Below are 461,373 nucleotides of genomic sequence, written 5' to 3'. Positions count from 1 at the left end.
ACCCCGGTCCCGGTTGGGGCCGGGGTTCTGTGCATCGGTGCGCAGGCTGCCGTACGGACGTTGCGCCGGTCAGAGGCGGCTGTGCTCGGTGGTGGTGCTCCGGGTGTCCTGCGGGGCGTCCTTGCCCCCGTCGCCCAACAGGGGCTCGGGCACGGCCGGTTCCGGCAGGGTGCGGAACAGGAGCCAGCTCAGGGCGGGCATCAGGATCAGGGGCGCCAGGGCCGTGCGCAGTGAGGTGGCGTCGGCGATGCTGCCGATGAGGGGGCTGGTGAGGCCACCGACGCTGACCATGAGGCCGAGCGTGATCCCGCTGGCCGTGCCGACGCGCGTGGGCAGGTAGTCCTGGGCGAGTGTGACCTGGAGCGAGAAGGGGACGTACAGGCCGATCGAGGTCAGCATCACGAACAGGTAGATCGCCGGGCCGGGCACGAACACGACACCGGCGACGGCACCGACCGTGATCAGGTACGACATGCTCACCACCGTGACCCGGTCCCAGCGGTGGGCCAGATTGCTGCCGACGACCGTGCCGACGGCGCCGCCGAGGTACAGCACGAACAGCGCGGCCGTCCCCGCCGCCGTACCGCCGCCCGTCTGCTCCCGGGCGTGGAAGGCGATGAAGGTGCTCAGCCCCACGAAGGCGATCGACCGGCACACCACCGCCAGCGACAGCCGCACGAACGAGAACCAGTCGTCCCGCCCCCGTGCGGCCCCCCGGCCGTCCTCTGCGCGCGGCGCATTCTCCAGCGCCCGCAGCACCGGCAGCGTGAGCACGCTGCCGGCCAGCGCGGGCAGGATCAGCAGCGGGGAGAACCGCAGTCCGCCGGTGGCGATCACGACGGTGACCAGGAGCGGCGCCACCGCGAAGCCGACATTGCCGCCCAGCGAGAACCACCCCATGGAGCTGTGGCTGCCCTTGCCGGCGACCCGCGCGACCCGAGCCGACTCCGGGTGGTACGCGGCGACCCCGATGCCGGACAGCGCCACGAACAGCAGCGTGAGCGCGTACGAGCCGCTGATGCCGCTCAGGGCCACACCGAGCCCGCCGAGCACCGTGCTCACCGGGAGCAGCCAGGGAATGGGGTGCCGGTCGGTGAGCGCGCCGAATAAGGGCTGCGCCACCGAAGAGAGCAGGCTGGCGGCGAGGACGATGCCCGAGGCCGCAGCGTAGGTGTAGGCACGCTCGGCGACGAAGAACGGCACCAGGGCCGCCACGGCGCCCTGGTAGACGTCCACGCAGGCATGTCCGACCGACAGCAGGACGATCGACTTGTTCCTTGGCATGGCGCCATCGTCGTCCGTGGTCACCCTGTCGCACTTCCGATAATCTGCCGATCGATGATGGATATCCGCCATGAGTCGTTGGCGCCGACCAGTACCCGCTGGCTGGCCCCCGGCACCGCCATCGACGCCCACCGGCACGACGACCACCAGATCGTCTACGCGAGCCGGGGCGTGCTCGCCGTCACCACCGACGCGGGCGCCTGGATCGCGCCGGCCACCCGGGCCATCTGGGTGCCGGCCGGCACCGTGCACTCCCACCAGGCGCGCGGCGAGCTCGAACTGCACCTGGTCGGCCTGCCCGCGGACACCAATCCGCTCGGCCTGGACGAGCCCACCGTCCTGGCCGTCAGCCCGCTGCTGCGGGAGCTGATCCTCGCCTGTACCCGCGACCCGGCGGACGACAGTCCCGAACACCGGCCCCTGCGCGCCGTGCTCTGCGACCAGCTGCGGATCTCCCCCCAGCAGCTGCTGCACGTCCCCACGCCGACCGCGCCGCAACTCAGGGCGCTGTGCGACATCCTGCACGCCGACCCGGCCGACAACCGCACCCTGGCGGCCCTGGGCAGACAGGTCGGCGCCAGCGATCGCACGCTGTCCCGCCTGTTCAAGGCCGACCTCGGCATGACGTTCCCGCAGTGGCGCACCCAACTGCGGCTCTCCCACGCCCTGGTGCTGCTCGCCGAGGACACGCCGGTGACGGTGGTGGCGCACCGGTGCGGCTGGTCCTCGGCGAGCGCGTTCATCGACGTCTTCCGCCGCGCCTTCGGCCACACACCGGGCCGCGCGGCGGACGCGGCGCGGACGCCGGGGCAGAACGGGTAGTGGGCGTGCGGAACGTGCTCTGAGATATCGCTCGGGAGGGGTCCCCGGTCCGGCCTGTCATCGTGATGGCCGGTCCGGGCGGCCGTATGGCTCATCGGGAGTGTCCACGGGCTCGCCAAGGGCCGACCACACGACAGAGCTGACGAACTAGGCAACATGAAACGAGCTACGCCGGCGGCGAAACCGGTCTCGTCGGCCGCGGGTCTGCCCTGCCCGGCTACGCGAAGCGCAAGCTGTTCGTCCTGAACGCCGAGGACGGCCGCTGGCTGTAGCAGGCCGAGGGCCGAAGGCGCTGTCGACGGGCGGTCTGGGATCTCACCCGCTACCTGCCGCGAGCCAGAGAACGGCGCGACGCGAACCTGCCCGGGCCAAGTGGCAGTTCCTCGCCGTCGGGAAAGACAACCGTAGCGACGGCTGTGGGCGGGACATCGACGGTGATGTGCAGTTCGTCGTCCTCCGTGCGCCATTCGACCGCGATCATGCCGCGCGGGCTGTCGAAGGTGCCGCGTGCCCAGGTGACCGACGCGTGGGGTACGGGCGCGACGACGAACCGTTCCCAGGCCACCGAGCCCTCGGCCTGTCGTAGTCCGAGGGTGTGGGTGTGCAGGAAGTGGATGACGGCGCCCTTGCTGTAGTGGTTGAGCGACTCGTGCGCGTCGCCGTTCTCGTCGACGCCGTCCCAGTCCTCCCAGACCGTGGTGGCGCCGCGGTCGAGCATGCCGAGCCAGGACGGCGAGGTGCGCTGGAGGAGCACCTGGTAGGCGAGGTCGACATGGCCGGTGTCGGCGAGGACGGGCAGCAGGTCGGGGGTGGAGAGGAAGCCGGTGCCCAGGTGCGTCCCGGCCGCGCGGATCAGTTCGGCCAGGCGCGCGGCGACCGCGTCTCGCAGCTTCTCGGGGGCCAGTCCGAGGGCGAGGGCGCGGACGTAGCTCGCCTGGGTGTCGACGGTGGTGCGGCCGGTGTCGTCGAGGAACTCCGTGCGCCAGGCGTCCTTGATCCGCTGCGCCAGCCGGGTGTAGCGGGCGGCGTCGGCATCGTGGCCCAGGACACGGGCGATGGTGGCGAGGCCTGAGGTCGAGCGGTACAGGAATGCGGTGCCCACCTCGCCCTTGTCGGTGCTCATCCAGCCGTCCGGGCCGTCCTCCACCGGTTCGATCGGTGAGCCGTCCGCGGCGCGGGGCTTGGGCTCACACCACTCACCCCAATGGAACGAGCCGTCCCAGATGAACTCCTCGTGCGGCAGCGGCTCGGCGGAGCGGGCCACCCGGGAGGGGTGACGGGCGGTGCGGGCCGTGAGCAGCGCCCACTCGACCCAGCGGACCATCGCGTCCCAGTTCTCGGCGAGCAGCCGGCGGTCGCCGTACGTCTCGTACAGCAGCCAGGGCACCAGCACGATGGCGTCGCCCCAGCCGGCCGAGCCCGTCATCATGTCCAGTCGCCGGTCGGTGCCGAGCTTGATGCGCCGTCCGTCGGGCGAGAAGTTGGCGATCCGGCCGTCGTCGAGCTGGTCGTCGCGGACCGAGCGCAGCCATTTGCGGCTGAAGCCGTACACGTCGTACAGACGCACGGCGCTGGGCGCGAAGACCTGGTAGTCGCCGGTCCAGCCGATGCGTTCACGGGTGGGGCAGTCGGTGGGCACGTCGACGGCGTTGCCGCGGAAGCTCCAACGGGCGACCTCATACAGGTGGTTGAGGTCCGGGTGGGAGCAGGCGAAGGTGCCGGTGGAGCGCAGGTCGGTGTGGACCACGCACATGGTGAGGCTCGACGCGTCGAGCGGGACGTCGCCGCGCTCCAGGCGGGCGTACCGGAATCCGTGCACGGTGTGGCGGGGCTCGAAGACCTCGCCGGCGGCTCCGGAGGAGACGGCCTCGTCGTGCTGCACGAAGACGGTCACCGGGTCGCCCGGGCGTTGGATGTCGAGGTGGGTGGTGGTCAGGTCTCCGGTGGCGGGGTCGAGGTGCTCGCCGTAGTCGATCGCCGTGCGGGTTCCCGCCGGGCCGAGGTCGGTCAGGGCGGTCCAGCCGGAGGCGTTCTGGCCGAAGTCGGCGATCCATGCGCCGCCGGCCAGCCGGGTGAGCGACGTGACGGGGCGGTCCTCGACGCGGCGCACGGGCGGGGCCGGAGACCAGTCGATCGGGGGCGCGGTGACCGCGTCGACGAGGACGGGCCGTTCGGGCCCGGTCGGAGCGAGGAAGTCGGTGATCTGGCCGTCCATCAGGTCGGCCCGGGTGACGGGGCTCGGGGCGGAGGTCCAGTGCTCGTCGGTGCGTACGACCTGACGCGTCCCGTCGGCGTGTTCGAGGTGCAACTCCAGCCGGACGGCGAGGAGTTCACCCCAGCCGGCCGGTTTGCGGAAGGCACCGACCTGGCCGCGGTACCAGCCGTCGGACAGCACGATCTCGACGGTGTTGGTGCCGGGGCGCACGGAGGCGGTGACGTCGGCGGCCTGGGCGTAGAGGGTGTGGTCGTACGACGTGGAGCCGGGCGCGAGTTCGACGGTGCCCGCGCGCTCGCCGTTGACGAACGCCTCGTACACACCGAGGGCCGTCGAGTACAGGCGGGCGCGGACCGTGCCGGTGGTCGTGAAGGTGGCGCGCAGGGCGTATGCGGGGCGGGTGCCGGGGGCAAGGCGCGCGTTCTGCGGATCGTCGGCGGGGGTGATCCAGTGTGCCGTCCAGTCCTCGTCGAGCAGCCCGGCCTCGAAGTCGTGCCAGGTGCTCCATGGGGAGGCCTGTGCTTCGGTACGGGACCGGACGCGCCAGCGGACGTGTTCGCCGCTGCTCAGCGGCGGGGCCGGCCAGTCGATGTGGAGGTGGCCGTCGACGGGCACCGTCAGTGCGGGGCGGTCCTCGACGTGTATCTCCAGCTCGTGGGCGGCGTGGGGCGGTAGGCCCTCGGCGGGCTTCCACGACAGGCGCGGGCGGCTCCCGGAGACCGGGAACAGGTCGCCGCCGAAGTCGATCGTGAGGTCGTACGGAGCGGGAGTGGGCATCGGTGCCATCGCCTCCATTTCCGGGTGGGTGGCCGAGCGGTTCAGGACGTGGCATCGCCCGGGGTCGGCCCCGGGTCGTCGGGGTCGGTCACGGAGGGGAGGGCTCGGGTCGAGTCGCGGACGACCAGCCTGGTGGCCAGCTCGACATGGTGGGAGTCGATCTCCTCTGCGGCGGCCAGGCGAAGGGCGGTGCGCAGGGCCACGGTCCCCATCTCGGGCACGGGACCGTGGATCGTGGTCAGCGGGGGCGAGATCACCTGAGCCAGCGGGGTGTTGTCGAAGCCGACGACGCTGAGGTCGTCCGGTACGCGCAGACCGCGCCGCCGGGCTGCTTCGATGACCCCGGCGGCCAGTTCGTCGGAGGCGGCGAACACCGCGGTGGGCGCGGGATCCACGGCCAGCAGCCGCCCGCCGTGCTCGATGCCCTCGGCGGCGTGGAACGTGCCGGCATGGCGGATCAGTTCGCCCAGCACCGGCACGCCGACCGCTTCCATCGAGCTGCGGAACCCGTGCAGCCGGGCCTGGTTGGACCACGCGTGCTCCGTGCCGCCGAGGTAGGCGATACGGCGGTGGCCGAGGGCCAGCAGATGCGTGGCGGCGGCGTGGCCGCCGGCGAAGTTGGTGGCGCCGACGCTGACGATCGAGCCGTCGGGCAATGACTCCGGGTCGAGCAGCACCACCGGCAGCCGGACCCGGTTCAGGGCTTCGAGGATCGGGGGCGACAGAGTGTTCGCCGTGACCGCAATGACCGCGCGCCGGCCGGCGGCGGCCAGGCCGCGGGCCCAGGCGGCGGGGTCGGCCGCGGGGTCGTGGTCACCGCGTCTGCTGACCACCACGCCGATGCCCTCACGGGCCCCCGCGTCCACCACGCTCTGGATGATCTCCGTGTGGTAGATGCTCAGCCGCGCGAACCCGAAGAACAGTTCCACGGTGGGGTACGCGCGCAGATCGTCCCGGTTCCCGCCGTAGTTGTACTGGCGCATCAGATCCAGCACCAGGTCGCGCGTCTGCTGCGCCACGTCGGGGCGCCCGTTGATGACCTTGGAGACGGTGGCCACCGAGACGCCGGCGGACTCGGCGATCTGCGCCAGTGTCACGCGGCTCGATGTGGATGCCATGGCTGCCCCTTTGTGACCGTGCCGGACGTAGCGTTCCGTACAGGCAGCACAGTATCACCGAAATATTTTTCGATGCCTGTCGTTCCGTGTCCACGCAGAAAAACAGCGGAAACAAGGGCAGGCAAGAGGGTTGACGAGGGTCACTGCCCTACCTAGCGTTCACGGTCAACGGAACTCGGGGGAAATCAGTTTCGCTCGAATAGGTCATAAATTTTCGGCAGCCCGCACAGCATTGTCACCGAGTTGCGGCGTCACCGACCCATGGAGGAGGACTCGCGATGAGGCGAGACCACACGGCGGAGGCGGCTTCGCCGGCCGCCGCCACATTCCTGTCCCGGCGCGGTTTCCTCGGCGCCGTCGGCGGCGGGCTCGCCGCCACCACGCTGGCCGCCTGCGGGTCGGGCGGGGGCAGTACGGGAAGCAGCTCCGAGATCGTGTTCATGAACCAGTCCCGCGGCCAGGCGGCAGCGCTCGGACAGCTGGCGCGGAAGTACACGCAGCAGACCGGCGTGAAGATCAAGATCGACGACGTCGGCCCCGCCGACTTCCTGACCAAGCTTCAGTCGAGCTCCCAGTCCCGCAACATGCCCGACATCTACTCGGCGATGGACTCCTTCTCCATGGCGCCCTACTACAAGGCGGGTTGGGCCATGGACCTGACCGACCGGCTGAAGGGCGCGTGGGGCGACACCTTCCGGCCCGCCACGATCAAGGCGTCGACGTTCGAGGCGGACAACTCGCAGGGCGTGAAGCCGGGCATCTACAGCGCCCACTGGGAGAGCCCGGCCATGGGGCTCTTCGTCAACGCCGCGATGTTCAAGGCCGCCGGGCTGGACCCGGACCGGCCGCCCGCCACCATGAGCGAGTTCATCGAGCAGCTGAGGAAGATCAAGAAGTCCGGGAAGGACCCCATCTGGTTCGCGGCCAGCCTGTCGAACCAGCTGATCCAGTCGTATGCCTCCAACTACTTCACCGACGAGGAGCTGAACGCCACCTTCACCGGCAAGGCCGGCTGGAAGAGCGAGGGCTGGCGCAAGACCTTCCAGCTCCTGGTCGACCTGCGGGACGCCGGCGTGATCTCCACAGGCTCACTTCCGTCCGGCAACAGCGACAACCCGAACGTGGAGAAGGCCTTCTTCAACACCCGGAGCGTCGCGGCCATCTACGACGGCACCTCGGCCGTCGGGGTGGCTCGCGCGACCGCCCCGGACTTCACGGACTTCCGCTCCTTCCCGGTCCCCAAGGCCGATGACGGCACCCAGACACCGCGCATGGTGGGCGGTACCGCGAAGGGCGCCGCGGTCAACCCCAGGAGCAAGAACGCCGACGAGGCACTGAAGTTCGTGCGGTGGCTGACCGATCCGGCCCAGCAGACGGCCTTCGCCAAGGAGGTTCCGCTGATCCCCTCCGCGCAGGCCGTGCCCACGGAGAACATTCCGCGGCAGCTGACCGGCATCGCCGCGAAGATCTCCGACGTCCAGCTCGTGGCCAACCAGATGAACCAGCAGGTCATCACCGCCCTGCAGAAGGGCGCCGAGGCCATCGTGCTCAAGGAGCGCTCGGTGGACGAGGTCCTCGGCGACCTCGACACGGCGCAGCGGAGGGCGTAGTGAGGCACCGCAATCGGATGCTGGCCGCCGGTGTCTTCCTGGCGCCGGCGCTGGCGATGATCGCCGTGTTCACGGTGATCCCCTTCGTCCAGGGCATTCTGCTGAGCTTCCAGTCCTGGGACGGCGTGAGCCCGGACACGCCGTTCGTGGGGCTCGACAACTTCCGCTGGGTGATGGACGACGCCGAGTTCTGGGGCTCGATGAAGAACGCCGTCGTCTTCGGCGCCGTCGGTCTGGTCGTCGCCAACGCGGTGTCCATGGTCATGGCGCTGGCCGTGCACCACGCCCGCCGCGGATCGGCGTTCTTCCGCACCGTCTACTACCTGCCCGGGGTGTTCTCCACGGTGGTGGTGGGCGTCATGTTCTCGTGGTTCCTCGACCCCAAGATCGGGATCGTCAATCAGGCGCTGAAGACGCTCGGCCTGGACGGCCTGACGCACAACTGGCTGGGTGATCCCAAGACAGCCGTGATCGCCGTTGCCGCCGTGTTCGTCTGGTACCACTGGGGGTTCGGTTTCATCCTCTTCCTCGCCGGCCGCCAGGACGTACCGGGCGAGCTGTACGAGGCCGCGTCGCTGGACGGGGCGCGCTCCTGGGCGCAGTTCCGCTATGTCACCTGGCCCGGGATGTCCCATGTCACCGGCATCGTCAGCGTGCTGACCCTGCTGAGCGGCCTGCAGATCTTCGGCACCGTCCAGGTCCTGACCAACGGCGGCCCCGCCGGCCACACCTCGGTCCCCACCCTGCACATCTACCAACAGGCCTTCCAGTTCAACGAGTACGGTCGCGCGGCCGCGATGTCGGTCATCTTCGGGGCGTGCCTGGTCGCCCTCGCCTGCGTCCAGCTGTGGGTCTCCCGCAGGCTCGGCGGATCCACCAACTCCCGGACGGAGAAGGGAAGGTGACCGTGAACACGCTTCTCGACCCGGCACCGAAGCCGAAGACGGCGCCGACACCGACGCGGCAGGGCGGTCCACGCGGCCGGCGAAAGCGTCTGCGCGGACCACGGGTAGCCCTGTACGCCCTGCTGATCGCCGGAGCGCTGGAAGCGCTGGTGCCGATCCTGTGGGTGCTGAGCGGATCCCTGCAGAGCGCCGAGCAGCTGTACAAGGGAACCGACCCCATCCCCGACCCCTTCGAATGGGGCAACTTCGCCACCGCCTGGAACGAGGGAGGCTTCAGCCAGTACCTGCCCAACAGCCTTCTGTACACCGGGGCCGCGGTCCTCGGGATCCTGGTCATCGCGAGCCTGGCCGGGTACGCCCTGGCGCGCATCGAGTTCCCCGGTCGGGGTGCCGTCGTGGGCTTCATCCTCGTCATCATGATCATCCCGATGCCGGCCTCGTTCATCGCCCAGTACAAGCTGCTGATCGAGCTCGGGCTCGCCAACACCCGCATCGGCTACATCCTCGTCCTCATCGCCGGCGGACTGCCGATCTCCATCCTGATCATGCGCGGGTTCTTCGCCAGCCAGCCCAAGGAACTGGAGGAGGCCGCCGCCATCGACGGCGCCTCCCTGCTCGGCACCTTCTGGCGCATCATCCTCCCGCTGGCCAAGCCGGGCCTGGTCGCGGTGGCCGTCATCCAGGCGATGGGGGTCTGGAACGAGTACCTCATGGGCCTGGTGCTGTTCAACGACAGCTCACTGATGCCCGTACAGCGCGGCCTCACCAACTTCGTCTCGGCGGAGTCCCCGCAACAGCAGATCCTGCTCGCCGCCTCGATCATCGCGGTCCTGCCGATCGTCATCTTCTACGCGATCGCGCAGCGCCACATCATCAGCGGGCTCTCGGCGGGAGCGCTCAAGTGACCACGCGACGTCCGGAGAGGAAGCTGCAACGATCATGAGAGTTCGGAGTGTGCGTTCCACCCTCGCGCGAGGCACCGCGGCCGTCGTAATGGCGCTCGCCGCGGCTCTGTCCGGCCCCCCGCCGTCCATGGCCGCAGACGCGGACGCGTCGAGTACGAATCGACCCCGGGTCGACATCAAGGAACTGCCGGTGCCGCCGACCGTCCCGCAGGACGGCGTGTGCACGCATCCCACCGGCTGTGTCTCGGCCGACTGGGGCGGGATCGGAACACCCGGCCCCGCCAGGGACCCGAAGTACGTGTTCCTGGGCATCACCTACGCCGGGGCGCCGGCCTCGGGCCCGGCGAGCGTCTACAGCGGCAATCAGGTCCTGGTGGTCCGCACCGACGGCACCACCTTCCCGAACGGCGAGGCGTGGAAGTGCGTCACCTGCGGGGTCTCCTACGGCTCCGAGATCGACACCAGCCAGCTCGTCTACCCACCGGCGAACGAACTGCCCGACCGCAAGCGCGTCCTGGTCAGCAACGGCATCCTGGAGTGCGGCGCCGACGGAGCGACGTACGCCGTCACCGACCCGCGCTGCACCCCGGCCAACACCCGCATCACCCCCATCTACTGGAACGACAGGCCGCTCTTCCAGCGGGACGAGCAGGGTGTCAACAACGGCAGGGAGTGGCGGCTGAGTCCCGACGGTGAGCACTTCCTGTTCAACGTCGTCGACTTCAGGGTCCTCACCATCGTCCCGTACGTCGGCCGACTCGCCTACGACCAGGAGATGGGGCGCTACCACCTCACCAACGTCTCGGTGCTGCAGAACCCGGCGGCGGCCTACCAGCCCATGGCCGTCGAGAACGGGAACCGCCTGCGATTCAACCAGGCCGGAATGGTCGGCGAGCCGCGCGGCTGGACCGCCGACGGACGGGAGACCCTCGGCATCCAGAGCCTGAACTCCGACAGCATGGACGCCTGGGCCACCGACCTGGCCACCGGCGCCTCTCGGCCGATCACCCGGAACGCCCACTACACCGACCCGATGGCCATGTCGCCCGACGGCAAGTGGCTGCTCGCCGAAGAGGTCAACGGCTCCGGACGCCTCGACTTCATCTCCGGCATGCCCGGCATCCCACCGCTCACCGCCCAACTGAGCACCGCCCCCTACGTCTCCGGAATCCGCAACGCGGGCAACCGCCGCTTCTTCTCGCCCTGGCTCGTCGACCCCGCGACCGGCCGCGGCTTCCAGATCAACGCCGGATCCGACCCGAACTGGAACGCCGCCGCCGACCCGGCGTGGCTCGCCGACAGCACCGCCGTCGTCTACACCGAGAACCTGGCCTGCGGCGCCAATCCGACACCGCACCGCTGCGCCGACTCGACGGAACCCGGAGGCCGCAACAGCCGGCTGATGATCGCCCGCTTCCCGGACTTCGAGCCCAGCGCGCCCGTGACTCCAGCGCCGGTCTCCGACCGGACCTGGGGCCGGCCCTACGACCCGAACACACCTCCGCAGCAGCCGAAGCCGGTGCCGACCGGGACGTACACCCTGCGCGGCAAGGTCCAGGGCTCGGCGACCGTCCGGATCGCCAACAACAGCGCCGGCACCCAGACGATCGGCATCGCCGTCGAGTACCGCAACTACAGCGACGACGGTACGCACATCATCGACGGCACCGAGAAGGTCGAGCGCGTCTCCAACTCGGTGCTCGGCTGCACGCCCGGCACCGCCACGGCCCTGGCCTGCGTCACGTGGACCGAGGACCTGAAGCTGTCCGGCCGGCACACGGGCACCAAGCGCACCGGCCCGGAAGGCTTCACGCTCGGCCCGTCCGCGATGCTCAGGAACGACTTCCAGGCGGTCGGCACGCTCACCACGACCATCGACGGGACCACCTACAGCCAGCCGGCCAACGGCAGCTGATCCGCGGGAGCAGTCTTCCCCGCCGCCCCCGTGCACCAACTCTGCCTTCAGGAGGCCCACTTCATGGCGGACCTGCCCGCCCGCGTTCTCTTCGGCGCCGCGTACTACCACGAGTACCGGCCGCCCTACGGCAGCGAACAGGCCGAGGAGCAGCTCAAGAACGACCTCGACCTGATGGCCGAGGCGCACTTCAGCGTCATCCGGGTCGGCGAGTCGGTCTGGTCGACCTGGGAGCCGGAGAACGACGTCTTCGACCTCGACTGGCTCCAGCCGGTCCTCGACGGCGCCCACGAACGCGGTATCTCCGTCATCCTGGGCACCCCGACCTACGCGGTCCCGCCCTGGCTGGCACGCCAGTACCCGGAGATCGCGGGTGAGCGGCGCACCGGCGAGCGCATCCCCTGGGGCGCCCGCCAGGAGGTCGACTACACCCACCCCGCCTTCCTCTTCCACGCCGAGCGGGTGGTCCGCCGCATCCTCGCCCGTTACGCCCGCCACCCGGCGGTCATCGGCTTCCAGGTGGACAACGAGCCCGGCCTTGAGCTCTTCCACAACCACGGCGTCTTCCAGCGGTTCACCGACCACCTTCGCCACAAGTACGGCGACGTGGAGACCCTCAACCGCGAGTGGGGCCTGGTCTACTGGTCGCACCGCCTGGCCACCTGGGCCGATCTGTGGAGGCCGGACGGCAACACCCAGCCGCAGTACGACGTCGCCTGGCGGGAGTTCCAGGCCGGGCTGACCACCGAGTTCATCGCCTGGCAGACCGACATCGTCCGCGAGTACGCCCTGCCCGAGCAGTTCGTCACCACCTGCCTCTCATATCCCCGCCCGGGAGTGGAGGACCACGAACTGAACGAGGCCCTGGACATCGCCGCGGGCAACCCCTACTACGGCATGCAGGACGCCCTGCTCCACGGCGAGCGCGCTTGGTCCGTCGCCCAGCTCGGGGACTGGATGTACTCCTCGCGCCAGGCCCCGTTCCTGGTCACCGAGACCAACGCCGGCACCATCGGCCCGCCCTGGGCCAACCGCCCCGCCTACGACGGCCAGTGGCGCCAGGCGGCCTGGGCGCTGGTCGCGCGCGGGGCGCGGATGGTCGAGTACTGGCACTGGCACACCCTGCACTTCGGGGCCGAGACCTATGTGGGCGGCATCCTCCCGCACAGTGGCAGACCCGGTCGGACGTACGACGAACTGGCCCGCCTGGGAGGCGAGTTGGAGGCCGCGGGGCCCCTGGTCGCCGGCCTCGAACCGGACGCGGACCTCACCATGGTCTACTCGACGCCGAGCAAGTGGCTGATGCAGAAGTACCCGCCGCTGGCCGACCCCGACGGCGGGCCCGACGCGAACGCCTACCACGGGATCTTCGACCCCTTCTACCGCGGCGCCTTCGAGGCGGGCCGCCAGGTCCGGCTCGTGCACGCCCGTCAACTGCACGATCCGAGCGGCGAACGCCCCGGCCCGAGCCCCGAGGAGGCGGCACGCCGCCACCCCGTCCTCGTCGTCCCCGCGCTGTACCTGGCCGCCGACAGCACACTGGACTGGCTAGCGGCCTACGCACACGCGGGCGGCCACCTGGTGCTCGGGCCGCGCACGGGATACGCCGACCACGAGGCCCGGGCGCGCCAGGAACCGGCGCCGGGACGGCTCGTCGAAGCCGCCGGGGCGAGCTACGAGGAGTTCAGCAACCTGGCGGCCGACATCCCGCTGCGCGCGACGCCCGGCAGCCCGCTGCGACTGCCGGAACCGGCCACGGCCACCCGCTGGGTGGACGGACTCACCGCCCTGGACGCCGAGGTGCTCGCGGCGTACGACCATCCGCACTTCGGCCGCTGGCCGGCCGTCACCACCCGCCGCCACGGTGCGGGCCGGGTCACCTGCGTCGGCACGGTTCCCGGCCGCGACCTCGCCCGCGCGCTGGCCGACTGGCTGGCGCCCGCCCCGCGCAGCGGCTGGCGGGACCTGCCGTCGTCGGTCACGGCCACCACCGGCGTCTCCCCGGACGGACGCCGCGTCCACGTCCTCCACAACTGGAGCTGGGACCCGGCGCATGTCACGGCACCGATGGCGCTGACCGACGTACTGGACGGCACCGCCGCACCGGCCGGCACGGCCCTGCGCCTGGGCGCCTGGGACGTACGGGTCTTCGTCGGCGTCGACGACGAAGTCACTTCAGCCTGAAGGCGCGCCACCACCGAACCTCATCCGTCTCCACATCACGAAGGATCCCCCCGTTTTGGCGACGACACTTTCCTCTGCCCCAAGCCCGCTGCTGAGGGTCTCCGGCACCCGGCTTCAGACGCACGACGGCACTACGGTCCGGCTCAAGGGCGCCGGACTCGGCGGCTGGATGAACATGGAGAACTTCATCACCGGCTTTCCGGGCAACGAAGCCGCCATGCGTTCAGCGGTACGGGAGGTCCTCGGCGAGCGCCGCTACGAGCTGTTCTTCGACCGGCTCCTGACCGTCTTCTTCGACGAGGCCGACGCCGCGCTGCTCGCCTCCAAGGGCGTCAACTGCCTGCGCTTGCCGGTCAACTACCGCCACTTCGAGGACGATGCCCGCCCGTTCGAGATCCGCGAGGAGGGCTTCGCCCGGCTCGACCGCGTGGTGGAACTCTGCGCGCGGCACGGCATCTACACCGTCCTCGACCTGCACTCCCTGCCCGGCGCCCAGAACCGCCAGTGGCACTCCGACAACCCCACGCACGTGGCGCTGTTGTGGACGCACCCGCACTTCCAGGACCGGGTGGTGCACTTGTGGGAGGTCATCGCGGACCGCTACAAGGACAATCCGTGGGTGGCCGGCTACAACCCGGTCAACGAGCCCGCCGACGAGTCAGGGCAGGTGCTGCCCGCCTTCTACCACCGCCTCGCGGGAGCGATCCGCTCGGTCGACCCGCACCACATCCTCTTCCTCGACGGCAACCACTACTCCACCGACTTCGACATCTTCGGCGACCCCATCGACAACACCGTCTACACCTGCCACGACTACGCACGCGCCGGCTTCGCGCGCAGCGGCGGCTACCCCGGTCACACGGACGGCATCTGGACCGGCAAGGAACAGGTCGAGGACGCCTTCCTGCGCCGCACCGCGTACATGCGCAAGACCGGCACCCCGATCTGGATCGGTGAGTTCGGCCCGGTGTACACCGGCGACCCGACGCGGGACGAGCAGTGCGCACAACTGCTCGCCGACCAGCTGGAGATCTACCGCCGGCACGAGGCGAGCTGGTCCATCTGGACCTACAAGGACGTCGGTCTGCAAGGGCTCGTCCACACCACGCCGGACAGCCCCTACCACCGCCACTTCGGCGCGTTCATGGCGAAGAAGCACCGCCTGGGGGCGGAGGCCTGGAGTTCCCCGGATGGCGAGATCCGCGAGCTGGCCAAGCCGCTCGAACACCTCGTGATCGACGAGTTCCCCGGCTTCTCTCCCCAGCCGTTCAGCACCCGGCAGTGGATGGACGTCCTCCTGCGGCACATCCTCCTCGGCCAGCCGCTGGTCGAGGAGTACGCCGCACTCTTCCGGGGTCTCGGTGACGACGACGTGCTCGCCCTGGCCGACTCCTTCGCACTGGAGCAGTGCGTACGGCGCGACTGGCTGCTGGACACGCTCGCGAGCGGATGACGGACGGCTCCGGCCGTCACTGCTTGGCTCTGACCAGCCCGGCGTCGTACGCCGTGATCACGGCCTGGATGCGGTCGCGCGCCCCGATCTTGGCCAGGACACGTCCGACGTGCTTCTTCACCGTGGACTCGGTGAGGTGGAGCCGTTCGGCGATCTCCGTGTTCGTCCAGCCCTGGCCGATGGCGACCAGGACCTCGCGTTCGCGGTCGCTGAGCGTCCGCAACCGGGGGTCCGCGGGCGCGGGGGCGCCGGTGGGTGCGAGGACCTGGTGGGCGTAGGCGTCCAGCAGGCGCCGGGTCAGGCTGGGGGCCACGATGGCGTCGCCGCTCGCGACCGCGTGGATGCCCGCCACGAGTTCCTCGGGACGGGCGTCCTTGAGGAGGAAGCCGCTGGCTCCGGCGCGCAGTCCGTCGTGGGCGTACTCGTCGAGGTCGAAGGTGGTCACGATGAGGACGCGGGTGCGGCCGCCGGTGGCGGTGATGCGGCGGGTCGCTTCGAGGCCGTCCATGCCGGGCATGCGGATGTCCATGAGGACGACGTCGGGCCGCAGTTCGGCGGCGAGGCGGACGGCTTCGGAGCCGTGTGCGGCCTCGCCGACCGGGGTGAGGCCGGGGGTGCCCTCGAGGAGCATGCGGAAGCCCATGCGCTGCAGGGGCTGGTCGTCGGCGATGAGCACGGTGGTCATGGCAGGTGTTCTCCTGATGCCGACGGAGCGGGGGCGGCCGGTACGTCGAGCGCGATGTCCACGATCCAGCCGTGGCCGGTGTCGCGCGGGCCGATGGTGACGTCTCCGCCGTACATGGCGGCCCGCTGGCGGATGCCGACCAGGCCGTGTCCCGTGCCGCCGGTCCGCGGTTCCGGCGTCGTCGGCACGCGTGCGCCTGGCGGTACGCCGGTGTCGGCGATCCGTATCCGCATCTTGCCTGCGTCGACGGTCACGGAGACCTCGGCGGCCGAGCCCGTACCCGCGTGCTTGAGCGTGTTGGTCAGCGCTTCCTGGACGATGCGGTACACGGTGAGCTGCACGCCGTCGCCCAGGGCGTCGAGGTCGCCGACGGTCCGGTAGGTCACCGTCGGCCCTGCCGATCGGACCCGAGCCAGCAGGGCGTCCAGGTCGCGGACCCCCGGCTGCGGGCTGAGTGTGCGTACGTCCTCCTGCTCTTCGCGCAGGACGCCCAGGACGCGGCGCAGTTCGCCCATGGCCTGCCGTCCGGTGTCGCCGAGGATGCGCAGGGCCTCGGCGGACTGTTCGTTCCTGTTGGCGGCGAGGGTCGCGGCGCCGTCGGCGACACCGACCATGACGGAGAGGTTGTGGCCGACGATGTCGTGCATCTCGCGCGCGACCCGGGAGCGTTCGGCGGCGGCGGTGAGCCGGACGCGTTGGTCGCGCTCGATCTCCAGGCGCCCGGCACGGTCCTCCAGCGCGGCCAGGTACATCCGGCGGATGCGGAGCGTCAGGCCGATGGCGACAGCGGCCGTCGCCGTGCCCAGCATGAAGAAGAGGGCCAGCAGCGGTTGGTCGACGTGCACCAGGACGCCGACTGCCAGCGTGAGTTGGACGACCGTCAGCGCGGCGGCCCAGCCCAGCGCCCGCAGCGAGCCGTGCAGGGCCAGGCTGTACAGGGCGACGAGCGCGCTGATGCCGGCCTGCTGCCAGAGGCCCAGCGACCACTGGGCGAGGTTCACCAGCGCGATCACGAAGAGGGTGACGGCCGGGGCCCTGCGCCGCCACCACAGCGGAATGATGAGGGCGGCGGCGAAGACGAACGGGACGCCGGAGGGCAGCTCGCCGCGGTAGGCCGTTTCCCCGAAGGGGCCGTGGTCGCTGTTGGAGAGCAGGTCGGGGAGGCTGATGAGCGCGACGACGAACACCACCGCCGTGTCGAGGAGCCACGGATGCCGGCGGTCCAGCCGCTGCTGCCGGCTCTGCCCGCGGAGCAGACGGCCCAGAAGCGGGTGTGTCCAGGCGGCGTCGAGCCCAGGGGGCGGCGGGAGCGGCGTCCCCTGGGCGGTGTGGGCGGTGTCCTTGGAGGCCGACGCCCCTTGCGGAGTCATGAACCCCATCGTCCTCGGTGCGCCGGTCAGGCGTCGGTCCGGGCCAGCCGGTACGCCGCTCCGGCGAGCGTCAGCGCAACCCAGCCGGCGAAGACCGCGAGTCCCGCCCCGGGGGAGAGGGAGTCCGCCGACTCGTGCAGGGCGTAGATGGCCGATCCCGCGTTGCTGGGAAGGTAGGGGATGACCGAGTCCTCCCACGAGTCGGGCAGCAGCGTGGCCAGTCCGGGGAGGATGAGCAGGATGCCGACCAGGACCGCGATGGCCCCGGCGGAGGAGCGCAGCAGTACTCCCAGCGCCACGCCGAACACACCCACCAGGCCGAGATAGAGGCCGGCGCCCACCAGGCTGCGCAGCACACCGTCGTCGCCCATGGCCAGCGCGATCTTCTCGCCGTCCAGGCCCAGCGTGCCCAGCTGGAACGCGGCCAGCGCGCCGATCGTGGCGAGGACGAACGCGACCACCCCGAACACGGCGCTCTTCGACCACAGCACCAGCAGCCGTCGCGGAACCGCGGCGAGTGTGGACCGGATCATGCCCGTGCTGTACTCGCCCGCCGACATCAGCACTCCGAGGACGCCCACGGCCAGCGACGCGAAGGTCACGCCGAGCAGGGCCAGACCGACCGCGTCACTGTCGCCGGAGCCAGAGCCCGGCGGCCCCTGGTCCTGGACGGCGTCGGGACTGTACGTGGCCGAGGCGATCGACCCGAGGGCGACCAGCAGGAGCAGCGCGACCGCCAGAGTGATCCAACTCGAGCGCAGCGACCAGAACTTGGCCCACTCCGAGCGCAGCACGCGACGGCCGGTCACCTTGTGCACCGCCGTGCGAGCAGGGCCGGGGGAAAGGGTGGTGGCAGTCATCAGGCGGCCTCTCGGGGGGCGTCGACGGGAGCGCTGTGGTATTCGACGGCGTCGCTGGTGAGTTCCATGAAGGCGGTCTCCAAGGAGACGGACTGCGGGGTGAGTTCGTACAGCGCCACCCCGTTCTGGGCGGCGATCGCCCCGATCTCATGGGCGTCGCGTCCGGAGACCACCAGTTCCTCGGCGGAGGAGGAACTGATCGTGACGTCCGGGCCGGCCAGCAGCGAACGCAGCTTCTGTGCCTCGGTGGTGGCGACCTTCACGCCCCCGCCGCCGGCCTGCCGGGTGAAGTCGTCCACCGTGGTGTCCGCGAGCAGCCGGCCACGCCCGATGATCACCAGGTGATCGGCGATCATCGCGGTCTCGCTCATCAGGTGCGAGGAGAGCATCACGGCCCGTCCCTCGTCCGCCAGCCGGCGCAGCAGATTGCGCACCCACAGCACGCCCTCGGGGTCCAGGCCGTTGACCGGTTCGTCGAGCATGACGATGGCCGGATCGCCGAGGAGGGCGGCGGCGATGCCGAGTCGTTGGCCCATGCCCAGCGAGAAGGCGCCCACGCGCTTGCCGGCCACGCTGGTCAGCCCGGCCAGCTCCATCACCTCGTCCACCCGGCTGCGCGCGATGCCGTGGGTGTACGCGAGTGCCATCAGGTGGTTGAACGCCGTACGCCCCGGATGGACGGACTTGGCCTCCAGCAGGGAGCCGATCTCGTGCAACGGCGCGGCGTGCTTCGCGTAGGTGCGTCCGTTGACCGTGACCGAACCCCCGGTGGGGAAGTCCAGGCCGATGATCATGCGCATGGTGGTGGACTTGCCCGCCCCATTGGGGCCGAGGAAGCCGGTCACCTCACCCGGTTTGACGGTGAAGCTCAGATGGTCGACGACCGTCTTGTCCCCGTACCGCTTCGTCAGCTCACTTGCTTCGATCATGTGCTGGGGCCTTCCTCGCCTCGAGCTCGGCCACGGACGTACCGCGGCATCCGCGTTCGAAGCTAGGGGAGTGGTCGGTCGCGGGCCTGGGACCACAGGGGAAGCGTCGGCGGCCGCGTGGTACCGCGGTACCACGCGTGATGCCCTTGCTTGCGATGGATTGGGGTGGATTCAACCGCTTTTCCGTACTGCCAGGGTTGGCGGCCGGGGCGTAGTGGTCCTCGTGTCACCGCGGATCACATGTGGACCACGGGTGCCGCGTCGGGGTCGGTGGCCGGTACGCCGCGGCGGTAGAGGATCACGCTCAGGACCAGGCCGACGCCGAAGAAGACGGCCGACCACCAGTAGGCGGTGGAGTAGGCCTCCAGGCCGGCCTGGGCCTGGACGGCGGGGTCCCTGGGGTCCTTGTCCACGAGGTAGTCGGCGGCGGCGCTGGTGGCGAGGGTGTTCAGCAGGGCCGTACCGATCGAGCCGCCGACCTGCTGCATGGCGTTGACGGTGGCGGAGGCGACACCGGAGTGCTCGGCGTCCACGCCGTCGACGGCCAGGCTCATGGCCGGGGCGATCACCAGGCCGAGGCCGAGGCCGGCCACCAGCAGCGGCGGCAGGACGTGTGTGGTGTAGCTGCTGTTCAGGTCGAGGCCGGTCAGCCAGACCATGCCGGCGGCGGCCAGGCCCATGCCGAGCGGGACGACCGGCTTGGGGCCGAGGCGGGGGACCAGCACGTTGGTGGCGAGGGTGGCGCCGATCATGAGTGTGGCGGTCATGGGCAGGAAGGCGAGTCCGGTCTCGACGGGGGTGTAGCCCAGGCTCTGCTGCAGGTAGTAGGTGAGGAAGAGGAAGACCCCGAACATGCCGGCGCCGCTGATCAGTACGGAGATGAAGGAGGCGCCGCGGTTGCGGTCGAGCAGGACCTTCAGGGGGAGCAGGGGGTGGGTGGAGCGGGTCTGCCACCAGGTGAACGCGGCGAGCAGCGCGGCGCCGGCGAGCAGCCAGCCCCAGGTCTGTACGGAGCTCCAGTCGTGGCTCTCGGCGTTGGAGAAGCCGTAGACCAGGCTGAACAGGCCGCCGCCGACGAGGAAGGCACCGGGGATGTCGAGGGTGGCGCTCTTGTCGCGGGTGGTGCGCTGGAGCAGGAGGATGCCGCCGACGAAGGCGACGGCGGCGAAGACGAGGTTGACGTAGAGGGTCCAGCGCCAGTCGGCGTACTCGGTGAGCAGGCCGCCGAGGAGCAGGCCGATGGCTCCACCGGCGCCGGCTATCGCGCCGTAGACGCCGAAGGCCTTGGCGCGTTCCTTGGGGTTGGTGAAGGTCGTGGTCAGCAGGGCCAGGGCGGCCGGGGCGAGCAGCGCGCCGAACACGCCCTGCCCGGCACGGGCGACGATGAGCATCTCGAAGCTGGTCGCGGCGCCACCGAGTGCGGAAGCGCCGGCGAAGCCGACCAGGCCGACCAGGAAGGTCATCTTGCGGCCGAACAGGTCGCCTATACGGCCGCCGAGCAGGAGCAGGCTGCCGAAGGCGAGGGCATAGGCGGTGACGACCCACTGCCGGTCGCCGTCGGAGAAGCCCAGGTCCTTCTGCGCGGAGGGCAACGCGATGTTCACGATCGTCGCGTCCAGCACGACCATGAGCTGGGCCACGCCGATGACGGCGAGGATCCACCAGCGATGGCGGGGCGGCGCGTCGGCGGATGGGAGGACGGACACGGTGGCCGTGTCAGCCGTCTCGGCGGGGGTTTTGGACATGGCGAAACTCCATGAGAAGAGGGGGACAAAGGGCGGGACGGCTGCGTCGTCGGAGCTCGTCACGTGGTGGAAAGAAGGAGAATCAGGCCGCCCAGGCGCCCGGGCGAGCGGCTCCAGCGTTACGACGGCAGGAGGCGTCACAGGGAAGGACGGCCGACTTGAGTTCGGGTGCGGGTCCCTTCAGCGCCCGGCGGGCTTCCCGGGACGAGGCGGGGGAGTAGGTCTGCCAGTACTGGGCCTGGCGATTGAGCTGGCTGATCAGCGCCATGAGATCGGTCGCGGCGGGGACGCCTGGGATGCCGAGGCGGTCTGTCCACTCCTCCCCGAAGGCCCGCCGAAGCACGCTGTCGATGAGGTGGCGCAACTGCTCCTCGGACAGGACGGCGCCCGGCGCGCCGGCCATCGCGTGCGCCTGCGCGTCGATCATGGCGGCGGTCAGCGCCGTCGAGTTCTCGTCGGGTGCGGGCGTCGTGGCGTCCAGCAGGTCCCGCAGGCGGCGGGCGCCGGCGTGGTCGACCACGTCCTGGTGAAGGCTTTCGTCGAGCCCCAGGAGATGAGCGACATACGACCAGTACCGGTAGAGGGAGCGCTCTTCCTCCGGAGTGATGTCGATGCCGACGGCCTCCAGGGCCTGGGAAGCGATGAGGGTGAAGCCGAGCCAGGTGCGGGCCATGTCGAGCTGGCCGACCAGCAGGCCCCGGGCCCCGCTGTCCCAGTCCGTGAGGCTCGTGGCGCGCATACGGGCATGGGCCAGCCGGACCTCGACGGTGGCCAGGTATCCCGGTCGTCCGCGCAGCAGCCCTCCCGGCCGTATGGTCTGGCGCGCCCACACTCCGGTCTCCGCGAGCCGGTGTGCGGCCATGTCGGCCGGGCTGCCTGCTTGGGCCAGCAGTCGTGCGGTGGCCGGGGAGGCGTAGCTGTGCGCGAGTGCGCTGGTGATCGAGCAGAGCCCGAACCACATGGGGGGCACGGACAGGCTCACGACATCGCCCCTGTGGAGCATCAGCGGGTCCATCCAGGAAGGGGTGGCCTCGAGTTGCTTCAGCAGTGCGGCGACGGCCGCGGGGGGCTGTTGGCCCAGACTGGGCAGGCCGCGCCTGAGGCCCGCGTCGAGGGCACGCTGTGCCCGCGGGCCGTAATGGTCGAGTTCGGCGACGACGGCATCGGCGAGCGGATCCCCGGCGGTGAGCAGGGTCAGCACGTGGTCGGCCATGTGGGGTGTGTGCTTCGCATCCATGGGGCTCTCACTTTCGAGCAGGTGCGGCCGTCCGGCCGCCAGGTGAGGGGGGAGACGTGCTCGGTTGCCGATCCGCGCGGATCAGTCTGTGGAAAAGCGGCTGCTCAAGTCGCTTCTCTGCTTCAGATTTACTCTCTGACACCTGTCAGATTAGCCTCATTCTGACAGGTGTCAAGTAAGCTGGTCGCGGATCCGCGAGATGCTTGCGGGCCCTGTCGGGGACGCAGGCCACGCAGGCACGAGAAACATTTTTGGAGGCGACGGTGGGCGCAAGAGCCGAATCCACCCGACGGCCGGGACGCCCCGGTGCGGGTACTCCCGCGGTGCCCGAAGAGGAGAGCATCCTGCAGCGAGGGCTGGAGGCCTTCGCGGAGCTGGGCTACGAGCACGCTTCCGCACGCGAGCTGGCCCGCCGCCTGGGCGTCAGCCACAACTTCATCAACGACCGCTACGGGTCCAAGTCGGCCTTCTGGCGCGCTGTGGTGGACTCCGCGCTGGAGACGCAGCTGTCACGCCTGCCAGAGGTTGCTACCTCGCTCGACGACGCCGAGCGTCTGCGGCAGCTCATCACCGGCTTCTACCTGACCGCTGTGGACACGCCGCGCATGGATCGGATCATGCTCGATGAGTTGTCCCGGGACACCGAGCGGCTGGACTACCTGTACGAGCGCTACATCGCTCCGACCCTGCAGCTCATGATCCCGAGCATCGAGCGGCTCGTCGCCTCCGGACGTATCGCGCCCATCCCGATGGACGTGCTGTTCTTCGCCGTCATCCCTCCCGTCTCGGGAATTCTGGAGGGGCCTCTGGCGCGGCGCCTGGGCAGGCCCGTGCCCGCCTCGCCGGAGCAGCTCGCAGCCACGGCGGAATCACTGGCGGAGATCGTGGTCAACGGGCTGCTCGCGACGGGTGCGGCGGGACGCAACTCAAGCTGAACTCGAGGCAGCGCTCCTTGGCATGCCCTCATGCCACCTCGCCTGCCCTCCTTTCGACCAGTCCGAACCGTCCGAAAGGACAGCGGCGGTCAGGCTGTCCCGCCCCAGCTGACGTGAATGCGGCGCGCACCGTCCGGCGCGTGCTCCTGCTCCTCCAGCGAGGCGTGCACGGCGGCGCGGACCGTCGCACATGCCGTGGCGGTCACATCACCGGGCAGCAGCCGGTCCGCGCCTTCCTCCGCGCCGGGTGGGCCGACGTCCAGCCGTACCCCGCGTGCGCGCAGGATCCGGCGCAGCGACACGGCGAGCCGCTCGAAGGCGTCCCCGGCGCGCTCCTCCATCAGCGCCCGGTCGAGCTCGGCCAGCGAGCGCAGTTCGGTCAGGGCGGAGACGGCGAGATCGATGGCACGCGCGCGGGCGTTCGGGGCGTCCAGGCCGCGGTCGCGAAGGACGCCGAGCAGGGCGGTCAGCGCGGTTCCGTGGGCGTCGCCGAGTTCGGTGATGGCCATGGCGCGTGCCGCTGCCGCCGCCCGGCCCACGGCCAGCATGCCGGGAATCGCCTCCCTCCGCAGGCCTTCCCGATGCGCGGTCAGCAGGTCCCACAGCGCTTGGGCGGATGCCAGACGCTCCTTCGGCACCGGGGCGTCCTCGGTCAGTACGAGCACCAGCAGCGCGCCCTGCTCGGTGATGTCGCTGGCCAGGGTCACCACGGGTACGTCGACTCCGGCCATCCGCGCCCGCCCCTGCCAGCTGCCCCGCGCCGGCACCCGGGACCGCAGCGCGGCCAGGTCGGCGGTGGTGATGGAGGAGCCGGGTCCGCCGGGTGACTCGCCGTAGGTCTTGAACGGGGCGTACGAGCTGTTCCTGCCCCGTGACCAGGGCGCCTGGGATGCCGACGCAGCACGGGCGGCGCTGCCGATCGATGCCGAAATGGCGTCCCGCCGCGGGGTGCAGCCGAGCGGCTGGCCGGTGCATGCCACGATGCCAGCGGGCACGTGGACGTATGGGCCGTACCGGCCTCTCGCCTTCTCAGGCTGACATCAGGCCTTCGCAGGTGCGCCGGCGGTCCGGTCCCAGGTGGCGGCGGTGACGCCGCGTTCGCGCAGCACCGCTTTGCGGACCTTGCCGGTCTCGGTGAGCGGCAGGGACGGGACCGTCTCGATGTACCGGGGTACGGCGAACGTGGGCAGCTCGCGCGCGCAGTGCCGGGTCAGGTCCTCCGGGTCCAGCATGCTGCCGGGCCGGAGGACGATCGCGACCATGACCTCGTCCTCGGCCAGCTCCGAGGCAACGGGGAAGGCCGCGGCTTCGGCGACGGCCGGATGGGAGCGGACGGCCGCCTCCACCTCGTACGAGGAGATGTTCTCGCCGCGCCGCCGGATGACGTCCTTGATGCGGTCGACGAAGCGGAACCAGCCGTCCGGCTCACGGATCACGCGGTCGCCGGTCCTGCGCCAGGAGTGGGGCGGTGGTGCCGACTCGCCCAAGTAGCCGGTGCAGAAGGCGAACGGCTGCTGACTGCGGACGAGAAGTTCGCCGGGCGTGCCGTCCGGGACGGGAACGAGGGCCTCGTCGACCACGCGTGCCGAGAAGCCGTCGCGCACGGTGCCGATGAGACCGGGCCGCTGCTGCGCCGGGGTGGAACCGATGACGAGGTTCGTCTCCGTGGAGCCGAATCCGTCGACGAGAGTGACGCCGAAGCGCTCGCGGAAGGGCTCCCAGGCGGGGCCCGGAGTGGCGGGGGAGAGGCCCCGCCAGGCACGGTGCCCGCGGTCCTGCTCACCGGGCGGCTGGGCCAGCAGCATGGGCACCATCGCCCCGAGCAGATGAATGACCGTGGCGTCGGTCTCCGCCACCCTCGCCCAGTACTTCGAGGCGGAGAAACGCTCGTCGAGCGCGTAGGCGGCACCGGCCACCATGGCCTGCGCCAGCGCGTTCAGGGCGTTGGTGTGGAAGAGCGGAAGGCAGGTGTAGAGCACGTCGTCCGAGGTGAGCCGCAGCGAGTCCGCGACGTTGCGGCCCCACCAGGCGAACTGCGCGTGCGGGCAGCGCACCCCTCGTGGTGTCCCCGTGGTGCCCGAGGTGAACAGGATCGAAGCGGTGTCGTACGGCCGGACCGCGGCCGGTGGGAGAGCCTCGGCCTCTCCCGGTCCTGGGGCGTCCTCCTCGCCCACGGTCCAGAGCGTGCCGCGGTAACCCGACTCGACCACCCGGCCGGCCGCCTCCGCCTCGGTGAGCAGGAAGGACGGCGCCGCCTCCCGCAGGACGTGACGCAGACTCCGGCCGCGCAGACCGGTGTTGAGCGGCACCAGCACCGCGCCGAGCCAGGCGCAGCCGAGGATCAGGTCGACGAACTCGACCCGGTTCGACAGCAGGGCCGCGACCCGGTCGCCCGGCCGGCAGCCGCGTGCGGCGAGCGCTCCCGCCGTCGTCGCCGCGGCCTGACGGGTCTGCCGGTACGTGCGCTCTGTCCGGCCCACGCGCAGGAAGACGCGGTCCCCGTACTCCTCCGCCGAGGAGTCCAGCAACTGCGGGATCGTCATGGCGTTCAGCGGGATCGTCACGGCGTTCACTGAAGCACTCCGGCCTCCCGCAGTCGACCGAGCCGCTCGGCCGGGATCCCGGCCCACTCGCTCAGCACCTCGTAGGTGTCGGCACCGAGCAGGGGCGCGGGCTTGCGTATGCCGCCCGGTGTGCCGGTGAGGCGGACGGGCACGCCCTCGTGGAGGAAGGCGCCCGCGGCCGGGTGCTCAAGACGGACGTAGAAGCCACGTGCCCTCAACTGCGGATCGTGCTCGACGAGTTCCCGGCCGTCCTGCACGGCACCGGCCGGAATCCCTCGCTCCTGCAACAGCTCGGCGGCGGCGTCGGCGGGCAGGCCGCGCGCCCAGTCGCCGAGTACGCCGTCGACCAGCGTGCTCTCCCGCCTGCGGCCGTCGGCGGTCAACAGCCGTGCGTCCTCGGCCAGTCCGGGTTGCCCGATGGCGTGACACAGGGCCGTCCACTCCTCGTCCGAGCGGACGCTGACGGCGAGCCAGCGGTCGGCACCCAGACAGCGGTACACACCCTGAGGGCTCCACCGGGGGTGTGCGTTGCCCATCGGCGACCGTGCCGATGTGAGGAGACTCGTCCCCATGTGGGCGGCGATCGCCTCGAGTTGGGACAGGTCGACGTGCTGCCCGCGGCCAGTCTCCGCACGGTGTTCCAGCGCGGCGACCGTGGCCAGCGCGGCCTGGAGTCCCGCGACGATGTCGCCGTGGCCGTAGATCACGCCCACCACGTCGTCCGGGCCCCAGCCGGTGAGCCCGGTCAGTCCGCCACTGGCCGAGACGGTGTCCGCGTACGACACCCAGCCGGACCGCGGGCCGGTGTGGCCCATGCCCGACATGCTCACGTAGACGAGGCCCGGGTTGATCTCGCGCAGCGCTTCATAGCCGAGGCCGAGCCCCGTCATGACCGTGGCGCTGAAGTTCTCCACGAGGACGTCGCAGGAGGCGATGAGTTCGCGCAGTACCGCGACGCCCTCCTCGGTCCGCGTGTCGAGCGCGATGCTGCGCTTGTTCCGGTTGACCTCGTTGAAGTAGCCGTTGGTGTTCGGGTCCGTGTGGTCGCCCCGGGAGAGGTGCATGAAGGGCGCGAAGCGGGTCGGGTCGGGGCGGCGGACGGACTCGACCTTGATGACGTCGGCGCCGTGGTCGGCGAGGACCTTCGTGCAGTACGGGCCCGCGAGCACCCAGGTCAGATCGAGGACGCGTACGCCGTCCAGGGCGGGCAGGCCGGGGGAGTCGCCGTCGACCGGGCGCGCCGCACGAGGTTCGTCGAGCAGCGCCTGGTCGGCACCGGGCCCGGGCACGCTGAGCGCCGTGACGCGGCGGCCCTCCGGGAACGCGAAGGGGAAGCCGAGGTCGGTCCGTTCTCCCTGCTCCGTTCGGACCTGTGTGAAGAAGCCGCGCGCGGTGAGCTGCGGGTTGTCCGGCAGTTCGTGGGGCAGGTCGACGGCGGCCCACGGCAGTTTCCTGGCCTGGGCCCGCTCCGCGAACTCGGCCTTCGGCCATGCGCCCACGAAATCCTGCACGACCTTGAACACATGCTCCTGATGCTTCTTGCGCTCAACGGGGTCCTGCCACCTGGGCTCCGCGAGATCGGCCTCCGCGCCTTCCTCGCGCAACCAGGCGAGCAGCGCGTCCCACATGCGGGGGCTGCCGCCGAGCCCACCGCCCAGATAGCCGTCCTTGGCCCTGAACAGGCCGTGCGGGACCAGCGGATGCACCCGTCCCGGGCGCGGCGGGACGCGGTCCTCGTGCAGATAGGCGAGGGCTCCCGCCTCCAGCGCGGCGGCCACACACGCCTGCGCGGAGACGTCGATGAGCTGCCCCGGACCCCTGCGCCGCGCCCGCAGGCCGAGCAGGACGGCGATCGCCGCGTTGACGCCGGCGAGTTGCTCCGCCTGGTTCTCCGGCAGCCGCAGGGGCGGGCCGTCCGGATCGCCGACCTGCGCCAGCATGCCGCCGAGCGCGGCCACCACCAGATCCGTGCCCTGCCAGTAGCTGCGCGGGCCGACGAGGCCGAACGGGGTGACCCGTACGTGTACGAGGTGGTCGAGACCGGCGGTGACCGGCTCGGCGCCCTCGGTGCTCCCGTCGAGCAGCGCGTCCGCGCCCTCAAGGAGCCGGCGCAGTTCAGCGGCACCTTCGGGCGCGCCCGTATCGAGGGCGACCGAGCGTTTCCCGGCGTGCCAGTGAGCGAAGGCGTCGCCGTCGAGTTCGTGCCGGGTCGCATCGCCTCCCGGCGGTTCGACCAGCACCACCTCGTGACCGAGGCCCACCAGGAGCCTGCCCGCGAAACGGGCGAAGGGACTGGACAGTTCGACGACGCGCACCACGGATTCACTCACTGTCGCTCCTCGGCAAGTCAGTCGTGCTGTTGGTTCAGGAAACCGGTGACGACGGTGTAGTAGTCGTGCGGTCGCTCCTCCTGGAGATGATGGGACGTCCGGCTCATCACATGGAGGTTGCCCCGGGGGACCATCCGGGCAAGCATCAGCGGGTAGTCCGGGGTGAGGAACGCGTCGTACATGCCCCACATGAACAGCGACGGCGCCTCGATCCGGCCCAGTTCCCCGGTGAGGTCCTGCCAGTCGCCGCGCGGGTTGTCGGACGCGGCGGCGAGTGCCATCTCCTCGGGGTCCAGGCTCTGTTCGTGACGCAGCTTCACCGTGCCCTCGGGGATGGCGTCCGCGTCGTACCACTCCAGGCGGGCCATCAGCTCGCGCATCTTCTCCGGCGAAGGGCCGTCGCCGCCGTAGTACACATCCCGGGCGTTGCGACCACGACGCGCGCCCTCGGGGAGGGGCGCGAGCGGCCCGTAGAAGACCGGCATGCTGCCGGTGATGACGAGGGACCGGACCCGTTCGGGGTACTTGGCGGCCAGGTTGAGGGCGATGGTCCCGCCCCACGAGTTGCAGACGAAGTCGGCGCGTGCCACGCCCAGCGAGTCGAGCAGCGCCACGGTCTTGGCGGCGTGGTAGTCCCACATGGGGCCCTTGATGACCGGCTTCGCGGACTTCCCGTACTGCAGGATGTCGACGAGGAAGCACCGGCGGTCCTCGGCGAACAGCTGCGCCACCTGCCCGAAGTCCGACCAGCCCGTGCACCCCGGGCCGCCGCCGTGCAGGAAGACGGTGGGGCTTCCCTCGCCCATCTCGATGTAGTGGTAGGTGACGCCGTCCGCCTCCGCGTAGGCGCCCTGCGGAGGCGGCTGAATGTCCATGAGGTCCATGTCCCGCATGGTGTCCCGCGAGTCGGGCCCGCCCAAGCGGAGCGGTCCGCTGAGCGGGCCGGTTCCGTGGTGACGCGGAAGGCGTCGCGGCTAGCGTCCGGACGTACGGGTGTGGCTCTCGAATGTGGAGGCGGTGCATGGCGAGCGGTCTTGACCTGGCCGAGGAGCGGGCACGGGCGTTGGCCGGGCGGTTCGAGCGACGGCAGCTGGGTGTCGTACGGGCCGAGGACGCCGCGGAGTTCGCCCGGGCGGCCGGCGAGACCGCGCCGCACCTGACGGATCCGGACAGCTCCCGGTTCACCGTCCACCCCATGTACGTCGTCAGCCTGCTGCGCGGCGCGCCCGGAGCCGGCCCCGACGAGGTCCGGCCGGACGGCATGTACCGCGACGAGGTCCCCGGCACCGACGGGCTCGACGTCCGGCTCATGGCAGGTGGTCAGCAGGTGCGCTGGACGGACGAGGTGCGGCCGGGGGACGCGATCGAACTGCTCCGGGTTCTCACGGCAGTTGAGCGCAAAGGGGCGGGGGACGGGTTCCTGCTGCTCACGGTCGAGAAGACGTACAGCACGACGCGCGGAACGCTCGTCGAGGTCACGGAGAGGTTCATCGCCAGGTGAGGGGATACGGCGACGTCACCGTCGGGCAGCCGGTACCGCCCGTGGAGTTCACCCCCGACGCGGTCGCCCTGCTGCGTTTCGGCGCCGTCACCCGCAACACCCATCGCATCCACTACGACACCGCCTTCGCCCGGTCCGAAGGGCTGGCCGACCCGGTCGTCATGGCGCAGCTGCACGGCTGCCTCTTCCACCGGGCCGCGGCGGGTTTCGCCGGCGAGACCGGGCGGGTGCGCGAGGTCGCGTGGCAGAACCGGGCGCCCGCCCATGCGGGGGACCGGCTCGTGGTCACCGGCACGGTACGCGAGGTTGATCGAGCGCGTGGTGAGGTCACGCTCGACCTGGTGGAGCACTGCTCGGCCGCGCACGGCGACGGCCCCGGAACCGTCTGCTGCCGGGGCCATGCCGTGGTCGTACTCGCCTGACACCGACATCTCCAACCGGCGGAAGCCGTCAGCGCCGGCTCGGAGATCCTTGCGGCCCGAGGGGGCGGGCGCCTCGAAGAAACTGCGAGACCGCGGTGTTGACGAGTCCATCGAGCCGCTCCACGCCGATCATTCCGCTGTTGACCATGGTGGTGATGCCTTGCACGGTGGCGGCGAGGATGATTCCGACCTCCTCAGGATCGCCTTGTTCCAGTGCGCCGTGCGCTTGACCTTCTTTGATCAGGTCGGTCATCTGTCCAAACGCGGCCGCAGCGGCCTGGGTGACCAGGGCCGTTCCCGGATGGTGCTTGCTGGAGTTCATCAGCTCATACAGCGCGGCGTTCTCGATCGCGAAGTGGGCGTACGCCGAAGCGGCGTCCTGCACGCGCATGGGGAAGTCGCGCACGCCATCGCTCTTGGTGAGCGCGGCATGCAGAGTGGCGCCCAGGCGAACGAATCCGGTCTCCGCGAGGGCGTCGAGCAGTCCCCGGCGATCCCCGAAGTGTCGACGCGGCGCAGCGTGACTGGAACGCACCCACTACGCCCACGAGGTCGCGACTCGCCGGGCCTGCCTTCTGGCCCGGCGCACCTGCAGGTTCAACCAGGGGTGGGCGGCCCACCAGGGACATCGGCACCGGCTTCGCGCGCCGGATACATCTGCAGACTGCTCAGCCGGTGCGGTGGTTCGGCTTCGGTCGCTGCCTCGATGCGCAGGTCGGCGACGCGTGCGCGAAGGTACAGCGGTTCGGCCTGCACGTCAGCGAGGCCCTCGCGCAGTCGTTCGGCGACCGTGGCGAACAGGTGGGTCACCCAGTCCGTCGGCACGAGGCTCAGGTACCGGTCATCGAAGTGTCGGCGCAGCTCCTCCTCGTCGGGGGGTGTCCATCCCGGGGTGCCGGCCGCCGCGAAGCGCGACATCACCCACCGCACGTGCGCCAGGGCGTGGCTCGCGGGGTTTTCGGCCTCGATGCGTTCCTTGAGTGCGGTCCAGCTCGGCAGCCCGTGCTCACGGGCGATGGCCAGCTGGGCTTCGTGGAGTGTCGCGAACTCCCCTGTGGAGAGGCGACGTTTCGCCTCGATCTTCAGGTACCGGAGGCTGGGCCGGTCGGGGAGACGGCGTGGTTGATCGGACAAGGCAGTCCTTCCTCGGCGCCCGCGGGTCCGCGACATCGGGCTGGAAGATCTGCCAGTGATGTTCCTGTGCAACCGGTGAGCTTGCAGCTCTGCCTGCGGACCCAGAGGCGGCCGGGAAACCGCCAGGGCACGACCGTACACCGCCACCCGGGGTTCACAGCAGCGGATTTCGCACCGCCCACGGCACTGAAAGGAGCTGCGCTACGTCCACCGGACCGGGTGGCCAGGGTTTTTCGAGGGGCGCGGCACAGGACGAAGCGCACTGCCTGTCCGAGCGGGGAACAAGAGTAGGCCCGGGGAACGCCCCGAGGGCGGGTGGGTAATTTCAGCGGGCATGAGGGCACGTACGCGATTCGGGGATCAGATCATGAGCGCGATCCCCGTCCGGAGGGAGCATCGATGAAGCCATTGGCGGCCGATCAGGTCACCGGGGTGTGGGGCACGCTCCTGCTCCCCGTCGAAGGCCGGGGCGACATCGTCTGGGACCGGCTGCGGGCCAGCTCGACGCGCTGCTGACCAGCGGCGTCGACGGCATTTACGCCCACGGCACCGCGGGCGAGTTCTACACCCTCGACGAAGTCGAGTTCGACCGGGTGAACGCGGTGCTGGCGGGGCGGTGCGAGGCGGCCGGGCTGCCGTACCAGATCGGTGCCTCGCATCCCGCAGCCCCGACGATGCTCGACCGCATCCGGCGCGCGGCCGCGCTGCGACCGGGCGCCATCCAGGTGATCCTGCCGGACTGGGTCCCGCTGTGCGACGACGAGGTCGTGCGCTTCCTGGTCGGTGCCGCCGAGACCGCCGGTGACGTGCCACTGGTGCTGTACAACCCGCCGCACGCCAAGACCCAGGTGCCACCGCCGCTGCTGGGACGGGTGGCCGCCGAGGTGCCCCAACTCATCGGGGTCAAGATGGCCGGCGGCGACGACGCCTGGTACGCGGCGATGGCGGACACCGTGCCCCGGCTGTCGATCTTCGTGCCCGGCCATCTGCTGGCGTCCGGGCTGGCCCGTGGCGCGCACGGCAGCTACTCCAACGTCGCAGCCATGTCGCCGCGCGGGGCGGTCGCGTGGTACCGGCTGATGACGACGGATCCGGCCGCGGCAGCTGACGTGGAGCGCCGCATCGGTGCGTTCTTCGTCCGGCACATCGCGCCGCTGCAGGCCCGCGGGTTGTCCAACCCGGCGCTGGACAAGTTCCTGGCTACCGTCGGCGGCTGGGCGGACATCGGCGTGACGCTGCGCTGGCCGGCGTCGTCGGCGCCCCTCGACGCGGTCGAACCGGCCCGCGCCGACGCCCACCGGCTGCTGCCCGAACTCTTCCCGGCGTAGCCCCTGCCCGCTCGTCAGCACGACCTGGCCCACGATCTGAGCAAGACCCCGGCCCCCCGGGAGGGATCCGCGATGGCAGAGCAGAGTTCGGAGGCGGACGCGCGTCAGGTCAAGTCCAGCGCCACCTTCCCGACCGCCTCCCCGGTCCGCAGCCGCTCCACCGCCTCCGCCAGCGCAGCGAGCCCGTACCGTTCGATCGGCAACGTCAGCTCCCCCGACGCCAGTTCGCCCAGCATCCGCTCGGCGTCCGCGGCGATCTCCTTGCCCCGCGACATCAGGTTGACGGGGAGCAGGGCCACGTCGGCGAGGAGGAAGTCCGCGAGGTCCACGGTGAAGTCGCGCCCCGCGGTGTAGCCGACCAGTGCGACACGCCCGCGCGGGCGGACGAGCCCGAGGCAGTCGCGCAGCACCGGCCCGCCGACGGTGTCGATCAGCGCGTCCACTGGCCCGCCCACGGATTCCGGCGACAACTCGGCCGCCAGGACCGGCTTCCCGGGCGCCGGCACATGGCCGAGCTTGACCGGGCGGCCCACCACCCCGATCACCTCCGCTCCGGCGCGCGCGGCGACCTGAACGGTCAGCGCGCCGACCGCGCCCGCAGCACCGCTCACCATGACCCGCTCGCCGGGCCGTATCGCCGCGACCGAGTGCACCGCCGCCCAGGCCGTGCCGGCCGGTGAGAAGAAGCTGCACGCCAGCGCAGGATCCGTGCCCTCGGGCACGGGGACCGCGGCGGCATCCGGCACGACCGCGTGCTCGGCCCAGCAGCCGTCCCGGCGCAGTCCAAGGCCCTTGCCGTTGATCCTCACCAGGCTGCCCTCGACGTGCGTGTCCGAGGCCAGAACCACCCCGCACGCCGTGGTGCCCGGCACTGCGGGCAGATCCGGCAGGATGCCGAACCTGCCGTCCACGACGTTCAGATCGAGGTGGCCCACCTGCGCCGCCCGTACGCGTACGAGGGTCTGGCCGGGCTCCCGTACGGGCACCGGCCGCTGCACCAACCGGGGCAGGGTGCCGAACTCTTCCAGGACAAGGGCACGCGAGGTCTCGCCACTCACAGCTTCACTCCGTATCGACGCAGGACCCGGGAAGCCACGATCCGCAGCACGCGGTCGAAGACGAACCCCAGGATGCCCAAGGTGATGATCCCGACGAAGACCCAGTCGATGCGGCCGTAGTTGCGGGACGTCCAGATCAGCGAGCCGAGCCCGACCTGGGCGGCGACGATCTCGGCGGAGACGATGGTCAGGAAGCTGTTGCCCATGGCGAGGCGCGCCCCGGTGACGATGTACGGCACGGTCGACGGCAGCACGATCCCCTGCAGGATCTGCCGGCGGCTCGCGCCGAGACTCGCCGCCGCGCGCAGTTTCGACTCGCTCACGGCCATCACGCCGGCGCTCGTGTTCAGCGTGACGATGAAGACCGCCGTGTAGAAGATCAGCACGACCTTCGACGACTCGCCGATGCCCAGCCACACCACCGCCAGCGTCACGAACGCGACCGGCGGGATGAAGCGGAAGAACTCGATGTACGGGTCGAGGAGTTGGCGTACAAGGGGGATCTGCCCGATGAGCAGGCCGACCGGTACGCCCACGAGCAGACCGAGTCCCCAGCCGATCAGGATGCGGCGGCTGGAGGCGATGATCGAGTTGGTGAGCGTTCCGTCGCCCGCGAGTTCACCCGCCGCGTCCAGGGTCGCGCTGGGGGAGGCGACCAGGGAGGCGCCGTACTGCATCGCCAGCAGCTGCCAGATCCCGATGCCGACGAGGACGGACACCACGGACACGAGGATCCCGCGCAGTCCTCGCGCGGCGTCCCGCAACGCACGCCGCTCAACTCGCGGCTCGGCGGAGGGTTTCGCCGTGACGACCGTCATGCGTCCACCTCCGCGTCGAGGCCCTGGTCGCGCAGGGCCTTGCGTACCTCTTCGCCGATGTCGTCCCGCAGGGCGCGGCGCAGTTCGAGGGCCGCGGGGTCGGTCTCGTCGCGCGGCCGGGGCAGGTCGACGGGGTAGACGGACTTGACCGAGGCCGCAGGGCCCGCCGTCATGACGGCGACGCGGTCGGCCAGCAGGATCGCCTCGTCGATGTCATGGGTGACGAAGACGACCGTGCAGCCCGAGGCCCGCCAGATACGGTTCATCTCCTCCTGCATCACCTGCCGGGTCTGCGCGTCGAGCGCGCCGAACGGTTCGTCCATCAGCACGACCCGCGGCTCGTTCGCCAGCACGCGGGCAATCTGCACCCGCTGGCGCATCCCGCCGGACAGCTGGTCCGGGAACCGGTCGGCGCAGTGCCGCAGCCCGACCAGAGCCAGGTACTCGTCGGCCAACTTGGCCTGCTCGGCACGGGACTTGCCGCGCATGCGCGGGCCGAACGCCACGTTCTGGCGCACCGTCAGCCAGTCGAAGAGCGCCTCACTGCTCTGGAAGACCATGCCCAGGTCGGGATCGGGACCGCCGATCAGGGCGCCGTCGACGGTGAGGGCGCCCTGGTGCGGTCGTACGAAGCCGGCCAGCGCGGACAGCAGAGTGGACTTGCCGCAGCCGCTCGGACCGAGCAGACACAGGAACTCACCGGCGGCGATGTCCAGTGAGATACCGCGTACGGCGTGGAAGGAGCCGAACCGGATGTCCACTGAGTCGACGGACACCGCCGCGCCGCGGCTGCCGCCCACGGGTGGCGAGCCGGACGGCGGCCGGTCGGCCTCGATGGCCTTCGTCATCATGATCCCTTCGTCTGTTCGGTGAACCATCCGCGCAGCGCGGCCCGCGTCACGTCCGGCGGGGACTCGACCTTGCCGGTGTCCGCGTAGAACTCGGCGGTCGAGGCGTATCCCTCTAGGTCCTGTGCGGTGATGCCGCGTACGTCGAAGTCGATCTCCTCGATCGCCTTCAAGGTCTGGGCGGTGGGAATCTTCGCGGCCTTCTGGGTGGCACTCGCCGCCCCGTCCGGGTCCGACTCGGTGAGCCGGGTCGCTTCCTGGAGCGTCTGCGCGATCTTGACGGCCGTGGTCTTGTTGGTGCTCAGCCACTTGTTGTCCGTGATGAGCCAGTGGGCGTACGACAGACCGTAGTCGCCGGTGGTTTCCAGGACTTTTCCGCCCAGCTCGGTGCCCTTGGCCGGCCAGGGCTCCCACAGGACGTAGGCGTCGACGTCGCCTTTCTGCAGCAGAGCCGGGATTTCCGGCGGGTCGGCGGTGACGAAGTCGACCGACTTGGTGTCGATCCCCTTCGACTCCAGGAAGCGGGTCGCCGCGAGTTCCGAGAGCCCCGGTACGACGGCCATCTTGCGGATCTTCGAGGGGTCGGCGACCTCGGGGCCGAGGACGACCTTGAGGTAGCGGCCCGACTCCTCGTACACCAGGAGAGAACGCAGGCCGGAGTTCTGCCGGAGCATGCCGATGGTGGTGGTGTCCGAGTTCCCGGCCAGCTGTACCTGGCCGCCGGCGAGGGCGTCGACGCCCTCGCCGCCCCGCCCGAACTGGACGAGCTCGACATCGAGACCGTTCTCCGCCCACAGCCCCTGCTCGTCGGCGAGGAAGAAGGGCGCGAAGGAGGGGTCGATGCCGACGGCGATCCGGACCTTGGGGCCGGTGGCGGCGCCGGCGCCGGAACCCCCGGCGGAATCGGTTGTGGCCGCGCTGCACGCGGTCGGGGACATCAACGCGATGAGGAGAGCGACGACGCCCGGAATGGATCGTCTGCTGTTGGCTCGTGCCTCCATGAATACCTCGGTGGGTTGACGGGAGACCGCCGGTTCCGGCTGGTCATCGGTCATCGGCGTGCGGTCGCGGAATTCGCGAACCCTAGAACGCGGCAGGGCGGGCGGGCATGGATCGCGGTCCGCTGAGCGGGACGCGTATCGGCGCCGCGTCGCGGCAGGGACGTCAACGGGCGTCTCGCCGCGGGCTGTCGGTTGGCGCCGCAGCAGGAGTCAGGGGGCTCCCGCAGCAGGCGTCAGTGGGCCAAGTAGCCGCCGTCCACCGGCAGTACGGCGCCGGTGAGATACGCCGAGTGAGGCGAGGCCGGCAGGAGCAGCGCGGCCGACAGTTCGTGGGCCTCGCCCCACCTGCCGAGCGGCACCTCCTGCCGTACGAACGCGGCGGTGACCGGGTCGTCGCGTGCACCCTCGTTCATCTCGGTGAGCATGGGCCCGGGCAGCAGGCAGTTCGCGGTCACCCCGCTGCCCGCCAGCTCCAGGGCAAGCGACTTGGTGAGCTGTACGACCGCTCCCTTCGACGCGGCGTACGCGCCCCGCTGGGGCGCTCCCACCGAGCCGAGCACCGAGCCGAGCGTGATGATCCGCCCGAATCCGGCACCGGTCATGACCCGCGCGGCCGCCCGGCAGGCGTACCAGGTGCCGAACACGTTGGTCGCGAAACACCCGTGCAGGTCGTCGGTCGGCAGCTCGGCCACAGAACCGCGGGCCGGCCTGCCCGCGCTGGTCACCAGGACGTCCAGCCGACCCCACCGTTCCATGACGGCCGCGACGGCGGCGTCGACCTCTCGCTCGTCGGTGACCTCGCAGCTCAGGCCCATCACCTCCGGTTCCCCGGCGGTGCCGGTTCCCCGCGCCGGCACCCGCTGCTTCGCCAGTCGTTCCGCGGCCGACCGGGCCCGCCCGGAGTCCCTGGACGTGACCGCCACGTTCGCGCCCATGGCACGCAGCGCACGGGCGGCCGACGCTCCGATACCCGAACTGCCGCCCGTGACCAGCGCGGTGCGTCCCGCGAGAGAAAAGAGATCGGGCGAGAACAGATCCTCCATGTCATCCATGTCATCCATGACGGGACCGTCGCAGGCGCGGCCGTCGTGGAGATCCGGCGCGGTCTGCTCAGCGGAACAGGTCCGTAGGCGGATCCCGTGCGCCCCCCGGATGCTCAATGCCATGTTCCGACGGCAGCAGGAGGTCACGCACGATGACGACGGGTGAGGGCTCGCTCGCCTCCAAGGGCACCGGCCGAGGCAGCCGCAGACCGGCGGGGCAGCCCGGTCGGCAGGACTGGTCGACGTGGCCCCACTACGACGCGGCGGCGGCCGGCTTCCGCGGCTACTGGTATCCGGTCACCTGGTCCAGCCACATCACCGGCAAACCGCTCCCGTTCACGCTCTGCGGCGAGAAGATCACGCTGATCCGCGACGGCGGCACGGTGTACGCGCTGCACAACCGCTGCCCGCACCGCGGGGTGCCGCTGTCCGAGGGCAACCAGCAGTTCCCGGGCACGGTCAGCTGCCCGTACCACGGCTGGACCTTCGACCTGCCCACCGGCAAGCTCTGCGCGGTCATCACCGACGGCCCCGACTGCCGGCTGACCGGCAAGGTCGAGGTGAAGACGTACCCGGTCGAGGAACGCCTCGGCATGGTGTGGGTGTACATCCCCGTCGCCGACGAAGAGGCGCCCCCGATCGACGAGCAGCTTCCCGAAGAGCTCGTCTCCAACGGCTTCGTCATGGGCGGCCGCATCGAACCCCGCGGTGGCAACTGGAGGTTCGCCTGCGAGAACGGCTTCGACGAGGGCCATGCCAAGTACCTGCACCGCACCGCGCTGTGGCGGCTGTTCAAGGCGATGCCCACCTGGAACATCACCAGGATCGTCCCCCAGGGCCGCTGGATCTTCCGGGTGCAGGACGAGGTCCACTGGGAGGCCGACTTTCCGGGCGTGGGCCGCTGGTCCAACAAGCGCTGGTGGAAGCAGCAGCCGCCCAAGGAGACCTTCAACCTCGGCAACACCGGCAAGGCCGACAAGGTCGACCCGGTCATCGAGGCCCAGGAGTTCCCGGGATTCGCGTCCCTGTCCATGCCGGGCGTGCTGCGCATCGCCTACCCCAACTTCATCCACTACGAGTTCTACGTCCCCGTCGACGCCGACAATCACCGCTACGTCGGCGTGATGGTCAACTTCACCGAGGGCTGGAAGGCCCTCGGCTTCTACGCCAAGTACCTGGGCGCCATCCGCTGGCTGTTCCACGGCCAGTTCTCCGGCCAGGACGCCTGGATGGTCGACGTCACCGACGCACCCCCGGAGAAGCTCTACCGCCCCGACATCTCGCTCACCGCCTGGCGGAACCTCAGCGAGGAGGAGTACGAGAAGAAGCTCGCCGCGGTCGGCGTCGCCGGACCCGTCAACGGAAAGAAGGGCTGACCATGGGCCGCACCCTGCTCACCCTGCTGGCCGGAGCCGCGCTCGCCCTCGCGCTCCCGCTGGCCAAGAAGCGCTTCGAGCGCACCACCATGACCCAGGTACACAGGATCAACCAATGAGCGGCCCTCAACCGACGGGCCTCGCAGGGCTGGACGACCGACGAAGCGCCTGGGTCACCGAAGCCTGGCGGCACGTCACCCCCGACCGGCTGCGCGAACTCGTCGTCGGACTCGTCGACATCCCCAGCCCGACCGGCGACGAGGGACCCCTCGCTCAGCACATCGCCGCCACTCTCTCGCACGCCGGATGCCGGGCCGAGGTGCAGCCGCTCGACGACCGCCAGGCCAACGCCTGGGCGCGCGTCGAAGGCGACGGAACCGGCCCCGACCTCATGCTCTACGCACCGATCGACACCCTGACCGTGGGCGAGGAGAGCGAGGATCTCCCCTGGATCGGGCCGGAGTTGAGGGACGACATGCGCCCGAGGGCCGTCGTCGACGGGGACTTGGTGACCGGACTCGGGGCGTCCAACCCGAAGGGGCACGCCGCCTGCGTGATGATGGCAGCCGAGGCGATCGCCCGGGCCGGGATCCCGCTCACCGGCGATCTGGTCGCCGCGTTCGGCGCGGGCGGTATGCCCACCAACGCGCGTCCGGTCGGCGCCCGGTACAACACCGGTCAGGGAGTGGGTTGTTCGTTCCTGCTGGAGCAGGGCGTGTGGGCCGACTACGCGGTCATCGCCAAGCCCGGCTGGACGGTCTCCTGGGACGAGGTCGGCCTCGTCTGGTTCGAGGTCACCGTCCGCGGCACCCACACCTACGTCGGCTCGCGTCACCGGCTCCCGTACGACAACGCCATCGCCCGCGCCGGGGAGGTCGCCCGGCACCTGGAGGAGTGGTTCGTCGAGTACGCCGACCGCCACACCGCCGGCACGGTCGCCCCGCAGGGCATCGTGTCGTCGGTACGCGGCGGCTGGCCGCGCATGGCAGCCGTGACCCCGGCCGCCTGCACGCTCATGGTGGACCTCCGCATCAGCCCGGACACCACGCCCATGCAGGCCAAGCGCGAGTTTCTCGCAGCCCTCGACAAGCTGCCGAAGACCGACGTGACCGCCGAGATGGTGCTGGCCATCCCCGGCACACGGACCGACCCCCACAGCTGGATCTCCCGTACCGCACAAGCGAGTTGGGAGTCCCTGGAGGGACGCGAACACGACATCGTCCGCGGCAACAGCGGCGCCACCGACGCCAACATCCTGCGCGGTCGCGGCATCCCCACCGTCCGCGTCGGCATGCCGAAGGTCACCGAGGCCCCCTTCGAGATCGACTTCGCGAAGGGCATGAACACCGTCGACGTACGGGCCATGGAAAAGCTGACGCGTCATCTGATCCGTACGGCCGTCGACACCGTCACCCGCTCCCGGACCGAGGTGGAAGCATGACCGAGATCGTCCTGGGCGTGGGTGCCTCGCACAGCACCCTGATGAACACCCACTGGGATGAGACCCTCCACAAGGACCGCGCCGAACGGTTCCGGGACGCGCTGAAGGCGGCGCGCGACGAGCTCGCGGCGGCCCGCCCCGACACCGTGATCCTCGTCGGCTCCAACCACTTCCGGGGCTTCTGGCTGGACCTCATCCCTTCCTTCACCCTGGGCGTCGGCGAGTGCATCGCGAGCGGTGAGTCCGGCACCCCGAAAGGGCCGCAGCCGGTGGATGTGCCGCTCGCCCGCCACATAGCCAACTCCCTTGTGGAAGGCGGCCGTTTCGACCCCGCGTACTCGGCCCGGCTGCAGATCGACCACGGCCAGTCGCACGCCGTCCAGTACCTGCTCGACGGCCTTGACGTGGAGATCGTCCCGCTCGTCGTGAACGTCTTCGCCCCTCCGCTGCCCACCCTCGCGCGCTGCGAGCAGCTGGGCAGCGCCATCAGGGACGCCGTACTCGCCTTTCCCGGCGACCGCCGCGTCGCGGTGATCGGCTCCGGCGGACTCTCGCACCGGCTGCCCTGGCCCGACTGGCGCGATCCGCACGGCGAGGACGAGGAGTTCATGGTCGGCGCCTGGCTGAACGGCCGGGAGAACTGGCAGGACTACGACGCCCGGCGCCGGGAGATCATCCGGGCCGCCGAAGCCGCCCTCAACCCCGAGTTCGACGACGAGTTCCTGTCCCTGGTGGAGCACGGCCGGACCCACCGCATGACCGATTACTCCACCGAGGAGCTGGAGAAGGCGGCGGGCAACGGCGCCCAGGAAGTACGCACCTGGCTGCTGATGGCGGCCCTGCTCGACCACGCCCCCGGCCGACGGCTGGCCTACGAGCCGATGCCCGAGTGGCTGACGGGTATGGCCGTCGCCGTCCTCGACCCCGTACAGAGCACCGAAAGGCAGCCATGAGCATCTGGAACGAACTGACCGGCGTCGACTACCGGCACGCGTACGTGGAGACCGGCGGCTTCAAGACCCGCGCCCTGCAGGCCGGCCCCGAGGACGGCGAGCACGTGGTGTTCCTGCACGGCACGACCGGCCACCTGGAGGTGTTCGTACGGAACATCCCGGCGCACGCCGAGCGCTACCGCTGCCACGCCATCGACATGCTCGGCCACGGCTACACCGGCAAACCGGACCGCCCGGGCGAAATCCCCGCGTACGTCGAGCACTTGATGTCCTACCTGGACGCCGTCGGCGCCGAACGCGCCCACCTGGTCGGGGAGTCGCTGGGCGGCTGGGTCGGGTCGTGGGCGGCGAGTGAGTACCCGGACCGGGTCGCCTCGCTGCAACTGCTGTGCATGGGCGGCACGAAGGTCAACCCGAAGGTGATGGAACGGCTGAAGACCTCGACGCGGGCCGCCGCCCTGGAGGACGACGTGTCCTTCACCCGGGAGCGGCTGCGGCTGCTGTGGGCCGAGTGGGACGAGGACCTCGGCGAGGAGCTGACCCAGGTCCGCTACGACATCTACCACCACCCTGACTTCCAGCGGAACCTGCACAACCTGCTGGCTCTTCAGGAGCCCGAGACGCGTGAGCGCAATCTGCTCCGCCCCGACCGGATGGCACGCATCAAGGCCCCGACCCTGGTCGTCTGGGGCAACAAGAACCCGCTCGGGGACGTGCCGGAGGCCGAAGCCATCGCGGCCGCCATCCCCGGCGCCCGCCTGGAGGTCTTCAATGAGTGCGGACACTGGCCGCAGCACGAGAAGGCCGACCTCTACAACCCGCTCAGCCTGGCGTTCCTCGCCGAGGCGCGGTAGCAACGCCCGTTCCGCGTCCGCGGTCACCGGGAATTTACACCTCGACTCATAGCCATGATCAAGGCGGGCGTGGTTCCGTTGAGGGGCCAGATCCAGCCACGTACCGCGTTCTCCGGAAGGCAACGGATTGATCGGGAGGTTCTCCCTATGACCGTCACCTCGGTCGGCCGCACCGGCATCCAACCCGTCGGGTCCGCCATCCCCCGCCCACCCGACCCAGCTCCCGACCCCGCCTCCTGCCCCGACCCGATGAACTCCGTCCTGGGCAAGGTCAGACCGATCCTGGAGGCGTTCACCGCCGAGGACAGCGCCCTCTCGCTCGCCGAACTGGTGCGCCGCACGGGCGTGGCCAAGGCCACCGTGCACCGGCTCGCCCAGGAGCTGGTGGTGTGGGGGCTGCTGGAGCGGACGGGCTGCGACTACCGGCTCGGGCTGCGGCTGTTCGAGATGGGCCAGCGCGTGCACCGGCAGCGCATCCTGCGCGAGGTGGCCCAGCCGTATATGGAGGACCTCCTGCTGGCCACCCAGGAGACCATCCACTTCGCCATCCACGACAGCCTCGACGTGGTGTACCTGGAGAAGATCTTCCCGCACCGCGGTCTGAACGAGGAGTCCCGGGTGGCGGGCCGGCTGCCGCTGTACTGCACGGCCACCGGCAAGGCGATCCTGGCCTACTCCCCGGGCTCGCTGTTCGCCGAGGTGGTCAGGAGCGGGCTGAAGCCGTTCACCCGGCACACGGTCACCTCACCGGGCCGGCTGCGCGCCCAACTGGAGCGGATCCGGGCGGAGGGCATCGCGACCGAGGCCGAGGAGATCCGCCTGGGTTACACGAGTATGGCCGTGCCGGTCTTCGGTAGCCGGTCCACGCTCGTCGGCGCGCTGTCCATCACCGCGCCCACCTACCGCATGGACCCCTCCGGGCACGCCACGGCACTGCGCACCGCCGCCCTGGGAATCAGCCGGTCGCTGCGGTGAGCCGGCACAACAGGACCGCGGTACTGGACGAGGTGCTCTCCCGCGCCCGGAAGCTGATCGGGCAGTGGGAGAGCGAGGACTGCGGCGTGCTCGGCGTGAAGGACTTCTGCCGGTACGCCGCCGCTCTCAACGATGTCGACTACATCCGCCGGGCCCGCGCCCAGGAGGCCGCCGGTGAACAGGTCGTGGCCCCCGCCCTGTTCCTCGCCGGAACGTTGAGCTGGGAGGACGGCCCGGTCGAGGGCGAGTTGCGCCCGGACGGGCTCGCACTGCGCGAATCGCCCTGCACGCAGGGCCTGCCGGTACGCCAGGTGCACGGCGGCGAGTCGGTCCGGCTGGGCCGCCCCCCGGTCGCGGGCGCCCGCGTCACCGCCGCCCGCGCGGTCACCTCGGCCGATCACCGGCGCGGCAAGTCGGGCGAGTTCGTGCTTCTCGGGGTCACCACCCGCTTCACCGCGGAGGACGGAGAGGAACTGATGGCCGTGGACGAGACGATCGTCGTCCTGGACGGCGGGGCCGCCGCATGACGTCGGCTGCCGCCGAAGGGCAGGTCTGCCCGCCGCGCGTGTACTCCCACAGCAGGGTGCAGCTGTTCCGGTTCAGCGCCGTGTCGTGGAACTCCCACCGCATCCACTACGACGCCGAGTTCGCCGCCTCGGAGGGCTTCCCGGACGTCGTCGTGCAGTCCACGCTGCACGGCGAGACGCTCAGCAGGTACGCGCTTCAGTGGGCCGGACCCGGAGCCCGCCTGGAGTCGGTGAGCTGGCGCAACCGGGCGACCGCCGTGGCCGGGGAGACCCTCACCTGGACCGCGACGGTACGGACGACCGAGCCCTGCGACGAGGGAGTGCGGGTGACGCTCGACGTCTCGGTCCTCAAGGACGACGGCGCTCCCTGCGTCACAGGGCAGGTCGGGCTCACGCGGGCCTGACTCACTTCGCGTGCTGCTCGTACCAGCTCTTCAGCAGAGACGTCCCGAGGTCCGGCGACTTCTTGATCAGGTTCTGGTCGAGGAGGAAGTCGACGATCTTCTTCGACTCGGTGACATCCGTGCCGTTGATGCCGCGGGCGGCGAAGGTGATCTCCGGCAGCACCTTCGCCGTCTCCGCCGCGGGGAGTTTCACCTGCTGGTTCGAGGCCTTCGCCGCAGCGGCGGGGTCGTCGGTGACGAGCTTGTCCGCGGCGGCCACCACCTTGAAGACCTTGCCGGCGACCTCCTCGTTGTCCTTGAGCCACTTCTGGTCGGTGAGCAGCCACTGCACGTACTTCACCCCGAAGTCGCCGATGCGCCCCTCGATATGACCGCCGTCGGCGTCGCCCTTGGCCGCCCACGGCTCGAAGAGGATGTACGCGTCGATCGAGCCCTGCTTGAGCATGCCCGGGATCTCCGGCGGCGAACTCTGCGGGATCTTCACCGACTTCGGATCGATGCCGTTGTGGCGCAGATACTGGTGCGTCGCGTACAGACCGAGCCCGCCGATCGACGCCATCGTCTTGATCTGCTTCGGGGACGTGATGCCGTCGCGCAGGACGACCTTGAGGTAGCGGTCGGAGGACTGGAAGACGCCCAGGGACCGCAGATCCGGATTGGACGCCATCAGCGGCAGGGCGGTGGAGTCGGCGTTGGCCGAGATCTGCGCGGTGCCGGCGGACACGGCCTCGGCTGCCGCGGGACCGCCTTCGGTCTTCACGAGCTCGACATTGACGCCCGCCTTCTCGAACATGCCCCGTTCCATGGCCAGATAGAACGGCGCATACGAGGCGTCGACGCCGAGGGCGACCCGTACCGTCGGCTTCCCTGCCGACGACACCCCCGCCGAGTCCGTCGAACCGGCCGTGCAGGCCGTGGTGAGGACCAGTGCCGCGCAGGCGGCGGTCATGGTGCTGAGCCTGACACCGAGCCGTGGTTCTCTGTCCGTACGCATGTGGGTCCTCCGCTGGCGGGAAATCGTCGGACGCCGACCATCCCAGCGCTGCCCGGGTCCGCATAAGCAAGGCGTCCTGCTCACCGGAACGGACTCGTTGGGTGGGATCGCGGTCGTCCATACGCTCCCAGACCATGAGCGTTCTATCCGACGTGCCGGTGAGCACGGACTTCTCGCGCCGGATCGAGACCGACGTCCTGATCATCGGCGCCGGGCCCGCGGGCCTCTACGGCACGTACTACGCGGGCTTCCGCGGGCTGCGGGTCGCGGTCATGGACGTCCTGCCCCAGTGCGGCGGCCAGATCAGCGCGATGTACCCGGAGAAGCCCATCTTCGACATCGCCGGGTTCCCGTCGGTGCGCGGCCGCGACCTGGTGGACAACCTGGTCGCCCAGGCCGAGCCGTACGGGCCCGTCTACCTGCTCGGCCATCGCGCGGTCGAGCTCTCCCACGACGCGGACGGACGTCCCGTCGTACGCAGCGACCAGGGGACCACGGTCCACGCCGGAGCCGTCGTGATCACCGGGGGAGTGGGCACGTTCACCCCCAGACCCCTCCCGGCGGGCGACGCCTACCTCGGCCGTGGCCAGGTCTATTTCGTACCGGACCCCGCCGACCACGCCGGCCACGACGTGGTGGTCGTCGGCGGCGGCGACAGCGCCTTCGACTGGGCGGCGCTGCTCGCCCCCCTCGCCCGGTCCGTCAAGCTCGTCCACCGCAGCAGCCGGTTCCGCGCCCATCGCGCCACCGTCGAGAAGGTCCGCACCCTCGGTATCGAGATCATCACCGACTCCGAGGTGAGCGCGCTGCACGGCTCCACGCACCTGGAGCAGGCGGAGATCCGGCACCGCGTCGACAAGAGCACCCGCCTCCTTAAGGCACAGACCGTCGTCGCGGCCCTCGGCTTCACCGCCGACCTCGGCCCGCTCAAGGACTGGGGCCTGACCCTCCAGGCCCGGCACATCGCCGTGGACACCCGGATGGCCACCAACGTCCCCCGGGTGTTCGCCGCGGGCGACATCACCGACTACCCGGGCAAGGTGCGCCTCATCGCCGTCGGCTTCGGCGAGGTCGCCACCGCCGTGAACAACGCCGCCACCGTCATCGACCCGGAGGCCCAGCTGTTCCCCGGGCATTCCACCGATAAGGAGAACTGAGATGACGTACGTCATCGGGTCGGCCTGTGTCGACATCATGGACCGGTCCTGCGTCGAGGAATGCCCCGTCGACTGCATCTACGAAGGCGCCCGCAAGCTCTACATCAACCCGATGGAGTGCATCGACTGCGGTGCCTGCGAGGTCGCCTGCCCCGAGCAGGCGATCACTGTCGACCGGCGCGCCGAACCCGAACACCGGGAGGACAACCGGCGGTTCTTCGAGGTGGTGCTGCCCGGCCGGACGGAACCGCTGGGGACGCCGGGCGGTGCGAGCGGTGTGGGGCCCGTCGACGCCGAGTCGCCTCTGATCGCGCAGGTGGGCTCGTGACCGCCCCCGAGGTGATCAAGGTCGCGGACACGCTCGTCGAGGCGGGTCGCACGGGTACGGCCTGCCCGCCCGTACGCGCCCTGTTGCCCGAGGGTGACATCGACGCCGCGTACGCGGTGCAGCGGGCGAACGTCGAGCGGGGCGTGGCCGCCGGGCGTCGGATCGTCGGCCGGAAGATCGGCCTGACGTCGCCCGCCGTGCAGGCCCAACTCGGCGTGGACCAGCCCGACTTCGGGGCCCTCTTCGCCGACATGGCGGTCCCGGAGGGTGGTGAGGTGGCGGCCGGGCGGCTGCTTCAGCCCAAGGTGGAGGCGGAGGTCGCCTTGGTCCTGGGCGCGGATCTGCCGCACTCCGGGTGCACGGTGGCCGATGTGCTGCGCGCCACCGACTTCGCACTGCCCGCGCTGGAGATCGTGGACAGCCGGATCGCGGAGTGGGACATCACCATCGTCGACACGGTCGCCGACAACGCCTCCAGCGGCCTCTTCGTGCTCGGCGGCACCCCCGTACCGCTGACAGGCCTGGACCTGCGCGGCGTACGGATGACGATGACCCGCGGCGGCGAGCTGGTCTCCGAGGGCACCGGTGCCGACTGCCTGGGCGGTCCGCTGAACGCGGCGGTGTGGCTGGCGGCGACGCTGGCCGGGATGGGGGATCCGTTGCGGGCCGGGGATGTGGTGCTGACGGGGGCGCTGGGTCCGATGGCGATCGCGGTGCCGGGGGACCGGTTCGAGGCGCGTATCAGTCAACTGGGCCGGGTGGCGGTCGGGTTCGCGATGGAAGGAGACCGGTCGTGAGTTTCCGTACCAAGGTGGCCGTCATCGGCTCGGGCAACATCGGCACTGACCTCATGATCAAGGTGCTGCGGCTGTCGGAGTGCCTGGAGATGGCGGCGGTGGCCGGCATCGATCCCGACTCCGACGGTCTCGCCCGCGCCCGCCGGCTGAAGGTGGCCACCACGCATCAGGGCGTCGACGGGCTGGTCGCACTGGATGAGTTCGCGGACGTACGGATCGTCTTCGACGCCACCTCGGCGGGTGCCCACCGCCGTCATGACGAGGTGCTGCGCGGTCTCGGGCGCACGGTGGTCGATCTGACCCCGGCGGCGATCGGTCCGTATGTCGTGCCGCCGGTCAACGCGGACGCCCACCTGGACGCCGGAAACGTCAACATGGTCACCTGCGGCGGGCAGGCCACCATCCCCGTCGTGGCCGCCGTCTCGGCCGTGACACCGGTCCACTACGGGGAGATCGTCGCCTCCATCGCCTCCCGCTCGGCGGGCCCCGGTACCCGGGCGAACATCGACGAGTTCACCGAGACGACCGCCTCCGCCATCGAGCAGGTGGGTGGCGCGGCCCGCGGCAAGGCGATCATCGTCCTCAACCCCGCGGAACCGCCGCTGATCATGCGGGACACAGTGCACTGCCTCGTCTCCGACTGTGACGAGCAGGCCGTCACCGCGTCCGTCGAGTCGATGGTCGGACGGGTCCAGGCGTACGTCCCCGGCTACCGGCTGAAGCAGAAGGTGCAGTTCGACAAGGTCGCCGCCGACGACCCGCTGCGCATGCTCGTGCCCGCCGACCCCGCCCCCGTGAAGGTCTCGGTGTTCCTGGAGGTGGAGGGCGCCGCCCACTACCTCCCGGCCTACGCCGGCAACCTCGACATCATGACCTCGGCCGCGCTGCGCACCGCGGAACGCCTGGCCGCACACCGGACGGAGGCGGCCAAGTGACCACCTTGTACGTGCAGGACGTGACCCTCCGCGACGGCATGCACGCCATCCGGCACCGCTACACCGTCGAGCAGGCACGCACCATCGCCGCCGCCCTCGACGCGGCAGGGGTGGCCGCCATCGAGATCGCGCACGGCGACGGACTGTCCGGCTCCAGCATCACCTACGGCGTAGGAGCCCACACCGACTGGGAGTGGATCGAGGCCGTCACCGACGCGGTCCGGCAGGCGACCCCGACCACCCTGCTGCTGCCCGGCATAGGCACCGTGAGCGACCTCAAGCGGGCGCACTCCCTGGGGATCCGCTCGGTGCGCATCGCCACCCACTGCACCGAGGCGGACATCTCCGCCCAGCACATCGCCGCGGCCCGTGAGCTGGGCATGGATGTCGCCGGGTTCCTGATGATGTCCCACATGGCGGAGCCCGCCGAACTGGCCCGCCAGGCGGGGCTCATGGAGTCCTACGGCGCACACTGCGTGTACGTCACCGACTCCGGCGGCCGGCTCACCATGGACGGCGTCCGCGACCGCTTCCGCGCCTACCGCGACGTGCTCGACCCGGAAACGGAGCTGGGTATCCACGCCCACCACAACCTGGCGCTGGGCGTGGCCAACACGGTCATCGCCGTCGAGAACGGCTGCACCCGCGTCGATGCCTCCCTGGCCGGGCAGGGTGCCGGGGCCGGCAACTGTCCCCTGGAGGCGTTCATCGCGGTCGCCGACCTCATGGGCTGGCAACACGGCTGCGACCTGTTCCCGCTCATGGACGCCGCCGACGACCTCGTGCGACCCCTCCAGGACCGACCCGTCCGCGTCGACCGCGAAACCCTCAGCCTTGGCTACGCGGGGGTGTACTCCAGCTTCCTGCGCCACGCCGAGACCGCCGCCGCCCGCTACGGCCTGGACACCCGCGCGATCCTCGTCGAGGTCGGCCGGCGCGGCATGGTCGGCGGCCAGGAAGACATGATCACCGACATCGCCCTCGACCTGGCGGCAGCGGGAGAGCGGGCATGAGCGTCCCGCGGGCGACGCTCCGGATCGGCATCCGCGTCCCGCCCTGCGACCGCGCGGACCGTGTCGTCGAGACCGTACGACGAGCGGAGCAACTCGGCTTCGACGACGTCTGGTTCCCGGACTCCCAGCTCCTGTGGCGGGACGTCTTCACCACACTGACCGCCGCCGCCCTGGGCACCGAACGGATCGGCCTCGGTACGGCGGTCACCAACCTGGCGACCCGCCATCCGGCCGTCGTCGCATCAGCGGCCCGCAGTGTCGCCGAACTCGCCTCCGGCCGGTTCACCCTCGGTCTCGGCGTGGGCAACAGCTCGGTCGGTCCCATCGGCCTGCGCCAGACCACCTCGGCGGCGATGCGCGAGGGGCTCGGCATGGTGCGGGCGCTGCTGGACGGCAACGAGTGGGACTTCGAGGGCAAGGTCCGCTCCCGACTGCGCGATCCTCAGCCCCGAGTACCCCTGCACCTGGCCGCGAGCGGTCCGAAGAACCTGCGGCTCGCCGGTGAGATCGCCGACGGCGTGATCCTCCTCAGCGGTGTTTCGCCGAGGACGCTGAAGGGCGCCACCGACCGCGTATGCGAAGGGGCCGAGGCGGCGGGCCGGAGCGCCGACGACATTCCGCTGACCGTCTCCGCGTTCTGCTCGGTGACCGACGACATCGAGGCCGAAGCCCGGCTGCTCAAACCCGTCTGTGCCTCGATCGCGCAGAACGGCGGAGCGCCCTTTCTCGCCCTCGCCGGGATCGAGGTCGACGTACCCGCGAGGATCGACGGCATCTACCCGGACCTCGTGCATGCCGAGGACTGGGACAGGGCGGTCGAGATCTGCTCGGCATGGATCAGTGACGAGGCGGTCCTCCGATTCGCCCGGGAATTCTGCCTGTTCGGTACCGCCGAGCAGATCATCGAACGCCTCCGGGCCCTGCACAGGGCGCGAGTCACGGGGGTCTTCCTCCAGCATGTCGGCTCCTACGATCCGCCCACCGAACTGATCGAAGCCGTCGGCGCCTCGGTGCTGCCGGCGCTCTCCCTTCCCAGCCCAGCGAAGGCAGGCCACCGATGACGCACACCCTGCGCAAGGGCTATGTCCCCAGCCCCTTCGGGCAGTTGCACTATGCCGAATGCGGCAGGGGCGAGCCCGTACTGATGCTCCACCAGACCCCGCGCTCCTGGACCGAGTATCTCGACGTACTGCCCCTGGTCGGCGCCGAACACCGGGCGATCGCCATGGACACCCTGGGCTTCGGCGCCTCCGCGAAACCCGAGGGGCCGCACTCGATCGAGCGGTTCGCCGACGCCGCCGACGCGCTGATCGAAGCGTTGGAGCTGGACCGCTTCCATCTCGTCGGGCACCACACGGGCGGGGTGATCGCAGTCGAACTCGCCGCCCGCCACCAGGACCGGGTCGCGAGCCTCCTGCTGTCCGCGACCTCCTTCGTCGACGAGGAGAAACGGCGTACGGCAGCCACGCGCAAACCCGTCGACCATGTCGACCCGAAGCCCGACGGCTCGCACCTGCAGGAGCTGTGGAACCGGCGCCGCGGCTTCTACCAGGAAGGGGAGGAGGCCGCGCTCAACCGGTTCATGGTCGACGCGCTGACCGTCCTCGACCGGGTGGAGGACGGCCATGAGGCGGTGCGGCGCTATGTGATGGACGAACGTCTGCCTCGCATCACGGCCCGGACCCTCGCGGTCTGCGCCCCTGGTGACCACTACTCCCTGCCCTCCCTGGAGAAGTTCGCCGCCGCCCTCGGCTGCGAGACCCGCGTCCTGTCCGGCGGCCATGTCCCGGCCCTGGAGCAACTGCCCGAGGAGTTCTCGAAGGTCGTCCTGGAATGGGTGGCGGGGAGGTAACCCGGTCACTTGAGGCCGATGTGCGCACCCGGCCCGAGCGGCAGATCGAACCCGTAGAAGATCCCCAGGATCACCAGCCACACCGCCAGGAACGGGGCCACGAAGATCGCGAGCCGGGAGATCAGGGTGCCGAGCCTGGCCTCCGGCTCGTACTGGCGGAGCATGGCCAGGATGAGGAAGACGTACGGGTTCATCGGGGTGATGGCGCCCGTCGCGGAGTCGCCGATACGGAAGGCCGCCTGGCTGAGCGCCGGGCTCATGCCCATCAGCATGAACGCGGGGACGAAGACGGGACCGACCAGGGACCACAGGGCCGAGCCGGAGACGATGAAAAGGTTGAGACAGGAAGCCAGCAGGACGAACACGACGATCGCCCAGAAGCCGGTCACTCCCATGGAGTCGAACAGCGCGGCGGCCTTCACCGCCAGCAGCACTCCGACGTTGGACCACGTGAACAGCGCGATGACCTGCGCGGCGACGAACATCATGACGATGTAGCCGGACATGTTCTTCACCGAGTCGGTCACGGCGGTGACCGCGTCCTCGGTGCGGTTGACCTTCTTGACCGCGATGCCGTACGTGAGTCCCGCCAGCAGAAAGGCCCCGAAGAGGACGGGGACGATGCCGCTGAGCAAGGGCGAAGGCACGAAGGCCCCGCCCTCGCCGCGCAACGGCGCCCCCGGCGGCAGCCACAGGGCGAGGACCGCGCCCAGGTAAAGGAGGACGACCAGGCCGGTGAGGAGCAGCCCTCGGCGCTGGACGGGCGTGAGGGTGAGGTCCTGCTGCTCGGGCTCGTCCGCGGCAGGCTCGTACGTCCCCAACCGTGGCTCCAGGACACGGCTGATGAGGAATCCGCCGAGCAGGGCGAGCACGATGCTGCTCGCCGCGGTGAAGAAGTAGTTGATCAGCAGATGGATGTCGAGTCCGGCGGCGGCCGGGAGCACCGCGGCCGCCTGCTGGGTGATCCCGACGTACAGGGCGTCGAGCGAGCCGATGGTGAAGCCGGCGGAGTATCCCGCCGTCACACAGGCGAAGCCGCCGATGAGACCCGCGACGGGATGACGTCCGGCGCTCTTGAAGACCAGAGCAGCCAGCGGCGGCAGCACGATGGCGGCGACGTCGCTCATCATGTGCGCCTGGCTGGCGATGAGCGCCACCGCGTACGGGAGCACGGCGCGCGGCACCCGGGCGAGCGTGGCCCGCATCAGGGTCTCCAGCAAGCCCACCTTCTCCGCGAGCCCGACCACCATGATCAGGACCAGTACGGCACCGATCGGCGGGAAGGTCGCGAAGTTGGGGATCAGGTTCTCCACCAGCCAGCGAAGTCCCTCGCCGGTGAACAGCCCGGTGACCAGCTTGGTGTCGTCGGTGCCGGGGACGTCGACGGAGACGTCGGCAAGGGAGAGGGCGGTGGACACGAGACCCAGGAGTACGAACAGCGCCGCGAACAGGACGATCGGGTTGGGCAGGGAGTTGCCCGCCCGCTCGATCAGCGAGAGCACCCGGTCGAGGGCGCCGCGCCGCTCGGTGTCCGGGGACTTCGGGGACTTGCTGTCCGGGCCGGGGAGGCCGGTCAATGAGGAGGACATCAGGGCTGCCTTCCGGTCGTGGCTCCTGGGAGCAGGAGGTCCTTGCGGATCACGCCGTGCTGGACGACGCAGACGATGTTGGCGGGATCGCCGAGGACGCCGATGTCCGTGAGCGGATCGCCGTCGCAGACGATCAGGTCGGCGGTGCGGCCGGGGGCCAGCGTGCCCAATCGGTCGGCGACGCCGAGGAGTTCGGCGGAGGTGCGGGTCCCGGCGACGATGGCGGCCATCGGGTCCATGCCCAGGTCCACCAGGTAGCTGAGCTCCATCAGGTTCACGCCGTGCGGGCCGACGGCGGCGTCGGTGCCCAGCGCGATCCGGGCTCCGTACTCGATGGCACGGGCGATGTTCTCCTTGGTCAGCCCGGACCAGCGGACCTTCTTCTGGTAGTGGTAGTCCGGCATCGTGTCCTTGTTGATCCCGGCGTACACGGTCGACAGCGTCGGTACGACGAAGGTGCCGCGCTCGCCTGCCAACTCCAGGGCCCGCTCGTCCAGTCCGTAGCCGTGCTCGATGCTGGTCACCCCGCCCCGGATGGCGTTCAGGATGCCCGCGTTGCCCTGGGCGTGCGCGGCGACCGGCTTGCCCCCGTGCCGCCGGGCCTCGTCCACGACGGCCCGGATCTCCTCCTCCAGGAGGCCCTCGTCGTCGGGCTGGTCGTACGGGCTGCCCATGCCGCCCGTGGCACAGATCTTCACCAAGTCGGCGCCGTCGCGCAGAACGCGGCGTACGGCGAGGCGGGCAGCGTCGGTGGTGTCCGCGATCTCGGACATCCCTGCGCTCAGATCGGTGCCGTCCGGCAGGCGTACGTCGGCATGCCCGCCGGTGTGGCTGATGATCCGTACGGCCGTGTGCAGCCGGGGACCGACGATCCGGCCCGTCTCGACGGCGGTGCGGTAGCCCGCGGACAGGCCGCCCACGTCACGGGCCGTGGTGATGCCTGCGTCGAGGGTCTGCCGCATCCGCGCGGCGGTGTCCAAGGTGACCAGCACGGGGTCGAGTTCGGCGCGGCGACCGGGCGGCGAGCCCTGCGCGTACGCGAGATGGACATGGCAGTCGAAGAACCCGGGCAGGACAGTACGGCCGCCGACGTCGACGGTCTTCGTCGTTGCGGTGTCGTCGGGCGCCGTCGCGGCGGGGCCGGCGTAGGTGATGGTTCCCTCGGCATCGGCGACAACAACCGCGTCGTTCACGGGGGTTGCCCCAGTGCCGTCGATGAGCCGGGCGTTGTCGAACCGCAGCGCGGTCCTGACGGTCTCTCGCTCTTGCTTCATGGCATCCGTCATGGCGGGCGGAATCACTCCTCCGATATCGGGAATGTGGCATCAGTTACAGGCGAATGGAGTGTGGAATGCACAAGAAAACCCGGTGTGACGGTGCAGCTTTTTGCCTCGATTCCCGCGAGACGCGCAGGAATACGCCGCCCGGAGGGGCGCAGGATCGTGCCGCGACGACGCTGGACGAGCTCGACCGGTCCGTTGTGCACGCGCTGCAGATCCGCCCCAGGGCCTCGTGGACCCTGGTCGGCGAGGTGCTCGGCATCAACCCGGTGACGGCGGCCCGGCGTTGGCGACGGCTGGAGGAGGCCGGTCTGGCATGGGTGACGGCCTATCCGCGGCTGTCGAACTCCCGGATCGTGGTGAGCGGGGTCGTGGAGGTCGATTCGGAACCGGGCGCGGCGGAGGACGTGGCGCAGGTCCTCGCGGCGGAGTCGGCGGTGGCGAACATCAAGCTCATGGCGGGCGGCCGGGACCTGGTGGCCTCCGTGCAGGCCCGCGACCTGAACGAACTGGCCCACCTCACCACCCTGCTCTTCCACGGGACCCCGGGGGTACGGGCCACACGTACGCACGTGTCCACGGGCGTGCCCACCGAGGGCAGCCGGTGGAGGCTGCGCAGCCTGGACGCCGCCCAGTGCGCGCGGATCGAGGCGGCCCTGCCCGTGCCGTCGGCCATGGCGGAAACGGCGAGCTGGGACACCCTGGACGCACACCTCATGGAACTGCTGAGCACGGACGGCCGCATGTCCCTGCGCAGTCTGGCGGCGGCGACCGACGCCGGTCTGACGACGGTGCGCCGCAGACTCCAGTCGCTGCTCGCCTCACGGGTGAGCCTGCGCTGCGACCTGGCCCGGCCGCTGTCCGGATGGCCGCTGTCCGCGGTGTACTTCGCGTCCGTACCGGGCCAGTACCTGGAGGAGACGACCCGGGTGCTGGCCGGTGTACGAGAGGTCAGGTCGTGTGGGATCACGGCGGGGCCGAACAACCTCGTGATCGATGTCTGGCTGCGGACGCTGGCCGACGTGCACGTCTTTGAAGCCCACCTGTCGCGCCGGCTGCCGCGCCTGACCATCGGCGACCGCTCGGTGGTGCTGCGCACGGTCAAGCACATGGGCCGGCTGCTGGACCGGGACGGCCGCAGCGTGGGCGTCGTCCCGCTGCGGAACCCGCACGATCCGCTGCCGTCCGCCTCGGACCTGACCGCGGGCTTGGATCTCTCGGTGGGGTAGCGGGAGTCCGTAGCGTCCACCCGGTCCTGGAGCAGTGCCGCCGGGCGCGGCGCAGGCCGCCACACTCGTCAGTTCGACGGTTCGCTTGCCACGCTGTCCAGATCGTCGCCGTCATCGTTCGCGACGGTCTGTAACTCGAGGTATTGCCCGCCGGCCCCCGCCGAGCCGCTGGGTCGGTCGCACATCCGGAGCCGGGGGAGCACGCTGGAAGCAGCCGCTCGCGATGGGAACAGGACGAGGTGACCACGCATGCGCCACGCGGTCGTGTCCCCACTTCAGCAGGCTTGCCGCGGCTCGCTCGGCGGTGGCGGGCATGACCCGTCCGGCCGACCCGTGGAACCGGTCGGTCCATCGGGCCCCCGGGACTCCTCCGGGACGCCTGAGTCTCCGGGTTCCCCGGCCCACGACCGGCCCGACACGAACGCGAATCACCCGCGCACCCGCTCCCGCCCCCACCGGTCAAGGGAAGTGCGCCGCTCCCTCCATGTCAGGGGCACACGCGTATGGCGGCGCGGCAGGGAAGTGGAGCTGATGCACCGGGCCATGGGCTTCGCGGCCCTCGGGCTGGTGACGATCGCCCCGCTGCTGATCGTGGTCGCGGCGGCGGCCCCGATCCAGGAACGGGGCTTCGCCCTGTGGGTCGTGGACGGCATGGGGCTGTCCGGGCGCTCCGCCGACGCCGTACAGGACCTCTTCGCCGCACCCCGCAAGGTGCTGAGCACGATCAGCGTCCTGAGCGTGGCGTTGCTCGCGCTCTTCGGCGTGCCGTTCGCGGGCAGTGTCCAGACCGGCTACGAGAAGGTGTGGGACCTGCCGGCCGGGCGCTGGCACACCGTTTGGCGACGCGTGGTGTGGCTTGTCGTGCTGACGGCCTACCTCTTCGCCGAAGCGCAGAGCGGGGCCGCGCTGGGGCCGGGAACCCTGCGGTCATGGGCGCGGATCGTGCTGAGCACGCTGCTCGGCGTGCTCTTCTTCTGGTGGGGGCAGCGCTTCCTGCTGGGCGGCCGGATCCCCTGGCGCGCCCTCCTGCCGGGCGCCATCGCCACGATGGTGGGCCTGGGCGGCCTGCGTGTGTTCTCCTCCCTGGTCTTCTCCCCGCTCATCGTGAGCAACGCGGACTCGTACGGTTCCGTCGGCACCGTCCTGATCGTGACGTCCTGGCTCGTCGGTGTCGGCTTCGTCGTCTTCGGCGGCGCCCTCGTCGGCCGCTACTGGTACCTCCACGAACCGCACCACATCCCGCACCCGCACCCGCGCGCTCACCCCCGCTCCCGAAAGCGCTGAATCAGACTTCCTCGACGGGAGGCATGAAGGCCCGCAGCCACCGCTCCGTCTGTGCGACATGGGCCTGTGCGGCGCCGGCCGCGGCGACGGGGTCGCGGTCGGCGATGGCGGTGGCCAGGTTGCGGTGGTCGGCGTCGCTCTTGCGGCGCAGCTCCGGGCCCTCGGGGAGGGTGAAGACCTGGTACTTGCGGGAGCGGGCGCGGAAGACGGAGAGCAGGGAGGCCAGGGTGGGGTTGCCGCCGATCCGGGCGATCTCGGCGTGGAAGCGGTGGTCGAGCTCGGAGGCCTTGGTGGGGTCGGCGGTGGCCTCCATGTCCTCGATGAGGGAGAAGAGCGTCTCCACGGACTCCGGTGTGCAGCGCGCCGCGGCCTGCGCCGCGACATGGGACTCCAGCACCCTCCGGATCTCGTACACCTCCAACAGACCGGTCAGCGGCAGCAGTTCGAGGGTCAGCGAGAGGCTGCCGATGACGTCCTCCGGCCTGAGCTGGGAGACGTAGGTGCCGGAGCCGTGCCGCGGTTCGACCACTCCCAGGGCCGCGAGCATCCGTACGGCCTCGCGCAACGATCCCCGGGAGACGCCGAGTTCCTCGCAGAGCTCCCCTTCGGGCGGCATGCGCTCGCCCGCGCCGAGGCGCCCCGTGCCGATCATGTGCCGTAGGCCGTGGAACGCCTTGTCGACTGCGGACATCCGACTCCTCCCGTGACCCTGACGGGCCGGCGGCGGCATCCGGACCCTCCCGGAACTGTACCGAGTCGCCGGACTACGAGTCATCAGATGTCTTGTGTGTATCGACCCAGAGTCATCTGATGACTATCGCTGTCCGACCCCTTGATTGCTGGAAAATCGACTGCCAGGATGCCGAGTCATCATACGTGCCTTGGCGGGTGTCCGATGTCCTGCCATGGCGCCCGTCCGGCAGATGTGGAGTCATGTGAGCGAGACCGAGGTCACCACAGCCCCGCGCCCGCTGCTGCTGGCCGACGGCCGGCCCGCCGCCGGGGCCTGGTCGCTGGACCCCGCGATGAAGCACCTGAACCACGGCTCGTTCGGGGCGGTCCCCCTGGTGGCGCAGGAGCGGCAGAGCCGGCTGCGGGCGGAGATGGACCGCTCCCCGGTGGTGTGGTTCCCGGCGCTGCCGCAGCGGATCGCCGCCACCCGGGTCGAGCTCGCCGCCTTCCTGCGGGTCGCCCCCGACGACCTCGCCCTGGTGCCCAACGCGAGCGCCGGTGTCAGCGTCGTGTACGCCGGCCTCTCGCGCCGCCGCGGTGGCGAGATCGTCGTCACCGATCACGGCTACGGCGCCGTGACCATGGGTGCCGAACGGCTGGCCCGCCGCTGGGGCGGCCGGGTGCGCACCGCCCGGGTGCCGCTGGACGCGGACGAGGAGCAGGCGTACGAAGCCGTCGCCGCCGAGTTGAGCGAGGCCACCGACCTCGTCGTCCTCGACCACATCACCTCGGCGACCGCACGCCGGATGCCGGTGGAACGGATCGGCGCGGAGGCCCGGCGGCTCGGCATCCCGCTGCTCGTGGACGGCGCCCACGTCCCCGGTCTGATCGCCGCCCCCCTCAATGGGCTGACGTGCGACTTCTGGGTCGGCAACCTGCACAAGTGGGGCTGCGCACCCCGCGGCACCGCCGCGCTGGTCGCCCGCGGAGCACTGCGCGAACAGCTCTACCCCCTGATCGACTCGTGGGGCGCCGCCGATCCGTATCCCGACCGCTTCGACCAGCAGGGCACGGTCGACGTCACCGGCTGCCTGGCGGCGCCGACGGCACTGGACTTCATCGAGCGCACCTGGGGCTGGAATACCGCCCGCCGGTACATGGACGACCTGGCCGGCTACGGCGAGCGCGTCGTCGGCGCCGCCTTCGCCGAGCTGACCGGCGTCTCCAGTGCCGTCGACGTGGGCATGCCCGTTCCCGGCATGCGGCTGGTGCGGCTGCCCGCGGGGTTGGCCGGCAGCCGCGTCGAGGCCGACGCGCTGCGCGACCGGGCGGCCCGGGAGCTGGGCGTGGAGACGGCCTTCACCAGCTTCGGCGGCGTCGGCTACCTGCGACTGTCCGCCCACGTGTACAACACCGCGGCCGACTACGAGTACTTCGCCGAGGCCTGCGTCCCCGTCCTCGGCGAGTGGGCCCGCGAGGCCCGCGAACAGCCCGGCGCGTCGTAGGCGGCGCGCCCCCTCCAACCCCCGCACCCCTCCAACCCCCCGTCCCCGAAGCCGCTGCCAGCGCGGCCGTAGCAAGGAAGAGGTCGGCACGATGAGAAGAAGGACGGCAGCTCTCGCCCTCGGCACAGCCAGTGCGTTGGTCCTGTCCGGCTGCTCCGCCATGAGCGGTGGCGGGAGCGGCGGAACCGTCACGCTCAACATGGTCGAGAGCCTGACGAACCCCGCCCGCACGGACCTGCTGAAGGACCTCATAGCGGACTTCGAGCAGCAGAACCCCAAGATCAAGGTCAATCTGATCTCCCCGCCCACCGAGCAGGCCGACCAGAAGATCCAGCAGATGCTCCAGTCCGGCAGCGGCGTGGACACCCTCGAGGTGCGGGACACCACCGTGGGCCCCTGGTCGAACAACGGCTGGCTCTACGACATGAAGAAGGACCTGGGGCCCTGGAAGGGCTGGCAGGCCATGACGGAGAACGCCGTGAAGGCCTCCGAGACCGCTGACGGCAAGACGTACTTCGTCCCGTACGGCTTCTACGGCCTGAGCGTCTTCTACCGCACCGACCTCATCAAGGAGGCCGGCTTCAGCAAGCCGCCGGCCACCTGGGAGGAACTGCTGACGCAGGCCTCCGCCATCCACGACCCGGCCGAGCGCCGGTACGGATACGCCTTCCGCGGCGGGGCCAACGCCAACGGCAACGCCACCGCCGTCATCGAGGCGTACGTCGCCGACGAGATCGACCCCGCCGACGGCTTCAAGCTCAAGGACGGCAGTACGATCTTCTCCGCGCCCGAGGCCCTCGACGCCATGGAGACCTACCTCAAGCTCTTCAAGCAGGCGTCCCCGAAGTCGTCGGTGTCCTGGGGCTACCCGGAGATGGTCGAGGGCTTCTCCAACGGCTCCACGGCCTTCCTGCTCCAGGATCCCGAAGTGATCGCCACGGTCTCGGAGTCCAAGGCGATCACGAAGGACCAGTGGGACACCGCCCCGCTGGTGGCGGGCCCCAGCGGCAAGACCGTCCAGCCGCTGGCCACCGCCGGATGGGGCGTCGCGGACGGCAGCAAGAACAAGGCCGAGGCCGTCAAGCTGGTCGAGTTCCTCTCCGAGGGAGAGGCGTCGACGACCTTCACCAAGAAGAACAGCCTGGTGCCGATCCTCAAGTCGGCGACCGAGGACCCGTTCTACAAGACCGGCCCCTGGTCCAGCTACGTCACCATGACGGAGCACCCGGAGAAGTACCTCAACGTCAGCCAGCCGCGCGGCGTCGCCTGGTGGACCGAGTGGCAGCAGAAGGCCGACGCCGACATCCAGAAGATGGTGCTCGGCAAGACGACGCCCAAGGAACTGCTGGCCGGCTGGGACACGTACTGGACCGAGAAGCGGCAGCAGGAGCAGTAGGCATGCCCACCGCGTCCGAAGCGACGAGTACCACGGAAACGACGAAAACGGCGTCGGCGCGCTCCTCCCGGAACCGGAAGGGGGGCGCCCCACCCGCCCGCGGTGCGGAACGGGGCCGCCGCAAGCCGGAGTTCACCTCCCGGCGCGGCCTGCTCATCGCCGCCTTCATGGCCCCGGCCGCGATCTTCGTGGCGGTCTTCACGTACTACCCCATGGTCGCCGGCAGTCAGATGGCCTTCCGCCACTGGAATCTGACGGATCTCTCCGACACCTCCTGGGTGGGCCTGCAGAACTTCCGCGACGTCTTCGCCGACCCCGCCTGGGGCACCGTGCTCGGCAACACCGCTGTCTGGGTGTTCGGGTCGATCGTGCCCCAACTGGTGATCGGCTTCGCGCTCGCCCTGTGGCTGCGCAGGAAGTTCCGCTTCCGTGGCCTCTACCAGGCGCTGGTCTTCTTCCCCTGGGCGATCTCCGGATTCCTCATCGGCATCCTGTTCCGCTGGCTGTTCAACAGCGAGTTCGGCGTCGTCAACGACCTGCTGCAGAAGGCCGGGCTGATCGACGAGCCGGTCGCCTGGCTGGCCGACCCGGAGACGGCGATGTTCGCCGTCGTGGTCGCCAACGTCTGGTACGGGGTCACCTTCTTCACGATCATGATCCTGGCCGCGCTGCAGTCCATCCCCGAGGAGCTGTACGAGGCGGCGGCGCTCGACGGCGCCGGCAAGGTGCGCACGCTGTTCCAGATCACGATCCCGTACATCAGGGTCACGCTCGCGCTGACCGTGCTGCTGCGCGTCATCTGGATCTTCAACTTCCCCGACCTGATCTTCGGGATGACCGGCGGCGGACCCAACAACGAGACGCACATCGTGACCACCTGGATGATCAAGATCACCCAGCAGGGCGACTACGGCAGGGCCTCCGCGCTCGGCCTCATCGTGGTCGCCACGCTGCTGGTGTTCGCGGTGTTCTTCCTTCTGGCCACGCGCGAGAAGCGAGAGGTGAAGCCGTGATCGGCAAGGAGTCCACGGCCGGCCGGGCCACCAAGTTCGCCTTCCTGGGGCTGTGGCTGGTCTTCACCGTCTTCCCGCTCTACTGGATCACCATTACGTCGCTCAAGGCGCCCGGCGACATCTTCGCCTTCCCGATCGCCTACTGGCCCGAGCACTTCTCGCTGGAGAACTACAACGGACTGTTCGGCAAGGCCGACTTCGGCGTCTACCTCACCAACAGCCTCATCGTCGCGACCGTCGCGGGCGCGGTGGCCACGGTGATCTCGATGCTGTCGGCGTACGTGCTGGCCCGCTTCGAGTTCCGTACCAAGTCGGCGCTGTTGATGGCCGCGTTGGTCACCCAGATGATCCCGACCTTCATCGCGCTGGGACCGCTGTACCTGCTGATGACCGACCTCAAGCTGGTCGACAACCGGCTCGGGCTGATCCTCGTCTACATCGCCGTCTGCATCCCGTTCTGCACGGTGATGCTGCGCGGCTTCTTCGAGAACATCCCGGACGCGCTGGAGGAGGCCGCCATGATCGACGGCCTGTCCCGGTTCGGGGCGCTGTTCCGGGTGCTGCTGCCGGTGATGCGTCCCGGGATCGTGGCCGCGTTCATCTTCAACTTCGTCAACTGCTGGAACGAGCTGTTCCTGTCGGTGACGCTGATGAACAGCGACAGCAACAAGACCGTCCCCACGGCCCTGAACGGATTCATCTCCAGCTTCAACATCGACTGGGGCTCGATGTCGGCGGCTGCGGTCCTCACCATCCTGCCCACGATGGTGCTGTTCGCCTTCGCCAGCCGCCACATCGTCCAGGGGCTCACCGCCGGCGCGGTGAAAGGCTGAGGGACCGCGCCCCGCCCGCGAGGCGGGGCGCGATCCGAGGGGGGCGGGCGTCAGCAGCTGAGGTTGCCGCCCGGGTCCACGCCCAGGATCTGCGTGAACTGCTGGTACTTGTCGATGCGGCTCTGCACCTGCGACGGGTTTCCGCCGTTGCACTCCAGGCTGCCGTTGATGCTGCGGATGGTCTCACCGAAGCCGGCGCTGTTGACCATGGCGTTGTGCGGTGTCATGGTCCCGGGCCCGGTCTGGGTGTTCCAGTACCAGAGCCCGGTCTTCCAGGACACGGCGGAGTCGTTCTGCACCAGGTCGGGGTTGCCCAGCAGATCGATGCCCAATGCGTCGCCCGCCGCCTTGTAGTTGAAGTTCCAGCTGAGCTGGATCGGACCCCGGCCGTAGTACTTGTCGTGGCCCGCGGGGCAGCCGTACGGCTGGCTCGTGTCGCAGTAGTGCGGGTAGTTGGCCTCGTTCTGCTCGACGATGTGGACCAGGCCGCCCGTCTCATGGCTGACGTTCGCCAGGAAGGCCGCGGCCTCTTGCTTGCGCACGGTGTCGCTGCCGGTCGTGGTGAAACCGGGGTAGGCGCTCAGCGCGGCCGTGAGACCGCTGTACGTGTAGAAGGAGTTCCGGTTCGGGAACATCTGGTTGAACTGGCTTTCACTGACGACGAAATCGGCGGCTGCCGTCGTCTTCTGCGCCAGGGCCTGCGGGGCGAGGGTCGCAAAGGAGAGCAGGGTTGCCGCACCGGTCGCGGTCAGCAGCCCGAGCGTACGTCGACGCATGGGGACATCACTCCATGGATCAGGGTGCGAGAGAGCGGGTCAACTGCCGATTCAGCTACCGACGTTGACGTCGATGCAGGCGTAGAAGGCGTTGGAGGTGTCCGCGATGTTCCAGACGGCGAGCACCTTCTGCGGGCCGGTGAGGCCGCCGAAGTTCACCTGGTGGGTGACCGTCGCGCCGGGCTGGGCGCCGTTGTCGTCGAACTCGGCGATCTTCTGTCCGCCGGCGAAGTACTGCCACGTGCTGGTGGAGTGACGGGCCGTCAGGTTCCACTGGAACTCGGTGGTGCCGCTCACCGGAGTGACCTTCCAGCCCTTGGCGTCGTCGTCGAGCTCGGCGAAGCGGGAGTTGCCGCCGCTGCAGCTGGTCAGCCCCTTCGGGCCCTCGACGCTCTGCGGCTCGTACGTGATGTCGCCGCAGCTGACCGTCCCGGCGGCACACTGTGCCTGCCTGCTGGGCGGGTTGGAGATGTAGCCGTGTGCGCTCGCGGAGGACGCGGGCAGGCTCACGGCGATCACCGGGGCGAGCGCCGCGCCGATGAGCAGGGCCGTCTTCTTCCTTGCGTGCATGTTCTCTCCTTCACTGGAAGCCGTTCCGCGGAGGAGGTGCGGGGGTGTGGGGACCCCTGTACGGCGGGTCGGCTTCTCATGGGTGGGGGACCAGGAATGCGAAGGGCTTGGACTAGACCATACCGGCGAGCGTGGACGCGTCAAGAGTGGTGCGTGAGACGGAAGTTAAGAGGGCGGTCAGCCTGTGGCTGGCGCTGATGTTCCGTCGGGATGGCGCCGCGGTACAAGATGCGCCGCGTCGGTCTCCCTAGGGTGAGCGTCACGCCCCGAAGGCCGCGCCCTGGGAGGAACCGACGTTGCGCCGTGGGTACAAGTGGCTGGACCGCGAACTGGCCCGGATGGATCCGGAGACCGAGTGGGAGAGGATGATCTCGCTCTACGTCAACCACCGGGTTCCCGAGTTCGCCCTGGCGATGATGATCTATCCGGGCACCATGCACATGATGCAGCCAGGCATCGCGGCAGCCACGCTGGACCACACAGGAAAGTTGGCGACGAAGCCGCACCGGCGTTTCCAGGACGGCAACGACTTCCTCGTGGCCTGGATGGTCGACGGCGTCTCCAGCGAGGTGGGCCGCAAAGCCGCCGAGCGGCTGAATCGCATCCATATGGCCGTCGCCAGAAGGACCCCGCACTTACCCGGCAATTTCGACGACGTCGACGACTACGTCTACGCGTTGGTCCTGGTGGCCACCTTCGCCCACCGGCACCAGACCTCGCTGGGCCTGCCCGGAATGCCCGAGCACATGAAACGCGCCTGGCACCACTGGGCGCAGGCTGTCTTCCGCCTCCTGGAACGCGAATCCGGTCCTCTGGCCGGGGAGGCATTCCCCGAGGACTGGAACGCGATGGAGGAATTCGCCCGGAGCTTCGACTCCCGGCCGTTCGAACCGACGGAGTCCGGCCACCGTGTTGCCACCGCGATGATGTATTTCTTCGCCGAGCGCTGGTTCCCGGCACCTTTCCGTGCCTTCGGTCGTGATCTGACCCGCTACCTCGCCGGAGAGCGAGTCTGCCGTCTGCACCGGATCGGCTGGATCAGCCCTGGCCGCGAGCGGTTCATCCGCCTGTTTCTCAGGACCCTGTTCCACGCCCAACGCATGCTTCCCGATGCCCGCACACCACTGACCGAACGCCTCCGACGGACCCGGCGCACCAACGCCGAGCTCAAGGATCTGGAGTTGGCGAGGCGCTGATGTTCCGTCAGCGTGTCGCTGAGATTCAATCGGCTCCGTACGGATCTTCCTAGGGTGAGCGGAGAAACGCCGCACAACTTGGGGTGTCCCATGGCAGGTATTCCGGCCATCGAGCCATATCCGTTTCCGACGTCCGCGGATATCCCGCACAACGTGGCCGCCTGGACGGTCAATCCGCGGCGCAGCGCTCTGTTGATACACGACATGCAGCAGTTCTTTCTGCGCCCCTTACCTGAATCCATGGCCGCACAACTCGTACGGAACACGGTCTCGGTGCGGGACCGGTGCCGGGAGCTGGGCATGCCGGTGGCGTACACGATGCAGCCCGGTGGCATGAACTCACGCGAACGCGGTCTGCTGGCCGACTTCTGGGGCGCCGGAATGGAAGCCGTACCGGCCCATCGCGATGTGCCCGAACCGCTCGCCCCCGGACCGCGGGACGCGGTGTTCACGAAGTGGCGGTACAGCGCGTTCTGCCGTACCGATCTGCTGCCATGGCTGCGTCGGCACGGTGCCGATCAGCTTGTCATCTGCGGTGTGTACGCCCACGTGGGCGTCCTGGTCAGCGCGGTCGACGCGTTCAGCAACGACATCCAGCCGTTCCTCGTGGCCGACGCGACCGCCGGCTTCTCGGCCGGGGACCACCGACGCGCCATGGAGTACGCGGCGCGGCACTGCGCCGTCGTGGGCACGAGGGCACAGGTCCTGCCGTGACCGGTGCCTCCGACCTTCTCGCCCGGGTGCTGGCGCCGGATCCGCCGCCGTTCGCGCTGCTGCACCGTCCGGACCGGACCGGTCCGCACCGGCTCGAGGTGCTGACGGGTGAGGTGTACGAGCCGGAGACGCTTGCCGGCATCCAGGTCGCCGAGGACCGTGACGAGCCGGGGCACCAGGTCCTCGCCGTCATTCCCTACCGGCAACTCGGCGAACGCGGCCTCGCATGCGTCGACGACGGCGCGCCGCTGACCGCGATGCGGATCACCGAGCAGGCGGTGGTGCCGCTGCCCGACCTTCTCGGGCTCATCCCGCACACGCCGGTCCGACTCCGGGACGGTCACTTCGACATCGACGACGACACCTACGCCCGCACGGTCGGACAGATCGTCACCGACGAGATCGGCCGGGGTGCGGGGTCCAACTTCGTGATCAGACGATCGTTCGTCGGGCACCTCACCGACGACCGCGTCGCCGCGGCACGTACCGTCTTCCGTCGGCTGTGCGAGCAGGAGTCCGGCGCGTACTGGACGTTCCTCATCCACACCGGAGCACGCACCTTCGTCGGCGCCACACCGGAACGCCACGTCAGCCTGCATCACGGCAACGCGGTGATGAACCCGATCAGCGGCACGTACCGCTATCCCGCCGACGGCCCCAGCCTGGCCGGACTGATGGAGTTCCTCGACAGTGACAAGGAATCCGACGAGCTGCACATGGTGCTCGACGAGGAACTGAAGATGATGGCCCGCATCTGTGAGGGTGGTGGCCGGGTCGTGGGCCCACGGCTCAAGGAGATGGCGCGACTCGCGCACACCGAGTACCTCATCACCGGCCGATCCCACCGGCGTCCGCTGGACATCCTGGCGGAGACGATGTTCGCGCCCACGGTGACCGGCAGCCCGCTGGCCAGCGCGTGCCGAGTGATCGCCCGGTACGAGCCGACCGGACGCGGTTACTACGGCGGGGTCGCCGCGCTGATCGGCCGGGACGGCCAGGGCGGTCCCTGCCTCGACTCGGCCATCCTGATCCGCACGGCCGATCTCGACCCGACGGGCCGGGTCGAGATCGGCGTCGGCGCGACGCTGGTGCGGCACTCGGATCCGGCAGCCGAGGCGGCTGAGACCCACGCGAAGGCAGCGACCCTGCTGAGGGCCATGCGCCCCGACCCGCCGGGCCCGCATCCCGTTCTACGAGCAGCACCTGACCCGCTCGGGGAGCATCCCGTCGTATCGGCAGCGCCCGGCCCGCTCGGCCCGTCCGATCCGCTCGGGGAGCAGCCCGTCGTACGAGCAGAGCCCGGCCCGCTCGGCGAGCATCCCGTCGTGCGAGCAGCACTCGATCGCCGTAGACGCGGCCTCGCCGGGTTCTGGCTCGGCGAGGCGCACGCACCGTCGGCACTCGCGCCCGGTTCGCCCCCGCGCAGGGTCCTGGTGGTGGACGCCGAGGACATGTTCACCGCGATGATCGCTTCGCAACTCCGGTCGCTGGGCTTGACGGTGACCGTCCGGCGCTGGGACGAACCGTACGAGTGGGACGCGGACGACCTCGTCGTGATGGGGCCCGGGCCGGGCGACCCCCAAGACGCCGACGATCCCAGAATGTCGCACGTCCGCCGGGCGATCGGCATGCTGCTGGCCCAGCGGAAGCCGTTCCTCGCCGTGTGCCTGAGCCACCAGGTACTCAGCCTGATTTTCGGCCTGGACACGCGCCGCCGCGCCGAGCCCCACCAGGGCACGCAACGCGAGATCGAGCTGTTCGGTGAGAAAGAAACGGTCGGGTTCTACAACACCTTCTGCGCGCACAGCGACGCCGACAAGCTCGACGTTCCCGGCGTCGGCCTGGTGGAGATCAGCCGCGACATCGACACCGGCGAGGTCCACGCACTGCGCGGACCTCACTTCGCCTCCCTGCAGTTCCATGCCGAGTCGGTGCTGACCCGCAACGGCCCCGCCATTCTCGCCGCGCGCATCGAAGAGGCGCTGACATACACCGAACCCGACGACCGAGGAGGTCGACTGTGACACCGGAGACAACGTCCCAGCGATGGGACCGCGACGCCGAACTGCGCCGTACGAACCGGGCCACCGTGGAGCGGTACCTGGCCATGACGGAAGGCCCGGCAAGGCTCCGTCGCCACCACCTCTTCACCGAAGACGCGGTCGGTGGTCTGTGGACGACCGACACCGGACAACCGGCGGCGGTCGCGGGGAAGCAGAACCTGTACCGGATGGCCGCGTGGTCGCTGGAATGCTTCCCCGACTGGCGGTGGACCAACATCGAGATCCACGAGACCCAGGATCCCAACCGGATCTGGGTCGAGTGCGACGGAGAAGGACAGATCCTCTTCCCCGACTATCCCCCCGGCATCTACCGCAACCACTTCATCCACTCCTTCCGCCTCGACAGCGGACTGATCACGGAGATCCGGGAGTTCATGAACCCGTGTGAGCAGATGCGGGCCCTCGGTATCCAGGTGCCGGTCGTCAAGCGGGGCGGAATTCCCATGGATGACGGGGCTGTGAAATGACCTCGGTGATCGTCGTCGGCTCAGGTGCGGCGGGCCTGGCCGCGGCCCTCTCCGCACGGGAGTCGGGCGCCGACGTCACTGTTCTGGAGGCGGCGTCGACGGTGGGCGGCACCACCGCGCTGTCCAGCGGGGCGGTCTGGCTACCGAACAACCACCTGCCGCCCGCGGCCGACGACAGCCCCGAACTCACCCGCACCTACCTGTGTCACCTCCGCCGCGTCGGCGGGCCCGCGGACACGGACGGCGCCGCACTCGACCGGTTCGTCGCCGAGGCGCCGCACGTGGCGCAATGGCTGGAGAAGAGGACACCGCTGCGCTGGGCCGCCCTTCCCATCCCGGACTGCCATGGTGCGCTGCCCGGCGCGTACAGATCCGGCGGCCGGTCACTCGAGCCACGGCCGTTCGACGCCGCACCGAAGATCGCCGCCCTGGTGCGTGCCGCCCTGCCCTGGCGGCCGCCGGCGACCCTCACCGAACTCGTCACGGGACACGCCTCACCCGGTCTCATCGAGCAGCGCGCCCGCGCCGGGACACGCACGTCGGGGCAGGCGCTGGTGGCCACGCTGCTCACCGCCGCCGTCGACGCCGGCGTCGCCATCCGTACACGCGCCAGAGCGACACGGTTCCTGGGCAGCGGCGTGGAGGTCGACGGCGTACCGCTCGCGGGACGGGTCGTCCTCGCGACCGGTGGGTTCGAACGCGACGAAGCGCTCGTCCGCAGGTTCCTGGGCGGCCCGGTCCCCGGCCTCGCGGGTGCGCCCGGCGCCCGCGGTGACGGACTGCGCATGGCCATCGCCGCCGGGGCGGAGCTGCGGAACATGTCGCAGGCCTGGTGGTGCCCGACGATCCGGATACCCGACGACGCGATCGACGGCGAGCCGGTGTACCGGGTACTCCTCGCCGAGCGTGCGCGCCCCGGCTCCGTGCTGGTCGACCGCCATGGCCGCCGGTTCACCAACGAGGCCCAGAGCTACCACGAGGTGGGGCGGTCGTTGCACCGGTCCGGGGCCACGGGACACGGTTTCCGCAACGCCGAGCCGTCCTGGCTGATCGTCGACGCCGCCTACCGCCGCCGCTATCCCATCGCTCCGGTCCGGCCCTTACGACGAGGGGCCACCCTGGCGGAGCTGGCGCGGCTCATCGATGTTCCGGGCCGCACTCTCGCGAAGACGATCAGCCGGTTCAACCAGTCGGCGGCCGACGGCCTGGATCCGGACTTCGACCGCGGGGCAGACCCCTACGACCGCGTCATGGGCGATCCCCGAGCTGAGCACCCGACATTGGGGCCGTTGCGTGAGCCGCCCTTCTACGCCCTTCCGGTGCACCTCGGACTCGGCGGAACGAGTGGCGGCCCGCGTACCGACCCCGACGGGCGCGTGCTCTGCGACGACGGTACGGCCGTGCCCGGGCTGTACGCCGCGGGCAACGTCGCGTCGAGCCCGTTCGGGTCCGCCTACCCGGGGACCGGAACGACGATCGGCCTCGCTCTCGTCTCAGGCGTCCAAGCGGGCAGAGCAGCGGCCAGGGACTGACCTCGAAGACCGGGACTGACCACAAACAACGGGGACTGATCTCAATCAAGATGCACGACTACGTGATCGTCGACGTGTTCACCACCGTGGCCCTGGAAGGCAACCCATTGGCCGTCTTCCTGAACGCCGCCGATATTCCGGCCGACAGGATGCAACTGATCGCCCGCGAGATGAACCTCTCGGAGACGACGTTCGTCCTCCCCGCCCAGGGTGACGGGGACCGGCGGGTCCGGATCTTCACCCCGGTCAATGAACTGCCGTTCGCCGGACACCCGGTGCTGGGCACTGCGGCCGTGCTCGGCGAGTCCACCGCGCGCAGCGGGCTGCGGCTCGAAACCGCGGCCGGCACCATCCCGGTCGACCTCCAGTACCCGAGTGACGGGACCGTCTCGGCCCGCATGCGTCAGCCCGTCCCCGTCTGGGAGCCGTACCGGTTGCGGGACGACCTCCTCGACGCGCTCGGCATCAAGTCCTCCACCCTCCCGGTGGACGCCTACCGCAACGGGCCACGGCACGTCTATGTCGGAGTCGGCAGTGAGGCGGCCCTCTCCCGGGTCCAGCCCGATCTGCGCGCGCTGGCGCGGCATCCGGACATGGCCGCCATCTGCTTCGCCGGTTCGGGAACCAGGTGGCGGATGCGGATGTTCTCACCGGCCTACGGCGTGGCCGAGGACGCGGCGACGGGCTCGGCCGCCGGACCACTCGCGGTCCACCTCGCGCGGTACGGCCTCGTCCCGTTCGGACAGCAGATCGAGATCCTGCAAGGAGTGGAGATGGGGCGCCCGTCGCACATGTCCGCCAGAGCGGACGCCACCGGTCAGCGCCCGCACACGGTCGAGGTCAGCGGATCAGCGGTCATCACCGCATACGGAACCCTGCTCGTCTGACCGGCCCGCAACCGGCAGCTGCGACACCGACTGACGTCGCCGTCTCAAGGCTGATGCGTGACGCTCACCCGCACGGTCATCGTGCCCCTGTTGTCCTGGAGGCAGTTCCCGCCGTCGTTGATCGCCAGCTGCAGGGTGCCGTTCCTGGCCGCCTGGAAGGTCAGCTTCTGACCGACGACGTGGACGGGAGGGTTCTGCCCACCCGCGAGGCGTGCCAGCAGGGTACCGAACGGCGCCGTGGGCTTGACCTTGCAGTCCTTCGCCCCCTCCAGCGACTGGTCGATGGCCGCGTCGTAACCGGCCGGCCCGGTCATCGGCTTGCTCCGGAAGTCGACCGTCCACTCTCCCGAAGCGAACCGCACGGTGACCCGGTCCCCCCGCTGGACGGACACCCCGGACACCCCCTGCCAGCCGGCGGTGGACGTGACGTCCTGACTGGCGGTCCTCGTCTTCGCGTCCTCCTCGAGCGGGAGCACACCGGTGAGGAAGAGCCCGCCGCCCACGCCGGCCGCCAGCACCGCCGTACCGGCCACGGCCCATAACAGCCGCTTGGGGCCCCTCGATCGGGACGACCGCAGGGGCGGGGGTCTCAGTGACGTGGTGTGCAGCGCCGTGTGCCCGGTCATCCCGGCCGGTACGAGGCGCTCCTGACCACTGGTCACAGTATCCGCGTCGGTCAACGGAGCCGAGGGCCGGAGCACGCGCAAGGTCGGTGACGGCAAGGGGCCGGCGTCCGCCTCTCCCGAGGCGACACGCCACAGAGCGGAACGCGCGCCCGCCGCCGAAAGACGCTCGTCCGGGGACTTGCGCAGCAGCGCCTCGACGACCGGGCGCAACGGGCCGAGCCGCTCCGACAGGACGGGCTCCTCGTACGCCACCGCGTGCAGTGTCGCGGGCCGCGCCGGCCTGCGGAACGGGGACTGCTCGCCGCAGACCGTGGCGAGAGTCGCGCCCAGTGACCACAGGTCGGAGGCCGGGCCGACCTCCGAACCCATGACCCGCTCGGGTGCCATGAACTCGAGGGAGCCGACCAGTTCGCCGGTGGTCGTCAGCAACTCGCCGTCGTCCAGGGCCGCGATGCCGAAGTCGGTGAGGACGGCGTTGCCGTCGCGGCGCAGCAGGACGTTGGCGGGTTTGACGTCGCGGTGCAGGGTGCCGGCCGCGTGTACGGCGTCCAGCGCGTCGATCAGTTGCAGAGCGAGGGCGGCTGTGTGCTGTGGCGTCAGCGGTCCGGTCCGGGCGACCTGGTGGGCGAGTGACGGCCCCTCGACGAGTTCCATGACGATCCACAGCCGGTCCTCGGCCTCGACCAGGTCGTGGATGCCCACCACATGCGGGTGCGGCACCCGGGCGACCGCGCGAGCCTCACGGATCGCGCGGCGCACCCGTATGCGGTGCTCCTCGTCGCCGTGGGTGAGGATGTGGAGTTCCTTGGCGGCGACCGGGCGATCCAGCAACTGGTCGTGGGCCCGCCAGACCGTGCCCATGCCGCCTCTGCCCAGGATGTCGTGGAGCAGATATCGACCGGCGATCAGCCGCCCTGAGCCGCGTTGCGCATGCGTCCCGGCCTCATGATCGCTGCCTCCCGATATCACGCGCTCTCTCACGTTTCCTTCCCGGCGGATTTCTCAACGCCGGTCATTATTCGCTTGAACCTTGAACGGGGCCGAGCATAGCGGAGCGCGTAGTTGCCGGAGGCCGGTCCGGTGATACGGATTCATACGCGTGCGTACACGGTCGGCTCGTGTCAGCGGTCGGGAACTGCCGGCCCACGTCCGGTCGAGCGGGCGTATTCGGTGGGTGTCTGGCCGTACTGCTTCTTGAAGGCGCGGATGAAGTGGCTGCTGTCGGCGAAGTGCCAGTGGGCGGCGAGTTCGGAGACGCTCAGGCGGTCGGACGGCGCGGTGAGCGCGAGTCGGGCTTCTTCCAGCCGCCGTTGGCGGATGTAGGCGCTCACCGAATCTCCCGTCGCGGCGAACGCCCGCTGCAACGTGCGTACGGAGACGTTGAGTTCACGTGCCAGCATCGCCGCGGACAGCTCGGGATCGGCGAGATGGGTGTCAGCGAGGTCTTTCGCGGCTTGGGCGAGCGCGGGCGCCAGCCTGGGTTCCACGTCGTCGAACCGGCCTACCGCCACCGCCTTGGCCAGCTCGATCAGAGCGCTGTGGGCGGCGCGCACACCGGCCGGACCGAGGTCGGCGATGGTGGCGTGGACCATGTTCGTGTGGGCCACCAGCAGGCGCACCTCGGGCGAGTCCGCCGGCCCGGTGATGCTCTCGTCCCCGAGCAGTGGTGTGAGCGCACCGGAGAGCAGAGTGAGGATCTTCGCCGTGGTGTGCGGCGGCGCCTCGAAGGACGAGGGCCGCTCGAAGCGCCGGATGAGGAACTGCCCGGCCGACACGGTCTGTTGGCCGCGATCGGTGGGGCCGCCCACGGTCCATGCGCCGCGCCGCACCACGTACATCCGTACGTGATCCCTGTGGTTGTGCCGGTCGCCCGCGGTCCGGATGGCCGACGCGCCGTAGAGATCGAGGACTCCCACGTCGCGCACCTTGGCGACGCGGCTCCTGACCCGGAAGTCACCGGTCGTGGCCGGGCTGAAGGTCGGCATCGGCCAGCCATCGCCGAGCTGTGTCCGCCACCCGCGCCGGAAGGCGTCGAATCCGTGCGGTGCGGCGCCCGGGCTGGTGGAGTCCAGGGCGAACGCCCCGCGCGCCGCGTCGGCCTCCGCTCCCGTGCTGTTCATCGCCGGCCGATCCCCTCGTACTCCTTGCTTTCCTTGCTCCGACGCCGAGTTGTGGCGTTCAGGTTCCGCCCGGATGACGCCGATGTTCAAGCGCGGGCCGCACCGGCCTTCGTAGGCTACGGCGGCAGAGGTGGACCCGGGCCGTACCGGGCCCGACGCACACGAAAGAGCATCCGCCGGTATGGACATCCTCAGTGAGGTGATCGACAGCGTGCGGATCGGGCGTGCCGAGGCCTGCCGGGTCAAGGAGTCGGGCTCCTGGGGCATGCGATTCCCCGCCTTCGCGGACAGCGGGTTCCACATCCTCCTGCGGGGCAGCGCCTGGCTGATCACGGCCACCGGCCGGCCACGTGCGCTCAAGAAGGGCGATGTCGTTCTCGCCCCGTTCGGCGCCGAGCATGGACTCAGCCACGAACCATGCCTGCTCAAGGACTTGCCCCCAGCGGTCATGAGCGAGGACCCGCACCGTCCCGATCCGGCCGACGTCGAGTTCCTCTCCGGCGCGTACTGGCTCGACCATGGGCAAGTGCACCCCTGTCTCGGAGCGTTACCCGAGGTCCTCGTGGTGTCGCCACCGGACGGCGGGGTGATCCGCCCCGCGCCACTGGACCTCCTGCTGACCCACGTCCTGCGCCAATGGCTGGAGTCGAATCGAGATGCGGACCGGCCGGAGATCGGCGATCCCGCCATCTCTGTCGCGCTGCGTGAGATCCACACGAGCCCGCACAAGCCGTGGACGGTACAGCGGCTCGGCCGGACGGCGGGAATGTCGCGGACAGCGTTCACCAAGCGATTTACCGCGCTGGTGGGAAAACCGCCCATGACGTACGTGACCGGCTGGCGTCTGCGCTATGGGGCCCGTCTGCTCCGGGAAACGAATGCGCCACTGGCGACGATCGCCCGTCAGGTCGGTTACTCGACGGAATTCGCGTTCGGAGCCGCTTTCCGCCGTGAGTACGGCATCGCGCCCGGCCGCTTCCGCAAGGGTCACAGCCGTTCGTGCTGTCGGCGCACCATCTCGGTGATCCAGATGGGCGCGAACGGAGAGGTGCAGCCCGGGGAAGTCGGGTAGTCCTTGAGCACCTCCAGGCGCTCACCGATGTCGAGTGCGCGGGCGCGGTGTTCGGCGTGCTCGATGCCGATCTGGGCCAGGCAGTGGTTCATCGCCCACTGCAGGCGCTCCGGGGCGCCTTTCATCTCCGCCTCGATGACGTCGAGCAGTTTCGCGAGGTCGAGGCCCTCTGGCTTCTTCGCCACGCGCTCGGTGGTCAGCGCCCAGCCGGCACTCGCGACGACCGGATCGGGGTCGGCGGACCAGGCCGGCCGCAGCTCTTCGGCGTGCGGGTTCTTCTTCACCACGTAGTTCACAAGCCAGTCGTGCACCTTGGGTGTACGGGCCTGGCGCAGCATCGTGTCCAACTCGTCCCGCTCGAAAGCCTTCGGGCGGCAGATCAGGAGCGCCAGCAGTTTCGCCGCCGTGTCGTCCGTCTCCCAGAGCCGGCGCGCGAGTTGCTGCTGTGTCTTGAGCCGCTTCGCGAGCGCGCGCAGCTTGCTGAGGTTCACACCGTGATCGTCACCGTGTCTCTCGTTCACCTCGCGTGCCTTGGGGTCCTCGAGCCCGGCCAGCTCGGCCATCACCGCGTCCACCGTCGTCTCGGCCACGTCAGCCTCCTCTCTGTCCCGTACGAACTTGGAGCCTACGAGGAAGCCGGCCTCCCGCGTACACGCCGGTCGCACGCGTGCCGTGCCCGAGCCGGCCCCGCGCAATTCGTTTGCCGGGCCCCGATCCCCCTGTCAGGCTCGCGCGCATGCCGACCTTCTCCGCGCCCGACGGAACCACCCTCGCCTTCCACGTGTCCGGAGAGGCCGGCCCGCCCGTGCTCTGCCTGCCCGGCGGCCCGGCCGCGTCCGCCTACCTCGGGGATCTGGGCGGCCTCTCCACGCACCGGCGGCTGATCAGACTGGACCTCCGCGGCACCGGCGAGTCGGCGACTCCGACGGACCTGGCCGGCTGCCGATGTGACCGCATGGTCGACGACGTCGAAGCCCTTCGGGCGCACCTCGGCCTCGGCCGCGTCGACCTGCTGGCCCACTGCGGAGGCGCGAACCTCGCGGTGCAGTACGCGGCTCGCCACCCCGAGCGGATCAGCAGGCTCGTGCTGATCACGCCGAGCGTCCGGGCCGTCGGTATTCCGATCTCCGGTGAGGACCGACGGGAGATCGCGGAGCTGCGCAGGGGCGAACCGTGGTTCCCGGAGGCGTATGCGGCGCTGGAGGAGATCGTCGCGGGCAGGTCCACCGCCGCGAGCTGGCAGGCGATCGCGCCCTTCTCCTACGGCCGCTGGGACGAGACCGCCCGCGCCCACCAGGCCGCCTCGGACGCGGAGGACAACGGCGAGGTGATGGCCGCCTTCGGTGCCGAAGGCGCCTTCACCCCGGATGCGACCCGGAAGGCCCTCGCCGAGGTCGGGGCGCCTGTCTTCGTGCTCGCCGGTGAGGTCGACATGGCTGCTCCGCCCAAGGTGATGGCGGAGGTCGCCGCACTGTTTCCGGATGCGCGGATGGTCGTACAGCCGGGGGCCGGGCACTTTCCGTGGCTCGATGACGCCGAGTGGTGTGCCACGGCCGTCGCGGAGTTTCTCGCATCGGCCCGGTGATCACCGATCACCTCGGGGCCGGGTGATCACCACAGTCGCTTACTGCATATGATGTGCAAGTGCGTGACTACAGCATCAGGGCGGCAGGCCCCGACGACCTGGACGGTGCGCGAGCCGTGATGCTCGACACCGTGTACCGAGACTTCGGTAGCGGATACGTGCCTCGCTGGCATGCCGACATCATCGACCTGGCCGGCGCTTATCTGGCCCCGGCCCGCCACACCCTGCTCGTGGCGGTCGACGACGAGGGCGAGGTCGTCGCCACGGCCGCGCTGGACTCGCGGGGCCCGGCCCACCCGCCGAACCCGCGGCATGTCGCCGAGCGCTTTCCGTCCGGTGAGACGGCGCAGGTCCGTCGGGTGTACGTCCGTCCCGAGCACCGCAGGCGCGGGCTCGCCCGGCGGCTCGTCGGCGAGTTGACGGCGTTCGCGGTGGCGGATGGCGGATACAGGGCCGTCTATCTGCACACGGATCCCGCGGTGCCGGGCGCGGAGGGCTTCTGGCGGTCGCTGGGGAAGGTCGTGCACGACGAGCGCGAGGACGCCGGCGGCGGTCAGGGCATCGTGCACTTCGAGATACCGATGGGGCGGTGACCCGCGTGCGCCGTGTCCTCGCCGCCCTGCTGCTCGTCCCGGTCCTCACCGGCTGCTTCGCCTCCAACGGCGACTCCGCGGCCGACGACGCGAACTCCGGTTCCCGGCTCCGGGTCGCCCTCGCCTTCCCGCCCGCGGAGAACCTTTCGCCGCACGGCGCCGACGCCACGATCCTCAGCCGTCTCGGCGTCACCGAGAGCCTGACCGCCCTGGACGCGAACGGCTCCGCGGCCCCCGCGCTCGCCGCCTCCTGGAAGCAGGAGAACGACCGCACCTGGCTGTTCACCCTGCGCGAGGCCACCTTCCAGGACGGCACCGACGTCACCCCGTCCACCGTCGCCGAATCCCTCACCCACGCCACCGAGACCAAGCCCGAGCCCGCCGCCCTCTCCGGCGTCACGCTCACCGCGAAGGCCGAGGGCAGCACCGGCGTCCGCATCACCACCGAAGACCCCGACCCCGTCCTGCCGCTGCGTCTGTCCAGCCCCAGCCTCGCCGTGCTCTCCCCGAAGGCGTACGACGGCAAGGACCGCGTCGACCCGGTGGGCACCGCCACCGGACCCTTCGAGCTCACCAAGGTCACCGGCAGCACCGCCGCCACCCTCGACCGGTTCGACGACTACTGGGGCGGCCGAGCCCAGGCCTCCGGCGTCGACGTGAAGTTCATCGCCGACGGCACCGCCCGCACCAGCGCCCTGCGCACCGGCGAGGCCGACCTCGCCGAGGCGCTCCCGGTCGCCCAGGCCGCGACCCTCGACGAGGACACCCGCAAGGCCACGGCGACGACCCGCACCACCAGCCTGCAGTTCAACACCGCGTCGGGCCCCTTCAAGGATCCGCAGCTGCGTGCCGGCGCCCGCGCGGCCCTCGACACCTCCGCGCTCGCCGACGGCGTCTACGAGGGATACGCCGACGCCGGCGCCGGCATCTACGGACCCGCCGTGACCTGGGCCGAGGGCAAGCGGACCCAGCCCACCGGGCGCGCTAAGGCCGCGGCACCGGACGGAGCGAAGGTCACCATCGCCACGTACGACAACCGGCCCGAACTCCCGGAAGTCGCCCAGGTGGTGAAACAGCAGCTGGAGAAGGCCGGGTTCACGGTCGAGCTGGAGGTGCGCGAGTACTCGCGGCTGGAGAGCGACGCGCTGGAAGGCCAGTTCGACGCCGTCGTGCTCGCCCGCAACACGCTCGTCGACACCGGCGACCCGGTCGCCGTGCTCGCCGGCGACTACACCTGCGACGGCGGCTACAACATGGCCCAGCTGTGCGACAAGCGCGTCGACGCGGCGGTGACGAAGGCCGAGCGCACTGCCGACACCGACGAGCGGCAGGACGCGGCGATGGCGGCCGAGGCGGCGATCCTCGGCACCGACGCCGTCGTTCCGCTGGTCCACCAGCAGGTCATCACCGGCGTGGGCACCTCGGTCAGCGGGGCGCTCCTCGACCCGTACGAGCGCACCCTCGTCGGCACCGGCACCCGGCGCTGACGGATGCGGCAGCACGCGGTCACGCTCCTGTGGCGGGCCGGACTCGCCCTCGCCCTGGTGTGCGTGATCGGTCTGCTGCCGTGGCTGGCGCGGACCGATCCGGCGCTCACCGTGCTCAAGGCCCGGTCGGCCGACCGGGACCCCACGCCCGAGGTGCTGGCGGACATCCGCGACCGACTCGGCCTGGACGCGGGCCCGTTGCATCTGCTCGGCCAATGGCTGGGAGGGCTGTGGCGCGGGGACGCGGGACGGTCGTGGCTGTCGGGGAATGAGGTCATGCCCGATGTGCTGCAGGCGTTGGGTGTGTCCCTACTGCTGATGGCGGTGTCGCTCGCCGTCGCCGTCCTCACCGCGGGGGTGATTTGCGCCCGCACCCTGTCGCGCGGCCGGCGTCCGCGGCGCACGGGTGGAAGCGGCTCCGCCGTCCTCGCCGCGCTGCCCGAGTTCCTCACCGCGTCCGTGCTCGCGACGGTCGTCGGAGTCCAGCTGGGCTGGCTGCCCGCACTCGGCTGGTACGGCCCCCAGTACACGGTGCTGCCCGCGCTCGCCCTCGGTCTGCCCGCCGGGGCCGTGCTGGGGCGGCTCCTCGACGACCTGCTGCCCGGCGCGTTCGCCGAGCCCTGGGCGCAGGCCGCCGACGCCCGCGGAATACCCCAGGGGCGGATCGCCCGGCACGCGCTGCGCCGCTGTCTGCCCGGACTGCTGCCGAACACCGGCCTGTTCGTCGTCGGCCTGACCGGCGGCTCCGTCGCCGTGGAGCAGATCTTCGACATCCCCGGCCTGGGCCGCACCACCCTCCAGGCCGCCCTCGCCCAGGACCTCCCCGTCCTCCAGACAGGCACGCTCGCCCTCGTCCTGCTCGCCGCCGTGGCCGCGGGCGCCGCGAGCCTCCTCACCCGCAGACTGACCGGCCCCGCCCTGCGCGACAGCGCCCTGACCTCCCTGCACCGCCCGGCCCCGCCCACCCGAGCCATCCTGCCCGTCGTCTACGGTGGCCTGCTCGTCGGCGTCGTGGCGCTCGGCCTGCCCCGTGACCCGCTCGCCCTCGACACCGGGCAACGTCTCCAAGCACCCTCCCCGGCCCACCCGTTCGGCACCGACGCGCTCGGCCGGGACGTCCTCGCCCGCGTCGGCCACGGCGCACTCGACACCCTGCTGCTCGCCCTCGCGATCGGCGCCGCCGCTCTGCTGACCGGTGTGGTCCTCGGACTGGTGCCCCGGATGTCCGGGCCGCTCGTCGACACCGTCAATGCCGTGCCGCCGGTGCTCCTCGCGCTCCTCGTCACCGCCGTCGCGGGCAGCGGCACGCTCACGCCCGCGCTCGCCGTGAGCGCCGTCGCCTGGGCGCCGCTCGCCGCCCACACCTCCGCGCTGCTGCGGCAGGAACGCGCCGCCCTCCACATCACCGCCACCCGCGCCCTCGGCGCCGACCGCTGGTATGTGCTCCGCCGCGACCTGCTCCCCGCCGTCCTCCCACCCGTCACCCGGCACGCCCTGCTGCGCCTGCCCGGCACCGCCCTGGCCCTCGCCTCGCTCGCCTTCCTCGGCCTCGGCGCCCAGCCGCCGTCCCCGGAGTGGGGCCTGCTGCTCGCCGAGAACCAGCCCTACGCCGAGCGCGCTCCCTGGGCGGTCCTCGCCCCCGCCGCCGTACTCGCCCTGCTCGGGGCACTCGCGGTGACCGCGGCTCGTACCGAAGTGATCCAACAGCCTTTGAAGCAACGGGAGTTGGCTGCTTCCGGAACGGAAACCCGATGACCACCCGGACGATGACCACCCCGACGCTCGGCCCGCGGACCCGCCTGTCTCCGCTGCTGCGGCTGCTGATCCTCACCCAACTCGCCTTCAACGTCGGCTTCTACGCCGTCCTGCCCTTTCTCGCCGAGCACCTGGGACAGGCGATCGGTCTGGCGGGCTGGCTGGTCGGGTTCGTCCTGGGACTGAGGACGTTCAGCCAGCAGGGGCTGTTCGTGGTGGGCGGGGCGCTGGCCGACCGGTACGGCATCCGGCCCGTGGTGCTGGCGGGATGCGTGCTGCGGATCGCCGGGTTCGTGTGGCTCGGGTACGCGCGGGAGACCTGGTCGGTCATCGGTGCCGTGCTGCTCATCGGGTTCGCCGCCGCGCTGTTCTCGCCGGCCGTGGAGTCCGAGGTCGCCCGGCAGGCGGTGGTGTGGGAGGAGTCGGGTGGCGGCCCGCGCACGCGCGTGCTGGCGCTGTTCACCGTGGCCGGGCAGGCGGGGGCGTTCGTCGGGCCGCTGCTGGGCGGGCTGCTGCTGGGGGTGGACTTCCGTACGGTCTGTCTGGCCGGGGCGGGAATCTTCGTCCTCGTGCTGGCCGGGCATGCGTGGCTGCTGCCGCAGCACATCCCGGGGCGGACCCGCGTCGAATTCCGGGGCGGTATGAAGCTGCTGGTGCGCAACCGCCGCTTCCTCGCGCTGTGCTGCGGATACGGCGCCTATCTGCTCGCCTACAACCAGCTCTATCTGGCCCTGCCCGCGGAGGTGGAGCGCGCGGCCGGTTCGCAGGCGCCGCTCGCCTGGCTGTTCGCGCTGTCGTCGCTGCTGGTGGTGACGGCCCAGCTGCCGGTCACCCGCTGGGTGGGGGAGCGGCTGGAGATGCGCCGGTCGATGGTGGCCGGACTGCTGCTGATCGCCGCCGGGTTCGCGGTCGTGGCCGCCGCCCGGCCCGCCGACTGGACCGGCATCACGGGACTGCTGCCCGCTGCGGGCTTCGTGGTGCTCCTCACCCTCGGCCAGATGCTCGTCGCGCCCGTCGCCCGGGCCTGGGTGCCCGACCTGGCGGAGGAGGGACGGCTCGGCCTCTACACCGGCGCGCTGTCGTCGGTGTCCGGCCTGATCGTCCTGGCCGGCAGCTCAGCCACCGGCTCCCTGCTGGACACCGGCCTGCATCCGGCCGTGCCCTGGCTGGTGCTGGCCGCCGTACCGCTCGCGGCGATCGGGTTGCTGCCGCGTCGCGGTTAAGCTCCGCGGTGTGTCGGCTGCGGGTCCGTTGTGGCTGGTCGCGCAGTTCCCCGCGCCCCTTCGGGGCGCTGCCGAAGCACCGGACTGCGTCGGACCCGCTCAGCTCGCGACGAGGTCGCGCTCGCGTACTTCGCGCTGCTCCGGTGCGTTCTCGATCCGCGCCGTCCGGCACAGCCACAGCACATCGCGCCCGAACGACCACATCAGCAGCCCCAGCGCCAGCGCGACGATGCCGAACGTCGCCGGGTACGGCAGCAGCTTCGAGGCGCCCGCCAGCAGGAACACGCCCTGGAGCGCGGCCACCGTCTTGCGTGCCGTGCTCGGCGGCAGCGGGGCGTTGAGCCACGGCCAGACGCGGGCCGCGGCGACGAAGGCGTACCGCATGGCGCCGATCAGCAGCACCCACGGGCCCAGGAACATCGAGACGTACACGCTGAGCACCAGGATCAGAAACGCGTCGACCTCCATGTCGAAGCGGGCGCCGAGCGCCGTCGAGGTGCCGGTGCGGCGGGCGACCTTGCCGTCGACTCCGTCGAGGATCAGGGCCACCGCGGTGAGTCCGACGAGGAGGGTGATGGGCGGCGGGCTCTGGAAGGAGTCCGCGACCAGGGCCGTGACACCGCCGACGAGGATGGAGCGGCCCAGGGTCACCCGGTTGGCGGGACCGAAGGACTGCAACCGGGACCGGTGCAGGGCCCGGGAGAGTACGGCCCAGGTGGCGATGGCGAAGGCGAGTCCGGTCAGCCAGCCCGCGGGCCCCATCCCGATCGCCGTGCCGAGCAGGGTCAGCACAAGGATCTGCACACCCGCTCCCAGAGCGGTCTCCTGCTGGACGAGCCTCGCGTCGTAAGTGTGGTTCAGGGCCACCGAACATCCTCCGGCCGTGTGACAGAGTCGATCATCGCCGCTACGTTGTGCGCGGCCTGTGCACCTCTCCGTACGTGAGCAGCTTCCCGATCGTTCAGGAGGATTCCGATGAACCGCACCGCACGCGCGTTCTGGCTCAACTCGCCTGGGCTCGGTGAGATACGCGAGGTGGACCTGCCGGAATGCGGCGCGGACGAAGTACTGGTACGCACGCTCTTCTCCGGCGTGAGCCGTGGCACGGAGACACTCGTGTTCCGCGGCGGTGTGCCCGAGAGCCAGTACGCGGCCATGCGGGCGCCGTTCCAGGAGGGCGAGTTCCCCGGCCCGGTGAAGTACGGCTACCTCAACGTCGGCGTAGTGGAGGAGGGGCCGACGGCACTGGTCGGTCGTACGGTCTTCTGCCTCTACCCGCATCAGACGCGGTACGTCGTCCCGGCCGCCGCCGTCACCGTGGTGCCGGAGTCGTTGCCCGCCTCGCGTGCCGTACTCGCCGGCACGGTGGAGACCGCCGTCAACGCGCTGTGGGACGCGGCGCCCCTGGTCGGTGACCGGATCGCCGTGGTCGGCGGCGGCATGGTCGGCTGCTCGGTGGCCGCACTGCTGGCGCGCTTCCCCGGCGTACGCGTCCAACTGGTCGACGCCGACCCGGCGCGGGCCAAGGTGGCAGAAGCACTCGGCGTCGGCTTCGCCGCCCCCGCGGACGCCCTCGGCGACTGCGACCTGGTCGTCCACGCCAGCGCCACGGAACAGGGCCTCACCCGCTCCCTGGAACTCCTCACCGACGAGGGCACGGTCCTCGAACTGAGCTGGTACGGCGACCGGCAGGTCAGCCTCCCGCTCGGCGAGGCCTTCCACTCCCGGCGCCTGGTCATCCGCAGCAGCCAGGTAGGCACCGTCTCCCCGGCCCGCCGCTCCAGCCGCACCTACGCCGACCGGCTCGCCCTCGCCCTGGACCTGCTCGCCGACCCGGCACTCGACGCCCTCGTCACCGGGGAGAGCGCTTTCGAGGAACTCCCGGATGTGCTGCCACGGCTGGCCTCGGGCGAGATCCCGGCCCTGTGCCACCGGGTCCGATACGGCGACCCGACCTGACGAATCGTTCAAAGCGGGACGGCAAGCGCGCCTGACCTCCCAAAAAGGGGAACAGGTTCGCTGAACAAGGCATGGCAGGGAGCCGTACTACACGACATCCCCGGCGGCGATCGGCCGGGGACCAGACGCGCCGCACCTGGAGGGTCGTCCGTTGTTCAGCATCACCGTCCGCGATCACATCATGATCGCCCACAGCTTTCGCGGCGAAGTCTTCGGACCCGCGCAGCGCCTGCACGGAGCGACGTTCCTCGTGGACGCCACCTTCCGGCGCGAGCAGCTGGACGACGACAACATCGTCGTCGACATCGGACTGGCGACCCAGGAGCTCGGTGCCGTAGTCAGCGAGCTGAACTACCGGAACCTCGACAACGAGCCGGACTTCGCGGGGGTCAACACCTCCACGGAGTTCCTGGCCAAGGTCATCGCCGACCGGCTCGCCGAGCGGATCGAGAAGGGCGCGCTCGGCGAGGGCGCCCGGGGTCTCGCGGGTCTCACTGTCACGCTGCACGAGTCGCATGTCGCCTGGGCGAGTTACGAGCGTGCCCTGTGACCGACACGACCATGGAGCCCTCGACCGACAGGGCTCTGGAGCCCAGGCGGCTCGAATACGTTCCCGTGCAGCACTCCGCCCTGAAGAACGCGGAGATCATCCCCATGTCCCTGCGTTCCGTGCACTTCGTCATGCCGGGCGGCGTCGACGACCCGGCCCAGCCGAGCGGCGGCAACGCCTATGACCGGCGGCTGTGTCTGGACCTGCCGGGCTTCGGCTGGCAGGTCGAGAAGCACACCGTGGACGGCGGCTGGCCCCGGCCCGGGGTGGCGGCGCGTGAAGAACTCGCCCGCACGCTGCGGCAGTTGCCCGACGGCACGGTCGTCCTCCTGGACGGTCTGGTCGCCTGCGGCGTCCCCGAGATCATCCTTCCGGAGGCCGAACGCCTGAGCCTCGCCGTCCTCGTCCACCTGCCGCTCGGCGACGAGCGGGGTCTGACGCCCGACGTGGCCGCGGAGCTGGACGCCAGGGAACGTACGGTGCTGCGGGCGGTCCCGGCGGTGATCGCCACGTCCGACTGGGCGGTCCGCCGTCTCGTCTCCCACCACGGGCTCGCCCCCGAGCGGGTCCATGTCGCCGCCCCCGGCGCCGACATCGCCCCTCTCGCGTCCGGCACGGACGGCGTCTCCCGGCTGCTGTGCGTCGCCGCGGTGACGCCGCGCAAGGGGCAGCACCGGCTGGTGGAGGCGCTGGCCGCGGTGGCCGACCTGCCGTGGAGCTGCGTCTGCGTGGGCGGGCTCAGCCACGACCCGGAGTACGTGGACGGACTGCGGTCCCTGATCGCCCGGTACGGCCTGGAGGACCGGCTCGTGCTGGCGGGGCCGCAGGCCGGCGCCGAACTCGACGCGAGCTACGCGTCCGCCGACCTGATGGTCCTCACCTCCTACGCCGAGACGTACGGCATGGCGGTGACGGAGGCGCTGGCGCGCGGTATCCCGGTGCTGGCGACGGACGTCGGCGGCCTGCCGGAGGCCGTCGGCCGCGCACCCGACGGCGGCGTGCCCGGCATCCTCGTCCCACCGGAAGACCCTCTGGCTCTCGCCGCCGAACTGCGCGGCTGGTTCGGCGAGGCCGATGTACGACGCCGCCTCAAGGCGGCCGCCCGAGGGCGACGCGCCGCCCTCGACGGCTGGGCCACCACGGCCCGCAGCCTGGCCGCGGTACTGGGCCGACTGCCGAACGAACCCAGGAGGGCGGCATGAGGAAGACAGCGACGACCCAGCGCGGCGGAGGGATTCCGGCCCAGCCGGGCCCGCGGGATGCCTCGGCCACGACGGAACCCGGGGTGAGGCACATGGCACGATCGGCGGAGGCCGGGGCGAGGCAGGGTGCCCACGTGGCGGAGGTCGGGGCGAGTAGTGCCGTCCGGTCCGCGGAAGCGGCGTCGGCGGCTGCCGTCGTCCAGGCGCCGGACCAGGTGATCCCCGGTGCCGGTCCCGCACCCCGCACCGCCGCCGGTGCGGCCTCCCGGCCCGGCGAGCGGCCCACCGTGCGGTTGCGGGAGGACGGGCCCGAGGAGCCGGAGCCGCCGCGGTATGCGCCCGAGTGGCTTCAGCTGCGGGAAGGGGCGGACGCGCTGGCGCGGGCGGGGGAGTTGCTCGATCCGCTGCGGATCCGGCTGGCGAATCTGCCGGGTCGCGCCGGTGGGCTGGTCGTGCACGACCTGGGCTGCGGCACCGGCTCAATGGGGCGCTGGCTGGCCCCCCGGCTGGACGGCCCCCAGCACTGGATCCTGCACGACCGCGACCCCTACCTCCTGCACTTCGCCGCCGTGGGCTCCCCGCGCTCCGCCGCCGACGGCAGCCGCGTCACCGTCGAGTCGCGCCGCGGCGACGTCGCCCGGCTCACCCCGGACGCCCTGGCCGGCGCCTCACTGGTCACCGCGTCCGCACTGCTCGACGTCCTCACCCGCGAGGAGATCGACACCCTCGCCGCCGCCTGCGCCGGCGCGGGCTGCCCGGCCCTGCTCACGCTCTCCGTCGCCGGACGCGTCGAACTGACCCCGTCCCACCCGCTGGACACGGAGATCGCGGAGGCGTTCAACGCCCACCAGCGACGTGCCGGTCTGCTTGGACCGGACGCGGTCACCGCCGCCTGCGAGGCGTTCTCCGAACGCGGCGCGACGGTCCATCTGCACCCCAGCCCCTGGCGTCTCGGCCCCGACGAGGCCGACCTCACCGCCCAGTGGCTGCGCGGCTGGGTCGGCGCGGCGGTCGAGGAACGCCCCGACCTGCGGGAACGCGCCGACGCGTACCTGCGCGACCGCCTGGAGGCCTGCGCCGCGGGCGAGTTGAACGTGATCGTCCACCACACCGACCTGCTGGCGCTGTCGCGGCCGATGGGCGGCTCGGCATGAGCGCACAGACGGTGACCGCCGAGGTGGCGGTACGGGTCGTCAGGGTCCGTGCGGCAGCGGGGGTCCGCGCGGTGGTACGCGTCGGCACGGGCCGCCGCGTCACCCCGCGAGCCGCCGCGAGGCAGGCCGCCGAAACCCGCGCGAAGACACACAAGACACACGCCCCTCACCGGCCCACCGACCGCGACTCCGGCACCGCTTCGACGGCGCTCGCGGGCGGACACCGGGCTCCCACCGACGGGCCGCCCGCGACGGAACCGACTCCGTCCGCCGAGGTCCGCTCCGCGACGGAGTCCGCCTCGGTCGCCGGCGCGTGCCGGACGGCTGTGGAGGTGTCGCCTGCGGCGGAGGGCGCTCCGGTCGTCGAGCCTCACCTCGCCACGGAGCTGGCTCCGTCCGCCGAGGTTCGCTCCGCGGCGGAGTCCGCCTCGGTTGCCGGCGCGTGCCGGACGGCTGTGGAGGTGTCGCCTGCGGCGGAGGGCGCTCCGGTCGTCGAGTCTCACCTCGCCACGGAGCTGGCTCCGTCCGCCGAGGTTCGCTCCGCGGCGGAGTCCGCCTCGGTTGCCGGCGCGTGCCGGACGGCTGTGGAGGTGTCGCCTGCGGCGGAGGGCGCTCCGGTCGTCGAGTCTCACCTCGCCACGGAGCTGGCTCTGGTCGCCGAGGTTCGCTCCGCGGCGGAGTCCGCCTCGGTTGCCGGCGCGTGCCGGACGGCTGTCGGGGTGTCGCCTGCGGCGGAGGGCGCTCCGGTCGTCGAGTCTCACCTCGCCATGGAGTCCGCCCCGGTCGCCGACGCGTGCCGGGCTGCTGTCGAGGTATCGCCCACGACGGACCGCGCTCCCGTCGACGAATCGCACCCCGCCACCGAGCCCACCCCCGCCGGTGACGCTCGCCCGGCGGCCGCCGACAAGCCGCCCGTCACCATCCCCCGCCCCACCTTCCTGCGCCGCGTCCGTCCGCACCTCGGGACCATCGCCGGTGTTGCCATCCTCAGCGTGCTGCTCTGGCGTATGGGTACCGGCGTCTTCCTGGACGGGCTGCGGCGGATCGACGCGGTGACGTTGGTTGTGGCTGTCGGGATCGGCGTTGTCACCACCGTGTTCAGCGCGTGGCGGTGGGCGCTGGTGGCGCGGGGGCTGCGGATTCGGTTGCCGTTCGGGCCGGCCGTGGCGGACTACTACCGGGCGCTGTTCCTGAACGCGGCCCTGCCGGGCGGCGTGCTCGGGGATGTGCACCGGGCGGTGCGGCACGGGAAGAGCGAGGGCGACCTCGGCCGCGGGGTACGGGCCGTCGTGCTCGAAAGGGCCGCCGGACAGGCCGTGTTGGTCCTCGTCGGTGCCGCGGTACTGCTGACCATGCCGTCACCGGTGCTGGCCGAGGCCCGGCAGTTCGCGCCGCTGCTCCTGTTCGCGGCGCTGGGCGCGAGCGCGGTCGTCCTGGCGCTGCGGATGAACCGGGCGCCCTCCCGCCGCGGGCGTGCCCTGCGTTCGACGCTCGGCGAGGCACGCCGGAGCCTGCTGTCCCGCCGCAACTGGCCCGGCATCGTCGTGTCGTCCGTCGTCGTGCTGGCGGGCCACATCGCGATGTTCGTACTCGCCGCCCGCGTCGCGGGCTCCGGCGCCTCCGCCGTCGTACTGCTGCCGATCGCGGTGCTCGCCCTGCTCGCCATGGGCCTGCCGCTGAACGTCGGCGGCTGGGGACCCCGGGAGGGCGTCACCGCCTGGGCGTTCGGCGCCGCCGGACTCGGCGCGAGCAGCGGACTGGCCGTCGCCGTCGTGTACGGCGTGCTCAGCTTCGCGGCCAGCCTGCCCGGCGTCCTCGTCCTGGTCGCCCGCCGGCGCTACCCCCGTGCGTCACCCGCGTCATCCGTGAACAGCGACAAACACGCGCCGAAGGAATCCGCGAGGCTCTCAAGCAGCGCCTTCCCTTTTTCCTCCGAACCCAGCGAAGGACGCCCGATGACACCCGAATCGGTATAGGCGGACATTCCGCGGGTCAGCAGATGGCGCCGGTCGTCCGCGACGAAATCAGCGGTCTCATAACCGGACCTGACCAATTCGGGATGAGCGTGCAGAAGGATGGAGGTCTCAATTTCCCCCGCGTGCATGTCGGTGAGCAGCGAGGTCCGCACCCCCGCCCGCTCCCGCGCCGTCTCCCAGTCCTCCGCGGCCGGGAACAGCGCCATCGACTCTCCTTGCGCGGAGGATTCCTGAACGACGTTTCCCAGTACATAGTTTCCGCCGTGCCCGTTGACCAGAACCAGGGCGTCGACGCCCGAGCGGCGGAGCGAAGCCGCGATGTCCCGTACCACCGCATGAAGGGTGACGGAGGAGATGCTGACGGTCCCCGGCCAGGCCGCGTGCTCGTGCGAACAGGAGATCGTCACCGGAGGAAGGAGGTGCACCGGGTGCGCGGCGGCTATCTCCCGCGCGACGGCACAGGCGACGAGCGTGTCGGTGGCCAGCGGAAGGAAGGGGCCGTGCTGCTCGAAGCTTCCGACGGGAAGGACGGCGACCTGCCGTGAGACGCCTGCCCCTCGCGTGCGTACATCTTCCGTGGTGTCCGCCGGCAACAGCCCGTGTGCCGCCGAACGCGATCCCGAAACACTCATTTCCTCATGGCCCTTCGTCTCTGCTTAGGAACCAGATCATGACAGAAAACATTGGCGTACTCGGCACGAAGTCTCCACAGCGGACGGGAGTGGAGCGCGTCGTGAATGCGCCGTTGCCCACGGTGTACGGGGAATTCCGCGCGGTCGGCTATCTCGACCACGATCGCGGTGACGAGCAAGTGGCCCTGGTCCACGGTGACATCGGCACGGACGACGTCCTCACCCGGCTGCATTCCGAATGCCTGACCGGCGACGCCTTCGGCTCCCAGCACTGCGAGTGCGGTGATCAACTCGCCTCCGCGCTGCGCGCCGTCGCCGCCGAAGGGCGCGGCGTTGTCGTCTACCTGCGCGGCCACGAGGGCCGCGGCATAGGCCTGCTCGGCAAGCTGCGCGCGATGGCGCTGCAGGCGGAGGGCCTGGACACCGTCGAGGCGAACCTCGCGCTGGGCCTGCCCGTGGACGCCCGGGACTACGGCGTCGCCGCGCGCATCCTCGACGACCTGGGCGTGCGCTCCGTACGCCTGATGTCGAACAACCCGCGCAAGCGCGAGGCGTTGCTGGAGCACGGCATCAAAGTCGCCGAGCAGGTCCCGCTGCTCATCCCGCCGTGTGAGAGCAACATCACCTATTTGCGGACGAAGCGGGAGCGCCTCGACCATCACCTGCCTCATCTGGACGCCGTGGCGCACTGGTCCTGATTGCCGTGGCGCCGGTCCGGACAGGAAGAGGGAGTGACCGACGACGTCCTCTTCCTCTCCGGAGACCGGGCCTCTCCGGAGACCGGGCCGGGGGCCTGCTCTGCGTCGCCGTGGCCCGGGCCGTGATCCACGCCGCCAAGGAGGCACACACGTGAAGCTGCAGGCCGGGGTCGTCGTCATCGGCGGCGGAGTCATGGGCACGAGCATCGCCTACCACCTCGCCCGCGCCGGCGTACGGGACGTGGTCCTGGTCGAACGGGACGAACTCGGGGCCGGATCCACCTCCAAGGCGGCGGGCGGTGTCCGGGCGCAGTTCTCCGACGAGCTCAACATCCAGCTCGGCGCCCGCAGCCTGGAGGCCTTCGGCCGCTTCCGGGAAGAGATCGGCCCCGACATCGGACTGCACCGCGTCGGCTATCTGTTCCTGCTGTCGACGCCCGAGCAGGTCGCCGGATTCGAGGCGGGCGTCCGGCTGCAGAACTCCCTCGGCGTGGCCAGCCGCATGATCACTCCCGCCGAGGCACACAGGCTCTCCCCGCTGATCAGCACCGACGGACTGCTGGCGGCCGCGTTCTCACCGGACGACGGCCACTGCACGCCGGAGTCCGTCGTCCACGGCTACGCGACCGCGGCCCGCGAGTTCGGCGCCCGGATCCTGCGCCACACCGATGTCACCGGCATCGAACGGGACGGCGACACCATCACCGCCGTACGCACGACCCTGGGCAGCATCACCACCGACACCGTGATCTGCGCGGCCGGCGCCTGGTCGAAGGCCGTCGGCGCCATGGCCGGCGTGGACCTGCCGGTCGAGCCGTTACGCCGCCAGATCGCCGTCACCGAGCCGGTCCAGGGACTCCCGCCCGACCTGCCCATGACCATCGACTTCAGCACCAGCCTCTACTTCCACACCGAGGGCCCCGGCCTCCTCCTCGGCATGTCCGACCCCGACGAGCGGCCCGGCTTCGCCACCGACGCCCACGACCGCTGGATCCCCCGCCTCGCCGAGGCCATGCGACGCCGCGCCCCGGCCCTCCTCGACCTGCGCCGCACCGGCGGCTGGGCGGGCCTGTACGAGAACACCCCCGACCACAACGCGCTGATCGGCGAGGCCACTTCACCCTCCCGCTTCCTCTACGCGACCGGCTTCTCCGGCCACGGCTTTCTGCAGGGACCCGCCGTCGGCGAGGTCGTCCGCGACCTGTACCTGGGCCGCGTACCCTTCGTGGACGTCAGCCCGCTCAGCGCCGGCCGGTTCGCGGCCGACGCCCCGCGTCCGGAGGCCAATCTCGTATGACCGAGCTCCACCTGTGGCTGCGCCACGAGGTCCGCTCCACCGAACGCCGCACCCCGATCGTGCCGTCCGACGCACGTCGGCTCATCGACGGCGGAGCGGTGCTGACCGTCGAGGAGTCACCGCAGCGGATCTTCCCGATCGAGGAGTACGAAGCGGTCGGCTGCCGGGTCGCGGCGCCGGGCTCGTGGGTGTCGGCGCCCAAGGACGCCGTCGTCCTCGGACTGAAGGAACTCCCGGACGGTCCGGGCACGTTGATCCACCGGCACATCTTCTTCGGGCACGCCTACAAGCGGCAGCCCGGTGCGGCGGAACTGCTGCGCCGGTTCGCCGCCGGGGGAGGCAGGCTCCTCGACCTCGAATATCTGGTGGACGACGACGGCCGCCGCCTCGCCGCCTTCGGCTTCTGGGCGGGCTACCTGGGCGCGGCCCTGGCGGTGCTCCATCACCGGGGCAGCCTTCGGGCACCCCTGCGCCCCACGTCCAAGGAGGAACTGGACGAGGCACTCCAGGCTCCCGGCGAGGCGTTCACCGCGCTGGTGATCGGCGCCCTCGGCCGCAGCGGGCGCGGCGCCCGCGTCGCCCTCCATGTCGCCGGGCTCGACCCGACCGCCTGGGACCTCGCCGAGACCCGCGACCTGGACCGCCGGGCCCTCCTCGACCACGACGTGATGGTCAACGCGGTCCTCGCCACCACCCCCATCCCGCCCTTCCTCAGGGACGAGGACCTCGACGACCCCGCCCGCCGTCTGCGCACCCTCTGCGACGTCACCTGCGACGTCGGCTCGCCCCTGAACGTGCTGCCGGTCTACGACCGCGTCACCGACTGGACGGACCCGGTCCGCCGCCTGCGCAAGGAACCCCCGCTGGACCTCATCGCCATCGACAACCTGCCGTCCCTGCTGCCGCGGGAGTCCAGCACCGACTTCTCGGCGTCCCTGGTGCTCCAGCTGCTGGAGTTCGAGACCGGCGGGCCGTGGGGGCGCTGTCTGGACCGGTTCCACCAGGCCTGCCGTGAACTCGGCATCGCGGAAGGGGAGTTCCATGATGCGTGAACGGGTTCCGGCGAGCGGTACCGTGCACTGGATCGGTGCCGGACTGTCCACGGGCAGCGGACTGGCGGCGCTGTGCGACACCGCCGAGCGGGTACGGCTGTGGCACCGCACCGAGCAGCGCGCCGCCGAGGCCCTCGACGAGCGGGGCCTCACCGGTCGCGCCGAGCCTCGGACGTACACGCTGGAGTCGCTCACTGCCGAACTGGCGCCCGGCGACGTCGTCGTATCGATGCTGCCCGCGCCCGAGCATGCCGGGATTCTGGCGGCCTGCGTGCAGGGGAGGGCGCATTTCGCCTGCTCCAGCTATGTGTCTGAGGCGGTGCTCGAGCAGGTGCCCGCGGCGACGGAGGCCGGGCTCGTCGTGCTCACCGAGGCCGGTCTCGACCCCGGCATCGACCATCTCTTCGCGCACAGCCTCGTCGCCCGCGCCCGGGAGGCGATCGGCGACGACACGGCGGCCTCGTACCGCCTCACCTCGTACTGCGGCGGCGTCCCCGCAGTGCCGAACGACTTCAGGTACCGCTTCAGCTGGGCGCCCGCGGGAGTGCTGAATGCCCTGCGCTCGCCCGCGCGTTACATCGAGGACGGCGCGGAGACCGTCGCCGAGCGGCCCTGGGAGGCGACCCGGGAGCACGTCGTGGACGGCGAGACCTTCGAGGTCTACCCCAACCGGGACAGCCTGCCCTTCGTGGAGCAGTACGGAGTGCCGCCCGCGTGGAAGGCGCAGACCTTCGTCCGCGGCACGCTGCGTCTGGAGGGCTGGCTGCGGGCGTGGGACGCCGTGTTCGAGGAGCTGAAGGCGGGTGACGACGCCCGGATCGCGGCTCTGGCACAGGAGTTGGCGGCCCAGTACCCGACCACGGAGGCCGACCGGGACCGGGTGGTGCTGGCGGTGTCGCTGGAGGTGAACCAGTGGTCGGGCCGCTACCTCCTGGACCTGACCGGTGACGCGGAGGAGAGCGCGATGGCCCGCTGTGTCTCCCGCACCCTCGCGCTCGGCGTCCGGCACATCCTGGACGGCTCGCTGCCGCCCGGCCTGAACCGCGCCGCCGAGACCGCGGCGCGCTCGCAGGAATGGCTCAGCGAACTCGTCCGGGAAGGCGTCGAGTTCACGTTGAGCTGATCAGTCTGAGCTGATCAGTCTGAGCTGATCAGTCTGAGCCGACTAGTCTGTGACGGCCTCGTGCACGAGCCTCTTGAGGTCGGGGAACATCGTGTGCGAGGTCCGGGGCCGCACCTGGGTCATGAACTGCACGGTCAGATCGCGGCTCGGGTCGACCCAGAACGTGGTCGTCGCGACGCCGCTCCAGCCGTACGTGCCCAGCCCCGAGGGTGCCTGCGTGCGGGCCGGGTCGATCACCACGGAGACGTTGAAGCCGAAGCCGACGCCCTCGTTGCCCGGCTCCTTGTGCGGGGGAGCGCCGAAGGAGTGCAGGTCGGCGCCGCCGGGAAGGTGGTTGGAGGTCATCAGGTCCACGGTCTCCGGGGCGAGCAGACGGACGCCGTCGAGTTCGCCGCGGCGCCGCAGCAGCTCCATGAAGCGATGCATGTCGTACGCGCCGGCCACCATGCCGCCGCTGCCGGACAGGAACCGGGGCCGGCCGTGCAGCGGCAGCCCGGGGATCGGCTCGATACCGCCGCCCTCGGTCTCCCCGTACAGCTCGGACAGCCTGTCCGCCTTCTCGGCGGGGACCTGGAACCCGGCATCCGGCATCCCGAGCGGGCCGAAGATCCGTTCCCGGTAGAACTCGTCGAGCGACTGCCCGGACACGACCTCGATGACCCGGCCCAGGACGTTCGACGCCACCGAGTAGTTCCACTGCGTGCCCGGCTCGAACTGGAGCGGCAGGCTCGCGTACACGTCGATCGTCTCGGCCAGGTTCGCACCGGGCGGCACCGACGACTCCAGGTTGGCCTCGCGGTAGAGGGCGTCGACGGGGTGGGAGTGGTAGAAGGCGAAGGTCAGGCCCGAGGTGTGGGTGAGCAGATGCCGGATCAGCATCGGCCCGGCGGGCGCACGGGTCTTGACGTCCGCCCCGGAGCCACTGTCGTACACCTGGACGTCGGCGAAGACCGGCAGGTGCGCGGCGACCGGGTCGTCGAGCGACAGCTTGCCCTCCTCCATCAGCAGCAGTACGGCGACCGCGGTGACCGGCTTGGTCATGGAGTAGATCCGCCACAGGGTGTCCGCCTCGACGGGCAGCCCGGCCGCGACGTCACGCCGGCCGTGCGTGGTCAGATGGGCGACGCGTCCGCCGCGCGTGACAGCCGCGAGGAACCCGGGCAGTCGTCCCTCGTCGACGTAGTGGGCGAAATACTGGTCGAGGCGGTCCAGCGCCTTCGGGTCCAGCCCCACCTCGTCGGGTTCGACCTCTTGTCGCAGCAGTGCCATCGGTGTCCTCCGTCGCTTTCGTCGAGGTGCGGTCCGGCATACCCAGCCGCAACGCCCTCAGACCTCATGGTCGCGTAGGAACGCGTATACGGTCGCTCGGATGGGCACGATCTGTGCCCGACGTGGCGGAAAGCACAGGCAACGCGAGCCCCGCCAGCGCCCCGACCAAGGCCACCCCCACGAGCACGACCAGCGCAAACGCGTCTCCGAGCCCCATCAGCGGCGTCACGACAGCCACCCCCACCGTCGGCCCCACATTCATCGCGGTCTGCTGCAACCCGCCCGCCACCCCGGCCGACGCGACCGCGGCCCGCCGCACGACGACATGCGTGGCCGCCACCATCACGGTGCCGAACCCGGCCCCCAGCAGAGCGAAGCCGGTGCAGAGGGCGAGGGTGCCCGACGCCCGGGAAAGGATCAGGATCCCGAGGGCGAGCACGACCATGGCCGCCACCGTCGTACGCCGCGCTCCGGCCCGGCGCAGCAGCATGCCGAGGGCGAACAGCCGATGGTGCCCGTACCGGTCGCCGAGGCGTCCCGCGAACACCAGCAGGGAGGCGACGGCGATGAGATACCCGGTGCCGGTCCACTGGACCTCCGCGAAGGAGGCGCCCAGATCCCGCTGCAGGGTCGGCTGGGCGACCGTCAGCACGGTGCCGTCCAGGGCGACGATCACCGCCCCTGACACACTCGCGGCGAGGGTGAGCCGGCGGTTCACCCGTCGCCCAGGTGGGCGTCCAGAGCCGCCCGCAGCAGCGGCTCGAAGTCCTCGGTGTCGGTGGCGAGTTGGAGGCTGCCCCAGGTCCAGAGCTGGGCGATGCCGTGCAGGTTCGCCCACAGGGCGCCCGCGACAAGGCGGGCGTTCGTGTCGGGACGGGCACGGATGATGAGATCCACCAGGCGTCCGAACAAGGGGAGGCTGGTGTCGCGTAGACCCAAGTGGCCGCTCTCCAGCACGTCATGACGGAACATCAGCTCGTACATGCCGCGGTCGTGCAGGGCGAACTCCAGATAGGCCCGCGCCAGTCTCGCGATCTGTTCCCTGGGCGTTCCCTCCCCGATCGCCGACGCCCGCTCCCCGAGTCGGGCGAAACCGACGCGCGCGATGGCGGACAGCAGCTCCAGGTGGGTGGGGAAGTGACGGCGCGGCGCTCCGTGCGACACGCCGGCCCTGCGGGCGATCTCCCGCAGGGTCAACGCCTGCGCGCCTTCCGTGGCCACCAGCTCCACGCCGACGTCGATCAGGCGGGACCGCAGTCCGGTCTCGGATTCAGTTTCGGAGTCACGCATAGACAGTGTCTACCAGGCGCCGTAGACGCTGTCTACGCGGGTGGGAATGGGAAGAGCCCTCGCACCCGTTGACCCGACATGACTCACGACTCGTCTCAGGACGCACTGCTGGCGCTGCTCTCCGAGACCAAGGCCGGCGTGCTGGTCACCCTCAAGCGCGACGGACGGCCCCAGCTGTCGAACGTCAACCACGCCTACTACCCGGACGAGCGGATCGTCAGGGTCTCGATCACGGACGACCGTGCCAAGACCCGCAATCTGCGCCGGGACCCCCGGGCGTCGTACCACGTGACCACCCCCGACACCTGGGCGTACACGGTCGCCGAGGGCACGGCCCAGCTCTCGCCGGTGGCGAAGGACCCGTACGACGAGACGGTCGAGGAGCTGATCCGGCTCTACCGGGACGTGCGGGGCGAGCATCCCGACTGGGACGACTACCGTGCCGCGATGGTCCGCGACGGGCGGGTGGTACTGCGGCTGCGGGTGGAGCGGGCCTACGGCATTCCCCGGCGGTCCTAGGTGTACTGCCCAGGGACGTTGGTCAACCTGGTGATGTGGGCTTTGCCGCCGGTCGCGGTGTGGGGGCGGTGGTGATTGTAGTGATGGAGCCAGGCCGGCAGGGCTTTGCGGCGGGCTGATTCGCTGGCGTAGAAGCGTCCCAGGGCCCAGCCGTCGGCGAGCGTGCGGTGGAAGCGTTCGACCTTGCCGTTGGTCTGTGGCCGGTAGGGCCGGGTCTTCTTCGGTGTGATCCCGAGTTCGTGGCAGGTCCGGGACCAGTGGCGGGAGCGGTAGGCCGAGCCGTTGTCGGTGAGGACCCGCTCGATCGTCACCCCACGGACTGCGAACCAGTCGACCGCACCGCGCAGGACGTCGGCTGCGGTGGCGGCCGTCTCGTCATCGCGGATCTCGACGTAGGCGACTCGGGAGTGGTCGTCGACGACGGTGTGGACGAACGCGGTTCCCAGCAGCGGTCCGCGGTATTTGTTGCGGGGCCTGTCGGGTGTCGCGGCGCGGTTCCTGCGGCCCTGGACGCGTCCGACATAGCGCCAGCCGCCGCCGTCGGGAACGTTGCCCAGCTTCTTGACGTCGATGTGGAGCATCGCACCGGGATGATCGTGTTCGTAGCGGCGGACCGGCTCGCCGGTGACGCGGTCGATGTGGGACAGCCGGTTGATCCGGCACCGGGTCAAAACCGCGTGGACGGTCGAGGCGGGCATGCTCAGCCGCCCGGCGATCTGGACCGGGCCCAGCCGTTGCTTCCAGCGCAGATGCACGATCTTGCGGACCTGGGGCTGCGGGGTTCGGGCCGGGCTGCGGTGAGGCCGTGAGGACCGGTCGAGCATGGCGGCCGGCCCGGACTCGGCGTAACGGTCGGCCCACCGTTTGGCGGTGGGCCAGGACACGTCGTAGCGCTCGGCTGCACGGGCGACCGGCCAGCCGTCATCGACAATCAGACGCGCCAGGCGCAGCCGGGCACGAGGCGTCAAAGCAGCGTTAGCGTGAGACACGAAGGCCTCCTGGTTGGCGGAGCGGTTCCTCGACAGCTTCACTCCACAACCGGAGGCCTTCACCCGTCACCCGATTCAGACGGTGTCAGAGCACAAACTCGACCAACCTGCCTGGGCAGTACACCTAGGCCACGTGGCCGTTCTCCGGGCACCCTCCTCGACGCCATCGGCCCCACCGACGAGGGAGCGGCCGATCTGCCGCGCGCCCGCGCCCTGTTGCAGCGCCACCGAGGACGGGCCCTGCGCGGCCTCGGCCGTCGCGACGAGGCCGTACGACGACTGGAACGCGCCCTGCGCTTCTTCCGCGACAGCGGCGAGGCCTACAACACCGCCCGCACCCTCACTGACCTCGCCGAAACCCGCCTGGACGGCGACGAGTTCGAGGCCGCGCTGCCGTTGATCGAGGAGGTGCTCGCGGCACTGGAGGGGGAGAACGCCGCGTATCACGTGGCCCATCTGCGCGGGCTGCGCGAGCGGTGCGTCACACCGCAGTGACCGTCACCGGGTGGACGACCTCACCGGTGCGCACCGTCAGCCCCTGCGCGACCAGTTCCTCCGACGACTTGCCCGCCGCGAGCCAGGCATGCAGCGCCGAGGCGTACACGGCCCGATCCGCGTCCGCGCCGGGCCCGGCGTCCAGGCGCAGCAGCGCCCCTGCCCGCGTGCGCACCACGCAGGCCCCGCGGACGGTGACATAAGCGGCGAGGGCGCAGCTCCGATGCCGGTCCAGGATCTCCGCCGTCCAGTCGGCCGGGGATCCGAAGCGCGGGTCGTCGGCGTCTCCGTACCGGAACACCACATCCGCGTAGGGCAGTTGATCGGCCTCGTGGGTGTCCTCGTGAACGGCGGTGTGCGCCTCGCCCGCTTCGTCGTCCCGCGCATGCGGGCCCGCGTACCGGGTGACCGCGATCTCGCCGGAGCCCAGCAGCCGGGTGAGCACCAGCAACGGGACGGCGGGGGCGGGTGGTTCGTAGGGCGGGAGGGGGAGCGGTTCGAGGCGCGCGGGCTCGTCGGGTTCGGGGATGCCGATCGCGTCGTAGAAGAGCCGGCGGAGCCGGGCTGCCGACTCGCCGGGTGCGGAGCCGACGAACTCGGCCGGATGGGGCGGCGGTTGGTGGTGATCGAGCAGCGCTTCCATCTGCGGGCGCTTCATACGATCGGGCAACGACAGTGCCTGCCCTTACCGCGGTGGACGTCGGACCGCGCCTTCTTCCGGGACGTTATGGGCTGGTCGCACGTCGACGCCGGACACGGCTGGCTCATCTTCAAGGCGCCGCCTGCGGAGGTCGCCTGTCATCCGACGGAGGACGCGTCCTGGGGGCGGGTGACGGCGTTCCGGTGCCGATTTTCGTCTGCGGGTCCGTCGTGGATGGTCGCGCCCACGCGGCGGAGCCGCATATCGATACAGCCCCGCGCCCCTTCGGGGCGCTGCCGAACCGCAGCCGACTTCGCGACCTGCTTAGGGGAGAGCGCCCGAGTCCCCGGAGCCGTCAAAGGCGTCCGGGGACTCGGGGTCTTCAGCCGTGCGGGGTCAAGCCGTCACCGTCTCCCGTTGGGCCGCCTCGCCGGGTGTCCGTTCGCCGAGGTGTTCCGTCGGCACCTTGTGGGTCTCGCGGGCCGTGAGGACGGCGATGACCGGGGGCACGCAGAGGGCCGCGGTGAAGAGTGCCACCGACGACCAGTCGCTGCCGTCGGGGCCCGCGATCTGCGCGGCGAAGGTGACCGCGAAACCGGCCACGGCGAAACCGATCTGCGTGCCGATCGCCATGCCGGACAGGCGGACCCGGGTCGTGAACATCTCGCCGTAGAAGGACGGCCACACACCGTTCGCGGCGCTGTAGACGACACCGAAGGTGACGATGCCCAGCAGCAGGGTCAGCGGGTAGGAGCCCGTCGAGATCGACCACAGGTACAGGAACATCATGACCGCGCTGCCGGCGGCGCCGATCAGATAGACCGGGCGGCGGCCGATGCGGTCCGACAGGGTGGCCCACAGCGGGATCGCGGCGAGCGCGACGAGGTTCGCGAGCGCGCCCACCCACAGCATGGAGGAGCGGGACATGCCGACCGCGTCGCTGGTCGCGTACGCCAGCGCCCAGACCGTGAAGATCGTGCTCACCGAGGCGATCAGCGCACCCGCGATCACCCTGAGGACGTCCGCCCAGTGCTCGCGCAGCAGCACCACCAGCGGCAGCTTCACGACGCCCTCGGTGGCGGCCTGCTGGGCGAAGGCCGGTGTCTCCTCCAGCTTGCGGCGGATGACGTAGCCGACGACGGCGACCGCGATGCTCATCCAGAACGGGACCCGCCAGCCCCAGGACAGCAGCTGGTCCTCGGGGAGCGCGGCGACCGGGATGAAGACGAGGGTGGCCAGCAGTTGCCCGCCCTGGGTGCCGCTGAGGGTGAAGCTGGTGAAGAAGCCGCGCCGGTTCGGTGGCGCGTGTTCCAGCGTCATGGAATTGGCGCTGGCCTGCTCGCCCGCCGCCGAGATGCCCTGGAGGACCCGGCACAGGACCAGCAGCACCGGAGCGAGCGTGCCGATCTGGGCGCGGGTGGGCAGACAGCCGATCAGGAACGTCGACACGCCCATCAGGATCAGCGTGAAGACCATGATCTTCTTACGTCCGACCCGGTCGCCGAAGTGCCCGAGGAAGAGCGCGCCGACCGGCCGTGCCGCGTACGCCACACCGAACGTGGCCAGTGACAGCAGGGTCGCGGTGGCCGGGTCCGACTCGTCGAAGAAGACCTTGGGGAAGATCAGCGCGGCGGCGGATCCGTAGATGAAGAAGTCGTAGTACTCCAGGGCGCTGCCTATCCAGGCCGCGGTCGCGGCTTTCTTCGGCTGCCCGGGCGGGGCGGAGGGGACGGGGACGGACACGGCGGCTCCTTTGAGGAAACTCCAACGTAAGGGGGAGTGAGCGGCGGGGAGAAGGGCCGGATCTTCGGCTAATTAACCCACTGGGTAGTTAGTCCCGGTGGGTAGGGATGTTGCGCGCGCGTTTCCCCGCTGTCAAGGGGTCGGTCGTGCGCGTTCAGCCTGTCGCGCGGTCCGCCGTGAGGTAGGCGATCACCATGTCGCCCAGCATGGTCCGGTAGTGCTCGCGCTGGGCCGGGGCCACCAGGTCGCGGCCGAACAGGGCGCCGAAGGTGTGCCGGTTGGCGACCCGGAAGAAGCAGAAGGAGCTGATCATGGCGTGCAGGTCGACGGCGTCGACGTCGGCGGTGAACAGCCCGGACTCCTGCCCCGCCTGAAGGATCCGGCCGATCACGTCCAGGGCCGGTGAACCGATCTTGCCGAGCTTCTCGGAGCCGGCGATGTGCTCGGCCTCGTGGATGTTCTCGATGCTGACCAGGCGGATGAAGTCCGGGTGTGCCTCGTGGTGGTCGAAGGTCACCTCGGCCAGGCGCCGGATGGCCGCGACCGGGTCCAGATGCTCGACGTCGAGCTGCTGCTCCGCCTCGCGGATCACGCCGTACGCCCGCTCCAGCACGGCCGTGAACAGCTGCTCCTTGCCGCCGAAGTAGTAGTAGATCATCCGCTTCGTGGTGCGGGTGCGGGCGGCGATCTCGTCGACGCGGGCCCCCGCGTACCCGGACCGTGCGAACTCCTGCGTCGCGACGTCGAGGATCTCGGCCCGGGTGCGGGCGGCGTCACGGATGCGCCCGTTGTTGCGTGCCGGTTCGTCGACGCTGGTCATCCGGGTTCCTTAGGGCAGGCGGTCCAGTGCCGGTGATTGTAGAAGCAGGCGCCCGTGCCTGGTTTCGGGTTTCCGGCTGGGGCTTCCCCTGGTCGACGGCTGCTGATATAGCTAACGTACTAGTTCGTACATTAGTGAGCCGCTCAGGAGGTCCGCGTGGCCAAGGACTCGTATCTCGTCGGGCTGATCGGTGCGGGCATCGGCCCGTCGCTCAGCCCGGCCCTGCACGAGCGGGAGGCCGACCGCCAGGGTCTGCGCTATGTGTACCGGCTCATCGACCTCGACGCGCTCGGCGTCGGGCCCGAGGCCGTGGGAGACCTGGTGCGTGCGGCGCGGGACCTGGGGTTCGACGGGCTCAACATCACGCATCCGTGCAAGCAGCTCGTGATCGAGCACCTGGACGCGCTCGCTCCGCAGGCCGAGGCGCTCGGTGCGGTCAACACGGTCGTCTTCGAGGGCGGGCGCGCGGTCGGGCACAACACGGATGTCACCGGGTTCGCCGCGTCGTTCGCGCGCGGTCTGCCGGACGCGCCGCTGGAGCGGGTTGTGCAGGTGGGTGCGGGGGGTGCGGGTGCGGCTGTTGCGCACGCCATGCTCACGTTGGGTGCGGAGCGGGTCACTGTCGTGGACGCGTTGCGGGATCGCGCTGCGGGTCTCGCCGGGGCGCTGAACCGGCACTTCGGCGAGGGGCGGGTGGCTGTCGGCACGCCGGACCGGCTGGCCCAGCTGCTCGCCCAAGCGGACGGGGTCGTGCATGCCACGCCGACCGGTATGGCGGCGCACCCGGGTCTGCCCTTTTCCGCGGAACTGCTTCATCCCGGGTTGTGGGTCGCCGAGGTTGTCTATCGGCCTCTGGAGACGGAGCTGCTGCGTGCGGCCCGTGAGGTTGGCTGCGCCGCGTTGGACGGGGGCGGGATGGCTGTGTTCCAGGCGGTGGATGCGTTCCGTCTCTTCACCGGCCGTGAGCCCGATAGCGCGCGAATGCTGGCCGACATTGCGGAGATGGGCGGGGTTGTGGAGAGCTCGGCGGGCTAGGTGGTGTGTCGGGTGCGGGTCGGTTGTGGTTGATCGCGCAGTTCCCCGCGCCCCTGAAGGGGCGCTGTCGTTCGGCGAGTTGAAGGAGCACCCTCCATGCGTACATCCATCGCCACCGTCTCTCTCAGTGGTTCCCTGACCGAGAAGCTGACTGCCGCTTCCCGGGCCGGGTTCGACGGGGTGGAGATCTTTGAGAATGATCTGTTGGCCAGCCCTCGTACACCGGAGGAGATTCGGAGCCGTTGTGCCGACCTCGGGCTGAGCATTGATCTCTATCAGCCGATGCGGGACATCGAAGCCGTGCCGGATGAGGAGTTCGGCCGCAATTTGCGGCGGGCGCGGCACAAGTTCGAGTTGATGCGGAGGTTGGGGGCGGACACCGTCCTGGTTTGCTCCAGTGTTTCCCCGCTGGCCGAGGACGATGACGCGCTGGCGGCCTGGCATCTGCGTCAACTGGCCGAGCTGGCACAGGAGTTCGGGGTCCGGGTGGCGTACGAGGCGTTGGCGTGGGGGCGGCATGTCAGTACGTACGACCATGCCTGGCGGATTGTCGAGGCCGCCGATCATCCCGCGCTCGGTACCTGTCTGGACAGCTTCCATATCCTCTCGCGCGGTTCGGATCCCAAGGGCATCGAGGAGATCCCGGGTGAGAAGATCTTCTTCCTTCAGCTGGCAGACGCACCGCTGCTGGCGATGGACGTCCTGCAGTGGAGCCGCCACTACCGCTGCTTCCCCGGCCAGGGAGGCTTCGACGTCGCGGGACTTCTGCAGCATGTGATCCGTGCCGGATACGACGGTCCGCTCTCCCTGGAGGTCTTCAACGACGTCTTCCGGCAGGCCGAGGCCGGTCCCACCGCCGTGGACGCCCACCGTTCTCTCTTGGTCCTTCAGGAGACGGTCGGTCTGGCCACGCCGCCCGCTCCCGTCGTCCCCACCGGTGTCGCCTTCGCCGAACTGGTCACGCCCGATGCCGAACCCGTCGCTGCGGTGCTCGGCGCGCTGGGCTTCGCCCGTACCGCGCGGCACCGCAGCAAACCGGTCGATCTCTGGCAGCAGGGCGAGGCACGCGTCCTGGTCAACACCGGTCCGGCCGCCCGCCGCGACGGCACCGGACTCGCCGCGATCGGCCTGGAGTCACCGGACCCCGTGGGCGCGTCCCGTCGTGCCGAGGCCCTGCTGGCGCCGGTGCTGCCGCGCCGCCGTGCCGCCGAGGACGCCCTGCTGGACGCCGTGGCGGCGCCCGACGGCACGGAACTCTTCTTCTGCGCCTCCGGTGCTGGGCGCGAACGCCCCGACTGGCGGGGCGACTTCGAGGACGTGGCCGTCGGGAAGGGCGCGGCGCACGTGACCCGCATCGACCATCTCGCCCTCACCCAGCCCTGGCACCACTTCGACGAGGCCGCCCTGTTCCACCGCAGTGTGCTCGGCCTGCACGCGCAGGAAAGCGTCGACGTGGCCGACCCCTACGGCCTGCTGCGCAGCCGCGCGGTCACCAACGCGGACGGCAGCGTACGGATCGCGCTCACCGTCTCGGCGGCACCGACCGACGACACGGTCCACGCCCAGCACATCGCGCTGGCCACGGACGACGTGGTCGCCGCGGCCCGCCGCTTCCGTGACTCCGGGGGCCGGCTGCTGCCGATCCCCGCCAACTACTACGACGACCTGGCGGCCCGGTACGAGTTCGCCGACGGTGAGTTGGCGACGTACCGGGAACTCGGGATCCTCTACGACCGGGACGCGGAGGGCGAGTTCCGCCACTGCTATACGCAGACGATCGGGCGGGTCTTCTTCGAACTGGTCCAGCGGGACGGCGGCTACCGCGGTTACGGCGCCCCGAACGCGCCGGTGCGGCTGGCGGCGCAGCACGCGGTGACGTGACTCATTGGCGGCTGACGGTTCTGGTCACGCCGGTGACGACGGTCGTGGCGAGGATCCAGCCGGTGATGATGAGGACGTAGGACAGCCACTGGTACCCGCCCTTCGGGGCGAAGGCGCTCTCCTGCCCGAAGGAGATCACCGGCAGCAGCAGGTCGAGCGTGTAGAACACCGGGTTGAAGGACGGGGCTTCGGAGGGCTTCAGCGGGGGCGGGTGGTGCAGGGCGTACGCGATCGAGCCGACGGCGAGCAGGGAGAGCAGCCAGCCGAAGGCGCGCAAGGGGCGGAAGCCGTAGCCGACCGTGGCGTCCTGGACGTGGCCCCACAGGCGTCCGTACCAGCCGAGCGTGGAGCGGTGGCGGCGCTGCTTGGCGAGCTGGACGAGCCTGGCCGCGTGGTCGTCGCCGATGCGACGGTAGGCAGCGGTCAACTGCTCGTAGGCGTAGGGGACATAGCCCTCGGCGTCCCGCTCCAGCATGGGCAGACGGCGCTCGGCCGGCTCGTGCGGGGTGAGGGACGTATAGGAGAGGTTGTCGAGCCGGACCCGGTCCGGGACCACCTCGGGCTCCAGGAACAGGACGTCGATCTGGGCGCGGCGCAGGTTCAGAGTGCCTTGTGGGGGCGGGCCCTTGCGCAGCCACAGCTCCCCGATGGTGCAGCTGCTCGCCCGTAGCGCGGCATCGCCCGGATTCGACAGGCGTGCGTACGACAGGTCGAGGCGGCCGGCGATTCGGGCGCCCTTCAGGCCGATCCATCCACGGGCGTGCGCGCGCTTCAGCGCGAGGTCTCCCTCTACGGTGAGGGCCATCGCGTCGAGGACGGCGTCACCCGGGTTCTCGCACCGCGCGTCGGTGAGATTGACCGTCCCGGTGACGTTCGCGCCGTTGAGACGTATCTGTCCGTGGGTCACCAGCCCCGGTGCCCACAGATCGCCCCCGAGAGCCGCCTGGTTGAGCTGGAGCACGGGCTCCTCGGCGTCCGGCGCGTCGATCTGTGCGCTCTCCATGTACAGGCTCCCGGCGAGCTGCGCCCCGCCGAGCCGCACCGGTCCCCGGAACACGGTTCGCGTCGCCCGCAGGGTGCCGTCCACCCGCAGGGCCTGGGCGGTGAGCCCGGGCAGGTCGGACTCGCTGAGGTTGAGCTCGCGGAGCCGGGCGGCGTAGAGCCGTGGGGTCTCGTCGAAGTGGCAGCGTCTGAGCCGCGCGGGGTGGTCGATCGTCGCGTACTGAAGGTCGAGCACCCCGGTGATACGAGCCCCCGCAAGCTTCAGCGACGCTATTTCGCCGTCCTCCTGAGGGCCGTTGAGAAGCAGCGACCTCAACACGGCCGCGCGGACGGAGCGTTCCGGCCCCCAGTCCGCTCCGTTCCCCACGTCCTCGCCGGCGGCGGAACGCAAGTCCACGGACTCCCCGTGGGAAAAGGCCTGCCACACGCGCAGCTCGGTCGGTGTCAGATCGTTCGGCTCCATCGTCGGCGACTCTGACCTGACCGAACCACGCGTGTCAACAACGTACTTACGGCCGCGTGTTCCACTCCGCGATCACGGGTCGCCCGTGTTCCAGGGACAGCCGGCTCACCGTCCCCGTCGCCAACTGGAACAGCCGTCCCTCCGCCGGAGCCAGCCCCAGCCGCCGTGCCGTCAGCACACGCAGGAAGTGGCCGTGGGCCACGAGGATCACGTCACCGTCGGCGAGGGCGTCGTCGACCCGGGACAGCACGCGGTCCGCGCGGGCGCCGACCTGGGCCGGTGACTCGCCGGGGTGTCCCGCCGGGCCCGGTGGCACGCCGTCCGTCCACAGGTACCAGTCGGGGCGGGCGCGGTGGATGTCGACGGTGGTGACGCCCTCGTACGCGCCGTAGTCCCACTCGTGCAGATCCTCGTCGGGCACGACGCCGGACAGGCCCGCCAGGTCGGCGGTGTGGAGCGCACGGTGCAGCGGGCTGGACAGCGCCAGGGAGAAGGTCCGGTGGGCGAGGAGCGGGGCGAGTGACTTGGCCTGTTCCTCGCCGTGCCCGGTGAGGGGCAGGTCGGTCCAGCTGGTGTGCCGGCCCGACATGCTCCACTCCGTCTCACCGTGGCGGACCAGCAGAAGATCCCCCACGGCCGGTTACTCCTTCGGCTCGACGGCGTGGCCGCCGAACTGGTTGCGCAGCGCCGCGACCATCTTCATCTGCGGCGAGTCGTCCTGGCGCGAGGCGAACCGGGCGAACAGGGACGCCGTGATGGCGGGCAGCGGGACCGAGTTGTCGATGGCGGCCTCCACGGTCCAGCGGCCCTCGCCGGAGTCCTCCGCGTAGCCGCGCAGCTTGTCCAGGTGCTCGTCCTGGTCGAGGGCGTTGACGGCGAGGTCGAGCAGCCAGGAGCGGATGACCGTGCCCTCCTGCCAGGACCGGAAGACCTCGCGCACGTCGGTCACGGAGTCGACGGCCTCCAGCAGCTCCCAGCCCTCGGCGTAGGCCTGCATCATGGCGTACTCGATGCCGTTGTGGACCATCTTCGAGAAGTGGCCCGCGCCCACCTTGCCCGCGTGGACATAGCCGTACGGGCCTTCCGGCTTGAGTGCCTCGAAGACGGGCTGGAGCCGCTCCACGTGCTCCTTGTCGCCGCCGACCATCAGGGCGTAGCCGTTCTCCAGGCCCCACACGCCGCCGGAGACACCGGCGTCGACGAAGCCGATGCCCTTGGCGCCGAGCTCCTCGGCGTGCTGCTCGTCGTCGGTCCAGCGGGAGTTGCCGCCGTCGACGACGATGTCGCCGGGCTGGAGGAGGTCGCCGAGTTCGTCGACGACGGACTGGGTGGCGGCGCCTGCCGGGACCATCACCCAGATGGTGCGCGGCGCTTCGAGCCGCTCGACCAGTTCGGTCAGGCTGCCGACGTCGGAGACCTCGGGGTTGCGGTCGTAGCCGACGACGGTGTGGCCGGCGCGGCGGATCCGCTCGCGCATGTTGCCGCCCATCTTGCCGAGGCCGATGAGCCCCAGTTGCATCGGTGCCATGATCAGTTCTCTTCCTTGAGTTCGCGGTAGGCGGCCACGAGGGCGGCGGTGGAGGGATCGAGACCGGGCACCTCTGTGCCGTCGGTCAGTGCGGGCTCTACCCGCTTGGCGAGGACCTTGCCCAGCTCGACGCCCCACTGGTCGAAGGAGTCGATGTGCCAGATCGCGCCCTGGACGAACACCTTGTGCTCGTACAGCGCGACCAGCTGGCCGAGGACCGACGGGGTCAGCTCGGGGGCGAGGATCGTGGTGGTCGGGTGGTTGCCGAGGAAGGTGCGGTGCGGGATCTGCGCCTCCGGCACGCCCTCCGCGCGCACCTCGTCGGCGGTCTTGCCGAAGGCGAGCGCCTGTCCTTGCGCGAACAGGTTGGCCATCAACAGGTCGTGCTGCGCCCCCAGTTCGTCGCTCAGCTCGCCGACCGGCCGGGCGAAGCCGATCAGGTCGGCGGGGATCAGCCGGGTGCCCTGGTGGATCAGCTGGTAGTAGGCGTGCTGCCCGTTGGTGCCGGGCGTGCCCCACACCACCGGACCGGTGGTCCAGCCCACCGGGTGCCCGTCGCGGTCGACCGACTTGCCGTTGGACTCCATGTCGAGCTGCTGCAAGTAGGCCGTGAACTTGGAGAGGTAGTGGCTGTACGGCAGCACCGCGTGCGACTCGGCCTCGAAGAAGTTGCCGTACCAGACGCCCAACAGGCCCAGGAGCAGCGGGGCGTTGGCCTCGGCGGGCGCGTTCTTGAAGTGCTCGTCGACGATGTGGAAGCCGTCGAGCATCTCCCGGAACCGGTCCGGACCGATGGCGATCATCAGGGAGAGCCCGATCGCCGAGTCGAACGAGTAGCGGCCGCCGACCCAGTCCCAGAACTCGAACATGTTGTCCGGGTCGATACCGAACTCGGTGACCTTCCCGGCGTTCGTCGACAGCGCGACGAAGTGCCGGGCCACCGCCTTGTCTCCCCCACTCTCGAATTCGCTCGAGCGGGAGGTGCCCCCATCGCCAAGACCGGCGAGCAGCCAGGACCGCGCCGACGTGGCGTTGGTGATCGTCTCGATCGTGGTGAACGTCTTCGACGCGACGATGAACAGCGTCTCCGCCGGGTCCAGGTCGCGGACGGCCTCGTGCAGGTCGGCGCCGTCGACGTTCGACACGAAGCGGAACGTCAACTCCCGTGCGGTGTACGGGCGCAGCGCGTCGTACGCCATCGCGGGGCCCAGGTCGGAGCCGCCGATGCCGATGTTGACGACATTGCGGATCCGCTTGCCGGTGTGGCCGGTCCACTCGCCCGAGCGGACGCGGTGCGCGAAGCCGGCCATCTTGTCGAGGACGGCGTGCACGGCCGGGACCACGTTCTCGCCGTCGACCTCGATCACCGCGTCCCGCGGGGCGCGCAGCGCGGTGTGCAGCACGGCGCGGTCCTCGGTGATGTTGATGCGGTCGCCGCGGAACATGGCGTCGCGGAGCCCGAACACCTCGGTGGCGGCGGCGAGTTCCTGGAGCAGGGCCAGCGTCTCGTCGGTGATCAGGTGCTTGGAGTAGTCGATGCGCAGATCGCCGACGCGTACGACGTACCGCTCCGCGCGCCCGGGATCGTCCGCGAACAGCTCACGCAGCCGGGGACGTTGCAGCGCGTCGGCGCGGTGGTCCTCCAGGGCAGTCCACTCGGGCCGCCGGGTCGGCTTGGGGAAGTCAGACATGGGAGACGGTCTCCTTGGTGCCCTGAGGGGGCGTCTGATGGATCTTGCCGGTGTCGCGGGCCCTGGCACGCACATCTGCGGCGTTGTCGTCGGTCGCCATGGCTCCGCCATGACTCCCTCCTCCGCCTTGCAGCTGCACGCTCCCCCACGCTCGAACCGGCTTCGCTCGGCTCGCGTGGGAGGTACCCCCATCGCCCCCGCTCGGCTTGGTGATGAGCTGCCGTCGTTCAGGGCCGGCCTGATCCATCAGACCCCCCCTCGCCCCGCAGAGCGATGGCGTACATCTCGTCCGCGTCGAGGCGCCGCAGCTCCTCGGCGATGAGTTCGGAGGTGGTGCGGACCTTCAGGGCGAGGGTGCGTGAGGGCTGGCCGGGCAGGGAGAGCGTGGCCAGCGGGCCCTCGGGGCGGTCGATGACGATCTCGCCGTTCGCGGTGCCGAGGCGGACCGCCGTGACGAGCGGACCGGCGGTGACGACCCGGTCGACGGTGACGCCGAGGCGGGCCTCCAGCCAGCGGGCCAGCAGTTCGGCCGCCGGGTTCTCCTCCTCGGCCTCCACGGCCGCCGAGGTCACCTCCATCCGGGCCTGGTCCAGGGCCGCGGCCAGCATCGAGCGCCACGGTGTCAGCCGGGTCCAGGCGAGGTCGGTGTCGCCGGGCGCGTAGGAGCGGACCCGGGTCTCCAGGACCCGCAGCGGGTCGTCCACGGCGTACAGATCGGTGATCCTGCGCTGGGACAGCGCGCCCAGCGGGTCCTTCGCCGGGTTCTCGGGCGCCTCCGCCGGCCACCACACCACGACCGGCGCGTCCGGCAGCAGCAGCGGCAGGACGACGGAGTCGGCGTGGTCGGACACCTCGCCGTACGTCCGCAGGATCACCGTCTCGCCGGTGCCCGCGTCGGCGCCCACCCGGACCTCGGCGTCGAGGTGGGAGGCGGTGCGGTCGCGCGGGGTGCGGGCGTGCCGCTTGATGACGACCAGGGTGCGCGCGGGGTGCTCGTGCGAGGCCTCCTCGGCCGCCTTGATCGCGTCGTAGGCGTTCTCCTCGTCCGTGACGATGACCATCGTCAGGACCATGCCCACCGCGGGTGTGCCGATGGCGCGGCGCCCCTGTACCAGCGCCTTGTTGATCTTGCTTGCCGTGGTGTCGGTCAGGTCGATCTTCATGGCCTGCGCCAGCTCCGTCCGTCTCGTGCGAGCATCTCGTCGGCTTCCTCGGGTCCCCAGCTGCCCGAGGCGTACTGCGCGGGCCTGCCGTGGTCCGCCCAGTACTTCTCGATCGGATCGAGGATCTTCCAGGACTCTTCCACTTCCTGGTGACGCGGGAACAGGTTGGCGTCGCCCAGAAGGACGTCGAGGATGAGCCGCTCGTACGCCTCCGGACTCGACTCCGTGAACGATTCGCCGTACGCGAAGTCCATCGAGACGTCCCGGATCTCCATCGAGGTGCCCGGCACCTTCGACCCGAACCGGACCGTCATGCCCTCGTCGGGCTGGACGCGGATGACGATCGCGTTCTGGCCGAGTTCCTCGGTGGCCGTCGAGTCGAACGGCGAGTGCGGTGCCCGCTTGAAGACGACCGCGATCTCGGTGACGCGGCGGCCCAGCCGCTTGCCGGTGCGCAGATAGAAGGGGATGCCCGCCCAGCGCCGGTTGTCGACCTCGAGCTTGATCGCCGCGTAGGTGTCGGTCGCCGACCTGGAGTCGATGCCGTCCTCCTGGAGATACCCGGGCACCTTCGCGCCGCCCTGCCAGCCCTCCGCGTACTGGGCGCGGACCGTGTGCTCGCCCAGGTTCTCCGGCTGCCGCACCGACTTCAGGACCTTCAGCTTCTCGGTCAGCAGCGACTCCGCGTCGAACGCGATGGGCTCCTCCATCGCGGTGAGCGCCATCAACTGCAGCAGGTGGTTCTGGATGACATCACGGGCGGCGCCGATGCCGTCGTAGTACCCGGCCCGCCCCCCGATACCGATGTCCTCGGCCATCGTGATCTGGATGTGGTCGACATACGACCGGTTCCAGATCGGCTCGTACATCTGGTTGGCGAAGCGGAGCGCCAGGATGTTCTGGACGGTTTCCTTGCCGAGGTAGTGGTCGATACGGAAGACCTGGTCCGGCTCGAACACGTCGTGCACGATCGCGTTCAGCTCACGGGCGCTGGCGAGGTCGTGGCCGAACGGCTTCTCGATGACGGCCCGCCGCCACGAGCCCTCGGGCGCGTTCGCCAGCCCGTGCTTCTTCAGCTGCTGGACGACCTTCGGGAAGAACTTCGGCGGTACGGAGAGATAGAAGGCGTAGTTGCCGCTGGTGCCCCGCGAGGCGTCCAACTCGTCCACGGCGGAACGGAGTTGCTTGAACGCCTGGTCGTCGTCGAAGTCGCCGGGGATGAACCGCATGCCTTCGGCGAGCTGATGCCAGACCTCCTCGCGGAACTCCGTGCGCGCATGCTCGCGCACCGAGTCGTGCACGACCTGCGCGAAGTCCTGGTCCTCCCAGTCGCGCCGGGCGAAGCCGACGAGGGAGAAGCCCGGCGGGAGCATCCCGCGGTTGGCGAGGTCGTACACCGCCGGCATCAGCTTCTTGCGGGACAGGTCGCCGGTGACGCCGAAGATGACGAGCCCGGACGGGCCCGCGATCCGGGGGAGCCGCCGGTCACGGGCGTCCTGCAGCGGGTTGGCCCACTCGACCTCGGTCAGTTCCTCGCTCATTCCCCGTCGACCCCCTTGCTGCTCAGCGACTTTCCCACGGCGTCCAGCAGGTCCTGCCATGCCACCGCGAACTTGGCGACGCCCTCGTCCTCCAGCTGCCGCACCACCTCGTCGTAAGAGATCCCGAGCGTTTCTACGGCGGCCAGGTCGGCGCGTGCCTGGGCGTAACCGCCGCTCACCGTGTCGCCGGTGATCACGCCGTGGTCGGCGGTGGCGTTCAGCGTGGCCTCCGGCATCGTGTTGACGGTGCCCGGCGCGACCAGCTCGTCGACGTACAGCGTGTCCTTGTACGCCGGGTCCTTCACGCCCGTCGAGGCCCACAGCGGGCGCTGCTTGTTGGCGCGGGCGCCGGCGAGGGCGGTCCAGCGAGTGCCGCCGAAGACGTCCTCGTACGCCTCGTAGGCGAGCCGCGCGTTGGCGAGCGCCGCCTTGCCCTTCAGGGCGAGGGCCTCGTCCGTGCCCAGCACCGTCAGCCGCTTGTCGATCTCGCTGTCGACGCGGGAGACGAAGAAGGAGGCCACGGAGTGGATGGCGGCGAGATCGAGGCCCCTCGCGGCGGCCTTCTCCAGACCCGCGAGATAGGCGTCCATGACCTCGCGGTACCGCTCCAGCGAGAAGATCAGCGTGACGTTGACGCTGATACCGAGGCCGATGACCTCGGTGATCGCCGGGAGCCCGGCCTTCGTCGCCGGAATCTTGATCATCACGTTGGGCCGGTCGACCAGCCAGGCGAGCTGCTTGGCCTCGGCGATCGTCGCCTTGGTGCGGTGCGCCAGCCGCGGGTCGACCTCGATGGAGACCCGGCCGTCCCGACCACCGGTCGCGTCGTACACCGGCCGCAGGATGTCGGCGGCGGCACGGACGTCGGCGGTGGTCATCATCCGTACGGCCTCGTCGACCGTCACTTCGCGCGCGGCGAGGTCGGCGAGCTGCTCCTCGTACCCCTCGCCCGAGCCGATCGCGGCCTGGAAGATCGACGGGTTGGTGGTGACGCCGACGACGTGCTTGCCGGCGATGAGTTCGGCGAGGTTGCCGGAGGTGATCCGCTTGCGGGACAGGTCGTCCAGCCAGATGGAGACGCCCTCGTCGGACAGGCGCTGGAGGGCTTCTGCGGGGGCGGTCGCTTCGATGGTCACAGTGTCGACCTCTTTCTGGGTTCTGGCGATCGGATCAGGCACGCGCGGCGGCGAGGGAGGCCCGGGCCGCGGCGGCGACGTTCTCGGCGGTGAATCCGTACTCGGCGAACAGGGTCTTGGCGTCGGCGGAGGCGCCGAAGTGCTCCAGCGAGACGATGCGTCCCACGTCCCCCACGAAGCGGTACCACGTCAGACCCACCCCGGCCTCGACGGCGACACGCGCCCGCACGGACGGCGGAAGGACGCTCTCGTGGTACTCACGCGGCTGCTCCTCGAACCACTCCACGGACGGCATCGACACCACCCGGGTGCCCACACCCTCGGCCTCCAGTTCCTCGCGCGCGGCGACGGCGAGCTGGACCTCCGAGCCGGTGGCGATCAGGATCACCTCCGGCGTCGCGGTGGAGGACTCGCGCAGGACGTAACCGCCCTTGGCAGCGGCCTCGTTGCGCGCGTACGTCGGCACGCCCTGACGGGTGAGGGCGAGGCCGTGCGGCGCCGGGTTGGTGGCGTGCCGCTGCAGGATCTCCGCCCAGGCGACGGCGGTCTCGTTGGCGTCGGCGGGCCGGACGATGTTCAGGCCCGGAATGGCACGCAACGAGGCCAGATGCTCGACCGGCTGGTGAGTCGGGCCGTCCTCGCCGAGCCCGATGGAGTCGTGCGTCCACACGTACGTCACCGGCAGCTGCATCAGCGCGGACAGGCGCACGGCGTTGCGCATGTAGTCGGAGAACACCAGGAAGGTGCCGCCGTAGATGCGGGTGTTGCCGTGCAGGGCGATGCCGTTCATCGCCGCGGCCATCGAGTGCTCGCGGATGCCGAAGTGGACCGTACGGCCATACGGGTCGGCCTCCGGCAGAGGGTTGCCCTTCGGCAGGAACGACGACGTCTTGTCGATGGTGGTGTTGTTGGAGCCGGCCAGGTCGGCGGAACCTCCCCACAGCTCGGGCAGCACTGGCCCGAGCGCCTGAAGGATCTTGCCGGAGGCGGCGCGGGTGGCGAGGGACTTGCCCTCCTCGAAGACCGGAAGCGCGGACTCCCAGCCCTCGGGCAGCTGACCGGCCACGACGCGGTCGAAGAGCCGGGCGCGCTCGGGGGAGGCCGCGCGCCACTCGGCGATCCGCTTGTCCCAGGCGGCGTGCGCCTCGGCGCCCCGGTCGAGGGCGGTACGGGTGTGGGCGAGGACGTCGCCCGCGACCTCGAAGGACCGCTCCGGGTCGAAGCCGAGGACGCGCTTGGTGGCGGCCACCTCGTCCGCGCCGAGCGCCGAGCCGTGCGAGGCCTCGGTGTTCTGGGCGTTCGGGGCGGGCCAGGCGATGATCGTGCGCATCGCGATGATCGAGGGGCGCCCGGTCTCGGCCTGCGCGGCCTTCAGCGCCGTGTGGAGGGCGTGGACATCGATGTCGCCGTCGGCGGCGGGCTCGATGCGCTGGGTGTGCCAGCCGTAGGCCTCGTACCGCTTCAGGACGTCCTCGGAGAAGGCCGTCGCGGTGTCGCCCTCGATGGAGATGTGGTTGTCGTCGTACAGGAAGACCAGGTTGCCGAGCTTCTGGTGCCCCGCGAGGGAGGAGGCCTCCGCGGAGATCCCCTCCTCCAGGTCGCCGTCGGAGACGATCGCCCAGATGGTGTGGTCGAAGGGGGACTCGCCCTCGGCCGCCTCGGGGTCGAACAGACCGCGCTCGTACCGGGCGGCCATCGCCATGCCGACGGCGTTCGCTACGCCCTGACCGAGCGGACCGGTCGTCGTCTCGACACCCGCCGTGTGCCCGTACTCGGGATGACCCGGTGTCTTCGACCCATGGGTCCGGAACGCCTTCAGATCGTCCAGCTCCAGCTCGTACCCGGCGAGGAAGAGCTGGGTGTAGAGGGTGAGCGAGGTGTGGCCGGGGGAGAGGACGAAACGATCCCGCCCGGTCCACTCGGGATCGGCGGGATCGTGACGCATCACCTTCTGAAAGATCGTGTACGCGGCCGGGGCCAGGCTCATCGCGGTGCCGGGGTGCCCGTTCCCCACTCGCTGTACCGCATCGGCCGCCAGGATGCGGGCGGTGTCGACGGCACGCCGGTCTAGCTCGGTCCACTCGAGTCGGTCTGATGTCTGCGCGCTCATCTTCAAGAAGTCCTCACGGGAAGTGTCTGACCAGCGGAACGCCTTCAAAAATAAAAGTCTGACTTTTCGGAGGGAAGGTCATCGTGTGCCAGCCTGTGGTGAAACTGGGACACGGACGGCGCGACAGGGGCGGCACGAGAAGGACATGGCGGACACAACCATCCAAGCCGCAGGCGGTGACGGGAGCGGAGACGGCATCCGAACGTTCCCTTTCCCGGTCGAGCTGAGCGTGTGCGGTGTCGGTATGCAGGTCGGCCCGATGGGTACCGACCGCACCTGGCACGCCGCCGACGCCACGCTGGGCCGCGTGCACCGCATCGACTTCCACGTGGTGATGCTCTTCGGCGAGGGCCCCGTACACCACATGATCGACTTCGCCGAGTACGAGGCGGCAGTCGGCGACATCCTCTGGATCCGCCCCGGCCAGGTGCACCGTTTCTCCCGCACGAGCGAGTACCGCGGCACCGTCCTGACCATGCAGCCCGGTTTCCTGCCGCGCGCCACCGTGGAGGCGACCGGCCTCTACCGCTACGACCTGCCGCCCCTGCTCCACCCCGACGAGGCGCAACGCGCCGGTCTCCAGGCGGCCCTGAACCAGCTGCGACGCGAGTACGAGGACACGAGCACGCTCCCCCTGAGCCTGCACACCGCGGTTCTACGTCACTCCCTCACGGCGTTCCTGCTGCGCCTGGCTCACCTCGCGGCCAGCTCCGCGGAGGCGGCGCGCCGACAGGGTGACACCACGTTCACCCTCTTCCGGGACGCGGTCGAGAAGGGCTTCGCCACCAACCACAGCGTCAGCGCCTACGCCGACGCCCTCGGCTACTCCCGCCGCACCCTCGTCCGCGCCGTCCGCGCCGCCACCGGCGAGACCCCCAAGGCCTTCATCGACAAACGCGTCATCCTCGAGGCCAAGCGCCTCCTGTGCCACACGGACATGCCCATCGGCCGCGTCGGCGCCGCGGTCGGCTTCCCCGACGCGGCCAACTTCTCCAAGTTCTTCCACCAGCACACGGACATGACGCCGGCGGCGTTCCGGGCGGAGCTTCGGTGATGCCCCGCGAGGGCGGTTCAGGCCTCGCGGGGCATCGTCAACACAGCTGTCACCTCCCGAAGTTGAACCAGTTCACGTTCACGAAGTCCGCCGGCTGACCGCTGGTGAAGGTGAGATACACGTCGTGTGTTCCGGTGACGGAGCTGATGTTCGCCGGAACGGTGCGCCAGGACTGCCAGCCACCGGTGTTGCCGATGGCGAAGCTTCCGATGGGTGCGTTGGTACGGCTGTCCAGGCGTACCTCGACCAGACCGCTCACGCCGGAACCGGCGCCGCTCGCCACCCTGGCGTTGAACTGAGTCGCCGCCGTGGAGCCGAAGTTGACGCCGCGGAACAGCGCCCAGTCGCCGTTGCCCACCGCACCGATGTTCTGCCCGCCGCCCGAGTCCGACGTCGACTCGGTCAGCGTGCCGGACTGGCTGTCGTGCGACTCGGCCTGGATGGCGCTGTAGGCGTCACGGTTGCCGGTCGGCGGAGGCGTGGTACCGCTCCCACTGGACAGCACCTGGACGTAGTCGACGACCATCGAGTGCCCCGGCACGGTCGCGGCGTCCGGGCCGCCGCCGAACGCGTCCACGAAGCCGCCGCCCATCGCCACGTTCAGGATGATGAAGTAGCCGTGGTTGGTGGCGTTGGTCCAGGTCGTCGCGTCGACCTGATCGGCGCGCACCGTGTGGTAGTTGATGTCGTCGACGTAGAACCGCATCTGCTCCGGGCTGGTCGAGCGGTCCCACTCCATCGCGAAGGTGTGGAAGCCCGCCTGGCAGGTGGCGCCGGGACAGGCCCGCGAACCGCCGATGCCGGTCGTCTCGTTGCACGGCCCGCCGGGGCTCGTACCGCAGTGCATCGTCGACCACACGGTGTTGAGGCCCTGGACGTTCTCCATGATGTCCAGCTCGCCGACGCTCGGCCAGTTCCAGTAGTTGCCGCGGTAGGGCGTGCCCAGCATCCAGAACGCGGGCCAGTAGCCGCGGGCCGCGGCGCCGGTGACGTTCGGCATCTGGATCCGGGACTGCACGCGCAGCTTGCCGCCCGCCGGGGGCTGGAAGTCGCCGCGGTTGGTCTCGATGCGGCCGGACGTCCAGTTGCCGGAGGCGTCGCGGCGCGGGGTGATACGCAGGTTGCCGCTGCCGTCCAGGGCCACGTTGTTCGTGCTGGACGTCATGTTCTCGATCTCGCCGGTTCCCCAGTTGGCGGGGCCGCCGGGGTAGCCGTGGCCGGTCGCGTACTGCCAGTTCTGGGTGTTGACGCCGGTGCCCGCGGCGCCGTTGAAGTCGTCCACGAAGACCTGCGTCCAGCCGGACGGCGGCGGGGGAGCGTCGGCGACCGCGGACGGTGAGGCGGCCGTGGCGGCGACCGCCGCGAGGCCGAGGGTGCTCAGGACGGCGACGAGCGTGCGGCGCAGGGAGCGCCGTCTGTGGGGTGTGCCGGAGGTTTCACTCATGGGGAGGTGCCTCTCGGGTACGGAGTCGATATGCGCGGGATGCTTCTGAGAGCGCTCTCAGAGTGCCGCCAATGTGCTCCCGGTCACTCCGGTCGTCAAGAGGTAAAACCGTGAACGGCCCTGGGGCTCGGTGGAGTTCACACCATGAATGGACGCGTACCGGCCCAAAGCGCGCCGACCGGCGCGGGCGTCGGCCCGCGCCGGCCGCCGTCAAACCCGCTCGCCCGCGTACGTCGGCTGCTTCGGTGCCGCCTCCTCGCTCAGCCCGAACCGGTCGTGCGCCCGCCGCAGCGGCTTCGGCGCCCACCAGGCGTACCGGCCCAGCAGCGCCATCGTCGCCGGGACGAGCAGCATCCGTACGACCGTGGCGTCGATGAGGACCGCGAGGGTGAGGCCGAGGCCGATCTGCAGGATGGGGGAGAAGCCGCCGGTCATGAACGCGCCGAAGACGACGGCGAGGAGCAGCGCGGCGCAGGTGACCACGCGGCCGGAGCGGCGCAGGCCGGTCACCACGGCTTCCTGGTCGTCCCCGGTCTGCTGCCGGGCCTCGCGCATCCGGGCCAGGATGAACAGCTCGTAGTCCATGGCGAGTCCGAACGCGATCGCGACGATCAGCGGTGGAGCGGTGAGGCTGAGCGCGCCCAGTTCCTGGGAGCCCAACAGGCCTGCCAGGTGGCCGTCCTGGAACACCCAGACCACCACACCGAGGGCGGCGCCCAGGCTGAGCAGCGTGGTCAGGATGGTGCGCAGCGGGATCAGGACCGAGCCGGTGAACGCGAACAGCAGGGCGAAGATGCCGGCCAGCACGGTCACGGCCGCCCAGGGCGCGCGGTCGGAGAGCATGTCGCGGAAGTCGACCAGCCGGGCCGCCACGCCGGTGACCTCGACCGGCTCGTCACCGCGCAGGTCCCGCACCTGCTTGACGAGGTCGGTCGCCGCGTCGCCGTCGACGCTGCCGGGAGGCTGGAGTTCCATGACCGTGGTGCCACCCGGCAGTTCGCGCGTTTCGGCGGCCGGGGACAGCGCGCGGATCTCGTCCGCGGTGGCGGGGTCGGTGCCGGGCTTGAGGACGACCGTGATCGGCGAGACGCCGGTGCCCGGCGGGAAGTGCGCGTCGACGGTGTCGTACAACTGCCGTGCCTCGGTGCTCGACGGCAGCTGGTCGGCGCCGCCGATGTTGATGCGCATGCCGGTGACGGGCAGGGCCAGGACGAGGAGCACCGGGACGACGACCGCGACCACGGCGATACGGCGGCGGGCGGCGAAGCGGGCCAGGCGGGCGAACAGGCGGCCCTCCTCGCCCTCGGGCCGCTCCTTCGCCGGGGCGATCTTCCCGCCGAACTTGGTCAGCAGCGCGGGCAGCAGCGTCAGCGCGGCCAGCATGTCGATGACCACGACCGCCGCCACGGCCAGGCCCATGCTGCGCAGGAAGATGCTCGGGAAGACCAGCAGCCCGGTCAGGCTGACCGCCACCGTGAGCCCCGAGAACAGCACGGTCCGCCCGGCCTGTTCGACCGTCCGGTGCACCGCCTCGACGACGTCCGTGGTGTGCCGGCGTTCCTCGCGGAAGCGGACCACCATCAACAGGGCGTAGTCCACGGCGAGTCCGAGGCCCAGCATCGTGGTCACCTGGATCGCGTACACGGAGATGTCGGTGAACTGACTGAAGCCGAACAGCGCCAGGAACGCGCCGGCGATCCCGCTGACCGCCACCATCAGCGGCAGCCCGGCCGCGCGCAGCCCGCCGAAGATGACCAGCAGCAGCGCCAGCACGACCGGCAGGGAGATCAACTCCGCGTTCCGTACGTCCTCCTGGGCGCGCTCGCCGAGCTGGGTGCCCAGCAACGAGCCGCCGCTGACGTGGACTTCGGGCGCGTCGATCTCATGGATGCGGGCCGCTGCCGCGTCCACCGCCGCTTCCTCGTCCTCGTCGTCCAGACCGCCCTGGAGGGTGACGGACACCAGCAGCGCCTGCCCGTCCTCGGCGATCAGGCCGCGGGTCGCGTACGGGTCCGGTACGGCCGCGACTCCGGCGATGTCCCGGACGTCCGCGACGGCCCGCTCGACCTGGGTGCGCAGGGCGGGGTCGGTGACGGCGACGCCTTCGACGACGCCGGTGATCGAGTCACCGGTCGGGTCGACGCCGTCGAGGTGTTGCGCGGCCCGCTCCGACTCCGTGCCGGGCACTTCGGGCACGTTGTCGGAGAGCCGGCTGAAGACGCCCGTTCCGAGCCCGAAGCCGAGCAGCAGGAAGAGCACCCACATGAGGATGACGGTGAGCGGACGGCGGGTTGCCGTCCGGGCGAGCGTGGCGAGCACGGTCCCTCCCGGCGAATCGTCGGTTGACTTCGCCTTCAGGCTCGTGCGCGCGGGGGTGTCACCGGATCGCCGGAGGGAGCGGTTTCGGGGACTGGGCCGTACGGGGGAGGCGGGCCCGTGTCTCCCCCGCTAGGGGGAGCCGGGGGTCACCAGGCCGGTCTCGTACGCGCAGATCACGGCCTGCACCCGGTCCCTCAGACCGAGCTTGCCGAGCACGTTGCTGACATGGGTCTTGACGGTGTGCTCGCTGACGAAGAGGGTCGTGGCGATCTCGGCGTTGGACAGTCCGCGGGCGAGCATCCGCAGGGTCTCCACCTCGCGCGCGGTCAGGACCTCCAGCTGGTCGGGCGTGACCTCGGCGGTGGCCTCCTCGCGGCGGCGCCGCACGATGTCCGCGACCAGCCGGCGGGTCACGGTCGGGGCGAGCAGCGAGTCGCCGCCCGCGACGACCCGGACAGCGTGCACCAGGTCGTCCCGGCGGACGTCCTTGAGCAGGAAGCCGCTGGCGCCCGCGTACAGCGCCTCGTAGACGTACTCGTCGAGGTCGAACGTGGTCAGCATGACGACCTTGCAGCTGGACTGCGCGCACACCTGCCGGGCCGCCTCCAGGCCGTCCGTGCCGGGCATGCGGATGTCGAGCAGCAGGACGTCGGGGCTGTGCTGCCGCACCGCGGCGACCGCCTCGGCGCCGTCGCCCGCCTCGGCGACCACCTCGATGTCCGGCTGCGCCTCCAGGATCATGGTGAAGCCGCTGCGGACCAGCTCCTGGTCGTCGGCGACGACCACGCGGATGCTCACCCCAGCGCCGCCTGCCGGTCCGCGGCCGGGAGGCGTACGACGACCTGGAAGCCGCCGTCCGGGCCGCGCCCGGCGCGTGCGCTGCCCCCGCAGGCGGCGGCGCGTTCGCGGATGCCGATCAGACCGTGCCCGCCGCCCGGACCGGACGGGCCCCGTCCGTCGTCCGTCACCACGACTCTCAATTCGTCCTCCAGCCAGTCGAGCGCGACCGTCGCGGAGGAAGCGTACGCATGCTTCACGGTGTTGGTGAGGGCTTCCTGCACGACACGGTAGGCGGCGACTTCGGTGTCCGGCGGCAGCGGGCGGGGCTCGCCCGTGGTGCGCAGCGCGACGTGCAGACCGGTGGAGTCGGTGACCTGCCGGACCAGGCCGGGCAGGGCTGCCACACCCGGCTGCGGCAGCCGGTCCGTGGCGCCGTCGCGCCGCTCTTCCTTGAGGACTCCGAGAATCCGGCGCAGCTGGGACATCGCGTCCCGGCCGGTCGTCGCGATCGCGTCGAACGCGGCCTCCGCGCGCGCCGGATCGCTGCGCACCACCACAGGTCCCGCCTCGGCCTGCACCACCATCAGGCTCACCGCGTGGGCCAGGATGTCGTGCATGTCCCGGGCGATCCGGGCACGCTCCTGCGCCGTCGCCCGCGCGGTGTCCGCGGCACGCTCCCGCTCCAGGCGGCGGGCCCGGTCCACGAGCGCCGCGGTGTAGGCGCGCTGGACGCGGGCGAGGATGCCGAACCCGTACGCGCAGAAGACGCTCAGCAGCTGGAAGGCGTACTCGAAGGGGAGCTGACTGGCCTTGTGCTGCATGGTGAGGATGACTCCGAGGATCCAGCCCCCCAGCATCACGCGTCGCTGCCAGGGGCGGCCCTGCGCGGCCATCGTGTAGAGGACGACCAGCCCGCCGTAGACCACATCCGGCGGCGGCGCGTGATAGACGGCCATCGCGGACGTGGCCGCGGACACGGCCCACGCGGTCGCGAACGGGGCCCGGCGCCGCCACACCAGCGGCACGGCGGTGGCCGCCGCGAGCAGCCAGCCCTGCCACGTCAGCTTGTCGTCGCTGTCACCGCTGAAGATCCACTGCAGTGAGGCGGCGAACAGCACCAGCGCGGCCAGCGCGCCGTCGACAACGTACGGATTCGCCGTGCGCAGCCGGGTGACGGCAGGCGTGATCCAAAGCGGTGGGGACATGGGCGGCTCCTCGGGGCAAGGGCCCTTCCAGTATCGCGACGGCGACGCGGACGGACCTCACCGGTGAGAGGGATATCGTCCCTTCCGTTTGTGATCATTCTGATGCCGTGGAGGGGGAACCTCCGCCGCCAACTTTGCCTCTCAATGGTCGAAACAGAGCGTTCACAGCGTGTGCATGGTTTTGGACCGATGGTTGCGATCACCATCGGTTCTGCTGTGTCCGCACCCGCCGTCACACAGGAGACCCGTATGCCGAGCCGCCGCCGATTCCTCACCGGGGCCGCCGCCGCGCCCGTCGCGCTCGCGGCGGCCACGGCGTGCGAGGCCGGTGACGAGGCGCGGCCCGCGCAGCTCAACAAGCCCGCCGCGGCCATGCCCGCGGTGCAGGGCCCGGCGTCGGACCGGCTCAACTTCGTGGTGATCCTCGCCGACGACCTCGGCTACGGCGAACTCGGCTCCTATGGCCAGAAACTGATCCACACTCCGCGCCTGGACGCCCTCGCCGCCGAGGGCCTGCGCTTCACCGAGGCCTACGCCGCCGCCCCGGTGTGCGCGCCCTCACGCTGCTCGCTGCTCACCGGCCTGCACAGCGGACACTCCACCGTCCGCGAGAACCCTTGGGGGCCGGGCGGCCAAGGCGCCCTGACCGACCGGGACTTCACCTTCGCCGAGGCGCTGCGGGCGCACGGCTACCGCACCGGCATCATCGGCAAGTGGGGCTTCGGACCCGAGCTCCCGGACCAGCCGAGCCACCCCAACTCCCGTGGCTTCGAGGAGTTCTACGGCTACATCGGCCACGGCCACGCCCACGAGTACTTCCCCGAGTACCTGTGGCACAACGGCACCCGCGAGGAGATCCCCGAAAACAAGGACGGCGCCCGCAAGGTGTACGCCCCCCACCTGATCCAGGACCGCGCGCTCAGCTTCATCAACGATCACCAGAGCGAGCCATTCCTGCTCTACCTGGCCCCCACCGTGCCGCACGCCCCCAGCCAGGACCCGGACGCCGGCGAGTACGCCGACCGGCCCTGGACCGGCCCCAACAAGCGGCACGCCGCCCAGGTCACCTCCTTCGACACCCTGGTCGGCAACGTCACCGACCGGCTCACCGAACTCGGCATCGCGGACCGCACCATCGTCCTCGTCACCAGCGACAACGGCCCGCACGAAGAGGGCGGCACCGACCCCGAACTCTTCAACGGCAACGGCCCGTTGCGCGGCATCAAGCGGAACCTCTACGAGGGCGGCATCCGCGTCCCCCTCATCGCCTGGTCCCCGCAGCACGTACGGTCCGGCACCACCGATCGCCCCACCCCGCTCACCGACCTGCTGCCCACCCTCGCCGACCTCGCGGGCGCCCCCGCCCCGACCGACGTCGACGGCCTCTCCCTCGCCCCGCTGCTGCGCGGCTCCAACGACACCGCCCGCCACGACAGCCTGTACTTCTACCGCAACCACGCCAACATCACCCCGCGTTCCGACGCCTACGACCTCGGCCGGGGCCGCCGTCTCGCGGAGGCGCTGCGACGCGGCGACCTCAAGGCCGTGCGGTTCGCGCCGGGACAGAACCGGCGGGCCCCCGACGACCAGTGGGACGTAGAGCTGTACGACCTGGCCAAGGACCCCGGCGAACTCCACGACCTCGCCGCCGCGCGCCCCGCCCAGGCCGACGAGCTGGTGAAGCTGATGCGCGAGTCATGGGCCCCGGAGTACCGCCGCAAGCCCTTCGGCGTCACCCTCCAAATCACCGGCCAAGGCCCGGACTTCACGGTCACCGCCACCTTCACCAACGGCTCCGCCCGCCCCTGGACCTCCGCCCGCCTCACCCTGCACACCCCGAGCGGCTGGCGCATACACGCCCTGGACGCCCTCTCCAAGCCCCGCCTGGACACGGGCGACCACCTCACGGCCCGCTGGAAGGTCACGCCCACACAGGTCGCGACAGCCACAACGCTCATCTGCCGGGCGACGGCAGAGCACGCGGACGAAGAGATCACGTACACGGCAAGCACGAAACTGAACTGACGCCGGGCTCGACAGCGCCCCTTTAGGGGCGCGGGGAACTGCGCGACCAGCCACAACGAGCCCGCAGACACCCGACGGCCTAACGCGGCGTATCCCGCGGAGCGACCGGCTGCCATCCAAGCGCCCGAGAGATCCCCCGCGCAGCAAGCCGCACCGCCGGAATCAACACCGGCACCTGCGCATCGACTTGCGGCACGACGACAGACACCGCGGCCACCACCGCCCCGCCCGCGCCGCGTACCGGCGCCGCCACCGACAGCGCGTCGTCGGTGACCTGACGGCTGCTCACCGCCACCCCCGTGCGCCGCACCTCCGCCAGCACCCGCCGCAGCCGCACCGGATCGGTGACCGTGTACGGCGTGAAGGAGGCGAGCGGCCCGGAGCAGTACTCCTCCTGGTACTCGGGATCACTGTGGGCCAGCAGCACGAGCCCGACGCCGGTCGCATGCAGCGGCCAGCGCGCGCCGACGCGGATGTGCACGCCGACCGCGGAGCGCCCGGAGAGCCACTCGATGTAGACCACCTCGGCGCCGTCCCGCACCGCCAACTGCACGTTCTCGTGGGTGGCTTCGTACAGGTCCTCCAGATACGGCAGGGCGACCTGCCGCAGCGCCAGCCCGCGCGGGGCGAGCGCGGCGACCTCCCACAGCCGCAGCCCGACGTGGTAGACCCCCGACTCGTCCCGCTCCAGGGCGCCCCACTCGGTGAGGGCGCCCACGAGCCGGTGCGCGGTGGTCAGGCTCAGCCCGGCCCGGCGGCTGATGTCCGTCAGGGACAGCGCGGAGTGCTCGTGGTCGAACGCCGAGAGCACGGACAGCAGCCGGTCGGGGGCGGAGCGGGTGGTCATGGGCGGGTCGTTGCGGGGTGCGCGAGGTCGTAGGGGCGGGGGTAGGCGGCGGGGTGGTAGGTCACATACCGCGGCTCGTTCGCCGGGTCCGTCAGCTCGGCCCGGGTGTTGAGGCTGCTCGGTGAGGTGTCCCAGCGGCCGGTGTCCAAGCGGTGCTCCAGGGTGTCCAGGGCGCCGATCATCTCGCCCGGGGTGAAGGTGCAGTGGCCGGGCGCGTCGACATAGGCCTGGCGCAGCAGCCGGCCCGAACCCCCGGCCGCGGCGGCCCGGCGGTAGGCGCTCTCGGCCTGTACCGGAATCAGCGCGTCGCCGGTCGTGTGGATGTTGAGCTGCGGGTCGGTGAGCCGGCCCTTGAAGACGCTGGTGTCCCGCATCCATCGCACCGCCGGGGGATCGGCCGAGACCCGGGGCGCGCGGTTGAGCGCCGTGAGGTCGGTGCGCAGGGACAGGCCTGCCTTTCGGTACAACTCCGTCACCTCCTTGAACAGCGGGGAGCGGTGCAGCATCGCGGTGTAGTCGACGCCCGTGTTCCAGGACATGTTCCCCCCGGCGCGGCTCTCCGCCTCCTGCCGCCAGGAGAATGCGGGCAACTGGAGGAGCCCCTGGAGGGCGGCGTACTGGTTGGCCTGCTGGGCGTCCCAGTCGGTGGGCGCCGGTTCGGTCTGTGTGGGGTCGTTGTACCCGGGGATGTTGTGCAGGGCGGCGGCGAGGGCGATCCGGGCGCGGCCCTCGGCGGTCTGCTGGGCCGCGGTGACCTTCGTCGTGAGCGTCTGCGCGGCACTCTGCGCCTGCGCCTGGTCGGCGAATCCGGTGAGCGGGATGCCCGAGTCGGGCGCCAGCAGTGCCTTCAGCGCGAAGACCGGGTCCAGCGTGCTGTTCCAGTTGGCGATGCCGCCCTGCACCAGACCGCACATGGAGAGCGATCCGTCGAAGCGGTCCGCGTGCCGCTCGGCCAGCGTCGTCGTGACGAGGCCGCCGTACGAGGTGCCCCAGGCGACGGTCCGCCGTGCCGTGCCGAACTTCTCGGTGAACAGGTCGAGAGTGGCGAGCTGGTCCGGCACGGCGTCCGTGACCGCCCAGCCGTTCGTGGCGTACGAGGAGCCGATGAGGGCGTAGCCCTGGTCGAGGAGCTTGTCCAGGGTGGCCGAATCGGGCGCGTTCTGGGCGGGGTTGGGCCAACCGGCAGCGCGGTAGCCGTGGCTGTAGAGCAGCACCGCGCCGTTCCAGTCGGCGGGTACGTCCATCATGTAGGCGGCACCCGAGGGGAGTTGGCCCTCCAGGTGCGTGTCCGTGGCTGCCGCCTGAGCTGGGGGCGCGGCCACGATGCACAGGGCAACGGCCAGTAGCGCGATACGGGTTCTCAACGGGGGGTCCCTTCCGGGGTGGGTGTCACGGACCGGGTCTCGTGGTTCTCCAGGGCGTTCGCGCGTGTCTCGCGCAGGCGCCAGACGGTGAGCGCGGTGACGGCGGCGCCGCCGCACAGCAGCAGCGATACGGGCGTGCTGCCGCCGCCGTACGAGGCGAGCAGGCTGCTCGCGATCAGCGGGGAGAAACCGGCGCCGACCAGCGTCGCCGCCTGGTAGCCGAGGGAGGCGCCCGTGTAGCGGACCCGGGTGCCGAACATCTCGGTGAGCAGGGCGCCGAGCGGGCCGTACATCGTGGACTGGGCGACGCCGTGGCCGAGCGCGAGGGCGAGGATCAGCAGGCCGGGGGAGCCGGAGTTCACGAGCGCGAGCACCGGGAAGGCGAGCGCGGCCGAGGCGACGGCGCCGGCGAGGACGACCGGGCGGCGGCCGACCCGGTCCGACAGGGCGGACGCGGCGGGCAGCACCAGCAGGGCGACGCAGGAGGCGATGGTCACGGCGGTGAGCACCTGCGAGCGGCTGTAACCGATGTCGACGGCGTACGAGATCATGAAGCCGGTCAGCAGTGACTGCGCGGTGAACGCGCCGATGCCGACTCCGCAGGCCATCAGCACGGGCTTCGGCCGGCGCAGCACCTCCACCACGGGCGGCTTCGCCCGCGGCTCCTGCTTCACCTGCGCGAACAGCGGGCTCTCCGCGACCTTGAGGCGTACGAACAGGCCGACGGCCAGCAGCACGATGCTCAGCAGGAACGGCACGCGCCAGCCCCAGGCGCGGAACTGGTCGTCGGGGAGGCCGGAGACGAGGGTGACCATTCCGGCCGACAGCACGGAGCCGAGCGGGGCGCCGAGCATGGTGAAGCTGGACCACATGCCGCGCCGGCCGCTCTGGGTGCGCTCGGCGTGCTCGACGACCATGAGAGTCGCGCCGCCCCACTCACCGCCGATGGCGATGCCCTGCACCACGCGCAGCGTGACCAGCAGGACGGGGGCCCACACGCCGATGGCGTCGTAGGTCGGCAGGACGCCGATCAGGAAGCTGCCGCAGCCCATCAGGGCCATGGTCAGCAGCATCATCGACTTACGGCCGATCCGGTCGCCGAAGTGGCCGAAGACGATGCCGCCCAGCGGCCGGGCGACATAGCCGGCGGCGAAGGTGCCGAAGGCCGCGATGGTGCCGACGGCCGGGTCGGCCTTGGGGAAGAACAGGTCGCCGAAGACCAGCGCGGCGACGGTGCCGTAGACGAGGAAGTCGTAGAACTCGACTGCGGTGCCGAGCAGGCCGGACAGTGCGACGCGGCGCAACTGCCGGGTGTCGGGGGGTGGTTGAGCGGTGGAGGGGGATGGCTGCACGGTGAGCTCCCTGGGGACGGGTCTCGGGCTCCCCGTGAAGCTAGGCACCTGTCGTGCGGCCGTCAATCATTTGCACAACATCAATTCGGCCCGTCCTCCACGATCCGCAGCAGCAGCGCCTGCAGCGTCTCCCGCTCGTCCGCGTCCAGTGGGCCCAGCAGATCGTTGGTCACCCGCAGCCCGGCCTCGTCGGTGCCGCGCAGGAAGGAGCGGCCTTCCTCGGTGAGGACCACGATCCGGCTGCGGCGGTCGTCCGGGGCGGGGCGGCGTTCGGCGAAGCCCAGCTTCTCCAGGTCGTCGATCAGGCCGACGATCGCGCTCGGGTCGTAGCCGAGCCGGGCGCTCAGCTCGCGCTGCAGGGCGCCCTCACCGGTGGCGAGGAAGCGCAGGACCGCATAGTGGCGCAGGCGCAGCCCCGACTCCTGGAGGAAGGAGTTGAAGAGCTGACCCGAGCGCAGGCCCAGCCGGTACAGCAGGTAGCCCGTGTCCGCATGCAGCCCGCGCATCCATGGCTCGTTCGCGTCGATGGGCTTCGGGGTGGCGTGCTGGCGTGTGATGGCGGGCTCCCTGTGCTCGATCGATGTGTCCTGGAGATTTCAGCATGTCCCACACTGAGGTCATCAACAACTATTGACGTTAACAATTATTGCTCTTAGCTTCGATCTCGGAAGCCGCACCTCATGTGCCACCGCTTGAAGGGACTCGCTCGTGCCCAGCATCGATCTCACCGGCAAGGTCGCCGTCGTCACCGGCAGCGGCCGGGGCCTCGGCCTCGCCTATGCGCACGCCCTCGCCGCCCACGGCGCCTCCGTGGTCGTCAACGACATCGACGAGGCCGTGGCCGAGCAGGCCGTGAAGTCCGTCACCGCGGCCGGCGGCACCGCCGTCGCCGAGGTCGTCCCGGTCGGCACGACCGAGGCCGCCGAGCGGCTGGTGAACCGCGCCGTCGAGGAGTTCGGCCGGCTCGACATCCTGGTCACCAACGCGGGCATCCTGCGGGACAAGGTCCTGTGGAAGATGACCGACGACGACTTCGACGCGGTGATCACCACCCACCTCAAGGGCACCTTCACCTGCGCCCGCGCCGCCGCCGTCCGGATGCGCGAGCAGGGCGAGGGCGGCTCCCTGATCCTGGTCGGCTCTCCGGCCGGGCAGCGCGGCAACTTCGGGCAGACGAACTACGCCGCCGCGAAGGCCGGCATCGCCGCCATGGCCCGCACCTGGTCGATGGAGCTGGGCCGCGCGAACATCACCGTCAACGCGATCGTGCCGGTCGCCGCGACCGCGATGACCGAGACCATCCCCGCCTTCGCCCCGTACGTCGAGGCCATGAAGAACGGCGAGCCGCTCCCGGACTTCCTCCGCAAGGGCGAGGGCTTCGGCACCCCCGAGGACTGCGCGGCCCTCGTCCCCTTCCTCGCCTCCGAGGCGGCGCGCGGCATCACCGGGCAGGCCATCGGCATCGGCGGCGACAAGGTGGCACTCTGGTCGCATCCGCAGGAGATCAAGGCGGCGTACGCCGACGGCGGCTGGACCCCGGACACGCTGGCCGCCGCCTTCCCGACCTCGGTGGGTGCCGAACCGCAGTCGGTGGGCATCCCCGCGCCCAAGCTGCCGGAGGCGTGATGGCACCCCCCATGAACCTCGACGAACTCGTCGCGATCGACGTCCACACCCACGCGGAGGTGTCCTCCAAGGGCCACTCCTCCCTGGACGACGACCTGCACGACGCCTCCTCCGCCTACTTCAAGGTGGAGGGCAAGCGGAAGCCGACCCTGGAGGAGACGGCCGCCTACTACCGCGAGCGGAAGATGGCTGCCGTGATCTTCACGGTCGACGCCGAGTCCGCGACCGGCACCGCGCCCGTCCCGAACGAGGAGGTCGCCGAGGCCGCAGCCGCCAACGCGGACGTCCTCATCCCCTTCGCGTCCATCGACCCGTTCCGGGGTAAGGCGGGCGTGAAGCAGGCCAGGCGCCTGGTCGAGGAGTACGGGGTGAAGGGCTTCAAGTTCCACCCCAGCATCCAGGGCTTCTTCCCCAACGACCGCTCGGTGGCGTACGACCTGTACGAGGTGATCGAGGAGACCGGCACCATCGCGCTCTTCCACACGGGCCAGACGGGCATCGGCGCCGGCGTGCCCGGCGGAGGCGGCATCCGCCTCAAGTACTCGAACCCGCTCCACGTGGACGACGTGGCGGCCGACTTCCCGCACCTCAAGATCATCCTGGCGCACCCGTCCTTCCCCTGGCAGGACGAGGCCCTCGCCGTCGCCACCCACAAGCCCGGCGTGCACATCGACCTGTCGGGCTGGTCGCCGAAGTACTTCCCGCCGCAGCTCGTGCAGTACGCGAACACACTGCTGAAGGACAAGGTCCTCTTCGGCTCCGACTTCCCCGTCCTCACCCCCGACCGCTGGCTCGCCGACTTCGAGAAGCTGACGATCAAGGACGAGGTCAAGCCGAAGATCCTCAAGGAGAACGCCGCCCGTCTGCTCGGGCTGACGAAGCCATAAGGGGTCGTAGATGCGCAACGAGGGACTGGGGTCATGGCCCGCACGCCGGGCCCGGAAGACCCCGCACCGCACCGCCCTGATCCACGGCGAGACGGCGTTCACCTATGCCGAGCTGTACGACCGCACCACCCGGCTCGCCCATGCCCTGCGCGCCCGCGGCGTGCGGCGCGGCGACCGGATCGCCTACCTCGGCCCCAACCACCCCTCCTACCTGGAGACCCTGTTCGCGGCTGGCACCCTCGGCGCGGTCTTCGTGCCGCTCAACACCCGCCTCGCCGGACCCGAGATCGCCTACCAGCTCGCCGACTCCGGCGCCAAGGCCCTCGTCTACGGCCCCGCGTTCCAGGGCCTGGTCGCGGGACTGCCGGGCAGTACCGACGTCCGTACGTACGTCGAAGCCGGCGCCGAGTACGAGGAGGCGCTGGCCTCCGCGTCGCAGGAGCCCATCGACGAACCGGTCGGCGCCGACGACACCTGCATCATCATGTACACCTCGGGCACGACCGGCCGCCCCAAGGGCGCGATGCTCACCCACGGCAATCTGACCTGGAACGCGATCAACGTCCTCGTCGACACCGACCTGATCGCCGACGAACGCGCGCTGGTGTCGGCCCCGTTGTTCCACACGGCGGGCCTGAACATGCTCACCCTGCCGGTGCTGCTCAAGGGCGGTACGTGCGTGCTGGTCGAGGCCTTCGTCCCGGAGGCGACCTTCGACCTGATCGAACGGCACCGGATCACCTTCATGTTCGGGGTGCCGACGATGTTCGAGCAGATCGCCCGGCATCCGCGCTGGACGGACGCCGACCTGTCCAGCCTGCGCATCCTCACCTGCGGCGGCTCGCCGGTGCCGACACCGCTGATCGCCGCCTACCAGGAGCGCGGGCTGACCTTCCTCCAGGGCTACGGCATGACGGAGGCCTCGCCCGGGACGCTGTTCCTGGACGCCGAGCACGCGCTGAGCAAGGCGGGCTCGGCGGGCGTGCCGCACTTCTTCAGCGACGTACGGGTGGTACGGCCGGACCTCGCGCCGGTCGACGTCGGTGAGACCGGCGAGATCGTGGTCCGGGGACCGAATGTCATGGCCGGTTACTGGGGGCTGGCCGAGGAGACGGCCGGCTCCTTCGCGGACGGGTGGTTCCGCAGCGGGGACGCGGCCCGGGTCGACGAGGACGGCTATGTCTTCATCGTCGACCGCATCAAGGACATGATCATCTCGGGCGGGGAGAACATCTACCCGGCCGAGATCGAGGACCTGCTCCTCGCCCACCCCGACATCGTCGAGTGCGCGGTCATCGGCGTACCCGACGACAAGTGGGGCGAGGTGCCGCGCGCCGTCGTCGTGCCGCGCGAGGACGTCTCGGTGGATCCCGACGAGATCCTCGCGTCCCTGTCCGGCCGCCTCGCCAAGTACAAGATCCCGAAATCGGTGGTCCTCGCGGACGAACTCCCGCGCACCGCCTCCGGAAAGCTCCTCAAGTCCCGTGTCCGCAGTCGGTACGGCAACCAGTAAGGAACCTTCATGAGCATCACGGTCAACGGCCTCGACGAACTGAAGAAGCTCGCGGGCAGCGACCTCGGCACCAGCGAGTGGATCGAGATCACCCAGGAGCGCATCAACACGTTCGCCGACGCCACGGGCGACCACCAGTGGATCCACGTCGACCCGGAGAAGGCCGCCGAGGGCCCCTTCGGCGCTCCGATCGCGCACGGCTACCTCACGCTCTCCCTCTTCATCCCGCTCTTCACCGAGCTGCTCGACGTCCAGGGCGTCACCACCAAGGTCAACTACGGCCTGAACAAGGTGCGTTTCCCCTCGCCGGTGAAGGTCGGTTCGAAGATCCGGCTGGTCGGGAAGCTGGCGGACGTCGAGGAGGTGCCCGGCGGGGTGCAGATCACCGTGGACGGCACGATAGAGATCGAGGGCGGCGCGAAGCCTGCCGCCGTGCTGCAGAGCCTGTCCCGCTTCTACGCCTGATCGGGGCGTACCGGCACGAGGTCGAGAAGGCGTTCCGAAGCCTCCAGCGCCGGCGGGGTGAACCGCTCGTGCACCCGCCGGAACGTCTTCTCGGCCCGTTCCGCCGGCCAGTCGTCCGGCAGATGCCCGACCGGCAGCCGGGGATCACGGCGGATGATCCGCAGCCACTCGGCCTGCAGCACCAGCCGCAGCCCGAGAGCGTCGTCGGCGTCCGGCAGGTCCGTCTCCCACGGCTGCCAGCGGCGGACGAACTCCTCGTAGCGCACCGCCAGTTCGGACAGCTCCCAGGTCTCCTCGATCATCGCGCCGATGTCCATGCCGGCGTCGGCGTGGGCGCGGAAGATCTTCACATGCGCGGACAGCCCCAGCTCGGCGACCAGCTCGCCCACGTCGACGTGGCCGGGCGCGATCCACAGCCCGTTGAACAGCGGCCCGAACCCGCTCCAGGTGAGCTTCGAGCGCAGGTCGTGCCGCTGCCGCTGCCAGGACTCGGGCAGGGAGAAGCCGAGCAGGGTCCAGGTGCCGTCCCACTGCCGGTTGACCGCGCCGGTCTCCCAGATGCGCCGCTCGCCGTCGCGCAGGACGGCCGCCGAATGCTCCGTCAGCCCGAAGTACATCCGGCGGCCCTCGCGCTGGCGGCGCAGCAGGCCACGGTGCACCATCCGGGTCAGCGTCGAGCGCGTCGCCTGCTCACCGACGCCGACCCGGCCGAAGACGTCGATGACACTGCCCGAGTACACGCAGACATCACGCCCGAGCACCTGATCGCCCAGGAACGTCAGCATCAGGGACTGGGGCCGCAGCGACTCTTCGGTGGTCACGCGGCCACGGTAACGCGTGCCGGATCAGTCCGTGACCTGCTGGTACGAGTACACGGTCGTCGACAGTGCGCAGATGCCGGGCTGGATCACCTGGGCGCGCAGGGTGCCGCTGCGCACGTCGTAGTCGACGCCCTCCGTCTCGAAGGTGCCGGTGCACACACTGCGCTGCGGCAGCGCGAACAGGCTCTTGACCGCCCCGGTGACCGGCCGGCCGTCGAGCTTCCTGGGCAGGTCGACCTGGAGGAGCGGGCGGATCTCCGGGAAGAGGGACCCGGTGGCGTCGTTCGAGGCGCACACCAGCCGGGTCTCGGTGACGAAGTCGCAGCCCTGGATGTCCCGCACCGGCTTGTCCAGCGTGATCTGCCCGGCCTCCTTCAGGTCACCGCCCGTCTGCGGGGTGGACGGGTTGAGCAGGGGAGCGGGGAAGACCTGGAGCCGGTTCTGGGCGCCCCACTCGCCCGACACCAGCCACTGCCCGTCCGGCGAGACGGTCGCGAAGGAGTTGTTCAGCTTCTCGCCCGCGCCCAGCTGGTGGACGTACTCGTAGCGCTTCCCGGCAGGGGTCGTCACCGCGTACATCTTGGACGTGGCCGTGTCCGGGCCCTGATAGGCGTCGAACGTGTACCCGTTCGCGATGTCCGGGTCGCCCACGTGGTTCCAGCCCTTGAAGCGCAGGTCCAGCGGGATGTCCGTGAGCCCCCGGTACAGCAGCGACCCGTCGGCCCGGCTCGCCAGGCCCTGACCGCCGCCGAGGGTGTCGGTGTACGCCGTGCCGGTCTGAGCCCAGCGCGGGTCACCGGCGGCGGACGCGGTGCCCGCGCCCACGGCGAACGCTCCTAATAACGCGGCCAGGCAGACCAGTTGACGCTTCATCAGGCACCCTTCACGTCGACGAATATCGGGTTGGAATAGAACCACGTATCGGCCCACGGGTCACCGTTGCCGGGCTCATGGGGGAGCGGCCCGTGCGGGTCGACGGAGGCGCCCAGGTACCCGGCGCCGTGCCGGTTGCCATCGCTGCCGCGCAGCCGGACGTAGAAGGACTCGTCGCCGGCGGTGAGCGGGATACGCAGGGTGTACGTCCCCTTGCGGCCGCTGACGTCCTTGGTGGTGACGACCCTGGTGGCGGGCGCCCGCCAGGTGTCACGGTCGGCCGCCGGGCCGCACACCGCGCCCCGGATGACATCCACGTGAGCCAACTCGGGCAGGATTCCCTGCGGGTTGGGGCGGGAGGCGCTGGTGACGGTGACCGTCAGGGTGAGCCGCTCGCCCTTGCGGACCCGCAGCCTGCCGCCCAGGGTGACGCCTCGGCCGTGGTCGCAGTCGCGCCTCAGCCGCACCTCGAGTCCGTCCAGCAGATGCCCGTGGTCCAGCCAGACCCGGCCCGCGCGCAGGCCCGCCATCACCGATCGGTAGCCGTATCGCGTCACGCCCACGTGGGTGCGGCTGAACTGGCCGGGCCAGAAGTCGCCGCCGGGCTGGGGCTCGGTGGTGTTCACCGGGTCGGGCAGGCGGCCGGTGTTGTCGAAGTTCTGGCCGGGCAGCCAGTCGCCGTTCTTCCAGGTGTCGAACACCACCCGGTGCACATCGGAGTTGGTGGTGATCGTGAACAGCCTGCCCTCGGCGAGCATGGCGTCCCACAGGCCTCCGACGGTGGCCGTCATCCAGTCGAAGCCGCCGTACGTGACGTACGCGTTCGCCGGGTAGCCCGGCCAGGAGTTCTCCGAGGGCTTGTTCTCGTACTCGCCGCGGATCGAGGTCGGACCGCGCCAGCCGGGGATGGCGCCGCCCTGGGCGCCGGGCGCGCCCTCCACGCCGATCATGATCTCAGGGGCCGCGTCCCGCCAGTTGCGCATCTCATGCGGGGAGTCGATGCCGAGCCGCAGCGGGTGGTTGGCGAGGACGAGCACATCGTCGACGTAACCCGTGCGGCGCTGCTCGGCCAGCCACTTGATGGCCTTGACGGCGTGGGCCTCGTTGCGGGGAGTGTCGGGGTGGGTGGGGCCGCCCGCCGCGTAACCGAGCAGCTTGCCGTCGTAGGCGAGCTCAAACTTCGTGAGGATGTCGACCTCGTGCGGGCCCGGCGCCGCGAAGACCGTGCAGTGCTCGGCGCCCGGGATGTACCACTCCAGGCCCTGGAAGATCAGCTGACGCGGGTTCGCGGCCCGTGCCTTCAGGATCTCCTGGTGCTCCAGCTTCGCCCCGAACTCGGCGTGCCCGAAGTTGGAGTGCTCGTTGAAGACCAGCCAGTCGACGCCGTACTTGGCGCCCGCTTTGACGACCTGGTCGAAGGTGTACTTCGCGTCGTGGCTGTAGACGGAGTGGACATGGTGGTCGCCGACGAGGTAGGCGAGGCGCGGGTCGTCACCGCCGAAGGGCCGCGAGGACGCCGCCGCGGGCACGGCCGCCGAGCCGAGTGCGAAGGCGGCGCCGAACAGGCCCGTGCGGCGCAGGAGTCCGCGTCGGGACAGGCCCTGCGGATCGAGTTCCGCACGGGACACGGACGGGTCGGCCCAGGCGGGCAGCTGCTGGTCGTTCACGGGGATGCCTTCCGAAAGGTTCAGTGGTTCATGAACGACGTGACGGGCAGGGCGCGTTCGACGATCCGTACGTCGCCGAGGCGCCCGTACAGGATCTGGTCGATCTTCCCGCCGTACTCATAGCCGCCGAGCAGCCACGGCAGGCCCACCGAGGTGAGGCCGATCGCGGGGGCGTGCGGGTTGCGGGCGACGGGGCAGCCCTGGACGTACAGCGTGGTTTGCCTGCCGTCGTTGACGACGGCGACGTGCCACCACTGCTCGCGGGCCGTCTCGTCGCCCCAGTTGGTGGCGATGCCCTGCTGGTTGAGCGGGCGCACGGCCCACTGCGGGCCGGGGCCGTCGGAGAGGGACAGCGTGGCGAGCGGCTCGTCCGGGTCGCCCTCGGTCTTGCCTGCCGCACCACCGGTGCCGGTGCGGCTGACCAGTCCGCCCCAGGCGTTGCGGGAGGAGCTCCAGTCGGCGGGCAGCCAGTAGAACGCCTCGATGGTGTAACCGGCCTTGAACGTGGCCGAGTTGAGAGGGGCACCGTCGACCGTACGCAGGTAGGCGCCCTTGAGCGGCGGCTTGCCGCCCCGGAAGTACAGGCTGCCGTGCCCCGGCTGGTCCGGGTGATGAGCCGTCGACCAGGTCAGCGAGCTGTCCCCGACCCTGACCACGGCGAGGTCGTTGCCGCGCCCCGACAGGTCACGCACCGTCCCCTCGACCGCCGCCCCCTCCTCGTGCCCGTCGAACCGCCAGTACGCCACCGTGCCCCGCACCAGCATCCGGTCGGCGGGCCGCGACGGCCGTACGGGTATCGGCGCGAACCCGGCGAACCGCTCCTCGAAGTCGACGTCGACGGAGAACCGGTCCGCATCGCCCGACAGCTCCATCTCCTGCCGCTCCAGCTCGTTGAGCCCCTTCGCGGCCCGCCCCAGGATCCACGGCGACAGCGTCTCGACGTCGATCGTGTTCCGGTCGAGGTCGAAGTGGTAGAGGCGGATCATCGCAGCGCCGCCGTAGTACCGGTTCTGATAGTTCGTCAGGTGCAGATGTACGTCGTTCCCGGCCGCGTTCTTCCGGACCGCGCGGGCGGCCGGCCAGTAGTGGCCGTTGAGGGTGAGGAAGATCTGGTCGTGGTCCTTGACCAGCTTGTCCCACAGCTGCTGCCCGTACGGGGAGAGGGAGTCGTCGCCGACGACCAGCTCGTGCGTGGTGAGGATGACGGGCGTGCTCGGGTGCCGGTCTATGACGTCCTTCGCCCAGGCGTAGCCCTTGTCCGACAGCCGCCAGTCCAGGGCGAGGACGAGCCACTCGCGCCCGGCCGCCTTGAAGACGTGGAAGGTGTTGTAGCCGTCGGCGGAGGCACCGCCGAAGGTCGGCTTTCCCCGGAAGCGGTGCGGGCCGAACGTGTCCAGGTACGGCGTCGCGCCACGCTGGTCGGTGGTGGACGAGCGGACGTCGTGGTTGCCCGCCAGCACGCTGTAGCCCACCCCGCGCCGGTCCAGCAGCTCGAACGCCTCGCCGATCGCGTCGCATTCGGCCTTCGCGCCGTTCTCGGTCAGGTCGCCCAGGTGGGACAGGAAGACGAGGTTGTCCTCACGCCCGTGCTCCAGCAGATAGCGCAGCGAGGCCTGGATCGGCGCCGGGTTGATACTCGGCCCGTCGAAGAGGTACTGCGTGTCGGGCATCACGGCGAGCGTGAAGCGGCGGTTCTCGGTGTCGGGGCGCAGACGCTGCCCGACCGCCGCGGCTTCGGCGGCGACGGTCGGGAGGGTGACGGCGGTGGCCGCGGCGCCGATCAGCGCGGTGGCTCTGAGGAAGTTGCGTCGGCCGGCGTGGGCGCAGGCAGACTCCTGCCCGGGCTCATGGGTGGTGCACACATCGTCTCCAGTGAAGGCACAGGGGCGTGAGGCGGTGAAGGCGGGTTCAGAGTGCGCGCAGGGTCCAGTTCCAGCGGTGGACACCCGGCGGGATCAGATACGAGGCAGAGGTGTCCGGGCCGCACGACGCGGTGCCCAGCCCCCGGTGTGCCGCGTCGATGTGCACCACGCACCCCGGTCGCGGGACCAGCTCGTCATGGTGGGCGGCGGCGGTGAGGTCCTCGGCGCGGTAACGGGTCACCGAGACCTGCCGGGGCTCGTCCAGCCGTACCGCGAGACCGGTGGCGTCCGGTGCCGACAGCGTGAAATGCCGTACGCCGTGCCGGCCGCCGCTCTCCTGCGGGCGCAGATAGGGGGTGAACAACTCGTCCACGGGCACCGAGTGATGGCCGACGGGCGCGCCCGCACTCCGGTCCGGGTACGACTCCCAGGGCCCCTGCCCGAACCACTCCAGCAGGTCGAGCCCCGGCACCGTCTCGAACACCGTGCCCACCCGGGCCACGTCCTCGAAGTCCTCGGGCAGCTCGGCCGACTCCTCGACCCGGATGCCGCCCTCGACGGAAGTGAAGACCTGCACATGCCGGACGACGCCGCTCGTCCCGGCGTACTGGGCGTGCACGGTCACCTTCTCGCCGTCCCGCCGCACGTGGACGACCTTGCGGACGAGCGCGTCGAGCCCCCAGGTCCGCCAGCGCCCCGCGATGCCGCCGAGCTCGTCGTTGTCGGTGGGCGCCCGCCACAGCGACAGGGTGGGGGCGGCGATGAGGAGGGGATGGACGAGGAGCCCTTCCCCGTCGACCACGACGGGCGGGCCCTGCACGGTCGCGTTCCGCGGCGCGGGGGCCGCCCGCAGCCGCAGCTGGGGCGCACACACCTCGGTGCCGCGCGGCCCCCACGGCTCGTCGTCCTTCGTGGTCACGCGCAGCGTCACCCAGGCCTCGCCGCCGTCGTCCGGCAGCTCGAAGGGGAGCGGCACGGCCGCCGTCTCGCCGGGAACCAGGTCGGGCAGCTCGGCGGGAGCGGTCAGCGTACGGCCGTCGGAGAGGGCCAGCTCCCACCGGGCGGACAGCCAGTCAAGCCCGCGGAAGCACTGGTGGTTCTCGACCACCAGGCCCTCGTGCTTGAAGCACGTCAGCCGCACCGGCGCCGCGATCTCGCGGTGCTCGTACATCACAGGCTTGGGCGTGCGGTCGGGGAAGACGATCCCGTCGGCGATGAACGCGCCGTCGTGGATCGTCTCGCCGAAGTCGCCGCCGTACGCCCACCGATGTCCGGGCGCGGCGACACCGTTGTCGTACAGCCCGGCGCCTGAGCGCCCGGCGGGTCTGCCGTCTGTCACCCGCTGGAGAATGCCGTGGTCCCAGAACTCCCAGATGAAGCCGCCCTGAAGACCGGGCGTTGACTCGATGGCGGCCCAGTGGTCGGCGAGCGTGCCGTTGCTGTTGCCCATGGCGTGCGAGTACTCGCACTGGATCAGCGGTCGCGTCTGCTCACCGGAGAGCGCGTGCGCGACACAGTCCTCGATCGGCGCGTACATCGGGCAGGCGATGTCGGACGCGTCGTCCGTCGCCGCCCAGTCGAGCTTGGCCGCCCCCTCGTACTGGATCGGCCGCGTTGGATCGTGCCGCCGCACCCAGCCCGCCGCCGCGTCATGGTTCGCCCCGTAGTCGGACTCGTTGCCCAGCGACCAGATGATCACCGACGGATGGTTCTTGTCCCGCAGCACCATCCGCGAGACCCGGTCCACGAAGGCGTTCAGATAGCGCGGGTCGTCGGCGATCTCATGGGCGTGGTCGTGCGCCTCGATGTCCGCCTCGTCGACGACGTAGAAACCCAGCTCGTCCGCGAGGCCGTACAGCGCCGGGTCGTTCGGGTAGTGCGCGCTGCGGATCGCGTTGAAGCCGAAGCGCTTCAGCAGGACGAGATCGGCGCGCATGTCGTCGTACGACACCGTCCGGCCCGTCAGCGGATGGAAGTCGTGCCGGTTCACGCCCCGGATGTAGATGCGCTCGCCGTTGACCAGCAGGTCCCGGCCGACGATCTCGACGTCGCGGAAGCCGATGCGCTGGTACGAGGTATCGGTGACCGTTCCGTCGGCGCGGTGCAGCCGGACGGTCAGGCCGTACAGCTCGGGCGTCTCGGCGGTCCAGGTGCGCACGTCGGGGACGGTGGCGCACATCCGTGCCTCGCCGAGGAAGTCGGAGACCCGCTCGTCCTCGGTGTTGAGCCGGTCGAACTCGGCGTCCTGCGCGAGGGGTTCGCCGTCCAGGTCGCCGGTGACGTACCAGCCGTCCGGCAGCACACCCCGTACCTGGCAGTCGACGCGCAGCTCGCCGTCCGCGCGCGCCCGTACGGTCACGTCCGCGAGATACAGCGGATCCGTCGCGTAGAGCAGCACGGACCGGGTGATCCCGCCGTGCCACCACTGGTCCTGGTCCTCGATGTGCGAGGCGTCGGACCATTTGACGACGGTGAGCCGCACGGCCGCGGACGAGCCCGGGCGTACGACGTCCGTCAGATCGAACTCGGCCGCCAGATGCGAGTCCTTGGAGACCCCGACCGGCCGCCCGTCCACCTGCACCAGCAGCACGCTCTCGGCCGCCCCGACCTGGAGCACGATCCGCCGCCCGGCCCACTCGGCGGGGACGTCCACGTCACGTTCGTACACCCCCGTCGGGTTCTCGGACGGTGACGACGGCGGGAACTCGGGGAACGGCATCCGGACGTTGGTGTACTGCGGGAGGTCGTCGGTGTCCTGGAGGGTCCAGACGCCGGGGACGTACGACGCGGACCAGACGTCGCTCACCGGCGCGTCCGGCGCCGGCAGCAACTGGAAGCGCCACTCGCCGTCGAGGTTCAGCGCCCCGGCGCGGCGGTCGACGGCGTTCATGGGAAGGCGCCCCCAGGAGGTCACCTCGGGTGCCTCCCAGGGGCGGAGTGCCAGCAGCGGATTCATCCGCGGACGGCTCCCTTCGCGAGGTCGCCGATGATCTGCTTGGCGCCGATCGCGAACACGATCAGCAGCGGGATGAGGGCGAGCAGGGCGCCGGTCATCACGATGCCGTAGTCGGTGGTGCCGTGGGTGCCGTTGAGCTGGGACAGCGCGACCTGGAGGGTCACGTTGTCCGGGTTGGTGAGGGCGATCAGGGGCCAGGCGAAGTCGTTCCACTGGCCCATGAAGGTGAAGATGCCCAGGAAGGCGAGGCCGGGGCGGACCACCGGCAGCGCCACGTGCCAGTACTGGCGCAGGAAGTTCGCGCCGTCGAGCTTGGACGCGTCGAGCAGCTCGTCGTGGATGGCGCTCTTCATGTACTGGCGCATCCAGAAGATGCCGAAGGCGTTGGCCGCGGCCGGCACGATCAGCGCAGTCATCGAGCCGATCCAGCCGATCTTGGCCATGAGGACGAACTGCGGGATGACCGACAGCTGCGCCGGCACCATGAAGATGACCATGAGCAGCCCGAACAGCATGTTCTTGCCGGGGAACTCGAACTTGGCGAAGACGAAGGCGGCGAGGGAGTCGAAGAGCAGGACCAGGAAGGTCACCGACACCGCGACCAGCAGCGAGTTCCACATCGACCCGATGAAGTCGACGGCGTCGAAGAGGTTGCGGACGTTCTCCAGGAAGTGCGTGCCCGGCAGCAGCTTCGGCGGGTAGGAGAAGATCTCCGACGAGCTGTGCGTCGACATGATCACGGCCCAGTAGAACGGGAAGGCCGAGAGCAGAGTGCCGATGATCAGAGGGAGGTGCAGCGCGATCCCTCTGCGGCGGGACCCCTTGATGGAAGACATGGTGGGCCCTTCCTATTCGCCCCGGCGCTGCACGAGGCGCCAGTTGATGATCGAGAAGAGCACGACGACCAGGAAGATGCCCCAGGCCACCGCGGCTCCGTACCCGAAGTCGTTGTTGTCGAAGGTCTGCTGGAAGAAGTAGAGGACCATCGTCTGGCCCGAGTGGCCCGGACCGCCCGCGAACGTCGAGTCGTTGGACGAGGTCTGGAGCAGGACCTGCGGTTCGGAGAAGCTCTGCAGTCCGGTGACCGTGGAGACGACGAGCACGAACAGCAGCGTGGGCCGCAGCAGCGGGAGTGTGATCCGGAAGAAGGTCTGGATCGGGCCGGCGCCGTCCACGCGCGCCGCCTCGTACAGCTCGCTCGGGATGGTCTGGAGTCCAGCGAGGAAGATGATGGCGTTGTAGCCGGTCCACTGCCAGGTCATCAGGGCCGCGATGGTGATCTTGATGCCCCATGGCGTGTTCAGCCAGGCCACCTGGTCGAGCCCCACCGCGTTGAAGACGGCGTTCACCATGCCGTTGTTGGTGGCGAAGATGGAGCCGAAGACGATGGCGATCGCGACGACCGAGGTGACGTTCGGCAGGAAGTACGCGACCCGGTACAGGCTCTTGAACCGGACCGCGGAGTTGAGCATCACGGCCGTGATCATCGCCAGGAAGATCATGGGGAAGGTGGCCAGCGCCCAGATGATGATCGTGTTGCCGATCGAGTTCCAGAAGTCGCTGTCGCTGATCAGGTACTGGTACTGCGAGAGCCCGGCCCACTCCATCGTGCCGAGGCCGTCCCAGCGGTGGAAGGACAGATAGAGCGAGAAGCCGACCGGGAACAGGCCGAAGCCGAGGAAGATCAGGTAGAAGGGCGAGATCGCGGCATAGAGGTGCCAGTACTTGCGCCAGCCCTTCTTGGGCTGTGTCGGGGAGGGCTGCGCCACGACGGGCGGTATCTGTTCGAGGACGGCCATCAGTAGCTCACCCCCAGGTGCTTCGCGATGCGACGGCACTTGCTCATGGCGTCACTCCAGGCCTTCTTCGGGTCCTTGCCGAGGACGTCGACGTTCTTGATCTCGTCCTTGATGGGCTGCCCGAGAGCGACGTCGTACGGGCTGTTGTAGGCGACCACGATCTTCTGCGCGGCGGGACCGAAGATGTCGGTCGTGACCTGGTCGCCGAAGAAGGGGTCGGGCTCCTGCATCTGCTTCAGGCCGTAGGCGGCGGGCGTGGAGGGGAAGAGGCCCGCGTCCACGTAACCCTGCGCCTGGTTGGCCGCGTTGAGCATCCAGGTGATGATCTCGAAGGCCTGCTCGGGCTCCCGGCACGCCTTGGTGATCGACAGGAACGAGCCGCCCTGGTTGGCGGGCCGCACGGGCATCTGCGCCACCCGCCACTTGCCCTTGGTCTTCGGCACACCGTTCTTGATGTCGAAGCTGGCCCAGGAGGCGTTCAGCTGGCTCGGCAGCTTGCCGTCCTGGATGGCCGACAACTGGTCCGGGGTGCCGCTGACCAGGTTCGACACGATCTTCCGCTGCTTGGCCTCCACGGCCAGCGCCCAGGCCCGGCGCACATGCTCCTGGTCGCCGATGAACTGGCGGTCCTTGTCGACGTACCGCTGCGCGCCCTGCTCCACGACGTTTCCGAAGACGGAGAGGATGTCGGTGAGCAGCTTGGCCCCCGGGACGCGCTTGCCGAGTTGAACGCCGGCGTCGAAGAACTTCTCCCACGTGTTCAGTTCGCTCGACACGTGGTCGGGTTCGTACGGCAGCCCCGCCTTGCGGAAGACCTCGTACTGGTAGTAGTGCGCGACGGGCCCGCAGTCGATCGGGAAGCCGACCATCGTGCCGTCGTCGGCGATGCCCTGGTCCCACTTCCAGGACAGGTACTGGCTCTTGTACTTCTCCGCGCCCAGCGTCCGCAGGTCGATGAACTGGTCCGCGTTCGGCAGGTAGGCGGCCATGTCCTCGCCCTTGAGTCCCGCGATGTCGGGGATATGGGCCCGGCCGGTGATGGTGGTGATGAGCTTGGAGCGGTACTGGCCGCCGATCTGGATGGCCTGGAGGTCGACCGAGCTGTCGTAACGCGCCTTGGCGCCCTCGACGACCTTGTCGCTCAGGCCGCCGCTCCAATACCAGAGCACCATGTTCCGGCCGGTCGACCCGGTCGGTACGGCACAGCCGGTCGCCAGGCCGCCGAGTGCCGTGGCGGCCGTACCGGCCAGGCCCGCGCGCAGCAGGCCTCTTCGTGAGAGCCGCACAGCTCCCACCGCCTTTCGGATGTTCACGGATCTTCGAGGATCTTCGTGTGCCAGGGGGATCAGGGGAGATCAGGGAGATCAGTGGGGGGAGATCAGAGAGATCAGTGGGGGGAGTTCGGGGGCGTCAGTGGCGCGTACCGGACCGGCGGTCCCGGGTCCTGTGGCATCCGGTCGGCCAGGAAGCCGTACGAGCGCCGCAGGTCGGGGTCGTCGAGGGACTGCCACCACTGGTGGATGCCGTACCAGCCGGGGGCGGCCAGCGCTCCGGTGCGGTGCCGTACCGAGAGGCCGGACGCCAGCACCGCGAACTTCAGCCGCTCGGCCAGCGGCCAGCCGCCGAGTGAGGCGGCGACGAAGCTCGCGCCGAAGACGTCGCCGGCGCCCGTCGCGTCCAGGACATCGATGTCGAGGGCGGGAACCTCCGCGTACTCGCCGGTCGTCTGGTCGGCGGCGATCGCGCCGTCGCCGCCGCGGGTGACCACGGCGACCGGCACCAGTTCGGTGAGCGTGCCGAGCGCCGCGACCGCGCTGTCGGTGCGGGTGTAAGCCATCGCCTCGGTCTCGTTGGGGAGGAAGGCGTGGCACAGGGCGAGCTGGTCGAGGAGGTCGGTGGACCACTGCTGGGTGGGGTCCCAGCCGACGTCGGCATAGATCTGCGTGCCGTTCGCGGCGGCCTTGCCGAGCCAGGCGCGGGGTTCGGCCTCGATGTGCACCAGGGCGGTACGCGCCTCGGGCGGGTCGCCCATCAGCGTGTCCTGCGAGTACGGCGGTTCCTGGCCGTGGGTGACCAGGGCCCGGTCGTGGCCGTGCGCGATGGAGACGGTGACCGGGGTCGGCCAGCCGTCCGCGGTGCGGGAGAGCGCGAGGTCGACGCCCTCCTGGTCGGCGAGGACGTCACGGCAGTGCTCGCCGTAGAAGTCGTCGCCGAAGACCGTGGCCAGGGAGGTGTTCAGGCCGAACCGGGCCGCGGCCACCGCGAGGTTCGCGATGCCGCCCGGGCCGCAGCCCATGCCGGACGTCCAGATCTCCTCGCCCGGCGTCGGCGGCTTCCCGAGCCCGGTGAGGACGAGGTCGTAGAAGAGCAGCCCGGTCAGCAGCACATCGGGCCTGTCGTCGTCCACGCGCACATCCCTTCGTGGGGAGCTCGTCAAAACTCGTCATTTTCGATGACCGGAATCGTGCGCTGCTCGGCGACATTGGTCAATACCTCAGCAGAACTGAGCATGGAAATGATTGAAGATGACGAGTAGTGTTCGCGGCGTGCTGGCAGAACGACGACACCAACTCATCCTGCGGGCCCTGCGCTCCGGAGGCCCCGCGGCCGTGACCGATCTCTCCGAGGAGCTGGGTGTGAGCCCCGCCACGATCCGGCGTGACCTGGTGAAACTCGAGGAGGACGGGCTGCTCACCCGGGTGCACGGCGGCGCCGTCGCGGAGGAGGGCGACCAGCCCTTCGCCGAGGTCGCCGAGGTGCGCGTGTCCGAGAAGGACGCGATAGCCGAGCGCGCGGCGGCGATGATCAAAGACGGTCAGTCGGTGCTGCTCGACATCGGCACCACCGCCTACCGCCTGGCCCGCCGGCTGCACGGCCGCCGGCTCACCGTGATCACCAGCAACCTGGTGGTCTACGAGGAGCTCGCCGACGACGAGGGCATCGAGCTGGTCCTGCTCGGCGGCATGGTCCGCCGCGACTACCGCTCCCTGGTCGGCTTCCTCACCGAGGACAATCTGCGCCAGCTGCACGCCGACTGGCTCTTCCTCGGCACCAGTGGAGTGCGCCCGGGCGGGCAGGTGATGGACACCACGGTCGTCGAGGTGCCGGTCAAGCGCGCCATGATCAAGGCCGGCGACCGGGTCGTGCTGCTCGCCGACTCGGCGAAGTTCCCGGGCACGGGCATGGCGAAGGTATGCGGTCCCGAGGACCTGGACATGGTGGTGACGAACGCTCCCGTGGACACGGCGACGCGGTCCTCCCTGGAGGAGGCGGGCGTCGACGTGTTCGTGGCAGGAAAGGTGCAACCTTGAAGCTGACGATTCTGGGCGGCGGCGGATTCCGCGTGCCGCTCGTGTACGGGGCGCTCCTCGGGGACCGCGCCGAGGGCCGGGTGACACAGGTCGTGCTGCACGACCTGGACGCCGGACGGCTGAACGCCGTGACCCGCGTGCTCGCCGAGCAGGCCGCCGAGGTCCCCGACGCGCCCGAGGTGAGCGCCACCACCGACCTCGACGAGGCGCTGCGCGGCGCCGACTTCGTGTTCTCCGCGATCCGCGTCGGCGGCCTGGAAGGACGCGCGAACGACGAGCGGGTGGCCCTGGCGCAGGGCGTCCTCGGCCAGGAGACGGTCGGCGCGGGCGGCATCGCCTACGGCCTGCGCACGGTGCCCGTCGCCGTCGACATCGCCCAGCGCGTGGCCCGTCTCGCACCGGACGCCTGGGTCATCAACTTCACCAACCCCGCGGGCCTGGTCACCGAGGCCATGTCCCGCCACCTCGGCAACCGCGTCATCGGCATCTGCGATTCGCCGGTCGGCCTCGGCCGCCGTATCGCCCGTGTGCTCGGCGTGAAGAACACGGCCGAGGCGTGGATCGACTACGTCGGCCTCAACCACCTCGGCTGGGTCCGCGGCCTGCGCGTGGCCGGCCGCGACGAGCTGCCGCGGCTGCTCGCCGATCCCGGCCTGCTCGGCTCCTTCGAGGAGGGCAAGCTCTTCGGCCCCGACTGGCTGCAGTCGCTCGGCGCGATCCCGAACGAGTATCTGCACTACTACTACTTCAACCGGGAAGCCGTCCGCGCCTACCAGGAGGCCCACCAGACCCGCGGCGCCTTCCTGCGCGACCAGCAGGCCCGCTTCTACGAGGAGATGCGCGACCCGAGCGCGGCGGCCCTGCTCGCCTGGGACCGCACCCGCGCCGAGCGCGAGGCGACGTACATGGCGGAGAACCGGGAGACGGCCGGCGCCGGCGAGCGCGACGCCGACGACCTCTCCGGCGGCTACGAGAAGGTCGCCCTCGCCCTGATGCGGGCCATCGCCCGCGACGAACGCACCACCCTGATCCTCAACGTGCGCAACGAGCACACGCTCTCCATCCTTGACAACGATGCCGTCATCGAGGTCCCGTGCCTCGTCGACGCCAACGGCGCCCATCCGGTCGCCGTCGACCCGCTGCCCGACCACGCCACCGGGCTCGTCTGCTCGGTCAAGGCGGTCGAGCGCGAGGTCCTCGCCGCTGCCGAGTCCGGGTCCCGGGCGACCGCGGTGAAGGCGTTCGCCCTGCACCCGCTCGTTGACTCCGTGAACGTGGCCCGCAGACTGGTCGACGGCTACACCCAGGTCCACCCCGGTCTCACGTATCTTGCGTAAGCGCTTTCCCGGCAGGCTCTTCATCTCCCCGTACGCTCCCTGGAGACTCTGATGCACGACGAACGCCAACGGATCGAAGAGCGCGTCCAGCGCCTTCACGACCAGCGCATCAAGGCTGCGGTCTACGCGGCCACGGTGCCGTTCGAGGTCGAGGCCTGGCAGGCGCCGGGCGAGCCGGTCTCCTTCGAGGAGGCGGCGGCCGCTCCCTACGCTCCCTTCGCGATGGACACCCCGTGGGGCCCGCCGTGGGGCACGACCTGGTTCCGGATGCGCGGACAGATCCCCGCCGAGTGGGCCGGCAAGCGCGTCGAGGCGGTCATCGACCTCGGCTTCATCGGCGACTGGCCCGGCAACCAGGCCGAGGCGCTGGTCCACCGCACCGACGGCACCCCGCTGAAGGCGGTCAACCCGCTCAACCAGTACGTGCCCATCGCCAACCCGGCGACCGGCGGTGAGCAGATCGACTACCTCGTCGAGGCGGCCTCCAACCCGGACATCCTCGCCGACAACTTCTCCAAGACCACGCCCATGGGCGACGTCCTCACCGCCGGCGACAAGCCCCTCTACACCTTCCAGCGCGCCGACCTCGCCGTCCTCGACGAGGAGGTCTTCCACCTCGACCTGGACGTGCAGGTACTGCGCGAGCTGATGCTGGAACTGGGCGAGCACGACCCGCGCCGGCACGAGATCGCGCACGCCCTGGACCGGGCGATGGACCTGCTGGACCTGGACGACGTCTCCGGCTCGGCGGCCGAGGTGCGTGAGGCGCTCGAGCCGGTGCTGTCGAAGCCCGCGCACGCGAGCGCGCACACCGTCTCCGGCGTCGGCCACGCGCACATCGACTCCGCCTGGCTGTGGCCGATCCGCGAGACCAAGCGCAAGACGTCCCGCACCTTCTCGAACGTCACCTCGCTCGCCGACGAGTACGAGGACTTCATCTTCGCCTGCTCGCAGGCCCAGCAGTACGAGTGGGTGCGCGACAACTACCCGCAGGTGTGGGCACGCATCCAGGAGTCGGTGAAGAAGGGCCAGTGGGCTCCCGTCGGCGGCATGTGGGTGGAGGCCGACGGCAACCTGCCCGGCGGCGAGGCGGTCGCCCGGCAGTTCATCCACGGCAAGCGGTTCTTCATCGAGCACTTCGGCGTCGAGACCAAGGGCGTGTGGCTGCCCGACTCCTTCGGCTACACCGCGGCCTACCCGCAGCTCGCCAAGCTGGCCGGCAACGAGTGGTTCCTCACCCAGAAGATCTCCTGGAACCAGACCAACAAGTTCCCCCACCACACCTTCTGGTGGGAGGGCATCGACGGCACCCGCATCTTCACGCACTTCCCGCCGGTCGACACCTACAACGCCCGCTTCAGCGGCGAGGAGATGTCCCGCGCGGTCCGCAACTACCAGGAGAAGGGAGGCGCCACCCGCTCCCTTGCCCCCTTCGGCTGGGGCGACGGCGGTGGCGGCCCCACCCGCGAGATCATGGAACGGGCGCGCAGGCTGGCAGACTTGGAGGGCTCCCCGAAGGTCGTCGTCGAGCACCCGGACGACTTCTTCGCCAAGGCCCGCGAGGAGTACCCCGACGCCCCGGTCTGGGTCGGCGAGCTCTACCTCGAACTGCACCGCGCCACCTACACCTCGCAGGCCCGCACCAAGCAGGGCAACCGCCGCTCCGAACACAAGCTCCGCGAGGCCGAGTTGTGGGCGACGACGGCGGCACTGCACGCGCCGGGCTACACCTACCCGTACGAGAAGCTGGACCGCCTGTGGAAGACGGTGCTGCTGCACCAGTTCCACGACATCCTGCCGGGCTCGTCGATCGCCTGGGTGCACCGGGAGGCCGAGGCCGAATACGCCCGTGTGGCCGAGGAGTTGGAGGCCCTGACGCAGGAGGCGGTGAGCGCCCTCGGCGGTGGCGGACCCCGGGTGTTCAACACCAGTCCGTACGAGCGTTCCGAGGTGCTGCGCGCGGCCGACCGGCCGGTCTACGTGGAGGTACCGGCGGGCGGCAGCGCACCTCTCACCGCCGCCGAGCCCCCGCAACCGGTGACGGTGGAGGGCCGCACCCTCGACAACGGCCTCGTACGCGTGACGGTGGCGGACGACGGAACCCTGTCGTCCGTCCGCGACCTGCGGGCGAACCGCGAAGTCCTCGCCGACGCGGGCAACCTGCTCCGCCTCCACACCGACCTTCCCAACTACTGGGACGCCTGGGACGTCGACAAGCATTACAAGAACCGCTACAAGGACCTGCTGGACGCCTCGGAGATCACCGTCGCCGCCCAGGACCCGCTGCTCGGCGCGATCCGCGTCGTGCGGTCCTTCGGCAACGGCTCGACCATCACCCAGACCATCACCCTGCGCGCCGGCAGCCCCCGCATCGACTTCGAGACGGACATCGACTGGCACGAGGCCGAGAAGTTCCTCAAGGCGGGCTTCCCGGTGGACATCCGCGCCCCGCACACCTCCGCCGAGATCGCGTACGGCCACATCCAGCGCCCCACGCACACCAACACCAGCTGGGAGGCGGCCCGCTTCGAGGTGTCCGGCCACCGCTGGGTACACATCGGCGAACCCGGCTACGGCGTCGCCGTCATCAACGACTCGACGTACGGCCACGACGTCTCCCGCACGGTCCGCGAGGACGGCGGTACGACGACCACGGTCCGCCTCAGCCTGGTCCGCGCCCCGCGCATCCCGGACCCGGAGGCCGACCAGGGCCGCCACCGCTTCACCTACGCGCTGCTCCCCGGCGCGACCATCGAGGACGCCGTCGCCGAGGGCTACGCCCTCAACCTCCCGCTCCGCGTGGCGGATGCGGCGGGCGCCCCCGAGCCGGTCGTCTCCGTCGACGGGGAGGGCGTCACCGTCGAGGCGGTCAAGCTCGCGGACGACCGGTCCGGGGATGTCGTCGTACGGCTCTACGAGTCGCGCGGCGGACGTGCGCAGGGCGTCCTGCGTACGGGGTTCCCGTTGGGCGGGGTGAAGGTGACCGACCTGTTGGAACGTCCGCTTGTGGACGAGCGCGTTGAGGTTGTCGACGGTGGGGTCGTGGTCGAGTTGCGGCCGTTCCAGGTGCTGACGTTGCGTCTCGCTCGCGCGTAGCGCTCCGCTAAGGGGGCCGGTTGTTCACTGCGGGTCCGGTGGGGGCTGGTCGCGCAGTTCCCCGCGCCCCTAAAGGGGCGCGGCAGCCCCTGCTCCTTCGCAGTGACCCAAGACCCAAGTAACCGTCGAGGAGTTCAGCCGTGCCCATGCAGCCGTGGTTCACCGACGCCAAGCTAGTGTCCTGCGCCAGAGATCCGTCGGCAGAGGCGGGCGAGGGAGTCGAGGATCTCTTCGGCGGTCTTGGTCCAGATGAACGGTTTAGGGTCTTCGTTCCAGTCCTTGACCCAGGCGCGGATGTCGGCCTCGAGGGCTTGGATGTTCTTGTGTGCGCCGCGGCGGATCATCTGGTGCGCGAGGTAGCCGAACCACCGCTCGACCTGGTTGATCCAGGAGGAGCCGGTCGGGGTGAAGTGCAGCTCGAAGCGCGGGTGTCTCGCCAGCCAGGCCTTGATCGCTGGAGTCTTGTGGGTGCCGTAGTTGTCCACGATCAGGTGGACCTGCAGCTGTGCGGGCACCTCCTTGTCGATCCGGATCAGGAACTTCTTGAACTCCGCAGCCCGGTGCCGACGGTGCAGGGCGGTGATGACTTCACCGGTGGCGACGTCGAAGGCAGCGAAGAGGGTGGTCAGCCCGTTGCGCACGTAGTCATGGGTGCGCCGCTCGGGCATGCCCGGCATTATCGGCAGCACCGGCTGGGACCGGTCCAGGGCCTGGATCTGCGACTTCTCGTCCACCGAGAGCACCACCGCCCCCTCGGGCGGGTTGAAGTACAGGCCCACGACGTCGTAGACCTTCTCCACGAACAACGGGTCGGTCGACAACTTGAAGGTGTCCGCCAGATGCGGCTTGAGCTGGAACTGCCGCCAGATCCGGCCGACCGTGGACTTCGACAGGCCGCTGTGTTGCGCCATCGATTTCCGCGACCAGTGGGTGGCGTTCTTGGGCAGTTGTTCCAGCGTGGTGACCACGACGGCTTCCACCTGATCGACGCTGATGGTGGGCGGCCGGCCCGGTCGGGGCTCGTCGACCAGTCCGTCCAGCCGCTGGGTGAGGAAGCGCCGCCGCCACTTGCGGACCGTGTCCGCGGCCACCCGCAACTCGCGGGCGACCGCGACAATCGGCGGTACTTCCGGCCCCGCGCACGCCAGCACGATCCGCGCTCGCAGGGCCAGGGCCTGGGCCGATGTTGCCCGACGCGTCCACCGCTCCAACACCGCCCGCTCGTCATCAGACAGCAGCAACGGCTGCAGCTTCGGGCCCCGACGAGGAACTGACGCACCAGCAGTAGAAGTCACACACCAACTAACGATCAACTACTGGCGCAGGACACTAGGCATCTTCATTCACTGGGGGATCTACGCGGTCGACGGCGTCCAGGAGTCCTGGTCGTTCTACGACGACATCGTCCCGTACGACACCTACATGTCGCAGTTCGAGCGCTTCACCGCCTCCCGGTACGAGCCGCGGGAGTGGGCGAAGCTGTTCGCGCGCGCCGGTGCCAAGTACGCCGTTCTGACCACCCGCCATCACGACGGCGTCGCCCTCTGGGACACCGCGTACGGCGATCTGAACGTGGGCCGGGACCTGATATCCGGGTACGCCGACGCCCTGCGCGAGCAGGGCCTCAAGGTCGGGTTCTACTACTCGCACTCCGACTGGAGCCACCCCGACTACGCCTCCACGCGCAAGCCGGGCCGGCCGCCGGAGCTGGAGGACAACCGGTACTCCGAGGTCGCGGCCGAGGACGAGGACCTGGACGCCTGGGAACGGTTTCTCGCCTACCGGGACGGCCAGATCCGCGAACTCACCGCGCGCTACAAGCCGGACCTGATGTGGTTCGACGGGGAGTGGGACCGCAGCGAGGAGCAGTGGCGCATCCCCGAGCTGGCCGCGCTGATCCGCTCCGAGGTCCCGGACGTCGTCTTCAACGCCCGCATGCTCAGCGAGGGCGACTACGCGACCCCCGAGCAGGGCGCCCCGGTCGTCCCGCCCGAGGGTCCCTGGGAGCTGTGCCTGACGATCAACGACTCCTGGGGTCACCAGCACCACGACCACAACCACAAGTCGGTCGACCAGCTGATCCGCTACTTCGCCGAGACGATCGGCGGTGGCGGCAATCTGCTCCTCAGCGTCGGACCGAGGGAGGACGGCACGATCCCGCAGGAGCAGGCCGAGCGGCTGGAGGGGCTCGGCGACTGGATCGCCAAGCACGCGGAGGCGGTGTACGGCACCGAGCGCGGCCTCCCGGCCGGTCACCACTACGGCCCGAGCACCCTCTCCAAGGACCGCCGCACCCTCTACCTGATCCTCTTCGACGCGCCGCGCGCCGAGATCAACGTACGCGGTCTGCTCGGTTCGGTGCGCCGGGTCAGCGTGCTCGGAAGCGGCACGGAACTGGCCCACCGGATCACCGGCGGCCTGCACGAGACGCCGGGCGTGCTGTGGATCGAACCGCCCGCCGCGGCGGACCTCGACCCGCACGCCACGGTCCTCGCCGTCGAGCTGGACGGCGAACTGGAGCTGTACCGGGGGGCCGGGCGTTTCTGATCCTGGACACGTCGTCCCCGGAACTCCCATCAAGAATTAAGAAAGCGGTAAAGCGCCTGGTCACGGCCGATTTTCCGGAGTTCGCGACCATGGCGCTTTGCTTCTTGGACACTTGGAGTTTGCCAACTGCCCGTGAGATGCCAAGGTAAGGCGCAAGAGAAAGGTGTCGCGGTGGGAGACTCGCGTAAGTCAGCGATCGGCAAGGGGCTGAGGCGCCGGGGGAGGCTGATGATGCAGGCGGTGAGCCCGCCGCGTCGCACCCTGGACGCCATTCCGTCGCCCCGGCCCGCCGCGAAGCCGAAGGAGTCGACGTACGTCGCTCCGATCGCCCCGCGCCTGGTGGAGGCGCCGGTCTTCGTGCTGTCCTCGGTGCGCTCCGGCTCGACCCTGCTCCGGGTGCTGCTGAACAGCCACAGCCGGATCCGCGCCCCGCACGAGATGCATCTGCGCACCGTCCACGTCGAGCTGACCCGCAGCTTCACCGCGGACGCCATGAAGGCGCTGGAACTCGACAAGGCCGAGCTGGAGCACCTTCTCTGGGACCGGGTGCTGCACCTGGAGCTGACCCGCAGCGGCAAGGACATCATCGTCGACAAGACGCCACCCAACACCCTCATCTGGCCCCGCCTGGACCGATGTTGGCCCAGCGCCCGCTACATCCTGCTGCTGCGCCACCCCGGCGCGATCGTCGCGTCCCTGACCGACCGCCGCCGGGACCCCGACCACGAGGCCATCCGCGCCGAGGTGCTCAACTACTCGGAGAAGCTGGAAGAGGCCCGGCAGAAGCTCGGGAACGCGCACATCGTCACGTACGAGGAACTCACCGCCGAACCGGAGAAGGCCACCCGCGCCCTGTGCGACTACCTCGGCGTCGACTGGGAGAGCGGCATGCTCGACTACGGCAACAAGGACCACGGCACCTTCCGCCCCCAGCTCGGCGACTGGAGCAGCACCATCAAGTCGGGCCGCATCCAGCCCGCCCGCACCGCCGACCCGACCGCCGAACTCCCGCCCCGCCTGAGGGAGATCGCGAAGGCATGGGGGTACGAGGTCTAGGGACCAGGCGTCAACTAATCCATGCCGGCGAGGGAGACCTACCTAAGGGGCGCGGGGAACTGCGCGACCAGCCACAGCGAACCCGCACCCGGCAGACAACCTAGAGCGGCAGTACCTGCGCCGCCGCACCCGCACCCGACTCCCTCGGCTCAAGCGCCGCAGGCGAAGGCACAGGCGTCCTCGACATCGGCGGCACAGCCTCCCGCTGCTGAGGCAACGACACCGTGCGCAACGGCCGCGGCCCGGAGACCACCGTGTAGTCCTGCCCGAGGAACGGCGGAACCACCTCACCCGGATCCTCGCCGAGCGCCAACTGCACAGCGGCCCAAGGCGCGTTGACCCCACACAGCGACAGCTGATGCAGCCCGCCCGCCGGACGCGTGTTGACGTCCATCAGCACCGGCGTGTCCCCGAACATCCGGAACTGGATGTTGGACAGGTAGTGCAGCCCGAACCCCTCCGCGATCGCCCGCGCCGGTGCCAGCCACTGCTCATGCAGAGTGAACCCACGTCGCCGGCCGTTCTTCGTGCGGCCCACCGCCAGCCGGATCCGGTTGTCGGGCCCGGTGAGGCAGTCCACCGACACCTCCGGCTGCTCGAGACGCGGCATGACCAGCCAGTCCACCGGCTCCTCGGACTGCCGCACCGCCTGCACGACCAGGTCGAGAGGGACGTACGAACTCGGGAAGCCGTTGAGATGCATCATCGAGAACGGCGTGCGGGTGATGTTGCGGAAGCCCACCCCGCCCGCGCCGGACGCCGGCTTGAAGCACGCCTTGTGGCCGCCCGCCTCCAACTCCTCGACAGCGGCGACGAGTTCGTCCGCCGACCGCACCCGCCACCACGGCGGCACCGGCACGCCGATCGCCTCGACCGCCTCGTAGGCGATCACCTTGTCGTGGAAGACGGCCACGGCCTCGGGCGGCGGCGCGAGCACCGCCGTACCGACCGCCTCGAAGTCGGCGCGGTGCGCCACGATCGCCGACTGCTGAGCACGCGGCACGAACACGTCGATGCCGCGGCGGACGCACTGGTCCAGGGCGTACTCGACATACGCGGCCGGGGACAGGCCCTCCGGCTCGAGGTCGGCGGTGTCGGCGGCGGCCAGCACAGGGGAGTCGGCATCGCCGTGCGTGGCATGGATCTCGACGGCCCGATCGCTGGGATTTCGTCGCAGCTGATCCATGAAGAACACGTTCTCCGCGTACGTGCGGTTGAGCCAGACGCGTACGCGAGAGACCATGCAGGCCGCCTTTCATGGTTCGCGGGCACGGCGGAGCAGGCCGTGCCCGGCCAGATCGAATCGAGGGAACACCAAACTGTCCCTGGTGAAGGGAAGTCCGTGGTGTGGTGTTGGGGCGATCATACGGCTTCGCGGGGGTGCGGCGTGCAACGTACGTGTTACGGATTTTCGGAGGTTGCCTGACGGGACGATGTTCTCCTGATAACCCGCGCGCCCCGCCCTGGAGACCCGCCTTGTCCGGGTGCTGCGGATGTGCTGTCGTGGAGCCATTCCTGCGCGGAAGGGGCGAACACGTGACGTCGACGGCCGGTGGTGCCGGACAGCTGCTGGCCATCAGCGATCTGCACATCGGCTACCCGGAGAACCGCGCCCTCGTCGAGAAGATGCACCCCGAGACGGACGACGACTGGCTCCTGGTGGCCGGCGACGTCTCCGAGACCGTCTCCGACGTCCGCTGGGCCCTGAAGACCCTCGCCGGGCGCTTCCGCAAGGTCGTCTGGGCCCCCGGCAACCACGAACTGTGGACCCACCCGAAGGACCCCGTCACCCTGCGCGGCGTCGCCCGCTACGAGCACCTCGTCGAGGAGTGCCGGGAACTGGGCGTGCTCACACCCGAGGACCCGTACCCCATCTGGGACGGCCCCGGCGGCCCGGTGGCCGTGGCGCCGCTGTTCCTGCTCTACGACTACTCGTTCCTCCCGGCCGGCTGCGCGACCAAGGAAGAGGGACTGGCGTACGCGCACGGAACCGGGATCGTCTGCAACGACGAGTATCTGCTGCACCCCGACCCCTACCCGAGCCGCGACGCCTGGTGCCGGGCCCGGGTCGCGGCCACCGAGGGCAGGCTCGCCGAGCTGCCCGGCGACCTGCCGACGGTGCTGGTCAACCACTACCCGCTGGACCGGCACCCGACGGACGTCCTGTGGTACCCCGAGTTCGCCATGTGGTGCGGCACCGGGCTGACGGCCGACTGGCACCGCAGATTCCGGGTCCGGACCATGGTCTATGGTCATCTGCACATTCCGCGGACGACCTGGCACGACGGTGTCCGCTTCGAAGAGGTGTCCGTCGGATACCCGCGAGAATGGAGCAAGCGCTCCCAGGAGCCGGGGGCGCTGCGCCGCATACTGCCCAGGGAGGTCGGGCCAGGTGATCGAGGAGCTGCTGCCCGCCTCGGTGGTGGTCGTGGAGACGTACGGTAGCGACGAGCCGGCTCCCCTGTACCCCGAGGAAGAGGCGGTCGTGGCGCGGGCGGTCGACAAACGCCGCCGTGAGTTCGCCACCGTACGGACCTGTGCCCGCCGCGCCATGGAGAAGCTCGGCGTGCCGCCGCAGGCCGTGCTGCCCGGCGAGCGTGGCGCACCGGGCTGGCCGGCCGGCCTGGTCGGCAGCATGACCCACTGCGAGGGCTACCACGCCGCCGCCCTGGTCCGCGCCACCGACCTCGCCTCGATCGGCATCGACGCCGAACCCCATGACCCGCTCCCGGAGGGTGTGCTGGCCGCCGTGGCCCTGCCCACGGAGGTACCGCGGCTCAGCGGCCTGGCCGCGCTCCATCCGGACATCCACTGGGACCGGCTGCTGTTCAGCGCCAAGGAGTCCGTGTACAAGGCGTGGTTCCCCCTCACCCGGCAGTGGCTCGACTTCACCGAGGCCGACATCGAGATCTCCGCGCACCCTGGCGACCGGCTCGGCGGCGCCTTCCGCGCCGAACTCCTGGTCCCCGGACCGCTGATCGACGGCCGGCGGCTCCGTCACTTCGAGGGCCGCTGGACCGTCCGGCGCGGCCTGGTGGCGACGGCCGTCTCCGTACGCCACCAGGCCGGGGCGTAGGTCAGGCCTCCGGGCACCAGCTCTGCAGCAGCCGGAAGAACTCCTCCTCGTTGCCCGCGAGACCCGCCTCCGCCAGCGCCTGCTCCGCCTCGGCCAGCACGGACGGCGGAACGGCGGGTGGCAGCCCACCGCCCGGCGGGCCGGCAGCGGTGTCGAAGGCCGCACGCACGGTGTGCAGCAGCCGCAGATAGGCCTGTACGGCGGTGCGCTCACGGTCGGTCATCAGGGCGGTCTGCATCGGTCGGCTCTCCCCACGTCGGCGTCGGTCGGGCGCGCCTGAGCACTCGGACGGCACGCACCTCCAAGTCTGCCGCCCACCACTGACAATCGACCTCGCCCACCTGCCGGTTCGCCCACTCAGCCCACGGCGGGTGCAGGGCGAGGGCCAGGTGAGAACCGGGTGAGGTGCCGGGCGGGTGTGAGGTGGGTGCGGGGTGAGGTGCCGGGCGGGTGCGGGGTGAGTGCCGGGTGAGTGCCCACCAACGCCCACTGGTCCGACGCGCCGGCCGCGAGGGAGCCGCAGGGGGCGCGCCGGTGTCGAGACGGCGAACGCGCGGAGGCGCGAAGCGTCGAGCACGATCGCCGTCTCGACACCGGCATTAAGCGCCCCCGAAGGCGACCGAGCCATCCAACACAGCGCGTCGCCAGCCGCTAGATGCCGCCCCCCGAAGGCGACCGAGCCAATGTCACAACCCCAAATACCCCAACGACGCCTCGATCCGCCCAGCCAACCGATCCCGCTGCACCGGCCCCCGCGACGACGACCCGGCAAGCCAGGTACGGCACTTGCTGGCCAGCAGGAGGCCGAAGCTCTCGGCGTCCTGCTCCTCGGCTTCGTCGAAGCGGGTGCGGGCGGCGATCCGGCGGACGGTGTCCTCGAGGTCGGCCTCGTCGCTGAGCAGCCGGGCGGCGACGGCGGCGCCCTCGACATGGTGGCTGCAGTGCCCGGCCTTCATGTGCCACAGCTCGTGGCCGAGGATGACCAACTGGTGGTCGGGGGCGGTGCGTTCCTCGACGACCACGACGTCCTGGTCGTTCATGTCGAGCCACAGCCCGCTGGCGGTGCCGGGCGGGAAGGCGGCCGTACGGAAGTGGACAGGACGGCCGCGGCGTCTGCTCATCGCGTCGCACAGGGCGCCGTACAGGTCCTCGGGCCGCGCCGGTGCGGGGAGCGTGAGCTCCGCGACCAACTCGCCGCACAGGCGGCGCATTTCCTTGTCGATGCCCACTGATCTCCCCAGGCTCAGGACTCGGGCCGCTTGACGCTCTCCAGGAGCATGTCCAGCCATTCGGCGACCTTGTCGCGGTGCTGGTCGGTGGGCAGCTGCGCGGCCCGCCAGGCGATTCCGCGGACGCCGTGGTCCTGCAGCAGCCGCTCCAGCGGGTCGTCGGCGGCGGCCGCCGCCTCCCGCTCACGGTCGGCGAGCTTCTGCAGCAGCTCCTGCTCGGTGCGCTGAAGGGCGCCCGCGAGCGCTTCGGGATCCTCGGCCGTCAGGAATCCGGCATGCACCCGGAAGAAGCGCTGAATGGCGTCGCAGTGCTCCATGGTGGGACGCCGGTCGCCGTTGATGAGAGCGCCCGCCTGCTGCCGAGACATGCCCGCACCGTCGGCGATCTCCTGCTGGGTGTACTTGCGCCCGTTCGGCTTGAGCCGGGTGCGGCGCAGCAGGTCCAGGCGTTGCAGAAACCGCGCCTGCACATCGGGCTCGCCCGCCGGCCGACCGCTCAGCAGGGCCTTGACCACGGGCTCGGGGACACCGGAGGCGACGGACAGACGGCCGGTGGCGAAGGCGTCCGCGTGCGCCACGCCCAGCCGGTCGGCGAGTGCGGTGACCCGGGCGACGACCGCCGGCAGAGCCGCCATCGCGGCGCCGGGACCCTCGAAGCCATCCGTCACCGACAGATCTCCCACGTCTCTCACAGGCCTTCTCACCGGCATTCTCACCACACACGGTTGGCGTGAACTTCCCGGAGAGTAGCCGGTGGTTCGAACTCACATCCAGGTGTCGCCACAACTGTGGCCAATTTCAGCCGTCAACCGGCATGAAATGCCACGATAGTTGACACACCTCGCGTCGGGGCACGAGGATCAAGGCGCCGCGTGAAGGCCGCATAGGCAAGAGGGGTGACCTCCCGATGGCGTATCAGGCAGGTGGGCAGCGGCCGGCGCCGCGGCCCGTCCCCGAGAGTCTTGAGGCCCAGGCGTATCTCCATGACTACGCCACCCTCCTGGAGGCCGTCACCTTCCCGTCCGTCGTGCTCGATCACCGGTGGGACGTGGTCCTGAGCAACACCGCTTTCGAGACACTTTTCCGCGGCATCGGCCCGCACCCCACGGCCATGCCGTACGACAACTTCCTGCGCTTCGTCCTGTTCCACCCGGACGCGAGCACGGTCCTCGGCGACCACGAGTCGAGTTGGTGCCTGCCCATGCTGGCCCTCTTCGCCGCCGCCGTCGAGCGGCACGGCCACGACCACGGGCTGCAGGCGATCCGCCGGGACATCGCCCAGGACCCCATCATGGAGGCCGCCTACCGGCACGGCCTGCCGCACTGGATCCGCGCGGTCGGCGAGCAGGCCCTCGCCCACGACGGCGCGGTCCGCCCGCTGCTGCACCCGGACCCGCGCTGGGGCGCCACGGACTGCCGGGTCGTCGACGAAACCCCCCGGACGCTGCACGAGATGGGCTACACGCGGATGACGCTGATCCTCCGCCCCGCCCGCCGCGCCACCCCCACCGGCCGCAGGCCCGCACGAGCCCGCCGCACGGCGAGCCACCTCACGGTGGTCTCCGCCCCCGACGCCTGACCGGGCACCGCCGGCGTTCAGGTCGCCGACGGCGCTCTGGTCAGGACGGGGCGCGTCGCCCCCCTTTCCGGTTTCCGGGGTCAGCCCGCGAACTTTCCGGTTTCCTGGGTCAGCCCGCGAACTCCCGCATCCACGCCTCGACTTCGTCGGCCGAGCGGGGCAGCCCCGCCGACAGGTTCTCGTTCCCGTCCGCCGTCACCAGCACATCGTCCTCGATCCGGACGCCGATGCCGCGCCACTCCTCGGGGACGGTCAGGTCGTCGGGCTGGAAGTACAGGCCGGGCTCGACGGTCAGGCACATACCGGCTTCCAGCACGCCGTCGATGTAGTCCTCGTTGCGGGCCTGCGCACAGTCGTGCACGTCGAGACCGAGCATGTGGCCGGTGCCCGCCATGGTGAAGCGGCGCTGGAGATCCAGCTCGTACACGCGCTCGGCCGGGCCCTCCAGGAAGCCCCACTCGACCAGCCGGGCGGCCAGCGACCGCTGGGCGGCCTCATGGAAGTCGCGGAAGTGCGCACCGGGCTTGACCGCGGCCATGCCCGCCTCCTGGGCCTCGTACACCGCGTCGTAGATCTCGCGCTGCAGCGGCGTGAAGGTGCCGCTGATCGGGAGCGTGCGCGTGACGTCGGCGGTGTAGAGCGTGTGGGTCTCCACGCCCGCGTCCAGCAGGAGGAGTTCGCCGGGGCGGACCGGGCCGTCGTTGTCCTGCCAGTGCATGATCGTGGCGTGCTCGCCTGCCGCGCAGATCGAGCCGTAGCCGACGGTGTTGCCCTCGACGCGCGCCCGGCGGAAGAAGGTGCCCTCGATCCACCGCTCGGAGGTGGCGATCGCCTGCGACAACTCCCGTACGACATCGGTGAATCCGCGGACCGTCGCATCCACGGCGCGGCGCAGTTCGCCTGTCTCCCACTCGTCCTTGATCAGCCGTAGCCCGGAGACGGCCTCCTCGAACGCGTCGTCCCGCTCCTCGTCGGTGGCGAGCACCTCCTCCAGGGACGGGTCGATGCCGCGGACGATGCGGGTGGGTGTGTCGGTCGACTTCGCGAGGTCCTCGGCGATCGTACGGATGTCCCGGCACTCCATGCCGAGCACCTGCTCCGACTCGGCGAGCGTACGGCGGCGGCCCATCCACAGCTCGGCGGTGTAGCCCGTCCAGAACTCGTCGCTGTCCCGGCTGTCGCGGGGGAGTTGGTAGCAGTGCGCGTCGTGGCCGCCGTCCGGGCGGGGTTCCAGGACCAGGGCGCCGTCGCGGGCCTGATCACCGGTCAAGTGCACATAGCCGGTGTACGGGCGGAACGGGTAATGGGCGTCGTTCGAGCGGATCTTGAGGCCTCCGGACGGGACGACCAGCCGCTCGCCCGGGAAGCGGGCCGACAGCGCGGCGCGGCGGCGGGCCGCGTACGGGGCCTGCTCGGTCGGTTGCAGATCCGTGCGTTCGGTGTCGGCCCAGCCCGTCCGCATCAGGGCGGACAACTCGTCGGAGATTCCTCGGTAGAGATAGTTCTTACGGCCGTTGGCCATGTCGGGGGCACCTCTTCCGTGTGTGACCTCGTGGGATGTCGTGTGACGTCGTCTGCACGTCGTTCCCAGCTGGAGCGGTATGTGACATAGTACTGATGTGAGCAAGCGATTGACCTGCGATGTCGTGGTCATCGGGGCCGGCATGGTGGGCGCCGCGTGCGCCCTGTACGCCGCCCGCGCGGGCCTCGACGTCACCGTCGTCGACCGTGGCCCGGTGGCCGGCGGCACGACCGGCGCCGGCGAGGGCAACATCCTCGTCTCCGACAAGGAGCCCGGCCCCGAACTGGACCTCGCGCTCCTCTCGGGCCGCCTCTGGGCAGAACTCGCGGCGGAGTTCGGGGAGTCCGTGGAGTACGAGGCCAAGGGCGGCGTCGTGGTGGCCACGTCCCCCGGTGGGCTCACCGCCCTGGAGCGCTTCGCCGCCGGCCAGCGCGCCGCCGGAGTCACCGCCCGACTCGTCGCACCCGACACCCTCTGCGACCTCGAACCCCATCTCGCCCCCGGTCTACCCGGCGCCGTCCACTATCCCCAGGACGCCCAGGTCATGCCCGCCCTGGCCGCCGCACACCTCCTCAAGGCCTCCGGCGCCCGCCTGTTCACCGGCCGGACCGTGACGGACATCCTGCGCACACCGGACGGGGCGGTCCGTGGCGTCCGTACCGACGGAGGTGACCTGCACGCCCGGGCGGTCGTCAACGCGGCGGGCACCTGGGGCGCCGACCTCGCCGCCCTCGCGGGCGTGCACCTTCCCGTCCTGCCGCGCCGAGGCTTCGTCCTCGTCACCGAACCGCTCCCGCGCATGGTCCACCACAAGGTGTACGCCGCCGACTACGTGGCCGACGTCGCCAGTGACTCGGCTGCCCTGCAGACCTCGCCGGTCGTGGAGGGCACGGCCGCCGGGCCGGTCCTGATCGGCGCGAGCCGTGAACGCGTCGGCTTCGACCGGACCTTCTCCCTGCCGGCCGTACGGGCGCTCGCGGCGGGTGCGACGCGGCTGTTCCCGTTCCTGGAGGGGGTCCACGCGATGCGCGCCTACCTCGGCTTCCGGCCGTACATGCCCGACCACCTGCCCGCCATCGGCCCTGATCCACGGGTGCCGGGCCTCCATCACGCCTGCGGTCACGAGGGTGCGGGCATCGGGCTCGCGACCGGCACGGGGCAACTGATCGCGCAGGTGCTGACCGACAAGGCCCCGGACCTGGACCTGACGCCGTTCCGGCCCGACCGCTTCGCCTCGCCCGAGGAGGCCGCGTGAGAACCCCGTTCGACCTGGCCGAGGCCCGACCCGGTCCCGCCTTCACCGTCACGCTGGACGGCCGCGAGATCGAGGCCCTCCCCGGCCAGACCGTCGCCGCCGCGCTCTGGTCGGTCGGCGTCACCTCCTGGCGCTCCACCCGTGTCGAAGGCCGCCCGCGCGGGATCTTCTGCGGCATCGGCGTCTGCTTCGACTGCCTGGTGACGGTCAACGACCGCCCGAACCAACGCGCTTGCCTCGTGCCGGTGCGGCCGGGCGATGCGATCCGTACGCAGGAGGGGACGGGGCACGATGACTGAACGGCCGCATCTCGCCGTGATCGGCGCGGGCCCCGCGGGTCTTGCCGCCACCGTGGCCGCCGCGTCGCGCGGTGTCCACGTCACCCTGATCGACTCGGCACCGCAGGCGGGCGGGCAGTTCTACCGCCGGCCCGCCGCCGAACTCCGCGCCCGCCGCCCGCAGGCCCTGCACCATCAGTGGCGGACCTGGGAGCGGCTGCGGGATGCCCTGGCCGAAGGTGTGGAGGCGGGACACGTCACGCACTTGACGGACCATCATGTCTGGCTGCTGGAAGGGAAGTCGGGCCACTTCACAGTGCACGCGCTGCTCGGACCCGAGCAGGAGGACCCCGTCGTCGTGCACGCCGACGCCGTCCTCCTCGCCACCGGCGGCTACGAGAAGGTCCTGCCCTTCCCCGGCTGGACCCTCCCCGGCGTCATCACCGCGGGCGGCGCCCAGGCCATGCTCAAGGGCGTCCTCGCCGTCTCCGGGCACACCGCCGTGGTCGCCGGGACCGGGCCGCTGCTGCTTCCGGTGGCGACCGGACTCGCCGCGGCCGGGATGAAGGTGGCAGCGCTCGTCGAGTCCGCGCACCCCAGAGATTTCGTACGACGGACCCGGGCGCTCGCGGCTCAGCCGGGCAAGGTCGGTGAAGGCGCCCAGTACGCGGCCCAGTTGCTCCGGCACCGGGTGCGCACCCTCGTGCAGCACACCGTGGTCGAGGCGCACGGCACTGAACGCCTAGAGGCGGTGACCGTCGCCGCGCTCGACGGCGCCGGACGCGTCCGGCCCGGCACCGAGCGGCGGATCCCCTGCGACACCCTCGCCGTAGGGCACGGGATGGTGCCGCACACCGACCTCGCCGAGACCCTGGGCTGCCGCCTCGACGGACCGAACGTCCACGTCGACGACGAGCAGCGCACCGACGTCCCCGGCGTCTGGGCCGCGGGCGAGACGACCGGCATCGGCGGCGCGGCCCTCGCCCTCGCCGAGGGGCACATCGCGGGATGCGCGGCCGCCGCGCGGCTGAACGGTGCCGAGCCCGACCCGCGCGCGTGGGCCGCGGCAGCGAAGTCCCGTAGCAGCTTGCGGGAGTTCTTCGCGGCGCTCGACACCGTGTACGCGCCGCCCGCTCACTGGGCCGAGCAGGTCACCGACGACACCGTGGTCTGCCGCTGCGAGGAGGTGACCGGCGGCGCGATCCGCGAGGCCGTCACCGACCTCGGTGCCGGTGATCTGCGGACCGTGAAGCTGCTGACGCGGGCCGGGATGGGCTGGTGCCAGGGGCGGGTGTGCGGGCCCGCGGTCGCGGGGCTGGCCGGGTGCGCTCAGGCACCGGGCCGCAGGCCGTTCGCGCGGCCGGTGCCGTTGGGGGTGCTGGCTCGGGCAGGGGAGCCCGAAGCCGAGTGATGCCACCAGTGATCTTTCACATTCCAATCGGAGGGAACCTCACATGACAGCCACCCCGACCCGTCCCTGGCGGGGCGTCCTCGTCGCCACCGCCCTCCCGCTCGACGACGACCTGTCCGTGAACCACGCCCGGTACGCCGAACACTGCTCCTGGCTGGTCGAGAACGGCTGCGACGGTGTCGTACCGAACGGCTCGCTCGGCGAATACCAGGTACTCACCCCCGAGGAGCGGGCCAAGGTCGTGGAGACCGCCGTGGCCGCCATCGGAGGCGAGCGCGTCATGCCCGGCGTCGCCGCCTACGGCTCGGCGGAGGCCCGCCGCTGGGCCGAGCAGGCACGCGACGCCGGCTGCGCGTCCGTGATGCTGCTGCCGCCCAACGCGTACCGCGCCGACGAGCGGTCGGTGCTGGCGCACTACGCGGAGGTCGCCAAGGCGGGGGTGCCGATCGTGGCGTACAACAACCCCATCGACACCAAGGTCGACCTTGTGCCGGAACTCCTCGCCAAGCTGCACGGCGAGGGCCACATCCAGGCCGTCAAGGAGTTCTCCGGCGACGTCCGCCGCGCCTATCAGCTCGCCGAACTCGCCCCGGAACTGGACCTGTTGATCGGCGCCGACGACGTTCTGCTGGAACTCGCGCTCGCCGGCGCCAAGGGCTGGGTGGCCGGCTACCCCAACGCGCTGCCCGCCGCGACCGTCGAGCTGTACCGGGCGGCCGTGGGCGGCGACCTCGCCACCGCCAGGAAGCTCTACGAGCAACTGCACCCGCTGCTGCGCTGGGACTCCAAGGTCGAGTTCGTGCAGGCGATCAAGCTGTCCATGGACATCGTCGGCCGGCACGGCGGCCCGGTTCGCCCGCCGCGCGTCCCGCTGCTGCCGGAGCAGGAGGCCGCCGTACGCGCCGCCACCGAGAAAGCCGTAGCCTCAGGGCTCGCGTGAAGGAGTCTGGACCATGCGCAGCAAACTCGTCCTGCACGCCGTCGACTCGCACACCGAGGGCATGCCCACCCGCGTGATCACCGGCGGGATCGGCACCATCCCCGGTGACACGATGAACGAGCGGCGGCTGTACTTCCGTGAACACCGGGACGACATCAAGCAGTTGCTGATGAACGAGCCGCGCGGCCACTCCGCGATGAGCGGCGCGATCCTCCAGCCGCCCACCCGCCCCGACTGCGACTGGGGCGTCGTCTACATCGAGGTCTCCGGCTACCTCCCGATGTGCGGACACGGCACGATCGGCGTGGCGACCGTGCTCGTCGAGACCGGCATGGTCGAGGTCGTCGAACCGGTCACCACGATCCGGCTCGACACCCCGGCGGGCCTGGTCGTCGCCGAGGTGGCGGTGGAGGACGGCGCGGCCAAAGCGGTCACCCTCCAGAACGTGCCGTCCTTCTCCGTCGCCCTCGACCGCAAGATCGCCCTTCCCGACGGGCGGACGGTGACCTATGACCTGGCATACGGCGGCAACTTCTACGCCATCCTGCCGCTGGACGAGTTCGGCCTGCCCTTCGACCGCTCCCGCAAGGACGACATCCTCACAGCGGCCCTGTCCCTGATGGAGGCGATCAACGCCGAGGGCGAGCCCGTCCACCCCGAGGACCCGTCGATCCACGGCTGCCACCACGTCCACCTGTACGCCCCCGGCTCCACCGCCCGCCACTCCCGGCACGCGATGGCCATCCACCCCGGCTGGTTCGACCGCTCGCCCTGCGGCACGGGCACCAGCGCGCGCATGGCGCAGCTGCACGCACGCGGCGAACTCCCCCTGAACACCGAGTTCGTGAACGAGTCCTTCATCGGAACCCGCTTCACCGGCCGCCTGCTCGCGACCACCGAGGTCGCCGGCCGCCCCGCCGTCCTGCCCAGCTTCACCGGCCGCGCCTGGATCACTGGCACGGCGCAGTATCTGCTCGACCCCGCCGACCCGTTCCCGGCCGGGTTCGTGCTGTGAGCCTGCGGCCCGCGTGCGCGTCCGCGACCGGAGATAATGTCGTGTGACGCGTGACATTGCACCGTCGCACAGCCCGTTTGCCCGCTAGGAGAGTCCCATGCCCGCCCAGCGCACCAGCGCCCCGACCGCCGCTGCTCCCGCCCTGCCCACGCTGGGCGGCAAGAAGAGCAGCTACCGTGAGCGGGTCGCCGACGCCCTGCGGGCCGCGCTCATCGCCGGTGAACTACGCCCCGGCGAGCTGTACTCCGCGCCCACCCTCGCCGCCCGCTTCGGCGTGTCGGCGACCCCGGTCCGCGAGGCGATGCTGGATCTCGCCAAGGAGGGTCTGGTCGACACCGTCCCCAACAAGGGGTTCCGGGTCACCGAGGTGTCCGAGGAACAACTCGACGAGTACAAGCACATCCGCGCCCTCATCGAGATCCCCACCGTCGTGGATCTGGCCAGGACCGCCGACTCGGCCTCGCTGGAGGCGCTGCGCCCGGCCGCGAGAGAGATCGTCGCCGCCGCTGCCGCCGGGGATCTCATCGCCTATGTCGAGGCCGACACCGCCTTCCATCTGGGCCTGCTCGCCCTCGTCGGCAACGCGCACCTCGTCGAGGTCGTCGGCGACCTGCGCAAGCGCTCCCGCCTGTACGGGCTCACCGCCCTGCTCGAGGCGGGCCGGCTGATGGCCTCCGCCGAAGAGCACCTCGAACTCCTCGACGCCCTGCTCGCCCGGGACGAAGACGCCGTACGGGAGGTCATGACCCGTCACCTCGGCCATGTCCGCGGCCTGTGGGCTGCCCGCGGCTGACAGCCGGACCTACGGGAACGGAACTGAACGCAAGCCGCTTGCATTTCTTGCGCTATTCTTGCGCGCATGACGCGACGACTTGCTGAGGTGGCGAAGAAGGTCGGGGTCAGCGAGGCCACGGTCAGCCGGGTGCTCAACGGCAAGCCCGGAGTCTCCGAAGGCACCCGGCAGGCGGTGCTGTCCGCCCTGGACGTCCTCGGCTACGAGCGGCCCACGCAGCTGCGCGGTGAACGTGCGCGGCTCGTGGGCCTCGTGCTGCCCGAGCTGCAGAACCCGATCTTCCCGGCGTTCGCCGAGGTGATCGGGGGAGCGCTCGCCCAGCTCGGCCTGACCCCGGTGCTGTGCACGCAGACCAAGGGCGGTGTCTCCGAGGCCGACTATGTGGCGCTGCTGCTGCAACAGCAGGTCTCCGGCGTCGTCTTCGCCGGCGGTCTGTACGCCCAGGCCGACGCGCCGCACGAGCACTACCGGCTGCTCGCCGACCGCAACATCCCGGTCGTCCTGGTCAACGCGGCGATCGAACACCTCGGTTTCCCCGGTGTCTCCTGCGATGACGCGGTCGCGGTGGAGCAGGCCTGGCGGCATCTGGCCTCCCTCGGCCATGAGCGCATCGGGCTGGTGCTCGGCCCCGGCGACCATGTGCCGTCGGCCCGCAAGCTGGCCGCCGCCCGAGCAGTGGGGGAGCTGCCGGACGAGTTCGTCGCCCGCGCCATCTTCTCGATCGAGGGCGGACACGCGGCTGCCTCCCGGCTGATCGACCGGGGCGTCACGGGCATCATCTGCGCCAGCGACCCGCTCGCCCTGGGGGCCGTGCGGGCCGCCCGCCGCAAGGGCCTCGGCGTCCCCTCGCAGATCTCCGTCGTCGGCTACGACGACTCCGCGTTCATGAACTGCACCGAGCCGCCGCTCACGACGGTGCGCCAGCCCATCGAGGCGATGGGGAGGGCAGCCGTCGAGCTGCTGAACGCGCAGGTCGGCGGGGCGGCCGTACCGGCTGAGGAGCTGTTGTTCGAGCCCGAGCTGGTGGTGCGGGGTTCGACCGGGCAAGCGCCCCGCGACTGAGGTCCACGGAGATTCACAGACTCGTTCAATAATTTCAGATTCTGCGCGACATCTTGCGGCTCGATGTCGGCGGTGCTTGAGTGTGCGGCGCCGACCGCTCCTGCCCAAAGGGGTCCACCGATGAGTAGCACCGGGTTCCGCCGTACGTTCGTCGCGCTCAGCGTCTGTTCCCTCGCCCTCACCGCCTGTGGGGGCGGCGGCGAGGACGACTCGGCGGGCGGCAAGACACGCATCACCGTCAACTGCATGCCGCCCAAGAGCGCCAAGGTCGACCGGCAGTTCTTCGAGCAGGACATCGCCTCCTTCGAGAAGGCCAACCCGGACATCGACGTCGTCGCGCACGACGCGTTCCCCTGCCAGGACCCGAAGACGTTCGACGCGAAGCTCGCCGGCGGGCAGATGGAGGACGTCTTCTACACGTACTTCACCGACGCCAAGCACGTGGTCGACATCAACCAGGCGGCCGATCTCACGCCGTACATCAAGGAGCTGAAGAGCTACGAGACCATCCAGCGGCAGCTGCGGGACATCTACACCGTCGACGGCCAGATCTACGGCATCCCGCGCACCGGCTACTCGATGGGCCTGATCTACAACAAGAAGCTCTTCCAGCGGGCGGGCCTCGACCCCGACCAGCCCCCGGCCACCTGGGACGAACTGCGCACCGCCGCCAAGAAGATCGCTGATCTCGGCAACGGCACCGTCGGATACGCCGACTACAGCGCCCAGAACCAGGGCGGCTGGCACTTCACCGCCGAGATGTACGCGCAGGGCGGCGACGTCGTCAGCGCCGACGGCAAGAAGGCGACGATCGACACACCCGAGGGCCGGGCCGTGCTGCAGAATCTGCACGACATGCGCTGGACCGACAACTCGATGGGCAGCAAGCAGCTCCTGGTCATCAACGACGTCCAGCAGATGATGGGTTCCGGGAAGCTCGGTATGTATCTCTCCGCGCCGGACAACATCCCGATCCTGGTCAAGGAGAAGGGCGGCAACTACGAGGACCTCGCCCTCGCGCCCATGCCCGGCGGCGAAGGCACGCTCATCGGCGGCGACGGCTACATGTTCAACAAGAAGGCGAGCCCCGAGCAGATCAGGGCGGGCCTGAAGTGGCTGGACCACATGTTCCTCACGCCCGGAGACGGCTTCCTCGGCGACTACGCCCGGGCCAAGAAGGCCGACGCCCCGGTGGGGCTGCCCGAGCCGCGGCTGTTCAGCGGCGCGGCCGACGCCAAGGACCAGGAGATCAAGAAGGACAACGCCAATGTGCCCGTCGAGAACTACCAGGCCTTCCTCGACGGCAACCAGAACCTCGACATGAAGATCGAGCCCCCGCACGCCCAGCAGATCTACTCCGTCCTCGACTCGGTCGTCTCCGCCGTCCTCACCAAGAAGGACGCCGACATCGACCAGCTCCTGGAGGACGCCTCCGGGAAGATCGACAGCATCCTGGCCCGGGGCTGACCGATGACCAAGACCACCGCGCGACCCGTCCAGGCGATCACGGTGCGCCCGGTGCAGGCGCCGCCTCCGGCAGGGGACCGGATGCGGCGCCGCCTCGCCGACCAGGCCCGCGCCTACGCCTTCCTCCTCGGCGGCCTCGTCTGCTTCGCCCTGTTCTCCTGGTATCCCGCGATCCGCGCGGTCGTGATCGCCTTCCAGAAGTACACGCCCGGCTCGGACCCCGAGTGGGTCGGCACCGCCAACTTCACCCGCGTCCTCGACGACCCGGAGTTCACGGCGGCCTGGCGCAACACGCTCACCTTCACCCTGCTCGCCCTGCTCATGGGCTTCGCGATCCCCTTCGTCCTGGCGCTCGTCCTCAACGAACTCCGGCACGCGAGAGCCTTCTTCAGAGTCGCGGTCTATCTGCCGGTGATGATCCCGCCGGTCGTCACCGCCCTGCTGTGGAAGTGGTTCTACGACCCCGGCACCGGCCTGGCCAACGAGGCGCTGCGCTTCCTGCATCTGCCCACGTCGAACTGGTCCAACGGCGCCGACACCGCACTGATCTCCCTGGTGATCGTCGCGACTTGGGCCAATATGGGCGGCACCGTCCTGATCTACCTGGCCGCCCTGCAATCCATTCCCGGCGAGCTGTACGAGGCGGCGGAACTGGACGGTGCGAGCCTCCTCCAGCGCATCCGGCATGTGACGATCCCGCAGACCAGGTTCGTCATCCTCATGCTGATGCTGCTTCAGATCATCGCGACGATGCAGGTGTTCACCGAACCGTTCGTGATCACGGGAGGCGGCCCGGAGAACGCCACGGTCACCGTGCTCTACCTGATCTACAAATACGCCTTCCTCTACAACGACTTCGGCGGCGCCTGCGCGCTCAGCGTGCTGCTGCTGGTGTTCCTCGGCCTCTTCTCCGCCGTCTATCTGCGGCTCACCCGCACCGAAGGGGAGGACGCCGCATGAGCACCCGGACCCTGGTCTCCCCGGCCGCGCTGGCCCGACCGCGCGGCAGGGCGACGTACTGGACGGTCTTCACCGCGATCGTGCTGCTCTTCGCGCTGGCCTTCCTCTTCCCGGTCTACTGGATGGTGACCGGCGCGATGAAGTCGCCGGACGAGGTGGCCCGGACCCCGCCCACGATCGTCCCGAAGGCGTGGCACCTCAGCGGCTACACCGACGCCTGGGACCTGATGCAGCTGCCGACCCACCTGTGGAACACGGTGGTCCAGGCGGCCGGCGCCTGGCTGTTCCAGCTGGTCCTGTGTACGGCCGCCGCCTACGCCCTCTCCAGGCTCCGGCCGGTCTTCGGCAAGGTGATCCTCGGCGGCATCCTCGCCACGCTCATGGTCCCGGCGCAGGCGCTGGTCGTACCGAAGTACCTGACGGTGGCCGATCTCGGCCTGCTCAACGACCCCCTCGCCATCTGGCTCCCGGCGGTCGCCAACGCCTTCAACCTGTACCTCCTCAAGCGGTTCTTCGACCAGATCCCGCGCGACGTACTGGAGGCCGCCGAGATCGACGGCGCCGGGAGGCTGCGCATCCTGTGGTCGATCGTGCTGCCGATGTCCCGGCCGGTGCTCGGAGTCGTGTCGATCTTCGCGCTGGTCGCGGTCTGGCAGGACTTCCTCTGGCCGCTGATGGTTTTCTCCGACACGGAAAAGCAGCCGATCAGCGTGGCACTCGTCCAGCTGTCGCAGAACATCCAGCTGACCGTGCTCATCGCCGCGATGGTGATCGCCAGTATCCCCATGGTCGCGATGTTCCTGGTCTTCCAGCGGCACATCATCGCCGGGATCAGCGCGGGCAGCACGAAGGGCTGACGCCGCCCTCACTGGCACCGCCCCTCTCCGACACCGAAAGGCAGGCACAGTGGGACAGCCCACCCATGCCCCCACGCGAACCGACTGGTGGCGCTCCGCCGTCATCTACCAGGTGTACGTCCGCAGCTTCGCGGACGGCGACGGCGACGGCACCGGCGACCTCGCGGGCGTCCGCACCCGGCTGCCGTACCTTGCCGAACTCGGCGTCGACGCCCTCTGGTTCAACCCGTGGTACCTCTCACCGATGAAGGACGGCGGCTACGACGTCGCCGACTACCGCGCCATCGACCCGGCGTTCGGCACGCTCGCCGAGGCGGAGAAGCTGATCGCGGAGGCGCGGGAGCTGGGCATCCGTACGATCGTCGACATCGTGCCGAACCATGTCTCGGACCAGCACCCGTGGTTCCGGGCGGCGCTCGCGGCCGGTCCCGGCAGCCCCGAGCGCGAGTTGTTCCACTTCCGTCCGGGGCGCGGCCCGCAGGGTGAACTCCCGCCCAACGACTGGCCGTCCCAGTTCGTCGGCTCGGCCGAGCCCGTCTGGACCCGCCTGGCCGACGGCGACTGGTATCTCCATCTGTTCACACCCGAACAGCCCGACCTCAACTGGGCCCACCCCGCCGTCCGCCGGGAGCACGAGGACATCCTGCGCTTCTGGTTCGAGCGTGGTGTCGCGGGCGTCCGTATCGACTCGGCCGCCCTGCTTGCCAAGGACCCGCAGCTGCCCGACTTCGTCACGGGCCGCGAACCGAACCCGTTCCTCGACCGCGACGAACTCCACGACATCTACCGCTCCTGGCGGGCCGTGGCCGACGAATACGACGGCATCTTCGTCGGCGAGGTCTGGCTCCCCGACCCCGAACGCTTCGCCCGCTACCTGCGCCCGGACGAACTGCACACCGCGTTCAACTTCTCGTTTCTGTCGTGTCCTTGGGACGCGCGCAGGTTGCGTACGTCGATCGACGACACGCTCGCCGAGCACGCCCCCGTCGGCGCCCCCGCCACCTGGGTCCTCTGCAACCACGACGTCACCCGCACGGTCACCCGCTACGGCCGCGAGGACACCGGCTTCGACTTCGCGACGAAGGCCTTCGGCACCCCGGCCGACCTCGCCCAGGGCACCCGGCGCGCACGGGCCGCCGCCCTGCTCTCGCTCGCCCTGCCCGGCGCCGTCTACGTCTACCAGGGCGAGGAACTCGGCCTGCCCGAGGCCGACATCCCCCTCGACCGCATCGAGGACCCGATGCACTTCCGCTCCGGCGGCACCGACCCGGGCCGCGACGGCTGCCGGGTGCCACTGCCGTGGGCCGCGGATGCGCCGTACGCCGGATTCGGCGGCGAGCCGTGGCTGCCGCAGCCCGCCGACTGGCCCTCATACGCCGCCGACCGCCAGGCCGCGGACCCGGGCTCGATGCTCCATCTCTATCGCGAGGCGATCCGCCGCAGGCCCGTCTTCGGCGACGGCCCCCTCACCTGGCTGCCCGCCCGCGAGGGTGTCCTCGCCTTCACCCGGGCCGAGGGCGTGCTGTGCGTGGTGAACCTCGCCGACCCGCCGTTCGACCTGCCCGAGTACACCGAACTCCTCGTCAGCAGTGCTCCGTTGGACAGCGAAGGGAGGCTTCCGAAGGACACCGCGGTCTGGCTGCGTGCCTGAGACCGCATCCCCCCACCCCGAAGGGACCAGCACATGCGCACCAACAGAACCAGAACTGTCAGGGCCATGCCAGCAACCATGGTCGTCGCCCTCGCTGCGGGCCTGCTCACCGCCACCGCCCCCACGGCCCACGCAGCAGCCGGCGCCACCCTGCCCTTCACCTCCGTCGAGGCCGAGTCCGCCGCCACCACCGGCACGAAGATCGGCCCCGACTACACCCAGGGCACGCTCGCCTCCGAAGCCTCCGGACGCCAGGCCGTACGCCTCGCCGCCGGGCAGCGCGTCGAGTTCACCGTGCCGCGCGCGGCCAACGCCGTGAACGTCGCCTACAGCGTTCCCGACGGTCAGTCGGGCTCGCTGAACGTCTACGTCAACGGCACGAAACTGGCGAAGACCATCGCCGTGACGTCCAAGTACTCGTACGTGGAGACGAGTTGGATCCCGGGTGCCAAGACCCACCACTTCTACGACAACGCCCGGCTGTTGCTCGGGCAGGACGTCCAGCCGGGGGACAAGGTCGCGTTGGAGCCGACGGGTACCCAAGTCACCGTCGACGTCGCCGACTTCGAGCAGGTCGCCACGCCCGCGACGCAGCCCGCCGGGTCGGTGTCCGTGACGTCCAAGGGCGCCGATCCCACCGGCCAGGGCGACTCCACGCAGGCCTTCCGGGACGCGATCTCCGCGGCTCAGGGCGGTGTCGTATGGATCCCGCCGGGCGAGTACAGGCTGACGTCCTCCCTCAACGGCGTCCAGAACGTGAGCCTCCAGGGCGCCGGCAGCTGGCACTCCGTCGTCCGCACCTCCCGCTTCATCGACCAGTCCAGCTCCTTGGGCAACGTCCACATCAAGGACTTCGCGGTCATCGGCGAGGTCACCGAACGCGTCGACTCCAACCCGGACAACTTCGTCAACGGGTCCCTGGGCGCCGGGAGTTCGGTCTCCGGCATGTGGCTGCAGCACCTCAAGGTCGGCCTCTGGCTGATGGGCAACAACGACAACCTGATCGTCGAGAACAACCGCTTCCTCGACATGACCGCCGACGGCCTCAACCTCAACGGCAACGCGCGCGGGGTCAAGGTCCGCAACAACTTCCTGCGCAACCAGGGCGACGACGCGCTCGCCATGTGGTCGCTGTACGCGCCCGACACCAACAGCAGCTTCGAGAACAACACCATCACGCAGCCGAACCTCGCCAACGGCATCGCGATCTACGGCGGCACCGACATCAGCGTCAAGAACAACCTGATCTCGGACACCAACGCCCTCGGCAGCGGCATCGCGATCTCCAACCAGAAGTTCCTCGACCCGTTCCACCCGCTCGCCGGCACGATCACCGTCGACGGCAACACACTCGTGCGAACCGGCGCGATGAACCCCAACTGGAACCATCCGATGGGCGCGCTGCGCGTCGACTCGTACGACAGCGCCATCGAGGCACAGGTACGGATCACCAACACGACGATCACGGACAGCCCGTACAGCGCCTTCGAGTTCGTCTCGGGCAGCGGTCGGGGTTACGACGCCAAGAACATCACCGTCGACGGGGCGACCGTACGCAACACAGGCACCGTCGTCGTCCAGGCCGAAGCCCCGGGCGCCGCCATCCTGCGCAACGTGACCGCCACCGGCGTCGGTGCCGCGGGAGTCTACAACTGCCCCTATCCTTCAGGCACGTTCACGCTCACCGACGGCGGCGGTAACTCCGGCTGGAGCAGCACCTGGTCGGACTGCTCGACCTGGCCCCAGCCCGGCCAGGGCAACCCGGACCCCGACCCGAACCGCAACCTGGCCAAGGGCCGCGCGGCGACGGCGACCGGCTCGCAGGACGTCTACACGCCGGGCAAGGCGGTCGACGGCGACGCGAACAGCTACTGGGAGTCCACCAACAACGCCTTCCCGCAGAGCCTTGACGTCGACCTCGGCGCCACCGAGTCCGTACGCCGGCTGGTGCTGAAGCTGCCGCCGTCCTCGGTGTGGGGTGCGCGCACCCAGACCATCACCGTCCTCGGCAGCACCGACGGCTCGAACTACTCGACGGTCGTCGGCTCCACCGGCTACCGCTTCGACCCGGCCACCGGAAACACGGCCACCGTGGCGCTGCCCGGCAGCACGAGCCTGCGCCATCTGCGGCTCACGGTCACCGCCAACACCGGGTGGCCCGCCGCCCAGTTCAGCGAGGTGGAGGCGTATCTGACTTCGTGACCGCGTCCTGCGGGACCCCGCGCTTCGCCGCCTGGATCTGCTCGTACACATGGGTGCGCAGCTCGGCGAAGCGCGGGGCGACTCGGGTGTGCAGCTGGTCGCGCTCGTCGGGCAGGTCGACCTTGAGCTGTTCCTGGATGACGGTGGGGGAGGAGGACAGGACGAGCACCCGCTCGCCCAGGTACACGGCCTCGTCGATGTCGTGGGTGACGAACAGGATCGTGATGCCGCGCTCCCGCCACAGCCCTCGTACGAGGTCCTCCAGATCGGCGCGCGTCTGTGCGTCCACCGCCGCGAACGGCTCGTCCATCAGCAGCACCCGTGGCTCGTACGCCAGCGCGCGGGCGATGGCGACCCGCTGCTGCATACCGCCCGACAGCTGCCACGGATAGGCGCCCGCCGCGTCCGCGAGCCCGACCGATCGCAGCGCGTCGGCCACCAGCTCCCGACGCCGTGCTTTGCTCAAGTCCTTCTGTTTCAGGGGGAGTTCGACGTTCTCGCCGACCCGCATCCAGGGAAACAGACTCCGCCCGTACTCCTGGAACACGAACGCCATCCCGGGCGGCGGCCCGGTCACCTTCCGTCCCTCCAGCAGCACTTCACCGGCCGTCGGTGCGAGCAGTCCGCCCATGCACTTCAGCAGGGTCGTCTTGCCGCAGCCCGACGGGCCGACGAGACAGACGAGTTCCCCGGCATCGACGGTGAAGGTGAGGTCGCGGACCGCCTCCACCCGGCGCCCCGACCCCTCGTAGACCTTCTTCAGGCCGGATACGGCAAGAAGCGCGTCCATGGACCGCCCTTTCGCGAGGTTCACGGCGACCGCCTGGTCGAGGCGCGCAGGCCGTGGTACCAGCCGAGCACCCGGCGCTCGACCAGCTGGAAGACGACGGAGAGGAGGAAGCCGAGCAGACCGAGCAGGAGGATGCCGGTCCACATGTCGGGGATGGCGAAGCCGCGCTGGAACTGGACGATGGTGAAGCCGAGGCCGTTGCTGGCCGCGAACATCTCGCTGATGACCATGAGGATGATGCCGATGGACAGCGCCTGGCGCAGCCCCGCGAAGATCTGCGGGCTCGCCGAGCGGAGAACGACGTTCCGCAGCCGCGCGGTGCCCGTGATGCCGTAACTGCGCGCCGTCTCCGCCATCACCGAGTCGACCGCGCGCACGCCCTCGACCGTGTTGAGCAGGATCGGCCACACGCAGCCGCTGGCGATCACCGTGACCTTCATGGTGTCGCCGATGCCCGCGAACAGCATGATGACCGGCACGAGAACCGGCGGCGGCACCGCCCGCAGGAACTCCAGGACCGGTTCGCAGACCGCTCTCACGCGTCGGTAGGAGCCGATGACCGTGCCGAGCGTCACGCCGACGACCGCCGCGAGCGCGTAGCCGCCGGTCAGCCGCAGCACGCTGGGCAGGACGTCGTCCTGGAGCCGGTCTGCGGTCCAGACGTCGGGGAAGGTCTTCAGGATCGTCCGCAGCGGCGGCCAGTACACGTCCGTACTGCTGTCGGACGCCACCCACCAGCCCGCCACCAGCACCGCGGGCAGCGCGAGCACGAAGAACACCCGCAGCAGCAGCCGCTTCACACCATCACCTCCCCGCGCACCGACTGGTGCCAGGCCAGCGCCCGCCGCTCCACCGACCGCGCACCCACGTTGATCAGCAGCCCCAGCAGCCCGGTGACCACGACCAGCGCGTACATGTCGGGCACGGCCTGCGAGGTCTGCGCCACGGCGATCCGCGCGCCCAGCCCCGGTGCGCCGATGACGAGTTCGGCGGTCACCGCGAGGATCAGCGCGACGGCCGCGGCCAGGCGCACCCCGGTCATGACATACGGCAGCGCGGTCGGCCACAGCACATGCCGGATCCGCGCCCAGGTGCCCAGGCCGTACGACCGTGCCGTCTCGTCGGCGACCGGGTCCAGGTCCTGGACGCCGTAGAGGGTCTGGATCAGCACCTGCCAGAAGGAGGCGTACACGACCAGGAGCAGCACCGAGCGCAGTTCGGTGCCGTAGAGGAGGACGGCGAGGGGGATCAGGGCGACCGAGGGGATCGGGCGGAGGAACTCGATCGTGGAGGCCGTTGCCTCCCGCAGATACGGGACCACCGAGATGACCACGCCGACGACGATCCCCGCGCAGGCCGCGATCACCAGGCCCAGCGCCCAGCCGGTGAGGGTGTCGCCGAGCGCCGACCAGAAGGCGCCGTCGCCGAGTTCGTCGCCGAGCGCGTCGGCGATCCGGCTGGTCGGCGGGAAGTAGTCGTCCTTGACCAGGCCGAGCCGCGGTACCGCCTCACCCAGGGCGAGGAAGGCCGCGAGCCCGGCCGCACCGAGTGCGGCGTTCACGCCCCTCACGGCAGCAGCGCGTCCAGATCCGGCGTCTTCTTGAAGAGGCCGTCCTCCTCGCCCAGCTTCATCAGGGCTTCGATGGAGGCGCGGTTGGCCTCGGCCGGCCACTTGGGCAGGGTCACCTGCTTCAGCACGTCCGGCGGGATCTTCGTGTACGTCGTGATGATCGCGCGGGCCTCGTCGGGGTGGGAGTCGGCGTAGGCCAGGGACTGGGCGGTGGCCTCCCGGAACTTCTTCACCACGTCCGGGTTCTGCTGCTCGTACTGCTGCGACGTGAAGTACAGGGCGACGGTGAGGTCCGGGGCGATCTCGACCAGGGGAGAGGCGATCTCCACGCCACCCTGGCTCCTGATCGTGGCGGTCGCCGGTTCGACCACGCACGCGGCGTCGATCTGTCCCTTGTCGAGGGCTGCGGGCATCTGGTCGAAGGCGAGCTCGACTAGTTGCACCTTGTCGGGGTCGCCGCCCGCCGCGCGCACCGACTGGCGCACCACGGTCTCGTTGATGTTCTTCAGCGTGTTGATGGCGACCTTCTTGCCCTCCAACTGCTTCGGCGAAGTGATCGAACTGCCCTTCTTCACCATCAGGCCGTTGAAGTCCTTGCCCTTCACGCCGGTCGAGGCGATGCCGTTCACCACGGCCTTGATGGGCACGTTGTTGGACTGGGCGACCATCAGCGAGGTCACATTCGAGAAGCCGAACTGAAACTGGCCGCTGACCACACCCGGCACGATCGCGGCGCCGCCCTGTGCGGGCGTCAGCTCCAGTTTCAGGCCGCGTTCACTGAAGAACCCCTTCTTCTGGCCCAGATAGAGGGGTGCGACATCGACAATCGGGATGATCCCCACCTTGACCGTGGTGGTGCCGCCGGACGAGGAGCCCGCATCCGACGCGTCACCGTCGTCGGACGAGCCGCACCCCGTCGCGGCGGCCAGAACGGGTAGGGCCGTGAGGCCGAGGAACAGACGACGACGCATGACTCCCCCTGTGGGACCGGTCCTGGTGCTCCGAGAGGTTGTGCGCAGACTGTACGGGTGTGCTGTGTGGGAACGTAAAGCCCGTCCCGAGGCACGGTCAATGCCCGTGTCATCACAGGTCGTTGACAGGGCGAGATGTGCGCTCTTAGCGTGCGCACAGCGCACGTTCATGCGTCCGCCCGGAGGCCACGATGCCCGCTGCACCCCGCGCACCGCACTTCGTCCGGTCCTTCGAGCGGGGTCTCGCCGTGATCCGCGCCTTCGACGCCGAGCATCCGGCTCTCACACTCAGCGATGTGGCCCGTGCCTGCGGACTGACCCGCGCGGCCGCCCGCCGCTTCCTGCTCACCCTCGCCGATCTCGGTTACGTCCAGACCGACGGCCGGCGCTTCCGCCTCACCCCGCGCGTGCTGGAGCTCGGCTACTCCTACCTCTCCAGCTTCACCCTGCCGCAGATCGCCGAACCGCATCTGGAGCAACTCGTCGCGCAGGTACGGGAGTCGTCCTCGCTGTGCGTCCTCGACGGCGACGACATCGTGTACGTCGCCAGGGTCCCCACCAGCCGCATCATGACCGCGTCCATCACGGTCGGCACCCGCTTCCCGGCGCACGTCACCTCCGTGGGCCGGGTCATCCTCGCCCATCTGCCGGACGAGGAGATCGAGACCCGCCTCGCCCGCGCCGACCTGCGCCCCCTCACCGCCCGCACCGTCGTCACGGCGGACGGCCTGCGCGCGGAACTGCGCCGGGTACGGCGTCAGGGGCACGCCCTCGTCGACCAGGAGCTGGAGGAGGGGCTGCGATCGGTGGCCGCCCCGGTGCGTGACCGGGACGGCGAGGTGGTGGCCGGCGTGAACATCGCCGTGCACGCCGGCCGCAACTCCGTCGAGTCCGTACGCCGCGATCTGCTGCCCCACCTGCTGGCGACGGTCGCCCGGATCGAGGCGGACGTACGGATCACAGGTCCAGCACGAGCCGCTTCCCCCGGCACCGGGACACACAGATGAGCATGGTCTCCCCGGCCTCGCGCTCCTCGTCCGTGAGGACCGAGTCGCGGTGGTCCGGGGTGCCCTCGACGACGTCGGTCTCGCAGGTGCCGCAGGTGCCCTCGGTGCAGGAGAAGAGCACCTCGACACCCGCGGCACGCACGGTGTCGAGCACGGAGGCGTCCGCCGGGACGGTGAGAGTACGCCCGCTCTGCTGCAGGACGACCTCGAACTCCTCGTCGTCTCCGGTCCGTTGCTGCTCCTTCGGGCTGAATCGCTCGACGTGCAGTACTCCGGCCGGGCAGCGCTCCTCGACCGCGTCCAGCAGCGGCCCGGGACCGCAGCAGTAGACGAGGGTGCCTTCGGGGAGGTCGTCGAGTACCGAGGAGAGGTCGAGCAGACCGGCCTCGTCCTGGGGAGCGACGGTGACGCGGTCGCCGTACCGCCGCAATTCCTCGGTGAACGCCATGGATTGGCGGGTCCGTCCGCCGTAGAGCAGCGTCCACTCGGCGCCCGCGGCGTCCGCCGCCGCCAGCATCGGCAGGATCGGCGTGATGCCGATGCCGCCCGCGATGAAGCGGTAGCGGGGGGTCGGGGCCAGGGCGAAGTGGTTGCGGGGCCCGCGCACCCGCACCTTGTCGCCCGGCCCCAACTGCCCGTGCACGTACGCCGATCCGCCCCGCCCGTCCGGCTCCCGCAGCACCGCGATGCGCCATACCGAGCGGTCCGCCGGATCCCCGCACAGCGAGTACTGCCGCTCCAGCTCCGGACCCAGGACGACGTCGATGTGCGCCCCCGGCTCCCAAGCCGGGAGCTCCTCGCCCAGGGGATGGCGCAGGGTGAGGGCGAGCACGCCGTCGGCCGCGGACTCCGTGCGGTCGACGACGAGTTCGGCTTCGTACACGGTCATGAGTCGCTTCCTCGCGGCTGGTGTCCTTCGGGGTGGTGACCTTCTGGGTGGCCCAGCATCCACTCCCACATCTCGATCGGGTCCTGGGCGGTGTGCTCGGCGCCGCAGTGACAGGTGCCGTGCAGGAGGTCGGTGCCCGGCAGCCAGTCGATGCGGTAGATCTCGCCTGTGGGGCTCGTCACTGGACCTTCTCCATCGGCTTGTCGCCCTCCTCCACCAGCCGGGCGAGGATACGGCGGGCGGCCAGGCCGCCGGTGTCGATGTTGATGCTCAGCTCCTGGTACCCCGTCCGCTCGGTCCCGAGCGTCTTCTGGAGCAGGTTGAGGGCGTCGACGTCCTGCATGACGACGGTGTGGTTGTTGCCGCGCAGGAACTCGGTGACCTCCTCGTCGTCCGTCGCCCAGTCCCGGGAGACCATCCAGAAGTCGTACACCTTGCCGTCCGAGGACGGCGTGATGGCGTACGTGATCTCGGTGTGGAAGCCGTTCGGGTCGCTGCCGTCGGCCTCCGGCACCACGCCGACCGGGGCGATCCGGCTGTGCAGCAGATAGAGGCAGGGGGCGTGGTACTCGATGTCCTGCCAGCGGGTGATGCGGCCCTTGATGCCGGTGGACTTGGCGTAGAACGGCGGGCACTCGGCGTCGTCCATGTGCCGGCTGACGCGTACGATCCCCGCGCCCTCGTCGACCTCGGTGGTGATGGGCGTCTCGGCGACCTCGGGGGTGCCGATGTAGCCGCCGTGCAGATATGTCTCGTGGGAGAGGTCGAGGAGGTTGTCGACGAGCAGTCCGTAGTCCGCGTCGATGGGCTCCATGCCGCGGACGGTGGTCCAGCCGGGGGAGTCGAGGTGCCGGGCGCGCGGGATGGTCTGCGGGTCCGCGTGCGCCGGGTCGCCGATCCACACCCAGATCAGCGAGTCCTGCTCGACCACCGGGTAGGAGGCGACGCGGGCCGTGCGCGGGATGCGTTTCTGCCCCGGCACGTACACGCACGCGCCCGTCGTGTCGTACGTGAAGCCGTGGTAGCCGCAGACGATCCGGTCGCCGTCGAGACCGCTCTCCGACAGCGGGTACCTGCGGTGCACACACCGGTCGTGCAGGGCGACGGGCGTCCCGTCGCCCTCGGTGCGGTAGAACACGAGCGGCTCACCGAGGATGCTCCGGCCGAGCAACTCACGCCCGACCTCGTGGCTGTAGGCGGCGACGTACCACTGGTTCCTGGCGAAGGCGGTCGTGTGCGGCATCTTTGCTGCTCCCGTCTCTGATGGGTGGTGGCATCGTCGACGAGAGCGTCCCAGGGTCGCAATGCCCCTTCCGTCTCGCGGAAGGTTTTGAATAAAGCGCCTGGTCAGAGCAGCGATACGGATGCAGGAACAGAACCGATGTCGGTCGAGTCGCAGTCTCGATGAGCGGCCGTGCTGATGGGCTGCGTCATCATCGTGGTGTTCAAGAATTGCGTTCATGTGACCGCTCTTAGTGTTCTGTGGCGACTTTGATGCCACAAACTGTCTGTACATGAGCAGAAATTGCATCGTCGCAGATCAACCATGTTCGTCGGCTCGGGAGAGGGCTTCGGGGGCGAATCCGGGTCGAATCGGGGGACAGGAATCGCGAGGAGGCTGCTGGATTGACGTGCGTGGGGACGCGGCCGTCGACCGGCTGTTCGTCTCCCGGTGACACCGATGAGACGCCAGCTCTCGCTTGCGGAAACGGGGCCGCTGTCTGAGGGTGACTCGGCCCACGAGTGGCCCGAGGTGGAAGCGGGCCGTGTGGTTCTGGATGGCCGCCTTGCCCTTCCCGGTCCGGCACGGCGGGTGAGGAGCAGCGCAGAGTAGCCGCGCCCCCTTTGCCTGCTCACCCTGGTGTCCCCCTTTGATCGGCGTCACGGGCAGAATGGGCTCGTGCCGCCTCTCACTCAGACCCGTTTCCGGCTGCCTCGTGGTGCTTGTGCTGACGCCATGCTGGCTGTGGGGACGTTCGTGTTGCTGGCGATCGCCGAGGGGCAGCGGCCGAGCAGTGGTGAGGGCCCGATGCCCTCGCTGATCGTGTCCTGGCTGCTGATCGTCACGGTGTGCGGCGCGCTGATGTTCCGGCGCCGATGCCCGGCGACGGTGGGCTGGTTCACGGCGCTGGCCACCGGGCTCTACTACGTACTCAGTACCGTCGACGGGCCGTTGGTCTTGGTCCCGATCGTGGCGCTGTACGCCATCGCAGCCCAGGGCCGGATGCGGTTGGCCGTCGCCATTGCGTCGGCGATGGTGATCGGTGTCGGCGTGGGCGCCATCATGACCCACAGCGATGTCACGGGTACGGCGGTGTTCATGCTCACCGGCTGGCTGGTTGCCGTCGTGGCCCTCGGCAGTGTGCGGCACGGTCGGGTGGCGTACGCCGAGGAGGAGGCGCGGCTGCGGGCTATCGAGGAACGGCTGCGCATTGCCCGCGAGTTGCACGATGTGATCGGGCACAACATTTCGATGATCAACGTGCAGTCGGGCGCTGCCCTGCACCGGTTGAAGAAGGACCCCGCACAGGCTGAGGCGGCGCTGAGCGCCATCAAGGCGGGTAGTCGGGAGACCTTGCAGGAGCTGCGGGCCACCCTCGACGTGCTTCGCCGGGTCGACGAGGATGCGCCCAGGGCACCCGCGCCGGGTCTGGCCCGGGCGGACGCACTGGTGGCCTCGGCGAAGCTCGCAGGGCTCGCGGTGCGGATCGAACGCACCGGGGCTGAGCGCGCGTTGCCCGCCCAAGTCGACCTGGCCGCGTATCGGATCGTGCAAGAGTCGTTGACCAATGCGGTCCGGCACAGCGGCGCCGGACAGGTCACGATCCGGATCGCCTACGGGGACCGGGAGCTGATGGTGGCCGTCGAGGATGACGGTCAGGGTGCGGCAGCCCGCCCGGCCAGGGCGGGCGGCGGCAGTGGCATTGCCGGAATGACGGAGCGTGCGCGGGCGTTGGGGGGCGAGCTGGCCGCGGGCCCACGGCCGGAAGGCGGATTCGCGGTGCGGGCCCGGCTACCGTACGAGATCACAGGAGAGCCGACGGAGCGGAGTAGCCGATGATCAGGGTCCTGCTGGTGGATGACCACTGGCTGGTGAGGGCCGGGTTCCGGTCGGTCCTGGAGGACGAGGACGACATCGAGGTGGTGGGGGAGGCCGCCGACGGGCAAGCCGCGGTCTCGGCCTGTCGCGAGCTGAAGCCGGACGTGGTGTTGATGGACATCCGGATGCCGGGGATGGACGGTCTGGAAGCTTCTCAGGTGATCACGGAGGACGAGCAGCTGGCGGCGGTGAAGGTGGTCATCCTGACGACCTTCGATCTGGACGACTACGTGTACGGGGCGCTGCGCGCGGGGGCGACCGGCTTCCTGGTGAAGGACACCGAGCCGGAGGAACTGCTGCACGCGGTGCGGGTCGCCGCCCGCGGCGACGCCCTGATCAGCCCGTCGGTCACCCGGCGGCTCATCGCCGAGTTCGCGGGCCGGGTCAAGGGCCCACAGCCGGACCCTCGGCTCGATGTGCTCACGGACCGGGAGCGCGAGGTCATGCAGCTGGTGGCCGCGGGGCTCACGAACGACGAGATCGCCGAGCGGCTGGTGCTGCAACCTTCGACGGCGAAGACGCACGTCAGCCGCATCCTGATGAAGCTGGGCGCACGGGACAGGTCACAGGTCGTGGTGCTGGCGTACGAGTCGGGAATGGTCAGCCCCGGCTGGCTGGAGGACTAGCCAGGCCCGGCCCTCACCTGGCTGGTCGCGGGCCCGCAGGCGTCGTAATGCCCCGGGGTACCGCTTACTACATCCGCTGAGGTATGCCCTGTGTCATCCCGAGACTGACGATTTCAACCGCGTCGCGCGTGCACCATCAACGGCATGAATGCACCCCTCCTCGGACAGGCCACAGCGGCCGGCTGCATGCCGGCGGCCCCGGGGTGGTCGGACGTCACTACGGCCCCCACCCGGGGCGCACCCGCCCCCGTACAGGTGCACCTGCGCCGGACGAGCGCGGTCGTACACCCTGCGGCAGTGCGGGTGATTCGCTGACTCGGCATGCCTGCTGCCCCGCGCGGCGCCTGAACCTGTACCTGTCTGATCACCTCGCCCGCCCGGAGGTAGCACGCATGTTCCGTCGCTTGCACGCGGTGCGCGCCTCCATGGACCGCCTGACAGACAGGGGCGAGAGCGCGTCCATCCGCACGCCTCCCACCCGTACTGTCATCTTGGCCATGGTGGCGGCGACCGCCGTGGTGGTCGCCGTGGGCCTGCTGACCGCGAACCCAGTGTTCCTCCTCGGCCTGCTCGTGTTTCTGCCGGCGTTCGCCGCGGCACTGTGCAACCCACGCCAGACGGCGCTGGTCTCCGCCTGGGTGAGCGCCGTAGTTCTTGTACCCGTGGTGCTTCAGCCCGGGGGAGAACTGATCGATGATGCGGTCCTTGCGCTGCTCGTCGTCGCTTTCGACGCGATGGCCGTCTATGGCTCCCGGGTGCGGATCACGCGGGAAGAGGAGCTGGTGCGACTGCGGTCCTCCGCGGCCGCAATGCAACGGCAAATCCTGCGGCCGTTGCCCGTGCTCACCGACGACGTTCTGGTAGATGGCGTGTACGAGCCGGTGCAGCAGGACGAACTCGTCGGCGGCGACATTTACGAGGTCGCCGCCACTCCCTGGGGCACCCGGGTGCTGATCGGCGACGTTCAGGGGAAGGGGCTCGCCGCCATCGGTGCGGCCATGGCCGTCGTCGGCGCCTTCCGCGAGGCCGCGCATCGCGAGGCGACGCTGACCGCGCTCGTCGACGCCCTCGAGACAGCGGTCGTCCGCCACAACGACAACAGCGGACAACGCGGTGAGCCGGAGCGATTCGTCAGCGCTCTGGTCGTCGGGGTGGACAAGGGCGCCGAGGCTCAGATCGTCGTCTGCGGTCACCCCCCGCCCTATGTGCTGCACGATGAAGCCGTCACCACTGTGGCCACACAGCAGGAGCACGTGCCGCTAGGCCTGGGAGCCCTGGTTGACGAGCCACGCATGGTCAGCTGGTTCGCCTTCCCGGCCGGGTCCACGCTGTTGCTGTGCACCGACGGCCTGACCGAGGCCCGCGCGCTTGGAGGCGGTTTCTATCCGCTGGAGGCGCGCCTCGGCGGCCGCACCGACATCACTGCCAGCCGACTCACCCGCTCTCTCGTCGCCGACATGCGCGACTTCACCGCCGGCACACAGCAGGACGACGTCGCGGTCCTTGCAGTACGCCGCTCCCCGCATCAGCCACCGGAGCTGCATTCTGACGGCGTTCTTCCGGTAGACGCCCTGCGATGACGCGCTGGCCGCGCGCTGCAACAGCGGGCGCCCAGCGACTCCGGCCAGCGCCACCGGCGGACTGCCCCCACATGGCCGTGCGGAGCTCAGAGCTGGCGAGCCTGTTTTAGCCGAAGTTCCTGGACGCCTCGACCATCCGGGCGTGTCACGCCCAGGACAGCGGGTGAGACGACGCCGGACCAGCCAGTGATCACCCCTCGCCAATCCGGGCTGGTGAACCTGGCCTGACTCGATTGACCGTCCGCCCGTGGGCGCCGTCGTACTTCAGGGGTACCGCGTCGAATACATCTGCTGGGGTACGCCTGGTGTCGTCCCGGGACTGACGATTTGGGCCTGGTCGCGCATGCACGATCAACGGCATGAACGCACCTCGCTCTTCCGGACGGGTCACGACCGCGATCGTCGGCGCTCTCGTAGGAGCAGCCGCCGGAATTCTGCTGGTCTCGGCTGCCGGGGCCCTGGCCTTGGAGATCGACGGCCTGTTCGCCGGCCTGGCGATCGGCGTGCCTGCCCTGTGCGGCGCCGTGGTGGGCGCGTTCCTCATGCCCGGCAACTCACGCTCGAATCCGAGGTAGTCACGATGTCTCCCAACCGCGGCGCACCCGCGCCCCTTGCCCCGCCTCCACCAGGCCGAGAAGGCCGGCGAGCCAAAGCGCGCGTCGGCCGGTTCGGCGCCATGGCCGACTGGGCCCAGCGTCACCGCTGGGCCGCCCTGCTGCTCTGGGTGGCCGTCCTGGCCGCCGTCACCTTGGGCTCGACGGCCGCCGGCGCCGCATACAAGAACAACTTCGCACTGCCGGGCACCGACTCGCAGACGGCCACCGACCTGTTCACGAAGCACGGTTCGAGCCAGGCCGGGGACAGCGTCGAGATCGTCCTCAAGGACACCCAGGGCATCGACCAGCCCAAGGCCGCCGTCGAGAAGATGCTGGCCGAGGTCGAGCAGTTGCCGGGCGTCGCCGAGGTGCGCAGCCCCTACGCCGACGCCGCTGCCGTGTCCAAGGACGGCACGATCGGCTACGCCACCGTCACGCTCGACGGCAAGACCGAGGCCGTGCCGAAGGCGCAGGTCGCCAAGATCATCGAAACCGCCCAGGACATCGAGTCAGGCAGTCTCCAGGTCGAGCTCGGTGGCGAGGCCGTGCGCGGTGCCGAGGAGAAGGAAGCCCCGATCGCAGAAATGGCCGGCATCGTGGCCGCTGTGATCATCCTCGGGCTGCTCTTCGGCTCCCTGGTGGCGGCCGCCGTGCCGCTGGTCACTGCCCTCTTCGCGGTCGGCTCGGCCCTCGGGCTGATCATCTTCGCCTCGCACGTCTTCACCATCGCCGACTTCACGCCGCCCATCACGATGCTCGTCGGGCTCGGCGTCGGCATCGACTACGCCCTGCTGATCTTCTACCGCTACCGGCAGGAACTCACCGACGGCGCCGAGCCGGCCCAAGCCACCCGTAAGGCCCTGGACGCCGCAGGACGTACGGTGTTCTTCGCCGGCTGCACGGTGATCATTGCCCTGCTGGGGCTGGTCGCGCTCGGTCTCGGCTCGCTGCAGGGGGTGGCCCTTTCCCTGGCGCTGACCGTGCTGACCACCATGGCCGCCTCGCTGGTCCTGCTGCCCGCACTCCTTGCGATCCTCGGCAAGCGCATCCAGCGCCATGTGCTCAAGCACGCGGCCAAGACCGAGGCCAAGGGCAAGGCCGAAGGACGCCGCTGGCGGGCCCTGGCCTCGGCGGTACAGCGTCGGCCGTTGCCGGCTCTGGTGGCCGCCACCATCGCCCTGCTGGCACTGTCCGCACCGGCTCTGGGCATGCGGCTCGGCTTCGCCGACGCGGGCAACGATCCGAAGACCATGACGTCCCGGCAGGCGTACGACCTGCTCACGGAGGGCTTCGGCCCGGGCTTCAACGGTCCGCTGATCGTCCTTGCGCAAGGAGACGCGGCAGCAGGCAAGACCGTGTCGGCCGCACTGGCCAAGACCGAGGGTGTGGCGGCGGCCAGCCCCGCGGTGCCCTCCGAGGATGGCGCCCTGTCCACCGTGTTCGTCTATCCGACGACGAAACCGCAGGACAAGGGCACTGCCGACCTGGTGCACCACCTGCGCGAGGACGTGGCCCCGAAACTCGAGCAGGACACCGGCGCCAATGTCCTGGTGGGCGGTGCCGTCGCAGGCTCCCAGGACTTCTCGGAGACCGTCGCCAAGCGGATGCCGATCTTCATCGCCGTCGTGGTCGGGCTGTCGTCCCTGCTCCTGATGATGGTCTTCCGGTCGATCCTGATTCCCCTCAAGGCAGCGTTGCTGAACCTGATCTCGATCGCCGCCGCGCTCGGCGCCATGACCCTGGTGTTCCAGCACGGTTTGTTCGGGGTGCAGCCGGGCCCGATCGAAGCCTTCCTTCCCGTGCTGATCTTCGCGATCGTGTTCGGGCTCTCCATGGACTACGAGGTGTTCCTCGTCGGGCGAATGCACGAGGAGTGGGAACGTACGAAGGACCATTCCCTCGCGGTACGGGAAGGACTGGCCTCCACCGGCAAGGTGATCACGGCGGCAGGCGCCATCATGATCGTGGTGTTCGGCGCCTTCATGCTGAGCGCCGACCGGATGCTCCAGCAGTTCGGCCTGGGGCTCGCGGTGGCGATCTTGATGGACGCGCTGGTGATCCGCTGCCTGATGGTCCCGGCCCTCATGCAGATGATGGGCAAGTGGGCCTGGTGGCTGCCCGCCCCGCTCGCCCGGTGGCTGCCCAAGGTGACGCTCGAAGCCCCTGCGGACAGCCCACCAGCGGCCAAGGGGACCCCCGCTGCGTGATCGGCAGATTGCCATGATCGCCGCTACACGTTGATCAGGCTGCGCCACGTCCACGCGCTGGGCCCGGGCCGAAACCCGTCCGAGCCCAGCGCGTGCACGGCAGATGTGCACAGCCGGACCCGGGCGCCGTGCGCCCCAACGACACGGACATCGCGGCAGCAAGAGCGGCCTGCCGCAGGCGAGTTCCCCGCTGTCGCGCTTGTGCGCGATCACTTGCCCTGCGGGGCCGTGCCCCGCACCAAGGGTCCATCTCAGGAGGACGGTCGCACATGGCCATCACCAGCCGGCACATCACTGCCGTCGCCAACTTCTTCGACGCCCGGTTGCTCCGCGACAGCGGCGGCCACGCACGCCACGATGCAGCCGCGCCCGGCGCGTCCTTCATGCAAGTCGCATCAACCGGCTCGCCCACGCCACATCGCGGCACAGGTGTGGTGCGGCCGATGAACGCAAGACACGTTTCCCGCGCTCTTGCGGCCACCAGCCAGGCGGGGGTGGCCGCTTGCCTGGTCGGAGCCACTGCCCTGCATGTGGGGTGGGCCCACAAATTCGACGCGGTCCGGCAGACGGTGAGCGATTACGCGCTCGACGATGATGCCAACCAGGTTTTTACCGCCACGGCGGCCTGCCTGTCGGTGGGATCGATGTCGCTCCTTGCCTCGGCGGTGCATTCCCGTTTCCCGGTGGGGGGAGCTCCGACGGTGCTGCTGGGCACCTGGTGCGCTGGTCTTGCACTGTGCGCAGCCTTCAGGACCGACCCGGTCGACAGCCCGACCACGGTCGGCGGCCTGGTGCACAACTGGGCCTGTGCCGCCGCAGTCACAGCACTGCCAGCCGGCGGGCTGCTCATCGCTCGGCGGATCGGTCGCCTCCCCGCCTTGAAGGCAAGGGCCCGCTCGCTGCGGCTGATGTCCTGGGCCAGCACCGCGGCCGGTGCATCGTTCCTGGCCACGTATCTGTGCGCCCGGGCCCCGGCCAACCCGGCTGCCCGCTGGATGGCCGGCCGGCAAGGTCTTGCCGAGCGGGTGACCCTCGCCCTGGAGCTGGGCGTGCTGTGCACCCTCGCCGACGCGGTACGAGCCGGCCAGGCACGCACGTGACCTGGTTCGCGATCACACTGGCGGTGCTGAACTCCTGGCTCTTCGCCGAGGGGACGCGGCTGCAGCACAGCACGTGCGCAGCGCCGCTGCCGCTGACCTCCGCGTGCCGTGAACCCCGCTGGCTCGCCGGCCTCGCTCTGATCGCCACAGGGGCAGGGCTCCAGGTCGCCGCGCTGCAGCTGGCGCCGGTGACGGTGGTACAGCCGGCTGGGGTGCTGGGGCTCGCGGGGAGCGTTGCCTGGCAGCTCAGGAGGCGGGGCACGTGGCCGGGCCGACCCACCGCTGGCGCCCTGGTGGCGATCGTCGTCGGGGCCGGCGCCTTCGCTGTGCTCGCCGCCACGCACACCGTGCCCACCCCGATCACCACCGTCGCGCAGGTCCAGGCCGGGGTGGGGGTCGCTGCCGTAGCGCTCACCTGCCATCTGGCCGCACGGGTGCTCGGCGGGCGGCGCCGGTGTCTGGTGCTGAGCGTGGGCGCGGGCGCCGCCTACGGCTACGCGTCAGTCCTGGGCCGGGCCGCAATCGAGCACTACAGCGAGAAGGGCCTGTCCCCCGGCCTGCTCGGCACGCTCGCCGGTGCCGTCGCGGCGGTCCTCACCGGGTTCGGGCTGCTGCAGCGTGCCTATGCCGACGGGCCGCCGGAAACCACCACGGCGAGCGTCACCATCACCGATCCGTTGGTCGCCGTCGTGATCGGTGTCGCACTGCTGGGGGAGGCCCCCGCGCTGACGGCGTCCGTCGCCGGGTCGGCACTGGCCTGCGCCGCCCTGGCGGTGGCCGGTGTGATCGCCCTCTCCCGGGACCTGCACGCCGCTGTGTTCACCCCTTACGCCCCTCCCGCGCCAGTTGCCCACCCCCTTGCTCAGGAGCCCCGCATGTCCTTTCCTCCCCGACGACGCATCGTCATCGCCGCGGATACCTACCCACCGGACGTGAACGGCGCCGCGAACTTCGCCCACCGCCTGGCTGCCGGTCTGGCCGGCCGGGGCCATGATGTCCATGCCATCTGCCCCGCGCCGCATGCCGGTGCCCGGGAGGTCACGGCCGATGGTGTGACCGTGCACCGGCTTGTCTCGCACCGCACTCCGTTCCATCCCACCATCCGGGTCTGTCTGCCCTGGCAGATCCGCACACGGGTCACCGAGCTGCTGAACCAGCTGGCGCCCGACGTAGTCCATGCGCAGTCGCACTTCTGCGTGGGCCGTACCGCGATCTCCGCTGCCCGCGCCCAGGGCATCCCGGTCGTGGCCACCAACCACTTCATGCCGGAGAATCTGATCGGCTTCACCCGCCTGCGCGGCAGGCTCGCCGCGTCTGCGTGCGCATGGGCCTGGCGTGATCTGTCGCGTGTCTTCCGCCACGCGCAGATCGTCACCGCTCCCACTCCCCGCGCCGCGCGCCTGCTGGCGGAGCGCGAGCTGGGCCGCACTGTGCTGGCGGTGTCGTGCGGTCTGGATCTCGCCCGGTTCGCCCAGCCCGCCAGACCCAAGTCCGATAGCACCCTGCGGGTGCTGTTCGTGGGGCGGCTGGATGCGGAGAAGAATGTGCACGAGCTGTTGCGCGCCGTGGCACTGCTTCCCGCCCATCACAGGGTCCAGGCTGAGATCGTCGGCGACGGCTCCTGCCGCGCCGAGCTGCAGAACCTGGCCCGCACGCTGTGCATCGCCGACCGGGTCACCTTTCACGGGCTGATCAGCGACCAGGAGGTGCTGGAGGCATACGCCCGCTGTGATGTGTTTTGTATGCCAGGCACGGCCGAGCTGCAGAGCCTGGTCACCATGGAGGCCATGGCCGCCGGCAAGCCGGTGGTCGCCGCCGCTGCTATGGCGCTGCCCCATCTGGTGCATCACGGGCATAACGGCTGTCTCTATCCTCCCGGTGATATCGCGGCCCTGACCGCAGCTCTCGCCTCTGTCCTGGACGATGCCGAGGAGCGAGTGCGGATGGGCGAGGCAAGCCGGACCCTCATCGCCGAGCACGACATCACCCATACTCTGACGGCTTTCGAGGGTCTCTATGAGCAGGCGGCTCGAGTCCTGCGCGGCCTTCCCACGCCCCGCCTCCCCGCCACCGCTCACCCTGACTGGCATGGATACGCAGCGAATTCTGATCGTTGGCGATGAACCAAGGAGGGCTGGTACTGCCGCCGCTCTTCGTCGTGGCCAGCACCCTCGGGGAAGTTCACCCGACGGTCGTTCTCCTGCCGGCGGTGGCCCACTGGTACCTCAGTACAAGTGGGCCCTCGAAGAGTGGCCCGGGGTCCCAGTGATTCGGCCTTTCCCGCCCGTAGCGTCGAAAGCAGAGGTCACGGCCCTTCCGTGGCCGTGATTGGAGTGGAGAAAGGGTGACCTCGATGATCGAAGCGCACGAGCTGACCAAGCGCTACGGCGACAAGACGGCCGTGGACCGTCTGAGCTTTTCTGTCAAACCTGGTGAAGTGACCGGCTTCCTCGGCCCCAATGGCGCGGGCAAGTCGACAACCATGCGCATGATCGCCGGTCTCGACGCCCCGACCGGGGGCTCAGTCACCGTCAATGGTCGCGCCTACGCGGAGCACCCGGCGCCGCTGCACGAGATCGGCACTCTGCTCGAGGCCAAGTCCGTCCACCCGGGGCGCAGCGCACGTAACCATCTGATGGCGCTGGCCCACACGCACGGCATTGCGCGCCGCCGGGTGGACGAAGTGATCGAGCTGGCCGGGCTGACCAGTGTGGCAGGCAAGCGGGTGGGCGCCTTCTCGCTCGGCATGGGGCAGCGGCTCGGCATCGCCGCAGCACTCCTGGGAGATCCGGAGATCGTCATGCTGGACGAGCCGGTCAACGGCCTGGACCCGGAGGGCGTGCTGTGGGTGCGCAACCTTCTTCGCGGGATGGCTGACGAGGGCCGGGCGGTGATGCTCTCCTCGCACCTGATGAGCGAAATGGCACTGATCGCCGACCACTTGATCATCGTCGGCCGCGGACGGCTGCTCGCGGACACCACGCTGGACGATTTCACGCGGACGGCCGCCGGAGGTGGCGTGAAGGTCGTCACTGACCAGGCGGAGCGGCTGCGCTCGCTCATCGCCGGCCCGGATGTGATGATCACCTCCGATTCCGCCGAGGAGTTGGTGGTCTCCGGGCGCACCGCCCGGGAGATCGGAATGATTGCCGCCTCGCACGGGGTGCCGCTGTCTGAGCTGACCCCGCAGGCCGCTTCCCTGGAGACGGCCTTCATGGACCTCACCCGCGACGCTGTGGAGTACCACAGCGCACCCGCCGACCACGCGGCCACCGACCGACAGGCGGCATGATGACTACCTCTTCTCTTTCCGAAGCACCTGCCGCGGCGACGCCGGTGGGCAAGGTGACGCCCCGCGGGGTCGTGCGTTCGGAGTGGCTCAAGTTCTGGTCGCTGCGCTCCAGTTGGATCGCCCTGGCTGCCTCCCTGGTCGTGCTGCTCGCCTTCGGGGTGATCGCTTCCGCCACCTACAGTCCCCCCACGGCAGGGAACTCCGATCAGGGCATGGGCGACGGGTCCAGTGACGCGGTCAGCCTGGCGCTGATGGGCACGCCGTTGGTGTCGCTGGTCGTGGGCTCGCTGGGAGTGCTGCTGTTCGCGGGCGAGTACAGCACGGGCATGATCCGCTCCACGCTTACTGCGGTCCCCAGGCGGCTGCCGGTGCTGTTCGCCAAGAGCGCCGTGGTGGCGCTGCTGGTGCTGGTCCTTACCACGATCGGCGCGCTGATGGCGTTCGCGCTGGGCGCGATCGGCCTGGACGGCGAGAAGATCTCCCTGTCGCTGGGGGATGAGGGTGTGCTGCGCAGCCTGCTCGGTTTCGGGGTCTATATGGCTCTCGTGGCGGTGTTCGGTGTGGCTCTGGGCGCGTTGCTGCGCTCTCCTGCCGGGGGTATCTCCTCCCTGCTCGGCATCATGATGATCCTGCCCAATCTGACCTCGCTGCTGCCCGACTCGATGGCCGACGCGCTCGAGCCGCGCTTCCCCAGCACGGCTGGAGAGGCCATGTTCTCCCTGCACCAGTCGGCTGATTCCCTCTCGCCCGGTGGCGGGTTCGTGGTCTTCGCCGGCTGGGTGGCTCTCGCACTCGCCGCGGCGGCCTTCCGGCTGAAGCGGACCGACGTCTGAGCAGGGAAGTGGAGACCATCGGGCTCATGAATCGGCACCGCCGGGCGGCCCCTGCCGAGGACCGGGTCCGGGGGGCGGCACCCTCGCCGTCCTCCGGACCCGACGCCGGCGGGGGACATCCCCTGCTGGACTGGCTGCTGCGCCGCCAGCGCCGCCTGCAGCACCTGGGCCAGCGGCATCCCTGGCTGCTCGACACCGCGGTGGTGCTGATCGTCGCGGTGATCGGGCTGACCGACCTGGTCTCCGACGGTGGCAGAGACGGCCCCTTCGGAGTGACCCATGGCCGCGACGACCTGCCGACCGCAGTCTCCTACGTGGTGTCCGCCGCGCTGATCGTGCCGTTGTGGTGGCGCCGCCGCGCCCCGGCCCCCGTGTATTTCGTGATCGCCCTGGTCGCCCTCGTCCAGGGGGTGCTGGGCCTGCAGTTGGCGGCCAGCATCGCCGCGTTCATCGCCCTGTACACCATGGCCCGCTACGGTTCCCTGCGCCTACTGGGCTGGGTCGCCGCCGTGGCCATCGCGCAGGAAACGGTTCCGGTTCTCGTACTGCTGCCGGCTGAACGCTGGCTGCAGAGCCTGTTCTTCGAGCTGGGGACGATGACTGCGGCTGCCGCCGTCGGGCTGATGCTGCGCACTCGCCGGCTGTATCTGACCGCGCTGGAAGACCGTGCCCGACGGCTGGAGATCGAACGCGACCAGCGTGAACAGCTCACCGTCGCCGCCGAACGGTCCCGCGTCGCCCGCGAGATGCACGACATCGTCGGCCACAATCTCTCCGTCATGATCAGTGTCGCCGACGGCGCCGCCACCCTCGCCGCCACCAGAGGCGAGCAGTCCGAACAGTCCCTGCGCATCCTCGGCGACACCGGCCGCCAGGCCATGAGCGAACTACGGCGCGTCCTGGGCGTCCTGCGCGTGAAGCAGCACGGCGACCGGCCGCTCAGCCCGCAGCCCGGCATCCGCGATCTGGATGCCCTGCTGGCCCGGGTCCGCACCGCGGGACTGGGCGTCACCTACCGGAGCGTGGGCAACCTCGACACACTCGACAACAGCGTGCAGTTGACCGTCTACCGCATCGTCCAGGAAGCCCTGACCAACACCCTCAAGCACGCCGGTGCAGGCTCCACCGCCGAAGTCACCGTGACTGCAGACGCCGGACGCGTCCGCATCCGGATCACCGACACCGGCGCCTCACTGGAGGTACCCGGGCTGCGGCCACAGCCGCAGGCCGACGATCCCGGGCACGGCGTGGTCGGCATCCGCCAGCGGGCCGCCCTGTACGGCGGCATCGCCACCATCGGCCCGCGCGACGACCGGCCCGGCTGGATCGTCGACGTCGTACTTCACGCATCCGACGAGCCCGCCCCGCCGGCACCAGGAGAAGAACCGCTGCCATGACCACTGTGCTGATCGCGGATGACCAGCCCCTGCAGCGCATGGGCTTCCGCATGCTCATCGAGGGCACCCCCGGCCTGACTTGCGTCGGCGAGGCCGAGCACGGCGCGGAGGCCGTCCGCATGGCAGCCGAACTGCGCCCCGACGTCGTCCTGATGGACATCCGCATGCCCGGGATGGACGGCCTGGAGGCAACCCACCGGATCACCGCTGCCGGGGGCGGCCGGACCCGCATCCTCATCGTGACCACCTTCGACCTCGACGAGTACGCCCACGACGGACTACGCGCCGGAGCCAGCGGCTTCCTGCTCAAGGACGCCCGCCCCGAGGAAATCGTCGCCGGCATCCACGCGGTCGCCACCGGCGACGCCGTCGTGGCCCCCAGCCTGACCCGGCGCCTGCTGGACGCCTACGCCCACCAAGTCCTCGCCTCGAGTGGCACCCGTGCCTCCGAGGATCCCCGGCTGGCCGCCCTCAGCGGCCGAGAGCGGGAAGTGCTCATCGCCATCGGCCGGGGCTGGAACAACACAGAGATCGCCGAACGGCTCGTCCTCACCGAATCCACCGTGAAGAAGCACGTCGGCCGGGTCCTCGCCAAGATCGGAGCCAGGGACCGCATCCAGGCCGTGATCATCGCGTACGACGCGGGACTGGTTCGGACAAAGCCGTAGCAGTCGTGGCGCGGGTCTGCTGGGCCCATCACAGCCTTCACGCTGCTCCTCTGCCCGCACGGGCACGCAGCCCGTCGTCGTGGTGACGGGTTCAGCCTTTGGCGGCAGGACGTCGGTTCTTCGAACCAATCGGCCTTCGTGGCCCAGGTGCTGAAGGTCCCGGCGCCCCGGCTGGGCAGTGCAGTCACTGCCCGATCAGCATGCCACGGTGTGTCAAACTACTTGACATGCATGACGATGAAGATCAGCCGTTGGGCTTCCTGCTCTACCAGGTGATGGCCGCACTGCGTCCGCTAGTGGCAGCGGAGCTCCAGCCGCTCGGCATCGGATTGCCGGAGTTCGTGTGCATGCGCAACTTGTCCATGTTCCCGTCTCAGTCCAACGCTGAGTTGGCCCGTCATGCCGGCGTGTCGCCGCAGGCGATGAACAAGGTCGTGCGGGATCTGCAGGAGATGGGCGCGATCGCGCGACCGGCCACCGTGCCGTCGGGCAGAAGCCTGCCCGCCAAGCTGACACCCAAGGGCAGGGCCCTGTTCAAGCGGGCCGAAGCAGCGGTGCGCGTCGCCGATGACCGCCTGATGGCCCAACTCGAGTCCGGCGAGCGTCATGAGCTCAAGAAGCTGCTCCACGCGATCGATGCGCGCAACGTCGGGGCTGGGGAATCGGCGGTTCGATCACGCCGGAACGGAACGAAGTAGCGGACAGGCGTCGCGAGTGAAGCAAGGCGTCAAGCAGACGCTTGCGGAGATCGGCTGGACGAGGCCGCGCGACAACGACCACGGGTCGCGCGCTGGTCGGGCGTCGGCCAGGCGCTCTGCTGGGGAGTGGCCCCGAAGCGGATCGGTGTGGTGGACTCTGCTGGTCGACGCGGCGATGAGGTGCGGGAGTGCCACTTGTTCGCGTTCTTGTGTCACGACCTCGCCGCGGGTGAGAAGGCTTGCCTGATCAGGGTTTCCGGTCCGGGTTCGGGCGGTGAGTGTCCGATGACGCATCGGCGGGAAGTGGTTCGCGGTGGTCGGCGCGCAGGCCGTCGAGGGAGATTCGCAGCAGCCTGTTCCACATCTGCGGGCGGCACTTGTCGGTGATCTGGACGGCGTGGCCCAGTGAGACCAGCAGGAGCAGTAGGTCGTCGGTGGTCACGCCTGGGCGCAGTTGCTCCGTGGCGCGGGCGCGCAGTTGCTCGAGGACGAGGCGAAGCTGCTGGATGCCCTCCAGGTCGGGTTCCGACCAGGTCAACGCGAAGTGTTCCACGATGACGCGGTGGCGCGCGTAGCCGGTCAGTGCCTGCTGGTAGAAGTCGGTCAGTGCCGCCCAGGGGTCTTCGGCCCCGACCGCCGCCTGGCGAGCGGACTCCGCCCACCTGGAGAAGTCCCTCCGCAGGACCGTTTGGACGAGATCTTCCTTTTTCGGGAAGTGACGGTGGAGGGTGCCCATGCCCACACCGCTGAGGCGGGCAATCTCGCGCGCGTCCACCGCAGCGTCCTGTGAGGCCATTGCTTCGGAGGCGACATCGAGGATCACTTCCCGGTTGCGTATCGCGTCCACACGCGGCGCGCGGCGCCTGATGGCGCCTTGCGGCCCAGTTGTAGCCATGCGTCCGAGCCTGACTGACGCATCCATGCCCAGTGCCAACGAGGCCGAGTCCCCTGGCATCAACGACTGGAACGAGCGGATCATCGCCGGGGTCCGGGCCAGTGGCGGGTACGCGGCTTGGAGCAGTGAGGAAGAGTTCGCTGCGGGCCGCCCCGTCCCACCTCGAGTTCCTGGCTTCGAAGAACGCCCCGGCATGCCCCTGATCCTGGTGCACAACACCGGGGCCAAGACTGGGCGTGAACGGATCAACCCGTTGTTTTTTCTGCCGGTCGGTGACAACTGGGCCGTCTTTGGTACTCATGGCGGCAGTCCCGATCATCCTGCGTGGTATCGCAATCTGATGGCGAATCCGCAGACAACGGTCGAGGTGGGCAAGGAGATCGTGCCAGTCGTGGCGCGGCTCGCGCAGGGCGCGGAGCGGGAGCGGATCTGGGCGAAAGAGATCGCGCTTGTGCCGAAGTTTGCCAAGTTCGAGGAAGCCTCAGGCAGGCAGATCCCCGTCGTCGTGCTGGAGCGTGTGCAGGGACAAGCCTCCACCCCGCCATCCGCGAGAAATGACCCCACAGCCTGATGAACCAACTGGCCAAGTCCGGCATCAACCTGCTTGCCACCGACCATTCCCGCCGGAACGACCTAGGTCAGTTACACCACCCACTGCCATCAACGCGGGAAACCCGCGACGTTTTGCCCTGCTCCCAGGCCCGGCGCCATCGCTGTGCCGACGGCATGCTGACGCGTAACTGCTTGGCGGCTGCGGCACTTTCGTGTCCCAGGGGGCCGACACCAGGGCGAACGACTCGGCCGCCTGCATCCGGATGTGCTCGCGAAATCCCGTCGGTGCGAGGTGAGCTTGCCCGCCGTTGCGGGTGCGCAGGTAACCGGCCTACTGCGACAACCGCAGCTTGCCAGCCCGCACGACATCAGGTCGGCAAGGTCAGTAACACCTGTGTGACGTCGGCCGGTGCGTCTCACGTGCGCCGGGCCCCGCTGTCACGCTTGGTCGACGACGGTCAGCTCACGCCGACGCGTCCCCAGCCTCTCGGCGCCCGTCTCGGTCACGACGACGGTGTCACCCCACGTGACATCGTGGGTTCGCGGGGAAGGGACGGGAGCCTCGGGTACCTCGAGGAACGGCTTGAGGATGAATGTGGTGTTCGCCGTGATCGGCAACTCGGCCACGTGGGACCGGTCGCGGTCGGGAATGAGCAGTGGTCCGTCGTTGCCGAGCCCCCGGCCGTGGAGGAGGGTGAGCATGTGTCCGTCGTCCGCGCCCGCTACGGACTCCACGGCTGCGAAGACGTCACCCCACCGTTTCCCCGGCCGCATCGTTTCCAGGGCGATGTCGAACGCCGCTGCGTTGCGCTCGAAGATGTCGCGCGCCCGGGCCGACGGAGAACCGACCACCAAGGGCTGGGCAACCTGGGCCTGGTAGCCCCGGATCTCGGGCATCAGCTCTGTGGCGACGTACGTGCCCCGCTCGAGGACTCCCGGCGGCGGGGTTACGTATCGATGCCGCATTGCGCCCCAGGGGCCGGGTGCCCAGGCGATGTGCAGTACGTCTGCGCCGGCCCGGACTTGGGCCAACAGCATCTGCCCGAACACCTCGGCCTGGGCTACGCCCTCTCGGGCCGAGTCCGCCATGGCAGCGAGCGATGCCTCGCCCACACGCACGCTGGCGGCCAGGCGGGCGATCTCCTCCACGCCCTTGACGTACCGTGCGCGTCCAAGGATCGCGGTCCCGTCGACGATGTTCTCGCCGCCGACGGCTTCTGCGATGCGTGACACCGTGGTGTGTGCGGCATACCCCTCGGGCTGCCGCACTGATGAGTACTCGTCGCCGCGTAGCCCGGCGATCGCCGTACGTCGGCCGACGAGGCCGCGTCGGCGAAGCACCTCGGCGGTGACCAGCCCGTACTCGGGAGCAGTCGAGCCGAACGGCGTCGCGCTCATCCGGTCGTCGATCCAGTGCGGACGCTCCACGGCGTAGTTGCTGTGCTCACCGCCGAGGATCAGGATCGGGTCACCCTCTCGCGGAAAGATGGTGACGCCGATCGTGTCGGCAATGTAGAGCGAGTCCGAGGTGACCCAGGCGGGCAGGACGATCAGCAGCTCCACGCCCTCCTCGTCCATCAAGGCCCGCAGGCGACCCCAGCGCCGGTCCCGCTCCACCGTGCTGAACATCGGTTCGTTGATAGGTGCGGGGATACCCAAGACCCCTTGGACGCCACGCATAGCCTGCACGGTTGTCTCCTCACTCCCGGATCTGGTCGATCTACCGCTCCGAGGCCAACGGAGCGCGGTCCTCTCGTAGGTCGGTGGTGGCACGGCCGCCTGACCGTCGGGTTCGGCCGCCAGCGCCGACAGAACACTAACATTATTGTCAACAATCCTGTGGGTGATTGCATAGACCTCCTGGGTCTCCGACGTGGCGTGCAGAGATCTGGCGGGCCTCTGGTTGCTCGCTCGACTACTGCGAGAGCAGTAGGTCAAAGCCTGCTGTGAGGGGACGCGTGGGGGCGTGTCCGCCGACGACTATGCATCTACTGAGGGTCTGCCCGTCCGGCCCGAGCCGCCTCCTGTTGCCCCTCCGGTTTGCCGGGAGGGGCACTCGCAGCAGTGAGTATCAACCTCGTTGACATATGTCAGTAACGTTGATAGGCCTGGAGTGTGGTCGGCGCCGCACCGCGTTGCGAATCGTCCAGCCGCTACGAGAGGAAACTCCTCAATGCCCGAAAAGCCTCACGTCGATTTCTGGTTCGACTCACTGTGTCCGTGGAGCTGGATCACCTCCCGATGGCTCCTCGAGGCGCAGAAGGTCCGCGACTTCGAAGTGACGTGGCACGTGATGAGCCTGGTCGTGCTCAATGAAGGCGACCTGCCCCACCAGCTGAATGACCCGGAGATGCTGCGCAAGGTGTACGCGCCGGTGCGCGTGGCCGCGGCGGTGGAGGACGCCTACGGCCGTGAGATGCTCGGCCCGCTCTACACCGCGATCGGCTCGCGGATCCACCACGCCGGCAACAAGGGATTCAAGGACGTCGTTGCGCGTGACTTCGATGTGCTGATCGCGGACGCCCTCGCCGAGGTCGGTCTGCCCGCTGAGCTGGCGGAGGCGGCGGCGGACCCCACGTGGGACGCCGCGCTGAAGAAGAGCAACAGTGAGGGCATGGACGTGCCCGGCGGTGGTATCGGCACTCCGACTCTTCACATCAACGGTGTGGCGTTCTTCGGGCCGGTGATCGGCCGGATCGTCCCGCCGGGGGAAGAGGCCGGCAAGCTGTGGGACGCCGTCCTGACGCTCGCTTCCTGTCCGGACTTCTGGGAGCTCAAGCGCGACCGCGCAGACCTCGAGCCGGACTTCGGCTGAGCTGCGGGCTTGGGCGACTCGGAGCTTGGTGGCTGAGGGCCTCCAGTAACCGACGCGCAGAGCCTCAGTCAGTCTGCGTTCGTGCGCCCGCGTTGCGCCACCGCACCGGCGGTGAAGGCGCTGACCTGCATAAAACCATCCACTCGAGCACGGTCTGACCCTGACTCAAAACGTTGGGTGAGCGGCCCGTGACTCGATCTCCATCGCACCCGATTTCATCTCACCGAGAGGTATGCCATGTCCGACAAGGCCCGTGCCGACTTCTGGTTCGACCCGTTCTGCCCGTGGAGCTGGATCACGTCCCGCTGGCTCCTGGAGGCGAGGGCGGTCCGTGACTTCGAGGTGTCGTTCCACCTCCTGAGCCTGGCGATCCTCAATGAGGATGACCTTCCTACCCAGTTCAGCAACCCGAAGATCATGGCGAAGGCGTGGGCGCCGGTCCGGGTGTTGGCGGCCGCCGAGCGCGCGCACGGCGCGGAGATCGTGGAGCCGCTCTACGCCGCGTTGGGCTCGCGCATCCACAACGGCGACAACAAGGCCTTCGGCGACCTGCTGAAGAAGGACTTCGACAAGATCATCGCGGAGGCGCTTGACGAGGTCGGTCTGCCGGCCGAGCTGGCTGACGCCGCCGCCTCGGAGGAGTACCAGGAGTCGCTGCGCGCGAGTACTGACCAGGGCGTGAAGGTGCCCGGCGCCATCGCCGGCGTCCCGACCGTCCACGTCAACGGTGTCGCGGTGTTCGGTCCGGTGCTCTCTCGCATCCCTCGGGGCGAAGAGGCCGGCAAGCTGTGGGATGCCGTCCTCACACTCGCTTCCTATCCGGATTTCTGGGAGATCAAGCGCAAGCAGCCCGAGGACCTGACGCCTGACGTCAGCTGAAGCGGAGGGGGCTGCGAACATGAAGACTGAAGTGCTCCGGCGAACCGGGCCGCTGCAACCAGCCGAACTCGCGCACGCGGCGGTGATGGCCGCCCTCTGCAGCGCCATCGTAGTCCCCGCCACCGCGCTGCCGTTCGCAGCCCCGCTTCTGACGCTCGGCACCGTGCCGATGGCTCTGCTGGCGTTCCGCCACCGTCTTCGGGTGCTCGGAGCAGCGGCGGTCGCCAGCACCATCGTCACGTTCCTCGTCGTCAGCCTGGCAGGTCCCTGCTCGATAGTGATCTGTGTCTACATCGGTGGCCTGGTCGGCTTCGTGAAGCGTCGGGGCGGAGGCATCTGGAGCATCTCCGTCGCCGCTGTCACGGCGGGCGCCGTCTTCGGTGTCGGTGTCGCAGCCCTCGTGGCAGTGCTCTCGGCATTCCGGAAGGTGATCTTCGAGCTCATCACCGGCTATTCCGACGGCGTCGCGAACATCCTCAGCGTGGTGCCAGCGCTGGAGTCGGTCGGCGACTGGGTGCGCGACGCCGCGGCGACGCTGATCGACTACTGGCCGATCTTCGTCATCTCGACCGCGATGGTCATCATGACCATCATCAACATGGTCGCCTGGTGGGCCGTGTCGCGAGTGTTCGCCCGACTCGGCAGCGTTCCGGACGTCCACCAACTGGACTTCGTCCACGACGACCGCCCTGTCGCACCCGTGCCGGTCACCTTGCGCGACGCCTGCTTCCGCTACCCCGGTACGGTCCAGGACGCTGTCGGCCCGCTGAACCTGACCATCACGTCGGGGGAGCACGTGGCCGTCACCGGTGCCAACGGCTCCGGCAAGACGACTCTCATGCTGATGCTCTCCGGTCGTGAGGCCACATCAGGCGCCCTCGACCGCCCCGGGGCGGTCGGTCTCGGCCAGTTCGGTGGGACCGCAGTGGTCATGCAGCACCCGGAGAGCCAGGTCCTCGGTACCCGCGTCGTCGACGACGTCGTGTGGGGTCTCCCGTGTGGCGTCTCCGTCGACGTTGACCGCTTGCTCGCCGAGGTAGGTCTCGCGGAGCTGGGTGAACGCGACACCGGAGCCCTGTCAGGCGGCGAGCTCCAACGTCTTGCGGTCGCTGCAGCGCTTGCTCGGGAGCCGCGACTCTTGATCGCCGACGAGATCACCAGCATGGTCGACCAGCCTGGCCGGGACACGCTCATCGACATGTTGACAGGGCTGACCCAGCGCCACGACATGGCGATCGTCCACATCACCCACTTCAACGACGAGGCCTGCACCGCCGATCGCATCGTCAACCTGACTGGCAACGAAGACAACGTGGACATGGTGATCTCGGCGCCCGTCCCGGCCGCCAAGCTCGCGCCGAGCCACAGCAGCGGTCAACCCCTGCTCGAGCTGCGGGGGGTCGGACACGAGTACGGCAGCGGCACCCCGTGGGCATCGACGGCCCTCCATGACATCGACCTTACGATCGGCGAAGGTGACGGCGTGCTGATCCACGGGCTGAACGGCTCGGGAAAGTCGACACTCGCGTGGATCATGGCTGGACTCGTGGAGCCGACGAAGGGCAGCTGCCTGCTGGACGGCCATCCGGTGTCGGACCAAGTGGGTGCGGTCGCGATGTCGTTCCAGGCCGCTCGGCTCCAGCTGATGCGTGCCAGCGTCGAGTTCGAGATCGCTTCGGCGTCCGGGTTCGATCCCGGCGACCACAGCCGCGTGGAGCGCGCCCTGGTCACTGTCGGTCTGGATCCCGCGTTGGCGAGTCGGCGTATCGACCAGCTCAGCGGCGGTCAGATGCGGCGTGTGGTGCTCGCCAGTCTGCTGGCCCGTGAACCGCGCGCGATCATCCTCGACGAGCCACTTGCCGGCCTCGACGCCGCGAGCTCGCGCGGCCTGTTGGCGCTGCTCACCGAGCTGCGCCGGGACACAGGACTCACGGTGATCGTCATCTCCCACGACTTCTCCGGACTCGACGAGCTGTGTCCGCGCACCCTGCAGCTGCACAAGGGCACACTCGTGCCGGCGCCCACTCACACCGGAGGCGCTCGATGACCGCGGCCCAGACCGAATCCATCCGGAAGCGCAGGCGCACCAAGCCACTGGTGCTGCTGCGTCCGGTTCCCGGGAACTCACCCGTCCACCGCTTGTGGGCAGGCACCAAGCTGATCGTCGTGGCGGTCTTCTCGGTGCTGATGGTGTCCTTCCCTACCTGGACGACGATCGGACTGCTCACCGTGTTCGTGCTGGCCGTGGGCAGGCTGGCCGGCGTCACGCGTGGAGTGCTGCCCACGATGCCGCCCCTGTTGTGGGTGCTCCTGCTCATCGGCGGCGTGGCGTTCGGCGCCGCAGGCGGTGACCCGGCCGGTCTCGGTGGCCTGCTCGGCTACCTGCAGCTGCTCCTGCTGACCGCCTCGATGATGGGGATCTGCGCACTGGTGTCGTGGACGACCAACGTCTCGGAGGTCGCGCCCGCTGTCTCGAAGCTGGGCCGTCCGTTCAAGGCGCTGGGACTTCCGGTTGATGACTGGGCGGTGACCCTCGCGCTGACACTGCGGGCGTTCCCGATCCTGAGCCAGGAGTTCCGTGTGCTTTTCGCTGCACGGCGGTTGCGCCCACGTGTTGCTGCGACGACCCGGCGGGAGCGCTGGCGTCGACGCAGAAGCGAGATGATCGACATGCTGGCCACCGCGATGACGGCCTCGCTCAGGCGTGCCGATGAGATGGGCGACGCGATCACGGCCCGGGGGGGCTCGGGCCAGATTTCAGCCCAGCCGTCGCGGCCGACGTCGAGAGACGCCGTCGCCTTCGCCGTGGTGCTGGCCGTGTGCGTGGTGCCCGTCCTGGTCCGGGTCACGACTGGCAATTGAAGGCGGTCTCGGGTTCGAGCGGATCCGGATGGCGGAAACCTGTGCCAGGCCCCGGTCGCGTTCGAAGGAGGTTCGACCAGATGAATGTTGTTGCCGACGTCGTGAGCGCTAGCCGTGCACTCGCGACCGCAGGCCTGTCCGACATGGTGTGGGGCCACGCCTCAGTCCGCGATCCTGACGGTCGGGGCGCCTGGATGAAAGCTTCGGGGTTCGGCTTCGATGAGATCAACGAGGACCGGGTTGTCCTGGTCTCGCCGGAGGGCGAGGTGCTGCGGGGCACCGGGAATCGACATCTGGAGTTCCCCATCCACACCGAGATTTTCGCTCGCCGTGCAGGTGTCGGGGCAGTGGTGCACACGCACGCTCCCGCGCTGAGCGCCTTCTCCTCGCTCCAGCGCGAGCTCCTGCCCATCTCTCACGATGCAGTGCCGTTCGCCTATCCGCAGGTGCCGCGGTTCACGGTCACAGGAGCGTTGATCGCGACCAGGGACCTGGGCCGGGAGCTTGCCGAGGGACTCGGCGACGCCAACGCGATACTGATGCCGCACCACGGCGCCGTGACGGTCGGCCCGGACATCGCGACGGCCGTCATGTATGCGGTGCTGCTCGAGCGCGCCTGCCACACCCAGCTCCTCGCTGAGGCTGCCGGCGGCGTACGCACTGCATCGAACGAGGCCGAGACCCGGTTCAAGCGTGAGCAGATCTGGAACCCACACCAGATCAAAGCCGGGTGGGAGTACCTGGTGCGCCGTGCACACAGCTAGGCGTGGGGCCGGCGCCGACGCCCGGATGAGGCTCTCGTGGCCGAGGAGTGAGGTGGAGCGATGGTGACACCGGTCTGAGCAAACAAGCGACGGCCGTACAGGCATTGGTCGCCGAAATCGCAGGGCCCGATCCCGGCCTGGTCGACCGCCTGATCCACGGCACCCGCAAGCACACGACCCGCCGCGCAGATCTCCTCGACGGCGGTCGCTCGCAACTCGGGCCTGGAGCAAGGCCGTACGTGCCCAGGGACAGGCTTGAGGACTGCTGACCATCGAGTCGTTCCACTCGCATGGAACCCCGACAGCAGAGGAACTGGCCTCCCTCGGCGAAGGAGACAGCAATCAAGACTGATGACGTCTTCGACGACGATGCGCAGATCGAGCTCGGCGAGCCTGCGGTGGCGATGAACGAGGACGACGAGACGGAGCGGCCCATGGAGCCGCAGGATATGGGCCGGGTCGTCAGGAAATTCGGGCAGGTCCGTCGGCTGGTCGTCCATGTCGCGGCCAAGTCCTGGGCCGACTCGATCTTCATGCGCTCGGCCGCTGCAGCATTCTGGCAGATGCTGTCCTTGGCGCCACTCCTGCTCGTCCTGCTCGGCAGCCTCGGTTACGTCGGCCACTGGTTCGGCCCGGACACCGTCGCGGTTGTGGAGTCCAAGATCATCACCTTCTCCCGAAAGCTGATCAGCCCGAGCGTAGGCGACGACCTGGTGGCGCCGACGGTCGCCGACGTTCTTCAACCGGGCCACGGCGGCGTGCTCTCGATCGGCTTCGTACTGTCCTTGTGGGCCGGTTCGTCAGCGATAGCCGCGTTCGTGGACGCCATCACCGCGGCACACGGGCAAGCATCTGCGCGTCACCCGGTCTGGCAGCGCATCTTCGCCCTGCTCCTCTGTATCGGGTTCCTCATCGCCGCTGTGCTGATCCTGCCTGTGGTGGCCCTTGGCCCCTCGCTCGCGGGCCGCGTGCTGCCGGTGGAGTGGCGCGAACCCGGCCTGCGTCTCATCGACATCTTCTACTATCCCGGGACAGGCTTGCTGCTGATCGTCGCGCTCACCACCCTGTACAAGCTGGCTCTACAGCACACGCTTCGGTGGCGTCGCCTTTTCGGAGGCGCACTTGTCGCGGGCGTGTTCTTCATGGCTGCAAGCGAGGGCCTGCGCCGATATCTCAGCTGGACCGCACAGGCCGGCATCAGTTACGGCGCCCTGGCAACGGCCATCGCCTTCTTGCTCTTCAATTTCTTCCTCGGCTTCGCGATCATCCTCGGGGCGGAGTTCAACGCGGGCGTCCAGGAGTTCTGGCCTTCTCCCGAGACTCGCTGGCCGCATCCGCTGACATGGTGGAGAACGCGCCGTGAGCTCACGCCGGTCCGCAACCTGCAGACGCGTCTTCGCCGAGCGCGGGGACGGTGAACGGTATGGGCGTAGCCCGGCCAAGTCCAACGAGGCGCGCAGCGCTGCTGTGGTCACGACGACCTCGGCCACGACGTGGAGCGCCTGAGCCGATCCTCCGGGGCGCGTCTGGAAGCGGTCGCGCGGACGCGGACGGATCGGCCAGGAACGCTGTCGTGCCGCGCCAGGCGCCGTCATGGACGCACAAGTGGCTGACCTGACGCGGGAGCTCGCTGGCACTCCGGGGGCAAGACCTCTGATCCATCGCGCCGCGCGCAGCTGCGCTCCTCTGTGACGGGCGACGCGAGGCGACAAGCGTCAAGTACGTAGACATATATCAACCAGGTTGATAATAATGGTGTGCGGCCCTCGCCACGCGCCGTCGCACCCCGGTGGCACGCCGTGGGTGGGGTAAGGCGGGGTCCTGGAGGCGCGCGCTCGGCGCTGAATCGCAGAGCTGCCACATCGGAGCGTCGTCCCGGCGTCACGGGGATGCTGCCGCGGCGCCACCCATATTCCGAGACGAGGAGGTCTCCATGAGGGTCGTCGAAGACGTGATGACCATCGGATCTGATCGGCCACTGCGCAGCATCGATCGTGACGAGGATCTGCTCCTCGCGTCTCCTTATCCGAACAAGCTGCCGATCAAGCTGTGGAACGATCACGAGCTCCTGCCCGTCGTTCACTTCCCGCAGAAGTACGTCGAGCAGAAGTTCGCGCCCCCGCGCGGGGTGTACGAGAACGACCAACTCCGGGTCGAGTGGCAGGTCATGAACGGTCGTCAGCCGTTCTACCACCGCAACTGCGATGTCGATGAGATCTCGTACCAGATCGATGGTGAACGGACGCTGATGACCGAGCTCGGGGTCATCGAGCACCGGCCGGGCGAGTTCTCCCGGATCCCGTGTGGGGTCGGCCACGACAACTACGGTCGCAAGGAGAGCCACCTGGTCTTGTACCTGCCCGCGCCGGTCGCCGAGCTGGTCGAGCCGATTCGGACGTCGCAGCCGGTAATGCCGCCGTTCCCCGGCTGGGAGCCGGGCGAGGTCAACGAGGCCGTCACCCAGTGCATGGGGGCGGTGGGCCACGACATCGCGGTGTTCCCCGCGGACGAGACGTTGCTCCTCGAGCGCGTGCACGCCGAGCCCGAGCGGATGCGGGTGCACTCGATCGGTGACGGTGCCGGCGCCACGTGGATCTACGCCACACCGACGATTCGACTCGGATACGTCAACACGACGGCCGGTGACGGGAGTCGGCGCTACCGGCGGACGCTCGACGCCGACGAGATCCAGTACCAGGTCTCCGGCATCCGCACCCTCGCGACGCAGCGGGGCATCGTTGAGCTGCATCCGGGCGACTTCGTGCGGATTCCGTTCGGCCTGGCCCACGCCAGCATTCCGCGCGAGCAGTCGACCCACGTCTCGCTCTTGTCGCACCTCAAACTTCCGCAGGTCATCGGTACCACGCGCACTGCCGACCCCTACTCGCCTGAGCGGCTGGGCGCAGCCGTCGAAAGGAGCCAGGCATGAGCACCATGCTGGCAACGCGGGCCCACGACGCCGAGAGTGCCCTTGTCCTTGAGGAGGTCCCGGTTCCCGAACCGGCTTCAGGTGAAGTGATCGTCAAGGTCGAGTCCGCCGGCCTTGCCCCAGGAATGATGTCGCTGCTCAAGATGGGGGCCTTCAAGCAGCTGCCGACGATCCTCGGGCACGAGATGGCAGGCACCGTTTCGGAGGTCGGACCCGACGTACCGGGCTTCACCGGAGGCGAGCGCGTCCGAGTCCACCCCCAGCTCAGCTGCGGTCACTGTGTCTACTGCCGATCCGACCGCGAGAACATGTGTGCTCAGTACGCGATGATCGGCCACGCGGCGTTCAGCGACGGTCCGTTGCCGCTGTACGAGCGCTACCACGACGGAGGGCTGGCCGAGTACGTTCGCGTCCCGTTCTGGCTGCTCGACAGGTTGCCCAACAACGTCAGCTTCGACGTCGGCGCGAAGGTCCACGACCTGGGTAACGCCGTCCGGATACTGAAGGAGTGCCACCTGCCACAGGCTGCGACCGTGGTCATCACCGCGGCGACCGGCACGATGGGCACCGCGAGCGTCAAGTTCGCCAAGCAGTTCGGCATTGGCCGGCTGATATTGGTGGGCCGCAGCGGCGAACGGCTCAAGGACGTCGAGAAGCTGGCGGAGGCCGACGGCATCCCCGTCGACTCCATTGCGACCGAGAATCTACCCGAGGGCTGGGAGGCCAGCAGCGGCCTCACCGGGGCGATCCGGCGTCTGGTTCCGCAGGGCGTCGACGCTGTCCTCGACTATGTGCCGTCCAGCCCGATCACCGCTCACGCCATGGCGTCCATGGCCACAGGCGGCGTTCTGGCGCACATGGGCGGCAACACCGTCCCGGTGCCCATCCCGCCGATCGCGATCATGGGTAACTGCTGGCGCTTCGTCGGCACCAGGGGCGACACGCGCAACGACGTGGTGGACGTGCTGAAGCTCCTCGAGATCGGTGCCGTCACGGCAGACGACCTGATCACGCACCACTTCCCGCTCGCCGAGACCGTCAGGGCGATCCAGGACATGCAGCAGCGCAGGAAGCCCATGTGGATGACGATCGTCCACCCGTAATGGACCGCCGGCAAGGAATCTCACAATGAAGCTGACGCACTACGGGCACGCGTGCGTGCTGGTGGAGCTCTCGGGCGATGACGGCATCATTCGCCTTCTGTTCGACCCCGGTGGCTATTCGCGGGACTTCGAGCAGGTGGTCGACCTCGATGCGGTCTTCCTCACGCACGCGCATGCGGACCACGTCGACGGCGAGCGCCTCGGCAAGCTGTTGGCCGACAACCCTGCGGCCGAGCTCGTGCTCAACGCTCACACGCAGGCAGCCCTCGCGGGACTCGGGGACATCGCACCAAGCCGGATGCGAATCGTCGGTCCCGGGAGCACGTTCGTCCTTCGAGGGGCCAGGGTCGAGGTCGTCGGCGGTGACCACGCGTGCATCCACGCCGCACTCCCGATCGTGCCGAACAACGGGTACATCATCGACGGCAGCCTGCTGCACCCTGGTGACGCCTTGGATGCTCCGGCCGGATCGGTCGACGTCTTGCTGCTTCCCATCGGTGGGCCGTGGATGAAGATCGGCGAGGCGATCGACTACCTGCGGACGGTGGCGCCCCGGTTCGCCGTGCCGATCCACCAAGCCGGCCTCGCCCCGGTCCACCAGAAGATGCATTGCGGACTACTGCGCGACCTGGCACCGGAGGGGACCGAGATCGCGGTCCTCGAGCACGGGGCCTCGCAGGACGTCGGGACGTCGCAGTGAGCAGTTCCGCAGTGCGCAGGCGTCATGCAGCCCGATCTCGCCAAACCGGGGGGCGGACAGGGCTCGGAGCGCTGGTACGACGGAGATCACCACAATTAGCGGTTCGCCGGTCGACCAGCGTCGATCGCCACAGACTGAGGAAGACCGCCGATGATCACACTGAACGACTTCGACACTCGGGCGCCGTTCATGGCTCAGCTGAATGAGTCCGGAGACGAGCCCGTCACGATTGTGAACACCATCGTCACGCCTCCCGGCCTGGAGGACGACGTCATCGAGGTATGGCGCCTGGACTCGGAGGTCATGAAGACGAAGGCAGGGAACATCTCCCAGCAACTGTACCGCGGAGAGGCCGGCCGCATCGTCACCAACGTCGCCGACTGGCAGTCCGCGAAGGACCTGCAGAACGCCTTCATGAGTCCCGAGTTCCAGGCCCTGCTCCCGACCTATCCGGACGGATCGGCGGCATACCCGCACCTGGTGCGGCCGGTGGAAGTGCCCGGTGTCTGCCTGGGCGCACCGTGGGAGCAGGAGCCCGCCTCGGCGGCGGGGGAACCGGCTGCCGGCCCATCTGCGATCGAGTACGTCGACTTGTGTCCCGACGTTCCGCTCGCCGAACAATTCCAGGCCACCAATGGCGCCTTCACACTGCTGGACATCTTCGTCGTTCCGGATGGCACGGTCGACCAAGCCATCCACGCGTACCAGAAGACCGGTGCATACATGAAGGGCCGCAACGGGTTCATCCAGGCCCAGCTCTACCGCGGCATCGGGAGCAGCAACGTTCTCGTCAACCTGGCTGTCTGGGAAACCGTTCGTGCCCTGCAGGACACCTTCTTCGACCTGGAGTTCCTGGACGCTCTCGCCCACTACCCGGCCGGAATACGTTGCTTCCGACAAGTGCTCCGCCGCGCCGCCGTGCCCAACGTCTGTGTCGACTAGGCACCTCGTGTCATGCCTGCTGCGGGCGTGACATGTGAAGACAACGCCTAGCCCTCGGGGTTCTCCGACAACGACCCTCCCGCCAAAGGGGGCGTTGGGTGGCTCTCACGACCAAGTTCACCCGAGTAGAAGGAGCGACCATGTCCAAACCTGAACCGACCGTGGCGGAGATCGAGGCCGAGATCATTGAGCTGCTGCGCACCGAGGAGCTCTCAAGCCTGGCCACGATCGACGCCGACGGGTTTCCGTCCTCGGCGAGGATGCACCTCGCCGGCGACGGGCTGATCGTGTACATGCACACCTTCAAGAACACGCGCAAGCACGTCCACATCCGGCGCAATCCCCATGTCAGTTACGACATCGCCTACCTGCCGCCCGACGGCTTCTACGGTCGCTTCACAACCCGATCGCTGCAGATGCAGGGGATCGCCGCGGTCGTCACTGACATCGACGAGATCCGTCACGCCTCGAAGATCAGCCTGGACCAGTTCCCCTGGGCGGCAGACACCTCCCTGTTCAACAACATCAAGCCGCCGGACCAGGGGATGCAGGTCTTCTACCGCATCCAGCCGGTGCGCGGGATGTGGGCCGATGCCCGAGTCAGCCTGTCCTACCGAGCGCTGCTCGAGTTCAGCGAGGACGGGAAGTCGATCGCCCAGGTGTCCGGCTACAAGATGGCGGCCGCGCCTCCGGCGTGAGCCGCTGGCAGCAGGACGGAGACCCGAGGGCGGGGCACAGCAGTCGGCCGCCAGCCACCGAGTGGGCGCTGTCGCACGACGGGATTCGCTCGCGAGAGGATGGGCCCCAGAGCCGTTGCCTTCGAGGTGCGCGGGGAGGTGGAGCCAATGGGGGCTCGCCCGGATCAGTATGTCGACCGGCGTCCATGGCTGACAGACGGGGCTATCGTGCTCGCGCTGTTGGGCGGCGCGATTCTCGGAGCCAATCTCGCCACTCCGGACGGCGACAGACCAAGGAACGTCTGGGTTGCCGAGGTATTGGCTGTGGTGGCATGCCTGGCGCTGTTCAGGGCGCGTCAGCACCCACGCATCACCGTTGTGGTGACGACCGCATGTGTCGTCACCACTGGTGGGATGGGCTACCTCATGACCCCCCTGTTGCTTGCCCCGCTGATGGTCGCCCTCTACTGGCTGGCTGCCAGGACAAGCAGCGCGACGGCCTGGACGTATGGAGGTGCTGCCACGGCGCTGGTAGTGGCAGTTGCGATCGGGTTCCATATCGATGGATCGGTGCTCCTGCGCACCGTGGGACCGGCACTTTGGCTGTTGCTCCCCTTGGCCCTCGGGAGCCGGTCCCAACTTCACCAGGCTTACCTGGACGCCGTCCGCGCGCGGGCCGAGTACGCCGAGCGCACGCGCGACGAGGAAGCACGACTCCGAGTGGCCGGGGAGCGAATGCGCATCGCCCGCGAACTGCACGACGTCGTCGCGCACCACATGGCAGTGGCCAACGCACAGGCGGGCACGGCAGCCCACATGCTCGACATCAGCACGGAGACTTCCAGGAAGCTCTTGACCGACCTACAAGGGACCACCTCGAACGGCATGCTCGAACTACGCGCGACCATCGGTGTCCTACGTCACGCCGACGACGCAGACGCCGACACGTTGGAACCGGCCCCAGGGCTGGCCCAACTCCCGGCCCTCTTGGAAGCCTGCCGCTCTGCTGGGCTCATCGTCGATCTGCAGACTGCAGGAGCGGCTCGAGAACTGCCGCCCGGAGTCGACCTCACCGCCTTCCGCATCATCCAGGAGGCGCTCACGAACGCGACCAAGCACTCCGCGACACCGAAAGCATCTCTGCAGCTCGCCTACGACGCTTCCCGCCTGACGATCCGCGTCTCGAACGAGACCAGCGACGCCTCCTCTCGCCGGGAGGACCACGGCGGCTACGGCATTATCGGAATGCGGGAGCGTGCTCAAGCTGTGGGGGGCCGCTTGGAGATCAACGGCAGCAGCACCGGTTTCGAGGTTCTCACCAGTCTTCCTCTACACATCGGACCGCCTGCACTTCCGCACATCGCAACCGAACCGGGCCGGTGACGCCAACATGACGACGAGAATCCTCCTCGCTGACGACCAAGCCCTGTTGCGAGGGACCTTCAAGATATTGATCGACTCCTGCGACGACCTTGAGGTCGTCGCCGAGGCCGAGGACGGAGCCGAGGCGATCCGCCTGGCTCGCGCCCACCAACCCGACGTCGTCGTGATGGACGTGCGGATGCCGGGCATGGACGGGTTGGCGGCCACTGAGGCAATTTGTGCCGACCCCGCCTTGACCAACACCCGCGTGCTCATCCTCACGACCTTCGAGAACGATGAGCATGTCGCCCGTGCACTCCGCGCAGGCGCCAGTGGCTTCTTGGGAAAATACGTCACGACCAACGCGCTGCTCGAAGGCATACGGATCGTCGCCGCGGGCGAGAGCATGCTGTCCCCGGGGGCGACCAAAGCCCTCATTGCGCAGTTCGTCGCCACCCCGTCGCCGGGCCGGCCGGCCACGACGATCACAACCCCCGGCCTCGCAGATCTGACGAATCGTGAGGTAGAGGTGATGAAGTTGGCCGCCGACGGCAAGTCGAACGACGAAATCGCGGCTGAGCTGCACCTGAGCGTCCTCACCGTGCGAACCCACGTGCAACGTGCGATGGCCAAACTCGGCGCCCGCGATCGCGCCCAGTTCGTCGTCATCGCGTACAAGAACGGATTGATGCCCCCACTACCGGCACGGTCGGCCCGGCGGGATGGTGTTCGTGAACCCGTTGATCTCCACGGCGAAGGCTAGCGTCGAGGGTGGCCGTGGCGAAAACCCTTGGTGGGGCCCTTAAACACCCGGCCCATCGGTCCTGAGCTGGGTTCGTTGGTGCAGACCCTGACCGGTTTCACCGGGGAGTTCTCCTCGGTGGCCGCCTACGAGCGCATCGAACGTGATGTCCTCCAGCGCCGCCTGCTGCTTGCCCTCTTCGCGCTGGGCACGAACATGGGCACCCGGGCGATCGTGGCGACCGGCGAGCACGGCGAGAGCGAGGCCGCGCTGCGGCACGTCCGGCGGCACTTCATCACCGTCGGAAGAACGTCTGTATCTACTCCCGTCCAACTACGTGGACACGCACGGCGCAAGTGTCGTCGGCTTCGCCTTCACCGAGCTGCTCAACCTCTGGGGGCTGATCGAGCAGCAGTACGATCTGATGGTCAAGTACGACACCGCGCTCCGGTTGGGTAAGGCGGAGGCCGAGCAGGTGCCGGCGCTTCGCCCGCGGCGGTCCCAAGCACCCCACCTACCAAGCTCTTGAAGAACTCGGGCGCGCGGTGCGCACGGTCTTCGCTTGTCACTACCTCGCCAGCCCCGGCCTGCGCCGCGAGATCCACGGCGGGCTCCAGGCCGTCGAGAACTGGAACAGTGCGAACACCGTGCTCCACTACGCAAGGACGGCGCCCTGACCGGGTCCTGGCCGAACCGGCCTGGGCGAAAAAGCTGAGCGACGAAGACCGGCACGGCCTGACCGCACTGTTCTGGTCCAAAATCAACCCGTACGGCACCTTCCGCCTGGATGTGAACGAGCGCCTCGACCCGGGGAGTGCGTCCGCCGTACCTCGCCCCCGCACCCCAGCCGACGCTGCCGACCGATCGAGCACGGAGATGCGATGAAGGACTTCCGGATCCCTCACCGACCCCCCGGATCAACAAGGCCGTATGGCGGGCGCTCGACCTGACGCGCGCCTACGCCGCACGCGACCGCGCCGCGATCATCGAGCACCTGGAGCCGGACCACCTGGCGCACACCCGGGGGCATCCTCTCAGCGACGCGTGATCGGGCCGCCGGCCCCGTTTGACCTTGACACGGTGACAAGGTCTTGACTGCTTCCCAAGGAGGTGGTCCCGATGACCATGACGAGAGGGGACACGGATGCGAAGCGAGCGCTCCAGGGGCTGGAGGACAGTCGTTCGTCCGTGCGGCTGCGGGCCGCTCTGGCGGTCGGCACGGCGCCCGCCTCGTGCTTCGTCGACAAACTCATCGAACGATGCGCGATCGAGCCCGAGTTCTTCGTCCGCGACATGCTGACCTGGGCGCTCACCCGCCACCCGGTGTCCCTGACGCTCCCCAAGCTGCTCCGCGAGGTCCGCTCCGAGCGTGCGCAGGCACGCAGCCAGGCGCTGCACACGCTGTCCAAGATCGGGGACCGGCAGGCGTGGCCGGTGATCACCCGGGCACTGTTGTCCGACGCCGATGACGAGGTGGCGCGCAGCGCCTGGCGGGCCGCGGTTGTGCTCGTCCCGGAAGGCGAGGAGCCCGCCCTGGCCACGGTCCTGGCGACGCAGCTCGGGCGCGGTGAGCGGGAGACGCAGCTGAGTCTCAGCCAGGCGCTGGTGGCGCTGGGTGAAGTGGCCGGGCCGGCCCTGCACGCCGCGACGACCGCTGACGACCCGCGCGTGCGTGCGCACGCGCTCGCCACACATCGGCTGCTGCGGGACCCCGACGCCGGATTCGAGCTGGCGATCGAGGAGGCCAAGCGCGTCGCGGCACTCGCCGGAGCCCCCAAGGCAGACGATTGACCTGTGTTGATCGGTGAGGTGGCCAAACGGTCCGGGGTCAGTGCCCGCATGCTCCGGCACTACGAATCGCTGGGCCTCGTGCGGCCTTCGGGCCGTACGGGATCCGGTTATCGGGAGTACTCCGCGGAGGACATCCGGCGGATCTTCCACATCGAGAGCTTGCGGTCGCTGGGTCTGTCGCTGCGTGAGATCGGGCGCGCGCTCGACGATCCCGTTTTCACGCCTTCGGCACTCGTCGGCGACCTCATCCGTCAGACGCGCGATCGCATCGCGGCCGAGACCGAGCTACTCACGCGGCTCCGCCGGATCCATGCCGCGGACCCCGTCGGCTGGGAAGACGTGCTCCAGGTCGTTGCGCTCCTCCAAGCACTGGGGTCGAAGAGCGCCGACGTGCGCCAGCGCGCGGTCCTCTCCTCGGGCGACGAGATTCCGGTGCCAGTGGAGGCCCTGGTCGAGGCGGCACTCAGCGAGTCGGAGCCGAACGTCGCGGGGGCCCTGCGATGGGCGTTGGCGCGATCGGACAACGATCCCGTGGCGATGCTGGCAGAGGGCCTCAGCTCATCGGTGGCCGCGGTGCGGGAGCGTGCCGTTCAGGCCCTCGTCGAGATGCCTGGTGATGAAGCTACCGCGCAGCTGCGGGCTGCCCTTGCGAACCCCGACGCCGTGGTCCGCGGGTATGCGGCTTTGGCGCTCGGTACATGTGGGGTGGCCGATGCGGTCCCGGCGCTCATCGACATGATCGTGGAGGGAAGGAACGACACCGATGCAGCCGATGCACTGAGCGTGCTGGCGAGCGACACCGCGACGGCAGATCAGATCGCGACCAGGCTCGTCGACCGCCTTGCCGACGACACAGCCAAGGCACCTGCACGCGGGCGGCTGACCCAAGCACTGGCGGACATTCCGGGGACGACGGCGTCCCGTGCCCTCGTGGAGCTGTCGCATGACGAGGACCGTGCTGTTGCGCTGACTGCCGCATACCTTCTTGAGCTCCGCGGCGTGGGGTGACCGAATCTCTCCGGTTGCCCCGCACGAGTCCCGCGGGGCGGAGGAGGCCTGGACCCGTCGCCGTCCGCCGAAGGGGGACAGCGGACCAAGGGACGTCGTTCACGCCGCTGGCTCCCGCTCCGGGCGGATCCGACGGAGCCACCTGGATCGGTCCGTCCACCGGCCGCTCTTCACTTTGGTGCGCACCTGGTACCTGACACACCGTTACGGCATCGCGGACACCGCCGAGTTCGTCTCCCTGGCCGAGAAGATCTCCGGACATCAGCTGGGCGACCTGTTGCCGTCGCGGACGCGTTCCGGCGAAACTTCGCCGACGGCAAAGAGGTCGGTGCCGCGTGTGTCGTCTACCGGGACGGGGTCAAGGCCGTAGACCTCTGGGGTGGCTACCGCAACGGCCTGACACGAGAGCCGTGGCAGGAGAACACGCTGGTGCCGGTGTACTCCGCCACCAAGGGGATCGCATCACTGGCGGTCGCAGTCGCCCACGCCCGCGGACTGCTGAGCTACGACGAACGGGTGGCCGCCTACTGGCCCGAGTTCGGCGAGGCCGGCAAGAGTGACGTCACCGTGCGCCAATTGCTGTCGCACCAAGCGGGGCTGCCGGTCATCGACCGGCCGCTGAAGCTGGCGCACCTGGCGGATCCGCAGCTATGCGTCACTGTCGATCGAGAGCCGCGCGGAAAACCTCGACCGCCGGAGTCGCTGGGTGGCCTATGAGTCCGGCGAGGTCGCCGCTGTCGATGAACAGAGCGTCCTCGGCGATGCGCAGGTCGGCGTCGGTCAGCACCTGCGCGAATCCCGTCGGCACGCCGGCCCGCTCCAGGGCGGCGGTGAAGTCCTTCGGTGGGAGGTCCTCGTACCGCACCGGCTTGCCGGCTGCGTCGGACATGGCTGCTGCCAAGCCTGCATACGTGACGGCATCGCCCCCGAGCTCGTAGACGCGTCCGGCGTGGCCCTCTGTCGTGAGCACGGTGGCGGCCGCTTCCGCGAGGTCGGCGCGGGCGGCGCCGGAGACGCGACCTTCGCGGGCGGCACCGTACATGACACCGGTCTCCACGGCACGCGCCAAGTTTGGTATGTAGTTCTCCCAGTACCAGCCGTTGCGCAAGAACGTGTGCGGCACGTTGGCATCGGCGAGCGCCGCCTCGGTTGCCTTGTGGTCCTGCGCCATGACCATCTGGTTGCGATGCGCATTCGGGATGCTGGTGTAGGCGAGAAGCTCTAGATGCGCCCGCTCGGCGGCGCGAATCACGTTGACGTGCTGACCAACCCGGACGCCGAAGTCGCTGCCCGAGACAAGCAGGAGTCTCTGGACGCCCGTGAGTGCCTTGTCGAGCAGTCTCGGGTCGTCGTACGTCGCTTGTCGGACGTCTACGCCCCGTTCTGCCAGCTTGGCGGCACTGGCACGGTTTCGAACGATGGCTACTACCGGCGTATCCGTGAGCAGAAGCGCCTCGACGACGAGGCGTCCCAGCTGTCCGCTGGCACCGGTTACCGCGACAGTCATTACTTCCTCCATGGTGAACCGCGCTGACGTGCAGGGGCGCAGGGGGAGGGGTCTGACTCGCGCACCAACCTGCGATCAGGGCCCCGCAAGACGGGTGGCGCCACTGTTGGAAGTGTTTCGGAGCCGGGCCTATAAATCAACCAACTTGACATGTGTGGGTGAAGCCCTTGACATGCGACCACCACCGCCGAGAGCATCAACAAGGTTGATATACGGCGTGTGGATGGGAGTGGCCATGATCGACCAGCAGCAGTTCCGCGACGTGATGTCTGGTGTGTGCACTCCGGTCACGATCGTCACCTCCGCTGTCGACGGTGTCCCCTTCGGGACGACGGTGGGTTCATTCGCCTCCCTGTCGCTGGATCCGCCGCTGATCAGCCTCGCCCTGGACCGTCGCTCGTCGCTCCTCGCTCCGATCCAGACCGCCGGGCGCTTCGCGGTCAACATCCTCGGCCAGACGCAGGACGACCTCGCGGCGGTCTTCGCACGCCGGGACGTCGACCGATTCGGCGCGACTGACTGGTACTTCGAGCGCGGGCTCCCGCGACTGACCGACGCTCCCAGCTGGATGGAGTGCGGCCTGCACCAGACGGTGGAGGCCGGTGATCACTTGCTGCTGCTCGGCCTGGTGCGGTCGGCCAGGAGTCGTGGCGCCGTCGCCCCGCTCGTCTACGCCAACCGCACCTTCGGCACCCACTCACGCTTCTGCGAGCGGTCACGCCCGGACATCGTCGACCTCATCGCCGCGTGCGCCCGCTGACATCACCGACCAGCCCATCAGATCGACCGCGGGCCGACCTCGCGTCCCGACTCGACGGCGTCAAAGGAGACACCTTCATGACCACTGTGACCGACCGTTCCTTCGGCACCGGTGGCGTCCCGACCACAGCCGAGCTGCTCGCGCGCATCGCCGAGATCCAGCCGCTGATACGCAAGAACGCCCCTCAAGGTGAGCAGGACCGCCGGGTCGTCGAGGAGAGCATCCAGGCTTGTCGCGACGCCGGCCTGTTCAAGGTTGCGCAGCCCAAGCGCTACGGCGGGTACGAGACGTCGATGCGCACGATGCTCGACGTTTCGGCCGCCGTTGGGGAAGCTGACGGCGGAACCGCCTGGGTGGTCGCCCTGCTCAACGTGTGCGCATGGATGACGGGGCTCTTCCCGCAACAGGCCCAGGACGACGTGTGGGCCGATGATCCCGACGCCCTGGTCTCGGGCGTGCTCACTCCGTCCTCCGAGTCCCGCAGGGTGGAGGGCGGCTACCAGGTCACCGGACGTTGGTTCTGGAACTCCGGTTCGTACCACGCCTCGTGGGCCGTGCTCGGCATCCCGGTCACTGATGACCAGGGTGAGGTCGTCGACCAGGGGCTGGTCCTGGTCCCGCGCAGCGACCTCTCATTCGAGGAGACCTGGTTCGTCGCCGGGATGAAGTCCACCGGCAGCAACTGCCTGACCGCCACGGACGTTTTCGTACCCGACCACCGCGTGATCTCGGTGCCACAGGCGATCGAAGGCAACTACGGCACCGAGCGGACAGAGGAGGTGATGTTCCGGTCGCCGTTCGTGCCCTTCCTCGCCCTCGTGCTGACCGGCACGCAGCTCGGCCTGGGCCGCGCGGCGCTGGACATCGTCCGAGCGAATGCCGCGAAGAAGCCTGTTTCGTACACCTTCTACACCACGCAGGCGGACTCGGTCGCCTTCCAGCTCCAGCTGGCCGAAGCCGCCATGATGATCGACACCGCCCATCTCCACGCCTACCGGGCAGCTGACGACATCGACCGGGCGGCCGCGGCCGGCGAGTACCCGGACCACCTTGCCCGCGCCCGCGTCCGTGCCGACACCGGATGGATCGTCGACCACATCACGAAGGCGATCGACATCCTGCTCACCGCTCACGGCGCGGGGAGCTTTGCCGAGGCCAACCCGCTCCAGCGGATCTGGCGCGACTCCGCGGTCGCCGCCCGCCACGCCGTGGCCACCCCCGCCATCGGCTACGAGGTCTACGGCAAAGCCCTGCTCGACCGCGACGACCACATCACCCCGCTGGTCTGAGACACCACTCCTCACTCGACCTGGAGTCGTCCGCATGCGCGTTGCCAACCTGAAGGGCCGTCTCGTCGTCGTCACCGGCGATCCCGGGCACGAGATCGCCCACGACGTCGAAAAGGCCAGTGGAGGCCGGTTCGGGCCCGACCCGCAAGGCGTCTACCAGGACTGGGGTGCCTTTACCGCCTGGGCGGCGACGGCCGGCTGGGAGAAGGGCTCCCCGTTCTCGGCCGACGACCTTGACTCGCCAGTGCCCGCACCGAGACAGGTCTTCGCGATCGGGCTCAATTACAGCGAGCACGCGGCGGAGGCCGGGTACGACGCGCCCACGATGACGCCGCCGGTGTTCACCAAGTTCCCCAGCTGCATCACAGGGCCCCGAGCCGACATCGAGATTCCGCAGGGGGGTCATGTCGACTGGGAGGTTGAGCTCGTAGTCGTCATCGGTCGCCATGCCCTTCGTGTGTCTGCCGGGGATGCGTTCCACTTCGTCGCGGGCTACTCGGTGGGGCAGGACATTTCCGAGCGGGTTCTCCAGATGGCGGCAACGCCGCCGCAGTTCAGCATGGGCAAGTCACTGCCCGGCTTCGGACCCGTCGGGCCATGGCTGGTGACCTTGGACGAGCTCGCCGACCCGGACGACCTCGAGCTGGGTTGCGCGATCAACGGGGAGCCGGTGCAGCTCGGCCGTACCAGCAACCTGATCTTCTCCGTCCCGGCGCTGGTCGCCACTCTCTCGGCGAGCACTCCGCTGCTGCCCGGTGACGTCATATTCACCGGCACACCGTCCGGTGTCGGCATCGGCCGTGATCCGCAGCGCTGGCTGGCTGACAGTGACGTACTCACCAGCCATGTCGAAGGCATCGGCGAGCTGCGGAATCGCATGGTCGCTGCCACACCGAGCACCACCTGAGTCGCACCTCTGAGAGGAGAGACCCCGATGGCTCTGCACCGCCTGACGTCCATCACCATGGGCGTCCCACGTGTGGACGAGGTCGCCACGTACTACGAGGAGTTCGGGCTCATCCCCGAGGCCGTCTCGGAGGGGGAACGCTGGTTCGCCACCCGGGACGGTGGCCGGCAGCTGCACATCGTCCATGCCCCGACTCGGCGACTGGTCGACGTGCACGTCGGTGTCGACGACGAGGACGACCTCGGACGCGCCACCCACAATCTGCAACGCATGGGGATCACGGTCGACCGGGGCCCTTGCTGGATCAGCGCTGTCGAGAGGGCTACAGGGACCCGCGCGTTCCTGGAGATCGCACCCCGTGTCGTGCAGGACAGCCACCCCGGCACTCCGTACAACGGGCCCGGACGCTACGAACGCACCGGAGACCGTGCGCCGGGCGTGCTGCGGACCGATCGGGTCAGGCCTCGAAAGCTCGGCCATGCTGTCCTCGGCACAACCGACTACGCCGTCACCCAGGGGTTCTTCGTCGACGGCCTCGGCTTCAGGATCAGCGACCACATCAAGGGTGCCGGCACCTTCATGCGCTGCTCGACCGATCACCACAACATCCTCGTGCTCTCCGCGCCAGTGCCGTTCCTGCACCACACCTCATGGCAAGTCGACGACATCGACGACGTCGGCCGCGGAGCGCACGCCATGCTCGAGGACCATCCCGAACGGCATGTCTGGGGACTCGGGCGCCACTACGGGGGCTCCAACTTCTTCTGGTACCTGAAGGATCCAGCGGGCAACTTCAGCGAGTACTACTCCGACATGGACTGCATCGTCGACGACCAACTGTGGACACCGCAGGACCTCGAGGGCGCCCAGGGCCTCTACTCGTGGGGACCGCCACCACCGCCGTCGTTCCTGCACCCGGATGACCTCGCAGCCCTGATGACCGGAGCCCACTCCGGCTGACAGCGATGGGCGACTCCGAATATGGAGCCGTGGCCTCGAAGCCGTCGAGGCCAAGCCGGATGCGGCCTGTCGTGCCCTCGAAGGACGAACCGGCTTGCGTGTACTGCCACGGCAGTAGGCGACTGCCAGCAGCGGCACGACGACTGGAAGGGCCCTGCTCGGGAAGCCTGAATTCGAGACAGGCTGTGCCATGCCTTTGGCCAAGGCCTCGTGTGTCGGTTACGCCTGGCGGCCGACAACGGCCGACCGCTGTTCACGTGCCCGCGTGAGCTGCTCCACCTGCCTTCGCTCGGAATCCCGCACCAGGAGGCAGAACCTCAGATGAGAACTCGTACATGGCTCGGAGTGGGGGCGGCCTTCGCATGCGGCGCGCTGCTCACCGCGGTCGGAATCGGTTGGGGCGAGGGCGGTGCCGCCTCGTCGCTCTTCACACCCCCGAACGGGCCCTACGTGGCGCTGGGTGACTCATACACGGCCGGCCCGAAGATCCCCGGCCAGACGGGGGAGCCCGCGGGCTGTGGCCGCTCCGATCGGAACTATCCGGCGTCGGTCGCGGACGGGCTCGGTCTGGAGGCAGCCGAGTTCCGCGACGTGAGCTGCAGCGGGGCCACCATGGACGACCTGTTCGCGCCGCAGTCCACGGGCAACGGGGTCAACCCGGCCCAGTTGTCCGCTGTTTCCACCTCGACCCGGCTGGTCACCCTCGGCATCGGTGGCAACGACATCGGATTCAGCTCGCTGATCACGACGTGCGTCACGGCCGGCGTCCGGGACCAGGTGGAGAACTGGCTAGGGGATAGGAAGGCGAAGGAAGCGCCGTGCCGGGAGCGGTACGTCTCCGCCGGTACCGACGAGGTCGGGGTGAAGATCAAGGCAGCGGGCGAGCGGCTGTCCGGCGCGCTGAGCGACATCAAGCGCCGCGCGCCGAAGGCCCGGGTGTACGTCGTCGGATATCCCGCGATTCTGCCGGCCAAGGACGCCGCCTGCGGACCCGTGATGGGGCTGGTGCCGGGCGATGTGGGTTTCCTTCGACAGAAGCAGCAGCAGCTCAACGCCATCCTGCGCGTCACCGCGCGCGCCGCCGGAGCCGTGTACGTCGACACCTACACACCCTCCGTGGGCCGAGACGCCTGCTCGGACCCGGACACACGCTGGGTCGAGCCTCTGATCCCGATGGCTCCGGCGGCGCCGGTGCACCCCAATGAGCTCGGCGAGCGCGGGATGGCGCACGCCGTGCTGCGCGCGGTCAGAGTGCCGAGCTGACGGGGGGCAGGTTCATGGAGATGGAGACGACGGCCCGGACTCGTACCGCAGTTTCAGCCCGCGTGGCTTCTGCGGCGGCGCCGCGAGCTCCGACGGTCGGCCCACGGAGCCGCCTCGAGCGCTACTCGTAGCGCCATCCGCATGTGGTGGACACAGCGATGCTGGCGCTGTTTGCATGTCACGCCGGATCCGGTTCTCCGCCGTAGAACACGCCCCTTCCGTGCCCTACTTCACATGATCTGCGAGGAAGCAATCATCAGGAGCTAGGGAAGCAGCACGGTGAAGCGGGCACCTTCGTCGGGCGCCGTCCTGAGTTCGACGCGGCCGCCGTGGGCCTCCAGGATTGCGGCGGTGATGGCCAGGCCAAGTCCGGTGCCGCCGCGTGTGCGGGAGCGCGCCTCGTCGACCCGGTAGAACCGATCGAAGATGTTCGGCGCGGCCTCCAACGGCACGCCAGGCCCTTCGTCGACTACTTCCAGCACGAGGCGACCGCGCGATTCCAGAACTCCCGCCACGGCCACAGGAGGTTCTGACCGTTCGGCGGGCATGCCTACGCGGACGTGCACGGGCGTGCTGGGCGGCGTGTGTGCGATGGCGTTGCTGACGAGGTTCGTGATCACTTGGCGCATCCGGTGTTCGTCCACCGTGACCCGGATCGGTTTTTCGGCGCTTTCGAGGAACAGTGGCCGTTTCGGGTCGCGGACCTTTGCGTCGTGCACGGCGTCCTCGACGAGTGTGCGAAGGTCGAGTTCGGCCAGGTCAAGGGCGCGTTCCTGGTCGAGGCGGGCCAGCAGCAGCATGTCGTCCACAAGACGGCTCATCCGGATCGCCTCGCCCTCGATCCGGCCCATCAGCCGGTCCACATCGGCCCGGTCCGGCGCGCCGCCGCAGCGGTTCAGCTCGGCGAAGCCACGGATCGACGTCAGCGGGGTGCACAGTTCGTGCGAGGCGTCCGCCACGAACCTGCGCAGGCGCTCCTCGGACCGTTCCCGCTGGCGCAGCGCAGAAGAAAGCCTGCCCACCATGGTGTTCAGCGCGCCACCGAGCCGACCGACCTCGGTACGTGAATCAGACGCGACCCGCAGATCGAGGTGGCCGCCGGCGATGTCCTCCACGGTCTTCTCGATCTTGGTCAGGGGGCGCAGTCCCAGCAGTACCAGCAGGAACCCGACCCCGCCGAGGACGAGCAGCAGCGCGACTCCGACCCCGACCTCGATCCAGATGAGCTGCGTCACGGTCGCCTCGGTGGTCTCCGTCGACTGGGCGGCCACGATGATCCGCTGCTCGCCGGACATCATCTGCTGCGTCACCATGACCCGCCAGTCGGCACCGCCCTGCTTGTCGTGGACCATGAACAGGCGCTCGTCGTACTGGTCGAGGTTGGTCGAGTTGATCTCTGGCCATACCGGCCCAACCGCGCCAGCCGGGGCGGACATCTGCGGCTTTCCGTTGGGGTGCAGCACTCGGATCGCGAAATCCGTGGGCAGACCGTCAGAGTTGCGCCCAGGGTCCTCCGGGGACGGCGTCGACTGTTCCGGGCGGCCGTCCACTTGGTCCACGAGGTCCCTGAGCTGGTCGTCCATCCGGGCGATCATCGACTGGCGGATCAGCACGACGCTCGTGACCGCGATGCTGCCCAGGCCGAGGGCGGCCAGCACGAGCAACGCCATGATCAGCCGCGCCCGTAGTGTCCACGGTCTGCGCCAGCGGTTCTTGCTCATCGTTCTTCCCTGGGCAGCCGCAGTGAGTAGCCGATGCCCCGGATGGTGTGGATCAGCGGAGGTTCCACCGAGTCGATCTTGCGGCGCAGATAGCTGATGTACGACTCGACGATCCGGCCGTCCCCGCCGAATTCATAGCTCCACACCCGGTCGAGGATCTGCGGTTTGCTGACCACCCGCTCGGCGTTGACCATCAGGTACCGCAACAGGTTGAACTCGGTGGGCGACAGCCGGACCAGCCGACCGGCCCGGTGGACCTCGTGGGCGTCCTCGTCGAGCACGAGATCGGCGTACCGGAGGGTGCCGTCGTCCTGCGGGATGTCGGTGCCGCTGCCCGTGCGCCGGAGGATCGCCCACAGCCGCAGTACCACTTCCTCCAGGCTGAACGGCTTGGTCACATAGTCGTCGCCACCGGCTGTCAGGCCCGCGATCCGGTCTTCCACGGCGCCCCGTGCGGTCAGGAAGAGCACTGGCAGTCGGTCATGCACCGTACGGAGGCTGTGGGCGAGGCTGAAGCCGTCGGTGTCGGGCAGCATCACGTCCAGAATGACGATGTCCGGCCGGACGTGCCGGGCCGTGGCCAGCGCTTCGGCTCCGCAGTTCGCCGCGTGCACGGTGAACCCGCTGAGCCGGAGCGCTGCCGACAACAGCTCCAGGATGTTCGGTTCGTCGTCCACTACGAGGACGGTCGTCTCGCCACGTTGATGCTGGTCCACTTGACCAGCATCAACGACGAACCTGGGAACTTGCTGGGAACGCTGTGATTCACGCGTCCGTGCACTCGTGCAGCGTCCCGCTCTCGCCCGCTGTGAGCACGGGCTTGCAGTTCTGCTCGATCCACTTGGACCGCTCGATGACCGTCTTTTCGTCCGTCATCATCATCCCGCCGCCGGTGAGAACGAACCGCAGCCTGCCCTCACGCACCCAGGTGGACAACTGGTCCACCGAGGGCACCGGGTCTTTGCCGTCGAACCCGCCCATGCCGACCACGGTCTCGTTGGTGGCGACGATGTACACCCCCGCGGACTGGGAGCCGCCCTCGACCGCGAGCGTGATTTTGGTTCCGGACGCATGCGACTTGGCGTAGTCCAGGACCTTGCGTTGGTCCGCGGTGAGTTTTCCGCTGTCCCAGCCGACAGGCATCTCCTCCTCTGCCGGCCCTGCGGCCGGCAGGCTCGCGATGGCGGTGGTGGAGACCGCACCGGCAGCCGACCATACGGCAGGTGCCAGCAGCACCGCGCCGAGCCCGAGCGCGAGCGCGAGCTTGGGGACTTTGCGCAGCATTAGGGCCAGGATCGCGGCCAGCGCGACGATCAGCACTGCGTACCGTAGCCAGCCGTGCCATGAGGTGTCCCGGGAGATGAGCACCCACGCCCAGGCCGCGGTCACCGCGACGCCGGCGGGCAGCACGAACCGGCCCAGTCCCTCGCGCTGTTGGTACTTCTGGAACGCCCACATGGTGCCTGCGCCGACCAGTGCGCCGATCGCGGGTGCCATAAGGGTGGTGTAGTACGGGTGGAAGACGCCTTTCTGGTTGCTGAACACGAGGGCGTTCACCAGGAGCCAGCCGCCCCACAGCACCCAGCCTGCCCGGTGGGCGGGGTCCGCCGGGGCGGAGCGGCGCAGCCGCCGGAAGCCGAGCACCGCCGCGAACGCCAGCGCGATCAGCGCCAGCGGCAGCAGCCAGCTGATCTGCCCGCCGACCGCGTCGCCGAACATCCGGCCCGCACCGGGCGGGCCGCCGAACGAGGCGCCGCCTGCGCCGGGGCCGCCCCCGCCGGGGCCGCCTCCGCCGCCGGTGGCCGCCGCCCCGCCGTTGCCGTTCCCTTCACCGCCGAACACGCGGCCGAGCCCGTTGTAGCCCAGGATCAGGTCCAGGGCCGTGCCGTCGGTGCTGCCGCCGACGTAGGGCTTCTTACCCGGCCACAGTCCGCATGCCGCGACCCACCACACTGAACTCGCCAGCAGCACCACGGCCGCACCGGCCAGGTCGAGCACCTGACGGCGCCAGTGCGCCTTGCTGCCGGCCAGGTATGCGGCGAAGAAGGCAGGAATGACGATGTACGCGGCCGCCATCTTCGCCAGGAAGCCGCACCCGAGCAGGAACGCCGTGAACAACAGCCACTTCGTCCTTGTGCGTGGTTCCAGCGCTTTCATCGCACGGGTGAAGGTGTAAGCCGCCGCGACGAGCGTGAGGACGAGCATGGTGTCGGTGTTGTTCGTGCGGGTGATCGCCACAGTGACCGGCGTGAGCGCGAAGACCAACGCGGCGATCAGCGCGGCGTTCTCCCCCGCCCACATCCGGACTGTCCGGTGCAGCAGGAAGATCGCCGCGACGCCTTCAACCACCTGCGGCAGCAGCACGGACCACTGGTGGAAGCCGAAGATCTTCACCGAGACCACCTGCGGCCACAACGCCAGCGGCGGTTTGTCGATCGTGACCGCACCGGCCGGGTCGAACGAACCGAACAGGAAGTTCGTGAAGTTCGATGACATCGACTTGACCGCGGCCGAGTAGTACGTGTTGCCCCAGTTGTCGGTCCACATCACCCAGCCGTACAGCACCGTCCCGAGTACGAGGATCGCGATGAGCGCGTACGCCGGCCGGGGCTGGGAACGTTGCCGTGTCGGTTCGATGTGCACTGTCGGTTGGGCTTGGCCGGTATCGGCGGTCGTCATGCGTTTCCCTTTTCGTGTTTGAAGACCCAGCCACGCAGCAGGACGAACCGGCCGGCCGTGCCGAGCACGGACGCGCCGAGCAGCACGACCAGTTCGAGGAGACGCGAGGGTTCGGCCACTGCCGAGTGCAGGACGAGCAGCGCGGTCGATGTGAACGCGTAATAGAGGCCAAAGACGATGAGTCCTTGCAGGTGCGCTCTGCCGGACGAGCCACGGGAGCCGAGGAACGTGAACCGCCGATTGGCCTCGGTGTTGAATATCGTGGTGACCACGAGCGCCAGCAGATTCGCTGCCAACGGATGCATCGTCGGCCGCAAGAGCGCGTAGAGCACGAGAGTGACCGCTGTGGACAAGAGTCCGATCGCGCCGAACGACAGCAGTTGCCAGAGCAGACCCGGGTCCCGTCGCGACAACACCGCGTCCGGGTGGGCCGCTTGGGGTTCCGGACGCCGCGGCAGGTCAGCAACTCTTGCCGTGCCGGCGGCCTTCGCCCGCGCCACCCGGATCAGACCCCGGATGTCCTCGAGCGCGGTCGATCGGATCCTGACCCGGGTGTCGATGTCCTCGACCCAGTCGACCGGAACCTCGTGCACCCGTAGTCCATTGTGCTCGGCCAACAGCAGCAGTTCGGTGTCGAAGAACCAGTTGTCGTCCTTGATGTGGCCGAGCAGCGGGCGGATCACGTCCGTGCGCGCGGCCTTGAAGCCGCACTGGGCGTCGGAGAACTTCGCGCCGTGGCTGAGCCGAATGAGCGCGTTGTAACCCCGGGAGATCAGCTCACGCTTCGGACCGCGAACGGTTCTCGAGCTCGGGGCGAGCCGCGAGCCGATCGAGACGTCCGAGTGGCCGTTGACCAGCGGAGCCACCAGGGGCAGCAGCGCGTCGAGGCCGGTCGACAGGTCGACGTCCATATAGGCCACCACGTCGGCGTCGCTCCATTGCCACGCGGTACGCAGGGCACGGCCACGGCCCTTCTCGTCGAGATGCAGCACACGGACCTGATCCGTCGCTTCGGTCAGCTCGTTGGCGATCGCCAGGGTGGCGTCGGTGCTGGCGTTGTCGACGATGGTGATGGTCCACTCGAACGGCAACTGTTCGTCCAAGTAGGACTTCAGGACGTCCACGCAGCCGCGCAGCGCGCGTTCCTCGTTGTACACCGGGATCACGACGTCGACCGTGCTGGTCTTGGTCGCACCGGTCAGGTCCGGCGGTATCGCCGGGGCAGGGGTGCCAGTCATGACAACAGGTGTGCCAGGCGTAACCGCAAGCAGCCTGGACGGAACCTGAAAGAAGCCTGGGAATCCGTGAGTTCGGCTCCCAGGTAACTCGCACAAACGCGCCCTACGGTCGCGGCGTGTCAGCATCGGAATCCGTCGGCATCGACGAGAAACGAAAGCAAAAATTCCACCGAGTGGGACTGGTGGCCGCAGTGGCCATGCTCGCGGTCGTGGCCAGAGTCGCCATGTTCGACCACGAGTCCACCGACTACAAATTGTTCGTCAAAGTCTGGTACGAATTCATTTCCACACACGGTGGATTCGGCGCTCTCAAGTACAGCTTTGCGGATTACAACGTCCCATACCTGTACCTGATCGCGGCGTTGACCTATCTGCCGATACCCGCACTCATCGGGATCAAGATCATCTCGGTGATGTTCGACCTGGTACTGGCGTACTTCACCTACCGAATCGTCGCGCTGCGCCACACCCGCCGCCGGGTGCCGGCGCTGGCTGCCCTCATCGTGCTGTTCCTCCCCACCGTGGCGACCAACAGCGGGATGTGGGGACAGGCCGACTCCCTCTACGCCGCGTTCGGCCTCGGCGGCGTGTACTTCCTCCTGCGCAGGCGGCCGTGGCCGGCCGGCCTCTTCTTCGGCCTGTCACTGGCCTTCAAGCTGCAGGCGGTCTTCTTGTTCCCGCTGCTTCTGGTGCTGGCATGGAGAAGGTGGATCCCGTGGCGGGTACTGCTGGCCGTCCCTGGGGTCGTCCTGCTCCTTGACGTGCCGGCGTTGCTGGTCGGAGCGCCCATAGGGCGCTTGCTGTCGGTGTATGCGGAGCAGACGAGCGCGTATCCGGCGCTGTCCATGCTCGCGCCGTCGATCTACCAGTTCCTCCCGGCGAGCGCCGACGCGGAGGTGATCCGGCCCATCGGTATCGCGATGACCGGGCTGGTGATCCTCGGGCTGTGCCTCGGCGTATGGCTGAGCCGAGTGCGCCTTACGACTGCGAAAGTCGTGCTGATGGGAGCAGCCTCGGCTGTCCTGGTGCCGTTCCTCCTTCCGTCGATGCACGAGCGCTACTTCTACCTGGCCGAGGTGCTCACCGTGATCGCGGCGTTCTACCTGCCGCGCCGCCTCTGGTACGTGCCTGTCCTCGTACAGGTGGCCTCGTTCCTCGCCTATCTCCACGTGCTGTTCCCAGCAGCGGATTCGATGCCTCCGGGAGACCTGCCCGGAGGGCCCGGCCTTCCCGTACCCGACGGGCAGGCGACGCCCGGGGACATGTCGGGCGGTATGCCGGGCGGAATGTCGAGCCAGTACGCGCCCACCCTGGAATTCCGGATCCTCGCTGCGCTCATGGCAGTCGCGGTCGTATCCGTGGTGTGGACGGCAATCCGCGAGTTCCGGCGAGGCTCCCCGCCGAGAGCACAGAAAACACAAATGCACGATGCGCTGAGTACGCGGTAATCCATCAGTTTCACTGCGGAATTTCCACAGCCGACCCGAGGGAGTCAGAACATGTACGTGGCAGCCGCCGACCAGCCAGGAGGCCTCGCCGGCCTGGTGGTGGACATCATGGACGAGCTGGGCGGACCGGGCGCGGCGCTCCTCGTCGGCATCGACAACATCTTCCCGCCGATGCCGAGCGAACTGGTGCTGCCCCTGGCCGGTTTCGCCGCGAGCCAGGGCACCATGAGCCTGTTCATGGCGCTGTTCTGGACCACCCTCGGCTCCGTCGCCGGCGCCCTGCTCACCTACTGGCTGGGCGCGTGGCTCGGCCGCGACCGCGTGCGCTCTCTGATCAACCGCGCGCCCCTGATGAAGCCGTCAGACTTCGACCGCACTGAACGCTGGTTCCTCAAACACGGCACGAAGGCGGTGTTCTTCGGCCGGATGGTGCCCCTGTTCCGCAGCCTCATCTCGCTGCCTGCAGGCGTCGAACGGATGCCTATGCTGCGGTTCCTGTCCCTGACCACGCTCGGCAGCCTGATCTGGAACGCGGGCTTTGTCGTGGCCGGCTACCAGCTGGGCGCCAACTGGCAGGACGTCGACGAGTACGCGGGCATCTTCCAGAAGACAGTCATCGCGGCCGTCGCACTGGCAATCGTCGTGTTCGTGGCGGTCCGGATACGCGAACGGAGACGAAGCCAGGGCAACGTCCAGTAGCGGTAGTTCGTTGAACTCGGCTGGCATGTGCGGCCCGCCGCCTCACTCTCCATCTGCCCGAACGCTGGCAAGGCCCTGGCTACCCCGCCCTCAAGGGCCTGAGATCTCCGAGCATGTGGAAAAGCCGGGCAGATCAGCGGGCACCCCATGCCCGAATCCGCAGCTCAGCCTCGGACCGCCCACGAACCACCCGAAACGGTCCTCCGAAATCAAGCCGATGGATCCGGGCTCAGCGAATGCGGCCCGGACGCGCCCGTGGTGGGATCCGACGGTTCTCTCCGCCCTCGGCGATGTGCCACTACAGATGCCAGGCGTCAGTGACCTGCATTGCCGGGGCACCGGTTCGAGATCCCTCCGTGAAGGCGCCGGCCCAGTCCCGATAATTCGCTTCCACTTCCGGGTGGCGGCGAAACCATGCGGTCAGAGACTCGGCGTTCCGGCGGGGCGCACCGATCGGGCAGCGGGCCTCGCGATCAATCTAGAGAGCATCTGTGGGAGCAGTCCGATGGCGTGATCCGGAAGCTTGCTCAATTCTCTTGCCGGTCCGGCAAATCGGCTTGGCGTTTCACGCCGGCCGTGTTGCCCTGGCCGCATGAACGAAAAGCCTGTTCCCTTTCCGTCCGCGCTCGTGAGTACTGATTGGCTCAGCGGCCAGCTCGGCTCCTCTGGCCTTCTCGTGATTGATAGTTCTGTCCTATTGGCTGCCTCGGCGCCGCACCTCCGCCCCATGCGTGATGCGTACCTTGAGGCGCACATTCCCGGCGCGGTATTCGCCGACCTCGTCAACGAGGTGGTCGAGCCGGACAGCCCTCTGGGCATCACCCGTCCCTCAACCCGTCGTGCCGAAGCCGTGTTCGGGCGACTGGGTGTCGGCCCGCGGACTCGTGTGGTCGTGTACGACTGCGAGTTCGGACAGAATGCGGCTCGCCTGTGGTGGCTGCTCAAGGCGAACGGTCACGACGCGGTAGCGCTTCTCGACGGAGGCATTCGCAAGTGGGCTGACGAAGGGCGCACTGTCGAGTCGGGACCGGTAGAGCCCGTCCCGGCCACCTTCGTGGCACACCCCCGTCCCGGAATGTGGTCAGACCGACAGCAAGTCCTGGACGCGGTGAACGGCATGACGGACACCACCTTGGTCAACGCCGTTCCCGATCTGCCCGCCGACCCGTCGGTCCTGCCCGCAGGCGCCGCCCGGGTCATGTCTACGACCCTTCCGGGCAGCGTTGACATCCCTTTCCCCTCCATGGTCCAGCCGGGCACGACGACGCTTCCCTACCCCTCCATCAACTGGCCGGGATCACCGATGCTGCGTAGCGGCCCGGACCGCGCGGGACGACTCACCCCGGTCCCGCGCGGCAGGCCGACCATCGTCTACTGCAACTCCGGTCTGAATGCTCCGCTGGTCGGACTCTGCCTCGTCGAGGCCGGGTATGACGCGGTGAGCGTGTATGACGGTGGCCTGATGGAGTGGCTGGGAGACCCGCAGGCACCTGTGACGGCACGCGCGAAACGCTGATGCCCAACTTTCCGGTGCTTGTGCCCGAGCGGATAGCAGCCGCAGAGCTTAAGAAGCTGTTGCTCTATCGATCTTGGTGGGCGTGAGTTCGAGGTCGTCCCTCGGTCGGGTGATCTCGTGGCCGGCCGGGCATGAAAGTGGGGCCTCCCGCACAGCTCGTGGGTGTCGAATCCAACCGAGCAACAGGTGGTCCCTGGTGCTGCAGTCTTCCGTGCCGGCGTCGATGTCGTCCAACTCGGCGTCCCCGTCGTGTGATTGTCTCGCTCACCGGTTCGGGAGCGCTGCGGACCGGCCGTACAGGCGACCGAAGTATCCGTCGGACATGAGCGATGCGGGTGGGCCGTCGTGGGTGACGCGATGCCGGTTCCCGGCTGGATCGAGGGCCGCGGCGGGCAACCGGAGAGCCATTGCCACCGGCAGATGGTTGATGCGGTGCGCTATCTGGTCGCGGGCGGCATCACCTGGCGGGCGATGCCCGCGGACTACCCCGCGTGGGACCGCGTCTACGCCTTCTTCCGGCGCTGGCGGGACAAGGGCCTGACCGCCGAGTTCCACGACCGGCTGCGTGACCGGGTCCGCCAGGCCGCCAGCCGGGATCCGGAGCCGACCGCAGCCGTCATCGACGCGCAGTCGGTGAAGGCAGCCGCATCGGTACCGGTCGACACGACACCCCGTCCCTCCCGCCGAAACGCCATCCCTACACCTGACCAGCGGAAACACACCCGCACTCTCGGAAAGACAACGGCTTCTAAGACACGTGGGGTCGTCTCGCAAAGACGTGGACGCCACCCAGGCCCGCTGAAACCACGGGTGGTGTCCGGAACCGACCTCCATCGGCGCCAGCGAGGTCCCCAGGATGTGCCGTCCTGGAGGCCTTCGTGTGCCAGGCCCCGAGCGGAGGCAGACGTCCCCATCGCAGCTCGACCGAGGTCGAAACAGAGCCCCGCCAAAGTCACCCACTCGTGATCCACACCGGTCAACTCGGGTCCCTCAAAGGCCAGTTTCAGAGGCTGCTGCCTCTGACTGCCTCCGAGCGACCCGGGTCGAACCGGGGTCGAATCAGAGCGATTTCCTCTGACTGCCTCCGATCGCCTCTGCAACCCGTCCGAGCAGGTCACAGCCTCATCGCCCCCACACAAGCGCAGGTCAGAAAGATGCGCTAGCTGTACCACTGGTTCCTGGCGAAGGCGGTCATGTGCGGCATGGCTGCGGCTCCCGCCTTTGGGTGATGGCGACATCGTCCGGAAGGGCGTGGCGCCGCCTTTGGCCGGGTGCCGAAGATCCGGTAAACCTGCACACCTTCGCTGAAAGGTCGTATGGAACCTGAACAGTAGTCACGACTGTGCCGGACTACGGCTGCTTCGTGTGCGGCCAAGTGGCAGAGCGCGTGAAGGAGTCGGTGGGTCCGGTCGGTTGCGTCCAGGGAGATGGTGTACGGGTTCGACCTGATCCGGGGGTTTGCTCCGGCATCGGGATTGTGCCCGCATAGATGAACGGCCACCGGCTGATCTTCGAAGTGTCGAAGCCTCGAAGGAGATCAGCACGATGACCGCACCAGACAGTCTGCCCCTGCACGCCCTCGCCGAAGACAACCTCGCCGCGGCGAGTCCCGATCTGCTGCGCGCGATGGTCAAGACATTCGCCGACGCACTCATGTCCGCCGAAGCCGATGCCCTCTGCAACGCCGAATACGGGCAGGTCAGCGACGAACGCGTCAACCACCGCAACGGCTACCGCCCGCGCGAGTGGGACACCAGGGCCGGGACCGTCGAACTCGCCATTCCCAAACTGCGTCAGGGCAGTTACTTCCCGCACTGGCTCCTCGAACGCCGCCGACGGGCCGAGCAGGCTCTGATCAGCGTGGTCGCCACCGCCTACCTGCTCGGCGTCTCCACGCGCCGGGTCGAGAAGCTCGCCGAGTCCCTCGGCGTCACTCAACTGTCGAAGTCCCAGGTCAGCGCGATGGCCAAGCACCTGGACGACCAGGTTGCCGCGTTCCGCAACCGGCCCCTGGACCAAGGGCCTTACGCGTTCGTCTGGGTCGACGCGCTGACCCAGAAGGTCCGCGAGGGCGGCCGGATCATCAACGTCCACGCGCTGATCGCGGTCGGCGTCAACTCCGACGGCCACCGCGAGATCCTCGGCATCGACGTCGCCTCCAGCGAGGACGGTGCCGGCTGGCTGGCCTTCCTGCGATCCCTGGTCGCGCGCGGTCTGTCCGGCGTCCAACTGGTCGTCTCCGACGCCCATGCCGGCCTGGTCAACGCGATCGGCGCCACCCTGCCCGGCGCGAGCTGGCAGCGATGTCGTACGCACTACGCCCGCGCGCTGCTGAGCCAGGTCCCTAAGTCGGCCCAGCCGTGGGTGGCCACGCTGCTGCGGACCGTCTTCGAACAGCCCGACAGCGACGCAGTCCAGGCCCAGATGCGGCACGTCCTGGACGCTCTGGAGGCCAAGTTCCCCAAGGCCGCAGCCCACTTGGACACCGCCCAGCACGAACTCCTGGCGTTCACCGCGTTCCCGCGCGAGATCTGGCGGCAGATCTGGTCGAACAACCCGCAAGAACGCCTGAACAAGGAAATCCGGCGTCGCACCGACGTGGTCGGCATCTTCCCCGACCGCACTGCGCTGATCCGCCTGGTCGGCGCGGTCCTGGCCGAGCAGAACGACGAATGGACCGAAGCCCGCCGCTACATGGGGCGCGAACTCCTCGCCAAGGCCCGCCTCCACCCGATCGAGTCACAAACCGACGACACCGTCGTCCCGACCGAACTCACCGCCTAGCCTCAAAACGAGATCACCGAGTGGCCGTCAATACACCACTTCGGCGGACGTGACCGTCCGGTCACCGCGCTGTCACACCGGTGAAGTCGCCTTGCGCGGTGCGTCCGGTTTGAGCCTCGGGCGGCTGGCCGCCCATTTATCTGCGTGCTTTGATCGGGCGAACTCTGCCATTCCGAAGCACCTATTCGAAGGGAACCGTGCATTATGAACTTTGCCGCTCAGGTTGAAGCAGCTGAGATCTCCGACACCGACCTGGACAACGTCTCCGGCGGCCTCGCGGCCGGCGGCTCCGGCGGTCTCTTCCTGGAGACGCCGATCGGAGACGTCTTTGCCGGTCTCACGGCTGTCGCTTCGACCGAGGGTCTCGCGGCGGGAGCAGGCGTCCACACTGCCGCTCTGTGACGACACGGTAATCACACGTGGGCCCCGGATCATCTGATCCGGGGCCCGTTCGCGTTGGGCCACCGCGGATACGCATGCAACTTCCGCCGTCGCCCTCCCCACCGGCCGAATTATGATTCGGCCTCGGGCCTCCACAATCCTGGAGAAGACGCATGAGTGATGTGAGCAGCGGCACCGGCAAAGTGGTCGTGAACAGGGCGATGTCGCTGGACGGGTTCATCGCCGGTCCTGGCCACACGATGGACTGGATCTTCGAGTACCTGACTGCGGATGCGTTTCCGGAGGTCATGGCGGCCACGGGCGCCATGCTCGTCGGCCGGGGCACGTACGAGGTCGCCAAGCGTATGGCCGACCAGGACGCCGCCTACGAGGGGGGAGCACAGTTCGTTCTCACCCACGAGCCTCCCGACGAGCCGGACCCTTCCGTCACGTTCCTGACCTGTGACATCGAGGAAGCCGTTGCCACGGCACGCAGCGCCGCGGGCGGCAAGAACCTGGAGATCCTCGGTGCTGACGTGGCCGCGCAGTGCCTGCAGCGTGGGCTCGTCGACGAGATCCTGGTGTATGTCCTACCGGTGCTGCTCGGCGACGGTGTCCGCTTCTCGCCCCCAAGCCTCGACAGGATCGACCTGGAACCTTTCAGCAACACCCAGTCGGGCGCCGTCACGATGCTCCGCTTCCACGTGCGGAAGTAGGCGAGATGCTCGCCGGGCCGCTGATGCTGGGGTTGTGGGCCGGCGACCACCATGAGCACGTCGCTGACGCCAGGGTTCTTGATCTCGGCTACCGACCGGGGCCCGCCGCCTCCGCGTGTGTCCTGGCCAGGGTCGTGTCGACGAACGCCCGGGTGGCGGCGGTGACGGGTCCGCCGCGGTGGACGAGCCACTGGGCGAGTTGTTCCGGCGGTGCGAACCGGTAGACGTCGGCGCCCGCGCGGCGGGCGAGGTCGGCCCAGCCGTCCGGCATGAGGCCGGCCCCGATGCCCTTGAGCACCATCGGCAGCACCATGCTGCGGTCGCCCACCTCGGCGGCGATCGTGAGGTCGCCGACCGTGGCGGAGAACCGGTCGAACAGCGCCCGCACGGCCGTCGCCGCCCCGGTCACGACGAACCGCATCCCGCGCAGGTCCTCGGGCCGCACGGTCGGCCCGGTGTCGGCCGGGAGGGTGCCCGGCGGGAGGACGAGCAGGAACTCCTCGTCGCGCAGGTAGTGGGCCACCAGGCCCTGCCCCGTCGGGCGCTCCGCGCTGCCGCAGACGCCGACCTCGCAGCGCCCCTGCAGCACCATGGCGACCACCTCGGCCGCGGCCGCGGCGGACGAGGTGCTGACGGTGACGCCGGGGTACCGCTCCCGCAGTTCCGCGATGATGCTGGTGACGGGTTCGAGGCCGGAGGACGACGTGGCCGCGACATCGACCCTGCCGACGACGCCGTCACCGAGCGACCGTGCCGCCGCGCGCATCGCCTCCATGTCCCGCAGCACGAGCCTGGCCTGGTGGGCCATCGCCTCTCCCGCGTTGCTGAGTACGGCATTGCGGCCGACCCGGTGGAAGAGGGTGACGCCGAGTTCGCGTTCGAGGTTGCCGATGGCGCGGGACAGTGAGGGCTGGGCGACGTGCAACGCCCGTGCGGCGTGGGTGAATCCGCCATGCTCCACGATCGCCACGAAGTATTCGAGCTGGCGGCGTTCCACGGCTCACTCCTTCGGACTGCTCGCCTCCCCCAGGAGGCCCACTCCCCGCAGCCTCCAAGGAGAACCCCCGCAACGAGTCCATCCATAGCTGGTTGCTATCGAAATGGTGTCATGCATGTCTTGGACGTGCCGCCCCTTCACCGGCTTTACTCGGCGCGTGTTCACCACTCGGCCTACGCTCCAGGGCACATACGGAATGGTCTCCTCCACCCACTGGCTCGCCTCCGCCGTGGCGATGGCCGTACTGGAGGACGACGGCAACGCGTTCGACGCCGCGGTGGCGGCGGGTTTCGTCCTGCACGTCGTCGAGCCGCACCTCAACGGGCCGGCGGGCGAAGTGCCGATCATCCTCGCTCCGGCGCGTGGCCGGCCGCTCGTGCTGTGCGGGCAGGGTCCGGCGCCGGCCGGCGCGACCATCGGCCACTACACCTCGCTCGGCCTGGACCTGGTGCCCGGAACCGGCCCGCTGGCCGCCGCCGTGCCGGGCGCGTTCGACGCCTGGATGGTGCTGCTGCGCGACCACGGCACCAAAGCGCTCGCCGACGTCCTCAAGTACGCGATCGGCTATGCCGAGAACGGCCACCCGGCGGTCGAGCGCGTCGGCGAGACCGTGGAGACGGTCCGGGAACTCTTCGAGACCGAGTGGACGACTTCGGCCGAGGTCTACCTCCGGGACGGCGCGCCCCCGGCCCCCGGCTCCCTGCTGCGCAATCCCGCGCTGGCCGCCACCTGGCGACGGCTGATCACGGAGGCGAAAGCGGCGGCGGGCGGATCCGTCACGGGCCGCCGGGAGGCGGAGATCGAAGCGGCCCGCCGGGTGTGGCGAGAGGGATTCATCGCCGAGGCTCTCGTCGAGTTCGCGGCACGCCCCACGAAGGACACCTCGGGCGAGCGGCACACCGGCACTCTCACCGGCGACGACCTCGCCCGGTACACCGCGTCGTACGAGGCGCCGGTCACCTATGACTGGAACGGCTGGACGGTGGCCAAGTGCGGCCCCTGGAGTCAGGGCCCGGTCTTCCTCCAGCAACTCGCCCTGCTGCCCAGCGGTTTCGGGGAGGGCGGGCGTGACACACCGGAGTACGGCACGGCGGAGTACGTCCACACTCTCGTCGAGGCCACGAAGCTCGCGATGGCCGACCGCGAGGCGTGGTACGGCGACGCCGGCGCGGACGTGCCGCTCGACACGCTGCTGTCCACCGGCTACAACGACGCCCGCCGCACGCTGATCTCGGACGATCGTGCGTCGTTCGAGCTGCGGCCCGGCAGTCCCGACGGCCGGGTACCGCGGCTCCCCGAGCAGGTGCTGATCGCCACCCCCGGCGGCCCGATCGCGCCAGGCGTCGGCGAACCGACCGTGGCCAAGGACGGTGCCAACCGCGGCGACACCTGCCACCTGGATGTGGTCGACCGCTGGGGCAACATGATCGCCGCCACACCGAGCGGCGGCTGGCTCCAGTCCAACCCGGTCGTGCCCGGCCTCGGCTTCCCCCTCGGCACCCGACTGCAGATGGCCTGGCTCGAACCCGGCCTGCCGAACTCGCTCACCCCGGGCCGCCGTCCGCGGACCACCCTGACACCCTCGCTCGCGCTGCGTGACGGCACGCCGGTGCTCGCCTTCGGAACCCCCGGTGGCGATCAGCAGGACCAGTGGAGCCTGCATTTCCTCCTCGCCGTGTCACTGCGGAAAAAGGTGAGGGGTGGATTCGACCTGCAGGGCGCCATTGACGCCCCGAATTGGCATACGGAAAGTTTTCCGAGTTCTTTCTACCCACGCGTCATGCACCCGGGAAGCGTCGCCGTGGAATCACGTATCGGCGAATCTGTCATTTCCGGTCTGCGTCGTCGAGGGCACCATGTCACGGTCGGCGACCCCTGGTCGGAGGGCCGGCTCTGCGGAGTGGCCCGCGATCCGGAAACCGGCATGTTGTCGGCAGCAGCCAATCCGCGCGGGATGCAGGGTTACGCTGCCGGAAGATAGTACGGAACATCGGCGCTCGATCCCGGTGGGGTCGAGCGCCTTCGCGGCTGTACCTAGCTCGCCTCCAGCCAGAACGCCTTGCCCTTCGAGGTGTTCTCGGACAGGTCGATCGGCAGCCCGACCGTGCGCAGGCGCTCGCCCGTGAACTGCCCCTTCGGGGTGTGCGCCTGGGTGCCGTCGTCGTCGATGGTGATGTCCGTGACGGCGTAGGTCGTGCGGTCCTTGAGCCAGCGCACCTTGGCATCGACGGCGGTCTGCGCGGTGCCGGCGGCGGTCGCGATCAGGAGGGCGGTACGGCGTGAGGCGTCCGCCCACATCCACACGTACGGGCCCTTGCTGCTGTCCCACTCCGTCGTGTCCCAGCCCTGGCCCAGGTGGACGGGCAGGAACTGGCCGTCCGTCAGGGCGGTGATCTCGGGCCGCCTGCGCCAGGCGTTGAAGATGCCCATCAACTTCACCGCCGCCTCGGGCCACTTGGCCGCGTCGCCGGGGTCCTCGGGGAACTTGACCGCGCGGACGGCCATGTAGGAGTAGTAGTCCTCCATGCGGCCGGTCATCTTGCCGCCGTTCATGTACGTCGCGGCCATCGGCAGGTGCCCGAACGCGGTGAGCGCGGTGCGCAGCGACAGGTCCTCTCCGGTGATCCCTCCGTTGGAGGTGTTCCAGCCGTTGTACGCGATGTGCAGCAGGCCGTTGTTGCGGTCGCCCTGGGTGGGGGCGATGTCGAGTTCGCTGGTGAGCTTGGGCAGGTACTGAGGGTTCTTCGTCACCAGGTCGTTAAGCATGGTCCGGGTGAGGACGGCCTTGCGGTAGACGTTGTCACTCGGGTGCGAGTAGGCCGTCGTCCGCTCGTTCTGCCAGTACTCGGTGAGGTCGATCATGTGCTGGGTGACGCCGTAGTCGTTGAGCAGCGTCTCGATCTGGCCTCTCTTGTAGGCGAGTTGGACCGGGTCGGCGAGGTCGCGGCCCTTGAGGTGGCCGTCTCCCGTCAGCGAGAACCAGAGGCCGAAGCCGAGTCCGTTGTCCTTGAGGGTCTTCGAGAGCGTGCCCAGGCTGGTGATGGACTTCTTCATGGAGTCGCTGGGTTCGATGGTGTCGCGCGTGGTGTTCCAGTAGTCGTCGAGCATCACCATGTCGAGGCCCGCCCGCTTCGTCTGCGGGATGACGGTGTCGTAGTAGTAGCCGGGGGGCAGTTCGCGACCCGGGCCGCCGCGGTAGTCCCAGTCGTTCTGGTGGAAGAGCGTGGTCGTGTGGTGGTACTTGAAGCGCTTGCGGAAGTGCAGCTCGTCGGCCATCTTGCCGTCGACGACGTCGCCCTTGAACACCGTGAGGTTCACCGCGAGATACTCGAACTCCTCACCCGGGAACAGCGTCAGTCGCAGCGCATCGGGGTGGGTGTCCACGGAGACGGTGTCCTGCTCGTGCCAGGCGTTGATGCCCGCGAACGGCGGCAGCATGTAGTCGGTCGGGTAGTTGCCGTTGCCGCGCTGGGTCTTCCAGTTGAGCTCGGGACTGATGCTCCAGCCGTCACCGGTGTCGTACACGGTGAGGGCCTTCTTCGGCCAGGACCTGCCGACGGGGTCGGTACTCAACGACCCGCGTGTGCTGAACCACTTCATGTTCGGGACGTAGTGGAGGGTGTGCGGCTCGTCCGGCAGGCGCAGGTCGATCACGGTGGAGCGGGTGAGGGTGAGGTCGCGGGCCGTGTCCTCGTTGCGTACGAGGGTGAAGTAGCGCAGGCCCGCGTCGCCGTCGTAGATCTCGAAGACCAGGGTGACGAGGAACGGTCGGGGCGCGGTTCTGCGCAGGGGAATGCGGACGCGCTCCCCGACCCGCCAGGACCGCTCCTTCGTGCGCACGGTGATGAGTTCCCTGGTCGTCGCTCCCAGGCGCCACCCTCCGTCGTCCGCGCGCACGGTGTCGGCGCCGTCGAGTTCGTGGGCGAAGAGCAGGGAGGGAGCCGCCAAGTAGTCGCGGCCTGCACGCTTGTTGAGGAGCCCGGTGAGGCGGATGCCACCGTCTTCGTAGGTGACCGTGGCCCTGAGGGAGTCGTTCTCGAAGGTCCAGTTTCGCGCTCTGTGCCGGATGCTTTCCGACAGCGCGGCGGCGGATCCGGTGCCTGCCGCCAGGAAGGCGGCCGAGGCTGTGCTGAGGAAGTGACGGCGGCTCAGTGGGGACATGATCGGGCATCACCCTTCGTCGTGACATCGTTGTCAGAGTTGCGGGGCAGTCGGCCCTTCTCGCGGTTGGACCATCTCGTCAGGGGGATCGGGTGTGCATCGGTGCGGCGCTGGCAACGGCAAGCGCTTTCACCGCCGTGAAACGTAAGCGGCGCTCGACGGGTCGTCAACAGGGCGGGGCGGCCTGATTGTCCGACCCGCAAGACCAGCATCGTCCGACCCGCAAGATCAACAAGGGGCAGCACCCTTGACGCGCCCATGGTGCACCCGAAGAATGACCGCAATCATCTGACAACGTTGTCGATGGAAAGGTCGCCGCCGCATGCCGCAGCCAGCCACGGAGTTCACCCGCCGTCACATCATTCAGCTGCTCGGCGTTTCCGGCGTATTGACCGCTTCCCCGCTCGTCCTGGGATCAGAGCGGGCATCAGCCGCGACGGCCGCCGGATCGGGCGCGGCGGCCGAGCAACCCGACCCGAGAATGACCCCTGTCTCCGACACGTACTACCGCGTCCTCCTCACCCACACCCGCTGGTCCGAACAGCAGTGGGATGCGGCCCAAGGCCACTACACCGCCAAGGACTTCGGCTTTGCGGTCGTGCTCGGCAATGCCGTCCTGCTGACCCGCGGTCCGTACGACGCCGAGCGCGCCGGAGTCGACAAGGAGACCCTGCGCGCCCGTACCCTCGCCACCCTGAAGCACTTCGCGGCGTCGAACCGACTGACCGGCGGCACCCAGTGGGGCCGGAAACTGTTCTTCGACACCACCTTCCAGTCCTACTTCGTCCTGGCGGCCCGGCTGCTGTGGGACGACCTCGACGAGGTGACGCGCCGCAACGTCGACACCATCGCCCGCGAACAGGCCCAGTACACCGCCGTGTTGGGCACGGCAGACGATCCCGACTCCGGCGACTGGACCCCGCGCGGTCTCGACGGCGGCTTCCAGGGCGACACCAAGCTGGAGGAGATGGGAATCTACGCCCAGGCGCTCGCCCCCGGCCTCGCCTGGGCGAGCGACGACGCGCGGTACGAGGCATGGCGCGGCGCCTTCGGCCGGTGGAGCCGCAACGAGGCGGGCCTGCCGGCTGCCGACCTCGCCAACCCGGCCCGCGTGGACGGGATCGCCGTCAGCGAGAACACCGCGCAGAACCTGTACGACACGTTCATCGTCGAGAACCACGGCTCATTCGGCCCGCACTACCAGGAAGAACTCTGGCGAACCTCCGGACGCAACGCCGCCCACTTCCTCGTCGCGGGCCGCGCCCTCCCCCAGGTGCTCACCGCGCAGCCCAACGCCGGGCCGCTGTGGCGTACCCTGCTCGGCGCGATGAGCGACGCGGGGGAGCCGCTGATGCCGATGGTCGCCGACCGCGAACATCTCTACGGCCGCGACATCATCCCGCTCGCCTTCCTCGCGCAGGTGGCCTCAGACCGCGCCGCGGCCCGCTGCGAACTCGCCCTGGCCGAACGTCTGGAGGCCTACCAGGCGTACCCGCCGCAGTACCGCCTCGCGAAGTTCTCAGGTGAACCCAAGTACGAACCCGAGGCGCGCGCCGAACTGGCCATCAGCTACCTGCTCCACGAGTGGCGGGCCCGGTCGGGGCAGGCACCGGTGCGACCCCTGTCGCAGCGTGAGCTCTTCGAGCAGGCGAGCGGAGTCACCGACCACGGCCCGGGCCCCGGTCTCGTCTCCCACCAGTCGCCCGGCGCGTGGGCCGGGGTGGTCAGCAAGGCCGGTTTCGTGAAGTTCGCCTGGCAACCGGCACATGACGACTGGCTGTTCGCGCTCAGCGGTACGACGCCGATGTTCCTGCCGAGAACCGGGGCCAAGGTCACCGGACGGTCGGTCGTCGCGTACTCCCGGCTGCGGGACGGGTTCGACGGCAGCGCGAGCCTGCTCACGCTGGACGCCGGGTACGCGGGCTTCACCACGCTCCCGACCGGGACCGTCGTGTACGCGACCTCCGGTACGGCCGCCGGGGAAGGCCACCTGGAGGTGCGCAACCTGAACATGCCCGGGATGCCGGGGCTGGACGGAAGCCGCACGTACCGGGCGGCGGAGGGGAGCGCGACGGTCGCGGCCCAGGCCGGTCCCTCGACTCCCACCGGCCCACGGGTCGACGAACTCACCTTTCCCCGCGGCCGGTTCCGCCATCTGCGGATGCTCGGGGTACGCCCCGACCCCAGTTACGGCTATTCGCTGTACGCCTTCGAGATACGCGACTCAGCCGCGGGCGCCGACCTGGCGCGCGGCGCCGGGGCGACGGCCTCCGCGTCCTCCTTCGACCCGGGCAAGGAGCCCGCACTCGCGGTCGACGGCGACGGCTCGACCCGTTGGGCGGTGTCCCGTGCGGACCGTCCGCGCGCGGACAGCTGGCTCGCCGTCGATCTGGGCGCGGCCCTGGACGTGGACCGGGTGACCCTGCGCTGGGAGACCGCGGCGGGCCGCGCGTACCGGATGCAGGGATCGGTCGACGGGCAGAAGTGGACCGACCTGGTCGCCTGGCCGCAGGCGGACCTCACCAGCCGCGGCGGCTGGCTGGACATCGACGGCCGTGCCGGTCTCGTCGTGCGCGGCGGCGCCAACCCGATCTCGGTGTACGGCAACACGGTCGTCCTCTCCGACGGACCGGCCGAGGGCATTGTGGTCGAGGGACTCCCGGACGCGACGCCCGGGCGGCTGCGCACCGCAGCCGCCCGGAAGAGCCCCTCGGTGCGGTCCGCCCAGGTGAAGGCCACTCTCACCGACGACTACCTGAGCCTGTTCAACCTCTCCTCGGATCCCGTGACCACCACGGTGACCATCCCGCGCTCGCCCTCCGAGGGAATCCGCCTGTACGCGGGTGTCCAGACCGTCACCGCATCGGGCACGGACTTCCGAGCCGAACTGTCCGCCGCCTCCGCCGTGTTGCTGCCTGCGCGCTTCGTCCTCTCCGGGAAGCGCGTTCCCGTCGGTCTGCGCGCCGAGGTGGTCGACGGCCGCACGGTGCGGCTCGGCGGACCCTCCTGCCGCGTCACCGTCTCCGCTCAGGGCAAGAGCCTGGACGTCACGGTCCGCGCGGGCCGTACGACCACCGTCACCGTGCCGCGCGCCACGGCGTACCCGCTCGCCGATCTCGCACTCGGCCGTCCCACCTTCCCGACCGCACCGTTGCCGCCCGGTATGACGGACCCGAAAGCCGCGGTCGACGGAGACGAAGGCACCGCGTGGACCCCCGGCCCGGACGGTCGCATGGTCGTCGACCTGGGCGCCGAGCGGCACATCACGGAGATCCGCACACAGTGGCGGGACGGCCGCATTCCGGTAGCGCAGGCGGAGTTCAGCACGGACGGCCGTACGTACACGGGCACGGCACGACTGACGGCGCGGGGAGTCCTGCGCACCGACAGCACGGCCCGCTATGTGGCACTCCGGGTCACCGCCCCGGCCGGAGGCCGCACCGCACTTACGTCGCTCACCGTCACTTCGTGACGGTCGGAGGGCTGTCACCTGGACAGGGGTGGGTTCATCGCCTGCTGCCAGGACTGTTCGCCGATGGCGGCGCGCAGATGGTCCCGTGAGTTCTCCGCTAGTGTGCGGGCCCGGTCGAGGTCGATGCCGAGCGGTTCACCTCGGTACTTCAGCACCCTGCCGTCGACGAGCACGGTGTCGACCTCGCCGCGGCCGGCCTGGAACACCAGCGTGGCGATGGGGTCGTTCACCGGGTACAGGATGGGGCTGTTGCCGCTCACCAGCACCAGGTCGGCCACGTAGGCGGTGCGCAGGGCGCTGGTGGTTCACGCGCGGAGTGAAGGCGCTCCGGGGCAATGCGGTGACGCTCCGGGTCACAGCGGTTCGGTCCACCCGGCGGGGGAGCGGGCCAGGGCGGACGCGGCGGCCGTGGCGGCGGCCAGCAGCAGGCCGGCGAAGAGCAGAGGCTGCGCCGGGTTGCCGTGCAGCGCGGCCAGGGCGCCGACGAGAGCGCCGAGGAACATGGCGCCCGTCGACACCACTCGCCGTCCGATCCTGCTGCCGGGCCCGCCGGCGAGGCGGCTGTCGGAGGCGATCCCGGTGATGGTCAGGGTCAGCACGGTCGTGGTGAGATCGGGCACCGCCAATGCGCGGGCCGCGGCGTTCTGCAGCCCCATCCCGAGCCCGAGCAGCACGATCAGCGCGTAGCGGACGCCGCCGTTGTACGGATTAACGGATCAACTGACCGATCTATGGCCCTGTGGACCGCGTTTGCGTGCGCCGGCGTATGCGCGCAGTCGGTTGTTCTGCCGGGTGGTGCATCAGGCAACGGCCGGTGCGGCGGTCAGCAGCTTGCCCATGGCCGCCAGCACTGACGGCTCCACGCGGTAGTACACCCAGGTACCGCGGCGCTCGGACGTCAGCAGGCCGGCCTCCTTGAGCTTCTTCAAGTGGTGGGACACGGTCGGCTGGGATACGCCGACATCGGAGATGTCGCACACGCACGCCTCGCCGCCCTCGTGCGAGGCGACGGCGGAGAACAGGCGCAGCCGCACCGGATCGCCCAGCGCCTTGAACATCCGCGCGGCCGTCTCGGCCTCCTCGGCGCTGAACCGACGCTCGGTCAGCGGCGGGCAGCAGGGGGCCACGGCCTCCGACGCCTCGGGGGCGAGTAGGGGCAGCACCTTCGTATTCGACATGCATCTATGTTGACATACATCGAACCAATACCCGGAGCGGACCCCTCGGATTCGATGAATGTCTATGTTGACGATCATCGAATCAAGTGCCATGCTGGCCGCGCAAGCCATCGACGGATGTCGAAACACCGAGGAGCCGACCGTGAACGCCCCCGCCGCCACCGACCTGCCCGTCGTCGTGATCGGAGCCGGCCCTGTCGGTCTCGCTGCCGCCGCGCACCTCATCGACCGCGGGATCACCCCGCTGGTCCTGGAAGCCGGCCCGACGGCCGCGGCGGCGGTGCGGGAGTGGGCGCATGTGCGGCTGTTCTCCGCCTGGGGCGAGGTCACCGACCCGGCCGCCGAGAAGCTCCTGGCACCGACGGGCTGGGTGAAGCCGGATGCGGCCGCCTATCCCACCGGCGGGGACTGGGCCGAGCGGTACCTGCAGCCGCTCGCCGACGTCCTCGGCGACCAGGTGCGCCTCGGTGCCACCGTCACCGGCGTCTCCCGCGCCGGCCGGGACCGGATCGTGGACGCCGACCGCGAGAACCAGCCGTTCGTCGTCCACGTCGCCCACGCCGACGGCCGTGAGGAGCGGCTGTTCGCCCGCGCGGTCATCGACGCCTCCGGCACCTGGACCACCCCGGGCCCGGCCGGCGGCAGCGGCCTTCCGGCCCTCGGTGAGAAGGCCGCGTCCGACCGGATCACCTACCGCGTGCCCGACCTGAAGGACCCGGCCGTACGGGCCCGGTACGCCGGCAGGCGCACCGCGGTGATCGGCTCGGGAGCCTCAGCCTTCACCGCCCTCGCCTACCTCGCCGACCTCGCCACTTCCAATGACGGCACCGGCACCCACGCCGTCTGGATTCTGCGCCGCGGCATCTCCGGCTCCACCTTCGGCGGCGGCACCGCCGATCAGCTCCCCGCCCGCGGTGCCCTCGGCCTCGCCGCCAAGGCCGCCGTCGACGACGGCCACGCCGACGCGGTAACCGGCTTCCGCACCGACGCCGTCGAACGCGATGGCGACGGCCGCGTGGTGCTCGTCGGCGAGGACGGCCGCCGCCTCGACCCGGTCGACGAGGTCATCGTCCTCACCGGCTTCCGCCCCGACCTCTCCTTCCTCTCCGAGGTCCGCCTCGGCCTCGACGAGCGCCTCCAGGCCCCCACCGCCCTGGCCCCGCTCATCGACCCCAACCAGCATTCCTGCGGCACCGTCTACCCGCACGGTGTGAACGAGCTCTCCCATCCGGAGAAGGACGTCTACCTGGTCGGCATGAAGTCCTACGGCCGCGCCCCCACGTTCCTCGCCATGACCGGCTACGAGCAGGTCCGCTCCATCGCCGCCGCGCTCGCCGGCGACCAGGGGGCTGCCGAACGTGTCGAGTTGACCCTCCCGGAGACCGGAGTCTGCGGCGGTGCGGGCCTGTTCGACGAGCCGGAGAACGCCGACCGGTCCGGCGGCTGCTGCGCCGCCCCCACCACCCTCCAGATCGGCATCGGCGCCCCGGCCCCCTCCGGCGGCTGCTGAACTCCCCACCCATACAAGGAGGTTCGCCATGTCCCGCGTACAACTCGCCCTCCGTGTCCCCGACCTCGCCGCATCGATCGCCTTCTACACCAGGCTCTTCGGCACCGAGCCCGCCAAACTCCGCGACGGCTACGCCAACTTCGCCATCGCGGAGCCCCCGCTCAAGCTCGTCCTCATCGAGGGAGTCGCGGGAGAGGACACACGTATGGACCACCTCGGCGTCGAGGTCGAGACGACCGAGCAGGTGCACGCCGCCACCGCCCGGCTCGCCGAAGCCGGGCTGGCCACCGTCGAGCAGAACGACACCACCTGCTGCTACGCCCTCCAGGACAAGGTCTGGGTCCACGGCCCCGGCCAGGAACCCTGGGAGGTGTACGTCGTGAAGGCCGACGCCGACGTGAAGGAACCGTCCGTCACGGCCTCGCGCCGCCCTTGAGTCAGGAGACGTGTGAACGCTCAGGCTCCTCCTCGGTCACCGAGGTGGTGCGGAGCTTGCGGGGACGCGTCGGTCCGGTCTTCGCGTGGGTTGCGTAGATCATGAGGCCCACGAACGTCAGGCCGCCGACCAAGTTCCCGAGCACCGTCGGCAGTTCGTTCCAGAAGACGTAATCGCCGATCGTGAAGTCACCGCCCATGATCAGGCCGGACGGGAAGAGGAACATGTTGACGATCGAGTGCTCGAAGCCGAGGTAGAAGAACACCATGATCGGCATCCACATGGCGATCACCTTGCCCGCCAGGCTGTCGGACATCATCGCGCCGACCACACCGGTCGACACCATCCAGTTGCACATCACGCCACGGACGAAGAGCGTCAGCATGCCGGCCGCGCCGTGCTCGGCGTACCCGACGGTCCGGCCCTCACCGATGGTGCCGATGGCCTGACCGACGGCGTCCGGTTCGACGCTGAAGCCGTAGGTGAAGTAGATCGCCATCATGAGCGCGGTGGTCAGCGCACCCAGGAAGTTGCCGACGAAGACAAGACCCCAGTTACGCATCATGGCCCCGAGGGTGACGCCGGGCCGCTTGTCCAGCCACGCCAGCGGCACCAGCGTGAAGACGCCGGTCAGCAGGTCGAAGCCGAGCAGGTACAACATGCAGAAGCCGACCGGGAACAGCACGGCGCCCAGGAGTGGCTCGCCCGTCCTGACGCCGATCGTGATCGCGAAGGCCGCCGCGAGGGCGAGGATGGCACCGGCCATGTAGGACCGGATCAGCGTGTCGCGAGTGGAGTAAAAGACCTTCGCCTCGCCGGCGTCGATGGCTCTGGTCGCCAGTTCCGAGGGATTCACATAGGACATGGGCGGTTCTCTCCTCGCACATTCTCTCGTCGCACGGAGCGGTGAGCCGGGCTCACCACTGGTAGGGAAGGAACTTGCCGTCGATGGTCACGACCACGCGATCACCGTCGGGATCCGCACGACGCTCGAGTGAGACACGGCAGTTGATCGCGCTCATGATCCCGTCGCCGAACTCCTCATGGATCAGCTCCTTGATCGCCGGCCCGTAGACGGAGAAGAGCTCGCGGAACCGGTAGATCGTCGGATCGGTCGACACCGAGTCGTCGGCAGTCCGGTAGGGCTGACGCTGGAGGGCGGCGACCGACTCGTCGCTCAGGCGGAGCAGTTCGCCGATCGAAGCGGCCTCCTCGGCCGGCATCGGATGGGAGCCGAGCAGAGCCGCGACCGTCCAGACCGGCGCTCGGCCGATGTGGTCGGCGAGTTCCTTCCACGACGTACCGGACGCGAGACGCCGATCCTCGACCTCGGTGGTCGCCCGCTGCTGTTCGGCAGGGCGGTGACTCATGCTCGTTCTCCTCGGGATCCGGGAGTGTCCGGTCGCCGTCGACCGCTGATCGGTCCATCACACCCGACCTGAATCGCCTGCCAGAAGGGCCAAACGCGCAGGGTTTGCGGCATTCCGCGCAGCGTGAGTCGACCGTTACGACCGCGAAACCGACGTGAAGCGCGGCGGTACGACACCGTTCCTAACCTCAACGCGTCGTGAGGCGGTGAGGTGCGGCATGGATGACAGAGCGAACGAAGCCGTGGGTGGATCCGGGGGCGGATCCGTGGGGCCGGGCGTGTTCGCCGAGATGGTGGCCGCGACGCCCGTGCCGCTGTGGGTCATCGGCGCCGACGGGGCCGTCGCGTTCGCCAACCCCGCGGCGCTCGCGCTGCTCGGCTACCGCTCGGCCGCGGAGGTCATCGGCGAGTCGAGCCACGACACGTTGCACCGCCGGCGCCCCGACGGATCCGACTACCCACCGCACGCCTGCCCGATCCTGGACCGCGCCGGCTCGCACGAGGCCGGTGAGCCGGAGTGGTTCCTCACCCGCGGTGGCCGGGCACTGCCGGTCACCTGGACCACGCGTGCGTTGGGATCCTCGGGCCGGCGCCTCCTCTCGTTCGCCGAGGCCTCCGATCGCCTCGCCGCAAACCGGCGCGGGCCCGCCGAGCAGGGCCGGGCGCCGCGCCACGCCGCGGACTTCGCCGGCGTACCGTCCCGTCGATCGGTGCGGGAGGCCATGCTCAGGCGTGTTCGCGAGGAGTTCGGCGACCCGGACTTCACCGTTGCCGCGCTGGCGCGCGAGTTCCACCTGTCCGTGCGCTCGTTGCAGGCGCTCTTCGCCGAGGCCGGCATCTCCCCGGCCGCCGAGATCCGGCGCGTCCGCCTCGAGTTCGCCGCCGGTCTCCTCGCGGGCGGTTCGACGATTCGTCACGCCGCCCTGGCCAGCGGCTTCACCGACCCCGGCACCTTCGCCCGTGCGTTCCGGCGGCAGTACGGAGAATCACCCGGCAACCAGGCCCGCCGCGCCGGCTGACTTACCGGTGGCCTGACAGGGAGCGGCACAACGACTCCGCCGCGCAGTCGGCGTAGAAGCCGCTCCACTGCGCCGCAATCTCGTGCGTGCCGCGGGCGAAGACCGCGGCGCGGTTCCCCTGGACATAGGAAACGCCTCCCTGGGACAAGTGCGGAGGCGTCTCCAGCAGCCGGGCCAGGGCGGTCGGGCCGACGCCGTACTCGTGCTTCCACATCGCCACCAGGTCGTTCCCGGTGCAGCCCTCGCACGCGTTGGTCGAGAAGTAATCCGCCGAGCCGTGGCCGGTATCGATCAGGCGGGCCAGGCGCCGTTCGTCACCGGCGCAGGCCGCTTCGTACACCGGTCCGACGACCGTGCGCCAGAACGCGGCGACGTCCGGGGCGACCGATGGGCCGTCAACCACGTTGGGCCCAGGGCACCGTGGCGCCGTCCGCGAGAGGGCCGGGGTCGGCGAAGGGCCCGACCCCGACGGGTGCCGAGGCTCTGTGCACCCCACGAGAAGGGTGGCGAGGAGGCATCCGGCGGACAGTCGGTGGACGAGGGAGAGGGAGGACACCGGGCGCACTCTCACTCCTCGTCGCAGGGGAGGGACGGGTTCTCGTCCGGGCCGGAGGACTGGCAGAACGAGAGGCCGTGCTTCCCGAATGTGAAGACCCGTCGGTAGCTGTCGGGGTCCTGCTTGAGTCCGGTGACCTGGAAAGGGCGTCCTCGGTCGTCAATGACGGTGTGCTTCTGTCGGTCGCCGACCATGTAGGTCACCCGGAGCCGGAACGCCACGTAGTACCGCAGCGATGTGGCCCGGAGCACCACGACGTGCTGCTCACGGTGGGCCAGGACGATCGTCTGCCGAGCGAAGAACGGCGGCCCCGGCTTGAGCGAGTCGTCCTCGGCGCTGAACACCGCCCGGCGCACGATGGGAAAGGGTCTGTCCAGGTCGAGCAGAACCGTGGACGTGTCCGAGCCGCCCTGCGGCGGTGCGTCGAACAGGGTCCCGGCGAGCGGATCGGAGCGCCGTACGGAGACCGGCTGGATGTCGAGGATGTTGACCTTCTCGGCGCGACGGCCCGTCAAGGTCAGGCGCAGCGTCAGGGTTTCCAGGTTGACCGCCCCGGCGGAGCGCAGAAGAGCGGTGAAGCCGGGAGAAGCCGCGGCCCCTGGGTCGGCCAGCAGGCGGGTCTGCTTGGCGCTGGGCCTGAAGTCGCCGGGTGTCACCGCGCTCCGGCCTTCGTCGTTCAGGCGGATGAGATCGACGGAGGCCGAGAAGTCGGGCCCGTCGCCCGCCCGGTCCTGGGGGCGGTCGTACGAGGAGAGCCAGCCGCCGATCCGGTCAGGCAGTGCCGTGATCTGGTGCTCGATCGACGTGGCGACTCCCAAGAGCACGATCGGGATGAGCCACGCGTGAAACCTGCGCACGCGAGCGGCCAGCCTCGCCCACATCGTGGAACCGTCGCCCCGTGCCCGGCCGATGCTCCCGGCCGGTCGACGGTCCCGGCCGCCCATCCCGTGTACAGAGGGCCTGCGTTGCCGCGGCGGCCTGAGCCGCGGGCGCCTGGCAGGAGGCACGCCGTTCCTTTCGCCATCGGTGTTTTCGGCACGTCAGCATGCCACCGGGCGTACGAGGCAGGTGGGAGAACCGGCGGGTAACGCGGGATCGAGGCGGCCGGGTTCGCGGGGCCGCCGGAGTACGGCAACGTGGCCGTCGCCTCGGCCGCCCTGCGGGCCTAGGTGTCGACACCATTGCGTGGATGCACTCGACCCGCCGGGTCGGTCAGGGCACGGCCGGTCCCGTGATGAGGCGGCCCTTCGTGTCGTACGGCCAGACGTTGGGTGTGCAGCCGAGCAGGCCCTTGATCTGCTGCATCATCGCCGGGGCCGGCTTGCCGGCGCCCGGGCAGGTGACATGGCCGTGGCCGAGGAAGTGGCCGACCTCGTGGTTGATGATCAGTGCCCGGTACGCGTCGACGTCATCGGCGTACACCGGGGTCGCCAGCACCCACCGCTTGAGGTTGACCACGACGTCCTTGCCGACGCTGCAGTTGACCTCGCCGCCGGTGTCCAGCCCGTAGCGGCCGCAGATCTCGTCGACCGTGCTCGGCGTGGCGAGCCGTACGACGAAGTCGGGCGTGCCACCGGAGACACGGCGGAACGCGGACTCGCCGTCGGCGGTCCAGCCGCGCGGGTCGGCGAGTATGCCCTCCACCTGCCGGGCGACATCGGCGGGCGACTGGGTGAGGCCGTCCTCCACGACGACCTCGTAGCGCAGCACCCGGCCGCCCTTGCCCACCGTGTCGCTCTCGCCGGCGGCGGTCGTGAACGTGCCGGGGCCCGACGGCGGGATGGCGGCCGAGGAGGAGGCGTCCGGGGACGGGTCGCCCATGCCGCTGGGCTTGCTGTCGGTCTGCTCGTCGTCCTCCGCGCTGCTGCTCGGTTTCGTGGACCGGTCCGGTGCCGGTGGGGGAGAAGGCGACCGGGTGGGGGCGACGGGCGCGTCGTGGGAGTCGGTCGCGGAGGTGTCCGGCGGTGTCCCGTGCACGGCCAGAGCGGTGACCGAGGCCAGCACGGCGATCGCGGCGAGGCCGCCCAGCAGGGGCCCTTTCCCCTTCCGGCCGGGCCCGTCGGCGTGCGCGGGGCCTCTGCGGCGACGGCGCGGGGACCGCGGGGTCGAAGGCGTCGCACGATGCGTGGTCCTGGTCATGGCCGTCAAGGCTGTGTACGCGATGTGATGAGACGTGGCCCGAATGGTAACGAAACCGTAACGGTCGATCTTCGGCCGGGCTATGTGATCGTCCCGTAACAGTTCCCGGCCGGACCTCGTACCCGCCCTCAACCCCCTTGATCCGTACGGATACTGGGCGCATGCCACGTGTCCTGCTCATCGAAGACGACCGCGCCGTACGGGAGGGCGTCGTGCTCGCGCTGCGCCGTCAGCGACACGACGTCAACGGCGTTGCCACCGGAGAGGACGGGCTGGCCCAACTGCGGTCCTTCCGGCCGGACGTCGTCGTACTCGATCTGATGCTGCCCGGGCTGAGCGGTCTGGAGGTGTGCCGCCGGATCCGCGCCGAGGACCAGGTGCCGATCATCATGGCGACCGCCCGCGGCGACGACACGGACATCGTGGTCGGGCTCGAAGCCGGAGCGGACGACTACGTCGTGAAGCCGGTGCAGGCACGCGTCCTGGACGCCCGTATCCGCGCCGTCCTGCGCCGGGTCGGCGGCACACCCGCCGACGGCGGCATACCGAAGATAGAGACCCATGGCGCCCAGGGTGAACTGGCCATCGACCGGGCCGGGTTGACCGTCACCCGCCAGGGAGAGCCGGTCGTCCTCGCTCCCTCCGAACTGCGGCTCCTACTGACGCTCTCGGCCTCGCCCGGCCAGGTGTTCTCCCGGCAGCAGCTGCTGGAGGCGGTCTGGGAGCACAGTTACCACGGCGACTCACGGCTGGTGGACGCCTGCGTCAAGCGGCTGCGCACCAAGATGGGCGAGCCGGCGGGGCAGCCGCGCTACATCGAGACCGTGCGCGGCTTCGGCTACCGGTTCCGGTCCCGGTGAAATCACCGCTGCGCGGACTGCGCGGCCGGCTGCTGGTGGCCTTCGTGCTGGTAGCCGCCGTGGCCACCCTGACCACCGGCGCCCTGACCTTCCGTGAGGCACGCGTCGGAGTGCTCCAGCAGGGCCAGGACACCGTGATCAAGCGCCTGCGCCATCACGTCAACGGCGTTGCGCCGGGCATCAGTTACCCACCCGTCCAGGGCGACCTGGAGTGGGCCGCCGCCGAGGTGGCCCGCGCCGAGCCGGCACAGAACTGGCGTGTTCTGGTCACGTATCGGGAACTGCGCGCCACCTCCACGCCCGAGGACAGCTTCACCGAACTGACCCCCGCCATGCGCGCTGCCGTGGCCGCCCGTAGGGCCGCCGTCTTCCAGCGGGTGTCGACGGACGGCCGTTCCTCGCTCGTCGTCGGCATGCCCATCACCCTCGAGGCATCCGGCTCGTCCCCTGCGTCCGGGGTCGTCGTCTTCGTCACGGTGCCGCAGACCGCCGAACAGGGCTACGTCGACGCCCTGGTCACCGCCATCGGGCGCGCCGTCGTGCCGGCGCTCGGCCTGGCCGTCCTCCTCGCCCTGCTGGCCGCCCGGGGCGTGCTGCGCCCGGTACGGGAGCTGCGCCGCGCCACCCGCAGCATCGCCGAGGGCCATCTGGACACCCGGCTCGCCGTCAACGGCTCCGACGAACTCGCCGATCTCTCGCACACCTTCAACGAGACCGCCGAGGCATTGGAGGAGTCCGTGTCGGAGCTGCGCCGTATGGAGGCCCGCGCCCGCCGTTTCGTCGCGGACGTGTCGCACGAGCTGCGCACCCCGCTGGCCGCGATGTCGGCCGTCACCGACATCCTCGACGAGGACGCGGGCGGGCTCGACCCGGACACCGCCACCGCGGTACGGCTCATCAGCGAGGAAACCGTGAAGCTCGCCCGCCTGGTGGACGACCTCATGGAGATCTCCCGCTTCGACGCGGGCGCGGCGGATCTGCGGTTGGACGACATCGATCTCGCCGAGTCCCTGCGGCGCACCCTCGCCGCCCGCGCCTGGCTGGACCTGGTGGACGCCCGGCTCCCCGGGTCCGGCGAACTGCGCGGCCGGGTCGACCCGCGCCGCCTCGACGTGGTGGTCGCCAACCTGGTGGGCAATGCGCTCCGACACGGGGCCCGGCCCGTCCAACTACGCCTGCACGCAAGGGAGATGTCGGACGCCGACGCATCGGTGTGGGCCGTCATCGAGGTGCTGGACAGTGGGCCGGGCATTCCCGCCGACGTTCTGCCCCACGTCTTCGACCGCTTCTACAAGTCGGACACGGCCCGGACCCGAACGGAGGGCAGCGGCCTCGGCCTTTCGATCACCGCCGAGAACGTCCACCTGCACGGCGGCACGATCCGGGCGGCGAACCGGGCGGAGGGCGGCGCGATGTTCACGGTCGAGATCCCCCTGCGGCAGCCGCAGCAGGAGCCCCTGCGGCAAACCCCGCATCAGCCCCCGCATCAGCCCCAGCGTCAGTCGCCGCATCAGCCCTCGCCTCAGCCCCCGAAGCAGTCCCCGCAACCGTCCCTGAAGAAGGGGGAGTCATGAGCCCCGCTCCCGCCCCGGCCCCCCGGTCCCTCCGGCCCGCGCTGCTGTGCACGACCGCCCTTCTGCTCGCCTCCTGCGGCATCCCCGAGTCCGGCGTGGTGGAGACCGGAGAGCCCGCCACCGGCATCCGGCCGGCCCAGGTCTCCTACTTCGTCAGCGAAGGCACCCTGGTTCCCGTCCGGCGCCGGGGCTTTGCCCCGGTCGACATCGAGACGGCCGTGGCGACGGTGTTCCAAGGGCCGGACGCCAGGGAACGCCGTAGCGGTATGACCACCCAGCTTCCGCCGCTGACGGGCGCTCCTTCGGTCCGCGCGGAGGGCGACGGCGAGGTGACGGTCGCACTGCCCCAGGGCATCGGGACGTTGACCGAAACGGCCGTTGCCCAGCTGATCTGCACAGTCGCCTACGCCCGGTTCGACAGCGCACCGACGACGGTGACCGTGACGGTCCCCGGAGCCTGGCAGACCGAAGGCTCCAGCGATTCCTGCCCCTCCTGATCAGCAGGGCCGCCGCCAAACCCCCAGTTCCAGTCTCGCGTGCCCGCACCTCTCGTACCGCCGACTTTCACATCAGGGCCATCAGACCCTTCCCTGACGTTTGGTGCTCTTGGAACACTCCTTCCGCGCGCGTTCCGTCATCTGGATCCGACGGGTCGAACACCCCCAAGGGAGAGGTCCCTCACCCATGCCTGAAGTCAACCGGCGCCGATTCCTCCAAGTGGCGGGCGCCACCACGGCCTTCGCCGCCCTGTCGAGCAGCATCGAGCGCGCCGCCGCGCTCCCCGCGAACCACCGCACGGGGTCGATCGAGGATGTCGAGCACATCGTCGTCCTGATGCAGGAGAACCGTTCTTTCGACCACTACTACGGTGCGCTCAGAGGCGTCCGGGGCTTCGGTGACCCGCGGCCCGTGACCCAGCAGAACGGCAAGTCCATCTGGTACCAGTCGGACGGCACCAAGGACCTGCTGCCCTTCCACCCGGACGCCGACGATCTCGGCATGCAGTTCCTGGAGGGCCTGCCGCACTCCTGGCCGGACGGTCAGGCCGCGTACAACGAGGGCGAGTACGACAAGTGGGTGCCCGCGAAGGGCTCCACCACCATGGCGTACCTGACCCGCGACGACATCCCGTTCCACTACGCGCTCGCCGACAAGTTCACCATCTGCGACGCCTACCACTGCTCGTTCATCGGCTCGACCGACCCGAACCGCTACTACATGTGGACGGGTTACACCGGCAACGACGGCACCGGCGGCGGCCCGGTCCTCGGCAACGACGAGCTGGGCTACGGCTGGACCACGTACCCCGAGCGCCTGGAGCAGGCCGGGATCTCCTGGAAGATCTACCAGGACATCGGCGACGGCCTGGACGCGGCCGGCTCCTGGGGCTGGATCCAGGACGCCTACCGCGGCAACTACGGCGACAACTCCCTGCTGTACTTCAACAAGTACCGCAACGCCAAGCCCGGCGACCCCTGGTACGACAAGGCCCGCACCGGCACCGACGTGAAGAACGGCGACGGCTACTTCGACCGGCTGAAGGCCGACGTCAAGGCCGGCAAGCTGCCGCAGATCTCCTGGATCACCGCCCCCGAGGCCTTCTCCGAGCACTCCAACTGGCCCTCGAACTACGGCGCCTGGTACATCGCCCAGGTCCTCGACGCGCTCACCTCCAACCCCGCGGTCTGGGCGAAGACGGCGCTGTTCATCACGTACGACGAGAACGACGGCTTCTTCGACCACGTCGTACCGCCGCTCCCGCCCAAGTCCGCAGCGCAGGGCAAGTCGACGGTGGACGTGGAGCCCGACCTCTACAAGGGCGACGCCAACCGGGTGGCCGGCCCGTACGGCCTGGGCCCGCGCGTGCCGATGCTGGTCGTCTCGCCCTGGAGCAAGGGCGGTTACGTCTGCTCTGAGACCCTCGACCACACCTCGATCCTGCAGTTCATGGAGCGCCGGTTCGGGGTGCGCGAGCCGAACATCTCGCCGTGGCGCCGGGCCGTCTGCGGTGACCTCACCTCCGCGTTCGATTTCTCCCGCAAGGACCCGCGCCCCGTCGGCCTGCCGGACACCGACGGCTACGAGCCGCCGGACCGCGAGCGCCACCCCGACTACAAGCCCACCCCGCCCGCCGACTCGCGCCTGCCCAAGCAGGAGCGCGGTCTGCGCCGGTCCCGGCCGCTCAAGTACGCCCCGTACGTGGACGGTTCGGCCGACACCGCGGCCGGGAAGTTCACGCTCACCTTCGCCACGGGCGCCAAGGCGGGCGGCGCCTTCCACGTCACCTCCGGCAACCGCACCGACGGGCCGTGGATGTACACCACCGAGGCGGGCAAGTCGATCGCGGACACCTGGAACTCGGCGTACTCCAGCGGCTCGTACGACCTGACGGTGCACGGCCCGAACGGCTTCGTGCGCGCCTTCAAGGGCGCGAACAAGACCGCCGGACCCGAGGTCACCGCCCGGCACAGGGGCGGCGACCTCGAGCTGACCTTCACCAACAAGGGCTCCGCGACGGTGGAGTTGAAGGTCGCCGACGGCTACAGCGGCCGGACGAAGCGGTTTGTGGTGCGGCGTGGTGCCACCGTGCGGCACAGCTTCGACCTCGGGGCGAGCGGGCAGTGGTACGACCTGACGGTCACGTCCGCCTCCGACTCCGCGTTCCTGCGGCGCTTCGCCGGACGGGTCGAGACCGGACGTCCTGGGGTGAGCGACCCGGCCGTCATCACCGAATGACCGTCACTGCAATGGGGCGGTGCTGCATTTTCCGGGGGATAACCCCCGGACCCCCAGCAGAAAAGCAGGTCAGCCGGGGTGACCGGCGAGGACATTGCGAGGCAGACCCGAGTGAGGCCTGATGCATACCGGATAGCAGGGGTTGGTCACGTGCTGGTGTGCTCGGGGTAGTGTGCCCCGGTGACCACGCATTCGAACACACCTGCAGGCTGGTACGCCGATCCGCACGGAGCGCCCCGGACCCTCCGCTACTGGGACGGGGCGCAGTGGACCGAGCACACCGCGCCGGACCAACAGGCGCAGCACGCCGGGCCGGTGCCGCAGCAGCAGGCCGCTCCGGTGCAGCAGCCGCAGCAACAGGCCGGTCAGGATCCGCGGGTGCAGCGTCAGGTGCAGCAGCAGGCCGGAGTCGCCGGGGGCGGCTCCGGCGGCGGCACCCTGTTCACCGAGCCGGTCCTGGTGGTGAACCAGAAGGCCAAGCTGATCGAGCTGACCAACGAGTACAAGGTCATGGACCAGCACGGCAACCAGCTCGGCTCGGTCGTCCAGGTCGGGCAGAGCGCGCTGAAGAAGGCGCTGCGCTTCGTCGCCAGCCTGGATCAGTACATGACGCACAAGCTGGAGATCCGGGACGCCTACGGGCAGCCCGTGCTGCTGCTGACCCGGCCGCGCAAGTTCATCAAGTCCCGGGTGATCGTGACCCGTCCGGACGGACAGCCGGTCGGTGAGATCGTCCAGCAGAACGTCTTCGGGAAGATCAACTTCGCGATGATCGTGAACGGCCAGCAGGCCGGCGCGATCAAGGCGGAGAACTGGCGGGCCTGGAACTTCGCCATCGTGGACCACGCCGACAACGAGGTCGCCCGGATCACCAAGACCTGGGAAGGCCTCGCCAAGACGATGTTCACGACCGCGGACAACTACGTCCTCCAGGTCCACTACCAGCTGCCCGAGCCCCTGCTGAGCCTCGTGGTCGCGACGGCGCTGACCGTCGACACGGCGCTCAAGCAGGACAAGCGCGGCCTGGGCTGACGTACCCGCACGTGCTCACAGCGGTGTCAGGTGCCCCGGTTCAGGCTGCCGGGGCACCGACGCCGGGGCTGCCGGCACCAACGCGGGTTCCAGTGACGCCGATTCGGGCTCCAGGGCGAGTACGGCGGCCACCGGGTGGTTCTCGGGAGTGACCCGGGTCAGCAGCACCACACCCCAGGACGCCAGCGCCGCTCCCGCCAGCGCGACGAGCACACCGAGCGCGCCGCCCCGCAGCCCCTCGCCCAGCAGCGACAGCCCGATCACCGCGGCGGCCACCGGGTTGGCCAGCGTCACCACGGCGAGCGGGGCACCCAGGCCGCCCCGGTAGGCGAACTGGGACAACAGCAACCCGCCGACGGCGAAGACCGCGACCAGCAGCGCCACCCCGATCACCTGCCAGCTGAGCAGCGGGCCCGTACCGTCCGTGGCGGCGACCGTCACCGTCTGGGTGAGCGCGGACCCGACCCCGGAGGCGAAGCCGGACGCGGCGGCGTGCCGCAGCCCCGACCGGTCGCCCGGACGCCCCAGCAGGCCGATCAGCGTCACACTCACACCCGCGACCGCCAGCGCCTCCGGCATGCTCAGCACCTGGCCAGGCTCGGACCCGGACGCCGCCACGACGAGGATCGTGGCCAGCCCGACGAGCGTGAACACCGTGCCCCGCCACTCCACCGCGCTGACCCGCCGCCCGGCCATCCGCGCCCCCATCGGCACCGCGGCGACCAACGTGAGCGCACCGAGCGGCTGTACGACGGTCAGCGGACCGTACCGGAGCGCCACGACGTGCATGACCGCGCCGGCCGCGTTGAGCGCGACCGAGGACCACCAGGCGCCGGTGCCGAGCAGCCGCAGCAGGCTCGCCCCCTTCGTGCGGGAGGCCAGCCGTTCCTGGGCGACGGCCGCGGACGCGTAGGCGACGGCGGAGAACAGGGACAGGACGACGGCGACCAGCGTGCCGCCGCTCATCGTCCGGCCCCCACCAGGACGTGCTCGTCGACGGGCGCGAGCGCCGCGGGCTGACCGCGTCCGGCGGTCGTCCGGGTCCGGTGCGGCAGATGAATCATGGCCAGAGCCAGTCCGAGCATCGCCGCCGCCACGATCGCGTCGAGCCAGTAGTGGTTGGCCGTGCCCACGATCACCAGCAGCGTCAGCATCGGATGCAGCAGCCACAGCCAGCGCCAGCGCGAGCGGGTCGCCACGATCAGGCCGATCGCCACCATCAGCGCCCACCCGAAGTGCAGCGAGGGCATCGCCGCGAACTGGTTCGACAGGGTGTCCGTCCGCGGTGAGCCGTAGACCGACGGGCCGTACACGTGCGCGGTGTCCATCAGGCCGGTTGAGGCCAGCATGCGCGGCGGGGCCAGCGGGAACGCGAGGTGCACCACCAGCGCGGCGGCGGTGACCGCGGCGAGGATCCGGCGGGCCCAGACGTAGTGCGCCGGGCGCCGGAGATACAGCCAGATCAGGAAGGCCGCGGTGGCCGGGAAGTGGACGGTGGCGTAGTAGGTGTTCGCGAGGTGCACCAGCGTGCCGTCGTGGAGCAGCAGGGACTGCACCGTGCCTTCGCCGGGGAGACGCACCGCTCGTTCCAGGTCCCACACGTGGTGTGCGTTGCGGAAGGCTTCGCCGGTGTGGCCCGTCGCCAGCATGCGGCCGAGCTTGTAGACGAGGAAGAGCCCTGCGACGAGCAGGAGCTCACGGACGAGCGGCGGCCGCGCTATCGCGTCGGACTCCGCTTCGGCAGGCTCGGTGCGGGCATTCATCCCCCGGCCCTTTCTCGCTGACGTGGTGCTGTGGGTGGAGCGGGTGGCTCACCGATACGGCCATGTACCGATACGCCTCGGTGCCGATACTAGACCGTTTCGATACGTCACTGTACCGATACGACGGAGTACCGGTACAGTGACGTATCGATAGACGTACGCCACACTGGAGTGCAGGCCCCTCGGGGCGCCGCCGACGAGCGAGGAGAAGAGTCCATGACGTCGCAGGCCGCGGACGGACCGGAGACGGTCGTCGCCTCGCGCCGCTCCAAACTGACGCCCGAGCGTGAGCAGGAGTTCTTCGACGCCGTGCTCGAACAGATCCGCAGCTGCGGATACGACGCCGTGACCATGGACGGCGTCGCCGCCAGCACCCGGTGCAGCAAGTCCACGCTCTACCGGCAGTGGAAGACCAAGCCCCAGTTCGTGGCGGCGGCGCTGCGCTCGAACCGCGAGGTCCGCTTCGCGGGCATCGACACCGGATCACTCGCCGAGGACCTGCGCGAGGTCGCGCGTGCCGCGGCCGAGTGGTCGACGAAGGACGCCACCACGCTGATGCAGGCGCTCGGGCACGCCGTCATGCAGGACAAGGAGCTTCAGCAGGCGCTGCGTGAGGCGCTCGTCGAGCCGGAGGTCGCCGCGCTGGAGGAGATCCTCCGGCGTGGGGTCGAGCGGGGCGAGGTCGCGGCCGACCATCCTGCGCTGCCGTATGTCGCGGCGCAGATGTTCGGCGTCCAGCGCGTACGACCGGTACTCGAGGGGGAATCCGCCGACCCGGAGTATCTGTTGAGATTCGTGGAGGCCGCCGTGCTCCCGTCACTCGGCCTCACCTGAGACCCAGGCCGCCGTCCATGGGATGACTGGACGGTGACCTGTCCGCGCCGCACCGTGGGGACGGGGGCGGCGCGCACCCCCCGGCCGGGTGGGGTGCCCTTTGAGCGGAGGGCGCCCCACTCGGCCGACTCATGTCCGGGGCACGGAGCAGCGGCTCACACGTCCTGGCCGCTGCCACCGCCGGACGCCGCCTTGATGCCCTTGGCGATCTCGTCGAGGACGGTCTGCTTCTCACTGACGTCCACGCCCAGCCGGACGACGACGATCTGCTGCGGGTTCGCGGGCGAGGGGAAGGCGAGCGACTCGACGTAGCCGTCGGAGCCCTTGCTGGTGACCGCCTTCCAGCGGACCTGGTAGCCCTTCTGCCCGGCCACGGTGACGGCCCTGGAGGCCAGCACCGGGTGCGAGGTGATCTTGCCGTAGGACTTGCCGCCGTACGACTGCTCGGCGTTCTCCGCGATGTCCGCCTTGGCGACCTGCTCGGCCGTGCTGCCCTCGGTGCCGAGCACGAGGGCGGGCGCCGAGTACGCGCCGCCCTTGGTGCAGGACGCGGAGGTGTCGCCGGGGCACTTGTACGAGGCGTCCGAGGTGACCGAGGCACCGACCGACAGCTGCTGGCCGTACCAGCCGTCGGGAATGGGGATGCTGATCCCGCTGATCGGATCGGTCACCGAACCGCTGTCGATCTTCGGCGCCTCGGACCCCTCGGGCGAGGGTGAGGGCGAGGCACCGCCGGAGCCACCCGACCCGCCGTCACCGAAGGGACCGCCCTGTCCGCCCGGCCCGCCCTGTCCGTCCGGGGCCTGCGGCGAGCCCGCTGCGCTGCCGCCTCCGCCGTCGTCCTTGGACAGCGCGTACACGCCCACGCCGATGCTCGCGAGGACCGCGGCCGCCACCGCGACGGCTATCCCGGTCCGCAGCCCGCGCCGCGCACCGGCGGGAGGCTGCACGGGATACGCGGGGTAGGCCGGAAACGCGCCCCCGGCGCCGGGCTGCGGCTGCGTCGGGGGACCCCAAGCGGCGCCCGACCCCGCCGGGCGGGTCTGGTCCGTCCATGCCTTGCCGTCCCACCAGCGCTCGGTGGGAGGACCGTCACTTGTCTGCCCGGGGTCGGGGTGCCAGCCGGGAGGAGTCTCCTGCGTCATGCCCCCACCGTATGAGGCGTCGGTGAAAGACGGATGAGAAGCCCGGGACCGGAACAGGTGCGAGCGTGCTTATTTCAGGACGAGTCGCACGGGGGACTCGGCCGCCGGCGCCGGAAGGCGCAGTCCGTCCCGGCCGGGCGTCACCGAACCGAGCACGCGCGCGTGCCGTGCGCCCGTGCCCGCCGGATCCGTGCCCGGCAGCCCGTGCACCGTGAGGAACCCGAGCACCGCGAACGCGTACGCCTCCTTCGCGTCCGACGGCAGCCCCAGCTCGTCGGAGGTGCCGACGGCCACCCCAGGCAGCAGCTCGGCGAGCCTCCTCATCAGCACCGGATTGCGGGTCCCGCCACCCGAGGCGATCACCTCCGTGGCGCCCACCCCGCGCACGGCGTCGGCGACCGTCCGGGCCGTGAGCATGGTCAGCGTGGCGAGCACGTCCTCGGCGGGCAGCGTCCCGAGCCCGGCGAGCGCCTCGTGCAGATGGCGGAGATGGAACAGCTCCTTGCCGGTCGTCTTCGGCGCGGGCAGCGCGTAGTACGGCTCGGCCAGCAGCCGCTCCAGCAGCAGATGGTGCACCCGGCCCCGGGCCGCCAGCGCCCCGTCCCTGTCGTACTCCAGACGTCCGCCGCTGAACCCCCGCGCCGCCGCGTCGATCAGCGCGCACCCCGGACCGGTGTCGAAGGCGGTCCCGTCAGGGGCGGTCAGGTTGGCGATGCCCCCGATGTTCAGCGCGACCGGCGTCCCCGGCCGGCCGCGCAGCCACAGCCGGTCGACCAGGGCGACCAGCGGCGCGCCCTGGCCCCCGGCGGCGATGTCGCGCGGCCGGAAGTCGGCGACCACCGGCAGCCCGGTCGCCTCGGCGATCCAGGCGGGCTGCCCGAGCTGAAGCGTGCCGTGCACCCGCCCCTCCGCCACCCAGTGGTACACGGTCTGCCCGTGCGAGGCGACCAACTCGGCCCGCCCCTCGCACAGTTCACGGTCGGCCCGCACGGCCGCCGCCGCGAACGCCTGCCCGATCCGCGTGTCCAGCCGGCACACCTCCGCCATCGTGACGGCACCCGGCGGCAGCGCCGCCGCGAGCGCGTCCCGCAGCTCCGCGTCGTACGGCTCGCTCACCATCCCGAGCCGCTTCAGCACCAGCGTGTCCCCGACGAGGTCCAGCTCGGCCACCGCCGCGTCGATGGCGTCGTACGACGTGCCCGACATCAGGCCGATCACCCGCATCGTCTCAACTCGCCTTCCTCGCAGGCAGCGTGAGCAGGGCCAGGACACTCACCCCGCACGTCGCCGCCGCGTAGTACGCCGGGACGTCCACGTTCCCGGTCCGCTCGACGGTCTCCGTGATGATGAGCCCCGCACACCCCGAGAACACCGCATTCGACAGGGCGTAGGCGAGCCCCAGACCCGTGTAGCGCACGGTAGTGGGAAACATCTCCGCCAGCATCGCCGGGCCCGGCCCCGCCATCAGCCCGACCACGGCACCGGCACCGAGCACCGCCGCGCCCTTCGCCGCGTTCGAAGTCCCCGCGTCCTGCAGCAGGTTGAGCAGCGGCACCGCGAGGACCACCACCAGCACCGCCCCCGTCAGCATCACCGCCCGCCGCCCTACCCGGTCGCTGAGCAGCCCCGCAGGGACGATCGTGAGCGCGAAGCCCAGGTTGGCCAGCACCGTGGCGATCAGCGCCTGCTGGAAGGTCGCGTCCAGCGTGCTCTGCAGATAGGAGGGCAGCACGACCAGGAAGGTGTAGCCGGCCGCCGCCCAGCCCATGATCCGCCCGGCGCCCAGCGCGACGGCCCGCGCCACCTCCCGCGGAGGCGGACTCGTCCGCTCCACGGCTTCCCGGAACGCCGGCGTCTCGTCCAGCCGCAGCCTCAGCCACAGCGCCCCGAGACCCAGCGGCAGCGTCAGCAGGAACGGCAGCCGCCACCCCCAGTCGCCCAGCTGATCCTCCGTCAGTACCGTGGCCAGCAGCGCCGCCGCACCCGCCCCGCCCAGCAGCCCCAGCGCCACCGTGAACGACTGCCACGACCCGTACAGCCCGCGCCGGCCCGGCGGCGCGAACTCCGTCATCACCGACACCGCACCTCCGAACTCCCCGCCCGCCGACAGCCCCTGAAGCACCCTCAGGAAGGTCAGCAGCCACGGCGCCGGCGCCCCGACCGTGGCATACGTCGGCAGCACCCCGATCAGCGTCGTCGCCCCCGTCATCAGGACGATCACCAGGATCAGCACCGGCCGGCGCCCGATCCGGTCACCGAGCCGGCCGAACAGGGCCGCGCCGACCGGCCGGAAGAAGAACGCCAGCGCGAAGGAGGCGTACGTCTTCACCAGCGCCTCGGCCTCGCTGCCGCCCTCCGGGGTGAAGAAGCGCGCCGCGATGATCGTCGCGAAGTAGCCGTAGACCCCGAACTCGTACCACTCGATGAAATTCCCGACCGAGCCCGCCACCAGGGCCCGCCGGGACCGGCCGGTGCCCCGCTCCTCGAAAGTCACCTTCATTCCCACGAGTATTGACGGTCCGTTACCTTCACAACAGCAGGTGGCACGCCGTTCGCGTCGCCCGCGAGCCCGCACTGTCACCCGTGACGGGAACTGCTCCCCGGACCCGCCCGCACCGCGCCGACCGGAGGGCTACGCTCGGGTTCGGTACGTCGTTCGGGCGACTTGGGGAGGTAGCGGGATGACGGAGGTACGGCCAACGGCGGCCGCCTCGGCTCCCCTGTGGGAGCGCGACCGGGAGATCGCCGCCGTGGAGGAGGCGCTCACCACCCTGCGCGCGGACCGCTCGTCCTCGGGCAGCCTCCTGGTGTTCCGCGGCGAGGCCGGACTCGGCAAGACCGCGCTGCTGGCCCAGACCCGCCGCATCGCCGAGGCACGCGGCTGCACGGTCTGGTCGGCCCGCGGCGGCGAGACCCTGAAGTCCGTCCCCTTCAACGTCGTACGACAACTGCTGCAGCCCGCGCTGGTGTCGCTGATGCCGGAGGAGGCACGCGAATACCTCGGCGACTGGTACGACATCGCCGGCCCCGCCCTGGGCATCACGGACCCGGGCGACCGGCATGCCGACCCGCAGGGCGTGTGCGACGGCCTGGTCGCCGCCGTGCGCCGGCTGGCCCGGCGCGACTGGCCGCTCGTGCTGCTGATCGACGACGCCCACTGGGCCGACCAGGAGACCCTGCGCTGGCTCGCCGCCTTCGCCGAACGCCTCGACGACCTGTCCGTCCTCGTCGTCGTGGCCCGCCGCCCCGGCGAGGTCGCCGCCGACAGCGCCCGCTACCTCGACGCGGTCGCCGCGGCGGCGGGCGCACCGGTCACCAACCTGAGCGCCCTGACCCCGGACGCGACCGCGGGCCTCACCCGCGCCACCGTCGGCCCGCACGCCGACGCCCCGTTCTGCCGCGAGGTCTGGGCCGTCACCGGCGGCAACCCGTACGAGACCGTAGAACTCCTCGCCAAGGTCCAGGACAGCGAACTCGAACCCGTCGAGGCCCGGGCCGCCGAACTGCGTGCCCTGAACCGCTCGGCCCGCGGGGGCGGCCTCGTCGCCCGCCTGGAAGGACTCGGCGTGGACGCCACCCGGTTCGCCTGGGCCGCCGCGATCCTCGGCGCGGACATCTCCGTGGACCTGGTCGCCCGGCTCGCCACCATGAGCCACGACCAGGCCGTGCGCTGCGCCGAACTGCTGTGCAACGCCCGCATCCTCACCCAACCCGACCCGGCGACCGCCCGCGTCGGCGACAGCGGCCTGGAGTTCGTGCATCCGCTGATCGCGACCGCCGTCTACAACTCCATCCCGCCCGCCCTGTGCACCGCGATGCACGGCATCGCCGCCCAGGTCGTCACCGACTCCGGCCGGGGCGCCGCGGCGGCCTCCCGGCATCTTCTCCTGGTCCACCCGGACGACGACGAGGAAGTCGTCGAGCAGCTGCGCGAGGCGGCCCGCGAACACCTCGCCGTCGGCGCCCCCGACGCGGCCCGCCGCTGCCTGGACCGCGCCCTGGTGGAGCCGCCGCTGCCCGAGGTCCACGCGCGCGTGCTCTACGAACTGGGCTGTGCCACCCTGCTGACCGCGCCCGCCACCACCATCCACCACCTCCAGTCCGCGCTCGCCATGCCCGGCCTCGACGGCGCCGAACGCGTGGACGCCGTCTTCCGGCTCTCCCAGGCGCTCCTCCACAACGACCAGCTGGAGGAGGCCGTCCGCACGGTCGAGGCGGAAGCCGCCCGGCACGAGGAGGGCCCGGCCAAGCTGCGCCTGCAAGCCGTGCAGTACATGTGGGAGGGCATCTACGCCGGCGAGACGACCACCCCGGGCCGCTCCGAGCGGCTCGCCGGGCTCGCCGCGACCTGCACCGGCAAGGACAACTCCGAGCGTGCCCTGCTGATGCTGCGCGGCTTCGACGCCATGACCCACGGCGAGAACGCCGAGGAGGTCGTCGACCTGTGCGACCGCTCCCTCGTCAACGGCCGGCTCGCCCCCGGACTCGGCTGGACCGACACCGAGTGGGGCCTCGAACTGCTGCTGATGCTGGCCAACTCGTACGCCTACACCGACCGCCTCGACCGCGCCGACGCCCTGTACACGGAGGGCCTGCGCGCCTACGAGTCCGCGGGCTGGAGCGGCGGCCACCTCGCCCTCGCGCACGCCTACGTCGGCCTCGGCCACCGCAGAAGGGGCCGGCTCAGGGAGGCGGAGACATCTCTGCGGGAAGGGCTGCGGCTGGCCGAGCGGGTGGGCCGCGGGCTGCCCCTGTACTGGACGGCGACCTGCAACCTCGTCGACACGCTGCTCGCCCGTGGGCATGTCGACGAGGCCTGGTCGATCGCCGAGCAGCACGGCTTCGGTCCGCCCTACCCGTCCACCATCGTCATCCCCGACCCACGCTCCGTACGCGGCCGTCTCCTGCTGGCGACCGGCCGCACGAAGGACGGCATCAACGAGCTGGAGGCCGCGGAGAAGGCGGCGACCGCGCGGGGCCACCACAACCCGGTGATGGTCCCCTGGGCGGTCGACCTGGCCCGGGCCCTCGCCACCGAGGACCCGGTCCGCGCCGCCCGGCTCGCCTCCGAGGCCCGCCGCCAGGCCGAGCGGTTCGGCACGGACACGGCCATCGGCGAGGCCCTGCGCTGCGCCGCCGCCCTGGAGACCGGCCAGCGCGCGGTCCGGCTCGCGGCCCAGGCGGTCGCCTACCTGGAGGCTTCGCCGTGCCAGTACGAGCATGCGGCCGCTCGTGTCGAGTACGGCATCGCTGCGCGGTCCGTTGCCGAGCTGAACCGGGGCTTGGCGCTGGCGCGTTCGTGCGGGGCCGATGGGTTGGTGGCCCAGGCGCGGGAGGTTCTGGAGACGGGACGCGGGTTGCGGTGAGCGTTCCGCGGCCGTCGGTCGGCTGCGGCGCCGTCGTGGCTGGTCGCGCAGTTCCCCGCGCCCCTACGGGGCGCTCAGGTGCGCAACAACTGGTCGGTGACCGCCGCCAGGCGCTTGCGTACCTCCTGGTCGTACGTCGCCGCGTTCGCCCTTGCCGGGCGCGTTCCGTCGAAGTAGCCGCCCGTGCCCGGGTCCTGTGTGGCGAGTGCCAGTACGCCGGGGGCTCCGTCGGCGATCGAGTTCATCGGTGCGATGCCGCCCTCGCGGACCATCGCCGTGTCCATGAAGGTCGCGGGGTGCAGGACGTTGACGGACACGCCGGTGCCGTCGAGTTCCTCGGCGAGCGTGAAGGTATGGGCGGCTAGTGCGAACTTGGCGCGGCAGTATGCGGCGAAACCGTCGTAGCCGCGGGTGAACTCGGGGTCGTCGAAGTCGAGCGGCTCCTGGCCGGCGGACCCGACGTTGACGATCCGGGCGGGCGGGTTCGTGCGCAGCACCGGCAGCAGGGCGCGGGTCAGTTCGACCGGCGCCAAGTAGTCGACCGCCAGCCGCAGTTCGTGGCCGTCGGCGCTCAGCTCCCGTCCGGAGCCGCGCGGCCCTGAGCCCACGCCGGCGTTGTTGATCAGCACGTCCAGCTCGGGGTGGGCGGCGGCGACCTGGGCGCCCAGGTCGCGCACTTGGGTCAGTGAGGCAAGATCGGCGACGAACCCCTCGGCGGCGCCCTCCGTGCGCAGCTCGGCGACCAGCCGCTCCGTACGACCCGGATCGCGGCCGTGGGCCAGGACCAGGTGTCCGGAGCGGACCAGTTCGAAGGCGATGTACCGGCCGAGACCCGAGGTGGCGCCGGTGATCAGGATGGTGGACATGCCTCCACCGTAGGCACAGGGACCGGGCATCTGCTTGATGCCGTTGAGGCTACGACCGGCAGGGTCACCCTCAGCCGGTTTCGTCCTCCTCGGCCAGCACCCGCTGGGCCGCCGCGAAGGCCGAGTTCGCCGCCGGCACCCCGCAGTACACCGCGGTCTGCAGCAGCACCGCGCCGATCTCCTCCGGGGTCAGCCCGTTGCGCCGCGCCGCCCGCACATGCATGGCCAGCTCGTCGTAGTGCCCGTGGGCGACCAGCGCCGTCAGCGTGATCATGCTGCGCTCGCGGCGCGAGAGCGTCGGGTCGGTCCAGATCTCGCCCCAGGCGTAGCGCGAGATGAAGTCCTGGAAGCGGGCGGTGAAGGGGGTCTGGCGGTCCTGCGCCCGGTCGACGTGCGCGTCGCCGAGCACCTCGCGCCGTACCTCCATGCCGCGCGGGGCGGAACCGCCGAGATGCGCGCGCAGGGCGGTGAGCACCGCCTCGGGGCACTGGGCGGGCGCCAGATGCGAGGCACCGGGGATCTCCACCAGCGCGGCACCCGGCACCGCGTCCGCGATCTCCCGCAGATGCGCGGGCGGCGTCGCCGTGTCCTCGCGACCGGCGATCAGCAGGGTGGGTGCGGAGATCTCGGGCAGCCGGTCCCGGATGTCGAAGGCGGCGAGCGCGTCACAGAGCGCGGCATACGCGCCCGGATCGCTGTCCCGCATGTCCTGGACCAGCCGGGGCACGGTGAACCCCGCCGTGAACCAGCGCTCGTTCGCGCTCTCCGCGAGCCCCGCCACCCCTTCGGCCCGCACCAGCGCGGCCCGTTCCTCCCACGGCTTGGAGCCGCCGTAGTGGGAGGACGAGCAGATCACCGCGAGGGACTCCACCCGCTCGGGGTGGTGCACCGCGAGATGCAGCCCCACCGAACCGCCGATCGAGACACCCGCGTAACGGAACCGCTCGATGCCGAGCGAGTCGGCGAGGGCCAGCACCAGGTCGGCGAGATCACCTATGGTCGCCCCCGCCGCGATCAGATCGGCCGCCGAGCCGCCCTGCCCAGGCAAATCCCAGCGGATCACCCGATGCGTGACGGACAGCTCGGGCGCGACCTTGTCCCACAGGGCGTACGAGGTGCCGACCGAGGGTCCGAGGAGCAGCGGGGGTGCGGAAGCGGGGCCTTCGACAAGGTGGTTGAGGAGTTTCAACGTCGCTCCAAAGCGCGGTCGGTGAGGGCTCCGGCGGAGCCGGTGTAGTGGGTCGGGTCCAGGTCGACGTCCCGCAGCTCCGGTGCCTCGGCGAGCGGGCGCCCCTCGGACGCCAGCCGGGTGAGCAGTTCCTTCGCGCGGGCCCGGCCCAGCACCGGGGCCAGCTCGGCGGAGAGCCGTTCCGAGACGATCAACCCATGGGTGAGATCAAGGTGTTCGCGCATGACATCGTGCCTGACCCGCAGCCCCTCGGCCAGCTCCACGGCATCCCGGGCGGCCCCGCCGGCCAAGCGCAGCAGCTCCCTCAGTGGTTCCCACTCGGCGTGCCAGGCCCCGGCCGGCCGCTCGTCCTCCGCCGCCAGCGACCCGTACAGCGTGGCGGCGAGCTGAGGTGCCCGGCGCGCGGCGGCCGCGATGAGGGTGGACCGTACCGGATTGGCCTTGTGCGGCATGGCGGACGAGCCCCCGCCGCTGCCCTCCGCGACCTCGGCGATCTCGGTACGGGAGAGGGTGAGGACATCGACGGCGACCTTGCCGAGCGCGCCCGCCGTGAAGGCGAGACATGCGGCGAGATCGGCGATGGGCGTCCGCAGGGTGTGCCAGGGCAACAGGGGCGCCTGGAGGCCGAGTTCGCGCGCGTAGGCCTCCGGGAGAGACAGGGCGTCCTCGGCTCCGTACGCACCGAAGGCCGCCAACGTCCCGGCGGCGCCCCCGAGTTGTGCGGGCAGGCCGTCCCGTACGGCGGTCACCCGGTCCCGTGCGTCGAGCACCAGCGACCGCCACCCGGCCGCCTTCAGCCCGAACGTCGTCGGTACGGCGTGCTGCGTGAGCGTCCGTCCCGGCATCGCGGAGTCACGGTGCTCGACGGCCAGCCGGGCCAGCGCGCACTCCGTGCGGCCGAGGTCGGTGAGGACGAGGTCCAGGGTGCGGGCGGCGACGAGCATCGTCGCCGTGTCCATGATGTCCTGGCTGGTCGCACCCCGGTGCACGTAGGGGCCGTACTCCTCGCCGACCGCCCTGGTCAGATCCGCGGCCAGGGGGATGACCGGATTCCCGCCGCCCCGCGCCCGCTCGGCGATCGAGGTCACGTCGAAGCGCCCGGCATCCGCCGCCTCCGTCACCGCGTCAGCGGCCTCCTCCGGGGCGAGCCCCAGCGCGGCCTGGGCGCGCGTCAGCGCGGCTTCCGCGTCGAGCAGAGCCGTCAGATAGGCGCCGTCGCCGGTGGCCTTCGCGGCGGGGGAGCCTGCCCACCCGGGGGCGAGCAGGCCGGTGTCGGGTTCGGCAGCTGTCACTGGAACTCCAGGAAGACCGTTTCGCCTTCGCCTTGAAGGCGGATGTCGAAACGGTATGTGCCGTTGCTCCCGTCCGTGGCGATCAGCGTGTCGCGTCGGTCCTGGTCCAGCCGCGCCAGCAGCGGGTCGGCGGCCAGCGCGGCCTCGTCGCCCGGCAGATAGATCCGGGTGAACAGATGCACCAGCAGCCCGCGCGCGAAGACGCACACACTGATGTACGGCGCACTGCGCCCGCGCGCCCCGGGCCGCAGCGTCCGCGCACTCCAGTGGCCGCTGGCGTCCGTCTGGATCCGCCCCCAGCCGGTGAACTCCACGCCGTTACGACCCAGGAATCCACCGCTCGCCGGGTCGCGCCGCATCGAACCGTCGACCTGCGGCACATCGCCGTCCGGGTCGGCGCCCCACAGCTCCACGAACGCGTCCGGCAGCGGCTTGCCCTCCCCGTCCAGCACATATCCCTGCAGCGCGATGGTGTCCGGGTGGCCGATCGGCGCGATGTCGCCGCCGCCGGGGAAGGGCAGGGCATGACCGTAGAAGGGGCCGACCGTGTGCGACGGGGTCGGGAGCACGGCCTCGGGATTGCTCGTGTCGATCTTCGTCATCGTGGGTCAGCGTCCCTCTTCGATCCAGGTGGCGTTCGGTCCGTCGAGCACGATGTCCCAGTGGTAGCCCATCGAGAACTCCGGCACCGACAGGCTGTGGTCGTACGTCGCCACCAGCCGCTGCCGGGCCGCGTCGTCCGTCACCGACTGGATGATCGGGTCGTACGGGAACAGCGGATCACTCGGGAAGTACATCTGCGTCACCAGCCGCTGCGTGAACGCCGACCCGAAGATCGAGAAGTGGATGTGCGCCGGCCGCCAGGCGTTGAGGTGCTGACGCCACGGGTACGGCCCCGGCTGGATGGTGGTGAACGAGTAGAACCCGCTGTCGTCGGACAGCGTGCGCCCCACACCCGTGAAGTTCGGATCCAGCGGCGCGTCATGCTGCTCACGCTGATGCGCGTACCGGCCCGCCGAGTTGGCCTGCCAGATCTCGATCAGCTGCCCCCGGATCGGACGCCCGTCCCGGTCCAGCAACCGCCCCGAAACAGTGATCCGCTCACCGATCGGCTCACCGTTGTGCTGCCGGGTCAGGTCATGGTCGACCTCGGTGATGTCCCGCTCCCCGAAGGCCGGGGAGGCCAACTCCACCAGCTCCGGATCCTGGGACACGTCGATGGCGACCGGCGGCTGCTTCGGATGCCGGAGAACCGAGGACCGGTACGGGGCATAGTCACGGCGCGGCTGATGCTCGACGGGAGCCCCGTCGGCAACACGCTTCTCATAGGCGGCGTGCTCGGCGGCGATTTCTTGGTCGATGTCGTGCTGGGTGAGAGTCATAGGGATTTCCTGGGAGTTCCTGACGGTCTCGTGAAAGTAAGGGGGAACGATCGCGCCTTTAGGGGCGCGGGGAACTGCGCGACCAGCCACAACCGGCCCGCAGCCCGCAAACGACATGTACTGGCAGGACCTATCGCTCGAGAACGAGGGCGAGACCTTGGCCAACGCCGATGCACAACGTGGCGACACCAACCCCCCTCCCCGCCCGGCGAAGCTGATGCGCAACCGTCCCCGCAAGCCGCGCCCCCGACGCCCCCAGCGGATGCCCCAGCGCAATCGCCCCACCCTGCGGATTGAGGATCCCCGGATCGAATTCGGGCCACTCGGCAACACACCCCAACACCTGCGCCGCGAACGCCTCGTTCAGCTCCAGAACCGACAGATCCCCGAACCCCTTACCCGCCTTGGCCAGCGCACGCGTCACCGCTTCGACGGGGGCGAGCCCGAAGTAGTGCGGGTCGAGCGCGTTGACGCCGCTCGCGGAGACCCGGGCAAGCGGCTCGCGCCCCGTCGCCTTCAGCCCCTCCTCGTCCACGAGCAGCAGCGCCGCCGCACCGTCGTTGAGCGGGGACGCATTGCCTGCGGTGACCGTGCCCTCGGAGGTGCGGAAGGACGGCTTCAGCTTCGCCATCGCGGCCAGGGAGGCGTCCGCGCGGACGCACTCGTCGGCGCCGAAGACGATCGGGTCGCCCTTGCGCTGCGGGACCGGCACCGGGGCCAGCTCGGCATCGAACAGCCCCGCCTGCTGGGCGCGCGCGGCCTTCTGATGGGAGGCCAACGCGAACTCGTCCTGCTGCTCACGACTGATCTTGTGCTTCTCGGCGATCAGCTCCGCGCTCTCGCCCAGCGGAACCGTCCACTGCGGCTCCATCTTCGGGTTGACCATCCGCCAGCCGAGCGTGGTCGAGTACAGCTCGGCGTGCCCGGCCGGGAACGGCTTGTCGGACTTCGGCAGCACATACGGCGCCCGGGTCATCGACTCCACACCACCGGCCACGGCGATGGACGCGTCCCCGAGGGCGATCGCGCGGGCCGCCTGGATCACGGCTTCCAGACCCGACGCGCAGAGCCGGTTCACGGTGACGCCCGGCACGGACGTCGGCAGTCCGGCCAGCAGCGCGGCCATGCGGCCGACGTTGCGGTTCTCCTCACCCGCGCCGTTGGCGTTGCCGAAACAGACGTCCTCGATCCGCGACGGATCCAACTGCGGTGTACGGGCGAGGAGTTCGCGGATGGCGTGGGCGCCCAGGTCGTCCGGGCGCACGCTCGCCAGACCGCCGTTGTAGCGGCCGATCGGCGTGCGCACCGCGTCGACGATGTACACGTTCTTCACTGCGGACTTCACTTCAGGCCCTCCGCTACGGTCAGCTTCGCGTCGGTCTTGCCGGTGATCTCGTCGACGCCCACACCGGGCGCCGTCTCGACGAGCACCAGGCCGTCGTCGGTCACGTCCAGCACACCGAGGTCGGTGATGATCCGGTTCACACACGCCTTCCCGGTGAGCGGCAGCGCGCACTCCTCCAGGATCTTCGGGGAGCCGTCCTTGGCGGTGTGGGTCATCACCACGATCACCGTACGCGCGCCGTGCACGAGATCCATCGCGCCGCCGATCCCGGTGATCATCTTGCCGGGGATGGCCCAGTTCGCCAGGTCCCCGCGGGCGGAGACCTGCATGGCGCCCAGCACGGCGACGTCGATGTGGCCGCCGCGGATCATCGAGAAGGACAGCGCCGAGTCGAAGTAGGAGGCGCCGGGCAGGACCGTGACGGTCTCCTTGCCCGCGTTGATCAGGTCGGGGTCGACCTGGTCCTCGGTGGGGTAGGGGCCGGTGCCCAGGATGCCGTTCTCCGACTCCAGGATCACCTCCACGCCCTCCGGGAGATAGTTGGGGATCAGGGTCGGCAGGCCGATGCCGAGATTGACGTACTGGCCGTCCCGTAGTTCGCACGCCGCGCGGGCGGCCATCTGTTGCCGGGTCCAGGCCATCAGCTGCTCACCGTCCGCTGCTCGATCTTCTTGTCCGCCGCCTGCTCCGGGGTGAGTGCGAGGACCCGCCGCACGAAGATGCCGGGCAGATGCACCGCGTCCGGGTCGATCTCGCCGGGCTCGACGAGTTCCTCGACCTCGGCGATCGTCACCCGGCCCGCCATCGCCGCGAGGGGGTTGAAGTTGCGCGAGGACTTGTTGAAGACCAGGTTCCCGTGCCGGTCGCCCTTCGCCGCCCGCACCAGCGCGAAGTCGGTGCGGATGCCGCGCTCCAGCACGTACTCCGTGCCGTCGAACTCCCGTACCTCCTTCGCGGGGGAGGCCAGAGCGACGCCGCCGGAGCCGTCGTAGCGCCACGGCAGTCCGCCATCGGCGACCAGGGTTCCGACACCGGCGGGGGTGTAGAAGGCGGGGATGCCGGCGCCGCCGGCCCGCAGCCGCTCGGCGAGGGTGCCCTGCGGGATCATCTCGACTTCCAGCTCACCGGCCAGGTACTGCCGCGCGAACTCCTTGTTCGCCCCGATGTAGGAGCCGGTCACCCGGGCGATCCGGCCCGCGGCGAGCAGCACGGCGAGACCGGACTCCATCGCCCCGCAGTTGTTGGACACGACGCCCAGACCGCTCACGCCCCGCTCGTACAGCGCCTGGATCAGTACGTTCGGCACACCGCTCAGTCCGAATCCGCCGACCGCGAGGGTCGCGCCGTCCGGCACATCGGCCACCGCCTCCAGGGCCGTGGCGACCACCTTGTCCATCCACGCAGCCTTCCACTTGCTCAGCGCACTGAGTATTTCAGCGAACTTTCTCTCAAGCTGCCACTATGGGAGTCTGACGTCAATACTCACTGGTCTTCAGTGCACCAACCAATACGACTCGGGAGCGCACATGGCCGCGGTGGATCTCACCACCCACCCCGGGCACCTGGCCCGGCGCCTCCAGCAGGCTCACTACCTGCTGTGGAACACCATGGTCTCCGAGGAGATCACGTCACCGCAGTTCGCCGTCCTCAACGCGCTCGTCGCCGAGCCGGGCCTCGACCAGCGCACGGTGGGGGAGCGCGTGGGGCTCGACCGGTCCACCATCGCCGAGGTGATCAGCCGGCTCGGCCGCCGGGGCCTGCTCGACAAGGTGCGCGACCCGCAGGACGGCCGCCGCTTCCTGCTGCGGCTGACGGACGAGGGCACCCGGACCCACCGCAAGCTCACGGTCCGTACGGCCCGGATGAACCAGATCTTCCTGGCCCCGCTCTCCGCCGAGGAACAGACCGTCTTCTTCGACCTCATCCGCCGTGTCTCGGACGCGGCGGAGGGGCTCCGCAATCCGACGGAACCTCTTACGGCGTCGAAGGCGGGGTACCGGCGCCGGTAGCGGCGTCTCTACGAGGGCGGTCTCTACGAGGGCGCGAAGACCACCCACACCTGGCCCTCGGCGAAGGTGACCGGCATGCCCTTCCCAGTGGTGAATTCCGTGCCGCCGGTCGCGTCCGCGCGCTTCCAGTCGGCGTCGAAGACCTTGCCGTCGCGCAGCACCTCCGCCCTGCCCGAACCGACCGTCTCGGTGTACGGCGTCGTGTTGCCGAGGGAGTCGTGGAAATCGGACTCACGCACCTTCACGTACTGGACCACGACCGTCGCCGGCGCCAGCCGCGCTCCGTCGGTGGTCACCGTCGGCGAACCGTCCATCGACACCAGCCAGCGGTCGCGGCTCCCGGACCAGGTGAAGGTGAAGCGGGCGGCCGGGTAGCGCACGGTCCGGGAGGTCTCGGGGGTGCCGCCCGAGGGTGCGGTGCCGTAGCGGAATCCGGTCGTCAGCGCGTCCGCGCCGGGCGCGGAGGGCAGCAGCCGGTCGGGCCGCAGATAGAGGTTGTGCGGGGCGGGTGTGGACGTACCCCGGTAGTAGGCGTCGGACGTCTTGCCGGGCGGCTGGGCGTTCACCGGCTCCTCGTCGATCAGCGGGAGCAGTCTGCGCTGGGCCCCCGAGAAGGCGAGCGTGGGCCGGTCGAACTGGCGCAGCAGCTCCAGATCGGACTCGCGGGCGCTGCGCACCGGGCCGATCACGGGCGGCAGCTTGGTCGCGTACACCGCCATCAGCCGGCTCAGGCCGCCCTCGACCTGCTCGACGTACACGATGTCCGCGGAGTCGAGCCCCGTGTGGGGGCGGGCCGAGCGGGCGTTGTCGATCTTCACGGCGAGCACCGAGCCCTCGGCCGCCCGGCTCTGCGACGGCCGCTCGCCCTGCTCCTGGCCCGGTCCACGCCCGTCGTCGCCCGACGAGGTGCAGCCGGCCGCCAGGGAGAGCGTCATCAGGGCGGCCAGGAGCGCCGCCCCCGTTGTGGCGCGTCGCGTGCGCGCCCTGCGTCCCATGCCCACCGTTGCCACCTGTCTCGTGTCAACGATTGTGCACGTCCAGGCCTATTTATAGCCATACCTGATCGGTTCTGATCGGGTTCCTCCGTAGCCTCATGGGCCGAAGATCTCCGCCAGGTCATAGCTCACCGGCTCCTCCAACTGTGCGTAGGTGCAGCTCTGCGGATCCCGGTCCGGGCGCCAGCGGCGGAAACGGGCCGTGTGCCGGAAGCGGGCCCCGTTCTCCATGTGGTCGTACGCCACCTCGACGACCCGCTCCGGCCGCAGCGGCACCCAGGACAGGTCCTTCTTGCCGGACCAGCGGCTGGGCGCTCCGGGCAGCCGCGCCGACTCGTGCGCCGCCTCCTCGGCCCAGGCCGCCCAGGGGTGCCCGGCGACATCGTCCATCCGCAACGGCTCCAGTTCCTCGACGAGTTCGGCCCGGCGCGTCATCGAGAAGGCGGCGGAGACGCCCACGTGCTGGAGGGTGCCCTGATCGTCGTAGAGGCCCAGCAGCAGCGAGCCCACGACCGGGCCGCTCTTGTGGAAGCGGTAGCCCGCGACGACGACGTCCGCGGTGCGCTCGTGCTTGATCTTGAACATGGCGCGCTCGTCCTGGAGGTAGTGCACCCCGAGCGGCTTGGCGATGACACCGTCGAGGCCCGCCCCCTCGTACTGGTCGAACCACTGCCGCGCCACCTCGATGTCGGTCGTCGCCGGCGCCAGGTGCACGGGTGCCGTCACCCCGTCCAGCGCCCTGGTCAGCAGGGCCCGGCGGTCGCTCAGCGGGACGTCAAGGAGGGACTCGTCGTCCAGCGCCAGCAGGTCGAAGGCGACGAAGGAGGCCGGGGTCTTCTCGGCGAGCATCCGCACCCGGGAGTCCGCCGGGTGGATGCGCTCGGTCAGCGCGTCGAAATCGAGGCGCCCCTCACGAGCGATCACGATCTCGCCGTCCACGACACAGCGCTTCGGCAGCCTCTCCCGCAACGCCACCACCAGTTCCGGAAAGTACCTGGTCAGCGGCTTGCCGGTGCGGCTGCCGAGCTCCACGTCCGCCCCGTCGCGGAACGCGATCGCGCGGAAGCCGTCCCACTTCGCCTCGTAGTGCATGTCCGGCGGGATCTTCGCGACCGACTTGGCGAGCATCGGCTTCACGGGTGGCATCACAGGGAGGTCCATGCTCTGATTCTGCGCGTGTGAAGCCGTGAACGCCCGGTGTGCGAGGGACGGGTGTTGGGCCTACCGTGGCTCGCATGGGTGAAGCGGTGCAACTGGAGGCGGGCGGCCGGACGGTACGGCTGTCCAGCCCGGGCAAGATCTTCTTTCCGGAGCGCGGTTTCACCAAGCTGGACCTCGCCCGGTACTACATCGCCGTCGGCCCCGGCATCCTGCGCGCCCTGCGCGACCGGCCCACCACCCTGGAGCGCTACCCGGACGGCGTGACCGGCGAGAACTTCTTCCAGAAGCGGGCCCCGAAGAACATGCCCGACTGGATCCCCACCGCCCACATCACCTTCCCCAGCGGCCGCAGCGCCGACGAGATGTGCCCCACGGAGGAGGCCGCCGTCCTGTGGGCCGCCCAGTTCGGCACCCTCACCTTCCACCCCTGGCCGGTGCGCCGCGACGACGTCGACCACCCCGACGAACTCCGGATCGACCTGGACCCGCAGCCCGGCACCGACTTCGACGACGCCGTCCGCGCCGCCCATGAACTGCGCGCGCTCCTGGACGAGTTCGGCGGCCTGCGCGGCTTCCCCAAGACCTCCGGCGGACGCGGCCTGCATGTCTTCGTGCCCATCGAACCCCGCTGGACCTTCACCCAGGTCCGCCGCGCCGCGATCGCCGTCGGCCGCGAGCTGGAACGCCGGATGCCGGACCACGTGACCATCAAGTGGTGGAAGGAGGAGCGGGGGCAGAAGATCTTCGTGGACTACAACCAGACCGCCCGGGACCGCACCATCGCCTCCGCCTATTCCGTACGACCCCGCCCGCACGCCCCTGTCTCGGCGCCCCTGCGCTGGGACGAGGTCGGCGTCGCCCACCCCCGGGACTTCGACCTGGCGACGATGCCGGTGCGCTTCGCCGAAGTGGGCGACGTCCACGCGGACATGGACGACCACCGCTACTCCCTTCAGGCCCTGCTGGACCTGGCCGCCAAGGACGAACACGACCACGGGCTCGGCGATCTGCCGTACCCGCCCGAGTATCCGAAGATGCCGGGCGAGCCGACGCGGGTGCAGCCGAGCCGGGCCAGGAAGAAGGCGGCGCCCCCTGAGGAGGCGCCGCCGGAGCCTACAACTCCTTGATAGCTATAACTCCTTGATGCCTACAGCTCCTTGATCCGGATGTCCCGGTACGAGACCACATCCGTCGTGCCGTGCACCTGGAGCCCGACGTAGCCGGAGGCGAACCTGCGCCCGTCCGTGCCCGGGTCGTCCGAGCGGGGCGGGGTGAAGTCCTGGCCGCCGATGTTGTCGAACTCGTTGATCAGCACGCCGTTGCGGTAGACCGAGTAGTGCTGGTCGACCACACGGATCTCGTAGTCGTTCCACGTGCCCTTCTGGGTGACGCCCGCACCGGCGAGCCCCACCCGGTCGAAGCCGTAGACCGACCCGGTCTTGTACATGTCCCCACTGGGACTGTCGAAGACCTGCACCTCGTGCCCGTACTTGATCGCGACCCACTCCGGCCGTGACTCCTCCGGATGGTCATGGACGTACGGGAACCGCACGAACACACCGGAGTTGGCGTTGCCCGTGCCGGGCGCGTCGTCCCGCCACTGGAGGCGGAGCGAGAAGTCGCCGTACTTGCGCTCCGGGAACCACAGCATGCCCAGGCCCGCCTTCGTGGTGCCGCTGGTCATCGACCCGTCGGGGTTGAGCCCGAACGAACCGCCGCCCACGTGCGCCCACTTGGCGAGGGAGCCTGCCGTGCCGTCGAAGATCGTGCGGTAGCCCTCGGTCTGGCCGGGCTTGCCGATCCCGGACTCACGGGCGGCCTTCAGGATCCTGTTGTGCTCCCGCTGATCGACGACGCCTTCGCCGAGGAGCGTGGTCAGGACCGTCCGTACGTGCTTCAGGAACAGCGCGTGGGACGTCCACTCCTTCTCGTCCTCGATCAACTCGTTGATGCGGCACCGGTTGTTGGTGACGCGGTTCGGCACACCCGAGTCGACCGTGCCGACGAGGACCGTCAACCGCTCGTCGAACTCAGGGCAGTTGGGCGCCGGCACGCCGCCTCCGGCCACCACCGTGAAGCTCACCGTCCGTGACTCGGAGGTGTTGCCCGCCTTGTCGCTCGCCCGGTAGGCCACGGTGTGCGGGCCCACGCGGTCGACGATCACGGGCGTGGTGTAGGCCAGGTAAGGGCCGCCGTCGAGCGAGTACTCGATGCTCGCGACCTCGCCGCCGTGGTCGGTCGCGCTGACGGTGACCTTGGCGTTGTTCACATACGCCCCGGCGGAGTTCCGCGTGCCGTCGACGCTCACACCGGTGACGGGCGGGGTGGTGTCCTGCGGGGGCGCCGAGACGACCGTGAACTGGACGCTCTTCTCGGCGGCCGCATTGCCCGCCTTGTCGGTGGCGCGGTAGCGGACGGTGTGCGTACCGACCGCGTGCACCATCACGGGGGCGGTGTACGGCTGCCAGGCGCCGTCGCCGACCGCGTACTCGATGGTGTTGACCCCGGAACCGGTGTCGGAAGCGGACACGGTGACGGTCGCCATGTCGATATAGGCACCGTCCGCGTTCTGCTCGCCGGTCACCGTCGCAGAGGTCTCCGGCGGTGTCTTGTCATCGGTCGACGGCGCCACGACAGTGAACTGCACGCTCTTCTCGGCCGCCACGTTCCCCGCCTTGTCCAGGGCGCGATAGCGGACCTTGTGGCTGCCGACCTGGTCGACGACGACCGGGGTGGTGTACGGCTGCCAGGCGCCCGTGTCACCGATCGCGTACTCGACGCGGTCCACGCCGGAGCCGCCGTCCTCGTCGGTGGCGTTGATCGCCACGCTCGCCGAACCGACGTACTGGCCCTGCGAGTTCTGCGACCCGCTCACCTGGGCCGAGGTCTGCGGCGGGGTGGTGTCCTCGCCGGTGCCCTCGGTCACCACGAGGATGCCCTGCATCTGGCCGTGTCCCGGGATCGTGCAGTAGTAGCGGTAGCGGCCGGGGGTGAGCGTAACCTCGGCGGTGTGCTTGCCGCCCTGGTCGTCGTTCGGGTTGGCGAGGATGTTCAGCGGGACGTCGTTGTTGTACTCCGGGTCGGAGACGTCGAACGTCAGGGTGTGCGGCATGCCGGTCGTGTTGCCGGTCGCCACGCTGTTCTCGAAGACGATCGTCGTCGTACCCGCCTCGGCCGTCGCCGGCACGGACGTGTACTTGTCGATGTCGTTGCCCGCGGTCCAGGTGAGGGTCTGGGCGGCGGCCGCCTGAGGCTCCGGTTGTCCTGCGGCGGGCAGGCTCTGGAGCCCCAGGATCACCAGGAGCGCGGCCAACAAGGCCGTCAGGATTCTTCGTCGGTGTCTCACTGCGCTCCCCTCGCCAGCTGGCCGGCGGCCGGTGTCGGACCGCCGCCCGTGTACGTGACCCGCCACAGCGCCGACTTGGCGTCCGAGGTGAAGAAGCCGCGGCCGTAGTCGAGGACGTACATGGCTCCGTCCGGACCGAACTTCCAGTCCATGAGGTTCTTGATGCCGTCGTTGCCGATCGGCACGATCTTCTTCAGCGACTCCGAGTGGATCGGCAGACCGCCGTCACCGTGGGTCTTCGGGTCGGTGATGACGGCATTGCGCGGCTGGTCGGCGTCGTAGAAGTCGCCGACGAACCACTTGCCGTCCCAGTAGGAGGGCCACTTCGTCGCGCTCGCGCTCTGGGCGTCGTACCGGTAGACCGGCCCGTTCATCGCGGCCTGGCCGCCGCCCTTGAGCCACGGCAGCAGGTACTTGGCCTCCTCCTGCTTGTACGAGGGGATGCCGTTCGCGTCGCGCGGGAAGTCCGGGGCGCCGCCCTGGGGCGAGTACCAGATGTTGTTGCCGGTGACCGGCGGCAGGTTGACCAGGCCGTCGTTGTTCGGCGACTCGTTCTTCGGCTGGTCGCAGTCGTACCAGCCCAGCGGTTGCGACGGGTCGGGCAGATTGCGGTCACGGTAGGGCTGCTTGTTGCCCATGCAGTACGGCCAGCCCCGGTTGCTCGCCTTGGTGATGACGGCGAACGTGTCGTACTTCGCCGGGCCCCAGGTCGTCGAGGGCGCCGAAGCGTCCGGGCCGACCCAGCCCGCGTAGAGGATGTCGGTCTTCTGGTCGACGAAGATGCGGGCCGGGTTCCTGACCCCCATCACATAGATCTCGCCGCGCGTCTTCCCGCCGCCCTCGTCGGTCTCCTTACCCGTGAACAGGTTCCCCTCGGGGAGCGTGTACGTGCCGTCGGGCTCCGGGTGGATGCGCAGGATCTTGCCGTTGAGGTTGTTGGTGTTACCGGCGGTGCGGCGCGCGTCGGCGAAGGAAACGCCCTTGTAGTTGGGCTGCGGGTTGTTGCCCGAGTAACCGCCGCTGAAGCCGCTGGAGTTGTTGTCGCCCGTTGCGATGTACAGGTTGCCCTTCGAGTCCCAGGACATCCCGCCGCCCGAGTGACAGCAACTGTGGATCTGCACCGGCCACTTGAGCAGCACCTTCTCACTGCTCAGGTCCAGCTTGTTGGAGGCGAGGTCGAGCGTGAAGCGGGAGACCCGGCGCTCGGCCATGCGCGTGTCGCGGTTGATCTGCGAGTGCGGCGTGTAGTGCAGATACACCCAGCCGTTCTGCTCGAAGCGCGGGTCCAGCTCGATACCGAGCAGCCCCTCCTCGACCTTGATCAGCTCGTCGCCGCCGCCCTTGTTGCCGAAGACGCTCAACGCGCCCGCCAGGGTGACCTTCTTGGTCTTCGGGTCGTAGACGTGGATCTCGCCCTTGCCCTTGCCGATGTCCGGGTTGTTCCAGTCGGTGATCACCGGCTGGGAGGAGTCGGCGCCGCCCCGGCCGATGTAGAGCACGCGTCCGTCGGGCGCGGTGACCAGGCCGTGCGGCTCGCCGATCTGGTCGTTCTGACCGGGCTGATTGGGCTGGGTCAGGCGCTCCGCCTTGTAGTTGGCGTTGATCGTCGCCTTGCAGTCGGCCTGCGCGAGGCGGGTGGTCCACAGCAGCGCGCCGCGCAGATGGGCGCGGAAGTCCGTCTCGTCGTACGACGACACCGTGCCGCCCATGCCGGTGTAGAAGGAGCGTCCGCCGTCGTAGTCACGGCACCAGCTCACCGGGTGGTCCCACCCGTTGGCGGTGGTTCCCGGCTGGTACGTCGACTCGCGCACCCGCGCGACGGTGTGCACCTCGCCGGACGGGTTCTTCACCCAGTTGAACCACTGGTCCGGCCGCTTCCACTGAACCGGCAGATCCTTGGTGGCCGGGTGCTGCCGGTCGCCGACCTCAACCGTCGCGCGCTGTACGGCCGTTGGGCTGGAGGCCGCCGGGCGGGCGCCGACCAGACCGGTGAACCAGTCCGAGTACGGCTCCGCGCGTGCCGCGTCATGGACGCCGACGAAACCGCCGCCCGCCTCCATGTACGCCTCCAGGCCCGCCTCCTGCTCCGGGTCGAGGACATCGCCGCCACCGGTCAGGAACACGATCGCGTTGAAACGGCCCAGCCGGGTCTCGTCGGTGAAGACCGAGGCGTCGTCCGAGGCCACCACCTTGAAGCGCTGGTTCTCCGGTCCGGACAGGCCGATCTTCTCGATGGCCTCGATCCCGGCGTTCACGACCGGCGACTCCTCCCCGGCCGCCGCGGAGCCGTAGAAGACCAGCACCCGTGCATTCGCGCCGCCCGGCGGCGACTTGATGGACATCGTTGTCAAGGGCGATCCCGGGTCGGGACGCGCGTTCGCGGCGGGACCCGACATGAGTCCGGCGGCGACGACGCCGGCGGTCACAGTGGCCGCCCAGACCCGTCTTCTTCTTGTGCTCAACCCTCGTAAGTGCATGGGCACCTCCTCGGTCACAGCGACAACGCCAAGGAAGCTAGACCTCTTTGCCCGACCCGCCAATACCTATGACCGCAATGACACGAACTTTGTCCAGGGTGTGGAGAAACGAGAGCGTGGCCGGTACCGTCTCACAAGTTCATCACAGGTGCGCCTCCGCAAGTTCCGTATCAGGGTGGGGAGTTCCGCATGGACCGACGCGGGTTCAACAGACGTCTTCTGCTGGGTGGCGCGGCCGTCGCGACATCGTTGTCCGTGGCCTCCGAGGCCGCCGGCGTCGACACCTCGGCGAAGAGCGCCGCGGCGAGGACGGCTCCGGCCGGCGGCGCGGTCAAGCACATCAAGCTGTACGCCGAGAAGTTCGCCGACGGGCAGCTGGGCTACGGCTTCGAGAAGGGGAAGGCGACGATCCCCGGGCCACTGATCGAACTCAACGAGGGCGACACCCTGCACATCGAGTTCGAGAACACGACCGACGTGCGGGCGAGCCTGCACGTCCACGGCCTGGACTACGAAATCACCAGCGACGGCACCAAGTTGAACAAGAGTGACGTCGAACCGGGCGGCACCCGCACCTACACCTGGCGCACCCACAAGCCCGGCCGCCGCGCCGACGGCACCTGGCGGGCGGGCAGCGCGGGCTACTGGCACTACCACGACCACGTCGTCGGCACCGAGCACGGCACCGGCGGCATCCGCAAAGGCCTCTACGGTCCAGTGATCGTGCGCCGTCAGGGCGATGTCCTGCCCGACGCGACCCACACGGTCGTCTTCAACGACATGCTGATCAACAACAAGCCGGCGCACTCGGGGCCCAACTTCGAGGCCACGGTGGGCGATCGGGTCGAGTTCGTGGTGATCACACACGGCGAGTACTACCACACCTTCCATATGCACGGTCACCGCTGGGCGGACAACCGCACCGGCATGCTCACCGGCCCCGACGACCCGAGCCAGGTCATCGACAACAAGATCACCGGCCCGGCGGACTCCTTCGGCTTCCAGGTGATCGCGGGGGAGGGGGTCGGAGCGGGCGCGTGGATGTACCACTGCCATGTCCAGAGCCACTCCGACATGGGGATGGTGGGGCTGTTCCTGGTGAAGAAGAAGGACGGAACCATTCCGGGGTACGAGCCGCACGAGCATGGTCATGAGCCGGCCGCGGGGTCCGCGCACGAGCACTGACAGGCGTACGGAGAGCGCTCTCACCGCGGCACGTGGCGCGGGCTATCCTGATCGGCAGCCGCCGAGGAGGAGCCCACGTGACCGAAACCGCCCCGCGTCCCACCCTGGAGGCCGTGGCCGCCCGGGCCGGGGTGTCCCGGGCCACCGTGTCCCGTGTGGTGAACGGCGGGGACGGCGTGCGGGAACCTCTGGTGGAGCGGGTGCGGCGGGCCGTGGAGGAACTGGGGTACGTCCCCAATCAGGCCGCCCGCAGTCTGGTCACGCGGCGGCACGACGCCGTCGCCGTCGTCGTCGCCGAACCGGAGACACGGGTCTTCGCCGACCCCTTCTTCGCGCTGCAACTCCGGGGAATCAGCAAGGAGCTGACGGCGCACGACAACCAGCTCGTCCTGCTGCTGACCGAGGGGCGCGACGACCACGCGCGCGTGGGGCGCTATCTCGCCGGGGGCCATGTCGACGGCGCCCTCGTCTTCTCCCTGCACCTGGACGATCCACTGCCCGAGTTGATCCAGCGCGCGGGAATCCCGACCGTGTTCGGCGGCCGGCCCGGCTGGAGCGACGGCACGAGCGGCGTGGTCTACGTCGACAGCGACAACCGCGGCGGCGCCCGCGAGGCCGTACGCCATCTCGTCGGCCTCGGCCGCACCCGCGTCGCGCACATCACCGGTGCCCTCGACCAGACCTCCGCGGTGGACCGGCTCGACGGGTTCCGGGACGTCATGGCCGACGTCGATCCGCGGCTCGTCGTGGAGGGCGACTTCACGCCGGCCGGCGGTGAGCGGGCGATGCGGGAACTCCTCGACCGGTGCCCCGACGTGGATGCCGTCTTCGCCGCGAACGACCTGACCGCCGCGGGCGCCCTGCGGGTGCTGCGCGAGCGCGGGCGGCGGGTGCCGGACGACGTCGCCGTGATCGGTTTCGACGACATGCTGCCGGTCGCCGAACAGACCGACCCGCCGCTGACGACGGTCCGTCAGGACATCGAGGAGATGGGGCGGTTGATGGCGCGGCTGCTGTTGAAGGGCCCGGCGCCGGGCGGTGTGGTGCTGCCCACGACGCTGGTGCGACGGGTCTCGGCGTAACCCCGGCAGGCGCATGCATCGCCGAGCGGAACGTCCGGACGGCCCGGGACGGACGCGTTCCGACGGCGATTGTCAGTGGGCGGTGCAAGACTCGGCAGGGCAGGCAACGGGACAACGGGACCTCTCGAGGAGGGCACCATGCTCAGCACCCGTTTTGTGAACGGCGCTCCCAACTGGGTCGATGTCGGTACGGCCGACATCGGGGGCGCCACCTCCTTCTACGGCGCCCTGTTCGGCTGGGAGTTCCGGTCGGCGGGGCCTCAGGCCGGTGGGTACGGCTTCTTCCAGCTCGGCGACAGGATCGCCGCGGGCGCCATGCAGACCACGCCGGAGCAGGGTCCGCCGTCCTGGACGGTGTACTTCCAGAGCCCGGACGCGGATGCCACGGTCAAGGCGGTGGAGCAGGCCGGCGGCAGCGTGCCCGTGGCGCCGGTGGACGTCATGGGGCAGGGCCGGAGCGCGATCCTCGCCGATGACAAGGGCGTGCCCTTCGGGATCTGGCAGCCCGCCGCCAGGAAGGGTCTCGACGTGGTGAACGACCCCGGTTCGCTGTGCTGGGTCGAGCTCTACACGCCGGACATCGCCCGGGCCGCCGCCTTCTACGACGCCGTGTTCGGCTGGGAGACCTCGGCCATGCCCTTCCCCGGCTCCACGTACACCTGCGTCAACCCCGCAGGGACGGACGAGAACGCCATGTTCGGCGGCCTGGTGCCGCCGGCGGACGACCCGACCGAGGCTGAGTCCGGCCCGTACTGGCTGCCGTACTTCGAGGTCGAGGACACCGACGCCGTGGTCGCCAAGGCGCGGGAGCTGGGCGGCGGGGTGCGAATGCCCGCCACCGACGCGGCGGGCGTCGGCCGGATGGCCAAGCTCGTCGACCCTTACGGCGCGCGCTTCGCGGTGATCAAGAGCGTGCCGCAGGAGAACTGAAAACACGGCGGCCGTGCCGCGCGCCGCGTTGATCCGGCGTTGATCGAACGTTTTTCGATGCCCGGCACGCTGCTGGCCATGCACACCGAAACCATCACCCCGGCCGACCTCGCCTGGCAGGAGGAGGCACTGTGCGCCCAGACCGGGGCGGACTTCTTCTTCCCCGAGCCCGGCAGCTCCGTACGGGAGGCGAAGCGGATCTGCGGTCTGTGCCCGATCCGCTCCGCCTGCCTGGAGTACGCGCTGGACAACGACGAGCGCTTCGGCGTCTGGGGCGGCCTGTCGGAGAAGGAGCGCCTGGAGCTCAGGCGTACGTCCCCCTGAACCGCCCCACCCGGACGTCTCAGCCCGCGGCCCGCGCCGCCATCCGCGCCTTGCGTGCCGCCAGCTTCTCGTCGAACTTCGACGCCTCCGCGTCCAGCCCGCCCATGTACAGGCCGAGCTCGTCCTGCGCCTTCTGCCCCTCCGGGCCGAGGCCGTCGATCTCCATGACCTTCAGGAAGCGCAGCACGGGCTGGAGCACGTCGTCGTGGTGGATGCGCATGTTGTAGATCTCGCCGATCGCCATCTGCGCGGCGGCCCGCTCGAAGCCGGGCATGCCGTGACCGGGCATGCGGAAGTTCACGATCACGTCGCGCACCGCCATCATGGTCAGGTCGGGCGCGAGCTCGAAGGCGGCCTTCAGCAGGTTGCGGTAGAAGACCATGTGCAGGTTCTCGTCGGTCGCGATGCGCGCCAGCATGCGGTCGCAGACCGGGTCGCCGGACTGGTGGCCGGTGTTGCGGTGCGAGACGCGGGTCGCGAGCTCCTGGAAGGAGACGTAGGCCACCGAGTGCAGCATCGAGTGGCGGTTGTCCGACTCGAAGCCCTCGCTCATGTGGGCCATCCGGAACTGCTCCAGCTTGTCCGGGTCCACCGCGCGGGAGGCGAGCAGGTAGTCACGCATCACGATGCCGTGGCGGCCCTCCTCGGCGGTCCAGCGGTGCACCCAGGTGCCCCAGGCGCCGTCGCGGCCGAAGAGCGAGGCGATCTCGTGGTGGTAGCTGGGGAGGTTGTCCTCGGTGAGCAGGTTGACGACGAGGGCGATCCGGCCGATCTCGGTGACCTTGGACTGCCCCTTCTCCCAGGCCTCGCCGTCCTCGAAGAAGCCGGGGAAGTTGCGGCCGTCGCTCCACGGCACGTACTCGTGGGGCATCCAGTCCTTGGTGACCTTGAGATGCCGGTTGAGTTCCTGCTCGACGACTTCCTCCAACGCGTACAGCAGCTTGGCGTCGGTCCAGACGGAAGGGCTGCCGAGGTGAGGGGAAGTAATCGTCACGGGTACTCCAGGGGACGTCGGGAGGAACCGGCGAGCGGTGCCGGGTAACTTACGGGATCGTAGGCTACGAAACCGTAGGTTACGAAGCCGTAGGTTAAGAGCGCTGTAAAGACTGCTGATCAGCCAACGTTCCCAAGGAATACGGAGCAGCCCCGGGACCCGCAGGTCCCGGGGCTTTTGGGGCGATTCGGTACCCGGTCAGGCGTACAGTTCACGCAGCCTGACCGAGAGGCATGTCACACATCCCTCGAGCTTCTCGAACTCGCTGATGTCCACGACGACCGGGTCGTGGCCGAGATCGGCCAGCAGTTCCGCCGTCTTCGGCGCGCTCGCCGCCATGAGCAGCTTGCTGCCGCCGAGCAGGACCACATGGGCGCCGGCCTCCTCAGGGACCGACAGGAAGCGCGGGAACAGCGACGGCCGGTCCACCTTGGGGATGTGCCCGATGACCGTCCCGTCGGGCAGGGCCGTCACCGCCGACTTCAGGTGCAGCACCCGGCTCACCGGTACGGCGACGACACGCGCCCCGAGCGGTTCGAAGGTGGCCCGCAGCTGCTGGACGCCGGCCGCGTTGGTGCGGCCGCCCCGGCCGACGTAGATGGTGTCGCCGACCTTGAGGACGTCGCCGCCGTCCAGCGTGCCGGGATCCCAGATCCAGTTCACCGAGCAGCCGAGCCGGGCCACGGCCTCCTCGACGCCGAGGGTCTCGTCACGCCGGGACTCGGCGCCGGACCGGGCGATCAGTGCGACGTTCTTGTACATGACGACCGTGTCCTCGACGAACACCGAGTCGGGGCAGTCGTCGGCCGGATCCACCTCGACCGTCTCCCAGCCGTGCCCGCGCAAGGCCTCCGCATACGCCTCCCATTGCTCGAGCGCGAGATCGAGGTCGACCTTCTCCCGCTCGATGTGGGTCACCAGCCCTTCGGCGAGGCGCGGGCTGGGGCGGCGGATGAGGGCCTTCTTGCTGGGCACGTCCAGGACTCCGAATCGGGTGAGAGTGTCGGCGCCCGTGACGCAGCGCCGGTCCGCCATCATGCAGGGCCGGTCCGGGCGCACGAAACCCCCGTCGTCAGGCTGTGGCCTCCCCGAGATGATCGGCACCCGTGATCTCGCGCAGCTCGCCGTCCAGGAACAGCCACCGGGTGATGCCGATCGACTCCAGGAACGGCACGTCGTGGCTGGCCACGATCAGCGCCCCCTCGTACGACTCCAGCGCCGTGGTGAGCTGGCGGACGCTCGCCATGTCGAGGTTGTTCGTGGGCTCGTCCAGCATCAGCAGCTGTGGTGCCGGTTCCGCCAGCATCAGCGCGGCCAGCGCCGCCCGGAAGCGCTCGCCGCCGGACAGCGTCGCCGCCTGCTGGTCGGCCCGGCCGCCCCGGAACAGGAAGCGGGCCAGCCGGGCCCGGATCCGGTTGTTGGTGGCGCTCGGCGCGAACCGGGCCACGTTCTCGACGACGGTGCGGCTGTCGTCGAGGACGTCGAGCCGCTGCGGCAGGAACCGCAGGGGCACATGCGCCGTCGCCTCGCCCGACACCGGCGCCAGCTCTGAGGTGATCGTCCGCAGCAGCGTCGTCTTGCCCGCGCCGTTGCGCCCGATCAGCGCGACCCGCTCGGGACCGCGCAGCTCGAAGCCGCCGGCCACCCGCGCGCCGTAGGCGAGCTCCAGATCCTGGAGGGTGAGGACGGTACGGCCCGGCGGTACGGCCGTGTGCGGCAGGTCGACGCGGATCTCGTCGTCGTCCCGTACGGCCTCCACCGCCTCGTCGAGACGCTCCCTGGCCTCGGCGAGTTTCTCCTGGTGCATGATGCGGTGCTTGCCCGCGGACTCCTGCGCCGCACGCTTGCGCGCCCCCATGACGATCTTCGGTTCGCGCTTCTGGTCCCACATCTTCTGGCCGTACCGCTTGCGGCGGGCCAGCTTGACCTGGGCGTCCACCAGCTCGCGCTTCTGCTTCTTCAGGTCGGCCTCGGCGACCCGCACCATACGCTCGGCGGCCTCCTGTTCGGCGGCGAGGATCTCCTCGTACGCCGAGAAGTTGCCGCCGTACCAGGCGATCTCCCCGGAGCGCAGATCGGCGATCTGGTCGACCAGTTCCAGCAGTTCACGGTCGTGGCTGACCACGACCATCACCCCGGGCCAGGCGGCGACGGCCGCGTACAGCCGCTTGCGGGCGTAGAGGTCGAGGTTGTTGGTCGGCTCGTCGAGCAGCAGCACGTCCGGCCGGCGCAGCAGCAGTGCGGCCAGCCGCAGCAGGACCGACTCGCCGCCCGAGACCTCGCCGATCCCGCGGTCCAACTCGATGTGTCCGAGCCCGAGTTCGCCGAGGGTGGCGAGGGCGCGCTCCTCCACGTCCCAGTCGTCGCCGATGGTCTCGAAGTGCTCCTCGGCCGCATCGCCCGCCTCGATGGCGTGCAGTGCGGCCCGCTGTGCGGCGATGCCGAGCGCCTCGTCGACCCGGAGTGCGGTGTCGAGCGTGACGTTCTGCGGGAGATAGCCGATCTCCCCGGCCACCCGGACGGTGCCGTCGGCGGGTGCGAGGTCACCGGCGATCAGCTTCAACAGGGTTGATTTCCCTGACCCGTTGACGCCGACGAGTCCGGTCCTGCCCGGGCCGAAAGCGGTGTCGAGGCCCTCGAAGACGGCGGTGCCGTCGGGCCAGGCGAAGGACAGGGACGTAACGGTGATGGACATGGACATGCGGGCCTCCGCGGTTGCTCGAAAGGTTCAGGGGCAAACGCGTATCGAGACACCTGCGACCAACGGGGGAGAGGTCCCGGGAGGCATGAGAAAAGCCCTGCCCGTCGAGGACGGCTCGAATGCCGAGGTCGCACGCGGCGCCCACACCCAAGGGTGTGACGCGGTGTCTCAGGACCTCAGACGAGCAACGTCCTTCTCCAATCGACGGCAACAGAACCGCTGTACAACGTACGAGGGGGCTCATCGGCTGTCAACGGATTAACGTGAACCCCGTCCGCACCGCGAAGGAGGCCCCGTGCCCAACGGCTCGCTGTCGCTGCCGGCCCGGCTCTGCCTGCTGGCCTGGGACACCACGACGAACGAGGTCACCGGCGCCGCCCACCTCCACCACGTCGTGCGGGCCGGCGCCCTCACCGAATTGGCCCAGCGCGGCCTGCTCATCGACGCCGACTCCATCGCGACCCCGGTCGACATGGACTCCCTCACCGGGGACGCCGTGCTGGACGGGCTCCTGGAACTCGTCCGGGAGTCACGCCCGCACCGGTGGCGGACCTGGGTCACGCTGCACGCGCGCGTGACGCTCGACGCCGTACAGGCGAAGCTCGCCGCCGACGGCTACCTGCGGGTGACGAAGAAGCGGGTCCTCGGGGTGTTCCCCACCGTCGAGTACGGCCTTCACGGCACAACCGTCGTGGAGGCCCTGCGCGAGGAGGCGCGGCAGATCCTCGAAGGGCCGCTGTCCGTCACGGAGATCGCGGACCGGGACGCCGCCGTCGTCACCCTCGCCGTCGCGGGCCGGATGAGCACGCTGGTGCCCCCGAAGGAGCTGGGCCGCCACGAGGAGCGGGTGGCGGCGCTGACGGAACGGAGCTGGGCCGCGGCGCCGGGCCTGCGGGCGGTGATCCGCGAGGTGCGTGCCGGGGTGGTCGCGGCGGTGACGGTGCCGTCGGTGACGACGGGCGGCTGAGCCGGCACACGCGTGGGTCGCCATCGTCACCATCGTGTCGGATTTCTGCCAGCTCCCGCACGGCCAGGGCTGGTTGAGTGACCCGCATGACGAACCAGAACACTCTCCGCGACCGGGCGCAGGCCTTCCGGGCTCTGCACGTTCCGGGCCGGCCGCTGGTCCTGCCGAACGCCTGGGACACCGTGAGCGCCTGTCTCGTCGAGGACGCCGGTGCCGCGGCGGTGGCGACCACGAGTGCCGGGCTGGCGTGGGAGCTGGGTGCCCCGGACGGCGACCGGCTGGAGCGCGACGCCGCGATGGAGGCCGTCGCGCGTATCGCCGCCGCGGTGGACGTACCGGTCAGCGCGGACATCGAGAGCGGCTACGCACAGGATCCGGCGGGCGTCGCCGACACCGTCCGCGCGGTGCTCGCGGCGGGCGCGGTGGGCGTGAACATCGAGGACGCGCTGTACGGCGCCGGAGAGGGTTCGCTGCGGCCGGTCGCCGAGCAGGCGGAGCGTATCGCCGCCGCCCGGGAGGCCGCCGACACCGCTGGCGTGCCGCTGTACGTCAATGCCCGCATCGACACGTTCCTGCGCGGCGCCGGGGGAGTGGACCTCACCCTGGAGCGGGCCGCCGCCTTCCTGGCCGCGGGCGCCGACGGCATCTTCGTCCCCGGCACCGTCGAGCCGGAAACCGTGAAGCTGCTCGCCGACGGAATCGACGCGCCACTGAACGTGATGGCCGGTCCCGGCGCACCGCCGGTGCCCGAACTGGCCGCACTCGGGGCCGCCCGCGTGAGCGTCGGCTCAGGCATCACCCAGGCCGCACACGCCCTGGTCCGCCGAGCCACTCGAGAACTGCTGACGGCGGGGACGTACGACTCACTCACGGACGGACTCGACTACGGCGAGCTCAACGAGCTTCTGGGCCGAACGCGCTGAGCAAAGCGCCCCTTTAGGGGCGCGGGGCTGTGTTGAATATGCGGCTCCGCCGCGCGGGCGCGACCAGCCACAACGAGCCCGCAGACGACCAACGGCCGAACGCGGCACTACCAGCGGAACACCTACGCCGCATCCCGCATCAGCTCGGCCAGGTCGTGGTCCAGGTCGAGCTGCAGGTTCTCCAGCCCGATGGGCACCAGCGCACTCGTCGCCGCCAGAAACGTGCGCAGCTCCTGCGAGCGGACATGCACGACAGCCGTGCCCTCAGGCGCGTGAAACTCCAGAACCGTGCGGTCGTACCCGTACGGCCGTATCCGTACGTCGCCGTGGCCCTCGGCGTCCTGCATGCCGGCCGCGAGGAGCTCGCGGGAGAAGGTCCAGCAGACGTCGACGCCTTCCAGCGTCGCCGGGGCCGGGAAGGTCATGCGGATGGCGAACGGATCGCGTCGGTCGTACTGCAGGGTGGCGGGAATGCTCGGCATCCGCGGTGCTGCGGCGACGAGACGTGCCTCGACAGGCTGCTCGATGACTGTGGACAACGCCTTGCTCCCTTATGACGACGGGACGGATTTCCGGGGATGAGGCCGGGCACTGGGAGAGACGACGGAATCAGCCAATCCGTGCACACGAATGCCGAGTGACCTCGGTCACTGCCTTCATGCACGGAAGCGACCTGGTGCACCTCATGTGCCCCTTGGGGAACGTGAGGCGGCATCCGACGCCGTCTGGACGGCACCGGGGCGGTGGACTAGCTTCGCCCGCCATGAGGCGCTTGGGGATCACGCGACGGGCCGGGGCCAGGGGACGTACGAGACGAGCGGTGTCGGTGGGGGTGGTGTGCGGGGCGGCGCTTGCGGTGCTGACGTGCGCCGGGCCCACGCGGGCCGGCGAGGACCGGGTACCGCACTGGGAGCTGAAGGACAGCGGCACGACCGACGTGCGGTTCCGGGGGCTCGCGGCGGTCAGCCGGAACACCGCCTGGCTCGCCGGGTCCAAGGGCACCGTCCTGAGGACGACGGACGGCGGCGCGAGTTGGCGGAACGTCTCGCCGCCGGGCGCCGCCGGGCTGGAGTTCCGGGACGTGGAGGCGTTCGACGCGCGCCGCGCGGTGGTGCTGGCCATCGGTGAGGGCGAGGCGTCCCGCGTCTACCGCACCGAGGACGGCGGGGCGACCTGGACCGAGTCCTTCCGCAACACCGACGCACGGGCCTTCTACGACTGCATGACCTTCTTCGACCGCCGCCACGGCCTCGCGCTGAGCGACCCGGTGGACGGCAAGTTCCGCATCCTGTCGACGAGCGACGGCGGGCGCTCCTGGAAGGTGCTGCCCGACACCGGCATGCCGGCGGCGCTGGACGGCGAGTTCGGGTTCGCGGCCAGCGGCCAGTGCCTGGTCGCCGCCGGTCCGAAGGACGTCTGGCTGGCCACCGGCGGCGGTGCCCGCGCGCGCGTGCTGCACTCGGCCGACCGCGGACGGACCTGGACGGCCACCGACACCCCGATCCCGGCGGGCGACCCGGCACGCGGCGTCTTCGCGCTCGCCTTCCGCGACCGCGCCCACGGCCTCGCCGTCGGCGGCGACTACCGCCCCGACCAGGCCTCCCCGCAGGCCGCCGCACGCACCGCCGACGGCGGCCGCAGCTGGCAGCCCGCGGCCCAGCCACCGCCCGCCTACCGCTCCGGCGCCGCCTGGCTCCCGTACAGCCGCAGCGCCGCCCTCGCGGTCGGCCCGACCGGCACGGACCTCACCACGGACGCCGGCCGCACCTGGCGGACCGTCGACACCGGCTCGTACGACACCGTGGACTGCACCCCCGACCTGGGCTGCTGGGCCGCGGGGGAGAAGGGTCGGGTGGCCCGGCTGGAGGGCTGACGCCGAATTGTGGGTACCCGGTCGTCGACCGACTGCGAGAGGAGTGAACTCCATGCCACGCGGTTCGAGCGACAAGCGGGAACGCCAGTACGAGCACATCAAGGAGAGCGCCCGGGATCGCGGTGAGAGCCCGGAGCGCGCCCAGGAGATCGCCGCCCGGACGGTGAACAAGGAACGCGCCCGGTCCGGCGAGTCGAAGCAGGCCAGCCGTACCTCGACCCAGGACATGTCGTCCGGCAAGCGCGGCGGTCAGCGGTCCGGCAAGGGCTCCCAGGGTCCCACCTACGATCAGCTCTACGAGGAGGCCAAGCGCCGCAACATCCACGGCCGTTCGGACATGAACAAGAGCGAGCTGAAGCAGGCACTGGGCGGCAAGTGAACCGGGGCCGGCGGGCGGCCGTACCCTCGTCCTCACCATGACGAGCGTACGCATCCCCGCCGGCTGGCCGGCGACCGAGGAACAGGCCCGTGCCGTCCAGGACGAGTTGCGCGAGCGAGTGGTGCTCGACGAGCCCGGACCGCCGCCCGGATCGGGGCGGGTGACCGGGGTCGACGTGGCCTACGACGACGAGCGGGACGTCGTAGCGGCCGCGGCGGTCGTCCTGGACGCGGCGCGGCTCGACGTCGTCGCCGAGGCGACGGCCGTCGGGCGGATCTCCTTCCCGTACGTGCCCGGCCTGCTCGCCTTCCGCGAGATCCCGACGGTCCTCGCCGCCCTCGCCGCCCTGCCGTGCCCGCCGGGCCTGGTCGTCTGCGACGGCTACGGCCTCGCCCACCCCCGCCGCTTCGGCCTCGCCAGCCACCTCGGCGTCCTCACCGGCCTGCCGACGATCGGCGTCGCCAAGAACCCGTTCACCTTCGCGTACGACGACCCGGACGCCCCGCGCGGCAGTACGTCGCCGTTGCTCGCGGGCACCGAGGAGGTCGGCCGCGCCCTGCGCACCCGGCACGCTGTCAAGCCCGTCTTCGTCTCCGTAGGCCACCGGATGAGCCTCGACAACGCCTGCGCACACACCCTCGCGCTGAGCCCCGCCTACCGCCTCCCGGAGACGACCCGCAGGGCCGACGCCCTGTGCCGCAGAGCACTGCGGCACGCGACGGCCTGAAGGGAACTCGGCCCAGCAGCGCAGGATCTGAGTACCCGGACTGAGTACCCGTACGGATGTGGCCGCAGTGTCCCGGTCGGCAGGGTGGGGTGCATGACGACGCACCGTGCAGCCCACCGTTCGCCCAAGCCCCTCGCCGACCCGAACCGACCGGTCGAGCGGGCCGTGAACGCCGCGCTGATCCTAGCCGTGGTGGCCGGGCTCGGCTGGATCGGCGGCATGATCTACACCCTGCTCGGGTGGTCGCTCTAGGACCCGTTCAGCGGGTCGCGGCCACCCGGAACGTGATGCCCGCGCCGCGCAGCCGTTCGGTCAGGGCGTCGCCCATCGCCACCGCCGTCGTGACCTGCCCGGCCGTCGGCGGAAGTTCGTCGAAGGCCAGGCACAGGGCCGACTCGGCGAACATCTTCGCCGTCTCGCCGTACCCGGGGTCGCCGCCCGCGACCTCGGTGAACACCCGCCGGCCGCCGCCCTCGCCGACGAAACGCACGGAGAACCAGCTCTTCGCCCGCTTCTCGGGGCCGGGCCCCTCCCCGGGCGCCACCCGGGAGGACAACCAGCGCCGCGCGGCCGGGACTTGGGCCGCCGCCATCATCGCGCCCGCGAAGGCGACCCCGCCAAGGGCGACCGGCAGATGCCGGACGGCCGCGTACTCGCGGTAGCGGAAGTCGGGTCCGTACCGCTCCAGGGCGCGCGCGGACCGCCGTACGATCTGCGCGTCGATGGTGGGCAGCGGGACCGCCCAGGCGCCGACCTCCCCGGCGAACCGGGGCGCACCCGTCGGCGCGGTCGCGCGGCGGCCCACCAGCCGCGGCTCGTGCCGGTTCCGGTCGCGTGCGGCGGCCGCCATCTGGCGCGCACGGGCGAACTGGTTGAGCGCGGAGGCGAAGGTGCCGCCGGAGAACATGGCGTCGGCGGTCACGAACGCGTCGACGGTCAGCGGCACCCCCTCCGGCAACTGCCGGACCGTGAAGTACGCCCCGAGGTCGTACGGGATCGAGTCGAAACCGCAGGCGTGCACCAGCCGCGCGCCGGTCTCACGCGCGCGTGCGTCGTGGCGGACGTACGTCAGGTCCACGAACTCCGGCTCACCGCTGAGGTCGATGTAGTCGGTGCCGGCGTCCGCGCAGGCGGCGACCAGTTCCTCGCCGTACGTCACATAGGGGCCGACCGTCGTCGCCAGCACGCGCGCGTGCCCGACGAGTTCGCGCAGCGCCGCCGCATCGGACACGTCCGCCTGGACCACACCGACCTCACCGGTCAGCCGCTCCCTCAGCCGCTCCAGCTTCTCGCGGTCGCGCCCGGCGATCGCCCAGCGCAGACCCTCGGGTGCGTGCGCGTCGAGGTACTCGGCGGTGAGGACTCCTACGAAGCCCGTGGCGCCGTAGAGCACGATGTCGTACGGGCGGTCCGCCCCGTTCAGCCTGCTCATGACACCCCTCGGTCCCGCAGCTCGCGCCGTTGTCAGTGGCCGAGGCTAGCGTGAGGAGTGCGCAGCTCGATGACCAGCCCGGAGGTGTGGACGGTGGCCGTGCCCAAAAATGCCCTGAAGAAGTGGGAGAAAGTGCGTGACTTCGCGGTCGGCCTGCCCGGCGCCGCCGAGGACTTCCCCTGGGGAGAGACCGTCGCGAAGGTCAACAAGAAGGTCTTCGTCTTCATGGGCGTCGCCGACGGCAGCTATCCGATGGGCATCACGGTGAAGCTCAAGGACGACGAGGCCCACGCCCATGCCCTGACCTGCCCCGGCGCCGAGCCCGCCGGGTACGGCCTGGGCAAGGCGGGCTGGGTGAGCATCCCCCTGGCGCAGCAGGGCGCCCCGGCGGCGGAGCTGCTGTGCGACTGGGTGGAGGAGAGCTACCGGACGATCGCGCCCAAGAAGCTCATAGCGGAGCTGGACGCGCGCTGACCGGCAGCTTGGCTAAGCGCTTGCTCGCCCAGGTCTTGTGTCCACCGGCACGCATTCTTAGCATCGCTGGTGTTACATCGGTTGTGTCATACCTCTGGGGGCTGGATGACGACGGCGTCACACACACCCGCAGCGGGCCCGCTCGGCGGCGTCCGCGTGGTCGAGCTGGCCGGGATCGGGCCGGGCCCCTTCGCCGCCATGCTCCTGGCCGACCTGGGCGCCGACGTGGTCCGCGTGGACCGGCCGGGCGGCTCGGGGCTGGCGATCGACCCGGCGTACGACATCACCAACCGCAACAAGCGCTCGGTGATCGTCGACCTGAAGTCCCAGGACGGCCCCGCCCGCGTCCTCGACCTCGCCGCGCGCGCCGACATCCTCATCGAGGGCTACCGCCCCCAGGTCGCCGAGCGCCTCGGCGTCGGCCCCGAGGCCTGCCGGGCCCGCAACCCGAAGCTCGTCTACGGCCGCATGACCGGCTGGGGCCAGGAGGGCCCCCTTGCCGACCGCGCCGGCCACGACGTCGCGTACATCGCGCTCACCGGCACCCTCGGCATGATCGGCGACGCGGACGGGCCCCCGGCCGTCCCCGCCAACCTGATCGGCGACTACGCGGGCGGCTCGCTCTACCTCGTCGTCGGTGTCCTCGCGGCGCTGCACCACGCGCGCGTGACCGGCGCCGGCCAGGTCGTGGACGCCGCGATCGTGGACGGCGCCGCCCATCTCGCCTCGATGATCCACGGCATGTTCGCTGCCGGAGGCTGGCAGGACCGGCGCGGGGCCAACCTGCTGGACGGCGGCTGTCCCTACTACGGGACGTACGAGACCGCCGACGGGAAGTCCATGGCGGTCGGCGCCCTGGAACCGCAGTTCTACGCCGAGTTCCTGGACCTGCTCGGCATCGAGGGGCATGCCGGCTCCCGCAAGGACATCGCGCGCTGGGGCGAGCTGCGCGAGGCGGTCGCCGCCCGCTTCAAGTCCCGTACGCGGGACGAGTGGACGGCCGTCTTCGACGGCACCGACGCGTGCGTGGCGCCCGTCCTGTCGCTGGGCGAGGCCCCGCGCCACCCCCACCTCGCCGCCCGCGGCACCTTCACCGACCACGGCGGCATCACCCAGCCCGCCCCCGCGCCCCGCTTCTCGGCGACGCCGACCGGCGTCCGCACCGGCCCCGCCCGACCGGGCGCCGACACGGCCGACGTGGCCCGCGACTGGGACGTACCCGACCTCATGAAGGGCCAGGAATGAAGCGGAAGATCTTCGCCCCGGAGCACGAGGAGTTCCGCGCGACCGTGCGCAGCTTCCTGGCCAAGGAGGTGCTGCCGTACTACGAGCAGTGGGAGAAGGCCGGCATCGTCTCCCGCGACGCCTGGCGCGCGGCCGGAAAGCAGGGCCTCCTCGGCTTCGCCGTGCCTCAGGAGTACGGAGGCGGCGGCACGCCCGACTTCCGCTACAGCGCGGTCCTGGCCGAGGAGTTCACGCGCGCGGGCGCCCCCGGGCTGGCGCTCGGGCTGCACAACGACATCATCGGCCCGTATCTGACCGGCCTGGCCACCGAGGAGCAGAAGCGGCGCTGGCTGCCCGGCTTCTGCGACGGCACGCTGATCACCGCCATCGCCATGACCGAGCCCGGCGCCGGATCCGACCTCCAGGGCATCCGGACCCACGCGGAGGACCGCGGCGACCACTGGCTGCTCAATGGCTCCAAGACGTTCATCTCCAGCGGCATCCTCGCCGACCTGGTGATCGTCGTGGCGAAGACGACACCGGAGGGCGGCGCGCACGGACTGTCGCTGCTCGTCGTCGAGCGCGGCATGGACGGCTTCGAACGCGGCCGGAACCTCGACAAGATCGGCCAGAAGGCGCAGGACACGGCCGAGCTGTTCTTCCACGACGTCCGCGTGCCCAAGGAGAACCTGCTCGGCGACCTCAACGGCGCCTTCGCACACCTGATGACGAACCTCGCACAGGAGCGCCTGAGCATCGCCGTCTCCGGGATCGCCGCCGCCGAGCACGTCCTGGAGCTCACCACGGAGTACGTCAAGGAGCGCGAGGCGTTCGGACGGCCACTCGCGGGACTCCAGCACATCCGCTTCGAGATCGCGGAGATGGCCACCGAGTGCGCCGTCACCCGCACCTTCCTCGACCGCTGCATAGAGGACCACGCGCGCGGTGAGCTCGACGCCGTGCACGCCTCCATGGCCAAGTGGTGGGCGACCGAGCTGCAGAAGCGCGTCGCTGACCGCTGCCTCCAACTGCATGGCGGATACGGCTACATGGCCGAATACCCCGTCGCCCGGGCCTTCACCGACGGCCGTATCCAGACCATCTATGGCGGGACCACCGAGATCATGAAAGAGATCATCGGTCGTGCCGTCCTCGGCTGACCCTCACCGAAAGGCTTACCAGTGAGCACCGAAGCGTACGTGTACGACGCGATCCGCACCCCGCGCGGCCGCGGCAAGGCGAACGGCGCCCTGCACGGCACCAAGCCCATCGACCTCGTCGTCGGACTCATCCACGAGATCCAGGGCCGCTTCCCGGACCTGGACCCGGCCGCCATCGACGACATCGTGCTCGGCGTCGTCGGCCCCGTCGGCGACCAGGGCTCCGACATCGCCCGGATCGCCGCGGTCGCCGCAGGACTGCCGGACACGGTGGCGGGCGTACAGGAGAACCGCTTCTGTGCGTCGGGCCTGGAGGCCGTCAACATGGCCGCCATGAAGGTGCGCTCCGGCTGGGAGGACCTCGTCCTCGCCGGCGGCGTCGAGTCGATGTCCCGGGTGCCGATGGCCTCGGACGGCGGCGCCTGGTTCAACGACCCGATGACGAACCTGGCCGTGAACTTCGTGCCGCAGGGCATCGGCGCCGACCTGATCGCCACCATCGAGGGCTTCTCGCGGCGGGACGTCGACGAGTACGCCGCCCTCTCGCAGGAGCGGGCGGCCACGGCTTGGAAAGAGGGCCGCTTCGCGCGGTCCGTCGTGCCGGTGAAGGACCGCAGCGGCCTCGTCGTCCTCGACCACGACGAGCACCTGCGTCCCGGCACCACCGCCGACTCCCTCGCGGGGCTCAAGCCGTCCTTCGCGGACATCGGCGACCTGGGCGGCTTCGACGCCGTGGCGCTGCAGAAGTACCACTGGGTCGAGAAGATCGACCACGTCCACCACGCGGGCAACTCCTCCGGCATCGTCGACGGCGCCTCCCTGGTCGCGATCGGCTCCCAGGAGGTCGGCGAGCGCCACGGGCTCACCCCCCGCGCCCGCATCGTCGCCGCCGCCGTCTCCGGCTCGGAGCCCACCATCATGCTCACCGGTCCCGCGCCCGCCACCCGCAAGGCCCTGGCGAAGGCAGGCCTGACGATCGACGACATCGACCTGGTCGAGATCAACGAAGCCTTCGCGGCGGTCGTCCTGCGCTTCGTGCGGGACATGGGTCTGTCCCTCGACAAGGTCAACGTCAACGGCGGCGCGATCGCGCTGGGCCACCCGCTCGGCGCTACCGGCGCGATGATCCTCGGCACGCTCGTCGACGAACTGGAGCGCCAGGACAAGCGGTACGGCCTCGCCACGCTGTGCGTGGGCGGCGGCATGGGCATCGCGACCATCGTCGAGCGCGCCTGATTCCCGGCGGAATCGGCGGAACCAACAGACTTCAACGGCTGCTACGGAGACCTGCCATGACACAGAGCACCACCATCCGCTGGGAACAGGACCGCACCGGCGTCGTCACCCTCGTCCTCGACGACCCCGACCAGTCCGCGAACACCATGAACCAGGCGTTCCGCGACTCCCTCGCCGTCATCACCGACCGCCTGGAGGCCGAGAAGGACTCCATCCGCGGCATCATCTTCACCTCCGCCAAGAAGACCTTCTTTGCGGGCGGTGACCTGCGCGACCTGATCCGCGTCACCCCCGAGACGGCACAGGAGCTGTTCGACGGCGGCATGGCGATCAAGCGTCAGCTGCGCCGCATCGAGACCCTCGGCAAGCCGGTCGTCGCGGCGATGAACGGCGCGGCCCTCGGCGGCGGTTACGAGATCGCGCTCGCCTGCCACCACCGCATCGCCCTCGACGCCCCCGGCTCCAAGATCGGCTGCCCCGAGGTCACCCTCGGCCTGCTCCCCGGAGGCGGCGGCGTCGTCCGCACCGTACGCCTCCTCGGCATCGCCGACGCCCTGCTGAAGGTGCTGCTCCAGGGCACCCAGTACAGCCCGCAGCGCGCCCTGGAGAACGGCCTGATCCACGAAGTGGCCGCGACCCAGGACGAGTTGATGGCCAAGGCCCGCGCCTTCATCGAAGCCAACCCCGAGTCGCAGCAGCCCTGGGACAAGCCCGGCTACCGCATCCCGGGCGGCACCCCGGCGAACCCCAAGTTCGCGGCCAACCTGCCCGCCTTCCCGGCCACCCTGCGCAAGCAGACGAACGGCGCCCCCTACCCGGCCCCGCGCAACATCCTCGCCGCCGCCGTCGAGGGCTCCCAGGTCGACTTCGAGACCGCGCAGGTCATCGAGGGCCGCTACTTCGCGGAGCTGGCCGCGGGACAGACGTCGAAGAACATGATCCAGGCGTTCTTCTTCGACCTCCAGGCCGTCAACTCCGGCGCCAACCGCCCCAAGGGCATCGAGCCGCGCAAGGTCAGGAAGGTCGCCGTCCTCGGCGCCGGGATGATGGGCGCGGGCATCGCGTACTCGTGCGCCCGCGCGGGCATCGAGGTGGTCCTGAAGGACGTATCGGCCGAAGCCGCCGCCAAGGGCAAGGGCTACTCCGAGAAGCTGTGCGCGAAGGCCGTCTCCCGGGGCCGTACGACCCAGGAGAAGGCGGACGCGCTGCTGGCCCGCATCACGCCGACCGCGGACCCGCAGGACGTGGCCGGCTGCGACGCGGTCATCGAGGCCGTCTTCGAGGACCCGGCCCTCAAGCACAAGGTGTTCCAGGAGATCGAGCACCTCGTCGCGCCGGACGCGCTGCTGTGCTCCAACACCTCCACGCTCCCGATCACCGCCCTCGCCGAGGGTGTGGAGCGGCAGGGCGACTTCATCGGGCTGCACTTCTTCTCGCCCGTCGACAAGATGCCCCTCGTCGAGATCATCAAGGGCGAGCGGACGGGGGAGGAGGCCCTCGCGCGCGCCTTCGACCTGGTCCGGCAGATCAAGAAGACCCCGATCGTCGTCAACGACTCGCGTGGCTTCTTCACCTCCCGGGTCATCGGCCACTTCATCAACGAGGGCGTGGCCATGGTCGGCGAGGGCATCGAGCCCGCGTCGGTCGAGCAGGCCGCCGCCCAGGCGGGCTACCCGGCCAAGGTGCTGGCCCTCATGGACGAGCTGACGCTCACGCTCCCGCGCAAGATCCGCACCGAGTCCAAGCGGGCGGTGGAGGAGTCCGGCGGCACCTGGCAGACCCACCCCGCCGAGGCCGTCATCGACCGCATGATCGACGACTTCGAGCGCTCGGGCCGCAGCGGCGGCGCGGGCTTCTACGACTACGTGGACGGCAAGCGCGCGGGCCTGTGGCCGGGCCTGCGGGAGCACTTCACCCGAGAGGGCGCGGAGATCCCCTTCAAGGACATGCAGGAACGCATGCTGTTCTCCGAGGCGCTCGACACGGTGAAGCTTCTGGAGGAGGGCGTGCTGACGTCCGTCGCCGACGCCAACATCGGCTCCATCTTCGGGATCGGCTTCCCGGGCAGGACGGGTGGCGTGCTGCAGTACATCAACGGCTACGAGGGCGGCCTGCCCGGCTTCGTGGCACGCGCGCGTGAACTCGCCGAGCGGTACGGGGAGCGGTTCACGCCGCCCGCGCTGCTGGTGGAGAAGGCGGAGAAGGGCGAGACGTTCACCGACGCGATGTGACAGAGCACAGCCGCTGAACGTGTCAGGAGGGTCCGCCTGCCTCTGACATCCCGTCCAGCCACTCCCTCAGCTCCTCCCTGAGGGAGCGCTGGAACGTCGTCAGCAGGGCCTGCACCACCAGCGGATGCATGTGTGCGGACAGCGACTTCACGTCCTCGGCGGCGCGCTCGGCCACGGCTTCGCGCAGCAGCCGCGACAACTCGTGCGCCGCCGCGCGCGAGTGCTCGATCAGCGCCGTGCGGGCCGCCATGATCGTCTCCTGGGACAGCGGTACGTCGAGCAGCTCGACGCCGAGGCGCAGCAGACCGGAGTCGACGCGGAACGCGCCGTCCTCGTGCGCGACGACGTTCATCGCCACGAGCCGCTCCACGTCCTGATCGCCCAGCGTTCGCCCGGCTCGCCGTTGCAGCTCCTCGCGCGTCACCGTCTCCACCGAATCCGGGGCCCAGGACGCCACTACGGCACGGTGGATGGCGAGGTCGTGCGCGCTCAGGTCCGGCGGCAGCTGGCGCAGGTAGCGTTCGATCGCGGCGAGGGTCATGCCCTGGGTCTGGAGTTCCTCGATCAGCGCGAGACGCGCGAGATGCTCCTGGCCGTAGTGACCGACCCGGCGTGGACCGATCACCGGTGGCGGCAGCAGCCCCTTGGTGCTGTAGAAGCGGACCGTGCGGACCGTGACGCCCGCCCGCGCGGCCAGCTCGTCGATCGTGAGGGTCGGCTCCGCGACGTCGGTGGGTTCGGTCGTCATGTGGAGCAGTATCGCTGTCTCACCAACACTGTGAAACCTCGGGACGCCCACTGAATGACCTTGGGTGAGCCGGTCAGCCCCGGGACGCGAGCGCCCGCAGCAGACACTCGGTGAGCCGTGCCGCGAGGGTCCCGTCGGGGTCGAGGCGTGGGTTGAAGATCGCGACGTCGAGGCCCATCGCGCCAGGCCCGGCAAGGGCGATGCCGAGCACCGCCTCCAGCTCCTCCCAGGACAGCCCGCCGGACAGCCGGTAGTCCACCGCGGGCATGACCGCGTCGTCCAGCACATCGACGTCGAGATGCACCCAGTACCCGGCGGCCCCACCGCCCGTGAGGAGATCCACCGCACGCCGTGCCGCCTCGGCAGCGCCCAGCTCCCGTACCGCGTCGAGTTCCATCGCGTGCAGCGCGTCCGGCAGTGGCTGCATCCCGAACACTGAGGCCTCCGCCTGGTCCCGGAAGCCCAGGGCGACCGCGTCGGCGTCCTGCACCAGCGGTCCCCGCCCCTCCAGATCGGCCAGGACGGCGGGCCCGCGCCCGGTGGCCAGGGCCAGCTCCATGGAGGCCACCTCGCCGGCCGGTTCCGCCGCCGGCTGATAGAAGTCGGTGTGGCCGTCGAGGAACAGCAGCCCGTGCCGCCCCCGCCGCCGCAGTGCCAGCAGAGTGCCGAGCAGCACGCTGCAGTCGCCGCCCAGCACCACCGGGAACCGGCCCTCGTCCAGCACCCCGCCGACCGCGTCGGCCAGCCGTACGGAGTAGTCGGCGATGCCCGCCGGATTCAGGACCTCGGTCTCCGGATCCCGCTCAGGGTCGTACGGCCCCGGTTCGACCCTGCCCGCCCGCACCGCGCCGAGGCCGTCGGCCAGACCCGCGTCGAGCAGTGCCCCGGGCAGCTCCTCGACGCCGGTCGGCCGCAGCCCCAGCACGGACGGTGCCTCGATGATCGCGACGTCCCGCACTGGAAGACTCCCTCGTCAGGCGGCGCCGGCCGGCCCACGCGTGTCCGGCGCGTGGGCCCACCGTAAACCGCGGGAGGGCGCGGAGCGCGTCAGTGCCGGTGTCGCGGGGCGTCTCCCTCCGCGTCTTCGTGGTCGTGCACCCCGTTCGTCGCGGCGATCTTCTTCCATGACTTCGGCGGCGCGGCAGGTGCCGCCTGACGGGTGATGGACACGGACCGTGCCGCGGGCGCGCTCGGCTTGGACGGCTGGTACAGCCAGGTGTCGAAGAGCGCGGCCAGCGGCTTGCCCGACACCTGTTCGGCGTACACCCGGAAGTCGGCGACCGACGCGTTGCCGTGCGCGTACTTCTTCGGCCAGCCCTTGAGGACGGCGAAGAACGCCTCGTCCCCGATCTCGTTCCGCAGCGCCTGCAGAGCCAGCGCGCCCCGGTCGTACACCGCGAGGTGGAACTGGTTCTCCGGCCCCGGGTCGCCCGGCTTCACGGTCCAGAACTGATCGTCCGCCGGATGCGACGCGTATACATAGTCCGCGATCTCCTGCGCCGTGCCCTCGCCCTCGTGCTCGGACCACAGCCACTGCGCGTACCGGGCGAAGCCCTCGTTGATCCAGATGTCCTGCCAGCCGGCCACGGACACCAGGTCGCCGTACCACTGGTGGGCCAGTTCATGGACGACGACGGAGGTGTTCGTCCCGCTCGCGAACTGCCGCGGGCTGTAGAAGGGCCGGGTCTGGGTCTCCAGCGCGTACCCGGTGTCGGTGTTCGGCACGTATCCGCCGAGCGCGTTGTACGGGTACGGCCCGAAGTAACCCGTCAGCCAGTCGGCGATCTCCCCGGTCCGCTCCACGCTCGCGCGCGCCGCGCCGGCGTTCGCGCCCAGGTCCTTGCTGTAGGCGTTGATGACCGGAATGCCGCTCTCGGTCATGCCCGTCGTGACGTCGAACTTCCCGGCCGCGAGCGTGGCGAGGTAGGTCGCCTGCGGTTTGTCGGAGCGCCAGTTGTAGCGGGTCCAGCCGGCGCGTGAACTCGACGACTGGAGCGTGCCGTTGGAGATGGCCTGCGTTCCGTCGGGTACGGCGACCGACACGTCGTAGGTGGCCTTGTCGAGCGGGTGGTCGTTGCTCGGGAACCACCACCAGGCCGCCTCGGGCTCGTTCGCGGCGACTCCGCCGTCCGGTGTGCGGTGCCAGCTGGTGAAGCCGTACGCCTGCTTCGACGAGGGCACTCCGCTGTACCGCACGACGACGGTGACCGAGGTGCCCTTGGGCAGGGGCTTGCTCGGCGTGATCTCCAGCTCGTGCTCGCCGGACGTCGTGAAGGACGCCTTGGCTCCGTTGACCCGCACTTCGCTCACGTCCAGCAGGAAGTCCAGGTTGAACCGGGACAGGTCCTGCGTGGTGCGGGCCAGCAGGGTCGCGGTGCCCGACAGTTCGTCCGTGGCCGGCTGGTACTTCAGCCGCAGGTCGTAGTGGGAGACGTCGTATCCGCCGTTGCCGTAGGCCGGGTAATAGGGGTCGCCGATACCCGGGGCGCCAGGGGAGACGCTCGCGGCCGATGCCGGGATCGCCAGCAGTAGGGAGGCCGCGGCGAGCGAGCCCGGCGCGATGAATCTGCGGTGCACGAAAGCTCCAAGTCGTAGGGGACCGAAGTCTGTTCGGAGCCTATTCATTCGCTGTGCGCGCTGGCGTGTCCATGGTGCCCCCTGTCACACGATCGCCATTCGGCCGTCATGAGCCGAATGGCGCAACCGTCTCGTCCGCACCGGATGGCCCTCTTCTGCACGGGAGTTGACCGATGTACCGTCCGGCGCATGCCGATACGCATGCGCTTCACGACCTGGAGACCGCTCGTGCGCTTCACGACCTGGAGATCGCTCGCCGCCGTCGCCGTAGCCGCTCTGACAGCCGCGCTCCTCACCCCGACCGCGGCCCACGGCGCCCCGCGCGAGAGCAAGCCGGTGTACTCGTACGAGAAAGCCGTCCGCGAGGCCGTTTGGGTGGACACCGGACTCGACGGCGACAGCGACGGCAGGACGTACCGCGTCGCCGTCGACATCGTCCGCCCGCGCGAACCCGCCCAGCAGGGCCGGAAGATCCCGGTCATCATGGACGCCAGCCCCTACTACTCCTGCTGCGGACGCGGCAACGAGAGCCAGCTGAAGACGTACGACGCGGACGGCGACGTCGTCCAGATGCCGCTCTTCTACGACAACTACTTCGTGCCGCGCGGCTACGCCTTCGTCGGCGTCGACCTCACCGGCACCAACCGCTCCGACGGCTGCGTGGACATCGGCGGCCGCTCCGACATCCAGTCCGCCAAAGCGGTCGTCGACTGGCTGAACGGCCGGGCCAAGGCCTACACCACCCGCACCGGCACGACCCGCGCCAAGGCCACTTGGACCAACGGCAGGACGGGGATGATCGGCAAGAGCTGGGACGGCACGATCGCCAACGGCGTCGCCGCCACCGGCGTGGAGGGCCTGGAGACGATCGTCCCGATCGCCGCCATCTCCACTTGGTACGACTACTACTTCGCCAAGGGCGCCCCGCTCTACGACTCAGGCCCCGACGCGCTGTCCAACGCCGTCGAGAGCGCCGACGCCCGCGCCGAGTGCGGCGCCGTCCAGCAGAAGCTCGTCGACGGCGCCCCGCGCACCGGCGACCGGACACCGCTGTGGGCCGAGCGCGACTACATCAAGGACGCCGCGAACGTGAAGGCGAGCGTCTTCCTGATCCACGGCATGCAGGACCTCAACGTCCGTATGCAGCACGTCGGTCCGTGGTGGGACGCCCTCGCGAAGAACGGCGTCGAGCGCAAGATCTGGCTCTCCCAGACCGGTCACGTCGACCCCTTCGACTTCCGCCGCGCCGACTGGGTCGACACCCTGCACCGCTGGTTCGACCACGAACTCCTCGGCTACGACAACGGCATCGACGACGAGCCCATGGCCGACATCGAACGCCACCCCGACCAGTGGGTCACCTCGGACACCTGGCCGCCCAGTGGCACCCGGACCACCACCCTGCGCCCCGGCTCGGGCGCCCAGCCCGGCGTCGGCACCCTGGGTCTGAACAAGGGCCGCGGCACCGAGACCTTCACCGACGACCCCGAGCTCAGCGAGACCGACTGGGCTGCGCAGATCGGCACCCCGACCCCCGGCAAGGCGGGCTTCGTCACCCGGCCGCTCACCCGGGACCTGCGCCTGTCCGGCTCCTCCGAGGTGACGGTCACCGCGACCCCGACCACCTCGACGGCCCACCTCTCCGCCGTCCTCGTGGACCTCGGCCCCGCCACCATCCGCGACTACGCGGCGCGCGGCGAGGGCATCAGCACCCTCACCGACCGCACCTGCTGGGGCGCGAGCACCAGCGGCGACAGCGCCTGCTTCAAGGAGACGGCGGCCAAGACGGCGGACGTCGACTACACGATCGTCAGCCGCGGCTGGGCCGACCTCGGCAACCACGCCTCCGACGTGACGGGCGGCCCGCTCACCCCGGGCAAGGCGTACCGCATCACCCTCGACCTGGGCGCGACCGACCAGGTGATCCCGGCCGGACACCGGCTGGCGCTGATCGTCGCGGGCACCGACAACAACCTCATCGAGCCGCCGTCGACCAAGCCGACGCTGACCCTCGACCTGTCCCGCACCTCGGCCCACGTCCCGCTGGTCGGCGGCGCCAAGGCCTTCGCCCGCGCCACCGCCGGCTTCGGGCCGCTCGCCCCCGAGGCCACCACCCTCGACGGCGTCCAGGCACCGCGCACCGTCCAGCGCATCCCGGGAGGCAACCGTTGATCCGCGCACTGACCCTCACCACGGCGGCCCTCGCCGCATCCCTGGTCGCCGTCCCGGCGCAGGCGGCGGACTCCCCGCCGCGCACCGGCTTCGAGCAGTCGAACGGCGCCCGCTGGACCACCGAGCCGGAGGAACAGGACTTCCTGGCCGCCGTCGACAAGGCGAGCGACCGCGTCTCGATCGCCCGCATCGGTACGACGAAGCAGAGCCGCCCCCTCCAACTCGCCCGGCTCGGCGCCGCCCACGCGCCCACCAAGGTCCTGCTCATCTGCACCCAGCACGGCGACGAACCGTCCGGCCGCGAGGCCTGTCTGACCACCATCCGCGACCTCACCTACGCGACCGACCACCGAACCCGCCGCTTCCTGGACCGCACCACCCTGCTCGTCGTGCCCACCGCCAACCCCGACGGCCGGGCCGCCGACACCCGCGGCAACAGCGACGGCGTCGACATCAACCGCGACCACCTCGCCCTGCAGACGGCCGAGGCCCGCACCCTGGCCACGGTCATCCGGGACCAACGCCCCGACCTCGTCTACGACTTGCACGAGTACGGCGCCACACCGCCGTACTACGACAAGGACCTCTTCGACCTCTGGCCCCGCAACCTCAACGCCGCCGCCGCCGTCCACGACGAGGGCGAGACCCTCTCCCAGGCGTACGTCCGCCCTGCCGCACAGAAGGCCGGGTACACGGCCGGCACCTACGGCATCTGGACCGACCCCGTCACCGGTGACCCGATCAGGCAGGTCGCCGGCGACGGTCAGGAACGCATCCTGCGGAACATGTCCGGCGTCAAGCACTCGATCGGCCTGCTCATCGAGAGCCGCGTCGATCCCCTCACCGACGCCGAGAAGGCGGACGAGTCGCTGAACAACCGACGCCGGGTCGACTCCCAACTCGCCGCGCTGAACGGCTTGTTCGCGTACACCGACGAGCGTCGCCGGCAGGTCGAGGTCGCGACGGGTTTCGCGCGCCTCGCGGGCTACGCCGACACGGGTCCCGTCTACGTCGGCGGCGCCGACAACGACCCGCCCGAACCGGCCGAGGTGATCCAGGACCCGCCCTGCGGATACCGGCTCACCCGGGACCAGTACACGGAGTTCAAGGACGAACTCGCCCTGCACGGAGTGAAGACGCGCGGCACCTACGTCCCGCTCCGCCAGTCCCTGCGCGCCCTCGTCCCGCTGCTGCTCGACGAGCGCGCGCCGTACCACCTCACGGTCGGTGAGCCCGACACCGAGTGCTGAGGTGGTCTAGATCGGCGGCACCTGTGGTAGGCCGTGAGGCACAACGCTGAACAGGCGTATCTCACGGTTTCTCAGGGAAGGTGCCGCAGATGACTGAAGATCTGAAGAAGAGGGGAGGCGGCCGGGAAGGTCCCTCGGACATTCCCGGCGGCCGGGTCCATGAGACGGACCGAGTGGTGTTCGGCGTCACCGCCGTCATCACCGTGGCCTTCGTGATCTGGGGCGCGGTGGGGACGGACTCACTGGAGAGCGCCTCCACGACGATGCTCAACGGCCTGATCCACAACGGTGGCTGGGCCTTCATACTGGCCGCTTCGGCCTTCGTCGTCTTCGCGTTGTGGCTCGCGATGAGCCGCTACGGCCGGATCCACCTCGGCGCCGAGGGCGAGGAGCCCGAGTTCCGCACCGTGTCGTGGGTCGCGATGATGTTCAGCGCCGGCATGGGCATCGGCCTGATGTTCTACGGAGTGAGTGAGCCGCTCTCGCACTACACGACCCCACCTCCGGGCACCGACCCCGCCGACTCCGCGGAACGCATGGAGACGGCGATGGCCACCACCCTCTTCCACTGGACCCTGCACCCCTGGGCGATCTACGCGGTGGTCGGCCTCGCCATCGCCTACAGCACCTTCCGCAAACGCCGGCGCCAGACCATCAGCGCGGTCTTCACCCCGCTCATCGGGGAGAAGCACGCGAACGGCACCGGCGGCCGGGTGATCGACATCCTCGCGATCATCGCCACCGTCTTCGGCTCCGCCGCCTCGCTGGGCCTGGGCGCGCTCCAGATCGGCTCCGGTTTCCAGGAGTTGGACTGGATGGACGACGTGAGCACCGGGCTGCTCGTCGCGATCATCGCCGTACTGACCCTGGCCTTCGTCGCCTCGGCGGTCTCCGGCATCGAGCGGGGCATCCAGTGGCTGTCCAACACCAACATGGTGCTCGCCCTGATCCTCGCCCTGTTCGTGTTCGTCGCGGGTCCCACCATCATCGTGCTCGACCTGCTGCCCACCTCCGTCTTCTCCTACCTCGGTGATCTGCCGCAGCTCGCGGGCCGCACCGAGGCCAGCACCGGAGAGGGCGTCGCGGACTGGCTCGGCAGCTGGACCGTCTTCTACTGGGCGTGGTGGATCTCCTGGACGCCGTTCGTCGGCATGTTCATCGCGCGTATCAGCCGGGGCCGCACCATCCGGCAGTTCGTCGGCGGCGTGATCCTCGTGCCCAGCACGGTCAGCCTCGTCTGGTTCGCGGTCTTCGGCGGTTCGGCGATGAGGCTGAAGGAGGGCGGCGCGCTCGGCGAGGAGTCGACCCCCGAGGGCCAGCTCTTCGGCCTCCTCCAGGAGTTCCCCATCGCGACCGTCACCAGCCTGCTGGTGATGATCCTGGTCGGCATCTTCTTCGTGTCGGGTGCCGACGCCGCGTCCATCGTGATGGGCACGCTCTCCCAGAAGGGCGCCCTCGAACCCGGCCGCTTCGTCGTCGTGTTCTGGGGTGTGGTGACCGGAGCCGTCGCCGCCATCATGCTGCTCGTCGGCAGCGGCCAGGGCGACGCGCTCACCGGCCTGCAGAACCTCACGATCCTGGCCGCCGCGCCGTTCGTCCTCGTGATGATCGGGATGTGCGTCGCCCTCATGCGCGACCTGCGCCACGACCCCGTGATCGTGCGCAACGCGATGGGCTCCGAGGCCGTCGAACTCGCCGTGATCGAGGGCCACCAGAAGTACGACGGCGATTTCGGGATCAGGGTCGGACCGGGCCCCGGCACGGAGACGGAGGGCGACCCGCTGGGGCACGACTACCGCTGAGCGCCGAGGAGTTCGCCCGCCTCGTCGCGGGCACGGCCGATCGGGTCGGGGAAGATGCGCAGGCCGTGGGCGACCAGCGCGCCCTCGTGCAGCAGCATCAGCGCGGGGGCCAGCTGGTCGGCCCGGCCGGGCGCGACTTCCCCGACCAGATCGGTGAAGAGCTCCAGCATCCATTGCTTCTGCCCGGTGATGATCGCGTAGGCCGGGTGGGCGGGATCGCTGATCTCGGCGTGGGCGTTGACCATGCTGCACCCCTTCGGGCTGCTCTCGGTCATCCAGGACCGGGACGCGTCGAACACCGCGAGCACGCGGTCGACGGATCCCGGCTCCACGCGATCCAGCCGTTCCGCGACGAAGCGCCGCCAGCGCTCGTCGCGGTCGGCGAGGTACTCGACGACGATCTGGTCCTTGGACCCGAACCGGTCGTAGAGCGTCTTCTTCGTCACTCCGGCCTCGGCGGCGATCAGGTCCACCCCGACCGCGTGGATACCGCGCTCGTAGAACAGCCGGGACGCCGCCGCGAGAACGCGGTGCGCGCCGGGGGTCATCGTGATCCGCCTGGTACTCATGGCACCTGACTATACCGATCTGTATAGTGGTCTGAGTAGGTAGACCGATCTGTATAGTCGGGCGATGAGTGGTGAGTGGTGGACCATGAACATCTTGCTGTCGGCCGCCTTCGTGCTCTGCTGGAGCTCGGGGTTCGTCGGCGCCAAGCTGGGCACGGAGCACGCGGGCGCGGTGACGCTCCTGATGTGGCGGTTTCTGCCGCTTGCCGTCATCCTCATCGCGGTCGCGATCGGGCGCGGGCGGGCGTCATGGCAGGGACTGACCGCGCGTGACATCGCACGGCAGATCGCGATCGGGCTGCTCTCCCAGAGCGGCTATCTGCTCACCGTCTACTACGCCATCCAGCTCGGCGTCTCCAGCGGCACGACCGCCCTGATCGACGGCACCCAGCCCCTCGTCGCGGGCGCGCTCGCCGGGCCGTTGCTGCGCCAGTACGTCTCGGCGCGGCAGTGGCTCGGCCTGTGCCTGGGCCTCGCCGGTGTCGCCGTCGTCACCACGGCCGACGCCTCGGCGGCCACCGCCGTCGCCTGGTGGGTCTATCTCGTCCCGTTCGCCGGGATGCTCTCGCTGGTGGCGGCCACCTTCCTCGAAGAGCGCTCCCGGACACAGGTGACGCCCCTGGTGTCGATGACCGTCCACTGCACCACCAGCGCACTCGTCTTCACGGTCGCCGCCTTCGCGGCCGGGGCCGCCGCCCCCTCCTCCGCCCCGGCGTTCTGGCTGGCCACCGTGTGGCTCGTGACGCTCTCGACGTTCGGCGGCTACGGGCTGTACTGGCTGGTGCTGCAGCGCTCGGGCGTGACCCAGGTCAACACGCTGATGTTCCTCATGGCCCCCGTCACGGCCGTCTGGGGCGCCGCCATGTTCGGCGAGCCGTTCACCGCGCAGACCGCCGTCGGCCTGGCGGTCGCCCTCTCGGCGGTCGCCGTCGTACACGGCGCGAGCCCACGGGCGGGGCGGGAGCGGGTGGCGTCCCGCCAGGTGGTGTAGGGGATCAAGGCGCCGGAATCCGCAGGCCGGAGAGGGTGGCTACGCCGGCTGCCGCCTCGACGGAGATCGCCACGGGCCTTGAACCGGACGCGGTGTGCTTGATCTCTCGCACCACATCGCGGGGCACGGCCGAGGAGCGGGTCACGGCCGCTCGTCCACGGCCCCGGCCGCATCCTCCGCGCAGCCCCACGCCACGGTGATGCCCGCGCCGCCATGGCCGTAGTTGTGCACCAACAGCCGCCCGTCCGGGAGCGGTTCGCGCTCCAGCCGGACCGTGTCCCGGGCGGGCCTCAGCCCGACCCGATGGTCCAGCACCCGCGCCCCGGCGATCTCCGGCCGCAGCGCCGCACACCGTCGTACGATCGCCTCCGCCACCGCCGGATCCGGCTCGGCCGAGAAGTCGTCCTCGTCCGCCGTGCCGCCCAGCAGCAACCGACCGGGCTGCGGAAAGAAGTACGCCATGGCCCCGGCGGCGTCGGTGGAGACGAGCCAGGTCCGGATCCCGGGGTTCTCCACGACGACCAACTGCCCGCGCACGGGCCGTACGGAGGCGTCCGGCACCAGCTCCCGCGCCCCCAGCCCGGTGCAGTTGACCACGACGGGTGCGTCGACCTCCGCGAAGCCGGACACCGTACGCACCTCGATCGCCCCGCCCGCCCCGAGGAACCGCTCGCGCAGCCACGGCAGATGGAGCGCCATGTCGATCAGCGGCAACCGCGCCCACAACCCCGTGCCCGGGTACTCCTCGGCGGTCGCCGGACGCAGCCCCGGCAGCCGCTCGGCGGCCCAGGCATCGTCCGGACCGGCCTCACCCAATACCCCTTCGACCATGCGTACGCCGGTCACCTCGGGCCGTCCCGCCAACTCCTCGTACACATCGAGCGACCGCAGCGCCCACCTGCGTGCCTGCGCGACCGGCTCGATCCGGTACGGCCACCACAGCGCGCCCGCGACCGCCGAGGTGGTCCGCTCCACGGGATCCCGCGTCCACACCCGCACCCGGCGGCCCCGCTCGGCGAGGACGACGGCCGTGGTCAGCCCGATGACCCCGCCGCCGACCACGATGATCTCGTCGTTCGGTTCGCTGCTCATCCGGGGACGGTAGCGGAATGTGTCATGCCGTGCTCAGAGAGCGTTCTTACTGGGGATACTCACAGCATGTCTGCCGAGTACGCGACCTTCGGCCTGGCACCGGCGATACGTGCCGGTGGAGTCCGCGCCAACGGTGACTACCAAGTACACCGGGATTTCGTGGACTTCATCGTGAACGACCGTCCGCTGCTCTTCCAGCTCTCCGACCTCGACGCCGTCTCCCCACTCGCCTCGGACGTCCCACCCGCGATCTTCACCGCCCAGGTCCGCAGCCTGCTGCTGGAGATCGACGCACCCCTGCCCGGTGGCCGGTACGTCATCTACGGCTGTCCCGAATGCGAGGAGCTGGGGTGCGGGGCGGTCACCGCGGTCATCGAGCAGGAAGGCGACGACTACCTCTGGCGCGACTTCGCCTGGCAGACCGACGATTACGCCGACCTGACACTCAACGGCTACCACGGCATAGGGCCGTTCCGCTTCCGCGGTGCCGAGTACCGGACGGCGCTCACCTCCCTGCTGGACGGCTCCGGCAGCGCCCGCCGCCGCGTCCTGCTCATCGGCGCCCGCGTCGCCCTGCTGGCCAAGCTCGCCGCCGCACTGCGCACCATCGGCATCGGCGCCGACATCACCCGCGACGCGGCCGACGTCCCCGCCGACGAACTGCGCGGCTACGGCGCCGTCGCCTTCGGCCGCGCCGTCACCCAGGAGGAACGTGCCGCCGTACGCGCCGCCTTCGACCGCGCCGGTGTCGAGGTCGCCTACGTCGACGGACTCGCGCCGATCGTCCCGCTGCTCGTCGCCCAGATCGAACACGCCCTGGACCGCAGCCCCGCCGACCGGCGCCGGCTGACCCGGCTGGTCGCCGCCGACGGCGAAGCGGGCATCGAGGTCACCTCGCCCTGCCGGGTCCAGCTCACCGCGTACCGCCTCGACCGTCTCTACCGCACCCACGCCCACGAGGTCTTCGACGGGATCCTGGAACCCGGCCGGCATCGCATCGCCCTGGACGCCAAGGCGGTGAAGGGGGAGTCCTTCGTGGTGGCGCGAACATCGGGAAGCGTGCTGGTGGAGGCGATGGCGCACGGATGATTCCGGGCGCGATGGACTCCGTGGGGCCACTAGGATCTACGGTCTGATGACTGCCATCCTCGTCGCCAAGAACCTCGCCGCCGGCCACGGCGACCGCGCGCTGTTCACCGGGCTCGACCTCGTCGTCGCGCCCGGCGATGTGATCGGCCTGGTCGGGGCCAACGGCGCCGGCAAGTCCACGCTGCTGCGGATCCTCGCCGGACTCACCGCGCCGGAGGAGGGCGAGCTGCGCCTCTCGCCGCCCACGGCGACGATCGGCCACCTGCCGCAGGAACCGGAGCGCCGCCCGGGCGAGACCGTGCGGGGGTTCCTGGCCCGCCGCACCGGCGTGGCCGAGGCCCAGCGCACGATGGACGAGGCCACCCAGGCGCTCGTCGACGGAGCACCGGGCGCCGACGACGCGTACGCGACGAGCCTGGAGCGCTGGCTCGACCTCGGCGGCGCCGACCTGGACGAACGGGCCGAGGAGGTCACCGACTCACTGGGCCTGGCAGTCGACCTCGACCAGGCGATGACGTCCCTCTCCGGCGGCCAGGCAGCCCGTGCGGGCCTTGCCTCCCTCCTGCTCTCCCGCTACGACGTGTTCCTGCTCGACGAGCCGACCAACGACCTCGACCTGGACGGCCTGGAACGCCTCGAACGCTTTGTGAGCGGCCTGCGGGCCGGCACGGTCGTCGTCAGCCACGACCGCGAGTTCCTCGCCCGCACCGTCACCAAGGTCCTCGAACTCGACCTCGTACAGGGACAGATCAATCTCTACGGCGGCGGCTACGAGGCCTACCTGGAGGAACGCGAGACGGCCCGGCGGCACGCCCGCGAGGGCTACGAGGAGTACGCCGACAAGAAGGCGGCCCTCCAGGACCGGGCACAGATGCAGCGCACCTGGATGGACAAGGGCGTGAAGAACGCGCGCCGCAAGGCCAGCGACAACGACAAGATCGGCCGCAAGTTCCGCAGCGAGGCCAGCGAGAAGCAGGCCGCGAAGGCCCGCCAGACGCAGCGCATGATCGAACGCCTCGATGTCGTCGAGGAGCCGCGCAAGGAGTGGGAACTGCGGATGGAGATCGCGGCGGCCCCGCGCTCCGGCGCCGTCGTCGCCACCCTGCGCGACGCCGAAGTGCGGCGCGGTGACTTCGTCCTCGGCCCGGTGTCCCTGCAGATCGACTGGGCGGACCGGGTGGCCGTGACGGGCGCGAACGGCGCGGGCAAGTCGACCCTGCTCGGCGCCCTGCTCGGCCGGGTCCCCGTGGACGCGGGGCAGGCCTCCCTCGGCTCCGGCGTCCTCGTCGGCGAGGTCGACCAGGCCCGCAAGGTGTTCCACGGCCCGGAGTCCCTGCTGGACGCCTTCGGCGCGGCCGTCCCCGACACGGAACCGGCCGAAGTGCGGACGCTGCTCGCCAAGTTCGGCCTGAAGTCGGACCACGTATTGCGCGCGGCGGCCACGCTGTCACCGGGTGAGCGGACCAGAGCGGCGCTCGCCCTGCTCCAGGGGCGGGGCGTCAACCTCCTGGTCTTGGACGAGCCGACCAACCACCTCGACCTGCCGGCCATCGAGCAACTCGAGTCGGCCCTGGATTCGTACGAGGGCACGCTGCTCCTGGTCACCCATGACCGGCGCATGCTGGAGGCGGTTCATGTGACGCGCCGGGTGGAGGTGGCGGACGGCAAGGTGACCGAACGCTAATCGCTCCGCTGCGGCGCCGTTGTGGCTGGTCGCGCAGTTCCCCGCGCCCCTTAGGGCGTTGCCGGAGCGGCCAGTCGTGTGGCCAGCCCCGGATAGTCGACGACGAAGCCGTCCGCGTCGAAGACGAGGTCGCTGCGGAAGTCGCCCGAGGTGAAGCGGACGCGTCCGCGGTCTAGGTGGGTGTACCGCTGCGGTGACGGCTGGACGGTCAGGTCCGGCACCGAGACCCAGGCCATGAGGAAGTCCTCCTCACCCGGCGTGCGATGGAGCCCGTGCCGCAGTACCGGCATGCTGTTGGTCAGCGGGCACAGGCCGAGGTCGCAGTCGAGGGCACCGTCGATACCGGGCAACCGCTCGCCGTCCGCGGTCCACCGCCCCTCACCGTCATGCCGCAGGTCAAGGTCCTGTGTGCCGGAGTGGGTCTCAGCCGTGACCCGCAGCCGCCGGGTCACGAAGCCGTCGGCGGTGTCGAGCTCGTACGCGATCCAGTACGGCCCCGGCGTAGTCCCGAAGGCACGCCCACGCGCCCGCAGCGCGTCACCGTCGAAGTCGACCCAGGCGGTCTCGAACCCCCGGCTCTCGAAAACTTCCCAGGTGAAGACATGCGAAGCGGTCATGCCGTCACTGTAAATCCGTACGGCTGTGCACGCGCCCCGCCAGGGGCGCGGGGAACTGCGCGACCAGCCACAACGGACCCGCAGCTCCCCACGACCTTCAGACGCTCAACTCAACGCCGCCCATCCTTGCGATCGACCAGCCCGGCCCGGCGAAGAGCATCGGCCATCGCACTGTTGCCCGGCGCGGGCGCCTGACGCGAGCCGCCACCGCCGCCGCCCCGGCCCTGCCGCTGCTGCGGAGGACGCCCACCCCGCTGTCGCCGCTCGCCGCCCTCGCCCTGTCCGCCGCCCTGCGCAGCGCTCTCGTCGTCCAGCCGCAGGGTCAGGGAGATCCGCTTGCGCGGGATGTCGATGTCCAGGACCTTCACCTTGACGATGTCGCCGGGCTTGACCACATCCCGCGGATCCTTGACGAACGTCTTCGACATCGCGGACACATGCACCAGCCCGTCCTGGTGCACACCGACGTCGACGAACGCCCCGAAGGCCGCCACGTTCGTCACGACCCCTTCGAGAACCATCCCGGAGGACAGGTCGGAGATCTTCTCGACGCCCTCCTTGAACGTGGCGGTCTTGAACGCGGGCCGCGGGTCGCGGCCCGGCTTCTCCAGCTCTTTGAGGATGTCGGTGACGGTCGGCAGACCGAACGTCTCGTCGACGAACTCCTGCGGCTTCAGCGACCGCAGCACAGCCGTGTTGCCGACGAGCGAGGCGACCTCCTGGCCGGACGTCTGCACCATCCGCCGTACGACGGGATAGGCCTCGGGGTGAACGCTCGACGCGTCCAGCGGGTCGTGGCCGCCCCGGATCCGCAGGAAGCCCGCGCACTGCTCGTAGGCCTTCGGGCCGAGCCGTGCCACGCCCTTCAGCTCGGACCTCGACTTGAACGGGCCGTTGGCGTCACGGTGCGACACGATGTTCTCGGCGAGCCCGGAGGAGATGCCGGACACGCGCGCGAGGAGGGGTGCGGAGGCCGTGTTGACGTCGACCCCGACGCCGTTCACACAGTCCTCGACCACCGCGTCCAGCGAGCGCGACAGTTTCACCTCGGACAGGTCGTGCTGGTACTGGCCGACACCGATCGACTTCGGGTCGATCTTCACCAGCTCGGCCAGCGGGTCCTGGAGCCGACGCGCGATGGACACCGCACCGCGCAGCGACACGTCCATGTCCGGCAGCTCCTGCGAGGCGAAGGCGGAGGCCGAGTACACGGAGGCGCCCGCCTCGGACACCATCACCTTGGTGAGCTTCAACTCCGGGTGCTTGGTGATGAGTTCACCGGCGAGCTTGTCGGTCTCCCGGGACGCCGTGCCGTTGCCGATCGCGATCAGCTCGACCGCGTGCTCCTTCGCCAGCCGTGCCAGCTTGGCGATCGCCTCGTCCCACCGGTTCGCCGGCACGTGCGGGTGGATCACGTCGGTCGCCACGACCTTGCCCGTCGCGTCGACGACGGCGACCTTCACACCCGTACGGAAGCCCGGGTCCAGTCCCAGCGTCGCGCGTGTGCCGGCCGGGGCGGCGAGCAGCAGGTCGCGCAGGTTGGCGGCGAACACGTTGACCGCCTCGTCTTCGGCGGCCGTACGCAGCCGAAGGCGCAGGTCGAGGCCGAGGTGGACGAGGATGCGGGTGCGCCAGGCCCAGCGGACCGTGTCCGTGAGCCATTTGTCGCCGGGACGGCCGCGATCGGTGACGCCGAACTTCGCGGCGATCATCCCCTCGTAAGACGACGGCCCGTCTGTGGGCTCCTCCGGCTCCAGGACGAGGTCGAGGACCTCCTCCTTCTCGCCGCGCAGCATGGCGAGGATCCGGTGCGAGGGCAGTGCGGTGAACGGCTCGGCGAAGTCGAAGTAGTCGGAGAACTTGGCGCCGGCCTCCTCCTTGCCCTCGCGCACCTTGGCGGCCAGCCGCCCGCGCGCCCACATGCGCTCGCGCAGCTCGCCGATCAGGTCGGCATCCTCCGAGAACCGCTCGGTGAGGATCGCCCGCGCGCCGTCCAGGGCGGCCTGCGGATCGGCGACTCCCTTGTCCGCGTCGACGAACGCCGCCGCGGCGGCCAGCGGCTCGATCGTCGGATCGCCGAGCAGGCCCTCCGCGAGCGGCTCCAGCCCGGCCTCACGCGCGATCTGCGCCTTGGTCCGCCGCTTCGGCTTGTACGGCAGGTAGATGTCCTCGAGCCGCGCCTTGGTCTCGGCGCCGCGGATCCGCGCCTCCAACTCGTCGGTGAGCTTGCCCTGCTCGCGCACGGAGTCGAGGATCGCCGCCCGCCGCTCCTCCAGCTCCCGCAGATAGCGCAGCCGCTCCTCGAGCGTGCGCAGCTGCGCATCGTCGAGCATCTCGGTCGCTTCCTTGCGGTAGCGGGCGATGAAGGGCACCGTCGAACCGCCGTCGAGCAACTCCACGGCAGCCTTGACCTGCCGCTCCCGTACGCCGAGCTCCTCGGCGATCCTGCCTTCGATGGACCCTGCTTCGATGGACCCGGGTGTCGTCACGATCCCGTACCGCCTTCTCACTGAGGTTGCGCGGCAATTGTGGCAGGTGACACCGACAATCGGGGATCGGGTCGGCACCCCGGCCCTGTCGAAGTGGGCGCCAGGCCCGAAGCGGGCGAAATCAGACCCTGCGTCGCCGCGCGCCGCCCGAGGCGCCGCCCAGCAGCCGGGCCAGCGCACGGAAGGGCAGCGTCACCACGGTGGCGATGGCCCCACCGATCTGTCGCAACACGTCAGCAATCGCACGGAGCATGGGCATCCCCTTTCTCTTCCGGCCCCGGTGGCCGGGAAGGACCGAGTACCTCGCCCAGGTCACGCCATGCCCGGCGGCCGGCTCAGCCCTTGCCGAACAGATCCTCGGGGAACGCCCCGGCGGCGACCACCGCGCGGGCGAACCCGGTTGCCAGCTCCGTCAGCCGCTGCACGTCCTCGGCTCCCAGGTGCTCGTAGGGCGCACGGTCCAGCCGGTCGGTCTCCTGCTCGATCTCCGCCCGGAGCGCGACCCCCTGCTCGGTCAGCTCGCCCGCCGCGTCCACCAGCCCGCGCTCCCGCAGCCGTCCCTTCGCCGCGTCCCACTCCTCCTGTCGCCAGCCACGCGTGCCGAACACCCACTTCGGTGAGAAGCCCTTGCCGGTCGCCGTGTGGGTCGCCAGCGCCTCCAGACCGTCGAGCCCGGCCGACACCAGCACGGTGAGATGCCCGTCGCCCCGGTGCTCACGCAGCAGCGTCGCCGCGTGCCAGTACGCCAGATGCGGTTCCTCGGGCACCGGCAGGTCGGCGTGGGCGGCGTACAACGGCCGGGCGCCGCGCGTACAGGCCTCGGCCGCCCGCAGCGCGAGGCGCGCGGCCTCCGCCATCTCCGGCGAGGCCACCACCTGCTCACCCAGGAGGCGGCGCAGCGCGGAATCGACCCCACGCGCGCGTGCCGCCAGAACGGCGTCGGGTGAGGCGATCGCCCACACCGCCGGCACATGCCGGGCCACCAGCTCGTACTTGTAGTTGTAGAACGTCGCCGCCACCGTCCCGGGCCCCACCGGACCCAACGCGGCCGCCCGCACGGCGAAGTTGACGGCCCTGGGGTCCGTGATCCCGAGCGCGCCCAGCTCCTTGCCGACCTCGGGTGCGAAGTAGTGCGCGGAGTGCAGGGCGTTGAGCGCGTTGTGGCAGCGTCGGCCGGCGCGCGGATCGATGGCGGCAGTAGTCATGCCGCGAACATTACTGACCGGTCGGTTCGTGCTCCACAGTCCCCTGGCCGAGGGCAGGAAAGGTGGGGAACTCGTCATTGCGGCCATCCTCCGGCTCACCGAGAATCGGTGGCATGGCGCAGCGAACCGTTCTCGTCGTCCTCTTCGACGGCGTGCAGAGCCTCGATGTCACCGGCCCGGTGGAGGTCTTCGCGGGGGCCGAGAAACACACTCCGGGGACGTACCGCATCCGTACGGCCTCCCTGGAGGGCGTCCCCGTGCGCACGTCCAGCGGCCTGACCCTCGTACCGGACGGGGCCCTGGACTCCGTACCCGACCCGCACACCCTCCTCGTCCCCGGCGGCCAGGGCACCCGCCGCCCGGACGCGCGTCTCACCGACTGGCTGCGCGAGCACGGCCCGCGTGCCGAACGCCTGGTCTCCGTCTGCACTGGGGCGATCCTGCTCGCCGAGGCGGGCCTCCTGGACGGCCGCCGCGCCACGACCCACTGGGCGTACGCCGACAAGCTGGCCTGCGACCACCCGGCCGTGCGGGTCGACGCCGACCCCATCTACATCCGCGACGGACAGGTCTCCACGTCGGCGGGTGTCACCTCCGGTATCGATCTCGCGCTCGCCCTGGTCGAGGAGGACCTGGGACGTGAGGTGGCCCTGACGATCGCCCGCCACTTGGTGGTCTTCCTGCGCCGCCCGGGGAACCAGACCCAGTTCAGCGCTCAGCTCGCCGCCCAGACCGCACAGCGCGAACCGCTCCGCGAGGTCCAGCAGTGGATCACCGAGCATCCGGACGCCGATCTGACCGTCGAGTCACTGGCCGCCCGCGCCCGCCTCTCACCCCGCCACTTCGCCCGCGCCTTCCAGACCGAGACCGGCATGACCCCCGGCCGGTACGTCGACCGCGTCCGCCTCGAACACGCCCGCCGCCTGCTGGAGGACACGAGCGACGGCATCGAGGAGATCTCCCGCACCAGCGGCTACGGCACCCCCGAGGCCATGCGGCGTGCCTTCGTGAAGTCCCTGGGGACGGCCCCGGCCGAGTACCGCCGCCGCTTCCGCCCCGCACCCGCCCAGTGAACGCCCGCCGAAAGGAATCCGATGCAGATCGCCCTGGTCGTGTTCGACCGGTTCACCGCCCTCGAAGCCGTAGGCCCCTACGAGATCCTGTCCCGCACGCCGGACGCGGAGACCGTCTTCGTCGCCAAGGAGGCCGGACCCGTCCGCTCGGACAACGGAGCCCTCGCCCTCATCGCCGACAAGGCCCTGGACGAGGTGCCCAGGCCCGACATCGTGGTCGTGGCCGGCGGTCCCGGTCAGGGCGCGCTGATGGAGGACGAGCGACTGCTGGACTGGCTGCGCGCGGTCGACGCCACCAGCACCTGGACCACCTCCGTGTGCACGGGCTCCCTGCTGCTCGCCGCCGCCGGACTCCTCCACGGCCGCCGGGCGACCTCGCACTGGCTGGCGCTGGAGCAGCTGAAGCGGTTCGGCGCCGAACCGACGGGGGAGTGGGTCGTCTTCGACGGCAAGTACGTCACCGCGGCCGGCGTCTCCTCCGGCATCGACATGGCGCTCACCCTGCTCGGGCGCGTCGCGGGCGACGACCACGCCCAGGCCGTACAACTGGCCACGGAGTACGACCCTCAGCCGCCGTACGACGCCGGGTCGCCGCAGAAGGCGCCCGCGCGCATCGTCGACGCCCTCCGCTCGCGCAGCCGGTTCATCCTGACGTAGTCCAGGTGAAGCGCGGCGGCCTGCGCTCCAGGAACGCGGCGACGCCCTCGGCGGTGTCTCCGCTGCCGCGCGCCTGCTCGGCCCAGTGGGTGTCCCGGTCGGTGCGGCCGTTCGCGAACTCCTTCGCGGCGGCCTGCGTCAGCTGGGAGCGGGAGACCAGGATCCGGGCGAACTCCGTGACCCGCTTGTCGAGTTCGCCCTCGGGCAGCACCTCGTCGACCAGGCCGGTGCGCAGCGCCCGCTCCGCGTCGATCAACTCGCCCGAGAACAGCAGGTACTTGGCCGTCGCCGGACCCACCAGCGACACCAACCGCCGCGTGGAGGACGCCGGATACACGATCCCCAGCTTCGCCGGCGTCACCCCGAACAGTGCGCCCTCCTCGGCGAACCGCAGATCACAGGCCGCCGCCAGCTGCGAGCCACCGCCCACACAGTGCCCGCGAACGGCCGCCAGCGTCGGCTTCGGAAACGCGGCAAGGGCCTCCTCCGCATCCACCGCGAGCCCCTGCGCCTCGTCCGGCGACTCCCGGAGCGTGGAGATGTCGGCCCCGGCACAGAACGTCCCGCCCTCACCGGTCAGCACCAGGGCCCGTACGTCCGGGTCGGCGGCCAGCCGGTCGAGCAGCGGTGGCAGCGACCGCCACATGTCGGCGGTCATGGCGTTGCGCTTGGCCGGGTGACGGATGACGACGGTGGCCACCGAGTCGGTGACACCGTGCAACAGCTGCGGCTCCATGCGCCGGATGCTATCCGCCCGTACAACCCGAAGAGTTTGTGAAGTCGGCACAAGGGGGGTCAGGAGCAGTCCCACAACTGACTGTGTCATACGCCAACGATCAGAACCGCTCGATATCAGCTGACTTCTGTTCAGTCCTCGGGGCCGCGGTGACCGGGTGCCAACACTCAAGGTGTGGTGACAATCGAGCGCAAGGGTGGCGACCGGACCATGGATGACCACGGGCCCGATCCGCTGCCGTACGAGGGGGTCTGGCGGTTCACCGCTCCGGCTGTCGACGTGTCGGTCCCGCAGGCCCGGCACGCCGTGCGTGACCTGCTCTTCCGTCAGGGGGTGCCGGTCTCGGACGACCTGGTCCAGGGCCTGCTGCTGATCGTCTCGGAGCTGGTCACGAACGCCGTGCGGCATGCGGCGCTGCTGTCGCCGATGCTCGCGGTGGAGGTCGCCGTGGGCGCCGAGTGGGTGCGGGTGTCGGTGGAGGACAGCCACCCCTACCGCCCCACCGCCCTGGAGGCCGACCACGGCCAGACGGGCGGCCGGGGGCTGCTGCTGGTGCGCGAGATCGCCCGGGAGGCGGGCGGGGTGTGCGACGTCGAGCACACCGCGAGCGGCGGCAAGGTGATCTGGGCCGCCCTGCCGCTCACCCCCGCGCGCGTGCTGTAACCCCGCTCACCAGCCGGCCGACGGGCCCGTCAGCTCTCTGACCGCGGGACGGGCCGCGTCCAGCACGGTCATGAACCAGGAGGAGAACACGTCCTTCGCGTGCCGCTCCGCCAGCTCGGCGGGGGTCACGAAGGCCGTCGCGCCGACCTCCTCCGGGTCGGGCCGCAGCGGTGCCTGCATCATGCCGACGAAGAGGTGGTTGTACTCCTGCTCCACCAGGCCCGAGGCCGGGTCCGGGTGGTTGTAGCGGACCGTGCCCGCCTCGGCGAGCAGCGAGGGCGAGGCGCCCAGCTCCTCGTACGTCCGCCGGGCCGCCGCCGCGAAGGGGGCCTCGCCCGGGTAGGGGTGGCCGCAGCAGGTGTTGGACCACACGCCGGGGGAGTGGTACTTGCCCAGTGCCCGCTGCTGGAGCAGCAGCCGGCCGTGGTCGTCGAAGAGGAACACGGAGAAGGCGCGGTGCAGCTGCCCCGGCGGCTGATGGGCGGCGAGCTTCTCCGCGGTGCCGATCGTCACGCCCTTCTCGTCGACCAGTTCCAGCAAGATCGCGTCCGCGGTGCCGTTCGACGAGCTGTGCGTCGCGGTGGCAGGTGTGATCGGCATACCCATCCTTCGCATCGGTCTTCGCGCCCCAAGTGTGCCGTACGAATCCGGCACTCCCGGCACTTCGCAGCACGCCCGCATGTCCGCGCCGGGCGCGGGGCCCGGTTGTTGATCGTGCCCGGCGTCCCGGGCGGAGAACCGCCCCGGGTGGGGCTGTGGGAGGGAGGACGCAACCGCGCGCCGGACCGATGCGCTCCATGTGCGCCGGTTACAAATGCGCTGCACGCGCGCGGTTACTCCGATGTGCTTCGCAGGCGCCGGTCTCAGTGGCAGAGCCGTGCCTCGTGCTCCGCGTGACCGTGCGGCTCAAGCTGGAAGGTGCAGTGCTCGACGTCGAAGTGGTCGCCGAGGCAGCCCTGGAGCTCGTGCAGCATCTTCTCGTGGCCGATCGCGTTCAGTACGTCGGAGCGCACGACGACGTGCACGGACAGGACGGGCATGCCGGAGGTGATCGTCCAGGCGTGCAGGTCGTGGACGTCCTCGACGCCGTCGAGGGCCAGTATGTGTGCCCGTACCTCCGCCATGTCGACGTCCTTCGGGGCCGACTCCAGCAGGACGTCGAGGGTCTCGCGCAGCAGCTTCATGGTCCGGGGCACGATCATCAGGCCGATGACCAGCGAGGCGATCGGGTCGGCGGCCTGCCAGCCCGTGGTGAGGATCACGGCCGCGGAGATCAGCACCGCGACCGAGCCCAGCGCGTCCGCGGCCACCTCCAGGAACGCCCCCCGCACGTTCAGGCTCTCCTTCTGACCGCGCATGAGCAGTGTCAGCGACACCAGGTTCGCGACCAGACCGATCAAGCCGAACACGATCGTCAGCCCGCCCTCGGTGTCGGCGGGCGTGATGAACCGCTGGATCGCTTCGTACAGGACGTAGCCGCCGACCCCGAGCAGCAGCAGACAGTTGGCGAGGGCGGCGAGGATCTCGGCGCGGGCGTATCCGAAGGTGCGGTTGCCGGTGGCCGGGCGGCTCGAGAAGTGGATCGCGAGGAGGGCCATGCCGAGGCCCAGCGCGTCCGTCGCCATGTGCGCCGCGTCGGCGACCAGGGCGAGCGAATCGGCGACGATGCCGCCGATGATCTCGACCACCATGACGCCGAGCGTGATGGACAGCGCGACGCGCAGTCGGCCGCGGTACGCGGCGGTCGCCGTACCGCCGGCGGCTGCGCCGTGCGCATGCCCGTGATCGTGCCCAGCCCCCATGGCAGCAGCCCTCCTGTGTTCGTCCGGGATCACAGTGAACTACGGGCGGGGGGTATCGGGCAACGCTGCACTGAACACCGTTGTCATATGCCCTGACCTGCGCAAACGAAGTGCAGGTCAGTCGGCTGACGATCGGTTTGAGCCATGCGTGACCGTGTGCCGTTCCCTGTCGCGAATATCCGTTCTGCGACCGCGATTTTGTGTGCCGGGCATGCGATCCGCGATGATGATCACGGCAAAGGCGAAGGCAGATCGTGTCGACCGGACCATGAACGGTCGGTGAACACGACCTTCCCATCATCCGATAGCCTCTGCCGACATGCCGCCCGCCTGGTGCAGCCAAGGGCGCCCCCACCATGTACGTGACCGGCGCGGAGCGTCGGCAGCCCCAGGGAGTGAGTTCGGTTGTCGACCGCCATCCTCACCGGTCAGCCGGTGCCCGGATCGTCGATCGAGGGTGATCTGCGGTCGCTCGGCTTCGAGGTGCGGACCGCGTCCGACGCCGCCGACGCGTCGGCGCTGCTCACCGAGGTCCCCGGTGACCAGCGGGTCGCCGTCGTCGACACCCGCTTCGTCGGCCATCTGCACGCCCTGCGCCTCGGCCTCACCGACCCGCGCTTCCCGCTCGCCGCGATCCCGGGTGCCGTGACCGCCCAGCCCGGCGCCCGTCAGGCGCTGACCCGGGCGATGGCCCGCGAGAACGCCGCCGGAGGCGCGCTGCTGGTGGACAGCCTCGCCGACCGCGTCGCCGCCGCCCTCGACGCCGACGTGCACCGCCCGGACCTCGGCAGCCTCGTCGCCGCCGTCCCGGCCGACCCGCAGGCCCGCAACGAGGCGCGGCAGGCCGTCGCCGCCGTCGACGACGAGGCCGTACGCCTGAAGTCGGCCGTGAAGGCCCGCGACGGCTTCTTCACGACCTTCTGCATCAGCCCGTACTCGCGCTATCTGGCCCGCTGGTGCGCCCGCCGCGGCCTCACCCCGAACCAGGTCACCACCGCCTCCCTGCTCACCGCGCTCATCGCGGCCGGCTGCGCGGCCACCGGCACCCGGGGCGGATTCATAGCCGCCGGCCTGCTGCTCCTCTTCTCCTTCGTCCTGGACTGCACCGACGGACAGCTCGCCCGCTACTCCCTGCAGTACTCGACGCTCGGCGCCTGGCTGGACGCCACCTTCGACCGGGCCAAGGAGTACGCCTACTACGCGGGCCTCGCCCTCGGCGCGGCCCGCGGCGGCGATGACGTCTGGGCCCTGGCGCTGGGCGCGATGGTCCTGCAGACCTGCCGGCACGTCGTCGATTTCTCCTTCAACGAGGCGAACCACGACGCCACCGCCAACACCAGCCCCACCGCGGCCCTTTCGGGCAAGCTCGACAGCGTCGGCTGGACGGTCTGGGTGCGCCGGATGATCGTCCTGCCGATCGGTGAGCGCTGGGCGATGGTCGCGGTCCTGACGGCGGTCACCACGCCGCGCATCACCTTCTACGCGCTGCTCATCGGGTGTGCCTTCGCGGCGACGTACACCACGGCGGGCCGCGTGCTGCGCTCGCTGACGCGCAAGGCCCAGCGCACGGACCGGGCGGCGCAGGCGCTCGCGGATCTGGCGGACTCCGGTCCGCTCACCGAACTGGTCCTCCGCGCGGGGCGTGGCACTTATCCCCGTGGTGGTTATTACGCCGCTTTTGCCGGCGGTCTCCTGGTGGTGATCTCCGCCGCACTTTGGGGCGCCGGATGGCAGACCGCTCTGTGTGCCGTCGCCTACGTCGTCCTGTCCGCCGTCGCCGTCCAGAACCCGCTCAAAGGCGCTCTGGACTGGCTGGTTCCGCCTGTCTTCCGCGCCGCTGAATACGGGACCGTCCTCATCCTGGCGGCTGAATCAAAGGTGAACGGGGCGCTTCCCGCGGCTTTCGGCCTGGTGGCCGCTGTCGCCTACCATCACTACGACACGGTCTATCGCATCCGCGGCGACGCGGGCGCCCCGCCGAAGTGGCTGGTGCGGGCGGTCGGGGGGCACGAGGGCCGGACGCTGGTGGTCGTCGTGCTGGCCGCGCTGCTCACCGGCGCGCAGTTCGAGGTCGCGCTCACGGTCCTCGCCGGGGCCGTCGCCCTGGTGGTGCTCGTCGAGAGCATCCGCTTCTGGGTGGCCTCCCATTTGGGCGGCGCACCCGCCGTACACGACGAAGGAGAACCCGCATGATTGGCCTCGTGCTGGCGGCAGGCGCCGGACGGCGTCTGCGCCCCTACACCGACACCTTGCCGAAGGCACTGGTGCCGGTGGGGCCCGCGGGCATCGAGGGCGAACCGACCGTGCTGGACCTCACCCTCGCCAACTTCGCCGAGATCGGCCTCACCGAGGCCGCGGTCATCGTCGGCTACCGCAAGGAAGCCGTGTACGAGCGCAAGGCCGCCCTCGAAGCGAAGTACGGCCTCACGCTCACGCTCATCGACAACGACAAGGCCGAGGAGTGGAACAACGCCTACTCCCTGTGGTGCGGGCGTGACGCCCTCAAGGACGGCGTGATCCTCGCCAACGGTGACACCGTCCACCCGGTCTCTGTCGAGAAGACGCTGCTCGCCGCCCGCGGCGACGGCAAGAAGATCATTCTCGCCCTCGACAGCGTGAAGTCCCTCGCGGACGAGGAGATGAAGGTCGTCGTGGACCCCGTCAAGGGCGTCCAGAAGATCACCAAGCTGATGGACCCCGCCGAGGCCACGGGCGAGTACATCGGCGTCACGCTCATCGAGGGCGACGCGGCTCCCGAACTGGCCGACGCGCTGAAGACCGTGTGGGAGACCGACCCGCAGCAGTTCTACGAGCACGGCTACCAGGAGCTGGTGAACCGCGGCTTCCGTATCGACGTGGCGCCGATCGGCGAGGTCGACTGGGTCGAGATCGACAACCACGCCGATCTCGCCCGGGGACGGGAGATCGCGTGCCGGTACTGACCAGGCTCATCCCCTCCCCGGTCGTCGTCGACATCCGCCCGGGTGCGCTCGACGACCTGGGCGACGTGCTCGCCGACGAGCGCATCTCGCACTCCGGCAAGCTCGCCGTCGCGGTCAGCGGCGGCTCCGGCGCCAAGCTGCGCGAGCGCATCGCCCCCTCGCTGCCGGGCGCCACCTGGTACGAGGTGGACGGCGGCACCCTCGACGACGCGATCCGGCTGGCCGCCGAGATGAAGGCCGGCCGCTACGACGCGGTCGTCGGGCTCGGCGGCGGCAAGATCATCGACTGCGCCAAGTTCGCCGCGGCGCGGGTCGGCCTGCCGCTGGTCGCCGTACCGACCAACCTCGCGCACGACGGCCTCTGTTCGCCGGTCGCGACCCTCGACAACGACGCGGGCCGCGGTTCGTACGGCGTGCCCAACCCGATCGCCGTCGTCATCGACCTGGACGTGATCCGCGAGGCACCGGCCCGGTTCGTGCGCGCCGGCATCGGCGACGCGATCTCCAACATCTCGGCGATCGCGGACTGGGAGCTGGCGGTCCGGGTCAAGGGCGAGAAGATCGACGGCCTCGCCGCGGCCATGGCCCGCCAGGCCGGCGAGGCCGTGCTCAGGCACCCCGGCGGCATCGGCGACAACGACTTCCTCCAGGTGCTCGCCGAGGCGCTGGTGCTCAGCGGCATCGCCATGTCCGTGTCGGGCGACTCCCGCCCGTCCTCCGGGGCCTGCCACGAGATCAACCACGCCTTCGACCTGCTCCACCCGCGTCGCGCCGCCGCCCACGGCGAGCAGTGCGGGCTCGGCGCCGCCTTCGCGATGTGGCTGCGCGGAGCCCACGAGGAATCGGTCCACATGGCCGAGGTGCTGCGCCGCCACGGACTGCCGGTGCTGCCGGAGGAGATCGGCTTCACGACCGAGGAGTTCATCGAGGTCGTGAAGTTCGCCCCGCAGACCCGGCCCGGCCGCTACACGATCCTCGAACACCTCGACCTCACCACCGACCAGATCAAGGACACCTACGCCGACTATGTCAAGGCCATCGGTAGCTGAACTCCGCCCGGTCGTGCACCCCGCCGGGGTCAAGGACCGGCGCAGCGGTGAGCACTGGGCGGGACGCCTCTACATGCGCGAGGTGTCCCTGCGGATCACGCGTTCCCTGGTGACCACCAAGGTCACGCCCAACCAGCTCACGTACCTGATGACCCTCTGCGGCGTGCTCGCGGCCCCCGCCCTGCTGGTGCCGGGGATCGCGGGCGCCGTGCTCGGCGTGCTGATGGTCCAGCTGTATCTGCTGCTCGACTGCGTCGACGGCGAAGTCGCGCGCTGGAAGCAGCAGTTCTCGCTCGGCGGGGTCTACCTGGACCGGGTCGGTGCCTATCTGTGCGATGCCGCGGTGCTCGTCGGCTTCGGCCTGCGCGCCGCCGACCTGTGGGGTTCCGGGCGCGTCGACTGGCTGTGGGCGTTCCTCGGCACCCTGGCCGCGCTCGGCGCGATCTTGATCAAGGCCGAGACCGACCTCGTCGGCGTCGCCCGCCACCAGGGCGGACTGCCGCCGGTCAAGGAGGCGGCGTCCGAGCCCCGTTCCTCCGGCATGGCGCTGGCCCGCAGAGCCGCCGCGGCGCTGAAGTTCCACCGGCTGGTGCTCGGCATCGAGGCGTCCCTGCTGATCCTGGTCCTGGCCGTCCTGGACACGATGCGCGGCGACCTGTTCTTCTCCCGGCTCGGCGTCGCGGTGCTGGCCGGCATCGCGCTGGTGCAGACCCTGCTGCACCTGGTCTCCATCCTCGCGTCGAGCAGGCTCCGGTGAGCCCCGGGATGAAGGTCGGGGCGGTCATCATCACCATGGGCAACCGCCCCGAGGAGCTCAGGGCCCTGCTCGACTCGGTCGCCAAGCAGGACGGCGACCCGGTCGAGGCGGTCGTCGTCGGCAACGGCTCACCCGTCCCCGACGTCCCCGACGGTGTCCGCACGATCGAGCTGCCCGAGAACCTCGGCATCCCCGGCGGCCGCAACGTCGGCATCGAGGCCTTCGGGCCCAGTGGCCGGGATGTCGACATATTGCTCTTCCTCGACGACGACGGCCTGCTCGCCCACCACGACACCGCCGAGCTGTGCCGCCAGGCCTTCGCGGCCGACCCCAAGCTCGGCATCATCAGCTTCCGCATCGCCGACCCGGACACCGGCGAGACCCAGCGCCGCCATGTGCCCAGGCTGCGCGCCTCCGACCCGCTGCGCTCCTCCCGGGTCACCACGTTCCTCGGCGGCGCCAACGCCGTACGCACCCAGGTCCTCGCCGAAGTCGGCGGGCTCCCGGACGAATTCTTCTACGCACACGAGGAAACCGACCTTGCATGGCGGGCCCTCGACGCGGGCTGGATGATCGACTACCGGTCCGACATGGTGCTGTACCACCCGACGACCGCGCCCTCGCGGCACGCGGTCTATCACCGCATGGTCGCCCGCAACCGCGTCTGGCTCGCCCGCCGCAACCTCCCCGCCCCCCTGGTCCCCGTCTACCTGGCCGTCTGGATGCTGCTCACCCTGCTGCGCCGCCCCACGCGGCCCGCGCTCCAGGCGTGGTTCGGCGGATTCCGGGAAGGCTGGACGACCGAGTGCGGGCCCCGCAGGCCCATGAAGTGGCGTACGGTGTGGCGGCTGACTCGACTGGGCCGACCCCCCGTCATCTGACAAGCTCGGTCCTGAGAGCATCCGGCCGTCACCCACGGCCGCCGGCTCATGCCCTGCCCGCACAGGCTGCGCATCTCGAAGACGAAAGTTTCTTTTGGTGAGTGAGACAACGCACGACGGTGGAGTCGCGGTGAGCGCGGCTCCGTCGCCCGACGAGCGACTGACCGCGGCCCAGCTCGCCGCGAAGTACGGACTGTCCGTGAGCGGCGCCCGCCCCTCACTCGTGGAATACGTCCGCCAGCTCTGGGACCGGCGTCACTTCATTCTCGCCTTCTCCCGGGCGAAGCTGACCGCCCAGTACAGCCAGGCGAAGCTCGGCCAGCTCTGGCAGGTGGTCACGCCGCTGCTGAACGCGGCCGTGTACTTCTTCATCTTCGGCGTCATCCTCGAGGCCGACCGGGGCATGTCCCGCGAGGTGTACATCCCGTTCCTGGTCACCGGCGTCTTCGTGTTCAGCTTCACCCAGAGCTCGGTGCTTGCGGGTGTCCGCGCGATCTCCGGCAACCTCGGCCTGGTCCGCGCCCTGCACTTCCCGCGCGCCTCGCTGCCGGTGTCCTTCGCGCTCCAGCAGCTGCAGCAGCTGCTCTACTCGATGATCGTGCTGTTCGCCATCACCATGATCTTCGGCAGCTTCCCGGACCTGTCCTGGGCCCTGATCGTCCCGGCGCTCGCCCTGCAGTTCCTCTTCAACACCGGCCTCGCGCTGATCATGGCCCGGGCCGGCTCCAAGACCCCGGACCTCGCGCAACTGATGCCGTTCGTGATGCGTACATGGATGTACGCGTCCGGCGTGATGTACTCCATCCCGATCATGCTGGCCGACAAGCCCCAGTGGATCGCCAACGTCCTGCAGTGGAACCCGGCCGCCATCTACATGGACCTGATGCGCTTCGCGCTCATCGACGGCTACGGCTCCGAGAACCTCCCGGACCATGTGTGGGCGGCCGCGCTCGGCTGGTCCGTGCTGCTCGCCGTCGGCGGCTTCGTCTACTTCTGGAAGGCGGAGGAGAGGTACGGCCGTGGCTGAGCAACCGAGGGACGAACGGATCCCCACCGTCATCGCCGACGACCTGAACATCGTCTACCGCGTCAACGGTGCCAAGGCCGGCAAGGGCAGCGCCACGGCAGCGCTCAGCCGCATGCTCAAGCGCGGCGAGGAACGAGGAGTGCGCAAGGTGCACGCCGTGCGAGGCGTGTCCTTCGTCGCCTACCGCGGCGAGGCCATCGGCCTGATCGGCTCCAACGGTTCCGGCAAGTCGACGCTGCTGCGCGCCATCGCCGGCCTGCTCCCCGCCGAGAGCGGCAAGGTCTACACCGACGGCCAGCCCTCCCTGCTCGGGGTGAACGCGGCCCTGATGAACGACCTCACCGGCGAACGGAACGTCATATTGGGCGGGCTCGCCATGGGTATGTCCCGCGAGGAGATCAAGGAGCGCTACGAGGAGATCGTCGAGTTCTCCGGCATCAACGAGAAGGGTGACTTCATCACCCTGCCCATGCGCACCTATTCCTCCGGCATGGCGGCCCGGCTGCGCTTCTCCATCGCCGCCGCCAAGGACCACGATGTCCTGATGATCGACGAGGCGCTGGCCACCGGTGACCGCAAGTTCCAGAAGCGCTCCGAGGAACGCATCCGCGAACTGCGCAAGAGCGCGGGCACGGTGTTCCTGGTCAGTCACAACAACAAGTCGATCCGCGACACCTGCAACCGCGTCCTGTGGCTGGAACGCGGCGAGCTGCGCATGGACGGACCTACTGAAGAGGTCATCAAGGAGTACGAGAAGTTCACGGGCAAGTAGTCCACCCGGATCCGGGCGAAAGGCCCACCACGCTTCGCAGGGCCCCGCAGGAACCCTTCCGGCGGGGCTCCGCGTCTGCAAAGGAAACGTCAACTTCGGTCGACCCTAGGAATCTTGGTGCCAATCGGTGTGTTCTTGTGATGCGCAGGACACCCCGACGGACCATGTTGCGTTGTACAACGTAAGCTGTACCGGTCCCGATAAGCGGCAAGTGGGGCGATAGTACGCGACACCCCTACGCCGGGGCAGCCGCGCTGAGGACCGGGTGGCGTGTCCGAAATAGTGCGTATTGGGTCGACGGTGTAGAACGGGAGATGTGACGGCAATGGCTACGGAAACTCCCCAGGTCGACGCAGCATGTGCCGTCCGCGCCCCGGGCAGTGAACGGTGACGGGCACCGGCACCGCGCCGACCGGTGATCCGGAGCGCGGCACCCTCGACAAGGCCACGGACGAGAACTTCCCCGTGGCCCCGTTTTTCCTGCCCAGGGCCTGGCGCGACGACCTCATGGCCGTGTACGGCTTCGCCCGCCTCGTCGACGACATCGGCGACGGCGATCTCGCCCCCGGGGGCGCCGACGCCCGGCTGCTCGGCGTGTCCCCCGCACAGGCCGAGGACCGGTTGCTGATGCTGGACGCCTTCGAGGCCGACCTTCACCGCGTGTTCGATTCGACGCCGCGTCACCCGCTGCTGCGCCGCCTCCAGCCGACCGTCCGGCGCCGCGCGCTGAGCCCGGACCCCTTTCTCGGCCTGATCGCCGCCAACCGCCAGGACCAGCTCGTCTCCCGCTACGAGACCTACGACGACCTCGTTGCGTACTGCGAACTGTCCGCCAACCCCGTCGGCCGTCTCGTCCTCGCCGTCACCGGCACCGAGACCCCCGAGCGGGTCAGGCGCTCCGACGCGATCTGCACGGCCCTGCAGATCGTCGAGCACCTCCAGGACGTCGCCGAGGACCTCGGCCGCGACCGCATCTATCTGCCCGCCGCCGACATGAAGCGCTTTCATGTCCAGGAGGCGGATCTCGCCGCGAAAACCACGGGCGCATCGGTGCGCGCCCTGGTTGCATACGAAGCGCAACGCGCCCGCGATCTCCTGAATGAAGGCGCCCCCCTGGTGGGTAGCGTCCACGGCAGGCTGAAGCTGTTGCTCGCAGGGTTCGTGGCGGGGGGAAGGGCGGCAATCCATGCGATTGCCGCCGCCGAATACGACGTACTTCCCGGCCCGCCCAAGCCCGGCAGGATCCAGTTGCTGCGCGAGGCGGGCCTGACTCTGCGAGGAGAGGGGTGATCCGGACCGTGGACTCTCCCACACACGTGTCCGCACCGGTACTCGCCGCCTACAGCTACTGCGAGGCCGTCACCGGACAGCAGGCCCGTAACTTCGCCTACGGCATCAGGCTGCTGCCCACGCACAAGCGGCGCGCGATGTCGGCGCTGTACGCGTTCTCGCGCCGTGTCGACGACATCGGCGACGGCGCGCTGGCACCCGACGTCAAGATCGCCAGACTCGAGGACACCCGGGCGCTGCTGACCCGGATCCGCCAGGACGCGGTCGACGAGGACGACACCGACCCGGTAGCGGTGGCCCTGACCCATGCCGCCGAGCAGTTCTCCATCCCGCTGGGCGGCCTGGACGAACTCATCGACGGCGTGCTGATGGACGTACGCGGCGAGACCTACGAGACCTGGGACGACCTGAAGGTGTACTGCCGCTGTGTGGCGGGTGCCATCGGGCGGCTCTCGCTCGGGGTGTTCGGTACGGAGCGGGGGGCGCGTGGCGCCGAGCGCGCGCCGGAGTATGCCGACACGCTCGGGCTCGCGCTTCAGCTCACCAACATCCTGCGGGACGTCCGCGAGGACGCCGAGGGCGGGCGCACCTATCTACCCGCCGACGACCTGGCCAAGTTCGGCTGCTCGGCCGGGTTCAGCGGGGCGAAACCGCCGGAGGGCGCCGACTTCGCGGGTCTCGTGCACTTCGAAGTGCGTCGGGCCCGCGCCCTTTTCGCCGAGGGCTACCGGCTGCTCCCCATGCTCGACCGGCGCAGCGGCGCCTGCGTCGCCGCCATGGCCGGCATCTACCGCCGCCTCCTCGACCGCATCGAGCGCGATCCGGAGGCGGTGCTGCGTGGCCGGGTCTCGCTGCCCGGGCGCGAGAAGGCGTACGTCGCCGTGCGCGGCCTGTCCGGCCTGGACGCGCGGCATGTGACCCGGCGGACCGTCAGGAGGCGCGCCTGATGGACAAAAGGGTCCAAGGTGATGCCACCGGCGAAAAGCGGCGGGCAACCCTCCGGTGCCGCCCGGCGTCCCTGACTGCGACGGCCTGCCGTGCACCGTTCAAGCATCGCGGCAGCCGCGCAGGGGGGAGTGCACGATGAGCGAGGAGCCGCTCGCGGACATGCCGAGGCCACGCTCCGGGCGGGATGCCGTCGTGGTCGGTGGTGGGCTCGCCGGGATCACCGCCGCGCTCGCGCTGGCCGACGCCGGAGTGCGCGTCACCCTGCTCGAAGGCCGGCCGCGCCTGGGCGGGCTCGCCTTCTCCTTCCAGCGCGGCGAATTGACGGTCGACAACGGACAGCATGTGTATCTGCGCTGCTGCACCGCCTACCGCTGGTTCCTCGACCGCATCGAGGCAGCGGCGCTGGCGCCGTTGCAGGATCGTCTCGACGTGCCCGTACTCGATGTCGCCAGGCCCGAGGGACGCCGGCTCGGCAGGCTGCGGCGCGACGCGCTGCCCGTGCCCCTGCATCTGGGGCGCAGCCTGGCCACGTATCCGCATCTGTCGCTCGCCGAACGCGCCAAGGTCGGGCGGGCCGCGCTCGCGCTCAAGGGGCTGGACCTCGCCGATCCGACCCTGGACACGCAGGACTTCGGCAGCTGGCTGACCGCGCACGGTCAGTCGGCGCGTGCCGTCGAGGCCCTGTGGGACCTGGTCGGGGTCGCCACCCTCAACGCGGTCGCGGGCGACGCCTCGCTGGGGCTCGCCGCGATGGTGTTCAAGACCGGTCTGCTGTCCGAACCGGGCGCGGCCGACATCGGCTGGGCGCGTGTCCCGCTGGGTGAACTGCATGACCGGCTGGCCCGCAAGGCGCTCGACTCCGCGGGCGTGCGTACCGAGGTCCGTACACGAGTCACCTCCATCTCTACTGACGACAACGGGCGCCTGCGCGTTCAGGTTCCCGGCGAAACGCTTCAGGCCGACGCCGTCGTCCTCGCCGTACCCCACCGCGAAGCGCACGATCTGCTGCCCGCCGGAGCCCTCGACGCACCGGAGCGGCTGCTGGAGATCGGCACCGCGCCGATCCTCAACGTCCATGTCGTGTACGACCGGAAGGTGCTCCACAAGCCCTTCTTCGCGGCCCTCGGCACCCCGGTGCAGTGGGTCTTCGACCGGACCGACGCCTCCGGGCTGAAGCACGGTCAGTACCTGGCGCTGTCGCAGTCGGCGGCGCAGCACGAGATCGACGCACCGGTCGCCGAACTGCGCGAGCGCTATCTGCCCGAACTGGAACGGCTGTTGCCCGGCACCCGGGGTGCCGAGGTGACGGACTTCTTCGTGACCAGGGAGCGCACGGCCACGTTCGCGCCCACCCCCGGCGTCGGGCGGCTGCGGCCCGGCGCCCGTACCAAGGCCCCCGGCCTCTACCTGGCCGGAGCGTGGACCGCCACGGGGTGGCCCGCGACCATGGAGAGTGCGGTCCGCAGTGGTGTGAGTGCGGCGGACGCCGTGCTGAGCGCCCTGGGGCGGCCCCGCCCCCGGCACCTCTTCGAAGTCGAGGAGGCGGCCTGATGCTCCATGAGCGCGCGGCAGGTCCCCGCACCCCCGGTACCGCAACAAGAGGAGAGACTGTGCCCACTGTGCCCCCGGCCCCGACGGCCGATCGAAGGACCGCGGTGGACGTGACCGCGCTCCTGGAGCGCGGCCGGTCCCTGGCCACACCGGTACTGCGGGCGGCGATCGACCGCCTGGCCCCTCCCATGGACACCGTTTCCGCCTACCACTTCGGCTGGATCGACGCCCAGGGCAATCCCGCCGACGGCGATGGCGGCAAGGCCGTACGTCCCGCCCTTGCCGTGCTCTCCGCCGAGGTCACCGGCGCCGCCCCCGAGGCAGGCATCCCCGGAGCGGTCGCCGTCGAACTGGTCCACAACTTCTCCCTGCTGCACGACGACCTGATGGACGGCGACGAACAGCGCCGGCACCGCGACACCGTCTGGAAGGTGCACGGTCCCGCCCAGGCGATCCTGGTCGGCGACGCCCTGTTCGCCCTGGCCAACGAGGTCCTGCTGGAACTCGGCACCGTCGAGGCGGGCCGCGCCACTCGCCGCCTGACGAGCGCGACCCGTGCCCTCATCGACGGCCAGGCGCAGGACATCTCCTACGAGCACCGCGACCGCGTCAGCGTCGAGGAGTGCCTGGAGATGGAGGGCAACAAGACCGGCGCCCTGCTCGCCTGCGCCAGCTCCATCGGCGCCGTGCTCGGCGGCGCGGACGACCGCACCGCCGACACCCTGGAGAAGTACGGCTACCACTTGGGCCTCGCCTTCCAGGCCGTCGACGACCTGCTCGGCATCTGGGGCGACCCGGTCTCCACCGGCAAGCAGACCTGGAGCGACCTGCGCCAGCGCAAGAAGTCCCTGCCGGTCGTCGCCGCGCTCGCGGGGGGCGGACCGGCCTCCGAGCGGCTCGGCGAGCTGCTCGCCGCCGACGCCAAGAGCAGCGATTTCGAGAACTTCTCGGAGGAGGAGTTCGCGGCCCGTGCCGCCCTCATCGAGGAGGCGGGCGGGCGCGAGTGGACCGCCGAAGAGGCCCGCCGCCAGCACACCATCGCCATCGAAGCCCTCGACGCCATCGAGATGCCCGACCGGGTGCGGGCACAGTTCGCGGCGCTCGCCGACTTCGTCGTCGTACGGAAGAGATGATCATTATCGGTCGAACAGCCCTCGCGTAGTCGCCGGCCGGTGCTACGGACGCACGAGCACCGGTCGACGGCGGACCCACAGCAGCACGACTCGTACGACTGCACGAAGGGGAAGCCATGACAGCGACGACCGACGGAAGCACCGGGGCACTGCAGCCCCGGGCAGCCTCGGCCAGCGAAACACAGATCGACACCCCCGTGGCGGCCGGGGCGCACGAGGCCGCCGTACACGCCATCGGGCGTGCCACCGAGTACCTGCTCTCCCGGCAGGACACCCAGGGCTGGTGGAAGGGCGACCTCGAGACGAACGTCACGATGGACGCCGAGGACCTGCTGCTGCGCCAGTTCCTGGGGATCCGCGACGAGGCCACCACCCGTGCCGCCGCCCTGTTCATCCGCGGCGAGCAGCGCGAGGACGGCACCTGGGCCACCTTCTACGGCGGACCCGGCGAACTCTCCACCACCATCGAGGCGTACGTCGCCCTGCGGCTGGCCGGCGACGCGCCGGACGCGCCGCACATGGCGAAGGCCTCGGCCTGGATCCGCGAGCGGGGCGGCATCGCGGCCGCCCGGGTCTTCACCCGGATCTGGCTGGCGCTGTTCGGCTGGTGGAAGTGGGAGGACCTGCCCGAACTCCCGCCGGAACTCATCTACTTCCCGAAGTGGTTCCCGCTCAACATCTACGACTTCGGCTGCTGGGCCCGGCAGACCATCGTCCCGCTGACGATCGTCTCCGCGAAGCGCCCGGTGCGGCCCGCGCCCTTCCCGCTCGACGAACTGCACACCGACCCGCGCAACCCGAACCCGGTCAAGCCGCCGGCTCCCGCAGCGAGTTGGGACGGCGTCTTCGAACGGCTCGACAAGGCGCTGCACCAGTACCGCAAGGTGGCTCCGCGCGGCCTGCGCAGGGCGGCGATGAACTCCGCCGCCCGCTGGATCATCGAGCGGCAGGAGAACGACGGCTGCTGGGGCGGCATCCAGCCGCCCGCCGTGTACTCGGTCATCGCCCTGTACCTGCTCGGCTACGACCTCGAACACCCCGTGATGCGCGAGGGGCTCGCGTCACTGGACCGTTTCACCGTCTGGCGCGAGGACGGGGCTCGGATGATCGAAGCCTGCCAGTCCCCGGTGTGGGACACCTGCCTGGCGGCCATCGCGCTCGCCGACGCTGGGGTCCCCGCCGACCACCCGCAGTTGGTGAAGGCCGCCGACTGGATGCTCGGCGAGCAGATCGTGCGGCCCGGTGACTGGTCGGTCCGCAGACCCCAACTGCCCCCCGGCGGCTGGGCGTTCGAGTTCCACAACGACAACTATCCCGACATCGACGACACCGCCGAGGTCGTCCTCGCGCTGCGCCGGATCCGGCACCACGACCCGGAGCGGGTGGAGAAGGCGATCGGGCGCGGGGTGCGCTGGAACCTCGGGATGCAGTCGAAGAACGGCGCCTGGGGGGCCTTCGACGTCGACAACACCAGCATGTTCCCCAACAAGCTGCCGTTCTGCGACTTCGGCGAGGTCATCGACCCGCCGTCCGCGGACGTCACCGCCCACGTGGTGGAGATGCTCGCGGTCGAGGGCTACGCGCATGACCCGCGTACCCGGCGCGGCATCGAGTGGCTGCTCGCCGAACAGGAGCCGGACGGCTCGTGGTTCGGGCGCTGGGGCGTCAACTACATCTACGGCACCGGGTCCGTGGTACCCGCGCTGACCGCCGCCGGACTGCCCGGCTCGCACCCGGCGATCCGCCGGGCCGTCGCCTGGCTGGAGTCCGTCCAGAACGACGACGGCGGCTGGGGCGAGGACCTGCGCTCCTACCACGATGTGAAGAAGTGGAGCGGCAAGGGCGCCTCCACCGCCTCGCAGACGGCATGGGCGCTGCTGGCGCTGCTCGCGGCCGGCGAGAAGGACTCCAAGGCCGTCGAGCGCGGCATCGAGTGGCTCGCGAGCACACAGCGCGAGGACGGCTCCTGGGACGAGCCGTACTTCACGGGGACCGGCTTCCCGTGGGACTTCTCGATCAACTACCACCTCTACCGGCAGGTCTTCCCGCTCACCGCGCTCGGCCGGTACGTCCACGGAGAACCCTTCTCCAAGGCCGAGGAGGGCTGATGAGCACCCAGCCCGCCCCCGCCCCGCTGCTGATCGCCTGCGCACTCGGCATCGAGCACTTCGCCCTGCGCCTGGGTGATCGCAGTGGCGCGGGCGGGCCGGTCACCGTTCTGCGTACCGGCATGGGGCCCAAGGCGGCGGAGCGGTCCGTCTCCCGGGTGCTGGCCGGCCCGGCGTTCGGCGAGGCCGCCGTGGTCGCGACCGGCTTCTGTGCGGGGCTCGCCCCGGGCATGCACCCCGGCGACCTGGTCGTCGCCGAGGAGACCCGGGACCCGGACGGAACCGTTCCGTGCGTCGGGACCGACCTACTCGTCAAAGAGCTGGTGCGCGCCGCACCCGGCCGCACCGTCCACACCGGTCCGCTCACCGGCTCCGACCATGTCGTACGCGGTCATGAACGGTCCGATCTCCTCGCGACCGGCGCGATCGCGGTCGACATGGAGTCCGCGGCCACGCTCCTGAGCGCCGTACGCACGGGCCCGCGCCCGGTTGCGGCCGTCCGGGTGGTCGTGGACGCTCCAGAACATGAACTCGTCCGGATCGGCACATTGCGCGGAGGAATATCGGCCTTCCGCGTATTGCGTTCCGTTCTTCCTGCTTTTTACGAATGGCACCGTTCCTTGCTGCTCCCCCGGAGGTGAGCCAGATGGCCATGCCGCTGCGCCAGTCCATCAAGGTCGCTACGTACTTGGCTGAACAGAAGCTCCGCAGGCGGGACAAGTTTCCGCTCATCGTCGAGCTGGAACCGCTCTACGCCTGCAATCTCAAGTGCGAGGGCTGCGGCAAGATCCAGCACCCCGCGGGTGTGCTCAAGCAGCGCATGCCGGTTGCCCAAGCTGTGGGAGCGGTGCTCGAGTCCGGTGCCCCCATGGTGTCGATCGCCGGCGGGGAGCCCCTGATGCACCCCAAGATCGATGAGATCGTGCGGCAGTTGGTGGCGAGGAAGAAGTACGTCTTCCTGTGCACCAACGCCATGCTGCTGCGCAAGAAGATGGACAAGTTCAAGCCCTCCCCGTACTTCGCCTTCGCGGTGCACATCGACGGGCTGCGTGAGCGGCACGACGAGTCCGTGGCGAAGGAGGGGGTGTTCGACGAGGCCGTGGAGGCGATCAAGGAGGCCAAGAAGCGCGGCTTCCGGGTCACCACCAACTCGACCTTCTTCAACACCGACACCCCGCAGACCGTCATCGAGGTGCTCAACTACCTCAACGACGACCTCAAGGTCGACGAGATGATGATCTCGCCCGCCTACGCCTACGAGAAGGCCCCCGACCAGGAGCACTTCCTGGGCGTGGAGCAGACCCGCGAGCTGTTCAAGAAGGCCTTCGCCGGCGGCAACCGGCGCAAGTGGCGGCTCAACCACTCCCCGCTCTTCCTGGACTTCCTGGAGGGCAAGGTCGACTTCCCGTGCACCGCCTGGGCGATCCCGAACTACTCCCTCTTCGGCTGGCAGCGCCCCTGCTACCTGATGAGCGACGGGTACGTGACCACATACCGCGAGCTGATCGAGGACACCGACTGGGACAAGTACGGCCGTGGCAAGGACCCGCGCTGCGCCAACTGCATGGCGCACTGCGGCTACGAGCCGACCGCGGTCATGGCCACCATGGGCTCCCTCAAGGAGTCCCTGCGGGCGATGCGCGAAACCGTCGCCGGAAACCGCGACTGACACCATGACCGCCATCTCCTTGGGCGTCCCCGAGGTACCGGTCCGGCCGATCGCGGAGCGCCGTGTCTCACGGCGGATCCAGGTCGGGCCGGTGGCGGTCGGGGGCGGGGCCCCGGTGTCGGTGCAGTCGATGACGACGACGCGTACGTCGGACATCGGCGCAACCTTGCAGCAGATCGCGGAACTGACCGCGTCCGGCTGCCAGATCGTGCGCGTCGCCTGCCCCACGCAGGACGACGCGGACGCCCTCGCGACCATCGCCCGCAAGTCGCAGATCCCGGTGATCGCGGACATCCACTTCCAGCCCAAGTACGTCTTCGCCGCGATCGAGGCCGGCTGCGCGGCCGTACGCGTCAATCCCGGCAACATCAAGCAGTTCGACGACAAGGTGAAGGAGATCGCGGGGGCCGCCAAGGACCACGGCACGCCGATCCGTATCGGCGTCAACGCGGGCTCTCTCGACCGGCGGCTGCTGGAGAAGTACGGCAAGGCCACCCCGGAAGCTCTGGTGGAGAGCGCCTTGTGGGAGGCGTCGCTGTTCGAGGAGCACGGCTTCAGGGACATCAAGATCTCGGTGAAGCACAACGACCCGGTGGTGATGGTCAACGCCTACCGACTGCTGGCCGAACAGTGCGACTATCCACTGCACCTGGGTGTCACCGAGGCCGGTCCCGCCTTCCAGGGGACGATCAAGTCGGCCGTGGCCTTCGGGGCGCTGCTGTCGCGGGGGATCGGTGACACCATCCGCGTGTCCCTGAGCGCTCCGCCCGCCGAGGAGGTCAAGGTCGGCATCCAGATCCTGGAGTCGCTGGGACTCAGGCAGCGGCGCCTGGAGATCGTGTCGTGTCCGTCCTGCGGGCGCGCCCAGGTCGATGTGTACAAGCTGGCCGACGAGGTCACGGCAGGTCTGGAGGGCATGGAAGTGCCCCTGCGGGTGGCCGTGATGGGGTGTGTGGTCAACGGTCCCGGTGAGGCGCGGGAGGCGGACCTGGGGGTCGCCTCCGGCAACGGCAAGGGACAGATCTTCGTCAAGGGCGAGGTCATCAAGACCGTGCCCGAGTCGAAGATCGTGGAGACCCTCATCGACGAGGCGATGAAGATCGCCGAACAGATGGAGCAGGACGGCGTCGCGTCGGGGGAGCCGGCCGTCACCGTGAGCTGAACAGCACGGACCGAAGGGGGCCCGCGAACGTGACGATTCTGGAGAGCATCCGGGGACCACGCGACCTGAAGGCACTGTCCGAGGCGCAACTTGGCGAACTGTCCGACGAGATCAGGGAGTTCCTGGTGCACGCCGTGGCCAGGACCGGCGGTCACCTCGGGCCCAATCTGGGGGTGGTGGAACTCACCGTCGCCCTCCACCGGGTCTTCGAGTCGCCGGTCGACCGCATCGTGTGGGACACCGGCCACCAGAGCTACGTACACAAGTTGCTGACAGGGCGTCAGGATTTTTCCAAGCTGCGCGGCAAGGGGGGCCTCTCCGGCTACCCGTCGCGTGAGGAGTCCGAGCACGACATCGTCGAGAACAGCCACGCCTCCACCGCGCTCGGCTGGGCCGACGGGCTCGCCAAGGCCCGCCAGGTGCAGGGGGAGAAGGGGCATGTCGTCGCGGTGATCGGCGACGGCGCGCTGACCGGCGGCATGGCCTGGGAGGCGCTGAACAACATCGCGGCCGCCAAGAACCGGCCGCTGATCATCGTCGTCAACGACAACGAGCGGTCGTACGCCCCCACCATCGGCGGCCTCGCCAACCACCTCGCCACCCTGCGCACCACCGACAGCTACGAACAGGTCCTGGCCTGGGGCAAGGACGTACTGCAGCGCACGCCCGTCGTCGGCAACACCGTCTACGAGGCACTGCACGGCGCCAAGAAGGGCTTCAAGGACGCGTTCGCGCCGCAGGGCCTGTTCGAGGACCTGGGCCTGAAGTACGTCGGCCCGATCGACGGACATGACATCGGCGCCGTCGAGTCCGCGCTGCGGCGCGCGAAACGCTTCCACGGGCCGGTGCTGGTGCACTGCCTCACCGAGAAGGGGCGCGGCTACGAACCCGCTCTCGCGCACGAGGAGGACCACTTCCACACCGTAGGTGTGATGGACCCGCTCACCTGCGAGCCGCTCGCGCCGTCCAACGGGCCGTCCTGGACCTCGGTGTTCGGCGAGGAGATCGTCAGGATCGGGGAGGAGCGGGAGGACGTCGTGGCGATCACGGCGGCCATGCTGCACCCGGTCGGGCTCGGCAAGTTCGCCGCACGGTTCCCGGACCGGGTCTGGGACGTCGGCATCGCCGAGCAGCACGCGGCGGTGAGCGCGGCCGGGCTCGCGACCGGCGGACTGCACCCCGTCGTCGCCGTCTACGCCACCTTCCTCAACCGCGCCTTCGACCAGCTCCTGATGGACGTCGCCCTGCACCGCTGCGGCGTCACCTTCGTCCTGGACCGGGCCGGCGTGACGGGTGTCGACGGGGCCTCCCACAACGGCATGTGGGACATGTCGATCCTCCAGGTCGTGCCGGGCCTCAGGATCGCCGCGCCGCGCGACGCCGACCAACTGCGGGCCCAGCTGCGCGAGGCGGTCGCGGTGGACGACGCGCCGACCCTCGTACGGTTCCCGAAGGAGTCGGTGGGGCCGTGCGTTCCCGCGGTCGACCGGGTCGGCGGCATCGACGTACTGCACCGCGGAGAGTCCCCGGAGGTCCTGCTGGTCTCCGTCGGCGTCATGGCGCCCGTCTGCCTCCAGGCCGCCGAGCTGCTCGAGGCACGTGGCATCGGCTGCACCGTCGTCGACCCGCGCTGGGTCAAACCCGTCGACCCGGCGCTCCCCGGCCTCGCCGCCGAGCACCGCCTCGTCGCCGTCGTGGAGGACAACAGCCGCGCGTCCGGGGTCGGAGCGGCGGTCGCGCTGGCGCTCGGTGACGCCGATGTCGACGTGCCCGTACGGCGGTTCGGCATCCCGGAGCAGTTCCTCGCACACGCCAAACGCGGCGAGGTGCTCGCCGACATCGGCCTCACGCCCGTCGAGGTCGCCGGACGGATCAGCGCGAGCCTGGCCGTCAAAGAGTCAGCCAAGGAGAAACCCGAATGACCACGGAGTTCGACCTCGGCGCACTGCTGGCCGAGCGCGGAGCCGAGCGCTACGAGCTGCACACCAAGTACCTCAACCACCAGCTCCCGCGCATGCTGCACACCATCGGCTTCGACAAGGTCTACGAGCGGGCCGAGGGCGCGTACTTCTGGGACGCGGACGGCGACGACTACCTCGACATGCTCGCCGGGTTCGGGGTGATGGGCCTGGGCCGCCATCACCCCGTCGTCCGCAAGGCGCTGCACGATGTGCTCGACGCACAGCTCGCCGACCTCACCCGCTTCGACTGCCAGCCGCTGCCCGGGCTGCTGGCCGAGCGGCTGCTCGCGCACAGCCCGCATCTGGACCGGGTGTTCTTCGGCAACAGCGGCACCGAGGCGGTCGAGACCGCGCTGAAGTTCGCCCGCCGCGCCACCGGTAAGCCCCGCGTCCTGTACTGCGAGCACTCCTTCCACGGTCTGACCACCGGCTCCCTGTCCGTCAACGGCGAGGACGGCTTCCGTGACGGCTTCGCCCCGCTGCTGCCCGACACGGCCGTACCGCTCGGTGATCTCGTCGCGCTGGCACGGGAGTTGAAGAAGGGCGACGTCGCCGCCCTGATCGTCGAGCCGATCCAGGGCAAGGGCGTCCTCGAGCCCCCGCCCGGCTATCTGCGCGCCGCCCAGGATCTGCTGCACAAGCACAAGGCGTTGCTGATCGCGGACGAGGTGCAGACCGGGCTCGGCCGGACCGGGGACTTCTACGCCTACCAGCACGAGGACGGCGTCGAACCGGACCTGGTCTGCGTCGCCAAGGCGCTCTCCGGCGGCTATGTGCCGGTGGGCGCCACGCTCGGCAAGGACTGGATCTTCAAGAAGGTCTACTCGTCGATCGACCGTGTGCTGGTGCACTCGGCGAGCTTCGGGTCCAACGCCCAGGCCATGGCGGCGGGGCTGGCCGTCCTGTCCGTCATGGAGAACGAGCAGATCGTCGCGAACGCCCGGGCCACCGGCGACCTGCTCAGGTCCCGGCTCGCGGCCCTGGTCGACAAGTACGAACTGCTCGCCGATGTACGCGGCCGGGGCCTGATGATCGGCATCGAGTTCGGCAGGCCCAGCTCGCTGAAGCTGCGCAGCCGCTGGACCATGCTGCAGGCAGCCCGCAAGGGCCTGTTCGCGCAGATGGTGGTCGTGCCCTTGCTCCAGCGGCACCGGATCCTCACCCAGGTCTCCGGCGACCACCTCGAGGTGATCAAGCTGATCCCGCCGCTGATCGTCGGCGAGCGGGAGGTGGACCGCTTCGTCGAGGCCTTCACGGCCGTGATGGACGACGCCCACAGCGGTGGCGGTCTGATGTGGGACTTCGGGAAGACGCTGGTCAAGCAGGCGGTGGCCAACCGGTAGGAGTTCGGCGCCTTCGCCTGCGACTTTTGTCTGTGGGGCAAGAAATTTGCCCCACAGGCAAGCCTCCGGCTGAATGGAGGGCATGAGCTCTGTCGACCTGCCCGCCGTGGCGCCGCAGCTGAGAGCCCTGCGGCGCCGTGCCGCCCTCACCCTTGAGGCCGCGGCGGGCGCCGCCGGGCTGTCGCCCGCCCATCTCTCCCGGCTGGAGACCGGACAGCGCCAGCCCTCACTGCCGATGCTGCTCGCCCTGGCCCGCATCTACGGTACGACCGTCTCGGAACTGCTAGGCGAGACGGTCGCCGACCGGGACGCCGTCGTACGTGCCGCGGACATGGAACCGACCGCGGCGGGCGGCTGGACGTACCGCCAGGCCGGGGCGCCCGGCCGCGGTATGCAGGCCCTGCGCCTGCACGTGCCGCACGGCTCCCAGGGCGACATCGTGCGGGTGCACCCCGGCGAGGAGTGGCTCTATGTGCTTCAGGGACGGCTGCGGCTGCGCCTCGGGGACACCACGCATCTGCTCGCGCCCGGCGACAGCGCGCACTTCGACTCGCTGACCCCGCATCGGATCGCCGCGGAGGACCGCGACGGGCTCGAGCTGCTGTTCGTCCACACCCTGCTGCAGAGCCCGACGGCCGCACTGTGCCTGGGCCCCGACCCTGGAGTCATGCCATGAGCGACATGGAGGAGAAGTTCCCGCGCGCCCTGTGGGTGCGACTGATCATCTACCTCGTGGTGGGGCACGTGTTCGCGGGCTTCGTCTACCTGCTCTTCGAGCTGGGGGCGAAGCAGTAGCCGTAGGTCCTAGTCGAGGAGGCGCTCGCGCAGCCGCTCGCGGGTCTCGGGGGTGACTCCGAGGCCCTGTTCCAGGTAGGTGTCGACGCCGCCCCAGGTGGACTCGATGGTCTCGAAGGCCGCGGTGAGGTATTCGGCGCGGGCGTCGAAGAGGGGGCTGAGCAGTTCCATGATCTCGGGGGAGTAGGCGGAGGCCGAGCTGCTGCTGCGGTGGACCTTGTAGCGGCGGTGCTTGGCGTTCGACTCCAGGTAGTCCGCCACGATCGCCTCGCGCTCGACGCCCAGGGCGAGCAGCGTCACGGCTATGGAGAGGCCGGCGCGGTCCTTGCCGGCCGCGCAGTGCATCAGGGCGGGGACGCTGTCCTCGGCGAGCGCATGCAGCACGCGGGAGTGCTCGGCGGTGCGCTCCTTGATGATCGTGCGGTACGAGGTGACCATCCGGTGCGCGGCCTTGCCGTCGGCGAGGATCGTGCGCAGCTGGTCGATGTCGCCGTCGCGGACCATCTTCCAGAACTCGGCGCCGTCCGCCGGGTCGGTCAGCGGGAGGTTCACATTCCGCACGCCGGGCAGCTCGACGTCCGGGCCCTCCAGCTTCTGGTCGGCCGCGTTGCGGAAGTCGAAGATCGTGTGCAGGCCGAGCGAGCCGAGGAACGCCGCGTCCTCCTCGGTAGCGTGCGCGAGGTGCCCGCTGCGGTACAGCACGCCGTGGCGCACCCGTCGTCCGTCCACGGTCGGCAGTCCGCCCACGTCACGGAAGTTGCGCACGCGGGCCAGCTCCGGCTCGGTCGACGGGATCTGCTGCGTCACGGGGGCTCCCCTCCCTGTCGGCTTCGTCGGCGCGGCTCGTCGACGGGCACGCCCTCGACGATACGACATGGATTCCTGGGGCAATGAGTTGTCCACAGGCGTTGTCCCCGGGTTCACGGACATAGATGATGTTGGTACTTGAGTGCACCTGTTCGGAACTGTGGAGACGTGATGCTGGAAACTTCCGAGAATGGCCGTACGTGGCTCCTGACCGGGCCGACCAGCGGTTACGCCATCCATCTCACCGACGACCACGAGCTGCTGCACCTGCACTGGGGCCCGCGGATCACGCTCGCCGACGCCGAGGCCCTCGCCGTCCGTCCGCTGCCGGACTACCGGCCCTTCGAGGCCCCGCTCGACGGACGCGAGGAGTACCCCGTCGAGGGCGGCCCCCGCTTCGCCCGGCCCGCCCTCTCCGTACGCACCGAGGAGCGGCGCGGCACCGAGTGGCGCTTCGAGGCGTACGAGGCCGAGGGCGACGCGCTGCGGCTGCGGTTCCGCGACGGTGGCCTGGCCGTCACGTTGCACTACCGGATGCGCGACGACGTCGTGGAGCGCTGGGTGACCCTCGGCAACGAAGGGCCGGAGCTCGAGCTGCTGCGGGCCGACTCGGCGACCTGGACCCTGCCCGAGCGCGACGGCTGGCGGCTCTCCCAGTTGCACGGCCGCTGGGCCGCGGAGTCCCGGCTCGTGCGCTCCGACCTCACCTACGGTGAGAAGGTCATCGGCAGCCGCCGCGGACATACCGGACATCAGCATCTGCCCTGGGTGGCGCTGGACACCGACGCGACCGAGGAGCGCGGCGAGGTCTACGGCTGTGCGCTCGGCTGGTCCGGGTCCTGGCGGATCGCCGTGGCCCAACTCGCCGACGCGCGCGTGCAGATTACCGGCGGCGCCGGACACGACGACTCGGGCCTGCTGCGACTGGCGGCGGGCGAGTCGTTCACGACGCCCGTCTTCGCCGGCCTGTGGAGCGACGGCGGCTACGGCGGGGCGAGCCGCGCCTGGCACGCGTACCAGCGGACGTATGTCATTCCGGACGCGAGCGAGGACCGGCCGGTGCTCTTCAACTCCTGGGAGGCCACCGAGTTCGAGATCTCCGAGGAGCAGCAGCGGGCGCTGGCGCGGCGGGCCGCGGACATGGGCGTGGAGCTGTTCGTGGTCGACGACGGCTGGTTCGGGGCGCGGACCAGCGACCGGGCCGGGCTCGGCGACTGGACACCCAACCCCGACCGCTTCCCCGGCGGGCTCAAGCCGCTCGCGGACCACGTGCACGGTCTCGGTATGCAATTCGGTATCTGGGTCGAGCCCGAAATGGTCAATCCGGACAGCGATCTGTATCGCGCCCACCCTGAATGGGTGCAGCATCAAACCGGGCGCAAGCGGACGGAATTCCGCAATCAGCTCGTACTGAACCTCGCCCGCGAGGACGTTCAGGAGTACCTCTGGGAGCGGCTCGACATGCTCCTCTCCAGTGCCCCGATCGACTATGTGAAGTGGGACTTCAATCGCTGCTTCACCGATGCGGGCTGGCCGGGAGAGGCGTATCCGCAGCGGTTGTGGGTCGACCATGTGCGTGCGCTGTACGGCCTGTTGGACCGCCTGCGGGACGCGCACCCCGGCGTCGCCTTCGAGTCCTGCTCGGGCGGCGGCGGCCGGATCGACCTCGGGATCATGAGCCGTACGGATCAGGTGTGGACCTCGGACAACACCGACCCGCTCGACCGGCTCGCCATCCAGCACGGCTTCAGCCAGGTCCACCCCGCGCGCGTGATGGCGGCCTGGGTCACCGACAGCCCGAACGCCATGCTCAACGGCCGGGTCAGCTCGCTGCGCTTCCGGTTCGTGAGCGCCATGGCCGGGGTGCTCGGGGTCGGCGGTGACCTCACCGAGTGGACGGACGACGAGCTGGCCGAGGCCCGGAACTGGGTGGGTCTGTACAAGGAGATCCGGCCCCTCGTGCAGCGCGGCGACCTGTACCGGCTGCGGCCGCCGCAGGGCGGGCTGAGTGCGGTGCAGTACGTGCTCGGCGACGAGACCGTCGTCCTCGCCTGGCTCGAGGCGCAGCGTTACGGCGAGCCCGTTCCGGCGCTGCGGCTGCGCGGCCTCGACCCGACAGCGTCGTATGAATGCCGCGAAACGGGCGAAGTTCACCGGGGTGCGGTTTTGCTGCATCACGGGTTGCGCACGGGGCTGCGTGGTGACCTCGATGCGACAGTTCTCCGCCTGCGTCGCATCTGAGTGATCTGTCCGAATTAGGATCTTCATTCCAACTCGGTCTGGAATAAAGCCTCCTGGGGTGAAGCTGCGTGAGCAGCGTCATATTCGTGACCGAGCGTTGTCCGTCATGTTCACGTAATTCACGTGTTTTTCCAGGGGATTGAATCCGCCGACAGGGGCGGAATTCACGGAGGGTGACTGGGTTTTCTCACAAGGGATCAAGAGAAACGCACAACCATGGAACCTCTTGCTTGTCCCTTTGCGTCTTGGTCGCTTACGTTCGCCACCAATCCGGACGGACGCCCAATCCTGCCGCCGCCCGGAGACCGCTCAACTCACCCGTGAACGGCAGGAGCGGGGGACCCACTGGTACAACGCCTGTTCCGGTCTCCGGAACGGCTAGGGGTTAAGTCGCCACCGCGCGGCCGGACATCTCCAGTCCGCACCCGACAGCTCACCTCGTAGGCGCCGGAGAGGAATTCGTCATGCCCGCGAAGGGTAAGCACCGCCGTCCCAAGAGTCAGCGCTTCACTCGCTCGATCGCCGTCGCCGGAACCGGTGGCGCCGCGCTCGCCCTCCCGCTCCTGGGGGCCACCGGAGCGCACGCCGCTCCCGCAAAGTCGGTTTCGGAAAAGGCTGTTCAGTCGGTTCCGCAGACTGAAAAGAAGGCCGCCGAGAAGACCGCCGCCGCGAAGAGTTCGGGTGTGCGGACCTATTCGGTGAGGGCCGGTGACTACCTCTCCAAGATCGCCGACGAGCAGAATGTCAGCGGTGGCTGGAAGAAGCTCTATGCGGACAACCGGGAGGCCGTCGGCTCCGACCCGGCGCTGATCCACCCCGGCCTGAAGCTCTCGATCGGCAAGAAGGCCACGACCGGTTCTTCCAAGTCGTCGTCCTCTTCGTCTGATTCGCCTTCATCATCCGCTTCTTCGCCGAAGTCGTCCGGTTCTTCTGATTCATCTGCTTCTGGTGCGTCTTCTTCTGGTTCGTCGAAGTCGTCCTCGAACACGGCGACCACCCAGTCCTCCGACACCACGAGCACGGCTAGCGGCTTCTCCCTCCCCGTGGCCGGTGCCAGTATCGGTACCCCGTACCGCATGTCGGGCAGCATGTGGTCCAGCGGCTACCACACCGGCGTCGACTTCGCCGCCCCGACCGGCACTCCGCTCAAGGCCGTCGGCGCGGGCACGGTCGTCTCCGCGGGCTGGGGCGGCGCGTACGGCAACGAGGTCGTCATCAAGCTGGCCGACGGCCACTACGCGCAGTACGCCCACCTGTCCTCGCTCTCCGTCTCCAGCGGCCAGAGCGTGGCCGCGGGCCAGCAGATAGGCCTCTCCGGCTCGACCGGCAACTCGACCGGACCGCACCTGCACTTCGAGATCCGCACGACCCCGGACTACGGCTCGGACGTCGACCCCGTCGCCTACCTCCGCTCGAAGGGCGTCTCCGTCGGCTGACACCCGGCGCCTAAGCCGCCCCCACGCCACCGAAGGCCGGACCCCGATCCCCGGGTCCGGCCTTCGGTGTCGGCCGTGCGGGAATCCCGGTCGGGACGTATTCCTGAATTGGCGAACACTTTAGGAGTGGCTTATCTCACCGTCCGTCAACCCCTTCCTACGGTCGCGTAGCTCACATCGGAAGGTGAATCATGGGCCGATGTGGCAGACGATTCGAAGAATGACATCAGATCAGTGATCGGGTCGTACGTGGCGCTGGGGGACAGCTTCACCGAGGGCGTCGGCGACCCCGGCCCCGACGGGGCGTTCGTCGGCTGGGCCGACCGATTCGCGGTACTGCTCGCGGACCGGCGGCCGGAGGGCGACTTCGAGTACACCAACCTTGCCGTGCGCGGCAAACTCCTCGACCAGATCGTGGCCGACCAACTCCCCCGGGCCGTCCGACTCGCCCCGGACCTGGTCTCGTTCTGCGCGGGCGGCAACGACATCCTCCGGCCCGGAACCGACCCCGACGAGGTCGCCGAGCGCTTCGAGCGGGCGATCGTGCAACTCACCTCGGCCGTCGGCACCGTCATGGTGACGACCGGCTTCGACACCCGGCGCGTCCCGGTGCTGAAGCATCTGCGCGGCAAGATCGCCACCTACAACGGACATGTCCGGGCCATCGCCGACCGGTACGGCTGCCCGGTGCTCGACCTGTGGTCCCTGAAGGCCATTCAGGACCGGCGGGCCTGGGACGGCGACCGGCTCCACCTCTCGGCCGAGGGGCACACGCGCGTGGCGCTGCGCGCCGGCCAGGTCCTCGGCCTGGAGATCCCGGCCGACCCCGAGCAGCCCTGGCCCCCGCTGCCGCCGCGCGGCACCCTCGAGGTGCGGCGGGACGACGTCCACTGGGCGCGCGAGTATCTGGTGCCGTGGATCGGGCGGCGGTTGCGCGGGGAGTCGTCGGGCGACCATGTGACGGCGAAGGGCACGCTGTCGCCGGACGACATCAAGGAGCGGATCGCGTCCGTGGCTTGAGCCTGTGCCTCAGCGGGGGTGGTGGGGCGGCCCGGCTCACCACCCCGCCCGGCTGAGAGCCGGCCCGCTCACCGCCCCGACGCCGTGAACGCCGCCCGCTCCAGCCCCAGTTCGCGGGCGAGGGCGTCGTCCACCCATTCCTGCGCACGCGCGCGTGACACCGCTCCGGTGTAGGCGGTCATCTGTACGGCGAGTCCGTCGAGGAGGGCCGTGAGGCGCAGGGCCGCGCCGGTGGGATCCGGGCAGCGGAACTCGCCCGCGGCCACTCCTTCGGCGATGACCTCGGCGATCGCGGCCTTCCACTCCTTGTCGAGGTCCCGGGTGACTTCCCGCAGGGCGGGCTCGCGCAGCGCCGCAGCCCAGCCCTCGATCCACAGCCGCCAGCCCTTGGCCTGGCCCGTGGGCGCGTACCAGCGCACGGCGGTCCGAAGCCGGCGCAGCGCTGTCGTACGGCGGCCGAGCAGCCGGCGCAGCTGCGCGAGGTCCGCCTCGGCGGCGTGGGTGAAGGCCGCGGCGACGAGCTTCTCCTTGGTGGAGAAGTGATAGAGCACCAGCGCGTTGCTCACACCCAGGGCCGTGGCCACGTCGGCGATCCGGACGGCCGCCACGCCCCGTGCCTCGATCTGCTCGATGGCGGCCTTCAGCAGCTCCTCGCGCCGCTCCGCCACGCTCAACCGCACCCTCGCCACGCGCTCACCCTACCCAGAACATGTCAACGGCCCGCGTCACCGTTACCACCCGAACCGTGCGGCGATCACCGGCAGCCGGTCCGCGACGATGGCGTGCGCGGCTGCCCGCGGCGTCGTCCCGTCCGTCTCCGCGCGGGCCAGCATCAGGTCCACCAGGGCGCGCATCGAACGGCGTGTGTATGCGAACGCCTCGTCCGCGTCCGCCCCGATGTCGCCGAACAGGGTCCACCACCACCAGGCGTTCGTCCCCGAGTTGACGACCACGTCCGGCAGCACGACGACCCCGCGCGCGGCCAGCAGCTCCTCAGCCTCGGGCAGTACGGGCATATTGGCCGCCTCGACGATCCAGCGGGCGGTGATCCGCTCCTGGTTCCCGGCGTCGATCGCGTACGAGACCGCCGCGGGGACCAGCACCTCCGCGCCGACGGACAGCCAGGCGTCGCCCGGCAGTTCCCGGTCACCGGGGCGCAGTACGCCGCGGTCGACGGTCCCGTACGCGTCCCGCGCGGCGAGCAGGGCCTCGACGTCGAGCCCCTGCGGATTGGCGATCGTGCCCTTGATGTCGGCGACGGCCACCACTGTGAGCCCCGCGCGCGTGAGGAAGCGTGCCGTCGCCCCGCCCATGGTGCCCAGGCCCTGCACGGCGACCCGCGTTCCGGCATACGGCACGCTCGCCCGGTCCAGCGCGGCGAGCGCCGACTCGGCGACCCCGCAGCCGCCGACGAGTTCGTCGAGCCCGATGCCGTCGACGTCGACGTCGAACGCGTCGGCGAGCCGGCGCCTGGCCGCGGCCTCGTCGTCCAGCAGCGGATACACGGCCTGGATCGACGACACGAGCCCCGCCTCCGCGGCCGCCCGGTCCACCAGGTCCTGGGTGAGCCCGAGATCCTCGCCCGTGGTCCAGACAGTCTCGATGTACGGCCGCATGGCGCGCAGGTAGCGCACCAGCAGCTCGTATGCGTCCGGGTCCTGCGGATCGCAGTCGATGCCGCCCTTGGCGCCGCCGAGGGGGACGTACCGGCCCTCGGGGTCGTAGTGCAGCGCCTCCTTCATGGTCATGCCGCGCGCGAGTCCGGTGACCTCGTCGAGGGTGCAGCCCGCCCGCATCCGCAGACCCCCACTGGACACACCGCGCACCAGCCGGTCGACGACCAGAAAGCCCTGGCGCCCGGTGACGTGGTCGGTCCACACGAGCGACATCAGGGGGGTTGTCATGCGGGCTCCTCGCGATGAGCGTTACTGAATGATCAGTCAGTATCGGGACGGGTGTCCGGTCGTGTCAACGAGAAATCGGTTGACGGGCCGCAGGGCAGCGCGTCATATCGTCGACGGAAGCCGGAGAGAGCGGGGCGAAGGTATGGCTCATGTCGTCGAACTGACCTACTACCCCATCAAGGGGTGTGCCGGGACCTCGCCGGGCGAGGCGCTCGTGACACCCGCGGGTCTCGCCCACGACCGCGGCTTCATGGTCGTCAGCGAGGAGGGAGTGTTCCGGACGCAGCGGCGGGATCCGCGGCTGTCGCTCATCCGGCCGGAGGTCGGCGCCGGCGGGGAGTGGCTGGTGCTGTGGGCGCCGGGGTACGAGGCCCTGCACGTCGACGTGGACGCGTCCGGGGCTCGGCGGCCGGTCGACCTGTTCGGGAATCCGTATCAGGGCATCGACCAGGGGGACACGGCCGCAGCCTGGCTGTCGGACGTGCTCCGGGCACCCAGCAGACTCGTCCGCGTGCCGCCCGAGCACGACCGGGTGACCGACGGCCGGACACCGGGCACCTCCGGCTACGCCGACAGCTGCGCACTGCACATGCTCTCCCGCTCCACCCTGGACCTCCTCAACGCCAAGGTCGCCGAGCGCGGCGGCAGCCCGCTGCCGATGGACCGCTTCCGCCCGAACGTCGTCGTCGGCGGCTGGGACGAACCGCACACCGAGGACCGCGCCCACCGCATCACCCTCGGCGACGCCGAACTGGGCTACGCGAAGCTCGCCATCCGCTGCGCCGTCACCCTGGTCGACCAGGAGACCGGGACCAGGGACGGCCCGGAACCGCTGCGCACGCTCGCCGGCTACCGTCGGGCGGCCGAGGGCGGAGTCGCGTTCGGGGCTAAGTTCGCGGTGCTGCGGCCGGGCAAGGTGACGGTCGGGGACGAGGTGGACGTGCAGGTCTGGGGCGACTCGGAGCTGTAGTTACCCGCGGGCGGAGACGGGTGGGACATCCCCCCGTGACCGGGGCGACCCGGGAGTGTCAGAGGGGCGACCCATAATGGAAGCCTCAGCGATTCCCCCTGGAGGTACCGTGACCGGATTCCGTTCCCTGAGCTCCGGGCTCCGCGCACTGCAGCCCGCGGCCTTCGGCGCGGACCCCAGTGGTGAGCGTCTGGCCCGTATCCGCAGATCGCCTCACTTCAAGGACGGGGTCTTCCTGAATCCCGGCGGCGAGGCCCGGACCCGGCCCTCCGGCTCGTCCGTGGAGCTCGCGAAGGGTTTCTTCGACAAGGACACCCGCCCCCGCCGCGCCCCACAGGGCACGGTGCCGGTGCACGCCACCACCCTCGCCGACATCTCCCGGCCGCCCGCCACCGGACTGCGGCTGACCTGGATGGGGCACTCCAGCGTGCTCGCGGAGATAGACGGTCGGCGCGTGCTGTTCGACCCCGTCTGGGGCGAGCGCTGCTCCCCGTTCGCCTTCGCCGGCCCCAAGCGACTGCACCCGGTACCCATGCCGCTGGCCGCGCTCGGCCCGGTCGACGTCGTCGTCATCTCGCACGACCACTACGACCACCTGGACATGCCTTCGATCAAGACGCTGGCGGGCACGGACACCCTGTTCGCCGTGCCGCTCGGTGTCGGCGCCCACCTCGAACACTGGGGTGTCTCCGCGGACCGGCTGCGCGAGCTGGACTGGCACGAGGAGACCAAGGTCGGCGGCCTCACCCTGACCGCCACCCCGGCCCGCCACTTCTGCGGCCGCGGACTGCGCAACACCCAGCACACCCTCTGGGCCTCCTGGTCGGTCGCGGGCGAGAACCACCGGATCTACCACAGCGGAGACACCGGCTACTTCGAGGGCTTCAAGGACATCGGCGCCGACTACGGCCCCTTCGACGCCACGATGATCCAGATCGGGGCCTACTCCGAGTACTGGCCCGACATCCACATGACCCCCGAAGAGGGCATGCGCGCCCATCTGGACCTCCAGGGCGGGACACCCGCCGGGGTGATGATGCCGATCCACTGGGCCACCTTCAATCTGGCGATGCACCCGTGGGCGGAACCCGGCGAGGGCACCGTCGCCGCCGCCCGTGCGGAGGGCGCCCGCGTGGCCCTGCCGCGTCCCGGGGAGCCCTTCGAGCCCACGGCCGAGACCGTGCCGTCCGAGCCCTGGTGGCGTGCGGTGGCCGCGGCCCCGGCCGGCGGATGGCCGGACGCCGACGTTCACACCGGCGCCTCGACGAAGACCGCGACCGAAGGCCCGGCGGATACGGCCGGTGACGTTCCGGGCAGTGCTGCCGAGGACAGCGGCGAGGCCGCGGCCGTACCGGCGGGCTGATCACAGGCGGGAAAACGATGGACGGCCAGGGCCGGGGAGCGCAGCGCTCCCCGGCCCTGGCCGTCTGTTCATGACCGCTTCTGACCAGCTGTGATCGCTGTCTTCTCGTTCCGAGGCCGGGACTTGAGACGTTAATCGGTCTGTCGTACGAAGCCTCATACCAGAGCGGGACGCTGCCCGTGGGAGTTTGTCAACTGCGCACCGCACGTGATGCTCAGGCGACTACTGTGAGTGTCCGCTGGGCGACGCAGGGCCGAATTCATCGGTTCTCTCGACCGGCATCACGATGCCGCATGCCCGATTTGTGCACAGCATCGAGGGGTGTGCGAGGACCAGGACGGATCAGGGAGCGGGGTCTGGCAGGTGGAGCTGCGAGGCGGCGGAGGGAGTCGACGCCAGGGGATCACCCCTGACCCGACCGGCAGGGCCCGCGAAACCGGCGGCGGCCACGCGAAACCCCCTGGCAACCAGGCCCGACGGAACAGCACAAGGACACCGATGTCTCAGCTCCGCGCACCGGCAGCACGCGCAGACCGCCGCGAGGGCGGCAGGCACGGGCGGCCGGCCGCCCGCCCCGTACCGGCGCTGCCCGAGACGCAGATACGGCCTCAACTCCTGCGTCTCGCCGTGCTCCCGCCGGTCGCGGTCGCCCTCAGCGCCAGCGCCGCCGTGCTGTTCACCGTCCGCTCCACCGGGGCGCAGCCCAGCCTCACCCTGTGGGGCGTGCTCGCCGGCGCGGTCTCGGTGACCTGCGTCGGGATCGCCATCGCCGCCGTGGCCGCCGACCGTGCCGCCAAGTCCGTGAGCGACCGGGTCGGCGCGCTGCGGCGGAGCAGCGCGCGCGGCGAGGTCGATCTGAAGGCCCTCGTCGAGGCGCTGCGGCGCGGCGAAGGACCGCCCCAGCGCAAGCCGCGCAGCGGACCCCCCGATGACGCCGACGACTTCGAACTGCTCGCCGCCGACCTGGCCCGCGCACACGACGGCGCCGTCACGGCCGTCGTGCAGGCCGCCCAGCTGTCCAGCCAGGCGGGCAGCGAGCAGAAGCTGGAGGTCTTCCTCAACCTTGCCCGGCGCCTCCAGTCGCTGGTGCACCGCGAGATCTCCATCCTCGACGAGCTGGAGAACGAGATCGAGGACCCCGATCTGCTCAAGGGTCTCTTCCACGTCGACCACCTCGCCACCCGGATCCGGCGCCACGCGGAGAACCTCGCCGTACTCGGCGGCGCCGTGTCGCGCAGGCAGTGGAGCAACCCGGTCTCCATGACCGAGGTGCTGCGCTCGGCCATCGCCGAGGTCGAGCAGTACTCGCGCGTCAAGCTCGTGCCGCCGATCGACGGCACCCTGCGCGGACACGCCGTCGCCGACGTGATCCATCTGCTCGCCGAACTCGTGGAGAACGCCACGGTGTTCTCCGCCCCGCACACCCAAGTCCTGCTGCGCGCCAACCTGGTCACCTCCGGGCTCGCGGTCGAGGTCGAGGACCGCGGACTCGGCATGCCCGTCGGTGAGCAGAGCAAGATGAACGCTCTGCTCGCCGACCCCGACCAGGTCAATGTGGCCAGCCTGCTCGCCGACGGCCGTATCGGGCTGTTCGTCGTCTCCCAGCTCGCCCGGCGGCACGGCATCAACGTCCGCCTGCAGAACAACATTTACGGCGGTGTCCAGGCCGTACTCGTCGTGCCGCAGGGGTTGCTGGGTACGCATCCGGGCGCCCCGGGAGTCGTACGGCCGCCGCAGGAAACCGGTGGTGGGGGAGCGGCTGTTGGTGGTGGGGGAGCGGCCGTTCCGCCGCAGCAGCATCCGCGGTCCGTGCCGGCACCGGCACCCGACGCGGGGCAGCAGCGGATCGCGCCCTCCGCGCCGACCGTCGTGCCACCCCGGCAGGCTCCTCGGGCCGCCGCTCCGATGCCGGACAGCGGCCCGCCCATGCCGCTGCCCGTGCGCGTCCACGAGGAACGGCCCAATCCGGCCGAGGCCCTGCCGGGCATCCGGCCCGAGGACCGTCCGCTCGTCGCCGAGAACACGGCCACACCGCCCCTGCCGCGCACCGGCACCGTCCGCGGCACCATGGGCAAGCCCCAACTGCCCCGGCGCCGGGCCCAGGAACACATCGCACCCCAACTCCGCGACGGACCGGCACCACGCCAGGACACGGACCACCTCGTCGGCCACGACCCCGGCCTCATGGCGGCCTTCCAACGTGGCATCGGGCTCGCGGAGGCACAGCAGCACAGGGAGCCGGGCTACATGGAGTCGGGCCGCGTGGAGTCGCGCTACATGGATTCGGGCCACGTGGAGCCGGGCCACGTGGAGCCGTGCCACATGGATTCGGCCCGCATGGAGTCGCGCCACATGGAGTCGGGCCGTGTGGAGTCGGCGGACATGGACTCGGCCCACAGAGACGTCCCGAACAGCAGCGCCTCCCTGCACATGGACTCGCCGCACATGGACTCACCACACAGGGAGTCCCGGCGCACGGACGCCACGTCCCTGGAGACTCCGGACACGGTGTCCGGACACACGAACTCGGGGCCACACACGGTGTCCGGCCATATGGAACCCGCACACATGGAACCGGCGCACATGGAACCGGTACGCACCGAGCCGACGCGCCTCGCGTCGACCCGACCGGATGCGTCCCATACAGATGCCGAACCCATGACCAGGGCCCATTCCATGGACCTACCGCCCATGGATCCGGCCCACACAACGGAGGCGCGTCGCGTGCCGCCCCGCTCGGACCACCACACCACCACCCGGCACGACGGGAGCGCACCAGCCGGATGACCATCTCCGCAGACACCACCCTGCCCACCGCCACCCCCAGCGCTCCCGCAGACCTTCGTACCTCAAGGAGTCGATCCACCATGGCGAGCGAAGCGCCGACCGGCCAGGTATCCGATCTCGACTGGCTGATGAGCGGCCTCGTGCAGCGCGTACCGCACACCAGCAGCGCGGTACTCCTGTCCTGCGACGGGCTTGTGAAGTCGGTCCACGGCCTCGACCCGGACAGCGCCGACCACATGGCCGCCCTGGCCTCCGGCCTCTACTCCCTCGGCCGCAGCGCAGGCGTCCGCTTCGGCGACGGCGGAGACGTGCGCCAGGTCGTCGTCGAACTCGACTCGACCCTGCTGTTCGTGACCACCGCCGGATCCGGCACGTGCCTCGCCGTGCTGGCCGGCCGTGAGGCCGACGCGGCGGTGCTCGGTTACGAGATGGCGATGCTGGTCAAGAGCGTCCGCCCCTACCTGATGACCGCGCCCCGTCAGCACGCCGTCGAATCCACGGCGTTGAGGCCTTGACCGTGGCGGCGGCCGGCGACGGGCCCTGGCTCGACGACGCGGCCGGACGGCTGGTGCGCCCCTTCACGGTCAGCAACGGCCGCACCCGGCCCACCGTCGCGCTCGACCTCCTGTCGCAGGTGAGGGCCACCGGGGCCACCCCCCTCGGCTACCTCGGCCCCGAGCACGCGCAGGCCCTCGACCTGTGCCGCGCGCCCGTCTCGGTCGCCGAGGTCGCCGCCCATTTGAAGCTGCCGGCGGTGGTCACCAAGGTGCTGCTGTCCGACCTCGTCGACTGCGGGGCCCTGACCACCAAGCCACCCGAGTTCCACCACAACCCCACTGACCGGGCCCTTCTGGAGGCAGTGCTCGATGGACTACGACGACAGCTCTGACTACGACGACGGCGCCGAAGCCTTCCCCACCGCGCTCAAGATCCTGGTGGCGGGAGGGTTCGGGGTCGGCAAGACGACTTTCGTCGGCGCCGTCAGCGAGATCGCACCGCTCAGCACGGAGGAGTTGCTCACCACGGTCAGCGCCGCGACCGACAACCTCGAAGGGATCGAGAACAAGGTCGAGACGACGGTGGCCATGGACTTCGGCCGCATCACCCTCGACCCGGAACATGTGTTGTACCTGTTCGGCACACCGGGACAGGAGCGCTTCTGGTTCATGTGGGACGAGCTCTCCGAGGGCGCCCTCGGAGCGATCATCCTCGCCGACACCCGCCGACTGGAGGACTGCTTCGCCGCCGTCGACTTCTTCGAGCAGCGCGGCATGGGCTTCATCGTCGCGATCAACGAGTTCGACGGCTCCCACCGCTACGACCCCGAGGAGGTACGCGCGGCCATCGACCTCGACCCGGAGATCCCCGTCGTGCGCTGCGACGCCCGGATCTCCAGTTCCGGCGTTCAGACCCTGCTGACCCTCGTACGCCACCTCATCGCCCACGCCCCGGCCCCCGCGCCGAGCCACGGCGCCCACATGTGATCCCCGCACACCCCACGGAGCCCGCCTATGAGCCATCCCCACAGCGACGGAGTGCGCCGATGAGCTACGACCCGCCGCGCCCGGCCGGTCGTCTGTTGCTCACGCCCGAGGACAAGGAGGCCCCCGCCCGGGCGGACCGGCTACGTCGGCTGGGCCTGGGGGAGCGGACGGAGCCCGCCCTCGACGCGTTCGCGGACGGTCTCGCCGACCTGACCGCGGCGCCGTACGCCATGGTCAACTTCATCGACGAGAACCGGCAGTTCTTCGCGGGCCTGCATCTTCCCGCCATCGATCCGTTCGTGAAGGGCGACGGCACCACTGTGGAGTTCGGCCGCACCCTCCCGCGCGACCATGGGTTCTGCCCCCATGTGGTGGTTCGACGCAAGGCACTCGTCCTGGAGGACGTCTGCGACTATCCGCGGTTCGCCGGCAACCCCGTCGTCGACGAGTTCGGCATCCGCTCCTATCTCGGCGCACCGCTTATCGATCGCACTGGCATGGTGCTCGGCACCATTTGCGTCATCGACGTGGCACCGCGGCCCTGGGGGAGACCCGGCCTGGAGACCATCAAGTCGGCGGCGGCGGGTCTCGTCGCCCGGCTCGAGCGGCGGGAGGCCGACGGGCTTCCGGTGCTCTGACACCGGGTGTCCCGCCCGGCCGCCGCGCGGGTGTGAAGCGGAGCTGCGGCGCGGCTTAAGAAATCCTCGATGGACCGGGGACGGTGTCGTACGGCAGATTGCTGGGCGATTCCACCCCTCTCCCCGGATGCGGGCGCCTTCGGCATGCCCGGACCCGGGGTCGCACCGTCAGGAGCCGTAGCGTTGAAGGCGCTGGTCAAGGAGAAGGCGGAGCCCGGGCTGTGGCTCGCGGACGTCCCCGAGCCCGCCGTGGGACCGGGCGACGTACTGATCAAGGTGCTGCGCACCGGCATCTGCGGCACCGACCTGCACATCCGGTCCTGGGACGGCTGGGCGCGGCAGGCGATCCGCACCCCGCTGGTCGTCGGGCACGAGTTCGTCGGCGAGGTCGTCGAGACCGGCCGGGACGTCACCGACATAGCGGCCGGCGACCGGGTCAGCGGCGAGGGCCACCTGGTGTGCGGGAAGTGCCGCAACTGCCTGGCCGGGCGGCGGCATCTGTGCCGGGCCACGATCGGTCTCGGCGTCGGACGGAACGGGGCGTTCGCCGAGTACGTGGCGCTGCCCGCCGCCAATGTGTGGGTGCACCGTGTGCCCGTGGACCTCGATGTCGCCGCGATCTTCGACCCGTTCGGCAACGCCGTGCACACCGCCCTGTCCTTCCCGCTGGTCGGCGAGGACGTCCTGATCACGGGCGCCGGCCCGATCGGTCTGATGGCCGCGGCGGTGGCCCGGCACGCCGGCGCGCGGAACGTCATGATCACGGACGTCAGCGAGGAACGCCTCGAACTCGCCCGCAAGATCGGCGTCAGCCTCGCGCTCGATGTCTCCGCCACGACGATCGCCGACGGGCAGCGCCGACTCGGGCTGCGCGAGGGCTTCGACATCGGCCTGGAGATGTCCGGCCGTCCCGAGGCGATGCGCGACATGATCGCGAACATGACGCACGGCGGCCGGATCGCGATGCTCGGCCTGCCGTCCCAGGAGTTCCCGGTCGACTGGGCCCGGATCGTCACCTCGATGATCACCGTCAAGGGCATCTACGGCCGGGAGATGTTCGAGACCTGGTACGCGATGTCGGTGCTGCTGGAAGGCGGCCTCGACCTCGCGCCCGTCATCACCGGCCGCTACGGCTACCGCGACTTCGAGGCGGCGTTCGCCGATGCGGCGAGCGGCCGCGGCGGCAAGGTCATCCTCGACTGGACCTCGTAACTCCCTTACAGCTTCAGGAGCTTCAGCCATGTTCGACTCCGTGCGCGACGACCTCCGCGCCACCCTCGACGAGATCCGTGCCGCCGGGCTGCACAAGCCCGAGCGGGTGATCGACACCCCGCAGTCGGCGACCGTGCACGTCAGCGCGGGCGGTCGGCCCGGTGAGGTGCTCAACTTCTGCGCCAACAACTACCTCGGCCTCGCCGACCACCCGGAGGTCGTGGCCGCCGCTCACGCGGCCCTGGACCGCTGGGGCTACGGCATGGCCTCCGTGCGCTTCATCTGCGGCACGCAGGAGGTGCACAAGGAGCTGGAGGCACGGCTGTCGGCGTTCCTCGGCCAGGAGGACACGATCCTGTACTCCTCCTGCTTCGACGCCAACGGCGGCGTGTTCGAGACGCTGCTCGGCGCGGAGGACGCGGTGATCTCCGACGCCCTCAACCACGCCTCGATCATCGACGGCATCCGCCTGTCCAAGGCCCGCCGCTTCCGCTACGCCAACCGCGATCTGGCCGATCTGGAACGGCAGTTGAAGGAGGCGCAGTCCGCCCGGCGCAGGCTGATCGTCACCGACGGCGTCTTCTCCATGGACGGCTATGTGGCCCCGCTGCGCGAGATCTGCGACCTGGCCGACCGCTACGACGCGATGGTCATGGTCGACGACTCGCACGCCGTCGGCTTCGTCGGCCCGACCGGCCGCGGCACCCCCGAGCTGCATGGCGTCATGGACCGCGTCGACATCATCACCGGCACCCTCGGCAAGGCGCTCGGGGGCGCCTCCGGCGGTTACGTCGCCGCACGCGCCGAGATCGTCGCCCTGCTGCGGCAGCGCTCACGGCCGTACCTCTTCTCGAACACGCTCGCCCCGGTGATCGCGGCGGCCTCCCTGAAGGTGCTCGACCTGCTGGAGTCCGCCGACGACCTGAGGGTCCGGCTCGCCGAGAACACGGCGCTGTTCCGCCGCCGCATGACCGAGGAGGGCTTCGACATCCTCCCCGGGGACCATGCGATCGCCCCCGTCATGATCGGTGACGCCTCCGTCGCCGGGCGGATGGCGGAGCTGCTGCTGGAGCGCGGGGTGTATGTGATCGGCTTCTCCTACCCGGTCGTACCGCAGGGCCAGGCCCGTATCCGTGTCCAGCTGTCCGCCGCGCACTCGACGGCGGATGTGAACCGTGCGGTCGACGCCTTCGTCGCGGCGCGTGCGGACCTGGGAGAATCGGACGCATGATCGAGGCGCGGCGGCTCCACATCCTCCGTGCGGTGGCCGACCACCGCACGGTGACGGCGGCTGCCGCCGCGCTCTACCTCACCCCCTCCGCCGTCTCCCAGCAGCTGACGGCGCTGGAGCAGGAGACGGGCCACCGGCTGGTGGAGCGCGGAGCGAAGGGCGTACGGCTCACTCCGGCCGGCGAGATCCTGCTCAGCCACACCAACGTGGTCCTCGCCCAGCTGGAGCGCGCCGAGGCGGAACTGGCCGCGTACAGCTCGGGAGCCGCCGGCACGGTCACCGTCGCCTCCTTCGCGACCGGCATCGCCCTGGTCGTCGCGCCCGCGGTGGCCCGCCTCGCCCTGACGGCGCCCGGCATCCGCATCCGCGTGCAGGACGCCGAGGGCGACGCCAGCCTGCCGATGGTGCTGGACCGGCAGGTCGATGTCGCGGTCGCCGTCGAGTACCGAGGGGCGCCGCCCGCCGACGATCCGCGGCTGGCCCATGTGCCGCTGTACGCCGAGCCGTTCGACGCGGTGGTCCCGGTCAGCCACCGGCTGGCGGACGCCGAGGAGGTGCCGCTGGCGGAGCTGGCGAAGGACCCGTGGATCGGCCCGTACCCCGGCAATCCGTGCCACGACGTCGTCGTCCTCGCCTGCGAGAGCGCGGGATTCCAGCCCCGCCTGGAGCACTCCTCGGACGACTTCCGCGCCGTCGTCGCCCTCGCCTCGGCCGACGCGGGCGTCGCGCTCGTACCCCGTTCCGCACTGCACGGCATGGACCTCACGGGCGTGGTGGTCCGCCCGGTCGACGGGGTCGCGCCCACCCGCCGGGTCTTCGCGGCCGTACGGAGGGGAGCGGAGGAGCATCCGCTGATCCGTCCGGTGCTGGACGCGTTGGGAGCGGTGGCCCAGGGCTGAGGCCCTCCGGGTTCTCATAAGTGGGCTTCTCGTATATGGGATAGCATCCCGAATATGAAACACATCGAAGTCGCGCCCGACCCCGTGGACGCCCGGCTCGGTGCTCGCCTCGCCGAGCTCCGGTCCGAACGGGGCTGGTCGCTCGGGGAGTTGGCCGAGCGCAGCGGAGTGAGCCGGTCGACGCTGTCGCGCGCCGAGCGCGCGGAGATCAGCCCCACGGCATCCCTCCTCAACCGCCTCTGCGCCGTCTACGGGCGGACCATGTCCCAGCTGCTCAGCGAGGTCGAGCAGGAGCCCGCGCTGCTGGTGCGGGCGACCGAGCAGCCCGTGTGGGAGGACCGGTCCTCCGGCTTCGTACGGCGTTCCGTGTCCCCGCCGCACGCCGGGCTGCGCGGCGAGCTCGTCGAGGGGCGGCTCGCCGCGGGCGCCGACATCGCGTACGACCGGCCGCCCGTGCCGGGATTGGAGCAGCACATCTGGGTGCTGGAGGGGGCCCTGGAGGTGACCGCGCAGGACGTGGAGCACCGGCTCGATACGGGTGACTGCCTGCGGCTGCGGGTGTGGGGGCCGACGCGGTTCCGGTGCGCCGGTGCCGAGGAGGTCCGGTATGTGCTGGCGGTGGTGCTGCCGTGAACGTCATGCGCTGGGACGCGGATCAACTGCTCGCGGCGGTCGAGGAGTTGGCCGACCTGCTCACCGACACCGTGCACTCGGGCGCCTCCATCGGCTTCCTCGCGCCGCTCGACCGCGCGGCGGCTGTGGCGTGGTGGACGGAGTGGGCCGCCGAAGTCGCCGCCGGGCGACTCGCGGTGTGGATCGCACATGACGAGGGCGGCCGGGTGGCCGGAACCGTCAGCCTGGCCTTCCCCGCCAAGCCCAACAGCCGTCACCGTGCCGAGCTGGTCAAGCTGATGGTGCTCCGGGACGCGCGGGGGCAGGGCCTCGGCCGTACGCTCCTGGACACCGCGGAACGGGCGGCAGCCGAAGCGGGCATCACCCTCCTCCACCTCGACACCGAGACCGACAGCCTCGCCGAACGCCTCTACCGCTCGGCCGGCTGGACCCGGCTCGGCGCGATACCCGACTACGCGGCGAGCCCGGCCGGGGTGCTGCGGCCGACGACCATCTACTTCAAGCAGGTCGGAGCGAGCACTCTCACCTGCTGAATGTCAGTGGGAGCCGCTACCGTGCGTCCCATGCCGGATGCCGAAGACGTACGACGGATCGCCCTGTCCTTGCCGGACACGACGGAGAAGATCGCCTGGAGCATGCCCACATTCCGGGTCGCGGGGAAGATGTTCGCCACGCTGCCCGAGGAGGAGACCTCCATCGCTGTGCGCTGCCCCAAGGAGGAGCGCGACGAACTGGTCCTGGCCGAGCCGGAGAAGTTCTGGATCGCCGAGCACGAGGCGATGTTCGCCTGGGTCCGGGTCCGGCTCGCCGCGCTGGAGGACGAGGGGGAGTTGCGGGACATCCTCGCGGACTCCTGGCGGCAGGCTGCGCCGAGCCGACTGCTGGAGGCGTACCCGGAGTTGGGGCAGCCGGCGGCGGACTGAGCGGGCTCGGCGAAGTCCGCTACGGTTCGGCCGCGCCCCAAAGGGGCGCGGGGAACTGCGCGACCAGCCACGATGGCGCCGCGGTCGAACGACGGCCCATCACGGCACATCCAGCGGAGCGCTTAGCGGCCCACGAACCCCGTGATCCGCTCCCGAAGCGACCCGGCGTCCAAGCCGTGCGCGGCGACATGTTCCTCGAGACTGCCGTAGCGCCGCAGCTCACGGCGGCCGACGCCCAGGCCCAGGACGCGGTGGGGTACGTCGGCGAGCGCGTCGTTCGCGGCGGCGGTCGACGTACCGGCGAGGTAGGGCTCGACGAGGACGACATCGGTTCCGGCGGCTTCCGTTGCCCGGCGCAGCGAGTCCGTGTCGAAGGGCCGTACGGTCGTCGCGTACAGGACGGTCAGGTCGAGGCCCTCGGTGGCGTCCAGCACGGCGTCGAGCATCGGCCCCACGGCGACGACGACACCGGAGCGGCCCTCGCGGACGGTGACGAAGCGTGCCCCGTCGACCGGGCGTTCGGCCGCGTTCGACTGGACGGACAGCCGGACGTACACCTTGTCGTCACCGGCGCCGACCGCATGGCGCAGCAGCGTCTCGGCCTCGTCCGGATGCCCCGGCACATGGACGGTCCACCCGTCCAGGGTGTCGAGCAGCGCCACATCGCCCGGCGCCATGTGTGTGTACCCGCCGGCCGGCCAGTCGAAGGACGCGGCGGCGCTCACCAGCACCGCACCGACGTCCTGATGTCCGAGGTCCAGCTTCACCTGCTCGAAGGGCCGTTCCACGAGAAAGCTGGCGAAGGTGTGCACGATCGGCCGCATTCCGGTGAGCGCCAGGCCCGCGCCCGCCCCGACCAGCAACTGCTCGCGGATACCGACGTCGATCACCCGGTCGGGATGCGTGCGCCGCGCCTCCTCGAAACTGTCCGAGCCGATCACGGCGAGAACGACCGCGACCCGCGGATCCTCGTCGAGCAGCCGCGAGGCGACGGGAACGAAACGGTCACGCATGGTGTCCATGGAGTTCGAGCCCTTCTGTTGAGTTCGGAGGGGGCGTGAGTGCGGAGTGTGGCGTGGGCGTGAGTTCGCAGTGGATGTGTGCGCGGCGCTCAGGCGTACTTCGGCTCAACGCGGGCCACGACCACGTGCGGGCGACCCGGGTGTGGGGCGGTGCAGGCGGCGTACAGCGCCTCGTGGTCGCGTCCGTCGACCGTGACTGCCGACCAGCCCGCGACCTCGAAACGGGCGGCGATCCCGCCGTGCCGCGCGTAGGTGGCGGACGCGTTGTCGATGACGACGGTGTGCAGCCGCTCCAGCCCGGCCGGCCCGGCGAAGGCGATCGCCTCGTGATTGCTGCCCTCGTCCAGCTCGGCGTCGCCGACAAGCGTCCAGACCCGCGGCTCGTCGAGCCCCTGCGCGCGCAGTCCCAACGCTGTACCGACGGCGATCGGCAGCCCGTGCCCCAGCGAACCGCTGCCGATCTCCGCCCCCGGCACGAGCACCCGGTCGGGGTGATGGCCGAGCGGGGAGTCGTACGAGCCGAAGTCCGGCAGCCAGTCCACGGGCACGAAGCCCTTCGCGGCCAGGACCGCGTAGTACGCCATCGGCCCGTGCCCCTTGGACAGCAGGAACCGGTCCCGCTCCGGGTCCTCCATCAGCTCCGGGCGCACCCGCAGCACCCGGTCGTAGAGCACCCACAGCGCATCCAGCGTGGACGTCGCCGCGGGTCCGTGCTTCTCGTCGCCCGACATCAGGCTCATGAGCCGGGGCAGGTCCGCGTAGCCGTACGTACGCCTGTCTTCCTCGGTGATCGTCATGTCGACGATCCTGCAACCTCAATCAAACTTGAGGTCAAGTGCGACCTTGTGCGAGGCGCCCCGGACAAACGAGTGCGCGACCATCTGCCCAAGTGCGGTATTGTTTCCATGCGCGTTCGACCACGGGAAACCCCAGGTCAGACGGGCACCGGGACGTGGCGCAGCTTGGTAGCGCACTTGACTGGGGGTCAAGGGGTCGCAGGTTCAAATCCTGTCGTCCCGACCAGCTTTGATGCAGGTCGGAGGCCGTTCTCTCGTTTACGGGAGGGCGGCCTTTCGCGTTTCTGGAGGGCTGGTGGTCGCACTGTGGTCGCAGGCAGGACCTGGGGACGGCTCGCGGGGTCGCGTGGTGAGCGTGGCCGCTTCGCCCGGGCCTTCCGGTCGGCTCTCTGCTCGGCCCGTGTGAGGGTGTGTTCGATGGTGTCGACGGCTTCGCGGGCGGCTCGCCGGGTGAGGTGGCTGTAGATGTTGGCCGTGGTGGACAGGGTGGAGTGGCGCAGGGTCTTGGGGACCACGGTGAGCGGCACACCGGCGGTGATGGCGAGGGTGACGGCCAGGTGCCGCAGATCGTGAACGGTCACCCGGGGAACACCCGCTTCGTCGGACAGTTGCCGGAGCCGGTCGAGGACGGCGTGCGGCCGCAGCGGCCGGCCGTCGGGTCGGCAGAAGACCAGCCGGGCGAACGGATCGCCCGGGCTTCTGTGGGTGCGATTCCTGGAGCGGGCCCGGTGTCGGAGGGCGGCGGCGACGCGGGGTGAGGTGCCGCCCGCCGTCGACGTCCTGACGCGGTTGACGAAGGCGCCGTTCATCAGCATTGCGGCCATCCGTGGACGAACCCGGGGCGGCGGGAACGAGTTGGCGCTTGCCTGCGATCTGCGCTACGCCAGCCGTGAGCAGGCACTGTTCGGCCAGCCGGAGGTCGCCAGCGGCCTGCTGCCCGGCGGCGGCAGTGAACGGCTGCCTCGGCTGATCGGTCGCGACCGCGCGCTGGAAGCCATCCTCGGCAGCGACGACTACGACGCCGACCTGGCCGAGCGCTACGGCTGGATCACCCGCGCCCTGCCGGACGCCGAGCTGGACAGCTTCGTCGAGGGCATGGCTGCACGGCTCGCGTCCTTCGACACTTGTCGGCGGGCGGTCGATGCGGCGGCAGTGACTTGGTCGCTCGGGGCCTGGGCAGGCGGTTCCCGGGAGCGGTGCAGGAATCCTGCCCGCGCACCCGACCCGCCGCACGGCAGCACGCCCTGGTGCGAAATACTCTCCCGATGAGTTCACGCACTTCCCCGATCACCCAGCCGATCACGATACGGAGGGCCGTTGCGCGGGATGCCAAACGGCTCACGCGACTCGTGCGTGGCTCAGGCGCCTACGCGGGTAAGTACGCAGCCGCAGTCGCGGGCTACCGGGTCGGGCCTGATTACATCGAGGCCCACCGGGCCTTTGTGGCCGTCGGCGCCGACGAGCACGGGGGCAGGGTCCTCGGGTTCTACTCGCTCGTCCTCGCTCCGCCGGAACTCGACCTGCTGTTCGTCGCCGACGAAGCGCAAGGACGGGGTATCGGACGGCTGCTCGTCGCGCACATGCAGTCCGAGGCCCGTGCCGCCGGGCTCGACCGTGTCAAGGTCGTGTCGCATCTTCCCGCCGAGGACTTCTACCACCGCGCAGGCGCAGTGCGGATCGGGACCGCGCTCGCGAACCCGCCCGCCGTGCCGTGGGACCGTCCCGAATTCGAGTTTCGCGTGTCTTCGGAATGACCCGATTTGTCGGTTTGCAGGGCACACGGCTTCGCTTGCATGGTGGCCGGCATGCAGAGCCGCCGGACGCCGGGCGTTCCGTGTGTGGCGTCGCCTCTGCCCTGGCGGGGGGAACGCCTGCGCCAGCGGTTGGTGGCGGTGGAGTATGGCCTATCCGGGGGACGAGCGAAGCGGCAGCCCGGGAACGATGTCGGTGATCCGGTTGGTGCTGCAGCGGAGCTTTCCCAGGAGGCACCAGCTTTTGAGGTGGCCATGGCCTGTTCGCCGAGACAGCGGATCTTGGCGTGGGTGCTGTTGTGTCGCCGCTGCCAGCGTTTGAGCCGACGGCCCCTGAACGGCACCCGGACGGGCTGCCCGGCGCCCCGGTAAGCCTCGTCCGCCCAGCACTTGACGTCGGCCTCAGTGAGCGCATCGATGATGCCGTGGCGACGCGCGGCAGTCAGGTCATGGGTCGATCCGGGCAATGCCGGTGAGGCCCACAGCAGTCGGCCGAACGGATCGGTGAGGACCTCGACGTTCATGCCGTGGCGTTTGTGTTTTCCGGAGTAGTACGGGGCGTCGGCGGCGATCCGGTCGATCGGCAGCAGGGTGCCGTCCAGGATCACGAAGGCTTTCGCCCGCACGGTCTTCATCGCCTCGGTCAGGGTCGGCGCGGCGGCGGCCAGGACGTCGACCACCTCACGTGTGTACCGGTACACGGTCGCGACGCCGATGCCGAACCCGGCGGCGAGCCGCGCGTATGTGTCCCCGCACCGCAGGTGGGCGAGGACGAGCAGGACCTGTCGGCCGACGGGCAGCCGTCGCCACCGGGTCCCGATCTCTCGCTGCCGGGCACGGAGCCGCGTGGTCAGGTAGCGCAGGGTGCGGCCGGACAAATCGATCGACGAGGGGTAGGCAAGCACGCGAGGCTCCTGGCGGACACGGGTGATCTTGGTCGAGAACCCGTCTATCAGGAGCTTCGTCGTTCCGTACAGCTGGCAACCTCCAACACCTCGGCCGCCGCAGTCAGGTTGGAAAAGGCTCACTGTCTGACCGACAACGTCAGCGGATGGTATCGGCCTTCGGAACCGTGATGCAGTGAATGGAGTCCGTCAGCAGGTCGAGATGCCTTGTGTAGCTCACTCTCGCCCGCTGTCTCGGGCACCACGCCCCTGGTCACGTGCCGGGCGTGGTAGCGGCCGTTCTTCTCGACAATCGTCATGAACCCGGGGCAGACGGTGCCGTATTCGTGGGCTCCAAGGCAGGAGAGAAGGTCAGGCTTGTAATTGCGATGAATCTCCTGCAGGAGCCCAGGGTGGTCCGGGTTGCCCAGGTCTGATGCACTCAAGTCGATAGTGATCCCGTAACCGCGGTGCAGCACGTTGTGGGTCATGATTTCAGGGTAAGTCCTGCCTCTGACAATGGAGTTGGTCACCGGCGGTGGGCTGGTCGATGGCGGCAGCTCCGTCAATGTGCAGGTCTGCCTCAGCACAGTGTCGTCATGGATCATCTGTCCGGATCGGCGTTCTGGTTCTGCTGCCTTGGCCTGGCTGGGTCGAGGCGGGCCGACACTTGTTCGCTGGATTCGAGCTGGCCGTTCAGCGGCGGGTCTTGTCCCACTCGTCGTTCTTCTCCGCCGGCAAGGCGTCGGCCGGCCGGCTGAGGGCCTGTTCTGCCCGCACAGGGGGCGGACGGGAGCCCGCCTCGGTGGCGGTTTCCTCGTGGCCCTCACTGGCTCTTGTCCGGTTGTCACCGGCTGGGTTCGTCGTGGAGGATCAACGGCGTTTGAGGCGCACGGAACCGCTGTGCGCGGTGGGGGTGCGAGGGGGCGACGATCTTTTCCGTACTCGTCAATGTGCTGGTCGGTCTGGTGACCAGCCTCATCGGTGGTGGGTGCGTCTGGCTCTGGGAGCGCGGCAAGCGTGCCCGCGTGTTGCGGCGCAAGGCGGACTTCTTCGGCCTTGTTCCGGGGGAGACCTGTTTCATCGTCATCGGCAACAAGCACGACGCGCGAGGAGTCGCGACGCACAAAGAGATTCGAGCCATGATCGAGCTGGCGACCCTGGCCGGCCAGCTCGGCTGTGGCGTGGCCACCGAATCCGCCGACGACTTCCGTGGCAGCAACGACGACCGCACGGAGTTCTGCATCGGCGGTCCGCTCGGCGAGGCCAACCTCCGTACAGGCGGCCACCTCGCGGCCCATGTGCCCGGCGTCAGCATCCTGCCGTACGGCCCGGGCCCTGAGTCGGTGGCGTTCGTCGTCGGCGGCAGGCGCTACCTCTTCCGGAAGAGCGAAGTGGAGTATGCGCTGGTGGCCAAGTTCATGCCGCCCCAGGCGACTCGCCCAGTCGTGCTGGTCTGCGGCCAGAGCTCCCTCGCGAACCAGGCCGCGATCCACTTTCTCAAAAGGAACCACCGCCAAGTGGCCGACATCATCGGCTCGGTCGACCGCTATTGCCTGCTGATCAAGGTCGCGGATATCGGTACTTACGGCTTCCAGGGCGCGAGCCTCGAACGCGACGTGACTGGTGACGCGTTCACCGTGTCCTGATGTCAAGGGCGTGCCAGGCCCGGCCGAGACCCCTGACGGGAGGGAATGACTCATGGGCGACGGGGATGGAGCATCGGGGCTTCCGCGCGGCTTCCCCAGTCTCGAAGTGGGCCTCGACACTCTTTCGCCGGGTGGCCGTGGTTGCCAAATCTGAGAAGTGGTTGGAGACGGCGTTGACTTCGTCGGTCTTCCAGCCGTGGGTGTCACACCACCCGCTGTGCAAGCCCTGGTGGGTGACGCGAGAGCGCTTCGGCATGGAGGAGATGAGTTTGCGGGCGGCCGAAGCACAGATCCGCGCCGGTGGCGGTGAGGACGTTCGGCTGGGGTGCGGCGGCGTCCGACACGGAACCGGTCCAGTGCTAAGGACGAGCTCGGCAGGACCAGTTTGCGGTTCGTCGATCAGTCGACGTGCGGCCCGGTACCGATGCAGCGGCGCATCTGTGAGCAGCTGCTCCCGCCCATCGACCTGACCGCCTGGCCCGCCCGTCATCGATCCCTCTCCCACTCGAGTCTGCCTTTCTGCACGGTCGCGTCCCCGACTGGTCCGGCGGCGCGGCAGACCGATCGCGGTCGGCTCGGACCATTGCGACGCGGTCATCGCGTCCGTCGACCGCACCCTGTGGATCTGACTGCGGGTGTCTTAGATCGTGCCCCTTGTCGTGGTGTAGCCGATCAACTGGTGGGCTTGTTCGTGGTGTTGGGGAGTGCGGGGGCGCTTTCGGGGAGCTCTGGGTAGAGCTTGTCCATGCTGCCTTCGGGGAGATAGCGGCGGGGAAAGGCGATCCATTCGTCGTGCATCTCGCAGAGCACGGCGGTCGTCAGCCGTTCCAGGGCGGGCGGGTTGGGGAAGACCTGGACGACGTCGGTTCGACGCTTGATCTCCCGGTTGATCCGTTCCAGCGGGTTGGTGGACTGGATCTTCTTCCAGTGCCGGGGCGGGAAGTCAGCGAACGCGGTCAGGTCCTCCTTCGCGTCCAGGAGCATGGTCCTGACCTTGGGAAACTGGCTCCCGAGCATGTCGGCGACGGTGTCGAGCTGGGTGCGCACGAGGTCCGCGGTGGGCTGGGTGAAGATCGTGCGGATCGTCGCGGCGACCATCTCGCCGGACTCCTTGTCGATCACGCCGAAGACATTGCGCAGGAAATGAACCCTGCACCTCTGCCAGGCGGCTCCGAGCATCACCTTGCGGACTGCGGCGACCAGGCCGGAGTGGTTGTCGGTGATGACGAGGCGGACGCCACTGAGCCCGCGTTCACGCAGGGAGCGCAGGAACTCCTTCCAGAACACCTCGGTCTCACTGTCGCCGACCATCAGCCCGAGGACCTCGCGTCCGCCGTCCTCGGTGATACCGGTGGCGATCACGACGGCCTGGGAGACGATCCGGTGGTCGACCCGCACCTTGCAGTAGGTCGCGTCCAGGTAGACGTAGGGGAAGCGGGTGTGGTCCAGGGGCCGGGTGCGGAAGACGGTCAGAGGCTCGTCCAGGGCCGCGCAGATCCGCGAGACCTCGGACTTGGAGATGCCGGTGTCGCCGCCCAGCGCTTTGACCAGGTCGTCCACGCTGCGGGTGGAGACCCCGTGCACGTATGCCTCCATGATGACGGCGTAGAGGGCCTGGTCGATGCGGCGCCGCCGTTCCAGCAGGCTCGGGAAGAAGCTGCCGGTGCGGACCTTGGGGATCTCCAGGTCCAGGTCGCCGGCCAGCGTGGTCAGCACCTTGTCGCGGTGCCCGTTGCGCAGGGCCGTCCGCGAGGCGGTGTGCTCGTTCCACTCCGCGCCGATGTGCGCGGTGGCTTCGGCCTCGATCAGCTCTTGCAGCATCCGCTCGGCCACGCTGCGGACGAGTTCGATTCCGTCCGACGAGCGTAGTGACTCCAGCAGCCGTATCAGGTCAGACTGAGACAGGGCCATCGTGCACTCCTACCGCTTGAACTGGCGTTTTAGCAGGGAGAGTTGCACGATGGCCCGCCTTTGGTCAGGGAGTGGCCACCCCCATCAGGTGTGCGCCCCGGGCAGACGCCCGCGCACTCCCACACCTTGATCGGCTACACCACGACAAGGGGCACGATCGTGTCTTATGGGGGCGTGTGTTGGAGCTCTCGGGAGTCGTCGACTTTCCACACGGTGCCGGCGTGTCAGGCAGGTTGATCGATCCAACCAGCCACTGACGCGCGTGGCCTCCAGCGCAGGACAGTTCTGGACGGATCCCGCGATGGTGATTCGGCTTCCCATCCGAGGCGGCGTTCTCGCCTCTAAGCCGGCCATGGCGTCGGCCGCACTGCCCGCAGGATGAGTCCCCTGCGCTCCGCGCCGTGGCACAGGCCTATGCGCACCGACGCTTGCTCTTCGTCCATTCTCCGGACACTGCCAACTCCCCCCAAGGAGAACTGCGGATGCTGACCCGCGCACTCCAACTGGGCAACTCCCGCTGCCCACTGACGCTGGCGTAGTCGATCGGACAGCGCGGCAAGCACCGACTCACAGGTTGCGTCCAGGGAGATGGTGTACGGGTTCGACCTGATCCGGGGGTTTGCTCCGGCATCGGGATTGTGCCCGCATAGATGAACGGCCACCGGCTGATCTTCGAAGTGTCGAAGCCTCGAAGGAGATCAGCACGATGACCGCACCAGACAGTCTGCCCCTGCACGCCCTCGCCGAAGACAACCTCGCCGCGGCGAGTCCCGATCTGCTGCGCGCGATGGTCAAGACATTCGCCGACGCACTCATGTCCGCCGAAGCCGATGCCCTCTGCAACGCCGAATACGGGCAGGTCAGCGACGAACGCGTCAACCACCGCAACGGCTACCGCCCGCGCGAGTGGGACACCAGGGCCGGGACCGTCGAACTCGCCATTCCCAAACTGCGTCAGGGCAGTTACTTCCCGCACTGGCTCCTCGAACGCCGCCGACGGGCCGAGCAGGCTCTGATCAGCGTGGTCGCCACCGCCTACCTGCTCGGCGTCTCCACGCGCCGGGTCGAGAAGCTCGCCGAGTCCCTCGGCGTCACTCAACTGTCGAAGTCCCAGGTCAGCGCGATGGCCAAGCACCTGGACGACCAGGTTGCCGCGTTCCGCAACCGGCCCCTGGACCAAGGGCCTTACGCGTTCGTCTGGGTCGACGCGCTGACCCAGAAGGTCCGCGAGGGCGGCCGGATCATCAACGTCCACGCGCTGATCGCGGTCGGCGTCAACTCCGACGGCCACCGCGAGATCCTCGGCATCGACGTCGCCTCCAGCGAGGACGGTGCCGGCTGGCTGGCCTTCCTGCGATCCCTGGTCGCGCGCGGTCTGTCCGGCGTCCAACTGGTCGTCTCCGACGCCCATGCCGGCCTGGTCAACGCGATCGGCGCCACCCTGCCCGGCGCGAGCTGGCAGCGATGTCGTACGCACTACGCCCGCGCGCTGCTGAGCCAGGTCCCTAAGTCGGCCCAGCCGTGGGTGGCCACGCTGCTGCGGACCGTCTTCGAACAGCCCGACAGCGACGCAGTCCAGGCCCAGATGCGGCACGTCCTGGACGCTCTGGAGGCCAAGTTCCCCAAGGCCGCAGCCCACTTGGACACCGCCCAGCACGAACTCCTGGCGTTCACCGCGTTCCCGCGCGAGATCTGGCGGCAGATCTGGTCGAACAACCCGCAAGAACGCCTGAACAAGGAAATCCGGCGTCGCACCGACGTGGTCGGCATCTTCCCCGACCGCACTGCGCTGATCCGCCTGGTCGGCGCGGTCCTGGCCGAGCAGAACGACGAATGGACCGAAGCCCGCCGCTACATGGGGCGCGAACTCCTCGCCAAGGCCCGCCTCCACCCGATCGAGTCACAAACCGACGACACCGTCGTCCCGACCGAACTCACCGCCTAGCCTCAAAACGAGATCACCGAGTGGCCGTCAATACACCACTTCGGCGGACGTGACCCGACTCACACGACGGGTGACTTCGTGGCAGAGATGGACCGGAACGCTGAGCGGAGGCCCTCTGCCGTCAATTCCACGCACTTGGGAGTTCGTCCATGCATAGCCTGCTCCGAGTCCTCAACTTGCAGCTGGTCGACGCTGCCCTGTGCACCGGGGCGCACTGCGTTCACTTGCCCGCTCTTGGCTGAAGCGCGACGACGGAAGTGCCAGAGCTTGTAGCGGCTCCCCCTCGACCAGTGGAAGGCGGTGCGTGAGGCGACGAGGCGCTGGGGGTCAAGGGGTCGCAGGTTCAAATCCTGTCGTCCCGACCAGCTTTGATGCAGGTCGGAGGCCGTTCTCTCGTTTACGGGAGGGCGGCTTTTCGTGTTCCTGGAGGGCTGGTGGTCGCACTGTGGTCGCAGGCAGGACCTGGGGACGGCTCTCGGGGTGCAGAAGCCGAACGAGGCGGGGGAGCGGAGCCGGTGGAGGGCTTCACGCAGCCGTTGGATGTGATCGCGTGGTGAGCGCGGCCGCTTCGGCCGGGCCTGCCGGTCGGCTCTCTGCTCGGCCCGTGTGAGGGCGGGTTCGATGGTGTCGACGGCTTCGCGGGCGGCTCGCAGAGTGAGGTGGCTGTAGATGTTGGCCGTGGTGGACAGGGTGGAGTGGCGCAGGGTCTTGGAGACCACGGTGAGGGGGACGCCGACGGTGATGGTGGGGGTGACGGCAAGGTGCCGCAGGTCGCGGTGGCGTCGAGAGTGGCGGGATCGCGATACCTGTCGGCGGATTGGGGCGTACCGAATGCTGGTGTGGCCGCTCTAAATTTGGCTCATGGAAGAGATCAGCTACCAGGCGGCCGACGACTGCACCCTGCACGCCACCGTCACTGGGGAGGGTCAGGCCCTGGTCCTTATGCATGCCGGCGGCCCTGACCACATGAGCATGCTTCCCCTGGCGGAACTGCTTGCCGATCGCTTCATGGTCGTACTGCCCGACCTGCGAGGCTACGGCCGGTCGGTCTGCAAGGACCCGGCCCGCTATACCTGGGCCCAGTATGTCGAGGACGTAACGTGGCTCCTGGACCACATCGGTCTCTCCAGTGCCGTACTCGCCGGCGCAGGCTTGGGCTCCACGATCACCCTTCGGACGGCGGCCGCACACCCGGACCGGGTCCGGGCGGCGGTGCTCATTGGGGTTGAGGACATTGAGGACGACGAGGCCAAGAAGGCCGAGATCCGCTTCCTCGACGCGTTCGCCGCCCGCGTCGAGGCTGATGGCATCGAGGCGGGTTGGGAGCCCATCCTCGCCGGTTTCCCTCCCGTTGTCGGTTCCATGGTGCGCGACGCCATCCCTCGAGCGGACCCCGCCAGCATTGTGGCCGCAGCCGCTATCGGACATGACCGTTCTTTCCGGAGCGTCGACGAACTCGCGACGATCGGCGTGCCGACCCTCATCTTCCCGGGAACCGACCCACGCCACCCCACCGCTCTTGCCGAAGAGGCCGCCGACACCCTCCCCAACGGACGACTGGCCATGATCCCGATCGGCGACGACCTCCAGACTGCCGTGGACCTCGCCCGCGCCACCGCTCCCGCCATCCGTGAATTCCTGACCAGATTGGCCACATCCGTGATCGGCACGGGGTGATCGTGGCGGTTGGATGTGTGGTGGTATCCGATCTGACCGCTGGCGGTGCGGTGGCCGAGCCTGTCCGTGTGCGCAGACTGACCGATCAGAAGGGGCAGAAGCTGCAGCAGATCGTGCGCAGGGGGAGCACCGACTCGGCGCGCGATGATGCTGTTGGCCTCGCCGTCGGGAACCGCGTGCCGGTGATCGCCCAGTTGGTGCAGGCCGACAAGGACACCGTGCGCGACGTGATCCACCGGTTCAACGAGATCGGCCTGGCCTGTCTGGACCCTCAGTGGGCGGGAGGCCGTCCCCGCCGACTCAGCCCTGACGACGAGGACTTCGTCATCCAGACGGCCACCACCCGCCCACCACGCTCGGCCAGCCCTTCACCCGCTGGTCCCTGCGCAAGCCCGGGCTGCAGCCACATCCGGTCCGTGTGCACGCGCAGCACGCCGACCTCCCGATTGCGGGACATCTTCGGAACAGGGGCCGTCGGCTACAGCGTATGCATGATCGATGCTACGGAGAACGGTGCGGGCGGTACCGCTCTGGGGTCCTTCTACAGCACCAACCGAATAATAGAGAAGGACAAGTTCTTCATGAAAATCGTGTGAATCAAAGGCTGTTCACCTGCGAGGTGATTTCCATAACCAATGGTCTGGCTCGTCGAAAGAGGGATTGATCCTGTCCTCCCACGTCCGGCCCGTCAACATTTCCGTAGATCCGCGTACTGAGCCGCCGGGAGAAGCGCCCGAACCCAGCTGGGAAGAAGTCGTGGAAGTCACCTTGCAGGTCCCCCGGTGGTGTTGCGCTTCTCCCGGGTTCAGATTTCACAGCCGTGGACGCGACCGGGAGTTCGACATGGCGGCTACGTCGGCCTTCAAGTTCGTAAATCCAGACGCCGTGGCATTCCGCGTGATGCGCGAGCTACCGGATCTGGAAGGGATGCCCGACGACCTACGCGACCTGGTCGAGTCCTGTCTGGAGAAGGAGCCGGGTCGTACTACCCCTACGACTCAGATCCTCGCAGGGCAGACGGCGGACCTGCTGGGCAGGGCACTCAGCGCTGAAGCTGCGGAGGCAGTGCCACCCAGCGGCGCGGGGCGCGGCGATCTGCCGCTTCCCGGCCGTCGCTGATCCGTAAGCCGGCCGCGGCGCAGGCGTAGGCAAGGGTGTTGGCGCCGTAGGGGTGGGTGTACTTGCGCTGCCAGAAGCGGAAGTGCCAGTGGGCGGGTGGCTCCGGCTCGTGCGGCGGGAGGCCGATCTCCTCGCTTTCGATGACCTCTCCGTCGCGGGCCAGGGTGCCGAATGTCCCGCCCTTGGGGTTGAAGTAGATGCCGTAAGCGGTGGTGGCCGCCGTAACTGCCCGCAGCACGGCGCCGTCGCTCGGCATGTACCCGTCCTGTGTGATGACGCAGCCGCCTGGGTCGCCGGGCACACTCGTCACGCCCACATGGCGGAGGGACTCGTCGTAGTCCGCCGGGTCGAAGGGCGCCCGGTCGGGGCCTGTTCTCGGGCATTGTGCGGGGTCGGCGCCCAGCCGTCGGATCAGCTCGTCCTCGCTCAGCCCTCGCACGAAGGCGATGCCGAGTCCTTCGGTCCACAGGTCCTGCTCGCCGAAGGCCGCGATGAGCGCGTCCGCCACCCGGAAGGCGGCGGCCTCCTCGGCGGGCAGCGCCACCGCTCCCGGCAGACCCGCGACGAGCGGCGCGAGCGACGTAGTCAGCAGCAGCCGACCCGGCGACCAAGGCCCTGTCTGCGGCGTCCACACATCAGCCCCGGCGTCGACCAGCGCACGGACGCTGCCCTCGTCCACGCTGCAGGCGGCGTACCACAGCGGGGTGTGCCCGTCGTCGTCACGTGCGCCGGTCTGCGCCTGGTGAGACAGGAGCGCGGCCACCGCCTCCGCCGACCCTTGTTCCGCCGCCAAGTGCAGCGGGCTGGTGCCGTGCCATCCGACACGGGCATCGGGCGGCGCTCCACCGGCGAGCCGGGCCCTGATCAACGCCGCGTCCCCCCAGTCCCGGTACCCGAGTTGCTGCCAGTCGGCCCGCGGCACGTAGCGCAGGCGCTCCTCCTCCTGACGGCGCAACTCCTCGCGCTGGCGCCGGGACAGAGGCGGCGCAAGAAAGCCGGGCGGCCCGCTCATCTCCAGGTGCGCGAAGGAACTCGGCTGCTCTGACGGATCCGGCGGCTCGATCCCCGGCCAGACCTCAAGTGCCCGCGCCGACGCGGCATGCAGTGCCGCCACGTCGATCGGGGTGCGCGTCTCGGATATGCCTTCGTCCGGCCACTCGACGACCAGGTGTGCCTCGCCCGGCGGTGGCAGTTCCGCCAGATACAGGTCGACGTCGGTCTTGAAGAGGGACCGGCGGGACTGGTGCAGCCCCGGATCCAGCGGAATCAGCCCGATGGCCTGCTGCGTCGACGCCACGGTCTCCTGGCCCGAGGGCGTCGTGAACCGCACCCCCCGCTGTACCGTGCCATCCAACGAGGTCACCCGGCGGCCGTCGGAGAACAGCAGGCCGACCCGCAGCCCGGACTGCCGGCCCGCGTCCACGCTCTGCCAGCGGGTCTTGCGGAAGACCGACAGATGCAAGGTGGCCGCACGCGGCCACAGCGACCATCCCGTCAGCAGCACTCGCGTGTGCGGACCGGCCCCGGCCACCCCGAGCTGCGACAACAGCGCCGGCGCAAACCTGTCAACGGGCGGCGCGTACTTCCCGTCGTCTTCTCCCGGCGGTCCCAGCCGGACCAACACGATCCGCTCAGCGGCCGGCTCCTCCGGCAGTACCAGATCATCGAAGAATCCCATGCGCCGATCGTGACAGAAGGGTCTGACACTGCCTCAGCTTCTACGGCTTCGATGCGGCATTGGCGGAGAACCCGGTCCGGCGGAGGCCTGAGTTCACAGACTCCTTTACTCGGCCGAGTACGCTGGACACTGACCTCGAAGAACGACCCGTCGCACGCCGCTCAGACCCCACATACCTGGGGGTCAAGGGGTCGCAGGTTCAAATCCTGTCGTCCCGACGGTGTGAAAGGTCTTCGCAGGCGAGAGTCTGCGGGGCCCTTTTCGTGTGGGCCGTTTCCGATCTTCGAGGTTGAGCCAGCCTCACATCGGCACCTTCACCAACGCATACGTGCGAAGGATTTTGCGCCGAATCGGCCCCGAGTGTGGCCCAGTTGGTACTGCGTCCACGCCTCCGTATTGCCGGTGCCGGCACCCCGGAGGTCTCCCGTCGTCACAGGTCAGAGGGCATGTCCTCGTCGCCGAGGCAGGCGTCCGAGGTGAACGACATGTGGATCTAGCTTCAAAGGTTAAGCACAAATTACACACGTCCCCCTCTCCAGACGGGGTCCGGTGGGCTAGATTGACCTTGCTTCACATGCGGGACACGAGCCGACAAATGACGATCTATAGGTCTGCCGCTGTGGGCCCGAGAGGGACTTTGGGTGCGGGGAGCATCCGGGGGTTTCGCCAGGGCGGATTGATCACGTAGCGCTGCAGTGACCGGGATGTCACGCGCGGGGCAGGAGCCGCCCGCGAGGAGGGAACAGCGCGGCGGGGGGCGGGGGGCCTCCCGAGGGGAGGAAGCATGCGGGGGGCGGGGGCCTCCCGGGGGGAGGAACGGTGTTTGGCGACCACGTCGTACCACTGGGGACCGGGGGGGTTCTGTGCGACAGGGGGGATTGATCGACCCGTTTTCGTCGGCGCGGGGAGGTCTGGCGAGTGAGGCCATCAGCCAGCCGGCGACCGAATGGGAACAGCGCTACCGCCGGGCCGTGATCACCAGCGATACGGTGGCCACCGCCCTGGTGGTAGCGGCGATAGGCAACTTCTTCGGGGTCCGGGACGCGGCCGACTGGCACGAGAAATGGGGGATTCTCGCCTTCGGCACGGAGTTGCTGGTGCTGGGAGCGTTGGCGGTGAGCCGGTCGTGGGCGCCGGCCGTGCTCGGCCAGGGTGCCGAGGAATTCCGCCGGCTCGGACGCGCGCTGTTCGCGGCGACCGTCGTACTGGCACTCGGCGGGATAGCCCTCACCTCGCGCAACATCAAACTCTGGATCTTCGTCGCGATCCCCGCGATCGCGCTCGTCACCATGACCGCCCGGTATCTGCTCCGTATCCGGCTGCACAGACAGCGGAACGAAGGACGGTGCCTGAGACCGGTGCTCGCTGCCGGGAGCCCGGACACCGTGCGCGACCTCATCAATCGAACCCGCAAATTCCCGCACCTCGGCTGGCGGGTGGAGGCGGTGTGCACGACGGACGGTCGCGGGCTCGACGGTGACCACGTGGACGGAGTGCGGGTCGTCGGCCGACTGGCGGACGTCGCCAAGCACGTCCGCCACGACGGCTACCGGGTCGTCGCGGTCACACCGGACCCGTACTGGACACCGCACCGGCTGCAGCGGCTGGCCTGGAACCTCGAGGGCAGCGACGCCGAGATGATCGTGGCCCCCGTGCTGATGGAGGTGGCAGGACCGCGGCTGCACGTCGACGCGGTGCTCGGAATACCGCTGCTGCGGGTCAGCATGCCGACCTTCACCGGGGGGCGCCGGGTGGTCAAGGAGGTCGCCGACCGGATGGGCGCGGCGGTTCTGCTGGTGCTGTTCGCGCCGCTGATGGTGCTCGTCGGGCTGCTCGTGGTGGCGGACAGCCGGGGCGGGGTGTTCTACCGCCAGCGCAGAGTCGGCAAGGACGGCCGCGAGTTCACGATGTTCAAGTTCCGCACCATGGTCGCCGGGGCGCACGGGGCCCGTGCCGCGCTGGCCGACCGCAACGAGGGTGCGGGGCTGCTGTTCAAGCTCCGCCGCGATCCGCGGGTGACCCGGGTGGGGGCGGTGCTGCGCCGGTACTCGATCGACGAGCTCCCGCAGCTCTTCAACGTGCTCTCCGGGTCGATGTCGCTCGTCGGTCCGCGGCCTCCGCTGCCGGAGGAGTGCGCCGCGTACGGCCCGGACATCCGGCGGCGGCTGCTGGTCAAGCCGGGCCTCACCGGCCTGTGGCAGATAAGCGGACGCAGCGACCTGCCGTGGGAGGAAGCGATCCGCCTCGACCTGCGGTACGTGGAGGACTGGTCGCTCGCTCTCGACGCGGTGATCTTGTGGAAGACGCTACGCGCGGTGCTGCACGGGCAGGGGGCCTACTGATGCGCGAGGGGTGTCGTTCGGTGCGTGCGTGGACCGCAGGCCACATGGGCCTGCGTGGGGGGAAGGACGAATCATGAAGGTCAGCGTTTTCGGGCTCGGCTACGTGGGCTGTGTGTCGGCCGCGTGCCTGGCCAGCATGGGTCACGAGGTCATCGGCGTGGACGTGAACCAGGTGAAGGTCGACCTGGTCAACGACGGCAAGGCCCCGGTGGTCGAGGAGCGGATCGGCGAGCTCATCGCCGAGGTCGTGCGGACCGGTGCCTTAAGAGCCACCGACGACGTCCGCGAGGCGATCATGGGCAGCGAGGTGTCGCTGGTCTGCGTGGGCACGCCTTCGGAGCCCAACGGCAGCCTGTGCACGACGTACTTGGAGCGGGTCACCGAGGAGATCGGTGCCGCGCTGGCCGAGCGGGGCGGGCGGCACACCGTCGTGTTCCGCAGCACCATGCTCCCCGGCACCTGCCTGAACCTGCTGGTGCCGATCCTGGAGAAGTACGTCGGCGGCACGGCCGGGGTGGACATCGGGGTCGCGGTCAACCCGGAGTTCCTGCGTGAGGGCACGAGCGTGAAGGACTTCTTCGACCCGCCCAAGACCGTCATCGGCGAACTCGACCCGGCCAGCGGCGACGCGGTGCTGGCCCTGTACGACGGCTTGCCCGGCGAGGTGTTCCGGGTGCCGGTCCCGACCGCCGAGGCGATCAAGTACGCGGACAACGCCTTCCACGGCCTCAAGATCGGCTTCGCGAACGAGCTGGGCGCGGTGTGCCAGGCGCTCGGAGTGGACTCGCACCAGGTGATGGACGTCTTCCTGGCCGACCGCAAGCTGAACATCAGCCCCGCCTACCTGCGGCCCGGCTTCGCCTTCGGCGGCTCCTGCCTGCCCAAGGACCTGCGCAGCCTGGTCCACGCCGCGCAGCGGGCCGACATCTCGGTGCCCATCCTCGCCCACGTACTGCCCTCCAACTCCGCACATCTGCAGCGCGCGGTGGAGTTGGTCGAGCGCACCGGCAAGCGCCGGGTGGGCCTGTTCGGGCTGTCCTTCAAACCCGGCACCGACGACCTCCGCGAGAGCCCGCTCGTCGAGCTGGCGGAGAGACTCTTCGGCAAGGGGTACGACCTCAAGATCTACGACGCCAACGTGAGCCTCTCCCGGCTGATGGGCGCGAACCGCGAGTACATCGAGACCCGGCTGCCGCACCTCGCGCAGCTGCTCGCGGACTCCGTCGACGAGGTGCTCGAGCACGCCGAGGTGTGCCTGGTCGGAACCAGGGATACGGCGGTGCTGTCGGCGCTGCCCCATGGCGACGGCCCGGTGATCGTCGACCTCATCCACCTTCCCGACGCCGAAGCGCGGCGGGCCGAACCGGGGTACGTGGGCCTTGCTTGGTAACACATCGTTCGATGACACAGCCCGCGGCGACGGGTCGAAGCGACGCGCGTTGATTCTGGTGGAGAACCTGTCGGTGCCGTTCGACCGGCGGGTGTGGCAGGAGTGCACGACGCTGCGCGACGCGGGCTGGGAAGTGCACGTCATCTGTCCCCGCGGCGAGAAGCGGGACACGGAGCCGGAGGCCGTGATCGACGGGGTGCGGATCCATCGCTACCCGTTGCGCGCGGCCACCGGAGGACCGGCCGGCTACCTCAAGGAGTACGGAACGGCGCTCTGGCACACGGCCCGGCTGGCCCGCAAGGTCGGCCCGGTCGACGTCGTCCACGCCTGCAACCCGCCGGACCTGCTGTTCCTGCCCGCACTGTGGCTGAAGCGGCGCGGCGCGCGGTTCGTCTTCGACCAGCACGACCTGGTACCCGAGCTGTACCTCTCCCGGTTCGACCGCGGCGAAGACCTGCTCTACCGCGCCGTGTGCGCGCTGGAACGGCGGACCTACCGAGCCGCGGACATCGTCCTCGCCACCAACGAGAGCTACCGGGACGTCGCGATACGCCGCGGCGGCCGGCGTCCTGACGACGTGTTCGTGGTGCGCAGCGCGCCCGCGATCGAGCGGTTCCAACCGGTGCCGCCCGAGCCGGAGTTGAAGCGCGGCAAGCCTCATCTGCTCTGCTACCTCGGCGTCATGGGCCCTCAGGACGGCGTCGACTACGCCCTGCGGGCCCTGGCGAAGCTACGTGACGAGTTCGGGCGGACCGACTGGCACGCGGTGTTCGTCGGCTCCGGCGACGCCTTCGACGCGATGGTGGAGCTGTCCCGGCAGCTCGGACTCTCCGAACAGGTGCAGTTCACCGGGCGCATACCGGACGCCGACCTGGTGCGCTACCTCTCCACCGCGGACGTGTGCCTGTCTCCCGACCCGCGCAATCCGCTCAACGACGTGTCGACCATGAACAAGGTCCTGGAGTACATGGCGATGGGCCGGCCGATCGTCTCCTTCGACCTGAAGGAGGCGCGCGTCTCCGCCGATGACGCCGCCGTCTACGCGTCCGCCAACGACGAGGCCGAGTTCGCCAAGCTCATCACGCTGCTCCTGGACGACCCGGAGAAGCGGGCCCGGATGGGCGAGATCGGCCAGGAGCGGATCAGCGGGCCGCTCTCCTGGCGGAACTCGCAGGCGTCGCTGCTCGCCGCCTACGCCGCTGCCTGCCGTGACCACGCTCCGGTGTCGGCGGGCAACCCGGTCCGGACAGGGAGGAGGCCGCGCCGATGAGCGATGACACAGTTCGCCTGGTCACAGTCGGGCGGATCTTCCGACGGCGCTGGCGGCTTCTCGCCGTCCTCGCCGTGGTGGGCGCGCTCGTCGGCTACGGCACCTCCTTGCTGATTCCGCCGAAATACACGACGTCGGCATCGGTGCTGCTGCCGGGGGCGTGGGAGGAGCGCGAGCTGCTGACGCAGACAGAGATCGCGACCAGTTCGGCGGTGGTCGACCGCGCGGCCGCCAAGCTCGACTGGAGTGGCGTCAGCGGCAGGGAGCTGCGAGAACGAGTGAGCGCCAAGGCCGGCGACGGGAACATCGTCAAGATCTCGGGTACGGCCGACACTCCGGAGCGCGCACAGCGGCTCTCGGACGAGGTGGCCAAGCAGTTCGTCGCATTCGTCGCGCGGATCGCGGGCGACAGCACCGCGGCGGGGCCCGAGGCGCTGCGGAAGCAGGTGGAGCAGACCAACCGCCGCATCACCGAGCTGGCCAACGCGACCGATCCGGGGCAGACCGTGGAGAGCGTGCAGGCCCGCACCCAGCTCGAGCAGCTGCGCACCTCGCTGGAGGAGGCCATGACCAAGCTGGCCGAGGCCGACCCGGCGGCCGCCAAGGCCAGCCTGGTCGTCATGGGGCCGGCGGTCCGGCCGACCGGTGAGGCCCCGCCGACGAGGACGCAGCTGATGGTCGCCGGGGCGCTGCTGTTCTTCCTGCTCGCGGTCATCGGCCATCTCGCCGCCGCACGGGCGAGCCGCCGACTGCGCACCGAACCGGAGATCGCCGCCGCGCTGGGCTCGGCGCTGCTGGGCACCGTCGACGTGCCTGGTGAACGGTCCCCGGACCGGCCGGAAGACCGTAGCCCGCGGGCCTTGATCCGCCGGCTGCTGGGCGTCGACACCCGGTGGGACGTTCCGACCCCGCGGAGATCCGGCGACGAGGCCAGCAGGCGGACCCGCTACCGGCGGGTGTGCGCTCGCCTCCGGGAAAGGCTGCCGGCCCCCCGGCGGTTGCTGGTGGTCGTACCGGACGGCGACGAGATCGCCCGCCGGGCCGCCGGGCAACTCGTCACCGAGGCCGGGAGCGATCCGCTGCTTCGGGTGGTGGAGGTGTCGGTGTCCCAGCCGTTGGTGCCGGACCGCGCCAGAGAGTCCGGGGCCCTGGTGGTGCTCAGCGCGGGCAGTTGGACCGCGGCGGAGCTCACCGGCATAGCCGAGGCGTGTACGGACGGCAGGCATCAGGTCGTCGGCTTCGTCGTCGCCGGCACCGTCGTCGCCGGCACGGTCGAGGCCCGTCCGACGCCGTCTGCCGGCCGGACGCCGGATGACGCCACGCTGGCGTTCGCGGTTCGCGGCCCCGCGCCGGGAGGTTCGCAGTGATGACGAGCACAACGTCCGAGTCGTCGGCAACCGCTCCGCTGTTCGACCTGCAGGCGCTGGTGGTGGCGGTGCGCAGGCGCCGCCGCCTCTGGTGCTCCATGGCGCTGCTGGGGCTGCTGCTCGGCGCGGCCGTGGCGGTCCTGCTGCCGGCGTCGCCGACCGCGGTGACCACGGTGCTGGTCGCGCATCAGGACGATCAGCCGAACGACCCCGGAACGCTGATCCGCACCGACGTCGAGCTGCTGCAGACCACGCGGGTCGCCGGCCAGGCCCTCAAGTCCCTCGAGTCCCCGGAACGCCCGGTCGACTTCATGCGGGACTACCGTGGTACCGGCTTGACCAACAACCTGTTGCAGATCAACGTGACGGGTGACAGCGACGCTCAGGCGAGGGCCCGGGCCAAGGCGCTGGCCGACGCGTTCATCGCGGACCATCTGACGCGGATACGGGAAGCCGCGAACGCCGAGGCCGAGGCCCTGCTCGACCGGCGCGACCGCTTGCGGGACGAGCTCGCCAAGGTCAACGAGGAAATCGGAAACCAGCCTCAGGAAGGCGATCCGTCGGCGTCGGCGGACCTCGAGTCGCTCTTCGACCGCCGGGCCAAGCTCACCTCGCAGATCGGCGACTACGACGAGCGTGCCGAGGAGGCGCGCATCGGCACACCCCAGCTCATCGCCCGCACGCAGATCGTGGACGGCCCACGCACGGTGCGGCATTCCCTGCCCAAGGCCGTTGTCACCAACGCCGCGATCGGCCTGGTCGTCGGGCTCGCCCTCGGGCTCGCCCTTGCCGCGGTCCGCACGGTCGTGGCCGACCGCCCCGTGCTGCGCCGGGACATCGCGGCGAACCTGGGCGCCTCGGTCATCGCCGAGCTGCCCCGCCGGTCGGGCAGGCTGTGGCAGCGTCGGCGGACCCGGGTGACACGCGAACGGCTCACCGCGCACCTGGCCCGCACCGTGCGCGGCTCCGCGGAAACGGAACCGGTGTCGCTGCTGGAACTGGGCTGTGCGCGCAGCACGAGCGTGATCGCCCTGAACCTCGGCCGGGCCCTGGCGGCGGAGGGGCCGGCCGTCATCATCGACGGTCTGCCCGGCCCGCAGCTCGAGAAGCGCCGCCAGAAACCGGGAGACCCCACCGTGGTCAGCGGCGAGCGTGCCGCGGCCGTGCCGCATCAGGAACTCCGGATCGGCGTCGGCTCGGTGGCGCCCGGCACCGCGTGGACCGACCTCCGGTACCTCGGTACCCGGACCGTGCTGGTCGTACGTGCCGGGCACGGCAGCGCCGCATGGCTGCACACCGTGGCGCGGCAGCTCGCGGACCAGCGCATCCCGGTGATCGGCGTGGTGCTGATCGATCCCGATCCGCGTGACCGGACCGACGGCACGCTGTGGGACGGGCCGCACACCGCGCTGCGCGGCCGCGGCGAGACACCGGCCCGGCAGAACGGCACGGGCCGGACGGAGCGGCTGCCGGTGTGGGCCGCAAAGGGCCCGGACAACGACCAGGAAGCGCGGTAGGACATGTGTGGCATCGCAGGCACTTACCGATGGCCGGACGGGAAGGCCGTGACCGACCGGCTCACCGACACCCTCGCCCATCGCGGCCCGGACGGGGCTGGCCGGTACGGCCACCCCGTCGGTGACGGTGAAGTACAGCTCGGACACCGCCGGCTGGCCATCATCGACCTGTCCGGGACCGGCGCCCAGCCGATGGTCTCGGGCGGCCTCGCCCTGACCTACAACGGCGAGCTGTACAACGCGCCCGAGCTGCGTGCCGAACTGGCCGCCGCCGGGGTGCGCTTCCGCGGCACCTCCGACACCGAGGTGCTCCTGGAGGCCTGGCGGCACTGGGGCACGGACTGCCTGCCAAGGCTGCGCGGCATGTTCGCGTTCGGGATCTTCGACGAGCGCACCGGTGAACTGGTGCTGGTCCGCGACCAGTTGGGCATCAAGCCGCTGTTCCTGCTCCGGCGCGGCGGGGGCCTGGTGTTCGCCTCCGAGCTCAAGGCGCTCGCCACCGCGACCGGCGGTTCCCTGGAGGTGGACGACGCGGCGCTGGTGGCCTCGCTGCTGTACTACTGGGTGCCGGACTCACGCTGCGCGTTCCGCGAGGCGGAGAAGCTGCCGCCGGGGAGCTGGATGAGGTTCCGGCCCGACGGCCGGGTGGAGCGCGGCCGGTTCTGGAACCTGAAGGACGTCGCCGCCGAGGGCAGGGAGCGGGCGCAGGCCGGCGAGCGGCCGGACATCGCTGCCATCGTCGAGGAGTCGACCCGGCGCCACCTGCTCTCCGACGTACCCGTGGCGACCTTCCTCTCCGGCGGTCTCGACTCCAGTTACCTGACCGCCCTTGCGGCCCGCGACCGGCCCGGGATCTCCGCCTACACGATCGGGTTCCGCGCCGAGGACGCCAAGTTCGAGGCGATGCCGGACGACCTTCGCTACGCGCGTCAGGTGGCCGAGCGGTTCGGCGTCGACCTGCACGAGATCGAGATCGCCCCGGACGTGCTCGACCTGCTGCCGCGGATGACGCACCACTTGGACGAGCCGATCGGCGATCCCGCCGCGATCAACACGTTCCTGATCTGCTCGGCCGCCCGGGAGGCCGGGGTCAAGGTGATGCTCTCGGGGATGGGTGCCGACGAGCTGTTCGCCGGGTACCGCAAGCACCTGGCCAACCTGCTGGCGCTGCGCTACCAGCGCGTCCCGCGGCCCCTGCGGCGCGGACTGTCCGCGGCCGTGGACCGGCTGCCGGTCGCGACGGCCCGCCGAGGGTACCGGTCGGTGCGCTTCGCGAAGCGGTTCCTGTCCTTCGCCGACTTGCCGGAGGAGACCGCGTTCCGGCGCAGCTACACCATGTACGACCAGGACGAGCTGCTCGCTCTGGTCAACCCGGACCTGGCCGGGACGGTCGAGGACGTGCTGACCGAGCATGCGGACATCTACCAGGACAACGACCTCGACGACTTCGTCAACCGCATGTGCCTGGGCGATGCCCGGATGTTCCTGCCGGGCCTGAACCTCGCCTACACGGACCGCTCCAGCATGGCCGCCTCGACCGAGGTGCGGGTGCCGTACGTGGACGTCGAGGTGGTCAAGGCGGCGTTCGCCGTGCCCGGCGACCGCAAGATCGTCGGACGGCAGGGCAAGGCCGTTCTCAAGGAGGCGGCCACCTCGATCCTGCCCCGGGAGATCGTGTACCGGCCCAAGGGCCTGTTCAGCGCCCCGCTGAGGGCCTGGATGAGCCGGGATCTGGCACCGCTGGTGCGCGAGGTGGTGAACGACGGCGTGCTCGTCAACTCCGGGTTCCTGCGGCGCGACGCGCTGGCGCGGATGGTCGCCGAGGACGCCGCCGGGCAGCGGGACTTCTCCAAGCATCTGTGGCATGTGCTGACCCTCGAGTACTGGTATCGCGGCGCGACCTCCGGGGCCGGTTCACAGCCACCGCTCGACGGCGTAGGGACAAGGGGAGTTTGAGTGAAGCAGGTTGTGCAGAACTACAAGAGCGGCGAGCTGGCGCTGCTCGACGTGCCGGTGCCGGGGTGCAAGCCGGGCGGTGTGCTGGTCCGGAGCGCCTTCTCGCTGATCTCCACCGGGACCGAGCTCATGAAGGTGTCCGAGGCCGGCATGTCGATGGTGGGCAAGGCCCGCTCCCGGCCCGACCAGGTGGCCAAGGTCATGCAGAGCGTGGCCACCAACGGGGTGCCCGCCACCTACCGCAAGGTGATGGGCAAGCTGGACTCCTACACGCCGCTGGGCTACTCGCTGTGCGGGGTGGTCGAGCAGGTCGGCGCCGGCATCGACGACGTGAAGGTCGGCGACCTCGTGGCCTGCGCCGGCAACGAGCACGCGCTGCACGCCGAGCTGAACTGGGTGCCGAAGAACCTCTACGCCCCGGTGCCGGACGGACTCGCGCCGCGGCACGCGGCCTTCGGCACCGTCGGGTCGATCGCGATGCAGGGCGTCCGCCAGGGCGAGTCACAGCTCGGTGAAGTGGCCCTGGTCATCGGCCTCGGGCTGATCGGACAGCTGGTGGTGCAGCTCCTCGCCGCCTCGGGAGTCCGCGTCGTCGGCGCCGACCCCGACCCGGTGCGCTGCGAGCTGGCCGAGCGTCTGGGTGCCGCGGCCTGCGGCGACCCCGCGTCGGCCGCCGTGGAAGCCGCTGTCGCCGAGCTCACCGACGGCCACGGCGTGGACCAGGTGTACCTGGCCGCCGGCGGCGGCAGCAATCAGCCCGTGGAGCTGGCCGCCCGGCTCTGCCGGGACCGCGGCCGGGTCGTCGACATCGGCAAGTGCCGTCTGGACCTGCCGTGGAACGCGTACTACGAGAAGGAGCTCGACGTCCGGTTCTCCCGCAGCTACGGCCCCGGTCGCTACGACCCGGAGTACGAGCTGGAGGGCCGGGACTACCCGATCGGCTACGTGCGCTGGACCGAGCGCCGCAACCTGGCGTGCTTCCTCGACCTCGTCGCCCGCGGCCGCGTCGACGTGGAGCCTCTGATCTCCCACGTCGCCGATTTCGATGACGCCGTAGAGACGTACCAGCGCCTGAAGGACGGCGAGTTGAAGGCCGTCGCCGTGCTGTTCCGGTACCCCGACCAGGCGGTGGAAGCCGAGGCTCCGGCGGTGGCCGTGCCCACGGTGAACGTCAAGCGGAGTCCGGCCCGGGCCGCCAAGACGCCGGTGCGGCTCGCGTTCGTCGGCGCGGGCAACTACGCGACGTCGATGCTGCTTCCGCACCTCGCGCAGCGCGACGGCGTCGATTTGTCGACCGTCGTCACCACGACGGCGCTGTCCGGGGCCAACGCGCAACGGAAGTTCGGCTTCGCCGAGGCGACCACCGACCTCGACGCCGTACTCGGCGACAAGTCCATCGACGCGGTGTTCGTCGTCACCCGGCACAGCTCGCACGCCGAACTGACCCGGAAGGCGCTGCTGGCCGGCAAGACCGTCTTCGTGGAGAAGCCCCTGGCCCTCAGCGAGGACGAGCTGGCCGGCGTACTCGCGGCGGTGGAGGAGTCCGGCAACGACCGGCTGCAGGTGGGCTTCAACCGCCGGTTCGCGCCGCTGCTGCAGGAGGCCAGAGAGCGGTTCGGCGCCCGGACCGGTCCGGCGAACCTCCGCTACCTCGTCAACGCGGGCCGGCTGCAGCACGGCAGCTGGTACCTCCAACAGGGCAGCGAGGGCTCGCGGTTCGCCGGCGAGGGCGGACACTTCATCGACACGGCGAGCTGGCTGCTCGACGCCGATCCGGTCTCGGTGTACGCGGTCGCCCCGACCGGCAACGAGGATCTCCAGGTCGTACTCCGCTACCCGGACGGGTCCACCGCCACCATCAGCTACGTCACCACCGGACCGGCCGGCCTGCCCAAGGAAACCCTCGACCTCGTCGCGGACGGGAAGGCGCTGCGCCTCGACGACTTCGTCCGTGCCACGGTGTACGGCCGCAAGAAGTGGGTCAGTTCGCGGCTGCCCAAGGCCCGGGACAAGGGCCAGAACGCCGAACTGGCGGCGTTCATCAAGGCCGTGCGGACCGGCGGGCCGATGCCGGTGCCGCTTCAGTCACTGGTCGCCACCACGGCGGCCACCCTCGCCGTGCAGGCGGGCCTCGCGGGCGGTGCGCCGGTGACGCTGGCGGGGCCGCGATGAGCATGAGTGCGGGCTGGTACCTGCGGCGCCTTTCCCGGATGGGGCCGCAGGAGGTCGCGGGCCGGGCGGGCGACGCGGTGCGCAGGCGGCGGTGGCGGTCAGCGCGGCCCGACTGCCCGAGCGTGACCGGCGCCCGGTTCACCGCGGTCCTGCCCGAGGGGACGATCGCCGCGGTGCCACCGGATGCCGCGAAACGGCTCATCGCCGAGGCGGACCGGCTGATGTACGGGCACGCCGAGTACTTCGGGGTGGTCCGCGACGACCTGGACGACCCGGACTGGTGGCGCGATCCGAAGACCGGGCGCCGGGCTCCGTGGGGTTACGCCTTCGACGTGCCGTACCGGAACGAGGACGCGGTCGGGGACATCAAGCAGATCTGGGAGCTGTCCCGGCACCAGTACCTCACCCAACTCGCCGCCGCCTACGCGGTCACCGGGAACGAGCGGTACGCCGAGCGGGTCGCCCAGCACCTGCGGTCGTGGTGGACGGCCAACCCACCGCTGCGCGGCGTGCACTGGATCAGCGGCATCGAGCTGGGCATCCGGCTGCTGTCCTGGGTGTGGGTCCGCCGGCTGCTCGACGGCTGGCCGGGCGCGGCCGACCTGTTCGAGGACAACCCGGTGGCGCTGAACCAGATCTGGCACCACCAGCGCTGGCTGGCCGCCTTCCCCAGCCGGGGCTCTTCCGCGAACAACCACGTCATCGCCGAGGCCGCCGGCCAGTTCGCCGCGTCCTGCGCCTTCAACTGGTTCCCCTCGTCGGAGCGGTGGCGGGCGGGGGCGCTGCGCTCGCTGGAGCGGCACCTGCGCGGCAACACCTACGTCTCCGGCCTCAACCGCGAGCTGGCCACCGAATACCACGGACTCGTACTGGAGTTGGGCCTGGCCGCGGTGGCCGAGGCGGATGCCGCGGGCGTCCCGGTCCCCGCGACCGTACGCCTCGTACTGCTGCGGATGACTGACGCGCTCGCGGCCGTCGTGGACAACCGGCTGCGGCCGCCGCGCCAGGGGGACGCGGACGACGGGCACGGTCTGGTCGTGGACGGCGCGGGCACCGACCGCTGGGCCTCACTGCTGTCCACCGGGGACGCCGTGTTCGGACGGCTCGACTGGTGGCCGTCCGTGACCGGCACCGATGTGCGCACCCCGCTGCTGGCCGCGCTCATCAAGCCCACTGAACGGTCCGTGAGCCGCCCGGTGAGCCGACCGGCCCACTTCGCCGACGCGGGGCTCACCATCCTGCGCGGTCCGGAGGAGATCTGGTGCCGCTGTGACGGCGGCCCGCACGGCTTCCTGTCCATCGCCGCGCACGCTCACGCGGACGCGCTGTCCGTGGAGGTCCGGCACGACGGGGTCGACGTGCTCGCCGACCCGGGGACGTACTGCTACCACGGGCAACCGGAATGGCGGCAGTACTTCCGTTCGACCCTCGGCCACAACACCCTGCAACTGGACGGCGGTGACCAGTCCGTCTCCGGCGGCCCGTTCCTGTGGACCCGGCATGCCGAGACCCGTGTCCTGACCGCCGACACCTCCGGCGACGGCGTGGCCCGCTGGTGTGCCGAACACGACGGCTACGAGGGCTCCGTGCACCGCCGAAGGGTGGAACTGACCGCCGAGACCCAGGAATTGACGGTGGTCGACGAGGTGCGCGGCTCGGGCCGGAAGGTACGCCTCGCGTTCCACCTCGGCCCGGCGATCGCCGCGGACCTGCTGGGGAACCAGGCCGTGCTCACCTGGACCCGGGACGGCGAGGAGCGCTCCGCGGTGCTCGACCTGCCCGGGCAGCTGTCCTGGCAGGCGCACCGCGGCGAGACCGATCCGCCGCTGGGCTGGTACTCCGCGGGATTCGGGCGCAAGGAACCCGCCACCACGCTGGTCGGCACCGGCTTCGCCGACGGCGCGGAGGGTTTCACGACCGTGCTCAGGTTCCGGGGCTAGGGGGGCACGTGGGTTTCAGAAGGCGGCACTGGGCGTCGGCGGCGGCATCGTCGGCGCTGGCCCTGCTGGCGGCGACCGGCTGTACGAGCACGCCGGACGACTCGGCGAAGCCTGCCGACGCGCCGTCCACGTCCGGTGTGCCGTCCCCGGACGTGGCCCGGGTGTGCGCCAAGCCCGCCGCCGGGCCGGCGAAGGCACCGGCGGGCGCGGTGACCGTCGACCCGTCGGTGGTCGGTGACCTGGCGGCGAAGACCAAGAGCAGCCCCCCGAACACCACGTTCTGGCTGCGGCCGGGCAAGCACCGGCTCGACCCGGACCGCTATTCCCAGGTGATCCCCAAGAAGGGGAACCGCTACCTCGGTGCGCCGGGCGCGGTGCTGGACGGCGGGAAGAAGAACCAGTACGCGTTCGGCGGCGATGCCCCCGACGTCACGATCCGCCACCTGACCGTGCAGGGTTTCGTCGCGCCGCACGACCAGGGCGTGGTCAACCATGACTCGGCCGACGGGTGGGTGATCGAGCACGCGACGATCCAGAACAACTCCGGTGCCGGGCTGATGGCCGGTGCCCGCCAGCAGGTCCGCGCCAACTGTCTGCGCGACAACGGCCAGTACGGCATGAACGCGTACAAGGGCGGGGGCCGTATCACCGGCCTGGTGGTCGAGGGCAACGAGATCGTGGGCAACAACACCGACGACTGGGAGCGGCGGCGGGACGGCTGCGGCTGCACCGGAGGCATCAAGTTCTGGGCCGTCAACGGCGCGGATATCCGCGGCAATTGGGTGCACGACAACCGTGGCACAGGGTTGTGGGCGGACACCAACAACAACGACTTCCGCATCGAGAACAACGTGATCGAGGCCAACGACGGCGCCGCGCTGATGTACGAGACCAGCTACAACGCGGTCATCCGGAACAACACGATCCGGCGCAACAACTGGGTCGAGGGCCGCAAGTACACCGCCGGCGAAGACAACTTCCCGTTCGCGACCGTCTACCTGTCCGAGTCCGGCGGCGAACCACGGATCCGAGCCCGCACGGACAAGATCGAGATGTACCGGAACGTGCTGGAGAACAACTGGAACGGGATCACCCTGTGGGAGAACGCCGACCGGTTCTGCAACAGCCCGGCCAACACCTCGTCCGGTGACTGCACCTTGCTGGTGAAGAAGACCGACCGCTGCGCGAAGCCGGCGATCGCCAAACCACCGCTCTACGCCGACTGCCGGTGGAAGACCCAGCGGGTGGACATCCACGACAACCGCTTCGTGCTGGACACGTCCGTCGTCAAGTGCACGGTGAAGTGCGACCGCATGGCGGTGCTGTCCAACTACGGCACCTATCCGGACTGGTCGCCGTACCAGGGCGAGAAGGTGGCTCAGGCGATCACTCACAAGCAGGACAACCGCTGGCACGACAACGTCTACCTCGGACCGTGGAAGTTCGTCGTCCAGGACCAGAGCCGGCTGATCGACTTCGCGCAGTGGCAGGGGAAGAGCTACCGGCAGGACGCGGGGAGCACCCTCGACTCACGGGCCGGTGGTTGAGATGGCGACACAGTTCGACGCCGAACCGCGCCCTGCCGGCACGCCGAAGATCGTCGGGGTCGCCTGGGGGCTGCTGGCCCTCAACACGCTGGGCTCCACCGGGGCGGACACCATCGTCCCGCTGCCCCGCTCCCTCATCCAGTTGGTCACCATGGGCTCGCTGGTCGCCGCGTTCGCGCTGGCGCTCGCGGTCAATCCCCGGCTGCGCATCAGAGCGAGCGCTTTCTTGTTCCTGCTCACCCTGCTGCTGGTGCCGAGCATGATCTCCAGCGTGGCCCTGGAGTCCGGGTTCGGCGCGCTGTTCCGCTGCGCCCGGCTGGCTCTCTTCATCGGCACGCTGTGGCTGCTGAGCCGCTGGTGGGACGGCAGCCTGACGTTCGTCCGGCACCACATCCGGACGTACTTCGCGGTGCTCGCGACGGTGGCCGTCGGCGCGGTCATCTCACCGGGCGCGGCCATGCCCGAGCGCTATGGCGGGCGGCTGGTCGGCGCGTTGTGGCCGCTCACCCCGCCGCAGATCGGACAGTACGCCGCGGTGATCATCGGGCTCACCGTGCTGCTCCTGCTCGGCCGCCGGACCGACCGGACCAGCGCGGCGGTGGTCATCGTGCCGTCACTCGCCCTGCTCGCCCTGACCCATACCCGGACGGCCACGATCGGTCTGCTCATCGGGCTGGCGCTGGCGATCGGTTCGCTCATCCTGACCAGCGCCGCCGCCCGCCGGTTCTTCGTGTGGACGGTGCTGTGCGCCGCGGTGGCCGCCGTGGGATTCGCCTCCGCGCTCCAGGCATGGTTCCTGCGCGGACAGAGCAAGGAGTACTTCACCAGCCTCACCGGCCGCGCCAAGGTCTGGGACGCCCTGCTGGCCGAACCCCGCACGACCGCGGAGAAGGTGTTCGGCATGGGCCTGGGCGACAAGTCGTTCGGCGGGCTGCCGATCGACAACAGCTGGCTGGCCGTCTACCAGGAACAGGGTCTGATCGGCGTCACCTTGGTGTCGGCGATCATCATCGTTCTCGGAGGCGTCGCGTTGCTGCGGCCGCCGTCGCTGCAGAGGGCCTGCGCGATCTTCCTGATCGGCTACTGCGCGATCGCGTCGTACACCGAGGCAGGCCTCGGCGACGCCTCGCCGTATCTGCTGCATCTGGCCCTGGCCGCCTCGCTGTTGGCGGCACCCGCCACGACGGCTCCGCTCGCGATACCCGAAGTCCCGCGGCGACACGTCCCGCGCTGGGCCCGTAGATCGGAGGTGGTCTGAGCATGCACGTCCTCGTGGTGCACAACCGCTACGCCTCGGCGCAGCCGAGCGGGGAGAACAAGGTCGTCGACCAGGAGGTGGAACTGCTGCGCGCGGCCGGCCACCGGGTCGACCTGTTCGAGCGGCGCAGCGACGACATCGCCGCCCGGTCCCTGCTCGGCAAGGTGGCGGTGCCGCTGCTCGTGCCGTGGAACCCGGGGGTCCGCACGGAGCTCGCCGCCCGGCTGCGCGCCGACCGGCCGGACGTGGTCCACGTCCACAACGTCTTCCCGCTCCTGTCGCCCGCGGTCCTGGCCGCCTGCGCCGACGTCGGGGTGCCCGCCGTCGCCACGCTGCACAACTACACGCAGGTCTGCCCGCCCGGCACGCTGCAGCGGGACGGCCGGCCCTGCACCGAGTGCGTCGGGTCGACGCCGCTGCCCGCCGTCCGGCACGGCTGCTACCGCGGCTCCCGCCTTGCGACGGTGCCGCTCGCGGTCAGCCTGTCGGTCAACCGGCGGCGGTGGTGGTCCGGCGTCGAGCGGTTCTTCTGCATCTCCGCGGCACAGCGCGACGTCCTGGTGGCGGCCGGCATGCCGGCCGAACGCCTTGCGGTGAAGCACAACTTCGTGCCCGACCCGGACGACCGCCGAGCGGGCGAGGGCGAGCATCTGCTCTATCTCGGCCGGCTCGCGGAGGCCAAGGGCGTACGGCTGCTCATGGCCGCGTGGGACGAGATCGCGGCGAGCGGCGGGGTGGGCGTGCCGCTCGTGATCGCCGGCACGGGGCCACTGGAGCGAGAGGTGACCGCCTGGGCGGCCGGCCGGGACGACGTGCGCTACGTCGGCCTGCTGGACCCGGCGGAGTGCCGGAAGGCCGTCGCGCGGTCCGTCGCCGTGGTGGCTCCCTCGACCTGGCTGGAGGCGTTCGGCCTGGTGGTCGTGGAGGCGATGGCGGCGGGGGTGCCGACCGTCGCCGCCGGTCACGGCGCCTTCGTCGAGCTGGTCGAGGACGGGGTGACCGGGCTGCTGCACCGGCCGGGGGAGTCGGCCTCGCTCGCGGCCCGCATACGCCGGATCGCGGCCGAGCCGGCCCGGAACCGGGAGATGGGCGAGGCGGCCCGGCGCCGCTACGAGCGGGACTTCAGCCCGGCCGTCGGGCTGGAGCGCCTGCTGGAGGAGTACCGCACCGCGATCGCGGGTCGGTCGGAATCAATGGGGGACGGAATCAATGGGGGGCAGTAGATGACACGATGCCGACTGTGCGGCTCGGAGGCGCTGGCGAGCGTCGTCGATCTCGGGGCGACGCCACCGTGTGAGAGCTTTCTCGCCGCGGACCAACTGGACCAGGCGGAACCGGCGTACCCGCTGCACCTGCGGGTGTGCACCGACTGCTGGCTGGCGCAGATCCCGCCGCTGATCACGCCGGAGGAGACGTTCAAGGAGTACGCGTACTTCTCCTCGTACTCGACCTCCTGGGTGGAGCACGCGCGTACGTTCGTCGCCGACGCGGTGCAGCGGGTGGGTCTCGACACCAACGGCTCCGACGCCTTCGTCGTCGAGGTCGCGAGCAACGACGGATACCTGCTGAAGCACGTGGTGGACCGGGGGATCCGCTGCCTGGGCGTCGAGCCGTCGGTGAACGTCGGCGCCGTGGCGCGCGAGGCGGGCGTACCCACGCTCACGGAGTTCCTGAGCCCTCAGACCGGCTCGGCCGTGCGCGCCGAGCACGGCCCGGCCAACCTGGTCGTGGCGAACAACGTGTACGCGCACATCCCCGACGTGGTCGGGTTCACCCAGGGGCTGCGCGCCCTGGTCGCCGACGACGGCTGGGTCTCCATCGAGGTGCAGCACCTGCTGACCCTGATCGAGGAGAACCAGTACGACACGATCTACCACGAGCACTTCCAGTACTACACGGTCGCGTCCGCGATCCGGGCCCTGGCGAGCGGCGGACTCGCGCTCGTGGACGTCGAGTTGCTGCCCACGCACGGCGGCTCCATCCGCCTGTGGGCCCGGCCGGCCGAGGTGGCGGGCGAGCCGACGGAGCGGGTGGCCGACGTACTGGCCCGGGAGAAGGCCGCCGGGCTGCAGGAGCTGTCCGGGTACACCGAGTTCTCCGCCCGGGTGGCGAAGGTGCGCCGGGACCTCCTCAAGTTCCTCATCGAGGCGGCCGAGCGCGGCGAGACGGTCGTCGGCTACGGCGCTCCGGGCAAGGGCAACACGCTGCTCAACCACTGCGGCATCCGCCCCGACCTGCTGCCGTACACGGTCGACCGCAACCCCTACAAGCACGGCCGGTTCACCCCGGGCACCCGCATCCCGATCCTGCCGCCCGAGCAGATAGCCGCCGACAAGCCGGACTACGTCCTCGTCCTGCCATGGAACCTGCGGGCCGAGCTGGTCGAGCAGCTGTCCTTCATCCACGAGTGGGGCGGCCGGCTGGTCTTTCCCATCCCGGAACTGAGCATCGTCGAGGTCGCGTCCAGAAAGGTCACAGCATGAAGGTCGTTCTGTTCTGCGGCGGTTACGGGATGCGGATGCGCAACGGAACCTCCGACGACGTCCCCAAGCCGATGGCGATGGTCGGCCCGCGACCGCTGATCTGGCACGTCATGCGCTACTACGCGCACTTCGGGCACACGGAGTTCATCCTGTGCCTCGGCTACGGGGCCCACCACATCAAGGACTTCTTCCTCAACTACGAGGAGACGACGTCCAACGACTTCGTGCTGCGCGGCGGGCGGACCGAGCTGCTGTCCACCGACATCTCGGACTGGACGATCACGTTCGCGCAGACCGGCATCGAGTCACCGATCGGGGAGCGGCTGCGCCGGGTGCGGCACCACCTGGACGGCGACGAGATGTTCCTCGCCAACTATGCCGACGTGCTCACCGACGCCCCGCTGCCGGAGATGATCGAGAAGTTCGCCCTGCGCGACGCCGGTGCGTCGATGATGGTGGTGCCGCCGCAATCCTCCTTCCACTGCGTGGAGTTGGGCGAGGACGGCTTGGTGGGGGGCATCACCGCGGTGAGCGACATGCCCCTGTGGGAGAACGGCGGCTACTTCGTGCTCCGCCAGGAGGTCTTCGACCACATACCGGAGAACGGGGACCTGGTCGCCGACGGCTGCGCCCAACTCGCCAAGCAGGGGCGGCTGGTGGCCCACCAGCACCGCGGCTTCTGGAAGCCGACCGACACCGTGAAGGAGCGGGCCGCGCTCGACACCGCCTACGCCCGAGGCGACCGCCCCTGGGCCGTGTGGGAGCAGGACAGTGCCGGGGTGAACGCGTGATCCGGCTCGGCGCCGGGCGCCTGGACCGGATCGTCGCGGTGGGCGCACACTGCGACGACATCGCCATCGGCGCCGGCGGCACGCTGCTGACGCTGTGCCTCGCGCACCCGGGTATCCGTGTCGACGCGCTGGTGCTCTCCGGCGGCGGCAGTGAGCGCGAGCAGGAGGAGCAGGCCGCGCTCGCCGCCTTCTGCCCGGGCGCCGACCTGCGGCTGACCGTGCACAAGCTGCCGGACGGCCGGCTGCCCGTGCACTGGGACGAGGCCAAGGCAGCGGTCGAGGAGCTGCGCGGACAGACCGACCCGGATCTGATCCTGGCCCCGCGCACCGACGACGCGCACCAGGACCACCGCGGCCTGGCGCAGCTGATACCCACCGCGTTCCGCGACCACCTCGTGCTCGGCTACGAGATCGTCAAATGGGACGGCGATCTCGGCCGTATGGGGGCGTACCAGCCGCTGTCGCCTGAGATCGCGGAACAGAAGGTGCGGCTCCTGCAGGAGCACTACGCCTCGCAGCGGCACCGGCCCTGGTACGACCGGGAGGCCTTCCTCGGCCTTGCGCGGATCCGCGGCATCGAATGCCACGAGCGATACGCCGAGGCGTTCGCCGTCACCAAACTCACGCTCGATCTGGGGGACTGAACTTTGCGCGTACTGCTGACCGGACACCAGGGCTACCTGGGCACCGTGATGGCCCCGGTCCTCGCGGCCGCCGGGCACGAGGTCGTCGGCCTCGACTCCGGCCTGTTCGCCGACTGCGTCCTCGGCCCGACGCCCGCCGACCCGCCGGGGCACCGGGTGGACCTGCGTGACATCACGGCCGAGCACGTGGCCGGGGTGGAGGCCGTGATCCACCTGGCCGCGCTGTCCAACGACCCGCTGGGATCGCTGGCGCCGGACCTCACCTACGACATCAATCACCACGCCTCCGTACGGCTGGCCCGGCTGGCCCGCGACGCCGGAGTGCGACGCTTCCTGTACGCGTCGACCTGCTCGGTGTACGGCGCCGCCGGCGGCGACGGCCTGGTGGGCGAGGACGCCCCGCTGCGCCCGGTGACGCCCTACGCGGAGTCCAAGGTGCGGGTGGAGGACGACCTGCACGCGCTGGCCGACGGCGACTTCACCCCGGTGTTCATGCGCAACGCCACCGCCTTCGGCTACTCGCCCCGGCTGCGCGCCGACATCGTGCTGAACAACCTCGTGGGCCACGCGCTCCTGTCCGGCGAGGTCCTGGTGCTCTCCGACGGCACCCCTTGGCGCCCGCTGGTGCACGCAGCCGACATCGCCCGGGCCTTCACGGCGGCGCTGGCCGCGCCGCGGGAAGCGGTGCACGACCGGGCGTTCAACATCGGCAGCGAGATCAACAACGTCACGGTCGCCCAGATCGCCGAGCAGGTCGCCGAGGCGGTGTCCGGCGTGAAGGTGGTGATCACCGGGGAGAACGGCGCCGATCCGCGGTCGTACCGGGTGGACTTCTCCCGGTTCCGGGCCGCGATACCCGGCTTCGACTGCGAGTGGACGGTGAAGCAGGGCGCGCTGGAACTCGCGGACGCCTACCAGAAGTTCGGCCTGACCAGCGAGGCCTTCGAGCAACGCTTCACCCGCCTCGCCGTGCTGCGCGCGGCGTCCGAGGCCGGAACCGTCGACGACACCCTGCGGTGGCGCCCGTGACCGAGATCGGCGAGGAGATGTACGCCCTGGTGGAGCGGATGTACCCGCTCTGCCGGAGCATCACGGGCGACGGCGTGCGTGCCACCTTGGACATCGTCGGCGAGTACATCCCGCTGCAGGTGCACGAGGTGCCGACCGGCACGCAGGTGCTCGACTGGACCGTGCCCCAGGAGTGGAACATCCGCGACGCGTACATCGCCGACAGCGCAGGCAAGCGGGTCGTCGACTTCGCCGCGTCCAGCCTGCACGTGCTCGGCTACAGCGTGCCGGTGGCGACGACCATGCCGCTGGCCGAGCTGCGCGAACACCTGCACACCCTGCCGGACCACCCGGCCTGGGTGCCGTACCGCACCAGTTACTACAAGCCGGAATGGGGATTCTGCCTGGCCCAGGAGACCTTGGACGCGATGCCGGACGGCGACTACGAGGTGCGCATCGACTCCACGCTCGCGGACGGCCACCTCACCTACGCCGAGCATGTCGTCCCCGGGCAGGTCCAGGACGAGGTGATCGTCTCCTGCCACGTCTGCCACCCGTCGCTGGCCAACGACAACCTGGCCGGCATCGCCGTGGCGACGTTCCTGGCCCGGGAGCTGGCCCGGCAAACGCCGTACTACACCTACCGGTTCATCTTCGCCCCCGGCACCATCGGAGCGATCACCTGGCTGGCCCGCAACGCGGAGCGGGTGGAGCGAGTCAAGCACGGCCTGGTGTTGGCCTGCGCCGGAGACTCGGGCCACCTGACGTACAAGCAGAGCAGGCGCGGCGACGCGGAGATCGACCGGGTGATGCGGCACGTGCTGGCCGCCTCCGAACGCCCGCACCAGGTCAAGGAGTTCACGCCGTACGGCTACGACGAGCGGCAGTACTGCTCGCCCGGGTTCGACCTGGGCGTGGGCTCGCTCACCCGGACCCCGTACGCCGGCTACCCCGAATACCACACCTCGGCGGACAATCTGGACTTCGTCTCCCCGGAGGCGATGGCGGACACCCTCGCGGTCTGCCGCGAGGCGTCCGCAGTCCTCGACCGCAACCGGCAGTACGTCAACCTCAGCCCTTACGGCGAACCGCAGTTGGGCCGGCGCGGGCTGTACGACGCGCTCGGCGGCCGCAGCGACACCAAGCAGGCCCAGATGGCCATGCTCTGGGTCCTCAACCTGTCCGACGGCGACCACAGCCTGCTGGACGTCGCCGAGCGGTCCGGGCTGCCGTTCGGCACCGTCGCCTCCGCGGCCGACGCCCTGCACGGAGCCGGGCTGATCAAGACATGACGCCGATGACCACCAAGGGGGAGCAGACGGCGCGACCGGCCGGATCCGCCCGGCGGGCCCTCGCCGGCCGGCTGTCCTGGGGACTGGCCGACCAGGCGGTCTCCAGCATCAGCAACTTCGTGGTGGGCATGTACGTGGCACGCTCGCTCGGGCTGGCCGCGTTCGGCGTGTTCAGCCTGGCCTGGGTGACCTACGGCGTGGTGCTCAACGTCTCCCGCGGACTGGCCACCGACCCGCTCGTGGTGCGCTTCAGCGGTGTGCCGGAGCCGTCCTGGCGCGCGGCGACGACCCGGTCGACGGGTACCGCGCTCGGCGTCGGCGGTGTCATCGGCGTGGCGTCCGTCGTGGTCGGGCTGGGGCTCGGCGGCAGCATGGGCGCCGCGTTCGTCGGCCTCGGCGTGGTAATGCCGGGACTGCTGCTGCAGGACGCCTGGCGGTTCTCGTTCTTCGCCGCGGGCGCCGGGCGGAAGGCGTTCGTCAACGACCTCGTGTGGGGCGCTGCGCTGATCCCGGCCCTGGTGGCGGCCGCCCGCGTGGGCACCGTGACCGCTTTCGTGCTCGCCTGGGGCGGGTCGGCGGCGGTGGCCGCGGGGTACGGCTGCGTCCAGTCCGGCATCCTGCCCCGGCCGACCCGGGCGCGCGCCTGGCTTCGCGAGCAGCGCGACCTCGGCTACCGATACCTGCTCGAGAACGTCGGCGTCAGCGGCGCGAGCCTGCTGCGGGCGTACGGGCTCGGCCTGGTCGTCGCGGTGAGCGCGGTGGGTGTGGTCCGGGGCGCGGAGCTCCTGATGGGCCCGTTCCTCGCCGTGCTGATGGGTCTTTCGCTGGTCACCGTCCCGGAGGCGGCACGGGTGCTGCGGCAGGCCCCGCATCAACTGGGCAGGTTCTGCCTCCTGCTCGGCGCCGGGCTGGCCGCCGCCGCAGTGCTCTGGGGCACCGCGCTGCTGCTGGTGCCGGACCGTCTCGGCGAGCACGTGCTCGGCAGCGTCTGGTACCCGTCCTCCGAGCTCATCGTGCCCATCTCGCTCGGCGTCGCGGGCGCCGGCCTCGGCGTCGGCGCGGCGGCCGGGCTCCGCGCGCTCGCCGCCGCCCGGCGCAGCCTGCGCTGCCAACTGTTCGCCTCCGCCTGCTACGTCGGCGGCGGGGTCGGCGGTGCGGCCGTGGCCGGCACGGCCGGCTCGGCCTGGGGCGTCGCCGCCGCGAACCTCGGCGCCTCGGTCCTGTGGTGGCTGCAGCTGCGGTCCGCCCTGCGCGAGCACCGGCACAACACCATCAGCGAAGAGAGGACCACATGACCCGCCATCCCCGGCTCAGCATCGGCCTGCCCGTGTACAACGGGGAGGAGTACCTCGCCGAGTCGCTCGATGCCCTGCTCGGCCAGACCTACGAGGACTTCGAGCTGGTCATCTCCGACAACGCCTCGACCGACGGAACCCAGGACATCTGCCGCCGGTACGCCGCGAAGGACTCGCGTATCCGCTATCTCCGGCTGCCCCGGAACATCGGCGCCGCACCGAACCACAACTACGTGTTCACCGAGTGCCGGAGCGAGCTGTTCAAGTGGGCCTCGCACGACGACCTGTACGCCCGGGACCTGCTGCGGCGCTGCGTTCAGGCGCTGGACGAGCGGCCGGACATGGTCCTCGCGCACAGCGGCCAGGCGGTCATCGACGGCGACGGCCAGGTGACGGTCCCGTACGAGTACGGGCTGGCCACCGACTCGCCGCACGCGCCGGAGCGCTTCCGCAGCCTGCTGTTCGAGCCCGGTGGCGACGACTTCTACGGGGTGATGCGAGCCGACGTGCTGCGCCGGGTGAAGCCGCACGACAGCTACCACCACGCGGACCGCACGTTCGTCGCCGAGATCACCCTGCACGGGCCCTTCCACCAGGTGCCGGAGCTGCTGTACTTCCGTCGCGACCACCCCACCCGCGCCGAGCGGGCGAACCCCTCCAAGCGCTCCCGGTGCGTCAATCTGGACCCGCGCCGGGCCGGCCCGCTGCATCCGACGCCCCGGCTGCTCGCCGAGTACGTCTGGGGCTTCGTCTCGGCGATCCGGCGGGCGCCGTTGTCCCCGGCCGACCGGCGCGCGTGCTACCGCCACCTGGCCGCGTGGATGACCAGCCGCACCCGGCCGGGTGCGGGCGAGCGGGTCGAGGACCGCGCCCCGGTCGACCCGGGCGGGCTCACGGTCTCCGTCGACGCGATCGTCGCCGGCCGGGAGGGGAGGCAGGCATGACCTCGACGAACAGAACTCAGGTGCGCGTCGGCCTGTTCGGCCTGTTCGGCGCCGGCAACTCCGGCAACGACGCGTCACTGGAGGCCATCCTCGGGTACCTGCGCACCGAGCACCCGGAGGCGGTCGTGGACGCGCTGTGCGGCGGGCCCGAGGTCATCACGGCCCGGTACGGGATCCCCGCGGCGCGGATGAACTGGAACCGCGGTGAGTACCGGACCGCTTCGAGTGTCGTCGCCATCGCGACGAAGGGTCTGGGCAAGCTCGTCGACGCCGTCCGCACCGCCGCTTGGGTGCGCCGGCACGACGTGGTGATCGTGCCGGGCACGGGCGTCCTGGAGACCACGCTGCCGCTGCGGCCGTGGGGCTTCCCGTACTCGCTGTTCCTGCTCTGCGCGAGCGGCCGGCTGCTGCGCACCCGGGTCGCACTGGTCAGCGTCGGCGCCTCCGAGATCGGCGACCGGGCGACCCGGACCCTGGTGCGCTGGTCGGCGCGGCTGGCCGCGTACCGGTCGTTCCGGGGCGCCCACTCCCGCGACGCGATACGGGCGATGGGCGTGGCCACCGCGCGCGACGAGGTCTATCCGGACCTCGCCTTTTCGCTGCCGGCGCCGCGGGCGAGCACGCCCTCGGGCCCGCCGGGCCCGGTCTGCGTCGGCGTCATGGCCTGGCACGGCAGCAACGACGAGCGTGCACGGGCCGAGGAGATCCACCGGCGCTACCTCGACGGGACGATCCGGTTCGTCCGCGCGCTGGTCGAGGACGGCCGGCCGGTCCGGCTGCTCACCGGGGACGAGCTCGACCGGCCGGTGGCCGCCGCGGTCCTCGACGCGGTGGACTCGCCGCTGGTCACCGCCGCCGAGGCGGCCTCGCTCGCCGACCTGATGAAGGAGGCGGCGGCCGCCGACACCGTGGTGGCGACCCGCTACCACAACCTGGTCTGCGCGCTGAAGGTCGGCACGCCGACGCTCGCCGTCAGCTATTCGGAGAAGAGCGACGATCTCATGGCCCAGATGGGACTCGGCGCGTACTGCCACCCGGCGCGCGAGGTCGACGCCGACAGGCTGCTCGAGCAGTTCCGGGAGCTGGAACAGCGATCGGCGGAGCTGCGGCGGACCCTCCCGGAGCGGAACGAGGACGCCGCCCGGCGCGTCGAGGACCAGTTCACCGCCTTGACCACGGCCCTGTTCCCGCCGGCCGGCCGCACCCACACCACGCAGGAGACTCCATGAAAGCGATCGAAGTCCCGGAGATCGCCGGCGCGTACCTCTTCGAGCCGACGCCGTACGCCGACGAGCGCGGCTTCTTCTGCCGCACCTTCGACGCCGACGTGGTCCGCTCGGTGGGCCTCGACCCGAACGCCTTCGTCCAGGACAGCCTGTCCCGCTCGGTCCGGGGCGTGCTGCGCGGCCTGCACCTGCGTTCCGGTGCCGGCGAGGCCAAGCTGGTGCGCTGCTCGTACGGGAAGATCTTCGACGTCGTCGTGGACCTGCGGCCCGACTCGCCGACGTACCTGGGCCGGGCGTTCTTCGAACTGTCCGGCGAGACCCAGACGACCCTGTACATCCCGGCGGGCTGCGCGCACGGCTTCCAGGCGCTCACCGAGACCGCCGACACCTCGTACCGGATCGACCGCCCGCACGATCCGGCCGAGGACGTGACGATCGCCTTCGACGACCCGGAGCTCGCCATCCCCTGGCCGCTGCCGGTCACTTCGATGTCTCAGCGGGACCGGGAGGCGCCGAGCCTCGCCGACGTCCTCAAGCACAGGGAGAGTTGAGGTCGTCGTGGACACCGAAGAATTCCGACTGCCCCGGTCGCGGCAGGCGAACGAGCGGCTGCACGCCATGATCCCCGGCGGCGCGCACACCTACGCCAAGGGCGACGACCAGTACCCCGAGCACCTGGCCCCGGTCATCAGCCACGGCCACGGTGCCCATGTGTGGGACATCGACGGCAACCGCTACATCGAGTACGGCTCAGGCCTGCGGTCGGTCAGCCTCGGCCACGCCCACCCCCGCGTGACCGAGGCGGCCCGGCGGGAACTCGACCGCGGCAGCAACTTCGTGAGGCCGTCCATCGTGGAGGTCGAGGCCGCGGAACGCTTCCTGGCCACGGTGCCGACCGCCGAGATGGTGAAGTTCGCGAAGAACGGCTCCGACGTCACCACCGCCGCGGTCCGCCTGGCCCGCGCCGTCACCGGGCGCCCACGGGTGGCCATCTGCGGCGACCACCCGTTCTTCTCCGTCGACGACTGGTTCATCGGTACGACGCCGATGTCCGCCGGTATTCCGGCGGCGACCACCGAGCTCACCGTGGCGTTCCCGTACGGGGACCTTGCCGCCACGGAGGCGCTGCTCAACCGGTACGTCGGCGAGATCGCCTGCCTGATCCTCGAACCCGCCGGCCACATCGAGCCGCCGCCCGGCTACCTCGCCGGGCTGCGTGAGCTGGCGGACCGGTACGGCTGCGTCCTGATCTTCGACGAGATGATCACCGGCCTCCGCTGGTCCGAGGCGGGCGCCCAGGGCCTGTACGGCGTCGTCCCCGACCTCTCCACGTTCGGCAAGGCGCTGGGCAACGGGTTCGCCGTCTCCGCGCTCGCCGGGCGCCGCGAGCTGATGGAGCGGGGCGGGCTGCGTCACTCCGGCGAGCGGGTGTTCCTGCTGTCCACCACGCACGGTGCGGAAACGCACTCCCTGGCCGCCGCGATGGCCGTGCAGACCACCTACGTCGAGGAGGGCATCACCGCACAACTGCACGCCCTCGGCGAGCGGTTGGCGGCCGGTGTCCGGGACGCCGCGGCGAGCATGGGCGTCGGAGACCACGTCGTCGTCCGGGGCCGGGCCAGCAACCTGGTCTTCGCCACCCTCGACGAGAACCGGCAGCCGTCGCAGCCGTACCGCACCCTGTTCCTGCGCCAACTCCTCGCGGGCGGGGTACTGGCCCCGTCGTTCGTGGTGAGCAGCGCGCTCAGCGAGGCCGACATCGACCACACCGTGGCGGTGGTGGCCCAGGCATGTGCCGTGTACCGGAAGGCACTTGACGCCGGCGACCCCACTCCCTGGGTGGGCGGGCGGCCGGTGAAGCCGGTATTCCGCCGCTTGGCATGACGCGACGGTGACATGACGTGCCGTCAGCGACGCGCCTGCCGACCGGCGTCGGCCAGACGGTCGGCCTGCCGGTCGGCCTGCCGGTCGGCGATCCGGTCGACCAGCCACGCGGTCGCCGGAATCACCGCCAGCGCGGTGCACCAGCCGCCGAGGACGTCGGTCGGGTAGTGCGCGCCCAGCGCGACCTGCGCCCAGCCCATGGCGCCGCCGGCCACCAGCGGCGCTCCCATCACGAGTGATGTGCCGGCCGTCCTGCCGAGGCCGAGCCGACCGGTCGCGAGCAGCGCGGCCACCAGGGCGAGCGCGGTGAGGAAGGCGGTGTGCCCGCTCGGGTAGGACAGGTTGCCGGGGCCGTGGATGGTGCGTCCCACCAGGTGCTTGAGCAGCCTCGCCGTCCCCACGGTCACACCGACGCCGACCACGACGAGCACCGCCGCACGAGGACGCCGAAGCAGCAGGCACCCCGTCACGGCGGCCACGACCAGCATCGCCGCTCCGGCGGGCTCCCCCAGGAAGTCGATGGTCAGAGCGACGTACCGCCACGGCGGCCGCACGCTGTCCGCCGTCGGCTCGATGATCCACCTGTCCACCCGGCCGGGCTCGCCCTGGTCGGCGTACAAGCCTCCGACCCCGACGACCACCAGAGCGGCGAGGGCCGCGATCAGCCCCAGCCACGCGCGCAAGGACGGGGGCAGCAGGCGATCCAACGCGAGCCCCCCCCATCGTGTCACCGGTGTGTGCAACCCTAACCAACCTCCACGGAGACATACGGCCATATCGGTCTCGCTGACCACCGAGGATGTCGAGAACGGCGTGATGACTCCGTCCCAGGGCCAGAAGCGACCACCCTGGTCGCCCGACCCCAGGAGGCCCACCATGACGAACGACCAGGTCACCGAGATCCTCGATCGCCCGCTGAGCCAGGAGCTGCTGGCCCGTGACCTCTGCCGCCTGGCCTACGTGGCCAAGGACGGGACACCGCGGAACATCCCGATCGCCTTCTCCTGGAACGGCAAGGAGATCGTGATGTGCACGTCGAGGAACGCCCCGAAGCTGGCTTCGCTCCGTCACAACCCGGCCGTCGCCCTCACGATCGACACCGAGGTGCACCCGCCCAAGATCCTGCTCGTCCGCGGCACCGTCGAACTCGACGACGTGGACGGCATTCCCGAGGAGTACCTCGAGATGAACGGCTCGTACACGATGACGGCCGAGCAACGGGTCGAGTGGGAGGCCGAGGTCCGCTCGCTCTACGACGGCATGGTCCGCATCGTGATGACGCCGACGTGGGCGAAGCTGATCGACTTCGAGACGACCTTGCCCAGCGCCGTCGAGGAACTCATCCAGCGGCGTGCGGAACGTCAGCGGCAGAGCCACTGAAAACCTGTTGGTGGACCAAGGCGGCCACTGCTACTTTTCCGGAGGCCGTGCGAGAGAACGAGGAGGTGGTACCCGTGAACGTATCGACATGGGTGCTTCCCTCCGGGGTCACGGTCGGGCGATAGGCAGGTCGTCCGGGAGCGCCGTTCACGAGCACTCCCGAAAGGCACGACCATGCGATTCACTTCCGAACAGCGTCTCGACGACGGCGTCCTCGAACGCGAATTCACCCTCGGCGAGATCCCCGGCACCCTGTGGACGCCCGAATCCGCCGCACCGGCCCCGCTGATCCTGATGGCCCACAACAACGGCCTGCCCAAGCGGGATGCCCGGCTGGTGGCCCGGGCCCGGCTCACCGCGGCGTACGGCTACGCGGTGGCCACCATCGACGCCGTCGGGTGCGGTGACCGACCCCGCTCCGCCGCCGACGAGCAGGCCCGCGCCGACCTCCGCCGGGCGATGCAGGCCGGCGAGCCGGTCGACGAGATCTTCGAGTCCGTCGTCGGCCCCCTGGTCGAAAAGGCGGTACCGGAATGGCGGACCACCCTGGACGCCCTCCTCGCACTGCCCGAGATCGGCGGTCCGGTCGGGTACTCGGGGTGGACCGCCCTCGGCATCCGCCTTGCGGTGGCCGAGCCGCGCATCGCGGCCGCCGGTTTCTTCGCCGGGGGTTACGTGCCCCGCGCCCAGCGCGAGGAGGCCCGGCAGGTCACCATTCCGCTGCTGATGCTGCTGCAGTGGGACGACGAAGGGAACCCCCGGCAACGGGCCCTGGACCTCTTCGACGCCTTCGGCAGCAAGGAGAAGACGCTGCACGCCAATCTGGGCGGACACCTCGGTACCCCGTGGTTCGAGAGGGAGGACGGGGACCGGTTCTACGACCGGCACCTGAAGTGAGGCCGGGCCGTCTGGCGGGCAACAGCCGGTAGGCGGTGTCACCTTGCCCGCTGGTCGGTCACTTCGCCTGGGCGAGCCAGACCGCGTCGCGGCCGGCTGGGAAGCGGAGCTGGCCGGTCGTGTCGTGCACGGCCCGCCAGACCGTCTCGGCGACGTCGCTCTCCTCGGTGAAGACGTCCTGGCCCATGAAGCCGTCCATGGCCTTCTTCGCGAACGCCGCGTAGGGCGCCGGGACCAGTTGGTCCAGCGAGGCGCCGTTCGTCGCGTTGGCTGCGAAGTTCGTGGTCAGGCAGGCGCCCGGCGCGACCGTCTTCGCCCGCACACCGAACGGCGCGAGTTCGAGCGCGAGGGACGCGGTGAACCCCTCGATGGCCATCTTGCTCGCCTTGTAGACGGCCGAGAGCGGCATGTGTCCCAGCACCACGCTGGAGGTCACGTTGACCACCACGCCGGAACCCCGCTCCCGGAACCGGGGCAGTACCGCCTGCGTCGTCGCCATCACACCGAAGGTGTTGGTCTCGAACACCTCCCGTACACGGGCCATGGGCGTGCCCTCGAACACGCTGATCGAGGGCACGCCCGCGTTGTTGACCAGGGCGTCGACGGGCCCCGCCGCCTCGAACGCGGCGGTGATGGACTCGGGCTCGGTCACGTCGAGTTCGACGATGCGGAGCCGGTCCGACTCGGGGAGGACGTCCGGACGCGGGGTGCGCATGGTGGCGATGACGTTCCACCCCTGCGCGTGGAAGTGGAGGGCGGTCGCCCGCCCGTAGCCGGACGACGTGCCAGTGATCAGAACGGTCTTCATGCTGGGTCCTTTGCGATGTGGTGGGGTCCGCGGAGGGACAAGCATTTTCCTGCTCCGCGGAAGAACCGATGACCCCATTGAATCGCTCTGACCTGCGTTGACAGTAGACCTATCCTCGCCCTGCCTTGCATGATCCTCTTCCATCACCCAGCCCGCTCAAGGGATGACGCTCACGGGACTGCGTGCGGTGTCGCGCAGGCGGGCCGCATCCTGGCTCGGGGGAGCCCCGAACTGGCGGCGGTACTCCCGGCTGAACTGTGAGGGGTTGTCATAGCCGACGCGCCGGCCGACGCCGGTGACATCGCCCGGGTGGGTGGCGAGCAGCAGCCTGGCCTCCTGCAGCCGGATCTGCTTCTGGAACTGGATGGGGCTCATCGCGGTGACCGCCTGGAAGTTGCGGTAGAAGGCGGAGACGCTCATGCCGGACATGCGTGCCACGTCCTCGACCCGGAAGGGCTGCGCGTAGTGCTCGCGGATCCAGCGCACGGCGCGGGAGACATGGCTGAGGCCGCTGTCGGCCAGGCCCAGTTGGCGAACCGTCGCCCCCTGCTCGCTGGTGATCAGGCGCCACAGGATCTCGCGCTTGACCAGCGGGGCCAGTACGGCCCGGTCGCGAGGTTCGTCGAGCAGGCGCAGCAGCCGGACCGCCGCGTCGAGCAGCGGGGCTGACGCGTCGCTGACGGCGATGCCCGATGGCACGCCTGAGTCGGCGCGGGGGAGGTCGCCGGGGCCGGCCCGCAGCAGCAGTTCGGCCACGGCGGACGGCTCCAGGGTCAGGCCGAAGCCGAGGGCGGGTCGCTCGGGTTCGACCTGGGTGAACTGCCCCGTGACGGGCAGGTCCACGGATGCGACCAGATACTGCCCGGCGCCGTATTCGTAGACCCGGTCGCCCAGTGCGAGGCGTTTGGCGCCCTGGGCGATGACCGCGAGCACCGTGCCGGACATGGAGGGTGCCGGCGGATCCGGCCGGTCGACCTTCGAGATGAGGACGCCGTCGATGGCGGTGGTCCAGTCGGGGCGGGCGTGCCGGGCCAGCAGGGTGCGGAGCTCTTCGAGGTGCATGCGTCCATTGCAGCACCATCCCCGCGTCCGGTCTCCCGTGGCTGCGAGGATCGTGCAAGCGCCGACGAGCATTGTTCTAACGTTTCCGCAGGTCAGCGGCGTTCAATGGAATCACTTCACTCCCTCACCGAGAAAGAAGGCAGCCATGAACGCCACCTATGGCTTCAACGCCACCCTGACCGCCAGGCCCGGAATGGGCGACCGGCTGGTCGACCTGCTGCTGACCGGCCTGAACGAGGGCAGCCCCGGCGCGAGCGAACACTGCGTCGTCTACCTGGTCTCCCGTTCCGCGTCCGACCCCGACGTCGTCCACGTCACCGAGGGCTGGACCAGTGAGGAGGACCACCACCGGATCTTCGCCGGCGAGGCCGCCCAGGCCATCGTGGCGCGGATCGACGGGCTGCTGGCCAAGGAATCCGAGTTCACCGACTACGTCCCGGTCCGCGGCAAGGCCGCTCTCTGAAGCCCGCGGATCGAACACGGACCTCTTCTCGCCCGACGCCCCGAAAGGCAGCAACCATGACCACGGCACGCCCCGCCCTTGACCCCGAACTGCGCGAACTCCTGGCCGACATGCCCCTGATGTCCCAGCTCACCCCGGAACTCCTCGCCCAACTGCGTCAGCTCCCCTCGACGCCCGTCGAGTCCCTCCTCGCCCACCGGCAGGTCGAGCGGCGCGACATGACCGTGTCCGCCAAGGACGGCGCCCAGATCGGCCTGTCAGTCCTCAGCCCCGCGCGGACCGACCCCACCACCCCCGCCGCGCCCTGCATCTACTGGATCCACGGCGGCGGGATGGTCATGGGCGACCGCTTCTCGCAGATCGACATCCCCCTGGAGTGGCTCGACCGGTTCGGTGCGGTCGTGGTCACCGTCGACTACCGGCTCGCCCCGGAGGCCACCGGCACCACCCTGGTCGACGACTGCTATCAGGGCCTGCTCTGGATCGCCGAGCACGCCGACGAACTGGGCATCGACGCGGCCAGGATCATCGTCGCGGGCGCCAGCGCGGGCGGCGGGCTCGCCGCCGGCGTCACCCTCTTGGCCCGCGATCTCGGCACCCCGGCGATCGCTGCGCAGGTGCTGATCTGCCCCATGCTCGACCACCGCAACGCCACCACCTCCAGCCGCCAGTACTCCGGCGTTCCCGGTGTCTGGACCGGCGAGATGAACGCGTTCGGATGGCACGCCGTCCTCGGCGACCTCACCGACGAGGAGATACCCGCGTACGTCTCACCCGCGCTGGCCGACGACCTCTCGGGCCTGCCGACCACCTATATCGACACCGGCTCCTCCGAGGTCTTCCGCGACGAGGACACCGACTACGCCACCCGCGTCTGGGCGGCCGGCGGCCAGGCCGAACTGCACGTCTGGGCGGGCGGCTTCCACGGCTTCGACGCGCTGTTCCCGCAGGCACAGATCTCGGCCACGGCCCGCCGCACCCGCACCGACTGGCTCGCCCGTCTCCTGCCCCGTCAGTGCTGAGGGTGCGGTCCGGTCGCCGTGTCCGGACCGGTGAACCGGGCTCGGCGGGCGCGGGGGCTCCTGGCGCGTCGGTGGGCTGTCGCGCGTATCGCCATGGCCAGGCCCAGGCAGAAGACCAGCGCCAGGGCGAGGCCGGAGCAGAAGACGGCCAGGGTGTTCATGGTCGCGATGTCGTTGCCGAGGACGGACACGGTGTACTCAGGGCCGCCGGACAGATTGTCGCTGATTGCGAGCCCGGTGAACGCGGCGGCGCCCGCGAGGAGGAGCAGTCCGATGAAGAGCATCCGAGTCATCTCCTAGAGAGCCCGAAAGGGAGGCTGAAAGGGCCTCGACGGCACTTCGGCACTACGGGTACCCGTGACTCGCCGTGACACACGGCCCTCGAGCCGTCGTCGTCGAACGCATCGCCACCCGGTTGATCACCCACAGGACCAGCCCGATCGCGACCAGGACGCCGGCGCGGACGTAGACGTCGGCGTCCCGTTCCGCGAGCGGACTGGCCAGGATCACGGAGGTGATCACGCCGAGCACCGGCACCCAGCTGGGTGCGCGGAAGTGCCGTTGCTCCACACGGTCCTTGCGCAGGACGAGTACCGCCGTGTTGACCACGGCGAAGACGCACAGCAGCAGGAATGACGTGGTGTCGCCAAGTCCCTTGATCTCGCCGGTCGTCACCAGGCCGACGGTGATGAGAGTGACGAAGGCGATGCCCGTCACCGGCGTCCGGCGATTCGGCAGGACACGGCCCATGGCACGGGGGAGCACCTGCTCATTGGCCAGGCCGTAGCAGAGCCGGGACGCCATCATCATGTTGATCAGGGCCGAGTTGGAGACGGCGAACAGCGCGATGAGGGCGAAGAGCTTCGCCGGGAAGTCGACCCCGCTCTCCTGCACGACGAGCAACAGCGGCGCCGAAGAGCCCGCGAGATCCTGGTGAGAGACCATGAGCGAGGAGATCAGCGCGACGAGAACGTACAGCGCGCCGGCCACGGCGACGCCCACGAAGATGGCCCGGGGGAAGATCCGCGCGGGATTCCTGGTCTCCTCGACCATGTTGACCGAGTCCTCGAAGCCGACGAAGGCGAAGAAGCCGAGCGCCGTCGCCCCCAGCACCCCGGTCACCAGTGCCAGGCCGGTGCCGCCCGCCTGCACGTCGCCGAGTCGCCCGGGCTCGCCTTCGCCCGCGAGGACGGCGACGGCGCCGATCGCGATGATGACGAGCAGCCCGGTCAGCTCGACGCAGGTGATGGCGACGTTGACCTTCACCGACTCGGCGACACCGCGCAGGTTGATCGCGGCGAGCGCCACGACGAAGAGGATCGCGATGAGCGTCGGTGAGAGATCGGTGAACTCCGCCATGTAGTCACCATTGAACGCCAGGGCCGCCGCACTCGCCGAGGACAGCCCCGAACTCATGACCATGAAGGCCACGATGAACGTCAGGAACGGGACCTGGAAGGCCTTCTGGGTGTAGAGGGCGGCGCCCGCCGCGCGCGGATACTTGCCGACCAGCTCCACATACGACGCCGCGGTGACCAGGGCGACCACGAAGCCGACCGCATAGGGCAGCCACAGGGCCCCGCCGATCTTGCCCGCGACCTCGCCGGTGGCGGCGTAGATGCCGGTGCCGAGGACATCGCCCACTACGAACAGAGTCAGCAGTCCGGGACCGATGACCCGCTTGAGTGCGGGAGTCTCCGCTTCGCTGTGCGAGGTCTGTCCGGGCGCAGTCACGGGAGACGGGTGGGCAGGTGGTCCTCTTCCAAACAGGGATGAAATCCTTTTCATCGGCGAGGTAGGGTGAGCACTACTCACGGTGAAAGGATGCGGACGCAGGTGGTGACGATCCATGACGTGGCACGGGCCGCCGGAGTTTCCCCGGCGACCGTCTCGCGTGTCTTCAACGGCGGCAACGTCACACCGGCACGTGCCCAGTCCGTGCAACAGGCCGCCGCAGCGCTCGGGTTCGCGCCCAACCGGCTGGCGCGGTCGCTGCGCAAACAGCGGTCCAGCGTGATCGCCCTGATCATCCCGGACATCGAGAACCCGTTCTTCACCTCGCTCGCCCGCGGCGTCGAGGACGCCGCGCAGCGAACCAGCCTGTCGGTTGTCCTGTGCAACTCCGACGAGGACACCGACAAGGAACGCCGCTACCTCGAGGTCGCGCTCGGCGAGCAGATGGCCGGCGTGATCGTGGCGGTGGCCTCCCAGGACGAGACAGATCTGGAGCCGCTGATCACCCGGGGCGTACCCGTGGTCGCCGTCGACCGCCGGCCGCGCGACGCCGACGTGGACGCGGTCCGGGTCGACGACCGGCACGGCGGTGAGGTGGCCACCCGCCATCTGCTGCAGGCCGGCTACCGCAGGATCGCCTGCATCACCGGCCCCGCAGGTGCCTCCACTTCGGAGGAACGTCTGGCCGGCTACCGCGCGGCGTTGCACGCGGCCCCAGGTGCCGTGGTCGACAACGACTATGTGCGGCACGCCGACTTCCGGGTCGATGGCGGCCGGGCGGCGATGCGCGAGCTGCTGACGATGGACCAGCCGCCCGACGCCGTGTTCGTCACCAACAACCTCATGACCATCGGTGTCCTCGACGCCCTAGGTGAGGTCGGCCGCACTCCACCCGGCGTCGGAGTGCTCTCCTTCGGCGATGTGCCCTGGGCGTCGCTGGTGCGGCCGTCCTTGACCGCGGTCGAGCTGCCCTCGTACGAGCTGGGGCGCGCCGCGGCCGACATGCTGCTGCAGCGCATGGACGGCGGCCAGGCGCCCTTGCAGACCGTGGTGCTCCGCACGAAGCTCCAGGTCCGTGAGAGCACCGCGGGGCCGGTCGAGGACTGACCAGCCCCGCTGTTCGTGGTCGGTTACTTGATGCCGGAGGTCTTGACCGACTCCACGATCTGCCGCTGGAAGGCGAAGAACAGGAGCAGCATGGGCAGCGCCGCCACGGTCGAGGCCGCCAGGATGTAGTTCCAGTTCGACCCGTACTGCGTCTGGAACGAGGCGATGCCGAGCTGGACCACCGTCAGAGCCTGGTCGTTGGTGGCGACCAGCGGCCAGACGAAGGCGTTCCAGTTGGCGAGGAAGAAGAAGATCGCCAGGGCCGAGAGGATCGGGCGCGACATCGGCAGGACGATGTTCCAGTAGACCCGCCAGTGGCCGCAGCCGTCGATGACCGCCGCTTCCTCCAGTTCCTTCGGCAGCCCCAGATAGAACTGGCGCAGCAGGAAGATGCCGAAGGCGTTGAAGATCGCCGGGATGATCAGGCCGGCATAGCTGTTCAGCAGATTCAGCTCGCGGGCGACCAGGAACAGCGGGATCAGCACCACCGGTGCGGTGACCAGCAGGGTTGCGAAGATCGCGCCGAAAAGCTTTTCACGGCCCGGGAAGCGCAGCCGGGCCAGCGCGTAGGCGGCCATCGAGTGGAAGAAGAGGGCCGCCACGGTGATCACCGCGGAGATGAAGAAGCTGTTCCAGAGGTAGCGGGCGAACGGGACCTCGGTGAAGACGTAGACGAAGTTGTCGAAGGTGAAGTCCCGGGGGATCAGATTCCCGTCCGTGACGGTGGCGCGCGTCTTGAAGGACGACGTGAGCATCCACAGCACGGGGAAGATGCTGATCAGCGACAGGACGACGGCCAGGGCCGTCAGCCCGGCGCGGGGGGACAGCAGCCGTCGGCCGGACCGGGGCGCCATGGTGTCACTCGCCATCGTCGAACCTCCCGCCTCTCGTGAGCTTGAAGATCACCGCGGAGATCAGGACCATGATCAGCACCAGGAAGGAGCCCATGGCCGAGGCATAGCCGTACTCCCCGAATCCGAAGGCCTGTTGGTAGATGTAGAAGATCGCCAGCGAAGTGCCGTTGGCGGGACCGCCGTTGGTGAGGACGAAGATCAGGTCGAGGCCGCCGGTGATGGCGGCGACCGTCGACATCAGCAGGACGAAGAAGCTGGTGGGGCGCAGCAGCGGCCAGGTGATGGTGCGGAAGGTGGTCCACGGGCCCGCGCCGTCGATGCGCGCGGCCTCGTAGAACTCCCGGGGGATCTCCTGCAGTCCGGCCAGAAAAATGATCATGTAGTAGCCCATCATCACCCAGACCATGACCGCGATGACACAGCCGAGGGCCAGGGACGGGCTGCCGAGCCACGACTCGCCGCCGAAACCGGCCGCGCGCATGGCCCGGTTGACCACGCCGGTCTGCTCGTCGAGCAGGAACTTCCACAGCACGCCGACCACCACAAGGCTGATGACGTACGGCAGGAAGAGCGCCGTGCGGAAGACGCCGACACCGGGGAGCTTCTGCTTGACCAGCAGGCCGAGGCCGAGGCTCACGCCGAACAGGACGGGGACGAGGATCACCACGTACAGGCCGGTGATCTTCATCGAGTCCCAGAACAGGGGGTCGTTCATCATCCGCTCGTAGTTGCCGAGCCCGATCCATTCGTACGATCCGAAGCCGCTGACCTGGAAGAAGCTCAGGCCGATGGACAGGACCATCGGGACGGCGACGAAGACCAGCAGCCCGAGCACGTCGGGGGCGAGGAAGAGGCCGGCGGCCAGCCACTCGCGGTGTTTGCGGCTCAGCCGTGGACCGTCGGCGGAGACGGGAGCCTGTGCCGGGGCCACGGACCGGCGGCGTTGTTGTGCGGCGACACTGCTCATATCAGGCTCGCCCCCTTGTAGCTCTTGGTGTAGGCCGCGATGGACCGGGCGGCTCTCTCCGCCTCGCCGGCCACGTCGCGGCCGGCGAGCATGGTGCCCTGGATGGCGTCGGAGATCGCCTTGTAGACGACCGGGGGATAGCGCGGCTCGGCCCGGCCCCCGGGGAAGATCTCGTCCTTGAACTTCTTCATCGCCGCGGAGTTGTAGCCGCCCTTGGCGGCGCCGCGCTCCAGGGCGCTGGCGCGGGGTGCCACGTCCGACTTGGCGCCGACGCACCAGTCGACCATCCGGTTGATGGCGTCGTCCTTCATGGAGCCCAGCGCCCAGACGCAGAACTCGGCCGCCGCCTCGGGGTTGCGGCCCTGCGCGTTGGCGCAGAAGGACCAGCCGCCCAGCGTGGTCACGTACTCGCCGCCCGCCGGTACCGGAAGTTTGAAGACGCCGTATTTGTACTCGGGTGCGAACGCCTTGAAGCTGGAGACGTTCCAGATGCCCTGCTGCCACATGGCGACGTTGCCGCCCTTGAAGCCGCTGATCACATCTCCGGCCGCGGGCAGAGTGCGCGGCGCGATGCCGTGCCGTACCGCGTCCTGCCAGAACCGCAGGGCCTGGCGGGTGGCCTGGGAGTCGAAGGAGACCTCGCTCCGTTCGTCCAGGACGTCGCCGCCGCCCTGCCACATCCACGGGTACCAGGTGAAGTTCTGGTAGTAGCCCGGGTTGGTCTCGAAAACGAGGCCGGCCCGGGTCGTACTGCGCAGCTTGTCGCCGATGTCGAGCATGTCGTCCCAGGTGGTGGGGATGTCGGCCTCGGACAGCCCGGCCTTCTCCCACACGTCCTGGGCGTAGAACATGGCCAGCGGCTCCACCTCCATGGGGAGGGCGTAGACCTTGCCGTCGACCGTGCGGCTGTCGAGGGCGGAGCCGTAGTCGTCGACGGCCGCCTTTTCCATGTACGGGGTGAGGTCCGCGAGGACGCCTCCGTTGTAGTAGCGCAGGAAGTCGCCGGGGGAGAGCAGGAAGATGTCCGGGCCCTCGCCGGTGGCGAAGGCGGACGGCAGCTTGAAGCCGTTGAGGTAGGTGGGCTGCGGCAGGTGGACGAGGTCGATCTGCTGCCGGTGGGTGGCGTTCCACTGGTCGACCATGTCGACGAACCACTTGGACTGCGCGTTGAGGGCCGGGTCGGGCGAGCGCTGCGGTCCGTAGAAGTTCCAGAACTGGAGGTTGCCGCCCTTCGCCTGGGCCGTGCCACAGCCGGTGAGCAGGGCCGGAGCGGCGAGGGCCGCTCCCGCGCCGGTGAGTGCGGTGAGGAAACGTCGGCGTGAGGTGGTGGGCGGGCGCCCGGCGTCGTTGCCGTGCTGGAGCATGCGTGCGCTCCTGTCGGAGTGTTCGGAGTGAGAGGCGGGGCTGGGTGGGAGTTCGGCGCTCAGTCGACTTCGAGCGTCAGCAGGTCCGGAGTGGCGGGGCGGGACGCGGAGCTGGGGGCGTCCAGATAGAAGAGCGAGGTGCTGGCGATGTCGTCGCTGGTGTGCCGGTAGCGGTGCGGCAGACCGTTGCCCTGGCCCGGTCCGATGCCGAGGCTCTGCACCGTGACACGCAGGTCAGCGGCGAACCGGACGGGGTCCAGGACGTGCCAGCGGTACATCCCGAACCGCTGCTGGCTGCGGTACAGCCCGTCCGGGCGCAGGACCTGGTTCAGGCCCAGGTACGGCGTGGTGTAGGCGGTGTAGCCGTGGCCGGGCACGTCGAAGTTCCAGGCGCCCCCGAAGTAGTCCTCGGTACCGGTGCCGCAGATCGTCGGGAACTCGTCGTCGCCGTCGAGGTAGAACTTCAGCTCGCCCTCGCCCCACCAGCCCGGGCTGTTGACGCCCCACGCGAGGTACGTGCCCACATAGCTGCCGGCGCCGGTGACTTGGTCGAGCAGTGTGTGCACCTCGCCGAACGGCACCGGGTGGCTGCGGCGCCACTGGGCGTGGAAGTACGAGGCGTCCTCGCCGACTTCGTCCAGCTCGTAGTCCACCTGGTAGTAGAGCGTGACCTTCTCGGCCGTCAGGTTCTCCAGCGTGATGTGTGCGCGGCGACGGAACGGCATCGGCCAGTACGCGTTGAAGCCGCCGTTGGGATTCGCGGCGACCGGTACGGACGAGACCTGGCTGAAGGTGTTCCAGCCGTTGCAGAAGAAGTCACCGAGCGGGACCTCTACGGCCGGCTCCTCCTCGCCCTCCCAATACATCCGCAGGAGGGTGCCCCGCCAGGCCTGGTGCGGGTCGGTCGTGCACCACAGGTGACGGATGGTGCCAGGGCCCTCGATGTCGGCGAGCACCGCCGTCTCGCCGGCGGCGATGTCGATGCTGGGGGAGATCTTCCAGCCCGGCCCCAGCCTGCTCGCCGCCACCGCTCCGGTGCCCTCGGTGGCCCGGCCGCCGCCGGACTTGGCTCCGTCGAAGTTCTCGGCGCTGATGGAACGGCTCACGGCTCGCGTCCTGCGGGAGATGCCGTCGAGTCCAAAGGTCGTCATCGTAGTGTGCCTTCATCTCTGAAATCCATTTCACCGGAAGGTAGGCCGGGCCCCATAGGGTGTCAAGGGGTGAGACGTGAAGCCGCTTTCGAGACGAATCAGCGCTCGTCAGATACGGAACTTACGCTGCAAAACGTCCACTTGCGTGCTCAGCCTTGACGGTGAAATCGATTTCTGCCAACGTGCCCCTCATGCCTCGCAACGCAGTCATCGGCGTGGACATCGGCACGTCGAGCAGCAAGGGCGTCCTCGTCGGCCTCGACGGCGCCGTGATCCGCTCGGCCGTACGGGACCACACACCCGCGCGGCCGGGACCCGGCCGCTTCGAAATGGACGCCTCCGTGTGGTGGCGCGAGTTCACCGAACTCGCCCGGGAGCTGACCGCCGAAGGCGACGCCGTCGTGCTCGCCGTCGGGGTCAGCGGCATGGGCCCCTGCGTCCTGCTGACCGACGAGCGGGACATCCCGCTGCGCCCCGCCGTCCTCTACGGCGTGGACACCCGCTCGGTCCGTCAGATCCGGCGCATCGAGGAGCGGCTCGGCGCCGAGGAGATCATCCGGCGATCAGGCTCCGCCCTGACCACCCAGGCCGCCGGGCCGAAGATCGCCTGGATCGCGGACGAGGAGCCCGACCTCTACGCCCGCGCCCGCCGCCTGTACATGCCTAGCTCCTGGCTGGTCAGGAAACTCACCGGGACCTATGTGCTGGACCACCACTCGGCCAGTCAGTGCACCCCGCTGTACGACACGCTCGCGGGCGAGTGGTACCACCCCTGGGCCGCCGAGGTCGCCCCCGGTATCGACCTGCCGCCGCTGCGCTGGTCCGGTGAACCGGCCGGCGCCCTCACCGCCGAGGCCGCCCAGGAGACGGGTCTGCCCGCCGGTGTCCCCGTCACCACCGGCACCATCGACGCCTGGGCCGAGGCCCTGAGCGTGGGCGCGCAGCACACCGGTGATCTGATGCTGATGTACGGCACTACCATGTTCCTCATCCACACCGTGCCCAAGCCGCTCACCAGCCCGTCCCTGTGGGGCACGGTCGGTGCGCTGCCCGGGACCCGCAACCTGGCCGGCGGCATGGCCACCTCCGGCGCCGTCACCAACTGGCTGCGCGATCTGTTCACGGGCGCGGACCACGCCGAACTCACCCGCCTCGCCGCCGAGTCGGGCCCCGGTGCCAACGGGCTGCTGATGCTCCCGTACTTCTCCGGCGAGCGCACCCCGGTCATGGACCCGGAGGCTCGCGGAGTGATCGCCGGGCTGACGCTCTCCCACACTCGCGGCGACCTCTACCGGGCCGCCCTCGAGGCCACCGGCTTCGGCGTTCGCCACAACATCGAGGTCCTCGAGGAGGCCGGAGGCGACATCCGCCGCGTGGTCGCCGTGGGCGGCGGCACCCAGGGGTCCCTGTGGACGCAGATCGTCTCCGACATCACCGGGCGCCCGCAGGAACTGCGCACGACCACGATCGGCGCCAGCTACGGCGGTGCGCTGCTGGCGGCGCGGCTCGTCGGGGACGCCTCGATCGACGTATGGAACCCGGTGCGGGAGACGGTGCGACCTCGCACCGAACACACCTGGCGCTACGACGAGTTGTACGCCCTGTATCGGCGGCTGTACTCGGAGATTTCGTCAACTGTCCATGCCCTGGCGGCACTTCAGGAGCGGTGACGCTCCGCTGGAATTGGCGCGATGTGTCGTCGGTTGGCTGCGGCGCCGTCGTGGCTGGTCGCGCAGTTCCCCGCGCCCCTTTGGGGCGCTGCCGCACCGGCGTACACCCGAACCACAACCGAGATCGCATGACCGCGCACACCCGAACCACCACGGAGACCGTATGACCGCCTACACCCTGCCCGACCTCCGCCGGCCCTCCGCCGCCGAGCCGCACACCGTCTACACCGTGGCCAGCGGTGACCTGCGCCCCGCCGCGAACGTCACCGGCTGGCCCACCCAGGAGAAGCTGGAGAACGACCTCGCCGCGGCCCTCACGGACCTGGGCTGGACGGTGCGCCGTGGCCACCCGGTCGACGAGGGCAAGGGGCACGGGTTCATCGACAGCCAGCGCGCCGGCATCGAGGTCTTCAAGGACCTGCCCCAGGACGCCCCGCTGATCGTCGTCGAGGGCGTCTGGCAGTACAGCCATCACGTCCTCGCCGGACTGCGCAGCCACCGGGGCCCGATCCTCGTCGTGGCCAACTGGAGTGGTGAATTCCCGGGCCTGGTCGGCCTGTTGAACCTCGCCGGCAGCCTGACCAAGGCGGGCCGCGACTACTCCGTCCTGTGGAGCGCCGACTTCACCGACGACTGGGCTCGCGACGGCCTGCGTACCTGGCTGGAGACGGGCACCCTGACCCACGACACCAGCCACGTCCGCCCGCTGTCGCCTCCGCGCCAGGACCCCGAGACCGAACTGGGCGTGGCCCTCGCCCGGCAGCTGCGCGAGGAGAAGGCGATCATCGGCGTCTTCGACGAGGGCTGCATGGGCATGTACAACGCCATCATCGACGACGAGTTCCTCAACCCGCTCGGCATCTACAAGGAACGCCTCTCGCAGAGCGCCCTCGTCGCCGAGATGAACAAGGTCTCCGACGAGGAGGCCCAAGCGGTCCGCGACTGGCTCGACGATGCCGGAATGACCTTCCACACCGGCACCGACGAGGCCACCGAACTCACCGACGCGCAGCTGCTCAGCCAGTTCAGGATGTACATAGCCGCGCTGCGCATCGCCGACGACTTCGGTCTCGACGCCGTCGGCATCCAGTACCAGCAGGGTCTGAAGGACACCGTCCCGGCGAGCGACCTCGCCGAGGGCCTGCTGAACAACGTGCAGCGCCCGCCGGTACGCAGCCGTGACGGCGCCCGCGAGCTGTACGCGGGGGCGCCGCTGCCGCACTTCAACGAGGTCGATGAAGGCGTCGCCGTCGACTCCCTCGTCACCAACCGCATCTGGACGGCGATGGGCCTCGACCCGGCCACCACGCTGCACGACATCCGCTGGGGCGAGGAGTACGACGGCCGGTTCGTCTGGGTCTTCGAGATCTCCGGCTCGGTGCCCGCCTCCCACCACGGCGGCTACGACAAGTCGTACAGCATGCGCCAGCCCTCGATGTACTTCCCGCTCGGCGGCGGCACTCTCAGCGGCGTCTCCAAGCCGGGCGAGATCGTCTGGTCACGTGTGTTCCTGATGGACGGCCGGCTCCACGTCGACCTCGGCCGCGCCACCTCGGTCGAGCTGCCCGAGGAGGAGACCCGGCGCCGGCTCGACGCCACCACCCCGCAGTGGCCGATCATGCACGCGGTCCTGCACGGCGTCAGCCGCGACCAGTTCATGGCCCGCCACCGCGCCAACCACCTCAACGTCGCCTACGCCCCCGACGCCGCGACCGCCGACAAGGCCCTGCGCGCCAAGGCCGCCCTCTTCGCCGAACTGGGCGTCGAGGTCCACCTGTGTGGAGACGTGACCGTGCAGCCGTAGGAACCCGCATGAGCAGGCGAACCGGCGAGCAGGCGAACCAGGAAATCCCCCACGATTCCGAGGAGTTCCGCATGACCGCTGCACCACGACCCCTGCACGGACCGAGCCGCCGCACCCTGCTCACCGCAGGCCTGGGCGTGGCGACCACGGCAGCCGGACTGACCGCGGGGGCGCCGCACGCGAGCGCCGCCCCCGCCGCCATCACCGGCACCAAGATCCGAAACCTCACCGGCCCGGCCGAGACCGGCCGGTTCGCAGCTCCCTGGACCGACCTGGGCATCCCCGTCCGCTGCCCCGACGGCACGATGCTGTTCGTCTGCGGAGACACCTTCGACGGAGCCGGCGTGGGCGGCCCGGACTGGCGGGCCCCGGTCGGCCTGCGCGCACGCCATCCCGATCTCAACTCCCTTGTCATCGACGACAGCGTGGGCGGCTCGCACGCCGTGGGACTGGTCCCGGAGGGCCACGAGAACGGCACGACCGCGATCCCGTCGGACGTCTTCACCGTCGGCGACACCATGTACATGCACCTGATGCGGGGCGTGCTTTACCAGACCCACCACTCCGACTTCTGGCGCTCGACGGACAACGGCGAGACCTGGGAGTACCTGTGTTTGTGGCCGGGGGACCAGTACGGCGGCCAGTTCCAGCAGAAGACGTACGCCGTCGCGGACGACGGCTACTGCTACGTCCTGTCGACCGTCTTCAACCGGGACATCCCCTCCGACCTCCTCCTGCACCGCGTCCGCCAGGACCGGCTGGGCGACCCGGCGGCGTACGAGCCATGGGGCTACGCGAACGGCGCCTGGGCCTGGGGCAACTACCCGACCATGATCACCGCCCGCCGCCGGTGGGGCGAGATCTGCTTCCGTGCGATGGGCGGCAAGTACGCCCTGACCTGGCTGAACATGAGCCCCCTTGGCATCCGCGCCCAGGTCTTCGCCCTCCCGACCAGCAACCTGTTCACCACTGAGGAACAGGTCGTCATCGTCCCCACCACCCCCGGCAACGAATCCGGAAACGCGGTCGCCAGCCCGTACGGCGGCTTCATCGTCCCGGGTTCGACCTTCAGCAACCTCCACCTGGCCGTGAGCCAGTGGTACGACGACCAGAACTACCGGGTGATGCAGTACCGGATCAACGGTCTGGCCGTCTGAGCAGGATCCCCCGACCGACCCGTGGAGGAGCACACCTGTGCGTACATCCAGAACCCTGATCACCCTGGCGGCCGGGCTGGCCGCCGTGACGACGCTGACCGCACCGGCCGTCCGGGCCGACACCGAGCCCGCCGGGTCCGCCGCACTCGCGAACGCCCCCGAGAGCACCTACTTCTCCACCGTCGCCGTGGACCCGGGCGCCACCGTCGGCGCCCCCGCGATCGGCGACAACAAGGAACACGGCGACCTGTGGCCGTCGTGCTGGTCGAACGACGACCACCTCTACACCGCCTACGGCGACGGCGTTGGCTTCGGCACCACCTGGCGGGACATCGGCGTGGCCCGGATCAGCGGCATGCCGGGAAACCTGACCGGCACGCAGCGGGCGGTCGCCGACGAGGTCGGCCGGATCTGGGGCGACCCGCAGCAGTACTACCGCAAGCCGACCGGCATGGTGTGTGTGAACGGCGCGCTGTATCTCGCCGTCCAGGACCTCAAGCAGGGCACGCTGGACCACGCACCGAGCGCGACGATCGTGAAGTCGACCGACAAGGGCACCACTTGGACGTCGAACAAGACCGAGCCGATGTTCTCGGACCAGAAGTTCACCACGGTCATGTTCCTGGACTACGGCAAGGACAACGCGAACAGCCCGGACGGCTACGTCTACGCCTACGGCATGGACCACAACTGGCGTGACACCTTCGACCCCGACCCGGACCCCACCGACCTCTACCTGGCCCGGGTGCCCGCCACGTCCATCCAGGACCGGTCCACCTGGCAGTTCTACGCCGGTGACAGCGGGGGCACACCGACCTGGACCTCGAACATCGACCAGCGGGTGGCGGTGCTCCACGACGACCGCCGCATCTACCAGAACGTGGGAACCGCGGGCCGCGTCCGGGACCTGAGTGTGATCAGCCAGGGCGGCGTCGTCTACAACAAGCCGCTGGGGCGCTACCTCTACACCTCCTGGACGGAGTACACGTACGAGTTCTACGAGGCGCCCACCCCGTGGGGCCCGTGGAAGCACTTCACCCCGAAGGACTTCGGCGGCTATCCGTGGACCCACTCGAAGCACGGTGGCTACGCCACGACCATCCCGTCGAAGTACATCAGCGCGGACGGCAGATCGATGTGGCTGCAGTCCAACGTCTGCCCGTGCGGCGGCGGTTACCCGGCCGGTGACTTCTGGGCGTACACCTTCTCGCTGCGGAAGATGTCCCTCACCCCGTCCGTCCCCACGACGCCGGGCAACGGGCCGGACGCCTCGCGCAACCTCGCCCGCGAACCCGGCACCACGCCGATCGAACGCGCCACGCACTTCGGCACGGCGATCTACAACGACGGCAACAAGGCCCAGAACGAGGACGACTGGAACGACGAACGCAAGCCGGCCAGTTGGTGGGGCTACACCTGGCCGCGCACGTACCACCTCAACCGGGTCGCCTACACGACCGGCACGATGTTCGGCGACGGCGGCTGGTTCAGCAGTCCTCCCAAGGTCCAGGTGCGGCGGGGCGGGGTCTGGACCGATGTCACCGGCCTGAGCGTGACGCCGTCGTACCCGACGTCGTCGGCGGCCGGCACGAACCGCACCTATGTCTTCGACTTCGACACGACCAGCGGTGACGGGGTGCGCGTCATCGGCGGCAGCGGTGGATCACAGACCTTCACCTCCATCGCCGAACTGGAGGCCTACCACCGCTGAGCCACCCGGCCGACTCCCTGCTCCATCGAGGCCCTTAACTCGGTATTCCTGCAAGGGCAGTTGTGCGTGCGTTTCCATGCGTCACACTTCCTTCACGGGTGGGGCTCGGAGGGGAGTGATACATGGCCGGGTGGAGACCAGCCTTCGTCACGGCTGCGGGGGCGCTGCTGCTGGCGGGGTGCACCGGCGGAGCGGACGACGGGGCCGGGGCGGAGAGGAAGCCGAAGTCGAGTCCCAGCGCGTCGCCCTCGCCGACCGAGGTGAGCGAGCCGTACACGCTCGCGGAGGAACGGGCGCCGAAGACACGGGCCGAGGCGGTGGCGTACGTCCGCGACCTCGATGTGCGGACCGACTACTTCGGCACCGGGTATCGCAAACGCGTGCCCTTCGAGAGCGATCCGGCCGAGTGGGCCGTCCTCGGCGCGGACTGCCTCTGGCGGCGCGAGCCGCTGGCGGACACCGTGCTGGCCAGTCTCACGCGGGCGTTCGAGCTGCCGGAGCAGGGCGCCAAGAAGCCGGTGTACCTGTCGCTGACCGTCACTGTGCACGAGAACGTCGTGGCGGCGCGGCGCGACATGGCCGGTTCGCTGGAGTCGGCACTGCGCTGCCGCGAGCAGCGGCTGAACGCCACGGAACGGGTGCTCGGCCTGTACTCCCAGGTCAGCGCGCACACCGACGCGCGGAGCGCGATCTCCGAGGACGACCTGTCGGAGGTCGGGGAGTGGGTCGTCGACGGGCAGCGCGGGGCGCACCCCTTCGACTGGTACAAGTTCCGGCTCGGGCCGGTCACCGTGGCCGCGACGACACGGCACGGTGCGGGCCGGACCGAGGCGGAGGACTCCGCCATCAGCTCCGACATGATCCAGGGACTCGGCTTCGTCGCCGCCGAGATCCATCGGCAGGGGGCGGCGGGCGGTTCGGACGGTTCCGGTGCGCCGAGCGCGCCGGCCGAGACCAAGGGGGCCGAGCGATGAGTGAAGAGCTGCGGTCCTCCGACCCCTCCCGCATCGCCGGGTTCCGGCTGCTGCGGCGGCTCGGCGCGGGCGGCATGGGCGTCGTCTACCTCGGGCGCACCGACGCGGGCGCACTCGCTGCGGTCAAGGTGATCCGGGGGGAGGGCGCGGGGGACGACGACTTCCGGGCCCGGTTCGCGCGCGAGGTGGAGCTGGCGCGGCGGGTGGACAACCCCTGGGTGGTGCCCGTCCTGGACGCCGATGCCGAGACGCGCGAGCCGTGGCTGGCCACCGCCTTCGTACCCGGCCCTTCCCTGTCCGAGGCGGTCGCCGCACACGGGCCACTGCCCGCGCGTGCCGTCGGTGTCCTCGGCGGGCTGCTGGCCGGGGCGCTGGACGCGGTCCACGCGGCCGGTCTGGTCCACCGGGACGTCAAGCCGGGCAACGTGCTCCTCGCACTGGACGGGCCCCGCCTGATCGACTTCGGCATCGCGCGCGCCGCGGGTGACACGGCGCTGACCGCGTCCGGCGTCGTGGTCGGAACGCCTGGATTCCTCGCCCCGGAGCAGGCCGAGGGGCGGCCCGCGATCTCCGCGAGCGACGTCTTCGCGCTGGGCTGCGTGCTCGCGTACGCCTCGTCCGGGACCCCGCCCTTCGGCACCGGTGCGCCGGACGCCCTGCTGTACCGCACCGTCCACGACGACCCCGAACTCGGCGGTGTGGACAGCGAGTTGCTCGCCCTGGTGGAACGCTGCCTGGCCAAGGACCCGGACGCGCGGCCCACCGCCGAGGAGATGGGGCGGCTGCTCGCACAGGACGCTCCGGACGGATCGGGCGACTGGCTCCCCGACCCCGTCGCGCGGATGGTCGCGGCGCGGGCCAGCGAGAGCCTCGCCCTGCCCGACATCGAGCCCACGGTCGTGAACGAGCCGGACGCCCCTGCCCCTGAGGCCGGGCCCGGCCGGCGTCGGCTGCTCCTCGCCGGCGGCGCGCTGCTGCTCGCGGGCGGCGGGACCGGAGCGGCTGTGTGGGCGTCGGGGGACGAGGGGAAGAAGCCCGCCGCGGGCGGCGGGCGTCCCGTGTACGCCCTCGGCGTGCACACGACCTCCGACGCGGCCGACAGCGCCGTCAGCCGGGCCTGCGAACGCGCCGCCCGCCTTGCCGTCGCCGAGCACAATGCCTCGCCGAAGCGTGCGTACGACCTCGAGGTACGGGTCCGCGCCGACCGGGGCGACGTCACCTCCGCCCAGCAGGTGGCCCAGGCGTTCACCGCCGACCGGAACGTCGTCGCCGTGCTGGGTCCGGTCGCCGAGATCCCGATGCGTGCGGCGGCGGCCATCTACGGCGGGGCAGGGCTGACCCATCTGTCCAGCAGCACGGGCCAGGGCGACTACTTCGTCACGTCGCAGAAGGCCTCGTTCCAGAGCGGCGCCCCCCATCTCGCGCTCGGCAGCTGGATCGTGATCCACGCGATGGTGACCGGCCAGGTGGCGAAGGCGGGCGTCGTGATCGACCGGTCCGGGGGCGCGATCATGCAGGACCACGCCAACCCGCTGATCAACGGGTGGCGCGACGAGGCCCTCGCCGAGGTCATCCCCAAAGTCGTCGCGGAGGAGACGGACGACGGCCCGAAGGCGGTCCGCGAGCTGCTCGCCGCCGGTGTCGGGGACTTCATCTATCTGGGCCCCCTCGAAGCCACCGTCCGCACCGCCCGCGAACTGTCCGCGGCCGGCTTCACCGGGCCGCGCTGGATGCAGCACCCGCTGTACGGCTCGGACTTCCCGCGCCTGGCGGGGGCCGCGGGCGAGGGCTGGTACGTGGTCACGTCGGCCGTGGACCCGTCCGTGCTGCCGACGCAGCGGGCCAAGGACTTCACCGCGGCGTGGCGCAAGCGTTACGGCGCCATCCCGGAGCCGTACGCCACCGAGGCGTACGACAGTGTGCGGATGCTGCTCGCCGAGTTCGCCCGCACGGTCCCGGCCGGGGCCCGCAGACGGCCGGTCCGGACCGATCTGGCGACGCGGCTGGCGAGGAAGGAGTACCAGTACAAGGGCATCGCCCGGACGTACGCCTTCGGCCAGTTCCACGAGTACGACAACACCGGGGACGGCTGGTATCGGGAGACCTTCGTCCACCAGGTCCGCGACGGGCGCTTCCAGCAGTTGGGCTCGCTCGCCGACCTGGACCGTGCGGCGCAGGGCCAGGGCTGACGAGGGCCGACGGCGGATGACGGAACCGGTGAAGAACGGAGGCGGCTGACGTGGAGCGGCTTGTGCCGTCCGATCCCTCGGTGATCGGCGGACACCGGCTCGCGGGGCGGCTCGGGGCGGGCGGCATGGGCGTCGTCTACCTCGCACGCTCCCCGCACGGCGCCTGGTGCGCCCTGAAGGTGATCCGGGCCGAGTACGCCGACGACCCCGGCTTCCGCGCCCGCTTCCGCCGCGAGGCCGAGCTCGCCTCCGGGCTGACCGCCCGGTGGACCGTGCCGGTCGTCGGGGCGGACGCCGAGGCGCGCGAGCCGTGGCTGGCCACGGCCTACGTGCCCGGCCCGTCCCTCGCCGAGGCCGTTGCGCTGCACGGGCCCTGGCCGGAGGGGCAACTGCGAAGCCTGGGCACCGCGCTGGCCGAGGCGCTGGACGGGGTGCACGAGGCCGGTCTTGTCCACCGGGACGTCAAGCCCGCGAACGTGCTGCTGGCGGCTGACGGACCGCGCCTGATCGACTTCGGCATCGCGCGGGCCGTCGGCGCGACCGCGCTCACCACGGACGGCTCCGTCGTCGGCTCCCCCGGCTACCTCTCGCCCGAGCAGGCCCGCGGGCACACCGTGGGCCCGCCCAGCGACGTCTTCTCGCTCGGCTGCGTCCTCGCCCACACGGCCACCGGCCGCCCTCCGTTCGGCGTCGGCGGGGCCGCGGCCGTGCTCTACCGGACCGTGCACCGGGAACCGGACCTGGACGGCGTACCGGAGGGCCTCGATCAGACCGTACGGCGGTGTCTGGCCAAGGAGCCGGAGGGGCGCCCGAGCGCGCGGGAACTCATGGATGTCTTCGGCGGGTTCATGCCGGACGGGTGGCTGCCCGAGGGGCTGCCCGCCCTGGTCGCCGCCCGCGCCGGGCGCGTCCTCGACCTGCCGGTGCCCGAGCCGACCATGGTGTCCGGGCCCGCCACCGTCGAGGCTCCCGATCCCTCGCCGTCGCCGACCCGGCGGCGGCTGCTTGTCGCCGGGGCCGCGCTCGGGGTCGCCGCGGCGGGCGGGACGGGCGCGTGGTGGCAGTGGGGCCGGAACAGCGCGTCCGCGAACACCGGTGCCGGCCGGCGGACCAGCCACGTGATCACGATGCTCGGCGACCCGGACGATTCCGTCCATCAGAACCAGGTGCGTGGCGCTCGCCTCGCCGTGGAGCAGCACAACGAGGACGACCGGCGCACGGTCGACCTCGTGCTGCGCACCGCCGACGACCGGGGCACCGCGGCGGGCTCCGCGGCGGCGGCCACCCGGCTGGCCGCCGACGAGACCGTGTCCGTGGTGATCGCCACGGGCGGGAACGCGACCGCGCCCGCGGCGATGGCCCCGTGCACGGAGGCCCGGCTGCCTCTGCTGATCACCACCGCCGACTCGGACGGCCTCAACAGCCTCAGCACCACCTCGACGCTCGTGCTGCGCACCACCCGGACCATTGGCCCTGTCGCGGTGCTGCGCTATCTGAACCGGGTTGTCCAACCCGCCCGCACCGTGATCGTGAACGACCTGGCCACCCAGGCGGAGAGTGAGCCCATGGTCCGTATCGCCACCGTCTACGACAAGCTCGACAGCGAGACGGCGGTGGAGGACGTCGCCGCGGACGAAGACTTCACCGACGCCGCCCGCCGCATCGCCGCCCGCCCCCAGGACGCGGTCCTGTTCGCCGGCGTGCGCCCGGACCGCGCCGCCGTCTGTGCTCGCGCGCTGCGGGACGCGGGCCACCAGGGCGCCCGGACCGCGGGTGAGCGCGTCCTCGGAGCGCCCTTCCTCGCGGCCGGCGAGGGCTGGCGGATCGGCACGGCCTACACGGACGCGAGCGCCGACCCCCGTACCAAGGCGTTCGCCACGGCGTTCCGGGCCCGTTTCGCCCGCCCGCCCGGCCCCTGGGCGGCCGAGGCGTACGACGCCATCCGGTTCGCCGCTCACGGGCTGGCCTCCATCGGCGACGTCGACGGCGGCGGCCGGTCCGCCTCCGCCCTGCGCTCGGAACTCCTGCGCCGCCCCTGGCAGGGCATCACCCGCCGCATGAGCTTCGACCTCGGCCAGCAGTTCTTGCTGTCCAGCGAGGACGGCGGTGGGTTCCTGTTCCGGGTGACCGGGGGAGGGGCCCGCTTCGTGACGCGCTCCGACAACATCCGCAAAAGATCGTGAACCAGCCCGCAGTGTGCCCGAAACGCGTCGTACGTCAGCGAAGTCCCGTTCGCTATCCTGCCCGGGCCGACGTGGCGCAGGGTCCGGCGAAGTGAGGTCGGGGGATGAAAGCGATCGTCGTGGGGGCGGGCATCGGGGGACTGGCCGCGACGCTGAGCCTGCGCGGGGCCGGCTGCGAGGTCACCCTCATCGAGCAGACGTCGCGGTTCACCGAGATCGGTGCCGGGATCCAGCTGGCGCCCAACGCGACGCGGGTGCTGCGCCGCCTTGGCCTGCTCGACGCGGTCGCCGCGCAGGCGGTCCGGCCTCCTTACGTGAGTTTCCGGACCTGGTCCGACGGGGCCGAGATCTGCCGTTTCCCGATCGGGCCGGAGGCCGAGAAGGAGTTCGGGGCGCCCTATCTGCAGGTCCATCGGGCCGATCTGCACCAGGCGCTGGCCGATGCGGTGCCGGCCGAGTGCGTGCGCCTGGGCACCGTGATCGTGGGGATCGACCAGGACGACACCGCCGCGTATGTGACGACCGGGAGTGGTGAGCGGGTAGGCGCGGACCTGGTCGTGGCCGCGGACGGGGTGCGGTCCCCGGCGCGGCAGTGGCTCTTCGGCAAGGACGAGGCGGTCTTCTCCGGGACCGCCGCCTACCGGGCGCTGCTCCCGGCCGACAAGGTCGCCGATCTGGACCTGCCGGAGTACGCCGGCTGGTTCGGGCCCGGCCGGCACCTCGTCCACTACTGGGTGCGTCCCGGCCAACTGCTCAACGTGGTGGGCGTGTTCGACACTCAGGCGCCCGCGCGGGAGTCGTGGACCGCGCAGGCGGAGCCGGGCGAGCAGCTGCGCACCTTCGACGGGTGGGACCCCCGGCTGCTCAGCGTCCTCGAACGCGCGGGCCAGGTCCTCCGCTACGGCATCTACACCCGCGCCCCGCTGGAGAGATGGAACCTCGGGCGGGTGACGCTGCTGGGCGACAGCGCCCACGCGATGGTGCCGTTCCTGGCCCAGGGCGCCGCGCAGGCGATCATGGACGCGGCCGTGCTGGGCGACGTTCTCGCGGGGGTGACTCCGGCCGAGGTGCCCGAGGCGCTCGACCGGTATGTGCGGCGGCGGCTCACGACCGCCACGGGTGTGCAGGCCGGTTCCTCGCGTGCGGGCCGGGACTATCACCTGCCGGACGGCCCCGAGGCCGAGGCGCGGAACGCCCGCTGGGTGGCCTACGCGGCCGAGAACAGATTCGGTCCGCATGCGGCCTCGTGGGGCGTCGACGTCTGAGCCACCCCACGGGAAAACGCTTGGACTCGACTCGTCCGCTCGCGGGAGACTACGGCTTCTGCCCTGTCCGTGGCCGCACGGACATCGAGGCCACGGCACTTCCTGACCGCGCACACGGCGGGCTGCCGTACGACACCACGGGGTTGAGATGGGATCGCCAGAATCGGGTGAGTTACGCCGGGCCAAGGGCTCGGTGCTGCTCGCACTTCGTTACTACGGACGGGAGATGTCCCGGCTGCGGTGGCTGACGCTGCCCGCGATGCTGCTGCCGGCGCTCGGCAACATCGGCATCTACTACCTCGCGCCGCTGGTCGTCGCGAAGCTGGTCGGCCGGATCGCCGGCGACACCGATGTCTCGCTCGGCTGGACACTGCCGTACGTCCTCGGCTTCGCGGGTGTCCTGCTGCTCGCGGAGGCGCTCTGGCGTATCGGCCTGCACTGTCTGAACCGCCTTGCCGCCCGCAGCATCGAGCAGCTGTATGTGATCGGCATGGACCAGCTGTTCGCCAAGGACGCCGCGTTCTTCCACGACAACTTCGCCGGGGCGCTGACCAAGCGGGTCCTCAGCTTCGCCTCGCGCTTCGAGGACTTCATCGACACGCTGACGTTCCAGGTGGTGGCCAGCTTCGTGCCGCTGCTGTTCGGATCGGTCGTGCTGTGGCGCTACGAACCGCTGCTCGTCCTCGGCCTGCTGGCGATGATCGCGTTGACGGCCCTGTGCGTGCTGCCGCTCATCCGCCGTCGCCAGGCGCTCGTCGACCAGCGCGAGGAGGCCATCGCCCGGGTGTCGGGCCATGTCGCCGACAGCCTGATGAACATGGACACGGTCCGGGCGTTCGCCGCCGAGGAACACGAGGCCGCCGAGCACCGCTCCCGGGTCGCCCAGTCGCGCCGGCTCACCCTGCGGTCCTGGGACTACGGCAATCTGCGCATCGACACGCTGGTGGCGCCGCTGTCCGTACTGACCAACGCACTGGGCCTGCTGGTCGCGGTCGCCCTCGCCGGGGGCACGAACGGCGTGGAGGCGGTCGTGGTCGCCTTCACGTACTACACGAACGCGACGCGGATCATGTTCGAGTTCAACCAGATCTACCGCCGCCTGGAGAGCTCGATGACGGAGGCCTCGCAGTTCACCGAACTGCTGCTGGTACCGCCGACCGTCCTGGACCCGGTGGCTCCCGAGCCGCTGCGGCCCGGCGCAGCCGACGTCCGCTTCGAGCGGGTGACCTTCGCCCACGCGGGAGCGGAGCCGCTCTTCGAGGGCCTCGACCTGACCGTGCCCAGCGGGACGAAGCTCGGGCTCGTCGGCCGGTCCGGCGGCGGCAAGACCACCCTCACCCGGCTGCTGCTGCGGATGACCGACATCGACGCCGGCCGGATCCTGGTCGGGGGACAGGACATCAGCAGGCTGCGCCAGGCCGACCTGCGCAGCCTGATCGCCTACGTCCCGCAGGACCCGGCGATGTTCCACCGCACCCTGCGGGACAACATCGCGTTCGCCAGGCCGGACGCCACCGAGGCCGAGATCCGGCGCGCGGCTCAGGCGGCGCACGTCACGGAGTTCGCCGACGCCCTGCCGCACGGCTTCGACACCCTGGTGGGCGAGCGCGGGATCAAGCTGTCCGGCGGACAGCGTCAGCGGGTCGCTCTCGCCCGGGCGATCCTGCGCGACGCGCCGATCCTGCTGCTCGACGAGGCGACGAGCGCCCTGGACTCCGAGAGCGAGATTCTCGTGCAGGAAGCGCTGTGGCGGCTGATGGAGGGGCGGACGGCGCTGGTGGTGGCGCACAGGCTGAGCACGGTCGCCACCATGGACCAGCTCGTCGTCCTCGACCGCGGACGGATCGTCGAGCAGGGCACGCACCAGGAACTGCTCGCGGCGCACGGGACGTACGCGAAGCTGTGGCAGCACCAGTCGGGCGGCTTCCTCGACGACACCGCCCCCGACTTCACCACCGCGGCAGCGGAGCCCGGCCGCTGAGGAAAGCACGATGTCCAGGGCGGCCACGCGGGCAGCCCTGGACATCGTGCTCAGAAGGTTCAGACGAGGTCGAACCGGTCCAGGTTCATGACCTTGTCCCACGCCTCGACGAAGTCCTTGACGAACTTCTCCTTCGCGTCGTCGCTCGCGTAGACCTCGGCGAGCGCACGCAGCTCCGAGTTGGAGCCGAAGACCAGGTCGGCACGGGTGCCGGTCCACTTGACCTCGCCCGTGGCGGCGTCGCGGCCCTCGAACGTGGTCTGGTCCTCGGAGGTCGACTTCCACGTCGTGCCCAGGTCGAGCAGGTTGACGAAGAAGTCGTTCGTCAGGATGCCCGGGGTCTCGGTGAGGACGCCGTGCTTCGACTGCTGGCTGTTCGCACCCAGGACACGGAGGCCACCGACGAGGGCCGTCATCTCGGGGGCGCTCAGGGTCAGCAGGTTCGCCCGGTCCAGCAGCAGGTACTCGGCGGGGAGGCGGTTGCCCTTGCCGAGGTAGTTGCGGAACCCGTCCGAGGTCGGCTCCAGCGCGGCGAACGACTCCGCGTCGGTGTGCTCCTCGGTCGCGTCGACACGGCCCGGGGTGAAGGGCACCTCGATGGCGAAGCCCGCGTCCTTGGCGGCCTTCTCGACGCCGGCGCAGCCGCCGAGGACGATCAGGTCGGCCAGGGACACCTTCTTGGCGCCGGAGTTGAACTCACCCTGGATCGACTCGAGGGTGCGCAGCACCGTCGCGAGCTGGTCGGGGTCGTTCGCCGCCCACGTGCGCTGCGGCTCCAGACGGATCCGTGCGCCGTTGGCGCCGCCGCGCTTGTCGCTGCCGCGGTACGTCGAGGCCGACGCCCACGCGGTGGAGACCAGCTCGGAGACCGACAGGCCCGAGTCGAGGAGCTTGGCCTTGAGCGCCGCGATGTCGGCGGCGTCGATGACCTCACCCTCCGCCTCCGGCAGCGGGTCCTGCCACAGCAGCGTCTCCTCCGGGACCTCCGGGCCGAGGTACAGCGACTTCGGGCCCATGTCGCGGTGGGTCAGCTTGTACCAGGCGCGGGCGAAGGCGTCCGCGAACTGGTCGGGGTTCTCGTGGAAGCGGCGCGAGATCGGCTCGTAGATCGGGTCGAAGCGCAGCGAGAGGTCCGTCGTGAGCATCGTGGGCAGACGCTTCTTCGACGGGTCGTGCGCGTCGGGGATGATCGCTTCGGCGTCCTTGGCCACCCACTGCTTGGCGCCGGCCGGGGACTCGGACAGCTCCCACTCGTAGCCGAAGAGGATGCTGAAGAAGTCGTTGCTCCACTGGGTGGGCTTGGTGGTCCAGGTGACCTCGAGGCCGGAGGTGATGGCGTCGCCGGCCTTGCCGGAGCCGTGGGTGCTCTTCCAGCCCAGGCCCATCTCCTCCATGGAGGCGGCCTCGGGGTCGGGGCCGACGGCGTCCGCCGGGCCCGCGCCGTGGGTCTTGCCGAAGGTGTGACCACCGGCGATGAGGGCGACGGTCTCCTCGTCGTTCATCGCCATCCGGCGGAACGTCTCACGGATGTCGCGGGCCGCGGCGATCGGGTCCGGGTTGCCGTTCGGGCCCTCCGGGTTGACGTAGATGAGGCCCATCTGGACGGCGCCGAGGGGGTTCTCCAGCTCGCGGTCACCGCTGTAGCGCTGGTCGTCGAGCCAGGTGGTCTCGGGACCCCAGTAGACGTCCTCCTCCGGCTCCCAGACGTCCTCACGGCCGCCGGCGAAGCCGAAGGTCTTGAAGCCCATCTGCTCCAGGGCGACGTTGCCGGTGAGGATCATGAGGTCGGCCCAGGAGATGGACTGGCCGTACTTCTTCTTGACCGGCCACAGCAGACGGCGGGCCTTGTCCAGGTTGCCGTTGTCGGGCCAGCTGTTGAGCGGGGCGAAGCGCTGCTGACCGGCACCGGCGCCGCCGCGGCCGTCGCTGATGCGGTAGGTGCCCGCGCTGTGCCAGGCCATCCGGATCATCAGCGGGCCGTAGTTGCCGAAGTCCGCCGGCCACCAGTCCTGCGAGGTCGTGAGCACCTCGGCGATGTCCCGTTTCACGGCCGCGAGGTCGAGGTTCTGGAACGCCTCGGCGTAGTCGAACTCCTCGCCGAGGGGGTTCGCCACGGCGGGGTTCTTGGCCAGGATTTTCACGTTGAGCCGGTCCGGCCACCACTGGCGGTTGCCGCCGCCCTGAGTCGGGTGTGCGGCCCGCCCGTGCGCGACCGGGCAGCCACCTGTGCCCTCCGTCTTGGGGTCGGTGACGATTGCATCGGGGTTCTCAGCCATGGGGAATCCTTCCGGACTGCTGGATCTTCGGTGCTCAGGAACTGCGTGGGGTGGAACAGTCGGGGCACTGGCCCCAGTAGATGACCTCGGCCTCGTCGATCGAGAAGCCGTGGTCGTCCGACGCGGTCAGACAGGGTGCCTCGCCCATCGCACAGTCGACGTCGGCGACGGCACCGCAGGACCGGCAGATGACGTGGTGGTGGTTGTCGCCGACCCGTCCCTCGTACCGGGCCGGGCTGCCGGCCGGTTCGATACGCCGGATGAGGCCCGCCCCGGCCAGTGCGTGGAGGCCCTCGTACACGGCTTGAAGGGAGACATGGCCGACGCGGTCACGGACCCCGGAGGCGATCGCCTCGACACCGAGGTGGTCGCCGTGCCGGACGGTCTCGAGCAGCGCGGCTCGGGCCGCCGTCACCCGCAGGCCGGCACCGCGCAGCTCCTCGGCCGTGGTCGGAGTCTCGGATGCGGTCATGCCGAGAACCTATCCTCAAGAACACGAACGATTCAAGAAAACGACTGGTTCTAATTTAATGTCGTGTCGGGGCACGGCGGTGGACGTGCCCCAGCGGAGCGGCGACGCTCAGCTCACGCAGCCCACATGTGCCAGTGCCTGCTTCAGCAGGACCCCGTGGCCGCCCGGCATGTCGCTCTGTACCGCCGGTGACAGGGCCTCCTGGGGGCTGAACCAGACGAGGTCGAGGGCGTCCTGGCGGGGTCGGCAGTCGCCGGTGACCGGGACGACGTAGGCGAGGGACACCGCGTGCTGACGGGGGTCGTGGTAGGGCGTGACTCCGTGGGTGGGGAAGTACTCGGCGACCGTGAAGGGCTGGAGGGACGTCGGGACGCGGGGCAGCGCCACCGGGCCGAGGTCCTTCTCCAGGTGGCGCAGCAGGGCGTCCCGGACCCGCTCGTGATGCAGGACACGGCCCGAGACCAGCGACCGGCTGACCGTTCCGTCGGGTCCGATGCGCAGCAGCAGGCCGATGCTGCTGACTTCGCCGTTGTCGTCGACGCGCACGGGCACGGCCTCGACGTACAGGATCGGCATGCGGGCGCGCGCCGCCTCGAGCTCGTCGGCGGAGAGCCAACCGGGCGTGGTATCGGTCATGTCAGACATTGCTTGATCATACTTTCAGGAGGTGGCGGAAAACCGGTAGATCCGTCGGGCATTGTCCCGCCCGGCCCAGCGGGCGACGCGCAGCGCGTCCGGCAGGCTCAGCTCGTCGGCGTCCACCCGGTCCTGCAGCAGCCCGGCCAGCCCCTGCCGGAAGGCAACCGCGCCGAGCAGATAGAACTCGGCCAGACCATAGGCGTCGGAGCTGTACAGCAGCTTGCGGAACGGGGTGATTTCCAGGGCCTCCTCCAGGATCGCCCGCGCCCGGACCGGCCCGACGTGGTGCAGGGTCAGCCCCACATCGAGGTACACCTGCTCGAACACCGCGGCCAGATACGCGGCCTGCCGCTGGTACGGCCAGCAGTGCAGCAGGAGGACGGGGATCGTGCCCTTCGTCAGGTGCAGCCAGTCGGTCAGGAGGGCGGGGTCCGCGCGGTGCAGCCGGATGTCGTCGTCACCGAAGCCCGTGTGCAGTTGGAGCGGCAGCCCCAGCTCCACGGCCGTCCACAGCAGATGTCGTACGAGAACGGGATGCGCGAGACGGCCACCTGCGGCGAGCCACTGACGGGCCGCCTCGGTGACCTCCGCGTCCGTGGGACGGGCCGGGTCCAGGTCGAAGCCGGTGCGATAGGCGGCGACGGACTTCACGGCCACCACCCCCGGACGCCGTACCGCCGCCTCCGCCGCCGCTCGGACCGTGCGCGCGTACTCGTCCGGTTCCACCCCCTCGGCCGCGACCGCCTCGGCGACGGACTCCAGTCGTACGACCTCGAAGGCGTCCGCGTCCGCCGCCCCCGCCAGCTCCGCCGGACTGGTCAGCCGGTCCGGGGTGTAGCCGGTGTCCACGCAGAACACCTCCGTCCGCGCGGCCGTGAGGAAGCGGCGGTTCACGTTGCGCGCGCCCAGCTCCGTGCGCCGGGCCAGGTACGCGTCGGCGGGTGCGTGCCGGGGCAGGTCGAGGAGGGGGGCGCAGTGGCGGCGGACGGCCGTGCCGACGGGTGTGTCGAAGGTCGAGACGCCCGGCCAGGTGCCGCCTTCGGTGAGCAGGGACTCGAAGCTCCCGCGGTCGAGATCGGCCGTGGTGACGCCGTGGCAGTGATGGTCGAACAGGGGCAGCGCGGCCAACTCGTCCTGGACGGCGCCCATGTCAGTACTTCCAGCGGTACGCCGCCGCGATCCGCTCGTCGTCCAGCCCGGCGACGGCCGCGATCTCCCCGAGGCGTACGGCGGTCACCGCGTCGGCGAGGACCGGGCCCAGAGCGGTGCGCAGCCGTTCGTCCTTGCGGAACTCCTCGACCGACTCCGCCAGCGAGGTGGGCAGCCGGCGCACCGCCTCGCCCAGGCGTGCCGGGTCGCCGGTGATCTCCTCGGGCAGGGGCGCCGAGGACGTCACTCCGTCCAGTCCGGCGGCGATCAGGCAGCCGAGGGCGAGATACGGGTTGGCGGCCAGGTCGACCGGCTTGACCTCCAGGTTCGCCGCCTGGTCGCGCAGGCCCGCCGTCCCGGTGACGACGCGTACCGCCGCCTCGCGGGTCTCGTGGCCCCAGGTGGTGAACACCCCGGCCCACTGGGAGGGTTTGAGCCGCAGATGGCTCGCCGGGCTCGGCGCGGTGACGGCCGTCAGGGCGGGCAGGTGGGCGAGGATTCCGGCCGCGAAGGACTCCGCCTCGGCTGTCATGCCGTACCGGCCCGCGCCGCCGGAGTGCAGGTTCGCGCCGTCGCGCCAGGCGGAGAGGTGGATGTGGCCGCCGTTGCCGACGCCCTGCGCGAACACGGCAGGGGCGAAGGAGACGACCAGCCCGTGGCGCTGCGCCACCGCCCGGATCGTCTGCCGCACCAGCACACTGCGGTCGGCCGCCGCCACCGGGTCGAGCGCGCCCACCGAGATCTCGAACTGCCCCGCCGCGTACTCGGGATGAAGCTGCTCGACGTCCACGCCCTGCGCCGCGCACGCCGCCAGCAGGTCGGCCGTGTAGTCGCTCAACTCCACCTGCCGGACCGCCCCGTACGCCGGACCCGACACCGCGGGCACGAACTCCCCGTCGGCCGTGGGGCCCCGGCCCACCGCCCACTCGATCTCGACCGCCGCCCGGAAGGTGAGGCCGTGCCGCTCGGCCGCGTCGGCGACGATCCGGCGCAGGAAGGTGCGGCTGCAGGCGGGATGCCGCTCGCCGTCCTGGGTGATCCGGTCGACGGGCGCCCACGCCCAGCCGGGCTGGCCTGCCAGGGCGACCAGTTGGTCCAGGTCGGGGTAGAGACGCAGGTCGCCGTCGGGCGAGCCGAGGACGTCGGTGGAGACGATGGAGTCGTTCGCCAGGAACGTGTCGAAGACCGGCGACATGCCGACACCCCAGGCCGCCGCCGAGGGGAGCTTGGCGGTGGGGACCGCCTTCACCCGTCCGATGCCCGCCGTGTCGACGTAGGCCAGGACGACGCCGTGCACCCCCCGGCCCGACAGCTCCCCGCTCAGCGCGGTGGCCCGCTCGACATCCCCGGGACGCCCTCCGGGGACGGGGTCGGCAAGGGTGGTCATACGTCCTCCTCGGCGGACTCGGCGGCTAAATGCTCCGCTGAAGGCCGGTGCGTCATGTGCGGGTCCGTTGTGGCTGGTCGCGCCCACGCGGCGGAGCCGCATATTGATACAGCCCCGCGCCCCTTCGGGGCGCTACCAGGGTTTCACAGCCACCGCCCCGAACTGCGGTACCGCGGCGGGCAGGTCGGGTCCGGCGCCCCACTGGGAGCACGGCACCATGCCCGGGTCGAGAAGCTCCAGGCCTTCCAGGAAGGCGGATATGTCCGCGCGGCTGCGGGCCGTGATGGGCGGCGTGGCGTTCTCGTTCCAGAACTTCATCGCCGGGATCTGGCCCTCGCCGCCCAGGTCCGCGTCGAAGGTGGGGTGCGTCAGGACCAGGAAGCTGCCGGAGGGGACGGCCTCCATGACGCGGCCCACGATGTGCCGCGCCTTGTCGGTGTCCAGCACGAAGTTGAGGATGCCGAGCATCATCACGGCGACGGGACGGGTGAAGTCCAGGCTCCGCGCGGCGCGTTCCAGGATCGCGTCCGGGTCGTGCACGTCCGCGTCGACGTAGTCGGTGACGCCCTCGGGGGTGCCGGTGAGCAGTGTGCGGGCATGCGCGAGCACGATCGGGTCGTTGTCGACGTACACGATCCGTGCCTCGGGCGCGAGGCGCTGGGCGATCTCATGGGTGTTCTCGGCTGTCGGCAGCCCGGTGCCGATGTCGAGGAACTGCCGCACTCCACGTTCACCGGCGAGGAACCGCACGGCCCGGCCGAGGAATTCACGGTCCGCGCGGGCGATGTCCCGGATCACCGGGAACATGGTCGCCACGTGCTCGCCGACCTGCTGGTCGACCTCGTAGTTGTCCTTGCCGCCGATCCAGTAGTTCCACACGCGCGCGTTGTGCGCCACAGCGGTGTTCAGCCTCGGCGACCCGCCCGGCGGGGTGTGGCTCTCGCTCAACTCTGCTCCTTCGCGCGCCCGCGGCCGTCGCCGCCCTTGTGCCGTCCGAAGATCAGCATGGCCCGGAAACGGCCCGAGCAGAAGTGGGCGTGACGCGACCCGGGGAAGATCGGGCGGACCGGCCCGGACGCGGTATTGCTACCGGCGAGTACCCCGGCCCTGTGACGCCTGCGGCGCCTGAGGTAGGGTCCCCTGCGATCCGCAACCACTCACAGGCTGCAGACCGCTACGGGCGGTGTCGAAGGGGGCGGCAGCATCATGGAATTCCATCTGGTCGAGGAGGAGCCGGCGCGGGGCGGTGCGCGGCTGGAAGACCTGGCCCCGGAACCCCTGCTGACACGGGACTACGAGACCCGGCCCGCGCTCGTCTACGAGCGGCTGCGCGAACGCCACGGCCCGGTCGCCCCGGTCGATCTGCTGGGTGTGCCCGCCTGGCTGGTGCTGGGCTACCGCGAGTCGCTCCAGGTGCTGCACGACGACGCCGGCTGGCCGAAGGGCCTGCAGAACTGGCGGGCCCGGTCGGAGGGCCGGGTGCCCGCGGACTGGCCGCTCGCGCCCTCCCTCGAGGTCAACCACGTGCTGATCCAGGGCGGTTCGGGGCACCGCCGGCTGCGCAGCGCCTGGGACGGCGCCCTGCGGCCGTTCCAGGACCCGCGCCAACCGCAGGCCAAGCGGCTGAAGGCGGCCGTCACGACCTACGCCGACGAGCTGATCACCCTGCTCGGACAGGGCGGCGGCACGGGCATGGCCGACCTGTCGGCGCAGTTCTCCCGCCCGCTGCCGCTGATGGCGGCGAGTCATCTGCTCGGCTTCCCCGGCTCGCAGGGCGACGACGCCCTGATGGACATGTGGCGGGTGCTGGACGCGGGCCCGGACGCCGAACCGGCCCTGGCGCGGCTGCTGCGGACACTCACCGAACTGGCCGCCGCCAAGCGGGAGCAACCGGGCGACGACTTCCCCTCCCTGCTGCTGGCCGCCGACCCGGACCTCTCGGTCGACGAGCTCGCCCGCGAGCTGTTCATGCTGCTCGGCATGACCTCCGACCATGTCGGCATCCTCATCTCCAACACGGTCGTCGAGGTGATCTCCGGAGAACGCGAGGGGGGAGTGCGTGCGGTCCTGTCCGCCGGGATGGTCCGGGAGACCATGAACCGGGTGGTCATGCGCAAGCCGCCGTTGGTCAACTTCGTGCCGAGGTTCGCGGCCGCGGACACCCGGCTCGGGAACTACACCATCCACGCCGGTGACCCCGTGTGGGTCTCCTCCGCCGCCGCGCACGCCGACCCCGTGTTCGCCGGTCAGACGGCACCGGGCTCCTCCACCATCAGCAGCCGCGCGCATCTGTCCTGGGGAGCTGGCCCGCGCCAGTGCCCGGCCCGCGAGCTGGCGTCGACGATCGCGGCGGCGGGCGTGAACCGTGTCTTCGAACGCTTCGCCCACCTGGAGCTGGCGCTCCCCGTCGACCAACTGCCGTGGCGCTCCTCGCCGTTCATGCGGGGGCTGCGCTCGCTGCCCGTGCGCTACGAACTCGCCGAGCAGGCACCGCCGCGTTATGTGCCGGCGGCGCCTCCGGAAGCCGCGGCGCCCGAGGCGGACGTACCGGACCAGGCCATCCGTCGGCGGTCGTCGCTGTGGCGGTATCTGACGGGGCTGATCCACCGGGGCGGCTGAACGCCGGTCACGAGCCGGGCCGCACCTGCCCGCTCTGCCAGGCCCAGGCGGCGATCTCCACCCGGTTCCGCGCGTTCAGCTTGAGCTGGATGCTGGACAGGTGGGTCTTGACCGTGGACAGGGACACATACAGTTCGGCGGCGATCTCGGCGTTGGTGCGGCCGAGGGCGACCAGGCGGACGACGTCGAGCTCGCGGTCCGTGAGGGGTTCCGGCAGCGGCGCGGCGCGGCGCGGGGCGGTCGGCTCCGGGGCGGCGGTGACGTGTTTGAGCAGGCGTACGGTCACCGAGGGGGAGACCAGCGAGTCGCCGGCCGCGGCGGCGCGTACCGCCTCCGCGAGGAGTGTCGGCCCCGAGTCCTTGAGCAGGAACCCGCACGCACCGCCGCGCAGCGCGCCGTACACGTACTCGTCGAGGTCGAAGGTGGTGACGACGACCACGCGCATCGGGTCGGCCACCTCGGGACCGGCCAGCAGCCGGGTCGCCTCCAGGCCGTCCAGCTTGGGCATCCGGATGTCCAGCAGGCACACGTCCGGCCGCACCCTGCGGGCCAGCGCGACCGCCTCCTCGCCGTCGGCGGCCTCCGCGACGACGGTGATGTCGGGCTGGGCGTCGAGGAAGAAGCGGAAACCGGTGCGGACCATGTCCTGGTCGTCGGCGATCAGGACGCGGATGGGGGCGCCCGGCGGGGCGGGGGTCGTCATGGCTCGATCATGCCTCAGGGAATCGGAGGAGGACGGCCCGCCGGTACGCCGGGCCGTCCTCGCCATGGACGTCGTCAGTCCGCGGTCTGCGCCGGATCGGCCGTGACTCTGCGCAGCAGGGGCCGGCTGCCGCTGATGGCGGCGAACATGGCCAGCGCTCCGACGACCACGCACACGATCAGTTGGATGAGACCCGACGTGTTGATCGTGGCGCCTACCAGCTTGTTGAGCTGATACGAGCCGTACATGCCCATCGCGGTGGTGCCGCCCGCCAGCACGACCAGGGGCAGGACCGTCTCGCGGACCCGGGCCCGGTCCAGCACCTTCAGCGGCGTGCCCGCCAGGCGCAGCAGGCCGTAGACGCGGCGCCGGTCCAGGACGTTCGCGGCGGCGGTGAGACCCGCGGAGGCGGTGGCCAGGACGAAGCTCATGGCCAGTGTCGCGGTGCTGACCTGGGCGATGCGGTCGGTGATCGTGCGGTCGCTCGCCGTCGCGTAGTCCTTGGTGTACGGCAGGTGGCCCGAGCCGAGGGAGGACAGGACGGTGACGGCGGTGTCCCTCCGCTCCGTGCCGCCGGAGACATGGGCGACCACGCCGGGGCTGCCACCGAGCAGGCTGTCGTAGTCGTCGGCGCTGACGACGGTGACCTTCGCGGTGATGCCCGCACGGTCCAGCAGAGTGCGGGCCTCGACGGCGGTGTGCCGGGACTCGGTGGCGTTCGCGGTGATCACGGCCACCTGGTCGCCGTAGTTCGCGTCGCCGAAGCTCAGCATGCTGACCGAGAAGAACCCGGCCGCGAAGCCGGCCAGCACCAGACCGCTGACGGTGCGCCAGGCGCCCCGCGGGTCGTCACTGAGCCTGCGGGCGGCCAGCAGTGTGGCCGGGCGGCGGGCGAAGCGGCCCGCGAGCCGGCCCAGCTGATCCACGACCCAGGGGCCGAACAGCCAGAACGCGCCGTAGAAGACGAGCAGCAGAACCAGCAGCTGTCGGCTGGTGACCTCGCCTCCCGTGGACACCCAGATGTAGCCGAGGGCGGCCACGAAGGCGACCATGCGGATCAGCCGGGTCCGCCGGGGGTTCGCCTGCTGGGCGACCCCCAGGGGCGAGGTCGCCACCTGACGCAGCATCGACACGGCACTGACCGTGATGAGTGCGGTGACCGCCAGCACGACCGCCGCGAACCACCCCGGTCCGACCCAGAGTTGGTCTGTGTACCAGCTGCCGACGCCGTACGGGATCTCGGCGAGGGCGGGCAGCAGGGCGACGTAGGCGAGCGCGCCCGTCAGCGCTCCGACCGCACCGACGCCGGCCGCCTCCACGGCGGTCATGCCGATGATCTGCCGTGGGGTCGCGCCGGCCAACCGCAGCGCGGCGAGCCGCTGTTCGCGCCGGGCGGCACCCAGTCGTCCGGCCGCCGCGGAGAGCACGACCACGGGCATCGCCAGCAGGACCACACCGAGCAGCGCGGTCGTCCGGTCCCCGGTCGTGAAGAAGGTGGCCTTGGTCCCGGAGAACCCGGAGATCACGGCCCGCCCGGCCTGGTCCTCGTCCCACCAGTTCGCGCCCTCCGCGGCGGCCTGCGACATCGCGCGGTCGGACGGCGCCCGGCCGACCACGGCGACCAGCTCGTCCGGCGAGGCGAGACCGGCGGCGCCGATCGTGCCGTAGGACTTCACCTCGGGGAAACGGTCGGCCAGTTGGTTCGCCGGCAGCTTGTGCAGCAGTTCGGCGAGGGCGGGGGAGACGTACACCTCGCCCTGCTTCGGGAAGGTGTCGAGTCCGGGCGGGGCGGGGGTCGCGGAGCGGCCGGGCAGCTGGGCGAGCGACACGACGGCGAGGGGTTCGCCGCGGACGTACGTCGTGGCGAGCGCCTGGACGGCCGTGCCGTTCTTGGCGGGCTCGGGGGTGCGCCAGGTGGTGTGGTCGGCGCGGGTGCCGGAGCCGACGGTGGCGGCGATCATCACCAGCATCACGAAGGCGCCGACGGCCGCGGCCCCGGCGGCCAGCAGATGGCTCTGCAGGCCGCGGCGACCGGAAGCCTTGGCCAGATGGAGGGTCAAGGGCAGGACGGGGGAACGCATTTCGGCATCTCCGCTGAGAAGAGGGGGATCAGGCGACTGTGTACTGGCTGTGGCCGCTGACGCGACCGTCGCGGACCTGGAGGACGCGGTCGCAGTGGGCGGCGACCTCGGCATCGTGCGTGACCATGACCAGGGCGGCGCCCTGGGCCCGGGTGACCGAGGTGAGGAGCTGGATGCCCTCCGTGCTGGTCGCCTGGTCAAGGGCGCCGGTCGGCTCGTCGGCGAAGACCACGTCCGGTTCGACGGCCAACGCCCGGGCGATGGCGACCCGCTGGGCCTGACCGCCCGACAGCTGTCCGGGGCGGCGCTCTTCCAGACCGTCCAGGCCCAGCGGCGCGAACCAGCGCCGGGCCCGCTCGACGGCCTCCTTGCGCGGGGTGCCCTCCAGCATCAGGGGCAGGGCGACGTTCTCCTGAGCGGGCAGCTCCGGGAGCAGCTGGCCGAACTGGAACACGAAGCCGAACCGCTTGCGGCGCAGCTCACTGAGACGGTTCTCGCCCAGCTGGTCGATGCGCTCCCCACGCAGCAGCACCTGTCCGCCGTCGGGACGGACGATCCCCGCGAGGACATGCAGCAGCGTGGACTTGCCGGACCCGGACGGCCCCATGATCGCCAGCGAATCACGCTCGCCGACCTGAACGTCCACACCCGCGAGCGCGGTCGTGGCACCGTACTTCTTGACGAGGCCGTGCCCGGCCAGAACGGTATTCATGATGTGAGTAGGCTCCTGTCCTGCACTTTTAATTGGCCGTTGATCAAGCGCCCCGTAAGGGGCGCGGGGCTGTATCGATATGCGGCTCCGCCGCGTGGGCGCGACCAGCCACAACGGCGCCGCAGCAAACCCACGACACATCGCGGCACTACCCGCGGAGCGTTCCGCGCTCAGCGCTCGAATTTCCAGGTGACGGAGTCCCCCGTGGCCTTGACCACGGAGACCGGTATCTCGACGGACGACCCGTCCGACTTCTTGCCGGAACAGGTGACCGTCGCGCCCGCCACCGCCTTCAGCCCGGTCGGACACCGCACGTCGTGGACCTTCACGCCGATGAGGGGAACCGGGTGGTACTTGCTCTGCACCCGACCCGCGACGATGTTCGAGGACAGGGCCTTCTGCCCGTCCACCTGCACGGTGGTGGACGTGTCAAGCGCGGTGGTCGATTCCGTGCCGGAGAGCACGTACACACCGACACCGGCGACACCGAGCACGGCGGACGCGCCGCCGACGACACCGATGATGAACTTGCGCTGCATGAGAACTCCTGGGAGCTGAAGGGGAGGAAGTGGCTCCACCCTCGCCCGCACACCCGGCCCCGCGCCTCGGCCATAAGGTCGGCGCCCGCGACGCCCCATCGGCCGATCGGCCGATGCCGTGCCGCGGGCACACGCCACACCGTGATCGGCAAGAAGGCGCCCGCCGGGCAGGCCGCCCTGGCGTCACTCCCACCCGCGGCTGTTCAATGGGGCTGCACATACGCCACCGGGAGAGGAGCCCTCAGTGTCACCAGCAGCCGCTCCGCCCGTCGGCGCCCGTATCCGTCAGGTGCGTCTGGACCGCGGGATGAGCCTGCGGTCGCTGGCCCGGGAGATCGGGGTCTCGGCGAGCCTGGTGTCGCAGATCGAGACGGGCAAGAGCCAGCCGTCCGTCAGCACGCTGTACGCGATCACGACAGCGCTCGGCATCACCGTCGAGTCCCTCTTCGAAGCGCGGGAGTCCATGCCGCGGATCGCGGCCGGCGCCGCCCCCGGCACCGTCCTGCACGCCCTCGCCGCCTTTGCCGCCGACCCCGGCCGGCGCATCGGCCCGCTGGTCACACCCGGCGAGCGGGAGACGCTGGAGCTGGACTCGGGGGTCGTCTGGGAGCGTCTCGGCCATGTGCCCGGCACGGACGTGGACTTCCTGCTGGTGACCTACCGGCCCGGCGGCTCCTCCTCCGGCTCCGGCGGTCTGATGCGGCACACGGGCACCGAGTACGGCTTTCTCACCTCGGGTGAGCTCGTCCTCACCCTCGGTTTCGACGAGTACCCGCTGCACCCCGGCGACGCCGTCTGCTTCGAGTCGACGACACCGCACCGCTACCGCAACGATGGAGAGGAACCAGCCGTCGGCGTATGGTGTGTGTTCAGTAGTACTTGACACTTCCGGCGGGTGGTCGTTCACTCCGAATCGGGGGTGGTCGCCATGGCGATCCGCACATTCGGACCCAATGCCGTCGACTGGGAAGAGCGCGTCGACCTGGACCGGCTGCGCAAGCAGCGCTTGGCCCGGCTGAACGAACAGCTGAACCGCTCCGAGCTGGGCGCCCTGCTCAGCTTCGACTTCGCCAACATCCGCTATATGACGGCCACGCACATCGGCACCTGGGCGATGGACAAGCTGATCCGCTTCGCTCTGCTGACCCGCGGCGGCGAGCCGGTCGTCTGGGACTTCGGCTCCGCCGCCCGCCACCACCAGCTCTACAACCCGTGGCTCGACTACAGCGACGGCAAGGGCGGCCCGCCCACCGGCGCCCGCGCCGGCATCTCCACCCTCCGCGGCGCCTTCCACCCGGACGCGGGCATAGCCGAGGACGTCGCCCGGAAGATCGCCGCCGAGCTGCGCGCGCACGGCCTGGCCCAGGAACCCCTCGGCATCGACGTCGCCGAGATGCCGGTCCTCGCCGCCCTGCGCGCCGAGGGCATCGACGTCGTCGACGGCCAGCAGGTCTTCCTGGAGGCCCGCCGCATCAAGACCGGCGACGAGATCTCCCTGCTCACCCAGGCCTGCGCGATGGTCGACGCGGCCTACGAGGAGCTGTACGGCTATCTGCGCCCCGGCGTGCGCGAGAACGAGTGCGTCGGCGTCGTCAGCAAGGTCCTGTACGACCTCGGCAGCGAGTACGTCGAAGGCGTCAACGCCATCTCCGGCGAACGCTGTTCACCGCACCCGCACGTCTACAGCGACCGCCTGATCCGCCCCGGCGACCCCGCCTTCTTCGACATCCTGCACAGCCACCTCGGCTACCGCACCTGCTACTACCGCACCTTCGCCGTCGGCAGCGCCTCCCGCGCCCAGCGCGATGCCTACGTCCGCTGCCGGGAGTACATGGACGAGGCGATCTCCCTGGTCCGGCCGGGCGCCACCACCGCCGACATCGTCCAAGTGTGGCCGCGCGCCGAGGAGTTCGGCTTCGCCGACGAGACGGCGGCCTTCGCCCTCCAGTACGGCCATGGCGTCGGCCTGTCCATCTGGGAGAAGCCGATCTTCAGCCGTCTGGTCTCGCTCGACCACCCCGAAGTCCTCGAAGAGGGCATGGTGTTCGCGCTGGAGACCTACTGGCCCGCCGCCGACGGCTGGTCCGCCGCCCGGATCGAGGAGGAACTGGTCGTCACCGCCGACGGCTGCGAGGTCATCACCAAGTTCCCGGCGGAGGAACTGCTGGTGGCGGGACGCAAGTACTGGACGGTGGGCGGCGAGCTGAACACCCGCCGTGAGGCGCAGTCCCACCTGAACACGGGGACGGCCGATGGACGCCACTGAACTCCTCGCCCGGTACGAGCAGATGGCCGTCATCCGCCGTACGGAGAAGGCCGCCCACGACCTGTTCCTGCACGGCCTGGTCAAGGGCACCACCCACCTCGCCGCCGGGCACGAGGCGATCGCCGTCGGCGCGAGCGCCGCCCTGCGCGCCGACGACTACGTGTTCGCCACCTACCGCGGGCACCACCACGCCCTGGCCCGCGGCGCCACCCCCGAGGAGTGCCTCGCCGAGCTCATGAGCCGGGCCACTGGACTGTGCAAGGCCAAGGGCGGCTCGATGCACCTCACAAAGGCGGCCACCGGCATGCTCGGCTCGTACGCCATCGTCGGCGCCCACCTCCCGATGGCGGTCGGCGCGGCATGGTCGGCCCGGTTGCGCGGCACCGACCAGATCGCGGTCGCCTTCTTCGGCGACGGCGCGACCAACATCGGCGCCTTCCACGAGGCGCTGAACCTGGCGGCCGTATGGAAGCTGCCGGTGCTGTTCGTGTGCGAGAACAACCTGTACATGGAGTACACGCCGATCGCCGACGTCACGGCGGTGGCACGACCCGCCGCCGACCGGGCGCCCGCGTACGGCATCCCCGGCGAGGTCGTCGACGGCAATGACGTCGTCGCCGTGCACGAGACGGTGGAGCGTCTCGCCCGGCGGGCCCGGGCCGGAGACGGGCCCGCCCTCATCGAGGCGCAGACCTACCGTCACTTCGGGCACAGCCGCGCCGACCCGGCGACCTACCGTCCGGCCGAGGAGGTCGAACGCTGGCTCAAGCACGACCCGCTGGACCTCGCCCGCGGCAGGCTCATCGAGCTGGGAGTGGCGCCGGAGACGGTCACCGCGGCGGACGAACGCGCACGGGATGTCGTAGCGAAGGCGGTCGAGGCGGCGAAGGCCGCTCCCGGGCCCGATCCGGGTGAGGCGTTGACCGATGTGTGGGCCGACGGAGGTGCCGCATGGCGGACGTGACAGCCGAACGGGCCGTCGGCGCACGGGAGATCAGCTACCGGGAGGCGGTCGCCGAGGGTATCGCGCGGGAGATGCGGCGCGATCCGGCGGTGGTGTGCCTGGGCGAGGACATCGGTGAGGCCGGCGGGGTCTTCAAGACGACCGTCGGACTGCGAGAGGAGTTCGGGCCGGAGCGGGTGTGGGACACGCCCATCTCCGAACAGGCCATCGTGGGCGCGGCGATGGGCGCCGCGATGACCGGGATGCGACCCGTCGCGGAGATCATGTTCTCCGACTTCCTGGCCTGCTGCTGGGACTACCTCGCCAACGAGATACCCAAGGTCCGCTATATGACGGGCGGCCAGGTGACCGTGCCCCTCGTCGTGCGCACCGCCAACGGCGGCGGACTCGGCTTCGGCGCCCAGCACTCCCAGGCCACCGAGAACTGGGCACTCACGATTCCCGGCCTGAAGATCGCGGCCCCGTCGACGCCCGCCGACGTGATCGGCATGATGGCGGCGGCGATCCGCAGCGACGACCCCGTCGTCTTCTTCGAGCACAAGGGCCTGCTGGCGAGCAAGGGGACGCCTCCGCCACCCGGCCATGTGGTCGACCTGGGAAGCGCGACCGTCGTACGCGAAGGCGCCGACGTGACGCTCGTGGCGCTCGCCTCAATGGTGCCGGTGGCGCTCCGGGCCGCCGAACTGCTGGCGGCGGAAGGCATCCAGGCCGAGGTCGTCGACCTGCGCTGCCTCGTCCCGCTGGATGTCGCCACCGTCCTCGCCTCGCTGGCCCGGACCTCGCGGCTCCTGACGGTCGAGGAGAACCCCTACCAGGGCGGTTGGGGCGCCACCCTCGTGTCGGTCGTCGCCGACGAAGGATTCGGTCTGCTGGACGCGCCCGTGCGCCGGGTGGCGGGCGAGTGCGTTCCGCTGCCGTTCGCCGACGCGCTGGAGGAGCAGGTCATCCCCACCGTAGAGAAGGTCGTGGCGGCGGTCCGCAGCCTCGCCGCCTATTGAACACCCCATGGGAGGAAGCACGATGACCGATCGGACACTCCTGCGCGCCGGGCACATCATCTCGATGGACCCCGGCATCGGAGACCTGCCCAAGGGGGACATCCTCATCGAGGACGGCCGGATCGCGGCGGTGCGGCCGGAGATAGACGCGGACGCCGAGATCCTCGACATGACCGGCCGCATCGTGATCCCCGGATTCGTGGACACCCACCGCCACACCTGGGAGGCGTCGATCCGCAACGTCGCCCCCGACGCCACCCTGGACGACTACTTCGTCGACATCCTCGACACCTTCGCACCCCTCTACACCCCCGAGGACGTGTACGCCGCCAACCTCGCGGGATCGCTGGAGTGCCTGAACGCCGGCATCACCACCCTCGTCGACTGGTCGCACATCAACAACACGCCCGCCCACCCGGACGCCGCGATCCAGGCGCTCACGGAGACCGGCATCCGCGCCCAGTACGCGTACGGCAGCGCCAACACCTCGCTCGCCGACTACTGGTTCGACAGCAAGATCGCGGTGCCGGGCGACGACGTACGGCGGATCCGCAGCACCTACTTCGCCTCCGACGACAGCCTGTTGACGATGGCCCTGGCCACACGCGGCCCCGGCTTCTGCACCAACGACGTCGTCACCGCCGAGTGGGCCCTCGCCCGCGACCTCGGCATCCCGATCACCGTCCATGTGGCGATGGGCCGCCTGGCGGGCCGCTTCGGCATGGTCAAGCAACTGCACGACCTGGGGCTCCTCGGCGCCGACACCACCTACGTCCACTGCTGCTACTTCAGCGAGGAGGAGTGGCAGATGGTCGCCGACAGCGGCGGTACGGTCTCGATCGCGCCGCAGGTCGAGGTGCAGATGGGACACGGGTGGCCGCCCGTGATGAAGGCCATCGAATTCGGGCTGCGGCCGTCCCTGAGCATCGACGTCGTCACCACCGTGCCCGGCGACATGTTCACCCAGATCCGTGCCGCCTTCGGCGCCGAGCGCGCCCGCGTCAACGCCGACTGCTGGAAGGCCAACCTCCCCGTCCCCGACACCATGTTGACGGCACGTCAGATGCTGGAGATCGCGACCCGCAACGGCGCCCACGTCGCGGGCGTCGAGGACCGCACCGGCTCCCTGACCCCCGGCAAGCGCGCCGACATCGTCGCGATCGACGCCACCGCGCTGAACGTCGCCCCGGTGCACGACGCGGCGGCCGCGGTGACGCTGTCGGCGGACGTCTCCAACGTCGACACGGTCCTCGTCGACGGCGTGGTCCGCAAGCGCGACGGCCGGCTCCTGGCCGACGTCGACCGGGCCCGGCGACTGGTCCAGGAGTCCCGCGACCGGCTCCTGGCCGCCAAGGAGGCGAAGAGCGCGGCATGACCATGCACCTGGTGCGCCGGGCCGCCGACGTCCCCGAGCCGCCGTACGACGAACTCGGCTATCGGCGGCGGGAGTTGGTCGGTGAGGACGACGGCAGCGTGCACACCGGCTTCGGCCTCTGCGAGCTACGGCCGGACGGCCGGGTCGCCGCCCATGTGCACTCGTACGAGGAGAGCTTCCACGTGCTCGACGGGACCGTCATCCTCGATGTGCCCGAGGGGTCCTGCCTCCTCGAAGAGGGCGACTACGGCCTCCTCCCGGCCGGTGTCCCGCACGCCTGGCGCGGCGCCGGGGACATGGGCGGACGCTGGGCCGACATGCTCGCCCCGGTGCCGCGGGCCCGCTACGGGTACGACACCCAGGCGGTGCCCGCGCTGCCCGCGCGCGACCCCGTCCGTGTCGACGTCCGTGACCCGCGCACGCGGTCGCTCGGACACTTCGAGCCCGGGCAGATGGACCCGGGTAAGCAGTCCCAGGATCTGCTGGCGGTCTCGGCGAGCATGCGCACCGCGCTGCTCGTCTACAGCGGCATCACCGTGAAGATGATGGTCGACAGCGACCTGGGCGCGGTCACCTCGACGATGTTCATGGTGCGGTACGCGCCCGACGGCGTCGCGGGCAGCCACGACCACCCCTTCGAGGAGACGTATCTGATCCTCGAAGGCGTCGTGGACGCGACGTTCGACGGGCTGAGGTACCGGCTGGTTCCAGGCGACTGCGCCTGGGCAGGCGCCGGATGTGTGCATGGATTCTCCAACGCCGGTACGGGACCCGTGCGTTGGCTGGAGACGCAGGCACCGCAGCCGCCGGTGCGCCACTCCTACCGGTTCACGCGGGACTGGGACTATCTGAGGGAGGTACTGGGGTCATGAACAGCGTCCTCGTCGTCGGCGGTACGTCAGGCATCGGCCGCGAGTTCGCGCGGATGCGCGCGGAACGCGGGGACGAGGTCGTGATCACCGGCCGTGACGCCCACCGTTCCGACACGCTGGCCAAGGAGATCGGCGCGGCCCGCGGCCTCGCCCTGGACCTGTCGCGGCCGGGCGAGATCGCCGCGGCGCTGGCCGACGTCGGCCGCGTCGACCATCTGGTGCTCGCCGGGGTCACCCGCGACGACGACCTGGTGGACGAGTACGACATCGATGCCGCACTGAACCTGGTCACGCTGAAGCTGGTCGGCTACACGGAGGTCGTGCACGTCCTGCGGGCCCGGCTGCACGACGACAGCGCCATCGTGCTGTTCGGCGGACAGGCCAAGGAACGCCCCTACCCGGGGGCCACGACGGTGGCGGCCGTCAACGCCGGGATGACCGGCCTGATGCACGCCCTCGCGGTCCAGCTCGCCCCCGTCCGCGTCAACGCCGTCCATCCCGGCGTAGTGGGCGACAGCCCGTACTGGCTGGCCAAGCCGGAGAAGGTGCTGGCCGCCCTGCGCACCGAGACACCCACCGGACGGCTCGCCACGATGGCGGACGTGGCGGACGCCGTGGACCTCCTGCTGCGCAACCGGTCCGTCAACGCGGCGGAGTTGAGCGTGGACGGGGGCTGGCTGCTGGGCTGAGGGTGACTGCCCTGCTCATGCCTTCAGCGGGTCGTGGCCGACGGACATCAGCCGATGCCGACGGCGGGTCTCCTCCGGCTCCGGCTCGTTCTCGAGATCCGCCTGCTTGTTCACCGTGTCCACCACCTCGTACATCACCTGGATGTCGTCGTCGGTGAGGTCGGTGCGGCGCTTCTGCAGGATCGCCAGCACATGCTGCCCGGTCGGTGAACCGGCGTGTTCGGGAAGCGGTTCGGTCTCCTCGGCGGCGTCACTGACCCGGAGCCAGGCAGCCAGTTCCTGCGAGGTCATGTTCACCACGCGGTGGAACTCGTCCCACAGCGTGTCGAGTTCAAGGGCGTCGGTCATCATGCGCCTCTTCCTTGCGTGCTCTCTCGCCCGTCAGTCGCGCGGCCAGTTCTCGGCGTCGAACATCCACCGCTGCTTCTCCAGCTCGCGCGTGATGCCGATCAGCAGATCCTGGGTGACCGGATCCGGCTTCTCGGTGGCGTCGATCCGCTCGCGCAGCCGTCCGATGGCCGCCTCCAGCGCGTCGACGAGCAGTTGGACGACGTCCGTGTCCCGCAGCCAGCCGTCCTTCGGGCCGGGCAGCGTGAACGCCGAGGCGATCGTCTCGGGCCGGCCGTCCGGCGGCAGACCGAGCGCCGCGGCCCGCTCGGCGACCGTGTCGGCGTAGCCGCGGGCCGCCGTCACCACCTCGTCGAGCTGAAGATGGATCGAACGGAACCGCGGGCCGACGACGTTCCAGTGCGCCTGCTTCCCGATCAGTGAGAGCCCGAGCAGATCCACGAGCGTGCCCTGCAGCGCCTCCCCGGCGATCCCGCGGGCCGGTTCGGGCAGCGTGCTCTTCACGACGGTCATGACGTGCTCCTCCTTGCGGCTTGGCGTCTGCTTCTACGGAGCAGTCGGCGGCGTTCGTCCTCACCGGTGCCGCCCCAGACGCCCGAGGTCTGGCCGTTGTCCAGCGCCCACGTCAGGCACTCCTCGGACACCGGACAGCGGGCACAGACGCGTTTGGCCTCCGCGACGTCCCGCAGCGCCGGTCCGGACGTGCCCACCGGGAAGAACAGCTCAGGGTCCTCTCCCGCACAGGCTGCATTGCCCAACCACTCCATGCGGGCGCGGGTGCCCAGGGCGAACTGGTGCAAAACACAAGGCCCGGTCTCCTGTGAGTTCGTGCTCGCCGGGACCATAAGGCGAGACGGTCCTTACGGCACCGGTTAGCTGCAACTAGCATCGGTCTCCGCATGGACACGATGACGCTCTGGCACATAACCGGCTGGGAGTTCGCCGCCCTCGCCGCCGCGGCCCTCCTCGTCGGCTTCTCGAAGACCGCGGTGAGCGGCGCCAACACGGTCAGCCTCGCGATCTTCGCGGCGGTGCTGCCGGCCCGCGCCTCCACCGGCGTACTGCTGCCGGTCCTGATCGCCGGCGATGTGCTCGCCGTCCTCACCTACCGGAGGCACGCCCACTGGCCCACGCTGTGGCGGCTGTTCCCCGCGGTCGCCGCCGGCGTCGTCGGCGGCACGCTGTTCCTGATGTGGGCGGACGACGGGATCGTCCGGACGTCGATCGGGGCGATCCTGCTGATGATGGCCGCGGTGACGGTGTGGCGGCGGCGCAAGGCCGACGCGGAGGCGGAACAGCCGGACTCGGTCGGCACCCGCTCCGGCCGGATCAAGGCCCGCTCGTACGGCGTCCTCGGCGGCTTCACCACCATGGTCGCCAACGCGGGCGGCCCGGTGATGTCGATGTATCTCCTCTCCGCAGGCTTCCGCAAACTCGGCTTCCTGGGCACCTCCGCCTTCTTCTTCCTGATCGTCAACGTGTCCAAGGTCCCCTTCAGCGTCGGCCTCGGCCTGATCGACGGCCACTCACTCCTCCTCGACGCCGCACTCGTCGCGTTCGTCGTGCCCGGGGCGTTCATCGGCAAATGGGCGGTGGACCGCATCAACCAACGTCTCTTCGAGCAGTTGGTGATCGCGGCGACAGTGCTGGGCGGCCTGCAATTGCTGCTGCGCTGAGCTTCTGAGCGGTCTTGGTGAAGGTCGGTGCAGTACCGCAGCCCCGTAAGGGGCGCGGGGCTGTATCGATATGCGGCTCCGCCGCGTGGGCGCGACCGGCCCCCACCGGCCCGCGGATTTGTCACCGTTCTTCCAGCGGAGCGCCCAGCAGCGCCGGAAGGTCCGCGAACGAGTCGATCACATGGTCCGGCTCGCCACTCGCCGCCCGGTGGGTCTGAGGCAGATACTTGCCGGTCCTCACCAGCACCCCCGTGAGCCCGGCCCGCTGCGCAGCCAGTACGTCGGACTCGATGTCGTCGCCGATCATCAGCGCCTCGTCCGCACCCGCCCCCAGCCCTGCCAGCGCCGACGTGAAGAACGCGGCCGACGGCTTCCCGGTGACCTCGGCCTCGACCCGGGCGGCCTTCTCCAGGCCGACCAGGAAGGCCCCGGCGTCCAACTGCAGCCCGCCCTCGGTGCGCCAGTACAGATTGCGGTGCATGGCGACCAGCCGCGCCCCGCGCTGGACGTACCCGAAGGCCCGGTTCAGCGCCGCATAGCCGAACTCGGGACCGGCGCCGCCGACGATGACGACATCCGGGACGGTGTCCGTGTCCGCCTCGTCCAGCACCTCCACACCGCGGAGGTCCTCCCGGATGTCCCCGCTGTTCAGCAGCGCGCACCGTGCCCCCGGACAGTGCTCGGCGAGATACGCGGCGGTGACCGCGGGCGCGGTCAGGATGTCGTCGGCGGACACCGGGAACCCGGCCTCCACCAGTGTCCCCGCGATCGACGCCCGGGTCCTGGACGTCGTATTGGTGACCAGCGCGACCGGCAGACCCGCCGCGCGGATCTCCCGCAGCGCCTCGACCGTCCCCGGCAGCGGCTGCCAGGAGACGGTGAGGACTCCGTCGATGTCGATGAGCACGGCGCGTACGGATGCCATGTCCGTGACGATAGCGATCGAGCCGCCCGGCGCATCTCAGGGAGCGATCCCGACACCCTCGACCCTGCTCCAGGACTTCTCCCGCGCGGCCGTCATGGCGGGCCAGCGCAGCCCGCCGGGCCGGGGTTCGACCCGTGAGGCGTACGGCGAGGGGCGGTAGTCCGGATCGTAGAAACAGCCGGTGCCATACGTCCGGTCGAACGCGGCGCACGTCGCCGACACCGACCCCGGGCTCGGCTTCCGCCCCGTACGCACCCAAGTGTCCAGCGCGGCAAGGGAGTTGGCGTACTCCGCGTCACTCAGCTCGCTGTGCTCCTGCTCCCGCGTGAACGTCTGCACCAGATAGCGGTCCCGGTCGGCGCCCTGAAGCGTCGCCCGGTACGCCGCCTCGTGCTCGACGAACGCCGTCGGGTCGTCGATCGCGTGCAAGGTCAGCACAGGGATCGTGACCTTGCCGGTGAGGTCGCTGTCGTACGACAGATCGCGTACGGCGGACGGGTCGGCGCCGAACCGCTCGACTCCGGCGTTCAGCGCAGCGTCGTCGTGCGAACCGGAGTACCGCACACCCTGGTTGCCGAACGGGTTCCGGCCGCCGAGACGGTCGTGCACGATGTCGCGGAAGGTGAAGGTCGCGAACCGCAGATGCGACTCCAGGGCGCGCTCCGGGATCTTCGTGACGCCCAGGATGTCGTCGAGATTGCGCTGCTGCGCCGGGGTCCGGTCGGGCGGGGCGGAGGCGTAGCCGGTGCACTCCTGCAACCGCGCCCGCAGCCCCGCGGCCGTCATGGCCGAGTCGGCGCGCAGCCCCTGCCACAGCGGATACCGGGGTTCGCTCGGGCGCGGATGGTTGCGGCAGTAGTACTGGTAGACCACGCGCAGGTCGACGCGGTAGTCGTAGCCGCGGGAGCCGCCCGCGAGGACGCCGTTGGTGAGCAGCGCACCGTCGTACGGCCCGCGCCGGGTGCCGTATGTCTCCACCACCTTGGCGGCGACGTTCCCGCCCCACGACTGACCGTGCACATACGTCCGCCGCGGCTCGCCGAACTCCCCGACGAACAGCCGCCGTACGTTCTCGGTGTCGGCGGCGGCCATCCGGGTGCCGTAGCCGCCGCGGCGGTACGACGACCCCGCCCACGCGTACCCCTCGTCGACCAGCACCGACCAGCGACCCAGGTCGTCGAGGCTGCGGGCGGGGTCGGAGCCGGTGCCGAGGTCCGGGCCGCCGTGGGAGTGGACGACGAGCGAGCCGTTCCAGTCGTCGGGGACGGCGATGGCGTAGTGGGCGCCGTGGGTGTCCTGGCCGGTGTAGCAACGCGCCCGGTCGGCGAGGTCGTCCGGGCAGGCGACGGCGGCCGGGCGGGGCGGGCCCGCCTGTGCGGACGGGGCCGCGGTGAGCGTGCCGGCGGCGACCAGCGCCAGACAGGCGGTGAGTCCCGCCCCTACACAGGACCAGCGGCTGCACGTTCTCGACCTGTACAAGGCACGGCTCCTTGTCCTAGCCGGCGCATCGTCGCGCCGTGCGCCGAGATGCTAGGAAGGCGAGGGGAGCAGGAGAACGGTCCGATCGGTTCTGTTCATAGTGTTCGCACAGGAGGGGGAGTCAGGACGGGAGTTACAAGGGGAGTCAGGACGGGAGTTACGGGGGGCGCGGCCTCGACCGTCCTCGACCGTAGGCTCACCCCATGTCCCCGCACATCCTCGTCCTCGGCGGCACGACCGAGGCCCGCCACCTGGCCGCCGACCTGGCGGCACGGCCCGGCGTCCGCGTCACCACGTCGCTCGCGGGGCGCGTGTCGAAGCCGGGCGCGGTCGAAGGGGACGTACGCATCGGGGGTTTCGGCGGTGCGGCCGGCCTGGCCGACTGGCTGCGCGCCCACCACGTGGACGCCCTCGTCGACGCCACGCACCCGTTCGCCGAGTCGATCACGGCGAACGCGGCGGAGGCGGCAACGGCGACCGGGCTGCCGCTGCTCGTCCTGCGCCGCCCCGGCTGGCAGCAGGGCCCGGAGGACCGCTGGCACCAGGTCACCTCACTGGACGCGGCGGCCGAACTGCTGCCCCGCCTCGGCCATCGCGTCTTCCTCACCACCGGCCGACTCGGCCTGGCGGCCTTCGCCCACCTCACCGACCTGCACTTCGTCGTACGGTCGGTGGATCCACCCGAACCGCCCATGCCCCCGGACACCGAACTCCTGCTGTCCCGCGGCCCGTTCACGGTCCCCGACGAGAAAGCCC

410 protein-coding genes, 1 tRNA gene, 5 pseudogenes and 1 riboswitch (1 of these 417 only partly in view) are annotated in these 461,373 nt (G+C 70.2%); of the genes and pseudogenes, 254 read left to right on the top strand and 162 right to left on the bottom strand.

Going from position 1 to position 461,373, the window contains the following annotated elements; all coding sequences use genetic code 11:
- Positions 1 to 69: 69 nt before the first annotated feature.
- Complete coding sequence (locus OG828_RS09805; RefSeq protein ID WP_328500844.1) at positions 70 to 1,284, bottom strand: MFS transporter; 1,215 nt, start codon at positions 1,282 to 1,284, stop codon at positions 70 to 72.
- 54 nt (positions 1,285 to 1,338) lie between these two features.
- On the opposite strand from OG828_RS09805, the gene OG828_RS09800 reads away from it, so the two are divergent.
- A complete protein-coding gene (locus OG828_RS09800; RefSeq protein ID WP_328500843.1) occupies positions 1,339 to 2,106 on the top strand; it encodes an AraC family transcriptional regulator in 768 nt (255 codons plus the stop codon).
- Positions 2,107 to 2,428: 322 nt separating this feature from the next.
- Here OG828_RS09800 and OG828_RS09795 read toward each other — a convergent pair whose 3' ends face one another.
- On the bottom strand, positions 2,429 to 5,098 hold the full coding sequence (locus OG828_RS09795) for a family 78 glycoside hydrolase catalytic domain (protein ID WP_328500842.1): 2,670 nt from the start codon (positions 5,096 to 5,098) through the stop codon (positions 2,429 to 2,431).
- Positions 5,099 to 5,139: 41 nt separating this feature from the next.
- Positions 5,140 to 6,216 (bottom strand): LacI family DNA-binding transcriptional regulator, encoded by a 1,077-nt coding sequence (locus OG828_RS09790; protein ID WP_328500841.1) that lies wholly within the window; start codon positions 6,214 to 6,216, stop codon positions 5,140 to 5,142.
- Positions 6,217 to 6,494: 278 nt separating this feature from the next.
- On the opposite strand from OG828_RS09790, the gene OG828_RS09785 reads away from it, so the two are divergent.
- The 6 genes from OG828_RS09785 to OG828_RS09760 all read left to right on the top strand — a co-directional run bounded on the left by OG828_RS09785 (position 6,495) and on the right by OG828_RS09760 (position 15,188).
- Entirely contained in the window at positions 6,495 to 7,826 is a 1,332-nt protein-coding gene (locus OG828_RS09785) for an ABC transporter substrate-binding protein (RefSeq protein ID WP_328500840.1), read from the top strand.
- A complete protein-coding gene (locus OG828_RS09780) occupies positions 7,826 to 8,731 on the top strand; it encodes a carbohydrate ABC transporter permease (RefSeq protein ID WP_328500839.1) in 906 nt (301 codons plus the stop codon). The genes OG828_RS09785 and OG828_RS09780 overlap by 1 nt, the downstream gene beginning before the upstream one ends.
- A gap of 2 nt (positions 8,732 to 8,733) precedes the next feature.
- Entirely contained in the window at positions 8,734 to 9,636 is a 903-nt protein-coding gene (locus OG828_RS09775) for a carbohydrate ABC transporter permease (RefSeq protein WP_328500838.1), read from the top strand.
- Between the two features lie 49 nt (positions 9,637 to 9,685).
- The gene (locus tag OG828_RS09770) at positions 9,686 to 11,551 is read left to right on the top strand and encodes a hypothetical protein (protein ID WP_328500837.1); all 1,866 of its coding nucleotides are present in this window, start codon (positions 9,686 to 9,688) and stop codon (positions 11,549 to 11,551) included.
- Positions 11,552 to 11,614: 63 nt separating this feature from the next.
- Entirely contained in the window at positions 11,615 to 13,735 is a 2,121-nt protein-coding gene (locus tag OG828_RS09765; protein ID WP_328500836.1) for a beta-galactosidase, read from the top strand.
- Between the two features lie 55 nt (positions 13,736 to 13,790).
- Positions 13,791 to 15,188, top strand: coding sequence for a glycoside hydrolase family 5 protein (locus OG828_RS09760; RefSeq protein WP_328500835.1), 1,398 nt, complete (start codon positions 13,791 to 13,793; stop codon positions 15,186 to 15,188).
- 16 nt (positions 15,189 to 15,204) lie between these two features.
- Here the strand turns inward: OG828_RS09760 and OG828_RS09755 are convergent, their stop codons facing one another.
- The 6 genes from OG828_RS09755 to OG828_RS09730 all read right to left on the bottom strand — a co-directional run bounded on the left by OG828_RS09755 (position 15,205) and on the right by OG828_RS09730 (position 22,014).
- Complete coding sequence (locus OG828_RS09755; protein ID WP_328437534.1) at positions 15,205 to 15,873, bottom strand: response regulator transcription factor; 669 nt, start codon at positions 15,871 to 15,873, stop codon at positions 15,205 to 15,207.
- Positions 15,870 to 17,252 (bottom strand): sensor histidine kinase, encoded by a 1,383-nt coding sequence (locus OG828_RS09750; protein ID WP_443062382.1) that lies wholly within the window; start codon positions 17,250 to 17,252, stop codon positions 15,870 to 15,872. The genes OG828_RS09755 and OG828_RS09750 overlap by 4 nt, the downstream gene beginning before the upstream one ends.
- Before the next feature lie 17 nt (positions 17,253 to 17,269).
- Positions 17,270 to 18,103, bottom strand: a complete 834-nt coding sequence (locus tag OG828_RS09745) for an ABC transporter permease (RefSeq protein ID WP_328437532.1) — start codon at positions 18,101 to 18,103, stop codon at positions 17,270 to 17,272.
- Positions 18,103 to 19,032, bottom strand: a complete 930-nt coding sequence (locus OG828_RS09740) for an ABC transporter ATP-binding protein (RefSeq protein ID WP_328500833.1) — start codon at positions 19,030 to 19,032, stop codon at positions 18,103 to 18,105. The genes OG828_RS09745 and OG828_RS09740 overlap by 1 nt, the downstream gene beginning before the upstream one ends.
- Positions 19,033 to 19,268: 236 nt before the next feature.
- A complete protein-coding gene (locus OG828_RS09735; RefSeq protein WP_328500832.1) occupies positions 19,269 to 20,777 on the bottom strand; it encodes an MFS transporter in 1,509 nt (502 codons plus the stop codon).
- Positions 20,778 to 20,859: 82 nt separating this feature from the next.
- Positions 20,860 to 22,014: an oxygenase MpaB family protein gene (locus OG828_RS09730; RefSeq protein ID WP_328500831.1), complete on the bottom strand. Its 1,155-nt coding sequence runs from the start codon at positions 22,012 to 22,014 to the stop codon at positions 20,860 to 20,862.
- Positions 22,015 to 22,337: 323 nt separating this feature from the next.
- Between OG828_RS09730 and OG828_RS09725 the strand changes: the two genes are divergently transcribed.
- On the top strand, positions 22,338 to 22,949 hold the full coding sequence (locus OG828_RS09725) for a TetR/AcrR family transcriptional regulator (protein ID WP_328352676.1): 612 nt from the start codon (positions 22,338 to 22,340) through the stop codon (positions 22,947 to 22,949).
- An 89-nt stretch (positions 22,950 to 23,038) separates the two neighbouring features.
- Here the strand turns inward: OG828_RS09725 and OG828_RS09720 are convergent, their stop codons facing one another.
- From OG828_RS09720 to OG828_RS09705, 4 genes are read right to left on the bottom strand one after another with little or no spacing between them, the layout of a single operon-like run.
- Complete coding sequence (locus tag OG828_RS09720; protein ID WP_328500830.1) at positions 23,039 to 23,929, bottom strand: hypothetical protein; 891 nt, start codon at positions 23,927 to 23,929, stop codon at positions 23,039 to 23,041.
- Positions 23,930 to 23,989: 60 nt separating this feature from the next.
- Complete coding sequence (locus OG828_RS09715; RefSeq protein WP_328500829.1) at positions 23,990 to 25,513, bottom strand: AMP-binding protein; 1,524 nt, start codon at positions 25,511 to 25,513, stop codon at positions 23,990 to 23,992.
- Between the two features lie 5 nt (positions 25,514 to 25,518).
- On the bottom strand, positions 25,519 to 27,843 hold the full coding sequence (locus tag OG828_RS09710; protein WP_328500828.1) for a CaiB/BaiF CoA-transferase family protein: 2,325 nt from the start codon (positions 27,841 to 27,843) through the stop codon (positions 25,519 to 25,521).
- Between the two features lie 17 nt (positions 27,844 to 27,860).
- Positions 27,861 to 28,727 carry an alpha/beta fold hydrolase gene (locus tag OG828_RS09705; protein WP_328352616.1) on the bottom strand — a complete coding sequence of 289 codons (867 nt, stop codon included), beginning with the start codon at positions 28,725 to 28,727 and terminating at the stop codon, positions 27,861 to 27,863.
- Between the two features lie 137 nt (positions 28,728 to 28,864).
- Between OG828_RS09705 and OG828_RS09700 the strand changes: the two genes are divergently transcribed.
- The gene (locus tag OG828_RS09700) at positions 28,865 to 29,344 is read left to right on the top strand and encodes an FAS1-like dehydratase domain-containing protein (RefSeq protein ID WP_328352613.1); all 480 of its coding nucleotides are present in this window, start codon (positions 28,865 to 28,867) and stop codon (positions 29,342 to 29,344) included.
- Complete coding sequence (locus OG828_RS09695) at positions 29,341 to 29,766, top strand: acyl dehydratase (protein ID WP_328500827.1); 426 nt, start codon at positions 29,341 to 29,343, stop codon at positions 29,764 to 29,766. The genes OG828_RS09700 and OG828_RS09695 overlap by 4 nt, the downstream gene beginning before the upstream one ends.
- A gap of 28 nt (positions 29,767 to 29,794) precedes the next feature.
- On the opposite strand, the gene OG828_RS09690 is transcribed toward OG828_RS09695, so the two are convergent.
- A complete protein-coding gene (locus tag OG828_RS09690; protein ID WP_328500826.1) occupies positions 29,795 to 30,301 on the bottom strand; it encodes a WHG domain-containing protein in 507 nt (168 codons plus the stop codon).
- 62 nt (positions 30,302 to 30,363) lie between these two features.
- Positions 30,364 to 30,900, bottom strand: coding sequence for a hypothetical protein (locus tag OG828_RS09685; protein WP_328352604.1), 537 nt, complete (start codon positions 30,898 to 30,900; stop codon positions 30,364 to 30,366).
- Between the two features lie 434 nt (positions 30,901 to 31,334).
- Here OG828_RS09685 and OG828_RS09680 point away from each other — a divergent pair, with 434 nt between their 5' ends.
- A complete protein-coding gene (locus OG828_RS09680; protein WP_328500825.1) occupies positions 31,335 to 32,228 on the top strand; it encodes a dihydrodipicolinate synthase family protein in 894 nt (297 codons plus the stop codon).
- Positions 32,229 to 32,332: 104 nt separating this feature from the next.
- Here the strand turns inward: OG828_RS09680 and OG828_RS09675 are convergent, their stop codons facing one another.
- The 5 genes from OG828_RS09675 to OG828_RS09655 form a co-directional block, all read right to left on the bottom strand.
- Positions 32,333 to 33,286 (bottom strand): quinone oxidoreductase family protein, encoded by a 954-nt coding sequence (locus OG828_RS09675; protein WP_328500824.1) that lies wholly within the window; start codon positions 33,284 to 33,286, stop codon positions 32,333 to 32,335.
- On the bottom strand, positions 33,283 to 34,104 hold the full coding sequence (locus OG828_RS09670; protein WP_328500823.1) for an ABC transporter permease: 822 nt from the start codon (positions 34,102 to 34,104) through the stop codon (positions 33,283 to 33,285). Before OG828_RS09670 ends, OG828_RS09675 begins: the two co-directional genes overlap by 4 nt.
- The gene (locus OG828_RS09665; protein WP_328500822.1) at positions 34,101 to 34,955 is read right to left on the bottom strand and encodes an ABC transporter ATP-binding protein; all 855 of its coding nucleotides are present in this window, start codon (positions 34,953 to 34,955) and stop codon (positions 34,101 to 34,103) included. The genes OG828_RS09670 and OG828_RS09665 overlap by 4 nt, the downstream gene beginning before the upstream one ends.
- Entirely contained in the window at positions 34,952 to 36,007 is a 1,056-nt protein-coding gene (locus OG828_RS09660; protein WP_328500821.1) for an ABC transporter substrate-binding protein, read from the bottom strand. Before OG828_RS09660 ends, OG828_RS09665 begins: the two co-directional genes overlap by 4 nt.
- A 179-nt stretch (positions 36,008 to 36,186) precedes the next feature.
- Positions 36,187 to 37,014: an SDR family NAD(P)-dependent oxidoreductase gene (locus tag OG828_RS09655; RefSeq protein ID WP_328500820.1), complete on the bottom strand. Its 828-nt coding sequence runs from the start codon at positions 37,012 to 37,014 to the stop codon at positions 36,187 to 36,189.
- Positions 37,015 to 37,148: 134 nt separating this feature from the next.
- Here OG828_RS09655 and OG828_RS09650 point away from each other — a divergent pair, with 134 nt between their 5' ends.
- The 7 genes from OG828_RS09650 to OG828_RS09620 all read left to right on the top strand — a co-directional run bounded on the left by OG828_RS09650 (position 37,149) and on the right by OG828_RS09620 (position 43,526).
- Entirely contained in the window at positions 37,149 to 38,372 is a 1,224-nt protein-coding gene (locus tag OG828_RS09650) for an aromatic ring-hydroxylating oxygenase subunit alpha (protein ID WP_328352584.1), read from the top strand.
- 115 nt (positions 38,373 to 38,487) lie between these two features.
- Positions 38,488 to 39,813 (top strand): M20 family metallopeptidase, encoded by a 1,326-nt coding sequence (locus OG828_RS09645; RefSeq protein ID WP_328500819.1) that lies wholly within the window; start codon positions 38,488 to 38,490, stop codon positions 39,811 to 39,813.
- The gene (locus OG828_RS09640; protein ID WP_328500818.1) at positions 39,810 to 40,766 is read left to right on the top strand and encodes a catechol 1,2-dioxygenase; all 957 of its coding nucleotides are present in this window, start codon (positions 39,810 to 39,812) and stop codon (positions 40,764 to 40,766) included. Before OG828_RS09645 ends, OG828_RS09640 begins: the two co-directional genes overlap by 4 nt.
- Positions 40,763 to 41,620 carry an alpha/beta fold hydrolase gene (locus tag OG828_RS09635; protein ID WP_328500817.1) on the top strand — a complete coding sequence of 286 codons (858 nt, stop codon included), beginning with the start codon at positions 40,763 to 40,765 and terminating at the stop codon, positions 41,618 to 41,620. The genes OG828_RS09640 and OG828_RS09635 overlap by 4 nt, the downstream gene beginning before the upstream one ends.
- A gap of 147 nt (positions 41,621 to 41,767) precedes the next feature.
- Positions 41,768 to 42,595, top strand: coding sequence for an IclR family transcriptional regulator (locus OG828_RS09630; RefSeq protein ID WP_443062381.1), 828 nt, complete (start codon positions 41,768 to 41,770; stop codon positions 42,593 to 42,595).
- On the top strand, positions 42,592 to 43,122 hold the full coding sequence (locus tag OG828_RS09625) for an FAS1-like dehydratase domain-containing protein (RefSeq protein ID WP_328500816.1): 531 nt from the start codon (positions 42,592 to 42,594) through the stop codon (positions 43,120 to 43,122). Before OG828_RS09630 ends, OG828_RS09625 begins: the two co-directional genes overlap by 4 nt.
- Positions 43,119 to 43,526 carry an acyl dehydratase gene (locus tag OG828_RS09620; RefSeq protein WP_328500815.1) on the top strand — a complete coding sequence of 136 codons (408 nt, stop codon included), beginning with the start codon at positions 43,119 to 43,121 and terminating at the stop codon, positions 43,524 to 43,526. Before OG828_RS09625 ends, OG828_RS09620 begins: the two co-directional genes overlap by 4 nt.
- A gap of 1 nt (position 43,527) precedes the next feature.
- On the opposite strand, the gene OG828_RS09615 is transcribed toward OG828_RS09620, so the two are convergent.
- Positions 43,528 to 44,520 (bottom strand): ABC transporter substrate-binding protein, encoded by a 993-nt coding sequence (locus OG828_RS09615; protein ID WP_328500814.1) that lies wholly within the window; start codon positions 44,518 to 44,520, stop codon positions 43,528 to 43,530.
- Positions 44,521 to 44,654: 134 nt separating this feature from the next.
- Here OG828_RS09615 and OG828_RS09610 point away from each other — a divergent pair, with 134 nt between their 5' ends.
- From OG828_RS09610 to OG828_RS09580, 7 genes are read left to right on the top strand one after another with little or no spacing between them, the layout of a single operon-like run.
- Positions 44,655 to 45,677, top strand: a complete 1,023-nt coding sequence (locus OG828_RS09610) for an NAD(P)/FAD-dependent oxidoreductase (protein WP_328500813.1) — start codon at positions 44,655 to 44,657, stop codon at positions 45,675 to 45,677.
- A 1-nt stretch (position 45,678) separates the two neighbouring features.
- Positions 45,679 to 46,005: a ferredoxin gene (gene fdxA, locus OG828_RS09605; protein WP_328352560.1), complete on the top strand. Its 327-nt coding sequence runs from the start codon at positions 45,679 to 45,681 to the stop codon at positions 46,003 to 46,005.
- On the top strand, positions 46,002 to 46,802 hold the full coding sequence (gene mhpD, locus OG828_RS09600) for a 2-keto-4-pentenoate hydratase (RefSeq protein ID WP_328500812.1): 801 nt from the start codon (positions 46,002 to 46,004) through the stop codon (positions 46,800 to 46,802). The genes fdxA and mhpD overlap by 4 nt, the downstream gene beginning before the upstream one ends.
- Entirely contained in the window at positions 46,799 to 47,737 is a 939-nt protein-coding gene (locus tag OG828_RS09595; RefSeq protein WP_328500811.1) for an acetaldehyde dehydrogenase (acetylating), read from the top strand. Before mhpD ends, OG828_RS09595 begins: the two co-directional genes overlap by 4 nt.
- Positions 47,734 to 48,750 carry a 4-hydroxy-2-oxovalerate aldolase gene (dmpG, locus tag OG828_RS09590; RefSeq protein ID WP_328500810.1) on the top strand — a complete coding sequence of 339 codons (1,017 nt, stop codon included), beginning with the start codon at positions 47,734 to 47,736 and terminating at the stop codon, positions 48,748 to 48,750. Before OG828_RS09595 ends, dmpG begins: the two co-directional genes overlap by 4 nt.
- Positions 48,747 to 49,811 (top strand): LLM class flavin-dependent oxidoreductase, encoded by a 1,065-nt coding sequence (locus OG828_RS09585; RefSeq protein ID WP_328500809.1) that lies wholly within the window; start codon positions 48,747 to 48,749, stop codon positions 49,809 to 49,811. Before dmpG ends, OG828_RS09585 begins: the two co-directional genes overlap by 4 nt.
- Positions 49,808 to 50,602, top strand: coding sequence for an alpha/beta fold hydrolase (locus OG828_RS09580; protein WP_328500808.1), 795 nt, complete (start codon positions 49,808 to 49,810; stop codon positions 50,600 to 50,602). The genes OG828_RS09585 and OG828_RS09580 overlap by 4 nt, the downstream gene beginning before the upstream one ends.
- A gap of 5 nt (positions 50,603 to 50,607) precedes the next feature.
- Here OG828_RS09580 and OG828_RS09575 read toward each other — a convergent pair whose 3' ends face one another.
- Both OG828_RS09575 and OG828_RS09570 read right to left on the bottom strand, forming a co-directional pair.
- Positions 50,608 to 52,191, bottom strand: a complete 1,584-nt coding sequence (locus OG828_RS09575) for an AbgT family transporter (protein WP_328500807.1) — start codon at positions 52,189 to 52,191, stop codon at positions 50,608 to 50,610.
- Entirely contained in the window at positions 52,191 to 53,465 is a 1,275-nt protein-coding gene (locus OG828_RS09570) for an amidohydrolase family protein (RefSeq protein ID WP_443062380.1), read from the bottom strand. Before OG828_RS09570 ends, OG828_RS09575 begins: the two co-directional genes overlap by 1 nt.
- Positions 53,466 to 53,530: 65 nt before the next feature.
- On the opposite strand from OG828_RS09570, the gene OG828_RS09565 reads away from it, so the two are divergent.
- Positions 53,531 to 54,700, top strand: coding sequence for an Lrp/AsnC family transcriptional regulator (locus tag OG828_RS09565; protein ID WP_443062379.1), 1,170 nt, complete (start codon positions 53,531 to 53,533; stop codon positions 54,698 to 54,700).
- A gap of 468 nt (positions 54,701 to 55,168) precedes the next feature.
- A complete protein-coding gene (locus OG828_RS09560; protein ID WP_328352532.1) occupies positions 55,169 to 55,984 on the top strand; it encodes a YhjD/YihY/BrkB family envelope integrity protein in 816 nt (271 codons plus the stop codon).
- Between the two features lies 1 nt (position 55,985).
- On the opposite strand, the gene OG828_RS09555 is transcribed toward OG828_RS09560, so the two are convergent.
- Positions 55,986 to 56,675 carry a FadR/GntR family transcriptional regulator gene (locus tag OG828_RS09555; RefSeq protein ID WP_328352529.1) on the bottom strand — a complete coding sequence of 230 codons (690 nt, stop codon included), beginning with the start codon at positions 56,673 to 56,675 and terminating at the stop codon, positions 55,986 to 55,988.
- Between the two features lie 244 nt (positions 56,676 to 56,919).
- Between OG828_RS09555 and OG828_RS09550 the strand changes: the two genes are divergently transcribed.
- The 4 genes from OG828_RS09550 to OG828_RS09535 all read left to right on the top strand — a co-directional run bounded on the left by OG828_RS09550 (position 56,920) and on the right by OG828_RS09535 (position 61,403).
- Complete coding sequence (locus OG828_RS09550) at positions 56,920 to 58,161, top strand: aminotransferase class V-fold PLP-dependent enzyme (protein WP_328500804.1); 1,242 nt, start codon at positions 56,920 to 56,922, stop codon at positions 58,159 to 58,161.
- A 91-nt stretch (positions 58,162 to 58,252) separates the two neighbouring features.
- Positions 58,253 to 59,557, top strand: a complete 1,305-nt coding sequence (locus tag OG828_RS09545; RefSeq protein WP_328500803.1) for an ABC transporter substrate-binding protein — start codon at positions 58,253 to 58,255, stop codon at positions 59,555 to 59,557.
- Between the two features lie 2 nt (positions 59,558 to 59,559).
- The gene (locus tag OG828_RS09540) at positions 59,560 to 60,570 is read left to right on the top strand and encodes a carbohydrate ABC transporter permease (protein WP_328500802.1); all 1,011 of its coding nucleotides are present in this window, start codon (positions 59,560 to 59,562) and stop codon (positions 60,568 to 60,570) included.
- On the top strand, positions 60,567 to 61,403 hold the full coding sequence (locus tag OG828_RS09535) for a carbohydrate ABC transporter permease (RefSeq protein ID WP_328437490.1): 837 nt from the start codon (positions 60,567 to 60,569) through the stop codon (positions 61,401 to 61,403). Before OG828_RS09540 ends, OG828_RS09535 begins: the two co-directional genes overlap by 4 nt.
- Positions 61,404 to 61,453: 50 nt before the next feature.
- Here OG828_RS09535 and OG828_RS09530 read toward each other — a convergent pair whose 3' ends face one another.
- Together OG828_RS09530 and OG828_RS09525 are read right to left on the bottom strand one after the other, a co-directional pair.
- Positions 61,454 to 62,179 (bottom strand): chitinase, encoded by a 726-nt coding sequence (locus tag OG828_RS09530; RefSeq protein WP_328352514.1) that lies wholly within the window; start codon positions 62,177 to 62,179, stop codon positions 61,454 to 61,456.
- A gap of 51 nt (positions 62,180 to 62,230) precedes the next feature.
- Positions 62,231 to 62,749, bottom strand: coding sequence for a lytic polysaccharide monooxygenase auxiliary activity family 9 protein (locus tag OG828_RS09525; RefSeq protein WP_328352511.1), 519 nt, complete (start codon positions 62,747 to 62,749; stop codon positions 62,231 to 62,233).
- 296 nt (positions 62,750 to 63,045) lie between these two features.
- Here OG828_RS09525 and OG828_RS09520 point away from each other — a divergent pair, with 296 nt between their 5' ends.
- The 6 genes from OG828_RS09520 to OG828_RS09495 all read left to right on the top strand — a co-directional run bounded on the left by OG828_RS09520 (position 63,046) and on the right by OG828_RS09495 (position 69,608).
- Positions 63,046 to 63,945, top strand: a complete 900-nt coding sequence (locus OG828_RS09520; RefSeq protein WP_328437488.1) for an oxygenase MpaB family protein — start codon at positions 63,046 to 63,048, stop codon at positions 63,943 to 63,945.
- 240 nt (positions 63,946 to 64,185) lie between these two features.
- Complete coding sequence (locus OG828_RS09515; protein ID WP_328500801.1) at positions 64,186 to 64,659, top strand: isochorismatase family protein; 474 nt, start codon at positions 64,186 to 64,188, stop codon at positions 64,657 to 64,659.
- Positions 64,656 to 66,683, top strand: a complete 2,028-nt coding sequence (locus tag OG828_RS09510; RefSeq protein WP_328500800.1) for an anthranilate synthase family protein — start codon at positions 64,656 to 64,658, stop codon at positions 66,681 to 66,683. The genes OG828_RS09515 and OG828_RS09510 overlap by 4 nt, the downstream gene beginning before the upstream one ends.
- Positions 66,680 to 67,189: a PhzA/PhzB family protein gene (locus tag OG828_RS09505; protein WP_328500799.1), complete on the top strand. Its 510-nt coding sequence runs from the start codon at positions 66,680 to 66,682 to the stop codon at positions 67,187 to 67,189. The genes OG828_RS09510 and OG828_RS09505 overlap by 4 nt, the downstream gene beginning before the upstream one ends.
- Positions 67,186 to 68,721, top strand: coding sequence for an FAD-dependent oxidoreductase (locus OG828_RS09500; protein WP_328500798.1), 1,536 nt, complete (start codon positions 67,186 to 67,188; stop codon positions 68,719 to 68,721). The genes OG828_RS09505 and OG828_RS09500 overlap by 4 nt, the downstream gene beginning before the upstream one ends.
- Positions 68,722 to 68,771: 50 nt before the next feature.
- Positions 68,772 to 69,608 carry a PhzF family phenazine biosynthesis protein gene (locus OG828_RS09495; RefSeq protein WP_328352493.1) on the top strand — a complete coding sequence of 279 codons (837 nt, stop codon included), beginning with the start codon at positions 68,772 to 68,774 and terminating at the stop codon, positions 69,606 to 69,608.
- Positions 69,609 to 69,652: 44 nt separating this feature from the next.
- Here the strand turns inward: OG828_RS09495 and OG828_RS09490 are convergent, their stop codons facing one another.
- Both OG828_RS09490 and OG828_RS09485 read right to left on the bottom strand, forming a co-directional pair.
- Complete coding sequence (locus OG828_RS09490; RefSeq protein WP_328500797.1) at positions 69,653 to 71,215, bottom strand: serine/threonine-protein kinase; 1,563 nt, start codon at positions 71,213 to 71,215, stop codon at positions 69,653 to 69,655.
- 140 nt (positions 71,216 to 71,355) lie between these two features.
- The gene (locus tag OG828_RS09485; protein WP_328500796.1) at positions 71,356 to 72,354 is read right to left on the bottom strand and encodes a helix-turn-helix domain-containing protein; all 999 of its coding nucleotides are present in this window, start codon (positions 72,352 to 72,354) and stop codon (positions 71,356 to 71,358) included.
- Between the two features lie 181 nt (positions 72,355 to 72,535).
- Here OG828_RS09485 and OG828_RS09480 point away from each other — a divergent pair, with 181 nt between their 5' ends.
- Positions 72,536 to 73,426: a helix-turn-helix domain-containing protein gene (locus OG828_RS09480; RefSeq protein WP_328500795.1), complete on the top strand. Its 891-nt coding sequence runs from the start codon at positions 72,536 to 72,538 to the stop codon at positions 73,424 to 73,426.
- On the opposite strand, the gene OG828_RS09475 is transcribed toward OG828_RS09480, so the two are convergent.
- Positions 73,342 to 73,989, bottom strand: a complete 648-nt coding sequence (locus OG828_RS09475) for a DNA alkylation repair protein (protein WP_328504833.1) — start codon at positions 73,987 to 73,989, stop codon at positions 73,342 to 73,344. The two genes, OG828_RS09480 and OG828_RS09475, sit on opposite strands and share 85 nt — an antisense overlap.
- Positions 73,990 to 74,162: 173 nt before the next feature.
- Between OG828_RS09475 and OG828_RS09470 the strand changes: the two genes are divergently transcribed.
- Genes OG828_RS09470 through OG828_RS09450 form a run of 5 tightly spaced genes read left to right on the top strand, consistent with a single transcriptional unit; the run spans position 74,163 to position 80,069 of the window.
- A complete protein-coding gene (locus tag OG828_RS09470) occupies positions 74,163 to 75,011 on the top strand; it encodes an alpha/beta fold hydrolase (protein WP_328500794.1) in 849 nt (282 codons plus the stop codon).
- Between the two features lie 59 nt (positions 75,012 to 75,070).
- Entirely contained in the window at positions 75,071 to 75,604 is a 534-nt protein-coding gene (locus tag OG828_RS09465) for a GNAT family N-acetyltransferase (protein WP_328500793.1), read from the top strand.
- The gene (locus tag OG828_RS09460) at positions 75,601 to 77,091 is read left to right on the top strand and encodes an ABC transporter substrate-binding protein (RefSeq protein ID WP_328500792.1); all 1,491 of its coding nucleotides are present in this window, start codon (positions 75,601 to 75,603) and stop codon (positions 77,089 to 77,091) included. Before OG828_RS09465 ends, OG828_RS09460 begins: the two co-directional genes overlap by 4 nt.
- 3 nt (positions 77,092 to 77,094) lie before the next feature.
- Entirely contained in the window at positions 77,095 to 78,846 is a 1,752-nt protein-coding gene (locus OG828_RS09455) for an ABC transporter permease subunit (protein WP_328500791.1), read from the top strand.
- The gene (locus tag OG828_RS09450) at positions 78,843 to 80,069 is read left to right on the top strand and encodes an MDR family MFS transporter (RefSeq protein WP_328352464.1); all 1,227 of its coding nucleotides are present in this window, start codon (positions 78,843 to 78,845) and stop codon (positions 80,067 to 80,069) included. The genes OG828_RS09455 and OG828_RS09450 overlap by 4 nt, the downstream gene beginning before the upstream one ends.
- A 99-nt stretch (positions 80,070 to 80,168) precedes the next feature.
- On the opposite strand, the gene OG828_RS09445 is transcribed toward OG828_RS09450, so the two are convergent.
- Positions 80,169 to 80,936 carry a CDP-alcohol phosphatidyltransferase family protein gene (locus OG828_RS09445; protein WP_328352463.1) on the bottom strand — a complete coding sequence of 256 codons (768 nt, stop codon included), beginning with the start codon at positions 80,934 to 80,936 and terminating at the stop codon, positions 80,169 to 80,171.
- Between the two features lie 108 nt (positions 80,937 to 81,044).
- On the opposite strand from OG828_RS09445, the gene OG828_RS09440 reads away from it, so the two are divergent.
- The 5 genes and pseudogenes from OG828_RS09440 to OG828_RS09420 all read left to right on the top strand — a co-directional run.
- Positions 81,045 to 82,028, top strand: coding sequence for a zinc-dependent alcohol dehydrogenase (locus OG828_RS09440; protein WP_328437474.1), 984 nt, complete (start codon positions 81,045 to 81,047; stop codon positions 82,026 to 82,028).
- 151 nt (positions 82,029 to 82,179) lie between these two features.
- Complete coding sequence (locus OG828_RS09435; protein WP_210575166.1) at positions 82,180 to 82,578, top strand: 6-pyruvoyl trahydropterin synthase family protein; 399 nt, start codon at positions 82,180 to 82,182, stop codon at positions 82,576 to 82,578.
- An 11-nt stretch (positions 82,579 to 82,589) separates the two neighbouring features.
- Positions 82,590 to 83,780, top strand: coding sequence for a glycosyltransferase family 4 protein (locus OG828_RS09430; RefSeq protein ID WP_328504832.1), 1,191 nt, complete (start codon positions 82,590 to 82,592; stop codon positions 83,778 to 83,780).
- Positions 83,777 to 84,934, top strand: a complete 1,158-nt coding sequence (locus tag OG828_RS09425) for a class I SAM-dependent methyltransferase (RefSeq protein WP_328500790.1) — start codon at positions 83,777 to 83,779, stop codon at positions 84,932 to 84,934. Before OG828_RS09430 ends, OG828_RS09425 begins: the two co-directional genes overlap by 4 nt.
- A pseudogene (locus tag OG828_RS09420) lies at positions 84,931 to 86,679 on the top strand (lysylphosphatidylglycerol synthase domain-containing protein); the annotation flags it as partial. The gene OG828_RS09425 and the pseudogene OG828_RS09420, both read left to right, overlap by 4 nt.
- Before the next feature lie 92 nt (positions 86,680 to 86,771).
- Here the strand turns inward: OG828_RS09420 and OG828_RS09415 are convergent.
- On the bottom strand, positions 86,772 to 87,542 hold the full coding sequence (locus OG828_RS09415) for a creatininase family protein (RefSeq protein ID WP_328500789.1): 771 nt from the start codon (positions 87,540 to 87,542) through the stop codon (positions 86,772 to 86,774).
- Positions 87,543 to 87,580: 38 nt separating this feature from the next.
- Between OG828_RS09415 and ribA the strand changes: the two genes are divergently transcribed.
- The 4 genes from ribA (at position 87,581) to OG828_RS09395 (ending at position 91,712) form a co-directional block, all read left to right on the top strand.
- Positions 87,581 to 88,240, top strand: coding sequence for a GTP cyclohydrolase II (gene ribA / locus OG828_RS09410; RefSeq protein WP_210575168.1), 660 nt, complete (start codon positions 87,581 to 87,583; stop codon positions 88,238 to 88,240).
- A 151-nt stretch (positions 88,241 to 88,391) separates the two neighbouring features.
- Positions 88,392 to 89,537 (top strand): NAD(P)/FAD-dependent oxidoreductase, encoded by a 1,146-nt coding sequence (locus OG828_RS09405; protein WP_328500788.1) that lies wholly within the window; start codon positions 88,392 to 88,394, stop codon positions 89,535 to 89,537.
- On the top strand, positions 89,534 to 90,589 hold the full coding sequence (locus OG828_RS09400; protein ID WP_328437470.1) for a saccharopine dehydrogenase: 1,056 nt from the start codon (positions 89,534 to 89,536) through the stop codon (positions 90,587 to 90,589). Before OG828_RS09405 ends, OG828_RS09400 begins: the two co-directional genes overlap by 4 nt.
- On the top strand, positions 90,582 to 91,712 hold the full coding sequence (locus OG828_RS09395) for a saccharopine dehydrogenase family protein (protein ID WP_328504831.1): 1,131 nt from the start codon (positions 90,582 to 90,584) through the stop codon (positions 91,710 to 91,712). The genes OG828_RS09400 and OG828_RS09395 overlap by 8 nt, the downstream gene beginning before the upstream one ends.
- Positions 91,713 to 91,754: 42 nt before the next feature.
- Here the strand turns inward: OG828_RS09395 and OG828_RS09390 are convergent, their stop codons facing one another.
- From OG828_RS09390 to OG828_RS09380, 3 genes are all read right to left on the bottom strand, one after another.
- Positions 91,755 to 92,981 carry a serine hydrolase domain-containing protein gene (locus OG828_RS09390; protein ID WP_328500787.1) on the bottom strand — a complete coding sequence of 409 codons (1,227 nt, stop codon included), beginning with the start codon at positions 92,979 to 92,981 and terminating at the stop codon, positions 91,755 to 91,757.
- Between the two features lie 64 nt (positions 92,982 to 93,045).
- A complete protein-coding gene (locus OG828_RS09385; protein ID WP_328500786.1) occupies positions 93,046 to 93,699 on the bottom strand; it encodes an MFS transporter in 654 nt (217 codons plus the stop codon).
- Entirely contained in the window at positions 93,696 to 94,271 is a 576-nt protein-coding gene (locus tag OG828_RS09380; RefSeq protein ID WP_328500785.1) for a TetR/AcrR family transcriptional regulator, read from the bottom strand. Before OG828_RS09380 ends, OG828_RS09385 begins: the two co-directional genes overlap by 4 nt.
- A 78-nt stretch (positions 94,272 to 94,349) precedes the next feature.
- Here OG828_RS09380 and OG828_RS09375 point away from each other — a divergent pair, with 78 nt between their 5' ends.
- Complete coding sequence (locus OG828_RS09375; protein WP_328352439.1) at positions 94,350 to 94,790, top strand: PPOX class F420-dependent oxidoreductase; 441 nt, start codon at positions 94,350 to 94,352, stop codon at positions 94,788 to 94,790.
- Here OG828_RS09375 and OG828_RS09370 read toward each other — a convergent pair.
- On the bottom strand, positions 94,787 to 95,779 hold the full coding sequence (locus tag OG828_RS09370; RefSeq protein WP_328500784.1) for an IS481 family transposase: 993 nt from the start codon (positions 95,777 to 95,779) through the stop codon (positions 94,787 to 94,789). The genes OG828_RS09375 and OG828_RS09370 overlap by 4 nt on opposite strands.
- 216 nt (positions 95,780 to 95,995) lie before the next feature.
- Here OG828_RS09370 and OG828_RS09365 point away from each other — a divergent pair, with 216 nt between their 5' ends.
- Positions 95,996 to 96,274 (top strand): tetratricopeptide repeat protein, encoded by a 279-nt coding sequence (locus OG828_RS09365; protein WP_328437466.1) that lies wholly within the window; start codon positions 95,996 to 95,998, stop codon positions 96,272 to 96,274.
- On the opposite strand, the gene OG828_RS09360 is transcribed toward OG828_RS09365, so the two are convergent.
- The 3 genes from OG828_RS09360 to OG828_RS09345 all read right to left on the bottom strand — a co-directional run bounded on the left by OG828_RS09360 (position 96,261) and on the right by OG828_RS09345 (position 99,477).
- A complete protein-coding gene (locus tag OG828_RS09360; protein ID WP_328500783.1) occupies positions 96,261 to 96,932 on the bottom strand; it encodes a hypothetical protein in 672 nt (223 codons plus the stop codon). The two genes, OG828_RS09365 and OG828_RS09360, sit on opposite strands and share 14 nt — an antisense overlap.
- Before the next feature lie 378 nt (positions 96,933 to 97,310).
- Entirely contained in the window at positions 97,311 to 98,657 is a 1,347-nt protein-coding gene (locus tag OG828_RS09350) for an MFS transporter (protein ID WP_328437464.1), read from the bottom strand.
- A gap of 154 nt (positions 98,658 to 98,811) precedes the next feature.
- On the bottom strand, positions 98,812 to 99,477 hold the full coding sequence (locus OG828_RS09345; RefSeq protein WP_328500782.1) for a TetR/AcrR family transcriptional regulator: 666 nt from the start codon (positions 99,475 to 99,477) through the stop codon (positions 98,812 to 98,814).
- 156 nt (positions 99,478 to 99,633) lie between these two features.
- Here OG828_RS09345 and OG828_RS09340 point away from each other — a divergent pair, with 156 nt between their 5' ends.
- Positions 99,634 to 100,512: a shikimate dehydrogenase gene (locus tag OG828_RS09340; RefSeq protein WP_328500781.1), complete on the top strand. Its 879-nt coding sequence runs from the start codon at positions 99,634 to 99,636 to the stop codon at positions 100,510 to 100,512.
- Between the two features lie 96 nt (positions 100,513 to 100,608).
- The gene (locus tag OG828_RS09335) at positions 100,609 to 102,393 is read left to right on the top strand and encodes a bifunctional sugar phosphate isomerase/epimerase/4-hydroxyphenylpyruvate dioxygenase family protein (RefSeq protein WP_328500780.1); all 1,785 of its coding nucleotides are present in this window, start codon (positions 100,609 to 100,611) and stop codon (positions 102,391 to 102,393) included.
- 1 nt (position 102,394) lies between these two features.
- Here the strand turns inward: OG828_RS09335 and OG828_RS09330 are convergent, their stop codons facing one another.
- From OG828_RS09330 to tkt, 8 genes are all read right to left on the bottom strand, one after another.
- Positions 102,395 to 103,858 (bottom strand): membrane-associated oxidoreductase, encoded by a 1,464-nt coding sequence (locus OG828_RS09330; RefSeq protein WP_328500779.1) that lies wholly within the window; start codon positions 103,856 to 103,858, stop codon positions 102,395 to 102,397.
- Between the two features lie 46 nt (positions 103,859 to 103,904).
- Complete coding sequence (locus tag OG828_RS09325; RefSeq protein ID WP_328500778.1) at positions 103,905 to 104,492, bottom strand: histidine phosphatase family protein; 588 nt, start codon at positions 104,490 to 104,492, stop codon at positions 103,905 to 103,907.
- Positions 104,493 to 104,498: 6 nt separating this feature from the next.
- Positions 104,499 to 105,377 carry a phosphogluconate dehydrogenase (NAD(+)-dependent, decarboxylating) gene (gnd, locus tag OG828_RS09320; RefSeq protein ID WP_328442297.1) on the bottom strand — a complete coding sequence of 293 codons (879 nt, stop codon included), beginning with the start codon at positions 105,375 to 105,377 and terminating at the stop codon, positions 104,499 to 104,501.
- A gap of 11 nt (positions 105,378 to 105,388) precedes the next feature.
- On the bottom strand, positions 105,389 to 107,077 hold the full coding sequence (gene pgi / locus OG828_RS09315; RefSeq protein WP_328500777.1) for a glucose-6-phosphate isomerase: 1,689 nt from the start codon (positions 107,075 to 107,077) through the stop codon (positions 105,389 to 105,391).
- A gap of 227 nt (positions 107,078 to 107,304) precedes the next feature.
- Positions 107,305 to 108,240, bottom strand: coding sequence for a glucose-6-phosphate dehydrogenase assembly protein OpcA (gene opcA, locus OG828_RS09310; RefSeq protein WP_328352409.1), 936 nt, complete (start codon positions 108,238 to 108,240; stop codon positions 107,305 to 107,307).
- Positions 108,237 to 109,781 (bottom strand): glucose-6-phosphate dehydrogenase, encoded by a 1,545-nt coding sequence (gene zwf / locus OG828_RS09305; protein ID WP_328500776.1) that lies wholly within the window; start codon positions 109,779 to 109,781, stop codon positions 108,237 to 108,239. The genes opcA and zwf overlap by 4 nt, the downstream gene beginning before the upstream one ends.
- Complete coding sequence (gene tal, locus OG828_RS09300; RefSeq protein ID WP_328500775.1) at positions 109,778 to 110,917, bottom strand: transaldolase; 1,140 nt, start codon at positions 110,915 to 110,917, stop codon at positions 109,778 to 109,780. Before tal ends, zwf begins: the two co-directional genes overlap by 4 nt.
- Before the next feature lie 34 nt (positions 110,918 to 110,951).
- Positions 110,952 to 113,027, bottom strand: a complete 2,076-nt coding sequence (gene tkt / locus OG828_RS09295) for a transketolase (protein ID WP_328500774.1) — start codon at positions 113,025 to 113,027, stop codon at positions 110,952 to 110,954.
- A 145-nt stretch (positions 113,028 to 113,172) separates the two neighbouring features.
- Here tkt and OG828_RS09290 point away from each other — a divergent pair, with 145 nt between their 5' ends.
- On the top strand, positions 113,173 to 114,081 hold the full coding sequence (locus OG828_RS09290) for a helix-turn-helix transcriptional regulator (protein WP_328500773.1): 909 nt from the start codon (positions 113,173 to 113,175) through the stop codon (positions 114,079 to 114,081).
- A 49-nt stretch (positions 114,082 to 114,130) separates the two neighbouring features.
- Here OG828_RS09290 and OG828_RS09285 read toward each other — a convergent pair whose 3' ends face one another.
- The 4 genes from OG828_RS09285 to OG828_RS09270 form a co-directional block, all read right to left on the bottom strand.
- Entirely contained in the window at positions 114,131 to 115,525 is a 1,395-nt protein-coding gene (locus tag OG828_RS09285) for a glycoside hydrolase family 16 protein (RefSeq protein ID WP_328500772.1), read from the bottom strand.
- A 210-nt stretch (positions 115,526 to 115,735) separates the two neighbouring features.
- Entirely contained in the window at positions 115,736 to 117,844 is a 2,109-nt protein-coding gene (locus OG828_RS09280; RefSeq protein ID WP_328500771.1) for an MMPL family transporter, read from the bottom strand.
- A 129-nt stretch (positions 117,845 to 117,973) separates the two neighbouring features.
- Positions 117,974 to 118,642, bottom strand: coding sequence for a response regulator transcription factor (locus OG828_RS09275; protein ID WP_328500770.1), 669 nt, complete (start codon positions 118,640 to 118,642; stop codon positions 117,974 to 117,976).
- The gene (locus OG828_RS09270; protein WP_328352386.1) at positions 118,639 to 119,829 is read right to left on the bottom strand and encodes a sensor histidine kinase; all 1,191 of its coding nucleotides are present in this window, start codon (positions 119,827 to 119,829) and stop codon (positions 118,639 to 118,641) included. Before OG828_RS09270 ends, OG828_RS09275 begins: the two co-directional genes overlap by 4 nt.
- Before the next feature lie 249 nt (positions 119,830 to 120,078).
- On the opposite strand from OG828_RS09270, the gene OG828_RS09265 reads away from it, so the two are divergent.
- Positions 120,079 to 121,854, top strand: a complete 1,776-nt coding sequence (locus OG828_RS09265) for a sulfatase-like hydrolase/transferase (protein ID WP_328500769.1) — start codon at positions 120,079 to 120,081, stop codon at positions 121,852 to 121,854.
- Positions 121,855 to 121,933: 79 nt separating this feature from the next.
- On the opposite strand, the gene OG828_RS09260 is transcribed toward OG828_RS09265, so the two are convergent.
- From OG828_RS09260 to OG828_RS09245, 4 genes are all read right to left on the bottom strand, one after another.
- Complete coding sequence (locus tag OG828_RS09260) at positions 121,934 to 122,701, bottom strand: IclR family transcriptional regulator (RefSeq protein ID WP_328500768.1); 768 nt, start codon at positions 122,699 to 122,701, stop codon at positions 121,934 to 121,936.
- Positions 122,698 to 124,065: an alpha/beta hydrolase family protein gene (locus tag OG828_RS09255; protein ID WP_328500767.1), complete on the bottom strand. Its 1,368-nt coding sequence runs from the start codon at positions 124,063 to 124,065 to the stop codon at positions 122,698 to 122,700. The genes OG828_RS09260 and OG828_RS09255 overlap by 4 nt, the downstream gene beginning before the upstream one ends.
- A complete protein-coding gene (locus tag OG828_RS09250) occupies positions 124,062 to 125,417 on the bottom strand; it encodes an MFS transporter (RefSeq protein ID WP_328500766.1) in 1,356 nt (451 codons plus the stop codon). Before OG828_RS09250 ends, OG828_RS09255 begins: the two co-directional genes overlap by 4 nt.
- A gap of 80 nt (positions 125,418 to 125,497) precedes the next feature.
- The gene (locus OG828_RS09245) at positions 125,498 to 125,923 is read right to left on the bottom strand and encodes a MarR family winged helix-turn-helix transcriptional regulator (protein ID WP_328352374.1); all 426 of its coding nucleotides are present in this window, start codon (positions 125,921 to 125,923) and stop codon (positions 125,498 to 125,500) included.
- Positions 125,924 to 126,125: 202 nt separating this feature from the next.
- On the opposite strand from OG828_RS09245, the gene OG828_RS09240 reads away from it, so the two are divergent.
- From OG828_RS09240 to OG828_RS09225, 4 genes are read left to right on the top strand one after another with little or no spacing between them, the layout of a single operon-like run.
- Positions 126,126 to 127,043, top strand: coding sequence for an SDR family NAD(P)-dependent oxidoreductase (locus OG828_RS09240; RefSeq protein WP_328500765.1), 918 nt, complete (start codon positions 126,126 to 126,128; stop codon positions 127,041 to 127,043).
- An 11-nt stretch (positions 127,044 to 127,054) separates the two neighbouring features.
- Positions 127,055 to 127,930, top strand: coding sequence for an amidohydrolase family protein (locus OG828_RS09235; protein WP_328504830.1), 876 nt, complete (start codon positions 127,055 to 127,057; stop codon positions 127,928 to 127,930).
- A gap of 10 nt (positions 127,931 to 127,940) precedes the next feature.
- Entirely contained in the window at positions 127,941 to 129,443 is a 1,503-nt protein-coding gene (gene menE / locus OG828_RS09230) for an o-succinylbenzoate--CoA ligase (RefSeq protein ID WP_328500764.1), read from the top strand.
- A gap of 9 nt (positions 129,444 to 129,452) precedes the next feature.
- Complete coding sequence (locus tag OG828_RS09225) at positions 129,453 to 129,908, top strand: MaoC family dehydratase (RefSeq protein ID WP_328352365.1); 456 nt, start codon at positions 129,453 to 129,455, stop codon at positions 129,906 to 129,908.
- Here the strand turns inward: OG828_RS09225 and OG828_RS09220 are convergent.
- The 9 genes from OG828_RS09220 to OG828_RS09180 form a co-directional block, all read right to left on the bottom strand.
- Entirely contained in the window at positions 129,899 to 130,729 is an 831-nt protein-coding gene (locus OG828_RS09220) for a PaaX family transcriptional regulator (RefSeq protein WP_328500763.1), read from the bottom strand. The genes OG828_RS09225 and OG828_RS09220 overlap by 10 nt on opposite strands.
- Before the next feature lie 24 nt (positions 130,730 to 130,753).
- The gene (locus tag OG828_RS09215; RefSeq protein ID WP_328437445.1) at positions 130,754 to 131,602 is read right to left on the bottom strand and encodes a hypothetical protein; all 849 of its coding nucleotides are present in this window, start codon (positions 131,600 to 131,602) and stop codon (positions 130,754 to 130,756) included.
- Positions 131,602 to 133,269: a PHP domain-containing protein gene (locus OG828_RS09210; RefSeq protein WP_328500762.1), complete on the bottom strand. Its 1,668-nt coding sequence runs from the start codon at positions 133,267 to 133,269 to the stop codon at positions 131,602 to 131,604. Before OG828_RS09210 ends, OG828_RS09215 begins: the two co-directional genes overlap by 1 nt.
- Positions 133,270 to 133,289: 20 nt before the next feature.
- The gene (locus OG828_RS09205; protein ID WP_328500761.1) at positions 133,290 to 135,131 is read right to left on the bottom strand and encodes a LamG-like jellyroll fold domain-containing protein; all 1,842 of its coding nucleotides are present in this window, start codon (positions 135,129 to 135,131) and stop codon (positions 133,290 to 133,292) included.
- 46 nt (positions 135,132 to 135,177) lie between these two features.
- On the bottom strand, positions 135,178 to 138,087 hold the full coding sequence (locus OG828_RS09200; RefSeq protein ID WP_328500760.1) for a glycoside hydrolase family 2 TIM barrel-domain containing protein: 2,910 nt from the start codon (positions 138,085 to 138,087) through the stop codon (positions 135,178 to 135,180).
- The gene (locus OG828_RS09195; protein WP_328500759.1) at positions 138,084 to 138,923 is read right to left on the bottom strand and encodes a carbohydrate ABC transporter permease; all 840 of its coding nucleotides are present in this window, start codon (positions 138,921 to 138,923) and stop codon (positions 138,084 to 138,086) included. The genes OG828_RS09200 and OG828_RS09195 overlap by 4 nt, the downstream gene beginning before the upstream one ends.
- 12 nt (positions 138,924 to 138,935) lie before the next feature.
- Positions 138,936 to 139,886, bottom strand: coding sequence for a carbohydrate ABC transporter permease (locus tag OG828_RS09190; protein WP_328500758.1), 951 nt, complete (start codon positions 139,884 to 139,886; stop codon positions 138,936 to 138,938).
- On the bottom strand, positions 139,886 to 141,172 hold the full coding sequence (locus OG828_RS09185) for an extracellular solute-binding protein (RefSeq protein ID WP_328352339.1): 1,287 nt from the start codon (positions 141,170 to 141,172) through the stop codon (positions 139,886 to 139,888). The genes OG828_RS09190 and OG828_RS09185 overlap by 1 nt, the downstream gene beginning before the upstream one ends.
- A 101-nt stretch (positions 141,173 to 141,273) precedes the next feature.
- Positions 141,274 to 142,293, bottom strand: coding sequence for a carbohydrate kinase family protein (locus OG828_RS09180; RefSeq protein WP_328500757.1), 1,020 nt, complete (start codon positions 142,291 to 142,293; stop codon positions 141,274 to 141,276).
- A 139-nt stretch (positions 142,294 to 142,432) separates the two neighbouring features.
- Between OG828_RS09180 and OG828_RS09175 the strand changes: the two genes are divergently transcribed.
- From OG828_RS09175 to OG828_RS09165, 3 genes are read left to right on the top strand one after another with little or no spacing between them, the layout of a single operon-like run.
- Positions 142,433 to 143,197: a DeoR/GlpR family DNA-binding transcription regulator gene (locus OG828_RS09175; protein ID WP_328504829.1), complete on the top strand. Its 765-nt coding sequence runs from the start codon at positions 142,433 to 142,435 to the stop codon at positions 143,195 to 143,197.
- Positions 143,194 to 144,534: a 6-phospho-beta-glucosidase gene (locus OG828_RS09170; protein WP_328500756.1), complete on the top strand. Its 1,341-nt coding sequence runs from the start codon at positions 143,194 to 143,196 to the stop codon at positions 144,532 to 144,534. The genes OG828_RS09175 and OG828_RS09170 overlap by 4 nt, the downstream gene beginning before the upstream one ends.
- 51 nt (positions 144,535 to 144,585) lie before the next feature.
- Positions 144,586 to 147,630 carry an alpha-mannosidase gene (locus tag OG828_RS09165; protein WP_328500755.1) on the top strand — a complete coding sequence of 1,015 codons (3,045 nt, stop codon included), beginning with the start codon at positions 144,586 to 144,588 and terminating at the stop codon, positions 147,628 to 147,630.
- Positions 147,631 to 147,803: 173 nt separating this feature from the next.
- On the opposite strand, the gene OG828_RS09160 is transcribed toward OG828_RS09165, so the two are convergent.
- On the bottom strand, positions 147,804 to 148,925 hold the full coding sequence (locus OG828_RS09160) for an IS630 family transposase (RefSeq protein ID WP_328499797.1): 1,122 nt from the start codon (positions 148,923 to 148,925) through the stop codon (positions 147,804 to 147,806).
- Positions 148,926 to 148,938: 13 nt separating this feature from the next.
- On the opposite strand from OG828_RS09160, the gene OG828_RS09155 reads away from it, so the two are divergent.
- Both OG828_RS09155 and OG828_RS09150 read left to right on the top strand, forming a co-directional pair.
- Positions 148,939 to 150,177, top strand: a complete 1,239-nt coding sequence (locus OG828_RS09155) for an alpha-L-fucosidase (RefSeq protein ID WP_328504828.1) — start codon at positions 148,939 to 148,941, stop codon at positions 150,175 to 150,177.
- Positions 150,178 to 150,408: 231 nt separating this feature from the next.
- Positions 150,409 to 151,233: a sulfotransferase family protein gene (locus OG828_RS09150; RefSeq protein WP_328371680.1), complete on the top strand. Its 825-nt coding sequence runs from the start codon at positions 150,409 to 150,411 to the stop codon at positions 151,231 to 151,233.
- 100 nt (positions 151,234 to 151,333) lie between these two features.
- On the opposite strand, the gene OG828_RS09145 is transcribed toward OG828_RS09150, so the two are convergent.
- The gene (locus OG828_RS09145) at positions 151,334 to 152,476 is read right to left on the bottom strand and encodes an ATP-grasp domain-containing protein (protein WP_328500754.1); all 1,143 of its coding nucleotides are present in this window, start codon (positions 152,474 to 152,476) and stop codon (positions 151,334 to 151,336) included.
- A 293-nt stretch (positions 152,477 to 152,769) separates the two neighbouring features.
- Here OG828_RS09145 and OG828_RS09140 point away from each other — a divergent pair, with 293 nt between their 5' ends.
- Both OG828_RS09140 and OG828_RS09135 read left to right on the top strand, forming a co-directional pair.
- The gene (locus tag OG828_RS09140; RefSeq protein ID WP_328500753.1) at positions 152,770 to 153,678 is read left to right on the top strand and encodes a metallophosphoesterase family protein; all 909 of its coding nucleotides are present in this window, start codon (positions 152,770 to 152,772) and stop codon (positions 153,676 to 153,678) included.
- Positions 153,626 to 154,309 carry a 4'-phosphopantetheinyl transferase family protein gene (locus OG828_RS09135; RefSeq protein ID WP_328500752.1) on the top strand — a complete coding sequence of 228 codons (684 nt, stop codon included), beginning with the start codon at positions 153,626 to 153,628 and terminating at the stop codon, positions 154,307 to 154,309. Before OG828_RS09140 ends, OG828_RS09135 begins: the two co-directional genes overlap by 53 nt.
- A 1-nt stretch (position 154,310) precedes the next feature.
- Here OG828_RS09135 and OG828_RS09130 read toward each other — a convergent pair whose 3' ends face one another.
- From OG828_RS09130 to OG828_RS09120, 3 genes are all read right to left on the bottom strand, one after another.
- Positions 154,311 to 154,547 (bottom strand): hypothetical protein, encoded by a 237-nt coding sequence (locus tag OG828_RS09130; protein ID WP_328352317.1) that lies wholly within the window; start codon positions 154,545 to 154,547, stop codon positions 154,311 to 154,313.
- A gap of 448 nt (positions 154,548 to 154,995) precedes the next feature.
- Entirely contained in the window at positions 154,996 to 155,520 is a 525-nt protein-coding gene (locus OG828_RS09125; RefSeq protein WP_210575517.1) for a toxin-antitoxin system, toxin component, read from the bottom strand.
- 32 nt (positions 155,521 to 155,552) lie between these two features.
- On the bottom strand, positions 155,553 to 156,206 hold the full coding sequence (locus tag OG828_RS09120) for a helix-turn-helix domain-containing protein (protein WP_328371676.1): 654 nt from the start codon (positions 156,204 to 156,206) through the stop codon (positions 155,553 to 155,555).
- A 239-nt stretch (positions 156,207 to 156,445) separates the two neighbouring features.
- Here OG828_RS09120 and OG828_RS09115 point away from each other — a divergent pair, with 239 nt between their 5' ends.
- Positions 156,446 to 157,117, top strand: coding sequence for an MmyB family transcriptional regulator (locus OG828_RS09115; protein WP_328352314.1), 672 nt, complete (start codon positions 156,446 to 156,448; stop codon positions 157,115 to 157,117).
- 109 nt (positions 157,118 to 157,226) lie between these two features.
- Here OG828_RS09115 and OG828_RS09110 read toward each other — a convergent pair whose 3' ends face one another.
- Positions 157,227 to 158,639, bottom strand: a complete 1,413-nt coding sequence (locus OG828_RS09110; protein WP_328500751.1) for an aminopeptidase P family protein — start codon at positions 158,637 to 158,639, stop codon at positions 157,227 to 157,229.
- Between the two features lie 97 nt (positions 158,640 to 158,736).
- On the opposite strand from OG828_RS09110, the gene OG828_RS09105 reads away from it, so the two are divergent.
- The 12 genes from OG828_RS09105 to OG828_RS09050 all read left to right on the top strand — a co-directional run bounded on the left by OG828_RS09105 (position 158,737) and on the right by OG828_RS09050 (position 172,530).
- A complete protein-coding gene (locus tag OG828_RS09105) occupies positions 158,737 to 159,894 on the top strand; it encodes an NAD(P)/FAD-dependent oxidoreductase (protein WP_328500750.1) in 1,158 nt (385 codons plus the stop codon).
- Positions 159,891 to 160,193: a (2Fe-2S)-binding protein gene (locus tag OG828_RS09100; protein ID WP_328500749.1), complete on the top strand. Its 303-nt coding sequence runs from the start codon at positions 159,891 to 159,893 to the stop codon at positions 160,191 to 160,193. Before OG828_RS09105 ends, OG828_RS09100 begins: the two co-directional genes overlap by 4 nt.
- Complete coding sequence (locus OG828_RS09095) at positions 160,186 to 161,583, top strand: NAD(P)/FAD-dependent oxidoreductase (RefSeq protein ID WP_328500748.1); 1,398 nt, start codon at positions 160,186 to 160,188, stop codon at positions 161,581 to 161,583. The genes OG828_RS09100 and OG828_RS09095 overlap by 8 nt, the downstream gene beginning before the upstream one ends.
- A gap of 43 nt (positions 161,584 to 161,626) precedes the next feature.
- The gene (locus OG828_RS09090) at positions 161,627 to 162,523 is read left to right on the top strand and encodes a dihydrodipicolinate synthase family protein (protein WP_328352299.1); all 897 of its coding nucleotides are present in this window, start codon (positions 161,627 to 161,629) and stop codon (positions 162,521 to 162,523) included.
- Positions 162,524 to 162,536: 13 nt separating this feature from the next.
- Positions 162,537 to 163,538, top strand: coding sequence for a proline racemase family protein (locus OG828_RS09085; protein WP_328437429.1), 1,002 nt, complete (start codon positions 162,537 to 162,539; stop codon positions 163,536 to 163,538).
- Between the two features lie 97 nt (positions 163,539 to 163,635).
- Entirely contained in the window at positions 163,636 to 164,331 is a 696-nt protein-coding gene (locus OG828_RS09080; protein ID WP_328500747.1) for a GntR family transcriptional regulator, read from the top strand.
- Positions 164,332 to 164,397: 66 nt separating this feature from the next.
- Complete coding sequence (locus OG828_RS09075; protein ID WP_328352290.1) at positions 164,398 to 165,393, top strand: LacI family DNA-binding transcriptional regulator; 996 nt, start codon at positions 164,398 to 164,400, stop codon at positions 165,391 to 165,393.
- Positions 165,394 to 165,513: 120 nt separating this feature from the next.
- Positions 165,514 to 166,860: an ABC transporter substrate-binding protein gene (locus tag OG828_RS09070; RefSeq protein ID WP_328500746.1), complete on the top strand. Its 1,347-nt coding sequence runs from the start codon at positions 165,514 to 165,516 to the stop codon at positions 166,858 to 166,860.
- A 3-nt stretch (positions 166,861 to 166,863) separates the two neighbouring features.
- A complete protein-coding gene (locus tag OG828_RS09065) occupies positions 166,864 to 167,820 on the top strand; it encodes a carbohydrate ABC transporter permease (protein WP_328437425.1) in 957 nt (318 codons plus the stop codon).
- Positions 167,817 to 168,677: a carbohydrate ABC transporter permease gene (locus OG828_RS09060; protein WP_328352282.1), complete on the top strand. Its 861-nt coding sequence runs from the start codon at positions 167,817 to 167,819 to the stop codon at positions 168,675 to 168,677. The genes OG828_RS09065 and OG828_RS09060 overlap by 4 nt, the downstream gene beginning before the upstream one ends.
- A gap of 49 nt (positions 168,678 to 168,726) precedes the next feature.
- Positions 168,727 to 170,328, top strand: a complete 1,602-nt coding sequence (locus tag OG828_RS09055) for a glycoside hydrolase family 13 protein (RefSeq protein ID WP_328500745.1) — start codon at positions 168,727 to 168,729, stop codon at positions 170,326 to 170,328.
- A gap of 66 nt (positions 170,329 to 170,394) precedes the next feature.
- Positions 170,395 to 172,530: a discoidin domain-containing protein gene (locus OG828_RS09050; protein WP_328500744.1), complete on the top strand. Its 2,136-nt coding sequence runs from the start codon at positions 170,395 to 170,397 to the stop codon at positions 172,528 to 172,530.
- Here the strand turns inward: OG828_RS09050 and OG828_RS09045 are convergent.
- Genes OG828_RS09045 through OG828_RS09030 form a run of 4 tightly spaced genes read right to left on the bottom strand, consistent with a single transcriptional unit; the run spans position 172,499 to position 175,861 of the window.
- Positions 172,499 to 173,320 (bottom strand): ABC transporter ATP-binding protein, encoded by an 822-nt coding sequence (locus OG828_RS09045; protein ID WP_328352273.1) that lies wholly within the window; start codon positions 173,318 to 173,320, stop codon positions 172,499 to 172,501. The two genes, OG828_RS09050 and OG828_RS09045, sit on opposite strands and share 32 nt — an antisense overlap.
- 20 nt (positions 173,321 to 173,340) lie before the next feature.
- On the bottom strand, positions 173,341 to 174,120 hold the full coding sequence (locus OG828_RS09040; RefSeq protein ID WP_328437422.1) for an ABC transporter permease: 780 nt from the start codon (positions 174,118 to 174,120) through the stop codon (positions 173,341 to 173,343).
- Complete coding sequence (locus tag OG828_RS09035; RefSeq protein ID WP_328352267.1) at positions 174,117 to 174,890, bottom strand: ABC transporter permease; 774 nt, start codon at positions 174,888 to 174,890, stop codon at positions 174,117 to 174,119. Before OG828_RS09035 ends, OG828_RS09040 begins: the two co-directional genes overlap by 4 nt.
- The gene (locus OG828_RS09030; RefSeq protein ID WP_328352264.1) at positions 174,887 to 175,861 is read right to left on the bottom strand and encodes an ABC transporter substrate-binding protein; all 975 of its coding nucleotides are present in this window, start codon (positions 175,859 to 175,861) and stop codon (positions 174,887 to 174,889) included. Before OG828_RS09030 ends, OG828_RS09035 begins: the two co-directional genes overlap by 4 nt.
- Before the next feature lie 191 nt (positions 175,862 to 176,052).
- On the opposite strand from OG828_RS09030, the gene OG828_RS09025 reads away from it, so the two are divergent.
- Positions 176,053 to 176,868: an IclR family transcriptional regulator domain-containing protein gene (locus OG828_RS09025; RefSeq protein ID WP_328352261.1), complete on the top strand. Its 816-nt coding sequence runs from the start codon at positions 176,053 to 176,055 to the stop codon at positions 176,866 to 176,868.
- Here the strand turns inward: OG828_RS09025 and OG828_RS09020 are convergent.
- Genes OG828_RS09020 through OG828_RS09010 form a run of 3 tightly spaced genes read right to left on the bottom strand, consistent with a single transcriptional unit; the run spans position 176,819 to position 179,000 of the window.
- On the bottom strand, positions 176,819 to 177,757 hold the full coding sequence (locus OG828_RS09020; RefSeq protein WP_328500743.1) for a PDR/VanB family oxidoreductase: 939 nt from the start codon (positions 177,755 to 177,757) through the stop codon (positions 176,819 to 176,821). The genes OG828_RS09025 and OG828_RS09020 overlap by 50 nt on opposite strands.
- Complete coding sequence (locus tag OG828_RS09015) at positions 177,754 to 177,939, bottom strand: hypothetical protein (protein ID WP_328500742.1); 186 nt, start codon at positions 177,937 to 177,939, stop codon at positions 177,754 to 177,756. Before OG828_RS09015 ends, OG828_RS09020 begins: the two co-directional genes overlap by 4 nt.
- Complete coding sequence (locus OG828_RS09010) at positions 177,936 to 179,000, bottom strand: aromatic ring-hydroxylating dioxygenase subunit alpha (protein WP_328352252.1); 1,065 nt, start codon at positions 178,998 to 179,000, stop codon at positions 177,936 to 177,938. Before OG828_RS09010 ends, OG828_RS09015 begins: the two co-directional genes overlap by 4 nt.
- A gap of 657 nt (positions 179,001 to 179,657) precedes the next feature.
- Here OG828_RS09010 and OG828_RS09005 point away from each other — a divergent pair.
- The 12 genes from OG828_RS09005 (at position 179,658) to OG828_RS08950 (ending at position 193,854) form a co-directional block, all read left to right on the top strand.
- Positions 179,658 to 180,818 (top strand): sensor histidine kinase, encoded by a 1,161-nt coding sequence (locus tag OG828_RS09005; RefSeq protein WP_328437420.1) that lies wholly within the window; start codon positions 179,658 to 179,660, stop codon positions 180,816 to 180,818.
- Entirely contained in the window at positions 180,815 to 181,483 is a 669-nt protein-coding gene (locus OG828_RS09000; RefSeq protein WP_328352246.1) for a response regulator transcription factor, read from the top strand. Before OG828_RS09005 ends, OG828_RS09000 begins: the two co-directional genes overlap by 4 nt.
- Positions 181,484 to 181,875: 392 nt before the next feature.
- Positions 181,876 to 183,063: a PP2C family protein-serine/threonine phosphatase gene (locus OG828_RS08995; RefSeq protein ID WP_328500741.1), complete on the top strand. Its 1,188-nt coding sequence runs from the start codon at positions 181,876 to 181,878 to the stop codon at positions 183,061 to 183,063.
- A gap of 359 nt (positions 183,064 to 183,422) precedes the next feature.
- Positions 183,423 to 183,638 carry a hypothetical protein gene (locus OG828_RS08990; protein WP_328352238.1) on the top strand — a complete coding sequence of 72 codons (216 nt, stop codon included), beginning with the start codon at positions 183,423 to 183,425 and terminating at the stop codon, positions 183,636 to 183,638.
- 5 nt (positions 183,639 to 183,643) lie between these two features.
- The gene (locus OG828_RS08985) at positions 183,644 to 185,866 is read left to right on the top strand and encodes an MMPL family transporter (protein ID WP_443062378.1); all 2,223 of its coding nucleotides are present in this window, start codon (positions 183,644 to 183,646) and stop codon (positions 185,864 to 185,866) included.
- A gap of 269 nt (positions 185,867 to 186,135) precedes the next feature.
- A complete protein-coding gene (locus OG828_RS08980) occupies positions 186,136 to 186,966 on the top strand; it encodes a DUF998 domain-containing protein (RefSeq protein WP_328500739.1) in 831 nt (276 codons plus the stop codon).
- Positions 186,963 to 189,089, top strand: coding sequence for a glycosyltransferase (locus OG828_RS08975; RefSeq protein ID WP_328500738.1), 2,127 nt, complete (start codon positions 186,963 to 186,965; stop codon positions 189,087 to 189,089). The genes OG828_RS08980 and OG828_RS08975 overlap by 4 nt, the downstream gene beginning before the upstream one ends.
- 230 nt (positions 189,090 to 189,319) lie before the next feature.
- Positions 189,320 to 190,258 (top strand): ABC transporter ATP-binding protein, encoded by a 939-nt coding sequence (locus OG828_RS08970; RefSeq protein WP_328352224.1) that lies wholly within the window; start codon positions 189,320 to 189,322, stop codon positions 190,256 to 190,258.
- Positions 190,258 to 191,091, top strand: a complete 834-nt coding sequence (locus OG828_RS08965; protein ID WP_443062496.1) for an ABC transporter permease — start codon at positions 190,258 to 190,260, stop codon at positions 191,089 to 191,091. The genes OG828_RS08970 and OG828_RS08965 overlap by 1 nt, the downstream gene beginning before the upstream one ends.
- 26 nt (positions 191,092 to 191,117) lie before the next feature.
- Positions 191,118 to 192,488, top strand: a complete 1,371-nt coding sequence (locus tag OG828_RS08960; protein WP_328500737.1) for a sensor histidine kinase — start codon at positions 191,118 to 191,120, stop codon at positions 192,486 to 192,488.
- Positions 192,485 to 193,156: a response regulator transcription factor gene (locus OG828_RS08955; RefSeq protein WP_328352215.1), complete on the top strand. Its 672-nt coding sequence runs from the start codon at positions 192,485 to 192,487 to the stop codon at positions 193,154 to 193,156. Before OG828_RS08960 ends, OG828_RS08955 begins: the two co-directional genes overlap by 4 nt.
- Positions 193,157 to 193,383: 227 nt before the next feature.
- On the top strand, positions 193,384 to 193,854 hold the full coding sequence (locus OG828_RS08950; RefSeq protein WP_328352212.1) for a MarR family winged helix-turn-helix transcriptional regulator: 471 nt from the start codon (positions 193,384 to 193,386) through the stop codon (positions 193,852 to 193,854).
- A gap of 247 nt (positions 193,855 to 194,101) precedes the next feature.
- Here the strand turns inward: OG828_RS08950 and OG828_RS08945 are convergent, their stop codons facing one another.
- Positions 194,102 to 194,749 (bottom strand): TetR/AcrR family transcriptional regulator, encoded by a 648-nt coding sequence (locus OG828_RS08945; protein WP_328500736.1) that lies wholly within the window; start codon positions 194,747 to 194,749, stop codon positions 194,102 to 194,104.
- Between the two features lie 25 nt (positions 194,750 to 194,774).
- Between OG828_RS08945 and OG828_RS08940 the strand changes: the two genes are divergently transcribed.
- Positions 194,775 to 195,320 carry a nitroreductase/quinone reductase family protein gene (locus OG828_RS08940; RefSeq protein WP_328500735.1) on the top strand — a complete coding sequence of 182 codons (546 nt, stop codon included), beginning with the start codon at positions 194,775 to 194,777 and terminating at the stop codon, positions 195,318 to 195,320.
- Between the two features lie 419 nt (positions 195,321 to 195,739).
- On the opposite strand, the gene OG828_RS08935 is transcribed toward OG828_RS08940, so the two are convergent.
- The gene (locus OG828_RS08935) at positions 195,740 to 196,930 is read right to left on the bottom strand and encodes a M24 family metallopeptidase (protein ID WP_328500734.1); all 1,191 of its coding nucleotides are present in this window, start codon (positions 196,928 to 196,930) and stop codon (positions 195,740 to 195,742) included.
- Between the two features lie 544 nt (positions 196,931 to 197,474).
- Here OG828_RS08935 and OG828_RS08930 point away from each other — a divergent pair.
- The 20 genes and pseudogenes from OG828_RS08930 (at position 197,475) to OG828_RS08835 (ending at position 214,592) form a co-directional block, all read left to right on the top strand.
- The gene (locus OG828_RS08930) at positions 197,475 to 198,116 is read left to right on the top strand and encodes a mycothiol-dependent nitroreductase Rv2466c family protein (RefSeq protein ID WP_328352200.1); all 642 of its coding nucleotides are present in this window, start codon (positions 197,475 to 197,477) and stop codon (positions 198,114 to 198,116) included.
- Between the two features lie 237 nt (positions 198,117 to 198,353).
- Positions 198,354 to 198,995 (top strand): mycothiol-dependent nitroreductase Rv2466c family protein, encoded by a 642-nt coding sequence (locus OG828_RS08925; protein WP_328352197.1) that lies wholly within the window; start codon positions 198,354 to 198,356, stop codon positions 198,993 to 198,995.
- Between the two features lie 19 nt (positions 198,996 to 199,014).
- On the top strand, positions 199,015 to 201,042 hold the full coding sequence (locus OG828_RS08920) for an ATP-binding cassette domain-containing protein (protein ID WP_328500733.1): 2,028 nt from the start codon (positions 199,015 to 199,017) through the stop codon (positions 201,040 to 201,042).
- Entirely contained in the window at positions 201,039 to 201,857 is an 819-nt protein-coding gene (locus tag OG828_RS08915) for an energy-coupling factor transporter transmembrane protein EcfT (RefSeq protein ID WP_328352191.1), read from the top strand. The genes OG828_RS08920 and OG828_RS08915 overlap by 4 nt, the downstream gene beginning before the upstream one ends.
- 80 nt (positions 201,858 to 201,937) lie before the next feature.
- Positions 201,938 to 202,621: a class II aldolase/adducin family protein gene (locus OG828_RS08910; protein WP_328504827.1), complete on the top strand. Its 684-nt coding sequence runs from the start codon at positions 201,938 to 201,940 to the stop codon at positions 202,619 to 202,621.
- Positions 202,622 to 202,911: 290 nt separating this feature from the next.
- Positions 202,912 to 204,039, top strand: a complete 1,128-nt coding sequence (locus tag OG828_RS08905; RefSeq protein WP_328500732.1) for a YihY/virulence factor BrkB family protein — start codon at positions 202,912 to 202,914, stop codon at positions 204,037 to 204,039.
- A gap of 515 nt (positions 204,040 to 204,554) precedes the next feature.
- On the top strand, positions 204,555 to 205,550 hold the full coding sequence (locus OG828_RS08900; protein ID WP_328500731.1) for a hypothetical protein: 996 nt from the start codon (positions 204,555 to 204,557) through the stop codon (positions 205,548 to 205,550).
- Positions 205,547 to 206,653: an alcohol dehydrogenase catalytic domain-containing protein gene (locus tag OG828_RS08895; protein WP_328352179.1), complete on the top strand. Its 1,107-nt coding sequence runs from the start codon at positions 205,547 to 205,549 to the stop codon at positions 206,651 to 206,653. Before OG828_RS08900 ends, OG828_RS08895 begins: the two co-directional genes overlap by 4 nt.
- Positions 206,654 to 206,678: 25 nt before the next feature.
- Entirely contained in the window at positions 206,679 to 207,353 is a 675-nt protein-coding gene (locus OG828_RS08890; RefSeq protein WP_328500730.1) for an MBL fold metallo-hydrolase, read from the top strand.
- A gap of 150 nt (positions 207,354 to 207,503) precedes the next feature.
- Positions 207,504 to 208,295: an antibiotic biosynthesis monooxygenase family protein gene (locus tag OG828_RS08885; RefSeq protein WP_328500729.1), complete on the top strand. Its 792-nt coding sequence runs from the start codon at positions 207,504 to 207,506 to the stop codon at positions 208,293 to 208,295.
- 140 nt (positions 208,296 to 208,435) lie between these two features.
- Positions 208,436 to 208,993, top strand: a complete 558-nt coding sequence (locus OG828_RS08880; RefSeq protein ID WP_328500728.1) for a pyridoxamine 5'-phosphate oxidase family protein — start codon at positions 208,436 to 208,438, stop codon at positions 208,991 to 208,993.
- Positions 208,994 to 209,200: 207 nt separating this feature from the next.
- On the top strand, positions 209,201 to 210,355 hold the full coding sequence (locus tag OG828_RS08875) for a sensor histidine kinase (protein ID WP_328437401.1): 1,155 nt from the start codon (positions 209,201 to 209,203) through the stop codon (positions 210,353 to 210,355).
- A 7-nt stretch (positions 210,356 to 210,362) separates the two neighbouring features.
- Positions 210,363 to 211,097 carry a response regulator transcription factor gene (locus OG828_RS08870; protein WP_328500727.1) on the top strand — a complete coding sequence of 245 codons (735 nt, stop codon included), beginning with the start codon at positions 210,363 to 210,365 and terminating at the stop codon, positions 211,095 to 211,097.
- A gap of 30 nt (positions 211,098 to 211,127) precedes the next feature.
- A pseudogene (locus OG828_RS08865) lies at positions 211,128 to 211,322 on the top strand (hypothetical protein); the annotation flags it as partial.
- A gap of 91 nt (positions 211,323 to 211,413) precedes the next feature.
- Positions 211,414 to 211,605: a hypothetical protein gene (locus OG828_RS08860; RefSeq protein WP_328505066.1), complete on the top strand. Its 192-nt coding sequence runs from the start codon at positions 211,414 to 211,416 to the stop codon at positions 211,603 to 211,605.
- 10 nt (positions 211,606 to 211,615) lie between these two features.
- Positions 211,616 to 211,753 (top strand): annotated as a pseudogene (locus OG828_RS08855) (Tn3 family transposase); the annotation flags it as partial.
- 137 nt (positions 211,754 to 211,890) lie between these two features.
- Positions 211,891 to 212,124 carry a hypothetical protein gene (locus OG828_RS08850; RefSeq protein WP_328500726.1) on the top strand — a complete coding sequence of 78 codons (234 nt, stop codon included), beginning with the start codon at positions 211,891 to 211,893 and terminating at the stop codon, positions 212,122 to 212,124.
- Positions 212,125 to 212,195: 71 nt separating this feature from the next.
- Positions 212,196 to 212,867, top strand: coding sequence for a HEAT repeat domain-containing protein (locus OG828_RS08845; RefSeq protein ID WP_328500725.1), 672 nt, complete (start codon positions 212,196 to 212,198; stop codon positions 212,865 to 212,867).
- 3 nt (positions 212,868 to 212,870) lie between these two features.
- Entirely contained in the window at positions 212,871 to 213,875 is a 1,005-nt protein-coding gene (locus OG828_RS08840; RefSeq protein ID WP_328500724.1) for a MerR family transcriptional regulator, read from the top strand.
- Positions 213,876 to 213,923: 48 nt separating this feature from the next.
- Positions 213,924 to 214,592: a serine hydrolase domain-containing protein gene (locus tag OG828_RS08835; protein ID WP_328504826.1), complete on the top strand. Its 669-nt coding sequence runs from the start codon at positions 213,924 to 213,926 to the stop codon at positions 214,590 to 214,592.
- On the opposite strand, the gene OG828_RS08830 is transcribed toward OG828_RS08835, so the two are convergent.
- Positions 214,531 to 215,382, bottom strand: a complete 852-nt coding sequence (locus OG828_RS08830; protein WP_328500723.1) for an SDR family oxidoreductase — start codon at positions 215,380 to 215,382, stop codon at positions 214,531 to 214,533. The two genes, OG828_RS08835 and OG828_RS08830, sit on opposite strands and share 62 nt — an antisense overlap.
- A 235-nt stretch (positions 215,383 to 215,617) precedes the next feature.
- Between OG828_RS08830 and OG828_RS08825 the strand changes: the two genes are divergently transcribed.
- The 5 genes from OG828_RS08825 (at position 215,618) to OG828_RS08805 (ending at position 220,561) form a co-directional block, all read left to right on the top strand.
- On the top strand, positions 215,618 to 216,142 hold the full coding sequence (locus OG828_RS08825; RefSeq protein WP_328352149.1) for a flavin reductase family protein: 525 nt from the start codon (positions 215,618 to 215,620) through the stop codon (positions 216,140 to 216,142).
- A gap of 77 nt (positions 216,143 to 216,219) precedes the next feature.
- On the top strand, positions 216,220 to 217,431 hold the full coding sequence (locus OG828_RS08820) for an acyl-CoA dehydrogenase family protein (RefSeq protein ID WP_328352146.1): 1,212 nt from the start codon (positions 216,220 to 216,222) through the stop codon (positions 217,429 to 217,431).
- Between the two features lie 34 nt (positions 217,432 to 217,465).
- Positions 217,466 to 218,338, top strand: a complete 873-nt coding sequence (locus OG828_RS08815; RefSeq protein WP_328437395.1) for a fumarylacetoacetate hydrolase family protein — start codon at positions 217,466 to 217,468, stop codon at positions 218,336 to 218,338.
- Positions 218,339 to 218,365: 27 nt separating this feature from the next.
- Entirely contained in the window at positions 218,366 to 219,298 is a 933-nt protein-coding gene (locus tag OG828_RS08810; RefSeq protein WP_328352141.1) for a VOC family protein, read from the top strand.
- A 321-nt stretch (positions 219,299 to 219,619) separates the two neighbouring features.
- A complete protein-coding gene (locus OG828_RS08805; protein ID WP_328500722.1) occupies positions 219,620 to 220,561 on the top strand; it encodes an SGNH/GDSL hydrolase family protein in 942 nt (313 codons plus the stop codon).
- Between the two features lie 263 nt (positions 220,562 to 220,824).
- Here the strand turns inward: OG828_RS08805 and OG828_RS08800 are convergent, their stop codons facing one another.
- Genes OG828_RS08800 through OG828_RS08785 form a run of 4 tightly spaced genes read right to left on the bottom strand, consistent with a single transcriptional unit; the run spans position 220,825 to position 226,199 of the window.
- The gene (locus OG828_RS08800; protein WP_328500721.1) at positions 220,825 to 222,282 is read right to left on the bottom strand and encodes a HAMP domain-containing sensor histidine kinase; all 1,458 of its coding nucleotides are present in this window, start codon (positions 222,280 to 222,282) and stop codon (positions 220,825 to 220,827) included.
- A complete protein-coding gene (locus tag OG828_RS08795) occupies positions 222,279 to 222,998 on the bottom strand; it encodes a response regulator transcription factor (RefSeq protein ID WP_328352135.1) in 720 nt (239 codons plus the stop codon). Before OG828_RS08795 ends, OG828_RS08800 begins: the two co-directional genes overlap by 4 nt.
- Before the next feature lie 49 nt (positions 222,999 to 223,047).
- On the bottom strand, positions 223,048 to 224,961 hold the full coding sequence (locus tag OG828_RS08790) for an ArnT family glycosyltransferase (protein ID WP_328500720.1): 1,914 nt from the start codon (positions 224,959 to 224,961) through the stop codon (positions 223,048 to 223,050).
- Positions 224,958 to 226,199, bottom strand: a complete 1,242-nt coding sequence (locus OG828_RS08785) for a glycosyltransferase (protein WP_443062495.1) — start codon at positions 226,197 to 226,199, stop codon at positions 224,958 to 224,960. The genes OG828_RS08790 and OG828_RS08785 overlap by 4 nt, the downstream gene beginning before the upstream one ends.
- A 116-nt stretch (positions 226,200 to 226,315) precedes the next feature.
- Here OG828_RS08785 and OG828_RS08780 point away from each other — a divergent pair, with 116 nt between their 5' ends.
- From OG828_RS08780 to OG828_RS08750, 7 genes are all read left to right on the top strand, one after another.
- On the top strand, positions 226,316 to 227,647 hold the full coding sequence (locus OG828_RS08780) for a glycosyltransferase 87 family protein (protein WP_328500718.1): 1,332 nt from the start codon (positions 226,316 to 226,318) through the stop codon (positions 227,645 to 227,647).
- A 51-nt stretch (positions 227,648 to 227,698) separates the two neighbouring features.
- A complete protein-coding gene (locus OG828_RS08775) occupies positions 227,699 to 228,346 on the top strand; it encodes a DedA family protein (RefSeq protein ID WP_328352124.1) in 648 nt (215 codons plus the stop codon).
- Positions 228,347 to 228,938: 592 nt separating this feature from the next.
- A complete protein-coding gene (locus OG828_RS08770; protein ID WP_328500717.1) occupies positions 228,939 to 229,862 on the top strand; it encodes a sulfurtransferase in 924 nt (307 codons plus the stop codon).
- Positions 229,863 to 230,219: 357 nt separating this feature from the next.
- A complete protein-coding gene (locus tag OG828_RS08765; protein ID WP_328504825.1) occupies positions 230,220 to 230,828 on the top strand; it encodes a transposase in 609 nt (202 codons plus the stop codon).
- A gap of 579 nt (positions 230,829 to 231,407) precedes the next feature.
- Positions 231,408 to 232,646, top strand: a complete 1,239-nt coding sequence (locus OG828_RS08760; RefSeq protein ID WP_328500641.1) for an IS256 family transposase — start codon at positions 231,408 to 231,410, stop codon at positions 232,644 to 232,646.
- 204 nt (positions 232,647 to 232,850) lie between these two features.
- Entirely contained in the window at positions 232,851 to 233,048 is a 198-nt protein-coding gene (locus OG828_RS08755) for a hypothetical protein (protein WP_328352118.1), read from the top strand.
- A 152-nt stretch (positions 233,049 to 233,200) separates the two neighbouring features.
- On the top strand, positions 233,201 to 233,743 hold the full coding sequence (locus OG828_RS08750; protein WP_328500716.1) for a dihydrofolate reductase family protein: 543 nt from the start codon (positions 233,201 to 233,203) through the stop codon (positions 233,741 to 233,743).
- 88 nt (positions 233,744 to 233,831) lie between these two features.
- Here the strand turns inward: OG828_RS08750 and OG828_RS08745 are convergent, their stop codons facing one another.
- Positions 233,832 to 234,740 (bottom strand): LysR family transcriptional regulator, encoded by a 909-nt coding sequence (locus tag OG828_RS08745; RefSeq protein WP_328500715.1) that lies wholly within the window; start codon positions 234,738 to 234,740, stop codon positions 233,832 to 233,834.
- A 157-nt stretch (positions 234,741 to 234,897) separates the two neighbouring features.
- Between OG828_RS08745 and OG828_RS08740 the strand changes: the two genes are divergently transcribed.
- On the top strand, positions 234,898 to 236,721 hold the full coding sequence (locus tag OG828_RS08740; RefSeq protein WP_328500714.1) for a gamma-glutamyltransferase family protein: 1,824 nt from the start codon (positions 234,898 to 234,900) through the stop codon (positions 236,719 to 236,721).
- Positions 236,722 to 236,774: 53 nt separating this feature from the next.
- Here the strand turns inward: OG828_RS08740 and OG828_RS08735 are convergent, their stop codons facing one another.
- Positions 236,775 to 238,901, bottom strand: a complete 2,127-nt coding sequence (locus OG828_RS08735) for a hypothetical protein (RefSeq protein WP_328500713.1) — start codon at positions 238,899 to 238,901, stop codon at positions 236,775 to 236,777.
- A gap of 322 nt (positions 238,902 to 239,223) precedes the next feature.
- Between OG828_RS08735 and OG828_RS08730 the strand changes: the two genes are divergently transcribed.
- Positions 239,224 to 242,373, top strand: a complete 3,150-nt coding sequence (locus OG828_RS08730; RefSeq protein WP_328500712.1) for a discoidin domain-containing protein — start codon at positions 239,224 to 239,226, stop codon at positions 242,371 to 242,373.
- 14 nt (positions 242,374 to 242,387) lie between these two features.
- Here OG828_RS08730 and OG828_RS08725 read toward each other — a convergent pair whose 3' ends face one another.
- The 3 genes from OG828_RS08725 to OG828_RS08715 all read right to left on the bottom strand — a co-directional run bounded on the left by OG828_RS08725 (position 242,388) and on the right by OG828_RS08715 (position 243,551).
- Positions 242,388 to 242,651 carry a hypothetical protein gene (locus tag OG828_RS08725; protein ID WP_328500711.1) on the bottom strand — a complete coding sequence of 88 codons (264 nt, stop codon included), beginning with the start codon at positions 242,649 to 242,651 and terminating at the stop codon, positions 242,388 to 242,390.
- Between the two features lie 75 nt (positions 242,652 to 242,726).
- Positions 242,727 to 243,047 (bottom strand): DUF1275 family protein, encoded by a 321-nt coding sequence (locus tag OG828_RS08720; RefSeq protein WP_443060102.1) that lies wholly within the window; start codon positions 243,045 to 243,047, stop codon positions 242,727 to 242,729.
- A gap of 126 nt (positions 243,048 to 243,173) precedes the next feature.
- Positions 243,174 to 243,551, bottom strand: a complete 378-nt coding sequence (locus OG828_RS08715) for an ArsR/SmtB family transcription factor (RefSeq protein WP_328500710.1) — start codon at positions 243,549 to 243,551, stop codon at positions 243,174 to 243,176.
- Between the two features lie 142 nt (positions 243,552 to 243,693).
- Here OG828_RS08715 and OG828_RS08710 point away from each other — a divergent pair, with 142 nt between their 5' ends.
- Entirely contained in the window at positions 243,694 to 245,061 is a 1,368-nt protein-coding gene (locus OG828_RS08710; protein WP_328500709.1) for an NAD(P)-binding domain-containing protein, read from the top strand.
- Between the two features lie 28 nt (positions 245,062 to 245,089).
- Positions 245,090 to 245,497 carry an ArsI/CadI family heavy metal resistance metalloenzyme gene (locus OG828_RS08705; protein WP_328500708.1) on the top strand — a complete coding sequence of 136 codons (408 nt, stop codon included), beginning with the start codon at positions 245,090 to 245,092 and terminating at the stop codon, positions 245,495 to 245,497.
- 1 nt (position 245,498) lies between these two features.
- Here OG828_RS08705 and OG828_RS08700 read toward each other — a convergent pair whose 3' ends face one another.
- Together OG828_RS08700 and cynS are read right to left on the bottom strand one after the other, a co-directional pair.
- Entirely contained in the window at positions 245,499 to 246,362 is an 864-nt protein-coding gene (locus tag OG828_RS08700) for a formate/nitrite transporter family protein (RefSeq protein WP_328352091.1), read from the bottom strand.
- A gap of 52 nt (positions 246,363 to 246,414) precedes the next feature.
- Positions 246,415 to 246,867 carry a cyanase gene (cynS, locus tag OG828_RS08695; RefSeq protein WP_328500707.1) on the bottom strand — a complete coding sequence of 151 codons (453 nt, stop codon included), beginning with the start codon at positions 246,865 to 246,867 and terminating at the stop codon, positions 246,415 to 246,417.
- 217 nt (positions 246,868 to 247,084) lie between these two features.
- Here cynS and OG828_RS08690 point away from each other — a divergent pair, with 217 nt between their 5' ends.
- Entirely contained in the window at positions 247,085 to 247,885 is an 801-nt protein-coding gene (locus OG828_RS08690) for a helix-turn-helix domain-containing protein (RefSeq protein WP_328437379.1), read from the top strand.
- 1 nt (position 247,886) lies between these two features.
- Here the strand turns inward: OG828_RS08690 and OG828_RS08685 are convergent, their stop codons facing one another.
- The 3 genes from OG828_RS08685 to OG828_RS08675 form a co-directional block, all read right to left on the bottom strand.
- Positions 247,887 to 248,288, bottom strand: coding sequence for a hypothetical protein (locus OG828_RS08685; protein ID WP_328352082.1), 402 nt, complete (start codon positions 248,286 to 248,288; stop codon positions 247,887 to 247,889).
- 164 nt (positions 248,289 to 248,452) lie between these two features.
- On the bottom strand, positions 248,453 to 249,298 hold the full coding sequence (locus tag OG828_RS08680; RefSeq protein ID WP_328500706.1) for a hypothetical protein: 846 nt from the start codon (positions 249,296 to 249,298) through the stop codon (positions 248,453 to 248,455).
- A 355-nt stretch (positions 249,299 to 249,653) separates the two neighbouring features.
- Positions 249,654 to 250,580: a DUF3152 domain-containing protein gene (locus OG828_RS08675; protein ID WP_328500705.1), complete on the bottom strand. Its 927-nt coding sequence runs from the start codon at positions 250,578 to 250,580 to the stop codon at positions 249,654 to 249,656.
- A 161-nt stretch (positions 250,581 to 250,741) separates the two neighbouring features.
- Between OG828_RS08675 and OG828_RS08670 the strand changes: the two genes are divergently transcribed.
- The 5 genes from OG828_RS08670 to OG828_RS08650 all read left to right on the top strand — a co-directional run bounded on the left by OG828_RS08670 (position 250,742) and on the right by OG828_RS08650 (position 256,782).
- Positions 250,742 to 251,440, top strand: coding sequence for a response regulator transcription factor (locus OG828_RS08670; RefSeq protein ID WP_210575287.1), 699 nt, complete (start codon positions 250,742 to 250,744; stop codon positions 251,438 to 251,440).
- The gene (locus OG828_RS08665; protein ID WP_328500704.1) at positions 251,437 to 253,014 is read left to right on the top strand and encodes a sensor histidine kinase; all 1,578 of its coding nucleotides are present in this window, start codon (positions 251,437 to 251,439) and stop codon (positions 253,012 to 253,014) included. Before OG828_RS08670 ends, OG828_RS08665 begins: the two co-directional genes overlap by 4 nt.
- Positions 253,011 to 253,511, top strand: a complete 501-nt coding sequence (locus OG828_RS08660) for a hypothetical protein (RefSeq protein ID WP_328352067.1) — start codon at positions 253,011 to 253,013, stop codon at positions 253,509 to 253,511. Before OG828_RS08665 ends, OG828_RS08660 begins: the two co-directional genes overlap by 4 nt.
- A gap of 187 nt (positions 253,512 to 253,698) precedes the next feature.
- Complete coding sequence (locus tag OG828_RS08655) at positions 253,699 to 255,750, top strand: phosphocholine-specific phospholipase C (RefSeq protein WP_328500703.1); 2,052 nt, start codon at positions 253,699 to 253,701, stop codon at positions 255,748 to 255,750.
- Between the two features lie 180 nt (positions 255,751 to 255,930).
- Positions 255,931 to 256,782: a phospholipid scramblase-related protein gene (locus OG828_RS08650; RefSeq protein WP_328352057.1), complete on the top strand. Its 852-nt coding sequence runs from the start codon at positions 255,931 to 255,933 to the stop codon at positions 256,780 to 256,782.
- 15 nt (positions 256,783 to 256,797) lie between these two features.
- Here the strand turns inward: OG828_RS08650 and OG828_RS08645 are convergent, their stop codons facing one another.
- Together OG828_RS08645 and OG828_RS08640 are read right to left on the bottom strand one after the other, a co-directional pair.
- Positions 256,798 to 257,748: a hypothetical protein gene (locus tag OG828_RS08645; protein WP_328352054.1), complete on the bottom strand. Its 951-nt coding sequence runs from the start codon at positions 257,746 to 257,748 to the stop codon at positions 256,798 to 256,800.
- Positions 257,745 to 258,545 (bottom strand): phosphatase PAP2 family protein, encoded by an 801-nt coding sequence (locus OG828_RS08640; RefSeq protein ID WP_328500702.1) that lies wholly within the window; start codon positions 258,543 to 258,545, stop codon positions 257,745 to 257,747. Before OG828_RS08640 ends, OG828_RS08645 begins: the two co-directional genes overlap by 4 nt.
- Positions 258,546 to 258,761: 216 nt before the next feature.
- Here OG828_RS08640 and OG828_RS08635 point away from each other — a divergent pair, with 216 nt between their 5' ends.
- Positions 258,762 to 259,379, top strand: a complete 618-nt coding sequence (locus OG828_RS08635) for a TetR/AcrR family transcriptional regulator (protein WP_328352048.1) — start codon at positions 258,762 to 258,764, stop codon at positions 259,377 to 259,379.
- Positions 259,380 to 259,534: 155 nt separating this feature from the next.
- Here the strand turns inward: OG828_RS08635 and OG828_RS08630 are convergent, their stop codons facing one another.
- The 3 genes from OG828_RS08630 to OG828_RS08620 all read right to left on the bottom strand — a co-directional run bounded on the left by OG828_RS08630 (position 259,535) and on the right by OG828_RS08620 (position 263,024).
- Positions 259,535 to 260,524 carry a DUF2510 domain-containing protein gene (locus OG828_RS08630; protein ID WP_328352045.1) on the bottom strand — a complete coding sequence of 330 codons (990 nt, stop codon included), beginning with the start codon at positions 260,522 to 260,524 and terminating at the stop codon, positions 259,535 to 259,537.
- 69 nt (positions 260,525 to 260,593) lie between these two features.
- Positions 260,594 to 261,748, bottom strand: coding sequence for an anhydro-N-acetylmuramic acid kinase (locus tag OG828_RS08625; RefSeq protein ID WP_328500701.1), 1,155 nt, complete (start codon positions 261,746 to 261,748; stop codon positions 260,594 to 260,596).
- 4 nt (positions 261,749 to 261,752) lie between these two features.
- Complete coding sequence (locus OG828_RS08620; RefSeq protein WP_328500700.1) at positions 261,753 to 263,024, bottom strand: MFS transporter; 1,272 nt, start codon at positions 263,022 to 263,024, stop codon at positions 261,753 to 261,755.
- 181 nt (positions 263,025 to 263,205) lie between these two features.
- Between OG828_RS08620 and OG828_RS08615 the strand changes: the two genes are divergently transcribed.
- Complete coding sequence (locus OG828_RS08615) at positions 263,206 to 265,890, top strand: ATP-binding protein (RefSeq protein WP_328500699.1); 2,685 nt, start codon at positions 263,206 to 263,208, stop codon at positions 265,888 to 265,890.
- Between the two features lie 74 nt (positions 265,891 to 265,964).
- Here OG828_RS08615 and OG828_RS08610 read toward each other — a convergent pair whose 3' ends face one another.
- From OG828_RS08610 to OG828_RS08575, 8 genes are all read right to left on the bottom strand, one after another.
- Entirely contained in the window at positions 265,965 to 266,756 is a 792-nt protein-coding gene (locus OG828_RS08610; RefSeq protein WP_328500698.1) for an SDR family NAD(P)-dependent oxidoreductase, read from the bottom strand.
- 70 nt (positions 266,757 to 266,826) lie between these two features.
- Positions 266,827 to 267,945, bottom strand: coding sequence for a bifunctional 3-oxoadipate enol-lactonase/4-carboxymuconolactone decarboxylase PcaDC (gene pcaDC, locus OG828_RS08605; protein WP_328500697.1), 1,119 nt, complete (start codon positions 267,943 to 267,945; stop codon positions 266,827 to 266,829).
- A complete protein-coding gene (gene pcaB / locus OG828_RS08600) occupies positions 267,942 to 269,237 on the bottom strand; it encodes a 3-carboxy-cis,cis-muconate cycloisomerase (RefSeq protein ID WP_328500696.1) in 1,296 nt (431 codons plus the stop codon). The genes pcaDC and pcaB overlap by 4 nt, the downstream gene beginning before the upstream one ends.
- Positions 269,234 to 269,839: a protocatechuate 3,4-dioxygenase subunit alpha gene (gene pcaG / locus OG828_RS08595; RefSeq protein WP_328500695.1), complete on the bottom strand. Its 606-nt coding sequence runs from the start codon at positions 269,837 to 269,839 to the stop codon at positions 269,234 to 269,236. The genes pcaB and pcaG overlap by 4 nt, the downstream gene beginning before the upstream one ends.
- Positions 269,840 to 269,845: 6 nt before the next feature.
- Positions 269,846 to 270,619 (bottom strand): protocatechuate 3,4-dioxygenase subunit beta, encoded by a 774-nt coding sequence (pcaH, locus tag OG828_RS08590; RefSeq protein ID WP_328437364.1) that lies wholly within the window; start codon positions 270,617 to 270,619, stop codon positions 269,846 to 269,848.
- Positions 270,620 to 270,749: 130 nt separating this feature from the next.
- On the bottom strand, positions 270,750 to 271,952 hold the full coding sequence (locus OG828_RS08585; protein ID WP_328504824.1) for a thiolase family protein: 1,203 nt from the start codon (positions 271,950 to 271,952) through the stop codon (positions 270,750 to 270,752).
- An 8-nt stretch (positions 271,953 to 271,960) separates the two neighbouring features.
- Entirely contained in the window at positions 271,961 to 272,605 is a 645-nt protein-coding gene (locus OG828_RS08580) for a CoA transferase subunit B (RefSeq protein ID WP_328500694.1), read from the bottom strand.
- Entirely contained in the window at positions 272,605 to 273,360 is a 756-nt protein-coding gene (locus OG828_RS08575) for a CoA transferase subunit A (protein WP_328500693.1), read from the bottom strand. The genes OG828_RS08580 and OG828_RS08575 overlap by 1 nt, the downstream gene beginning before the upstream one ends.
- Before the next feature lie 130 nt (positions 273,361 to 273,490).
- Between OG828_RS08575 and OG828_RS08570 the strand changes: the two genes are divergently transcribed.
- Entirely contained in the window at positions 273,491 to 273,973 is a 483-nt protein-coding gene (locus tag OG828_RS08570) for a MarR family winged helix-turn-helix transcriptional regulator (RefSeq protein WP_328500692.1), read from the top strand.
- A gap of 23 nt (positions 273,974 to 273,996) precedes the next feature.
- Here OG828_RS08570 and OG828_RS08565 read toward each other — a convergent pair whose 3' ends face one another.
- Together OG828_RS08565 and OG828_RS08560 are read right to left on the bottom strand one after the other, a co-directional pair.
- Positions 273,997 to 274,968, bottom strand: a complete 972-nt coding sequence (locus tag OG828_RS08565) for a DUF3048 domain-containing protein (protein ID WP_328500691.1) — start codon at positions 274,966 to 274,968, stop codon at positions 273,997 to 273,999.
- Positions 274,969 to 275,064: 96 nt separating this feature from the next.
- Positions 275,065 to 276,129 carry an ATP-dependent DNA ligase gene (locus OG828_RS08560; RefSeq protein WP_328500690.1) on the bottom strand — a complete coding sequence of 355 codons (1,065 nt, stop codon included), beginning with the start codon at positions 276,127 to 276,129 and terminating at the stop codon, positions 275,065 to 275,067.
- Between the two features lie 74 nt (positions 276,130 to 276,203).
- On the opposite strand from OG828_RS08560, the gene ligD reads away from it, so the two are divergent.
- Positions 276,204 to 277,256 carry a non-homologous end-joining DNA ligase gene (ligD, locus tag OG828_RS08555; RefSeq protein ID WP_328500689.1) on the top strand — a complete coding sequence of 351 codons (1,053 nt, stop codon included), beginning with the start codon at positions 276,204 to 276,206 and terminating at the stop codon, positions 277,254 to 277,256.
- 20 nt (positions 277,257 to 277,276) lie between these two features.
- Here the strand turns inward: ligD and OG828_RS08550 are convergent, their stop codons facing one another.
- Together OG828_RS08550 and OG828_RS08545 are read right to left on the bottom strand one after the other, a co-directional pair.
- Positions 277,277 to 279,457: an OmpL47-type beta-barrel domain-containing protein gene (locus tag OG828_RS08550; RefSeq protein WP_328504823.1), complete on the bottom strand. Its 2,181-nt coding sequence runs from the start codon at positions 279,455 to 279,457 to the stop codon at positions 277,277 to 277,279.
- A gap of 14 nt (positions 279,458 to 279,471) precedes the next feature.
- On the bottom strand, positions 279,472 to 281,952 hold the full coding sequence (locus tag OG828_RS08545; protein ID WP_328352003.1) for a ThuA domain-containing protein: 2,481 nt from the start codon (positions 281,950 to 281,952) through the stop codon (positions 279,472 to 279,474).
- A 189-nt stretch (positions 281,953 to 282,141) separates the two neighbouring features.
- Here OG828_RS08545 and OG828_RS08540 point away from each other — a divergent pair, with 189 nt between their 5' ends.
- The 4 genes from OG828_RS08540 to OG828_RS08525 all read left to right on the top strand — a co-directional run bounded on the left by OG828_RS08540 (position 282,142) and on the right by OG828_RS08525 (position 285,473).
- On the top strand, positions 282,142 to 283,137 hold the full coding sequence (locus tag OG828_RS08540) for a multicopper oxidase domain-containing protein (RefSeq protein ID WP_328500688.1): 996 nt from the start codon (positions 282,142 to 282,144) through the stop codon (positions 283,135 to 283,137).
- A gap of 77 nt (positions 283,138 to 283,214) precedes the next feature.
- Complete coding sequence (locus tag OG828_RS08535; RefSeq protein WP_328351997.1) at positions 283,215 to 284,219, top strand: LacI family DNA-binding transcriptional regulator; 1,005 nt, start codon at positions 283,215 to 283,217, stop codon at positions 284,217 to 284,219.
- Between the two features lie 138 nt (positions 284,220 to 284,357).
- Positions 284,358 to 285,149 carry a VOC family protein gene (locus OG828_RS08530; RefSeq protein WP_328351994.1) on the top strand — a complete coding sequence of 264 codons (792 nt, stop codon included), beginning with the start codon at positions 284,358 to 284,360 and terminating at the stop codon, positions 285,147 to 285,149.
- A 39-nt stretch (positions 285,150 to 285,188) separates the two neighbouring features.
- On the top strand, positions 285,189 to 285,473 hold the full coding sequence (locus OG828_RS08525) for a WhiB family transcriptional regulator (protein ID WP_443060101.1): 285 nt from the start codon (positions 285,189 to 285,191) through the stop codon (positions 285,471 to 285,473).
- Positions 285,474 to 285,492: 19 nt separating this feature from the next.
- Here OG828_RS08525 and OG828_RS08520 read toward each other — a convergent pair whose 3' ends face one another.
- From OG828_RS08520 to OG828_RS08510, 3 genes are all read right to left on the bottom strand, one after another.
- Entirely contained in the window at positions 285,493 to 286,467 is a 975-nt protein-coding gene (locus OG828_RS08520; RefSeq protein WP_301985898.1) for an acyl-ACP desaturase, read from the bottom strand.
- Between the two features lie 198 nt (positions 286,468 to 286,665).
- Positions 286,666 to 287,442 (bottom strand): dimethylargininase, encoded by a 777-nt coding sequence (gene ddaH, locus OG828_RS08515; RefSeq protein ID WP_328351987.1) that lies wholly within the window; start codon positions 287,440 to 287,442, stop codon positions 286,666 to 286,668.
- 97 nt (positions 287,443 to 287,539) lie between these two features.
- The gene (locus OG828_RS08510; protein WP_328500687.1) at positions 287,540 to 289,168 is read right to left on the bottom strand and encodes an ABC-F family ATP-binding cassette domain-containing protein; all 1,629 of its coding nucleotides are present in this window, start codon (positions 289,166 to 289,168) and stop codon (positions 287,540 to 287,542) included.
- Between the two features lie 295 nt (positions 289,169 to 289,463).
- Here OG828_RS08510 and OG828_RS08505 point away from each other — a divergent pair, with 295 nt between their 5' ends.
- A complete protein-coding gene (locus tag OG828_RS08505; RefSeq protein ID WP_328500686.1) occupies positions 289,464 to 290,135 on the top strand; it encodes a GOLPH3/VPS74 family protein in 672 nt (223 codons plus the stop codon).
- Positions 290,136 to 290,221: 86 nt separating this feature from the next.
- Positions 290,222 to 291,058: an isocitrate lyase/PEP mutase family protein gene (locus OG828_RS08500; RefSeq protein ID WP_328500685.1), complete on the top strand. Its 837-nt coding sequence runs from the start codon at positions 290,222 to 290,224 to the stop codon at positions 291,056 to 291,058.
- Positions 291,059 to 291,180: 122 nt separating this feature from the next.
- Here the strand turns inward: OG828_RS08500 and OG828_RS08495 are convergent, their stop codons facing one another.
- Positions 291,181 to 291,597, bottom strand: coding sequence for an SsgA family sporulation/cell division regulator (locus OG828_RS08495; protein WP_328437352.1), 417 nt, complete (start codon positions 291,595 to 291,597; stop codon positions 291,181 to 291,183).
- Positions 291,598 to 291,821: 224 nt separating this feature from the next.
- Here OG828_RS08495 and OG828_RS08490 point away from each other — a divergent pair, with 224 nt between their 5' ends.
- The 4 genes from OG828_RS08490 (at position 291,822) to mmpA (ending at position 294,289) form a co-directional block, all read left to right on the top strand.
- Positions 291,822 to 292,931, top strand: coding sequence for a WD40/YVTN/BNR-like repeat-containing protein (locus tag OG828_RS08490; protein WP_328500684.1), 1,110 nt, complete (start codon positions 291,822 to 291,824; stop codon positions 292,929 to 292,931).
- Between the two features lie 52 nt (positions 292,932 to 292,983).
- Entirely contained in the window at positions 292,984 to 293,310 is a 327-nt protein-coding gene (locus tag OG828_RS08485; RefSeq protein ID WP_328351969.1) for a plasmid stabilization protein, read from the top strand.
- A gap of 37 nt (positions 293,311 to 293,347) precedes the next feature.
- Positions 293,348 to 294,037 carry an endonuclease V gene (locus tag OG828_RS08480; protein ID WP_328500683.1) on the top strand — a complete coding sequence of 230 codons (690 nt, stop codon included), beginning with the start codon at positions 293,348 to 293,350 and terminating at the stop codon, positions 294,035 to 294,037.
- Positions 294,038 to 294,130: 93 nt separating this feature from the next.
- Complete coding sequence (gene mmpA / locus OG828_RS08475; protein ID WP_328351963.1) at positions 294,131 to 294,289, top strand: morphogenic membrane protein MmpA; 159 nt, start codon at positions 294,131 to 294,133, stop codon at positions 294,287 to 294,289.
- Positions 294,290 to 294,296: 7 nt separating this feature from the next.
- Here the strand turns inward: mmpA and OG828_RS08470 are convergent, their stop codons facing one another.
- The gene (locus OG828_RS08470) at positions 294,297 to 295,469 is read right to left on the bottom strand and encodes a saccharopine dehydrogenase family protein (protein ID WP_328351961.1); all 1,173 of its coding nucleotides are present in this window, start codon (positions 295,467 to 295,469) and stop codon (positions 294,297 to 294,299) included.
- A 69-nt stretch (positions 295,470 to 295,538) separates the two neighbouring features.
- Between OG828_RS08470 and OG828_RS08465 the strand changes: the two genes are divergently transcribed.
- The 5 genes from OG828_RS08465 to OG828_RS08445 all read left to right on the top strand — a co-directional run bounded on the left by OG828_RS08465 (position 295,539) and on the right by OG828_RS08445 (position 301,794).
- On the top strand, positions 295,539 to 295,943 hold the full coding sequence (locus OG828_RS08465; RefSeq protein ID WP_328351958.1) for an MmcQ/YjbR family DNA-binding protein: 405 nt from the start codon (positions 295,539 to 295,541) through the stop codon (positions 295,941 to 295,943).
- A gap of 105 nt (positions 295,944 to 296,048) precedes the next feature.
- Positions 296,049 to 297,188: a CaiB/BaiF CoA transferase family protein gene (locus OG828_RS08460; protein WP_328500682.1), complete on the top strand. Its 1,140-nt coding sequence runs from the start codon at positions 296,049 to 296,051 to the stop codon at positions 297,186 to 297,188.
- Positions 297,185 to 298,327, top strand: a complete 1,143-nt coding sequence (locus OG828_RS08455) for an acyl-CoA dehydrogenase family protein (RefSeq protein WP_328351952.1) — start codon at positions 297,185 to 297,187, stop codon at positions 298,325 to 298,327. The genes OG828_RS08460 and OG828_RS08455 overlap by 4 nt, the downstream gene beginning before the upstream one ends.
- A 21-nt stretch (positions 298,328 to 298,348) precedes the next feature.
- A complete protein-coding gene (locus OG828_RS08450) occupies positions 298,349 to 299,563 on the top strand; it encodes an acetyl-CoA C-acetyltransferase (protein ID WP_328500681.1) in 1,215 nt (404 codons plus the stop codon).
- A 56-nt stretch (positions 299,564 to 299,619) separates the two neighbouring features.
- Positions 299,620 to 301,794, top strand: coding sequence for a 3-hydroxyacyl-CoA dehydrogenase NAD-binding domain-containing protein (locus OG828_RS08445; protein WP_328500680.1), 2,175 nt, complete (start codon positions 299,620 to 299,622; stop codon positions 301,792 to 301,794).
- Positions 301,795 to 301,816: 22 nt separating this feature from the next.
- Here the strand turns inward: OG828_RS08445 and OG828_RS08440 are convergent, their stop codons facing one another.
- From OG828_RS08440 to OG828_RS08430, 3 genes are all read right to left on the bottom strand, one after another.
- Positions 301,817 to 302,542, bottom strand: a complete 726-nt coding sequence (locus tag OG828_RS08440; RefSeq protein WP_328351943.1) for a MerR family transcriptional regulator — start codon at positions 302,540 to 302,542, stop codon at positions 301,817 to 301,819.
- A gap of 73 nt (positions 302,543 to 302,615) precedes the next feature.
- Positions 302,616 to 303,500 carry an arginase family protein gene (locus tag OG828_RS08435; protein WP_328500679.1) on the bottom strand — a complete coding sequence of 295 codons (885 nt, stop codon included), beginning with the start codon at positions 303,498 to 303,500 and terminating at the stop codon, positions 302,616 to 302,618.
- A gap of 89 nt (positions 303,501 to 303,589) precedes the next feature.
- Positions 303,590 to 305,119: a M1 family metallopeptidase gene (locus tag OG828_RS08430; RefSeq protein ID WP_328500678.1), complete on the bottom strand. Its 1,530-nt coding sequence runs from the start codon at positions 305,117 to 305,119 to the stop codon at positions 303,590 to 303,592.
- Positions 305,120 to 305,308: 189 nt separating this feature from the next.
- On the opposite strand from OG828_RS08430, the gene OG828_RS08425 reads away from it, so the two are divergent.
- The 3 genes from OG828_RS08425 (at position 305,309) to OG828_RS08415 (ending at position 310,343) form a co-directional block, all read left to right on the top strand.
- Positions 305,309 to 307,291, top strand: a complete 1,983-nt coding sequence (locus OG828_RS08425; protein WP_328500677.1) for a Xaa-Pro dipeptidyl-peptidase — start codon at positions 305,309 to 305,311, stop codon at positions 307,289 to 307,291.
- On the top strand, positions 307,288 to 308,541 hold the full coding sequence (locus OG828_RS08420; RefSeq protein ID WP_328500676.1) for a M14 family metallopeptidase: 1,254 nt from the start codon (positions 307,288 to 307,290) through the stop codon (positions 308,539 to 308,541). Before OG828_RS08425 ends, OG828_RS08420 begins: the two co-directional genes overlap by 4 nt.
- 89 nt (positions 308,542 to 308,630) lie before the next feature.
- A complete protein-coding gene (locus OG828_RS08415) occupies positions 308,631 to 310,343 on the top strand; it encodes a BCCT family transporter (protein ID WP_328500675.1) in 1,713 nt (570 codons plus the stop codon).
- Here the strand turns inward: OG828_RS08415 and OG828_RS08410 are convergent.
- Positions 310,334 to 310,912 (bottom strand): TetR/AcrR family transcriptional regulator, encoded by a 579-nt coding sequence (locus OG828_RS08410; RefSeq protein WP_328437338.1) that lies wholly within the window; start codon positions 310,910 to 310,912, stop codon positions 310,334 to 310,336. The genes OG828_RS08415 and OG828_RS08410 overlap by 10 nt on opposite strands.
- 85 nt (positions 310,913 to 310,997) lie before the next feature.
- On the opposite strand from OG828_RS08410, the gene OG828_RS08405 reads away from it, so the two are divergent.
- Positions 310,998 to 311,903 carry a DMT family transporter gene (locus tag OG828_RS08405; protein WP_328371655.1) on the top strand — a complete coding sequence of 302 codons (906 nt, stop codon included), beginning with the start codon at positions 310,998 to 311,000 and terminating at the stop codon, positions 311,901 to 311,903.
- A 4-nt stretch (positions 311,904 to 311,907) separates the two neighbouring features.
- On the opposite strand, the gene OG828_RS08400 is transcribed toward OG828_RS08405, so the two are convergent.
- Both OG828_RS08400 and OG828_RS08395 read right to left on the bottom strand, forming a co-directional pair.
- Complete coding sequence (locus tag OG828_RS08400) at positions 311,908 to 312,048, bottom strand: hypothetical protein (protein ID WP_328351921.1); 141 nt, start codon at positions 312,046 to 312,048, stop codon at positions 311,908 to 311,910.
- Positions 312,045 to 312,995, bottom strand: coding sequence for an FAD-dependent oxidoreductase (locus tag OG828_RS08395; RefSeq protein ID WP_328500674.1), 951 nt, complete (start codon positions 312,993 to 312,995; stop codon positions 312,045 to 312,047). Before OG828_RS08395 ends, OG828_RS08400 begins: the two co-directional genes overlap by 4 nt.
- Before the next feature lie 66 nt (positions 312,996 to 313,061).
- On the opposite strand from OG828_RS08395, the gene OG828_RS08390 reads away from it, so the two are divergent.
- Together OG828_RS08390 and OG828_RS08385 are read left to right on the top strand one after the other, a co-directional pair.
- Complete coding sequence (locus OG828_RS08390) at positions 313,062 to 314,084, top strand: oxidoreductase (protein WP_328500673.1); 1,023 nt, start codon at positions 313,062 to 313,064, stop codon at positions 314,082 to 314,084.
- A gap of 46 nt (positions 314,085 to 314,130) precedes the next feature.
- On the top strand, positions 314,131 to 315,768 hold the full coding sequence (locus tag OG828_RS08385; RefSeq protein ID WP_328500672.1) for an ABC-F family ATP-binding cassette domain-containing protein: 1,638 nt from the start codon (positions 314,131 to 314,133) through the stop codon (positions 315,766 to 315,768).
- Positions 315,769 to 315,818: 50 nt separating this feature from the next.
- On the opposite strand, the gene OG828_RS08380 is transcribed toward OG828_RS08385, so the two are convergent.
- The 4 genes from OG828_RS08380 to OG828_RS08365 form a co-directional block, all read right to left on the bottom strand.
- Positions 315,819 to 316,385, bottom strand: a complete 567-nt coding sequence (locus OG828_RS08380) for a putative glycolipid-binding domain-containing protein (RefSeq protein ID WP_328500671.1) — start codon at positions 316,383 to 316,385, stop codon at positions 315,819 to 315,821.
- 110 nt (positions 316,386 to 316,495) lie between these two features.
- Positions 316,496 to 318,874 (bottom strand): Tex family protein, encoded by a 2,379-nt coding sequence (locus tag OG828_RS08375; protein WP_328500670.1) that lies wholly within the window; start codon positions 318,872 to 318,874, stop codon positions 316,496 to 316,498.
- Between the two features lie 121 nt (positions 318,875 to 318,995).
- Positions 318,996 to 319,127, bottom strand: coding sequence for an LPFR motif small protein (locus tag OG828_RS08370; protein WP_268867491.1), 132 nt, complete (start codon positions 319,125 to 319,127; stop codon positions 318,996 to 318,998).
- An 82-nt stretch (positions 319,128 to 319,209) separates the two neighbouring features.
- Entirely contained in the window at positions 319,210 to 320,079 is an 870-nt protein-coding gene (locus OG828_RS08365; protein WP_328500669.1) for an SCO6745 family protein, read from the bottom strand.
- A gap of 113 nt (positions 320,080 to 320,192) precedes the next feature.
- Between OG828_RS08365 and OG828_RS08360 the strand changes: the two genes are divergently transcribed.
- Both OG828_RS08360 and OG828_RS08355 read left to right on the top strand, forming a co-directional pair.
- Entirely contained in the window at positions 320,193 to 321,152 is a 960-nt protein-coding gene (locus OG828_RS08360) for a GlxA family transcriptional regulator (RefSeq protein ID WP_328500668.1), read from the top strand.
- 21 nt (positions 321,153 to 321,173) lie between these two features.
- Positions 321,174 to 321,809 carry a DJ-1/PfpI family protein gene (locus tag OG828_RS08355; protein WP_328500667.1) on the top strand — a complete coding sequence of 212 codons (636 nt, stop codon included), beginning with the start codon at positions 321,174 to 321,176 and terminating at the stop codon, positions 321,807 to 321,809.
- On the opposite strand, the gene OG828_RS08350 is transcribed toward OG828_RS08355, so the two are convergent.
- A complete protein-coding gene (locus tag OG828_RS08350) occupies positions 321,796 to 322,545 on the bottom strand; it encodes an enoyl-CoA hydratase/isomerase family protein (RefSeq protein ID WP_328500666.1) in 750 nt (249 codons plus the stop codon). The genes OG828_RS08355 and OG828_RS08350 overlap by 14 nt on opposite strands.
- 174 nt (positions 322,546 to 322,719) lie before the next feature.
- On the opposite strand from OG828_RS08350, the gene OG828_RS08345 reads away from it, so the two are divergent.
- Entirely contained in the window at positions 322,720 to 323,208 is a 489-nt protein-coding gene (locus tag OG828_RS08345) for an ATP-binding protein (protein ID WP_328351891.1), read from the top strand.
- Between the two features lie 6 nt (positions 323,209 to 323,214).
- Here OG828_RS08345 and idi read toward each other — a convergent pair whose 3' ends face one another.
- Both idi and OG828_RS08335 read right to left on the bottom strand, forming a co-directional pair.
- Entirely contained in the window at positions 323,215 to 323,808 is a 594-nt protein-coding gene (idi, locus tag OG828_RS08340) for an isopentenyl-diphosphate Delta-isomerase (protein WP_210575369.1), read from the bottom strand.
- 263 nt (positions 323,809 to 324,071) lie between these two features.
- Positions 324,072 to 325,010 carry a cation diffusion facilitator family transporter gene (locus OG828_RS08335; RefSeq protein WP_328351885.1) on the bottom strand — a complete coding sequence of 313 codons (939 nt, stop codon included), beginning with the start codon at positions 325,008 to 325,010 and terminating at the stop codon, positions 324,072 to 324,074.
- A gap of 405 nt (positions 325,011 to 325,415) precedes the next feature.
- Between OG828_RS08335 and OG828_RS08330 the strand changes: the two genes are divergently transcribed.
- The 20 genes from OG828_RS08330 (at position 325,416) to OG828_RS08235 (ending at position 346,398) form a co-directional block, all read left to right on the top strand.
- Positions 325,416 to 327,203: a DUF5941 domain-containing protein gene (locus tag OG828_RS08330; protein WP_328500665.1), complete on the top strand. Its 1,788-nt coding sequence runs from the start codon at positions 325,416 to 325,418 to the stop codon at positions 327,201 to 327,203.
- Positions 327,200 to 327,952 (top strand): phosphocholine cytidylyltransferase family protein, encoded by a 753-nt coding sequence (locus OG828_RS08325; RefSeq protein WP_328351879.1) that lies wholly within the window; start codon positions 327,200 to 327,202, stop codon positions 327,950 to 327,952. Before OG828_RS08330 ends, OG828_RS08325 begins: the two co-directional genes overlap by 4 nt.
- Positions 327,940 to 329,001, top strand: a complete 1,062-nt coding sequence (locus tag OG828_RS08320) for an iron-containing alcohol dehydrogenase family protein (RefSeq protein ID WP_328351876.1) — start codon at positions 327,940 to 327,942, stop codon at positions 328,999 to 329,001. Before OG828_RS08325 ends, OG828_RS08320 begins: the two co-directional genes overlap by 13 nt.
- Positions 328,979 to 329,758, top strand: coding sequence for a CDP-alcohol phosphatidyltransferase family protein (locus OG828_RS08315; RefSeq protein ID WP_328351874.1), 780 nt, complete (start codon positions 328,979 to 328,981; stop codon positions 329,756 to 329,758). The genes OG828_RS08320 and OG828_RS08315 overlap by 23 nt, the downstream gene beginning before the upstream one ends.
- On the top strand, positions 329,755 to 330,639 hold the full coding sequence (locus tag OG828_RS08310) for a glycosyltransferase family 2 protein (protein WP_328351872.1): 885 nt from the start codon (positions 329,755 to 329,757) through the stop codon (positions 330,637 to 330,639). The genes OG828_RS08315 and OG828_RS08310 overlap by 4 nt, the downstream gene beginning before the upstream one ends.
- Before the next feature lie 97 nt (positions 330,640 to 330,736).
- A complete protein-coding gene (locus OG828_RS08305; protein ID WP_328351870.1) occupies positions 330,737 to 331,666 on the top strand; it encodes an ABC transporter permease in 930 nt (309 codons plus the stop codon).
- Positions 331,659 to 332,438 (top strand): ABC transporter ATP-binding protein, encoded by a 780-nt coding sequence (locus tag OG828_RS08300; protein WP_328351867.1) that lies wholly within the window; start codon positions 331,659 to 331,661, stop codon positions 332,436 to 332,438. Before OG828_RS08305 ends, OG828_RS08300 begins: the two co-directional genes overlap by 8 nt.
- A 387-nt stretch (positions 332,439 to 332,825) precedes the next feature.
- A complete protein-coding gene (hpnC, locus tag OG828_RS08295; protein WP_328500664.1) occupies positions 332,826 to 333,728 on the top strand; it encodes a squalene synthase HpnC in 903 nt (300 codons plus the stop codon).
- Entirely contained in the window at positions 333,725 to 334,675 is a 951-nt protein-coding gene (gene hpnD / locus OG828_RS08290; RefSeq protein WP_328351861.1) for a presqualene diphosphate synthase HpnD, read from the top strand. The genes hpnC and hpnD overlap by 4 nt, the downstream gene beginning before the upstream one ends.
- Positions 334,675 to 334,815 (top strand): DUF6380 family protein, encoded by a 141-nt coding sequence (locus tag OG828_RS08285; protein ID WP_328500663.1) that lies wholly within the window; start codon positions 334,675 to 334,677, stop codon positions 334,813 to 334,815. The genes hpnD and OG828_RS08285 overlap by 1 nt, the downstream gene beginning before the upstream one ends.
- Complete coding sequence (gene hpnE, locus OG828_RS08280) at positions 334,812 to 336,227, top strand: hydroxysqualene dehydroxylase HpnE (RefSeq protein WP_328500662.1); 1,416 nt, start codon at positions 334,812 to 334,814, stop codon at positions 336,225 to 336,227. The genes OG828_RS08285 and hpnE overlap by 4 nt, the downstream gene beginning before the upstream one ends.
- Before the next feature lie 68 nt (positions 336,228 to 336,295).
- The gene (locus tag OG828_RS08275; RefSeq protein WP_328504822.1) at positions 336,296 to 337,360 is read left to right on the top strand and encodes a polyprenyl synthetase family protein; all 1,065 of its coding nucleotides are present in this window, start codon (positions 336,296 to 336,298) and stop codon (positions 337,358 to 337,360) included.
- A gap of 116 nt (positions 337,361 to 337,476) precedes the next feature.
- Positions 337,477 to 339,468 (top strand): squalene--hopene cyclase, encoded by a 1,992-nt coding sequence (shc, locus tag OG828_RS08270; RefSeq protein WP_328351852.1) that lies wholly within the window; start codon positions 337,477 to 337,479, stop codon positions 339,466 to 339,468.
- Positions 339,468 to 340,109 (top strand): phosphorylase family protein, encoded by a 642-nt coding sequence (locus OG828_RS08265; RefSeq protein WP_328500661.1) that lies wholly within the window; start codon positions 339,468 to 339,470, stop codon positions 340,107 to 340,109. The genes shc and OG828_RS08265 overlap by 1 nt, the downstream gene beginning before the upstream one ends.
- Positions 340,110 to 340,114: 5 nt before the next feature.
- Positions 340,115 to 341,137: an adenosyl-hopene transferase HpnH gene (gene hpnH / locus OG828_RS08260; protein ID WP_328351847.1), complete on the top strand. Its 1,023-nt coding sequence runs from the start codon at positions 340,115 to 340,117 to the stop codon at positions 341,135 to 341,137.
- Positions 341,138 to 341,141: 4 nt separating this feature from the next.
- Entirely contained in the window at positions 341,142 to 342,299 is a 1,158-nt protein-coding gene (gene ispG, locus OG828_RS08255) for a flavodoxin-dependent (E)-4-hydroxy-3-methylbut-2-enyl-diphosphate synthase (protein WP_328500660.1), read from the top strand.
- Between the two features lie 29 nt (positions 342,300 to 342,328).
- Complete coding sequence (dxs, locus tag OG828_RS08250) at positions 342,329 to 344,221, top strand: 1-deoxy-D-xylulose-5-phosphate synthase (protein WP_328500659.1); 1,893 nt, start codon at positions 342,329 to 342,331, stop codon at positions 344,219 to 344,221.
- Positions 344,218 to 345,603: an aspartate aminotransferase family protein gene (locus tag OG828_RS08245; RefSeq protein WP_210575396.1), complete on the top strand. Its 1,386-nt coding sequence runs from the start codon at positions 344,218 to 344,220 to the stop codon at positions 345,601 to 345,603. Before dxs ends, OG828_RS08245 begins: the two co-directional genes overlap by 4 nt.
- A gap of 82 nt (positions 345,604 to 345,685) precedes the next feature.
- The gene (locus OG828_RS08240; RefSeq protein ID WP_328500658.1) at positions 345,686 to 346,279 is read left to right on the top strand and encodes a helix-turn-helix domain-containing protein; all 594 of its coding nucleotides are present in this window, start codon (positions 345,686 to 345,688) and stop codon (positions 346,277 to 346,279) included.
- Positions 346,276 to 346,398, top strand: a complete 123-nt coding sequence (locus tag OG828_RS08235; RefSeq protein ID WP_328500657.1) for a DUF6126 family protein — start codon at positions 346,276 to 346,278, stop codon at positions 346,396 to 346,398. The genes OG828_RS08240 and OG828_RS08235 overlap by 4 nt, the downstream gene beginning before the upstream one ends.
- 9 nt (positions 346,399 to 346,407) lie before the next feature.
- On the opposite strand, the gene OG828_RS08230 is transcribed toward OG828_RS08235, so the two are convergent.
- On the bottom strand, positions 346,408 to 347,205 hold the full coding sequence (locus OG828_RS08230; protein WP_328500656.1) for a tyrosine-protein phosphatase: 798 nt from the start codon (positions 347,203 to 347,205) through the stop codon (positions 346,408 to 346,410).
- A 171-nt stretch (positions 347,206 to 347,376) separates the two neighbouring features.
- Here OG828_RS08230 and OG828_RS08225 point away from each other — a divergent pair, with 171 nt between their 5' ends.
- The 3 genes from OG828_RS08225 (at position 347,377) to OG828_RS08215 (ending at position 351,902) form a co-directional block, all read left to right on the top strand.
- A complete protein-coding gene (locus tag OG828_RS08225) occupies positions 347,377 to 349,446 on the top strand; it encodes an alpha-galactosidase (RefSeq protein WP_328500655.1) in 2,070 nt (689 codons plus the stop codon).
- 296 nt (positions 349,447 to 349,742) lie between these two features.
- Positions 349,743 to 349,908: riboswitch (cyclic di-AMP (ydaO/yuaA leader) on the top strand.
- 2 nt (positions 349,909 to 349,910) lie between these two features.
- Positions 349,911 to 350,882: a LysM peptidoglycan-binding domain-containing M23 family metallopeptidase gene (locus OG828_RS08220; RefSeq protein ID WP_328500654.1), complete on the top strand. Its 972-nt coding sequence runs from the start codon at positions 349,911 to 349,913 to the stop codon at positions 350,880 to 350,882.
- Between the two features lie 234 nt (positions 350,883 to 351,116).
- Positions 351,117 to 351,902, top strand: a complete 786-nt coding sequence (locus OG828_RS08215) for an SGNH/GDSL hydrolase family protein (protein WP_328500653.1) — start codon at positions 351,117 to 351,119, stop codon at positions 351,900 to 351,902.
- Positions 351,903 to 351,970: 68 nt separating this feature from the next.
- Here OG828_RS08215 and OG828_RS08210 read toward each other — a convergent pair whose 3' ends face one another.
- Together OG828_RS08210 and OG828_RS08205 are read right to left on the bottom strand one after the other, a co-directional pair.
- On the bottom strand, positions 351,971 to 352,591 hold the full coding sequence (locus OG828_RS08210) for a TetR/AcrR family transcriptional regulator (protein ID WP_328437320.1): 621 nt from the start codon (positions 352,589 to 352,591) through the stop codon (positions 351,971 to 351,973).
- 42 nt (positions 352,592 to 352,633) lie between these two features.
- Positions 352,634 to 353,806, bottom strand: a complete 1,173-nt coding sequence (locus OG828_RS08205; protein ID WP_328500652.1) for a Glu/Leu/Phe/Val dehydrogenase dimerization domain-containing protein — start codon at positions 353,804 to 353,806, stop codon at positions 352,634 to 352,636.
- A 142-nt stretch (positions 353,807 to 353,948) separates the two neighbouring features.
- Here OG828_RS08205 and OG828_RS08200 point away from each other — a divergent pair, with 142 nt between their 5' ends.
- The 13 genes from OG828_RS08200 to OG828_RS08140 all read left to right on the top strand — a co-directional run bounded on the left by OG828_RS08200 (position 353,949) and on the right by OG828_RS08140 (position 365,946).
- A complete protein-coding gene (locus OG828_RS08200) occupies positions 353,949 to 354,776 on the top strand; it encodes an MOSC domain-containing protein (protein WP_328500651.1) in 828 nt (275 codons plus the stop codon).
- A gap of 109 nt (positions 354,777 to 354,885) precedes the next feature.
- A complete protein-coding gene (locus tag OG828_RS08195; protein WP_328351813.1) occupies positions 354,886 to 356,139 on the top strand; it encodes an MBL fold metallo-hydrolase in 1,254 nt (417 codons plus the stop codon).
- A gap of 498 nt (positions 356,140 to 356,637) precedes the next feature.
- Positions 356,638 to 358,926 (top strand): ATP-binding protein, encoded by a 2,289-nt coding sequence (locus tag OG828_RS08190; protein WP_328500650.1) that lies wholly within the window; start codon positions 356,638 to 356,640, stop codon positions 358,924 to 358,926.
- 80 nt (positions 358,927 to 359,006) lie between these two features.
- Positions 359,007 to 359,441 carry a roadblock/LC7 domain-containing protein gene (locus tag OG828_RS08185; RefSeq protein WP_210575418.1) on the top strand — a complete coding sequence of 145 codons (435 nt, stop codon included), beginning with the start codon at positions 359,007 to 359,009 and terminating at the stop codon, positions 359,439 to 359,441.
- A gap of 2 nt (positions 359,442 to 359,443) precedes the next feature.
- The gene (locus tag OG828_RS08180) at positions 359,444 to 359,815 is read left to right on the top strand and encodes a DUF742 domain-containing protein (RefSeq protein ID WP_210575524.1); all 372 of its coding nucleotides are present in this window, start codon (positions 359,444 to 359,446) and stop codon (positions 359,813 to 359,815) included.
- Entirely contained in the window at positions 359,793 to 360,410 is a 618-nt protein-coding gene (locus tag OG828_RS08175) for a GTP-binding protein (RefSeq protein ID WP_328500649.1), read from the top strand. The genes OG828_RS08180 and OG828_RS08175 overlap by 23 nt, the downstream gene beginning before the upstream one ends.
- A gap of 59 nt (positions 360,411 to 360,469) precedes the next feature.
- The gene (locus OG828_RS08170) at positions 360,470 to 361,048 is read left to right on the top strand and encodes a GAF domain-containing protein (RefSeq protein WP_328351800.1); all 579 of its coding nucleotides are present in this window, start codon (positions 360,470 to 360,472) and stop codon (positions 361,046 to 361,048) included.
- 183 nt (positions 361,049 to 361,231) lie between these two features.
- Positions 361,232 to 362,260 carry an L-threonine 3-dehydrogenase gene (gene tdh, locus OG828_RS08165; RefSeq protein ID WP_328500648.1) on the top strand — a complete coding sequence of 343 codons (1,029 nt, stop codon included), beginning with the start codon at positions 361,232 to 361,234 and terminating at the stop codon, positions 362,258 to 362,260.
- Between the two features lie 28 nt (positions 362,261 to 362,288).
- Positions 362,289 to 363,491: a glycine C-acetyltransferase gene (locus OG828_RS08160; protein ID WP_328437314.1), complete on the top strand. Its 1,203-nt coding sequence runs from the start codon at positions 362,289 to 362,291 to the stop codon at positions 363,489 to 363,491.
- Positions 363,488 to 364,390, top strand: a complete 903-nt coding sequence (locus OG828_RS08155; protein WP_328351791.1) for a LysR family transcriptional regulator — start codon at positions 363,488 to 363,490, stop codon at positions 364,388 to 364,390. The genes OG828_RS08160 and OG828_RS08155 overlap by 4 nt, the downstream gene beginning before the upstream one ends.
- Positions 364,391 to 364,444: 54 nt before the next feature.
- The gene (locus OG828_RS08150) at positions 364,445 to 365,023 is read left to right on the top strand and encodes a helix-turn-helix domain-containing protein (RefSeq protein WP_328500647.1); all 579 of its coding nucleotides are present in this window, start codon (positions 364,445 to 364,447) and stop codon (positions 365,021 to 365,023) included.
- A gap of 5 nt (positions 365,024 to 365,028) precedes the next feature.
- Positions 365,029 to 365,556 (top strand): GNAT family N-acetyltransferase, encoded by a 528-nt coding sequence (locus OG828_RS08145; protein ID WP_328504821.1) that lies wholly within the window; start codon positions 365,029 to 365,031, stop codon positions 365,554 to 365,556.
- Positions 365,557 to 365,586: 30 nt separating this feature from the next.
- Positions 365,587 to 365,946: an MmcQ/YjbR family DNA-binding protein gene (locus OG828_RS08140; RefSeq protein ID WP_328500646.1), complete on the top strand. Its 360-nt coding sequence runs from the start codon at positions 365,587 to 365,589 to the stop codon at positions 365,944 to 365,946.
- A gap of 122 nt (positions 365,947 to 366,068) precedes the next feature.
- Here the strand turns inward: OG828_RS08140 and OG828_RS08135 are convergent, their stop codons facing one another.
- Positions 366,069 to 366,968: a transketolase family protein gene (locus tag OG828_RS08135; protein ID WP_328500645.1), complete on the bottom strand. Its 900-nt coding sequence runs from the start codon at positions 366,966 to 366,968 to the stop codon at positions 366,069 to 366,071.
- Positions 366,969 to 367,057: 89 nt separating this feature from the next.
- Entirely contained in the window at positions 367,058 to 367,765 is a 708-nt protein-coding gene (locus OG828_RS08130) for a transketolase (RefSeq protein ID WP_328500644.1), read from the bottom strand.
- A 149-nt stretch (positions 367,766 to 367,914) separates the two neighbouring features.
- Between OG828_RS08130 and OG828_RS08125 the strand changes: the two genes are divergently transcribed.
- Positions 367,915 to 367,991, top strand: a tRNA-Pro gene (locus OG828_RS08125).
- Here the strand turns inward: OG828_RS08125 and OG828_RS08120 are convergent.
- Positions 367,954 to 368,580 carry a tyrosine-type recombinase/integrase gene (locus tag OG828_RS08120; RefSeq protein ID WP_328351677.1) on the bottom strand — a complete coding sequence of 209 codons (627 nt, stop codon included), beginning with the start codon at positions 368,578 to 368,580 and terminating at the stop codon, positions 367,954 to 367,956. The genes OG828_RS08125 and OG828_RS08120 overlap by 38 nt on opposite strands.
- On the opposite strand from OG828_RS08120, the gene OG828_RS08115 reads away from it, so the two are divergent.
- The gene (locus tag OG828_RS08115; protein ID WP_328500643.1) at positions 368,555 to 369,034 is read left to right on the top strand and encodes an enoyl-CoA hydratase/isomerase family protein; all 480 of its coding nucleotides are present in this window, start codon (positions 368,555 to 368,557) and stop codon (positions 369,032 to 369,034) included. The genes OG828_RS08120 and OG828_RS08115 overlap by 26 nt on opposite strands.
- Positions 369,031 to 369,519, top strand: coding sequence for a GNAT family N-acetyltransferase (locus OG828_RS08110; RefSeq protein WP_328351673.1), 489 nt, complete (start codon positions 369,031 to 369,033; stop codon positions 369,517 to 369,519). The genes OG828_RS08115 and OG828_RS08110 overlap by 4 nt, the downstream gene beginning before the upstream one ends.
- A 150-nt stretch (positions 369,520 to 369,669) precedes the next feature.
- Here OG828_RS08110 and OG828_RS08105 read toward each other — a convergent pair.
- Together OG828_RS08105 and OG828_RS08100 are read right to left on the bottom strand one after the other, a co-directional pair.
- Positions 369,670 to 370,421 (bottom strand): annotated as a pseudogene (locus OG828_RS08105) (transposase family protein).
- A gap of 119 nt (positions 370,422 to 370,540) precedes the next feature.
- A complete protein-coding gene (locus tag OG828_RS08100; RefSeq protein WP_328500642.1) occupies positions 370,541 to 370,891 on the bottom strand; it encodes a hypothetical protein in 351 nt (116 codons plus the stop codon).
- Positions 370,892 to 371,353: 462 nt separating this feature from the next.
- Between OG828_RS08100 and OG828_RS08090 the strand changes: the two genes are divergently transcribed.
- On the top strand, positions 371,354 to 372,049 hold the full coding sequence (locus OG828_RS08090) for a hypothetical protein (RefSeq protein ID WP_328351667.1): 696 nt from the start codon (positions 371,354 to 371,356) through the stop codon (positions 372,047 to 372,049).
- Positions 372,050 to 372,721: 672 nt separating this feature from the next.
- Here the strand turns inward: OG828_RS08090 and OG828_RS08085 are convergent.
- Entirely contained in the window at positions 372,722 to 373,960 is a 1,239-nt protein-coding gene (locus OG828_RS08085) for an IS256 family transposase (protein WP_328436333.1), read from the bottom strand.
- Between the two features lie 706 nt (positions 373,961 to 374,666).
- On the opposite strand from OG828_RS08085, the gene OG828_RS08080 reads away from it, so the two are divergent.
- The 3 genes and pseudogenes from OG828_RS08080 to OG828_RS08070 all read left to right on the top strand — a co-directional run.
- On the top strand, positions 374,667 to 375,905 hold the full coding sequence (locus OG828_RS08080; RefSeq protein ID WP_328500641.1) for an IS256 family transposase: 1,239 nt from the start codon (positions 374,667 to 374,669) through the stop codon (positions 375,903 to 375,905).
- Positions 375,906 to 376,766: 861 nt separating this feature from the next.
- The gene (locus tag OG828_RS08075; protein WP_328500640.1) at positions 376,767 to 377,582 is read left to right on the top strand and encodes an alpha/beta fold hydrolase; all 816 of its coding nucleotides are present in this window, start codon (positions 376,767 to 376,769) and stop codon (positions 377,580 to 377,582) included.
- 50 nt (positions 377,583 to 377,632) lie between these two features.
- Positions 377,633 to 377,973 (top strand): annotated as a pseudogene (locus OG828_RS08070) (helix-turn-helix domain-containing protein); the annotation flags it as partial.
- A 651-nt stretch (positions 377,974 to 378,624) separates the two neighbouring features.
- On the opposite strand, the gene OG828_RS08065 reads toward OG828_RS08070, so the two are convergent.
- Complete coding sequence (locus OG828_RS08065; RefSeq protein ID WP_328500639.1) at positions 378,625 to 380,379, bottom strand: ankyrin repeat domain-containing protein; 1,755 nt, start codon at positions 380,377 to 380,379, stop codon at positions 378,625 to 378,627.
- Positions 380,380 to 381,242: 863 nt separating this feature from the next.
- On the opposite strand from OG828_RS08065, the gene OG828_RS08060 reads away from it, so the two are divergent.
- From OG828_RS08060 to OG828_RS07960, 21 genes are all read left to right on the top strand, one after another.
- Positions 381,243 to 382,721 (top strand): sugar transferase, encoded by a 1,479-nt coding sequence (locus OG828_RS08060; RefSeq protein WP_328500638.1) that lies wholly within the window; start codon positions 381,243 to 381,245, stop codon positions 382,719 to 382,721.
- A gap of 73 nt (positions 382,722 to 382,794) precedes the next feature.
- The gene (locus OG828_RS08055; protein WP_328351653.1) at positions 382,795 to 384,111 is read left to right on the top strand and encodes a nucleotide sugar dehydrogenase; all 1,317 of its coding nucleotides are present in this window, start codon (positions 382,795 to 382,797) and stop codon (positions 384,109 to 384,111) included.
- Complete coding sequence (locus tag OG828_RS08050) at positions 384,101 to 385,381, top strand: glycosyltransferase family 4 protein (RefSeq protein WP_328500637.1); 1,281 nt, start codon at positions 384,101 to 384,103, stop codon at positions 385,379 to 385,381. The genes OG828_RS08055 and OG828_RS08050 overlap by 11 nt, the downstream gene beginning before the upstream one ends.
- A complete protein-coding gene (locus OG828_RS08045) occupies positions 385,378 to 386,748 on the top strand; it encodes a Wzz/FepE/Etk N-terminal domain-containing protein (protein ID WP_328500636.1) in 1,371 nt (456 codons plus the stop codon). Before OG828_RS08050 ends, OG828_RS08045 begins: the two co-directional genes overlap by 4 nt.
- Positions 386,745 to 388,265, top strand: a complete 1,521-nt coding sequence (locus OG828_RS08040) for a Wzz/FepE/Etk N-terminal domain-containing protein (RefSeq protein WP_328437302.1) — start codon at positions 386,745 to 386,747, stop codon at positions 388,263 to 388,265. Before OG828_RS08045 ends, OG828_RS08040 begins: the two co-directional genes overlap by 4 nt.
- 3 nt (positions 388,266 to 388,268) lie before the next feature.
- Positions 388,269 to 390,221 carry an asparagine synthase (glutamine-hydrolyzing) gene (gene asnB / locus OG828_RS08035; RefSeq protein WP_328437301.1) on the top strand — a complete coding sequence of 651 codons (1,953 nt, stop codon included), beginning with the start codon at positions 388,269 to 388,271 and terminating at the stop codon, positions 390,219 to 390,221.
- Positions 390,222 to 392,393 carry a bi-domain-containing oxidoreductase gene (locus OG828_RS08030; protein WP_328500635.1) on the top strand — a complete coding sequence of 724 codons (2,172 nt, stop codon included), beginning with the start codon at positions 390,222 to 390,224 and terminating at the stop codon, positions 392,391 to 392,393.
- A complete protein-coding gene (locus tag OG828_RS08025) occupies positions 392,390 to 394,333 on the top strand; it encodes a heparinase II/III family protein (protein ID WP_328500634.1) in 1,944 nt (647 codons plus the stop codon). The genes OG828_RS08030 and OG828_RS08025 overlap by 4 nt, the downstream gene beginning before the upstream one ends.
- 8 nt (positions 394,334 to 394,341) lie before the next feature.
- Complete coding sequence (locus tag OG828_RS08020) at positions 394,342 to 395,880, top strand: right-handed parallel beta-helix repeat-containing protein (protein WP_328500633.1); 1,539 nt, start codon at positions 394,342 to 394,344, stop codon at positions 395,878 to 395,880.
- Between the two features lies 1 nt (position 395,881).
- The gene (locus tag OG828_RS08015) at positions 395,882 to 397,138 is read left to right on the top strand and encodes an O-antigen ligase family protein (RefSeq protein WP_328500632.1); all 1,257 of its coding nucleotides are present in this window, start codon (positions 395,882 to 395,884) and stop codon (positions 397,136 to 397,138) included.
- Between the two features lie 2 nt (positions 397,139 to 397,140).
- Positions 397,141 to 398,361, top strand: a complete 1,221-nt coding sequence (locus OG828_RS08010) for a glycosyltransferase (protein ID WP_328500631.1) — start codon at positions 397,141 to 397,143, stop codon at positions 398,359 to 398,361.
- A complete protein-coding gene (locus OG828_RS08005; protein ID WP_328500630.1) occupies positions 398,362 to 399,621 on the top strand; it encodes a class I SAM-dependent methyltransferase in 1,260 nt (419 codons plus the stop codon). It begins immediately after the preceding gene.
- Positions 399,618 to 400,412 (top strand): glucose-1-phosphate cytidylyltransferase, encoded by a 795-nt coding sequence (locus OG828_RS08000; protein ID WP_328500629.1) that lies wholly within the window; start codon positions 399,618 to 399,620, stop codon positions 400,410 to 400,412. Before OG828_RS08005 ends, OG828_RS08000 begins: the two co-directional genes overlap by 4 nt.
- The gene (locus OG828_RS07995) at positions 400,409 to 401,056 is read left to right on the top strand and encodes a PIG-L deacetylase family protein (RefSeq protein ID WP_328500628.1); all 648 of its coding nucleotides are present in this window, start codon (positions 400,409 to 400,411) and stop codon (positions 401,054 to 401,056) included. The genes OG828_RS08000 and OG828_RS07995 overlap by 4 nt, the downstream gene beginning before the upstream one ends.
- 3 nt (positions 401,057 to 401,059) lie before the next feature.
- Entirely contained in the window at positions 401,060 to 402,085 is a 1,026-nt protein-coding gene (locus OG828_RS07990) for an NAD-dependent epimerase/dehydratase family protein (RefSeq protein ID WP_328500627.1), read from the top strand.
- Positions 402,073 to 403,356: a DUF4910 domain-containing protein gene (locus tag OG828_RS07985; RefSeq protein WP_328500626.1), complete on the top strand. Its 1,284-nt coding sequence runs from the start codon at positions 402,073 to 402,075 to the stop codon at positions 403,354 to 403,356. The genes OG828_RS07990 and OG828_RS07985 overlap by 13 nt, the downstream gene beginning before the upstream one ends.
- 5 nt (positions 403,357 to 403,361) lie before the next feature.
- A complete protein-coding gene (locus tag OG828_RS07980; protein WP_328371645.1) occupies positions 403,362 to 404,651 on the top strand; it encodes a hypothetical protein in 1,290 nt (429 codons plus the stop codon).
- Positions 404,648 to 405,595 (top strand): glycosyltransferase family 2 protein, encoded by a 948-nt coding sequence (locus tag OG828_RS07975; protein WP_328500625.1) that lies wholly within the window; start codon positions 404,648 to 404,650, stop codon positions 405,593 to 405,595. Before OG828_RS07980 ends, OG828_RS07975 begins: the two co-directional genes overlap by 4 nt.
- Entirely contained in the window at positions 405,592 to 406,824 is a 1,233-nt protein-coding gene (locus OG828_RS07970) for a polysaccharide pyruvyl transferase family protein (protein ID WP_328437291.1), read from the top strand. Before OG828_RS07975 ends, OG828_RS07970 begins: the two co-directional genes overlap by 4 nt.
- Positions 406,821 to 407,372, top strand: coding sequence for a dTDP-4-dehydrorhamnose 3,5-epimerase (rfbC, locus tag OG828_RS07965; RefSeq protein WP_328500624.1), 552 nt, complete (start codon positions 406,821 to 406,823; stop codon positions 407,370 to 407,372). Before OG828_RS07970 ends, rfbC begins: the two co-directional genes overlap by 4 nt.
- Positions 407,373 to 407,379: 7 nt before the next feature.
- On the top strand, positions 407,380 to 408,705 hold the full coding sequence (locus OG828_RS07960; protein WP_328500623.1) for a glutamate-1-semialdehyde 2,1-aminomutase: 1,326 nt from the start codon (positions 407,380 to 407,382) through the stop codon (positions 408,703 to 408,705).
- A 23-nt stretch (positions 408,706 to 408,728) separates the two neighbouring features.
- On the opposite strand, the gene OG828_RS07955 is transcribed toward OG828_RS07960, so the two are convergent.
- Positions 408,729 to 409,412, bottom strand: coding sequence for a phosphatase PAP2 family protein (locus OG828_RS07955; protein WP_328500622.1), 684 nt, complete (start codon positions 409,410 to 409,412; stop codon positions 408,729 to 408,731).
- A 169-nt stretch (positions 409,413 to 409,581) separates the two neighbouring features.
- Between OG828_RS07955 and OG828_RS07950 the strand changes: the two genes are divergently transcribed.
- Positions 409,582 to 410,085 carry a pyridoxamine 5'-phosphate oxidase family protein gene (locus OG828_RS07950; RefSeq protein WP_328500621.1) on the top strand — a complete coding sequence of 168 codons (504 nt, stop codon included), beginning with the start codon at positions 409,582 to 409,584 and terminating at the stop codon, positions 410,083 to 410,085.
- Positions 410,086 to 410,259: 174 nt separating this feature from the next.
- Positions 410,260 to 410,982, top strand: a complete 723-nt coding sequence (locus OG828_RS07945) for a dienelactone hydrolase family protein (RefSeq protein ID WP_328500620.1) — start codon at positions 410,260 to 410,262, stop codon at positions 410,980 to 410,982.
- Between the two features lie 58 nt (positions 410,983 to 411,040).
- Here OG828_RS07945 and OG828_RS07940 read toward each other — a convergent pair whose 3' ends face one another.
- Together OG828_RS07940 and OG828_RS07935 are read right to left on the bottom strand one after the other, a co-directional pair.
- Positions 411,041 to 411,790 carry an SDR family oxidoreductase gene (locus tag OG828_RS07940; protein WP_328500619.1) on the bottom strand — a complete coding sequence of 250 codons (750 nt, stop codon included), beginning with the start codon at positions 411,788 to 411,790 and terminating at the stop codon, positions 411,041 to 411,043.
- 156 nt (positions 411,791 to 411,946) lie between these two features.
- A complete protein-coding gene (locus OG828_RS07935; protein WP_328500618.1) occupies positions 411,947 to 412,852 on the bottom strand; it encodes an AraC family transcriptional regulator in 906 nt (301 codons plus the stop codon).
- Positions 412,853 to 412,997: 145 nt separating this feature from the next.
- On the opposite strand from OG828_RS07935, the gene OG828_RS07930 reads away from it, so the two are divergent.
- The gene (locus tag OG828_RS07930) at positions 412,998 to 413,315 is read left to right on the top strand and encodes a putative quinol monooxygenase (RefSeq protein WP_328500617.1); all 318 of its coding nucleotides are present in this window, start codon (positions 412,998 to 413,000) and stop codon (positions 413,313 to 413,315) included.
- Between the two features lie 56 nt (positions 413,316 to 413,371).
- On the top strand, positions 413,372 to 414,337 hold the full coding sequence (locus tag OG828_RS07925) for an alpha/beta hydrolase (protein ID WP_328500616.1): 966 nt from the start codon (positions 413,372 to 413,374) through the stop codon (positions 414,335 to 414,337).
- Here the strand turns inward: OG828_RS07925 and OG828_RS07920 are convergent.
- Together OG828_RS07920 and OG828_RS07915 are read right to left on the bottom strand one after the other, a co-directional pair.
- On the bottom strand, positions 414,328 to 414,621 hold the full coding sequence (locus OG828_RS07920; protein ID WP_328500615.1) for a hypothetical protein: 294 nt from the start codon (positions 414,619 to 414,621) through the stop codon (positions 414,328 to 414,330). The genes OG828_RS07925 and OG828_RS07920 overlap by 10 nt on opposite strands.
- A 61-nt stretch (positions 414,622 to 414,682) precedes the next feature.
- Positions 414,683 to 416,071, bottom strand: coding sequence for an APC family permease (locus OG828_RS07915; protein ID WP_328500614.1), 1,389 nt, complete (start codon positions 416,069 to 416,071; stop codon positions 414,683 to 414,685).
- A 90-nt stretch (positions 416,072 to 416,161) separates the two neighbouring features.
- Between OG828_RS07915 and OG828_RS07910 the strand changes: the two genes are divergently transcribed.
- Positions 416,162 to 417,178 (top strand): LacI family DNA-binding transcriptional regulator, encoded by a 1,017-nt coding sequence (locus OG828_RS07910; RefSeq protein ID WP_328500613.1) that lies wholly within the window; start codon positions 416,162 to 416,164, stop codon positions 417,176 to 417,178.
- 23 nt (positions 417,179 to 417,201) lie between these two features.
- Here OG828_RS07910 and OG828_RS07905 read toward each other — a convergent pair whose 3' ends face one another.
- The 4 genes from OG828_RS07905 to OG828_RS07890 are packed head-to-tail and all read right to left on the bottom strand — an operon-like array spanning position 417,202 to position 421,514.
- Positions 417,202 to 418,047 (bottom strand): carbohydrate ABC transporter permease, encoded by an 846-nt coding sequence (locus tag OG828_RS07905; protein ID WP_328500612.1) that lies wholly within the window; start codon positions 418,045 to 418,047, stop codon positions 417,202 to 417,204.
- Positions 418,037 to 418,999 carry a carbohydrate ABC transporter permease gene (locus tag OG828_RS07900; protein ID WP_328500611.1) on the bottom strand — a complete coding sequence of 321 codons (963 nt, stop codon included), beginning with the start codon at positions 418,997 to 418,999 and terminating at the stop codon, positions 418,037 to 418,039. Before OG828_RS07900 ends, OG828_RS07905 begins: the two co-directional genes overlap by 11 nt.
- Positions 418,996 to 420,363 (bottom strand): ABC transporter substrate-binding protein, encoded by a 1,368-nt coding sequence (locus OG828_RS07895; protein ID WP_328500610.1) that lies wholly within the window; start codon positions 420,361 to 420,363, stop codon positions 418,996 to 418,998. The genes OG828_RS07900 and OG828_RS07895 overlap by 4 nt, the downstream gene beginning before the upstream one ends.
- A 59-nt stretch (positions 420,364 to 420,422) precedes the next feature.
- Complete coding sequence (locus OG828_RS07890) at positions 420,423 to 421,514, bottom strand: glycoside hydrolase family 172 protein (RefSeq protein WP_328500609.1); 1,092 nt, start codon at positions 421,512 to 421,514, stop codon at positions 420,423 to 420,425.
- 191 nt (positions 421,515 to 421,705) lie between these two features.
- On the opposite strand from OG828_RS07890, the gene OG828_RS07885 reads away from it, so the two are divergent.
- From OG828_RS07885 to OG828_RS07845, 9 genes are all read left to right on the top strand, one after another.
- On the top strand, positions 421,706 to 423,184 hold the full coding sequence (locus OG828_RS07885) for an FGGY-family carbohydrate kinase (protein ID WP_328500608.1): 1,479 nt from the start codon (positions 421,706 to 421,708) through the stop codon (positions 423,182 to 423,184).
- A gap of 163 nt (positions 423,185 to 423,347) precedes the next feature.
- Positions 423,348 to 424,988 carry a fucose isomerase gene (locus OG828_RS07880; protein ID WP_328500607.1) on the top strand — a complete coding sequence of 547 codons (1,641 nt, stop codon included), beginning with the start codon at positions 423,348 to 423,350 and terminating at the stop codon, positions 424,986 to 424,988.
- Between the two features lie 71 nt (positions 424,989 to 425,059).
- Positions 425,060 to 426,145, top strand: coding sequence for a DUF4185 domain-containing protein (locus OG828_RS07875; RefSeq protein ID WP_328504820.1), 1,086 nt, complete (start codon positions 425,060 to 425,062; stop codon positions 426,143 to 426,145).
- 37 nt (positions 426,146 to 426,182) lie between these two features.
- Positions 426,183 to 427,856 carry a hypothetical protein gene (locus OG828_RS07870; RefSeq protein ID WP_328500606.1) on the top strand — a complete coding sequence of 558 codons (1,674 nt, stop codon included), beginning with the start codon at positions 426,183 to 426,185 and terminating at the stop codon, positions 427,854 to 427,856.
- A gap of 122 nt (positions 427,857 to 427,978) precedes the next feature.
- On the top strand, positions 427,979 to 428,830 hold the full coding sequence (locus OG828_RS07865; protein WP_328500605.1) for a hypothetical protein: 852 nt from the start codon (positions 427,979 to 427,981) through the stop codon (positions 428,828 to 428,830).
- The gene (locus OG828_RS07860) at positions 428,827 to 431,019 is read left to right on the top strand and encodes a bifunctional serine/threonine-protein kinase/ABC transporter substrate-binding protein (protein WP_328500604.1); all 2,193 of its coding nucleotides are present in this window, start codon (positions 428,827 to 428,829) and stop codon (positions 431,017 to 431,019) included. Before OG828_RS07865 ends, OG828_RS07860 begins: the two co-directional genes overlap by 4 nt.
- Positions 431,020 to 431,069: 50 nt before the next feature.
- Positions 431,070 to 433,202: a bifunctional serine/threonine-protein kinase/ABC transporter substrate-binding protein gene (locus OG828_RS07855; protein ID WP_328500603.1), complete on the top strand. Its 2,133-nt coding sequence runs from the start codon at positions 431,070 to 431,072 to the stop codon at positions 433,200 to 433,202.
- Between the two features lie 104 nt (positions 433,203 to 433,306).
- Complete coding sequence (locus OG828_RS07850; protein WP_328500602.1) at positions 433,307 to 434,467, top strand: FAD-dependent monooxygenase; 1,161 nt, start codon at positions 433,307 to 433,309, stop codon at positions 434,465 to 434,467.
- Positions 434,468 to 434,615: 148 nt separating this feature from the next.
- On the top strand, positions 434,616 to 436,448 hold the full coding sequence (locus OG828_RS07845) for an ABC transporter ATP-binding protein (RefSeq protein ID WP_328500601.1): 1,833 nt from the start codon (positions 434,616 to 434,618) through the stop codon (positions 436,446 to 436,448).
- A gap of 59 nt (positions 436,449 to 436,507) precedes the next feature.
- Here OG828_RS07845 and katG read toward each other — a convergent pair whose 3' ends face one another.
- From katG to OG828_RS07815, 6 genes are all read right to left on the bottom strand, one after another.
- Positions 436,508 to 438,724: a catalase/peroxidase HPI gene (katG, locus tag OG828_RS07840; RefSeq protein ID WP_328500600.1), complete on the bottom strand. Its 2,217-nt coding sequence runs from the start codon at positions 438,722 to 438,724 to the stop codon at positions 436,508 to 436,510.
- A gap of 34 nt (positions 438,725 to 438,758) precedes the next feature.
- Complete coding sequence (locus OG828_RS07835) at positions 438,759 to 439,196, bottom strand: Fur family transcriptional regulator (RefSeq protein ID WP_328351567.1); 438 nt, start codon at positions 439,194 to 439,196, stop codon at positions 438,759 to 438,761.
- A 108-nt stretch (positions 439,197 to 439,304) separates the two neighbouring features.
- Entirely contained in the window at positions 439,305 to 439,832 is a 528-nt protein-coding gene (locus OG828_RS07830; RefSeq protein WP_210575527.1) for an NUDIX hydrolase family protein, read from the bottom strand.
- A gap of 24 nt (positions 439,833 to 439,856) precedes the next feature.
- On the bottom strand, positions 439,857 to 440,984 hold the full coding sequence (locus OG828_RS07825; RefSeq protein ID WP_328500599.1) for an amidohydrolase family protein: 1,128 nt from the start codon (positions 440,982 to 440,984) through the stop codon (positions 439,857 to 439,859).
- Between the two features lies 1 nt (position 440,985).
- Positions 440,986 to 442,371 (bottom strand): glutamine synthetase family protein, encoded by a 1,386-nt coding sequence (locus OG828_RS07820; RefSeq protein ID WP_328437277.1) that lies wholly within the window; start codon positions 442,369 to 442,371, stop codon positions 440,986 to 440,988.
- A 132-nt stretch (positions 442,372 to 442,503) separates the two neighbouring features.
- Positions 442,504 to 443,319 carry an SAM-dependent methyltransferase gene (locus tag OG828_RS07815; RefSeq protein ID WP_328500598.1) on the bottom strand — a complete coding sequence of 272 codons (816 nt, stop codon included), beginning with the start codon at positions 443,317 to 443,319 and terminating at the stop codon, positions 442,504 to 442,506.
- 258 nt (positions 443,320 to 443,577) lie between these two features.
- Here OG828_RS07815 and OG828_RS07810 point away from each other — a divergent pair, with 258 nt between their 5' ends.
- Positions 443,578 to 444,990: a cytochrome P450 gene (locus OG828_RS07810; protein ID WP_328500597.1), complete on the top strand. Its 1,413-nt coding sequence runs from the start codon at positions 443,578 to 443,580 to the stop codon at positions 444,988 to 444,990.
- Between the two features lie 7 nt (positions 444,991 to 444,997).
- On the opposite strand, the gene OG828_RS07805 is transcribed toward OG828_RS07810, so the two are convergent.
- From OG828_RS07805 to OG828_RS07790, 4 genes are all read right to left on the bottom strand, one after another.
- Entirely contained in the window at positions 444,998 to 445,693 is a 696-nt protein-coding gene (locus OG828_RS07805; protein WP_328500596.1) for a response regulator transcription factor, read from the bottom strand.
- 74 nt (positions 445,694 to 445,767) lie between these two features.
- A complete protein-coding gene (locus OG828_RS07800) occupies positions 445,768 to 447,774 on the bottom strand; it encodes an FtsX-like permease family protein (RefSeq protein WP_328500595.1) in 2,007 nt (668 codons plus the stop codon).
- 28 nt (positions 447,775 to 447,802) lie between these two features.
- Positions 447,803 to 448,486, bottom strand: a complete 684-nt coding sequence (locus OG828_RS07795) for an ABC transporter ATP-binding protein (RefSeq protein ID WP_328500594.1) — start codon at positions 448,484 to 448,486, stop codon at positions 447,803 to 447,805.
- A gap of 170 nt (positions 448,487 to 448,656) precedes the next feature.
- The gene (locus OG828_RS07790) at positions 448,657 to 449,025 is read right to left on the bottom strand and encodes a DUF4333 domain-containing protein (protein WP_328500593.1); all 369 of its coding nucleotides are present in this window, start codon (positions 449,023 to 449,025) and stop codon (positions 448,657 to 448,659) included.
- A 244-nt stretch (positions 449,026 to 449,269) separates the two neighbouring features.
- Here OG828_RS07790 and OG828_RS07785 point away from each other — a divergent pair, with 244 nt between their 5' ends.
- From OG828_RS07785 to OG828_RS07755, 7 genes are read left to right on the top strand one after another with little or no spacing between them, the layout of a single operon-like run.
- Positions 449,270 to 449,908: a helix-turn-helix domain-containing protein gene (locus tag OG828_RS07785; protein WP_328437271.1), complete on the top strand. Its 639-nt coding sequence runs from the start codon at positions 449,270 to 449,272 to the stop codon at positions 449,906 to 449,908.
- Between the two features lie 45 nt (positions 449,909 to 449,953).
- Positions 449,954 to 451,291 carry a M24 family metallopeptidase gene (locus OG828_RS07780; protein ID WP_328437270.1) on the top strand — a complete coding sequence of 446 codons (1,338 nt, stop codon included), beginning with the start codon at positions 449,954 to 449,956 and terminating at the stop codon, positions 451,289 to 451,291.
- Positions 451,278 to 452,255, top strand: coding sequence for a thiamine pyrophosphate-dependent dehydrogenase E1 component subunit alpha (locus OG828_RS07775; protein WP_328500592.1), 978 nt, complete (start codon positions 451,278 to 451,280; stop codon positions 452,253 to 452,255). Before OG828_RS07780 ends, OG828_RS07775 begins: the two co-directional genes overlap by 14 nt.
- On the top strand, positions 452,243 to 453,253 hold the full coding sequence (locus OG828_RS07770; protein ID WP_328500591.1) for an alpha-ketoacid dehydrogenase subunit beta: 1,011 nt from the start codon (positions 452,243 to 452,245) through the stop codon (positions 453,251 to 453,253). Before OG828_RS07775 ends, OG828_RS07770 begins: the two co-directional genes overlap by 13 nt.
- 22 nt (positions 453,254 to 453,275) lie before the next feature.
- Positions 453,276 to 454,628: an amidohydrolase family protein gene (locus OG828_RS07765; RefSeq protein ID WP_328500590.1), complete on the top strand. Its 1,353-nt coding sequence runs from the start codon at positions 453,276 to 453,278 to the stop codon at positions 454,626 to 454,628.
- A complete protein-coding gene (locus OG828_RS07760; protein ID WP_328500589.1) occupies positions 454,625 to 455,500 on the top strand; it encodes a cupin domain-containing protein in 876 nt (291 codons plus the stop codon). The genes OG828_RS07765 and OG828_RS07760 overlap by 4 nt, the downstream gene beginning before the upstream one ends.
- Entirely contained in the window at positions 455,497 to 456,189 is a 693-nt protein-coding gene (locus OG828_RS07755) for an SDR family oxidoreductase (protein WP_328500588.1), read from the top strand. The genes OG828_RS07760 and OG828_RS07755 overlap by 4 nt, the downstream gene beginning before the upstream one ends.
- A gap of 15 nt (positions 456,190 to 456,204) precedes the next feature.
- On the opposite strand, the gene OG828_RS07750 is transcribed toward OG828_RS07755, so the two are convergent.
- The 3 genes from OG828_RS07750 to OG828_RS07740 are packed head-to-tail and all read right to left on the bottom strand — an operon-like array spanning position 456,205 to position 457,304.
- Positions 456,205 to 456,537 (bottom strand): DUF3140 domain-containing protein, encoded by a 333-nt coding sequence (locus OG828_RS07750; RefSeq protein WP_328371642.1) that lies wholly within the window; start codon positions 456,535 to 456,537, stop codon positions 456,205 to 456,207.
- A gap of 33 nt (positions 456,538 to 456,570) precedes the next feature.
- Entirely contained in the window at positions 456,571 to 457,050 is a 480-nt protein-coding gene (locus OG828_RS07745; RefSeq protein WP_328351521.1) for a Dps family protein, read from the bottom strand.
- Entirely contained in the window at positions 457,047 to 457,304 is a 258-nt protein-coding gene (locus OG828_RS07740) for a WhiB family transcriptional regulator (RefSeq protein WP_328371640.1), read from the bottom strand. The genes OG828_RS07745 and OG828_RS07740 overlap by 4 nt, the downstream gene beginning before the upstream one ends.
- 132 nt (positions 457,305 to 457,436) lie before the next feature.
- On the opposite strand from OG828_RS07740, the gene OG828_RS07735 reads away from it, so the two are divergent.
- Positions 457,437 to 458,213: a sulfite exporter TauE/SafE family protein gene (locus OG828_RS07735; protein WP_328500587.1), complete on the top strand. Its 777-nt coding sequence runs from the start codon at positions 457,437 to 457,439 to the stop codon at positions 458,211 to 458,213.
- A gap of 121 nt (positions 458,214 to 458,334) precedes the next feature.
- On the opposite strand, the gene OG828_RS07730 is transcribed toward OG828_RS07735, so the two are convergent.
- Positions 458,335 to 459,138, bottom strand: coding sequence for an HAD-IIA family hydrolase (locus OG828_RS07730; RefSeq protein ID WP_328437261.1), 804 nt, complete (start codon positions 459,136 to 459,138; stop codon positions 458,335 to 458,337).
- A 36-nt stretch (positions 459,139 to 459,174) separates the two neighbouring features.
- Positions 459,175 to 460,617: a hypothetical protein gene (locus OG828_RS07725; RefSeq protein ID WP_328500586.1), complete on the bottom strand. Its 1,443-nt coding sequence runs from the start codon at positions 460,615 to 460,617 to the stop codon at positions 459,175 to 459,177.
- A gap of 203 nt (positions 460,618 to 460,820) precedes the next feature.
- Here OG828_RS07725 and OG828_RS07720 point away from each other — a divergent pair, with 203 nt between their 5' ends.
- On the top strand, positions 460,821 to 461,373 hold the 5' portion of the coding sequence (locus OG828_RS07720) for a cobalt-precorrin-6A reductase (protein ID WP_328500585.1). It continues 194 nt past the right edge of the window; 553 of the gene's 747 nt are visible here — the first part of the coding sequence; it begins with the start codon at positions 460,821 to 460,823; the stop codon falls past the right edge of the window.

The sequence above is a fragment of the Streptomyces sp. NBC_00457 genome, from assembly GCF_036014015.1.
Lineage (GTDB): Bacteria > Actinomycetota > Actinomycetes > Streptomycetales > Streptomycetaceae > Streptomyces.
The sequence above is the reverse complement of the archived record's forward strand: the minus strand, read 5'-3'. Positions and strand labels throughout refer to the sequence as shown.

Bases quoted from the DNA above. Each gene is read 5' to 3' on its own strand.
- OG828_RS07895 (WP_328500610.1), bottom strand. From the start codon at position 420,363: ATGCTCCAGCACGGCAACGACGCCGGGCGCCCGCCCACCACCTCACGC.
- OG828_RS08570 (WP_328500692.1), top strand. From the start codon at position 273,491: ATGGCCGCGGTGGATCTCACCACCCACCCCGGGCACCTGGCCCGGCGC.
- OG828_RS08085 (WP_328436333.1), bottom strand. From the start codon at position 373,960: ATGGCCCTGTCTCAGTCTGACCTGATACGGCTGCTGGAGTCACTACGC.
- OG828_RS08765 (WP_328504825.1), top strand. From the start codon at position 230,220: ATGCCGGTTCCCGGCTGGATCGAGGGCCGCGGCGGGCAACCGGAGAGC.
- OG828_RS09225 (WP_328352365.1), top strand. From the start codon at position 129,453: ATGAGCATCACGGTCAACGGCCTCGACGAACTGAAGAAGCTCGCGGGC.
- OG828_RS09795 (WP_328500842.1), bottom strand. From the start codon at position 5,098: ATGCCCACTCCCGCTCCGTACGACCTCACGATCGACTTCGGCGGCGAC.
- OG828_RS09650 (WP_328352584.1), top strand. From the start codon at position 37,149: ATGACGACGGGTGAGGGCTCGCTCGCCTCCAAGGGCACCGGCCGAGGC.
- OG828_RS08350 (WP_328500666.1), bottom strand. From the start codon at position 322,545: ATGGAGCCGCAGCTGTTGCACGGTGTCACCGACTCGGTGGCCACCGTC.
- OG828_RS09115 (WP_328352314.1), top strand. From the start codon at position 156,446: ATGGCGTATCAGGCAGGTGGGCAGCGGCCGGCGCCGCGGCCCGTCCCC.
- OG828_RS09805 (WP_328500844.1), bottom strand. From the start codon at position 1,284: ATGCCAAGGAACAAGTCGATCGTCCTGCTGTCGGTCGGACATGCCTGC.
- OG828_RS07780 (WP_328437270.1), top strand. From the start codon at position 449,954: ATGGCGATCCGCACATTCGGACCCAATGCCGTCGACTGGGAAGAGCGC.
- OG828_RS08045 (WP_328500636.1), top strand. From the start codon at position 385,378: ATGAGCGATGACACAGTTCGCCTGGTCACAGTCGGGCGGATCTTCCGA.
- OG828_RS08140 (WP_328500646.1), top strand. From the start codon at position 365,587: ATGCCGGATGCCGAAGACGTACGACGGATCGCCCTGTCCTTGCCGGAC.
- tkt (WP_328500774.1), bottom strand. From the start codon at position 113,027: ATGAGCGCGCAGACATCAGACCGACTCGAGTGGACCGAGCTAGACCGG.
- OG828_RS08335 (WP_328351885.1), bottom strand. From the start codon at position 325,010: ATGGGGGCTGGGCACGATCACGGGCATGCGCACGGCGCAGCCGCCGGC.
- shc (WP_328351852.1), top strand. From the start codon at position 337,477: ATGACAGCGACGACCGACGGAAGCACCGGGGCACTGCAGCCCCGGGCA.
- OG828_RS07950 (WP_328500621.1), top strand. From the start codon at position 409,582: ATGACGAACGACCAGGTCACCGAGATCCTCGATCGCCCGCTGAGCCAG.
- OG828_RS09430 (WP_328504832.1), top strand. From the start codon at position 82,590: ATGGAGCCCTCGACCGACAGGGCTCTGGAGCCCAGGCGGCTCGAATAC.
- OG828_RS08990 (WP_328352238.1), top strand. From the start codon at position 183,423: ATGAACGCACCTCGCTCTTCCGGACGGGTCACGACCGCGATCGTCGGC.
- OG828_RS07930 (WP_328500617.1), top strand. From the start codon at position 412,998: ATGAACGCCACCTATGGCTTCAACGCCACCCTGACCGCCAGGCCCGGA.
- cynS (WP_328500707.1), bottom strand. From the start codon at position 246,867: ATGAGTCACCGCCCTGCCGAACAGCAGCGGGCGACCACCGAGGTCGAG.
- OG828_RS08560 (WP_328500690.1), bottom strand. From the start codon at position 276,129: ATGGACCTCCCTGTGATGCCACCCGTGAAGCCGATGCTCGCCAAGTCG.
- OG828_RS09475 (WP_328504833.1), bottom strand. From the start codon at position 73,989: ATGGCCGAGCTGGCCGGGCTCGAGGACCCCAAGGCACGCGAGGTGAAC.
- OG828_RS09660 (WP_328500821.1), bottom strand. From the start codon at position 36,007: ATGACCGATGACCAGCCGGAACCGGCGGTCTCCCGTCAACCCACCGAG.
- OG828_RS08935 (WP_328500734.1), bottom strand. From the start codon at position 196,930: ATGTTCAGCACGGTGGAGCGGGACCGGCGCTGGGGTCGCCTGCGGGCC.
- OG828_RS07830 (WP_210575527.1), bottom strand. From the start codon at position 439,832: ATGACCGATACCACGCCCGGTTGGCTCTCCGCCGACGAGCTCGAGGCG.
- OG828_RS08405 (WP_328371655.1), top strand. From the start codon at position 310,998: ATGAACATCTTGCTGTCGGCCGCCTTCGTGCTCTGCTGGAGCTCGGGG.
- OG828_RS08730 (WP_328500712.1), top strand. From the start codon at position 239,224: ATGCCGCAGCCAGCCACGGAGTTCACCCGCCGTCACATCATTCAGCTG.
- OG828_RS08000 (WP_328500629.1), top strand. From the start codon at position 399,618: ATGAAGGTCGTTCTGTTCTGCGGCGGTTACGGGATGCGGATGCGCAAC.
- OG828_RS08750 (WP_328500716.1), top strand. From the start codon at position 233,201: ATGAGTGATGTGAGCAGCGGCACCGGCAAAGTGGTCGTGAACAGGGCG.
- OG828_RS09635 (WP_328500817.1), top strand. From the start codon at position 40,763: ATGAGCATCTGGAACGAACTGACCGGCGTCGACTACCGGCACGCGTAC.
- OG828_RS07760 (WP_328500589.1), top strand. From the start codon at position 454,625: ATGACCATGCACCTGGTGCGCCGGGCCGCCGACGTCCCCGAGCCGCCG.
- OG828_RS07730 (WP_328437261.1), bottom strand. From the start codon at position 459,138: ATGGCATCCGTACGCGCCGTGCTCATCGACATCGACGGAGTCCTCACC.
- OG828_RS07935 (WP_328500618.1), bottom strand. From the start codon at position 412,852: ATGCACCTCGAAGAGCTCCGCACCCTGCTGGCCCGGCACGCCCGCCCC.
- OG828_RS09130 (WP_328352317.1), bottom strand. From the start codon at position 154,547: ATGCAGACCGCCCTGATGACCGACCGTGAGCGCACCGCCGTACAGGCC.
- OG828_RS08200 (WP_328500651.1), top strand. From the start codon at position 353,949: ATGGCTCATGTCGTCGAACTGACCTACTACCCCATCAAGGGGTGTGCC.
- OG828_RS08080 (WP_328500641.1), top strand. From the start codon at position 374,667: ATGACCGCACCAGACAGTCTGCCCCTGCACGCCCTCGCCGAAGACAAC.
- OG828_RS07890 (WP_328500609.1), bottom strand. From the start codon at position 421,514: ATGACGACCTTTGGACTCGACGGCATCTCCCGCAGGACGCGAGCCGTG.
- gnd (WP_328442297.1), bottom strand. From the start codon at position 105,377: ATGCAACTGGGGCTCATCGGCCTCGGCAAGATGGGCGGCAACATGCGC.
- OG828_RS08675 (WP_328500705.1), bottom strand. From the start codon at position 250,580: ATGACCAGGACCACGCATCGTGCGACGCCTTCGACCCCGCGGTCCCCG.
- OG828_RS08390 (WP_328500673.1), top strand. From the start codon at position 313,062: ATGTCTGCCGAGTACGCGACCTTCGGCCTGGCACCGGCGATACGTGCC.
- OG828_RS09785 (WP_328500840.1), top strand. From the start codon at position 6,495: ATGAGGCGAGACCACACGGCGGAGGCGGCTTCGCCGGCCGCCGCCACA.
- OG828_RS08770 (WP_328500717.1), top strand. From the start codon at position 228,939: ATGAACGAAAAGCCTGTTCCCTTTCCGTCCGCGCTCGTGAGTACTGAT.
- OG828_RS09700 (WP_328352613.1), top strand. From the start codon at position 28,865: ATGGCGAGCGGTCTTGACCTGGCCGAGGAGCGGGCACGGGCGTTGGCC.
- OG828_RS09730 (WP_328500831.1), bottom strand. From the start codon at position 22,014: ATGGATGCGAAGCACACACCCCACATGGCCGACCACGTGCTGACCCTG.
- OG828_RS07940 (WP_328500619.1), bottom strand. From the start codon at position 411,790: ATGAAGACCGTTCTGATCACTGGCACGTCGTCCGGCTACGGGCGGGCG.
- pcaH (WP_328437364.1), bottom strand. From the start codon at position 270,619: ATGACTCTCACCCAGCACGACATCGACCAAGAAATCGCCGCCGAGCAC.
- OG828_RS09645 (WP_328500819.1), top strand. From the start codon at position 38,488: ATGAGCGGCCCTCAACCGACGGGCCTCGCAGGGCTGGACGACCGACGA.
- OG828_RS08010 (WP_328500631.1), top strand. From the start codon at position 397,141: ATGCACGTCCTCGTGGTGCACAACCGCTACGCCTCGGCGCAGCCGAGC.
- ligD (WP_328500689.1), top strand. From the start codon at position 276,204: ATGGGTGAAGCGGTGCAACTGGAGGCGGGCGGCCGGACGGTACGGCTG.
- OG828_RS08910 (WP_328504827.1), top strand. From the start codon at position 201,938: ATGAATGTTGTTGCCGACGTCGTGAGCGCTAGCCGTGCACTCGCGACC.
- OG828_RS08025 (WP_328500634.1), top strand. From the start codon at position 392,390: ATGAGCATGAGTGCGGGCTGGTACCTGCGGCGCCTTTCCCGGATGGGG.
- OG828_RS08235 (WP_328500657.1), top strand. From the start codon at position 346,276: ATGAGCGACATGGAGGAGAAGTTCCCGCGCGCCCTGTGGGTGCGACTG.
- OG828_RS09270 (WP_328352386.1), bottom strand. From the start codon at position 119,829: ATGTCCCCACCGCTTTGGATCACGCCTGCCGTCACCCGGCTGCGCACG.
- OG828_RS07970 (WP_328437291.1), top strand. From the start codon at position 405,592: ATGACCTCGACGAACAGAACTCAGGTGCGCGTCGGCCTGTTCGGCCTG.
- OG828_RS09010 (WP_328352252.1), bottom strand. From the start codon at position 179,000: ATGCCGCACACGACCGCCTTCGCCAGGAACCAGTGGTACGTCGCCGCC.
- OG828_RS08655 (WP_328500703.1), top strand. From the start codon at position 253,699: ATGCCTGAAGTCAACCGGCGCCGATTCCTCCAAGTGGCGGGCGCCACC.
- OG828_RS09705 (WP_328352616.1), bottom strand. From the start codon at position 28,727: ATGGACCTCATGGACATTCAGCCGCCTCCGCAGGGCGCCTACGCGGAG.
- OG828_RS09400 (WP_328437470.1), top strand. From the start codon at position 89,534: ATGACCGAGCTCCACCTGTGGCTGCGCCACGAGGTCCGCTCCACCGAA.
- OG828_RS08315 (WP_328351874.1), top strand. From the start codon at position 328,979: ATGTCAAGGCCATCGGTAGCTGAACTCCGCCCGGTCGTGCACCCCGCC.
- OG828_RS09745 (WP_328437532.1), bottom strand. From the start codon at position 18,103: ATGACTGCCACCACCCTTTCCCCCGGCCCTGCTCGCACGGCGGTGCAC.
- OG828_RS08715 (WP_328500710.1), bottom strand. From the start codon at position 243,551: ATGTCGAATACGAAGGTGCTGCCCCTACTCGCCCCCGAGGCGTCGGAG.
- OG828_RS08890 (WP_328500730.1), top strand. From the start codon at position 206,679: ATGAAGCTGACGCACTACGGGCACGCGTGCGTGCTGGTGGAGCTCTCG.
- OG828_RS08620 (WP_328500700.1), bottom strand. From the start codon at position 263,024: ATGAAGGTGACTTTCGAGGAGCGGGGCACCGGCCGGTCCCGGCGGGCC.
- OG828_RS09390 (WP_328500787.1), bottom strand. From the start codon at position 92,981: ATGGCACTGCTGCGACAAGAGGTCGAACCCGACGAGGTGGGGCTGGAC.
- OG828_RS08130 (WP_328500644.1), bottom strand. From the start codon at position 367,765: ATGACGATCACCGAGGAAGACAGGCGTACGTACGGCTACGCGGACCTG.
- OG828_RS08995 (WP_328500741.1), top strand. From the start codon at position 181,876: ATGTTCCGTCGCTTGCACGCGGTGCGCGCCTCCATGGACCGCCTGACA.
- OG828_RS08640 (WP_328500702.1), bottom strand. From the start codon at position 258,545: ATGAATGCCCGCACCGAGCCTGCCGAAGCGGAGTCCGACGCGATAGCG.
- OG828_RS07750 (WP_328371642.1), bottom strand. From the start codon at position 456,537: ATGACCGACGCCCTTGAACTCGACACGCTGTGGGACGAGTTCCACCGC.
- OG828_RS08965 (WP_443062496.1), top strand. From the start codon at position 190,258: ATGACTACCTCTTCTCTTTCCGAAGCACCTGCCGCGGCGACGCCGGTG.
- OG828_RS09485 (WP_328500796.1), bottom strand. From the start codon at position 72,354: ATGAACAGCACGGGAGCGGAGGCCGACGCGGCGCGCGGGGCGTTCGCC.
- OG828_RS09195 (WP_328500759.1), bottom strand. From the start codon at position 138,923: ATGTCTTCCATCAAGGGGTCCCGCCGCAGAGGGATCGCGCTGCACCTC.
- OG828_RS09345 (WP_328500782.1), bottom strand. From the start codon at position 99,477: ATGACCAGCGTCGACGAACCGGCACGCAACAACGGGCGCATCCGTGAC.
- OG828_RS07745 (WP_328351521.1), bottom strand. From the start codon at position 457,050: ATGACCGTCGTGAAGAGCACGCTGCCCGAACCGGCCCGCGGGATCGCC.
- OG828_RS08980 (WP_328500739.1), top strand. From the start codon at position 186,136: ATGGCCATCACCAGCCGGCACATCACTGCCGTCGCCAACTTCTTCGAC.
- OG828_RS08285 (WP_328500663.1), top strand. From the start codon at position 334,675: ATGGACAAAAGGGTCCAAGGTGATGCCACCGGCGAAAAGCGGCGGGCA.
- OG828_RS08700 (WP_328352091.1), bottom strand. From the start codon at position 246,362: ATGTCCTATGTGAATCCCTCGGAACTGGCGACCAGAGCCATCGACGCC.
- OG828_RS09640 (WP_328500818.1), top strand. From the start codon at position 39,810: ATGACCGAGATCGTCCTGGGCGTGGGTGCCTCGCACAGCACCCTGATG.
- OG828_RS07860 (WP_328500604.1), top strand. From the start codon at position 428,827: ATGAGTGAAGAGCTGCGGTCCTCCGACCCCTCCCGCATCGCCGGGTTC.
- OG828_RS08455 (WP_328351952.1), top strand. From the start codon at position 297,185: ATGAAGCGGAAGATCTTCGCCCCGGAGCACGAGGAGTTCCGCGCGACC.
- OG828_RS07900 (WP_328500611.1), bottom strand. From the start codon at position 418,999: ATGAGCAGTGTCGCCGCACAACAACGCCGCCGGTCCGTGGCCCCGGCA.
- OG828_RS09395 (WP_328504831.1), top strand. From the start codon at position 90,582: ATGCGTGAACGGGTTCCGGCGAGCGGTACCGTGCACTGGATCGGTGCC.
- pcaG (WP_328500695.1), bottom strand. From the start codon at position 269,839: ATGACGAAGATCGACACGAGCAATCCCGAGGCCGTGCTCCCGACCCCG.
- OG828_RS07835 (WP_328351567.1), bottom strand. From the start codon at position 439,196: ATGACCGCATCCGAGACTCCGACCACGGCCGAGGAGCTGCGCGGTGCC.
- OG828_RS08205 (WP_328500652.1), bottom strand. From the start codon at position 353,806: ATGACAACCCCCCTGATGTCGCTCGTGTGGACCGACCACGTCACCGGG.
- OG828_RS09000 (WP_328352246.1), top strand. From the start codon at position 180,815: ATGATCAGGGTCCTGCTGGTGGATGACCACTGGCTGGTGAGGGCCGGG.
- OG828_RS09630 (WP_443062381.1), top strand. From the start codon at position 41,768: ATGACCGTCACCTCGGTCGGCCGCACCGGCATCCAACCCGTCGGGTCC.
- OG828_RS09150 (WP_328371680.1), top strand. From the start codon at position 150,409: ATGCAGGCGGTGAGCCCGCCGCGTCGCACCCTGGACGCCATTCCGTCG.
- OG828_RS08460 (WP_328500682.1), top strand. From the start codon at position 296,049: ATGACGACGGCGTCACACACACCCGCAGCGGGCCCGCTCGGCGGCGTC.
- menE (WP_328500764.1), top strand. From the start codon at position 127,941: ATGCGCAACGAGGGACTGGGGTCATGGCCCGCACGCCGGGCCCGGAAG.
- OG828_RS09085 (WP_328437429.1), top strand. From the start codon at position 162,537: ATGCGCAGCAAACTCGTCCTGCACGCCGTCGACTCGCACACCGAGGGC.
- OG828_RS08155 (WP_328351791.1), top strand. From the start codon at position 363,488: ATGATCGAGGCGCGGCGGCTCCACATCCTCCGTGCGGTGGCCGACCAC.
- OG828_RS07925 (WP_328500616.1), top strand. From the start codon at position 413,372: ATGACCACGGCACGCCCCGCCCTTGACCCCGAACTGCGCGAACTCCTG.
- OG828_RS09060 (WP_328352282.1), top strand. From the start codon at position 167,817: ATGAGCACCCGGACCCTGGTCTCCCCGGCCGCGCTGGCCCGACCGCGC.
- OG828_RS09500 (WP_328500798.1), top strand. From the start codon at position 67,186: ATGACCTCGGTGATCGTCGTCGGCTCAGGTGCGGCGGGCCTGGCCGCG.
- OG828_RS09045 (WP_328352273.1), bottom strand. From the start codon at position 173,320: ATGGACGCGCTTCTTGCCGTATCCGGCCTGAAGAAGGTCTACGAGGGG.
- OG828_RS09080 (WP_328500747.1), top strand. From the start codon at position 163,636: ATGCCCGCCCAGCGCACCAGCGCCCCGACCGCCGCTGCTCCCGCCCTG.
- hpnE (WP_328500662.1), top strand. From the start codon at position 334,812: ATGAGCGAGGAGCCGCTCGCGGACATGCCGAGGCCACGCTCCGGGCGG.
- OG828_RS09330 (WP_328500779.1), bottom strand. From the start codon at position 103,858: ATGGAGCCGAACGATCTGACACCGACCGAGCTGCGCGTGTGGCAGGCC.
- OG828_RS08805 (WP_328500722.1), top strand. From the start codon at position 219,620: ATGAGAACTCGTACATGGCTCGGAGTGGGGGCGGCCTTCGCATGCGGC.
- hpnH (WP_328351847.1), top strand. From the start codon at position 340,115: ATGGCCATGCCGCTGCGCCAGTCCATCAAGGTCGCTACGTACTTGGCT.
- OG828_RS08630 (WP_328352045.1), bottom strand. From the start codon at position 260,524: ATGACGCAGGAGACTCCTCCCGGCTGGCACCCCGACCCCGGGCAGACA.
- OG828_RS08575 (WP_328500693.1), bottom strand. From the start codon at position 273,360: ATGGACAAGGTGGTCGCCACGGCCCTGGAGGCGGTGGCCGATGTGCCG.
- OG828_RS09515 (WP_328500801.1), top strand. From the start codon at position 64,186: ATGGCCGCACAACTCGTACGGAACACGGTCTCGGTGCGGGACCGGTGC.
- OG828_RS08870 (WP_328500727.1), top strand. From the start codon at position 210,363: ATGACGACGAGAATCCTCCTCGCTGACGACCAAGCCCTGTTGCGAGGG.
- OG828_RS09265 (WP_328500769.1), top strand. From the start codon at position 120,079: ATGCCGAGCCGCCGCCGATTCCTCACCGGGGCCGCCGCCGCGCCCGTC.
- OG828_RS07765 (WP_328500590.1), top strand. From the start codon at position 453,276: ATGACCGATCGGACACTCCTGCGCGCCGGGCACATCATCTCGATGGAC.
- OG828_RS08930 (WP_328352200.1), top strand. From the start codon at position 197,475: ATGCCCGAAAAGCCTCACGTCGATTTCTGGTTCGACTCACTGTGTCCG.
- OG828_RS08445 (WP_328500680.1), top strand. From the start codon at position 299,620: ATGACACAGAGCACCACCATCCGCTGGGAACAGGACCGCACCGGCGTC.
- OG828_RS07735 (WP_328500587.1), top strand. From the start codon at position 457,437: ATGGACACGATGACGCTCTGGCACATAACCGGCTGGGAGTTCGCCGCC.
- OG828_RS08360 (WP_328500668.1), top strand. From the start codon at position 320,193: ATGGCGCAGCGAACCGTTCTCGTCGTCCTCTTCGACGGCGTGCAGAGC.
- OG828_RS09620 (WP_328500815.1), top strand. From the start codon at position 43,119: ATGACGTCGGCTGCCGCCGAAGGGCAGGTCTGCCCGCCGCGCGTGTAC.
- OG828_RS09290 (WP_328500773.1), top strand. From the start codon at position 113,173: ATGGCGGACACAACCATCCAAGCCGCAGGCGGTGACGGGAGCGGAGAC.
- OG828_RS09425 (WP_328500790.1), top strand. From the start codon at position 83,777: ATGAGGAAGACAGCGACGACCCAGCGCGGCGGAGGGATTCCGGCCCAG.
- OG828_RS08015 (WP_328500632.1), top strand. From the start codon at position 395,882: ATGGCGACACAGTTCGACGCCGAACCGCGCCCTGCCGGCACGCCGAAG.
- OG828_RS08915 (WP_328352191.1), top strand. From the start codon at position 201,039: ATGACCGCGGCCCAGACCGAATCCATCCGGAAGCGCAGGCGCACCAAG.
- OG828_RS07975 (WP_328500625.1), top strand. From the start codon at position 404,648: ATGACCCGCCATCCCCGGCTCAGCATCGGCCTGCCCGTGTACAACGGG.
- pgi (WP_328500777.1), bottom strand. From the start codon at position 107,077: ATGTCTGACTTCCCCAAGCCGACCCGGCGGCCCGAGTGGACTGCCCTG.
- OG828_RS09610 (WP_328500813.1), top strand. From the start codon at position 44,655: ATGAGCGTTCTATCCGACGTGCCGGTGAGCACGGACTTCTCGCGCCGG.
- OG828_RS09580 (WP_328500808.1), top strand. From the start codon at position 49,808: ATGACGCACACCCTGCGCAAGGGCTATGTCCCCAGCCCCTTCGGGCAG.
- OG828_RS08365 (WP_328500669.1), bottom strand. From the start codon at position 320,079: ATGACTACTGCCGCCATCGATCCGCGCGCCGGCCGACGCTGCCACAAC.
- OG828_RS08635 (WP_328352048.1), top strand. From the start codon at position 258,762: ATGACGTCGCAGGCCGCGGACGGACCGGAGACGGTCGTCGCCTCGCGC.
- OG828_RS08240 (WP_328500658.1), top strand. From the start codon at position 345,686: ATGAGCTCTGTCGACCTGCCCGCCGTGGCGCCGCAGCTGAGAGCCCTG.
- OG828_RS07945 (WP_328500620.1), top strand. From the start codon at position 410,260: ATGCGATTCACTTCCGAACAGCGTCTCGACGACGGCGTCCTCGAACGC.
- OG828_RS09555 (WP_328352529.1), bottom strand. From the start codon at position 56,675: ATGTCCGCAGTCGACAAGGCGTTCCACGGCCTACGGCACATGATCGGC.
- OG828_RS08775 (WP_328352124.1), top strand. From the start codon at position 227,699: ATGTACGTGGCAGCCGCCGACCAGCCAGGAGGCCTCGCCGGCCTGGTG.
- OG828_RS08760 (WP_328500641.1), top strand. From the start codon at position 231,408: ATGACCGCACCAGACAGTCTGCCCCTGCACGCCCTCGCCGAAGACAAC.
- fdxA (WP_328352560.1), top strand. From the start codon at position 45,679: ATGACGTACGTCATCGGGTCGGCCTGTGTCGACATCATGGACCGGTCC.
- OG828_RS07850 (WP_328500602.1), top strand. From the start codon at position 433,307: ATGAAAGCGATCGTCGTGGGGGCGGGCATCGGGGGACTGGCCGCGACG.
- OG828_RS09665 (WP_328500822.1), bottom strand. From the start codon at position 34,955: ATGATGACGAAGGCCATCGAGGCCGACCGGCCGCCGTCCGGCTCGCCA.
- OG828_RS09540 (WP_328500802.1), top strand. From the start codon at position 59,560: ATGCCCACCGCGTCCGAAGCGACGAGTACCACGGAAACGACGAAAACG.
- OG828_RS08660 (WP_328352067.1), top strand. From the start codon at position 253,011: ATGAGCCCCGCTCCCGCCCCGGCCCCCCGGTCCCTCCGGCCCGCGCTG.
- OG828_RS08900 (WP_328500731.1), top strand. From the start codon at position 204,555: ATGAGGGTCGTCGAAGACGTGATGACCATCGGATCTGATCGGCCACTG.
- OG828_RS08925 (WP_328352197.1), top strand. From the start codon at position 198,354: ATGTCCGACAAGGCCCGTGCCGACTTCTGGTTCGACCCGTTCTGCCCG.
- OG828_RS08110 (WP_328351673.1), top strand. From the start codon at position 369,031: ATGAGTTCACGCACTTCCCCGATCACCCAGCCGATCACGATACGGAGG.
- OG828_RS09655 (WP_328500820.1), bottom strand. From the start codon at position 37,014: ATGGATGACATGGATGACATGGAGGATCTGTTCTCGCCCGATCTCTTT.
- OG828_RS08545 (WP_328352003.1), bottom strand. From the start codon at position 281,952: ATGCACTTACGAGGGTTGAGCACAAGAAGAAGACGGGTCTGGGCGGCC.
- OG828_RS08145 (WP_328504821.1), top strand. From the start codon at position 365,029: ATGCGCTGGGACGCGGATCAACTGCTCGCGGCGGTCGAGGAGTTGGCC.
- OG828_RS09375 (WP_328352439.1), top strand. From the start codon at position 94,350: ATGACTCACGACTCGTCTCAGGACGCACTGCTGGCGCTGCTCTCCGAG.
- OG828_RS09735 (WP_328500832.1), bottom strand. From the start codon at position 20,777: ATGTCCAAAACCCCCGCCGAGACGGCTGACACGGCCACCGTGTCCGTC.
- OG828_RS08100 (WP_328500642.1), bottom strand. From the start codon at position 370,891: ATGACCCACAACGTGCTGCACCGCGGTTACGGGATCACTATCGACTTG.
- OG828_RS09380 (WP_328500785.1), bottom strand. From the start codon at position 94,271: ATGCGTGACTCCGAAACTGAATCCGAGACCGGACTGCGGTCCCGCCTG.
- OG828_RS08075 (WP_328500640.1), top strand. From the start codon at position 376,767: ATGGAAGAGATCAGCTACCAGGCGGCCGACGACTGCACCCTGCACGCC.
- OG828_RS08135 (WP_328500645.1), bottom strand. From the start codon at position 366,968: ATGGACACCATGCGTGACCGTTTCGTTCCCGTCGCCTCGCGGCTGCTC.
- OG828_RS08755 (WP_328352118.1), top strand. From the start codon at position 232,851: ATGAACTTTGCCGCTCAGGTTGAAGCAGCTGAGATCTCCGACACCGAC.
- OG828_RS08950 (WP_328352212.1), top strand. From the start codon at position 193,384: ATGCATGACGATGAAGATCAGCCGTTGGGCTTCCTGCTCTACCAGGTG.
- OG828_RS07885 (WP_328500608.1), top strand. From the start codon at position 421,706: ATGCCTCGCAACGCAGTCATCGGCGTGGACATCGGCACGTCGAGCAGC.
- OG828_RS08625 (WP_328500701.1), bottom strand. From the start codon at position 261,748: ATGCGGGTGATCGGCCTGATGTCGGGCACGTCGTACGACGCCATCGAC.
- OG828_RS09235 (WP_328504830.1), top strand. From the start codon at position 127,055: ATGAACCTCGACGAACTCGTCGCGATCGACGTCCACACCCACGCGGAG.
- opcA (WP_328352409.1), bottom strand. From the start codon at position 108,240: ATGAAGATCGACCTGACCGACACCACGGCAAGCAAGATCAACAAGGCG.
- OG828_RS07865 (WP_328500605.1), top strand. From the start codon at position 427,979: ATGGCCGGGTGGAGACCAGCCTTCGTCACGGCTGCGGGGGCGCTGCTG.
- OG828_RS09440 (WP_328437474.1), top strand. From the start codon at position 81,045: ATGAACCGCACCGCACGCGCGTTCTGGCTCAACTCGCCTGGGCTCGGT.
- OG828_RS09415 (WP_328500789.1), bottom strand. From the start codon at position 87,542: ATGAGTGTTTCGGGATCGCGTTCGGCGGCACACGGGCTGTTGCCGGCG.
- OG828_RS08485 (WP_328351969.1), top strand. From the start codon at position 292,984: ATGCCACGCGGTTCGAGCGACAAGCGGGAACGCCAGTACGAGCACATC.
- OG828_RS09020 (WP_328500743.1), bottom strand. From the start codon at position 177,757: ATGACCGTGTACGAAGCCGAACTCGTCGTCGACCGCACGGAGTCCGCG.
- OG828_RS08815 (WP_328437395.1), top strand. From the start codon at position 217,466: ATGCGCGTTGCCAACCTGAAGGGCCGTCTCGTCGTCGTCACCGGCGAT.
- OG828_RS08370 (WP_268867491.1), bottom strand. From the start codon at position 319,127: ATGCTCCGTGCGATTGCTGACGTGTTGCGACAGATCGGTGGGGCCATC.
- ispG (WP_328500660.1), top strand. From the start codon at position 341,142: ATGACCGCCATCTCCTTGGGCGTCCCCGAGGTACCGGTCCGGCCGATC.
- OG828_RS08410 (WP_328437338.1), bottom strand. From the start codon at position 310,912: ATGAGTACCAGGCGGATCACGATGACCCCCGGCGCGCACCGCGTTCTC.
- OG828_RS08955 (WP_328352215.1), top strand. From the start codon at position 192,485: ATGACCACTGTGCTGATCGCGGATGACCAGCCCCTGCAGCGCATGGGC.
- OG828_RS09025 (WP_328352261.1), top strand. From the start codon at position 176,053: ATGCCCGCTGCACCCCGCGCACCGCACTTCGTCCGGTCCTTCGAGCGG.
- OG828_RS08785 (WP_443062495.1), bottom strand. From the start codon at position 226,199: ATGACTGGCACCCCTGCCCCGGCGATACCGCCGGACCTGACCGGTGCG.
- OG828_RS09075 (WP_328352290.1), top strand. From the start codon at position 164,398: ATGACGCGACGACTTGCTGAGGTGGCGAAGAAGGTCGGGGTCAGCGAG.
- OG828_RS09525 (WP_328352511.1), bottom strand. From the start codon at position 62,749: ATGCACGCAAGGAAGAAGACGGCCCTGCTCATCGGCGCGGCGCTCGCC.
- OG828_RS09065 (WP_328437425.1), top strand. From the start codon at position 166,864: ATGACCAAGACCACCGCGCGACCCGTCCAGGCGATCACGGTGCGCCCG.
- OG828_RS07800 (WP_328500595.1), bottom strand. From the start codon at position 447,774: ATGCGTTCCCCCGTCCTGCCCTTGACCCTCCATCTGGCCAAGGCTTCC.
- OG828_RS07980 (WP_328371645.1), top strand. From the start codon at position 403,362: ATGACCACCAAGGGGGAGCAGACGGCGCGACCGGCCGGATCCGCCCGG.
- OG828_RS08825 (WP_328352149.1), top strand. From the start codon at position 215,618: ATGATCGACCAGCAGCAGTTCCGCGACGTGATGTCTGGTGTGTGCACT.
- OG828_RS07880 (WP_328500607.1), top strand. From the start codon at position 423,348: ATGACCGCCTACACCCTGCCCGACCTCCGCCGGCCCTCCGCCGCCGAG.
- OG828_RS08645 (WP_328352054.1), bottom strand. From the start codon at position 257,748: ATGAGCGGCGGCACGCTGGTCGCCGTCGTCCTGTCCCTGTTCTCCGCC.
- OG828_RS09285 (WP_328500772.1), bottom strand. From the start codon at position 115,525: ATGAGTGAAACCTCCGGCACACCCCACAGACGGCGCTCCCTGCGCCGC.
- rfbC (WP_328500624.1), top strand. From the start codon at position 406,821: ATGAAAGCGATCGAAGTCCCGGAGATCGCCGGCGCGTACCTCTTCGAG.
- ribA (WP_210575168.1), top strand. From the start codon at position 87,581: ATGACAGAAAACATTGGCGTACTCGGCACGAAGTCTCCACAGCGGACG.
- OG828_RS09450 (WP_328352464.1), top strand. From the start codon at position 78,843: ATGACCACCCGGACGATGACCACCCCGACGCTCGGCCCGCGGACCCGC.
- OG828_RS09495 (WP_328352493.1), top strand. From the start codon at position 68,772: ATGCACGACTACGTGATCGTCGACGTGTTCACCACCGTGGCCCTGGAA.
- OG828_RS07910 (WP_328500613.1), top strand. From the start codon at position 416,162: ATGCGGACGCAGGTGGTGACGATCCATGACGTGGCACGGGCCGCCGGA.
- OG828_RS08500 (WP_328500685.1), top strand. From the start codon at position 290,222: ATGACGAACCAGAACACTCTCCGCGACCGGGCGCAGGCCTTCCGGGCT.
- OG828_RS08065 (WP_328500639.1), bottom strand. From the start codon at position 380,379: ATGGGATTCTTCGATGATCTGGTACTGCCGGAGGAGCCGGCCGCTGAG.
- OG828_RS09750 (WP_443062382.1), bottom strand. From the start codon at position 17,252: ATGGGGTTCATGACTCCGCAAGGGGCGTCGGCCTCCAAGGACACCGCC.
- OG828_RS07805 (WP_328500596.1), bottom strand. From the start codon at position 445,693: ATGACGACCCCCGCCCCGCCGGGCGCCCCCATCCGCGTCCTGATCGCC.
- OG828_RS08905 (WP_328500732.1), top strand. From the start codon at position 202,912: ATGGAACCCCGACAGCAGAGGAACTGGCCTCCCTCGGCGAAGGAGACA.
- OG828_RS08160 (WP_328437314.1), top strand. From the start codon at position 362,289: ATGTTCGACTCCGTGCGCGACGACCTCCGCGCCACCCTCGACGAGATC.
- OG828_RS08705 (WP_328500708.1), top strand. From the start codon at position 245,090: ATGTCCCGCGTACAACTCGCCCTCCGTGTCCCCGACCTCGCCGCATCG.
- OG828_RS08800 (WP_328500721.1), bottom strand. From the start codon at position 222,282: ATGAGCAAGAACCGCTGGCGCAGACCGTGGACACTACGGGCGCGGCTG.
- OG828_RS08810 (WP_328352141.1), top strand. From the start codon at position 218,366: ATGGCTCTGCACCGCCTGACGTCCATCACCATGGGCGTCCCACGTGTG.
- OG828_RS08945 (WP_328500736.1), bottom strand. From the start codon at position 194,749: ATGGCTACAACTGGGCCGCAAGGCGCCATCAGGCGCCGCGCGCCGCGT.
- OG828_RS09585 (WP_328500809.1), top strand. From the start codon at position 48,747: ATGAGCGTCCCGCGGGCGACGCTCCGGATCGGCATCCGCGTCCCGCCC.
- OG828_RS08565 (WP_328500691.1), bottom strand. From the start codon at position 274,968: ATGGGACGCAGGGCGCGCACGCGACGCGCCACAACGGGGGCGGCGCTC.
- OG828_RS08880 (WP_328500728.1), top strand. From the start codon at position 208,436: ATGTCCAAACCTGAACCGACCGTGGCGGAGATCGAGGCCGAGATCATT.
- OG828_RS09570 (WP_443062380.1), bottom strand. From the start codon at position 53,465: ATGAAGCAAGAGCGAGAGACCGTCAGGACCGCGCTGCGGTTCGACAAC.
- OG828_RS08355 (WP_328500667.1), top strand. From the start codon at position 321,174: ATGCAGATCGCCCTGGTCGTGTTCGACCGGTTCACCGCCCTCGAAGCC.
- OG828_RS07795 (WP_328500594.1), bottom strand. From the start codon at position 448,486: ATGAATACCGTTCTGGCCGGGCACGGCCTCGTCAAGAAGTACGGTGCC.
- OG828_RS09030 (WP_328352264.1), bottom strand. From the start codon at position 175,861: ATGCGTCGTCGTCTGTTCCTCGGCCTCACGGCCCTACCCGTTCTGGCC.
- OG828_RS09095 (WP_328500748.1), top strand. From the start codon at position 160,186: ATGACTGAACGGCCGCATCTCGCCGTGATCGGCGCGGGCCCCGCGGGT.
- OG828_RS08440 (WP_328351943.1), bottom strand. From the start codon at position 302,542: ATGACGACCGAACCCACCGACGTCGCGGAGCCGACCCTCACGATCGAC.
- OG828_RS09260 (WP_328500768.1), bottom strand. From the start codon at position 122,701: ATGACCACCCGCTCCGCCCCCGACCGGCTGCTGTCCGTGCTCTCGGCG.
- OG828_RS09530 (WP_328352514.1), bottom strand. From the start codon at position 62,179: ATGCGTCGACGTACGCTCGGGCTGCTGACCGCGACCGGTGCGGCAACC.
- OG828_RS07905 (WP_328500612.1), bottom strand. From the start codon at position 418,047: ATGGCGAGTGACACCATGGCGCCCCGGTCCGGCCGACGGCTGCTGTCC.
- OG828_RS09200 (WP_328500760.1), bottom strand. From the start codon at position 138,087: ATGAATCCGCTGCTGGCACTCCGCCCCTGGGAGGCACCCGAGGTGACC.
- OG828_RS09165 (WP_328500755.1), top strand. From the start codon at position 144,586: ATGCACGACGAACGCCAACGGATCGAAGAGCGCGTCCAGCGCCTTCAC.
- OG828_RS07755 (WP_328500588.1), top strand. From the start codon at position 455,497: ATGAACAGCGTCCTCGTCGTCGGCGGTACGTCAGGCATCGGCCGCGAG.
- OG828_RS07770 (WP_328500591.1), top strand. From the start codon at position 452,243: ATGGCGGACGTGACAGCCGAACGGGCCGTCGGCGCACGGGAGATCAGC.
- OG828_RS09145 (WP_328500754.1), bottom strand. From the start codon at position 152,476: ATGGTCTCTCGCGTACGCGTCTGGCTCAACCGCACGTACGCGGAGAAC.
- OG828_RS08005 (WP_328500630.1), top strand. From the start codon at position 398,362: ATGACACGATGCCGACTGTGCGGCTCGGAGGCGCTGGCGAGCGTCGTC.
- OG828_RS08190 (WP_328500650.1), top strand. From the start codon at position 356,638: ATGTCTCAGCTCCGCGCACCGGCAGCACGCGCAGACCGCCGCGAGGGC.
- OG828_RS09125 (WP_210575517.1), bottom strand. From the start codon at position 155,520: ATGCGCCGCCTGTGCGGCGAGTTGGTCGCGGAGCTCACGCTCCCCGCA.
- OG828_RS09335 (WP_328500780.1), top strand. From the start codon at position 100,609: ATGCGTACATCCATCGCCACCGTCTCTCTCAGTGGTTCCCTGACCGAG.
- OG828_RS08985 (WP_443062378.1), top strand. From the start codon at position 183,644: ATGTCTCCCAACCGCGGCGCACCCGCGCCCCTTGCCCCGCCTCCACCA.
- OG828_RS08530 (WP_328351994.1), top strand. From the start codon at position 284,358: ATGCTCAGCACCCGTTTTGTGAACGGCGCTCCCAACTGGGTCGATGTC.
- OG828_RS08395 (WP_328500674.1), bottom strand. From the start codon at position 312,995: ATGAGCAGCGAACCGAACGACGAGATCATCGTGGTCGGCGGCGGGGTC.
- OG828_RS08465 (WP_328351958.1), top strand. From the start codon at position 295,539: ATGACCAGCCCGGAGGTGTGGACGGTGGCCGTGCCCAAAAATGCCCTG.
- OG828_RS09670 (WP_328500823.1), bottom strand. From the start codon at position 34,104: ATGACGGTCGTCACGGCGAAACCCTCCGCCGAGCCGCGAGTTGAGCGG.
- OG828_RS07775 (WP_328500592.1), top strand. From the start codon at position 451,278: ATGGACGCCACTGAACTCCTCGCCCGGTACGAGCAGATGGCCGTCATC.
- OG828_RS08790 (WP_328500720.1), bottom strand. From the start codon at position 224,961: ATGACGACCGCCGATACCGGCCAAGCCCAACCGACAGTGCACATCGAA.
- OG828_RS08175 (WP_328500649.1), top strand. From the start codon at position 359,793: ATGGACTACGACGACAGCTCTGACTACGACGACGGCGCCGAAGCCTTC.
- OG828_RS08895 (WP_328352179.1), top strand. From the start codon at position 205,547: ATGAGCACCATGCTGGCAACGCGGGCCCACGACGCCGAGAGTGCCCTT.
- OG828_RS09470 (WP_328500794.1), top strand. From the start codon at position 74,163: ATGCCGACCTTCTCCGCGCCCGACGGAACCACCCTCGCCTTCCACGTG.
- OG828_RS08885 (WP_328500729.1), top strand. From the start codon at position 207,504: ATGATCACACTGAACGACTTCGACACTCGGGCGCCGTTCATGGCTCAG.
- OG828_RS07875 (WP_328504820.1), top strand. From the start codon at position 425,060: ATGACCGCTGCACCACGACCCCTGCACGGACCGAGCCGCCGCACCCTG.
- OG828_RS09575 (WP_328500807.1), bottom strand. From the start codon at position 52,191: ATGTCCTCCTCATTGACCGGCCTCCCCGGCCCGGACAGCAAGTCCCCG.
- OG828_RS08970 (WP_328352224.1), top strand. From the start codon at position 189,320: ATGATCGAAGCGCACGAGCTGACCAAGCGCTACGGCGACAAGACGGCC.
- OG828_RS09090 (WP_328352299.1), top strand. From the start codon at position 161,627: ATGACAGCCACCCCGACCCGTCCCTGGCGGGGCGTCCTCGTCGCCACC.
- OG828_RS08380 (WP_328500671.1), bottom strand. From the start codon at position 316,385: ATGACCGCTTCGCATGTCTTCACCTGGGAAGTTTTCGAGAGCCGGGGG.
- OG828_RS08610 (WP_328500698.1), bottom strand. From the start codon at position 266,756: ATGTCCACCATCCTGATCACCGGCGCCACCTCGGGTCTCGGCCGGTAC.
- OG828_RS09545 (WP_328500803.1), top strand. From the start codon at position 58,253: ATGAGAAGAAGGACGGCAGCTCTCGCCCTCGGCACAGCCAGTGCGTTG.
- OG828_RS09480 (WP_328500795.1), top strand. From the start codon at position 72,536: ATGGACATCCTCAGTGAGGTGATCGACAGCGTGCGGATCGGGCGTGCC.
- OG828_RS08325 (WP_328351879.1), top strand. From the start codon at position 327,200: ATGATTGGCCTCGTGCTGGCGGCAGGCGCCGGACGGCGTCTGCGCCCC.
- OG828_RS08615 (WP_328500699.1), top strand. From the start codon at position 263,206: ATGACGGAGGTACGGCCAACGGCGGCCGCCTCGGCTCCCCTGTGGGAG.
- OG828_RS08580 (WP_328500694.1), bottom strand. From the start codon at position 272,605: ATGGCCTGGACCCGGCAACAGATGGCCGCCCGCGCGGCGTGCGAACTA.
- OG828_RS08960 (WP_328500737.1), top strand. From the start codon at position 191,118: ATGAATCGGCACCGCCGGGCGGCCCCTGCCGAGGACCGGGTCCGGGGG.
- OG828_RS07820 (WP_328437277.1), bottom strand. From the start codon at position 442,371: ATGACCACCCTTGCCGACCCCGTCCCCGGAGGGCGTCCCGGGGATGTC.
- mmpA (WP_328351963.1), top strand. From the start codon at position 294,131: ATGACGACGCACCGTGCAGCCCACCGTTCGCCCAAGCCCCTCGCCGAC.
- OG828_RS09615 (WP_328500814.1), bottom strand. From the start codon at position 44,520: ATGCGTACGGACAGAGAACCACGGCTCGGTGTCAGGCTCAGCACCATG.
- OG828_RS08120 (WP_328351677.1), bottom strand. From the start codon at position 368,580: ATGCTGATGAACGGCGCCTTCGTCAACCGCGTCAGGACGTCGACGGCG.
- OG828_RS08940 (WP_328500735.1), top strand. From the start codon at position 194,775: ATGCCCAGTGCCAACGAGGCCGAGTCCCCTGGCATCAACGACTGGAAC.
- OG828_RS08490 (WP_328500684.1), top strand. From the start codon at position 291,822: ATGAGGCGCTTGGGGATCACGCGACGGGCCGGGGCCAGGGGACGTACG.
- OG828_RS08245 (WP_210575396.1), top strand. From the start codon at position 344,218: ATGACCACGGAGTTCGACCTCGGCGCACTGCTGGCCGAGCGCGGAGCC.
- OG828_RS08690 (WP_328437379.1), top strand. From the start codon at position 247,085: ATGGATGACAGAGCGAACGAAGCCGTGGGTGGATCCGGGGGCGGATCC.
- OG828_RS09050 (WP_328500744.1), top strand. From the start codon at position 170,395: ATGCCAGCAACCATGGTCGTCGCCCTCGCTGCGGGCCTGCTCACCGCC.
- OG828_RS07790 (WP_328500593.1), bottom strand. From the start codon at position 449,025: ATGCAGCGCAAGTTCATCATCGGTGTCGTCGGCGGCGCGTCCGCCGTG.
- OG828_RS08735 (WP_328500713.1), bottom strand. From the start codon at position 238,901: ATGTCCCCACTGAGCCGCCGTCACTTCCTCAGCACAGCCTCGGCCGCC.
- OG828_RS08820 (WP_328352146.1), top strand. From the start codon at position 216,220: ATGACCACTGTGACCGACCGTTCCTTCGGCACCGGTGGCGTCCCGACC.
- OG828_RS08055 (WP_328351653.1), top strand. From the start codon at position 382,795: ATGAAGGTCAGCGTTTTCGGGCTCGGCTACGTGGGCTGTGTGTCGGCC.
- OG828_RS09765 (WP_328500836.1), top strand. From the start codon at position 11,615: ATGGCGGACCTGCCCGCCCGCGTTCTCTTCGGCGCCGCGTACTACCAC.
- OG828_RS07845 (WP_328500601.1), top strand. From the start codon at position 434,616: ATGGGATCGCCAGAATCGGGTGAGTTACGCCGGGCCAAGGGCTCGGTG.
- OG828_RS08220 (WP_328500654.1), top strand. From the start codon at position 349,911: ATGCCCGCGAAGGGTAAGCACCGCCGTCCCAAGAGTCAGCGCTTCACT.
- OG828_RS08415 (WP_328500675.1), top strand. From the start codon at position 308,631: ATGACTGAAGATCTGAAGAAGAGGGGAGGCGGCCGGGAAGGTCCCTCG.
- OG828_RS08425 (WP_328500677.1), top strand. From the start codon at position 305,309: ATGCCGATACGCATGCGCTTCACGACCTGGAGACCGCTCGTGCGCTTC.
- OG828_RS09070 (WP_328500746.1), top strand. From the start codon at position 165,514: ATGAGTAGCACCGGGTTCCGCCGTACGTTCGTCGCGCTCAGCGTCTGT.
- OG828_RS08170 (WP_328351800.1), top strand. From the start codon at position 360,470: ATGAGCTACGACCCGCCGCGCCCGGCCGGTCGTCTGTTGCTCACGCCC.
- OG828_RS08150 (WP_328500647.1), top strand. From the start codon at position 364,445: ATGAAACACATCGAAGTCGCGCCCGACCCCGTGGACGCCCGGCTCGGT.
- OG828_RS08265 (WP_328500661.1), top strand. From the start codon at position 339,468: ATGAGCACCCAGCCCGCCCCCGCCCCGCTGCTGATCGCCTGCGCACTC.
- OG828_RS09755 (WP_328437534.1), bottom strand. From the start codon at position 15,873: ATGACCACCGTGCTCATCGCCGACGACCAGCCCCTGCAGCGCATGGGC.
- OG828_RS09360 (WP_328500783.1), bottom strand. From the start codon at position 96,932: ATGAAGCGCCCGCAGATGGAAGCGCTGCTCGATCACCACCAACCGCCG.
- OG828_RS08830 (WP_328500723.1), bottom strand. From the start codon at position 215,382: ATGACTGTCGCGGTAACCGGTGCCAGCGGACAGCTGGGACGCCTCGTC.
- zwf (WP_328500776.1), bottom strand. From the start codon at position 109,781: ATGAGCGAGGAACTGACCGAGGTCGAGTGGGCCAACCCGCTGCAGGAC.
- OG828_RS09565 (WP_443062379.1), top strand. From the start codon at position 53,531: ATGGAGTGTGGAATGCACAAGAAAACCCGGTGTGACGGTGCAGCTTTT.
- OG828_RS09800 (WP_328500843.1), top strand. From the start codon at position 1,339: ATGATGGATATCCGCCATGAGTCGTTGGCGCCGACCAGTACCCGCTGG.
- OG828_RS08920 (WP_328500733.1), top strand. From the start codon at position 199,015: ATGAAGACTGAAGTGCTCCGGCGAACCGGGCCGCTGCAACCAGCCGAA.
- OG828_RS08225 (WP_328500655.1), top strand. From the start codon at position 347,377: ATGCTGGAAACTTCCGAGAATGGCCGTACGTGGCTCCTGACCGGGCCG.
- OG828_RS08670 (WP_210575287.1), top strand. From the start codon at position 250,742: ATGCCACGTGTCCTGCTCATCGAAGACGACCGCGCCGTACGGGAGGGC.
- OG828_RS08845 (WP_328500725.1), top strand. From the start codon at position 212,196: ATGACCATGACGAGAGGGGACACGGATGCGAAGCGAGCGCTCCAGGGG.
- OG828_RS08185 (WP_210575418.1), top strand. From the start codon at position 359,007: ATGGCGAGCGAAGCGCCGACCGGCCAGGTATCCGATCTCGACTGGCTG.
- OG828_RS09740 (WP_328500833.1), bottom strand. From the start codon at position 19,032: ATGATCGAAGCAAGTGAGCTGACGAAGCGGTACGGGGACAAGACGGTC.
- OG828_RS08540 (WP_328500688.1), top strand. From the start codon at position 282,142: ATGGACCGACGCGGGTTCAACAGACGTCTTCTGCTGGGTGGCGCGGCC.
- OG828_RS07825 (WP_328500599.1), bottom strand. From the start codon at position 440,984: ATGGGCGCCGTCCAGGACGAGTTGGCCGCGCTGCCCCTGTTCGACCAT.
- asnB (WP_328437301.1), top strand. From the start codon at position 388,269: ATGTGTGGCATCGCAGGCACTTACCGATGGCCGGACGGGAAGGCCGTG.
- OG828_RS09790 (WP_328500841.1), bottom strand. From the start codon at position 6,216: ATGGCATCCACATCGAGCCGCGTGACACTGGCGCAGATCGCCGAGTCC.
- OG828_RS09215 (WP_328437445.1), bottom strand. From the start codon at position 131,602: ATGAAGCGTCAACTGGTCTGCCTGGCCGCGTTATTAGGAGCGTTCGCC.
- OG828_RS09190 (WP_328500758.1), bottom strand. From the start codon at position 139,886: ATGGCCGTCCTCGAACAGATACCGCCCGTCGTGGCGCAGCCCTCCCCG.
- OG828_RS08480 (WP_328500683.1), top strand. From the start codon at position 293,348: ATGACGAGCGTACGCATCCCCGCCGGCTGGCCGGCGACCGAGGAACAG.
- OG828_RS07810 (WP_328500597.1), top strand. From the start codon at position 443,578: ATGGAATTCCATCTGGTCGAGGAGGAGCCGGCGCGGGGCGGTGCGCGG.
- idi (WP_210575369.1), bottom strand. From the start codon at position 323,808: ATGCCGATCACACCTGCCACCGCGACGCACAGCTCGTCGAACGGCACC.
- OG828_RS09245 (WP_328352374.1), bottom strand. From the start codon at position 125,923: ATGCGCGGGCTGCATGCGGACACGGGCTACCTGCTGTACCGGCTGGGC.
- katG (WP_328500600.1), bottom strand. From the start codon at position 438,724: ATGGCTGAGAACCCCGATGCAATCGTCACCGACCCCAAGACGGAGGGC.
- OG828_RS08510 (WP_328500687.1), bottom strand. From the start codon at position 289,168: ATGTCCATGTCCATCACCGTTACGTCCCTGTCCTTCGCCTGGCCCGAC.
- OG828_RS07740 (WP_328371640.1), bottom strand. From the start codon at position 457,304: ATGGAGTGGTTGGGCAATGCAGCCTGTGCGGGAGAGGACCCTGAGCTG.
- OG828_RS08470 (WP_328351961.1), bottom strand. From the start codon at position 295,469: ATGAGCAGGCTGAACGGGGCGGACCGCCCGTACGACATCGTGCTCTAC.
- OG828_RS07920 (WP_328500615.1), bottom strand. From the start codon at position 414,621: ATGCTCTTCATCGGACTGCTCCTCCTCGCGGGCGCCGCCGCGTTCACC.
- OG828_RS09455 (WP_328500791.1), top strand. From the start codon at position 77,095: ATGCGGCAGCACGCGGTCACGCTCCTGTGGCGGGCCGGACTCGCCCTC.
- OG828_RS09110 (WP_328500751.1), bottom strand. From the start codon at position 158,639: ATGGCCAACGGCCGTAAGAACTATCTCTACCGAGGAATCTCCGACGAG.
- OG828_RS08385 (WP_328500672.1), top strand. From the start codon at position 314,131: ATGACTGCCATCCTCGTCGCCAAGAACCTCGCCGCCGGCCACGGCGAC.